At 66.3% G+C, this 419,179-nt stretch carries 395 protein-coding genes and 3 tRNA genes; 219 read left to right on the top strand and 179 right to left on the bottom strand.

Features of this window, described 5'->3' with window-relative positions:
* The 3 genes from C8E02_RS08100 to C8E02_RS17215 all read left to right on the top strand — a co-directional run.
* Nucleotides 1–1,482: DUF2345 domain-containing protein (locus tag C8E02_RS08100; protein ID WP_147424474.1), on the top strand; the 1,482-nt coding region annotated here is incomplete at its 5' end.
* The gene (locus C8E02_RS08095; protein WP_120810384.1) at nucleotides 1,463–2,848 is read left to right on the top strand and encodes a LysM peptidoglycan-binding domain-containing protein; all 1,386 of its coding nucleotides are present in this window, start codon (nucleotides 1,463–1,465) and stop codon (nucleotides 2,846–2,848) included. The genes C8E02_RS08100 and C8E02_RS08095, both read left to right, overlap by 20 nt.
* Nucleotides 2,820–3,548 (top strand): hypothetical protein, encoded by a 729-nt coding sequence (locus tag C8E02_RS17215; RefSeq protein ID WP_147424473.1) that lies wholly within the window; start codon nucleotides 2,820–2,822, stop codon nucleotides 3,546–3,548. Before C8E02_RS08095 ends, C8E02_RS17215 begins: the two co-directional genes overlap by 29 nt.
* Before the next feature lie 14 nt (nucleotides 3,549–3,562).
* Here the strand turns inward: C8E02_RS17215 and C8E02_RS08085 are convergent, their stop codons facing one another.
* Nucleotides 3,563–3,793: a hypothetical protein gene (locus tag C8E02_RS08085; RefSeq protein WP_120810383.1), complete on the bottom strand. Its 231-nt coding sequence runs from the start codon at nucleotides 3,791–3,793 to the stop codon at nucleotides 3,563–3,565.
* 238 nt (nucleotides 3,794–4,031) lie between these two features.
* On the opposite strand from C8E02_RS08085, the gene C8E02_RS08080 reads away from it, so the two are divergent.
* The 4 genes from C8E02_RS08080 (at nucleotide 4,032) to C8E02_RS08065 (ending at nucleotide 7,517) form a co-directional block, all read left to right on the top strand.
* On the top strand, nucleotides 4,032–4,595 hold the full coding sequence (locus tag C8E02_RS08080; protein ID WP_120810382.1) for a YIP1 family protein: 564 nt from the start codon (nucleotides 4,032–4,034) through the stop codon (nucleotides 4,593–4,595).
* A gap of 11 nt (nucleotides 4,596–4,606) precedes the next feature.
* Nucleotides 4,607–5,029, top strand: coding sequence for a DUF488 family protein, N3 subclade (locus C8E02_RS08075; protein WP_120810381.1), 423 nt, complete (start codon nucleotides 4,607–4,609; stop codon nucleotides 5,027–5,029).
* Nucleotides 5,030–5,118: 89 nt separating this feature from the next.
* Nucleotides 5,119–5,568, top strand: a complete 450-nt coding sequence (locus C8E02_RS08070; protein WP_047967714.1) for a MarR family transcriptional regulator — start codon at nucleotides 5,119–5,121, stop codon at nucleotides 5,566–5,568.
* A gap of 176 nt (nucleotides 5,569–5,744) precedes the next feature.
* Nucleotides 5,745–7,517 (top strand): GGDEF domain-containing protein, encoded by a 1,773-nt coding sequence (locus C8E02_RS08065; RefSeq protein ID WP_120810380.1) that lies wholly within the window; start codon nucleotides 5,745–5,747, stop codon nucleotides 7,515–7,517.
* Nucleotides 7,518–7,556: 39 nt separating this feature from the next.
* On the opposite strand, the gene C8E02_RS08060 is transcribed toward C8E02_RS08065, so the two are convergent.
* Together C8E02_RS08060 and lptM are read right to left on the bottom strand one after the other, a co-directional pair.
* On the bottom strand, nucleotides 7,557–8,045 hold the full coding sequence (locus C8E02_RS08060) for a GNAT family N-acetyltransferase (protein ID WP_120810379.1): 489 nt from the start codon (nucleotides 8,043–8,045) through the stop codon (nucleotides 7,557–7,559).
* Nucleotides 8,042–8,152 (bottom strand): LPS translocon maturation chaperone LptM, encoded by a 111-nt coding sequence (lptM, locus tag C8E02_RS08055; RefSeq protein ID WP_082133791.1) that lies wholly within the window; start codon nucleotides 8,150–8,152, stop codon nucleotides 8,042–8,044. Before lptM ends, C8E02_RS08060 begins: the two co-directional genes overlap by 4 nt.
* 88 nt (nucleotides 8,153–8,240) lie before the next feature.
* On the opposite strand from lptM, the gene cyaY reads away from it, so the two are divergent.
* From cyaY to C8E02_RS08010, 9 genes are all read left to right on the top strand, one after another.
* Entirely contained in the window at nucleotides 8,241–8,558 is a 318-nt protein-coding gene (cyaY, locus tag C8E02_RS08050; RefSeq protein WP_120810378.1) for an iron donor protein CyaY, read from the top strand.
* Nucleotides 8,559–8,969, top strand: a complete 411-nt coding sequence (locus tag C8E02_RS08045) for a YqaA family protein (RefSeq protein WP_047967718.1) — start codon at nucleotides 8,559–8,561, stop codon at nucleotides 8,967–8,969.
* A 187-nt stretch (nucleotides 8,970–9,156) separates the two neighbouring features.
* Nucleotides 9,157–9,939, top strand: a complete 783-nt coding sequence (gene rsmA, locus C8E02_RS08040; RefSeq protein WP_120810377.1) for a 16S rRNA (adenine(1518)-N(6)/adenine(1519)-N(6))-dimethyltransferase RsmA — start codon at nucleotides 9,157–9,159, stop codon at nucleotides 9,937–9,939.
* Between the two features lie 113 nt (nucleotides 9,940–10,052).
* Entirely contained in the window at nucleotides 10,053–10,787 is a 735-nt protein-coding gene (locus tag C8E02_RS08035; protein ID WP_047967720.1) for an amino acid ABC transporter ATP-binding protein, read from the top strand.
* 104 nt (nucleotides 10,788–10,891) lie between these two features.
* Complete coding sequence (locus C8E02_RS08030; RefSeq protein ID WP_047967757.1) at nucleotides 10,892–11,791, top strand: glutamate/aspartate ABC transporter substrate-binding protein; 900 nt, start codon at nucleotides 10,892–10,894, stop codon at nucleotides 11,789–11,791.
* Between the two features lie 130 nt (nucleotides 11,792–11,921).
* Entirely contained in the window at nucleotides 11,922–12,665 is a 744-nt protein-coding gene (locus C8E02_RS08025) for an amino acid ABC transporter permease (protein ID WP_120810376.1), read from the top strand.
* Nucleotides 12,665–13,330 (top strand): ABC transporter permease subunit, encoded by a 666-nt coding sequence (locus tag C8E02_RS08020; protein WP_120810375.1) that lies wholly within the window; start codon nucleotides 12,665–12,667, stop codon nucleotides 13,328–13,330. Before C8E02_RS08025 ends, C8E02_RS08020 begins: the two co-directional genes overlap by 1 nt.
* Nucleotides 13,331–13,332: 2 nt before the next feature.
* Entirely contained in the window at nucleotides 13,333–14,067 is a 735-nt protein-coding gene (locus C8E02_RS08015) for an amino acid ABC transporter ATP-binding protein (RefSeq protein WP_047967758.1), read from the top strand.
* Nucleotides 14,068–14,232: 165 nt separating this feature from the next.
* Complete coding sequence (locus C8E02_RS08010) at nucleotides 14,233–15,462, top strand: EAL and HDOD domain-containing protein (protein ID WP_120810374.1); 1,230 nt, start codon at nucleotides 14,233–14,235, stop codon at nucleotides 15,460–15,462.
* A 55-nt stretch (nucleotides 15,463–15,517) separates the two neighbouring features.
* Here C8E02_RS08010 and C8E02_RS08005 read toward each other — a convergent pair whose 3' ends face one another.
* Nucleotides 15,518–16,654 (bottom strand): PilT/PilU family type 4a pilus ATPase, encoded by a 1,137-nt coding sequence (locus C8E02_RS08005; RefSeq protein WP_120810373.1) that lies wholly within the window; start codon nucleotides 16,652–16,654, stop codon nucleotides 15,518–15,520.
* A 15-nt stretch (nucleotides 16,655–16,669) separates the two neighbouring features.
* Nucleotides 16,670–17,707, bottom strand: a complete 1,038-nt coding sequence (locus C8E02_RS08000; protein WP_047967725.1) for a type IV pilus twitching motility protein PilT — start codon at nucleotides 17,705–17,707, stop codon at nucleotides 16,670–16,672.
* A 121-nt stretch (nucleotides 17,708–17,828) separates the two neighbouring features.
* On the opposite strand from C8E02_RS08000, the gene C8E02_RS07995 reads away from it, so the two are divergent.
* From C8E02_RS07995 to aroG, 6 genes are all read left to right on the top strand, one after another.
* Complete coding sequence (locus C8E02_RS07995; protein WP_120810372.1) at nucleotides 17,829–18,518, top strand: YggS family pyridoxal phosphate-dependent enzyme; 690 nt, start codon at nucleotides 17,829–17,831, stop codon at nucleotides 18,516–18,518.
* Nucleotides 18,519–18,571: 53 nt separating this feature from the next.
* Nucleotides 18,572–19,381: a pyrroline-5-carboxylate reductase gene (gene proC / locus C8E02_RS07990; protein WP_120810371.1), complete on the top strand. Its 810-nt coding sequence runs from the start codon at nucleotides 18,572–18,574 to the stop codon at nucleotides 19,379–19,381.
* Complete coding sequence (locus C8E02_RS07985) at nucleotides 19,378–19,962, top strand: YggT family protein (protein ID WP_238377330.1); 585 nt, start codon at nucleotides 19,378–19,380, stop codon at nucleotides 19,960–19,962. The genes proC and C8E02_RS07985 overlap by 4 nt, the downstream gene beginning before the upstream one ends.
* Before the next feature lie 77 nt (nucleotides 19,963–20,039).
* Nucleotides 20,040–20,345: a c-type cytochrome gene (locus C8E02_RS07980; RefSeq protein WP_047967728.1), complete on the top strand. Its 306-nt coding sequence runs from the start codon at nucleotides 20,040–20,042 to the stop codon at nucleotides 20,343–20,345.
* A gap of 274 nt (nucleotides 20,346–20,619) precedes the next feature.
* Nucleotides 20,620–21,030 (top strand): RNA polymerase-binding protein DksA, encoded by a 411-nt coding sequence (dksA, locus tag C8E02_RS07975; protein WP_047967729.1) that lies wholly within the window; start codon nucleotides 20,620–20,622, stop codon nucleotides 21,028–21,030.
* Between the two features lie 245 nt (nucleotides 21,031–21,275).
* A complete protein-coding gene (aroG, locus tag C8E02_RS07970) occupies nucleotides 21,276–22,352 on the top strand; it encodes a 3-deoxy-7-phosphoheptulonate synthase AroG (RefSeq protein ID WP_120810370.1) in 1,077 nt (358 codons plus the stop codon).
* 82 nt (nucleotides 22,353–22,434) lie between these two features.
* Here the strand turns inward: aroG and C8E02_RS07965 are convergent, their stop codons facing one another.
* Together C8E02_RS07965 and C8E02_RS17425 are read right to left on the bottom strand one after the other, a co-directional pair.
* Nucleotides 22,435–23,229 (bottom strand): TIGR00266 family protein, encoded by a 795-nt coding sequence (locus C8E02_RS07965; RefSeq protein WP_120810405.1) that lies wholly within the window; start codon nucleotides 23,227–23,229, stop codon nucleotides 22,435–22,437.
* Between the two features lie 90 nt (nucleotides 23,230–23,319).
* The gene (locus tag C8E02_RS17425; protein ID WP_156168039.1) at nucleotides 23,320–23,481 is read right to left on the bottom strand and encodes a hypothetical protein; all 162 of its coding nucleotides are present in this window, start codon (nucleotides 23,479–23,481) and stop codon (nucleotides 23,320–23,322) included.
* A gap of 93 nt (nucleotides 23,482–23,574) precedes the next feature.
* On the opposite strand from C8E02_RS17425, the gene C8E02_RS07960 reads away from it, so the two are divergent.
* A complete protein-coding gene (locus tag C8E02_RS07960; protein WP_120810404.1) occupies nucleotides 23,575–24,732 on the top strand; it encodes an HPP family protein in 1,158 nt (385 codons plus the stop codon).
* 72 nt (nucleotides 24,733–24,804) lie between these two features.
* On the opposite strand, the gene fba is transcribed toward C8E02_RS07960, so the two are convergent.
* The 5 genes from fba to tkt form a co-directional block, all read right to left on the bottom strand.
* The gene (fba, locus tag C8E02_RS07955) at nucleotides 24,805–25,869 is read right to left on the bottom strand and encodes a class II fructose-bisphosphate aldolase (protein WP_120810369.1); all 1,065 of its coding nucleotides are present in this window, start codon (nucleotides 25,867–25,869) and stop codon (nucleotides 24,805–24,807) included.
* 68 nt (nucleotides 25,870–25,937) lie between these two features.
* Nucleotides 25,938–26,573: a LysE family translocator gene (locus C8E02_RS07950; protein ID WP_120810368.1), complete on the bottom strand. Its 636-nt coding sequence runs from the start codon at nucleotides 26,571–26,573 to the stop codon at nucleotides 25,938–25,940.
* A 238-nt stretch (nucleotides 26,574–26,811) separates the two neighbouring features.
* Nucleotides 26,812–27,984 carry a phosphoglycerate kinase gene (locus C8E02_RS07945; protein ID WP_120810403.1) on the bottom strand — a complete coding sequence of 391 codons (1,173 nt, stop codon included), beginning with the start codon at nucleotides 27,982–27,984 and terminating at the stop codon, nucleotides 26,812–26,814.
* Between the two features lie 176 nt (nucleotides 27,985–28,160).
* Nucleotides 28,161–29,174, bottom strand: a complete 1,014-nt coding sequence (gap, locus tag C8E02_RS07940; protein ID WP_047967734.1) for a type I glyceraldehyde-3-phosphate dehydrogenase — start codon at nucleotides 29,172–29,174, stop codon at nucleotides 28,161–28,163.
* Between the two features lie 61 nt (nucleotides 29,175–29,235).
* Entirely contained in the window at nucleotides 29,236–31,227 is a 1,992-nt protein-coding gene (tkt, locus tag C8E02_RS07935) for a transketolase (protein WP_120810367.1), read from the bottom strand.
* A 276-nt stretch (nucleotides 31,228–31,503) separates the two neighbouring features.
* Here tkt and C8E02_RS07930 point away from each other — a divergent pair, with 276 nt between their 5' ends.
* Complete coding sequence (locus C8E02_RS07930; protein ID WP_120810366.1) at nucleotides 31,504–32,232, top strand: BPSS1780 family membrane protein; 729 nt, start codon at nucleotides 31,504–31,506, stop codon at nucleotides 32,230–32,232.
* A gap of 48 nt (nucleotides 32,233–32,280) precedes the next feature.
* Here the strand turns inward: C8E02_RS07930 and C8E02_RS07925 are convergent, their stop codons facing one another.
* On the bottom strand, nucleotides 32,281–32,739 hold the full coding sequence (locus tag C8E02_RS07925; RefSeq protein WP_245961103.1) for a GNAT family N-acetyltransferase: 459 nt from the start codon (nucleotides 32,737–32,739) through the stop codon (nucleotides 32,281–32,283).
* A gap of 89 nt (nucleotides 32,740–32,828) precedes the next feature.
* Between C8E02_RS07925 and parC the strand changes: the two genes are divergently transcribed.
* Genes parC through C8E02_RS07910 form a run of 3 tightly spaced genes read left to right on the top strand, consistent with a single transcriptional unit; the run spans nucleotide 32,829 to nucleotide 38,051 of the window.
* Nucleotides 32,829–35,183: a DNA topoisomerase IV subunit A gene (parC, locus tag C8E02_RS07920; protein WP_120810364.1), complete on the top strand. Its 2,355-nt coding sequence runs from the start codon at nucleotides 32,829–32,831 to the stop codon at nucleotides 35,181–35,183.
* A 5-nt stretch (nucleotides 35,184–35,188) separates the two neighbouring features.
* On the top strand, nucleotides 35,189–36,742 hold the full coding sequence (locus C8E02_RS07915; RefSeq protein WP_120810402.1) for a sensor histidine kinase: 1,554 nt from the start codon (nucleotides 35,189–35,191) through the stop codon (nucleotides 36,740–36,742).
* Nucleotides 36,708–38,051 carry a sigma-54-dependent transcriptional regulator gene (locus C8E02_RS07910; protein ID WP_120810363.1) on the top strand — a complete coding sequence of 448 codons (1,344 nt, stop codon included), beginning with the start codon at nucleotides 36,708–36,710 and terminating at the stop codon, nucleotides 38,049–38,051. The genes C8E02_RS07915 and C8E02_RS07910 overlap by 35 nt, the downstream gene beginning before the upstream one ends.
* A 103-nt stretch (nucleotides 38,052–38,154) precedes the next feature.
* On the opposite strand, the gene C8E02_RS07905 is transcribed toward C8E02_RS07910, so the two are convergent.
* Together C8E02_RS07905 and C8E02_RS07900 are read right to left on the bottom strand one after the other, a co-directional pair.
* Nucleotides 38,155–40,191 (bottom strand): methyl-accepting chemotaxis protein, encoded by a 2,037-nt coding sequence (locus C8E02_RS07905; RefSeq protein ID WP_120810362.1) that lies wholly within the window; start codon nucleotides 40,189–40,191, stop codon nucleotides 38,155–38,157.
* A 169-nt stretch (nucleotides 40,192–40,360) separates the two neighbouring features.
* Nucleotides 40,361–41,236: a LysR family transcriptional regulator gene (locus C8E02_RS07900; protein WP_120810361.1), complete on the bottom strand. Its 876-nt coding sequence runs from the start codon at nucleotides 41,234–41,236 to the stop codon at nucleotides 40,361–40,363.
* A gap of 103 nt (nucleotides 41,237–41,339) precedes the next feature.
* Between C8E02_RS07900 and C8E02_RS07895 the strand changes: the two genes are divergently transcribed.
* Together C8E02_RS07895 and C8E02_RS07890 are read left to right on the top strand one after the other, a co-directional pair.
* Nucleotides 41,340–42,269: a DMT family transporter gene (locus C8E02_RS07895; RefSeq protein WP_120810360.1), complete on the top strand. Its 930-nt coding sequence runs from the start codon at nucleotides 41,340–41,342 to the stop codon at nucleotides 42,267–42,269.
* Complete coding sequence (locus C8E02_RS07890) at nucleotides 42,257–42,460, top strand: tautomerase family protein (RefSeq protein WP_120810359.1); 204 nt, start codon at nucleotides 42,257–42,259, stop codon at nucleotides 42,458–42,460. Before C8E02_RS07895 ends, C8E02_RS07890 begins: the two co-directional genes overlap by 13 nt.
* 91 nt (nucleotides 42,461–42,551) lie before the next feature.
* On the opposite strand, the gene C8E02_RS07885 is transcribed toward C8E02_RS07890, so the two are convergent.
* The 3 genes from C8E02_RS07885 to C8E02_RS07875 all read right to left on the bottom strand — a co-directional run bounded on the left by C8E02_RS07885 (nucleotide 42,552) and on the right by C8E02_RS07875 (nucleotide 44,841).
* The gene (locus C8E02_RS07885; protein ID WP_120810358.1) at nucleotides 42,552–43,034 is read right to left on the bottom strand and encodes a YehS family protein; all 483 of its coding nucleotides are present in this window, start codon (nucleotides 43,032–43,034) and stop codon (nucleotides 42,552–42,554) included.
* Nucleotides 43,035–43,074: 40 nt separating this feature from the next.
* Nucleotides 43,075–43,716, bottom strand: a complete 642-nt coding sequence (gene pdxH, locus C8E02_RS07880) for a pyridoxamine 5'-phosphate oxidase (protein ID WP_047967745.1) — start codon at nucleotides 43,714–43,716, stop codon at nucleotides 43,075–43,077.
* Between the two features lie 240 nt (nucleotides 43,717–43,956).
* Nucleotides 43,957–44,841: a LysR substrate-binding domain-containing protein gene (locus tag C8E02_RS07875; protein ID WP_047967746.1), complete on the bottom strand. Its 885-nt coding sequence runs from the start codon at nucleotides 44,839–44,841 to the stop codon at nucleotides 43,957–43,959.
* Nucleotides 44,842–44,951: 110 nt separating this feature from the next.
* Between C8E02_RS07875 and C8E02_RS07870 the strand changes: the two genes are divergently transcribed.
* From C8E02_RS07870 to C8E02_RS07840, 7 genes are all read left to right on the top strand, one after another.
* Nucleotides 44,952–46,070 carry an S-(hydroxymethyl)glutathione dehydrogenase/class III alcohol dehydrogenase gene (locus tag C8E02_RS07870; protein ID WP_342766772.1) on the top strand — a complete coding sequence of 373 codons (1,119 nt, stop codon included), beginning with the start codon at nucleotides 44,952–44,954 and terminating at the stop codon, nucleotides 46,068–46,070.
* A gap of 63 nt (nucleotides 46,071–46,133) precedes the next feature.
* The gene (gene fghA / locus C8E02_RS07865) at nucleotides 46,134–46,973 is read left to right on the top strand and encodes an S-formylglutathione hydrolase (protein ID WP_211329202.1); all 840 of its coding nucleotides are present in this window, start codon (nucleotides 46,134–46,136) and stop codon (nucleotides 46,971–46,973) included.
* A gap of 112 nt (nucleotides 46,974–47,085) precedes the next feature.
* Nucleotides 47,086–48,339, top strand: a complete 1,254-nt coding sequence (gene hemA / locus C8E02_RS07860) for a glutamyl-tRNA reductase (RefSeq protein WP_047967749.1) — start codon at nucleotides 47,086–47,088, stop codon at nucleotides 48,337–48,339.
* Entirely contained in the window at nucleotides 48,339–49,421 is a 1,083-nt protein-coding gene (gene prfA / locus C8E02_RS07855; RefSeq protein ID WP_047967750.1) for a peptide chain release factor 1, read from the top strand. Before hemA ends, prfA begins: the two co-directional genes overlap by 1 nt.
* A gap of 902 nt (nucleotides 49,422–50,323) precedes the next feature.
* The gene (locus tag C8E02_RS07850; RefSeq protein WP_120810355.1) at nucleotides 50,324–51,193 is read left to right on the top strand and encodes a DMT family transporter; all 870 of its coding nucleotides are present in this window, start codon (nucleotides 50,324–50,326) and stop codon (nucleotides 51,191–51,193) included.
* The gene (locus C8E02_RS07845) at nucleotides 51,194–51,610 is read left to right on the top strand and encodes a hypothetical protein (RefSeq protein ID WP_120810354.1); all 417 of its coding nucleotides are present in this window, start codon (nucleotides 51,194–51,196) and stop codon (nucleotides 51,608–51,610) included. It begins immediately after the preceding gene.
* A 71-nt stretch (nucleotides 51,611–51,681) separates the two neighbouring features.
* A complete protein-coding gene (locus C8E02_RS07840; protein ID WP_120810353.1) occupies nucleotides 51,682–51,873 on the top strand; it encodes a YgaP family membrane protein in 192 nt (63 codons plus the stop codon).
* A gap of 68 nt (nucleotides 51,874–51,941) precedes the next feature.
* On the opposite strand, the gene C8E02_RS07835 is transcribed toward C8E02_RS07840, so the two are convergent.
* Together C8E02_RS07835 and C8E02_RS07830 are read right to left on the bottom strand one after the other, a co-directional pair.
* Nucleotides 51,942–53,249 carry an ATP-binding protein gene (locus C8E02_RS07835; protein ID WP_245961102.1) on the bottom strand — a complete coding sequence of 436 codons (1,308 nt, stop codon included), beginning with the start codon at nucleotides 53,247–53,249 and terminating at the stop codon, nucleotides 51,942–51,944.
* The gene (locus C8E02_RS07830) at nucleotides 53,246–53,980 is read right to left on the bottom strand and encodes a response regulator (protein WP_120810352.1); all 735 of its coding nucleotides are present in this window, start codon (nucleotides 53,978–53,980) and stop codon (nucleotides 53,246–53,248) included. Before C8E02_RS07830 ends, C8E02_RS07835 begins: the two co-directional genes overlap by 4 nt.
* Nucleotides 53,981–54,176: 196 nt before the next feature.
* Here C8E02_RS07830 and C8E02_RS07825 point away from each other — a divergent pair, with 196 nt between their 5' ends.
* Entirely contained in the window at nucleotides 54,177–54,581 is a 405-nt protein-coding gene (locus C8E02_RS07825) for a hypothetical protein (RefSeq protein WP_120810351.1), read from the top strand.
* Between the two features lie 70 nt (nucleotides 54,582–54,651).
* Nucleotides 54,652–54,975 carry a hypothetical protein gene (locus tag C8E02_RS07820; RefSeq protein ID WP_120810350.1) on the top strand — a complete coding sequence of 108 codons (324 nt, stop codon included), beginning with the start codon at nucleotides 54,652–54,654 and terminating at the stop codon, nucleotides 54,973–54,975.
* A 220-nt stretch (nucleotides 54,976–55,195) separates the two neighbouring features.
* Here C8E02_RS07820 and C8E02_RS07815 read toward each other — a convergent pair whose 3' ends face one another.
* The 4 genes from C8E02_RS07815 to C8E02_RS07800 form a co-directional block, all read right to left on the bottom strand.
* The gene (locus tag C8E02_RS07815) at nucleotides 55,196–56,170 is read right to left on the bottom strand and encodes a quinone oxidoreductase family protein (protein ID WP_120810349.1); all 975 of its coding nucleotides are present in this window, start codon (nucleotides 56,168–56,170) and stop codon (nucleotides 55,196–55,198) included.
* Between the two features lie 356 nt (nucleotides 56,171–56,526).
* Nucleotides 56,527–57,123: a YqiA/YcfP family alpha/beta fold hydrolase gene (locus C8E02_RS07810; protein ID WP_120810348.1), complete on the bottom strand. Its 597-nt coding sequence runs from the start codon at nucleotides 57,121–57,123 to the stop codon at nucleotides 56,527–56,529.
* The gene (locus C8E02_RS07805; protein WP_120810347.1) at nucleotides 57,120–57,899 is read right to left on the bottom strand and encodes a substrate-binding periplasmic protein; all 780 of its coding nucleotides are present in this window, start codon (nucleotides 57,897–57,899) and stop codon (nucleotides 57,120–57,122) included. The genes C8E02_RS07810 and C8E02_RS07805 overlap by 4 nt, the downstream gene beginning before the upstream one ends.
* Nucleotides 57,880–58,638 (bottom strand): substrate-binding periplasmic protein, encoded by a 759-nt coding sequence (locus tag C8E02_RS07800; RefSeq protein ID WP_120810346.1) that lies wholly within the window; start codon nucleotides 58,636–58,638, stop codon nucleotides 57,880–57,882. Before C8E02_RS07800 ends, C8E02_RS07805 begins: the two co-directional genes overlap by 20 nt.
* Before the next feature lie 124 nt (nucleotides 58,639–58,762).
* Here C8E02_RS07800 and metH point away from each other — a divergent pair, with 124 nt between their 5' ends.
* The 4 genes from metH to C8E02_RS07780 all read left to right on the top strand — a co-directional run bounded on the left by metH (nucleotide 58,763) and on the right by C8E02_RS07780 (nucleotide 65,409).
* The gene (metH, locus tag C8E02_RS07795; protein WP_120810345.1) at nucleotides 58,763–62,488 is read left to right on the top strand and encodes a methionine synthase; all 3,726 of its coding nucleotides are present in this window, start codon (nucleotides 58,763–58,765) and stop codon (nucleotides 62,486–62,488) included.
* A gap of 2 nt (nucleotides 62,489–62,490) precedes the next feature.
* A complete protein-coding gene (locus tag C8E02_RS07790) occupies nucleotides 62,491–63,312 on the top strand; it encodes a substrate-binding periplasmic protein (RefSeq protein ID WP_120810344.1) in 822 nt (273 codons plus the stop codon).
* A 163-nt stretch (nucleotides 63,313–63,475) separates the two neighbouring features.
* On the top strand, nucleotides 63,476–64,972 hold the full coding sequence (locus C8E02_RS07785; RefSeq protein WP_120810343.1) for a SulP family inorganic anion transporter: 1,497 nt from the start codon (nucleotides 63,476–63,478) through the stop codon (nucleotides 64,970–64,972).
* 188 nt (nucleotides 64,973–65,160) lie between these two features.
* The gene (locus C8E02_RS07780) at nucleotides 65,161–65,409 is read left to right on the top strand and encodes a hypothetical protein (protein ID WP_147424472.1); all 249 of its coding nucleotides are present in this window, start codon (nucleotides 65,161–65,163) and stop codon (nucleotides 65,407–65,409) included.
* 111 nt (nucleotides 65,410–65,520) lie between these two features.
* Here C8E02_RS07780 and thiE read toward each other — a convergent pair whose 3' ends face one another.
* Nucleotides 65,521–66,135, bottom strand: a complete 615-nt coding sequence (gene thiE, locus C8E02_RS07775) for a thiamine phosphate synthase (RefSeq protein ID WP_120810341.1) — start codon at nucleotides 66,133–66,135, stop codon at nucleotides 65,521–65,523.
* Nucleotides 66,122–66,982 carry a bifunctional hydroxymethylpyrimidine kinase/phosphomethylpyrimidine kinase gene (gene thiD, locus C8E02_RS07770; RefSeq protein WP_047968506.1) on the bottom strand — a complete coding sequence of 287 codons (861 nt, stop codon included), beginning with the start codon at nucleotides 66,980–66,982 and terminating at the stop codon, nucleotides 66,122–66,124. Before thiD ends, thiE begins: the two co-directional genes overlap by 14 nt.
* Nucleotides 66,983–67,047: 65 nt before the next feature.
* On the opposite strand from thiD, the gene C8E02_RS07765 reads away from it, so the two are divergent.
* The 6 genes from C8E02_RS07765 to C8E02_RS07745 all read left to right on the top strand — a co-directional run bounded on the left by C8E02_RS07765 (nucleotide 67,048) and on the right by C8E02_RS07745 (nucleotide 69,679).
* Nucleotides 67,048–67,212, top strand: coding sequence for a rubredoxin (locus tag C8E02_RS07765; RefSeq protein ID WP_047968505.1), 165 nt, complete (start codon nucleotides 67,048–67,050; stop codon nucleotides 67,210–67,212).
* Between the two features lie 64 nt (nucleotides 67,213–67,276).
* On the top strand, nucleotides 67,277–68,056 hold the full coding sequence (locus tag C8E02_RS07760) for a M48 family metallopeptidase (protein ID WP_245961101.1): 780 nt from the start codon (nucleotides 67,277–67,279) through the stop codon (nucleotides 68,054–68,056).
* A 3-nt stretch (nucleotides 68,057–68,059) separates the two neighbouring features.
* A complete protein-coding gene (locus C8E02_RS17520) occupies nucleotides 68,060–68,416 on the top strand; it encodes an MmcQ/YjbR family DNA-binding protein (protein ID WP_211329193.1) in 357 nt (118 codons plus the stop codon).
* On the top strand, nucleotides 68,417–68,833 hold the full coding sequence (locus C8E02_RS17515; RefSeq protein ID WP_211329192.1) for a CopD family protein: 417 nt from the start codon (nucleotides 68,417–68,419) through the stop codon (nucleotides 68,831–68,833).
* A complete protein-coding gene (locus tag C8E02_RS07750; RefSeq protein ID WP_120810340.1) occupies nucleotides 68,830–69,234 on the top strand; it encodes a DVU_2496 family lipoprotein in 405 nt (134 codons plus the stop codon). The genes C8E02_RS17515 and C8E02_RS07750 overlap by 4 nt, the downstream gene beginning before the upstream one ends.
* A complete protein-coding gene (locus tag C8E02_RS07745; RefSeq protein ID WP_120810339.1) occupies nucleotides 69,218–69,679 on the top strand; it encodes a CYTH domain-containing protein in 462 nt (153 codons plus the stop codon). The genes C8E02_RS07750 and C8E02_RS07745 overlap by 17 nt, the downstream gene beginning before the upstream one ends.
* Before the next feature lie 315 nt (nucleotides 69,680–69,994).
* Here the strand turns inward: C8E02_RS07745 and C8E02_RS07740 are convergent, their stop codons facing one another.
* Nucleotides 69,995–70,189, bottom strand: a complete 195-nt coding sequence (locus C8E02_RS07740) for a hypothetical protein (RefSeq protein WP_120810338.1) — start codon at nucleotides 70,187–70,189, stop codon at nucleotides 69,995–69,997.
* Nucleotides 70,190–70,675: 486 nt separating this feature from the next.
* On the opposite strand from C8E02_RS07740, the gene C8E02_RS17210 reads away from it, so the two are divergent.
* From C8E02_RS17210 to C8E02_RS07715, 7 genes are all read left to right on the top strand, one after another.
* On the top strand, nucleotides 70,676–70,855 hold the full coding sequence (locus C8E02_RS17210; RefSeq protein WP_147424471.1) for a hypothetical protein: 180 nt from the start codon (nucleotides 70,676–70,678) through the stop codon (nucleotides 70,853–70,855).
* A 497-nt stretch (nucleotides 70,856–71,352) separates the two neighbouring features.
* Nucleotides 71,353–72,132 carry a hypothetical protein gene (locus C8E02_RS07735; protein WP_120810337.1) on the top strand — a complete coding sequence of 260 codons (780 nt, stop codon included), beginning with the start codon at nucleotides 71,353–71,355 and terminating at the stop codon, nucleotides 72,130–72,132.
* Between the two features lie 130 nt (nucleotides 72,133–72,262).
* Nucleotides 72,263–72,580, top strand: coding sequence for a thioredoxin family protein (locus C8E02_RS07730; RefSeq protein WP_120810336.1), 318 nt, complete (start codon nucleotides 72,263–72,265; stop codon nucleotides 72,578–72,580).
* A 164-nt stretch (nucleotides 72,581–72,744) separates the two neighbouring features.
* Nucleotides 72,745–73,086 (top strand): hypothetical protein, encoded by a 342-nt coding sequence (locus tag C8E02_RS17205; RefSeq protein WP_147424470.1) that lies wholly within the window; start codon nucleotides 72,745–72,747, stop codon nucleotides 73,084–73,086.
* 84 nt (nucleotides 73,087–73,170) lie between these two features.
* The gene (gene hemL / locus C8E02_RS07725) at nucleotides 73,171–74,448 is read left to right on the top strand and encodes a glutamate-1-semialdehyde 2,1-aminomutase (protein ID WP_120810335.1); all 1,278 of its coding nucleotides are present in this window, start codon (nucleotides 73,171–73,173) and stop codon (nucleotides 74,446–74,448) included.
* An 80-nt stretch (nucleotides 74,449–74,528) separates the two neighbouring features.
* Nucleotides 74,529–78,653 (top strand): DEAD/DEAH box helicase, encoded by a 4,125-nt coding sequence (locus tag C8E02_RS07720; RefSeq protein ID WP_120810334.1) that lies wholly within the window; start codon nucleotides 74,529–74,531, stop codon nucleotides 78,651–78,653.
* Between the two features lie 290 nt (nucleotides 78,654–78,943).
* Complete coding sequence (locus C8E02_RS07715; protein WP_047968488.1) at nucleotides 78,944–79,168, top strand: HP1242/YdcH family protein; 225 nt, start codon at nucleotides 78,944–78,946, stop codon at nucleotides 79,166–79,168.
* Between the two features lie 64 nt (nucleotides 79,169–79,232).
* Here C8E02_RS07715 and C8E02_RS07710 read toward each other — a convergent pair whose 3' ends face one another.
* Entirely contained in the window at nucleotides 79,233–79,514 is a 282-nt protein-coding gene (locus tag C8E02_RS07710; protein WP_047968510.1) for a hypothetical protein, read from the bottom strand.
* A gap of 343 nt (nucleotides 79,515–79,857) precedes the next feature.
* On the opposite strand from C8E02_RS07710, the gene C8E02_RS07705 reads away from it, so the two are divergent.
* Complete coding sequence (locus C8E02_RS07705; protein ID WP_047968509.1) at nucleotides 79,858–81,681, top strand: phosphoenolpyruvate carboxykinase (GTP); 1,824 nt, start codon at nucleotides 79,858–79,860, stop codon at nucleotides 81,679–81,681.
* A gap of 189 nt (nucleotides 81,682–81,870) precedes the next feature.
* Nucleotides 81,871–83,730, top strand: coding sequence for an ABC transporter ATP-binding protein (locus C8E02_RS07700; RefSeq protein WP_120810333.1), 1,860 nt, complete (start codon nucleotides 81,871–81,873; stop codon nucleotides 83,728–83,730).
* Between the two features lie 64 nt (nucleotides 83,731–83,794).
* Here the strand turns inward: C8E02_RS07700 and C8E02_RS07695 are convergent, their stop codons facing one another.
* The 3 genes from C8E02_RS07695 to C8E02_RS07685 all read right to left on the bottom strand — a co-directional run bounded on the left by C8E02_RS07695 (nucleotide 83,795) and on the right by C8E02_RS07685 (nucleotide 85,602).
* Nucleotides 83,795–84,439, bottom strand: a complete 645-nt coding sequence (locus C8E02_RS07695; protein WP_047968145.1) for a tetratricopeptide repeat protein — start codon at nucleotides 84,437–84,439, stop codon at nucleotides 83,795–83,797.
* A 187-nt stretch (nucleotides 84,440–84,626) separates the two neighbouring features.
* Nucleotides 84,627–85,352, bottom strand: coding sequence for a substrate-binding periplasmic protein (locus C8E02_RS07690; protein WP_047968151.1), 726 nt, complete (start codon nucleotides 85,350–85,352; stop codon nucleotides 84,627–84,629).
* A 58-nt stretch (nucleotides 85,353–85,410) separates the two neighbouring features.
* Entirely contained in the window at nucleotides 85,411–85,602 is a 192-nt protein-coding gene (locus tag C8E02_RS07685; protein WP_047968144.1) for a Lar family restriction alleviation protein, read from the bottom strand.
* Between the two features lie 106 nt (nucleotides 85,603–85,708).
* On the opposite strand from C8E02_RS07685, the gene C8E02_RS07680 reads away from it, so the two are divergent.
* Entirely contained in the window at nucleotides 85,709–86,143 is a 435-nt protein-coding gene (locus tag C8E02_RS07680; RefSeq protein ID WP_245961100.1) for a PaaI family thioesterase, read from the top strand.
* Between the two features lie 59 nt (nucleotides 86,144–86,202).
* Here C8E02_RS07680 and C8E02_RS07675 read toward each other — a convergent pair whose 3' ends face one another.
* The 6 genes from C8E02_RS07675 to C8E02_RS07650 form a co-directional block, all read right to left on the bottom strand.
* Entirely contained in the window at nucleotides 86,203–86,853 is a 651-nt protein-coding gene (locus C8E02_RS07675; RefSeq protein ID WP_245961099.1) for a YiaD family glycine zipper/OmpA-like lipoprotein, read from the bottom strand.
* A 256-nt stretch (nucleotides 86,854–87,109) separates the two neighbouring features.
* Complete coding sequence (locus tag C8E02_RS07670; protein WP_120810332.1) at nucleotides 87,110–88,726, bottom strand: NAD(P)/FAD-dependent oxidoreductase; 1,617 nt, start codon at nucleotides 88,724–88,726, stop codon at nucleotides 87,110–87,112.
* Between the two features lie 130 nt (nucleotides 88,727–88,856).
* Nucleotides 88,857–89,354, bottom strand: a complete 498-nt coding sequence (locus tag C8E02_RS07665; RefSeq protein ID WP_120810331.1) for a M48 family metallopeptidase — start codon at nucleotides 89,352–89,354, stop codon at nucleotides 88,857–88,859.
* A 78-nt stretch (nucleotides 89,355–89,432) separates the two neighbouring features.
* Nucleotides 89,433–90,440 (bottom strand): class I SAM-dependent rRNA methyltransferase, encoded by a 1,008-nt coding sequence (locus tag C8E02_RS07660; protein WP_120810330.1) that lies wholly within the window; start codon nucleotides 90,438–90,440, stop codon nucleotides 89,433–89,435.
* Between the two features lie 290 nt (nucleotides 90,441–90,730).
* On the bottom strand, nucleotides 90,731–91,084 hold the full coding sequence (locus C8E02_RS07655; RefSeq protein WP_120810329.1) for a DUF1304 domain-containing protein: 354 nt from the start codon (nucleotides 91,082–91,084) through the stop codon (nucleotides 90,731–90,733).
* 11 nt (nucleotides 91,085–91,095) lie between these two features.
* A complete protein-coding gene (locus tag C8E02_RS07650; protein WP_120810328.1) occupies nucleotides 91,096–91,551 on the bottom strand; it encodes an acyl-CoA thioesterase in 456 nt (151 codons plus the stop codon).
* Between the two features lie 66 nt (nucleotides 91,552–91,617).
* Here C8E02_RS07650 and C8E02_RS07645 point away from each other — a divergent pair, with 66 nt between their 5' ends.
* A complete protein-coding gene (locus tag C8E02_RS07645) occupies nucleotides 91,618–92,211 on the top strand; it encodes a TetR/AcrR family transcriptional regulator (protein WP_120810327.1) in 594 nt (197 codons plus the stop codon).
* 3 nt (nucleotides 92,212–92,214) lie between these two features.
* Here the strand turns inward: C8E02_RS07645 and C8E02_RS07640 are convergent, their stop codons facing one another.
* Nucleotides 92,215–92,766 (bottom strand): YaeQ family protein, encoded by a 552-nt coding sequence (locus C8E02_RS07640; protein WP_120810326.1) that lies wholly within the window; start codon nucleotides 92,764–92,766, stop codon nucleotides 92,215–92,217.
* A gap of 156 nt (nucleotides 92,767–92,922) precedes the next feature.
* Here C8E02_RS07640 and C8E02_RS07635 point away from each other — a divergent pair, with 156 nt between their 5' ends.
* A complete protein-coding gene (locus C8E02_RS07635) occupies nucleotides 92,923–93,708 on the top strand; it encodes a substrate-binding periplasmic protein (protein WP_047968135.1) in 786 nt (261 codons plus the stop codon).
* Nucleotides 93,709–93,824: 116 nt separating this feature from the next.
* Here the strand turns inward: C8E02_RS07635 and C8E02_RS07630 are convergent, their stop codons facing one another.
* Together C8E02_RS07630 and pobA are read right to left on the bottom strand one after the other, a co-directional pair.
* On the bottom strand, nucleotides 93,825–94,427 hold the full coding sequence (locus tag C8E02_RS07630) for an FMN-binding negative transcriptional regulator (RefSeq protein ID WP_120810325.1): 603 nt from the start codon (nucleotides 94,425–94,427) through the stop codon (nucleotides 93,825–93,827).
* A 263-nt stretch (nucleotides 94,428–94,690) separates the two neighbouring features.
* Nucleotides 94,691–95,875: a 4-hydroxybenzoate 3-monooxygenase gene (gene pobA, locus C8E02_RS07625; RefSeq protein ID WP_120810324.1), complete on the bottom strand. Its 1,185-nt coding sequence runs from the start codon at nucleotides 95,873–95,875 to the stop codon at nucleotides 94,691–94,693.
* A gap of 143 nt (nucleotides 95,876–96,018) precedes the next feature.
* Between pobA and C8E02_RS07620 the strand changes: the two genes are divergently transcribed.
* Nucleotides 96,019–96,960, top strand: a complete 942-nt coding sequence (locus C8E02_RS07620) for a helix-turn-helix domain-containing protein (RefSeq protein WP_202902793.1) — start codon at nucleotides 96,019–96,021, stop codon at nucleotides 96,958–96,960.
* A complete protein-coding gene (locus C8E02_RS07615; protein ID WP_120810323.1) occupies nucleotides 96,957–98,279 on the top strand; it encodes an aminotransferase-like domain-containing protein in 1,323 nt (440 codons plus the stop codon). Before C8E02_RS07620 ends, C8E02_RS07615 begins: the two co-directional genes overlap by 4 nt.
* A 25-nt stretch (nucleotides 98,280–98,304) precedes the next feature.
* Here the strand turns inward: C8E02_RS07615 and ccoG are convergent, their stop codons facing one another.
* Complete coding sequence (ccoG, locus tag C8E02_RS07610; protein WP_120810322.1) at nucleotides 98,305–99,693, bottom strand: cytochrome c oxidase accessory protein CcoG; 1,389 nt, start codon at nucleotides 99,691–99,693, stop codon at nucleotides 98,305–98,307.
* 312 nt (nucleotides 99,694–100,005) lie between these two features.
* The gene (locus C8E02_RS07605) at nucleotides 100,006–101,844 is read right to left on the bottom strand and encodes a diguanylate cyclase (protein WP_120810321.1); all 1,839 of its coding nucleotides are present in this window, start codon (nucleotides 101,842–101,844) and stop codon (nucleotides 100,006–100,008) included.
* A gap of 123 nt (nucleotides 101,845–101,967) precedes the next feature.
* Between C8E02_RS07605 and C8E02_RS07600 the strand changes: the two genes are divergently transcribed.
* Complete coding sequence (locus C8E02_RS07600) at nucleotides 101,968–102,405, top strand: hypothetical protein (protein ID WP_120810320.1); 438 nt, start codon at nucleotides 101,968–101,970, stop codon at nucleotides 102,403–102,405.
* 197 nt (nucleotides 102,406–102,602) lie between these two features.
* On the opposite strand, the gene C8E02_RS07595 is transcribed toward C8E02_RS07600, so the two are convergent.
* The 3 genes from C8E02_RS07595 to C8E02_RS07585 form a co-directional block, all read right to left on the bottom strand.
* On the bottom strand, nucleotides 102,603–103,232 hold the full coding sequence (locus tag C8E02_RS07595; RefSeq protein WP_120810319.1) for a LysE family translocator: 630 nt from the start codon (nucleotides 103,230–103,232) through the stop codon (nucleotides 102,603–102,605).
* A 204-nt stretch (nucleotides 103,233–103,436) separates the two neighbouring features.
* Nucleotides 103,437–103,937, bottom strand: coding sequence for a GNAT family N-acetyltransferase (locus tag C8E02_RS07590; protein WP_047968127.1), 501 nt, complete (start codon nucleotides 103,935–103,937; stop codon nucleotides 103,437–103,439).
* A gap of 775 nt (nucleotides 103,938–104,712) precedes the next feature.
* On the bottom strand, nucleotides 104,713–105,888 hold the full coding sequence (locus tag C8E02_RS07585) for a GGDEF domain-containing protein (RefSeq protein WP_120810318.1): 1,176 nt from the start codon (nucleotides 105,886–105,888) through the stop codon (nucleotides 104,713–104,715).
* 190 nt (nucleotides 105,889–106,078) lie between these two features.
* Between C8E02_RS07585 and C8E02_RS07580 the strand changes: the two genes are divergently transcribed.
* Complete coding sequence (locus C8E02_RS07580; RefSeq protein ID WP_120810396.1) at nucleotides 106,079–106,795, top strand: pseudouridine synthase; 717 nt, start codon at nucleotides 106,079–106,081, stop codon at nucleotides 106,793–106,795.
* A gap of 126 nt (nucleotides 106,796–106,921) precedes the next feature.
* Here C8E02_RS07580 and C8E02_RS07575 read toward each other — a convergent pair whose 3' ends face one another.
* The 6 genes from C8E02_RS07575 to C8E02_RS07550 form a co-directional block, all read right to left on the bottom strand.
* Nucleotides 106,922–107,254: a rhodanese-like domain-containing protein gene (locus C8E02_RS07575; protein ID WP_120810317.1), complete on the bottom strand. Its 333-nt coding sequence runs from the start codon at nucleotides 107,252–107,254 to the stop codon at nucleotides 106,922–106,924.
* On the bottom strand, nucleotides 107,254–108,462 hold the full coding sequence (locus C8E02_RS07570; protein ID WP_120810316.1) for a heme biosynthesis HemY N-terminal domain-containing protein: 1,209 nt from the start codon (nucleotides 108,460–108,462) through the stop codon (nucleotides 107,254–107,256). Before C8E02_RS07570 ends, C8E02_RS07575 begins: the two co-directional genes overlap by 1 nt.
* 3 nt (nucleotides 108,463–108,465) lie before the next feature.
* Nucleotides 108,466–109,494: a uroporphyrinogen-III C-methyltransferase gene (locus C8E02_RS07565; RefSeq protein WP_047968124.1), complete on the bottom strand. Its 1,029-nt coding sequence runs from the start codon at nucleotides 109,492–109,494 to the stop codon at nucleotides 108,466–108,468.
* A gap of 192 nt (nucleotides 109,495–109,686) precedes the next feature.
* Nucleotides 109,687–110,427 carry a uroporphyrinogen-III synthase gene (locus tag C8E02_RS07560; RefSeq protein WP_120810315.1) on the bottom strand — a complete coding sequence of 247 codons (741 nt, stop codon included), beginning with the start codon at nucleotides 110,425–110,427 and terminating at the stop codon, nucleotides 109,687–109,689.
* A gap of 1 nt (nucleotide 110,428) precedes the next feature.
* Nucleotides 110,429–111,364, bottom strand: a complete 936-nt coding sequence (gene hemC, locus C8E02_RS07555; protein WP_120810314.1) for a hydroxymethylbilane synthase — start codon at nucleotides 111,362–111,364, stop codon at nucleotides 110,429–110,431.
* A 146-nt stretch (nucleotides 111,365–111,510) separates the two neighbouring features.
* Complete coding sequence (locus tag C8E02_RS07550; RefSeq protein WP_120810313.1) at nucleotides 111,511–112,404, bottom strand: AEC family transporter; 894 nt, start codon at nucleotides 112,402–112,404, stop codon at nucleotides 111,511–111,513.
* Between the two features lie 52 nt (nucleotides 112,405–112,456).
* On the opposite strand from C8E02_RS07550, the gene ppc reads away from it, so the two are divergent.
* On the top strand, nucleotides 112,457–115,165 hold the full coding sequence (gene ppc / locus C8E02_RS07545; protein ID WP_120810312.1) for a phosphoenolpyruvate carboxylase: 2,709 nt from the start codon (nucleotides 112,457–112,459) through the stop codon (nucleotides 115,163–115,165).
* 70 nt (nucleotides 115,166–115,235) lie between these two features.
* On the opposite strand, the gene C8E02_RS17420 is transcribed toward ppc, so the two are convergent.
* A complete protein-coding gene (locus tag C8E02_RS17420) occupies nucleotides 115,236–115,376 on the bottom strand; it encodes a hypothetical protein (RefSeq protein WP_156168057.1) in 141 nt (46 codons plus the stop codon).
* A 103-nt stretch (nucleotides 115,377–115,479) separates the two neighbouring features.
* Here C8E02_RS17420 and C8E02_RS07540 point away from each other — a divergent pair, with 103 nt between their 5' ends.
* The 3 genes from C8E02_RS07540 to C8E02_RS17635 all read left to right on the top strand — a co-directional run bounded on the left by C8E02_RS07540 (nucleotide 115,480) and on the right by C8E02_RS17635 (nucleotide 121,005).
* Nucleotides 115,480–116,388 (top strand): LysR family transcriptional regulator, encoded by a 909-nt coding sequence (locus C8E02_RS07540; protein WP_245961098.1) that lies wholly within the window; start codon nucleotides 115,480–115,482, stop codon nucleotides 116,386–116,388.
* A 155-nt stretch (nucleotides 116,389–116,543) separates the two neighbouring features.
* Nucleotides 116,544–117,458 (top strand): EamA family transporter RarD, encoded by a 915-nt coding sequence (gene rarD / locus C8E02_RS07535; protein WP_047968118.1) that lies wholly within the window; start codon nucleotides 116,544–116,546, stop codon nucleotides 117,456–117,458.
* Between the two features lie 241 nt (nucleotides 117,459–117,699).
* A complete protein-coding gene (locus tag C8E02_RS17635) occupies nucleotides 117,700–121,005 on the top strand; it encodes a DNA translocase FtsK (RefSeq protein ID WP_245961097.1) in 3,306 nt (1,101 codons plus the stop codon).
* A gap of 98 nt (nucleotides 121,006–121,103) precedes the next feature.
* On the opposite strand, the gene C8E02_RS17730 is transcribed toward C8E02_RS17635, so the two are convergent.
* From C8E02_RS17730 to phoB, 7 genes are all read right to left on the bottom strand, one after another.
* Nucleotides 121,104–122,207: a methyl-accepting chemotaxis protein gene (locus C8E02_RS17730; protein WP_120810310.1), complete on the bottom strand. Its 1,104-nt coding sequence runs from the start codon at nucleotides 122,205–122,207 to the stop codon at nucleotides 121,104–121,106.
* Between the two features lie 79 nt (nucleotides 122,208–122,286).
* Nucleotides 122,287–123,495: a winged helix-turn-helix domain-containing protein gene (locus C8E02_RS07520; RefSeq protein ID WP_120810309.1), complete on the bottom strand. Its 1,209-nt coding sequence runs from the start codon at nucleotides 123,493–123,495 to the stop codon at nucleotides 122,287–122,289.
* A 169-nt stretch (nucleotides 123,496–123,664) separates the two neighbouring features.
* Complete coding sequence (gene trhO / locus C8E02_RS07515; protein WP_120810308.1) at nucleotides 123,665–124,606, bottom strand: oxygen-dependent tRNA uridine(34) hydroxylase TrhO; 942 nt, start codon at nucleotides 124,604–124,606, stop codon at nucleotides 123,665–123,667.
* 130 nt (nucleotides 124,607–124,736) lie between these two features.
* The gene (locus tag C8E02_RS07510) at nucleotides 124,737–126,161 is read right to left on the bottom strand and encodes a sensor domain-containing diguanylate cyclase (RefSeq protein WP_120810307.1); all 1,425 of its coding nucleotides are present in this window, start codon (nucleotides 126,159–126,161) and stop codon (nucleotides 124,737–124,739) included.
* 214 nt (nucleotides 126,162–126,375) lie between these two features.
* A complete protein-coding gene (gene tal / locus C8E02_RS07505; RefSeq protein WP_120810306.1) occupies nucleotides 126,376–127,437 on the bottom strand; it encodes a transaldolase in 1,062 nt (353 codons plus the stop codon).
* A 158-nt stretch (nucleotides 127,438–127,595) separates the two neighbouring features.
* The gene (gene phoR / locus C8E02_RS07500; protein ID WP_120810305.1) at nucleotides 127,596–128,900 is read right to left on the bottom strand and encodes a phosphate regulon sensor histidine kinase PhoR; all 1,305 of its coding nucleotides are present in this window, start codon (nucleotides 128,898–128,900) and stop codon (nucleotides 127,596–127,598) included.
* A gap of 4 nt (nucleotides 128,901–128,904) precedes the next feature.
* Entirely contained in the window at nucleotides 128,905–129,594 is a 690-nt protein-coding gene (gene phoB, locus C8E02_RS07495) for a phosphate regulon transcriptional regulator PhoB (RefSeq protein WP_047965829.1), read from the bottom strand.
* Between the two features lie 366 nt (nucleotides 129,595–129,960).
* Here phoB and C8E02_RS07490 point away from each other — a divergent pair, with 366 nt between their 5' ends.
* Complete coding sequence (locus C8E02_RS07490; RefSeq protein ID WP_120810304.1) at nucleotides 129,961–131,973, top strand: BCCT family transporter; 2,013 nt, start codon at nucleotides 129,961–129,963, stop codon at nucleotides 131,971–131,973.
* 77 nt (nucleotides 131,974–132,050) lie between these two features.
* Here C8E02_RS07490 and C8E02_RS07485 read toward each other — a convergent pair whose 3' ends face one another.
* The 4 genes from C8E02_RS07485 to C8E02_RS07470 are packed head-to-tail and all read right to left on the bottom strand — an operon-like array spanning nucleotide 132,051 to nucleotide 135,226.
* Nucleotides 132,051–133,457: a 4Fe-4S binding protein gene (locus C8E02_RS07485; protein WP_120810303.1), complete on the bottom strand. Its 1,407-nt coding sequence runs from the start codon at nucleotides 133,455–133,457 to the stop codon at nucleotides 132,051–132,053.
* A complete protein-coding gene (locus tag C8E02_RS07480) occupies nucleotides 133,454–134,281 on the bottom strand; it encodes an FTR1 family iron permease (RefSeq protein ID WP_120810302.1) in 828 nt (275 codons plus the stop codon). Before C8E02_RS07480 ends, C8E02_RS07485 begins: the two co-directional genes overlap by 4 nt.
* Before the next feature lie 12 nt (nucleotides 134,282–134,293).
* Nucleotides 134,294–134,623 carry a cupredoxin domain-containing protein gene (locus tag C8E02_RS07475; protein ID WP_120810301.1) on the bottom strand — a complete coding sequence of 110 codons (330 nt, stop codon included), beginning with the start codon at nucleotides 134,621–134,623 and terminating at the stop codon, nucleotides 134,294–134,296.
* Between the two features lie 57 nt (nucleotides 134,624–134,680).
* A complete protein-coding gene (locus C8E02_RS07470) occupies nucleotides 134,681–135,226 on the bottom strand; it encodes an iron transporter (RefSeq protein ID WP_245961096.1) in 546 nt (181 codons plus the stop codon).
* A gap of 644 nt (nucleotides 135,227–135,870) precedes the next feature.
* Here C8E02_RS07470 and C8E02_RS07465 point away from each other — a divergent pair.
* Complete coding sequence (locus tag C8E02_RS07465) at nucleotides 135,871–136,314, top strand: Lrp/AsnC family transcriptional regulator (RefSeq protein WP_047965834.1); 444 nt, start codon at nucleotides 135,871–135,873, stop codon at nucleotides 136,312–136,314.
* Nucleotides 136,315–136,378: 64 nt separating this feature from the next.
* Here the strand turns inward: C8E02_RS07465 and C8E02_RS07460 are convergent, their stop codons facing one another.
* The 4 genes from C8E02_RS07460 to gap (C8E02_RS07445) form a co-directional block, all read right to left on the bottom strand.
* Entirely contained in the window at nucleotides 136,379–136,624 is a 246-nt protein-coding gene (locus C8E02_RS07460; RefSeq protein ID WP_120810300.1) for a hypothetical protein, read from the bottom strand.
* The gene (locus C8E02_RS07455) at nucleotides 136,621–137,001 is read right to left on the bottom strand and encodes a phage holin family protein (RefSeq protein ID WP_047965836.1); all 381 of its coding nucleotides are present in this window, start codon (nucleotides 136,999–137,001) and stop codon (nucleotides 136,621–136,623) included. Before C8E02_RS07455 ends, C8E02_RS07460 begins: the two co-directional genes overlap by 4 nt.
* Nucleotides 137,001–137,315, bottom strand: a complete 315-nt coding sequence (locus C8E02_RS07450) for an ElaB/YgaM/YqjD family protein (RefSeq protein WP_047965837.1) — start codon at nucleotides 137,313–137,315, stop codon at nucleotides 137,001–137,003. The genes C8E02_RS07455 and C8E02_RS07450 overlap by 1 nt, the downstream gene beginning before the upstream one ends.
* A 287-nt stretch (nucleotides 137,316–137,602) precedes the next feature.
* Nucleotides 137,603–138,613, bottom strand: a complete 1,011-nt coding sequence (gene gap, locus C8E02_RS07445; RefSeq protein ID WP_120810299.1) for a type I glyceraldehyde-3-phosphate dehydrogenase — start codon at nucleotides 138,611–138,613, stop codon at nucleotides 137,603–137,605.
* Nucleotides 138,614–138,889: 276 nt separating this feature from the next.
* On the opposite strand from gap (C8E02_RS07445), the gene C8E02_RS07440 reads away from it, so the two are divergent.
* From C8E02_RS07440 to C8E02_RS07430, 3 genes are all read left to right on the top strand, one after another.
* Nucleotides 138,890–139,540 carry an MBL fold metallo-hydrolase gene (locus tag C8E02_RS07440; protein ID WP_047965839.1) on the top strand — a complete coding sequence of 217 codons (651 nt, stop codon included), beginning with the start codon at nucleotides 138,890–138,892 and terminating at the stop codon, nucleotides 139,538–139,540.
* Nucleotides 139,540–139,863: an MGMT family protein gene (locus C8E02_RS07435; RefSeq protein WP_120810298.1), complete on the top strand. Its 324-nt coding sequence runs from the start codon at nucleotides 139,540–139,542 to the stop codon at nucleotides 139,861–139,863. The genes C8E02_RS07440 and C8E02_RS07435 overlap by 1 nt, the downstream gene beginning before the upstream one ends.
* A 171-nt stretch (nucleotides 139,864–140,034) precedes the next feature.
* Nucleotides 140,035–140,805 (top strand): DeoR/GlpR family DNA-binding transcription regulator, encoded by a 771-nt coding sequence (locus C8E02_RS07430; protein WP_047965841.1) that lies wholly within the window; start codon nucleotides 140,035–140,037, stop codon nucleotides 140,803–140,805.
* Nucleotides 140,806–140,874: 69 nt separating this feature from the next.
* On the opposite strand, the gene kynU is transcribed toward C8E02_RS07430, so the two are convergent.
* A complete protein-coding gene (gene kynU / locus C8E02_RS07425; RefSeq protein ID WP_120810297.1) occupies nucleotides 140,875–142,125 on the bottom strand; it encodes a kynureninase in 1,251 nt (416 codons plus the stop codon).
* Between the two features lie 158 nt (nucleotides 142,126–142,283).
* On the opposite strand from kynU, the gene C8E02_RS07420 reads away from it, so the two are divergent.
* The 3 genes from C8E02_RS07420 (at nucleotide 142,284) to C8E02_RS07410 (ending at nucleotide 145,542) form a co-directional block, all read left to right on the top strand.
* Complete coding sequence (locus tag C8E02_RS07420) at nucleotides 142,284–142,775, top strand: Lrp/AsnC family transcriptional regulator (protein WP_120810296.1); 492 nt, start codon at nucleotides 142,284–142,286, stop codon at nucleotides 142,773–142,775.
* A 105-nt stretch (nucleotides 142,776–142,880) separates the two neighbouring features.
* Entirely contained in the window at nucleotides 142,881–144,770 is a 1,890-nt protein-coding gene (locus tag C8E02_RS07415; protein ID WP_120810295.1) for a ribonuclease catalytic domain-containing protein, read from the top strand.
* Between the two features lie 220 nt (nucleotides 144,771–144,990).
* The gene (locus C8E02_RS07410; RefSeq protein WP_120810294.1) at nucleotides 144,991–145,542 is read left to right on the top strand and encodes a methylated-DNA--[protein]-cysteine S-methyltransferase; all 552 of its coding nucleotides are present in this window, start codon (nucleotides 144,991–144,993) and stop codon (nucleotides 145,540–145,542) included.
* A gap of 198 nt (nucleotides 145,543–145,740) precedes the next feature.
* Here the strand turns inward: C8E02_RS07410 and alaC are convergent, their stop codons facing one another.
* Entirely contained in the window at nucleotides 145,741–146,949 is a 1,209-nt protein-coding gene (gene alaC, locus C8E02_RS07405; protein WP_120810293.1) for an alanine transaminase, read from the bottom strand.
* Nucleotides 146,950–147,109: 160 nt separating this feature from the next.
* A complete protein-coding gene (ctlX, locus tag C8E02_RS07400) occupies nucleotides 147,110–148,030 on the bottom strand; it encodes a citrulline utilization hydrolase CtlX (protein WP_120810394.1) in 921 nt (306 codons plus the stop codon).
* Nucleotides 148,031–148,159: 129 nt separating this feature from the next.
* On the opposite strand from ctlX, the gene C8E02_RS07395 reads away from it, so the two are divergent.
* Together C8E02_RS07395 and C8E02_RS07390 are read left to right on the top strand one after the other, a co-directional pair.
* On the top strand, nucleotides 148,160–148,582 hold the full coding sequence (locus tag C8E02_RS07395) for an Lrp/AsnC family transcriptional regulator (protein WP_120810292.1): 423 nt from the start codon (nucleotides 148,160–148,162) through the stop codon (nucleotides 148,580–148,582).
* A gap of 73 nt (nucleotides 148,583–148,655) precedes the next feature.
* Nucleotides 148,656–149,138, top strand: a complete 483-nt coding sequence (locus C8E02_RS07390; protein ID WP_120810291.1) for a hypothetical protein — start codon at nucleotides 148,656–148,658, stop codon at nucleotides 149,136–149,138.
* Between the two features lie 311 nt (nucleotides 149,139–149,449).
* On the opposite strand, the gene C8E02_RS07385 is transcribed toward C8E02_RS07390, so the two are convergent.
* The 9 genes from C8E02_RS07385 to edd all read right to left on the bottom strand — a co-directional run bounded on the left by C8E02_RS07385 (nucleotide 149,450) and on the right by edd (nucleotide 160,147).
* Nucleotides 149,450–150,346, bottom strand: a complete 897-nt coding sequence (locus tag C8E02_RS07385) for an aldo/keto reductase (RefSeq protein ID WP_120810290.1) — start codon at nucleotides 150,344–150,346, stop codon at nucleotides 149,450–149,452.
* Entirely contained in the window at nucleotides 150,346–151,455 is a 1,110-nt protein-coding gene (locus tag C8E02_RS07380; RefSeq protein WP_120810289.1) for an ABC transporter ATP-binding protein, read from the bottom strand. Before C8E02_RS07380 ends, C8E02_RS07385 begins: the two co-directional genes overlap by 1 nt.
* A gap of 3 nt (nucleotides 151,456–151,458) precedes the next feature.
* Entirely contained in the window at nucleotides 151,459–152,316 is an 858-nt protein-coding gene (locus C8E02_RS07375) for a carbohydrate ABC transporter permease (RefSeq protein ID WP_120810288.1), read from the bottom strand.
* Nucleotides 152,309–153,211 (bottom strand): carbohydrate ABC transporter permease, encoded by a 903-nt coding sequence (locus C8E02_RS07370; protein ID WP_120810287.1) that lies wholly within the window; start codon nucleotides 153,209–153,211, stop codon nucleotides 152,309–152,311. The genes C8E02_RS07375 and C8E02_RS07370 overlap by 8 nt, the downstream gene beginning before the upstream one ends.
* Nucleotides 153,212–153,476: 265 nt before the next feature.
* Entirely contained in the window at nucleotides 153,477–154,721 is a 1,245-nt protein-coding gene (locus C8E02_RS07365) for an ABC transporter substrate-binding protein (protein WP_120810286.1), read from the bottom strand.
* Nucleotides 154,722–155,023: 302 nt separating this feature from the next.
* On the bottom strand, nucleotides 155,024–156,439 hold the full coding sequence (locus C8E02_RS07360) for a sensor histidine kinase (protein WP_120810285.1): 1,416 nt from the start codon (nucleotides 156,437–156,439) through the stop codon (nucleotides 155,024–155,026).
* A gap of 11 nt (nucleotides 156,440–156,450) precedes the next feature.
* Complete coding sequence (locus C8E02_RS07355; RefSeq protein ID WP_120810284.1) at nucleotides 156,451–157,134, bottom strand: response regulator transcription factor; 684 nt, start codon at nucleotides 157,132–157,134, stop codon at nucleotides 156,451–156,453.
* Between the two features lie 416 nt (nucleotides 157,135–157,550).
* A complete protein-coding gene (locus C8E02_RS07350; protein WP_120810283.1) occupies nucleotides 157,551–158,177 on the bottom strand; it encodes a bifunctional 4-hydroxy-2-oxoglutarate aldolase/2-dehydro-3-deoxy-phosphogluconate aldolase in 627 nt (208 codons plus the stop codon).
* 131 nt (nucleotides 158,178–158,308) lie between these two features.
* Nucleotides 158,309–160,147: a phosphogluconate dehydratase gene (gene edd, locus C8E02_RS07345; RefSeq protein WP_120810282.1), complete on the bottom strand. Its 1,839-nt coding sequence runs from the start codon at nucleotides 160,145–160,147 to the stop codon at nucleotides 158,309–158,311.
* A 253-nt stretch (nucleotides 160,148–160,400) separates the two neighbouring features.
* Between edd and zwf the strand changes: the two genes are divergently transcribed.
* From zwf to C8E02_RS07315, 6 genes are all read left to right on the top strand, one after another.
* Entirely contained in the window at nucleotides 160,401–161,873 is a 1,473-nt protein-coding gene (gene zwf / locus C8E02_RS07340) for a glucose-6-phosphate dehydrogenase (protein WP_120810281.1), read from the top strand.
* A 168-nt stretch (nucleotides 161,874–162,041) separates the two neighbouring features.
* Nucleotides 162,042–162,719 (top strand): 6-phosphogluconolactonase, encoded by a 678-nt coding sequence (gene pgl / locus C8E02_RS07335; RefSeq protein WP_120810280.1) that lies wholly within the window; start codon nucleotides 162,042–162,044, stop codon nucleotides 162,717–162,719.
* Nucleotides 162,700–163,686: a glucokinase gene (locus tag C8E02_RS07330; RefSeq protein WP_120810279.1), complete on the top strand. Its 987-nt coding sequence runs from the start codon at nucleotides 162,700–162,702 to the stop codon at nucleotides 163,684–163,686. Before pgl ends, C8E02_RS07330 begins: the two co-directional genes overlap by 20 nt.
* Complete coding sequence (hexR, locus tag C8E02_RS07325) at nucleotides 163,679–164,530, top strand: transcriptional regulator HexR (protein WP_120810278.1); 852 nt, start codon at nucleotides 163,679–163,681, stop codon at nucleotides 164,528–164,530. Before C8E02_RS07330 ends, hexR begins: the two co-directional genes overlap by 8 nt.
* A 57-nt stretch (nucleotides 164,531–164,587) precedes the next feature.
* On the top strand, nucleotides 164,588–166,234 hold the full coding sequence (pgi, locus tag C8E02_RS07320; RefSeq protein WP_047965865.1) for a glucose-6-phosphate isomerase: 1,647 nt from the start codon (nucleotides 164,588–164,590) through the stop codon (nucleotides 166,232–166,234).
* A 373-nt stretch (nucleotides 166,235–166,607) separates the two neighbouring features.
* Nucleotides 166,608–168,218 (top strand): methyl-accepting chemotaxis protein, encoded by a 1,611-nt coding sequence (locus C8E02_RS07315; protein WP_120810277.1) that lies wholly within the window; start codon nucleotides 166,608–166,610, stop codon nucleotides 168,216–168,218.
* 43 nt (nucleotides 168,219–168,261) lie between these two features.
* Here C8E02_RS07315 and C8E02_RS07310 read toward each other — a convergent pair whose 3' ends face one another.
* Nucleotides 168,262–168,519, bottom strand: a complete 258-nt coding sequence (locus tag C8E02_RS07310; protein WP_120810276.1) for a hypothetical protein — start codon at nucleotides 168,517–168,519, stop codon at nucleotides 168,262–168,264.
* Nucleotides 168,520–168,700: 181 nt separating this feature from the next.
* Here C8E02_RS07310 and C8E02_RS07305 point away from each other — a divergent pair, with 181 nt between their 5' ends.
* Together C8E02_RS07305 and C8E02_RS07300 are read left to right on the top strand one after the other, a co-directional pair.
* A complete protein-coding gene (locus C8E02_RS07305) occupies nucleotides 168,701–169,489 on the top strand; it encodes a substrate-binding periplasmic protein (protein WP_170152124.1) in 789 nt (262 codons plus the stop codon).
* Between the two features lie 334 nt (nucleotides 169,490–169,823).
* On the top strand, nucleotides 169,824–170,402 hold the full coding sequence (locus C8E02_RS07300; protein WP_047965869.1) for a LysE family translocator: 579 nt from the start codon (nucleotides 169,824–169,826) through the stop codon (nucleotides 170,400–170,402).
* Here C8E02_RS07300 and C8E02_RS07295 read toward each other — a convergent pair whose 3' ends face one another.
* The 3 genes from C8E02_RS07295 to C8E02_RS07285 all read right to left on the bottom strand — a co-directional run bounded on the left by C8E02_RS07295 (nucleotide 170,403) and on the right by C8E02_RS07285 (nucleotide 173,742).
* Nucleotides 170,403–171,233 carry an AraC family transcriptional regulator gene (locus tag C8E02_RS07295; protein ID WP_120810274.1) on the bottom strand — a complete coding sequence of 277 codons (831 nt, stop codon included), beginning with the start codon at nucleotides 171,231–171,233 and terminating at the stop codon, nucleotides 170,403–170,405. It lies immediately after the preceding gene.
* Between the two features lie 327 nt (nucleotides 171,234–171,560).
* Complete coding sequence (gene argH / locus C8E02_RS07290) at nucleotides 171,561–172,943, bottom strand: argininosuccinate lyase (protein ID WP_120810393.1); 1,383 nt, start codon at nucleotides 172,941–172,943, stop codon at nucleotides 171,561–171,563.
* A gap of 265 nt (nucleotides 172,944–173,208) precedes the next feature.
* On the bottom strand, nucleotides 173,209–173,742 hold the full coding sequence (locus C8E02_RS07285) for a hemerythrin domain-containing protein (RefSeq protein WP_047965871.1): 534 nt from the start codon (nucleotides 173,740–173,742) through the stop codon (nucleotides 173,209–173,211).
* A 611-nt stretch (nucleotides 173,743–174,353) separates the two neighbouring features.
* Between C8E02_RS07285 and ampD the strand changes: the two genes are divergently transcribed.
* A complete protein-coding gene (ampD, locus tag C8E02_RS17620) occupies nucleotides 174,354–174,905 on the top strand; it encodes a 1,6-anhydro-N-acetylmuramyl-L-alanine amidase AmpD (RefSeq protein WP_245961104.1) in 552 nt (183 codons plus the stop codon).
* 25 nt (nucleotides 174,906–174,930) lie between these two features.
* Here ampD and C8E02_RS07275 read toward each other — a convergent pair whose 3' ends face one another.
* The 3 genes from C8E02_RS07275 to gcvA form a co-directional block, all read right to left on the bottom strand.
* On the bottom strand, nucleotides 174,931–176,073 hold the full coding sequence (locus C8E02_RS07275) for a hypothetical protein (protein WP_147424469.1): 1,143 nt from the start codon (nucleotides 176,071–176,073) through the stop codon (nucleotides 174,931–174,933).
* 198 nt (nucleotides 176,074–176,271) lie between these two features.
* The gene (gene kup, locus C8E02_RS07270) at nucleotides 176,272–178,137 is read right to left on the bottom strand and encodes a low affinity potassium transporter Kup (protein WP_047965874.1); all 1,866 of its coding nucleotides are present in this window, start codon (nucleotides 178,135–178,137) and stop codon (nucleotides 176,272–176,274) included.
* Between the two features lie 177 nt (nucleotides 178,138–178,314).
* Nucleotides 178,315–179,196 (bottom strand): transcriptional regulator GcvA, encoded by an 882-nt coding sequence (gene gcvA / locus C8E02_RS07265; RefSeq protein ID WP_120810271.1) that lies wholly within the window; start codon nucleotides 179,194–179,196, stop codon nucleotides 178,315–178,317.
* A gap of 78 nt (nucleotides 179,197–179,274) precedes the next feature.
* Here gcvA and C8E02_RS07260 point away from each other — a divergent pair, with 78 nt between their 5' ends.
* The 8 genes from C8E02_RS07260 to C8E02_RS07230 all read left to right on the top strand — a co-directional run bounded on the left by C8E02_RS07260 (nucleotide 179,275) and on the right by C8E02_RS07230 (nucleotide 185,406).
* Complete coding sequence (locus tag C8E02_RS07260) at nucleotides 179,275–179,826, top strand: chromate transporter (RefSeq protein ID WP_047965876.1); 552 nt, start codon at nucleotides 179,275–179,277, stop codon at nucleotides 179,824–179,826.
* The gene (locus C8E02_RS07255; RefSeq protein ID WP_211329190.1) at nucleotides 179,823–180,347 is read left to right on the top strand and encodes a chromate transporter; all 525 of its coding nucleotides are present in this window, start codon (nucleotides 179,823–179,825) and stop codon (nucleotides 180,345–180,347) included. The genes C8E02_RS07260 and C8E02_RS07255 overlap by 4 nt, the downstream gene beginning before the upstream one ends.
* A gap of 126 nt (nucleotides 180,348–180,473) precedes the next feature.
* A complete protein-coding gene (locus C8E02_RS07250) occupies nucleotides 180,474–182,183 on the top strand; it encodes a proline--tRNA ligase (RefSeq protein ID WP_120810270.1) in 1,710 nt (569 codons plus the stop codon).
* 3 nt (nucleotides 182,184–182,186) lie between these two features.
* Nucleotides 182,187–182,807, top strand: a complete 621-nt coding sequence (locus C8E02_RS07245; protein WP_120810269.1) for a lytic transglycosylase domain-containing protein — start codon at nucleotides 182,187–182,189, stop codon at nucleotides 182,805–182,807.
* A gap of 95 nt (nucleotides 182,808–182,902) precedes the next feature.
* Entirely contained in the window at nucleotides 182,903–183,724 is an 822-nt protein-coding gene (locus C8E02_RS07240; RefSeq protein WP_120810268.1) for a class I SAM-dependent methyltransferase, read from the top strand.
* Nucleotides 183,725–183,734: 10 nt separating this feature from the next.
* Nucleotides 183,735–184,616, top strand: a complete 882-nt coding sequence (locus C8E02_RS07235; RefSeq protein WP_120810267.1) for a LysR family transcriptional regulator — start codon at nucleotides 183,735–183,737, stop codon at nucleotides 184,614–184,616.
* 44 nt (nucleotides 184,617–184,660) lie between these two features.
* Nucleotides 184,661–184,888, top strand: a complete 228-nt coding sequence (locus C8E02_RS17200; RefSeq protein ID WP_147424468.1) for a hypothetical protein — start codon at nucleotides 184,661–184,663, stop codon at nucleotides 184,886–184,888.
* The gene (locus C8E02_RS07230) at nucleotides 184,885–185,406 is read left to right on the top strand and encodes a hypothetical protein (protein WP_120810266.1); all 522 of its coding nucleotides are present in this window, start codon (nucleotides 184,885–184,887) and stop codon (nucleotides 185,404–185,406) included. Before C8E02_RS17200 ends, C8E02_RS07230 begins: the two co-directional genes overlap by 4 nt.
* A gap of 690 nt (nucleotides 185,407–186,096) precedes the next feature.
* Here C8E02_RS07230 and C8E02_RS07225 read toward each other — a convergent pair.
* The 3 genes from C8E02_RS07225 to C8E02_RS07215 form a co-directional block, all read right to left on the bottom strand.
* Nucleotides 186,097–187,323, bottom strand: a complete 1,227-nt coding sequence (locus C8E02_RS07225) for a D-serine ammonia-lyase (RefSeq protein ID WP_120810265.1) — start codon at nucleotides 187,321–187,323, stop codon at nucleotides 186,097–186,099.
* A gap of 64 nt (nucleotides 187,324–187,387) precedes the next feature.
* A complete protein-coding gene (locus C8E02_RS07220) occupies nucleotides 187,388–187,663 on the bottom strand; it encodes a GIY-YIG nuclease family protein (protein ID WP_120810264.1) in 276 nt (91 codons plus the stop codon).
* A 52-nt stretch (nucleotides 187,664–187,715) separates the two neighbouring features.
* On the bottom strand, nucleotides 187,716–188,897 hold the full coding sequence (locus C8E02_RS07215) for an aminotransferase class I/II-fold pyridoxal phosphate-dependent enzyme (protein ID WP_120810263.1): 1,182 nt from the start codon (nucleotides 188,895–188,897) through the stop codon (nucleotides 187,716–187,718).
* A gap of 157 nt (nucleotides 188,898–189,054) precedes the next feature.
* Here C8E02_RS07215 and C8E02_RS07210 point away from each other — a divergent pair, with 157 nt between their 5' ends.
* On the top strand, nucleotides 189,055–189,435 hold the full coding sequence (locus tag C8E02_RS07210; RefSeq protein ID WP_120810262.1) for a VOC family protein: 381 nt from the start codon (nucleotides 189,055–189,057) through the stop codon (nucleotides 189,433–189,435).
* Nucleotides 189,436–189,509: 74 nt separating this feature from the next.
* Here C8E02_RS07210 and ccsB read toward each other — a convergent pair whose 3' ends face one another.
* The 3 genes from ccsB to C8E02_RS07195 form a co-directional block, all read right to left on the bottom strand.
* Nucleotides 189,510–190,643 carry a c-type cytochrome biogenesis protein CcsB gene (gene ccsB / locus C8E02_RS07205; protein ID WP_120810261.1) on the bottom strand — a complete coding sequence of 378 codons (1,134 nt, stop codon included), beginning with the start codon at nucleotides 190,641–190,643 and terminating at the stop codon, nucleotides 189,510–189,512.
* The gene (locus C8E02_RS07200) at nucleotides 190,643–192,664 is read right to left on the bottom strand and encodes a cytochrome c biogenesis protein ResB (protein ID WP_120810260.1); all 2,022 of its coding nucleotides are present in this window, start codon (nucleotides 192,662–192,664) and stop codon (nucleotides 190,643–190,645) included. The genes ccsB and C8E02_RS07200 overlap by 1 nt, the downstream gene beginning before the upstream one ends.
* Nucleotides 192,665–192,736: 72 nt before the next feature.
* Nucleotides 192,737–193,354 (bottom strand): c-type cytochrome, encoded by a 618-nt coding sequence (locus tag C8E02_RS07195; RefSeq protein WP_047965890.1) that lies wholly within the window; start codon nucleotides 193,352–193,354, stop codon nucleotides 192,737–192,739.
* Between the two features lie 91 nt (nucleotides 193,355–193,445).
* Here C8E02_RS07195 and yihA point away from each other — a divergent pair, with 91 nt between their 5' ends.
* Entirely contained in the window at nucleotides 193,446–194,093 is a 648-nt protein-coding gene (yihA, locus tag C8E02_RS07190; protein ID WP_120810259.1) for a ribosome biogenesis GTP-binding protein YihA/YsxC, read from the top strand.
* Nucleotides 194,094–194,274: 181 nt separating this feature from the next.
* Here yihA and gabP read toward each other — a convergent pair whose 3' ends face one another.
* Nucleotides 194,275–195,678: a GABA permease gene (gene gabP / locus C8E02_RS07185; RefSeq protein ID WP_120810258.1), complete on the bottom strand. Its 1,404-nt coding sequence runs from the start codon at nucleotides 195,676–195,678 to the stop codon at nucleotides 194,275–194,277.
* 197 nt (nucleotides 195,679–195,875) lie between these two features.
* Between gabP and pdxR the strand changes: the two genes are divergently transcribed.
* A complete protein-coding gene (gene pdxR / locus C8E02_RS07180) occupies nucleotides 195,876–197,402 on the top strand; it encodes a MocR-like pyridoxine biosynthesis transcription factor PdxR (RefSeq protein ID WP_120810257.1) in 1,527 nt (508 codons plus the stop codon).
* Between the two features lie 57 nt (nucleotides 197,403–197,459).
* On the opposite strand, the gene C8E02_RS07175 is transcribed toward pdxR, so the two are convergent.
* The 3 genes from C8E02_RS07175 to C8E02_RS07165 are packed head-to-tail and all read right to left on the bottom strand — an operon-like array spanning nucleotide 197,460 to nucleotide 199,574.
* Nucleotides 197,460–198,311, bottom strand: a complete 852-nt coding sequence (locus C8E02_RS07175; protein ID WP_047965894.1) for a septal ring lytic transglycosylase RlpA family protein — start codon at nucleotides 198,309–198,311, stop codon at nucleotides 197,460–197,462.
* 40 nt (nucleotides 198,312–198,351) lie between these two features.
* Entirely contained in the window at nucleotides 198,352–198,816 is a 465-nt protein-coding gene (gene trmL, locus C8E02_RS07170) for a tRNA (uridine(34)/cytosine(34)/5-carboxymethylaminomethyluridine(34)-2'-O)-methyltransferase TrmL (protein ID WP_047965962.1), read from the bottom strand.
* A 38-nt stretch (nucleotides 198,817–198,854) separates the two neighbouring features.
* Nucleotides 198,855–199,574: a ComF family protein gene (locus C8E02_RS07165; protein WP_120810256.1), complete on the bottom strand. Its 720-nt coding sequence runs from the start codon at nucleotides 199,572–199,574 to the stop codon at nucleotides 198,855–198,857.
* A 60-nt stretch (nucleotides 199,575–199,634) separates the two neighbouring features.
* Between C8E02_RS07165 and bioB the strand changes: the two genes are divergently transcribed.
* The 7 genes from bioB to C8E02_RS07130 all read left to right on the top strand — a co-directional run bounded on the left by bioB (nucleotide 199,635) and on the right by C8E02_RS07130 (nucleotide 208,149).
* Nucleotides 199,635–200,618 carry a biotin synthase BioB gene (gene bioB / locus C8E02_RS07160; RefSeq protein WP_120810255.1) on the top strand — a complete coding sequence of 328 codons (984 nt, stop codon included), beginning with the start codon at nucleotides 199,635–199,637 and terminating at the stop codon, nucleotides 200,616–200,618.
* 83 nt (nucleotides 200,619–200,701) lie between these two features.
* Nucleotides 200,702–201,853, top strand: coding sequence for an 8-amino-7-oxononanoate synthase (bioF, locus tag C8E02_RS07155; RefSeq protein WP_120810254.1), 1,152 nt, complete (start codon nucleotides 200,702–200,704; stop codon nucleotides 201,851–201,853).
* 240 nt (nucleotides 201,854–202,093) lie between these two features.
* Entirely contained in the window at nucleotides 202,094–204,823 is a 2,730-nt protein-coding gene (locus C8E02_RS07150; RefSeq protein ID WP_245961095.1) for a bifunctional diguanylate cyclase/phosphodiesterase, read from the top strand.
* Nucleotides 204,824–204,890: 67 nt separating this feature from the next.
* Complete coding sequence (gene bioH / locus C8E02_RS07145) at nucleotides 204,891–205,655, top strand: pimeloyl-ACP methyl ester esterase BioH (protein WP_047965899.1); 765 nt, start codon at nucleotides 204,891–204,893, stop codon at nucleotides 205,653–205,655.
* Nucleotides 205,652–206,557, top strand: coding sequence for a malonyl-ACP O-methyltransferase BioC (gene bioC / locus C8E02_RS07140; RefSeq protein WP_047965900.1), 906 nt, complete (start codon nucleotides 205,652–205,654; stop codon nucleotides 206,555–206,557). Before bioH ends, bioC begins: the two co-directional genes overlap by 4 nt.
* An 11-nt stretch (nucleotides 206,558–206,568) precedes the next feature.
* Nucleotides 206,569–207,462 (top strand): patatin-like phospholipase family protein, encoded by an 894-nt coding sequence (locus C8E02_RS07135; RefSeq protein ID WP_120810252.1) that lies wholly within the window; start codon nucleotides 206,569–206,571, stop codon nucleotides 207,460–207,462.
* 39 nt (nucleotides 207,463–207,501) lie between these two features.
* Entirely contained in the window at nucleotides 207,502–208,149 is a 648-nt protein-coding gene (locus C8E02_RS07130) for a glutathione S-transferase family protein (protein ID WP_120810251.1), read from the top strand.
* Nucleotides 208,150–208,207: 58 nt separating this feature from the next.
* On the opposite strand, the gene dinB is transcribed toward C8E02_RS07130, so the two are convergent.
* The 3 genes from dinB to C8E02_RS07115 form a co-directional block, all read right to left on the bottom strand.
* Nucleotides 208,208–209,278 (bottom strand): DNA polymerase IV, encoded by a 1,071-nt coding sequence (gene dinB / locus C8E02_RS07125; protein ID WP_120810250.1) that lies wholly within the window; start codon nucleotides 209,276–209,278, stop codon nucleotides 208,208–208,210.
* 18 nt (nucleotides 209,279–209,296) lie between these two features.
* On the bottom strand, nucleotides 209,297–209,596 hold the full coding sequence (locus C8E02_RS07120; protein ID WP_047965904.1) for an Rdx family protein: 300 nt from the start codon (nucleotides 209,594–209,596) through the stop codon (nucleotides 209,297–209,299).
* A gap of 325 nt (nucleotides 209,597–209,921) precedes the next feature.
* Nucleotides 209,922–212,642, bottom strand: a complete 2,721-nt coding sequence (locus tag C8E02_RS07115; protein WP_170152123.1) for a bifunctional diguanylate cyclase/phosphodiesterase — start codon at nucleotides 212,640–212,642, stop codon at nucleotides 209,922–209,924.
* 156 nt (nucleotides 212,643–212,798) lie between these two features.
* Here C8E02_RS07115 and C8E02_RS07110 point away from each other — a divergent pair, with 156 nt between their 5' ends.
* Nucleotides 212,799–213,959 (top strand): glycerophosphodiester phosphodiesterase, encoded by a 1,161-nt coding sequence (locus tag C8E02_RS07110; RefSeq protein WP_120810248.1) that lies wholly within the window; start codon nucleotides 212,799–212,801, stop codon nucleotides 213,957–213,959.
* A gap of 63 nt (nucleotides 213,960–214,022) precedes the next feature.
* Here C8E02_RS07110 and C8E02_RS07105 read toward each other — a convergent pair whose 3' ends face one another.
* Both C8E02_RS07105 and C8E02_RS07100 read right to left on the bottom strand, forming a co-directional pair.
* Complete coding sequence (locus C8E02_RS07105; RefSeq protein ID WP_120810247.1) at nucleotides 214,023–215,633, bottom strand: methyl-accepting chemotaxis protein; 1,611 nt, start codon at nucleotides 215,631–215,633, stop codon at nucleotides 214,023–214,025.
* A gap of 188 nt (nucleotides 215,634–215,821) precedes the next feature.
* Complete coding sequence (locus C8E02_RS07100) at nucleotides 215,822–216,283, bottom strand: copper chaperone PCu(A)C (protein WP_120810246.1); 462 nt, start codon at nucleotides 216,281–216,283, stop codon at nucleotides 215,822–215,824.
* Between the two features lie 214 nt (nucleotides 216,284–216,497).
* On the opposite strand from C8E02_RS07100, the gene C8E02_RS07095 reads away from it, so the two are divergent.
* The 4 genes from C8E02_RS07095 to C8E02_RS07080 all read left to right on the top strand — a co-directional run bounded on the left by C8E02_RS07095 (nucleotide 216,498) and on the right by C8E02_RS07080 (nucleotide 219,173).
* Nucleotides 216,498–217,142: a MarC family NAAT transporter gene (locus tag C8E02_RS07095; RefSeq protein ID WP_047965910.1), complete on the top strand. Its 645-nt coding sequence runs from the start codon at nucleotides 216,498–216,500 to the stop codon at nucleotides 217,140–217,142.
* Nucleotides 217,143–217,233: 91 nt separating this feature from the next.
* Nucleotides 217,234–218,058: an AraC family transcriptional regulator gene (locus tag C8E02_RS07090; protein ID WP_120810245.1), complete on the top strand. Its 825-nt coding sequence runs from the start codon at nucleotides 217,234–217,236 to the stop codon at nucleotides 218,056–218,058.
* Nucleotides 218,059–218,133: 75 nt separating this feature from the next.
* Entirely contained in the window at nucleotides 218,134–218,856 is a 723-nt protein-coding gene (locus C8E02_RS07085; RefSeq protein ID WP_120810244.1) for an AzlC family ABC transporter permease, read from the top strand.
* Nucleotides 218,853–219,173: an AzlD domain-containing protein gene (locus C8E02_RS07080; RefSeq protein WP_047965913.1), complete on the top strand. Its 321-nt coding sequence runs from the start codon at nucleotides 218,853–218,855 to the stop codon at nucleotides 219,171–219,173. Before C8E02_RS07085 ends, C8E02_RS07080 begins: the two co-directional genes overlap by 4 nt.
* Before the next feature lie 154 nt (nucleotides 219,174–219,327).
* Here C8E02_RS07080 and C8E02_RS07075 read toward each other — a convergent pair whose 3' ends face one another.
* From C8E02_RS07075 to C8E02_RS07050, 6 genes are all read right to left on the bottom strand, one after another.
* The gene (locus C8E02_RS07075) at nucleotides 219,328–219,705 is read right to left on the bottom strand and encodes a putative zinc-binding protein (RefSeq protein ID WP_120810243.1); all 378 of its coding nucleotides are present in this window, start codon (nucleotides 219,703–219,705) and stop codon (nucleotides 219,328–219,330) included.
* A gap of 91 nt (nucleotides 219,706–219,796) precedes the next feature.
* Nucleotides 219,797–220,894 (bottom strand): rod shape-determining protein RodA, encoded by a 1,098-nt coding sequence (gene rodA, locus C8E02_RS07070; protein ID WP_047965915.1) that lies wholly within the window; start codon nucleotides 220,892–220,894, stop codon nucleotides 219,797–219,799.
* Nucleotides 220,875–222,827: a penicillin-binding protein 2 gene (gene mrdA, locus C8E02_RS07065; RefSeq protein WP_120810242.1), complete on the bottom strand. Its 1,953-nt coding sequence runs from the start codon at nucleotides 222,825–222,827 to the stop codon at nucleotides 220,875–220,877. Before mrdA ends, rodA begins: the two co-directional genes overlap by 20 nt.
* A gap of 5 nt (nucleotides 222,828–222,832) precedes the next feature.
* Nucleotides 222,833–223,336, bottom strand: coding sequence for a rod shape-determining protein MreD (mreD, locus tag C8E02_RS07060; RefSeq protein ID WP_047965917.1), 504 nt, complete (start codon nucleotides 223,334–223,336; stop codon nucleotides 222,833–222,835).
* 67 nt (nucleotides 223,337–223,403) lie between these two features.
* Nucleotides 223,404–224,303 (bottom strand): rod shape-determining protein MreC, encoded by a 900-nt coding sequence (mreC, locus tag C8E02_RS07055; RefSeq protein ID WP_120810241.1) that lies wholly within the window; start codon nucleotides 224,301–224,303, stop codon nucleotides 223,404–223,406.
* A gap of 44 nt (nucleotides 224,304–224,347) precedes the next feature.
* Nucleotides 224,348–225,391: a rod shape-determining protein gene (locus C8E02_RS07050; RefSeq protein ID WP_120810240.1), complete on the bottom strand. Its 1,044-nt coding sequence runs from the start codon at nucleotides 225,389–225,391 to the stop codon at nucleotides 224,348–224,350.
* Between the two features lie 215 nt (nucleotides 225,392–225,606).
* On the opposite strand from C8E02_RS07050, the gene gatC reads away from it, so the two are divergent.
* From gatC to lpxC, 19 genes are all read left to right on the top strand, one after another.
* Nucleotides 225,607–225,894 carry an Asp-tRNA(Asn)/Glu-tRNA(Gln) amidotransferase subunit GatC gene (gatC, locus tag C8E02_RS07045; protein ID WP_047965920.1) on the top strand — a complete coding sequence of 96 codons (288 nt, stop codon included), beginning with the start codon at nucleotides 225,607–225,609 and terminating at the stop codon, nucleotides 225,892–225,894.
* 73 nt (nucleotides 225,895–225,967) lie between these two features.
* The gene (gene gatA / locus C8E02_RS07040; RefSeq protein WP_120810239.1) at nucleotides 225,968–227,419 is read left to right on the top strand and encodes an Asp-tRNA(Asn)/Glu-tRNA(Gln) amidotransferase subunit GatA; all 1,452 of its coding nucleotides are present in this window, start codon (nucleotides 225,968–225,970) and stop codon (nucleotides 227,417–227,419) included.
* 67 nt (nucleotides 227,420–227,486) lie between these two features.
* Entirely contained in the window at nucleotides 227,487–228,914 is a 1,428-nt protein-coding gene (gatB, locus tag C8E02_RS07035; protein WP_120810238.1) for an Asp-tRNA(Asn)/Glu-tRNA(Gln) amidotransferase subunit GatB, read from the top strand.
* A 293-nt stretch (nucleotides 228,915–229,207) separates the two neighbouring features.
* Nucleotides 229,208–229,654, top strand: coding sequence for a division/cell wall cluster transcriptional repressor MraZ (gene mraZ, locus C8E02_RS07030; RefSeq protein WP_047965923.1), 447 nt, complete (start codon nucleotides 229,208–229,210; stop codon nucleotides 229,652–229,654).
* Nucleotides 229,651–230,610, top strand: coding sequence for a 16S rRNA (cytosine(1402)-N(4))-methyltransferase RsmH (rsmH, locus tag C8E02_RS07025; protein ID WP_120810237.1), 960 nt, complete (start codon nucleotides 229,651–229,653; stop codon nucleotides 230,608–230,610). The genes mraZ and rsmH overlap by 4 nt, the downstream gene beginning before the upstream one ends.
* Nucleotides 230,607–230,885, top strand: a complete 279-nt coding sequence (ftsL, locus tag C8E02_RS07020) for a cell division protein FtsL (RefSeq protein WP_082133628.1) — start codon at nucleotides 230,607–230,609, stop codon at nucleotides 230,883–230,885. The genes rsmH and ftsL overlap by 4 nt, the downstream gene beginning before the upstream one ends.
* Nucleotides 230,882–232,636, top strand: coding sequence for a peptidoglycan D,D-transpeptidase FtsI family protein (locus C8E02_RS07015; protein ID WP_047965925.1), 1,755 nt, complete (start codon nucleotides 230,882–230,884; stop codon nucleotides 232,634–232,636). Before ftsL ends, C8E02_RS07015 begins: the two co-directional genes overlap by 4 nt.
* Entirely contained in the window at nucleotides 232,633–234,123 is a 1,491-nt protein-coding gene (locus C8E02_RS07010) for a UDP-N-acetylmuramoyl-L-alanyl-D-glutamate--2,6-diaminopimelate ligase (RefSeq protein WP_120810236.1), read from the top strand. Before C8E02_RS07015 ends, C8E02_RS07010 begins: the two co-directional genes overlap by 4 nt.
* Complete coding sequence (locus C8E02_RS07005; RefSeq protein ID WP_120810235.1) at nucleotides 234,107–235,480, top strand: UDP-N-acetylmuramoyl-tripeptide--D-alanyl-D-alanine ligase; 1,374 nt, start codon at nucleotides 234,107–234,109, stop codon at nucleotides 235,478–235,480. The genes C8E02_RS07010 and C8E02_RS07005 overlap by 17 nt, the downstream gene beginning before the upstream one ends.
* A gap of 5 nt (nucleotides 235,481–235,485) precedes the next feature.
* Nucleotides 235,486–236,568, top strand: coding sequence for a phospho-N-acetylmuramoyl-pentapeptide-transferase (mraY, locus tag C8E02_RS07000; protein WP_305118873.1), 1,083 nt, complete (start codon nucleotides 235,486–235,488; stop codon nucleotides 236,566–236,568).
* A gap of 12 nt (nucleotides 236,569–236,580) precedes the next feature.
* Nucleotides 236,581–237,948 (top strand): UDP-N-acetylmuramoyl-L-alanine--D-glutamate ligase, encoded by a 1,368-nt coding sequence (gene murD, locus C8E02_RS06995; RefSeq protein WP_120810234.1) that lies wholly within the window; start codon nucleotides 236,581–236,583, stop codon nucleotides 237,946–237,948.
* Complete coding sequence (gene ftsW / locus C8E02_RS06990; protein WP_047965930.1) at nucleotides 237,948–239,111, top strand: putative lipid II flippase FtsW; 1,164 nt, start codon at nucleotides 237,948–237,950, stop codon at nucleotides 239,109–239,111. Before murD ends, ftsW begins: the two co-directional genes overlap by 1 nt.
* A gap of 125 nt (nucleotides 239,112–239,236) precedes the next feature.
* Nucleotides 239,237–240,328 carry an undecaprenyldiphospho-muramoylpentapeptide beta-N-acetylglucosaminyltransferase gene (gene murG / locus C8E02_RS06985; protein WP_120810233.1) on the top strand — a complete coding sequence of 364 codons (1,092 nt, stop codon included), beginning with the start codon at nucleotides 239,237–239,239 and terminating at the stop codon, nucleotides 240,326–240,328.
* A gap of 38 nt (nucleotides 240,329–240,366) precedes the next feature.
* Nucleotides 240,367–241,761, top strand: coding sequence for a UDP-N-acetylmuramate--L-alanine ligase (gene murC, locus C8E02_RS06980; RefSeq protein WP_120810232.1), 1,395 nt, complete (start codon nucleotides 240,367–240,369; stop codon nucleotides 241,759–241,761).
* Nucleotides 241,762–241,811: 50 nt separating this feature from the next.
* Entirely contained in the window at nucleotides 241,812–242,723 is a 912-nt protein-coding gene (locus C8E02_RS06975; RefSeq protein ID WP_120810391.1) for a D-alanine--D-alanine ligase, read from the top strand.
* Nucleotides 242,713–243,441, top strand: a complete 729-nt coding sequence (locus C8E02_RS06970; RefSeq protein ID WP_120810231.1) for a cell division protein FtsQ/DivIB — start codon at nucleotides 242,713–242,715, stop codon at nucleotides 243,439–243,441. The genes C8E02_RS06975 and C8E02_RS06970 overlap by 11 nt, the downstream gene beginning before the upstream one ends.
* 42 nt (nucleotides 243,442–243,483) lie before the next feature.
* Complete coding sequence (gene ftsA, locus C8E02_RS06965) at nucleotides 243,484–244,695, top strand: cell division protein FtsA (RefSeq protein ID WP_211329197.1); 1,212 nt, start codon at nucleotides 243,484–243,486, stop codon at nucleotides 244,693–244,695.
* Between the two features lie 48 nt (nucleotides 244,696–244,743).
* The gene (ftsZ, locus tag C8E02_RS06960; RefSeq protein WP_047965934.1) at nucleotides 244,744–245,928 is read left to right on the top strand and encodes a cell division protein FtsZ; all 1,185 of its coding nucleotides are present in this window, start codon (nucleotides 244,744–244,746) and stop codon (nucleotides 245,926–245,928) included.
* A 98-nt stretch (nucleotides 245,929–246,026) separates the two neighbouring features.
* On the top strand, nucleotides 246,027–246,938 hold the full coding sequence (gene lpxC, locus C8E02_RS06955; RefSeq protein ID WP_170152125.1) for a UDP-3-O-acyl-N-acetylglucosamine deacetylase: 912 nt from the start codon (nucleotides 246,027–246,029) through the stop codon (nucleotides 246,936–246,938).
* 69 nt (nucleotides 246,939–247,007) lie between these two features.
* Here the strand turns inward: lpxC and asd are convergent, their stop codons facing one another.
* The 4 genes from asd to C8E02_RS06935 form a co-directional block, all read right to left on the bottom strand.
* Nucleotides 247,008–247,853 (bottom strand): archaetidylserine decarboxylase, encoded by an 846-nt coding sequence (asd, locus tag C8E02_RS06950; protein ID WP_120810228.1) that lies wholly within the window; start codon nucleotides 247,851–247,853, stop codon nucleotides 247,008–247,010.
* An 85-nt stretch (nucleotides 247,854–247,938) separates the two neighbouring features.
* Nucleotides 247,939–248,844, bottom strand: a complete 906-nt coding sequence (locus C8E02_RS06945) for a DMT family transporter (RefSeq protein ID WP_120810227.1) — start codon at nucleotides 248,842–248,844, stop codon at nucleotides 247,939–247,941.
* A 12-nt stretch (nucleotides 248,845–248,856) separates the two neighbouring features.
* Nucleotides 248,857–249,390, bottom strand: a complete 534-nt coding sequence (locus C8E02_RS06940; RefSeq protein WP_170152122.1) for a CNP1-like family protein — start codon at nucleotides 249,388–249,390, stop codon at nucleotides 248,857–248,859.
* Between the two features lie 2 nt (nucleotides 249,391–249,392).
* Nucleotides 249,393–250,166 carry an NRDE family protein gene (locus C8E02_RS06935; protein WP_120810225.1) on the bottom strand — a complete coding sequence of 258 codons (774 nt, stop codon included), beginning with the start codon at nucleotides 250,164–250,166 and terminating at the stop codon, nucleotides 249,393–249,395.
* 88 nt (nucleotides 250,167–250,254) lie between these two features.
* Between C8E02_RS06935 and C8E02_RS06930 the strand changes: the two genes are divergently transcribed.
* From C8E02_RS06930 to oppF, 7 genes are all read left to right on the top strand, one after another.
* Nucleotides 250,255–250,485, top strand: coding sequence for a sulfurtransferase TusA family protein (locus tag C8E02_RS06930; protein WP_047965939.1), 231 nt, complete (start codon nucleotides 250,255–250,257; stop codon nucleotides 250,483–250,485).
* Between the two features lie 56 nt (nucleotides 250,486–250,541).
* Nucleotides 250,542–251,573: a dihydroorotase gene (pyrC, locus tag C8E02_RS06925; protein ID WP_120810224.1), complete on the top strand. Its 1,032-nt coding sequence runs from the start codon at nucleotides 250,542–250,544 to the stop codon at nucleotides 251,571–251,573.
* 229 nt (nucleotides 251,574–251,802) lie between these two features.
* Nucleotides 251,803–253,410, top strand: a complete 1,608-nt coding sequence (locus C8E02_RS06920; protein WP_211329189.1) for a peptide ABC transporter substrate-binding protein — start codon at nucleotides 251,803–251,805, stop codon at nucleotides 253,408–253,410.
* Nucleotides 253,411–253,597: 187 nt separating this feature from the next.
* Nucleotides 253,598–254,518, top strand: a complete 921-nt coding sequence (gene oppB / locus C8E02_RS06915; RefSeq protein ID WP_120810222.1) for an oligopeptide ABC transporter permease OppB — start codon at nucleotides 253,598–253,600, stop codon at nucleotides 254,516–254,518.
* 14 nt (nucleotides 254,519–254,532) lie between these two features.
* Complete coding sequence (locus C8E02_RS06910) at nucleotides 254,533–255,450, top strand: ABC transporter permease (RefSeq protein WP_082133630.1); 918 nt, start codon at nucleotides 254,533–254,535, stop codon at nucleotides 255,448–255,450.
* Nucleotides 255,451–255,462: 12 nt separating this feature from the next.
* Nucleotides 255,463–256,464, top strand: coding sequence for an oligopeptide/dipeptide ABC transporter ATP-binding protein (locus C8E02_RS06905; RefSeq protein ID WP_047965942.1), 1,002 nt, complete (start codon nucleotides 255,463–255,465; stop codon nucleotides 256,462–256,464).
* On the top strand, nucleotides 256,457–257,443 hold the full coding sequence (gene oppF, locus C8E02_RS06900) for a murein tripeptide/oligopeptide ABC transporter ATP binding protein OppF (RefSeq protein ID WP_120810221.1): 987 nt from the start codon (nucleotides 256,457–256,459) through the stop codon (nucleotides 257,441–257,443). The genes C8E02_RS06905 and oppF overlap by 8 nt, the downstream gene beginning before the upstream one ends.
* A gap of 570 nt (nucleotides 257,444–258,013) precedes the next feature.
* Here oppF and secA read toward each other — a convergent pair.
* Nucleotides 258,014–260,722: a preprotein translocase subunit SecA gene (gene secA, locus C8E02_RS06895; protein WP_120810220.1), complete on the bottom strand. Its 2,709-nt coding sequence runs from the start codon at nucleotides 260,720–260,722 to the stop codon at nucleotides 258,014–258,016.
* A gap of 233 nt (nucleotides 260,723–260,955) precedes the next feature.
* Between secA and C8E02_RS06890 the strand changes: the two genes are divergently transcribed.
* Together C8E02_RS06890 and C8E02_RS06885 are read left to right on the top strand one after the other, a co-directional pair.
* The gene (locus tag C8E02_RS06890) at nucleotides 260,956–261,384 is read left to right on the top strand and encodes a DciA family protein (protein ID WP_047965945.1); all 429 of its coding nucleotides are present in this window, start codon (nucleotides 260,956–260,958) and stop codon (nucleotides 261,382–261,384) included.
* A 307-nt stretch (nucleotides 261,385–261,691) separates the two neighbouring features.
* A complete protein-coding gene (locus tag C8E02_RS06885; protein WP_120810219.1) occupies nucleotides 261,692–262,975 on the top strand; it encodes a DUF3422 family protein in 1,284 nt (427 codons plus the stop codon).
* A 218-nt stretch (nucleotides 262,976–263,193) separates the two neighbouring features.
* Here C8E02_RS06885 and C8E02_RS06880 read toward each other — a convergent pair whose 3' ends face one another.
* Both C8E02_RS06880 and C8E02_RS06875 read right to left on the bottom strand, forming a co-directional pair.
* Nucleotides 263,194–263,742 carry a YfaZ family outer membrane protein gene (locus C8E02_RS06880; protein ID WP_047965947.1) on the bottom strand — a complete coding sequence of 183 codons (549 nt, stop codon included), beginning with the start codon at nucleotides 263,740–263,742 and terminating at the stop codon, nucleotides 263,194–263,196.
* A 28-nt stretch (nucleotides 263,743–263,770) separates the two neighbouring features.
* Nucleotides 263,771–264,403: a YceH family protein gene (locus C8E02_RS06875; RefSeq protein WP_120810218.1), complete on the bottom strand. Its 633-nt coding sequence runs from the start codon at nucleotides 264,401–264,403 to the stop codon at nucleotides 263,771–263,773.
* A gap of 126 nt (nucleotides 264,404–264,529) precedes the next feature.
* On the opposite strand from C8E02_RS06875, the gene C8E02_RS06870 reads away from it, so the two are divergent.
* Nucleotides 264,530–265,297: a TlyA family RNA methyltransferase gene (locus tag C8E02_RS06870; RefSeq protein WP_120810390.1), complete on the top strand. Its 768-nt coding sequence runs from the start codon at nucleotides 264,530–264,532 to the stop codon at nucleotides 265,295–265,297.
* A gap of 158 nt (nucleotides 265,298–265,455) precedes the next feature.
* On the opposite strand, the gene C8E02_RS06865 is transcribed toward C8E02_RS06870, so the two are convergent.
* Nucleotides 265,456–265,941: a universal stress protein gene (locus tag C8E02_RS06865; RefSeq protein WP_120810217.1), complete on the bottom strand. Its 486-nt coding sequence runs from the start codon at nucleotides 265,939–265,941 to the stop codon at nucleotides 265,456–265,458.
* 196 nt (nucleotides 265,942–266,137) lie between these two features.
* Here C8E02_RS06865 and C8E02_RS06860 point away from each other — a divergent pair, with 196 nt between their 5' ends.
* Complete coding sequence (locus C8E02_RS06860) at nucleotides 266,138–266,473, top strand: hypothetical protein (protein ID WP_147424467.1); 336 nt, start codon at nucleotides 266,138–266,140, stop codon at nucleotides 266,471–266,473.
* Nucleotides 266,474–266,539: 66 nt separating this feature from the next.
* Here C8E02_RS06860 and C8E02_RS06855 read toward each other — a convergent pair whose 3' ends face one another.
* Nucleotides 266,540–267,892, bottom strand: a complete 1,353-nt coding sequence (locus C8E02_RS06855) for a glutamine synthetase family protein (protein ID WP_120810215.1) — start codon at nucleotides 267,890–267,892, stop codon at nucleotides 266,540–266,542.
* Nucleotides 267,893–268,376: 484 nt separating this feature from the next.
* Nucleotides 268,377–269,636, bottom strand: coding sequence for a glutamate-5-semialdehyde dehydrogenase (locus C8E02_RS06850; protein WP_120810214.1), 1,260 nt, complete (start codon nucleotides 269,634–269,636; stop codon nucleotides 268,377–268,379).
* 288 nt (nucleotides 269,637–269,924) lie between these two features.
* Between C8E02_RS06850 and C8E02_RS06845 the strand changes: the two genes are divergently transcribed.
* Complete coding sequence (locus tag C8E02_RS06845) at nucleotides 269,925–271,826, top strand: propionate--CoA ligase (RefSeq protein WP_120810213.1); 1,902 nt, start codon at nucleotides 269,925–269,927, stop codon at nucleotides 271,824–271,826.
* Between the two features lie 164 nt (nucleotides 271,827–271,990).
* A complete protein-coding gene (locus C8E02_RS06840; RefSeq protein WP_120810212.1) occupies nucleotides 271,991–272,725 on the top strand; it encodes a pseudouridine synthase in 735 nt (244 codons plus the stop codon).
* A gap of 155 nt (nucleotides 272,726–272,880) precedes the next feature.
* Here the strand turns inward: C8E02_RS06840 and C8E02_RS06835 are convergent, their stop codons facing one another.
* From C8E02_RS06835 to C8E02_RS06815, 5 genes are all read right to left on the bottom strand, one after another.
* The gene (locus tag C8E02_RS06835; protein WP_047965956.1) at nucleotides 272,881–273,261 is read right to left on the bottom strand and encodes a cupin domain-containing protein; all 381 of its coding nucleotides are present in this window, start codon (nucleotides 273,259–273,261) and stop codon (nucleotides 272,881–272,883) included.
* Nucleotides 273,262–273,525: 264 nt separating this feature from the next.
* Nucleotides 273,526–275,406, bottom strand: a complete 1,881-nt coding sequence (locus tag C8E02_RS06830) for an MFS transporter (protein WP_120810211.1) — start codon at nucleotides 275,404–275,406, stop codon at nucleotides 273,526–273,528.
* A 241-nt stretch (nucleotides 275,407–275,647) separates the two neighbouring features.
* Complete coding sequence (locus C8E02_RS06825) at nucleotides 275,648–276,904, bottom strand: D-amino acid dehydrogenase (RefSeq protein WP_120810210.1); 1,257 nt, start codon at nucleotides 276,902–276,904, stop codon at nucleotides 275,648–275,650.
* 102 nt (nucleotides 276,905–277,006) lie between these two features.
* Nucleotides 277,007–279,115, bottom strand: a complete 2,109-nt coding sequence (locus C8E02_RS06820; protein WP_245961094.1) for a prolyl oligopeptidase family serine peptidase — start codon at nucleotides 279,113–279,115, stop codon at nucleotides 277,007–277,009.
* Between the two features lie 121 nt (nucleotides 279,116–279,236).
* Nucleotides 279,237–279,968 (bottom strand): helix-turn-helix domain-containing protein, encoded by a 732-nt coding sequence (locus tag C8E02_RS06815; RefSeq protein WP_170152121.1) that lies wholly within the window; start codon nucleotides 279,966–279,968, stop codon nucleotides 279,237–279,239.
* Between C8E02_RS06815 and C8E02_RS17415 the strand changes: the two genes are divergently transcribed.
* On the top strand, nucleotides 279,953–280,207 hold the full coding sequence (locus C8E02_RS17415) for a hypothetical protein (RefSeq protein WP_170152120.1): 255 nt from the start codon (nucleotides 279,953–279,955) through the stop codon (nucleotides 280,205–280,207). The two genes, C8E02_RS06815 and C8E02_RS17415, sit on opposite strands and share 16 nt — an antisense overlap.
* 130 nt (nucleotides 280,208–280,337) lie before the next feature.
* Nucleotides 280,338–280,514: a hypothetical protein gene (locus tag C8E02_RS17410; RefSeq protein ID WP_170152119.1), complete on the top strand. Its 177-nt coding sequence runs from the start codon at nucleotides 280,338–280,340 to the stop codon at nucleotides 280,512–280,514.
* Between the two features lie 243 nt (nucleotides 280,515–280,757).
* Here C8E02_RS17410 and C8E02_RS06805 read toward each other — a convergent pair whose 3' ends face one another.
* The 3 genes from C8E02_RS06805 to C8E02_RS06795 all read right to left on the bottom strand — a co-directional run bounded on the left by C8E02_RS06805 (nucleotide 280,758) and on the right by C8E02_RS06795 (nucleotide 282,893).
* Nucleotides 280,758–281,516, bottom strand: a complete 759-nt coding sequence (locus C8E02_RS06805; protein WP_120810206.1) for a sulfite exporter TauE/SafE family protein — start codon at nucleotides 281,514–281,516, stop codon at nucleotides 280,758–280,760.
* The gene (ltaE, locus tag C8E02_RS06800; protein WP_120810205.1) at nucleotides 281,513–282,541 is read right to left on the bottom strand and encodes a low-specificity L-threonine aldolase; all 1,029 of its coding nucleotides are present in this window, start codon (nucleotides 282,539–282,541) and stop codon (nucleotides 281,513–281,515) included. The genes C8E02_RS06805 and ltaE overlap by 4 nt, the downstream gene beginning before the upstream one ends.
* Nucleotides 282,542–282,668: 127 nt before the next feature.
* The gene (locus C8E02_RS06795; RefSeq protein WP_047966654.1) at nucleotides 282,669–282,893 is read right to left on the bottom strand and encodes a hypothetical protein; all 225 of its coding nucleotides are present in this window, start codon (nucleotides 282,891–282,893) and stop codon (nucleotides 282,669–282,671) included.
* A gap of 171 nt (nucleotides 282,894–283,064) precedes the next feature.
* Between C8E02_RS06795 and tcdA the strand changes: the two genes are divergently transcribed.
* Entirely contained in the window at nucleotides 283,065–283,850 is a 786-nt protein-coding gene (tcdA, locus tag C8E02_RS06790) for a tRNA cyclic N6-threonylcarbamoyladenosine(37) synthase TcdA (protein ID WP_120810204.1), read from the top strand.
* Nucleotides 283,851–283,989: 139 nt separating this feature from the next.
* On the opposite strand, the gene C8E02_RS06785 is transcribed toward tcdA, so the two are convergent.
* On the bottom strand, nucleotides 283,990–284,724 hold the full coding sequence (locus C8E02_RS06785; RefSeq protein WP_047966673.1) for a substrate-binding periplasmic protein: 735 nt from the start codon (nucleotides 284,722–284,724) through the stop codon (nucleotides 283,990–283,992).
* Between the two features lie 73 nt (nucleotides 284,725–284,797).
* On the bottom strand, nucleotides 284,798–286,432 hold the full coding sequence (locus C8E02_RS06780) for a methyl-accepting chemotaxis protein (protein WP_120810203.1): 1,635 nt from the start codon (nucleotides 286,430–286,432) through the stop codon (nucleotides 284,798–284,800).
* A gap of 305 nt (nucleotides 286,433–286,737) precedes the next feature.
* Here C8E02_RS06780 and C8E02_RS06775 point away from each other — a divergent pair, with 305 nt between their 5' ends.
* From C8E02_RS06775 to C8E02_RS06665, 23 genes are all read left to right on the top strand, one after another.
* Entirely contained in the window at nucleotides 286,738–287,334 is a 597-nt protein-coding gene (locus tag C8E02_RS06775) for a Maf family protein (RefSeq protein ID WP_120810202.1), read from the top strand.
* Nucleotides 287,335–287,349: 15 nt separating this feature from the next.
* Nucleotides 287,350–288,846 carry a ribonuclease G gene (gene rng, locus C8E02_RS06770; RefSeq protein WP_047966650.1) on the top strand — a complete coding sequence of 499 codons (1,497 nt, stop codon included), beginning with the start codon at nucleotides 287,350–287,352 and terminating at the stop codon, nucleotides 288,844–288,846.
* Nucleotides 288,847–288,916: 70 nt separating this feature from the next.
* Complete coding sequence (cysE, locus tag C8E02_RS06765; RefSeq protein WP_047966649.1) at nucleotides 288,917–289,699, top strand: serine O-acetyltransferase; 783 nt, start codon at nucleotides 288,917–288,919, stop codon at nucleotides 289,697–289,699.
* A 355-nt stretch (nucleotides 289,700–290,054) separates the two neighbouring features.
* Nucleotides 290,055–290,897, top strand: coding sequence for an isopenicillin N synthase family dioxygenase (locus tag C8E02_RS06760; protein WP_120810201.1), 843 nt, complete (start codon nucleotides 290,055–290,057; stop codon nucleotides 290,895–290,897).
* A 354-nt stretch (nucleotides 290,898–291,251) separates the two neighbouring features.
* Nucleotides 291,252–291,482 (top strand): DUF2061 domain-containing protein, encoded by a 231-nt coding sequence (locus tag C8E02_RS06755; RefSeq protein WP_120810200.1) that lies wholly within the window; start codon nucleotides 291,252–291,254, stop codon nucleotides 291,480–291,482.
* 106 nt (nucleotides 291,483–291,588) lie between these two features.
* Nucleotides 291,589–293,742, top strand: a complete 2,154-nt coding sequence (locus tag C8E02_RS06750; protein WP_120810199.1) for a UvrD-helicase domain-containing protein — start codon at nucleotides 291,589–291,591, stop codon at nucleotides 293,740–293,742.
* A 37-nt stretch (nucleotides 293,743–293,779) separates the two neighbouring features.
* Entirely contained in the window at nucleotides 293,780–295,486 is a 1,707-nt protein-coding gene (locus tag C8E02_RS06745) for a response regulator (protein WP_120810198.1), read from the top strand.
* Nucleotides 295,438–296,319: a hypothetical protein gene (locus C8E02_RS06740; protein WP_120810197.1), complete on the top strand. Its 882-nt coding sequence runs from the start codon at nucleotides 295,438–295,440 to the stop codon at nucleotides 296,317–296,319. The genes C8E02_RS06745 and C8E02_RS06740 overlap by 49 nt, the downstream gene beginning before the upstream one ends.
* Before the next feature lie 52 nt (nucleotides 296,320–296,371).
* Entirely contained in the window at nucleotides 296,372–296,551 is a 180-nt protein-coding gene (locus C8E02_RS06735; protein WP_047966672.1) for a DUF3460 family protein, read from the top strand.
* A gap of 64 nt (nucleotides 296,552–296,615) precedes the next feature.
* Complete coding sequence (locus C8E02_RS06730; protein ID WP_047966643.1) at nucleotides 296,616–297,281, top strand: class I SAM-dependent methyltransferase; 666 nt, start codon at nucleotides 296,616–296,618, stop codon at nucleotides 297,279–297,281.
* Between the two features lie 103 nt (nucleotides 297,282–297,384).
* Nucleotides 297,385–297,789: an ExbD/TolR family protein gene (locus C8E02_RS06725; RefSeq protein WP_120810196.1), complete on the top strand. Its 405-nt coding sequence runs from the start codon at nucleotides 297,385–297,387 to the stop codon at nucleotides 297,787–297,789.
* Nucleotides 297,789–298,640 (top strand): cell envelope integrity protein TolA, encoded by an 852-nt coding sequence (gene tolA / locus C8E02_RS06720; RefSeq protein ID WP_120810195.1) that lies wholly within the window; start codon nucleotides 297,789–297,791, stop codon nucleotides 298,638–298,640. The genes C8E02_RS06725 and tolA overlap by 1 nt, the downstream gene beginning before the upstream one ends.
* Nucleotides 298,641–298,644: 4 nt before the next feature.
* Nucleotides 298,645–299,943: a Tol-Pal system beta propeller repeat protein TolB gene (gene tolB, locus C8E02_RS06715; RefSeq protein ID WP_245961093.1), complete on the top strand. Its 1,299-nt coding sequence runs from the start codon at nucleotides 298,645–298,647 to the stop codon at nucleotides 299,941–299,943.
* Nucleotides 299,944–300,009: 66 nt separating this feature from the next.
* Nucleotides 300,010–300,573 (top strand): OmpA family protein, encoded by a 564-nt coding sequence (locus C8E02_RS06710; protein WP_120810194.1) that lies wholly within the window; start codon nucleotides 300,010–300,012, stop codon nucleotides 300,571–300,573.
* Nucleotides 300,574–300,634: 61 nt separating this feature from the next.
* Nucleotides 300,635–301,390, top strand: coding sequence for a YbgF trimerization domain-containing protein (locus C8E02_RS06705; protein WP_053068098.1), 756 nt, complete (start codon nucleotides 300,635–300,637; stop codon nucleotides 301,388–301,390).
* Between the two features lie 155 nt (nucleotides 301,391–301,545).
* Nucleotides 301,546–302,034 (top strand): 5-(carboxyamino)imidazole ribonucleotide mutase, encoded by a 489-nt coding sequence (purE, locus tag C8E02_RS06700; RefSeq protein WP_120810193.1) that lies wholly within the window; start codon nucleotides 301,546–301,548, stop codon nucleotides 302,032–302,034.
* Between the two features lies 1 nt (nucleotide 302,035).
* Entirely contained in the window at nucleotides 302,036–303,166 is a 1,131-nt protein-coding gene (locus tag C8E02_RS06695) for a 5-(carboxyamino)imidazole ribonucleotide synthase (protein ID WP_120810192.1), read from the top strand.
* A 48-nt stretch (nucleotides 303,167–303,214) separates the two neighbouring features.
* On the top strand, nucleotides 303,215–303,625 hold the full coding sequence (gene fos, locus C8E02_RS06690) for a fosfomycin resistance glutathione transferase (protein WP_120810191.1): 411 nt from the start codon (nucleotides 303,215–303,217) through the stop codon (nucleotides 303,623–303,625).
* A 10-nt stretch (nucleotides 303,626–303,635) separates the two neighbouring features.
* Nucleotides 303,636–304,511, top strand: a complete 876-nt coding sequence (locus tag C8E02_RS06685) for a phosphoribosylaminoimidazolesuccinocarboxamide synthase (protein WP_120810190.1) — start codon at nucleotides 303,636–303,638, stop codon at nucleotides 304,509–304,511.
* Between the two features lie 171 nt (nucleotides 304,512–304,682).
* Nucleotides 304,683–305,264, top strand: coding sequence for a GNAT family N-acetyltransferase (locus tag C8E02_RS06680; RefSeq protein WP_047966636.1), 582 nt, complete (start codon nucleotides 304,683–304,685; stop codon nucleotides 305,262–305,264).
* A gap of 91 nt (nucleotides 305,265–305,355) precedes the next feature.
* Nucleotides 305,356–306,288, top strand: coding sequence for a sodium-dependent bicarbonate transport family permease (locus tag C8E02_RS06675; RefSeq protein WP_120810189.1), 933 nt, complete (start codon nucleotides 305,356–305,358; stop codon nucleotides 306,286–306,288).
* A gap of 10 nt (nucleotides 306,289–306,298) precedes the next feature.
* A complete protein-coding gene (locus tag C8E02_RS06670; RefSeq protein ID WP_120810388.1) occupies nucleotides 306,299–306,601 on the top strand; it encodes a P-II family nitrogen regulator in 303 nt (100 codons plus the stop codon).
* A 21-nt stretch (nucleotides 306,602–306,622) separates the two neighbouring features.
* Nucleotides 306,623–307,543, top strand: coding sequence for an alpha/beta hydrolase (locus tag C8E02_RS06665; protein ID WP_120810188.1), 921 nt, complete (start codon nucleotides 306,623–306,625; stop codon nucleotides 307,541–307,543).
* On the opposite strand, the gene C8E02_RS06660 is transcribed toward C8E02_RS06665, so the two are convergent.
* The 5 genes from C8E02_RS06660 to C8E02_RS06640 form a co-directional block, all read right to left on the bottom strand.
* On the bottom strand, nucleotides 307,532–307,915 hold the full coding sequence (locus C8E02_RS06660) for a diacylglycerol kinase (RefSeq protein WP_120810187.1): 384 nt from the start codon (nucleotides 307,913–307,915) through the stop codon (nucleotides 307,532–307,534). The genes C8E02_RS06665 and C8E02_RS06660 overlap by 12 nt on opposite strands.
* Nucleotides 307,912–308,931 carry an FAD:protein FMN transferase gene (locus C8E02_RS06655; protein ID WP_245961092.1) on the bottom strand — a complete coding sequence of 340 codons (1,020 nt, stop codon included), beginning with the start codon at nucleotides 308,929–308,931 and terminating at the stop codon, nucleotides 307,912–307,914. Before C8E02_RS06655 ends, C8E02_RS06660 begins: the two co-directional genes overlap by 4 nt.
* Nucleotides 308,932–308,978: 47 nt before the next feature.
* Nucleotides 308,979–309,932, bottom strand: coding sequence for a glutathione synthase (gshB, locus tag C8E02_RS06650; RefSeq protein ID WP_120810185.1), 954 nt, complete (start codon nucleotides 309,930–309,932; stop codon nucleotides 308,979–308,981).
* A 7-nt stretch (nucleotides 309,933–309,939) separates the two neighbouring features.
* Complete coding sequence (gene gshA, locus C8E02_RS06645) at nucleotides 309,940–311,223, bottom strand: glutamate--cysteine ligase (RefSeq protein WP_120810184.1); 1,284 nt, start codon at nucleotides 311,221–311,223, stop codon at nucleotides 309,940–309,942.
* 173 nt (nucleotides 311,224–311,396) lie between these two features.
* Nucleotides 311,397–312,341 (bottom strand): carbohydrate kinase family protein, encoded by a 945-nt coding sequence (locus C8E02_RS06640; protein ID WP_120810183.1) that lies wholly within the window; start codon nucleotides 312,339–312,341, stop codon nucleotides 311,397–311,399.
* A gap of 123 nt (nucleotides 312,342–312,464) precedes the next feature.
* Here C8E02_RS06640 and C8E02_RS06635 point away from each other — a divergent pair, with 123 nt between their 5' ends.
* Nucleotides 312,465–312,953: a TlpA disulfide reductase family protein gene (locus tag C8E02_RS06635; protein ID WP_211329188.1), complete on the top strand. Its 489-nt coding sequence runs from the start codon at nucleotides 312,465–312,467 to the stop codon at nucleotides 312,951–312,953.
* Nucleotides 312,954–313,014: 61 nt separating this feature from the next.
* On the opposite strand, the gene C8E02_RS06630 is transcribed toward C8E02_RS06635, so the two are convergent.
* From C8E02_RS06630 to C8E02_RS06620, 3 genes are all read right to left on the bottom strand, one after another.
* The gene (locus C8E02_RS06630) at nucleotides 313,015–316,173 is read right to left on the bottom strand and encodes a bifunctional diguanylate cyclase/phosphodiesterase (RefSeq protein WP_120810181.1); all 3,159 of its coding nucleotides are present in this window, start codon (nucleotides 316,171–316,173) and stop codon (nucleotides 313,015–313,017) included.
* Nucleotides 316,173–316,997, bottom strand: a complete 825-nt coding sequence (locus C8E02_RS06625) for a phosphate/phosphite/phosphonate ABC transporter substrate-binding protein (RefSeq protein WP_120810180.1) — start codon at nucleotides 316,995–316,997, stop codon at nucleotides 316,173–316,175. Before C8E02_RS06625 ends, C8E02_RS06630 begins: the two co-directional genes overlap by 1 nt.
* A 310-nt stretch (nucleotides 316,998–317,307) precedes the next feature.
* Nucleotides 317,308–319,329, bottom strand: a complete 2,022-nt coding sequence (locus tag C8E02_RS06620; RefSeq protein ID WP_120810179.1) for an NADPH-dependent 2,4-dienoyl-CoA reductase — start codon at nucleotides 319,327–319,329, stop codon at nucleotides 317,308–317,310.
* Between the two features lie 330 nt (nucleotides 319,330–319,659).
* On the opposite strand from C8E02_RS06620, the gene C8E02_RS06615 reads away from it, so the two are divergent.
* Nucleotides 319,660–320,004 carry a zinc ribbon domain-containing protein YjdM gene (locus C8E02_RS06615; RefSeq protein WP_047966625.1) on the top strand — a complete coding sequence of 115 codons (345 nt, stop codon included), beginning with the start codon at nucleotides 319,660–319,662 and terminating at the stop codon, nucleotides 320,002–320,004.
* 52 nt (nucleotides 320,005–320,056) lie between these two features.
* Complete coding sequence (locus tag C8E02_RS06610) at nucleotides 320,057–320,626, top strand: carbonic anhydrase (RefSeq protein WP_120810178.1); 570 nt, start codon at nucleotides 320,057–320,059, stop codon at nucleotides 320,624–320,626.
* A gap of 142 nt (nucleotides 320,627–320,768) precedes the next feature.
* Here the strand turns inward: C8E02_RS06610 and topA are convergent, their stop codons facing one another.
* From topA to C8E02_RS06590, 4 genes are all read right to left on the bottom strand, one after another.
* On the bottom strand, nucleotides 320,769–323,063 hold the full coding sequence (gene topA, locus C8E02_RS06605; RefSeq protein WP_047966623.1) for a type I DNA topoisomerase: 2,295 nt from the start codon (nucleotides 323,061–323,063) through the stop codon (nucleotides 320,769–320,771).
* A 279-nt stretch (nucleotides 323,064–323,342) separates the two neighbouring features.
* Nucleotides 323,343–323,801, bottom strand: a complete 459-nt coding sequence (locus C8E02_RS06600; RefSeq protein WP_120810177.1) for a Smg family protein — start codon at nucleotides 323,799–323,801, stop codon at nucleotides 323,343–323,345.
* Between the two features lie 18 nt (nucleotides 323,802–323,819).
* The gene (dprA, locus tag C8E02_RS06595; protein WP_245961090.1) at nucleotides 323,820–324,929 is read right to left on the bottom strand and encodes a DNA-processing protein DprA; all 1,110 of its coding nucleotides are present in this window, start codon (nucleotides 324,927–324,929) and stop codon (nucleotides 323,820–323,822) included.
* Complete coding sequence (locus tag C8E02_RS06590; RefSeq protein ID WP_120810176.1) at nucleotides 324,926–325,942, bottom strand: LysM peptidoglycan-binding domain-containing protein; 1,017 nt, start codon at nucleotides 325,940–325,942, stop codon at nucleotides 324,926–324,928. The genes dprA and C8E02_RS06590 overlap by 4 nt, the downstream gene beginning before the upstream one ends.
* A gap of 115 nt (nucleotides 325,943–326,057) precedes the next feature.
* Between C8E02_RS06590 and def the strand changes: the two genes are divergently transcribed.
* The 8 genes from def (at nucleotide 326,058) to C8E02_RS06550 (ending at nucleotide 334,574) form a co-directional block, all read left to right on the top strand.
* Nucleotides 326,058–326,561, top strand: coding sequence for a peptide deformylase (gene def, locus C8E02_RS06585; RefSeq protein ID WP_120810175.1), 504 nt, complete (start codon nucleotides 326,058–326,060; stop codon nucleotides 326,559–326,561).
* Nucleotides 326,562–326,645: 84 nt separating this feature from the next.
* Nucleotides 326,646–327,566, top strand: coding sequence for a methionyl-tRNA formyltransferase (gene fmt / locus C8E02_RS06580; RefSeq protein ID WP_120810174.1), 921 nt, complete (start codon nucleotides 326,646–326,648; stop codon nucleotides 327,564–327,566).
* A gap of 57 nt (nucleotides 327,567–327,623) precedes the next feature.
* Nucleotides 327,624–328,478: a zinc metalloprotease HtpX gene (htpX, locus tag C8E02_RS06575; protein ID WP_047966618.1), complete on the top strand. Its 855-nt coding sequence runs from the start codon at nucleotides 327,624–327,626 to the stop codon at nucleotides 328,476–328,478.
* Nucleotides 328,479–328,562: 84 nt separating this feature from the next.
* The gene (gene rsmB / locus C8E02_RS06570; RefSeq protein WP_120810173.1) at nucleotides 328,563–329,810 is read left to right on the top strand and encodes a 16S rRNA (cytosine(967)-C(5))-methyltransferase RsmB; all 1,248 of its coding nucleotides are present in this window, start codon (nucleotides 328,563–328,565) and stop codon (nucleotides 329,808–329,810) included.
* Complete coding sequence (locus tag C8E02_RS06565) at nucleotides 329,773–330,384, top strand: DUF4390 domain-containing protein (protein WP_120810172.1); 612 nt, start codon at nucleotides 329,773–329,775, stop codon at nucleotides 330,382–330,384. Before rsmB ends, C8E02_RS06565 begins: the two co-directional genes overlap by 38 nt.
* Nucleotides 330,384–332,495 carry a sensor histidine kinase gene (locus tag C8E02_RS06560; RefSeq protein ID WP_120810171.1) on the top strand — a complete coding sequence of 704 codons (2,112 nt, stop codon included), beginning with the start codon at nucleotides 330,384–330,386 and terminating at the stop codon, nucleotides 332,493–332,495. Before C8E02_RS06565 ends, C8E02_RS06560 begins: the two co-directional genes overlap by 1 nt.
* On the top strand, nucleotides 332,495–333,763 hold the full coding sequence (locus C8E02_RS06555) for a sigma-54-dependent transcriptional regulator (protein ID WP_120810170.1): 1,269 nt from the start codon (nucleotides 332,495–332,497) through the stop codon (nucleotides 333,761–333,763). Before C8E02_RS06560 ends, C8E02_RS06555 begins: the two co-directional genes overlap by 1 nt.
* A 52-nt stretch (nucleotides 333,764–333,815) precedes the next feature.
* Entirely contained in the window at nucleotides 333,816–334,574 is a 759-nt protein-coding gene (locus tag C8E02_RS06550) for a HesA/MoeB/ThiF family protein (protein ID WP_120810169.1), read from the top strand.
* Between the two features lie 70 nt (nucleotides 334,575–334,644).
* Here the strand turns inward: C8E02_RS06550 and C8E02_RS06545 are convergent, their stop codons facing one another.
* The 5 genes from C8E02_RS06545 to C8E02_RS06525 form a co-directional block, all read right to left on the bottom strand.
* On the bottom strand, nucleotides 334,645–335,136 hold the full coding sequence (locus tag C8E02_RS06545) for a peroxiredoxin family protein (protein WP_047966612.1): 492 nt from the start codon (nucleotides 335,134–335,136) through the stop codon (nucleotides 334,645–334,647).
* A 34-nt stretch (nucleotides 335,137–335,170) separates the two neighbouring features.
* Nucleotides 335,171–335,581 carry an acyl-CoA thioesterase gene (locus tag C8E02_RS06540; protein ID WP_047966611.1) on the bottom strand — a complete coding sequence of 137 codons (411 nt, stop codon included), beginning with the start codon at nucleotides 335,579–335,581 and terminating at the stop codon, nucleotides 335,171–335,173.
* An 88-nt stretch (nucleotides 335,582–335,669) separates the two neighbouring features.
* Complete coding sequence (locus tag C8E02_RS06535) at nucleotides 335,670–336,032, bottom strand: VacJ (protein WP_120810168.1); 363 nt, start codon at nucleotides 336,030–336,032, stop codon at nucleotides 335,670–335,672.
* Nucleotides 336,033–336,045: 13 nt separating this feature from the next.
* Nucleotides 336,046–336,885, bottom strand: coding sequence for an energy transducer TonB (locus C8E02_RS06530; RefSeq protein WP_120810167.1), 840 nt, complete (start codon nucleotides 336,883–336,885; stop codon nucleotides 336,046–336,048).
* Between the two features lie 50 nt (nucleotides 336,886–336,935).
* On the bottom strand, nucleotides 336,936–337,400 hold the full coding sequence (locus C8E02_RS06525) for a Dps family protein (protein WP_120810166.1): 465 nt from the start codon (nucleotides 337,398–337,400) through the stop codon (nucleotides 336,936–336,938).
* Between the two features lie 78 nt (nucleotides 337,401–337,478).
* Here C8E02_RS06525 and C8E02_RS06520 point away from each other — a divergent pair, with 78 nt between their 5' ends.
* The gene (locus C8E02_RS06520) at nucleotides 337,479–337,781 is read left to right on the top strand and encodes a DUF167 domain-containing protein (protein WP_120810165.1); all 303 of its coding nucleotides are present in this window, start codon (nucleotides 337,479–337,481) and stop codon (nucleotides 337,779–337,781) included.
* Here the strand turns inward: C8E02_RS06520 and C8E02_RS06515 are convergent.
* Nucleotides 337,767–338,207, bottom strand: coding sequence for an FxsA family protein (locus C8E02_RS06515; RefSeq protein ID WP_120810164.1), 441 nt, complete (start codon nucleotides 338,205–338,207; stop codon nucleotides 337,767–337,769). The two genes, C8E02_RS06520 and C8E02_RS06515, sit on opposite strands and share 15 nt — an antisense overlap.
* Before the next feature lie 15 nt (nucleotides 338,208–338,222).
* On the opposite strand from C8E02_RS06515, the gene cutA reads away from it, so the two are divergent.
* Nucleotides 338,223–338,546: a divalent-cation tolerance protein CutA gene (gene cutA, locus C8E02_RS06510; protein WP_120810163.1), complete on the top strand. Its 324-nt coding sequence runs from the start codon at nucleotides 338,223–338,225 to the stop codon at nucleotides 338,544–338,546.
* 122 nt (nucleotides 338,547–338,668) lie between these two features.
* A tRNA-Lys gene (locus C8E02_RS06505) sits at nucleotides 338,669–338,744 on the top strand.
* Between the two features lie 131 nt (nucleotides 338,745–338,875).
* Here the strand turns inward: C8E02_RS06505 and C8E02_RS06500 are convergent.
* From C8E02_RS06500 to wrbA, 4 genes are all read right to left on the bottom strand, one after another.
* Nucleotides 338,876–339,937: an HD-GYP domain-containing protein gene (locus tag C8E02_RS06500; protein WP_170152118.1), complete on the bottom strand. Its 1,062-nt coding sequence runs from the start codon at nucleotides 339,935–339,937 to the stop codon at nucleotides 338,876–338,878.
* Nucleotides 339,938–340,070: 133 nt separating this feature from the next.
* Nucleotides 340,071–341,966: a sensor domain-containing diguanylate cyclase gene (locus C8E02_RS06495; protein ID WP_120810161.1), complete on the bottom strand. Its 1,896-nt coding sequence runs from the start codon at nucleotides 341,964–341,966 to the stop codon at nucleotides 340,071–340,073.
* A gap of 222 nt (nucleotides 341,967–342,188) precedes the next feature.
* Nucleotides 342,189–343,160 carry a TerC family protein gene (locus C8E02_RS06490; RefSeq protein WP_120810160.1) on the bottom strand — a complete coding sequence of 324 codons (972 nt, stop codon included), beginning with the start codon at nucleotides 343,158–343,160 and terminating at the stop codon, nucleotides 342,189–342,191.
* A 294-nt stretch (nucleotides 343,161–343,454) separates the two neighbouring features.
* The gene (gene wrbA, locus C8E02_RS06485) at nucleotides 343,455–344,048 is read right to left on the bottom strand and encodes an NAD(P)H:quinone oxidoreductase (RefSeq protein ID WP_047966602.1); all 594 of its coding nucleotides are present in this window, start codon (nucleotides 344,046–344,048) and stop codon (nucleotides 343,455–343,457) included.
* Between the two features lie 44 nt (nucleotides 344,049–344,092).
* Here wrbA and C8E02_RS06480 point away from each other — a divergent pair, with 44 nt between their 5' ends.
* Nucleotides 344,093–345,319 carry a YihY family inner membrane protein gene (locus C8E02_RS06480; RefSeq protein ID WP_245961089.1) on the top strand — a complete coding sequence of 409 codons (1,227 nt, stop codon included), beginning with the start codon at nucleotides 344,093–344,095 and terminating at the stop codon, nucleotides 345,317–345,319.
* Here C8E02_RS06480 and C8E02_RS06475 read toward each other — a convergent pair.
* From C8E02_RS06475 to ispB, 4 genes are all read right to left on the bottom strand, one after another.
* On the bottom strand, nucleotides 345,250–346,110 hold the full coding sequence (locus C8E02_RS06475) for a DUF3025 domain-containing protein (RefSeq protein ID WP_120810158.1): 861 nt from the start codon (nucleotides 346,108–346,110) through the stop codon (nucleotides 345,250–345,252). The two genes, C8E02_RS06480 and C8E02_RS06475, sit on opposite strands and share 70 nt — an antisense overlap.
* A gap of 7 nt (nucleotides 346,111–346,117) precedes the next feature.
* Nucleotides 346,118–346,243, bottom strand: coding sequence for a hypothetical protein (locus C8E02_RS17725; RefSeq protein WP_272768380.1), 126 nt, complete (start codon nucleotides 346,241–346,243; stop codon nucleotides 346,118–346,120).
* Nucleotides 346,244–346,301: 58 nt separating this feature from the next.
* A tRNA-Arg gene (locus tag C8E02_RS06470) sits at nucleotides 346,302–346,376 on the bottom strand.
* A 17-nt stretch (nucleotides 346,377–346,393) separates the two neighbouring features.
* On the bottom strand, nucleotides 346,394–347,365 hold the full coding sequence (gene ispB / locus C8E02_RS06465; protein WP_120810157.1) for an octaprenyl diphosphate synthase: 972 nt from the start codon (nucleotides 347,363–347,365) through the stop codon (nucleotides 346,394–346,396).
* A 183-nt stretch (nucleotides 347,366–347,548) separates the two neighbouring features.
* Here ispB and rplU point away from each other — a divergent pair, with 183 nt between their 5' ends.
* From rplU to C8E02_RS06410, 11 genes are all read left to right on the top strand, one after another.
* Nucleotides 347,549–347,860, top strand: a complete 312-nt coding sequence (gene rplU / locus C8E02_RS06460; RefSeq protein ID WP_082133678.1) for a 50S ribosomal protein L21 — start codon at nucleotides 347,549–347,551, stop codon at nucleotides 347,858–347,860.
* A gap of 13 nt (nucleotides 347,861–347,873) precedes the next feature.
* Nucleotides 347,874–348,149 (top strand): 50S ribosomal protein L27, encoded by a 276-nt coding sequence (gene rpmA / locus C8E02_RS06455; RefSeq protein ID WP_047966597.1) that lies wholly within the window; start codon nucleotides 347,874–347,876, stop codon nucleotides 348,147–348,149.
* A 162-nt stretch (nucleotides 348,150–348,311) separates the two neighbouring features.
* The gene (gene obgE / locus C8E02_RS06450; RefSeq protein ID WP_120810156.1) at nucleotides 348,312–349,523 is read left to right on the top strand and encodes a GTPase ObgE; all 1,212 of its coding nucleotides are present in this window, start codon (nucleotides 348,312–348,314) and stop codon (nucleotides 349,521–349,523) included.
* 165 nt (nucleotides 349,524–349,688) lie between these two features.
* Nucleotides 349,689–350,159: a zinc ribbon domain-containing protein gene (locus C8E02_RS06445; protein ID WP_120810155.1), complete on the top strand. Its 471-nt coding sequence runs from the start codon at nucleotides 349,689–349,691 to the stop codon at nucleotides 350,157–350,159.
* 1,212 nt (nucleotides 350,160–351,371) lie between these two features.
* Nucleotides 351,372–352,661: a hypothetical protein gene (locus tag C8E02_RS06440; RefSeq protein WP_120810154.1), complete on the top strand. Its 1,290-nt coding sequence runs from the start codon at nucleotides 351,372–351,374 to the stop codon at nucleotides 352,659–352,661.
* Nucleotides 352,658–353,359, top strand: coding sequence for a hypothetical protein (locus C8E02_RS06435; protein WP_245961087.1), 702 nt, complete (start codon nucleotides 352,658–352,660; stop codon nucleotides 353,357–353,359). The genes C8E02_RS06440 and C8E02_RS06435 overlap by 4 nt, the downstream gene beginning before the upstream one ends.
* Nucleotides 353,359–356,169, top strand: a complete 2,811-nt coding sequence (locus C8E02_RS06430) for an AAA family ATPase (protein ID WP_120810153.1) — start codon at nucleotides 353,359–353,361, stop codon at nucleotides 356,167–356,169. The genes C8E02_RS06435 and C8E02_RS06430 overlap by 1 nt, the downstream gene beginning before the upstream one ends.
* A 241-nt stretch (nucleotides 356,170–356,410) precedes the next feature.
* Complete coding sequence (locus tag C8E02_RS06425; RefSeq protein WP_047966592.1) at nucleotides 356,411–357,082, top strand: CsgG/HfaB family protein; 672 nt, start codon at nucleotides 356,411–356,413, stop codon at nucleotides 357,080–357,082.
* Between the two features lie 18 nt (nucleotides 357,083–357,100).
* Nucleotides 357,101–357,463: a DUF4810 domain-containing protein gene (locus tag C8E02_RS06420; protein WP_202902715.1), complete on the top strand. Its 363-nt coding sequence runs from the start codon at nucleotides 357,101–357,103 to the stop codon at nucleotides 357,461–357,463.
* A gap of 24 nt (nucleotides 357,464–357,487) precedes the next feature.
* Nucleotides 357,488–358,141, top strand: coding sequence for a DUF799 domain-containing protein (locus C8E02_RS06415; protein WP_211329187.1), 654 nt, complete (start codon nucleotides 357,488–357,490; stop codon nucleotides 358,139–358,141).
* Nucleotides 358,142–358,336: 195 nt separating this feature from the next.
* Nucleotides 358,337–359,074 (top strand): M48 family metallopeptidase, encoded by a 738-nt coding sequence (locus C8E02_RS06410; protein WP_120810386.1) that lies wholly within the window; start codon nucleotides 358,337–358,339, stop codon nucleotides 359,072–359,074.
* Nucleotides 359,075–359,214: 140 nt separating this feature from the next.
* On the opposite strand, the gene C8E02_RS06405 is transcribed toward C8E02_RS06410, so the two are convergent.
* The gene (locus C8E02_RS06405) at nucleotides 359,215–360,363 is read right to left on the bottom strand and encodes a glycerate kinase (protein WP_120810151.1); all 1,149 of its coding nucleotides are present in this window, start codon (nucleotides 360,361–360,363) and stop codon (nucleotides 359,215–359,217) included.
* A 146-nt stretch (nucleotides 360,364–360,509) separates the two neighbouring features.
* On the opposite strand from C8E02_RS06405, the gene C8E02_RS06400 reads away from it, so the two are divergent.
* The 5 genes from C8E02_RS06400 to tpx all read left to right on the top strand — a co-directional run bounded on the left by C8E02_RS06400 (nucleotide 360,510) and on the right by tpx (nucleotide 365,246).
* A complete protein-coding gene (locus C8E02_RS06400) occupies nucleotides 360,510–361,376 on the top strand; it encodes an MBL fold metallo-hydrolase (protein WP_047966589.1) in 867 nt (288 codons plus the stop codon).
* A gap of 367 nt (nucleotides 361,377–361,743) precedes the next feature.
* Complete coding sequence (locus tag C8E02_RS06395) at nucleotides 361,744–363,177, top strand: high affinity choline transporter 1 (RefSeq protein ID WP_120810150.1); 1,434 nt, start codon at nucleotides 361,744–361,746, stop codon at nucleotides 363,175–363,177.
* 125 nt (nucleotides 363,178–363,302) lie between these two features.
* Entirely contained in the window at nucleotides 363,303–364,202 is a 900-nt protein-coding gene (locus tag C8E02_RS06390) for a DMT family transporter (RefSeq protein ID WP_047966587.1), read from the top strand.
* Between the two features lie 24 nt (nucleotides 364,203–364,226).
* A complete protein-coding gene (locus C8E02_RS06385) occupies nucleotides 364,227–364,622 on the top strand; it encodes a carboxymuconolactone decarboxylase family protein (protein ID WP_120810149.1) in 396 nt (131 codons plus the stop codon).
* Between the two features lie 126 nt (nucleotides 364,623–364,748).
* Entirely contained in the window at nucleotides 364,749–365,246 is a 498-nt protein-coding gene (tpx, locus tag C8E02_RS06380; RefSeq protein WP_120810148.1) for a thiol peroxidase, read from the top strand.
* A gap of 92 nt (nucleotides 365,247–365,338) precedes the next feature.
* Here the strand turns inward: tpx and C8E02_RS06375 are convergent, their stop codons facing one another.
* The 3 genes from C8E02_RS06375 to C8E02_RS06365 all read right to left on the bottom strand — a co-directional run bounded on the left by C8E02_RS06375 (nucleotide 365,339) and on the right by C8E02_RS06365 (nucleotide 370,700).
* Complete coding sequence (locus C8E02_RS06375; protein WP_120810147.1) at nucleotides 365,339–366,991, bottom strand: methyl-accepting chemotaxis protein; 1,653 nt, start codon at nucleotides 366,989–366,991, stop codon at nucleotides 365,339–365,341.
* A gap of 142 nt (nucleotides 366,992–367,133) precedes the next feature.
* On the bottom strand, nucleotides 367,134–370,028 hold the full coding sequence (locus tag C8E02_RS17615) for an HD domain-containing phosphohydrolase (protein WP_147424466.1): 2,895 nt from the start codon (nucleotides 370,026–370,028) through the stop codon (nucleotides 367,134–367,136).
* Between the two features lie 132 nt (nucleotides 370,029–370,160).
* On the bottom strand, nucleotides 370,161–370,700 hold the full coding sequence (locus C8E02_RS06365; protein ID WP_120810145.1) for a gamma carbonic anhydrase family protein: 540 nt from the start codon (nucleotides 370,698–370,700) through the stop codon (nucleotides 370,161–370,163).
* Between the two features lie 70 nt (nucleotides 370,701–370,770).
* Between C8E02_RS06365 and C8E02_RS06360 the strand changes: the two genes are divergently transcribed.
* Together C8E02_RS06360 and C8E02_RS06355 are read left to right on the top strand one after the other, a co-directional pair.
* Nucleotides 370,771–372,813: a M3 family metallopeptidase gene (locus tag C8E02_RS06360; RefSeq protein WP_120810144.1), complete on the top strand. Its 2,043-nt coding sequence runs from the start codon at nucleotides 370,771–370,773 to the stop codon at nucleotides 372,811–372,813.
* A 217-nt stretch (nucleotides 372,814–373,030) separates the two neighbouring features.
* Nucleotides 373,031–373,759: a type II toxin-antitoxin system death-on-curing family toxin gene (locus C8E02_RS06355; protein WP_120810143.1), complete on the top strand. Its 729-nt coding sequence runs from the start codon at nucleotides 373,031–373,033 to the stop codon at nucleotides 373,757–373,759.
* Nucleotides 373,760–376,359: 2,600 nt separating this feature from the next.
* Here C8E02_RS06355 and C8E02_RS06350 read toward each other — a convergent pair.
* From C8E02_RS06350 to C8E02_RS06340, 3 genes are all read right to left on the bottom strand, one after another.
* Nucleotides 376,360–376,665, bottom strand: a complete 306-nt coding sequence (locus C8E02_RS06350) for a hypothetical protein (protein WP_147424465.1) — start codon at nucleotides 376,663–376,665, stop codon at nucleotides 376,360–376,362.
* A gap of 217 nt (nucleotides 376,666–376,882) precedes the next feature.
* The gene (locus tag C8E02_RS06345; RefSeq protein ID WP_120810141.1) at nucleotides 376,883–378,319 is read right to left on the bottom strand and encodes a sensor histidine kinase; all 1,437 of its coding nucleotides are present in this window, start codon (nucleotides 378,317–378,319) and stop codon (nucleotides 376,883–376,885) included.
* Nucleotides 378,309–378,983, bottom strand: coding sequence for a response regulator (locus C8E02_RS06340; protein WP_047966579.1), 675 nt, complete (start codon nucleotides 378,981–378,983; stop codon nucleotides 378,309–378,311). Before C8E02_RS06340 ends, C8E02_RS06345 begins: the two co-directional genes overlap by 11 nt.
* 186 nt (nucleotides 378,984–379,169) lie before the next feature.
* Between C8E02_RS06340 and C8E02_RS06335 the strand changes: the two genes are divergently transcribed.
* Nucleotides 379,170–380,150, top strand: coding sequence for a tripartite tricarboxylate transporter substrate binding protein (locus tag C8E02_RS06335; protein WP_120810140.1), 981 nt, complete (start codon nucleotides 379,170–379,172; stop codon nucleotides 380,148–380,150).
* Between the two features lie 192 nt (nucleotides 380,151–380,342).
* On the opposite strand, the gene C8E02_RS06330 is transcribed toward C8E02_RS06335, so the two are convergent.
* Both C8E02_RS06330 and C8E02_RS06325 read right to left on the bottom strand, forming a co-directional pair.
* Nucleotides 380,343–380,963, bottom strand: coding sequence for a LysE family translocator (locus C8E02_RS06330; protein ID WP_170152117.1), 621 nt, complete (start codon nucleotides 380,961–380,963; stop codon nucleotides 380,343–380,345).
* A gap of 219 nt (nucleotides 380,964–381,182) precedes the next feature.
* Entirely contained in the window at nucleotides 381,183–381,365 is a 183-nt protein-coding gene (locus tag C8E02_RS06325; RefSeq protein ID WP_147424464.1) for a hypothetical protein, read from the bottom strand.
* A 255-nt stretch (nucleotides 381,366–381,620) separates the two neighbouring features.
* On the opposite strand from C8E02_RS06325, the gene xth reads away from it, so the two are divergent.
* The gene (xth, locus tag C8E02_RS06320; RefSeq protein ID WP_120810138.1) at nucleotides 381,621–382,391 is read left to right on the top strand and encodes an exodeoxyribonuclease III; all 771 of its coding nucleotides are present in this window, start codon (nucleotides 381,621–381,623) and stop codon (nucleotides 382,389–382,391) included.
* Nucleotides 382,392–382,456: 65 nt separating this feature from the next.
* On the opposite strand, the gene C8E02_RS06315 is transcribed toward xth, so the two are convergent.
* The 7 genes from C8E02_RS06315 to C8E02_RS06285 all read right to left on the bottom strand — a co-directional run bounded on the left by C8E02_RS06315 (nucleotide 382,457) and on the right by C8E02_RS06285 (nucleotide 387,970).
* The gene (locus C8E02_RS06315) at nucleotides 382,457–382,987 is read right to left on the bottom strand and encodes a DinB family protein (protein WP_120810137.1); all 531 of its coding nucleotides are present in this window, start codon (nucleotides 382,985–382,987) and stop codon (nucleotides 382,457–382,459) included.
* Nucleotides 382,988–383,029: 42 nt separating this feature from the next.
* Entirely contained in the window at nucleotides 383,030–383,569 is a 540-nt protein-coding gene (locus C8E02_RS06310; protein ID WP_120810136.1) for a DUF1523 family protein, read from the bottom strand.
* Between the two features lie 165 nt (nucleotides 383,570–383,734).
* Nucleotides 383,735–384,163 (bottom strand): universal stress protein, encoded by a 429-nt coding sequence (locus C8E02_RS06305; protein ID WP_047966573.1) that lies wholly within the window; start codon nucleotides 384,161–384,163, stop codon nucleotides 383,735–383,737.
* A 12-nt stretch (nucleotides 384,164–384,175) separates the two neighbouring features.
* Nucleotides 384,176–384,910 carry a TerC family protein gene (locus tag C8E02_RS06300; RefSeq protein ID WP_120810135.1) on the bottom strand — a complete coding sequence of 245 codons (735 nt, stop codon included), beginning with the start codon at nucleotides 384,908–384,910 and terminating at the stop codon, nucleotides 384,176–384,178.
* Nucleotides 384,911–384,991: 81 nt separating this feature from the next.
* Nucleotides 384,992–386,500 (bottom strand): tripartite tricarboxylate transporter permease, encoded by a 1,509-nt coding sequence (locus C8E02_RS06295; RefSeq protein WP_047966571.1) that lies wholly within the window; start codon nucleotides 386,498–386,500, stop codon nucleotides 384,992–384,994.
* Nucleotides 386,501–387,013, bottom strand: coding sequence for a tripartite tricarboxylate transporter TctB family protein (locus C8E02_RS06290; RefSeq protein ID WP_047966570.1), 513 nt, complete (start codon nucleotides 387,011–387,013; stop codon nucleotides 386,501–386,503).
* A 3-nt stretch (nucleotides 387,014–387,016) separates the two neighbouring features.
* A complete protein-coding gene (locus tag C8E02_RS06285) occupies nucleotides 387,017–387,970 on the bottom strand; it encodes a Bug family tripartite tricarboxylate transporter substrate binding protein (RefSeq protein WP_120810134.1) in 954 nt (317 codons plus the stop codon).
* A gap of 563 nt (nucleotides 387,971–388,533) precedes the next feature.
* On the opposite strand from C8E02_RS06285, the gene C8E02_RS06280 reads away from it, so the two are divergent.
* Nucleotides 388,534–388,737, top strand: a complete 204-nt coding sequence (locus tag C8E02_RS06280; RefSeq protein WP_047966568.1) for a cold-shock protein — start codon at nucleotides 388,534–388,536, stop codon at nucleotides 388,735–388,737.
* 251 nt (nucleotides 388,738–388,988) lie between these two features.
* On the opposite strand, the gene C8E02_RS06275 is transcribed toward C8E02_RS06280, so the two are convergent.
* From C8E02_RS06275 to C8E02_RS06255, 5 genes are all read right to left on the bottom strand, one after another.
* Nucleotides 388,989–389,714 carry an anaerobic ribonucleoside-triphosphate reductase activating protein gene (locus C8E02_RS06275; RefSeq protein WP_120810133.1) on the bottom strand — a complete coding sequence of 242 codons (726 nt, stop codon included), beginning with the start codon at nucleotides 389,712–389,714 and terminating at the stop codon, nucleotides 388,989–388,991.
* Entirely contained in the window at nucleotides 389,677–389,838 is a 162-nt protein-coding gene (gene nrdD / locus C8E02_RS06270) for an anaerobic ribonucleoside-triphosphate reductase (RefSeq protein ID WP_047966566.1), read from the bottom strand. The genes C8E02_RS06275 and nrdD overlap by 38 nt, the downstream gene beginning before the upstream one ends.
* 200 nt (nucleotides 389,839–390,038) lie before the next feature.
* Nucleotides 390,039–391,760, bottom strand: a complete 1,722-nt coding sequence (locus C8E02_RS06265; RefSeq protein ID WP_120810132.1) for a ribonucleoside triphosphate reductase — start codon at nucleotides 391,758–391,760, stop codon at nucleotides 390,039–390,041.
* A 178-nt stretch (nucleotides 391,761–391,938) separates the two neighbouring features.
* Nucleotides 391,939–392,133 carry a YqaE/Pmp3 family membrane protein gene (locus tag C8E02_RS06260; RefSeq protein ID WP_047966564.1) on the bottom strand — a complete coding sequence of 65 codons (195 nt, stop codon included), beginning with the start codon at nucleotides 392,131–392,133 and terminating at the stop codon, nucleotides 391,939–391,941.
* A gap of 113 nt (nucleotides 392,134–392,246) precedes the next feature.
* Nucleotides 392,247–392,807 carry an XRE family transcriptional regulator gene (locus C8E02_RS06255; RefSeq protein ID WP_120810131.1) on the bottom strand — a complete coding sequence of 187 codons (561 nt, stop codon included), beginning with the start codon at nucleotides 392,805–392,807 and terminating at the stop codon, nucleotides 392,247–392,249.
* Between the two features lie 82 nt (nucleotides 392,808–392,889).
* On the opposite strand from C8E02_RS06255, the gene C8E02_RS06250 reads away from it, so the two are divergent.
* Nucleotides 392,890–393,792 (top strand): DMT family transporter, encoded by a 903-nt coding sequence (locus tag C8E02_RS06250; RefSeq protein WP_120810130.1) that lies wholly within the window; start codon nucleotides 392,890–392,892, stop codon nucleotides 393,790–393,792.
* Nucleotides 393,793–394,013: 221 nt separating this feature from the next.
* On the opposite strand, the gene C8E02_RS06245 is transcribed toward C8E02_RS06250, so the two are convergent.
* Entirely contained in the window at nucleotides 394,014–395,081 is a 1,068-nt protein-coding gene (locus tag C8E02_RS06245) for a glycosyltransferase family 4 protein (protein ID WP_120810129.1), read from the bottom strand.
* Nucleotides 395,069–395,890 carry a UDP-2,3-diacylglucosamine diphosphatase gene (locus C8E02_RS06240; protein ID WP_120810128.1) on the bottom strand — a complete coding sequence of 274 codons (822 nt, stop codon included), beginning with the start codon at nucleotides 395,888–395,890 and terminating at the stop codon, nucleotides 395,069–395,071. The genes C8E02_RS06245 and C8E02_RS06240 overlap by 13 nt, the downstream gene beginning before the upstream one ends.
* Before the next feature lie 290 nt (nucleotides 395,891–396,180).
* Between C8E02_RS06240 and C8E02_RS06235 the strand changes: the two genes are divergently transcribed.
* The 6 genes from C8E02_RS06235 to C8E02_RS06210 all read left to right on the top strand — a co-directional run bounded on the left by C8E02_RS06235 (nucleotide 396,181) and on the right by C8E02_RS06210 (nucleotide 401,558).
* Complete coding sequence (locus tag C8E02_RS06235) at nucleotides 396,181–397,830, top strand: phosphoethanolamine transferase (protein WP_120810127.1); 1,650 nt, start codon at nucleotides 396,181–396,183, stop codon at nucleotides 397,828–397,830.
* A 1-nt stretch (nucleotide 397,831) separates the two neighbouring features.
* Nucleotides 397,832–398,569 carry a phosphatase PAP2 family protein gene (locus tag C8E02_RS06230; RefSeq protein ID WP_211329186.1) on the top strand — a complete coding sequence of 246 codons (738 nt, stop codon included), beginning with the start codon at nucleotides 397,832–397,834 and terminating at the stop codon, nucleotides 398,567–398,569.
* 62 nt (nucleotides 398,570–398,631) lie between these two features.
* Nucleotides 398,632–398,901 carry a PepSY domain-containing protein gene (locus C8E02_RS06225; RefSeq protein WP_047966558.1) on the top strand — a complete coding sequence of 90 codons (270 nt, stop codon included), beginning with the start codon at nucleotides 398,632–398,634 and terminating at the stop codon, nucleotides 398,899–398,901.
* A 120-nt stretch (nucleotides 398,902–399,021) separates the two neighbouring features.
* Nucleotides 399,022–399,558 carry a cytochrome b/b6 domain-containing protein gene (locus C8E02_RS06220; RefSeq protein WP_120810126.1) on the top strand — a complete coding sequence of 179 codons (537 nt, stop codon included), beginning with the start codon at nucleotides 399,022–399,024 and terminating at the stop codon, nucleotides 399,556–399,558.
* Nucleotides 399,559–399,600: 42 nt separating this feature from the next.
* Nucleotides 399,601–400,263 (top strand): response regulator, encoded by a 663-nt coding sequence (locus C8E02_RS06215; RefSeq protein WP_047966556.1) that lies wholly within the window; start codon nucleotides 399,601–399,603, stop codon nucleotides 400,261–400,263.
* Complete coding sequence (locus tag C8E02_RS06210) at nucleotides 400,260–401,558, top strand: ATP-binding protein (protein ID WP_120810125.1); 1,299 nt, start codon at nucleotides 400,260–400,262, stop codon at nucleotides 401,556–401,558. Before C8E02_RS06215 ends, C8E02_RS06210 begins: the two co-directional genes overlap by 4 nt.
* A 183-nt stretch (nucleotides 401,559–401,741) precedes the next feature.
* Here C8E02_RS06210 and C8E02_RS06205 read toward each other — a convergent pair whose 3' ends face one another.
* Both C8E02_RS06205 and C8E02_RS17195 read right to left on the bottom strand, forming a co-directional pair.
* Nucleotides 401,742–402,920: an NAD(P)H-dependent flavin oxidoreductase gene (locus C8E02_RS06205; RefSeq protein ID WP_120810124.1), complete on the bottom strand. Its 1,179-nt coding sequence runs from the start codon at nucleotides 402,918–402,920 to the stop codon at nucleotides 401,742–401,744.
* Nucleotides 402,921–402,986: 66 nt separating this feature from the next.
* Nucleotides 402,987–403,247, bottom strand: coding sequence for a hypothetical protein (locus C8E02_RS17195; RefSeq protein WP_147424463.1), 261 nt, complete (start codon nucleotides 403,245–403,247; stop codon nucleotides 402,987–402,989).
* Between the two features lie 202 nt (nucleotides 403,248–403,449).
* On the opposite strand from C8E02_RS17195, the gene C8E02_RS06200 reads away from it, so the two are divergent.
* Nucleotides 403,450–404,415, top strand: a complete 966-nt coding sequence (locus tag C8E02_RS06200) for a LysR family transcriptional regulator (protein ID WP_120810123.1) — start codon at nucleotides 403,450–403,452, stop codon at nucleotides 404,413–404,415.
* A 148-nt stretch (nucleotides 404,416–404,563) separates the two neighbouring features.
* Nucleotides 404,564–405,850, top strand: coding sequence for an NAD(P)/FAD-dependent oxidoreductase (locus C8E02_RS06195; RefSeq protein WP_120810122.1), 1,287 nt, complete (start codon nucleotides 404,564–404,566; stop codon nucleotides 405,848–405,850).
* A 269-nt stretch (nucleotides 405,851–406,119) separates the two neighbouring features.
* On the opposite strand, the gene C8E02_RS06190 is transcribed toward C8E02_RS06195, so the two are convergent.
* Complete coding sequence (locus C8E02_RS06190) at nucleotides 406,120–406,497, bottom strand: SirB2 family protein (RefSeq protein ID WP_120810121.1); 378 nt, start codon at nucleotides 406,495–406,497, stop codon at nucleotides 406,120–406,122.
* Nucleotides 406,498–406,606: 109 nt separating this feature from the next.
* Here C8E02_RS06190 and recC point away from each other — a divergent pair, with 109 nt between their 5' ends.
* From recC to C8E02_RS06160, 6 genes are all read left to right on the top strand, one after another.
* Complete coding sequence (gene recC / locus C8E02_RS06185) at nucleotides 406,607–409,783, top strand: exodeoxyribonuclease V subunit gamma (protein ID WP_120810120.1); 3,177 nt, start codon at nucleotides 406,607–406,609, stop codon at nucleotides 409,781–409,783.
* 461 nt (nucleotides 409,784–410,244) lie between these two features.
* Nucleotides 410,245–413,805, top strand: a complete 3,561-nt coding sequence (gene recB, locus C8E02_RS06180) for an exodeoxyribonuclease V subunit beta (RefSeq protein WP_120810119.1) — start codon at nucleotides 410,245–410,247, stop codon at nucleotides 413,803–413,805.
* Nucleotides 413,806–414,485: 680 nt separating this feature from the next.
* Nucleotides 414,486–415,970: a polyphosphate:AMP phosphotransferase gene (pap, locus tag C8E02_RS06175; RefSeq protein WP_120810118.1), complete on the top strand. Its 1,485-nt coding sequence runs from the start codon at nucleotides 414,486–414,488 to the stop codon at nucleotides 415,968–415,970.
* Between the two features lie 224 nt (nucleotides 415,971–416,194).
* A complete protein-coding gene (recD, locus tag C8E02_RS06170; protein ID WP_120810117.1) occupies nucleotides 416,195–417,910 on the top strand; it encodes an exodeoxyribonuclease V subunit alpha in 1,716 nt (571 codons plus the stop codon).
* A gap of 89 nt (nucleotides 417,911–417,999) precedes the next feature.
* Complete coding sequence (locus C8E02_RS06165; RefSeq protein ID WP_120810116.1) at nucleotides 418,000–418,788, top strand: gamma-glutamyl-gamma-aminobutyrate hydrolase family protein; 789 nt, start codon at nucleotides 418,000–418,002, stop codon at nucleotides 418,786–418,788.
* A gap of 85 nt (nucleotides 418,789–418,873) precedes the next feature.
* A tRNA-Pro gene (locus tag C8E02_RS06160) sits at nucleotides 418,874–418,950 on the top strand.
* Nucleotides 418,951–419,179 lie beyond the last annotated feature (229 nt).

The raw sequence follows: 419,179 nt of genomic DNA, 5'->3' as shown, positions 1-419,179 counted from the left end.
TGGCTGCGCGTCGCCATGCCCAGCGCCGGTGCCGGCTGGGGCCACCAGTTCATCCCGCGCCTCGGCCAGGAAGTGCTGGTCGACTTCATCGAAGGTGACATCGACCGCCCCATTATTACGGGTACGCTGTACAACGGCAGCCACCCGCCGCCGGCGTTCAGCGGCGCCGGCAGCCTGCCCGGCAACCACACCCTGTCCGGCATCAAGAGCAAGGAACACCACGGCGGCCAGTACAACGAACTGCTGTTCGACGACACGCCAAACGAAGTCAGAGCAAAACTCAGCAGCGAACACGGCAAGACCCAGCTCAACCAGGGCTACCTCACCCACCCGCGCGCGGACGGCAAAGCCGAACCCCGCGGCGATGGTTTCGAGCTGCGCACCGACCGCCACGGCGCCATCCGCGCCGGCCACGGCCTGCTGCTGACAACCGAAGCGCAGCCCGCTGCCGGCGGCAAACAACTGGCGCGCGACGGCGCACAGAGCCAGCTCGACGCCGCGCTGGCGCTGGCGCAATCCCTGGCCGACACCGCCACCGCGCAGCTGGCCGACACGCTGGAAACCGGGCCCACCGAAATCAAGCCTGACAACGGCAAGGGCGCGAACAAAGCCGACGGCCACCTGCAGCATCACGCCGCCGCCCTGCGCGCGTGGGAAGCCGGCAGCAATACCGATAAAGAAGGCAAGAGCGCCGCCCAAGGAAAGGGATCAGCCCAGGCCGGGCAGCAACCGCTCATGATCCTGTCCGCCCGGGCAGGGTTGGCCGCCACCACCGACAACTCCTTAACGTTGGCCGCCGGCAGCAACATCGACCAGGTGGCGCAGCGCGACCTCAACCAGACCAGCGGCCGGCGCTGGCTGCACAACGTCGGCCAGCACATCAGCCTGTTCGTGGCCGGGGTGAAGGACAAGGTGAGCCTGAAGCTGATTGCGGCGAAGGGCAAGGTGCAGCTGCAGGCGCAGAGCGATGCGATGGAGCTGACGGCAGACAAGGACGTGACGGTGACCTCGTGCAAGGACAGCATCACCATCGCCGCGAAAGAGGAAATCCTGCTTAACGTCGGCGGCGGCGCCTACATCCGCATGGCAGGCGGCAATATCGAAGTGCACTGCCCCGGCACGGTGAGCGTGAAGGGGGCGGAGCATAATTTGAGCGGGCCGGCGAGCTTGAAAACTGCACCAATATCCATGCCCTTACCCCAAGACATGGTGCGTTACAGCCAAAAGCTGGATTGGCCTGACTTCCCGCTGGCATGGTTGCCTTTTTCCAATGCATTCAAGTCCAGCAGCTTGCTTGAAAGCCAGCAATTAGCCCCTCTTCGTGCAAGCCCTTCGCAAGCCGAAACGGCAAGCGCCACAAGCAGAACAGAAGAAAAACTCACCCACATGCTGATGCTGAACGCTAATTGGCAAATGGAAGAAGGCGTTGCCGACTGGGAAGAACATACCAAGGACGAAACCGATGACCCAGACAGCATCTGAAATCTACATTGTTGAAAAAGGCGATACGCTCAGCCAGATTGCCAAGACAAGCGGGGTGCCACTACACCGTTTAATCAAGCTTAACAACCTGAAGAACCCAAGCCTGTTGCGGGTCGGCCAGCCCATCTATCTGAGCGAGCGTGTGGCATTTTCGGTCAAGGCATTATTTCTGGATGCCCTGCGCTATCCGATTGAAAATCTGGCCTATCAACTTGTGATTGACGGCAAGGCACATCATGGCAAAACCGGCAAGAATGGTCTGTCTGACGAAAAAGTCAGTGCCAGTGCAAAGTCCACCGTTGAGGTTTTGATCAAGGACGTTGTCGGTAACTGGCAAAAAGTCGGTGCGACTGTATCTGGGTATGGTGAAAAACTGATCACGCTGGTAAGCCCCTATGTGTCGTTCAAGGACAGGCTGGAGTCTCACCCACCCAGTGCACCTACGACCCCCACATCACAATCCAAGCCACCTGCGCCCCCCTCCACCAAGCCAGCCCTGCCGTCCAAGCCGCAGGGCAGCCCCGTACCCAACAACCCGGTTGTAAAAAAGAAAAGCAAGAAAGGCAAAGGCGGGGAGTCGGTAATCGAGATCGGCATCGACCTCCCGGCGGAATTGCTCAAGTACATGCAAGCGTACGAGGACAAGCCGATTACTGCGGATGATTGGAAAGAACTAGCAGAGAAACTTGAATGCGAAATTAACGTGTTGAAAGCGATTGCCAAGGTGGAATCCGGTGGCCGTTCGGCTTTTTGGGTGATCAATGACACTGCAGAGCATAAGGTGCATGCCCCCAAGATCATGTTCGAGCGGCATTATTTTCACAATCTGACCTGCGCTAATGGCCCCCTGCCCAATACCAAGAAGAAGCGACGCCACGGCAAAGGGGTCGCGGGTTGCAAAAGTCCGCATGATGACCATCCCGATATCTGCTGGCGGACCGGCTATCGCAAGGCGAAGCAGCTGAACAGCAGCGATGCTGCCATGCACGACGGCCATGTCGACCGCGCCGACATCCGCGACAACCGGCAAGACTACCTGCGCCTGATCAATGCTTATCGCCTGAACAGTGAGGCGGCATTGAAATCCGCATCGTGGGGGAAATTCCAAGTGATGGGTGCGAACTATAGTGCGTGTGGGGAGGGTACTGTTTTTACCTTCGTCAAAAAGATGTGTCGTAACGAACTTGGCCAAACAGGGCTTCTGGCCGGATTTATCAAGAAGAATCCCGAGCTCTGGAAAGCCGTCAAGGAAAAGAACTGGCACCTTATTGCCTACAATTACAACGGTCCAAATTACAAGAGCGATACCGATTACGATGTCAAAATGAAAGAGGCTTATGAATACTATTGTAAAAACGCTGTTTAGTGTTGCATTGCTAACCTGGATGCACGCTTCTCATGCAGAGTTGGTGCTGGATACAAAATATCTTGGTTCTGATAAAGAACTTAAGGAGTTAAGTAGTACATTGCAGGTGAGTAATTTTTTCGAGGGTCACGAAGAAAAGATCGAAGCCGATTTGCTTGCCAGAGGCGAAATTGCACCAGCATCCATACCCTTAATTTCATGGGGATGCTGCGGTCATGCGCATGCCATTTTTAATGGCAAGGATTATTATCTAAGAGCTTTTAACTATACAGTTGCTGCGCAGAGACTAGAGTATGAAAAATCTACAGTTGAAAAGCGAAAACATCGCACATTACCCGGCGGAGGCGCCTGCGTACTCTATGTGAATGATAAAGACTTAAACAAGGTTGCCGCGCTCAAAATCTCCCTCCCCGAAAACAACTACGGCACCTGGTGCAACGGCGTGGACGGTATAGGCAGCGCCGGTAAAGGCCGTGACGGCGTGTTGATCCCGATCAGCTATTACCTCACCGACAACACCCCGGCAAAACGCCCCGAAGAGATTGGTCAGGGCTGGCGTTACATGACCGTTCTGATCCGATTTGCCGAGGTTGATGGCAAACTGAGCTTGACTCAGGATGATCGCTGCCTCGGCAACCCCAATAAGTACAAGGAGATCCCGAGCGCCCGCAAGGCGTTGTCCCGTTGCGAGGGGCAGTAATTTATGGCACCGGCTCAGGACGGAAACAGGCTCAGCCGGCGCGCGCCTTCCACCGCCTGCTCCATATTGTTGCTCTCGTCCTGCCACACCCACACCTTGTGCAGCGGGTCGAACGCTTCCACCAGCCACAGCCGGCCGCCGGTGCCCAGTGCGATCAGCCGCGCGCGGGTCGGGCGCTGGTAATTGAACACCACCGCGTCGCTGGTAACCGGGGGTTTGCTGCTGCTGGCAGACAGGGATCGCATGGCAAGACTCCATCAAGACAATGCTGTTGCGATGCAAAAGCCGTGCCAGGCTCAGGCCGGCACCGGCCTTGCCGCCGCTGGCCAGCATGTGATGCTGCGGTGCAGTAGACGACGCCCTGCACCGGGATAAGGCACGACTACGTCTTCTGGCGCCTTGTATTTATATCGTAATGCGATATATTTCAGGAGAGGACGCGCCCTGTCGTGCCCGTCCGCCACGTCAGCAAGGAGTGTCACCATGACCCCGCTTACCCCGCTTCGCATGTTGCTGTCCTCGCACCACGGCTGGGACGAAATCGCCAACCACCATGCTTCGACCGCCCGCGCATTTTTCCGCATCGTGCTGCCGGCCTCGCTGTTCGCCGCCGCCATGCTGCTGTATGCCGCCTATTTCAACGGCGAGGTGTATGCGCCGCAGGTGCCGCTGGCGCAGTGGCAGGCGGTGATCGTGCTGTTCCTGCTGCTGAACTGGTTCAGCGTGCACCTGATGGCCAGCTTCATCCGGCTGGCGGTGCACGCCGAGGCGCGGCCGCCGTACGCCGACTGCTACCGGCTGGCGGCGCTGGCGCCGTTGCCGATCTGGCTGTCGGCGCTGTCGCTGCTGGTGCCGCTGCCGTTCTTCAATATGGCGATCGGCCTGCTCGGGCTGCTGGCTTCCGGACTGCTGATCTATCACGGGCTGGACGCGCTGTTCGAGCATGAGGACTCGGTGCGCACCGAGTCGTTGGCCTACACCGTGTTCACCGTCGGCGCCCTGTTGTGGGCGGTGCTGGTGGCGCTGATCGCGGTACCGCTGCTATGAGGGCGCCCGAGATGAGTTCTGCCATCCAGCTGCTGCCGGCCAGCCAGTGCCCGGCGCAACGCGACAACGTGTTCCTGCTCGCCGTGCGCTGGCCGGCGGCGCTGCCCCGCGGCAGCCTGCCGCGGGCACAGTGGTTGCCGCGCGCGCTGCCGGCGCCGGGGTTGCTGGCCTGGTTGCGGCGTGACCCGCTGCGCTACGCGCTGTTCTGCGACACCTACTGGGCCGATCTGGGCGCCAACCCGCCGCGCTGGCAGGCGCTGCTGCAGGCCGCCGCCGCGGGTGGCGTGGTGCTGCTGTACGACGGCGAGGACGGCTTGCTCAACCCGGTGCGTGCGCTGGCGCGCTTTCTCGAAGCCCGCCTGGCGGCGCAAAGTTACTGGCACGACGCCGCGCTGCGCAGCTCGCCGGTGTGTTACGCCGGCCGGTCGCACTGAGCATGGCGACGACAATGACCGGACGTGCCGTCACGGCGGCGGCGCGGAAATCTGCTACGCTGGCGGGCTTGTTGCCCGCTGTTGCCACCATGAACCCTTCCCCTCCGACTCCGCTGTCCAAGGACGACTTCGAGCGTCTGGCCGATTTCCGCTACCGGCTGCGCCTGTTCCTGCGTTTCAGCGAGGAGCTGGCGCAGAGCAACGGCATCACCCCGCTGCAGTACCAGCTGCTGCTGCAATTGCGCGGCTACCCCGGGCGCGACTGGGCGACGGTGGCGGAGCTGGCGCAGCGGCTGCAGTCTCACCACCACAGCGTGGTCGGGCTGGTCAGCCGTTGCGAGGCGCAGCAGCTGATCGTGCGCAAGCCGGGGCGCGAAGACCGCCGCTGTGTCGAGATCAGCCTGGCACCGAAGGGCGAGGAGCTGGTGCAGCAGCTGGCGCGCGCGCACCGCGACGAGCTGCTGGCGCTGCGCCAGAGCAGTGGCAGCCTGTCGCTGGACCTGCTGTTGCAGGCGGCGCAGAGCCTGGCGCCGGACTGAGGCGGCAGCGCTCGCCGCCGCACCAATCCGGCCGTCATCGCCGTGCCGCTTGTTGCGCTGCGATTGTTGTTTTTTGCACGTTGCCGCCGCCAATCCGTCATTGCGGCCAACCTTCTGCTACGCCCTCGCCATAAATCGGTATATAAATTCAGCCATCTGAATCTCCGGTGGTTTTTATGATTGGCGCTGACAAATCCCGTGACCCGGTGCACGCATCGCGCCGCCGCCAGCCGGCAGCCACCGTGCTTGCCGCGGCGGCTGCGGCCGGCAGCACGGGGTCGCAGCGCCAGGCCCTGTTACGGCTGTTGCGCAGCGCGCGCGAGGCCGGCAGTAGCGGCCGTCACCATCACGGCCTGCAGGCGGCGGAAACGGCGCTGCAACTGGCCGGCGAGCATGGCTTCGAGCACCTGCGCAGCGAGGCGCTGGCCCTGCTGGCGCTGCACCGCTTCCGCTTGGGCCAGCTGGCCGACGCCATTCCGCCGGGGCTGGAAGCGGCGTCGCTGCTGGAGCGGCCTGCCGATGCCGCCGCCCGCGCCGAGGTGCTGTGCACGGTGGCGATGGCCTGCAACGAGCTGGGGCTGGCGCACGACGGCCTGAAGTACGCGCTGGAGGCGCTGAGCGCCGCTCGTCTCTGCCAGCAGCCGCTGATGCTGAGCTGGGCGCTGAACCGCGCCGGGCTGTGCACCTTCAGCGCGGTCGGCGATCTGGAGCAAAGCGTGGCGCTGTTGCAGCAGGCGCGCGAGCTGGCGGCGCAGCACGGCCATCTCATTGCGCTGTTCAGCGCCATCAACAATCTCGGCTCCAGCTACCGCACCGCCGGCCAGCTGGCGCAGTCACTGGCCCAGGCCGGCGCCGCGGCACTGCTGGCACAGTCGCTGGATTACTTCCAGCAGGCGGCGACGCTGGCGACCACGACGGACAACCCGCACCTGCAAGCCACCGCCATCATCAATCTGGCGGAAATTCTCACCGATCTCGCCCGCTACGACGAGGCGCTGGCCGAGCTGGCGCAGGGCCGCGAGCTGGCGCGGTGTGGCGATTTCACCGCGCTGCAGCACCGTGCCGACCTGGCGGAAGCGATCATCCTGCACCGTACCGGGCAGCTGCCGGCGGCGATTGCGGTGCTGCAGCGGGTGCTGGCACTGCCGGCCGAGCAGATCGAATACGAGATGCGGGTGCTGGCGCACGAGGCGCTGTACCGGGTGTACAAGGACGGCGGCCAGTTCGAGCCGGCGCTGCGGCAGCTGGAGCGCCTGCGCCAGCTGGAACAGTCGCTGGCCGACAAGCGCAGCAGCACCCAGGGCTGGGCGATCCGCAAGGAACTGGAAATCACCAGCGCACGGCTGGAAACCGAACGCGAACGGCTGAAGGCCGAGCACGAGCGCCTGCGCGCGGTGCGGCTGGAGGCGGAAAAATCGGTGGCCGAGGCACGCATGAGCGAGCTGGAGCAGGCGGTGCTGGTCGACGCGCTGACCGGGGTCGGCAACCGGCGCTGCCTCGACCGCGAAGGTCCGGAGCGGCTGGCGCAGCTGCAGGGCGGCTTTGACGGCATGGCGGTGGTGGTGCTGGATCTGGACTACTTCAAGTCGATCAACGACCGCTTCGGCCACGCCATCGGCGACGACACCCTGCGCAAGGTGGCGCAGCTGGTGGTGCTGCACACCCGTTCGGTCGATCTGGTGGTGCGCTACGGCGGCGAGGAATTCGTGCTGCTGCTGATGGAGACGTCGCAGGAGGCGGCGGTGGCGACCTGCGAGCGCCTGCGGCTGGCGCTGATGGACTACGACTGGAGCACGCTGCACCCGCTGCTGCACGTCACCACCAGTCTCGGCATGGCGTGGCAGAACCAGCCGCAGGATTGGCAGGCGGTACTGCGCGCCGCCGACCTGGCGCTGTACCAGGCCAAACACAAGGGCCGCAACCGGCTGGAGGTGGCGCCGGCGCTGTAGCCGGCGGTCACGGCGCGGGCGGCCGGCTCGTACTATGGCTCAGGCCGGGGTCAGCACCTTTTCCAGCAGCCGGTAGTGGGTGCCGCCGAGGCCGGCTTCGGCAAAGCCTTCGCTGTGGTACAGCGTGCGGCCCACCGCGTTGTCGTCGCGCACTTCCAGCGTCAGCTTGGCGCAACCGCGCAGGGCGGCGGCGCTGGCCACGGCCTGTAGCAGGCGGCGGCCGAGGCCCTGGCCGCGCGCGGCGGACAGCACCGACAGATCATGCAGATTGCACACCGGCGCTGCGTAGAAGCTGGAAAAGCCCAGCACGCACAGCGCGTGGCCGACCGCCTCGCCGTCCTGCTCCGCGATCAGCGCGAACAGGCCGGGATGACCGCCCAGTGCCTGCGCCAGCTGCTGCTGGCGCGCGGGTGTCAGCCCCTCGCCCCCACCCATCGCATCGCGGGCGTAGGCATCGGTCAGCCGTGCCAGCAACAGGCAGTCGCCGGTGTCGGCAAGGTTGGCCGCACGCAGTTGCAGTGCGCTCACGGCGCGGCCTGCTGCTGGCTGGCCGGGGCGGGCAGATACAGCGGGCCCTTGAAGCCGCAGGCGGTGACAACGGTGGCGACAAGGACAAACATCAGCGCAGTACGCATACGGAATCCGGTAGCTATGGCAAAATCGCAGTCTAACAGGCGCGAGCCTCCCACCCCAAGCCATGCGGCCAACCTTTAGGACTTTTCCATGACTGAAAGCGAATTCCTGACCCTCACCGACGGTATTTTCACGCGCATCGAAGCGGCACTGGATGAGGCGGAGCTGGATCTGGACTGCCTGAAGATGGGGAATGTGCTGGAAATCGAGTTCGACAGCGGCGAGAAGGTGGTGGTTAACCGCCACGTGCCGAATCAGGAACTGTGGATCGCGGCCAAGAGCGGCGGTTTCCACTTCGCGCTGCGCGACAGCCAGTGGCTGGCGGCGCGCGATGGCAAGGAGTTCGGCGCCACGCTGTCGGCGGTGGTCAGCCACGCTGCCGGCTGCGATTTCGTGTTTGCCGTCTGAGTGAGCAGCTGGCTGCTGCTGGGCGGCCTGGCGGCGTCGGCGTTCCTGTCCGCCACCGTGCTGCCGGGCAATTCCGAGCTGGCGCTGGGCGCCTTGCTGCTGCAGCGGCCGGAGCTGCTGTGGCCGGCACTGCTGGTCGCCACCGCCGCCAATGCGCTGGGCAGCATCAGCAGCCTGTGGCTGGGGCGCTGCGTGCCGCCCAGGCCGCTACCGCCGCGGGCGGCGGCGTGGTTCGCCCGTTTCGGCCCGGCGGCGCTGTGGCTGAGCTGGGTGCCGCTGGCCGGCGATGCGCTGCCGCTGGCCGCCGGCTGGTTGCGCTTGTCATTCTGGCCCTGCGTGCTGTGGATTACGCTGGGCAAGGCCAGCCGTTACGCCTTGCTGGCGTGGGGAATGCTGGGTCTTATCCGGTGAGGCGTACGCGCCGGCCGGCCGTTGTCCGGATTTCCGGACGCCATGCCAGTGGCGGCATCACCATGGCGTTGTACTGGCGCGCGGCACGATCGCCGCTATGCTTGAGTTATGACTTTATCTTTGTGCGACAGTATTTGCCCGCCATCGCCGGCCGAGCCTGTCGCCGTTTTTCATCCAGAAAGTAGCAATGAGCAAACACATTCCGCGCAAGCGCTTCGGCCAGAACTTCCTGCAGGACAGCAAGGTGATCGAGGACATCGTCAGCGCCGTCGGTGCCCAGCCGGGCGATGTGGTGATCGAGATCGGCCCCGGTCTCGGTGCGCTGACCAAGCCGCTGCTGCAGCGTCTAGACCATCTGCATGTGGTGGAGATCGACCGCGACATCATCAGCCGCCTGCGCGGCGAGATCTCGCCCAAGCGGCTGACCATCCACGAGGGCGACGCGCTGGCCTTCGATTTCGGCAGCGTCTGCGACGGCCCGTTCAAGCTGGTCGGCAACCTGCCGTACAACATTTCCACCCCGCTGCTGTTCCACCTCGCCTGCTACGGCAACCGCGTCACCGACATGCATTTCATGCTGCAAAAAGAGGTGGTCGACCGCATGGTGGCGGCGCCGTCGACCCCGGATTACGGCCGTCTGACGGTGATGTTGCAGTACCGTTTCGACATGGAACAGATCTTGCTGGTACCGCCGGGTGCATTCTACCCGCCACCGAAAGTGGATTCCGCGGTGGTAAGGATGATTCCTGATGCCGGTCGCTGTGGTGTGGCAACCGACGAGGCGCTGCTGGAAGAGATCGTGGCGCAGGCCTTTGGCCAGCGGCGCAAGACCTTGCGCAACAACCTCAAGGGCGTGATCAGCGACGAGGCCTTGCAGTCGCTGGGTATCGACCCGGCCGCCCGTGCCGAGACGTTGAGCGTGCAGCAGTATGTGGCGCTGGCCAACCATCTGGCCGCCACGCGCGGCTGACCATGTTGCGCTGCGGCTTGCTGTACCAGGTTGGCCGCAGCACAATCCGTTCTGAATGATGCGGACCGTGCCGCACCACGATGCTGGCTGTCACAGGAATTAAAGGAAAAGCGATGATTCGTTTCAACAATGTCCACAAGTGGTTCAAGGACTTGCACGTACTGAACGGGATTGACCTGCAGGTGGCGCAGGGTGAAGTGGTGGTGGTGTGCGGGCCGTCCGGCTCCGGCAAGTCGACCATGATCCGCACCGTGAACCAGCTGGAAAGCATCAACGAGGGCGAGATCTGGGTCGACGGCAAGAACGTCGCCGATCCGAAAACCGATCTCAATGCGCTGCGCGCCGAAGTCGGTTTCGTGTTCCAGCACTTCAACCTCTACCCGCACCTGTCGGTGGTGGACAACATCACGCTGTCGCCGATCAAGGTCAAGGGCATGGACAAGGCCGCCGCCGACAAGCAGGCGGTGGCGCTGCTGGAGCGGGTTGGCCTCGCCCACAAGAAGGATGCCTTCCCGGCACAGCTGTCCGGCGGCCAGCAGCAACGCGTGGCCATCGCCCGCGGCCTGGCGATGGAACCGCGGGTGATGCTGTTCGACGAACCGACCTCCGCGCTGGACCCGGAGATGATCGGCGAAGTACTGAAGGTGATGAAGGATCTGGCCGAATCCGGCATGACCATGATGGTGGTCACCCACGAAATGGGCTTTGCCCGCGAAGTGGCCGACCGGGTGGTGTTCATCGACCACGGCAAGATCGTGGAACAGGCGCCGCCGGAAGAGTTTTTCAAGAACCCGCAACACGAACGGGCACAACAGTTTTTACGGCAATTGCTCACCCCGATGAGCTGATTGCCTGCCGGCACCGCCGCACTGGCGGAGTCAGGTTTCCGGGCCATACCTAGCCGGTACGGCTTGATAAAAGCAGCACAACCCAAGAGAAAATGGAGAAACCAATGCGTTTTACGACTCGTCTGCTGACTACTGCTGTCATCGCTTCCGCTTTTGCCGCTCCGGCCATGGCCGAAGGTACCCTGGACAAGATCAAGAGCTCCGGCGTGATCGTGCTCGGTCACCGTGATGCCTCGATCCCGTTCTCCTACCTGGCGAACGACCCGACCAAGCCGATCGGTTACTCGCACGACCTGCAGCTGAAGGTGGTCGAGGCGGTCAAGAAACAGCTGAAGATGCCTAACCTGCAGGTGCGCTACAACCTGGTGACCTCGCAGACCCGCATCCCGCTGGTACAGAACGGCACCGTGGACCTGGAGTGCGGCTCCACCACCAACAACCTGGAGCGCCAGAAGCAGGTTGCCTTCTCCGTCGGCATCTTCGAAATCGGTACCCGCCTGATGACCGCCAAGACTTCTGGCATCAAGGACTTCCCGGACCTGAAGGGCAAGAACGTGGTGACCACCGCCGGTACCACTTCCGAGCGTCTGCTGAAGGCGATGAACGCCGAGAAGCAGATGGGCATGAACATCATCTCCGCCAAGGACCACGGCGAGTCGTTCCTGATGCTGGAATCGGGCCGTGCCGTGGCCTTCATGATGGACGATGCGCTGCTGTACGGTGAAATGGCCAAGGCCAAGAACCCGGGCAACTGGGTCGTGACTGGCAAGCCGCAGTCGTTCGAAATCTACGGCTGCATGCTGCGCAAGGAAGATGCGGCATTCAAGAAAGTGGTCGACGACGCGATCAAGGCCACCTTCAAGTCCGGCGAAGTGAACAAGATCTACAGCAAGTGGTTCATGGCGCCGGTACCGCCAAAAGGCCTGAACCTGAACTTCCCGATGTCCGACGAGTTCAAGGCGCTGGTAGCCAAGCCGACAGACAAGTCTGCCGAGGAAATGTAAGCAGCTTGTTGGTAATGACGGAGCGGGTTTTCTGAAGCAAGCGTGAAACGAGACCGGGACCGGGCGGCAACGCCCGGAAACCCGCTCCCGGAGGGGCGCTGCTGGCGCCCCTTTTCTTTTGGAGAAGTCAATGAATTACAACTGGGACTGGAACATCTTCTTCAAGTCCACAGGCATCGGCAGCGAAATCTACCTCGACTGGTTCGTCTCCGGTCTGGGCTGGACCATCGCGGTGGCGCTGATGGCCTGGATCATCGCCCTGCTGCTGGGGTCGGTGCTGGGCGTGATGCGCACCCTGCCGGGCAAGGTGCTGCCGGCGATTGCCACCGCCTATGTCGAGCTGTTCCGCAACGTGCCGCTGCTGGTGCAGCTGTTCATGTGGTATTTCGTGGTACCGGACTACCTGCCGGAACCGCTGCAGATCTGGTTCAAGCAGGACCTGAACCCGGCGACCTCGGCCTATATCTCGGTGGTGGTGTGCCTGGCGCTGTTTACCGCGGCGCGGGTGTGTGAGCAGGTGCGTACCGGCATCCAGGCGCTGCCCCGTGGCCAGAGTGCCGCCGCGCTGGCGGTCGGTTTCAGCATCGGGCAGACCTATCGCCACGTGCTGCTGCCGCAGGCGTTCCGCATCATTATCCCGCCGCTCACCAGCGAGTTTCTCAACATCTTCAAGAACTCCTCGGTGGCGTCGCTGATCGGCCTGATGGAGCTGCTGGCGCAGACCAAGCAGACCGCGGAATTCAGTGCCAACATCTTTGAAGCGTTTACCCTGGCCACGGTGATCTACTTCGTGCTCAACATGAGCCTGATGACGCTGATGAGCCTGGTGGAGAAGAAAGTGCGCATTCCCGGCATGATGGGAGGGGCCAAATAATGGATTTCAGCCAGATTATCCCGTCGTTGCCCAGCCTGTGGGACGGCATGAAACTGACGCTGCAGCTGCTGTTGCTGGCGGTCGCGGGCGGCATCGCCCTCGGTACCGTGCTGGCACTGGCGCGCATGTCCAACAGCGCGCTGCTGTCCGGTTTCGCCAAGGCCTACGTCAACTACTTCCGCTCCATCCCGCTGCTGCTGGTGATCACCTGGTTCTACCTGGCGGTGCCGATGATCCTGAACTGGATCACCGGCGAGTTCGTCGCCGTCGGCGCCTTCACCTCCTGCCTGGTGGCGTTCGTGATGTTCGAGGCGGCCTACTACTGTGAGATCGTGCGTGCCGGTATCCAGTCGATCTCCAAGGGGCAGATCAACGCCGCCTACGCCGTGGGCATGACCTACAGCCAGGCGATGCGCCTGATCATCCTGCCGCAGGCGTTCCGCAAGATGACCCCGCTGCTGCTGCAGCAGACCATCATCTTGTTCCAGGACACCTCGCTGGTGTATGCAGTCGGTTTGATCGACTTCCTCAATGCCGCGCGCGCGCGCGGCGACATCATGGGGCAATCGCACGAGTTCCTGATTTTTGCCGGTGCGGTGTACTTTGTTATCAGTTTCGGCGCGTCCAGCTTGGTGAAGCGTCTGCAAAAGAGGTTGGCAGTATGAGCATGATCGAGATCAAGAACGTCAGCAAATGGTACGGTGACTTCCAGGTGCTCACCGATTGCACGACCGACGTCAAGAAAGGCGAAGTGGTGGTGGTGTGCGGCCCGTCCGGTTCCGGCAAGTCCACGCTGATCAAGACCGTCAACGCGCTGGAGCCGTTCCAGAAGGGCGACATCATCGTCGACGGCATCTCGGTGGGCGATCCGAAGACCGACCTGCCCAAGCTGCGCGCCCGCATCGGCATGGTGTTCCAGAACTTCGAACTGTTCCCGCACCTGTCGATCACCGAGAACCTGACCATCGCGCAGCAGCGCGTGCTCGGCCGCAGCAAGGACGAGGCGATGCAGAAAGGCATGCACTACCTCGACCGCGTCGGCCTCAAGGCACAGGCCAACAAGTTCCCCGGCCAGCTGTCCGGCGGCCAGCAGCAGCGCGTGGCGATCGCCCGCGCGCTGGCGATGGACCCGATCGCGATGCTGTTCGACGAACCGACGTCGGCGCTGGACCCGGAGATGGTCAACGAAGTGCTGGACGTGATGGTGGAGCTGGCGCACGAAGGCATGACCATGATGTGCGTGACCCACGAGATGGGCTTTGCGCGCAAGGTGGCCAACCGCGTGATCTTCATGGACCGCGGTGCGATCGTCGAGGACTGCGAGAAGGAAGAATTCTTCGGCAATATCGACGCCCGCTCCGAGCGTGCGCGTCAGTTCCTGTCCAAGATCCTGGCGCACTGAGCAAGCGCCTGGCCGCCGCCGTTGCTGCCAACCTTGCACCGACAACGCCACCCTCGCGGTGGCGTTTTTTTACGCCTGCGGCCGCGGGTGTGGTTTTTTCCCCCGTCATGGTTGCGCTGGGTCATGCCTGACATCGAGCGCCCATGATCGCGGTTTTGTTTGACGATGGCATCCGCTAATATCGCCGACATGTACACCACCATCTATCTTGGCCGCCAACCGATTGTCGATGTCCAGCAGCAGCGCGTCGCCTACGAACTGCTGTTCCGCTCCGGACCGGAAAACCGCGCGCTGTTCCAGGATGACGTCAACGCCACCGCCTCGGTGATCCGCCACACCTTCATCGATCTGGGCATGTCGCGGGTGCTGGAAGGCTGTCCCGGCTTCATCAATGTCAATGAACGGCTGCTGAAAAGCCCGGTGCTGGACTTGCTGCCGCCGGAGAGCATCATCCTCGAGATCCTGGAAAGCGTGCCGCTGGACGACTCGGTGCGCGAGCGCTGCCGCGAACTGCAGGCGCGCGGCTACCGGCTGGCGCTGGACGACGTCAGTGACATCACCCCGGAAATCCAGGCGATGCTGCCGCTGGTGTCCTACCTGAAGATCGATCTGCAGCAGGTATCGCTGGCGCGGCTGCCGGCACTGCTGCAGCGGCTGCAGGGCTACCGTGGCCAGCTGCTGGCGGAGAAGGTGGACAGTTACGAGCAGTTCGAGCGCTGCCGCGAGCTGGGCATCCGCCTGTTCCAGGGCTACTTCTTCGCCAAGCCGACCATCATGCAGCAGAACCGCGCCCATCCGCACCGCGCGCTGATGCTGCGCCTGCTGGGGCTGGTGATGCAGGACGCCGAGCTGCTGGAACTGGAAGAGGTGTTCAAGGGCGCGCCGGACATGGTGGTCAGCCTGCTGAAGCTGGTCAACGCCGCGGAAAACTACGGCCGCCCGGTGCGCTCCATCCGCGAGGCGCTGACCATGCTCGGCTCGTCACGGCTGAAGCGCTGGGCGCTGGTCATCCTGTTCGCCGCCGACTGCCGCCCGGACAGCGGCCCCAGCCCGCTGCTGGAAATGGCGGCGGTACGCGGCCGCATGATGGAGCTGCTGGCGCCGCCGGCCGAGCGCGACGAGGCGTTCATGACCGGCATCCTGTCGCTGGCCGACAGCCTGCTGGGCATGAGCATGCAGTCGCTGGTGGCGTCGCTGTCGCTGCGCGACAAGGTGCTGCAGGCCCTGCTGTACCGCGAGGGCATGCTTGGCGACCTGCTGGCGCAGACCGAGCTGGCCGAGTGCCGCGAGGCGCAGGCGCCGCTGCCGACGCTGGCGGCTGACAACTTCAACCAGGTGCAGCTGGAAGCGCTGGAGTGGGTGCGCAAGATGTGGAGTGACGACTTCCTCACCTGAGCGGTGAGGCCGGGGGCACAAGGTTGGCCGCAAGCCGTTGCGGCCAACCTTGTGCTTAGACGATGTCGAGGTGATCGAGCCCGCCCAGCGGATCGCCGTGCTTGCTCTCTTCGCCGTAGAGCTTGATCTTCAGGCGCAGGTCGTTGACCGAGTCGGCGTTGCGCAGCGCGTCCTCGAAGCTGATCTGGCCGCTCTCGTACAGCTCGAACAACGCCTGGTCGAAGGTCTGCATCCCGGTCTCGCGCGAGCGCGACATCACCTCCTTGATGCCGGACACCTCGCCCTTGAAGATCAGGTCGGCGATCAGCGGGCTGTTGAGCAGGATTTCCACCGCCGCGACGCGGCCCTTGACCTGCTTCAGCGGAATCAGCCGCTGCGACACGATGGCGCGCATGTTCAGCGACAGGTCCATCAGTACCTGCTGGTGGCGCTCTTCCGGGAAGAAGTTGAGGATGCGGTCCAGCGCCTGGTTGGCGTTGTTGGCGTGCAGCGTGGCCAGGCACAGGTGGCCGGTCTCGGCGAACTGCAGGCCGTACATCATCGATTCGCGGTCGCGGATCTCTCCCATCAGGATCACGTCCGGTGCCTGGCGCAGCGTGTTCTTCAGCGCCACCTCCCAGCTCTCGGTGTCCACGCCGATCTCGCGCTGGGTGATGATGCTCTTCTTGTGCTGGTGCACGTACTCGATCGGGTCTTCCAGGGTGATGATGTGGTCGGCCGCGGTGCTGTTGCGCCAGTCCACCAGCCCCGCCAGCGAGGTGGACTTGCCGGAGCCGGTGCCGCCGACGAAGATCACCAGCCCGCGCTTGATCATCGCCACGTCCTTCAGCACCGCCGGCATTTTCAGCTGGTCCAGCGTCGGGATCTCGGTGTTGATCTTGCGCAGCACCATGCCGGCCTTGCCCTGCTGCATGTAGGCGCTGACGCGGAAGCGGCCGATGCCGGGCGGGCTGATGGCGAAGTTGGCCTCGGAGCTGGATTCGAACTCCTCCATCTGGCGGTCATTCATCACCGAGCGCACCAGCTCCTTGCAGTGCTGCGCGGTCAGCGCCTGCGGCGCCACCGGGGTGATCTTGCCGTCGATCTTCATCGCCGGCGGAAAGTCGGAGGTGATGAAGATGTCGGAGGCGTTCTTGCTGGCGGCGTGCTTGAGCAGATCGTGGATGAATTTTGATGCCTGGTCCTTTTCCATGCGCTACTTCCTCGCTTAGAACGCGTCCTTGTTGGAAGCCTTTTGCCGGGCTTCCTGAATCGAAATCACATTGCGCCGCACCAGTTCCTGCAGGCACATGTCCATGGTTTGCATGCCGTACTGCTGGCCGGTCTGGATCATCGAGTTGATCTGCGCGATCTTGTTTTCGCGGATCAGGTTGCGGATCGCCGGGGTGCCGATCATGATTTCATGGGCGGCGACGCGGCCGCTTTCGTCCTTGGTCTTCAGCAGCGTCTGAGAAATCACCGCGCGCAGGCTTTCCGACAGCATCGCGCGTACCATTTCCTTTTCGCCGGCCGGGAACACGTCGACAATACGGTCGACGGTCTTGGCGGCGCCGCTGGTGTGCAGGGTGCCGAACACCAGGTGGCCGGTTTCGGCGGCGGTCAGCGCCAGGCGGATGGTTTCCAGGTCACGCATCTCGCCGACCAGGATCACGTCCGGGTCCTCGCGCAGCGCGCTCTTCAGCGCGTTGGCGAAGCTTTGCGTCTGGGCGCCGAGTTCGCGCTGGTTGATCAGGCCCTTCTTGCTTTCGTGCACGAATTCGATCGGGTCTTCCACCGTCAGGATGTGCGAATACTGGTTCTCGTTGACGTAGTCGACCATCGCCGCCAGCGTGGTGGATTTGCCGGAGCCGGTCGGGCCGGTGACCAGCACGATGCCGCGCGGCAAGTCGGCGATCTCGCGGAAGATCTTCGGCGCGTTGAGGTCTTCCAGCGACAGCACCTTGGACGGAATCACGCGGAATACCGCGGCGATACCGCGGTTCTGCTGGAACACGTTGACGCGGAAGCGGGCGATGCCCGGCAGCTCGAAGGAGAAGTCGCACTCGAAGATCTCTTCGAAGGCCTTGCGCTGGTGGTCGTTCATGATGTCGTACACCATGTCGTGCACGTCATGGTGCGCCATCGGCGGCAGGTTGATGCGGCGGATGTCGCCGTGTACCCGTATGATCGGTGGCAGTCCGGACGACAGGTGCAGGTCCGATGCCTTGTTTTTGACCGTAAAGGCCAGAAGTTCGGAAATTTCCATATAATTTCTCCGCGTCCGCAACAATGCCGGGTTCATCGAGTGATGCGGACGATTGTAACGCCGCCGGGTGCCGCTGCCCACTGAGGCCGCGGCCACCGGCGGAAGAGAGAGCGAGCAGACGATGACAGATATCAGCAGCGCCCTGCAACGGGTGAGCGCGGCGATCGGCAGTGCGGCACAGGCGGCCGGCCGCGATGGCGACAGCGTGACCTTGCTGGCGGTGAGCAAGACCTTTCCGGCGGCGGCGGTGCGCGAAGCCTACGCCGCCGGCCAGCGCCGCTTTGGCGAGAACTACGTGCAGGAACTGCAGGCCAAGGCCACCGAGCTGCAGGATCTGGCGCTGGAGTGGCATTTCATCGGCCCGCTGCAATCGAACAAGACGCGGCCGGTAGCGGAACTGGCGCACTGGGTGCACTCGGTGGAGCGGCTGAAGATCGCCGAACGGCTGTCGGCGCAGCGTCCGGCGGCGCTGCCCGCGCTGAATGTCTGCATCCAGGTCAATGTTTCCGGCGAGGACAGCAAGAGCGGCTGCGCCCCGGACGAGGTGCTGCCGCTGGCGCAGGCCATCGCCGCCCTGCCCGGCCTGCGGTTGCGCGGGCTGATGTGCATTCCGGAGCCGACGCAGGATGCGGCAACGTTGGCCGCACGCTTCGGCGTGCTGGCCACGCTGCAGCAGCGGCTGGCGGCGGCCGGCATCGCCACCGACACGCTGTCGATGGGCATGTCCGCCGACATGGCGGCGGCGATCGCCGCCGGCAGCACCATGGTGCGCGTCGGCACCGCGATCTTCGGCGCGCGCCACTACGGCTAACCATCCAACCAGGCTTCGCCAGCGGGCGAAGCAACAAGAACCAGGGGAAAACCATGCGTATCACGTTCATCGGTGGCGGCAATATGGCCTCCGCCATCATTTCCGGTCTCTGCCAGCAGCCCGGCCAGCAGATCAGCGTGGTGGAGCTGCACGAAGACAAGCGCGCCAGCCTGCAGGCTGAGTTCGGCGTCACCGCGCTAGCGACTCTGCCGGACCGCTTTGCCGCCGACGAGGTGGTGCTGCTGGCGGTCAAGCCGCAGGCACTGCAGGCGGTGTGCCAGCAACTGGCGCCACGGCTGCACGGCGCGCTGGTGGTGTCGATCGCCGCCGGGGTGCGCCTGGAGGCGCTGAGCCGCTGGCTGGGCAGCTCGCGCATCGTGCGGGTGATGCCCAACACCCCGGCCATGGTCGGCAAGGGCGTGTCCGGGCTGTACGCCGCCGCCGATATCGGCGAAGCGGATCGCCGCACCGCGGAAGGCATCATGCAGGCGGTCGGCATCACAAGCTGGCTGGAGACCGAGGGTGGCATCGACGACATCACCAGCGTCTCCGGCAGCGGCCCGGCCTACGTGTTCTACTTTATCGAGAGCATGATCGAGGGCGCCTGCCAGGTCGGCTTCAGCGAGCAGGAAGCGCGGGCACTGGTGCTGGGCACCTTCGAGGGCGCGGTGGAACTGGCCAAGCAAAGCCCGCTGCCGGTGGCAACCTTGCGCACCAACGTGATGTCCAAGGGCGGGACCACCGAGCGTGCCATCGCCCGTTTCGAGGCCGAGGGTGTCAAGGCGGCGATCATCGCCGGGGCGCTGGACTGCCGCGCCCGCTCGGTGGAGCTGGGTGACCTGTTGAGCAAGGACGGCGAATGATGCTGCTGGAAACACTGCAATTCCTGATCAAGACCATCAGCGAGCTGTTCGTGCTGGTGCTGCTGATGCGCTTTTACCTGCAGGTGGCGCGGGCGCCGTTCAAGCATCCGCTGACCCAGTTCGTGATCGCGGTCAGCAATTTTGCGGTGTTGCCGTTGCGGCGCTGGATTCCGGCGTGGCGCAGTTATGACACCGCCACCATGGTGCTGGCCTGGGTGGTCTCGCTGCTGGCACTGATCAGCATCCTGCTGCTCAATCCGCTGCCCTACGACCTGCTGCACCCGCAGAGCTGGCTGGCGCTGACGCTGCTGGCGCTGCTCGACGTGTTCCGCCTGTCGCTGTACCTGCTGATGGGCGCGGTGTTCGTGCTGGCGATCCTCAGCTGGGTCAATCCCTACAACGGCCTGCGCCCGGTACTGGAAGCGCTGACCCGACCCTACCTGCGGCCGTTCCAGCGCGCGGTGATCGGCGGCGTCGACCTGTCGCCGCTGGTGCTGCTGCTGGTGATCCAGGTGATCCTGATGCTGCCGGTCCGGATGCTGGAAATGTCTTTCTTGATGCAACTCAAGATGGCAGTATGAGCATTCAGTTATCAAGTAGCGTCGCCTTGCCTGGCTACGGAGTCAGGTCAGGGGTTTGATCCTGTGGAGAACTTTGCATGAAAAAAATGCTATTGGCCGCTGTGGCCCTGGGCGTGCTGGCCACCCCCGCTTTTGCCAACCTGCAGCTGGCGCAGAAATACGCCTGTGTCGCCTGTCACGCGGTCGACAAGAAGATTGTCGGCCCGGCCTACAAGGATGTCGCCAAGAAATACGCGGGCGACAAGAGTGCCGAAGCCAAGCTGGTAGCCAAGGTCAAGGCCGGCGGTTCCGGCGTCTGGGGCCCGATCCCGATGCCGGCTCACCCTCAGGTCAGCGATGCCGATCTGAAAACGCTGGTGAAGTGGGTCTTGAGCCAGAAGTAATCATGTTTTATGCAACATAAAGCGCCGCGAGGCGCTTTTGTTGCGTTGGCGCGGTGCCATTTGCCGCCGCGGCCGCTTTCCGTGTTTCTTGCCAATGTCTTAAGTCGGGCCTTAATCGGCCTGCCCTCTTGAGTTCACCCCCGTTCGGCACTATATACACAAGATAAAAGACAGTTGTGACGGAGATGGCGTACGGATTGTGTTGCACTTTCCTTATGCCGTCGGTAATCTTCCACGCCTGTTGCCACAACTTTATAGCTGGAAGCATCAAACTATGGCCAAGCTGACTGAACAAGACATCATCAACTGGTCCGGCGATGACTACATGAACGCCGACCATCTTGAGTTCTTCAAGGAGCGCTTGTTGAACATGCAACAAGAGCTGTTGAGCAACGCCAGTGCCACGGCTAGCCACCTGCAGGAGCAGGAAGCCACGCCCGATCCGGCGGATCGCGCCACACTGGAAGAAGAGTATGCGCTGGAGCTGCGCACCCGCGACCGCGAGCGCAAGCTGCTGCAGAAGATCCAGTCCACCCTGCGTTTGATCGAAGACGGCAGCTACGGCTATTGCGAAGACACCGGCGAGCCGATCGGCCTCAAGCGCCTGCTGGCCCGCCCGACGGCATCGCTGTCGGTGGAAGCGCAGGAGCGTCGCGAACGCATGAAGCGCCAGTACGCCGACTGAACACCAGGTTGGCCGCATTGCCCAACGAAAGCACCCTTCGGGGTGCTTTCGTTTTTTATTGGCCATTATTTTGGCAAAGCCTGCCAATCGCACTGTTTTATGGTCGGCCATTTGGCAGGTCATGCCACGACGGCGTGACGCAGCGGCGCCAAAAAATCGCCGGCGGCGATACGGTTTAGGGCTTGGCATGGCTGGGTGAAGCGGGTAATGTTGCTATGCAAACAAAAGAGACCAAGGACACAGCAATGCACCGCCAGACCGACGACGTCAGAATCCGAGACATCAAAGAACTGCTCCCGCCGATTGCTCACCTGTACGAGCTGCCGATCAACGAATCCGCCGCCGAGCTGATCTTCAACGCCCGTCGTGACATTGCCCGCCTGCTGCGTGCCGAGGACGACCGCCTGCTGGTGGTGATCGGCCCCTGTTCCATCCACGATCCGGCTGCGGCGGAAGAGTACGCCCGCCGCCTGCTGCCGCTGCGCCAGAAGTACGCCAACGAGCTGCAGATCGTGATGCGTGTCTACTTTGAAAAACCGCGCACCACCGTCGGCTGGAAAGGTCTGATCAACGATCCGCACCTCGACGAGTCCTACGACATCAATACCGGCCTGCGCCTGGCGCGTCGCCTGCTGCTCAACCTCAACAGCATGGGTATGCCGGCCGCCACCGAATTCCTGGACATGATCACGCCGCAGTATCTGGCCGACCTGATCAGCTGGGGTGCCATCGGCGCGCGCACCACCGAATCGCAGGTGCACCGCGAACTGGCCTCCGGCCTGTCCTGCCCGGTCGGTTTCAAGAACGGCACCGACGGCAACCTCAAGATCGCGGTCGACGCCATCCGCTCTGCCAGCGTGTCGCATCACTTCCTGTCGGTGACCAAGACCGGTCATTCCGCCATCGTCGAGACTGGCGGTAACCCGGACTGCCACGTGATCCTGCGCGGCGGCAAGGAGCCGAACTACGAGGCACGCTACGTTCAGGCCGCCGCCGCCGAGCTGGCCGCCGTCGGCCTGCCGCAGAAGCTGATGGTCGACTTCAGTCACGCCAACAGCCGCAAGGACTACCGCCGCCAGATGGAAGTGTGCGACGACGTCGCCGCGCAACTGGCGGCCGGTGACCAGCACATCTTCGGCGTGATGGTGGAGAGCCACCTGGTGGAGGGCCGTCAGGACCTGAAACCGGGCTGCGAGCTGACCTACGGCCAGAGCATCACCGATGCCTGCATCAGCTGGGACGATACTGAAGCGCTGCTGCAGACGCTGGCCGACGCGGTACAGGCGCGCCGGGTCAAGGTGGGCGTGCCATCCGGCAAGTAAGCCTGCCACCGATAAAAAAAGCCCGGAGCGTGCTCCGGGCTTTTTTCATGCTGCCGCCCGCCGGGGTTGTGGCTGGCGTGGCTCAGTCCTTGCCGTCCAGGATATTGTCAAGACCGCCGAGCAGCGAACCCTGTTCGGTCGAACTGCCGCCGGCCTTGGGGCTGGCGGCGACGATGCGGTCGGCCAGGCGCGATAGCGGCAGCGACTGCAGCCACACGTGGCCGGGGCCGGTCAGTTTGGCGAAGAACAGGCCTTCGCCGCCGAACAGCGCCGATTTCAGCTTGCCGACGTACTCGATGTCGAAATCCACCGTCGGCTGGTAGGCCACCACGCAGCCGGTATCGACGCGCAGCACCTCGCCCGGCTGCAGCTGGCGGCTGGTCAGCGTGCCGCCGGCGTGCAGGAATACGTAACCGTCGCCGTCCAGCTTCTGCATGATGAAGCCCTCGCCGCCGAACAGGCCGGTGCCAATCTTCTTCTGGAACGCGAGGCTGAGGCTGACGCCCTTGGCGGCGGCGAGGAAGCTGTCCTTCTGCGCGTACAGCGTACCGCCCAGCTCCAAGAGGTGTACCGGCACGATCTTGCCGGGATAGCTGGCGGCAAAGGCGACGCGGCGTTTGCGCTGGCCCTGGTTGAGGTAGACGGTGGTGAACAGCGATTCGCCGGTGATCAGCCGTTTGCCGGCGCCGAGCAGCTTGCCCAGCAGCCCGCTCTGCGCCGCCGAGCCGTCACCGAAGATGGTGTCCATGCTGACATCGTCTTCCATGTAGTACAGCGCGCCGGCCTCGCCGACCGCGGCCTCGCCGGGGTCCAGCTCCACTTCGACGTACTGCATGTCGTCGCCGAAGATCTGGTAGTCGATCACATCCATTGCCATCTCGCTCTCCTTGGGCACCATTGCCGGCATGCGTTCATGCTAGCGGCTGGCCATGCCAAATGCAAAGCGGGATGAGGCAGCCGCGCCGCTTCAGTGCGGCTCGCGATCCTGCGCTGGCGGGGCGGCGTCGGCCGGCGGCTGCTTCGGCGGCCGCAGCAGCATGATCCACAGGTGGAACACGATGCCGGCCAGCGGCACCAAGCCGAGGATGACCACGAAGACCCATTCGAGGGGGGAGAAAAGTTCGCTCATCGGCATAGTGTACGCAGCGCGGCGGCGGCGGCCAAGTGGCGGATGGTGGCTGCAAAGTGGCAAACCAAATACATCTTCAAATACAATGGCGGGATGATGACATCCCTTGCCTTGTTGCCGGCCGGACTGCGCCGGCGTCTGCAACGCTGGTGGCCGGAGCCGCTGGTGATCGGCCGCCGCGAACAGCTGGCGGTGGCCGCCGCCGCCCTGTTTGCCATCGCGCTGACCGGCCTGTTCACCGCGCTGACCCTGGGGCCGGCACCGTTGCTGGTGGCGTCGATGGGGGCTGCCGCGGTGCTGCTGTACACGCTGCCCAGCAGCCCGCTGGCGCAGCCGTGGCCGCTGCTGGGCGGCCACCTGGTGTCGGCCGCCATCGGCGTCGCCTGCGCGCAGTGGCTGCCGTGGCCGTGGCTGGCGGCCGGCGTCGCGGTCGGGCTGGCCATCTTCGCCATGATCGCCTTGCGCTGCCTGCACCCGCCCGGTGGCGCCATCGCGCTGAACGCGGTGGTCGGCGGCCCGGCGGTGCAGGCGATGGGCTACGGCTTTGTCGCGCTGGTGCTGTGCAACGCGCTGCTGATGCTGGCCCTGGCGTGGCTGCTCAACAACTACCTGCTGCGCCGTCCCTACCCGCGCGCGCTGCCGCCGCCCAACCGTCACCTGATCCGTGATCCGGCGCCGCTGGCGCGGCTGGGCATCCGCGAGGAGGACATGGAAGCAGCGCTGGCCGGCTTCAACCACCTGCTCGACATCAGCCGCAGCGATCTGGAGCAGGTGATGACGCTGGCGGAGATGCACGCCTACCGCCGCCGGCTGGGCGACATCCGCTGCCGCGACATCATGTCGCGCGACGTGATCAGCCTGCGCCCGGACACCGCGCTGGCGGAAGCGTGGCGGCTGCTGCGCCGGCACAAGGTGCGGGCCTTGCCGGTGGTCACCGACGCTGGCCAGGTGCTGGGCATGGTGTCGCTGGTGGACTTTCTCAAGCGGCTGGACGGTTCGCCGCAGGGGCTGCGCGAACGGCTGGCGCGCCTGCTCAGCGGCCGCGCCGGCGACAGCCGGGTGGCGGCGATCATGAGCAGCACCCTGATCAGCGTGCGCGACGACCTGCATCTGGTGGAGCTGGTGCCGCTGTTTGCCGACCGCGGCCTGCACCATGTGCCGGTGCTGGCCGACGACGGCACGCTGGCCGGCGTGATCAGCCAGTCGGACCTGATCGCCGCGCTGTTCCGCGACCGCCTGTCCGGGGACTGATGCGGCCAACCTTGGCCGCAAGCCAAAAAAAACGCCACTCCGCAGAGTGGCGTTTTGCATGGCGGGTGCAGCTTACTTCACGATCTGCGCCAGCTGGCCTTTCAGGTACAGGTTGGCCATGGTGTCGAGGCTGATCGGCTTGATCTTGCTGGCCATGCCGGCGGCGCCGAACGCCTCGTAGCGGGCGATCACGATGTCGCGCATCGCCACGGTGCTGGCGGCCAGGTATTTGCGCGGGTCGAATTCCTTCGGGTTCTGCGCCAGGAAGCGGCGGATGGCGCCGGTGGAGGCCAGGCGCAGGTCGGTGTCGATGTTCACCTTGCGCACGCCGTGCTTGATGCCTTCTACGATCTCTTCCACCGGCACGCCGTAGGTCTCGCCCAGCTCGCCGCCGAATTCGTTGATGATCTGCAGCCATTCCTGCGGCACGCTGGACGAGCCGTGCATCACCAGGTGGGTGTTCGGGATGCGGGCGTGGATTTCCTTGATGCGGTCGATGCGCAGCACGTCGCCGGTCGGCTTCTTGCTGAATTTGTAGGCGCCGTGGCTGGTGCCGATGGCGATGGCCAGCGCGTCCACGCCGGTGTCCTTCACGAACTGTGCGGCTTCTTCCGGATCGGTCAGTAGCTGGCTGTGGTCGAGCACGCCTTCGGCGCCGACGCCGTCTTCCTCGCCGGCCATGCCGGTTTCCAAGGAGCCCAGGCAGCCGATCTCACCCTCCACCGACACGCCGCAGGCGTGGGCGAAGTTGACCACGGTGCGGGTCACGTCAACGTTGTAGTCGTAGTCGGCCGGGGTCTTGCCGTCGGACTTCAGCGAACCATCCATCATCACCGAGGAGAAGCCGAGCTGGATCGAGCGCTGGCACACGTCCGGGCTGGTGCCGTGGTCCTGGTGCATCACCACCGGGATATGCGGGAATTCTTCCACCGCCGCCAGGATCAGGTGACGCAGGAACGGTGCGCCGGCGTATTTGCGGGCGCCGGCCGAGGCCTGAACGATCACCGGCGCGTCGACCTTGTCGGCGGCCTCCATGATGGCGCGCATCTGTTCCAGGTTGTTGACGTTGAAGGCCGGCAGGCCGTAGCTGAATTCTGCTGCGTGGTCCAGCAGCTGACGCATCGAAACGAGTGCCATGGGTGAGTCTCCAGTAGTTGAATGCTTGTCGCGCCCGCCGTGGCCGGCGCGGAAAAAGGTTGGCCGCGTCAGGCGCGGCTGACGGTGCTCAGCGCCACACCGGCGGCCATGAACGAGCCACCGGCAAAGCGGTTCATCATGCGCTGGCGCAGCGGGCTGGTGATCCAGTGCTTGAGCTTGGCGCCGCCGAAGGCGTACACCACCTGCCAGCTGCTCTCGATCACGTAGAAGGTGCCGGCCAGCACCACCAGCTGCGGCATTTGCGGCGCATCGGCGCGCATGAACTGCGGGAACAGCGCGGCAAAGAACACGAAGGCCTTCGGGTTGCTCATCGCCACCAGGAAACCGGTGCGGAAACGCTGCCAGTTGCTGACGGCGGCCACGCTGTCGTCGTCACTGTCGCTGTCCATGCGCTCGCTGACCGGCGCGCGCCAGGCCTGGTAGCCCAGCCACACCAGATAGGCGGCGCCGGCGTACTTGACGAAGGAGAACAGCTGCTCCGAGGTGGCCAGCAGCGCGCCGAGGCCGGCGGCGGAACCGCCCATGATCAGGCCCAGCGCCAGCAGCAGGCCGGCCATGGTCGGCAGCGCACCGCGCAGGCCGAAGCGGATGCCGTGGCTCATCGCCAGCAGCATGTTGGGACCGGGGGTCGCCGACACGAAAAACACGGTGACGACGAAGATCAGCCAGGTATCGAAGGCCATGGGCGCTGCTCCTTGCATCGGTAATGGGGGGTGTTGCCGAGTCTAGGCGCAACGCCTGTACCCGGCAAGTTACAGTATGGCCGCTGCGGCCAACGTTGGCCGCAGCAACGACCTGCTGCGCTGCGCGCGATACCGCGTTGAATTCGACCCGGTGATGCGCATTGACGCCATGTCAACGTCGCTTCCTCAGCCGTCTTCAGCTTGTCTCGCGCGAGCTCGCGAGGTCGTTAGCCGGTTTTCAGGCGCGCGCGGCCAGCATCGCGACCGCCGGCAGTTCCTTGCCTTCGAGGAACTCGAGGAAGGCGCCGCCGCCGGTGGAGATGTAGCTGATCTGTTCGGTCAGGTCGTACTTGGCGATCGCCGCCAGGGTGTCGCCACCGCCGGCGATGGAGAACGCCGCCGATTTGGCAATCGCCTGGCCCAGCGCCTGGGTGCCGTGGCTGAACTGCTCGATCTCGAACACGCCGACCGGGCCGTTCCACACCACGGTGCCGGCCTTGGCGACGATGTCGGCCAGGACCTTGGCCGAGTCCGGACCGATGTCGAGGATCATGTCGTCGGCGCCGACCTCGGCCACGTTCTTCAGCGTCGCGGTCGCGGTGTCGGAGAACTCGCTGGCGCACACCACGTCGCTCGGCAGCGGCACGTCGCCGCCGCGGGCGCGGATCTTGGCGATCACGCGGCGGGCGTCGTCGACCAGATCGGCTTCGGCCAGCGACTTGCCGATGGTCTTGCCTTCGGCCAGCAGGAAGGTGTTGGCGATGCCGCCGCCGACGATCAGCTGGTCAACCTTGTCGGCCAGCGCCTCCAGGATGGTCAGCTTGGTCGACACCTTGGAGCCGGCGACGATGGCCACCAGCGGGCGGGCCGGTGCCAGCAGCGCCTTGCCCAGCGCGTCCAGTTCGGCGGCCAGCAGGATGCCGGCGCAGGCGACCGGCGCGAACTGCGCCACGGCGTGGGTGGACGCTTCGGCGCGGTGCGCGGTGCCGAAGGCGTCGTTGACGAAGATGTCGCACAGGCTGGCGTAGGCACGGCCCAGTGCTTCGTTGTTCTTTTTCTCGCCCTTGTTCAGGCGCACGTTTTCCAGCATCACCACCTCGCCGGCGGCAAGGCTGATGCCGGCTTGCCAGTCGGCGGCCACGGTCACGGCCTGGCCCAGCAACTCGGACAGGCGCGCGGCCACCGGGGCCAGGCTGTCTTCCGGCTGCGGCTCGCCTTCGGTCGGACGGCCGAGGTGGGTCATCAGGATCACGCTGGCACCGGCCTTCAGGCAGTGTTCGATCGACGGCAGGCTGGCGCGGATGCGGGTGTCGTCACCGATGACGCCGTTCTTGAGCGGCACGTTCATGTCGACGCGGATCAGTACGCGCTTGCCGGCCAGCGCCAGGTCGGTCAGTTTCTTGAATTGCAATTTCATCTCCTCAGCTAGGTAGGGTGGGCGGTTCGGCCCACCATCGCCCGGAATGCGACGATCTGCCCGCAGGCAGATCGTCGCATTGCCGTTCAAACAACGGTGTGGGCCGGACGTGTCCGGCCCACCCTACCAGGCATGCGGCCAACCTTGCGGCCGGCCAGCATGGTCTGGCTTTATTTTGCTGCAAACATCGCGCGCGCGGTCTTCAGCATCTGCTGGCAGAAGCCCCACTCGTTGTCGTACCAGGCCAGCACTTTCACCATGTTGCCGCCGGTGACCTTGGTCAGGCTGGCGTCGAAGATGGAGCCTTCGGTGCTGTGGTTGAAGTCGCTGGAAACCAGCGGCAGGGTGTTGTAACCCAGCGTGCCCTTCATGCTGCCTTCGGACGCGGCCTTGACGATCTCGTTGATCTCGTCCTTGGTGGTGTCGCGGGACGCGGTGAAGGTCAGGTCAACCAGCGACACGTTGATGGTCGGCACGCGCACCGAGAAACCGTCCAGGCGGCCTTTCAGTTCCGGCAGCACCAGGCCGACGGCCTTGGCGGCGCCGGTCTTGGTCGGGATCAGGTTGTCGGTGGCGGAACGGGCGCGGCGCAGGTCCTTGTGACGCACGTCGGTCAGCACCTGGTCGTTGGTGAAGGCGTGAATGGTGGTCATCAGGCCCTTCTTGATGCCGATGGCGTCGTTCAGCGCCTTGGCCACCGGGGCCAGACAGTTGGTGGTGCAGGACGCGTTGGACACCACGGTCATGTCGGCGGTCAGCACGTCGTGGTTGACGCCGTAGACGATGGTGGCGTCAACGTCGTCGCCGCCCGGGGCCGAGATCAGCACCTTCTTGGCGCCAGCGTTGATGTGTGCCTGGCACTTTTCCTTGCTGGTGAAGGCACCGGTGCATTCCAGTACCAGATCCACCTGCAGTGCGTCCCACGGCAGTTCGGCCGGGTTGCGGGTGGAGAAGAACGGGATGCGGTCGCCGTTGACGATCAGGGTGTTTTCGTCGTGGCTGACTTCGGCGGCAAAGCGGCCGTGCACGGTGTCGAACTTGGTCAGGTGCGCGTTGGTGGCCAGGTCGCCGGAGGCGTTGACGGCCACGATTTCGAAATCGTTGCGCAGGTTGTATTCGTAGATCGAACGCAGCGCCTGGCGGCCGATACGGCCGTAGCCGTTGATCGCGATGCGGATGGTCATAATTTTCTCTCCCAAGAAAATGTGAAACGGCCGTCCCTCTTAGCGGGGACGGCCTGGTGTGTTATGCGCGGATGACGTTCTTGGTAGTGGCGACGACATTTTCCACGGTAAAACCGAATTCCTTGAACAGCACGCCGGCCGGCGCGGATTCGCCGAAGTGGTCGATACCGATCACTTCGCCTTCCAGGCCGACATACTTGCGCCAGCCGTCGGTAACGCCGGCTTCGATGGCGATGCGCGGCACGCCGGCCGGCAGTACGCTGGCCTGGTAGGCCTTGTCCTGCTTGTCGAAGGCGTTGGTGCACGGCATCGACACCACGCGTACGGCGATGCCGTCGGCAGCCAGGATTTCCTGTGCCTTCAGTGCCAGCTCCACTTCCGAGCCGGTGGCGATCAGTACCGCCTGCGGGCTCACCGCATCGCGCAGCACGTAGCCGCCCTTCTTCACGCCGGCGATCTGCGTCGCGTCACGGCTGACGAAGGGCAGGTTCTGGCGGCTGAAGATCAGGCACGACGGATGGTCCTTGGCGGCCAGCGCGTCGGCCCACGCCACCATGGATTCCACGGTGTCGCACGGACGCCATACCGCCATGTTCGGGATCAGGCGCAGGGTGGCGATCTGTTCCACCGGCTGGTGGGTCGGGCCGTCTTCGCCCAGACCGATGGAGTCGTGGGTGAACACGAATACCGGGTTGATCTTCATCAGTGCCGCCATGCGCAGTGCATTGCGCGCGTATTCGCTGAACATCAGGAAGGTGGCGCCGAACGGCTTCACGCCGCCGTGCAGGGCCAGACCGTTCATGATCGCGGCCATGCCGAATTCGCGCACGCCGTAGTGGATGTAGTTGCCGCCGGCTTCGGCGGTGACGGCAACCGACCCCGGCCAGTTGGTCAGGTTGGACGGCGTCAGGTCGGCGGAGCCGCCCAGCAGTTCCGGCAGCACTTCGGCCAGCGCGGCGATGGCGTTCTGCGACGCCTTGCGGGTGGCGATGGTCTCGCCCTTGTCGTTGGCGGCGGCGATCTTGGCGGCGACGTGCGCGTCCCAGCCGGCCGGCAGCTCGCCGGCCATGCGGCGGGTGTACTCGGCGGCCAGTTCCGGATGCGCGGCGGCGTAGTCGGCGAACAGCTGGTTCCAGCCGGCTTCCAGCTCGCTACCCTTGGCGCGGTAGTTCCACGCGTCGTAGATGTCCTGCGGGATCACGAACGGCTCGTACGCCCACTTCAGGTTGGCGCGCGCGGCGGCGATTTCGGCGCTGCCCAGCGGGGCGCCGTGCACGTCGTGGCCGCCCTGCTTGTTCGGCGCGCCCTTGCCGATCACGGTCTTGCAGCAGATCAGCGTTGGCCGCGCGGTTTCCTTCTTGGCGGTGGCGATGGCGATCTGCAGCTCTTCGGCGTCGTGGCCGTCGACGTGGCGGATCACCTGCCAGCCGTAGGCTTCGAAACGGGCCGGGGTATCGTCGGTGAACCAGCCTTCGACGTCGCCGTCGATGGAGATGCCGTTGTCGTCGTAGAACGCGATCAGCTTGCCCAGGCCCCAGGTGCCGGCCAGCGCGCAGGCTTCGTGGCTGATGCCTTCCATCATGCAGCCGTCACCGAGGAAGGTGTAGGTGTGATGGTCGACAACCGGGAAACCGTCGCGGTTGAATTCGGCGGCGAGGATCTTCTCGGCCAGCGCCATGCCCACCGCGTTGCTGATGCCCTGGCCCAGCGGGCCGGTGGTGGTTTCCACGCCCGGTGCGTAGCCGTACTCCGGGTGCCCCGGGGTCTTGCTGTGCAGCTGGCGGAAATTCTTGAGATCGTCGATCGAAAGGTCGTAGCCCGAGAGATGCAGCAGGCTGTAGAGGAGCATGGAGCCGTGCCCGTTGGAGAGCACGAAGCGGTCGCGGTTGGACCAGTCTGGATTGACGGGGCTATGCTTCAGGTGATCGCGCCACAGTACTTCGGCGATATCCGCCATGCCCATCGGGGCGCCGGGGTGACCGGATTTGGCCTTTTCCACCGCGTCCATCGACAGGAAGCGCACGGCATTGGCAAGCTCGGTTCGGGAGACCATTCGGGAAGAACCTCAATTTGTAGGGAACCGGAACAACAGTGACGCCATCGCTTTTGCCGACGGGGTAACCGTTGCGAAATCATGGAATTATCGCTGAATTCGGCCTTTTCAGGCAAGGTTGGCCGCAGGCTGCGGCACGGCAAAGGGCGTGATTTTCGGCAGAAAGGTGGTGCCAGCAGGTATAACCATGCCAATGGTGAGTCATTTGCCGGGGCTTATGCCGCCACTGTGCACAGGCGGATGGCCATCACATCAACAACAGGGGAGTTGTCAGCCGTGGAGTCCGTATCCATTCCGGTGCCGCACAAGGTGCCGTTTCGCCAGGGTGCCACCTGGATCCAGCATGCGTTTTTCCTGGTGCGCGAACAGCCGCTGACCTGGCTGCTGTTTGCCGCGATGTACGGCATGATCCAGCTCACCGTGGCGGCGCTGCCGGTGGTTGGCCAGTTCCTGAGCATGGTGCTGGTGCCGGTGTTCGCCGGCGGCTTCGTGCTGGCGGCGGCCAAGGCGATGCGCGGCGAGCAGCTGCGTCCGCTGGACCTGTTCCTGATGCTGAAGCCGCACTGGCAGCGGCTGGTGATGCTGGGCATCGCCTACTTCGGCCTGCTGGTGCTGTTGCTGATGATGATGGCGGTGCTGCTGTTGCTGCTGTTCGGCGACACGCTGCAGACCGGGCAGGCGTTCGAGCGCTCGCCGGTGCTGATGCTGCTGATGACCGTGCTGATGGGCGGCAGCCTGTTCGTCGCGTCGCTGAGCTACTGGTTCGCGCCGGCGGAAATCGTGCTGCGCGACGGCGAGCCGCTGCCGGCGATGCGCTACAGCGCGCGCGCCGGCATGGCGAACTGGGGCGCGATGCTGTACTGCGGCCTGATCCTGGCGGTGCTGTTCGGGCTGGCGCTGCTGCCGTTCGGCCTTGGCCTGCTGCTGTGGCTGCCGGTGATGTTCGTTACCGTGTTCATGGCCTGGCACGATGTCTGCGGCGAGGGCATGCCGCGCCATCGCTAGGCGGTCGCGGCCAACCTGGCGCCGGCGGCCGTGCCGCGCCGCACCCTGTCAGGCACAGGCGTTGTGGCGGCGCATGTCCAGGTGCAGGATGCCGCCGTCGTCGTAGGGCTCGGACAGCACCACGAAGCCGAGACCCTCGTAAAAGCTCTGCAGCGAGGCCTGCGCCGACAGCATGATGGCGCGCCCCGGGTACAGCTGCTCGCAGTGGTGGATCGCCTGCTGCACCAGCTGCCGCCCCAGCCCGCCGCCACGGCGGTAGGGCGCGATCACCACCCGGCCGATGGCCACCGCGTCCGGATACTTGACGCCCGGCGCCAGCAGCCGGGCGTAGGCCACCAGCCGCTCGCTGCCGTCGCGGCCGCTGAGATGCCAGCAGCGCTGGTCGAGACCGTCCAGATCGCCGTAGATCGACTGCTGCTCCACCACGAACACCTGATCGCGCAGCTGCAGTACCTCGTACAGCTGCGGCACGCTGAAATCGCCAAAACCGTGGCAGTGCCACTTCACTTGACTTGCCATAGTACAATTTGCCCCATTGCCAGTTTTGTGACCCACACCATAGCACGATGTGCTGACTGCACGCCGTACGGACCCTTATGAATCACGACGATCTGTTTGCCGGCACGCTGCCCGACGCCAGCGTGCCCCCTGCCCCGCCCGTGCCGCCGGCGGCCGATCTGGTCGACGACGACGGCCAACTGGCGCTCGACCTGTACGCCGAGCGCGCCTATCTCGAATACGCGATGAGCGTGGTCAAGGGCCGCGCGCTGCCGGAGGTGGCCGACGGCCAGAAGCCGGTGCAGCGCCGCATCCTGTACGCGATGCGCGACATGGGCCTGGTGCACGGCGCCAAGCCGGTGAAATCGGCGCGCGTGGTCGGCGAAATCCTCGGTAAATACCATCCGCACGGCGACAGCTCGGCCTACGAGGCGCTGGTGCGCATGGCGCAGGACTTCACCCTGCGCTACCCGCTGATCGACGGCCAGGGCAACTTCGGCTCGCGCGACGGCGACGGCGCCGCGGCGATGCGTTACACCGAGGCGCGGCTGACCCCGATCGCCGAGCTGCTGCTGGGCGAGATCGACATGGGCACCGTGGACTTCGTGCCCAACTACGACGGCGCCTTCGAGGAGCCGGCGTTGCTGCCGGCGCGCCTGCCGATGATGCTGCTCAACGGCGCCTCCGGCATCGCGGTGGGCATGGCCACCGAGATCCCGCCGCACAACCTGAAGGAAGTCGCTTCCGCCGCGCTGGCGCTACTGGCCGATCCGGACATGAGCACCGCCGAGCTGATGCAGCACGTGCCGGGGCCGGATTTCCCCGGCGGCGGCCAGATCATCACCGCCCACGACGACATCCTCGCCGCCTATGAGGTTGGCCGCGGCAGCGTGCGCGTGCGCGCCAAGTGGGAAGTGGAAAAGCTGGCGCGCGGCCAGTGGCGCATCATCGTCAGCCAGCTGCCGCCCGGCTCCAGCGCGCAGAAGGTGCTGGCCGAGATCGAGGAAGCCACCAACCCGAAGCTGAAATCCGGCAAGAAGGCGCTGACCCAGGAACAGCAGAACCTGAAGAGCCTGATGCTGTCGCTGCTCGACCGCGTGCGCGACGAGTCCGACAGCGAGCAGCCGGTGCGGCTGGTGTTCGAGCCGAAATCCAGCCGCCAGGACCCGGACGAGTTCATCAACATCCTGTTGGCGCAGACCAGCCTGGAAGGCAACGCCTCGATGAACCTGGTGATGATCGGCCTGGACGGCCGTCCGGCGCAGAAGGGGCTGAAAGCCATCCTCGCCGAGTGGCTGTCCTTCCGCCAGCACACCATCACCCGCCGCCTCAACTATCGTCTCGGCCAGGTCGACAAGCGCATCCACATTCTCGAAGGGCGCATGATCGCCTTCATCCACATCGATGAAGTGATCCGCGTGATCCGCGAATCGGACGAGCCGAAGCCGGACCTGATCAAGGCCTTCGGCCTGTCCGAGGCACAGGCCGAAGACATCCTCGAGATCCGCCTGCGCCAGCTGGCGCGGCTGGAAGGCTTCAAGCTGGAGAAGGAGCTGGCCGACTTGCGCAAGGAGCGCGACAACCTGCGCCACCTGCTGTCCAGCGAGGCGGCGCTGCGCGGGCTGATGGCCGAGGAAATCCGCAGCGATGCGGTGAAATACGGCGACGCGCGCCGCAGCGAGATCAAGGTCGCCGAGCGCGCGGTGCTGACGCAGACCACCGCCGACGAGCCGGTGACGGTGATCCTGTCGCAGAAGGGCTGGATCCGCGCCCGCGTCGGCCACAACGTCGACCTGTCGGCGCTGACCTTCAAGGACGGCGACGGCCTGCACACCGTGGTGGAGACGCGCACGGTGTGGTCGCTGATCGTGCTCGACAGCCGCGGCCGCGCCTACACCATCGACCCCGCCGACGTGCCGACCGGGCGCGGCGACGGCGTGCCGGTGGCGTCCCTGGTCGAGCTGCAGGACGGCGCCAAGCCGGCGCAGCTGTTGTCCGCGCCGGACGCCACCCGCTACGTGGTGGCCGGCAGCGGCGGCTACGGCTTCATCGCCAAGCTCGGCGACATGAGCGGTCGCGTCAAGGCCGGCAAGGCCTTCCTGACGCTGGACGCCGGCGAGACGGTGCTCGCGCCGGTGCGCATTGCGGCCAACCTTGACGGCCTGCGCCTGGTGGCCGCCAGCGACGGCGGCCGTGCGCTGGCGTTCCCGGCCGGCGAGCTGAAGGAGCTGGCCAAGGGCCGCGGCCTGATGCTGATGTCGCTGGCCGCGGGCGAGGCGCTGACCGCCATCGGGCTGGTGGCCGGTGACAAGGCGCTGCTGTCCACGGTGTCGGTGCGCGGCAAGAGCGCGGACGAGAAGCTGGCGCTGGCCGAGTTCGACGGCAAGCGCGGCGCCAAGGGCAAGCTGCTGCCGAAGAAATGGACGGTCGGCGCCATCCGCCAGCCGGACTGAACGCGATGACGCCGCCGCCCGCCGCGCTGTTGTCGACCCGCAAGGCGCTGCGCTTTTTCAACCTGTTCCGCATCGCGCTGGTGGCGGTGCTGCTGCTGATGACGCAGTGGGTGCTGCCGGCGCAGGCGCTGGATCACGCTGCGCTGTGGCTGTGGGCGCTGGCCTACGCCGCGCTGGTAGTGGCCGGGGCGGTGGTCGGCCGCCTGGCGTTGCCGCTGTCATGGCTGCTGACGGCGACGCTGGCCGCCGACATCGTGCTGATCAGCAGTTTTACCCATCTCTACGGCGGCGTGAAAAGCGGCTTCGGCATGCTGCTGCTACCCTTCCTGGCGGTGGCCGGCATGCTGGTCAGCGGCCGGCTGGCGCTGTTCTACGCCGCGCTGGCCACCTTCAGCCTGTTCGCCAGCGTGGCGCTGAACGCCTGGCACGACGGGCTGGACAGCAACCAGCTGCTGCAGGCGGCGCTGCTGGCGATCGCCGGCTTCGTCACCAGCGCCACCACCTGGCTGCTGTCGCGCAAGGCGCGGCAGTCGGAGCTGCTGGCGGCGCTGCGCGGCAGCCAGCTGGCCAGCCTCAACCGCGTCAACGCGCTGGCGCTGCAGGCGCTGCGCGAGGCGGTGCTGGTGCTGGACGCGCAGGGCGTGCTGCGCCAGTTCAACGCCACCGCCAGCCGCCTGCTCGGCGAACTGCAGCGCGACCGGCTGCAGCCGGTGCTGCAACCGCTGATCCGGCGCTGGCACCTGCAGGGCATGCCGCTGCAGGAACAGGAAATCGACCTGGTGCTGCGCGGCCAGCAGCTGATCGGGCGCATGGTGCCGCTGGCGGAGGACGACAGCCTGCTGCTGGTGGTGTTCCTGCAGCCGGCGGAGCAGCTGGCCGCCGAGGCGCAGCAGCTGAAGCTGGCGGCGCTGGGACGGCTGACCGCCAATATCGCGCACGAGATCCGCAACCCGCTGGCGGCGATCAGCCACGCCGCCGAGCTGCTGGGCGAGGAGGCGGTGGCGCCGGTGACGCAGCGGCTGAGCGGCATGGTGCGCGACAACTGCGCGCGCATCGAGCATCTGGTGGCCGAGGTGCTGCAGCTGGGCCGCCGCGACCGCGTGCACGGCGAGGTGTTCCTGCTGCGCCCGTTTGTCGACGAACTGATCGCCAGCTTCCTGCTGGCGCACCCGGAATACCACGGTCGCCTCGGCTGGCAGGTGGAGGCCACGGTGGCGGTGCGCTTCGACCGCAGCCACCTGCAGCGCATCCTCACCAATCTGCTGGCCAATGCCTGCCGCCACGGCAGCGCGCAGCCGGGCGCGGTGCAGCTGGTGGCCACCGCGCAGCGGCTGACGGTGCTGGACGACGGCCCCGGCCTGTCCGAGGCGGCGCAGGGCCGCCTGTTCGAACCCTTCTTCACCACCGAAAGCAGCGGCACCGGCCTCGGCCTGTACATCGCGCGCGAGCTGGCCCAGGCCAACGGCGCGCAGCTGTCCTACCAGCCGCCCGGCGGCTGCTTTCAACTGACCTTCCCGGAAAGCCATGACCCCGACCACTTCCTGCGTACTGATCGTTGACGACGAGCCGGACTTGCGCGAGCTGCTGCAGCTGACCCTGCTCAAGATGGGGCTGCAGGTGCTGGCGGCGGCCAACGTCGCCGACGCCTGTCGCCTGCTGGCGCGCGAGCGCTGCGACCTGGTGCTCACCGACATGCGGCTGCCGGACGGCGAAGGGCTGCAGGTGGTGCAGTACATCCAGCAACAGCAGCTGGACATCCCGGTGGCGGTGATCACCGCCTACGGCAGCACCGAGAACGCGGTGGCGGCGATGAAGGCCGGCGCCTTCGACTACCTGGCCAAGCCGCTGAGCCTGGCCGCGCTGCGCGCGCTGGTGAAGTCGGCGCTGGCGGTGCGCGAGCCGGCCGCCACGGCCGCCGGCGGTAGCGAGCCGCGCCTGCTGGGCGGCGCGGCGGCGATCTGTGACGTGCGCGCGATGATAGACAAGCTGGCGCGGACACAGGCGGCGGTCCACATCAGCGGCGAGTCCGGCACCGGCAAGGAGCAGGCGGCGCGGCAGATCCACGAGCAGAGCGCGCGTTGCGGCCAACCTTTCGTTGCGGTGAACTGCGGCGCGATCCCGGAAGCGCTGATGGAAAGCGAGTTCTTCGGCTACCGCAAGGGCGCCTTCACCGGCGCCGATGCCGACCGCGACGGCTTCTTCCAGCTCGCCCACGGCGGCACGCTGTTCCTCGACGAGGTCGCCGACCTGCCGCTGGCGATGCAGGTCAAGCTCTTGCGCGCAATCCAGGAAAAAAAGGTGCGCCGGCTGGGCGCGGCGCAGGAAGAGGCGGTCGACGTGCGCCTGCTCAGCGCCACCCACCACGACCTGGTGCAGCTGGTGGAACAGGGGCGCTTCCGCCAGGACCTGTATTACCGCCTCAACGTGATCGGGCTGGCGATGCCGCCGCTGCGCGAGCTGCGCGACGACCTGCCGCAGTTCGTCACCCGCCTGCTGCAGCGTTTCAGCGCCGGCAGCGCCCTGCCGCAGCTGGATGATGCCGCGCTGCAGGCGCTGCTGGCCTACCACTATCCCGGCAACTTCCGCGAGCTGGAGAACATCCTGGAGCGGGCGGTGGCGCTGGCCAGCGACGGCTGCATTTGCGCCGGCGACCTGCAGCTGGGCGCCAGCGGCGCGGAGGCGGCGCTGCCCGGCGCGCAGCCGCAGGACGGCGGCGAGACGCTGCAGGACTACCTCGACCGCGTCGAGCGCGCCGCCATCGACAAGGCGCTGCAGGCCAGCGACGGCAACCGCACCCAGGCGGCGCGGCTGCTCGGCGTCAGCTTCCGCTCGCTGCGCTACCGGCTGGAGCGGCTGGGCATGAAGTAAGCGCCGGCGCCGCAGCGTTGCGGCCAACGTTGGCCGCAAGAAAAAAGGCGTTACCGCTGCGGTAACGCCTTTTTGCTGCCTTGTTGCTGTCGTGCGCGGCGGCTTACACGTGGAAGCGTGCCACCGACTGTCGCAACTGCTGCGCCATCGCCGTCATCTCGCAGGCGGCCAGCGAGGCATCGTGCGCCTTCTGGTGGTTCTGGTCGGCCTGCTGCGCCACCCGCTCCACGTTGTGGGCGATGTCGAAGCTGGCGGTGCTCTGCTCGCGCAGCGCGTCGGAGATGCCGGCCACCGCCAGCTCCACCTGCTTGGCGCCGTCGCGGATGCTCTGCAGGCTGGCGCCGGCCTCGCCGGCCGATTTCACCCCCGCCTCCACCTGCAGCACGCCGCTGCTCATGCTGTCCACCGCTTCGCGCGCCTCGCTCTGGATGCGACCAACGGTGTCGCTGATTTCCAGCGTCGACTGCGTGGTGCGCTCCGCCAGCTTGCGCACCTCGTCGGCGACCACGGCAAAACCGCGGCCCATCTCGCCGGCGCGCGCCGCCTCGATCGCCGCGTTCAGCGCCAGCAGGTTGGTCTGCTCGGCGATGTCGCGGATCACCGTCACCACGCGGCTGATCTGCTCCGAACGCTCGCCCAGCTGGGTGACGGTGGCGGCGGTGCTGCCCGACGCCGCCGCGATCTCGCGCATGGTCTGCACCGTGCGGCTGACGGTGGCCTCGCCGCTGCGCGATACCTCGTCCGACTGCACCGCCAGCTCGCGTGCGCTGCCGGCGTGCTGGTTGACCTGCTGGATGCTCTGCGTCATTTCCTCGACGCAGGCGGCCATCGCCGACACCGCCGCGCTCTGCTCGCGCGAGCTGCCGGACACGTCGTCGGACAGCGCCGCCAGGTTCTGCGCGTTGTGCGCCAGGCTGTCCACGCTCTGGTTCACCTCGCTGATCAGCTGGCGCAGCGCCTGGCACATGTGGTTGCTGGCGGCCAGCACCTCGCCGATCTCGTCGCGGCGGCTGCTGTCGATGCGCACCGTCAGGTCGCCGGAGGCGACGCGGCGCGAGATGTCCACCAGCTGCGCCAGTGGGCGGCTGACCCAGTAGCGCATGGAAAAGTACACCAGGACCACCAGCAGCAGCGTCACCAGCAGCGTGCCGAGCAGCATCTTCAGCTGCATCTCGTGCGGCTCGCGCACCAGCTCGTCCTGGTAGGCGCCGGTGGCCACCAGCCAGCCCCAGCGCTCATAGGTGAGGAAGGTGGCCAGCTTGCGGCGCGGCTCGCTGGCGCCCGGGTCCAGCCACAGGTAGCTGCTCTGCCCGTTTTTCTGCGCCAGCATGGTCTTGATGAAGGGCTTGCCGTCGGCGTCGGTCTTGTCCAGCAGGTTCTTGCCGGCCGCCGACGGGTGGATCAGCAGCTCGCCGGGGCGCTGTCGGGCATCCACCACGTACACGTAGCCGCTGTCGCCGATCTTCAGCGACAGGATCTTCTGCTTCAGCGCCTGCAGCCCGTCGCTGTAGTCGATGCCGGCGAACATGGCGCCGACCACCGCGCCGCTGCCATCCTTCAGCGGCAGGTAGTGGGTCATGTAGTCGCGGCCGAACAGGTTGGCGGTGCCGGTATACGGCTGGCCGCTACGCAGCAGCGGGTAGGCGGGGTGGTCGTGGTCGAGGCGGGTGGCGACGGCGCGGGTGCCGTCCTCCTTTTTCAGCGACGAGGCGATGCGCACGAAGTCGTCGCCCTCGCGCACGAACAGCGTGGCCACGCCGCGGGTGGCGACGCTGAAGCGGTCGACGATGGCCTCGTTGCCGTTGAGCAGCTGCTCGCCGCCGTACAGCGCCGGGGTGCTGACGCCGCTGACGCTGACCGGGGCGCTGCTGTCGTTGCGCAGCGGCTGCGGCAGGTTGGCCGCCAGCTGCGCCGCGCTGTTGCGGGCATTGTTTTCCAGCACGCTGGCGTAGGCGTCGATGGTGTCCACCACCTGCTGGTTGGTCTGGCTCATGGCGGCGACCGAGCGCTGCTCCATGCGCTCGCCCAGCCAGCTGCTGATGACGATCCCGGCGATGCCGAGAACCACGAAAAGGGCGATGCTCAGCAACAGGCTGAGCTTTTGGGCCAGAGACAATCCGGCGAGTTGCAGACGGGGCATGGCGACATCCGGTGGTGGTGGGTGGTTGTTGTCATAAAAAAGCCTTGTTATGGCAACAATGGGCCGGATGCTAGCCGTGGCGTGACGATGACATGTTGATTTTTGTCAACTGCGACTGCTTATCCTTTTGATTGGAAAGATTTTTCTCAAACGCGCGCCGCACTGCGCATCAGGCTGCGCTTTCGCCGACGATGGTGGCACAAGCTGCCAACAAGGCGGCAAAGGCGTCCACCGCGGCGTGGCGCTGCTGGCGGCGGCGGATCAGCACGGTGTCGGCGATGGCGATATCGTCCGGCAGCGCGTGGCAGGTCACGCTGTCGCCGGCCGGCATGCAGGCCAGCAACGCCTGCGGCACCAGCGCCAGCCCCATGCCGCTGGCGGCGCAGCTGATCATCGCGTGGTAGGAATCCAGCTCCACGATGCGGTCCACCGCGCAGCCGCTATGGCGCAGCCACAGCTCCAGCCGCTGGCGGTAGGCGCAGCCGCTGTCGAAGGCCAGCAGCGTGTGCGGCCGGTCTTCCAGCAGCGGCGGCCGACCGCGCGCGCCGATCAGCAGCAGCGTCTCGCGGCAGAACGGCTGGCTTTCCAGCCGCGCGTCTTCCACCGGGCCGCACACCAGAGCGCAATCGAGCGTGCCGGCCAGTACCTCGGCGATCAGCCGCGCGGTGGCGCCGGTGCGCAGCTCCAGCTGCACCGCCGGGTAGCGCTGGTGGAAGTCGGCCAGCAGCGGCGGCAGCCGCACCGCGGCGGTGTTTTCCATCGCCCCCAGCCGCAGCTGGCCTTGCGGCGCGTTGCTGATCACCGCGTCGCGCGCCTCCTGCGCCAGCCCCAGCAGCTGGCCGGCGTAATCCTGCAGGATGCGTGCCGCCGGCGTCGGCTGCAGCCGACGGCCCTCGCGCTGGAACAGGGGCACGCCGAGGTCGTCTTCCAGCTGGCGGATGCGGGTGGTGATGTTGGACTGCACGCGGTTGAGGCGGCGCGCGGCGGCGGTGATGCCGCCTTCCTGCAGCACCGCCTGGAAAATGGCGAGGTCACCGAGATCCATGATCGTTCTCTCCATGAGATGATTTTGATCATGTTAATTCATTTTTCAGGATGGGCACGCTGCGGCATAGTGGGTGCCTGATTGTCGTTGCCGAAAGCCTGCCATGCCCCCTGCCGTCCCGCGTCGCGGTTACCTCTACATCCTGGCCTGCGTGCTGCTGTGGAGCAGCTTCATGCTGATCGCCCGCCTCGGCGGCAAGACGCCGCTGACGCCGTTTGACGTGCTGGCGCTGCGGCTGGCCACCGCCAGCGCGGTGCTGTGCTGGCTACCGAAGCCGCCGGCCGCCGCGTGGCGCGACGCGTCGATGTGGGGGCTGGCGCTGATCGGCTGCGTCGCCTTCTGCCTGCTGTGCTACGGTGCGGTGCGCTGGGTGCCGGCGGCGCACCTGGCCTTGCTGGTGGCCGGCCTGCAGCCGTTTTTGCTCGCCCTGCTGCTGCTGTTGTGGCGGCAAGGTTGGCCGCAACGGGCGACGTGGCCGGGCTACGCGCTGATGGCGCTGGGCTTGCTGTTGCTGGCGTGGCCGCTGTTCGCCGGGCAGGCGGCACCGGGGCAGTGGCTGGGCGACGGCATGCTGCTCTTGGCCGGCGTGCTGTGGGCGCTGTACGCGCTGCTGGCCAAGCGGCGGCCGTATGATGCGTGGCAGATGACCAGTTTTGTCACGCTGGCGTCGGCGCTGTTGTACTTGCCGGTGTACCTGCTGTGGCTGCCGAAGGGGCTGGCGCAGACGACGTGGCCGGTGATCGCCGGCCAGGCGCTGTTTCACGGCATCAGCCCGGCCATCGTCGCCATGCTGTGCTACCTGCGCGCGGTGGCGCTGCTGGGGCCGTCGCGGGTGGCGGCCTTGATGGCGCTGATCCCGGTGGTGGCCGGGGTGGCGGCGGTGCCGCTCTTGCACGAGCCGCTGACGCCGGCGCTGGCCGGGGCGTTGTTGAGTGTGTCGCTGGGGGCGTGGTGGGTGGCGCGTCCGGCATCTGTGGAACGTGGTCGCGGCTTGCGGCCAACCCTTACCGAGGAAAAACCATGCCGTACGTGAATATCAAGATTACCCGCGAAGGCGCGACGCCGGAGCAGAAGGCGGAACTGATCGCCGGCGTCACCGACCTGCTGCGTGACGTGCTGGGCAAGAACCCGGCCACCACCGTGGTGGTGATCGACGAGGTCGATACCGACAACTGGGGCATAGGCGGCGAGAGCGTCACCGTGCGCCGCGCGCGCGGCAGCTGAACGCCGGCGCGACTGGCGAAATGACACTGCGGCCAACCTTGCCCAAGGTTGGCCGCAGTTTTTTGTTGCGGGTCGTCTGGCGATGGGCGGCTTACGCCTTGCCGCTGGCCGCGTCATCCGGCCGTTCGCGCAGCGCCAGCCCCTTCAGCAGGTAGCGCAGGAACTGGTCGCCGCAGGGGCGGAAGTGCTTGTGGTCGGCCTTGCGGAACAGCGCGCTGATCTCGCTGCTGGACACCTTGAAGTCGCTGCGCGCCATCAGCGCCTCGATGTCTTCCTGCTTCAGGTCGAAGGCGATGCGCAGCTTCTTCAGGATCTCGTTGTTGTTGAGGCGCAAGAGCGGCGCCGGTGCCGGCGCGCCGTCGCGGCGGCCGCGACGTTCGATGATCAGGCCGTCGAGAAAGGCGCCGAGCAGCTCGTCGCTGCACTGGCGGAAGGCCGGGTCATCGTCCTTCTTCAGCAGCGGCGCGAAGTCGTCGTCGGCCAGCGGCTCGACGTGGCGCAGGATCGCCAGCATGCGGTTGTCGGGGCAATCGATGATGAAGCGCACGCTGCGCAGGATGTCGTTATTGATCATGGGATGTCTTCAGGGTTGGCCGCAGGCGGCCAACGTCGGGTTAGGGGGCAAGGCGCTGGCGCAGCCAGCTGCTGTCGGCTTGCAGGGTGTACAGCACGCGGTCGTGCAGGCGGCTGGGGCGGCCCTGCCAGAATTCGACGCGGTCCGGCACCACCGCGTAACCGCCCCAGTGCGGCGGGCGCGGCACCGACAGCGGGTGCTTGAGGCCGAAGCCGGCGGCGCGGCTGACCAGCACCGTCTTGCTGTCGATCACGCTGCTCTGCTCGCTGGCCCAGGCGCCGATGCGGCTGGTGTACGGCCGGCTGGCGAAGTAGGCGTCGGACACCTCGTCCGCCACCCGCGCCACGCGGCCCTCGATGCGCACCTGCCGCTCCAGCTCCGGCCAGAAGAAGGTGAGCGCGAGGTAGGGATTGGCGTCCAGCTGGCGGCCCTTGCGGCTGAGGTAGTTGGTATAGAACACCAGTTGCCCGTGTTCCACCCCTTTCAGCAGCACGATGCGCGCCGACGGCCGGCCGTGTTCGTCGACACTGGCGACGTGCATCGCGGTCGGCTCGTTGACTTCGGCGGCGATCGCCTCGTGCAGCCACTGTTCGAACTGGGCAACGGCGTCCGGCAGGCAGTCGTCGGGCGAGAGTTCATGCTGGCTGTATTCCAGACGGATATCGGCGAGATTGAGCGCCATGGCTGGCTCCTGAATGAATGACGGCAGTGGCCGCAAGGCGGCAAGGTTGGCCGCCATGATACCGCAGGCCGTTGCCGCGATGGGCGGCGCCGCTTGGAAGCTGCTCACGATCTGCTGCGCTTCGTGAAACGTTACACGGTGAGTACGGCTTCGGCATGCTGGCTTATATCCAGCTAAACGCCGCTTCCCCCGCCGTTTTCGCCTTGTCTCGCGTGAGCGCGCGAGCTCGTGAACACGTTCTTACGGCAGCTGCCGCTGCGGCAGCTCGCAAGCGAGGAAATCGACCAGCATGCGCACCTTGGGCGACAGCTGGCGGTTGTGCGGGTACAGCGCCCAGATGCCCTCGTCCGGCTCCTGGTAGGCGCCCAGCAGCGCCACCAGCGCGCCGCTTTGCAGATGGCGCGCCACGTAGTAGTCCGGCAGCTGCACGATGCCGACCTGCTGCAGCGCGGCGTGCACCAGCGCGTGGCCGCTGTTGCAGCGCAGGCTGCCGCGCACGCGCAGCAGGCGGCGGCGCCCCTGCTCCTGCACGTGCCACACCTCGTTGCTGCCGAGCAGGCAGTTGTGCTGCTCCAGCTCCGACAGGCTGTTGGGGATGCCGTGGCGCGCCAGGTAGCCGGGCGCGGCGCAGATGAACTGCCGCCGCGACGCCAGCCGCCGCGCCATCAGCGAGGAGTCGGCGAGGTGGCCGATGCGGATCGCCAGGTCGTAGCCGTCGTGCACCAGGTCCAGCAGCTGGTTGCTGAGGTTGAGGTTGATCTCCAGCGCCGGGTACTGCTGGCCGAAGGCGGTGATCAGCGGCGCGATGTGGCTCTCGCCGTAGGCCAGCGGCGCGGTCAGCTTCAGCGTGCCCTGCGGCACCGCCAGATGCTGCGACACCGCGCGTTCGGCGTCGGCCAGCGAATCCAGCAGCTGGCGGCAGTGCTGCAGGTACAGCTGGCCGGTCTCGGTCAGCGTCACGTGGCGGGTGGTGCGGTACAACAGCTGCGCGCCCAGCCGCGTCTCCAGCCGCGTCACCTGGCGGCTGACCTGCGCCACCGACAGCGACAGCGCCAGCGCGGCGCGGGTAAAGCTGCCCTGCTCGGCCACGCTAACGAATTCGCACACCCCTTCCCATGCCAGCATTGTTGCTCCTTGTAAAAAATCATTTACCGATAGTGGCGATTATCGGCGAAAAAGGCGGTAATACAATGCCGCTTTAACCTGTCGCACTCAAGGAGCACGTCGTGAGCGAGATCATCAAATGCAAGGCCGCGGTGGCCTGGGCCGCCGGCCAGCCACTGTCCATCGAAGACATCGAAGTGATGCCGCCGCAAGCCGGCGAGGTGCGCGTGCGCATCGTCGCCAGCGGCGTGTGCCATACCGACGCCTTCACCCTGTCCGGTGAAGATCCGGAAGGCATCTTCCCCTGCATCCTCGGTCACGAGGGTGGCGGCATCGTGGAATCGGTCGGTGAAGGCGTCACCAGCGTCGCCGTCGGCGACCACGTGATCCCGCTGTACACGCCGGAATGCGGCGAGTGCAAGTTCTGCAAGTCGGGCAAGACCAACCTGTGCCAGAAGATCCGCGCCACCCAGGGCAAAGGTCTGATGCCGGACGGCACGACCCGTTTTTCCAAGGACGGCCAGCCGATCTACCACTACATGGGCACCTCCACCTTCTCCGAGTACACCGTGCTGCCGGAGATCTCGCTGGCCAAGGTGAACCCGGCGGCGCCGCTGGAAGAAGTGTGCCTGCTCGGCTGCGGCGTCACCACCGGCATGGGCGCGGTGGTCAATACCGCCAAGGTCAAGGCCGGTGACAGTGTCGCCATCTTCGGCCTCGGCGGTATCGGCCTGTCGGCGATCATCGGCGCGCGCATGGCCGGCGCCGGCCGCATCATCGGCATCGACATCAACGAGAGCAAGTTCGAGCTGGCGAAGAAACTGGGCGCCACCGACGTGATCAACCCGAAAAGCTTCGACAAGCCGATCCAGGACGTGATCGTGGAAATGACCGATGGCGGCGTGGATTTTTCCTTCGAGTGCATCGGCAATGTCAACGTGATGCGTTCGGCGCTGGAGTGCTGCCACAAGGGCTGGGGCGAGTCGGTGATCATCGGCGTCGCCGGTGCCGGCCAGGAAATCAGCACCCGCCCGTTCCAGCTGGTCACCGGCCGCGTGTGGCGCGGCTCGGCCTTCGGCGGCGTGCGTGGCCGCTCAGAGCTGCCGGACTACGTCGAGCGTTACCTGAACGGCGAATTCCGCCTCGACGACTTCATCACCCACACCATGCCGCTGCAGGACATCAACACCGCCTTCGATCTGATGCACGAAGGCAAGAGCATCCGCTCGGTGATCCACTACGGCCAGTAAACCATAGTCGGCTGCGGCCAACGTTGGCCGCAGCCGCCACCGGGAGAGACACGACAGATGAACCTGGAAATGATCAGCAGCAGCAAGAGCTTCGGCGGCTGGCACAAGCAGTACCGCCACGATTCGGCGGTGCTGGGCTGCCGCATGCGCTTTGCCGTCTACCTGCCGCCGCAGGCCGCCAGCGGCCAGCCGGTGCCGGTGCTGTACTGGCTGTCGGGGCTGACCTGCACCGACGAGAACTTCATGCAGAAGGCCGGCGCGCTGCGCGTCGCCGCCGAGCTGGGCATCGCCATCGTGGCGCCGGATACCAGCCCGCGCGGTGACGACGTCGCCGACGACGCCGGCTACGACCTCGGCCAGGGCGCCGGCTTCTACCTCAACGCCACTGAGGCGCCGTGGATGCGCCACTACCGCATGTACGACTACGTGAGCCAGGAGCTGCCGGCGCTGATCGCCGCGCACTTCCCGGTCAGCGGCCATCGCGCCATCGCCGGCCATTCCATGGGCGGCCACGGCGCCTTGATCTGCGCACTGAAGCGGCCGCAGGACTACGTGTCGGTGTCGGCGTTCAGCCCGATCGCCAACCCGGTCAACGCGCCGTGGGGGCAGAAGGCGTTCAGCGCCTACCTCGGCGATAACCGCGCCGCGTGGCAGGAATGGGACGCCAGCGTGCTGATGGCCGCTGCCACCGCCGACGCGCAGTTGCCGGCACGGGTCGACATCGGCCTCGCCGACGGTTTCCTCGCCGAACAGCTACAGCCGGAAGCGCTGGAACGTGCCGCCGCCGCCAGCGGCTACCCGCTGCAGCTGCACCGCCACGACGGCTACGACCACAGCTACTACTTCATCGCCAGCTTCATCGAGGCGCAACTGCGCTTCCACGCCGGCCACCTGTTCGCCTGATGCAGGTCAAGCGCATTCCTGCAGCCGGGCTGGCCGCCACGCGGCCAGCCCCTCGGGCGGCAGGTTTTGGGCTAGAATAGCCCGTTTCCCACTGCGGCTTTTCCTTGCACTCATGCACCTGGTTGCCTTTGGACTGAACCACCACACCGCCCCGCTGGCGATACGCGAACGGCTGGCCTTCCCTGCAGAAACCCTGCCGGGCGCCCTGGCGCAGCTGGTGGATTCGCAGGCCGCGCGCGAGGCGACCATCGTCTCCACCTGTAACCGCACCGAGCTGTACTGCGCCACGCAGCAGCCGGACGCGGCACTGGCGTGGCTGGCCAACTACCACGGCCTGAGCCTGGACGAAGTGCGGCCCTACCTGTACCAGCTCGACGCCGCCGAAGCGGCACGCCACGCCTTCCGCGTCGCCTCCGGGCTGGATTCCATGGTGCTGGGCGAAACGCAGATCCTGGGCCAGATCAAGGACGCGGTGCGCACCGCCGAACGCGCCGGCACGCTGGGCAGCCTGCTCAACGGCCTGTTCCAGAAAACCTTTGCCGTGGCCAAGGACGTGCGCAGCCAGACCGCGGTCGGCGCCAGCTCGGTGTCGATGGCCGCCGCCGGCGTACGCCTCACCGAGCAGATCTTCGCCTCGGTCGGCGAGCTGAAGGTGCTGTTCATCGGCGCCGGCGAGATGATCGAACTGGTCGCCACCCACTACGCCGCGCGCAACCCGGCCTGTATCACCGTCGCCAACCGCACGCTGGAGCGTGGCCAGGCACTGGCGGCGCAATTCGGCGGCAACGCCATCACCCTCGCCGAGCTGCCGGACCACCTGCACCACTACGACGTGGTGGTCAGCTCCACCGCCAGCCAGCTGCCCATCATCGGCAAGGGTATGGTCGAGCGCGCCATCAAGGCGCGTCGCCACCGCCCGATCTTCATGCTCGACCTGGCGGTGCCGCGCGACATCGAGGCCGAAGTCGGCGAGCTGTCCGACGTCTACCTCTACACCGTCGACGACATCGCCGGCATCGTCGAAGTCGGCCAGCAGGCGCGCAGCCAGGCGGCGGAAGAAGCCGAAACCATCATCGCCCACCGCGTCGGCGAATTCACCGACTGGCTCAAGCGCCGCGAAAGCGTGCCGCTGATCCGAGCGCTGCGCGACGAAGCCGAACGCACCCGCCGCAACGCGCTGGAGGCCGCCATGAAACAGCTGGCCAAAGGCGCACCGCCGGAAAAAGTGCTGGAAGTCCTGTCGGTACAACTGACCAACAAACTGATGCATCCGCCGACGCAGGCGCTGTCTTCCGGCAGCGGCGCGGCGCACGACGCACAGGTGGCGCTGATCGCCAGCCTGTATCGTTTGCACCCGGAGTCGTAATGAAACCCTCGATTGCCGCGAAACTGGCCCAGCTCGATGACCGGCTGGAAGAAGTCACGCAACTGCTGATGTCCGAACAGGCCACCGCCAACATGGACACCTTCCGCAAGCTCACCCGCGAACACGCCGAACTGACCCCGGTGGTCGAGGCGTTCAACGCCTACCGCCAGTGCGAAGCCGACATCGCCACCGCCAGCGAACTGCTGGACGACCCGGACATGAAGGAATTCGCGCAGGAAGAAATCGGCGACGCCAAAAACCGGCTCGCCGCGCTGGATGTCGAGCTGCAGAAACTGCTGCTGCCGAAAGACCCCAACGACGACAAGAACATCTTTCTTGAAATCCGCGCCGGCACCGGTGGCGACGAAGCGGCGCTGTTCGCCGCCGACCTGTTGCGCATGTACACCCGCTTTGCCGAACGCAACCGCTGGCAGGCCGAGATCGTCTCCGCCAGCGAATCCGACCTCGGCGGCTACAAGGAAGTCATCGTGCGCCTGGTCGGCCAGGGCGCCTATTCGAAGCTGAAATTCGAATCCGGCGGCCACCGCGTGCAGCGCGTGCCGGCCACCGAAACCCAGGGCCGCATCCACACCTCCGCCTGCACCGTGGCGGTGATGGCTGAGGCCGACGAGATCGCCGAAGTGGTGCTCAACCCCGCCGACCTGCGCATCGACACCTACCGTGCCAGCGGCGCCGGCGGCCAGCACATCAACAAGACCGATTCCGCGGTGCGCATCACCCACCTGCCCACCGGCATCGTCGCCGAATGCCAGGACGGCCGCTCGCAGCACGCCAACAAGGCCAGCGCGATGCAGGTACTGGCGGCGCGCATCTACGACATCCAGCTGCGCGAGAAGAACCAGAAGGAAGCGGCCGAGCGCAAGAGCCTGATCGGCTCCGGCGACCGCTCCGAGCGCATCCGTACCTACAACTACCCGCAGGGCCGCATCACCGACCACCGCATCAATCTCACCTTGTACAAGCTGGATCAGGCGATGGACGGCGACCTGTACGAGCTGACCGACGCGCTGGTGGCGGAGCGTCAGGCGGAACTGCTGGCGCAGTTGTCGGAGGGGAGTTGACGCGTGCGGCCAACGTTGGCCGCAAGGTAATGAACAAGGGCAAGCCGGTGGCTTGCCCTTTTGTCATGGTGAGTCGTGCGTAGGTCGGGTTAGCGGAGCGTAACCCGACATTGCTTGCGGCCGAACCTTGTTCGGATCTGCTGTATCCGCTGCGCGGATGCCGATTTGTCTTGCCGCTTCCGCGCGGCGGACGGGAAAAGGGGGATACCGCATCCCCCTTTTCACATCGCTGAGCGAATCAGAGATTCGCACGCAGACCGCTCTTCCCGGAGGCACAAGAATTCCCGTGACAACTGCCGCCATCCCGGCGCCGCCCATACGCTGCGCTCAAAAGAGGGCGGCTTGTTTCCGGGCTGGCGACAGTTGCCACGGCTTGCGCCAACGGGAACGGGTGCGCCGGTTCGATGCTGGCTACCGGTTCAGATTGGTGGCGTTGCTGTGGCCAACGTTTACCGCGATTGAATGACCAGGGTTGGCCGCAGTGTGTAGGTCGGGTTAGCACGGTAGGTTGGGTTGAGCTTGCGAAGCCCAACGTTTACCGCGATTGAATGACTAGGGTTGGCCGCAGTGTGTAGGTCGGGTTAGCGCAGCGTAACCCGACATTGCTTGCGGCCAACCTTGTTTTTATTTTCGTGTCTTATCGCGGGTGTCGTGGCCAAAGCGCCTTTGCCCTTGTTCGTGTGCTTCCGTGGCAAAAATCAGAACCGCTTACCGCGACAAGGTTGGCCGCAAGCCGCTATCGTGGTGCGTCGCCCTGGGTGATGAACCCTACCGTGCTGCCCGGAAACCCTGACTGCAAAGCAAGAATCGGATCGTCATGGCGTTCGCGTTTGCCTACACTGTGATTTTCGCGAGGGCGTGGTGATGACGGTGACGAACGGCTTGGTGACGGGAGCGGGGCGATGACGACGCCGCGCGACTGGTTGTGGTTGCTGCTGCTGGCGGCGATGTGGGGGGCGTCCTTCCTGTTCATGCGCGTGGCGGTGCCGGTGCTGGGGCCGTTTCCGCTGATCGCGTTGCGCCTAGGCGTGGCGACGCTGGCCTTGTTGCCGCTGTTGGGGTGGCTGCCCGGCGGTTTCGCGCTGTGGCGGCAGCACGGGCGGGCGATCGCGGTGGTCGGTGTGTTCCTGTCGGCGCTGCCGTTCTGCCTGATCGCGTGGGCGACGCTGACGTTGCCGGCCGGGGTGGCGTCGGTGCTGAACGCCACCACGCCGTTGATGACCGCGCTGTGGGCGATGCCGCTGGCCGGCGAGGCGATGACGCGGCAGCGTGCCGCCGGGCTGGCGCTGGGGCTGGCCGGGGTGCTGGTGCTGACGCTCGGCCGCGGCGCGGCGTTCGGGCTGGACAGCGCGCTGCCGGTGCTGGCGATGCTGGCGGCCACCGCCTGCTACGGCTGGTCCGGGCACATGGCCAAGCGCTGGCTGCCGGGGCTGCCGCCGCTGGTGACGGCAACCGGCAGCCTGGCGTCCGGCGCCATCCTGCTGTTGCCGCTGGCGTTGTGGAGCTGGCCGTCGCAGATGCCGACGGCCACGGTGTGGGGCGCGGTATTGCTGCTGGCGCTGGCCTGCACCGCGTTTGCCTACGTGATCTTTTACCGCCTGATCGAGAAGCTGGGCGCCACCCGCGCCAGCAGCGTTACCTATCTGGTGCCGGTGTTCGGCGTGCTGTGGGGCTCGCTGTGGCTGGGCGAGGTGGTGAGTGCGGCGATGCTGGCCGGCGGCGTGCTGATCCTGGCCGGGGTGTTGCTGCTGGGCTGGCAGCGCCGTAGCTGAATGGCAAAAGGAAACGGCGTGCGCTGGCGGCGGGTGCTGGCGGTGTGGGGGCTGATCGTGGCCGTGGAGACGCTGCAGGGCGTGCTGCGCCAGTTGTGGCTGGTGCCGTGGCTGGGCGAGCTGCCGGCGCGGCAGCTGGGGGTGGTCAGCGGCGCACTGCTGATCCTGCTGCTTACCTGGGCCACGCGGCGCTGGTTGCGGCTGCGCACGCCGGCGCAACAGCTGCAGGCCGGTGCGCTGTGGTTGCTGCTGATGCTGCTGTTCGAGTTCGGCCTCGGCACGCTGCTGGGTTACCCGCCTGAGCGGCTGCTGGCGGATTACGATCCGCGCGCCGGCGGTTATCTCGGGCTGGGCATGCTGGTGCTGCTGCTGGCGCCGTGGCTGCTTGGCCGCGGCCGCCGCCGCGATGGCAACTGACTTGCAATTTGTATATTGGAAAATAATTTATATATGAATATAATGAATTATCGACAACAAGGAGCAGGGCGATGAAACAGAATATCGGCAATACCGAACGCGTGATCCGCATCGTGGTGGGACTGGCGATCACCAGCCTCGCCTTCATTGGCCCGGCGTCGCCGTGGGCGCTGCTGGGGCTGGTGCCGGTCGCCACCGGCGTGTTCGGCTGGTGTCCGCCGTACGCGATGCTGGGCATCAATACCTGCAAGCACAAGTCGTAAGCGCTCCGTTAGCACCATGAAAAAACCGGCCACTTCGGCCGGTTTTTGTTTGCGCACAGCGCGCGGCCTCAGCCGGCGTCGGCCAGGGTCGGCAGCGTGATCACCACCGCGAAGCCGCCGTCCGGCGGGTAGTCGAAGTGCAGGCTGCCGCCGTGCTGCGCCACCACGCGGCTGACGATGGCGAGGCCGAGGCCGCTGCCGCCGTCGCTGCCGCGGTGTGCGGCCAACCTTTCAAACGGCGTCAGCGCCGCCTGCTGCAACTCTGGCGCGATGCCGGCGCCGTGGTCGTGCACGCGCAGCTCGCAGTGGCGATCGCCGGGCTGCAGGCTGACGCTAAACGGCGCGCGGCCGTAGCGGCGCGCGTTTTCCAGCAGGTTGGACAGCAGCCGCTGCAGCGCCAGCGCGTCGCCGTTGATGGTGGCGTCGCGGCGCTGCCAGGCGACGTCCATGTCGTCGCGGCGGAACTTGGTCAGCACGTTGTCGATCAGCTCGCCCAGCGCCAGCGGCGTCAGCGGCCGCGTTTCCTCGCTGCGCGCGAAGTCGATGAACTGGCCGACGATGCGCGACAGCTCGTCGATGTCGTTGAGCATGCCCGGCTTGTCGCCGAGGTCGTCCTGCAGCTCCACTGCCAGCTTCAGCCGCGTCAGCGGCGTGCGCAGGTCGTGCGACAGCCCGGCCAGCATCAGCCGCCGTTCGCTGGCGGCCTTGTCCAGTGCCAGCGCCATGGTGTTGAAGCGCTCGATCACGTCGCGCACCTCGCGCGGGCCGCTGACCGGCACCGCCTGCGGCATGCGCCCGGCTTCGAGATGGCGCGCGGCATTGGCCAGCCGGCTCAGCGGCCGCGTGGTGCGCCACGCCAGCGCAAAGGCGGCCAGCACCGACAGCAGCGCCACCAGCCCGGCGGCTTGCAGCGTCGGCTGCAGCGCCGGCGGCAGGTAGCGGCGCAGCGGCATCACCAGCCAGTAGTGGCTGTCCAGCACCGGCACCTTGATCCACAGCTCGCGGCGTTCGGCGCGGCTCATGCGCACGCTGACCGGCTCGCCGACGGCACTGCTCAGCCATTCTTGCAGCGGGTTGGCGACGGCGGGCGCGGGAAAGGTCTGCGCCGGCGCCTGTGCCAGCGGCAGCAGCCGCGGCAGGCCGGGCAGGTTGTTGCGCAGCAGGAAGGCGTCGCGCTCCGCCGCCGGCAGCCGGTCGAGCGCTTCCTCGTAGTCGGCCAGCGTGTCCAGCACCTGCGCGTACAGCTGCCGCGCCAGCAGCGCGCTTTTCTGTTGTTCGGTCAGCCACAGCGTGAACACCTGGCTGGCCAGCACCGCCAGCACCACCAGCGCCGCCAGGCGCAGGAACAGCGTGCCGCCGAAGCGCGCCAGGCTCATGTCGCTTCCCTTGCCTTGCCGTCCGGCACGAACACGTAGCCGTAGCCCCACACCGTCTGCAGGTAGCGCGGCGCGCCGTCGCCGTCCTCAATCAGCTTGCGCAGCCGCGAGATGTGCACGTCGATGCTGCGATCCTGCGATTCGCCGCCGCCCTTGCCCAGCGCCAGCTCCATCAGCTGTTCGCGCGTCAGCGGCCGCCGCGGGTGGCTGGCCAGCGCCAGCAGCACCGCGTACTCGGCGGTGGTCAGCGCCACCGGCTGGCCGTCGCGCAGCAGCTCGCGCCGCGCCGGGTGCAGCTCGCAGCGGCCGAAGCCGAGCACCTCGTCGGCGTCGTCGTGCTGCGCCATCACCACCGGCGTCTGCGCGTGGCGGCGCAGCACCGCGTGGATGCGCGCCGCCAGCTCGCGCGGGTTGAACGGCTTGGCCAGGTAGTCGTCGGCGCCCATTTCCAGGCCGAGGATGCGGTCGATGTCCTCGCCGCGCGCGGTGAGCATGATCACCGGGATCTGCTCGCCCTGCGCGCGCAGGCGACGCACCACCGCCAGCCCGTCGTCGCCGGGCATCATCACGTCCAGCACCAGCAGGTCCGGGCGGTTGCGCGCCAGCTTGCGGTCCAGGTCGCGCGCGTCCGGCAGCGTATCGACGCTGAAGCCCTGCTGCGCGAGGTAGCGCTGCAGCAGCTCGCGCAGGCGCACATCGTCGTCGACGACCAGTATCTTGTGGTTTTCCATCCGTCACATCCCGAGTCTTTATCTGCCAAGCGTAACGCGCCTGCCGCGCCAAGTCAGCCCGGATATGAACAGCCGTTAACGCGGCGGCGGTGGTTAACACCTATTAACACTTGCCGCCGCGGCGGCAATACCCGCGCAAAACCTGCCACGTACAGTCAGCTCATCCCCTTTGATGTCGTAACCGAGGAGTCTGACCATGAATGCCAAACGTACCGTTGCCGTGACCCTGCTCGCCAGCCTGCTGGCTGGCGTATCGCTGACTGCTTTCGCCTTTGGTGGCGACGGCAAGCCGCAGCGCGAGGAAATGCGCCAGAACATGCGCGCCTACCACGAGGCGGTGATGTCCGGCGCGCTGACCGACGCCGAGCTGGGCCAGCTGAAGAAGGAACGCGACGCCGCGCACGCGCAGATGCAGAAGCTGCACGAGCAGCTGCAGGCCAAGACCAAGGCCTTGATCGCCAACAACGAGCGCACCGCCAAGCGCGAGGCGTGGCCGGAAGCGGTGGCCGGCAAGCAGTACGGTGGCCACAAGATGCGCCATCATCGCGGTGACGCGCATTGCGGTGTGCAGGCGACCCCGCCTGCCGCCAAAGGCAACTGATCCGGGGACCTTTGAGCACACCGCCGCTGCCGGCATGGCCGCCGCGCGGTGTGCAGGATAAAATGCACCCATGAAAGCCCTTTTCCTGCTCCTGCTGGCGCTGCTGGCCGGCAACAGCGCGCTGGCGGCCCCGCCCTGGCGCGCCGACAACGGCCCGCCCGCGTGGCAGGCCGAGGCGGCGCCACCGCATCGCCTGCGCGACCTGCGCCTGCGCGAGGCGGTGGAGCGCGGCGAGCTGACGCGGGAAGAGGCGCGGGCGCTGAAACGGCTGCGCCGCTGGCACTACCTGCCGCCGGATGGCGACGGCGCCGAGCGCGGCCCGCGCCCGGAGCGACGCGACAAACCGTCGCGCCACCAGCGCTGGCGTCAGCAGCAGGACGCCGAGCGCGACTAGGCTGGGACAGTGACACAAGGAAAAGGTTGGCCGCAGCGATGCGGCCAACCTTTTTGTCGTCCGCAAGCGTCGCGCTCAGGACGTGTTCACGATCTCGCGAGCTCACGCGAGACAAGGCGAAAACCGAGGGGCGCGGCGTTTAGCTGGAGATAAACCAGCATGCCGAAGCCGTACTCACCGTGTAACGTTTCACGAAGCGCAGCAGATCGTGAACAGGTTCTCAGGGCAGCAGGATGAGAGAGCCGGTCGTGCGCCGCGCTTCCAGGTCGGCGTGTGCCTGCGCCGCATCGGCCAGCGCGTAGCGCGCCGACGGCTGCACCTTCACCGCGCCGGCGCGGATGCGTTCGAACAGTGCCTCGGCGCTGGTTTCCAGCTCGGCGCGGGTAGCCACGTAGTCGCCCAGCTTGGGGCGGGTGAAGAACAGCGAGCCCTTCTGCGACAGCAGCAGCGGCGCGAACGGCGGCACCGCGCCGGAGGCGTTGCCGAAGCTGACCAGCATGCCGCGCGGCGCGAGGCTGTCCAGCGACATCTCGAAGGTGTCCTTGCCCACCGAGTCGTACACCACCGGCACGCCGCGGCCGCCGGTCAGCTCGCGCACCCGCGCCACCACGTCTTCCTCGCGGTAGTTGATCACCTGCTTGCAGCCCAGCCGCAGCGCGATGGCGGCCTTGTCGGCGCTGCCGACGGTGCCGATCACGTTGACGCCCAGCGAGCTGAGCCACTGCACCGCGATCTGGCCGACGCCGCCGGCGGCGGCGTGCCACAGCACGGTCTGGCCGGCTTCCACCGCGTAGGTGCGGCGGATCAGGTACTCCACGGTCATGCCCTGCAGCATCACGCAGGCGGCGGTGTCGTCGGCGATGTCGTCCGGCAGCTTCACCAGCAGCGCCGCCGGCAGCGTGCGGTACTGGCTGTAGGCGCCCTGTGCGCCACCGGCGTAGGCGACGCGGTCGCCGACCTGCAGGTGGCTGACGCCGTCGCCGACCGCCGCCACCACGCCGGCGGCCTCGGAGCCAAGCCCGGACGGCAGCGGCAGCGGATACAGCCCGCTGCGGTAGTAGGTGTCGATGAAGTTGACGCCGATGGCGGTGTGGCGCAGCAGCACTTCACCGGCGGCCGGTGCGGGGATGGCGGCCTGTTCGGCGCGCAGGACATCGGGGCCGCCGCAGTGCGACAGGCGGATGGTCAGGTTCATGGGGCCTCCGGAGCGTGGGGTCGGTAACAGCGGCAGTGTGCCGCAAAGCGCGCATGGCGCGGGGGAACACAGTGTTCGCCAGAGCCTGTGCACGATCTGCTGCACTTAATCCTGATGGGGGATCCCGATGGGGCGATACCGCGTTGAAAACGGCTTCGGCTGCGGGTTTATCTCCAGCTAAGAGCCGCTAACAAAACCTCGCAGAGCACCTGAGCCAAGGCGCGCCGACGCAGACAGTACAAGTCGTACGGCAAGGAGGCGCAACGCAGGATCAGGGGTTTTGTTAGCGGTTCTAAACGCTGCGCCCCCGGTTTTCGCCTTGCCTCGCGTGTGCGCGCGAGATCGGGAACACGCGCTTAGCCGGCGGCCGACGCCTGGCGGCGGTAGTAGTCGTCGACAAAGCGCGCCACGCCGGGCAGCAGCTGCGGCCACGCCTGCAGGCGGTGGTCGTCGCCGTTGCGTACCAGCTGGCGGGCGCCGGCGTAGTGGCGCACCGCCTCGCGCCAGTCCAGCACCGCGTCGGCCGTGCCCAGCAGCAGGTAGTAGCGCGCCGGGGTCAGCCGCGCTGGCCGCATCGCCACCAGCTGCTGCATGTGCTCGCGGCCGAGGCGGTAGTGCTCGCCGGTGTACGGGTTGTGCAGCGGGCCGAGGAAGTGCTGCAACTCGCGCTCCGGCCAGATCGCCGGGTTGATCAGTACCGCCGGCAGCCGGTGTTGCTCGGCGAGCGCGGTGGCGTAAAAGCCGCCCAGCGAGCTGCCGATCAGCGCCGTCGGCTGCTGCTGCGCGATCAGCAACTGCAGCTGCTGCATCGCCTGCGCCGGATACGGCGACAGCTGCGGACACAGCAGCTGGCCGGCGGCCGGGTGCTGCTGCAGCCAGGCGGCGGTCTCGCGCGCCTTCAGCGATTGCGGGCCGGACTGGAAGCCGTGCAGGTACAGGTAGCGCTGGCTCATGGCACCTGGTAGGGCTTGAGGCGGGCGGCCAGCACGCCCTGCTGCTGCAGGGTGCGGATCGCGTGGTTGAGGCTGGCCGGCGCCAGGTGCGAGCGGCGCGACAGCGCGCAGCTGAGAGGCATGCGCGACAGCACCAGCGGCTGCAGCTGTACCTGGTGCGCCTCGCGCAGGTTGTTTTTCAGCCACCAGGCAAAGCTCAGCTCGTCGACCACCGCGACATCGACCACGCCGCTGGCGGCGGCGCGCAGTTGCAGGTTGCCCTGCTGCTGGTCGATGCGCTGCGCGCCGTGGGCAAAGGCGTGCGCCAGCGCCGGGTAGTGGTAGCCGATCACGGTGCCGATGCGGCGGCCGTTGAGCTGGCTCAGCGAGGTGATGCGTTCGTGCAGCGTCAGCGGCGACACGAAGCGTTCCACCTGCTCGGACAGCGGCAGCGACCAGTGGAAGCGTTCCGGCGCCTCCCACCACGCCGGGTTGGTGTTGCATACCATGTCGATCTGGCCGCCCTGCAGGTAGCTGTCCATGCGCTTGCGCGCCAGCGGCAGGTACTGCACGCGCTGGCCGAGCTGGTGGGCGATGCTGTCCAGCAGGTCCTTCCACAGCCCGCCGTCCAGCTGCGGCTGCGGGCTGTAGGAAAAGATCATCGACGGCGCGGCGTCGTTCTCGGTGACGCCGACGGTGAGGGTGTGGTCGTCGGCGGCGGCAGGCAGGGTCACGGCCAGCAGGCACAGTGCGCCGGCCAGCCGTTGCGGCCAACGTTTAGCGGTTTTTCCATTCATAGCGGTCAAGGATACGCCGGATGCTGCCGTTTTGTTCCATCTCGCCGATGGCCTGGTCGAGCCGGCTCTCGCTGTAGCGGCTGCCCGGCGACACCGCGCAGCGCGTCGGCATCACCGACACCACCAGCGGGTGTAGCCGCAGATTGGCCGCCTGCGCCGGGTTGGCGCGCGCCCAGGCGCTCATCTCCAGCTCGGAATTGATCACCACGTCGACCATGCCGGTCTGCAGCGCGCGCATCAGCAGCGGCAGCCGTGGCTGGTTGACGCGGGTGGCGCGCTGGCCCTGCCACAGCGGCTCCACCGTGGTGTAGTGGTAGCCGCCGATGACGCCGATGCGCTGGCCGGCCAGCTCGTCGACGCTGTCGATGGTGCGCGGGTGCGGCTTCAGCGACATCACCCGTTCGATCTGCGGGTAGAACTCGCGCGTCCAGCCGACGCGCGAGGCGCCGACATACCACGCCGGATTGGTGTTGCACACGATGTCGATGCTGCCGTTGTCGATCGACATCTCCACCCGCTTGCGCGACACCACGATGAACTCCACCGGTGCCTTCAGCGTGCGCCCTAGCTCTTCGCCCAGCTCCTTCGACAGCCCGCCGACCAGCTGGCTGCCGGCCAGTACCACGATCGGGGCGGAGTCGGAATCGGCGACGCCGATGCGCAGCGCCGGCGCGGCCTGGGCCGTGCTGGCCAGCAGGCCGGCAGCGACAATGGTTAGCACCAGAAGTGGGGTTTTCATATGAAGCACCAGCCAGATGGTTATAAATGCTCGATCTAAGGATTCGATCTCGCAGCCGCGTGCGCAATGTTAAGATAACCGGCCCCGCATCTACATAGTTTTACTTAAAAAAGTCGCCTTTGCCATGTCAAAAATTGCCCATCACTCCGCCTACGACTTGCTCGCCCGCCGTATCCTGATTCTGGACGGCGGCATGGGCACCATGATCCAGCGCCACCGGCTGGAAGAGGCGGACTACCGTGGCGAGCGCTTTGCCGACTGGCCGCGCGACGTGAAGGGCAACAACGACCTGCTGGTGCTGACCCAGCCACAGATCATTGCCGGCATCCACCAGGCCTATCTCGACGCCGGTGCCGACATCATCGAGACCAACAGCTTCAACGCCACCGCCATCGCGATGGCCGACTATGGCATGGAAGCGCTGGTGTGGGAGCTGAACTACGCCGCCGCCAAGCTGGTAAAAGACCTGTGCGTGGCGATGACGGCGGCCAACCCTGACAAGCCGCGCTTCTGTGCCGGCGTGCTCGGCCCCACCAGCCGCACCTGCAGCATCAGCCCGGACGTGAACGACCCCGGCTACCGCAACGTGACCTTCGACGAGCTGGTGGAAACCTACACCGAGGCCATCGACGGCCTGGTCAAGGGCGGCGCCGACTTCCTGCTGGTGGAAACCATTTTCGACACCCTGAACGCCAAGGCGGCGGTGTTCGCGATCCACAAGTACTTCGACGAGCATCCGGAGACAACCCGGCTGCCGATCATGGTGTCCGGCACCATCACCGACCAGTCCGGCCGCACCCTCACCGGCCAGACCACCGAGGCGTTCTACAACAGCCTGTCGCACGCCAACGCGCTGAGCTTCGGCCTGAACTGTGCGCTGGGCCCCGACCTGCTGCGCCCGTACGTGGAAGAAATGTCGCGCATCTCGGCCACCTTCGTGTCGGTGCACGCCAACGCCGGCCTGCCCAACCCGCTGGCGCCCACCGGCTACGATCTGACGCCGGAAGACATGGCACCGCAGGTGCGCGAGTGGGCGGAAGCCGGGCTGGTGAACATCATCGGCGGCTGTTGCGGCACCACGCCGGAGCACATCAAGGCCATTTACGAAGCAGTCAAAGACCTGCCGCCGCGGCCGCTGCCGCAGATCGAACCGAAGTGCCGGCTGTCCGGGCTGGAGCCGTTCAACATCGGCGACAAGGATTTGTTCGTCAACGTCGGCGAGCGCACCAACGTCACCGGCTCCAAGGCCTTCGCCAAGCTGATTCTCAACGGCGACTACGCGACCGCGCTGGACGTGGCACGGCAGCAGGTGGAAAACGGCGCCCAGATCATCGACATCAATATGGACGAGGGCATGCTGGACGCCCACGCCGCGATGGTGCGCTTCCTCAACCTGATCGCCGCCGAGCCGGACATTAGCCGCGTGCCGATCATGATCGACAGCTCGAAATGGGACGTGATCGAGGCCGGCCTGAAGTGCATCCAGGGCAAGGGCATCGTCAACTCCATCTCGATGAAGGAGGGCGTCGACAAGTTCATCGAGCAGGCGCGCCTGCTGCGCCGCTACGGCGCGGCGGTGATCGTGATGGCCTTCGACGAGGTCGGCCAGGCCGACACCTACGCGCGCAAGGTGGAAATCTGCGAGAAGAGCTACCGCATCCTGGTCGATGAAGTCGGCTTCCCGCCGGAAGACATCATCTTCGACCCCAACATCTTTGCGGTGGCTACCGGCATCGAGGAACACGCCCGTTACGGTCTGGACTTCATCGAGGCCACCGGCTGGATCAAGCAGAACCTGCCGCACGCCAAGATTTCCGGCGGCGTGTCCAACGTGTCGTTCTCGTTCCGCGGCAACAACAAGGTGCGCGAGGCGATCCACGCCGTGTTCCTGTACCACGCCATCAAGAACGGCATGACCATGGGCATCGTCAACGCCGGCGCGCTGGAGGTGTACGACGAGGTCGACGCGGTGCTGCGCGAGCGCATCGAGGACGTGGTGCTGATGCGCGGCGACGACATCATGGCGGTGACCGAGGCGCTGATCACGCTGGCGGAAAGCTTCCGCGGCGACGCCAAGGAGGCCAAGGGCGAAGACCTCGCCTGGCGCAACCAGCCGGTGGAAAAACGGCTGGAGCACGCGCTGATCAAGGGCATTACCAGCCATATCGTGGAAGACACCGAAGAGGTGCGCCTGAAGTGCGAGCGCCCGATCCACGTGATCGAAGGCCCGCTGATGGACGGCATGAACGTGGTCGGCGACCTGTTCGGTGCCGGCAAGATGTTCCTGCCGCAGGTGGTGAAATCGGCGCGCGTGATGAAAGCCGCCGTCGCCCACCTGGAGCCGTTCATCGAGGAAGAAAAGATCCGCATGGGCCTGCAGGACGCGCCGGCCAAGGGCGTGATCATCATGGCCACGGTGAAGGGCGACGTGCACGACATCGGCAAGAACATCGTCGGCGTGGTGCTGCGCTGTAACAACTACAAGGTGATCGACCTGGGCGTGATGGTGCCGTGCCAGACCATTCTGGACGCCGCGCGCGAGCACAACGCCGACATCATCGGCCTGTCCGGCCTGATTACCCCGTCGCTGGAAGAAATGGCGCACGTGGCCAAGGAAATGCAGCGCCAGGGCTTCGACATCCCGCTGCTGATCGGCGGCGCCACCACCAGCCGCGTGCACACCGCGGTCAAGATCGCGCCCAACTACAGCGGCCCGGTGATCTACGTGCCGGACGCCAGCCGCGCGGTCGGCGTCTGCTCCAACCTGCTGTCCGACACCCTGCGCGATGCCTTCGTCAAAGAGGTGTCCGACGACTACGCCCGCGCCCGCGCCATCTTTGAGAGCCGCGGCGACGCCAAGCTGCTGCCGATTGCCGCCGCGCGCGAGCAGCGCCACCGCATCGACTGGGCCAACTACACCCCGCCGGTGCCGGCGTGGCTGGGCGTGCGCCGCTACGTCAATTACGACCTCGCCGAGATTGCCGAGGTGATCGACTGGACGCCGTTCTTCCAGAGCTGGGAGCTGGCCGGCCGTTATCCCGCCATTCTCAGCGACGAGGTGGTCGGCGAATCCGCCACCGCACTGTGGGCCGACGCGCAGGCGATGCTGAAGCAGATCATCGACGAGAAATGGCTGAGCGCCAACGCGGTGATCGGCCTGTTCCCGGCGGTGAGCGTCAATCATGACGACATCGAGATTCTCGATCCGGAAACGCGGGCGCCGCTGCTGACCTGGGTCGGCCTGCGCCAGCAGCTGGTGAAGACCGACAAGGACGGCAACCGGAATCCGGACTGGTGTCTGGCCGACTTCATTGCGCCGCGTGACAGCGGTGTGGCCGACTACATCGGCGCCTTCGCCGTCACCGGCGGCCTGGGCATCGATCCGCACGTGGCGCGTTTCGAGGCCGCCAACGACGACTACTCGGCGATTCTGCTGAAGGCGCTGGCCGACCGCTTCGCCGAGGCCTTCGCCGAGCTGATGCACCGCCGCGTGCGCACCGAGTTCTGGGGCTACGCCGCGGACGAGGCGCTGGACAACGAGGCGCTGATCGACGAGAAGTACGTCGGCATCCGCCCGGCACCGGGCTACCCGGCCTGTCCGGACCATACCGTGAAGAAGGAGCTGTTCCAGCTGCTGGACGCGCCGGCCATCGGCATGACGCTGACCGAAGGCTACGCCATGCTGCCAACGGCGGCGGTGTCCGGCTTCTACTTCAGCCATCCGGACTCGCGCTACTTCGGCGTCGGCAAGATCAGCCGCGACCAGGTGGAAAGCTACGCGCTGCGCCGCGGTGTCAGCGTGGCACAGGCCGAGCGCGACCTGGCGCCCAACCTCGGCTACAACACCTGAGCATGGCGCGCTACCCGGCCCAAGGTTGGCCGCGCCGGCTGCTGACGGCGGCGCTGCTGTGTCTGGCGCTGCCGGCGCCGGCGGTGGAGTCGCCGCTGCCGGTGCTGCAGGTGGCGCTGGGCGAAAACAAGCCGCCGTACGTGATCGCCGACGAGGCGCGCGGCATCGAGTACGAGCTGGTCAGCAGCGTGCTGCGCGCCGCCGGCTATCAGCCCAAAATACTGCTGCTGCCCAACCAGCGCGCACAACTGGCGCTGGCCGACGGCCGCATCGATGCCGCCATCTCCAACAACGGCCCGTTCGTGTCCGAGCCCTACATCGCCTACCGCAACATGGCGATCACGCTGTGCCATCGTCACCTGCAGCCCAAGCACATCGCCGAGCTGGGCCAGTACCGGGTAGCGGCGTTCCACAACGCGCAGCGCTTCCTCGGTGCCGAATTCGCGGCGATGGCCAAGGCCAACGTCGACTATGTCGAATCGTCGCCACAGCCCATCCTGAACAACCTGCTGTTCACCGGCCGCACCGATGTCGTCATCTCCGACCTGTTCATCTTCCTGCACTTCGCGCAGCAGCCGGACGTACCGCTCAACAACCGCCAGGCGCTGTGTACCCACGCGCTGTTTCCGCCGACGCAGTACGCGTTGTCCTTCCGCGACCCGCGTGTGCGCGACCGCTTCAACAAGGCGCTGCAGCAGCAGGCGCAGGCCGGGCTGTACCAGACGCTGGCGCAGCGCTACCGCCTGCCGGGGCAGAGCCAGCCGCTGTTCCGCCCGCAGCCGCCGGGCAGCGGTGCCTTGCGGCCAACCCTGGCCGCCGGCTGAGCGCCGCCCGCGGCGACAAGTGCCTGTTTTTGTAGCATAATCGCTCCCTTTTTTCGCCTGCCGTGCCGTGCCGCGTGCCAGCCGTTCTGCCTTTTCCTTGCCTGTTATCGTTTGCCGCCGCCTGCCGGCGCGCGCCCTGTTGCGGAGTAGCGTGTTGACCAAAATGACCCCGTCGGCGATCAAGACCGACTTTTTCAGCGGCATCACCGTGGCGCTGGCGCTGGTACCGGAGGCGATCGCCTTCGCGCTGGTCGCTCACGTCAGCCCGCTGACCGGGCTGTATGCCGCCTTTTTCCTGTGCCTGATCAGCGCTAGCTTCGGCGGCCGTCCGGGCATGATCTCCGGCGCCACCGGCGCGCTGGCGGTGGTGATGGTGTCCATCGTCACCCGGTACGGCGTGGAATACCTGTACGCCAGCGTGGTGCTGATGGGCGTGCTGCAGCTGCTGTTCGGCGTGTTCAAGCTCGGCAAGTTCATCCGCATGGTGCCGCACTCGGTGATGCTGGGCTTCGTCAACGGCCTGGCGCTGGTGATGACGGTGGCGCAGGCCGGCCATTTCAAGCACGACGGCCAGTGGCTGGCCGCACCGCAGCTGGCGGTGATGGCGGCGCTGACGGGGCTGACCATGGCCATCATCTACCTGCTGCCGCGCCTCAGCCGCGCCATCCCGGCGGCGCTGGCGGCGATCCTGATCGTGGCCGGCGTGGTGGCCGGCTTCGGCATCGACACCAAGACCGTCGGCGACATGGGCTCCATCGCCGGCGGCCTGCCGCAGTTCCACCTGCCGCAGGTGCCGCTGACGCTGGACACGCTGTACATCATCCTGCCGTACTCGCTGGTGCTGGCCGCCATCGGCCTGCTGGAGTCGCTGCTGACGCTGAACCTGATCGACGACATCACCGACAGCCGCGGCCAGCCCAACCGCGAGGCGCTGGCGCAGGGCGGCGGCAACGTGGTGGCCGGCCTGTTCGCCACCATGGGCGGCTGCGTGCTGATCGGGCAGAGCATGATCAACATCAACAACGGCGCCCGCCACCGCCTGTCCGGCATCGTCGCCGCGCTGTTCCTGCTCGGCTTCATCCTGTTCCTGGCACCGTGGATCGAGCAGATTCCGCTGGCGGCGCTGGTCGGGCTGATGCTGGTGGTGTCGCAGAAGACCTTCGCCTGGGGCAGCCTGCAGGCGCTGCGCAGGATCCCGCGCCAGGACGCGATCATCGTGGTCGGCGTGACGCTGATCACCGTGCTCACCGATCTGGCGGTGGCGGTGCTGTGCGGCGTGGTGTTTGCCGCGCTGGTGTTCGCCTGGCAGCACGCCAAGACCATCCGCGTCACGACCCGCACCGACGCGCAGGGCTGGAAGGTGTACGAGCTGGAAGGCAGTCTGTTCTTCGCCTCTGCGGCCAACTTCAGCGAGCTGTTCGCACCGAAGAGCGACCCCGAGCACGTGGTGATCGAGTTCCGCCGCGCGCGGGTGGTCGACCACTCCGCCGTCGAGGCCATCGACGCGCTGGCCGCGCGCTACCAGCAGGCCGGCAAGACGCTGCACCTGCGCCACCTGAGCCCGGATTGCCTGGAGCTGCTGGACAAGGCCAAGGGCATGGTGGAGGTCAACCGCTTCGAGGACCCGCACTACCACATCGCCGACAACAAGCTGGGCTGAGCCGCGCTTTTCGGGTCCAGACCGCCACGCCGCCGCGTGGCGGTTTTTTTGCGGCCAACGTTGGCCGCGCCATGTTGCCGTCTTGTAACAGGGCGGATGCAAAACCGCAGCATGGATAAGTTGCGCTGACGCTAGGCTACAAATCGTGATGCCGCAGGGGCGGCAACAGCACAGCAAAGGACAGCAATATGAGTCTCTCCGGCATCGCGGCAGCTGGGTCCACCGTGGCCTACGGCCTGGGCAGCATGGGTAGCGGGGTGGTGAAGATCGCCTCCGGCGTCGGCGACATCAGCGCCGGCGCGTTGCAGGTGGCCACCGGCGTGGTCAGCGGCATCGAGGAAAGCGGCGACGCGCTGTATGGCGGCTTCTCCGCCACCGGCGAGGCGCTGGCCAGCGGTCTGCAGCTCGTCGGCGGCATCATCGACGCGGTGGCCTGACGCCGGTTCACCATCGCGCTCACGCGAGCACAGGCGAAAACGGCTGCGGCAGGCGGGTTTATCTTTGGATAAACGCCGCTGCCGCAGCCGTTTGCCATGCCGTCGCGCCGCTCAGCGGTACAGCGCCGCCAGCGTGTGCGCCACGGCGCCGGGATCGGCCTGTTCGAACAGGCCGCCGATCACCGCGATGGCGTCGGCGCCGGCGGCGACCACCGCGCCGGCATTGGCGGTGGTGATGCCACCGATGGCGACCCGCGGCACGCCCAGATCGGCGCTGGCGGCGAACAGCGACAGCGGTGCCGCCACCGCGCCGGGCTTGGTGGCGGACGGGTACACCGCGCCGAAGGCGACGTAGCTGGCACCGGCGGCCACCGCCGCGCGTGCCAGCGCCAGGCTGTCGTAGCAGCTGGCGCCGATGATGGCGCCGGGGCCGAGCGCGGCGCGGGCGGCCGCGATGCCGGCGTCGTCGCGGCCAACGTGTACGCCGTCGGCGCCGACCGCGCGCGCCAGCTCGACGTCGTCGTTGACGATGAACAGCGCATTGCGGCTGCGCGCCAGGCTGGCCAGGATGCTGGCCTGCCACAGCCGGCGCACCGCGTCGTTGCCCTTGTTGCGGTACTGCAGGATGCGCGCGCCGCCGTCGAGCACGGCGCCGACCTGCTCGATCAGGCGCTCGCTGTCGTCGGTGTCGGGGGTGATCGCGTACAGGCCGTTAAACGTTTGCATCTTGCTCCTTGTCGGCATCGTCGTCGCCGGCGTCGTCATTGGCCCAGAACAGGCGGTCGGGAATGAACTGGCCCATGCCGGGGCGGAAGCCGTAGCGCAGCGCCTGCCAGGTGTAGTCCTGCGCCTCTTTCACCGCCTCCGGCACCGCCAGCCCGCGCGCCACCAGTCCGGCGATGGCGGCGGCGAGGGTGCAGCCGGAACCATGGAAGCTGCCGTTGAGTCTAGGCCAGGTGTCGACGCGGATTTCGCCGCCCAGGTCGTAGAGACGGTTTTCCACGTCGCGTGTCGGCTCGTGGGTGCCGGTGATGAACACGTAGTCGCAGCCCAGCCGGGTCAGGCGTTTGGCGCAGTCCGCCACCGACAACTCTTCCTCGTCGTCGGCGTCGTTGGCCGCCAGCCGCCGCGCCTCGATGCTGTTGGGGGTCAGCACCGTCACCTGCGGCAGCAGCACGTCGCGCAGCACGTGGATCATGTCCTCGCGCGCCAGCTCGTCACCGGCGCCGCTGGCCAGCACCGGGTCGTAGATCAGCGGGATGTCGGGGTAGTCGGCGATCAGCTCGGCGATGGCGACCACGTTATCGATGCTGCCGATCATGCCGACCTTGAACGCGGCCACCGGCATGTCTTCCAGCACCGCGCGCGCCTGGTCGAGCACCCATTCGTCGTCGATGACCATGAAGTCCTGCACGCCGCGGGTGTCCTGCACCGTGATGGCGGTGATCACCGACAGCGGATGGCAGCCCATGCTGGCCAGGGTCAGGATGTCGGCCTGGATGCCGGCGCCGCTGGTGGGATCGGCTCCCGCCAGCGTCAGCACGATAGGCGGGAGAATGATGTCTTGGCTCAAGGCTTAACCTCTCTGGTCTCACAGGATTTACAATACGGATTTTAACCGAGCGAAGGCTTAACACTATGCAAACCTGGATGTGTCTGATCTGCGGCTTTATCTACGACGAAGCGGCGGGTCGCCCGGAAGACGGCATCCCGCCCGGCACCAAGTGGGAAGACGTGCCGATGAACTGGACCTGCCCGGATTGCGACGCGCGTAAAGACGATTTCGAGATGATGGCGTTCTGAGTGACGCCGCTGCAAGAGGAACATGAAAATGGCTAACTGGCTGACCCGGACCGGATGTGTCCTGATGCTTTCCGCGGCCGTTGCCGGCTGTGTCAACACCACCGCCACCGGCGCCGTAGGTGCCAGCCGCAAGCAGCTGATGCTGCTGTCGCCGCAGGAAGTGGAGCAGGCCTCCGCGCAGTCCTATGTGCAGGAAGTGGGCAAGGCGCGCAGCGCCGGCAAGCTCAATACCGACGCCGCGCTGACCGCCCGCGTGCGCGCGGTGTCGCAACGCCTGATCGCGCAGGTGCCGGTGTTCCGCGCCGACGCGCGCAGCTGGAAGTGGGAAGTGAACGTCACCCAGTCCGACGACCTGAACGCCTACGCCATGGCCGGCGGCAAGATCATGGTCTACAGCGGCATCGTCAACCGTCTCAAGCTCAGCGATGACGAGATGGCGGCCATCATCGGCCACGAGATCTCGCACGCGCTGCGCGAACACTCGCGCGAGACCATGAGCCAGGCCTACGCGCAGCAGATGGGCCTCGGCATCGTCGGCCAGCTCGCCGGCCTGTCGCAAGGCTCGATGGAACTGGCCGCCATCGCCACCGACGTGGCGCTGACCAAGCCCAACAGCCGCACCATGGAGTCCGAGGCCGACATCATCGGCCTGGAGCTGATGGCGCGCGCCGGCTACAACCCGAACGCATCGGTGACGCTGTGGCAGAAGATGATGCAGGCCGGTGCCGGCACCGGCCCGAGCTTCCTGTCCACCCACCCGTCCGGCCCGGCGCGCATCGAGGAACTGCAACGCCAGATCCCGCGCGTGCTGCCGCTGTACAACGCCGCCCGCAAGGCGCGCTGAGCGATGTCGCCGTCACTTGATGCCGCGCTGCTGCAACAGCTGGAGCAGCACGCGCTGGCGCTGCCCGGCGTGGTGCTCGACATCAAGTGGGGCGGCGTGCGCGTGCTGCAGATCGAGGGCAAGATGTTCGCCACTTTCCACGATGGCGGCGTCGCGTTCAAGGTCGACGCCGACGACTTCCTCGCGCTGTGCGACCTGCCCGGCGTCAGCCCGGCACCGTACCTGGCGCGGGCGCGCTGGATCAGGCTGCACACGCTGCAGAGCTTCAGCGTGGCGCAGATCGAGGCCAGGTTGGCCGCAGCACGACTCATCGTGCTTTCCCGGCTGTCAAAAGCCCTACGCGCGCAATACGGACTCTGAATGACTTACCTCTACATCAAGGCCTTCCACCTGTTCTTCGTGGTGTCCTGGTTTGCCGGCCTGTTCTACCTGCCCCGGCTGTACGTCAACCTGGCGCTGGCCGAGCCGGGCAAGGAATACGACCGCCTGCTGCTGATGGCGTTCAAGCTGTTCCGCTTCATGACGCCGCTGGCGGTACTGGCGCTGGCGCTCGGCCTGCTGCTGTGGCTGGGCTACGGCGTCGGTGGTGGCTGGCTGCACGCCAAGCTGGCGCTGGTGACGGTGCTGGTCGGCTACCACGGCTACTGCTACAAGCTGCTGCAGGATTTCGTGCAGCAGCGCAATCGCCGGAGCCATGTCTGGTTCCGTTTTTTCAACGAATTACCGGTACTGCTGCTGCTGGCAGTGCTGATCCTGGTGGTGGTGAAACCGTTTTGATCAAGCTCCTGCTCCCCCTCGCGCTGGCCGCGCTGCTCACCGGCTGCCAGCAAGACTGCGACGGCCACGTCTACGTACTGGCCCAGGGCCTGGCCGCCGGCGCCAGCGTGCCCGGCAAGATGAGCCCGGCCCAGCTGCCGGCCGGCTTCCCGCGCGGCCAGCTGTCGTCTGACGGCTCCTACGCCGGCCGCAAGGCCTACTGCAACGTCACCGCCGCGCGCAGCGACTATGTCGACAGCGCCCGCGCCGGCCGCATCGCCGTCCCCGGCGCCTGGTCGGTATGGCAGACCGACGCGCGCTGGCCGGACGACGTGCACCCCTATCGCCCCGCAGACTGGCGCCTGAAAGCGCCGGCCCGTCTCGTCAAGGAAATGGAAAAACACAATGGCAGTGGAAATTGAACGTCGCTTCAAGGTAAACGGTGACGCCTGGCGCGGTCTGGCCGAGGGCGTGCGTTACCGCCAGGGCTATTTGTCGGTGGAAAAGGAACGCACCGTGCGCGTGCGCGTGGTCGGCGACCAAGCGTGGCTGACGCTGAAGGGCCAGATCAGCGACATCAGCCGCCACGAGTTCGAATACCTGATCCCGGTGGCGGAGGCGCAGACCATCATGGACGCGATGTGTCCGATGGTGGTCGATAAGCTGCGCTACCGCATCAGCTTCGGCGGCTTCGTGTGGGAAGTGGACGAGTTCTTCGGCGCCAACGCCGGGCTGGTGCTGGCCGAGATCGAGCTGCCGTCGGAAGACACCGCCTTCGACAAGCCGGACTGGATCGGGGAGGAAGTGACCTTCGACGGGCGCTTTACCAATGCTTATCTGTCGAAGCATCCGTTTGGGTCGTGGTGAGCGGGTGAGGTGGCGGCCAGGGTTGGCCGCATGGTGATGTGAACAAGGGCAAGCCGGCTGGCTTGTCCTTTTTTATGCGCTCTTGATAGGGTGTCTGCGGTTGTGTTGGCTTGTTGGCGGGCAGGGCCGGGTATTGGGCGTGGTGGTAAGCGTTGGGTTTCCCCAGTACGGCCATAGGTTATGGCGCTGAAGTAATGATGCAAAAACTGTCTTCTGGTTTTGCTGGGTTGACCTGATGGGGACGGAAGTTTACATTTCAGACTGAAAAGAAAACCCCCTAACCGCGCCAACGATTAGGGGTTTGATAACACAAGCTTACTTAACTTTTCCTAAGGCCGGGAATAGATAGCTTGCATTACGAAGAGCGTCCATTGCGCACGAAAGTGTGTAGTGGACGTTTTCGTTTCCAGCTCCCGTCACAGCAAAACCTACTTGCAGCAGCGCGATCAGGATAACTGCCAAGATCAGCAGTTTGACCACCTTGATGGTCGACGATTGTGGTGTTGCCATTGGCCCCTCCTTGAGAGGTGTTGAAAAATGGGGTGATGCGCGGCGGTGATCCGCCTACGGGTTGAATTCTTTTTCTGTTGATGACAACTTTCATACGATCTCCTATCGGGTGGTTGCGGGTTGGCGGATTGCTCCGCCGGGTTAAAAGACTGTGACTGAATCTACGCTTTAATATGGTTATTAATCGGTAGGGCGGCACACTATGTAGTTTTGTATTGCTTTCGATACACAAATGCTAGTGGTTTAGATGTGGTCGAACAAGTCTTGACAGGCGGCGGGAACGCCCAAATCCGTATGGTTATTGGCTTTGAGGAGGCAGAAATATTTTCTGGAATAACTAGCCACTGCTGTAGCACCGTAGCTTGGGCTCTATTTCTCACGACGGTGCAGGTGGCGCGAGTTCCTATAGTGAGGGTTATTAAACGCGGTAAGTCTGGCATGTAGGCTGGTGCTGAGCCTGCGAAGCCCAGCGTTTACCGCGATGGAATGATCAAGGTTGGCCGCAAGCCGTTTCGGGTTTGCGGCCAACCTTGTTTTGGGCTTGGTATCCGCTACGCGGATGTTTTTATCTGCCGCTTTCTGCGCGGCGGCGGGTTACTTTCTTTTGCTTCGCCAAAAGAAAGTAACCAAAGAAAAGGCGACCCGACGGCGCAGGAATTCCCGTAAAAACGGCCACCAGCCCGGCGCCGCCCATCCGCTGCGCTCAAAAGGGGGCGGCTTGTTTCCGGGCTGGCGGCCGTTTTTACGGCCTGCGCCAACGGGAGCGGGCGCATCGGTTCTATGCTGGCGGACGATTGGACGAGGCGGGGTGTAGGGTGCCGTCACCCCGAAGGGGCGACGCACCAGACGTTGGTGTAACCGCAACGCGGCAAGTCGGGCTTGTAGGCTGGTGCTGAGCTGGCGACGCCCGCGTTTACCGCGAATGAATGACCAAGGTTGGCCGCAAGCAGTCACTGGTTTGCGGCCAACCTTGTTTGGGTTTGCTATCCGCTGTGCGGATGATGTTTGTCTGGCGCTTCCCGCTTGGCGCTGCCGGCCGGCGGTGCATCATGGCGCTCTACTTTTATTGCATGATGAAAGGCAGATTTTTGCCTGCATGGCATTTGTATTTGTGCTGCGGCTGGTCATTACTGTGAAGGGGACACTTCACGGGGGCTTGCATCATGTCACGCACTACGCTTCTGGCCGGCACGCTGCTGGCTTCCTTGCTGGCGGCACCGCTGGCGCAGGCCAGCCATGCCTGGGGCAATTACCACTGGGCCCGCACCGGCAACCCGTTTACCGTGCCGCTGGGCAATAACGTCGACAGCAACTGGCTGGAATTCTTCAAAACGGCGGCGGCGGACTGGACCAGCTCTGCGGTGCTGGACACACAGATGGTGGCCGGTGGCACCACCGCCAAGCGTTGCCGGCCGACGAGCGGCCGGGTCGAGGTCTGCAATTCGGCGTATGGCAATAACGGCTGGCTGGGGCTGGCGCAGATTTGGGCCAGCGGCAGCCATATCGTGCAGGGCACCACCAAGCTCAACGACAGCTACTTCAAGACCGCCAGCTACAACACGCCGGCCTGGCGCCAGCTGGTGATGTGCCAGGAGGTGGGCCACAATTTCGGGCTGGGGCATCAGGACGAGAACTTCAATAACGAAAACCTCGGCTCCTGCATGGACTACACCCGCAGCCCGGACAGCAACCAGCACCCCAATGCTCACGACTACGCGCAGCTGGAGACCATTTACAGCCACGACGACGACAGCACCACGCTGGCGGCGATGCCGGCGGCGATGGCCAATCTGGAGCTGGCGACTCCCGGTCAGTGGGGGCGGCTGTTGCGCAGCCAGCGTGGCGGCATGGTGGAAACCTATGTGCAGGATTTCGGCCACGGCTGGCGCGTGTATACCCACGTGATCTGGGCGGAGGAGCGCGGTCATCGGCCGCATGACTGAGCCGCGTCGCGCACCGCTTAAGTTGCCAACGTTGGCCGCAAGCCGTTTCGGCTTTGCGGCCAGGCTGCGTTCAGACGGACGTGTTTCCGGCTATCATGACTGCCTGACCGATAGCAGAAGGAAGCCCGCGATGCCCTACGTTGCCACCTATTCCGCCGCCGCGCCGGAGCGCGCGGCGCTAGATGCCACCCCCGGCACGCTGCTGCTGGAGTTCGGCGTCGACTGGTGCCCGCACTGCCAGGCGGCGCAGCCGGCGATCGAACAGGCGCTGGCGGCGCAGCCGGCGCTGACGCACATCAAGGTGGAGGACGGCGCCGGGCGGCGGCTGGGGCGCAGCTTCCGCGTCAAGCTGTGGCCGACGCTGATCCTGCTGCGAGACGGGGTGGAGCTCAACCGCGTGGTGCGGCCGCTGACGGTGGACGAGGTGGCGCCGCTGCTGGCGCTGTGACGCGGCGGTCTTGTCGCTGGTTTCTGCCGGCGGACCGGTTTGCGGTGCGTCGCCCTGCGGGTGACGCACCCTACCTGTGATGCACCCTGCCGTGACGGGCTGGCGATCGACATGGCTTGCGGCCAAGCTTTTCGTTTTCATTTTCGTGTCTTTTCGCGGGTTTCGTGGCCAAGGAAGCCTTGGCCTTTGTCCGTGTCTTCCGTGTGCTTCCGTGGCAAAAACCAAAACCGTTGACCGCGACAAGGTTGGCCGCAAGCCTTGTCGGGTTACGCTGCGCTAACCCGACCTACACCTTTTGCTTTCGTGTGCTTCCGTGGCCAAAAATCAACACCGCCTACCGCGACAAGGCTGGCCGCCATCGCGCCGGCCGAACGCTGCGTTTCTGCCCGGTGGTGGCCTTGCGCGGCGATTTGCCGGACAATCCTGCCTCGATAACAGACGCCCGCGCAGGGCGCACGCTTCTGGATACAGGTCAACGCCGCGACGCGCGCGCTGCCGTATCGTGACCGACAGGATTTTGCCGGGCTGCCACGGGCGGCCCGTTGCCCATTTAGCCAGCGCGGTGTGTGATGCCGCCAGAAAGGAAAACGATGTCCCGCAATCTCGAACTGTTTGAACGTGGCAAGCAAGTGATTCCCGGCGGCGTCAATTCGCCGGTGCGTGCCTTTGGTCAGGTCGGCGGTACGCCGCGCTTCGTCAAGCGTGCCGAGGGCTCCTATTTCTGGGATGCCGACGACAAGCAGTACCTGGATTATGTCGGCAGCTGGGGCCCGGCCATTCTCGGCCACGCCCATCCCGAGGTGGTGAAGGCGGTGCAGGATGCCGCCGTCGGCGGCCTGTCCTTCGGCGCGCCGACCGAAGGCGAGGTCGAGATCGCCGAGGAAATCTGCAAGCTGTTGCCGTCGGTGGAGCAGGTGCGGCTGGTGAGCTCCGGCACCGAGGCGACGATGACGGCGATCCGTCTGGCGCGCGGCTTTACCGGCCGCGACCTGATCGTGAAATTCGAAGGCTGCTACCACGGCCACTCCGACAGCCTGCTGGTCAAGGCCGGCTCCGGCCTGCTGACCTTCGGCAACCCGTCCTCCGGCGGCGTGCCGGCCGACTGCACCAAGCACACGCTGGTGCTGCAGTACAACGACGTGCAGCAGCTGAGCGACACCTTCAAGGAGCTGGGCGACAAGATCGCCGGCGTGATCCTGGAGCCGATCGCCGGCAACATGAACCTGATCAAGCCGTCGGCCGAGTTCGTGCAGGCACTGCGCAGCCTCACCGAGCAACACGGCGCGGTGCTGATCTACGACGAAGTGATGACCGGCTTCCGCGTGGCGCTGGGTTGCGCGCAGGGTCTGCACGGCATCACCCCGGACCTGACCACGCTGGGCAAGGTGGTCGGCGGCGGCATGCCGCTGGCGGCCTTCGGCGGTCGCGCCGACATCATGGGCAAGATCGCGCCGCTGGGGAATGTGTACCAGGCCGGCACGCTGTCCGGTAACCCGCTGTCGGTGGCCGCCGGCCTCGCGACCTTGCGCCTGATCCAGCAGCCGGGCTTCCACGACACCCTCGGCCGCCGCAGCGCCCGCCTGGCCGCCGGTCTCGCCGACGCCGCGCGCGACGCCGGTATCGCCATGTGCACCGACAGCGTCGGCGGCATGTTCGGCTTCTACTTCAGCGACACGGTGCCGGCCAGCTACGCCGAGGCGACGCGCTGCGACATCACCCGCTTCAAGGCCTTCTTCCACGCGATGCTGGACGAGGGCGTGTACCTGGCGCCGTCGGCGTACGAGGCCGGTTTCATCTCCATCGCCCACACCGACGAGCTGGTCGAGCAGACCATCTCCGCCGCACGCCGTGCGCTGAGCCGCGTATAATCTTGCCCTGCCCAAGGTTGGCCGCATGCCCTTGACCGGGTGTGCGGCTTTTTTGTTTTTGTATTTCCCGATCGCCGCCAATGACCGATTTGTTTGCCGCCCACACCATTGATCAACTCGCACCGGCGCATCTGGCCGTGCTGCACGCGCTGGCCTTGCTGCCGGCTGGCGAATCCAGGCCCAACCTGCTGACGCTGCTGCAGCTGAACCTGATCCGCGACGAGCAGGGCAAGGCGGTGAACAATGACAAGCTCGGCGAGATCCTCGGCGATCTGGAGCACCAGGGCTGGGTCGTGCGCACCGCCGGCCTGCCGTACCGCATCGCGGCGGGCGCGCGCAATACCGTGCTGCTGCAGCTGCTGCACGACCGCCAGGAGCGCACCGCCTGGGACGAGCTGCTGACCGAGCACCTGTCGATGTCGCCGGCGGCGCGCGGCAAGCCGGACCTCGCGCAGATCCAGCTGCGGCTGTGGCTGGCGATCCTGCACGGCCAGGTCGGCGCGGCGCAGGACTGGCTGCAGCGCTACCAGCAGGCGGCGGCACTGCACAGCGGCAGCCTGCCGCAGGCGCCGTTCAAGCGCCTGTTCGCCAATGCCGCCGGACGCCAGCTGTTCGACCAGCTGGTCGACGACATCCAGGTGCTGCTGCTGCTGGACTACCTGCCGGAGGCCAACTACCGCTTCGATACCTTCCGCGAGGGTTACCGCTACGCGCTGTCGCGGCTGGACGACGGCTACCGCGACTGGGACCAGCTCACCAGCCTGCTGATGCTGCAGTTCCTGTGGCGCGGCGACATCCAGCGCCTGCTGCAGGAGGCCGCCGCTGGCGAGGGCTTTGCCATCAGCAGCCTGTTCTTTTTGCACACCGTGTCCGGCCGTTACGGCGAGGCCCTGGCCACGCTGCAGCAGTGGCTGGACGAGCTGAAGGAGCAGACGCAGAAACGCAAGATCGAGCTGCCGGCCGACCTCAACGCCTTCCACTGCATCGCGCTGCTGGGCAGCCCGGACAGCCCGCAGCGCAGCAGCGCGCTGAAGCAGGCGATCAGCAGCGGCATCCGCCAGCACTTCGGCCACAGCTACTACGTGTTGCAGCATCTGGTGCTGCAGCACGAGGGCGGCGCCATCAGCAACAACCTGACCTTGCCGGACGCCTCGACGCTGACCGGCGTCGACGGCCTGCTGCTGGCGCTGGCGATGTACTGGCTGGACGTGAAACAGGCGCGCACGCCGCAGTGGCAGGCGGCGCTGCAGAACTTCCGCGAACAGATGCAGGACGAGGGCTACCTGTGGGTGGCCGCCGAGCTGGACGCCCTGCTGGCGGCGCAGTTCGGCCAGCCGCGGCTGCAGCCGGAGTGGCACCGCCAGCACCGGCTGAAGCCGCTGCTGGAAGCGTTCCAGCGCCAGGAAGCGTGGCAGCAGGCGCTGCACGCGCTGCGCCAGCTCGGCCCCAACAAGAGCGAGAGCCGCAGCACGGCGGTGCAGGGCCAGACGCGGCTGGCGTGGCTGCTCAGCGCCGGCGCTCACGGCGTGATGCTGGAAGCGCGCGAGCAGAAGCGCTCGGCCAAGAACCAGTGGAGCCGCGGCCGCACCGTGTCGTGGCGCCGCCTGTTCGACGGCGACGACAGCCTCGACTACCTGCTGCCGCAGGACCAGCAGATCATCAAGGTGCTGCGCGCGCAGCACGAGCACCACTACCACGCCAGCAGCATCTACGAGATCGACGCCGAAAAGGCGCTGCCGCAGCTGATCGGCCATCCGGCGGTGTACTGGAGCGACGCGCCGGATGTCGGCATCGACATCGTCGCCGGCAGCGTGGCGCTGCAACTGCAGGAAAGCGGCGAGCTGATCCGCATCAAGCTGGTGCCGGGCAAGATCGCGCCGGACAGCGAGATCGTGTGGGACAAGGCGACGCCGACGCGGTTGGCGGTGTACAGCATCAGCAAGGAAGTGCGCCAGATCGCCACCATCCTCGGCAAGGAGCTGACCGTGCCGCGTGCGGCCAAGGCGCAATTGCTGGAGGCGGTGCGCGACATCGCGCCGCTGGTGCCGGTGCACACCGACATGCCGGAGCTGGCGGCGCACATCGACAGCGTGCCGGCCGACGGCCGCATCTACGCCCACCTGCTGCCGCTGAGCGAGGGGCTGCGCCTGCAACTGCTGGTGCGGCCGCTGCCGGGTGGCAACTGGTGCAAGCCCGGCGCCGGGTTGGAGAACATCGTCGGCGACAGCGACGGCAAGGCGATCCAGACTCGTCGCAACCTGAAAAAGGAACAGAAGGCGCTGAAGAGCGTGCTGGCCGCCTGTCCGCTGCTGGCCGCCAGCGACAACGACGGCCAGGAGTGGCTGCTGGCCGAGCCGCAGGCGGCGCTGGAAGTGCTATCCGAACTGCAGGCGCTGGACAGCGCGCTGCTGGAGTGCGTGTGGCCGGAAGGCGAGCGCCTGCGCATCAAGTCGCGCCGCGGCCTGACGCAGCTGAGCCTGGGCATCAAGCAGCAGGGCGACTGGTTCGTGCTGAATGGCGCGCTAAAGCTGGACGACGGCCGCGTGCTGCAACTGCGTGACCTGCTGGAGCTGATGCGCGACACGCCGGGGCGCTTCCTCAAGCTTGGCGACGACGACTGGCTGGCGCTGACCGAGGCGATGAAGAAGCGGCTGGAAGAACTGGCGCTGCTGGCCGACCACGTTGGCCGCGACGGCCTGCGCGTGTCGGCGCTGGCCGCCGCGCAGCTGGCGGAGCTGGCCGGCGAGGTCGGCGATTTCGACGCCGACGACGCGTGGCAGGCGCAGGCCGAGCGCCTGCAGTCGCTGCAGGCATTCCAGCCGCAGCTGCCGTCCACGCTGCAGGCCGAGCTGCGCGACTACCAGCGCGACGGCTACGACTGGATGGCGCGGCTGGCGCACTGGGGCGTCGGCGCCTGTCTCGCCGACGACATGGGTCTGGGCAAGACGGTGCAGACGCTGGCGCTGCTGCTGGCGCGCGCGCCGGGCGGGCCGCAGCTGGTGGTGGCACCGACCTCGGTGGCGCTGAACTGGTTGTCGGAAGCGGCGCGTTTCGCGCCGACGCTGAAGGTGCGCCCGTATCACCAGTTCCGCTCGCTGGTCGACCTCGGGCCGCTGGATCTGGTGGTGGTCAGCTACGGCCTGCTGCAGCAGGACGCCGCCGCCTTTGCCGCCATCGAATGGCAAAGCGTGGTGCTGGACGAGGCGCAGGCGATCAAGAACGCCGGCACCAAGCGCGCGCAGGCGGTGATGGACCTGCAGGCCGGCTTCCGCCTGGCGGCCAGCGGCACGCCGGTAGAAAACCACCTCGGCGAGCTGTGGAGCCTGTTCCGCTTCCTCAACCCCGGCCTGCTCGGCAGCCAGGAACGCTTCGCGCAGCGCTTCGGCAACCCGATCGAGCGCGGCGACAAGGGCGCGAAAAAGGCGCTCAAGGCGCTGATCCAGCCCTTCATCCTGCGCCGCACCAAGACCCAGGTGCTGGACGAGCTGCCGCCGCGCACCGAGATCACACGCAAGGTGCCGCTGTCGGCCGACGAGCTGCACCTGTACGAGGCGATGCGGCAGCAGGCGGTGGCCAAGCTGGACGAGCTGAAGGGGGCCGACGGCAAGCAGATGCAGGTGCTGGCCGAGATCACCAAGCTGCGCCGATTCTGCTGCCATCCGCAGCTGGTGCTGAAGGACAGCACCATCGCCGGCAGCAAGCTGGCGGCGTTTGCCGACATCGCCGACGAACTGCTGGAAAACGGCCACAAGGCGCTGGTGTTCAGCCAGTTTGTCGACCACCTGTCGCTGGTGCGCCAGCATCTGGACGCGCGCGGTGTCGCCTACCAGTATCTGGACGGCACCACCCCGGCCAAGGCGCGCAAGGAGCGCGTCGACGCCTTCCAGCGCGGCGAGGGCGACATCTTCCTGATCAGCCTGAAGGCCGGCGGTACCGGCCTCAACCTGACCGCCGCCGACTACGTGATCCACCTCGACCCGTGGTGGAACCCGGCGGTGGAAGACCAGGCCTCCGATCGCGCCTACCGCATGGGGCAGCAGCGGCCGGTGACCATCTACCGGCTGGTGGCGGAGCACACCATCGAGGAGCAGATCGTGGCGCTGCACGCGGCCAAGCGCGACCTCGCCGACAGCCTGCTGGAAGGCGGCGACGTCAGCGCGCGGCTGGATGCCGACGCGTTGCTGGCGCTGCTCAAGGGCGCCTGAGCGCCTGTTCACGATCTGCTGCGCTTCGTGAAACGTTGCGCGGTGAGTACGGCTTCGGCATGCTGGTTTATATCTGGATAAACGCCGCTTCCTCAGCCGTTTTCGCCTTGTCTCGCGTGAGCGCGCGAGATCGTGGACTGGCTCTGAGATGGCGGGCGCCGGCCTGCCGGCACCACCATGCATTGGGCATTGACCTTGCTTGCGCTGGATCAAATCGGGGGGCGTTGGCCGGCGTAGCATGAAATCGACCGCCTGTTTCAGGCAACGACCCACCCACAAGGAGCCTGCCCATGTTTCCAGAATTCCGCGACCTGATTTCCCAGCTGAAAACCGAAGACAGCCGCTTCAGCCGTCTGTTCGACAAGCACAACGAGCTTGATCAGCAGATCAAGAACATGGAAGCGCACATCACCCCGGCCACGCCGCTGGAGATCGAGACCCTGAAAAAGGAAAAGCTGCAGCTGAAGGACGAGCTGTACGTGATCCTGAAGAGTGCCTCGGTCAGCGCCGGCTGATCGCTGCCGACCATGAAAAAACCGCCTGATGCACAGGCGGTTTTTTTTATGGCTGGCCGGCGACTTAAGCAGCCAGTGCCGCCAGCAGCGTGTCCGGCTGGCTGTGGCCGTCCAGCAGCAGGCGGATGCGGTTGAAGGTGGTACTGGCCAGCTGCGGGTGCTTGGCAAACGGCACCAGGCCGTCGTGCGGCCAGCCGGCGGCCAGCAGCACCTGCTTACGGAAGGTACTGCCGGCGACGCCGCCGCCGCCCATCTGCATCAGCTGCTGTTCGATCAGTGTGTGCGGAAACGGGGTGCGGCGCAGGGTGCTGAAGTGATCGGGGTGCACTGCTTCGTCAAAGGCCATGTCTGCTCCTTGGTGGCTTGTCATTGTCATTGCATTGAACACGCGATGGTCGCCGCCGGCAAGCGTTGTCGCAGCCGGCGGCCGCGACACGGACTGCGCAGGCGGTTGCGGCCAGGCTTGTGCGGCGCAGGCTGATGTAGTTTTACGCTTACGTAACTTAAGGCTTACGTCACCAGTGTTACCGGATTTTTTTGTTTTTCGTGCAACAAATCCCTGTTTGTCGCGCAAAAACTTGGTGTTGTTTGCGTTTTGGCAGGCCGGGATGAACCTCGCCGACTACAAATCGGCGACAATGGCGGACTCAGCTGTCCCCCTCTGTCCATCCCTGTTGTCGAGGTTTGTCATGTCGCTGCAAGCACCGTCCTATATTCAGCATTCCGAACTCATCGCCTGGGTTGCCCAAGTGGCTGCCCTGACCAAACCGGCCGCCATTCACTGGGTGGATGGTTCGGCAGAAGAAAACGAGCAGTTGCTGGCGCAAATGGTCAAGGCCGGTACCCTGACCCGCCTCAACCCGGCCAAGCGCGCCAATTCCTACGCCGCCTTCTCCGATCCGTCCGACGTGGCGCGGGTGGAAGACCGCACCTATGTCTGCAGCGCGCACAAGGCCGACGCCGGCCCCAACAACAACTGGATGGCGCCGGACGAGATGCGCGGCACGCTGAACGGCCTGTTCGACGGCTGCATGGCCGGTCGCACCATGTACGTGATTCCGTTCAGCATGGGCCCGCTCGGTAGTCCGATCGCGCACATCGGCATCGAGATCACCGATTCGCCGTACGTGGTGGCGTCGATGCGCATCATGACGCGCATGGGCCGTGCGGTGTACGAGGTGCTGGGCAAGGATGGCGCCTTCGTGCCGTGCGTGCACTCGGTGGGCGCGCCGCTGGCCGCCGGAGCGGCCGACAAGCCGTGGCCGTGCAACCCGGACACCAAGTACATCGTGCACTTCCCGGAATCGCGCGAGATCTGGTCCTACGGCTCCGGCTACGGCGGCAACGCGCTGCTGGGCAAGAAGTGCTTCGCGCTGCGCATCGCCTCCACCATGGGCCGCGACCAGGGCTGGCTGGCCGAACACATGCTGATCCTCGGCGTGGAAAGCCCGCAAGGCGAGAAGTCCTACGTCGCGGCGGCCTTCCCCAGCGCCTGCGGCAAGACCAACTTCGCGATGCTGATCCCGCCCAAGAGCTACAACGGCTGGAAGGTCAGCACCGTCGGCGACGACATCGCCTGGATCAAGCCGGGTGCCGACGGCAAGCTGTACGCGATCAACCCGGAAAACGGCTACTTCGGCGTGGCGCCGGGCACCTCGGTGAAATCCAACCCCAACGCGATGGCGATGCTGCACGAGAACGTGATCTTCACCAACGTGGCGCTGACCGATGACGGCGACGTGTGGTGGGAAGGCATGAGCAAGGAAGCACCGGCACACCTCACCGACTGGCAGGGCCAGGACTGGACGCCGGAAATCGGCAAGCAGACCGGGCGCAAGGCGGCACACCCGAACGCGCGCTTCACCGTGGCCGCCACCCAGTGCCCGTCGCTGGACGCGGCGTGGAACGACCCGGCCGGGGTGCCGATCTCGGCCTTCATCTTCGGCGGCCGCCGCTCTTCCACCGTGCCGCTGGTGTTCCAGGCCGCCGGCTGGGCCGAGGGCGTGTACATGGCGGCGACCATGGGTTCGGAAACCACCGCCGCCGCCTTTGGCGCGCAGGGTGTCACCCGCCGCGACCCGTTCGCGATGCTGCCGTTCTGTGGCTACCACATGGGCGACTATTTCCAGCACTGGCTGGACATCGGCCAGCGCGTCAGCCAGGCACCGGGCATCTTCTGCGTCAACTGGTTCCGTACCGACAAGGACGGCAAATTCCTGTGGCCGGGCTTCGGCGACAACATGCGCGTGCTGGAGTGGATCGTCGGCCGCGTGCAGGGCCGCGCCGCGGCGGTGTCCGGCCCGCTGGGCTGGGTGCCGGAACACGGCGACCTGAACTGGGAAGGGCTGGACGAAGTCACTGCCGAGCGCTTTGCCGCGCTGATGGCGCTGGACCACGCCACCTGGCAGCACGAGCTGGCGGCGCACGACGAATGGTTCGCCAAGTTGGCCGACCGCCTGCCGCCGGCACTGGCGGCGCAGCGTACCCGCCTCAGCGCGGCGCTGATCGCCTGACGCACGGCCTTACTGCGCAAAACGGCTGCCCGCGGGCAGCCGTTTTTGTTTGCGGCCAACCTTGGCCGGCTGCGCTACAGTGCGATAAAGATGTTGCGCATTAATACGCTTAACGCTATTGTCATTAGCCCGTTTTATAACCTGTACTGGCATAACCTTGCTGTTATGTCGGGAAAAGGAGTGTTCTTTATGCTGTCATGGTTCGAAAGCCGGGTGAATCCGTATCCGGAAACCCCGCCCGCGCAACCGCCGCAAGGCTTCTTCCCCTTCATCTGGGCGGCCACCGCCGGCACGCGGCCGCTGATCCTGGCGATGACCACGCTCACCGCCTGCATCGGCGCCTTCGAGGCGCTGCTGTTCTCCATGCTCGGCTCGGTGGTGGACTGGCTGGGCAAGGTGCCGCCGGCGCTGCTGTGGCAGGAGCAGAAGCACAACCTGCTGCTGCTGGCCGGCATCCTGCTGGCCAGCCCGCTGCTGATCGCCTTGCAGGCGATGTGCAAATACCAGGGCCTGGCCGGCAACTTCCCGATGCGCCTGCGCTGGATCTATCACCGCCACCTGCTCGGCCAGAGCATGAGCTTCTACCAGGACGAATTCGCCGGCCGCGTGTCGGCCAAGGTGATGCAGACCGCGCTGGCGGTACGCGACACGGTGATGATCGTCACCGACATTCTGGTGTTCGTGGTGATCTACTTCGTCACCATGATCGCGGTGGTCGGCAGCTTCGATACCGCGTTGCTGTGGCCGTTCATCGGCTGGCTGCTGCTGTACGTGGCGACGCTGGCCTACTTCGTGCCGCGGCTGGGCAAGGCCGCCAGCGCGCAGGCCGACGCGCGCAGCCTGATGACCGGGCGCATCACCGACGCCTACACCAATATCGCCACCGTCAAGCTGTTCTCGCACGGCCAGCGCGAGGCCGGCTTTGCCCGCGGCGCGATGCAGGAATTCCTGCACACAGCCTACCGCCAGATGCGGCTGGTCAGCGGCTTCGAGATCGTCAACCACCTGCTGAGCATGCTGCTGATCGCCAGCACCGCCGGCGCCACGCTGTGGCTGTGGACGCGCGGCGCGGTCGGCGTCGGCGCGGTGGCGGCGGCCACCGCGATGGCGCTGCGCCTGAACGGCATCTCGCACTGGATCATGTGGGAGATGTCCAGCCTGTTCGAGCACATCGGCACGGTGCAGGACGGCATCAACACCCTGTCGCGTGCGGTGGCGATCAAGGACGCGCCGCAGGCGCAGCCGCTCAAGGTTGGCCGTGGCGAGGTGCGCTTCGAGCAGGTCAGCTTCAGCTACGGCGGCACGCGCACGGTGATCGACGAGCTGTCGCTGACCATCCGCCCCGGCGAGAAGATCGGCCTCGTCGGTCGCAGCGGCGCCGGCAAGTCCACCATCGTCAACCTGCTGCTGCGCTTCTACGACGTGGAACACGGCCGCATCCTGATCGACGGCCAGGACGTCGCGCAGGTGACGCAGGACAGCCTGCGCGCGCAGGTGGGCATGGTGACGCAGGACACCTCGCTGCTGCACCGTTCGGTGCGCGACAACCTGCTGTACGGCCGCAATGACGCCAGCGACGCGCAGATGATCGCCGCCGCCGAGCGCGCCGAGGCGCACGAATTCATCCAGACGCTGACCGATCCGAAAGGGCGCAGCGGCTACGACGCCCACGTCGGCGAGCGCGGCGTGAAGCTGTCCGGTGGCCAGCGGCAGCGGGTGGCCATCGCGCGGGTGATGCTGAAGGACGCGCCGATCCTGCTGCTGGACGAGGCCACCAGCGCGCTGGATTCGGAGGTGGAAGCGGCGATCCAGCGCAGCCTGTACCGGCTGATGGAGGGCAAGACGGTGGTGGCGATCGCGCACCGGCTGTCGACCATCGCGGCGATGGACCGCCTGATCGTGCTGGACAAGGGCCGCATCGTGGAGGAAGGCGACCATGCCAGCCTGCTGGCGCGCGGCGGCCTGTACGCGCGGCTGTGGGCGCACCAGAGCGGCGGCTTCCTCGGCGAGGAGGCGGAGGACGACGAGACGGCGCTCAGCCTGGGTTGAGCTTGGGTTGAGCGCGGCGCAGACCAGAACGGCGGGGTTTCCCCGCCGTTTTGCATGCTGTGCGCTACAGCGCCTGGCCGCTGATCTGTTTCGCCAGCTCGATGGCCTTCAGCGTGGCGGCGACATCCCCCTGCACCCCGGCCTTGGCGTACCAGCGGATCGCGCTTTCCAGGTCGCGGCGCACGCCGTGGCCGTACTCGTACATGCTGGCGATCAGGTATTGCGCGCCGGCGTCGCCCTGTTCCGCGGCCTTCTCATACCAGTAGGCGGCGCGGGCGTAGTCCTGCGGTGCGCCGCGGCCGAGGAAAAACTGGGTGCCGAGGTCGATCTGCGCCACGATCAGGCCGTGGTTGGCGGCGCGGTCGAACCAGTAGGTGGCGCGCGTCAGCGATTTGGGTACCGCGTCGCCGTTTTCGTAGAGGATGCCCAGCGCGTGCTCGGCCTGCGGCAGCTGCTGCTCGGCTGCCTTGCGCAGCCAGTACAGCGCCTTGGGCTTGCTGGTGGCGACGGCCTCGCCGCGCCAGTACAGCATCGCCAGATTGAAGGCGGCGACCCGGTCACCGGCACCGGCCGCTTCCTCGAAGTGCTGGCGCGCGCTGGCCAGCTTGCCGTCGCGGTAGTCCTGCCAGCCGGGCACCGCCGGCGGCTCTGCGGCCAACGCTGGCGTCGAGCCCAGTATCAGGCACAGCAGCAAAGACAGATGTCGCATGGTGTCCCCCTTCCTGTCCGGGCACGGGTGCGTTTGGCAGCGGCGCACGATTCTGCTGCGACCGGATCGCAGCGGGCGACACGGCGTTCAAACAGTGGCGACAGCCGTGTCTGCCAGCAGGCAAACGCCGCTTGCTCAGTCCTTGTCGGCCTGTCGCGCCGTCGCTCGCCAGCTCGTGAACACGCTGTTACAGCCCCCAGCGCCGGTAAATGGCGTCCAGCTTGCCGGCGCGCTGCAGGCGCTGCAGCGCACTGGCAAAGCGTTGTGCCCGCGCGCTGTCGCCCTTGGCGAAGGCGACATAGCGCGGCATTTCCACCAGCGGACGCGGCAGGATGCGTACCTGCTGCTCTGCCCGCTGTTCGCGCACGAAGTGCATCAGCTGCAGGCGGTCGCCGACGATGATGTCGATGCGGCCGGCCAGCAGCATGGCGACCAGCTGGCGCGGATTCTGCGCGCTGCTGTCGCGCACCAGCTCGAAACTGTCAAAGGCGGCCTCGTAGGCATAGCCGCTGACCTGGCCGACGACATACGGCCTCAGGTCGTCCAGCCGGCGCCAGTCGGCCAGCGGCAGCTTGCGCGTGGTCATGAACACGGTGGCGCCGCTGCGCAGCGGGCCGACCAGCTCGTACTGCGCCTTGCGCTCCGGCGTGCCGGCGAACTGGAACGCCATCTCGGCATCGCCCAGCGCCAGCATCTGCTTCACCCGCGCCCACGGATACAGCCGCAGCTGGTATTCGATGCCGGCTTCGCGCAGCACCGCCTGCACCACTTCCACGTCCAGCCCGCGCGGCTGCGGGTCTTCGCCGTACTGGAAACTGTACGGCGCGAACTGCTCGTCGCCGACCACGCGCCAGCCGCCGGCCAGTGCCGGCAGTGCCGCACTCAGCAGCAGGCAGAACAGGAATAAGCGCACAGGCACCTCCGACCGTATCCTGATTTCATGCTAGACCATGGCCGGCACAATGCCCGCGTCAGCGGATCTTGTTCCAGTTGGCGATCGCTTCCTTGCGATTGTCGGCCTGCGAGCCGATCGCCGAGCAGGTGCCCTGGCCGGCGTAACGCGAGCACTGCACCCAGAAACGGCGCGAGCCGGCTTTGACCACCTCGGCGGGGGCGCCGCATTTGTGGCAGGGCTTGGGGGTAACGGGCGTGAGGTCGCTCATGTTCGGCTCGCTGGATAAGGGAAAGGGACGGCGATGATACCGCAAAGCCTGCGGCCAACGTGGCCGGCTGTTAAGCTGCTTACTTCACTGTAGTCAGGGATGGCAGATGATGCATGGCGACACGGCAGCACGCATGACCCCGCAGGCCTTTCAGGCACTGATCGACGAGGCGCTGCCGCTGTGCGCGCTGTTCGGCATCCGCTGCGAGCACATCGGCTACGGCCGGGCCCGGCTGCGCATGCAGTTCAATCCGGCGCAGATCCGCCCCGGCGGCACCGTCGCCGGGCCGGCGCTGATGGCGATTGCCGACGCCACGCTGTACGCGGTGGTGCTGGGCATGATCGGCCCGGTGGAGCTGGCGGTGACCACCAGCCTCAACATCAATTTCCTGCGCAAGCCGCCGCCGGCGGACATCATCGCCGAAGGCCGCATCCTCAAGCTGGGGCAGCGGCTGGCGGTGGGCGAGGTGCTACTGTACTCCGACGGCGCCGCCGAGCCGGTGGCGCACGTCAGCGGCACCTACTCCATTCCGCCACGCTGAGCGCAAAAAAACCGCCCCTGGCGCAGGGCGGCAGGGGCGGTGGTGGTAGCGCTGACGGCTTACTGCTTGATCGGGTCGATGGCGATTTCGACGCGGCGGTTCCTGGCGCGGCCTTCGGCAGTACCGTTATCGGCTACCGGCTGGCTTGCGGCGTAGCCGACGCTGCGGATGCGCGCGGCGGCGACGCCACGCTGCTGCAGCACGCTGGCCACGGCGGCGGCACGGCGCTCGGACAAGCTCTGGTTCAGCGCCTGGCTGCCGGTGCTATCGGTATGGCCGGCCACTACCATGGTGGTGTCGGCGTACTGTGCCAGCACGCCGGCTACGTCACCCAGCGTCTTCACCGCGCCGCTGCCCAGCGTGGCGCTGCCGGTGGCAAAGGTGATGTTTTCCGGCATCACCAGCTTGATCTGGTCGCCGACGCGCTGCACCTGCACCTGGCTGTTGGCCAGTTTTTCGCGCAGCAGTTTTTCCTGGTAGTCCATGTAGGCGCCGACACCGGCACCCAGTGCGCCGCAGGCCAGTGCCGAGTTGCGTGCGCCTTTGCCGCCATGGGTCAGCGCGCCGACGATACCGCAGGCAGCGGCGGCGCCGAGGCCGTAGGTGGCGGTCTTGCTCATTTCATTCTGGCCGGTTTGCGGATTGACTGCACAACCGGTAACGGCGACGGCGAGGCTGGCGATGGCCAGCGATTTGATGGAAAGCTTCACGGTAGTTCCTTTGCAAGCAAGGGTTTCAACAGGTGGGCGCCCGATACGTGCCGGGCGCTGGTTATGACCCGGTTGGTGGCAAGGACCGGTGTGTGGCTCTGCGGCCAACCTTGGTTTTAGCACGTGCGACTAAAAATTGCCGCGACGTGACTCGTGTGCATACGGGCGTTTTACCACGGCCGCCAGGCGGTCGCAGCAAAAAATGCGGCGCGCCAGCCGGGCGCGCCGCGTTTCGATGGCAATGGCTTGCGCTGCTTCAGTGCAGGCCGAGCATGCTTTTCGCCACCGCTTCGGCGATGCGGATGCCGTCGACGCCGGCCGACAGGATGCCGCCGGCGTAACCGGCGCCTTCGCCGGCCGGATACAGGCCGCGTACGTTCAGGCTTTGCAGGTCGTCGCCACGGGTGATGCGCAGCGGCGAGCTGGTGCGCGTCTCCAGCCCGGTCAGTACCGCGTCGTGCATCGCGTAGCCGCGGATCTGGCGGTCGAAGGCCGGCAGCGCCTCGCGCATCGCCTCCACCGCGTACGGCGGCAGGATGCTGGCGAGATCGCTCATCTTCACCCCCGGTTTGTACGATGGCTCCACTTCACCCAGTTGCGTCGACGGCTTGCCGGCGAGGAAGTCGCCGACCAGCTGCGCCGGCGCCTCGTAGTTCTCGCCGCCGAGCTTGAATGCCAGCTCTTCCAGCTGGCGCTGCAGCGCGATGCCGGCCAGCGGGCCGTCGCCCGGATAGTCTTCCGGCGTGATGCTGACCACCAGCGCCGAGTTGGCGTTGCGCTCGTTACGCGAATACTGGCTCATGCCGTTGGTGACCAGGCGCCCCGGCTCGGACGCGGCGGCGACCACGGTGCCGCCCGGGCACATGCAGAAGCTGTACACCGCGCGGCCGTTCTTGGCGTGGTGCACCAGCTTGTAGTCGGCGGCGCCGAGGATAGGGTGGCCGGCGTGCTTGCCGTGGCGGGCCTTGTCGATCAGCGACTGCGGGTGCTCGATGCGGCAGCCGATGGAGAACGGCTTGGCCTCCATGTACACGCCGCGCGCGTGCAGCATCTCGAAGGTGTCGCGCGCGCTGTGACCCAGCGCCATCACCACGTGGTCGGACAGCAGCTGTTCGCCGTTTTCCAGCACCACGCCGCGCAGCTGGCGCTGCTCGCCGTCGCCCTCCAGCAGGACGTCGGTGACCTTGTGCTCGAAGCGAATCTCGCCGCCCAGCTCGATGATGGTGGCGCGCATCTTCTCCACCATCGTCACCAGCTTGAAGGTGCCGATGTGCGGCTTGGCGACGTAGACGATCTCTTCCGGCGCGCCGGCCTTGACGAACTCGGCTATGACCTTGCGGCCGAGGTAGCGCGGGTCCTTGATCTGGCTGTACAGCTTGCCGTCGGAGAAGGTGCCGGCGCCGCCCTCGCCGTACTGCACGTTGGATTCCGGGTTCAGCACGTTCTTGCGCCACAGGCCCCAGGTGTCCTTGGTGCGCTGGCGCACTTCCTTGCCGCGCTCCAGCACGATGGGCCTGAAGCCCATCTGCGCCAGGATCAGCGCGGCGAAGATGCCGCAGGGGCCGAAACCGACCACCAGCGGCCGGCACGGCAGCGTCGCCGGCGCCTGGCCGACGTAGTAGTAGTTCATGTCCGGTGTGGCGCCGACGTGCGGGTCGCCCTTGAACTTCTTCAGCAGCGCGTCTTCGCTGGCGATGTCCAGATCGACGATGTAGATCAGCTGCTGCGAGGAGCGGCGCGCGTCGTAGCTGCGCTTGAAAACGGTGAGCGCGCGGATGGCGCTGTCGGGCACGCCGAGGCGGTCACAGACCGCTTCGCGCAGCGCGGAGTCATGGTGGTCAAGCGGCAGCTTGATTTCGGCGAGTCGCAACATAATCGGGCTTTCATGGGCGGCGGGTAGTGCCGCAAATCGTTGTCAAATCAACAGGGTGCGTATTGTAGGCGAGCGGCGCGCGGGTGTCAGCCGCAAGCTTGGCCGCAGGCCTTGCGGCCAACCCTGTGCGTCAGCGTTCCAGCTCGCGCGCGGTCAGCCACAGCCGGGTGTCGAATTCCAGCTGGTGGTAATCGGGCAGCATGTGGCAGCACAGCTGGTAGAACGCCTTGTCGTGGTTCTTTTCTTTCAGGTGCGCGAGCTCGTGCACCACGATCATCTGCAGGAACGGCTCCGGCGCCTCGCGGAACAGGGTGGCGATGCGGATCTCGTTCTTCGACTTCAACTTGCCGCCCTGCACCCGCGACACGAAGGCGTTGGTGCCCAGCGTGCCGTTGACCGGGTGCATGTTGTTGTCGTACTGCACCTTGGCCAGCGGCGGCGCGTTCTTCAGGTAGCGCTGTTTCAGCGCCATCACGTAGTCGTACAGCGCGCGGTCGGTGGTGGCGTCGTGGCGCTCGGGATAGCGGCGGGTAATCCACTGGCCGAGCTGGCCCTGGTCCAGCAGCGCGCGCACCTTGTCCAGCAGTTCGGCGGGATAGGCTTGCAGATAACTTAGCGGCTGGCTCATGAGGGTAGCGTTCGGTCACGGACGGTGGAAACAGGGACAGCGCCCGGCGGGCGCTGTCGGATAGCGGCGAAGGCGTGCTTAAACGTGCAGCAGCACCATTTTCAGTGGCGGCTTGCCGTCAAAGGACGGGAAGTCGGCTTCCGGAGAGATCCACTCCACGTCGCGTACGGTGCGGCCGGCTTTTTCCGCGCTGCGCTTGAGCTGGTCCAGCCAGGCATCGGCGTCCACCTGCGCCACGTTGTTGCAGCAGATGATGATGCCGCCTTCGGCGGTGGCCAGCAGCGACGGCTTGAACAACGCCGCGTAGTCGTTGATCAGGTCGACGACGCCGAACGGGCTCTTGGCGTAACGCGGCGGATCAAGGAACACCAGATCGAACTGGCGCGCTTCCAGCGGCTGGAACGGAGGCATTTTCTTGCCGCGTACCATCTTGGCCTGGCCGAGGCCGGACAGCTGGCGGATGGCCGGGAAGAAGTCGCTCTGCACGCAACGCGGACGGGTGGCCAGGGTGTTGAGCTTGGCGTTGCCGCGCGCCACACGCAGGCTGGATTCGGCGAAGTCCACGTTCATCACGAAGCTGGCACCGGCCTTGGCAGCGGCCACGCCGACACCGCCGGTGTAGGCGAACAGGTTGAGCACACTCTTGCCTTCGGCCAGCTGCATCACGCGGCGGCGGCCGGCGCGCAGGTCGAGGAACAGCCACGGGTCCTGGCCGTCGTGACGCGCCTCGAAGTGGTAGTTCACGCCCAGCTCGCTGATCACGCGCGGCTGTTGCGCCTCGGCCAGTTCGGCTTCCGGCAGCGGGTTGCCGATGCGCGAATTGCTGCCGCTGCGGTCGTTGTACACCGCGTGCAGGCCCAGCGGCGCGTAGTGGTCGAGGATGGTCTGGTGCTCTTCGTCGCTGAGCGGGGTGTGGAAGGTCTGGATCAGCAGCACATCGCCGTAACGGTCGATGGTGAGGCCGTCGCGGCCTTCGACGCTGCCGTGAAACAGGCGGTAGGCATTGGTGTTTTCGTCGTGCAGTTGCGCCAGCAGCGCGGTGCGCTGGGCATCGGCGGCTTGCAGCAGGGGCAGCAGTGTGGACATGGCTTCTCGCAATTCCTGAAAAAAGTGCGGCCGGTGGTCATCTTGCCCCGGCCGAGAATGGCGGAATTGTACGCTGATACCACCACCGCTGTCGCAGCCGGTGTGGCGTCGCCGCAACCCGCCGCCACATATTGCGGCCAACCTTGGTAGGAATGTGTTCACGATCTCGCAAGCTAGAGCGAGACAAGGCGAAAACGGCTGAGGAAGCGGAGTTTACAAGTCGTAAATGAGCATTCCGAAGCCGTTTTTAACGCGGTATCGCCGAAGCGCAGCAGATCGTGAACAGGTTCTCAGGCCAGCCACCACAGCGCCAGCGCCACGGCCGCCGGCATGGCCTGCACCAGCAGGATCTTGCGGCTGGCGGTGGCGGCGCCGAACACGCCGGCGACGATCACGCAGCCGAGGAAGAACGGCGCGATGGCGGCCGGACTGCCCGGCAGCAGGCTCCAGAGGAGGCCGGCGGCGAGAAAGCCGTTGTACAGTCCCTGGTTGGCGGCCAGCACGCGGCTGGCGGCGGCGAATTCCGGCGTCAGGCCGAAGGCGCGGCGCCCGGCCGGGCGCGTCCACAAGAACATTTCCAGCACCATGATCCAGACATGGAGCAGCGCGACCACGGCGATGGCAATACTGGCGGCGAGCGTCATGACGGCTCCGTTCAGGCGGCGCTTTGCGGCAACGGCAGCGCGGCAAAATCGGCGCTGCGCGGCAAGGCGGCGAGGATGGTGGCCAGTGCCGGCGGCGGTGCGATCAGCTTGCGGCTGCGCAGGTCCAGCCAGGCGCCGGCCACCTCGTACACCGCGGCCAGGGTGCCGTCCGCCTTGCGCATCTCCTGACGAAGGTGCCAGCGGCTGTTGTCCGGACTGGCGGCGGCGATCAGCACATTGATATCCAGCCGTTCCCCCAGGTTCACCTCGCGGCGATAATCGGTGCTTTCGCGGAACAGCACCGGGCCGAAGCCCTGGCGTTTGAATTCGTCGGCGCCGAAGCCGGCCGCCTGCAGCCACTCCAGCCGGGTGTGGGTGCACAGGTCGGCGTAGGCGCTGTGGCGCATGTGCTGGTTGGCGTCGATATCGGCCCAGCGTACCTCGACGACTTTGCTGAATGCGGTCATGAGTGTGATTCCTAAAATAGAACGATCGTGCTATTTTGCACGAAGACAGCAGCAAGGCAAGCGGTGATGACGAAAAAGGCGGCAACGAGAGAGGCAATTCTGCAACAGGCACTGGCGCTGGCCAGTCAGGTCGGCGTCAGCGGGCTGACCATCGGCAGCCTGGCGGCGGCCAGCGGCCTGTCGAAAAGCGGGCTGTTTGCTCATTTCGGCAGCAAGGAGGCGTTGCAGCTGGCGGTGGTGCAGGCGGCGCAGGCGCAGTTCGTCGCCGAGACGGTGCAGCCGGCGCTGGCGTTGCCGCGCGGCATGGCGCGGCTGACGGCGCTGTTCGACGGCTGGCTGGGTCGCATGGAACAGGGCCGCTATCCCGGCGGCTGTCCGCTGCTGGCGGCGGCCTATGAATTCGACGACCAGCCCGGCGCGGTGCGCGAGGCGCTGGTCGCCGGCCAGCGCTGGCAGCGCGAGACGCTGCAGCGGTTGCTGCAGCAGGCCTGCGACGCCGGCGAGCTGGCGGAAGATTGCGATGTGGCGCTACTGGCCTTCATGCTGTTCGGGCTGGTGCAGAGCGCGCACCACGACCAGCAGTTGCTGGACAGCGCCGACGGCGTGGCGCTGGCGCGGCGCGGTTTTGCGCGGCTGATGGCGACGCACGCTGCCGGCTGAGGGTCAGCGTTCGCTGCTGCCGTACAGCCGCTGCGGCGTTACCGCGACGCTGCCTTTTTCCGACGACAGCCACAGCGTGCCGTCCTGCACCGTGGCATTCAGCTGCATGCTGCGCTCGCACAGCGCAGCCAGCTCGGCCAGCGTTTCCGGCGCGATGCTGAAGATGTTGAGGTGGTCGAAGCGGCCAACCTTGCCTTCCATGCCCTGCCACCAGATGTCGGCGGCGCGGCCGCCGTAGGTGTACAGCCACACCCTGGCGGCGCGGCCGCAGGCCTTGCGCAGCCGCTTCTCGTCCGGCTCGCCCAGCTCGATCCACTGTTCGATCTCGTCGCTGAAATTCTTGTGCCACAGGTCCGGCTCGTCGTCGTCGCTGATGCCGCGGGTGAAGGCCATGTATTCGCCGGCGTGCAGCGCGAACACCGCGATGCGCAGCATCATGCGTTCGATGGTTTCCGACGGGTGCTGCGCGATGGTCAGGCTATGGCTGTCGTAATAGCCGCGATCCATGTCGGAAATGGTGAGATCGGCTTTGTAGATGGTGGCTTTCAGTGCCATGGCGGGCTTTCGCTGGGGAAGGTTTCGGTCAAGGCCGGCAGTGTACCGCTTTTGCCCCGCCAGCGCCCGTGGCGGCGGGTATTATTGCCGCTTGGCGACAGCATCTGCTTACGATAGGCTGCTATGCAACGCAAAATGGCGCCGCCAGGGGTAAATATGACGTTGTTCCGCAATTTCATGCTCTTGCTGCTGCTGGCATGGTCGCTGCCGGCGCTGGCCGGCGACGCGCCACTGCGGGTGCGCTTTTCCAACCAGGCCTACCCGCCGTTCATGGGCGAGCAGCTGCCGCGCGGCGGCATCCTGTCGGCGGTGGTGAGCGAGGTGTTCCGCCGCGGCAATGTCAGCGTCCGCTACGACTGGTATCCCAACCATCGTGCCATCCAGCTGGCGCGCAATGGCGATGTTGACGGCAGCCTCGGCTGGACGCCGAACGAGGAGCGGCTGCGCGACCTGCTGTTTTCCGAGCCGGTGATGCCGTTCCGCATGGTGCTGTTCCAGCGCGCCGGCGAAAGCTATCCGTGGCAGACGCTGGCCGATCTCGCGCCCTACCGTTTCGGCATCACCGCCGGCAATTTCTATTCCGATGCCTTCAGCAGCCTGCAGCAGCAGGGCGTGCTCAAGGTCGACATCGCCAGCGACGACGGCAGCAACCTGCGCAAGCTGCTGGCCGGCCGCATCGATCTGTTCCCGATGGAGTGGGAGGCCGGGCAGCTGCTGGCACGCAGCACGCTGCGGCAGTCGCAGGCGCGGCAGCTGGTGCCGCAGGCACGCGAGTACTGGACCACGCCGCTGTGCGTGGTGGTGTCGCGCAAGCATCCGCAGGCGGCGGAGCTGATCGCCCGCTTCAACCGCGAGCTGCGCAAGATGCGCGACAGCGGCGAGCTGGCGCGGCTGGTCGCGCAGACGCGGCAGCAGGTGTACGCCCGTCTCGGCGTCGGCTGACTTGGCGCCGCTAGCTAAACCCCTGATCCTGCGTTGCGCCTCCTTGCCGTACGACGGGTACTGTCTGCGTCGGCGCGCCCTGGCTCGGGTGCGCTGCGAGGTCTTGTTGGCGGCGCTTATTGCCGCTGTGCCATGCGCGCCGCCAGCTGCCGCTGTTCGCCGTCGCCGGCCTGCAGCGCGGCGATCACCGCGGCCACGTCTTCCGGTTTGCGGTTCTGGCTCAGTTTTTCCTTCACCTCCCAGCGCGTGACGCGCAGCCGGAAACCGACGATGGCGCGCTGCATCGCCGCCAGCGCCGCGACCGGTATCGCCGCCGGCGTCCAGCCGTCGGCGCCTTCGAAACGGGCGGCCAGTTGCGTGAGCAGCGTGGCCAGCTCGTCGCCGCTGACCGCCTCGGCCTGGCCGTGGGCGTGCGCCACGCGGTAGTTCCAGGTCGGCACCATGCCGGGGGTGACGTACCAGCGCGGCGACACGTAGCCATGCTCGCCGTGGAAGATGGCGACGCTGGGTGCGCTCAGCAGCGCGGCGCTGTGGCCGTTGGCGGCGGCGAGGTGGCCGAGCAGGCAGTCGGGGTGGTGCGGATCGGGCAGCAACACCAGGTGGCTGAGCCACGGCGTGTCCTGCTGCTGGGTCAGCAGCGTGGCAAACGGAAACTCGGCGGCGAGATTGCGGCCAACGTTGGCCGCGGCGGCAAAGGACGGGGGCTGGTACAAGGGCATGGCTGGCTCCGGGCTTGGGATTGGCCCTGATGTTGCTGCCCGGCTGGCTCCTTGCCCAGTGCCACTTTCTGCCGCTGCCAAGGAGCCAGTCCAGTGCGGCGGACAAGGCCTCGCCGCGTACCTGCACCAAGGCGCGTCGCCGCAGCCGGGACAACAGGCCCGCCAGGGCGGCGCCACGCCGGATCAGGGAACGCGGCGTAAAAAAAGCCAGCACCGGCAAGGCCGGGGCTGGCAATCATCATCAGAGGGGAATAAGCGGCGGCTCAGTCCACTTCGTCGAACGGCAGGCCGACGTAGTTTTCGGCGATGGTCTTCAGCCCGGCCGGCGAGCTGGTGTAGTAGTCGTAGTCGGTGCGCTGCATGCGCTTGTCGAAGGCGTCGGCGTCCGGGAAGTCGTGCAGCAGGGTGGTCATGAACCAGGAGAAGCGCTCGGCCTTCCAGATACGGCGCAGGGCCAGCTCGGAGTATTTCTCCAGCAGGTCGGTACGGCCTTCCTGGTACACCTTCACCAGGATGCGGTACAGGTAGCACACGTCGGAGGCGGCCAGGTTCAGGCCCTTGGCGCCGGTCGGCGGCACGATGTGGGCGGCGTCGCCGACCAGGAACAGCTTGCCGTACTGCATCGGCTCCACCACGTAGCTGCGCAGCGGGGCGATGCTTTTCTCCAGCGACGGGCCGGTCACCAGCTTGTCGGCCACGTCCTGCGGCAGCCGGGTTTTCAGTTCGTCCCAGAAGCGTTCGTCGGACCAGTCTTCCACCTTGTCGGTCAGCGGCACCTGCAGGTAGTAGCGGCTGCGGGTTGCCGAGCGCTGGCTGCACAGCACGAAACCGCGCTCGTGCTGCGCGTAGATCAGCTCGTCGTTCACCGGCGGGGTGTCAGACAGCAGGCCCAGCCAGCCGAACGGGTACACGCGTTCGTAGTGGCTGAGCACCTCGGCCGGAATGCTCTTGCGCGACACGCCGTGGAAGCCGTCGCAGCCGGCGATGTAGTCGCAGTCCAGGCGCACGGTTTCGCCGTTTTTCTCGAAGGTGATGTAGGGCTTTTCGCCCTTGAGCTCGTGCGGCTGCACATTCTCGGCCTGGTAGATGGTGGTGGCGCCGCTGGCGGTGCGCGCTTCCATCAGGTCGCGGGTGACTTCGGTCTGGCCGTACACCACCACGGTGTCGCCGCCGGTGAGTTCCTTCAGGTCGATGCGGTCGCGGCGGCCGTTGTAGATCAGCTCGATGCCGTCGTGCACCAAGCCTTCGCGGTCCATGCGCTCGGCGACGCCGGCCTCGCGCATCATGTTGACCATGCCCTGCTCCAGCACGCCGGCGCGGATGCGGCCCAGCACGTAATCCGGGGTCTGGCGTTCCAGAATGATGTTGTCGATGCCGGCCTTGTGCAGCAATTGGCCCAGCAGCAGGCCGGACGGGCCGGCGCCGATGATGGCGACTTGTGTTTTCATGATCGCGTTCCTCTTGTGTTGCTTTTTGCTGTGTATAGCCCAGCGCTCTGGCTGGTGTGACGGTATTTTTGGTCAGCAGCGGGCGACATAACAGGCAATTTCAGGTAAAAAAACAGGACTTTTCGCAGAAGCGCATGGGAAATATGATGTTGCAGCCCAGCAGGGACATTCCGGTATTCAAGCTGTATGGCGAGGGCGCGGCGTGGCCGACGCCGGACCTGCTGCACTGTGAAAGCATCTCCAGCCGCAGCCAGCGCCACGGCTGGGAGATCGACCAGCACCGCCACGCCGACCTGTACCAGCTGCTGTACGTGCGCCGCGGCCCGGCGACGCTGTTCATCGAGGAGCACTGCACGCCGGTGGCGGTGCCGGTGATCCAGGTGGTGCCGGCGATGTGCGTGCACGGTTTCCAGTTTCACGACAGCATCGACGGCTACATCATCACCCTCGCTGCGCCGCTGGTGGCGTGGCTGCAGGAGTGCCTGGCCAACTGCCCGCCGCTGCTGCAGCAGCCGGGCTGCTACGCCGCCGATGCCGAGCTGGACGCGCTGTTCCTCGCCATCGCCCGCGAATACGCGACCCCCGCCGCCGGCCGCGACGTGCTGCTGCGCTCGCTGATGTGCGCGCTGGTGGTGCTGCTCAGCCGGCAGCTGCCGCAGGTGGCCGCCAGCGAAGACCGCCCCGACCGCGGCCAGCCGCAGCTGGTGAAATTCTCGGCGCTGGTGGAACAGCACTACGCCGCGCACTGGCCGGTCAGCCGCTACGCGCGGCAGCTGGGCGTCACCAGCGCCTATCTCAACAGCGTCTGCCGCCGCCTGACCGGGCACAGCGCGCTGCAGATCGTGCACCAGCGCCAGCTGCTGGAGGCGAAGCGCAACCTGATCTACACCGTGCTGACGGTGAGCCAGATCGCCGATGTGCTGGGTTTTGCCGAGCCGGCCTACTTCATCCGCTTCTTCCGCCGCCTCACCGGCGTCACCCCGCGCGTGTTCCGCCAGCGTGGCGGCGTGGTGCCGGCGCTGCCCGCGACGGCGGCAAAGCGTCATAATGGCGGCTCCGCCCCGGCAAGCGAGCACACCTCTTGAGCAAATACGGCACCATCGTCCAGCACGTCATCGACAGCATCGAACACGGCAGCTACCAGGCCGGCGATGCGCTGCCCTCGCTGCGCCAGCTGGTGGCGCAGCACGCGGTCAGCCTCAATACCGCGCGTCGCGCCTACTACGAGCTGGAGCGGCTGGGCTATGTCGAGGCGCACGCCCGCAGCGGCTACGTGGTCGCCGCCGGCGCGCTGCACGGCGCCGACAGGTTGGCCGCACCGCTGGGCGCGCCGTTCATCGACACCGCGCTGTACGACACCCGGCCGCTGACGCACGCCTTCATCGGCGCCATGCGCCGCTACGACCAGGCGCTGGCCGAGCCGGCGCTGGCCGGGCTGCCCGCGCTGCGGCGCCAGATCGCACAGCAGGCGCACGCCGAGGGCTGGCGGCTGCAGGCCGACGACGTGCTGGTGACCTGCGGTGGCATGGAGGCGCTGTCGCTGGCGATCGCCGCGGTCACCCACGGTATCGCCGACCCCTGCGTCGCGGTGTTGCTGCCGGCGTTTCCCGGCCTGCTCGGCTGGCTGGGCGAGCACGGCGTGCGCGTGCTGCCGCTGGTGGCGGATGCCGACGACCGCCTGCCGCTGGCGGCGCTGGCGCAGGCGCTGGCCGCCGGCGAGGTGCACGCTATCGCGCTGATGAGCGCGTTCTGCCACCCGCACGGCCGCTCGCTGCCGGCAGCCAGCCAGCAGGCGCTGCTGGCGCTGGCGCAGCAGTACGACGTGCCGCTGATCGAGGACGACGCCTATCGCCATCTCGGTTTTGCCGACGCGGTGCCGCAGCCGCTGAAAGCGCTGGACCACGACGGCCGCGTGCTGTTGTGCAGCACCTTTTCCAAGTCGCTGGCGCCGGGCTACCGCGTCGGCTGGCTGGCGCCGGGGCGCTACGCCGACATCGTGCGCCGGCTGAAACTGGCGCACACGCTGGCGTCACCGCTGCCCAACCAGCTGGCGTTGGCGGAGCTGCTGGCCGGCGGCCGCCACCTGCCGCTGCTGGCGCGCCTGCGCGGCCAGCTGGCGCAAAAGGTGCGCGCACTGGAGGCGGCGTTGCAGCCACGGCTGCCGGACGGCGTGGTGCTGCGCGCGGCGGAGGGCGGCTATTTCGTGTGGCTGGAACAGCTGCCGTGCGACAGCGTGCAGCTGGCGGCCGACGCCGAGCGTGAGGGCATCGTGCTGGCGCCCGGCACCCTGTGTCTGCCGGGCGAGGCCGGCCGTCGCGCGCTGCGGCTGAACGCCAGCTATTTCGATCCGCTGCGGCAGCAGGCGGCGCTGGACTGGCTGGCGCGCGCGCTGCGGCAGGGCTGAGCGCTGCGGCCAACCTTGTCGCCGTTTACGGCATCAGCAGCCGAGCTTCCTCGTGCAGCACCTGGCTCGGGTCGTCGAGGTTGACGATGCGCACGCTGACGGTGTGGCTGCCGCTGGGCAGCAGCGCCGGATCGGCGACCAGCGCGACGTTGAAGCTGGTGACGCTGTCGCCGGCCACCTGCAGCGGCGGTGCCTCCACCCGCACCAGCCCGGCGCTTTCCACCTGCAGCTGGTAGCGGCGGCTGTCGCGCTCGGTGTTCATGATGCGCACGTTGTAGACGTTCTCGATGTAGCCGTCGTTGCTCTCGCGCTGCATCACCGCGCGGTCGCGCAGGATGTCGACCTTGAACGGCACCCGCAGCGCGAGGCCGGTGGCCGACAGCGCGACGATGGCCAGCAGCAGGCCGCTGTAGACCAGCGCGCGCGGCCGCTGCCGCAGCGACGGCAGCGGCTGCTGTTGTTCCATCGCGTGCTGGGTGCTGAAGCGGATCAGGCCGCGCGCCTGGCCGGTCTTGTCCATCACCTCGTCGCAGACGTCGATGCAGGCGGCACAGCCGATGCACTCGTACTGCAAGCCTTCGCGGATGTCGATGCCGGTCGGGCACACCTGCACGCACAGCCCGCAATCGACGCAGGCGCCCTGCGGCTTGTCATCGCGGCCAACGTTGGCCGCAATCGGGATGATGGCGTGCTGCTTGCGTCGCGCGCCGCGCGGTTCGCCGCGCTTGTCGTCGTAGGCCACCAGCAGCGTGTCGCGGTCGAACATCGCACCCTGGAAGCGGGCGTACGGGCACATGTGCTTGCAGACCTGCTCGCGCAGCACGCCGGCCAGCAGCCAGGTAAAGCCGCCGTAGCTGAGCGCGAACAGCGCCTCCCACACCCCGATGTGGCCGGCGCCGAGGTTGGCCGCCAGCTCGCGCATCGGCGTGAAATAGCCGACCAGGGTCAGGCCGGTCCACAGCGAAAACGCGGCCATCAGCAGCTGCGTGCTGCCCTTGCGCAGCACTTTTTCCGCGCCCCACGGTGCGGCGTCGCGCTTGCGGCGCTGGTTGGGCGGGCCTTCCACCCAGCGCTCGATCCAGATCATGATCTCGGTGTACACCGTCTGCGGACAGGAAAAGCCGCACCACAGCCGCCCGGCCAGCATCGTCCACAGGAACAGCCCCAGCGCCGCCACGATCAGCGCCGCCGCCAGGTAGATGAAGTCCTGCGGCAGCAGGGTGAGGCCGAACAGGTACAGGCGCATGCTGTCGAAATCGAAGCGCGTCGCCTGCTGTCCGTCCCAGTTCAGCCACGGCAGGCCGAAGTAGAGCAGCTGGGTGATGACGACGAAGGCGACGCGCAGGGTGTTGAAACGGCCGCCGGTGAGGCGCGGGTAGACTTTGCTGGAGACGAAGTGCAGGGGCGTTGCCATGATGCGGACCCAAAGAGAAACGATGCCCGAGCTTAGGCGGCGTGCCTCGGTGGCAACAGGCACAGAGCGGCGCGATCGGCAGGACACAGCCGTGCCGGCGGCAAGCAGGTTTGACGTGGATCAGACGGAACGCTGCGGCCAACGTTGGCCGCAGGTCCCGGAACGGGTTCACGATCTCGCGCGCTCACGCGGGACAAGGCGAAAACGGCTGAGGAAGCGGCGTTGATCCGGATATGAACAAGCATGCCGAAGCCGTTTTTAACGCCGTATTGCCCCCGGTGATATCGGTCGCAGCAGATCGCGAACCGGTGCTCAGCCGGTACGCACGCAGTTGCGGCCTTCCTGCTTGGCGAGGTACAGCGCGGCGTCGGCGCGCGCGATCAGCGGCGTCGGCGTTTCCTCGCCGGGGTACAGCTCGCTGATGCCGATGCTGACGGTGAAGCGCACCGCTTCGCCGCCCAGCGGGTTGTCGAGGCTGATCTGCTCCACCGCCTCGCGCACCCGCTGCATGATCAGGCTGGCGTTGTAGCGGTCGGTATCCGGCAGCAGGATGGCGAACTCCTCGCCGCCCAGGCGGCCGCAGACATCCTCCAGCCGCACGTTGAACTGGATGCAGGAGGCGAAGCGGCGCAGCACCTCGTCGCCGAAGCCGTGACCGAAGCGGTCGTTGAGGCGCTTGAAGAAGTCGAGGTCCAGCATCGCCAGCGACAGCGGCCGTTGCCAGCGCTGGCCGCGCGCGATTTCCTCCTGCGCCCGTTGCAGGAACTGGCGGCGGTTGTACAGCCCGGTCAGCTCGTCGGTGTTGGCGAGGCGTTCCAGGTCGGCCTGCAGCTTCTTGGCGGCGCTGATGTCGTACTTGATGGCGACGATGTGGATCAGCTCGTTGTACTGGTCGCGCACCGGTGCCACCGACACCGTCTCGACATAGGTGTGGCCGTCGCGGTGGGTGCTGGTCAGCTCGCCGCGCCAGTTCTTGCCGTCGTGGATCGCCTGCGCCAGCTGCTCGTGCAGCTCCGGCTGCTGTTCCAGCAGCAACTGCGCCAGCTGGCGCTGGCCGCGCACCTCGTCGAGGCGGTAGCCGGTCAGGCTGCTGAACGCCGGGTTGATGTACTGCACCACGCCGTTGCCGTCGGCGATGGCGATGGCCTCGGCGGCGTAGTCGATCGCCGCGCTGCGGATCGACAGCGCCTCGCTCAGCGCCACGTTGTGCAGGTAGCGGCGGGTGGCGTACACGATCAGCAGCACCATCACCAGCCAGCTGCTAAGGAACAGCACCAGCTTGCTCCACCACGGCTCGAGCAGGGTTTCCTTGTCGATGCCGACCGACACGATCACCGGCAGGTGCTCGATCTGGCGCGTGGCGTGCAGGCGGCGGCGGCCGTCGAAGGGCGAGGTCGCCTCGTACTGCGCCTCGCTCAGCTGGTTGCGGATCATCGCCTCGGCTTCCGGGTCCGGCACCGGCTGCGTCGGCAGTTTCGGCAGCATCGGCTGGCGCGCCAGCAGCTGGCGCCGCTTGTCGGCAAAGACCAGCACGTCGTAGCGGTTGCCGATCATCGCGCGGTTGATCTGGGTCTGGAAGTGCTCGACGCGCACCGCGCTGCCGATCAGGCCGATCACCTTGCCGTCGTCGCCGCGCACCCGCTGCGTGGCCAGCACCACGTCGTCGCCGGCGATGGTGTGGAAGCGTTCGCTGACGAAGCGGTCGTCGCGGTTGTTGGCCAGCATCGCCTTGCAGTAGCTGCGCTCGCTGGCGTCAAAGCCGGGCGATACCTTGAACGACAGCACCAGCTTGCAGTCGCGGTCGACCAGGATCAGGTCGTAGGCTTGCGGCATTCCGTGCATCGCGCGCACCAGCCGCGTCTCCAGCGCGCTGCGCGCCGGGCTGTCGCTGGTGGCGGCAAAGTCGGCGGCGCCGAGCTGCTTGGCCAGCGCGCTCTGGATCAGGTCGATTTCGCGGAATTCGCGCTGGATCCATTCCGTCAGCAGCAGGTTGGTGACGCGGGCCTGGTTGAAGCCCTGCTTCAGCGCGCTGCGGTAGGAAGAGGCCAGCTCCAGCGCGCCGAGGCCGAGCAGCAGCAGGCACAGCGCGGCACTGAGCAGTAGCGTCTTGGCGGTGAGGCTGGACAGGGAAAAGCGCGGGACAGTGGGCATACGTTCGGTGACGAAGTCGCGATAAGGGATTCTCGCATGAAGTTTTGCGCCGCCGCATGACGATTTGCAGCGGCGGGCGCAACGCGTTGTAATGCGCGCTTCGGGTCTGAGTGAGTCTATGTCATGGAATACCGGTTCGGGTTTGCCGAAATACCGCTGCGTTTGCGCCGCAGCGCGCAGTTATTGTGGCTGTCGCTGCTGCTGGGTGCGGTGACGCAGCTGGGCGAGCGGCTGTGGCTGGGTAGTGCTTTGCCGCTGGTGGAGCTGGCGCGGCTGCTGGCCTTCGTGGTGCTGGCCTACGGCCTGTCGGCGTGGGTGGTGTGGGAGCTGGCGCGCGGCCGGCCGTGGGCGCGGCTGGCACTCAGCGGCTGGCTGCTGCTGTCGCTGTTCGCGTGGCTGAGCCAGCTGGCGACGGCGCTGCCGTGGTGGCAGCACGGCGCCGACGCGCTGGTGTTGCTGCTGGACGCGCTGGCGTTGTACCTGGCGTGGACGGGCAGCGCCGCGCAGTGGTTCCGTAGCCAGCGCCACGCCGTCGACGCGGTGCCTTCCGATCACGACTAGCCGGCGCGGCCCGCCGCGTTGCGACGCATCGGCGTGGAAGATGTCGTCAACAGGCGTCTTTTTGCGCCAACACCGGCTTGTGTCGGTGTTTTTCTTGATCTTCGCAGGCGGTGAGTAGCCGCCATGGCGCACCGTGACGGCACGGCAAAAGCAATGCGGCCAACCTTGCAACAAGGTTGGCCGCATTGCTTTTGTGCTCAGCGGCTGAAGATCAGGCGCAGGCCGAGGGCGACGAACACGGTGCCGGCGATGCGGTCCAGCCACATGCTGCGGCGCGGCGTGGTCATCAGCCATTGGCCGGCGTAGCCGGAAAAATAGCCGAGCAGGCCGAACAGCAGCGCCGCCTGCAGCGTGAACAGCACCCCCAGCTGCAGCGTCTGCCAGGCGATGTCACCGCCGTCGGCGACGATGAACTGCGGCAGGAAGGCGAGAAAGAACAGCACCACCTTGGGGTTGATGGCATTGGCCAGCAGCCCCTTGCCGAACAGCGCCGCCAGCCCGTCCTGTTGGCCCTGGCCGCCGCCCTGCCACTGCCGGCCGTGGCTGCGCAGCGCCTGCACCCCCAGCCATACCAGATACAGCCCGCCGGCGAGCTTCAGCGCCAGGAAAGCGGTGGCCGACGCCGCCAGCAGCGCGCTGATGCCGGCCGCGGCCAGCAGGGTGTGGCTGAGACAGCCCAGCGCGCAGCCCAGCCCGAACACCATGCCGTGACGCCGCCCGCGCGCGATGCCGAGGCTCAGCACCATCAGGTTGTCCGGCCCCGGCGACAGTGTGATCAGCATGGCGGCGGCGAGAAAAGCGACAATCTGGTCGGGGGTCAGCATCATTGGCTCCTGCTATAAAGACTGCATTATCAGAGGCTTTCGGGCACGGCGTGAGTGGCTCGGCACCGGTTCACGATCTGCTGCGGCTTGATCTCTCGGGGCGATACGGCGTTGAAAACGGCTGCGGCATGCTTATCCGGATAAACGCCGCTTCCTCAGCCGTTTTCGCCTAGCCTCGCGTGAGCGTGCGAGATCGCGAACTCGTTCTCAGGCCAGCGCCTTGCCGAAGATGATCAGGTCGCGGTGCACGCCGTCCAGCACTGCCACGCGCGGGAAGTGCGCCCACTGCGCAAAGCCGTGGCGCTGGAACAGCGCGAGGCTGGGCAGGTTGTGACCGAACACGAAGCCGAGCAGGTTCTCCACGCCGTACTGCGGCGCGATGTCCAGTACCTGCTGCAGCAAGCGGCTGCCCATGCCGCGCCCGCGACAGCTTTCCGCCAGATAGATGCTGACCTCGGCGGTGCCGTTGTAGGCAGGACGGCCGTAGAAATCGGACAGGCTGATCCAGGCGATGACGGCACCCTGTTCGCGCACCACCCACAGCGGGCGGCGTTCGGCGTTGTGGGCATGGAACCACGGCAGCCGGCTGTCGACGCTGACCGGTTCCAGATCGGCGGTCACCATGCGCCCGGCGATGGTGCTGTTGTAGATGGCGACGATCTGCGGCAAGTCGTCGAGGGTGGCAATGTCCAGCTGCACGTGACTCATGGTGTCTCCTTGTTCCGATCGAAACATTGTGCTGGATGGCGGCGGCTTTGTGAATGTGCAATCCGGCTGCAGAACAGACTGTTTTGCGATGCCATTTCAGGATGGCTTCTGTCGGGTGGTAAACGCTGCTGGTCCAATTTTGTAATAAATGTAATGAAATACATGATTTATATACGTTATAAGTCGCGTCTGTGCGGTGATGGGCGGTGGTGTTGCCGTATGGGCTTGGCCGAGGTGCGGGGGCGGGTTGTCGCCGCGTCGCGTCACCGCAGTGCATGGGGCTGTGGCGAGGTGGGGACGGTCAGGCAGTGAGGTGCCGAGGCGGCAAGGTGGCGAGCTGTGCCGCAAGGCTAGGCTTGCGGCCGTCGGCGGGATGTTGGCCGGGTGGTTGCGACGACGCGGCTGCCAACGAGACCGAGCACCGGTGGCGCGGGGTGCAGGCAGTTGGCTGGCGCTGCGCGAATGCACGCTGACGCCTAAGCCGTGGCAAGGTTGGCCGCAGCCGGCTACGACATCTTGTGCACCGCGTCGGAGGGCAGATTGCCGCCGGTGCGGCGTGAGCGCAGTTGGGTGCCGCGGCGGTAACGGGTGGTGCTGCCGCGCAGGGCGAGCGCTGTTACCGGTCCTGTTGGTGCTGACGGCGGTTGCTGTTCTTTGGTCGTGGGGTGATGTACGGGGTGCTCATGCCGTCAGCCGGGCCGTGCTGAACACCGCCGGCTGTCAGCTCCAGCGGCGTTCAGGATACGGCAGGCCGCATGAGCGCTGTTGCTGCTCATCAGCCAGGGGTGTGATTAGGGCTGTCGCTGTCGACCACGCGGTTGCGGCCGCCGGACTTGGCCAGGTACAGGCGGCGATCGGCGCTGTCGAACAGCTGGTTCCAGCTGGCGCCGGGCTGCGGCGTGCAGCTGGCGACACCGATGCTGGCGGTCAGTTGTGTCGCCGGGTCGGCGGGGTTGAGCAGGATATCGTTCAGCGCGCGGCACAGCTTGTCGGCAACTTGGCGCGCACCGGCGGCGTCGGTGTCCGGCAACAGCAGGCAGAATTCCTCGCCGCCGATGCGGGCGAAGATGTCGCCCTGGCGCACCTCGTCGGCGATGTGGTCGGCCACCGCGCGCAGCGCCTGGTCGCCCTTGCGATGGCCGTAGGTGTCGTTGATGTTCTTGAAGTGGTCGAGGTCTATCATCAGCAGCGCCAGCGAGCGCTGCTGGCGGCCGTGCAGTGCGTACTGGCGCAGTGCCAGATCGAAGAAGGTGCGGCGGTTGAAGATGCCGGTCAGCGGGTCGAGCGCGGCCAGCTTGCTCAGCTGGCGGTATTGCAGCTCGCGCTGCACCTGGATGAAGCCGAGCTGCAGCATCACCGCGCTGAGCAGGGTCAGCAACAGCAGTGCGGGGCGGTTGAACAGCGGCAGTGTGTCCGGCTGGCCGGCGCTGGCGGCATAGGCCAGCAGGTAGAGGCAGAACAGCGCGCTGGCGCTGCCCAGTACCAGCGCCGCCGGGCCGCGCTTGCGGCGCTTGTGCAGCAGCTGGTGGGCGATGCCGGCGAAGAACCAGCTGCTGACCAGCAGGAACAGTGTCTGGCACGGCGTGGCCTGCGGCAGCAGGAAAAAGCCGCCGAGCAGCAGCCCGGTCTGTGCCGCCGAGGCCACGGCGCCGTGCCACCACGGGCGGCGGCTCTCGGTCAGCCGCGCCACCGCCTGGCCGAGCAGCTCGTTCTTCAGGCCGGTGAGCAGCGCGCTGGGTAGCAGCCAGGCGCTGATGCCACCGGCCGGCAGCAGCGCGGGCGGAAAGGCGAAGTACAGCATCAGCGCCGCCATCAGCAGCGAGCCGCCGAGCCAGAACGCCTCGATGCCGCGGCCGGTGAGCCGGTCACGCCCCGCGTACACCATCACCCCGCCAATGCCGTAGACCAGGGCAATGGCGGTGAGGAGGGTCGGGGTGTCCAGCGGTGCCATGCGGCCAATATCCTGATCGGTTATTTTTTAAAAAAGCAATCGGTAATTGTACCACGGTTTTAATCAGTATCTGTAAGCTGCCGCGTTGATTTTAAAGAATTATCCGTTCAGAAAGATGGACTTATCCGTCATGACGGCGCCGCAGGCGGGCGCGCCGGCTGGCACGGGGCGACATGCTAGAATGCGCGCCATGGAACTGTATCGATTCTTGCAACAACAGGGCTTCGGCGGGCGCAAGGCCTGCCGCGAGCTGGTGGACTACGGCCTGGTCGAGCTGGACGGCGTGGTCGCGTCCGATTGGCGCATGGCGGTGACGCCGGCGACGATCCGCACGCTGCGTGTCGATGGCGAGATGTGGCCGGTACTGGCGCTGCCGTGCTATCTGATGCTGCACAAGCCAGCCGGCTACGAGACCTCGCACCAGCCGCAGCACCACCTCAGCGTGTTTCGCCTGCTGCCGTGGCAGTTCGCCAATCTCGGCATCGCCGCCGTCGGCCGGCTGGATGTCGACACCACCGGCCTCCTGCTGTTTTCCACCGACGGCCAGTTTGTCCACAGCCTGAGCTCGCCGCGTAAAGTTATCCCCAAGTGCTACCAGGTCACCACCCGCCACGTCATCACGCCGCAACTGTTGCAGCAGCTGCGCGACGGCGTGCTGCTGCACGACGAGAGCGCGCCGCTGGCCGCCACGCTGGTTGAGCAGCTGGACGAGCACCGTTTCAACATGAGCATCACCCAGGGCAAGTACCATCAGGTGAAGCGCATGGTCGCCGCCGCCGGCAACCGTGTCGAGCAGCTGCACCGCATCGCGATGGGGGCGCTGTCACTCGGCGAGCTGGCGGAAGGGCAGTGGCGGCTGCTGGATGCGGCGGAGCTGGCGCTGCTCGGCTATCCGGCACCGGCTTAGCGCCGCCTGGCCCGGCTCCGGTTCGTGGCCAAATAGGCACGACCCACAAAGCACTGCGGCCAACCTTGAGCAAGGTTGGCCGCAGTGTTGATTGCCGTCCGGAACCGATCACTCGGGATCCGGGCTTCAGGGCTGGGGCGTCAGCTGCAGGGTGGCGGCAGCGGCGTCAATGCCGCCCAGGTTGCGCACCTGGCGGTAGCCGAGCTGTTGCAGCTGCTGCAGCGCCATCGCGGAGCGATTGCCAGTGCGGCAGTACAACTGGATCGGGGTGTCCTTGTCCGGCACCAATTGCTGGATCTCGCTGCCGATGCGGTCGAGCGGCAGCAGCGTGGCACCTGGCAGGTGACGCTGCGCGTATTCTTCCGGGCTGCGCACATCGATCAGCAGGGCGTCAGCCAGCGCACTGCCCAGCCACAGACTGCAGGCGAGGGCAAGCACGCTACGGACCAGGAGTTTCATCAGCAGCCGTTCTCCAGCGCGATTTTCAGTGCGTCCTGATAGTGGCGTTCGGCCTTTTCCGGCTTGTCGATCGCCAGCAGCAGCTTGGCCAGTTCGGCGTGCGCACACAGGGTAGGCTGAATAGACAGGCTGGCTTCCAGATAGTTCTGCGCCTTGCCCCACAGCTGTTCGGCGTGTGCGAGGCGACCCAGCGACAGCAGCAGCAGGTGGTCGCGCGGCCGTGATTTCAGCCAGTTTTCCGCATCGCGCAGCAGCGTCAGCCGGCGCGGGCTGTCGATGTGGCCGGCCAGCAGGCCCAGCTCGCGCGCCAGCTCCGGCGTCGCCTGTTCGTCGTCGGACAGCGCGCCGGCGATCAGCTCCGCCGCCATGTCGTAGGCGTCGAGCTTGATCAGCTGGTTGGCGATGTCGGCGACCAGCGCCGGGTTCTGCCGCTCGACCCCGGGAATGCGTTTCAGCCAGTCGCGGATCTCGCGCTCGCTGCTGAAGCTGGCCAGCTGCTGGCGGTAGGCGGCCAGGCGGTAGCGGCGCGCCTGTTCCGCTTCCAGCGCGTCGGCCTTCAGCAGTTTCTCGGTCAGCGTCAGCACGTGCTCCGGCTGCTTCAGCATCAGGCGGATCTTCAGCTCCAGCCGCAGCGCCGAGGTCAGGTTGCTGGAGATGGCGCGCGCGCGCTCGACGGCGGCCAGCGCCTCCAGCGGCTGCTTGCCGTCGAGGCGGATCTGCGCTTCGAGCATGTGGCGCGCCAGCTGGATGCGTTCCGGCATGTCTTCCAGCCGTGCCAGATAGCCGTCGCGGCGTTCCAGATCCTGCACGCTGGCGGCGCTGCGCGCGGCGATCATCAGTGCCAGCCCACGGTTCTCATCGGAATACTCGTCGTCGATCGACTTCAGCGCCTCGCGTTCGGCGCGCTGGAAGCGGCCTTCGAACATCGCGATCGCCGCCTCGCGCAGCGCGTGGCGCGACGCCTTCAGCTTGCGCTGGCGCTGGTAGGTGCGCACCTCGTGCGGCAGGTTGGCCGCAATGCCGAGCAGACGCAGCACGCCGTAGGCAACCAGGATCAGCAGCACGATGGCGAGGATCAGGAAGTTGAACGACACCTCCATGCGATACGGCGGCACGAACAGGATGGCGTAGCCGGTGTTGATGGTGGAGGCAAGGCCAATCAGCACCGCGAGGGCAAACAGCCCGACGACCCAGAATACGAATCTCACGCTTTATTCCTCTTTGTTGCCCTGCGCTTCGCGCACGGCTTTCAGGCTGGCAGACAGGTCCGGCAGCGTCACGCTCAGGCGTACCGCGGCCAGCTCGGACAGCACCGCCTGCCACTGGCGGGTGGTCGGCGCATCGCGGTCGAAGTAGCGCGCGGCGTACTGGCCGGCGGCGGCGAGATCGGCCTGATAGGTGGCGCCGTCGCGCTGGATCAGCGCCAGACGCGCGTCCAGCAGGCGCATTTTCAGGTTTTCACGCAGGAAGAATGCCTGCTCCGGCGACAGCAGCAGCGCCTCCGGCTTGTCCATGCGGCGGATGCGCACCAGGTCGCCCAGGCTCTGCGTCAGCTCGCCGGCCAGGCGCGACCACCACGGCGCATCGGCGGCCACGTTGAGCTGTGCCACCGGCTTGCCGCCGAGGCGGTGATGGTCGATCACCAGCGGCAGCGTCTCGGCGCCCAGCATCAGGGTGTCCAGCTTGACGGTCAGGCCGACGGTGTCGAGGTAGGGCAGCGCCTTCAGCGTTTCCAGATCCTTGGCCACCGCGCGCTTGACGCCGATCAGGCCGGGATTGTCGAAGTGCGACAGCCGGGTCTGCACCACTTCCAGTGCCGACACCGCGCCGCTGATATTGCCGGCCAGTTGCAGCTGCTGGCTGGCGACGCCGAGGGTGTGTTCCACTTCGGACAGCAGCCAGTCGCTGCGGTCCTTGGTCAGCTCCTGGTACATGCCGCTGAGGGTGGCGTACTGTCCGGCGGACTCGTTGACGCGGGCCTCGACCAGCGCCAGCTTGGCCTGCAGTTCGCGGGTACTGGCCTGGGTCAGTTCGGCCTGGTTCTGCAGTGCCTTGGTGCTGCCTCCGGCGTCGGCCAGCCGTTCGGCCAGCGCCTGCTGCGCCTTGTTCAATTGCTGGCGGGTATCCAGATACTGCCAGCCGGTGAGGCCCAGCGCGACGACAGCAACGATCAGCGCAAGGTTGACGGGTGGTTTGTTCGGCTTGCTGCTGCCGTTTTCAACTGGAGTGGCTTCGCTCATGGATGACGGAGAACCGGAGTGTGGCCCAGCCAAAAGGCGTGGCCGTGTTTGCTCGAATATGGCGGCATCTGCGCCGGAATTATTGCGCCCTGCCGTGCTGTCTCGCGGCGCGGCGGCAGCGAAACAAATCTTAACAGAACCGTGGCATTGTAACCGCGCCGCCCCGGTGCTGCCAGCGGCGCGGCCCGGCGGCTAGTGAGGAGTGGAGAACAGCGCGCACAGCGCCTGCTCGTCGGCGGCGTGCAGCGGCTGTGCCACGCCCAGCTGCTGCAGGGTGACGGCAATGCGCGGGTGCAGCGCGATGAAACGGCAGGCCAGCAGCGCACGCTGGCGCGTGGCGCCGGCCTGCTGGAACAGCAGCTCTGCGCTGTGGCTGGAGGTGATCAGCAGCGCCGGCGACGGGCCGGCGGCAACGAGGCGGTCGAACAGCGCCCAGTCGGCCTGTACCGGCACGCGGCGATACACCGCCGCGTAGTGCACCTGCGCGCCGCGGCGGGCGAGGGTTTCCCCAAGTTGTGGCCGGCCGCCGTCGCCGCGCACAATCAGTACCGTCTGTCCGGCCAGCTGTTGCAGTGGCGGCAGCGCCAGCAGCGCGTCGCTGTCGTTGCCGTGCGGCGGATGCAGCACCGCGCGGCCACTGAGCGCGGCCAGCTTGTTGGCACTGGCGCGGCCGACGCAGGCAAGCTTGGCCGCAAGCGGCAGGCCGGCAAGGTGCGGCCACGCCAGTTCGATGCAGGACGGGCTGACGAAGACCAGCCAGTCGGCGGCCGCGGCCTGCTGTGGCAATGCCACCAGCGCGCGCTCATTGGCGACGGTGTCCTCGACGCAGAACGGCAGCGCCGCGATGCCGGCGGCAGCCAGCCGCTGTGCCTGTTGTGCCGCCTGCGCCTGCGGCCGCACCAGTAGCAAGGTTGGCCGCAGCGTGGCCGGCATATTACTTGGCGGCCTGTTCGGCGATGACTGCGGCGATCAGCGGGCCGGCATCCTGCTCCAGCAGCTTCTTGGCCACCGCGCGGCCAAGCGCGTCGGCGTAGTCGCGTGGTGCGCTGGCGCTGGCGGTGAGCATCACCGAGCCGTCGGGATGGGCGACGAAACCGCCGAGGGTGATCACGTCGTCGGTGATGGTGGCAAAGCCGCCGATCGGAATCTGGCAGCTGCCGCCCAGCACCCGCGACAGCGAACGTTCGGCACTGACGCAGGCGTGGGTGTCGGCGTGGTTCAGCGGCGCCAGCAGTTCGATCAGGTCGGCGCGGTCGGCGCGGATCTCGATGCCCAGCGCGCCCTGGCCGACGGCCGGCAGGCTTTCCGACGGCGCCAGTTCGGCGCGGATGCGTTCGGCGAGCTCCAGGCGCTTCAGGCCGGCGGCGGCGAGGATGATGGCGTCAAATTCGCCGTCGTCCAGCTTGCGCAGCCGGGTCTGCACGTTGCCGCGCAGCGGCTTGATGACCAGATGCGGGAAGCGGGCGCGGATCTGCGATTCGCGGCGCAGGCTGGAGGTGCCGACCACGGCACCGGCCGGCAGCTCGTGCAGGCTGCTGTAGCGGTTGGACACGAAGGCGTCGCGCGGGTCTTCGCGTTCGCAGATCGCGGCCAGCGCGAAGCCTTCCGGCAGGTTCATCGGCACGTCCTTGATGGAGTGCACGGCGATGTCGGCGCGGCCTTCCTGCAGCGCCAGCTCCAGTTCCTTCACGAACAGGCCCTTGCCGCCGATCTTGGACAGGGTCTTGTCGAGGATCTGGTCGCCCTGGGTGGTCATGCCGAGGATCTCCACCGTCAGCGCCGGATACAGCGCCTCGAGGCGGGCTTTGATGTGTTCGGCCTGCCACATGGCAAGTTTGCTTTCGCGGCTGGCGATGACGAGTTTGTTCATGGACGGCGATCCTGCACGGGCAAATGGGAAGATGGCGCGCATTTTAGCACGAGCGTTGCGGCCAACCTTGATGCAAGGCAGTGTGTGTAGCTGCAACAGTACTTGTAGTTTAACTACACGGCGGCGGCGTTTTGCGGCAGGATTGACTAGCGCAGCAAGCTCAGCATCAGCGGCAGGCTCAGCATCGCCGCCAGCGTCGAGGTGGTCACCACCGCGGCGGCCAGCTCGCCGTCGCCCTTCATGCGCACCGCGAGGATGTAGGCAGAGGTGGCGGTCGGCAGCATGCTCATCACCAGCGTCGCCTGGCGGTAGACGCCGGAGAGTCCGAACAGCTGCACCGTGGCGACGGCGATCAGCGGCAGCAGCAACAGCTTGATGCCGTTCCAGTACAGCAGCGGCGCGTAGTGGCTGGCCAGCGCGGTAAAGCGCAGCCCGGCGCCGACGGTGATCAGCCCCAGCGGCAGCGCGGCGGCGGCGAGGTGGTCGATGGCGGCGAACAGCGGCTGCGGTACCGGCAGGCCGGACACGTTGGCCGCAAGGCCACTGCCGATGCCCCAGATGATCGGGTTGCGCGCCAGTTCGTAGAGCATGCCCTGCTGGCTGGTTTGCGACAGCTGCCACACCGCCATCAGGTTGACCACCGGCACCATCGCGCCGCACAGCAGCGCGATCACCGCGATGCCGGGGGTGCCGGCGAGGCTGCCCATCACCGCGAAGGCGACGTAGGTGTTGAAACGGTAGGCGCCCTGGTTGCCGGCGGCGAACGAGGCCTGCGGCAGGCGGAACAGCGGTTTGGCGGCATTGCCGAGCAGGAAGCCGGCGCCGGTGAACAGCAGGCCGCTGGCCAGCATCGGCAGGCTGGCGGCAAAGTCCAGCTCGGCCCGCGCCAGCGCGCGGAACAGCAGTGCCGGGAACAGGATGAAGTAGACGAATTTTTCCGCCTCGGCCCAGAATGCCGGCGACAGCATGCCGCTGCGGCGCAGCGCAAAGCCGGACAGGATGAGCAGGAAATCGGGTAACAGGATCAGCGCCGGGTTCATCGCGCTATCTTCGCAGCATTCGCATCACCATAACAATTAGGGAAAGCAGAGTATGACGGAACTGGACAAGGACTTACCGCTGCGCGAAGACCTGGCGCGGCTCGACCGTTTGCTGGAAAGCCTGCTGCGCGAGCAGGCCGGCGAGGAGGTGGTGACGGAAATCCGCGCCATCCCCAGCGGCGCACAACAGCACGACCGCAGCGCTGACGCGCTGGTCGGCCGGCTGAGCCCGGCGGCGACCACCGCGCTGGTGCGCGCCTGCGGCCTGTATTCGCAGCTGTTCAACATCGCGGAAGACCTGCACCACGCCCGCCGCCGCCGCGCGCACCAGCGTGCCGGCAGCGCGCCGCAGCAGGGCAGCCTGGCGCGGGCGCTGAGCCACATCCATGACGCCGGCGTCGATTTCGGCAAGCTCAACCGCGCGCTGCAGGAAGCCAGCGTCAGCGCGGTGCTGACCGCGCACCCGACCGAGGTGCAGCGCCAGAGCGTGCTCGACGGCCACCGCGCGGTACGCAAGTTCCTGGCGCAGCTATCGTCGCCGGAGATCACCCCGGAAGAAGAGCAGGAGCTGGAAGCCAAGCTGCAGCGCGTGATCCACTCGCTGTGGCAGACCACCGAGATCCGCTCCTTCAAGATGACCGTCGCCGACGAGATCGAGAACGGCGTCGCCTACCATCCGCTGTCGTTCTTCCAGGCCATTCCGGCGCTGTACGAGCGCCTCGGCAAGCAGGTGCGCGAGCTGTGGGGCGAGGACGCCAAGGTGCCGTCCTTCCTGCGCGTCGGCAGCTGGATCGGCGGCGATCGCGACGGCAACCCCAACGTCGACGCCGCGGTGCTGCGCCACGCGGTGACGCGGCAGGCGGAGGTGGCGTTCAAGCACTACTTCTACGAGCTGGCGGGGCTGTATCGCGAGCTGTCGCTGTCGTCGCGCCACGTGCAGGTGTCGGCCGCGGTGCACGCCTTGGCCTCGGTGTCGCCGGATACCGCCATCAGCCGTCGCGAAGAACCGTACCGGCTGGCGCTGGCCACCATCGAGGGCCGGCTGTCGGCACTGGCGGCCAGGCTGGGCCTGCCGTTGCGCGGCCGCTGGACCGCCGGCGAGCCGTATGCCGACACCGCCGGGCTGCTGGCCGACCTGCAGACGCTCAGCGATTCACTGGTCGCCCACGGCAGCGCGCTGCTGCTTGACGGGCGGCTGGGCAAGCTGAAGCGCGCGGTGGACGTGTTCGGCTTCTTCCTGATGCCGCTGGACCTGCGCCAGCACGCCGAGAAACACGCTGCCGTGGTCAGCGAGCTGTTCGCCCACGCCAACCTGGAACACTACGAGGCGCTGGACGAGGCGGCGCGCGTGCGCGTGCTGCTGCGCGAGCTGGCCACGCCGCGGCTGTTGTACTCGCCCTTCCTCAGCTACAGCGCCGACAGCGAGAAAGAGCTGGCCATCTTCCGCGAGGCGGCGCTGATCCAGCAGCAGTTCGGCGTCGATGCCATCAGCCAGTGCATCATCTCCAACTGCGCCACGGTGTCCGACATCCTGGCGCTGGCGCTGTTGTGCAAGGAAAGCGGCCTGCTGCGCCTGCACGGCGGCGCGCCGAGCAGCAGCCTCAACCTGGTGCCGCTGTTCGAAACCATCGCCGATCTGGACGCGGCGGCCGGCATCATGCAGCAACTGTTCGCGCTGCCGTGGTACCAGCAGCTCTTGAAGAGCCGCGGCGGGGTGCAGGAAGTGATGCTCGGCTACTCCGACAGCAACAAGGACGGCGGCTACGTCACCAGCCAGTGGGAGCTGTACCAGGCCGAGCAGCGCCTGGTGCGCGTGTTCGACGCCGCCGGCATCAAGATGCGCCTGTTCCACGGCCGCGGCGGCTCGGTCGGTCGAGGCGGCGGCCCGTCCTACGAGGCGATCATGGCGCAGCCGGCCGGCACCGTGGTTGGCCGCATCCGCATCACCGAGCAGGGCGAGATCATCACCTCCAAGTTCGCCGATCCCGACAACGCCACCCGCAACCTGGAGGCACTGGTGGCGGCGGCGCTGGAATCGACACTGGCACACAGCGACAGCGGTGCCACCGACGAGAGCGTGCTGGCGGAGCTGTCCGGCCACGCCTTCAAGACCTACCGCGCGCTGGTGGAGTCCGACGGCTTCATGCAGTACTTCATGGAGGCGACGCCGATCGGCGCCATCGCCAAGCTCAACATCGGCAGCCGCCCGGCGTCGCGCAAGAGCCTCACCAGCATCAAGGACCTGCGCGCCATCCCGTGGGTGTTCTCGTGGTCGCAGTCGCGGGTGATGCTGCCGGGCTGGTACGGCTTCGGCTCCGCGGTGCACGCCTTCCTCGACGCCCACGGCGAGGACGCTGGTCTCACCCAGTTGCGCACGCTGCACCAGGCGTCGCCGTTCTTCCAGGTGATGCTGTCGAATATGGAGCAGGTGCTGGCCAAGGCCGACCTGGAGATTGCGCGCCGTTACGCGGCGCTGGTCGGCGATGCCGCGCTGACCGACCGCCTGTTCGGCCGCCTGCAGGCGGAGCACGACAAGACGCTGGCGGCGTTCTTCGCCATCACCGGGCAGCAGAAACTGCTGGAAACCAACCCGACGCTGGCGCGCTCGCTGGCCACGCGGCTGCCGTACCTCGACGCACTCAACCTGCTGCAGGTCGAGCTGCTGCGCCGCCTGCGCGAGGCACCGGACGATGCCGAGGCGCTGTACGCGATCCACCTCACCATCAACGGCATCTCCGCCGGCCTGCGCAACAGCGGCTGAGCACGCCGCGACCGGCAAGGACAAAGCCTCCCGTCAGGGAGGCTTTTTTCGTGGCGGCCGCAGCCGCTTGTTACAACCAGCGACCACGGCTATAGCGCTCGGCTTCGTGACGCAGGTCTTCCAGCTGGGTATGGTGGCAATTCAGGTTGCATTCCGGCATCAGTGACCAGTAGTTGCTCCAGTAGGCAAGTAGGCGACGCAGCGTGTTCATGGCATCCTCACTGTTGAGTGGTTGATCGTGTTTGCAGCATAGAAGACACCGGCCGACAGAAAAATGGCCAATTACTTGATGGTTTGTCGAGAAAATGAAAACAATGCCACCGCCAGACGATGTGCTGGCCTTTGAAGCGGTTGCCCGCTGCGGCAGTCTGACCGCCGCCGCGACGGCGCTGGGCTCCACCAAGAGCATGGTCAGCCTGCGGCTGAAGGCGCTGGAGAAGCAGCTCGGCGCGGTGCTGGTGTTGCGCACCACGCGGCGGCTGGCGCTGACCGAGGCCGGCCAGCGGCTGCTGCCGCACGCGCAGGCGCTGCGCCACAGCCTGCTGCAGATGCAGCCGGCGGTGGACACGGCCAGTTGCGAGGTGGAGGGGCCGATCAGCATCAGCACCACCTCGTCGATGTCGACCTTGCTGGCGCCGCTGCTGGTGGCGCTGGCGCAGCAGCACCCCGGCCTGCAGCTGCGGCTGGAGGTCAACAACCGGGTGCAGGACCCGCTGGCCGACGTACTGGATTTCTGCCTGCGTTCGCGCAAGGTGTACGACGAGTCGCTGGTGGCGCGGTCTGTGGGCTGGGTGGAGGAAGCGCTGTACGCGGCGCCGGCGTATCTGGCGGCACAAGGTTGGCCGCAGCACCCGGACGAGCTGGCCGGCCACCGCCTGCTGGGCGACGAGCAGCAGGCACAGCAGCGGCTGTACCGCGGCAGCGAGATGGTGACGGTGGCGATGCCGCCGCCGCTGCTGTACAGCGAGACCTACCTCGTCAACCACCAGCTGGCGTGCGCGGGGCTGGGCATCACCGCGCTGCCGGATTTCCTGGTGGCCGAGGACGTCGCCGCCGGCCGCCTGCAGCGGGTGCTGCCGCAGTGGCACTGCGACCACTGGCCGGTGTTCCTGATCTTTCCCTACCGCCAGCCGCTGCCGCGCAAATACCAGGTATTCCTCGATTTCGTGCTGCCACGGCTGCGGGCGCTGCTGCAGCCGGCGGCACCGCTGACGGCCGGCTGATTCCGTCGCGCCGACCGCGGCGGGCAGGGCGACGGCAGGCCGTATTCTGAGCGCATGAAGGCCGCGCTGGCGGTGCCGGGCGCAGCCGGCGCTTGCTGCTGCGCTGCGGCACGGGCAGGATAGCGGGCTACCCCCATCCATCGAACGGTTTTGTCATGTCGCACCCTGTTGCCCCGTCCGGACGCGGAATCGCGTTCTCGCTCGCCGCCTCGCTGCTGTTTGCCGTGCTGTCCGGCTATACCACCCTGCTGCGGCCGCTGGACGGGCTGGCCATCTTCGCCTGGCGCATGATCTGGACGCTGCCCGGCGTGCTGCTGATCGTGCACCTGACCCGCAAGCGCCAGGCGCTGGCCGAGCTGCTGCGCCGCTTCGTGCGCGAACCGGCGCTGTGGGCGCTGGTGCCGCTGATGGCGGCACTGAACGCGGTGCAGCTGTGGGTGTTCCTGTGGGCGCCGCTGAACGGCCAGACGGTGGCGGTGTCGATGGGTTACTTCCTGACGCCGCTGGTGATGGTGCTGGTTGGCCGCGTGCTGTACGGCGAGCGCATGTACCGGCTGCAGTGCATCGCGGTGGCGCTGGCGCTGCTGGGCGTGCTGCACGAACTGTGGCTGACGCGTGCCATCGCCTGGCCGACGCTGCTGGTGGTGCTTGGCTACCCGCCGTATTTCGTGCTGCGCCGCATCAGCAAGATGGAGCCGGTGTCCGGTTTCGCGCTGGAGATGATGCTGATCTTCCCGGTGGCGCTGGGGCTGCTCTACCTGCAGGGCGAGGCCGGCTGGGGCGTGCTGGCACAGCCGCTGTTCTGGCCGCTGCTGGCTGGCCTCGGCCTGATCAGCTCGGTGGCGCTGCTGCTCAACATCACCGCCAGCCACCTGCTGCCGATGGGGCTGTGGGGGCTGCTGGGCTATGTCGAGCCGGCGCTGTTGTTCCTGCTGGCGATCACCTTCCTCGGCGAGCCGCTGTCCGCCGACCGGCTGCTGACCTACGGCCCGATCTGGCTGGCGGTGTTGCTCACCGGTGCGCACACCCTGCGCCAGCAGCGCAAACAGTCGCCCGGCCCGGCGCACTGAGCGCGTGTTCACGATCGCTCACGCGAGACCAGGCGACAACGGCTGAACAAGCGGCGTTTACGCCGGGATCAACCCGCCTGCCGAGGCCGTTTGCAACGCCGTCTCGCGCCGTTCCGATCTGCTGCGGCAAATCGTGAACAGGCGCTGAGCCGGCAGACGCGGCAGCGCTGCCGCAAGGTGTACAATTCTGCCCCTGCGCGCCGCCGGCGCGCCTAAACCAGTTACAGAAGCGGATCTCTCCATGTTGTGGTTGCTGACCTTACCCCTGTTGTTTGCGGTGCTGCTGCTGTGGGCGCTTGGCAGCGGCAAGCTGAAAAACACGCCGTTGCAGGCGCGCTGGGATGAACTGTTTGCCGACGCGGCGGACGATGATGCCGCCGTGCAGATGCCGCCGCCGGGCGAGCTGCCGGCCGCCGACATGCCGCCGGACGAGCTGCCGTGGACGCCGCGTGCCACCCCGCGCCCGCCACGGCGCAGCGGGCTGCAAACGGAAGACGACGCCAGCCCGTCGGCCGTCGGCCAGCCCGTCGCCGACAGTCCGGCCAGCGCGCCTGCCGCGCCGCCACTGGTCGAGCTGCCGCTGGCGGTGCCGCGCTACATCCGCAAGCCGGCGCCAGCGACTGCCGCACAGCACGACAAGCTGCCGGTGATCGGCCTGGCCGAAGTGCAGCGCAACCTGCAGAGCGACGTGCAGCGGCGGCAAAAGCTGGCCGCCAGCGAACGTCGCCAGCGCCGCCTGCAGCGGCAGGATGAGGACAGCGCGCTGCCGCTGATCGACCCGGACGAGGTGCGCGCCAGCCTGCAGCAGCTGCACGGCAAGCGCGACGCGGCCCCGCAACCGCCGAAACCGGTGGTGGTACTGCAGCCGACGCCGGTGATGCGCAAGCCCTCGCTGGCCAGCCGCCCGGACGAACAGACGCGGCAGCGCAATGCCGAGGCACTGTTCGGCGCCGGCTCGCGCTTTGCCGGCACCGGCACCGCCCCGGCCACGCCATCGCCCGCGCCAGGCATCACGCCGGCTGGCCGTGTCGCCAGTCCGCCGGCCGCGGCACCCGGCCCGGTCGCCAGCCCGACGCTGAACCATCCCGTGATGCCTCCCGCCGTCGCGTCAGCGCCAGCCGCCACCACGGCGCCACTAGCCAGCGACGACACGATCACCGACGCTACAGCGCACCACAGCGCGCTGGCGGAGGTGGCGCCGCCAGCCGCCGTTGACCATGTGGTCGCCGTTCCGGCATCGCTCACGGCGGTACCGGAGCCGGCCGTTGCACCGCTGGCGGAGCCGGTTGCTGCCGTCGCGCCAGCGTTTGCCGCTGCGCCGGCTGAGGACACCCTGACGGGCGACAACGACAGTGACAGCGCGCCGTTGCCGCCGCTCACCGCCTGGCCTGCAGCGGCCACCGCCTTGCTTTCCGCCGATCACGGCGACGTGGCGGTTGCTGACCGCCACGAGTCGGACTGGCCGCAGCCGGCTGTGGCCATCGAGTCGGCGCTGTCATCGGCCGCGCACGATACCGGCGCCGCGCCGCAGGTACCGTCGGCGGCAGAAACTGGCGCGCCGGTCAGCCGCACGGCCGCGTGGATGCCGACCCCGACCGGCGCCAGCACGGCACCGGAGCACATGGACGAACAGGCCTTCGCTGCGCTCAGCCTGGCAGCAGACACGGACGCAGAAGCTGACACGGATACAGATACGGATGCGGCGACCGTTGTTGCTGGCTCGTGCACCTGCGCGGACACGGTGCACGCTGCCGCCGTGGCGGACACCGCCGACGCGGAGGATGCGCAAGAGGTGGAAGATGCAGAGGTAGTGGAGACTACGGCCAGCGCGGCCAGCGCCGATATCGTCTGGCATCTGCTGGCCGACGACGAGCTGGCGACCGAGGCGATCGCCGAGGACACCGCCCCCGCCGGCCTGGTGTGGCAGCTGATCGACGAACCGGCGCCTGCGGCCAACCTTGCCGCCGCGCCGCTGCCCGACACCGCCACAACGTTGGCCGCAGCGCCCGCCACCGTCCCCTCAGTACCCAAGCCGCACAGCGTGCCGGTGGTGTACGGCGACGCCTGCCTGCCGTCGCTGGACCTGCTGCGGCCGCCGGAAAGCGACAAGGCGGTGCAGAGCGAGGACTACCTGATCGAGCGCGGCATCCTGATCGAGGAAAAGTGCGCCGAGTTCAAGGTCAAGGTGGCGGTGGTCGACGCCTACGCCGGCCCGGTGATCACCCGCTACGAGGTGGAGCCGGCGGTCGGCGTGCGCGGCAGCCAGGTGGTGAACCTGGCCAAGGACCTGTCGCGCGCCTTGGGCGTGGCCTCCATCCGCGTGGTGGAAACCATTCCCGGCAAGACCTGCATGGGGCTGGAGCTGCCGAACCCGAAACGGCAGATGATCCGCCTGTCGGAAATCTTCAGCGCCGAGGTGTTCCAGCACTCCGCGTCCAAGCTGACGCTGGCGCTGGGGCAGGACATCAGCGGCGCGCCGGTGGTGATGGATCTGGCCAAGGCGCCGCACCTGCTGGTGGCCGGCACCACCGGCTCCGGCAAGTCGGTCGGCGTCAACGCGATGATCCTGTCCATGCTGTACAAGGCCACGCCGGACGAAGTGCGCTTCATCATGATCGACCCCAAGATGCTGGAGCTGTCGGTGTACAACGACATCCCGCACCTGCTGGCGCCGGTGGTCACTGACATGAAGCTGGCCGCCAACGCGCTGAACTGGTGTGTGGGCGAGATGGAAAAACGCTACCGGCTGATGAGCCACCTCGGCGTGCGCAATCTGGCCGGTTACAACGACAAGGTGCGCGCCGCCGAGGCTCGCGGCCAACGTTTGAGCAACCCGTTCAGCCTGACCCCGGAAACGCCGGAGCCGCTGGCCACGCTGCCCTTCATCGTGGTGGTAGTGGACGAGTTTGCCGACCTGATGATGGTGGCCGGCAAGAAGATCGAGGAGCTGATCGCGCGCCTGGCGCAAAAGGCGCGCGCCGCCGGCATCCACCTGATTCTGGCCACGCAGCGGCCGTCGGTGGACGTGATTACCGGCCTGATCAAGGCCAACATCCCGACCCGCATCGCCTTCCAGGTCTCCAGCAAGATCGACAGCCGCACCATCCTCGACCAGATGGGCGCCGAGAGCCTGCTGGGCCAGGGCGACATGCTGTACCTGCCGCCGGGCACCGGTTATCCGCAGCGCGTGCACGGCGCCTTCGTCACCGACGAGGAAGTCCACGCCATCGTCGAGGACCTGAAGCAGTGGGGCGAGCCGGACTACGTGGAAGGCCTGCTCACCGGCGAATCGGTGGCCGACGACGAACAGGCCGACGCCAAGGGCCGTGCGGCGGCCGCCAGCGAGAGCGACCCGCTGTACGACGAGGCGGTGGAAATCGTGCTGCGCACGCGCAAGGCGTCGATCTCCTCGGTGCAGCGCCAGCTGCGCATCGGCTATAACCGCGCTGCGCGCCTGATCGAGGACATGGAAGCCGCCGGCATCGTGTCGGCGATGGAAAGCAACGGCAACCGCACGGTGCTGGTGCCGCAGCGCGGCGACTACTGAGTCGCTTCTCCGACAGCAAAACGGCAGCCCGCGGGCTGCCGTTTTTCATGGCGGGAACCGGCCGCGCGTCCTCTGCGGCCAACCTTGGTGTCGCCGGCTCAGGCCACCGTTTTCAGCTCGCTGAGCATGCGTTCCAGCCCGCCCATCACGCTGGCGTTGGCCTGTTCCATCGCCGCCAGCTCGTGCAGTGCGGCGTCGGGGTTGCCGGCGTAGAACAGCTCCAGCGCGCGGCGTGCGTGCTGGTGTACCTCGCGGTGCGGGCTTTCCAGCGCGCCGTAGCCGGGCAGGCGCGAGAAGCGTTCCTTGCCGTCGCCGGCGTAGTACCACTGGCCGAGGCGGCATTGCGTCTCGTCCGGCAGCTGTTCCGGGCGCAGCGTCGAGATGCCCATGAACACCTTGTACACCTCCAGCTTCATCGCCAGCTCTTCCAGGTTGGCCAGCTCGACGCCGGACAGCTGCGCGGCGGCGGCGATGGTGGCTTCCATGTGCTGCGCCTGGTCGTACAGCCGCTGCATGCTGTGCATCGCCTGTTCGCTGTCGCCGGAGAAGCGGCTGGCATCGTCGGCGCCCTGCTGCATGGTGTGCTTGGCGCTCTCGGTCTCGGCTTGGATCTGGCCGACCAGGCCGGCGATCTCGGTGGTGGCCTTGGCGGTGCGCTCGGCCAGCTTGCGTACCTCGTCGGCGACCACGGCAAAGCCGCGCCCGGATTCGCCGGCACGGGCGGCCTCGATCGCCGCGTTTAGCGCCAGCAGGTTGGTCTGGTCGGCGATGTCCTTGATCAGGCGCACGATGCCGCCGATCTGCTCCGCCTGCTGGTGCAGGGTGGCGACGTTGGTGGACGCCTGCTCGATGCGCTGGAACATGGTTTTCAGGTTGCCGGCGATCAGCTGGAAATCATTGCGGTTGCCGTCGGCCTGCGTCGCCATCGCGTGGGCGGCGTCCTTTTCCTGGCCGAGGCTGCCGGCCAGCCCCTGGAACGAGTGCTGCACCCCGCCCAGCGAGTTGCCGAAGCTGCCGATGTTGGCGAACACCCCCTGCAGCATTGCGCGTTCGCGCGTCAGCGTGTCCAGCTGCGTGCGCTGGCTGGCGTGCTCGCCCTCCAGCGCGGCGAGGCGGGCCTGCAGCTGCCGGTTTTCCTGTTGCAGTGCGGTGTTGTCGCTTTGGGCTTGCTGCAGGGCAGCGCGGGTGTGGCGGAAGAACATGCGGATTTCCCCTCGGGTGGCGCTCGGGTAGCGGAGTCCGCATCTTACGCGGCGGCGGGCGGCAGGCAAAACGGGCAGATCAAGTTTCCGGCGATGACGGCTGCAGCCAGCGCTCGCTGTGGCGGGTAAAGGCCAGCGTCGGCGTGCCGTGCCAGTCGGCGGCGCGTTGCAGCGCGCGCAGCAGGTCGTCGCGCAGGCGCTGCGTCTGGCGCACGCCGGCCTCCAGATACAGCGCCTTGACCTCGAACACCCCTTGCGCGCGGTGCGCCTTGGCGTCCAGCCTCCCGACCAGCCGGCCGCGGCTGAGCACGGGCAAGACGAAGTAGCCGAACTGGCGCTTGGCGGCCGGGGTGTAGCACTCGATGCGGTAGTCGAAGCCGAACAGTTCGCTCGCGCGCTTGCGGTCCCACACCACCGGGTCGAACGGCGACAGCAGCGTGGTGGCGGTGGCGCGCAGGCTGTCGTCCAGCGCCGCCTCGCGCAGGCTGTGGTGCACGAACACCTGGTGCGGCCAACCTTCGATGCGCGCCGGCAGCAGTTCGCCCTCGTCGGCCAGCTGGTGCAGCAGCGCATCGTACTTGCCGCGCCTGAGGCGGTAGTAGTCGGCGACCCAGCCGCTCTTGACGAGGCCCAGCGCGCGGCAGCTGGCGCGCACCATGTCGCGCTGCGCCGCCTCCGGCGTCGGCAGGTCACGCGCGTCGTCCCAGCCGGGCAGCACCCGTTCGGCCAGATCATAGACGCGCTGGAAGTTGTGCCGTTCGCGCACCATCAGCCGGCCGCTGCAGAACAGCACCTCCAGATGGCGCTTTTCCGGCTTCCAGTCCCACCAGCCGTTGCCCTTGCCGCCCTGGCGCTCGAAATCGCGCGAGCGTACCGGGCCGTGGGCGCGGATGTGTTCGACCAGCGCGTCGATTTCGGCGTGGTGCTTGTTCATCCATTCCACCGAGAATTTCCAGCCCATCGCCGCCGGGTCCAGCATGCGGTGGCGCAGCAGGCGGTAGTCCTCGCTGGGCACGAAGCAGGCCTCGTGCGCCCAGTATTCGAACAGCGCGCCCTCGGCCAGCAGCGCGTCCAGCCACGCCGGGTCGTAGTGGCCGAGGCGGCTGAACAGCACCAGGTAGGGGCTGCGCGCCACCACGCTGATGGTGTCGATCTGCAGCAGCGCCATGCGGCGGATGGCGGCCAGTACGTCGGCCTTGCTGGCCTTGCGTCGCGGCGGGGTCAGCAGGCCCTGCGCGTGCAGGTGCAGCGCGCGGGCGTGATCCGGGGTCAGGTGCAGGTGGCTCATGCGGGTGGCCGTGGCGTCAGGATAAGCCGCCAGCATAGCGCGTCCGCTGCGGGGCGGGGAAGGGGCACGGTGGTCCAGCCAACGCCGGTGGCCGGCATGAAAAAGGTTGGCCGCAGTGCTGCGGCCAACCTTGTGTGGCGGTGCGCTGGTTCAGATCGTGAACCGGTGCTCAGTCTTCGCCGTGCACCATGCTGCGGCCCAGCGGGTTGGGCTGGTTGCGCTGGCGTGCCAGCTCGATCTGCTTCTGCCGCTCGCGCGCCTTGGCGCGGGTTTTTTCGCTCAGGCTGTCCCAGCAGTGCGGGCAGCTGATGCCGGGGCTGTAGTGCTCGGAGGCGCGCTCGGCGGCCGAAACCGGCTGGCGGCAGGCGTGGCACAGCTCGTATTCGCCTTCGGTCAGGTCGTGGCGCACGGTGACGCGGTTGTCGAACACGAAGCAGTCGCCCTGCCACAAGCTCTGTTCCGCCGGCACCTGTTCCAGGTATTTCAGGATGCCGCCCTGCAGGTGGTACACCTCTTCGAAACCCTCGTTCAGCATGTAGCTGGAGGCCTTCTCGCAGCGGATGCCGCCGGTGCAGAACATCGCCACTTTCTTGTGCACCGCCGGGTCGAAGTGCTGTTTCACGTACTCGGGGAATTCGCGGAAGCTGGCGGTTTTCGGGTCGATCGCGCGCTGGAAGCTGCCGATGGCGACCTCGTAGTCGTTGCGGGTGTCGATGACCAGCACTTCCGGATCGCTGATGAGGGCGTTCCAGTCCTGCGGCTGGACATAGGTGCCGACCGTCTTGTTGGGGTCGACGCCGGGCACGCCCAGGGTGACGATTTCCTTCTTCAGCTTGACCTTGGTGCGGTAGAACGGCTGCGCGTCGCAGTACGATTCCTTGTGCTCCAGCGCCGCCATGCGCGGGTCGCTTTTCAGCCAGGCCAGCAGCGCGTCGATGCCTTCGCGGCTGCCGGCGACGGTGCCGTTGATGCCTTCTTCCGCCAGCAGCAGCGTGCCTTTGACGTCATTGGCCAGCATGGCCTGGTGTAGCGGTTCACGCAGCGCGACGTAGTCGGTCAGGGTGACAAACTGGTACAGCGCGGCGACGACGATGGGGTGGTGGGTGTGCATCGGTGGTCTCCAGGTGGTCGCCCGCGTAAAGGGCGGACCGGGGCGCGCCGGAATTGGCGCAACCGCGCAGTTTACCCGAGGCCGGCGCGGCGGCCAACGCGGGGGCGGCCGGTTGCCGGACCGGGAGGCGTCAGCGTGCGATGCGGTTGCGGCCGTCGCGCTTGGCCTGGTACAGCAGCGCGTCGACGCGGCCGAGCAGCGCGTCGATGGCATCATGGCGCCCGGCGAACTCGGTGACGCCGATGCTGACCGAGGTGTACAGCTCGCCCTTGGCGGTGGTCACCGGCTGCATGCCGATCAGCTGGCAGATGCGCTGCAGCGGCACCATCGCGTCGTCGGCGCCGGCGTCCGGAAAGATGATCATGAATTCCTCGCCGCCCCAGCGGTAGACGCGGTCGATGACGCGCACGCTGTCCTGCATCAGCACGGCGACGGCGCGCAGCACCTCGTCGCCGGTCTGGTGGCCGTAGCTGTCGTTGATGCGCTTGAAGTGGTCGATGTCCAGCAGCGCCAGTGCAAAGCGGCGGCCGCGGCGGGTGGCGCGCTCCTGTTCTTCCTGCAGCCGGATGTAGAAGGCGTGGCGGTTGCCAAGGCCGGTCAGGCTGTCGCTGTAGGCCATGGTTTCCAGCTGCTTCTGCACCTCGCGCAGCGCGCGGGTGCGCTCGGCGACGCGCTGTTCCAGCGTGTGGTTGACGTCGTCCAGCTGCTGGATCACCAGTCCGATGCAGTGCGGCGCCAGCCCCACCGACAGGATCATCAGCGACAGCGCGACGTAGCTCAGGCTGTGTTCGTAGGCCAGCTGCGGCCCCAGTTCGCTCAGCAACAGCAACAGGCTGGCGAGGGTGAGCAGCGCCACCGCGATGCTGGAGCCGACGATGCGGTAGCGGATGGCGACATAGATCAGCGTCAGCCCCAGCAGCCAGATCAGCCACGGGTGCATGCCCTGCGCCAGCAGCAGCGGCAGCGCCACCAGCGCCGCGATTTTCAGCGTCAGGCCGGCCAGCCGTGGCCACGGCACCTCGCGCAGTACCAGGTACAGCGGGGTGACCACGAACAGGCCGAGGCAGTCGCCGGAGGTCATCATCGCCAGTCCGGCCAGATGGCCCTGCGCGGTAGCCGGCGCGCCGAGGGCGTGGTTGATCAGGTACATCGCCCAGGTGGTCAGCAGCGGCGGCAGCAGGCACACGCGCCAGAAGAAGCGTTGCAGGCCGCCGACATCGTGCAGCAGGCGCCGCGGCGCGCCGCAGCCGCGCCACGCCAGCCAGCTTTGCAGGCTGTCGAACGGCGCCAGCAGCAGCCCGGCCAGCAGCGCGGTGCCCCAGCTGCCGCCGAAGTACAGCCAGCCACCGGCATTGGCGATGGCGCTGGACAGCAGCACCAGTGGCAGGCCGCGCCGGCCGGCCAGCAGCAGCATGATCAGGCCGATGCCGGACGGCAGCCATACCACGGTGAGCGAGGACGGCGGTTTCGCCGCCAGCCACATGCCCAGCCAGGCCAGGCTCACGTAGAGCGGGACCAGTAACAGCGCGTGGTGGTAGCGGGGAGTGGTGGTCATGGCAGGCCCGGGCAGGGATGGCGGCTGGTTGCGGCAGGCGGTCGCTGCCGCCTGCTGTTGCAACAATTATCAGCCGATAACCCTGCGCCGACCAAGGGCTAAATTTGATCCGCATCAGCCGGACGCCAACTGGCGTTGCGGCGGCGGCCAAGGTTGGCCGCAAAAAAAACGGCGACCATGCGGTCGCCGTTTTTGCATGCGCTAGGCCACGAACTCAGGCGGTGAGCTGCAGCAGCTCGGCAAACGCCTTTTCGAACAGCGCGAGGCCGTCCTGCTGCAGCTGCTCGCCGACGGCGTCGAAGTCGATGCCGGCCGCCTTTGCCGCGGCCAGCGTGGCCAGCGCCGCATCGCCGTCGGCGGCCAGCGTGGCGGCGGCATGGCCGTGGTCGCGGAACAGCGCCAGCGTGGCGTCCGGCACGGTGTTGACGGTGTCGGCGCCGATCAGGCTCTCCACGTACAGCACGTCGGAGTAGGCCGCGTTCTTGGTGCCGGTGGACGCCCACAGCAGGAACTGCGGCCGCGCGCCGGCGGCGTGCAGCGCGGCGAATTCGGCACCGTGGAAACGCTGCAGGTAGCGCCGGTAGGCGGCCTTGGCCAGCGCGATCGCGGCCTTGCCCTGCAGCGGCGCCGGCAGTTGCGCATCCAGCAGGCTGTCGACGCGCGACAGGAAGAAGCTGGCCACCGCCTTGACGTGGCGCAGTGGCTGGCCGGCAGCGTGGCGGGCGCTGAGGCCGGCGATATAGGCGTCCCACACCGCCTCGACCTGTTTCAGCGAGAACAGCAGCGTGATGTTGACGTTGATGCCCTCGGCGGTCAGCTGGCGGAAGGCGGCGATGCCTGGCGGCGTGGCCGGGATCTTGATCATCGCGTTCGGGCGGTCGATCGCGACCCACAGCCGGCGTGCGGCGGCGAGGGTGCCGGCTTCGTCGTGCGCCAGCGCCGGCGACACTTCCAGCGACACGTAGCCGTCGTCGCCGGCGGTGGTCTGGTATTGCGGCAGGGTGAGGTCGCAGGCGGCCCGGATGTCGGCGATGACCAGGGTTTCGTAGCGCTGTTCGGCGCTCAGCGTGGCGTCGCTTTTCAGCTGCGCCAGCTCGTCGCGGTAGCGCGGGTCGGTGCTGATCGCCTTGTGGAAGATGGCCGGGTTGGAGGTGACGCCGGCGATGCCGTCGTCGGCCAGCAAGCGGGCCAGTTCGCCGCTGGCGATCAGTTCGCGCGACAGGTTGTCCAGCCAGAGACGCTGGCCGAAGGGGCGGATGGCTTGTAGACGATTCATGGTGCGGGTCCCGGTATTGGTTTCATTTTTGGCACCCCATCGTAGCGTGCGCCCGCGCTGAAGCAAAGAGACTACAGCGCGGCGGCTTCAGCTCGCCGCCAGTACATCGGCGACTACGTGCCGCGCGGCGACCGGATGGCACGGCCGCTGCCGGTGGCTCATTCGCGGGCGGCCAGCTGTTCGGCGTTGAAGATCACGCTGAAGCAGCTGCCCTTGTCCGGCTCGCTGTGCACTTCCAGCCGCGCCTGGTGGCGCGCCAGCACGTGCTTGACGATGGCGAGGCCGAGGCCGGTGCCGCCGTTGCCGCGCGAGCGGCCGCGGTCGACGCGGTAGAAGCGCTCGGTCAGCCGCGGCAGGTGTTCGCGCGGGATGCCGATGCCGGTATCGCTGACGCTGAACACGGCGCGGCCCTCGTCCTGTTCCTGCCAGGCGAGGGTGATGCTGCCGCCTTCCGGGGTGTAGCGCACCGCGTTGGACACCAGGTTGCCGAACGCCGAGTGCAGCTCCTGCACGTTGCCGCGCAGCCAGCGGCGGCAGCGGTTGTCCAGCGTGATCTGGTGGCGGCCCTGCGACAGGCCTTCGGCTTCCACCATCAGCGTGTCCAGCAGCTGGTCCATGTTCACCGTTTCCTGCTGCATGCTGCGCGGGCTGTTCTCGATGCGCGACAGCGTCAGCAGGTCCTCGACCAGGCTCTGCATCCGTCGCGACTGTTCCAGCATCAGCGCCAGGAACTGGCGCAGGGTGGCGTCGTCGACCTCCGGCATGTCGGACAGCGTCTCCAGGAAACCGCCGACCACGGTCAGCGGCGTACGCAGCTCGTGCGACACGTTGGCGACGAAGTCGCGGTGCACGGTCTGCACCCGCTCCAGCTGGGTGATGTCGCGCGACAGCAGCAGCTTGCGGGTGATGTCGAACGGCACCAGCTGGATGGACAGCACGCGCTCGTCCGGGGTCGGGCTGTGCAGGATCAGCGGCTGGCTGTAGCTCTGCGCCGCCATATAGGTGTGGAACGAGGGCTGGCGCACCAGGTTGAGGATCTGGTTGCCGACATCGGCCTTCGGGTCCAGCCCGAAGTGTTCGACGCCGACCGGGTTGACCCACTCGATGCGGTCGTACTCGTCGAGCACCACCACGCCGTCCGGCATCGCCTCGCCGGCGTTGATGAAGCGGTCGAGGATGCTGGCCAGCTTGCGCTTGCTCTGCTTCTGCTTGCGCGCCTGGCGGTACAGCGCCATGAACGCGTTGTGCCAGATGCCGTAGCCTTCCGGAATGCGCCCGGGGGCCGGCCGCTCCAGCCAGCGCAGCAGCAGCCCGATATGGTGCAGGTGGAAACCCAGCCACAGCAGCAGCTGGCCGCACAGCACCAGCAGCCCGATCTCCGGGCCGTAGATCAGCGAAAAGCCGAAAGCGATGCTGCTGATGGCGAACAGCCAGCCCAGCGAACGCCGCGCAAAGTCAGTCAATGGTCTACCCCTGTGCCGAGAAACGGTAGCCGGTGCCGCGCACGGTCTGGATCAGCGCGTCATGGCCGGTGGCCTCCAGCGCGCTGCGCAGGCGGCGGATGTGCACGTCGACGGTGCGCTCCTCGACGAAGATGTGGTCGCCCCACACCTGGTCCAAGAGCTGGGTGCGCGAGTGCACGCGTTCGGCGTGGGTCATGAAGAAGTGCAGCAGGCGGAATTCGGTGGGGCCGAGGTCGATGGTGTCGCCGTTGCCCTGCACGCGGTGGGTGGCCGGATCCAGGCGCAGCCCTTTCACTTCGACCGCGTCGTCGGTCATCTGCGGCGCGCGGCGGCGCAGCACCGCCTTGATGCGCGCCAGCATCTCACGCGGCGAGAACGGCTTGGTGATGTAGTCGTCGGCGCCGGCTTCCAGCCCCTGCACCTTGTCCTGCTCTTCGGAGCGGGCGGTGAGCATGATGATCGGGATCTGGCGCGTGCGCTCATCGCCGCGCAGCTTGCGCGCGATCTCGACGCCGGAGGCACCCGGCAGCATCCAGTCCAGCAGGATCAGGTCGGGTAGGGCGTTCTTCACCAGCATCAGCGCCGCTTCGGCGGTACTGGCGCGCAGCACGTGATGGCCGGCCTGGGTCAGGTTGAAGGCAATCAGTTCCTGGATCGCGGGCTCGTCTTCGACAAGCAGGATATTGGCAGCCATGTGGGCATCCTCCCATTGGAAATTATGGCAAGGATAGAAACAGGGCGTTACAGAAATATGACGCTTCATGCTTCCGTCCGCTTCATGCCAACGAAATGGCAGGATATGCCGCTGCTGGCCGGAGAAGCCGCGCGATTATGTCACGAATCGACCGCGGCACCGGTAGTGCTTTAATTTGTTTGTAATTAAGTTTTGTACAAAAATTAATTGTCACGTAGAATGCCGCCTCTCGCGGCGTGCCGTGATGCGCCCAGTCCAATTGTCTGTCACCGACAGATATTCTTGCTTTATCCGCTATTTTGCAGTCTTCTCCAGCGATCTGGACGCTCCCGCGACATCCTGCCACCCAACTTTTGAAGGGAAAGCATGGACAACGTTATCTCCTCCCGTTCCACCACGCTGGCTTGGCCAGTATTCATTCCCAGCCTGCTGCTGATCGGCAGTCTGCTGGCTTGGGCGGTACTGCTGCCGAGCAGTGCCGAGCACACCTTTTTATTGGCGCAGCAGTGGGTGATCCGTCACTTCGGCTGGTTCTATATCCTGGCGGTGGCGATCTTCCTGTTGCTGTTGCTGGCCATTGCGGTCAGTCGCTACGGCGATATCCGGCTGGGGCCGGATGAATCGCGGCCGGAATTCTCGTTTACCTCGTGGCTGGCGATGCTGTTCGCAGCCGGCATGGGTATCGGCCTGATGTACTTTGGGGTCGGCGAGCCGATGCTGCACTTCCTCAATCCGCCCACCGCCGCGGTGACACCTGCGGTGGCAGGGCAGGTGGCGATGCTGACCACCTTCCAGCACTGGGGGTTGCACGCGTGGGCGATTTACGGCGTAGTCGGTCTGGTGCTGGCCTATTTTGGTTTCCGTTACCAGCTGCCTCTGACAGTGCGTTCCGGCCTGTATCCGCTGCTGGGTGAGCGCATCAACGGCCCGCTCGGCCATGCGGTGGACGTCTTTGCGCTGGTCGGCACCGTCTTCGGTATCGCCACCACCCTGGGCTATGGCGTGCTGCAAATCAGCGCCGGGCTTGCCACGCTGACCGGACAGGACACCTCGGCGCTGACATTCCAGTTGGGTCTGATCGCGGTGGTGATGCTGTTGGCCGGGCTATCGGTGGCTTCCGGGCTGGACAAGGGGGTGCGCCGTCTGAGCGAACTGAACCTGACGCTGGCCGGACTGCTATTGCTGTTCGTGCTGGTGACCGGGCCGACGCTGTACCTGCTTAACGCCTTCAGCGAAAACATCGGCCAGTACCTGTCCAGCGTAGTGTCGTTGACCTTCCGCACCTTCAGCTACAGCGACAGCGACATGCAAGGCTGGTTTGGCGGCTGGACGCTGCTGTACTGGGCATGGTGGATTTCGTGGTCGCCGTTTGTCGGCATGTTCATTGCCCGTATTTCGCGCGGGCGCACCATCCGCGAATTCATCATCGGCGTACTGCTGGTGCCGTCGCTGTTCAACCTGTTGTGGATGACGGTGTTCGGCAACAGCGCGATCTGGCTGGACAGCCATGTCGCTGCCGGTGTGCTGGGCGCCAGCGCCGGCAATGTCGACGCATTACTGTTCCGTTTCTTTGATTACCTGCCGTACCCGCAGCTGACGTCCGGCGTGGCGGTGCTGCTGGTGGCGGTGTTCTTTGTAACTTCAGCCGATTCCGGGGCGCTGGTACTCAATGCCATCGCCAGCCGTGGTGCGGCGCAGTCGCCGCTGTGGCAGCGCTGTTTCTGGGCGGCGCTGCTGGGGCTAACGGCGGCGGTACTGCTTGCCGCTGGCGGGCTGAAGGCCTTGCAGGCGATGACGCTGATCAGTGCACTGCCGTTTGCCGCCATCATGCTGTTGCTGTGCTACGGGCTGCTGCGCGGTTTGCGTGCCGACCGTCATCACGCCACACAAGCACTGGCACCGGCAACGTCGTTCTGGAGTGGCCACCACTGGCGACAGCGCCTGGCGGTGATGCTGAACCAGCCGCAGGCGGCCGAGGTGCAGCAGTTTATCGATGACACGGTGCAGCCGGCACTGCAGGCGGTGGCGGCGGAAATGGCCACCCGCGGCGTGACGGCAGAGGTCACGCGCGATGCCGTCAGCGGGACCGTGCAGCTGAGTATCCCGCAGCCGTCACTCCGCGACTTCGTCTACGGCGTGCGCTGTGTGGAGCAGGCGACACCGGCCTTTGTCCTGCGCGATGTGGCGCTGCCAGCCGGACAGCGTTTGTACAGCTATCAACCGATGACATTTTTTGTGGATGGTCGCGAGGGCTACAGCATCGAATACCTGCAGCAGCAGGAGGTCATTGCCGACGTGCTGAAGCAGTACCAGCGTTATCTGGTGTTACTGCATGACGAGCAGGCGCGTCTGCTCAGTGCGGCACCGGCGCACGGCTGAGGCAGCAAAAAGGTTGGCCGCAAGCATGCTTGCGGCCAACCTTTTATTGAGTGGCAACTGATCGGCGATTCAGTGGTTTACCACCACCAGAACAGCCAGCCCCAGGCGCTGTCGATCCACAGCAGCGCGGCGCAGAACGGCAGCAGCGCCAGCGCCTGCCGCAGCCGGCTGCGATGCCAGCTGGCGCCGATGCGCGCCGCCAGCCACAGCGACCAGCCATTGGCGCCCAGCAACAGCAGCAGCCGCGCGTCGTTGACCCATGGCCACACGATGTGCTCGCTGCGCAGCAGGCTGAGGGTGACGGTGGTGAGGCCGAGGAACACGCCGCAACCGGCCAGCGGGATCAGCGCCTGCACCAGGTGGTGAAAGCGCTGCCGCTGCCAGCCGTGGCAGGCGACCGCCGCCGCCAGCAGCAGGCTGCACAGCCCGCCCAGCGCGAGGGCGGTGACGGCGATGTAGGCCAGCAGCAGGCCGCCGTCCAGCCAGCTGAACACGTCGTTGCGCAGCGGGTAGTTGGTCAGCAGCCACCACGGCGCGTCGGCGTCCAGCGGCCACAGCAGGTCGCGCTCGATCAGCCACTCCGCCAGCGCGGTGCGCAGGGTGACGAACCACGGGCTGGCGCTCCAGTGGAAGGCGCCGATGGCGACGCCGAGCAGGCCGAACAGGATCAGCGCGCTCTGCCAGCCGTCCGCGTCGCGCGCGCCGAGGCGCACCACCTCGTCGGCCGGCGAACGGGCGCTGAGCGTCACCGCGTCGCGGTGGCCGCTGCAGCGGCCGCACATGTGACAGCCGCTGGCGCCTTCCATCTGCCGGACCGGCAGCAGTGGTGCACAGTCCACCGCCTTGATCGGCAGCACGCGCTTGTGCGCCAGCGACGCCTGCCACGCCTCTTCGTTGACGCGGAAATGCAGCGGCGCCAGCTTGGCCAGCAGCGCGAACACGCCGTTGACCGGGCACAGGTAGCGGCACCAGGCGCGCTTGCCGCGGGTGTAGTAGTAGCCGACCCACACCGCGGCGACGGTGGAGCCGCCCAGCACCAGCAGCACCGCCTGCGGATACTGGTAGACGCTGACCATCTGCCCGTACACCGTGGTCAGCACGAAGGCGGTGAACGGCCAGCCCGGCCAGCGCAGCCAGCGCGGAATCGGCCGTGCCTTGCCGTGCCGTGCCGCCCATTCCGACAGCGCACCCTCCGGACACAGCACGCCGCACCACAGCCGGCCGAACAGCACCATCGACAGCAGCACGAATGGCCACCAGATGCCCCAGAACGCAAACTGTGCGATCAGGGTGATGTGGTTCCACAGGTGTGCGGTTTCGTCCGGCAGCGGCGTCAGCACCGGCAGCACGATCAATAACAGGTACACCGCCACCACCAGCCACTGCAGGCGGCGGATCAGCGGCGCGTGCCGCTGCAGGCCATCGCCGACCCGCGCCAGCCACGGTCGCGTGGCGGCTGCCGTGCTGCAATCGTGCAGTTTCATGCGGCCAACCTTGTCGCCACGCGGTGGCTGCGCCAGCGCATCAGCGCCAGCACCGCCAGCCAGTAGCCGGCGTAGGCCAGCAGCGTCATCAGCGCCGGGTGCGCGCGGTAGCCGGTCAGCGCCGACACCACGCCGCCGCTGGCGCTCATGTCGTCCAGCAGCGCCGAGCTGTCCCACAGCGGATCGACCAGTGCCGGCAGGATGTCCAGCGAGATCAGCTTGTCGATGCCGCTGGTGAACAGTGCCGCCGCCAGCAACAGCAGCATGATTTCGGTGGCGCGAAAGAACAGTCGCCACGACAGGTAGCGCCCACCCAGCTGCAGCAGCCAGAACGACAGCAGCGCCAACAGGAAGCCGGCGACCCCGGCCAGCAGCAGCGGCCACAGCGCGGTGCCCTCGCTACCGGACAACGTGCCGTACAGGAAGACCACGGTCTCGCTGCCTTCGCGGCCGACCGCCAGCGCCACCAGCAGCAGGATGCCCCAGCCGTTATTGCGCGCGCGGCTGGCGGCAAGGCCGGCCTCCAGCTCGCGTTTCAGGCTGCGGCCGTGCTCGCGCATCCACAACACCATGTGCACGATCAGCGCCGCGGCGCTGAACACCATCGCCGCCTGGAACAGCTCTTGGTAGCTGCCGAACACCTCGCTGGCGGCAAACAGGCCCAGTGCCAGCAGCGCCGCCAGCAGCAGCCCGGCCAGTACCCCGCCCCACAGCCAGCGCTTGCCGCCGGCGGCCGGGTTTTGCGACAGCCACGCGTGCAGGATGCCGATCACCAGCATCGCTTCCACGCTCTCGCGCCAGACGATAAACAACACCTGTTCCATCGCGCCCGCTCCTTACTTCACGACCAGCACGCCCTGTGCCGTCGCCATGTGGAATTCGTCGAAAAACTTGTACTCGCCGGCGCTGAGCGGGTTGAACACCACGAAACTCTGCGCGCCGGGGGCCAGTACCTTTTCCTTGCGCAGCTGCAGGCTTTCGAACTCCACCGGCGTCTTGCCGCGATTGAAGATCTCGATCTTGAAGCGCTTGCCGGCCGGCACCAGCAGCCGTGCCGGCTTCAGCTGGCCGTCGTTCAGTTCCAGCCGGAACACCGGCAATTCCTCGGCGTGGGCGGTGCCGGCCAGCAGCAGGGCCAGCAGTGGCAGGATATGGCGTGCACGCATGGAGTGCTCCTGTGGGGGGGTGGGCTGCGGCCGGGGTGCGGCCGCAGCGGGTGCGGCTTAGTAGCCGCCCTTCTTGCCGATGCCGGCGTAGGTGAATTCGTAGTTCAGCTCGATCGGCTGGAACCACGGCGCGACGCCGGTTTCCTTGTCGACATGACGGCCGAAGTGGGCGTGCGGGTTCATGCTCGGCGGCAGGATGGTGTACTTCAGCTTGTACTTGCCCGGGCCTTGCAGCTTGATGTTGTCGCCGTAGTGCGGGCCGTCGGAGGCCACCATCGGCATGAAGTCGCCCTTGACCACGTCCTTGCCGCCGACCTTGCTGATTTCGTACTTGATCAGCAGGTACGGCACCCAGTCGCCCTCGGCCAGGCCGTTCTTGTTGCTGGCGGTGGCGTGGATGTCGGCTTCGAGGTGGATGTCGGACTGTTCCGCCTTGCGCATCATGCCGTCCGGTTCCATTTTCACCGGCTGCAGGTAGACGGCGGCGATCTCCATGCCGCCTTTCAGCTGCGGCTTGCCGATCGGGTATTCCAGCGCCTGGGCCGACAGGCTGAGGCCAAGCAGCACGGGCAGGGCCAGCGCCGGGATCATGCTTTTTTTCATCACGGGTTCCTTTGCGGAGGGGGCGCCATTAGAGCAGCGCGAATCTTAATAAAAACTTAAATGCGAACCTTTACTGTTGCCGGCAAGCCACAGCGGCAGGCAAGGTTGGCCGCAAGCCGCAAGCCGCAAGCCGCAAGCCGCAACGTCAGCCGTGGCGGCGCGCGCGTGAGGGGCAGGCTGCGGCGGCATGACTACAAAGAAGAATGCTTCGTATTGTCGTCAGCAGGCAGCGGCAGCGGATTGATCTGGATTAAGGGCTGGCGAGATAAGGCGGTGTGCTGAGGGGAAGGATGGCGATCGCACGCGGTGGCGGGGGCAGGGTGACGCAGGTACGCGCGCGCGGCGCAAAAAAAAACGCCTGTCCGGTGAGGGACAGGCGACTAAGGGTCGGTTTGCGGCCACTCGGGCCACAAACACAAAGACCAGGGACAAAGAGATCACCAGAACAGTTCAAAGATGCCAGGGACACCGACACCCTCATACGTATCCAGAAGTCGACAGCCTCGGGCGCGGACCCGCTACTGCCAACACGGGGCGAATTGTACGTGGCTTGTTGCCCCCCGATAACAGGTAATCAAAGGTTTTATTGTCGATGTTCTTTGTATACAATTTATTTTTGGCAAATTTACTTTCGAATCCAAAGCATGGACAAGTTTGATCGCAAAATCATTGCTGCACTGCATGAAAACGCCCGTCTCAGCTACGCCGAACTGGCGCGCCGCGTCAGCCTGTCGGCACCGGCTGTTGCCGAAAGAGTGGAAAAACTGGAGCGTTCCGGTGTCATTACCGGATATCGGGCAATAATCAACCCGGAAAAGCTGGGCTACCCGATCCAGTGCCTGATCGAGCTGACGGTGAAAAACCTGGAATACTACGGTGTGCTGGAGACGCTGAAGACGATGCCGGAGATCACCGAGTGCTACTCGATCACCGGCAGCAGCGGGCTGATGATCAAGGTGGCGGTCGACAATATGGCCACCCTGCAGCAGGTGATCGCGCGGCTGATGCAGTACGGCGACACCAAGACCTCGATCGTGATCGACGTGCCGGTCGGTGCGCGGATGCCGGGCTGGCGCGACGACGAGTAAGCGCCAGCGCCACGGCGGGCGAGTCGGGAAGCCGGCGTCCATGGGCCGCCGGTCGGTATTGCCGTCAGCGCCGCAGCATCCGCCACAGGCCGAGGATGGCCAGCAGCCACCGCAGCCAGCGCCGCAGCCGGCCCTGACGCAGCAGCAACAGCAGGCCGCTGCCGGCGGAGGCGCCGAACAGGCTGACGCCCTGGCGCAGCAGGTGCGCCGGCTGGCGCCAGCGTTCGGCTTCCAGCACCAGCTGCATGCGCAGCAATTCCCCCTTCAGCAGCAGCAACTGCTTGCGTTCTTCGCGTTGCGCTCGCGTCATGGCAGCTCCTTGCCGGACAGGGCCTGCCAGTCCTTGCGCAGCTCCTGCAGCGTGCTGGCGAATGCCGCCGGGGCGCGTTCCGCACGGCGCCGCAGCGCCAGCAGCAGGCCGATGCCGCTGCCAGCCAGCAGCAGTGCCAGCGCGCCCATCACCGTGGCGCGCCACGCCGCCGGCGTCACCAGCGCCACGAACAGCAGCAGCGCGATCAGCGCCGCCAGCAGCAGCAATACCGCCAGCCCCGCCAGCATGGTCTGCAGCAGCAGCCGTTCCTGTTGCTCCTGCCACTCCAGCCGCGCCAGCTCGGCGCGGTTGAACAGCAGCGCGCCCAGCCCGTGCAGCAGCGAGGCGAGGCTACCCAGGCGCGGGGTATCAGCCATCAGCGGCGCGACACCAGCAGCCCGAGCAGGAAGGCGATGGCGGCGGCGATGCCGATCGCTTTCCACGGGTGTTCATGCACGTAGTTGTCGGTGACCTTGGCCGCGGCCCGGGCTTTTGCCACCGTCGCCTTTTCCGCGTCCAGCAGCCGTTCCTTGGCCAGCTTCAGGTTGGCGCTGAGCTTGTTGCGCAGTTCCAGCGCCTTGGCGCCGCCTTCCTCGCCGGCACTGGCCAGCAGCTCCTCGGTATGGTTGAGCACGCTGCGCACATCGGCCAGCAGTTTTTCTTTCTCGGCGTTAAGGAATTGATCTGGCATGACTACCTCCTTGGACGAACATCACAACGTGGAAAAACGTCAACCCGGGTACCGGCCCTGGCCCTGTCGCGGCCACCCGCGTCGGGGTGCGCACGCAGGCGGGCAGTTCAGTGCATTGTCATGGCCGGTGCTGGATGGGCTGTGCCGACGGCAAAAGGTTCCGCAACGGCATGCTTGAGCATAGACGTAAAAAAGCCTGCCCGGTGGCGGGCAGGCAAACGGTTTATGCACGAAGAAGCAACAGAACCAAAGAGCAAGGCGTCCGTCTCCACACGGACGCCAGGGAATTACTTGGCGGCAGCCCAGGCGCGTGCGGTGTCCAGCATGCGGTTGGAGAAGCCCCACTCGTTGTCGTACCACGACAGTACCTTCACCTGGCGGCCCTCAATGACGCGGGTCAGCGAGGCGTCGAACACACTGGACGCCGGGTTGTGCATGAAGTCGATGGACACCAGCGGCAGGGTGTTCACCGCCAGCACGCCCTTGAGCGGACCATTGGCGGCGGCAGTGACGATCTCGTTCACCTCGGCGACGGTGGTATCGCGGCGGGCGGTGAAGGTCAGGTCCACCAGCGACACGTTGGCGGTCGGCACGCGCACGGCGAAGCCGTCCAGCTTGCCTTTCAGCTCCGGCAGCACCAGGCCGACGGCGGCGGCGGCGCCGGTCTTGGTCGGGATCATCGACAGCGCGGCGGAACGGGCGCGGCGCAGGTCGCTGTGTTCGGTATCCAGCAACACCTGGTCGTTGGTGTAGGAGTGCACGGTGGTCATCAGGCCGTGGGCGACGCCGATGGTGTCGTTCAGCGGCTTGACCAGCGGTGCCAGGCAGTTGGTGGTGCAGCTGGCGTTGGACACGATGCTCATCTCGCTGCGCAGGGTGTTGTCGTTGACGCCGAACACGATGGTGGCGTCGGCATCGTCGGCCGGCGCGGAGATCAGCACCTTCTTGGCACCGGCTTGCAGGTGCAGGCCGGCCTTGTCGCGCTTGGTGAAGATGCCGGTGCATTCCAGCACGATGTCGATGCCCATCTCGCCCCACGGCAGTTCGGCCGGGTTGCGTACCGACAGCAGCTGGATCGGCTTGCCGTTGACCACCAGCTTGTCGCCGTCCAGTGCCACGGTGCCGGGGAACGGGCCGTGGATGGAATCGTACTTGGTCAGGTGGGCGTGCAGTTCCGGATTGCCCAGATCGTTGATGGCAACGATTTCAATATCCTTGTCGGCGAAGCGTTCCTGCCAGGCACGCAGTACCATGCGACCGATACGGCCATAGCCGTTAATTGCCAGTTTCAGTGCCATGATGACTCCTCTTTCTTGTGTTTGGCCGGACGCACGGTCGCGTCCCGATGCATGACATCGTTGCCGCAATGGCCGATGTACTCAACCGACTACACCACTGTAAGGGGTGGATTACCAACAACGGCGCCTGTTAACACTTCTTTACTCAATTTCGCCGCGTCAGGGCCTGATTGTGACCGGCGCCGGTCTCTGCGGCTTGCCGGCGGCGGCAAGGTTGGCCGCACCGCCCGCCCGTGCCACAATCCCAAGACTGACTCCCTTCAAGTGATGCCTGCCATGTCCCTGCAACTGCAAGTCGTCCCGGTGACGCCATTCCAGCAAAACTGTTCCGTGATCTGGTGCGATGTCACCCGCCGTGCCGCCGTGGTCGACGCCGGCGGCGACATCGACCGCATCCTCGCCTTCGTGCGCGAGCACGACCTGACGGTGGAAAAGTTGCTGCTCACCCACGGCCACATCGACCACGCCGGCGGCGCACGCGCGCTGGCCGATGCGCTGGGGGTGGCGATCGAAGGCCCGCAGCGGGCCGAAAGCTTCTGGCTCGACCAGCTGCCCAGCCAAGGCACCATGTTCGGCTTTCCGCGCAGCGAGCCGCTGACGCCGGAGCGCTGGCTGGAAGAGGGCGACACGGTGACGGTGGGTGAGGAAGTGCTGGCGGTGCTGCACTGTCCCGGCCACACCCCGGGTCATGTGGTGTTTGTCAGTCATGCGGCCAACCTTTGCATCGTCGGCGACGTGCTGTTCCAGGGCAGCATCGGGCGTACCGACTTCCCGATGGGCAACCACCAGCAACTGATCGACGCCATCCGCGGCAAGCTGTTCGCGCTGCCGGACGACATGGTGGTGGTGCCGGGGCATGGCCCCTTTACCACTATAGGAGAGGAGCGGCGCAGCAACCCCTTCGTTGCCGACCGCCGCTACGGCTGATGGCGCCGGAGTTCGAGCACGCGGTGCTGCGCGCGCTGCGCGACATTCCGCCGGGGATGGTCAGCACCTACGGCACGCTGGCGGCGCTGGCCGGCTATCCGCGCCACGCGCGCCATGTCGGCGCGCTGCTGGGGCGGCTGCCGGCGGAGCTGGCGCTGCCGTGGTTCCGCGTGGTCGGCAGCGGCGGCCGCATCGCGCGGCCGGGCAGCGAGGGCGCCGACTACCAGCGCCTGCTGCTGCTGCAGGACGGCATCGAGCTGGACGGCAAGGGCCGCGTCGACCTGTTCCGTTATGGCTGGCCGCCGGCGTATTTCCTGCGCTGAGTGCGCGCGGCAGATGGCACGGCGGCGCGCGGCCAGTACCCCGCCCCGCCAGCGCTGACCGCGCTGGCGTTTTTTATGGCGAATGGTTCGTTTGTGGCGCCGAAAAGTTGCGGTTTATGTAGCAACTATGTTAAAGACTAAGCTGTAATTTTCGTTTACGAACTTGCTGCCATGAGCCGATCACCCAGACACGACAAGATTTTGCAGCTGGTGCGCGAAAACGGCTTTATGCCGATTGAAGAGCTCGCCCGCTTGCTGGACGTTACCCCGCAGACCATCCGCCGCGACATCAACCAGCTGTGCGAGGCCAACCTGCTGCGCCGCTATCACGGTGGCGCCGCCCTCGGCAGCAGCGTGGAGAACGAGGATTACTTCGCGCGCAAGGGCAAGCTGCAGAGCGAAAAGGCGCACATCGCCGACATGATCGCGGAAAACATCCCCGACCATGCCTCGCTGTTCATGAGCATCGGCACCACCATCGAGGCGGTGGCGCAGGCGCTGACCAGCACCCACAAGGGGCTGCGCGTGATCACCAACAACATCCACGTCGCCTCGATCATGTCCACCAACCCCGATTTCACGGTGATGATCACCTCCGGCGTGGTGCGGGCCTCAGACGGCGGCATCACCGGGGTGGCGACGCTGGACTTCATCAACCAGTTCAAGGTCGACTACGCGGTGATCGGGGTGTCGGGAATAGAGGCTGACGGCTCGCTGCTTGATTTCGACTACCGCGAAGTGCGCGTGGCGCAGGCGATGATGGCCAACGCCCGTCACCGCTTCCTCGCCGCCGACCACAGCAAGTTCGGCCGCAATGCGCTGGTGCGCATGGGCCACATCAGCGAATTCAACGCCATCTACACCGACGCGATGCCGCCGGAGAGCCTGAAAAAGCTGCTGGAGGAACACAGCGTGAGGATGTATCTGGCCGATCCGGTCTGACAGGTCACGCAGCACAAAACAGGGCACCCGCGGGTGCCCTGTTTGTTTGTGCAAGGTTGACCGCAAGGCTCAGGTCACCGCGCCGCGGCGGTGGAATTGCGGCGCATCCCAGCTGCCGCTGTCGAGGATCCGTTTCAGGGTGTCGACCGCGTCCCAGATGTCGGTGTAGCCCAGATAGAGCGGGGTGATGCCGAAGCGCAGCACTTCCGGTTCGCGGTAGTCGCCGATCACGCCGGCGGCAATCAGCGCCTGCATCACGGCAAAGCCGTGCGGGTGACGGTAGCTGACGTGGCTGCCGCGCTGCGCATGATCGCGCGGGGTGATCAGCGTCAGCGGATGCTCGCCGCAGCGCTGCTCCACCAACTCGATGAACAGGTCGGTTAGCGCCAGCGACTTGCGCCGTACCACGTCCATGTCCGCCTGCAGCGCGATGTCCAGCCCGCACTCCAGCAGCGCCAGCGACACGATGGGCTGCGTGCCGCACAGGAAGCGGCGGATGCCGCCGGCCGGCTGGTAGTCGCTGCCCATCTCGAACGGCCGCGCGTGGCCCCACCAGCCGGACAGCGGCTGCCAGAAGCGGTCCTGGTGCCGCGGCGCCACCCAGATGAAGGCCGGCGCGCCGGGGCCGCCGTTCAGGTACTTGTAGGTGCAGCCGACGGCAAAGTCGGCATCGGCGGCATTCAGTGCCAGCGGCACCGCGCCGGCGGCGTGCGCCAGATCCCAGATCGTCAGCGCGCCGTGGCGGTGGGCGAGTTCGTTGGTCGCCGCCATGTCGTACTGGTAGCCGGTGCGGTAGTTGACGTGCGACAGCAGCAGCACGGCGACGTCGTTGTCCAGCGCCGTCGCCAGCGGCAGCGCCTCGTCGATCAGGCGCAGCTCGTAGCCCTGCTGCAGCAGGTCGATCAGGCCCTGAATCATGTACAGGTCGGTGGGGAAGTTGTCGCGCTCGGACACGATCACCCGCCGTGCCGGATGTGCCTGCTGCTGGATGCGCAGCGCGGCGGCCAGTGCCTTGAACAGGTTGAGCGAGGTGGTGTCGGTGACCACCACCTCGTCGGCGTCGGCACCCAGCAGCGCCGCCAGCTTGTTGCCCAGCCGCGCGGGCAGCTCGAACCAGCCGGCGTCGTTCCAGCTGCGGATCAGGCCTTGCCCCCACTGTTCGGCGATCACCTGCTGGCTGCGCGCCAGCGCGCTGTGCGGCAGCACGCCCAGCGAATTGCCGTCGAGGTAGATGGTGTCGGCGGGCAGTGCGAACTGCTGGCGGAAGCGGGCAAGCGGGTCTTGCTGGTCGGCCTGCAGGCAGTCGAGACGGCTAAGCATGGTAGGGCTCCTTGTGGGCTAAGGTTGGCCGCAACGGTGCAGCCATGAACATAGCTTAGCAGCGTCGCGCGCCAGAAAAATTGCAAGTTCGGATTGTGAAAGTGGCTGATTTCACAGAATATTCACTTTTACGGTATTTATTTCGTGGAGTCTTGCAAATGCAACTGGACGCAATCGACTGGCGCATTCTGGCCGCGCTGCAGCACAACGGCCGGCTCAGTAACCAGGACCTCGCCGACCAGGTGGCGCTGTCGCCGTCGGCCTGCCTGCGCCGGGTGCGCATGCTGGAGGAGTCTGGCCTGATCCGCGGCTACCGTGCCGAGCTGGACGCGGCGCGGCTGGGCTTCGAGCTGGAGGCGATGGTGCAGGTCAGCCTCGACCGCAGCCGCGACGACTGGCACGACACCTTTCTGCAGCAGGTGCAGGCCTTCGACGAGGTCGCCGCCGCCTACATCGTCGCCGGGCCGTGCAACTACATGCTGCACGTGCGCTGCGCCAATCTGGCGGCGTTTTCCGCCTTTGTCGTCGACAAGCTGAACAAGCTGCCGGGCATGCGCGACATCTGTTCCTACATCGTGATGCAGACCATCAAGAACCAGCTCGGCGTGCTGCCGCTGGCGGACAAGACGACGCGCGGCGGCGTGTCGTGACAAAACCCACACCGCGGTGCGATGGCACGGCGGGATCAGCGGCGCTGCTGGTATACTTTCCGGTTTCACCTACGATCCGGGGCGAGCCTGTCCCGCAGAGCCAGCATGAACGTCTTTTACGAAGAAAGCGGCAGCTTCAAGGTGGGCAGCATCGTCTCCCGCAATGATGCCAGCCTGCAAGTCGACACCCAGCACGGCAAGCGCGCCAAACTCAAGGCCGCCAACGTGTTCCTGGAGTTTTCCAGCGCGCTGCAGGACTTCCTGCCCGCGGCCGAGGCGATTGCGGCCGACATCGACGTCGACTTTCTGTGGGAATGCTGCGGCGACGACGAGTTCGGCTTCGACACCCTGGCCGCCGACTACTTCGGCCACGCGCCGAACGCGTTCGAATCGGCCGCCATCCTGATCAAGCTGTACGCGGCGCCGATGTACTTCTACAAGAAGGCCAAGGGCCGCTTCAAGTCGGCACCGGAAGAGACGCTGAAGGCGGCGCTGGCCGGTATCGAGCGCAAGAAGCGCGAGCAGGAACAGGTCGACGCCTGGGCCGCCGAGCTGGCCGCCGGCACGCTGCCGGACGCGATCCGCAGCCACCTGATGCCGCTGCTGTACCGCCCGGACAAGAACACCCTCGAATTCAAGGCCTTCGACCAGGCCAGCCGTGCCAGCGGCCTGCCGCCGCTGCGCCTGGCGCACCACGTCGGCGGCATCCCGTCGGTGCCGGAATACCTGATGGCCGGCTTCCAGCTGGAGCACTTCCCGAAAGGGCTGGGCTTTGGCAGCTACGCGCCGGCCACCATGCCGGCCGACCTGCCGCTGTCCGAGGTGCAGGCCTTCTCCATCGACGACGCCGCCACCACGGAGATCGACGACGCGCTGTCGGTTGCGTGGCTGGATAACGGCAACATCCGCGTCGGCATCCACATCGCCGCGCCGACGCTGGGCGTGGCGGTCGGCTCCGACATCGAAAAGCTGGTGCACAACCGGCTGTCCACCGTCTACTTCCCCGGCGACAAGATCACCATGCTGCCGGACGACGTGGTGCAGCAGTTCACGCTGCAGGAAGGCCAGGCCTGCCCGGCGCTGAGCCTGTACGTTGAGGTGGCGCCGGACTTCTCGCTGGTCGGCTTCGACAACCGCATCGAGCGCGTCAACATCGCGGCCAACCTGCGCCACGACCAGCTGGAGCAGGTGTTCAACGAGGACACCTTGGCCGCAGACGGCTTCGGCCCGGACTACGCGTTCAAGAAGGAATTGGTCTGGCTGTGGCAGTTCGCCAACGCGCGCGAGGCGTTCCGCGGCAAGACACCGGACCCGAACCGCCCGCCGCAGGTGGACTACAACTTCAACGTGGTCGACGGCAAGGTGATCATCAGCGTGCGCAAGCGCGGCTCGCCGATGGACAAGCTGGTGTCCGAGCTGATGATCCTCGCCAACAGCGAGTGGGGCCGCATGCTGGCCGAGGCCGACATCCCGGCGATGTACCGCGCGCAGAGCATGGGCAAGGTACGCATGACCACCCGTCCGGAGCCGCACATCGGCCTGGGCGTGCAGCAGTACGCGTGGAGCACCTCGCCGCTGCGCCGCGCGTCGGACTTCGTCAACCAGCGCCAGCTGGTGGCGATGATCCGCGGCGAGACACCGCAATACCCGCAGGGCGACGCGATGCTGTTCGCGCTGCTGCGCGATTTCGACGCCGCCTACAGTGCCTACCTCGGCTTCCAGGACAAGATGGAGCACTTCTGGTGCCTGCGCTGGTTCAGCCAGCAAGGCATCAGCGAGCCGACCGCCAGCTACATCAAGGAAGACCTGGTGCGCATCGACGGCGTGCCGATGCGCCAGCGCATCCCCGGCCTGCCGGAGCTGGCCGCCGGCGACCGCATCAAGCTGCAGATCATCCGCATCGACGAGCTGATGCAGGAGATCGAGTTCCGCTTCATCGAGGTCATCGAGCGCAAGCAGCAGCCGGCCGCGGCGGCTAGCGAGCAACCGGCCTGAGCGTTGCGGCCAGGGTTGGCCGCAAGCGGCAAGACCCGGCCCCGCCACGGCGGGGCCTTTTTTTGTCCGCTCATGACCGTCAGCGCGGCCCGGCGCCACTAACAAAACCCGCTCCTGCGTTGCGCGCCTTGCCGTACCATTAGGACGGCCTGCGTCGGTCGCGATATTCTGTTGGCGGCGCCCGGGGCACCATTTCACGCAACCCACCGGCAGCAACACCATGCACAGCACACAACCCGCCCCCATCCTGCTTCACCGTTTTCACAGCCCGCTGGGGCCGATGTTCGTGTGCGCCAGCGAACAGGGCGTGTGCCTGCTGGAGTTTGCCGTCAGCCAGCGCAACGAGCGCGAATTCGAAGACCTGCAGCGCCTGCTGCAAACGCGCATCATCGCCGGCGAAAACGCCCATACCCGCCAGGCCGAGGTCGAGATCGGCGAGTACTTTGCCGGCACGCGCCAGCAGTTCGAGGTGGCGCTGCACCTGCCCGGCACCGCCTTCCAGCAGCAGGTGTGGGCGGCGCTGCAGCAGATTCCCTATGGCGACACCGCCAGCTACCAGCAGCAGGCCGAGCGGCTGGGCAACCCCGCCGCTATCCGTGCGGTGGCCGGCGCCAACGGTGCCAACCGCGTCGCCATCATCGTGCCCTGTCACCGCGTGATCGGTAAGGACGGCAGCCTCACCGGCTACGGCGGCGGCCTGCAGCGCAAGGCCTGGCTGCTGCAGCACGAGCAGCGCAGCCGCTTCGGCGACACCCAGCCGCAGCTGTTCTGACGCCCGACCCGCCAGTGCCTTGCGGCCAACGTTGGCCGCAAAAGAAAACGCCGCCCGGTATGGGCGGCGTGTTGCATGGTTGGCTCGGTTTGGTCGTCCGGGTAAGTCTGGTCGCCCGGATAAGGCGACGCCGCATCCGGGGAGCGTCAGTGTGTCGGCGCATCCGGGAAGTCACCGACGCATCCGGGAAAGTCAGGCTCAGCCCGGCGGCAGGATGCCGTCGGCGCGGAACATGGTCTTGATGCCGCGGATGGCCTGGCGGATGCGGCTCTCGTTCTCGATCAGCGCGAAGCGCACGTACTCGTCGCCGTAGTCGCCAAAGCCGACGCCGGGCGACACCGACACGCGGGCCTGGTCCAGCAGCAGGTTGGCAAACGCCAGCGAGCCCAGGCTGCGGTAGTGCTCGGGAATGCGCGCCCAGATGTACATCGACGCCTTCGGCAGCTCCACCTGCCAGCCGGCCTCCATCAGCCCCTTGTACAGCACGTCGCGGCGCTTCTGGTAGGTGGCGGCGATGTCCTTCACGCACTGCTGGTCGCCCTCCAGCGCGGCGATGGCCGCAATCTGCAGTGGGGTGAAGGTGCCGTAGTCGTGATAGCTCTTGATGCGCGCCAGCGCGGCGACCAGATCGGGGTTGCCGACCATGAAGCCGATGCGCCAGCCGGCCATGTTGTAGCTCTTGGACAGGGTGAAGAACTCCACCGCGATGTCCTTGGCGCCTGGCACCTGCATGATGGACGGCGCCTTCCAGCCGTCGAACACGATGTCGGCGTAGGCGAGGTCGTGCACCACGAAGATGTCGTGCTTCTTCGCCAGCGCGATCACGCGCTCGAAGAAGTCCAGCTCCACGCACTGCGCGGTGGGGTTGGACGGGAAGCCGATGACGATCATCTTCGGCTTGGGGTAGCTGCCGCGAATGGCGTTTTCCAGCTCGGCAAAGAAGTCGATGCCCGGCGCCAGCGGCACGCTGCGGATCTGCGCGCCGGCGATCACCGCGCCGTAGATGTGGATCGGGTAGCTCGGGTCCGGCACCAGCACGGTGTCGCCGCGGTCCAGCGTCGCCAGCATCAGGTGCGCCAGCCCTTCCTTGGAGCCGATGGTGACGATGGCCTCGCTGTCGGGGTCGATGTCCACCTGGTAGCGCTCCTGGTACCAGCGGCTGATGGCGCGGCGCAGGCGCGGGATGCCCTTGGACGCCGAGTAGCCGTGGGTATCCGGGCGCTGGGCGGCTTCGGTGAGCTTGGCGACGATGTGTGGCGGCGTGGCGCCGTCGGGGTTGCCCATGCTCATGTCGACGATGTCGTCGCCACGGCGGCGGGCGGCCATCTTGCGTTCGGCGGTGATGTTGAAAACGTAGGGCGGGAGACGATCGATGCGCGCAAAGCGGCGCTTGCCGGTAGACGACATGGGGAATCCTTCAACGTAAGCGCCCGGAACCGTCCGAGCGACGCTCCCCCGACACAGGGGAAGGGCCATCGTAAGCGGCCGGCATGGCGCTTGTCCAGTGTCGCGCCGAACGTGGTGGCCAAGGTTGGCCGCAGGCCAGACGCGACGGCTCAGCGGCGGCTCAACGGTGCCGGGGCAGGAAGTTCTCGGCCACCATGCAGCGCGCGCCGCCGCCGCCGAGGTTCTCGATGGTGTCCAGCGGCGCATGCGCCACCGTGCCGTTTGCGGCCAACGTGGCCTGTTGCTGCGGGGTGAATGCCTGCCAGGCGCGCGACGACATCGCGAACACCGCTTTGCCGGCGGCGTCGGCCAGCTCGATCACGTTGCCGCAGAAGTTTTCCATCTGCGTGTAGTCGATGTCGATGATCTGCTTGCCGTGGCGCTGCAGCTGCTCGCGCACCTGCTGGCGGGCGCTGGCCGGCTGGATGGCCTCCAGGCACACCACCGCCAGCGTGCGGCCGACCGCCATCATCACGTTGGTGTGGTAGATGGCGGCACCGCCGCGGTCGACGGCGTCGAACAGCAGCGCCTGGTAGTCCAGCTGCATCAGCAGCGCGGTCAGCACCTCGGGGTGGCTGCGCGAGGACCGGCAGACATAGGCGAGGCGATGGTCGTGGTCGAACACCATCGACCCGGTGCCCTCCAGGAACTTGCCCTCGTCCTCAAAGGCGCTGAGGTCGGCCAGCTCGCCGATGGCAAACTCTGCGCGGATGCGCGCGATCACGCTGTCGCGGCGTTCGCGGCGGCGGTTGGGCGCTTCCATCGGATACAGGAACACGCGGCCGTCCGGGTGCATGCTGATCCAGTTGTTGGGGAAGATGGCGTCCGGGGTATTGCCCTCCGGCTCGTCGTCGATCACCAGCACGTTGACGCCAGCGGCGCGCAATGCCGCCACATAGCCGTCAAACTCCGCCCGCGCGCTGTCCTGCGCCGCCGCGTCGTCCTGGCCCGGCTTCTGGAAGCGGTTGGAGGCGCGGGTTTCCGGATTGGAAAAGAAATTGGCGGGGCGGATCATCACGATGTTGCGGGTGGTCTGGGTCATGGCGGCGGGTAGCGGTCTGGTTTGGATGGTGCTTATTTTCCGGTCGCTTGCTGCCATACTGAAGTTGACAATCTGTCACTTTTCCGGCGAAAAACTGGCAGATTGATCTTTTTGGGTAGCGTTATGTCAATGAGTGATACAGATCGCCAGCTGATCGCGCTGCTGCGCGACAATGCGCGCATGTCGGTGACCGAGCTGGCGCAGCGGCTGCGGGTGTCGCGCGCCACGGTGCAGAACCGCATCGACAAGCTGGAGCAGAGCGGGGTGATCATCGGCTACACCGTGCGGCTGAAGCCGGAGGCAGAGGCGCACCGCATCCGCGCGTGGATGAATATCGCGGTGGAGGGCAACCGGACGCCGGCGGTACTGCAGGCGCTGCGCGGCGAGCCGCACGTGTACGCGCTGCACTCCACCAACGGCCGCTGGGACATCGTCACCGAGCTGCGCGCCGACACGCTGGAACAGTTCGACCGCGTGCTGGGCCGCATCCGGCTGATCCCCGGCATCGCCGCCACCGAGACCAGCCTGCTGCTGTCCACACACAAGGTGTGACGCGGCCTGCGGCCAACGTTGGCCGCAAGCTGCCCGAGCAGAGCAACAGGAACAGAGACAGAAAGGAATAATCATGCCGCCACGCACGCTGGCCGAACTGGACGCCCTGCGCGACGAATGCAAGGCGATGGTAACCAAACGCGCCGGCCTCTCCGCCGGCGCCGCGGTGCTGCCGATCCCGGGGCTGGACATCGGCGCCGATGTCAGCCTGCTGCTGGAAATGATCCCGGCCATCAACCGCAAGTTCGGCCTCAGCCCGGAGCAGATCGAGGCGCTGGATCCGCAGCTGAAGAAAATCATGCTGGTGGCCATCACCAGCATCGGCAGCGAGCTGATCGGCAAGCTGGTGACCCGGCCCTTGCTGCTGAAGGTGCTGCAGCGCATCGGGTTGCGGCTGGCGACCAAGTCGGCGGCCCGCTTCGTGCCGCTGCTGGGGCAGGCGCTGGCGGCGTCGCTCAGCTTTGGCGCGATGAAGCTGGTCGGCAACGCACACGTGGACGACTGCTACGCCGTTGCCAGGAAGGTGTTGCTGGCGGGGCAGGCCAGCCGCGACTAGGCGCACGGGCGCCCTCCGCCACGCGGGGAGACAAGCTTGGCCGCCGGTGATCGCTGGCGGCCAAGCTTGTTTTTTTTGGGGGGGGCAGGTTGGCGGGTAACGGAAGAGGTGCGCCGCTGACCGGCCGCACGGTTTGCGGCCAACGTTGTATGCAGGATGGCGGCCGCGGCCGTGATGACATCGGCCACCGCTTGGTCGCTGTTTTAGGTGCTTGTGGCCAGGGTTGGCCGCATGAAAACAGCGGCCCGCAGGCCGCCGTGGTGAGGCAAAGGGAATGGTCGGGCGCGGTGGCCGTTGCAACTGCCGCCGGCTCAGGCCACTTCCGTGCCGCGCGCCGCCTGCAGCAGCGCGAACCAGTCCTCGCGCGCCAGCGTCAGCCGGCAGGCGGCGGCCGCCTCGTCCAGTGCGGCCAACTTGCGCGAGCCGATGATGGGCAGCGGCCGGCTCGGGTGGCGGATGAGCCAGGCCAGCGCGACGGTGGCCTGTGTGACCGCGTAGTGCGTGGCCAGCCGTGCCAGTTCGGCCGCCAGCGCCGGCTTGGCCGCAGCGTCGAACAGGCGGCCGCCGGCCAGCGGCGACCACAGCATCGGGCGCACGCCCAGTTGCTGGCACTGGTCGAAGGTGCCGTCGATGAGCGGATCCAGGTGCAGCAGCGAGGCTTCGACCTGGTTGGTGACCAGCCGGGTGCGCGAGGCCAGCAGCGCGTATTGCGCCGGGCTGAAGTTGGACACGCCGAAGTGCAGTACCTTGCCCGCCTCGCGCAGGCGCTCGAAGGTTTCTGCCACCTCGTCGGTGTCCAGCAGTGGGTCCGGGCGGTGGATCAGCAGCAGGTCCAGGTGGTCGCTGCCCAGGTGCTGCAGCGAGGCGTGCACGCTGGCGGTGATGTGCGCGGCGCTGGTGTCGTAGTGCTTCACCCGCCAGCCGCGCGCCGCATCCGGCGGCTTGATGCCGCACTTGCTGACCAGCTGGATGGCGTCGCGCCGCGACGGATTGGCCTTCAGCCAGCGCCCGAACAGCGCCTCGCAGCGAAAGCCGCCGTACAGGTCGGCATGGTCGAAGGTGGTGATGCCCAGCGCGATGGCGTGTTCCACCCACGCCGCCAGCGCCGCATCGTCGAAGCCCCACTCGTCCAGGCGCCACACGCCGGCCGCCACCGGTGACAGCAGCGGCCCGTCTGCGGCCAACCCTTGCAAGGTCAGCCGGCTCATTACACGATCCTCGCCTCGGTTTTCGGGTCGAACAGCACCGCCTTGGACACGTCGAACACCAGTTCCATGCTCTCGCCCGGGTACTTGGCCTCGGTCGGGTGGGTGCGGCAGCAGACCTTGGTGTTGTTCAGCGACACGAACACCAGCGTGTCCGGGCCGGTCGGCTCGATCACGTCGATGTGGCAGGCCATCACCGGCAGGCCGTCGCGGTAGGCGGTGCGCGCGTCGGTGATCTGTTCCGGACGGATGCCGAAGATCACTTCCTTGCCCACCCAGCCGGCCAGCTTCGCCTTGTCGTGCGGCAGCGGCAGCACCACGCAGCCCTTGTCGTCGCACACTTTCACGCCGATGTCGCTGCCGGACTGCACCACGGTGGCCGGGATGAAGTTCATCGACGGCGAGCCGATGAAGCCGGCGACGAACAGGTTGGCCGGGTTGTCGTAGATGTCCTGCGGGCTGCCGAACTGCTGCACGATGCCGTCCTTCATCACCGCGATCTTGTCGCCCAGCGTCATCGCTTCAATTTGATCATGGGTCACGTAGACGATGGTCGATTTCAGGCGCTGGTGCATCAGCTTGATCTCGGTGCGCATCTCCACGCGCAGCTTGGCGTCGAGGTTGGACAGCGGCTCGTCGAACAGGAAGATCGCCGGGTTGCGCGCCAGCGCGCGGCCCATCGCCACCCGCTGGCGCTGGCCGCCGGACATCTGCCCCGGCTTGCGTTCCAGCAGGTGGGTGATCTGCAGCATCTCGGCCACGCGCTTGACGGTGGCGTCGATCTCGGCCCGGGGCGTCTTGCGGATTTCCAGGCCGAAGCTGATGTTCTCGCGCACGGTCATCGACGGGTACAGCGCGTAGCTCTGGAACACCATCGCGATGTCGCGGTCCTTGGGCGACAGCTCGTTCACGCGCTTGCCGCCGATGGCGATGTCGCCGCTGGAGATGTCGTCCAGCCCCGCGATCATGTTCAGCAGCGTGGATTTGCCGCAGCCGGACGGGCCGACCAGGATCAGGAACTCGCCGTCCTCGATCGCGATGTTGATGCCCTTGAGCACGTCGGTGCCGTTGGCGTAGGTCTTGCACACGTTATTGATGGAAAGCGCTGCCATTTCTTAACCTTTCACGGCACCGGCTGTCAGGCCACGCACGAAGTAGCGGCCGGCAACCATGTAAACGAACAGGGTAGGCAGCGCGGCGATGATCGCCGCGGCCATGTCCACGTTGTATTCCTTCACCCCGGTGGAGGTGTTGACCAGATTGTTCAGCGCCACCGTGATCGGCTGCGATTCGCCGGAGGCGAACACCACGCCGAACAGGAAGTCGTTCCAGATCTGGGTGAACTGCCAGATGATGCAGACCACGAAGATCGGGCCGGAGATCGGCAGCAGGATGCGGAAGAAGATGGTCCAGAAGCCGGCGCCGTCAATGCGCGCCGCCTTCACCAGCTCGTCCGGCACCGTGATGTAGAAGTTGCGGAAGAACAGGGTGGTGAACGCGGTGCCGTACACCACGTGCACCAGTACCAGCCCGGCGGTGGTGTTGGCCAGCCCGAGCAGGCCCAAGAGCTGTGCCATCGGTAGCAGCACCACCTGGAACGGAATGAAGCAACCGACCAGCAGCATGGTGAACAGCGCGTCGGAGCCGCGGAAGCGCCACATCGACACCACGTAGCCGTTGACGGCGCCGAGCAGGGTGGAGATCGCCACCGCCGGCAGCGTCATCTTGATCGAGTTCCAGAAGAAGCCCTGCATGCCGTTGCACTCGACGCCGGTGCAGGCTTCCGCCCAGGCTTTGGCCCAGGCGCCGCCCTGCCACGCTTGCGGCAGCGCCAGCATATTGCCCTCGCGGATGTCGTCCAGCGACTTGAACGAGGTGGTCAGCATCACGTACAGCGGCAACAGGTAGTAGATGGCCATCAGGAGCAGCGCGGCGTACACCAGCGCGCGGCCAACGGTGAGGTTCTTAAACACGTTTGGCACTCCTTGTTTCCATATACATCAGCGGCACCAGCACGGCGACGATGGTGAACAGCATCATCATCGCGGAGGCGGCACCCACCCCCAGCTGGCCACGGGTAAAGGCGAACTGGTACATGAAGATCGCCGGCACGTCGGACGAGTTGCCGGGGCCGCCGCCGGTCAGCGCCATCACCAGGTCGAAGCTCTTGATGGCGATGTGCGACAGGATCAGCAGCACGCTGAAGAACACCGGGCGCAGCGACGGGATCAGGATGCGGCGGTAGATGGTGGGCAGCGATGCGCCGTCCACCTGCGCCGCCTTGATGATGGAGTCGTCGATGCCGCGCAGGCCGGCGAGGAACAGCGCCATCACGAAGCCGGAGCTCTGCCACACCCCGGCGATGACCACGGTGTAGATCGCCATGTCCGGGTTGACCAGCCAGTCGAAGGTGAAGTCGGTGAAGCCGAGGTCGACTACCACCTTTTGCAGGCCCATGTCGGGGTTCAGCATCCACTTCCAGGCGGTGCCGGTGACCACGAAGGACAGTGCCATCGGGTACAGGTAGATGGTGCGCAGCATGCCTTCGGCGCGGATTTTCTGGTCCAGCAGCACGGCCATCAGCAGGCCGACCAGCAGGCAGAACAGGATGAACAGGCCGCCGAAGAGGCCAAGGTTGGCCGCAGCGGTCCACCAGCGCTCGTTTTCGAACAGTGCCTGGTATTGCACGAAGCCGGCCCACTCGTAGCGCGGCATCAGGCGGGACTCGGTAAACGAGAGCCAGCCGGTCCAGGCGATGAAGCCGTAGACGAAGATCAGGCTGGCAGCCAGCGTCGGCGACAGCACCAGCTTGGGCAGCCAGCGGTCGGCCAGCGCGTGCAGGCTGCCTTGGGATGAAGATCCGGACATGATGATTCCTTGCTGTCTCGGTACAAAAACACGGCAGCCGGTCCGCCCGCCTGGGGCGGACCGGTCAGACCGGCGGCGGGGGGCCACCGGTGCCGCGGATCACACGCTGCTTAGAGCCTGTTCACGATCTGCTGCGATTTGATTTCAACTGGGGCGATACGGCGTTAAGTACGATTCAGGTCTGCGCATTTACTGCTTGTAAACTCCGCTTCCCCAACCGTTTTCGCCTTGTCTCGCGCGAGCTCGCTAGATCGTGAATACGCTCTTAGCGCACGGCGCCGGCACGGGCCAGACGTTCGGTGGCCTGTTGCGCGGTCATGCTGGAGTTCATGAACTGCGAGATCACGTCCACCATCGCGCCTTCGGTGGCGGACGGCATCGCCATCTTGTGGGCGAAGCTCGGCACCAGCTTGCTGCCCTTGGATGCGGCGCTCATGTCGAAGCTGGACTTCTTGGCGCAGTCGTCAAACTTGGCCATCGGCGTGTCGAGACGGGCCGGGATCGAGCCCTTGTTGAGGTTGAACACTTCCTGGAACGCCGGGCTCATCACGGTGGCGGCCAGCTTGGCCTGGGCCTGTACCGCAGCCGGGTTTTTCTGCTGGAACATCGCCAGGCTGTCGATGTTGAAGGTGAACGCATTCTGGGTGCCCGGTGCGTCGGTGCAGATGAAGTCCTTGCCCGGTACCTTGCCGGCGGCGGTGAATTCACCCTTCGCCCAGTCGCCCATGAACTGCATGCCGGCCTTGCCGTTGATCACCATGGCGGTGGCCAGGTTCCAGTCGCGGCCGGCGGCGCCCTTGTCGATGTAGGTCTTCACCTTGCCCAGGGTTTCGAACACCTTGACGGTGGTCGGGCCGGCGAGGGTGGCCTTGTCCAGCTTCACGAACGCCTTCTGGTAGTAGTCGGCACCGCCGACGCCCAGTGCCACCGATTCGAACAGGGTGGCGTCCTGCCACGGCTGGCCGCCGTGGGCGATAGGCTGGATGCCGGCCTTTTTCAGCTTGTCGGCGGCGGCAAAGAATTCCGGCCAGGTCTTCGGCACCGTGGCGCCGGCCTTCTTGAACGCTTCCGGGTTGGCCCACAGCCAGTTCACGCGGTGTACGTTGACCGGTGCGGCCACGTACTTGCCCTTGTACTTCATCACGCGGCTGACCACCGGCGGCAGCTGCTTGTCCCAGTTGCCTGCGCGGGCTACGGCATCGATGTCGGCCAGCACGCCTTCGGCGCCCCACTCCTGGATCGCCGGGCCCTTGATCTGGGCGGCGGTCGGCGGGTTGCCGGACACCACGCGCGTCTTCAGCGCGGTCATCGCGTTGTCACCGCCGCCACCGGCGACGGCAAAATCCTTCCACGTCACGCCCTGGGCGCTCATCATCTTTTTCAGTTCGGCGACGGATTTGGCTTCGCCACCGGAGGTCCACCAGTGCAGGACTTCCACGTCGGCGGCCTGGGCGGCAACAGGGAACAGGCTGGCTGCCAGCACGGCCGCACTCAGACGTTTCAGTTTCATAACTCTCTCCTTCTGTGTTGTGATCTCCGCACGGATTTTTTTGTGATGCGGATAACGGTGTCCCGGCAGCAGGGCGCCCACACCGGGGCGGCCGCACAGGATTGACTGCACTATAGCGGGCAACCGTAAGTTTTGTGTAAGGATTGAGAGGGAATGGCGTAAGGAAACGGGGCGCGGATCGTGCACCGCGTCATGACATTGGCGAAAGGCTTGCCTTTGCTGGTAGGCGTGTTTGCTGCGTTGCACCAAAAAGCAGCGTTGTAGTGTGTCAACTACACACGCGGCAAATTGGCGGCGCCGTTTTAGTGCGGCAACAACGCGAAATCGACGCTGGCGACCAGGCCGTGCGGCAGATTGTCGGACAGCACGATGCGGGTGTGATGGCGGCGCGCGATTTCCTGCACGATGGCAAGGCCGAGGCCGCAGCCCTTGCCCTGGCCTTCGGCGCGGCCGCGGTAGAAGCGGGCGAACACCTGCTCGCGTTCGCTCTCGGCAATGCCGGGGCCGTTGTCGCACACCTGCAGCGTCACCGTGCCGGCACCGTGCAGCAGCTTGACAGTGACCTCGCCGCCGGGCGGCGTGTACTGGATGGCGTTGTCGATCAGGTTGGCCAGCAGTTCGCGCAGCAGGCCGCCGTGGCCGGCGACCGGCAGCGCATCGTCGGCGGCCTCCAGGCCGAGGTCGATATCGCGCGCCAGCGCCAGCGGCACCGCCTCGCTGGTGACCTCGCGCGCCAGCTGGCGCAGGTCCAGCGCCGCCAGCTGCAGCCCGGCCTCCGGCTCCGCGCGCGCCAGCGCCAAGAGCTGGTTGATCAGGCGGATGGAGCGCGCGACGCTGGTTTCCACCTGCTGCAGCTGGCGGCTGGCGCTGGTGACATCCGGGGGTGTGGCGGCCAGCTCGGCGCGCACCAGCTCGCTCTGCGATTTCAGCCCCGCCAGCGGCGTGCGCAGCTGGTGGGCGGCATCGGCGATGAAGCGGCGCTGCTGCGCCACCTGGCCGTCGACCTCGTGCAGCAGCTCGTTGATGGCGCGCGCCAGCGCGCGCACCTCGGACGGCGCGTTGTCGATCTCGATCGGCGCCAGGTCACGCGGCGAGCGGTTTTCCACGCTGCGGCGCAGGTGGCGCAGTGGCGACAGGCCGCGGCTGATGCCGGCCCACACCAGCACGCTGGTCAGCAGCATCACCGCCAGCAGCGGCAGGCCCATGTCGCGCAGGATCTTGCGCGCCAGCTCGGCGTTCAGTGCCCGGCTTTTCGCCACCTGCACCAGCATCAGCTCCGGCCGCTCCGGGGTGCCGGCCGGCAGGTACAGCGCGGCGACGCGCACCGCCAGCCGCTTGATGCGGCCATCGTAGAAGAAGGTTTCCCCCGGCTTGCGCTGCAGGCTGGCCGGCGGTCGCGGCATCGCCGGCTCGCCGAGCAGGAAGGCCTCCGGCGGCGAGCTGACCATGTAGTAGATGCGGTCGTCCGGATCCTGCTCCAGGATCTCGCGCGCCGCCTGCGGGAAGTCGATGTAGAAGCCGTTGCCGAACGGTTTCACCTGTCGCGCCAGCGCGCGCGAGGACTTGGCCAGCGAGCGGTCGATCACTTCGCCGGCGTAGCTCATCGCCATGCTGTGCGCGAGGAAAGCGGCGCCCAGCCACAGCACCAGTTGCGGCAGCAGCAGCCACAGCAGCAGCTGGCGGCGCAGCGACAGCTGGCGGGGGCGGGCGGCGCTCATGCGGCCAACCTTTAGGCGCCGGGCTCGAGCCGAGCCAGCAGGTAGCCCAGCCCGCGCACCGCGCGGATGCCGACGCCGCTGCCGTCCAGCTTCTTGCGCAGGCGGTGCACGTACACCTCCACCGCGTTGGCGCCGACTTCCTCGCCGTCGCCGGACAGCTCGCCGGCGATCTGCTCCTTGGTCACCACGCGGTCGGCATGGGCCATCAGGATGTCGAGCAGCTGCAGCTCGCGCGCCGACAATTCCAGCGCCTGCTGGTCGGCCCACGCGCGCTGCCCGCCGCGGTCCAGCCGCAGGCGGCCGAAGTGCAGCTCGTCGCGCACGTTGTCGGCGACGCGGTGGCGGCGCAGCAGCGCACGGATGCGCGCCTCCAGCTCCGGGAATTCGAAGGGTTTGACCAAGTAGTCGTCGGCACCGGCGTCCAGCCCGGCGACGCGGTCTTCCATGCTGTCCAGCGCGGTCAGCAGCAGGATGGGCAGCGCCGGGCGGTGCACGCGCACGTTGCGCAGCACCTGCAGGCCGTCGAGGCCGGGCAGGCCGATATCGAGGATCACCGCGTCGAACGGCTCGGCCAGCAATTGCTGCTGCGCGGCGAGGCCGTCGGCGGCGTGGCTGACGCTGAAGCCGAGCTGGCCCAGGCGGGTGAGCAGGGCATCGGCGAGGACGGCGTCGTCTTCGGCTAGGAACAGTTTCATGGTGGGGTCCGGCTGCGGGCTGAGACAAGCCATGATGTTAGAAGCTCGCGCCGGCTTTGGCGAGGGGAAAGGTTGGCCGCAAGGTTTGAGTGGTGTGGTCATTAATCACCCGGAGACGCGCAGTGCATCCGGCGAACCCCCATTCTCCGGATCAGCCGCTCTGGTTGATCCCGGATGTGCTTCTGGTGGCAGCGGCCGGCTGCATAAAAAAAGGGCTTGCCGGGGAGAGTCGGCAAGCCCTTGTGAAAAACGGGAGAGTCGGTCTGCGGCTTAGAACCTGTTCAAGGTCTCGCGAGCTAGAGCGAGACAAGGCGAAAACGACTGAGGAAGCGGAGTTGACATGGGGTCAATGAGCATTCCGAAGGCGTACTCACCGTGTAACGTTCCACGACGCGCAGCAGGCATTGAACAGGCTCTTAACGCACCGCCAGCGCGCTGGCCTGTTGCGCCAGCGCGGTGATGCGCGCCCAGTCCTGGGCGGCGATGGCGTCGTCCGGGGTCAGCCAGCTGCCGCCGACGCACAGCACGTTGGGCAGCGCCAGGTAGTTCGGCGCGCTGTTGATGTCGATGCCGCCGGTGGGGCAGAAGCGCAGTTCCGGCAGCGGGCCGGCCAGCGCCTTCAGCAGCTTGATGCCGCCGACCGCCTCGGCCGGGAACAGCTTGAGGATGTTGAAGCCTTCGTCCTGCGCGTGCATCGCCTCGGACGGGGTGGCCACGCCGGGGATGAACGGCACGCCGGACGCGCGCGCGGCGGCGGCCAGCTCCGGCGTCAGGCCGGGGCTGATGCCGAACTGGGCGCCGGCGTCGAGCGCGGCTTCCAGGTGGGCGCGGGTGCGCACGGTGCCGGCGCCGACGATGGCGTCCGGCACTTCGTCGCGGATGCGGCGCATCGCCGCCAGTGCCGCCTTGGTGCGCAGCGTGATTTCCAGGGTGCGGATGCCGCCGGCGACCAGTGCGCGGGCGAGGTCGACCGCGACCGCGGCGTCGTTGACCACGATCACCGGCATAACCGGGCCTTGGCGTAGCAGAGTCAGTGCGTCCATCTATCTATCCTTTTCGATTGCCACAGAAACCACAGAACTACACAGAAAGTATCGGCGCCGCTGGCGCGCTGCCCGCTGCTGCCGGTGTTGTCCGGGCGCGGCTTCCGTGTTTTCCGTGGTGAAAAATACGTTTACGGCTTGCTCCACAGCGGATGGGCGAAGGTCATCGCGCCTTCCTCGGCGGTGGTGGCCTGCTGGCGCATGCCGGCGAACAGGTCGCGGCCGACGCCGTGCTGGTGTTGTTCAAGGTTGGCCGCAGCGCGTTCGCGTGCCGCCCACTCGGCGGCATCCACCAGGATGCTCAGCTCGCCACTGTTGGCATCCAGCCGCACCAGGTCACCGTTCCGTACCTTGCCGATGTCGCCGCCCAGCAGCGCTTCCGGCGACACGTGGATGGCGGCCGGTACCTTGCCGGAGGCGCCGGACATGCGGCCGTCGGTGACCAGCGCCACCTTGAAGCCGCGTTCCTGCAGCACGCCCAGCGGCGGCGTCAGCTTGTGCAGCTCCGGCATGCCGTTGGCGCGCGGGCCCTGGAAGCGGATCACCGCGACAAAGTCCTTTTCCAGCTCGCCGCGCTTGAAGGCGGCCAAGAGTTCGTTCTGGTCGTGGAACACCACCGCCGGCGCTTCCACCACGCGGTGTTCCGCTTTTACCGCGGAGACCTTGATCACCGCGCGGCCGATGTTGCCGGTCAGCACCTTCAGCCCGCCGTCGTGCGAGAACGGCTTGGCCGCGGTGCGCAGCACGCCGTCGTCGCCGCTGGCTGCCGGCGCCGCGCGCCAGGTCAGCTTGCCGTCGTCCAGCCACGCTTCGCTGGTGTGCGCGCGCAGCCCCTTGCCCATCACGGTGGTCACGTCGTCGTGCAGCAGGCCGGCATCCAGCAGCTCGCGGATCACGAAGCCCATGCCGCCGGCGGCGTGGAAGTGGTTCACGTCGGCCTTGCCGTTGGGGTAGGCGCGCACGATCAGCGGCACCACCGCGGACAGCTCGTCGAAATCGTCCCAGTTGATATCGATGCCGGCGGCACGGGCGATGGCATTGATGTGCAGGGTGTGGTTGGTGGAGCCGCCGGTGGCGAGCAGGCCTACGATGCCGTTGACGATGGCTTTCTCGTCGATCACGTCGCAAATCGGGGTGAAGCGCGAGCCCTGCGCGCTGATCTCGGCGGCGACACGGGCGGCGTGGCGGGTCAGCGCCTCGCGCAGCGGGGTATTCGGGTTGACGAAGGCGGCGCCGGGCAGGTGCAGGCCCATGATCTCCATCAGCATCTGGTTGGAGTTGGCGGTGCCGTAGAAGGTGCAGGTGCCGGGACCGTGATAGGACGCCGACTCCGACTCCAGCAGCGCGTCGCGGCCAACCTTGCCCTCGGCAAACAGCTGGCGCACCTTGGCCTTGTCGTCGTTGGAGATGCCGGTGGTCATCGGCCCGGCCGGCACGAACAGCGCCGGCAGGTGGCCGAAGGACAGCGCGCCGATCAACAGGCCGGGCACGATCTTGTCGCAGACGCCGAGGTACAGCGCGGCGTCGAACATCTGGTGCGACAGCGCGATGGCGGTGCTCATCGCGATCACGTCGCGCGAGAACAGCGACAGCTCCATGCCCTCGAAGCCCTGCGTCACGCCGTCGCACATTGCCGGCACGCCGCCGGCCACCTGCGCGGTGGCGCCGGCCTTCAGCGCTTCGTCTTTCAGCAGCGCCGGGAAGGTTTCCAGCGGCTGGTGTGCCGACAGCATGTCGTTATAGGAGGTAACGATGGCCAGGTTGGGGCGCACCGACTCTTTCAGGTGAATCTTGATCCCGTCCGGCATCGCGGCAAAGGCGTGCGCCTGGTTGGTACAGGACAGGTGGGCGCGCTCGACCTTGCCCTGGCGCACGGCGGCGTGGGCCTGGGCCAGATAAGTGGCGCGGGTGGCGCGGCTACGCTCGATGATGCGCTGGGTAACGGCAGCAAGAACGGGATGCAGACTCATTGGTGTAGGCCCTGATTGGTGTGTCTGAATGGTAGTTTTACTACAGTGTGTTGGCAAGGCATTACGTGATAAAAAAGCGGAATCCGGCGGCTTTGATGTCTTTATATTTATATAAATCAGGTATTTGATGGGTTGTTGGTGATCGGCAACAGTGGGGTGTGTCGATTTGGCAGGCTGCGTTTTCACGTAGACAAGCCGCCACCGTTTGGTAATATAACTACATCACAACTCACTGTGCGAGAGAACAATCAGGATGGAGAACACAAACCTGCACACCCCGGCATTCGACATGGTGCTGTTCGGGGGTACCGGCGATCTGGTGATGCGCAAACTGCTGCCGTCGCTATACCAGGCGCACGCCGCCGGCCTGCTGCACGATGAGGGCCGCCTGCTGGCGCTGGGCCGCCGCGACATGAGCCGCGACGACTATCTGGCGATGGTGGAAAAGAGCGCACGCGTCCACATCAAGGAGGGCTTCTCCGATGCCGCCTGGCGCGGCTTTCTCGCACGGGTGGACTACCTGACGGTCGACGCCGCCACGCCGGAGCACTATCCGCGTCTGGCCGCGGCGCTGCAGCAGGGTGGCGAGCGGGTGACGGTGTGCTACCTCGCCACCGCGCCGGACCTGTTCGAGGGCATCTGCGACAACCTCGCCGCCGTCGGCCTCAACCACGACCGCGTGCGCGTGGTGCTGGAGAAGCCGCTCGGCCACGACCTGGAGTCGTCGCACGAGATCAACGAAGCGGTGGCGCGCCACTTCAGGGAAGAGCAGCTGTACCGTATCGACCACTACCTGGGCAAGGAATCGGTACAGAACCTGCTGTCGATCCGCTTCGCCAACGCGCTGTTCGAGCCGCTGTGGCGCCGCGAGTGGATCCACGACGTGCAGATCACCATCGCCGAAGACCTCGGCGTCGGCACCCGCGGCGACTTCTACGACAACACCGGCGCGCTGCGCGACATGGTGCAGAACCACCTGCTGCAGCTGTTGTGCATCGTGGCGATGGAGCCGCCGGCCAATCTCGGCGCCGACGCGGTGCGCGACGAGAAGCTGAAGGTGCTGAAGGCGCTGCGTCCGTTCAGCGAACAGGACGTCGCCAACAAGACGGTGCGCGCGCAGTACAAGGCCGGCGCCGTCGGTGGCCAGCCGGTGGTCGGCTACCTGCAGGAGCAGGGCATCCCCGCCGCCAGCCACACCGAGACCTTCGTCGCCATCAAGGCCGAGATCGACAACTGGCGCTGGGCCGGCGTGCCGTTCTTCCTGCGTACTGGCAAGCGGATGCAGGAACGGGTGGCCGAGATCGTGATCAATTTCCGCGACGTGCCGCACCAGCTGTTCCCCAGCCCGCTGGGGCTGAACACCGCCAACCGGCTGGTGATTCGCCTGCAGCCGGAAGAAAGCATCCGCCTGTATTTCCTGGCCAAGGAGCCGGGCGATACCCAGCGCCTGCAGCCGGTACACCTCAACCTCGATTTCCACGAGTCGTTCAAGGTGCGCCGCGCCGACGCCTACGAGCGCCTGCTGCTGGACGTGATCCGCGGCAAGCTGGCGCTGTTCATGCGCCGCGACGAGCTGGTGGAAGCGTGGCGCTGGGTGGAACCGATCATGGACAACTGGGCGCGCAGCACCACGCCGCCCAAGCAGTACACCGCCGGCAGCTGGGGCCCGGCCGCCTCCAGCGCGCTGCTGAGCCGCGACAGCATCAGCTGGCACGAAGAGTGTTGAAGCCAGGCTAGCGGCCGGCCGCAGGCTTGGCCGCCAGCACCGGTCGCGGCAGCGTTTCAGCCGGCGGCCGGGCCAGCGCGGCTGACGTGTCAGCCGTGCCGGCATCCGCTTTCATAGATAACAAGACGCGCGGCAACACAGCCGCGCGCAGGCAACGGAGACACAGAGATGATGTTCCACGCTTTCGAATCGCAAGCGGCGGCGGCCGAGGTGCTCGCCCGCCGCGTCGCCGCCGACCTCGCCGCCGTCATCGGCCGCCGCGGTCACGCGGTGCTGGCGGTGTCCGGCGGCCGTTCGCCGGTGCCGTTCCTGCAGGCGCTGTCCGCCGAGGTACTGGACTGGTCGCGCGTTAGCGTTACCCTGGTTGACGAGCGCGTGGTCGCGCCCGGTCACGCCGACAGCAACGCCGCACTGGTGCGCGATCACCTGCTGCAGGGCGGCGCCGCCGACGCGACGTTCCTGCCGCTGGTGAGCACGGCGGCCAACGTTGACGCCGAGCTGGCGCAGGCCGCGGCACAGTGGCAGACCCCGGACGTGGTGGTGCTGGGCATGGGCGACGACGGCCATACCGCGTCGCTGTTTCCCGACGCCGCCAACCTCGCCGCCGGCCTCGATCCGGCCAATCCGGCCGCGCTGCTGGCGGTGGTGCCACCGGTGGCGCCGCACACCCGCATCAGCATGACGCTGGCCGAGATCCTGCGCAGCGGCAAGCTGTATCTGGCGATTGCCGGTGACAACAAGCGGCGGGTGCTGGAACAGGCCAGCCGCACGCTGAGCGCGGCGCAGCCGGTCAGCCATCTACTGCAACAAACGGAGAACCCGCTTCATGTCTACTGGGCAGCCTAATCCTTTCCCGCGTCTCCTGGCCGACATCGGCGGCACCAATGCCCGCTTCGCGCTGGAAACCGCACCCGGGGTGCTGGAAGACATCGACGTGTTGCCGTGCAAGGACTACCCGACGCTGGTCGACGCCATCCGCAGCTATCTGGAACGCGCCGCCACCCGCGCCGTGCACCACGCCGCCATCGGTATCGCCAATCCGGTCACCGGCGACTACGTGCAGATGACCAACCACCACTGGGCGTTCTCGATCGAGGCCACCCGCCGCGAGCTGGGCTTTGCCACGCTGCTGCTGCTCAACGATTTCACCGCGCTGGCGATGTCGCTGCCTTTCCTGCCGCCGCACGAGCTGGTGCAGGTCGGCGGCGGCGAGCCGCGCCACGGCGCCAAGGCGCTGATCGGCGCCGGTACCGGCCTCGGCGTCTCCGGCCTGCTGCCGCACGGCGGTGGCTGGGTGGCGATCGCCGGCGAGGGCGGCCACGTCGCCTTCGCCCCCGGCAACGAGGAAGAAGTGGCGCTGTGGCGCTACGCGCAGCGCCGTTTCGGCGAGCACGTGTCCGCCGAGCGCTTCCTGTCCGGCCCCGGGTTGGAGCTGATCCATGACGCGCTGGCGGAGGCCGCTGGCGAAGCCGCCGGCCAGCTGCCGGCGGCGGCGATCAGCGAGCGCGGCCTGTCCGGCACCTGCCCGCGCTGCGCGCAGACGCTGGCGCTGTTCTGCGGCATGCTCGGCAACGCTGCGGCCAACCTGGCGGTGACGCTGGGTGCGGTCGGCGGCGTCTACATCGGCGGCGGCATCGTGCCGCGCTTTGGCGAGCTGTTCGCACAGTCGCCGTTCCGCGCCCGCTTCGAGGCCAAGGGCCGCTTCCGCGACTACACCCGCGCGTTGCCGGTGTACGTGATCCACAGCGCCTACCCGGCGCTGACCGGGGTGCAGGCCGCGCTGCGCGAACATCTGGGAGAACGTGATGCTTGAGAAAATCCGTGCCGAGCTGGATACCCTGTCCGGTGCCGAACGTCGCGTCGCCGAACAGGTGCTGGCGCAGCCGTATACCGTGATGCAGTCGGCGGTGTCGGACATCGCCGCCAGCGCCGGCGTCAGCCAGCCGACGGTGATCCGCTTCTGCCGCAGCATGGGCTTCTCCGGCCTGTCCGACTTCAAGCTGAAGCTGGCCGGCACCCTGGTCGGCGGCGTGCCCTTTGTCCACTCCAGCGTGCGCCCGGAAGACCCGGTGTCGGAGATTACCGCCAAGGTGTTCGACAACACCGTCACCGCGCTGTTGAAGTGCCGCAACGAGGTCAACCCGCAGGCGGTGGACGAGGCGGTGGAGCTGCTGGCCCACGCCCGCCGCATCGAGTTCTATGGCCTCGGCAACTCCGGCATCATCGCCGCCGACGCGCAGCACAAGTTCTTCCGCTTCGGCATCCCCACCGTCGCCTACGCCGACAGCCACATCCAGATCATGGCCGCCTCGGTACTGACCCCGGACGACGTGCTGGTCACCATCTCCAGCTCCGGCCGCTCTCGCGAGCTGATGGACGCGGTGGACGTGGCGCTGGAGGGTGGCGCCAAGGTCATCGCCATCACCGTGCCGGACACGCCGCTGGCCGAACGCGCCACGGTGACGCTGGCGGTGGATGCGCCGGAAGACAGCGAAACCTACAGCCCGATGCTGTCGCGCATCCTGCACCTGGTGATCATTGACATTCTGACGGTCGGCGTCGCGCTCAAGCGCGGCCCCGGCCTGGTGACGCAACTGGAAAAAGCCAAACGCAGCCTGCGGCAAAAACGGCTGCGCAGTGAACACGACGACGAATGAGCCGCCCCAAGGTTGGCCGCAACCGGGGCTGAAGCCCCAGACACACCCGGAGACAACATGAGCACGCTGACCCAGCTTCCCGCCTGGCACGCCCTGTGGGACCACTTCAACGACGCCAAAAACCTGCACATGCGCGAGCTGTTCGACAGCGATCCGCAGCGTGCCGAACGCTACTCACTGGAAGTGGGCGGCCTGTTCCTGGACTACTCCAAAAACCGCATCACCGACACCTCGCTGCAGGGGCTGATGGCGCTGGCGCGCGAAGCCGGGCTGCCGGCGCGCATCAAGGCGATGTTCAAGGGCGAGAAGATCAACCGCACCGAGAACCGCGCCGCGCTGCATGTGGCGCTGCGCAACCGCACCAACTCGCCGATCCTGGTCGACGGCGAGGACGTGATGCCGAAGGTGAACTCGGTGCTGGCGCGGATGGGCAAGTTCGCGCACGCGGTGCGTTCCGGTGAGTGGCTGGGCTACACCCACCAGCCGATCACCGACATCGTCAACATCGGCATCGGCGGCTCGGATCTCGGCTCGCTGATGGTCTGTAGTGCGCTGAAGCCGTTCGGCCACCCGCGCATGAACATGCACTTCGTGTCCAACGTCGACGGCGCGCAGCTGAAGGAAACGCTGAAGAAGGTGCACCCGGAGACCACGCTGTTCGTGGTGGAATCCAAGACCTTCACCACCCAGGAAACGCTGACCAACGCGCTGACCGCGCGCGACTGGTTCGTGGCGCGCGCGCGCGACGAAAAAGCGGTGGCCAAGCACTTCGTGGCGGTGTCCACCAACAAGAAAGCCGTCGCCGACTTCGGCATCGACCCGGCCAATATGTTCGAGTTCTGGGATTGGGTCGGCGGTCGCTACAGCCTGTGGTCGGCGATCGGGCTGCCGATCATGCTGTATCTGGGCGAAGAGAACTTCACCGAGCTGCTCAACGGCGCCCACATCATGGATCAGCACTTCGCCAACGCGCCGTTCGAGCAGAACATGCCGGTGCTCTTGGCGATGATCGGCATCTGGTACATCAACTACTACGGCGGCGGCAGCCACGTGATCGCGCCATATGATCAATACCTGCACCGCTTGCCGGCCTTCATCCAGCAGCTGGACATGGAGTCCAACGGCAAGCAGACCATGCTCGACGGCAATCCGGTGGACTTCGAGACCGCGCCGATCATCTGGGGCGAGACCGGCATCAACGGCCAGCACGCGTTCTTCCAGCTGCTGCACCAGGGCACCCACATTTCGCCGATCGACCTGATCTGCTCGCTGCAGAACAGCTCCAGCCTGCCCGGCCACCACGAGATCCTGCTCGCCAACGTGTTCGCGCAGGCGGAGGCGTTCATGCGCGGCAAGACCGCGGACGAGGCGCGCGCCGAGCTGGAGGCGCAGGGGCTGAAGGGCGCGGCGCTGGAGGCGCTGGTGCCGCACAAGGTGTTCGCCGGCAACCGCCCGACCAACACCCTGCTGATGGACCGCCTCGATCCGCGCAACCTCGGCTCGCTGATCGCCGCCTACGAGCACAAGATCTTCGTGCAGGGCGTGATCTGGCACATCAACAGCTTCGACCAGTGGGGGGTGGAGCTGGGCAAGCAGCTGGCGAAGACCATCCACGCCGAGCTGGCCGGCAAGCTGAAATCGGCACCGCACGACAGCTCGACCAAGGCGCTGATCGAGCGCTACCGCCGCGCCAACGCGCAGTAAAGCGCCCGCCGTCAGCCGGCGGCAGCCACACCAACCGGAGCCTCGCGCTCCGGTTTTTTTATGGCCGCCGCGGACGTGGACGAGGGAAAGCCGCAATGCGGAACTCCCCAATGGTGGGGCGGCCAAGGGCGGCACTAGCATGCTCTTGCCGTCGCGGCCGCCATGCCAGCCTTGCTTCATGACAACGGCCGGCTATGCTGAGCCAAGGTTATGACGTTGGCCGCAAAGGGCGACGCGCGGCGGCTGGCAAGCCGCAATATTACCAAGCCGTTGTCAGCGCTTTGTAAGGCGGCGCTGCTAGTCTGGGCCGCGAGTTGTCTGCGCGGGCCGCCTGCCGGCCCGCCCCTCCGTCTTTGTTTGCAAGGAAATCATCATGCGCGTTTCTACCCGGCTGGCCGTCATCATCCTGGCCAGCTTTATCGGATTGCTGCTGCTGGCCGGGCTGTCGCTGCACAGCATCCGCCAGTCGCTGTACGAGGAAAAACAGGCCTTCATCGTCAACCAGCTGCGCATGGCGGAAGGGGTGCTCGGCCACTACGCCGCCGCGGCGCAGCAGGGGCGGCTGAGCCAGGCCGACGCGCAGCAGCAGGCGCGGCAGGCGCTGGCGATGCTGACGGTGGACGACGTGTACTACTTCGCCCGCGACAAGGACAACGTGATGCAGGTGCACGTGAAGGCCGACCGCATCGGCAAGGTCGACCTCGGCTCCAAGCTGCCGGACGGACGCACCACGGTGGACGCCTACAACGAGGCATTGCGCACGGCCAAGTACGGCATCACCGAGATCTACACCACGCGCAAGGGCTCGGACCAGCAGGTGCCCAAGCTCAACGGCGTGGTGCGCTTCGAGCCGTGGGGCTGGATGGTGGGCACCGGCATCTTCGTCGACGACATCGCGGCCACCTTCTGGCGCAATGCCTCGCTGCTGCTGGCGCTGGCGGCCGTGGTACTGGTGGTGCTGGCGGCGCTGGCGCTGACCATGTCGCGCCGCATCATCGGCTCGCTCGGCGGTGAGCCGGCCTACGCGGTGGCGGTGGTGGAGGCGATCGCCGCCGGCGACCTCAACCAGACCATCCGCCACAACGGCAAGCCGCACAGCCTGCTGTTCGTGATGGCGGCGATGCAGCAGAAGCTGCGCGAGATGATCGCGCAGATCAGCGACTCCGCCGCGCAGCTGGGCGACACCGCCGCCGCGCTGGGCGAGCAGATGCAGCGGCTGGACACGGTGTCCAGCACCGCCAACGATTCCACCACCGCGGCGGCGGCGGCGATCGAGCAGCTGTCGGTGAGCATCGACCACGTGTCCGACAGTGCGCGGCAGACCGAGGTCGATTCGCGCGGCGTGGCACAACTGGCGCAGCAGGGGCTGGGCGTGGCGCAAGGCGTGGTGTCCAGCATCCGCGGCATTGCCGGCGAGGTCAGCGATGCTTCCGGCCGCGTGCTGTCGCTGAGCGAGCGCACGCGCAGCATCAGCGGCATCGCCGACACCATCCGCGACATCGCCGACCAGACCAATCTGCTGGCGCTGAACGCGGCGATCGAGGCGGCGCGGGCCGGCGAGCTGGGGCGCGGTTTCGCGGTGGTGGCGGACGAGGTACGCAAGCTGGCGGAACGCACCGCGCAGGCCACCAGCGAGATTTCCAGCATTATCCACAGCGTGGTGCAGGAGACCGCCGGGGTGTCCGGCGCGATGGAACAGATCGCGCCGCTGGTGGAGGACGGCGTGCAGCAGGTGACGCAGCTGGCCGGCGCGCTGGGCCAGATCGACGACAAGGTCGGCGACACGCTGGAGCGCTTCCGCAACGTGGCGCTGGCGATGAGCGAGCAGAGCCAGGCCGGAGTCAGCATCGCCGGCAGCGTGGAGCAGGTGGTGCACGTGGTGGAGGAAACGCAGTCCTCGGTACGCTTCACCACCAGCGCCTCGGCGCGGCTGCAAACGTTGGCCGCAGACCTGCAGCAGGCGGTGTCGCGCTTCCGCGTGTAGGCATGGCCGGCCGGTGACCGTTAGCGGTCACCGGCCGCGCTACTCAGGAGGCGCTGCTATCGCGCAGGCACTTCTTCACGAAGCTGTTCTTGGCGGCACCGGCCAGCTTCTTCTCGGCAGCCTTGCCGTCGCACATGGCTTGCGCGTTGCCCGGCTGTTCGCGTTCGCACTTCTTCATGAAACTGTTTTTGGCGGCGCCGGCGAGTTTTTTCTCGGTGGCCATTTTTTCGCAGGCCGGATTGGCGGCCAGCAGCGGGCCGGAGAACAGCGCAAGGGTGAGCAGCAGCAGAAGGTGGCGCATGGTGTGTCCTTTCGGGAGGGGAAGGTTTGGGCTGGGCGCCGTTGCGGAGCCTGGCTACACTATGGTTGTTGCCGGTCAAAAATGAAATACCGGTAGTTGCGCTATGCTGGTCATGGCATTGTCACCCGGCGATGCCATCATGAGCGGCCATGGCGAGGACGGACACGGGATGCGACACGGAATGAACTGGAGATGGCTGGGCGGCTGGCTGGGGCTGCTGTGCGGCCTGCCGCTGGCGGCGGTGGCGGCCGGCACGCGCGTGCCGCTGACCATCGTTGCCATGGACCAGGCGTCGCCGCCCTACGTCATCGGCGAGGGCGACAGTTTCGCGCCGCAGCCCGGCCTTGCCGTGGAGCTGGCGCAGCGCGCGGCGAAAGCCTGCGGTGTCGAGCTGCAATTGCTGCGCCAGCCGGGGCTGCGCATGCTGCAGAGCCTGAAAAGCGGCAGCGCCAACGCGGCGCTGCTGCTGTCCTACAACGAGGAACGCGCGCAGTTCGCGGTCTACCCGCTGCGCGACGGCCAGCCCGACGGCCGCCAGCGCATGAGCACGCTGCGCTACGTGCTGTTCGTGCGCAATGACAGCCTGCTGGCGTGGGACGGCGAGCGGCTGACCCCGTCGCAGGCGGTGGTGGGCAGCAATATCGGCTGGTCGGTGATCAAGGATCTGGAACGCCTGCAGATCAAGGTGGAAACCGCGCTCAATGTCGGCAGCAACTTCAACAAGCTGCAGGCCGGGCGCATCGACGCCTACGCGATCCAGGACCTGCTGGCCGCCGGCTATCTGGCGACGCATCCGAAGCTCGCGGTGCGCGCGCTGCCGCAGCCGCTGGTGAGCAAGGACTACTTCATGCCGTTCAGCCGCCAGTTCGCCGCGCGCCAGCCGCAGCTGGTGCAGTGCATGTGGCAGCAGGTGGCGCGCCAGCGCGACGCGCTGCTGCAGCGGCGTATGGCGATCTACCTCAATCACTGACTCGGCCAGGGTTGGCCGCAAAAAAGCCGACGCGCGGGCGTCGGCTTTTTGTCGTGATAAGTGGAGTCGGGCGATCGGATTGACCCGGCCAAGCGGGCGCGGTGGCGGGTGGCTTGCCGTGCCGTTCGCTTGCCCTGAGCTTCCTGCGCAGGGGGGGGCTGCAGACCGGGCGTCTGCCTGTTGCACGGCTTCGGTTCCGGCACGCTGCACGCCTTTGCCGCGATCACCGGTAGGGCTGTTGGCGAGGCATGGCGGTCAACAGGGTCATTTCGTTCAATACCGGTCAAACCGGATTTCTTACGCTGCAGGCTCTTTCATCCACGGGAAGCAACCCATGAGCCTGTATCTGTCGATGTCCTTGTTTGCGCTGGCGGCCTCCATTTCTCCGGGCCCGGTGAATCTGCTGGGCCTGGCCCACGGTGTGCAGTACGGTTTTCGTGCCAGCCTGCGGCATGTCACCGGCGCCACCATGGGATTTACCCTGTTACTGCTGTTGATCGGCCTCGGTCTGCACGAGGTGCTGACCCGTTGGCCGCTGGTGACCACCGCCATCAAGTGGGCCGGTGCTGCTTTTCTGCTGTATATGGCCTGGAAGCTGTTCCGCGCGGATGGCGCACTGGGAGACCAGCGTGCCGGGCAGGCGCCGTCGTACTGGCAGGGTGCCCTGATGCAATGGCTGAACCCGAAGGCCTGGCTGGCAGCGGTGGCCGGCATGGGGGCCTTTGCCGGTGGTGACAGCCTGCTGGTCTGGCAATTCAGCGCGCTGTACTGGGCGATCTGCTATCTCTCGCTGGCCTGCTGGGCTTATGCCGGCGCGGCGCTGGGGCAATATCTGCACTCTGCCGCCCGTATCCGGCTGCTGAACCGTTTGCTGGCGGTCTTGCTGTTGCTGAGCACGGTCTTGCTGTTCTGATCAGCGCCGGTAATGGCCTGGCGTGACGGCGGTGAGGCGTTTGAACACACGCTGGAAATGCGCCTGGTCGGCAAAGCCGCTGGCGTGCGCGACTTCCGCCAGCGGCTGCCGGTCACGCAGCAGACGTCTTGCATGCTGGATACGGCAGTTGAGCAGATAGGCGTGCGGTGTCATGTGATAGTGCTGGCTGAAGGCACGGATCAGGTAGGACGGTGACAGCGAGGCTGCCGCGCAGATCTGCTGCAGCGTCAAGGACTCGGTCGCGTGGCTGTGGATGAAGTCGGCGGCCCGCGCCAGTTTGTCCGGTGCGCCAGGCCTTGGCAGCTTGCCATGGGCCAAGGCGGCCAAGGCCTCGCTGAAGAACTGTACGGCGACGCTTTCCTTCAGTAGCTGTTCGCTATCGGCGGCGGTTAGCACGGCGTGAAAACGGGTAAACGCGGCATACAGGCGAGGGTCGGTACTGAGCTGGCAAGCCAGCGGCTGGAAGTCGCCATGCGGCGACAGCCCCAGCTCGGCCTGCCGTGCCCCCAGCCAGTCCTGGTCCACATACAGCATGCGATACGCCCAGCCGGCGCCGCGAACGGGCGCGCAGGCGTGCACCTCGCCCGGATTCATCATCAGTACACTGCCGGCGGCGATCTCGTGCCGCTTGTTGCCGTTCAGGTAGTGGCTGTGGCCGCCATCAATCACGCCCAGCGAGAACGTCTCGTGCGAGTGTTTTTCATAGCAGACCTGGCGGCCGTCCGCGACGTCGCGGGATTCGATGAAGGGCAGGGCGTCATCACGCCAGAAGCGGGATGCTTGCGGTGGGGCCGGGCGTGTTTGCGCCATCGTTGCGTCACTTCTGTTGGACATTGAACACGAACAGCATAGCTTGCTCCGGCACAAAAACAACAGAACCGCTACAGGGTGGCCGCATCTGTTGTCGTGTTTTGCGGCGCCGGTCTTTGGTCGGCCCGGTGAGGTGGCACTGGCTCAGCCTGGGTAGGCATCCCTCACGCATTGGCCGGCAAGGCGGTTCCTGGCCGTGGCGGCCGGTTTCTTCCCGGCGGCCTTGACTTGGCAAGCGGGGTTGGCGCTGGCGCTGGAAAACAACAAGGCCGGGATGATTCCGGCCTTGTTGTTCATGCGGGCGGCGCAAGGTTGGCCGCAAGCCGCTTAGCCGGCCAGACGGGCGCGGTGACGGGCGATCTGCGCGCGCACCTGGTTCGGCGCGGTGCCGCCCACGTGGTCGCGCTGTGCCAGCGAGCCTTCCGGCGTCAGCACGGTGAACACGTCGGCTTCGATCAGCGTGCTGAACTCGCGCAGTTTTTCCAGGCTGAGGTCGGCAATGTCCACGCCCTGCAGCTCGGCGTGGCGTACGGTCAGCGCCACCACTTCGTGGCTGTCGCGGAACGGCATGCCCTTCTTCACCAGATAGTCGGCGAGGTCGGTGGCGGTGGCGAAGCCCTGCAGCACCGCGGCGCGCATCGCCTCTTTCTTCACCGTGATGCCGCGCATCATGTCGGCGTAGATGCGCAGGGTATCGATCAGGGTGTCGGCGGTGTCGAACAGCGGTTCCTTGTCTTCCTGGTTGTCCTTGTTGTAGGCCAGCGGCTGCGCCTTCATCAGGGTCACCAGCGCGATCAGGTGGCCGACCACGCGGCCGCTCTTGCCGCGCACCAGCTCCGGCACGTCCGGGTTTTTCTTCTGCGGCATGATGGAGCTGCCGGTGCAGAAGCGGTCGGCGATGTCGATGAAGCCGACGCGCGGGCTCATCCACAGGATCAGCTCTTCCGACAGGCGGCTCAAATGCACCATCACCAGGCTGGCGGCGGCGGTGAATTCGATGGCGAAGTCACGGTCGGATACCGCGTCCAGCGAGTTGTGGCACACGTCGTCGAAGCCCAGCAGCTGCGCGGTGTAGTGGCGGTCGATGGGGAAGGTGGTGCCGGCCAGCGCGGCGGCGCCCAGCGGCAGACGGTTCACGCGCTTGCGGCAGTCGGTCATGCGCTCGGCGTCGCGGCCCAGCATCTCGACGTAGGCCAGCATGTGGTGGCCGAAGGTGACCGGCTGGGCGACTTGCAGGTGGGTGAAGCCCGGCATCACGGTGTCGGCGTTGGCCTCGGCCAGATCCAGCAGGCTGGTCTGCAGCTCGGCGATGAAACCGACGATGGTGTCGATCTGCGCGCGCAGCCACAGGCGGATGTCGGTGGCGACCTGGTCGTTACGCGAGCGGCCGGTGTGCAGGCGCTTGCCGGCGTCGCCGATCTTGTCGGTGAGGCGGCGCTCGACGTTCATGTGCACGTCTTCCAGGTCCACGCTCCACTCGAAGTTGCCGGCGCGGATGTCGGCGATGATGGCGGCCATGCCGTCGCGGATCGCGGCGAGGTCGGCGTCGGACAGCACACCGCACTTGTTGAGCATCGCGGCGTGGGCCAGCGAGCCTTCGATGTCGAATTCGGCCAGACGGTTATCAAAGGTGACCGAAGCGGTGTATTTCTTGACCAGCTCGGAGACCGGCTCGGAGAAGCGGCCAGACCAGGCGTGCGTGTCTTGCATGGTGATGATGTCCCGGGTTTGTACGTGGAGGGCGTGTCTGGCCAACGATTATAAGGAAAGCCCGCCATCAGGGCGAGGGCGGGCTGGTTTCAAGCGTTCGATTGCGCGCCTGGAGCGTGTTCACGATCTCGCGCGCTCACGCGAGACAAGGTGAAAACGGCTGAGGCAGCGGCGTTGAGCTGGAGATAAACCAGCATGCCGAAGCCGTTTTCAACGCGGTATCGCCCCATTTAGAGATCAGTCGCAGCAGATCGTGTACCGGTTCTTAGCGTGGCGTGGTGCGCCGTGCCGCCATGCGTTTGCCGGCGTCGCGCAGCTCGTCCTCGCTGATCAGCTGGCCGGCGACCGGGAACAGCCAGTCCTCCTCGCGCTGCGCGTGTTCGCGGTACAGGCGGGTGAAGTCGGCGATGGCGGCGGCGTCCAGTTCCGCCAGCTCGCCGCGGCCGAAGGCCTGCAGCTGGTCGTGGATGGCGCACCAGCGCGCGTTCAGGTAGCCGTGCTCGGCCAGCAGCTGCTTGATCTTGGCGGCAGCGTCCGGCTGTCGTGCCACGATCAGCGGGAACAGCTCCTGCTCCTCGTCCTGATGGTGCGCCGGGCCGGCGAGCTCGAAGTAGCGCACGATGCCGGCGATGGTGTTCAGCACGGCGTGGCTGTGGCCGTGGCTGGCGATGTAGCCGGGCAGCGCGTCCAGCTGCTCGCAAAAATGGCGCACCTTGTCGTGACAGGCGTACAGCATGTCCAGCGGTTCGTCGAAGGAAGGCGCGGGGATCGCGCGGGTGAGGGCGTCCAGGCTCAGCATGGCATGCTCCAAAAAACGGTGGGATGGTTTCAGTATGGTGCATGGCGGCGTCGCTGCCCATGATCCGTCTCAAGCGGCGGGCGGGGATTTGCATTACAGTCTCGGCTGATATTTTCTGTTGCAGGCGAGTGATGACTGTCCCGTTCCTGATCCGTGAACTGTGCCGCGACGATGCGGCCAACCTGGCCGCGGCGCTGGCGCTGCACGACGCCGCCCATGCGCTGGAAGTGGCGTGGCTGGATGGCTACCCGCTACCGCGGTTGTGGCACAGCGCCGCCGACATCGCCGCCAGCCCACTGTACATCCTTGCCGGCTACGACGAGGCGATGCAGCTGTGCGCGCTGCTGGCCTGCGGCCGTGGCGACGACGGCAGCCTCGACATCGTGCGTACACTGGTAGCGCCGACGCGACTGGGCGAGGGCTGGGCCGGGCGCCTGCTCACCGCCGCACTGGCCGGTGAAACCATCGCCACGGTCAGTAGCGCGCAGGCCAACCGCGCGGCGCTGCGCTGCTATCACAAGGCCGGTTTCGTGCGCGTGCGCGACTTCGCCGCCGCGGACGGGCTGGCGCTGACCACGCTGCGCTGGCAGCGCGATGACAGTGAGCTGCTGCTGACGCTGGACGCCGACGGCTGGGTCAAGGAGGCGCAACAGCTGTCGTCGCCCAACTGCGACAATTATCCACAGCCGGCGGTGCCGCTGCTGGTTATCCACAATATCAGCCTGCCGCCGTACCGCTACGGCGGCGACGGCGTGGCGCAACTGTTCGGCAATCGCCTCGATCCGGCGGCCGATCCCTACTACGCCACCATCGCCCACCTGCGGGTGTCGGCGCACTTCTTCATCCGCCGCGACGGCCGCCTGCTGCAGTTCGTGTCCACCCGCCAGCGCGCCTGGCACGCCGGGGTGTCGCAGTGGCGCGGGCGCGAGCGCTGCAATGACTTCGCGCTCGGCATCGAGCTGGAAGGCTGCGATTTCGAGCCGTTCTGCCACGCGCAGTACCGCACGCTGGCGGCGCTGGCGCGGCTGTTGCAGCGCGAGTGCGGCATTGAGGCCATTACCGGCCACCAGCACATCGCGCCGGGGCGCAAGACCGATCCGGGGCCGTACTTCGACTGGCCAAGGTTGGCCGCAGCAGTGGGGCGAGCGCTGCCGGAGAACTGAGTCTTTGGCGTGAGGGGCGATGGGGTCAGAAGTCGCGCCAGGAGGCGGTCTTGATGGCGAGGGTGTTGTTTGTCGTGGTGCTGGTAACCGGGGGTAGGTTGACGGTGCCGGTACCGAGTGTCGATGACCAGCCTATGAATTGGCTGTTGGCTGTCAATTTGGTGATGCTGCGTTCTGAAACCATGCTGCCATAGATTTTTGCACCCCCCCAGCCCTGGTTGCCACAGTTGTCGGCGTAGTAAACGATGCCGTAAATGACGACACCCCCGTTCAGCTTGGGACAACCGGCACCGGTATCGAAAATCAGGATGCCGGGCTTGCTGGCGGTACCAACATTGGTGTGCCAGTTATTGGGCGGAGGAATTTCATCATCATAAAAGTAAATGGTGCTGTAGTCCGCCGCTGCCTTCATCTCCGCTTTGCTGGTGTTCGGGAACACCAGATCCCACGCCGTGCCGGTGAAGGCGTTGCCTTTGATATTGCCGGTCACGGTTAGCCCACTCTGCCCGTGCCCTCCTGTATTGATGGTTGTCGAGCTTTCGGAGCTGATGATGGCGGTACCTGTTGTGCCCGCCGCCACCGACGGGTTGCCGGTGACGCCGCTCATGCCCCCTTTGATCACGATTGGTGCCACGGTATTCAAATTCAGGGTGACCGCAGTCGATGTACTGGTAGTGGTCGTGCCAAGCAGGAGACGTTCACTGACGGTGGCGACGCCATCCCCGCTGCTTGATGCGCGGATTTCCAGCACGTTGGCGGCGGTCGCGTTACGCCACATGCTCACGCTGATGGGGTAGTCGCCGATAGTCTGGCTGCTGATGGCCAGCGGGAAAATGCTGCTGTTTGCTTTCTGGTTATTGCCGGCTGGCCCGGTCGCATCATCTGTCCAGTTGGCCGTATTGGTGAGGTTGCTGGCGCTGCCGTTGGTAACAAGCCAGGCCAAAGCGGCATCCAGTCCACCGCGCGCGGCTTCCTGTGCCTGTTTCTGGCGCAGCATGTTGTTGCCGGTGCGGATCTCGAACAGCAGGCCGGCACTGCTCTGGAACACCATCAGGCTGCTGAGGAACAGCACCAGCAAGGTCATCGCCAGCGTCACCACGCCCTGTTGCCGGGGCTGGCGGGTGGCGGGCGAGCAAGTGGTGCGGGCGGTGCAGGTGCGGCTGGGCATGATGGCGACGGCGGGAGGGGCGCTGCGGCAGGCGGCGCGTCAGGATGGCGGGTGTTTGCAGACAGCTGTCGTGCAAACGGCATAGCCAGCCATCGTATATAAATGACAATAAAGTGGCAATATTACCAATACAAAAGGGCAAGCCGTCCGGCTTGCCCTTGTCGTGACGCTTGCGGCCAACCTTGGCCGCTGCGCGGTTTACAGCTCGACTTGCGCGCCCATCTCCACCACGCGGTTGGTCGGGATCTGGAAGAAGTCGGTGGCGCGCAGCGCGTTGCGGCTCATCCACACGAACAGCGTCTCGCGCCACGGCGACATGCCCTCGCGTTCGGTCTGGATCAGCGTCTCGCGCGACAGGAAGAACGAGGTGTCCATCAGCTCGAAAGTCATGCCCTGTGCCGCGCACAGGTCGAGGATTTGCTGCACGTCCGGGGTCTCCTTGAAGCCGTAGTAGGCCATCACCCGCCAGAAACTGCCGGACAGCTGCAGGACTTCCACCCGCTCGTCTTCCTCGATATACGGCACCTCCTCGGCGCGGATGGTCATCAGCACCACGCGCTCGTGCAGCACCTTGTTGTGCTTCAGGTTGTGCAGCAGCGCGTGCGGCACGCCGTGGGTGGAGTTGGTGAGAAACACCGCGGTGCCCTGTACCCGCTCCGGCGGGTAGGCTTCCATGTTCTCGACAAAGCCGTCCAGCGGGATCGCCATTTCGTTCAGACGCTGCATCAGCAGGTGACGGCCCTGTTTCCAGGTGGTCATCAGGATGAAAGCGCCGATGCCGATCAGCAGCGGCAGCCAGCCGCCGGCGAAGATCTTCACCACGTTGGCGAGGAACAGCGGCAGGTCGATCACCAGCAGCGCGACCAGCAGCGGTGCCACCACGGCCAGCGGCCAGTGCCAGCCGCGCCAGGCGACGGTGCACACCAGGATGGAGGTGATCACCATGGTGCCGGTGACGGCGATGCCGTAGGCGCCGGCCAGCGCGCTGGAATTCTGGAACATGATCACCACCATGATCACCGCCGCCAGCAGGCCCCAGTTGATCAGCGGGATGTAGATCTGGCCGATCTCGTTGTCGGAGGTGTGGGTGATTTCCATGCGCGGCAGGTAGCCCAGCTGCACCGCCTGGCGCGTCAGCGAGAACACGCCGGAGATCACCGCCTGCGACGCGATCACCGTGGCGCAGGTGGACAGGATCACCAGCGGCAGCAGCGCCCACTGCGGTGCCAGGTGGAAGAACGGGTTGGCGCGCGCCTCCGGGCTGGCGAGGATCTCGGCGCCCTGGCCGAAGTAGTTCAGCAGCAACGCCGGCAGCACGTAGAAGAACCACGCCAGGCGGATTGGCCTGGCGCCGAAGTGGCCCATGTCGGCGTACAGCGCCTCGGCGCCGGTCAGCGCCAGCACCACCGAACCGAGCGCCAGGAAGCCGATGGCGCCGTGGCTGAACAGGAATTCGATGCCCCACAGCGGATTCAGCGCCGCCAGCACCGCCGGGTTGCCGGCAATGCCGTGCACACCGAGCGCGGCCAGCGCCGCGAACCACAGCATCATCACCGGGCCGAACAGCTTGCCGACACTGGCGGTGCCGTGCTTCTGGATCAGGAACAGGCCGGTCAGCACCGCCAGCGCCAGCGGCAGCACGTAGGGCTTGAACGCGGGGGTGATCACCTCCAGCCCTTCCACCGCCGACAGCACCGAGATCGCCGGGGTGATCACCACCTCGCCGTAGAAGAAGCCGCCGCCCATCAGGCCGATGGCGGCCAGCATCCAGCCGCGCGGGCCGACGCAACGCCGCGCCAGCGCCATCAGCGTCAGGATGCCGCCCTCGCCGCGGTTGTCGGCGCGCAGCACGAAGCTGAGGTACTTCAGCGACACGACCAGGATCAGGCCCCAGACGATCAGCGACAAGATGCCCAGCACGTTGGCCGGCGTCACCGCCAGGCCGAGGTGGGGGCTGAAGCATTCTTTCAGGGTGTAGAGGGGGCTGGTGCCGATGTCCCCGTACACGACCCCCAGCGCCGCCAGCGTGATACCGGCGAGCGCCTGTTTGTTTTGAGCCTGCATGATTTATGTATTTTTTGGTGGGTGGCGCCGCCACGGATGTTGCAGCGCAGTATTGCGAATCTCGGGTGAGCGCGAAGCTTACTCTTGTGCCCCACAATGTGCCATGCGGCGCCCGCTTTTGTAGCGCAATTGTGGCCGCAGTGTAGAGCCGATGCGACAGGTGGCACGGCGGCGCGGCTAATTGCCGCCTTCTTCCTCCAGCCAGGCGCAGAAATCGGCGCACAGCGGGTCTTCCGCCAGCGTCAGCGGCAGCACCCAGGAATAACCGCGCGCCTTCACCCGCGGCCCGTCCAGCGGCGCCACCAGCTTGCCGCTGGCGATCAGCGCGTCGGTCACCGGCTGCGCGCTGAGCGCCACCCCCAGGCCGTCGACCGCCGCCTGCAGCGCCAGATAGTAGTGGTCGAAGTGCTGGTGCGCCGCCGCCTGCAGCGCCGGGCTGCCGGCCGCCGCCAGCCAGCGCTCCCACGATACCGGCCGCGTTTCCGAGTGCAGCAGCGTGTGCTGCGCCAGATCGGCCACCGTCGCCAGCGGCTTGCTCGCCAGCAGCGCCGGGCTGAGCAGCGGCTGTTCGTGCTCGGTCAGGAACAGGTGCGACACGAAACCGTGCCAGTGGTCATGGCCGCGGCGCAGGGCGATGTCGAAATCGGCATGCTGGTCGTGGATGATGGTGTCCGAGGTCGCCAGCCGCAGCTCGACGCCGGGATGGCGCAGCTGGAAGCGTGTCAGCCGCGGCAGCAGCCAGTGCATCGCCAGCGTCGGCGTGGCGTTGATGCGCAGCTGCCGCGTGCGGCCCTGGGTCAGCCGCTCGGTGGCGGTGGCGATGCTGTCGAACGCGGTCTGCAGCACCGGCAGGTACTGGCGACCGTTGTCGGTGAGCAGCACGCGCTTGCCGACGCGGTCGAACAGCGCCAGCCCCAGCCATTCTTCCAGCTGCTTGATCTGGCGGCTGATGGCGCCGTGGGTCACATGCAGCTGTTCCGCCGCGGCACTGAAACTGCCGCAGCGTGCCGCGGCTTCAAAGGCGCGCAGGGCATTGAGAGGGGGGAGTCGCCGGTTCATGTTTGTGAGCATAGCGCACAAGCGAAGTCGGAAAAACTCGTTTGTCGCCACCTCCGCTTCCGCACTACGCTACCGGTCATGGAAACACACAACATCCCCACCCGCCGCGAGCTGTTCACCGGCTTTTTCGGCATCGGCATCATCGGCTTCGGCGGCGTGCTGCCGCTGGTGCACCACATGCTGGTGCTGCGCAAAGGCTGGCTGACCGACGCCGAATTCACCGAGCTGCTCGGCCTCGGCCAGATCCTGCCCGGCCCCAACGTGGTCAATCTCAGCGTCGCCGTCGGCGGCCGCTTTCACGGTGCCAGCGGCGCGCTGCTGGCATTCAGCGGCCTGCTGCTGGCGCCGTTCTGCATCGCCATGCTGCTGGTGTCGCTGTACCAGCAGTACCGCGGCCTGCCGGCGCTGCAGCAGGTGCTGGCCGGGCTGGCACCGGCGGCCACCGGCCTGATCTTTGGCATGGGGCTGCGGCTGGCCGCCAGGCTGGAGCGCAGCAGCTGGTGCATCGCGCTGGCGGTGGCCACCTTTGTCGCCATCGGCCTGCTGCACTGGCCGCTGCTGCCGCTCTTGCTGGTGATGGTGCCGCTGGCGGTGACGCTGGCCTGGCACCTGCAGAAGGAGCCGACATGAGCGCGATGCTGCTTGCCCTGTTCCTGGTGTTCGGCCAGCTGTCGCTGATGGCGGTCGGCGGTGCCAACGCGGTGGTGCCGGAAATGCTGCGCATGGTGGTCAACGAGCACGGCTGGATGACGGCGGCGGAATTCACCGCGCTGTTCGCCATCGCGCAGTCGGCACCGGGGCCGAACGTACTGATCGCCAGCCTGGTCGGCTGGCAGATGGCCAGCCTGCCCGGCGCCGCCATCAGCCTGATCGGCATCTGCGGCCCGTCCTCGATCCTCAGCTTCTACGTCGCCAAACTGTGGCAGCGCTTCCGCGATTACCGGCTGTGCCACGCCATCCAGCGCGGCTTCGCACCGCTGTCGATCGGGCTGGTGCTGGGCGGCGCCTGGCTGCTGGCCGGCATCGCCAACACCGGCTGGAGCGCGTGGCTGCTGTGTGCCATCAGCGCACTGATCGCCTGGCGCACCAGCCTGCACCCGCTGTGGCTGCTGGGCGCCGGTGCCGTGGCCGGGCTGCTGGGCTGGGTGTAGCCATCCGGCGCATCGCCGGTAGCGTGATTGCAAGGTTGGCCGCCGCTGCGGCCAACCTTTCCGCCGTCTGCCCTAAACGGCTACAATCAGCGCTATTTCGCAGAAATCTCAAGGATAACCAACACCATGCGCGCCTCGCAGTTTTTCATCTCCACCCAGAAAGAAGCCCCCGCCGACGCGGATATCGTGAGCCAGAAGCTGATGCTGCGTGCCGGCTTCATCCGCAAGGTCGCCGCCGGTGTCTACTCGTGGATGCCGATGGGCCTGCGTTCGCTGAAGAAGGTCGAGAACATCGTGCGCGAGGAAATGAACCGCGCCGGCGCCATCGAGATGGTGATGCCAGTCGTCCAGCCGGCCGGCCTGTGGCAGGAAACCGACCGCTTCGACACCATGGGTGCCGAGCTGTTGCGCTTCAAGGACCGCCACGACCGTGATTTCGTGATCCAGCCGACCTCGGAAGAAGTGGTCACCGACATCGCCCGCGCCGAGCTGCGCAGCTACCGCGCGCTGCCGAAGAACTTCTACCAGATCCAGACCAAATTCCGCGACGAGCGCCGTCCGCGCTTCGGCGTGATGCGCGGCCGCGAGTTCACCATGAAGGACGCGTACTCCTTCGACCGCAGCGCCGAAGACGCCGGCAAGAGCTACGACAACATGTTTGCCGCCTACTGCCGCATCTTCGACCGCCTGGGCCTGACCTACCGCGCGGTGGCGGCCGATACCGGCGCCATCGGCGGTGACCGCTCGCACGAATTCCAGGTGATCGCCGAAACCGGCGAAGACGCCATCGTTTACTGCCCGACCTCCGACTACGCCGCCAACATCGAGCTGGCGGAAGCGGTGGCCCCGGCCGGCGAGCGCCCGGCTGCTGCGGCCAACCTTGTTAAGGTGCACACCCCGAAGGTGAAGACCATCGCCGAGCTGGTGGATTTCCTGAAGGTCGACATCACCGCGACCGTGAAGGCGATCGTGGTGGAAGGCGAAAAGGGCGAGGCGGTGCTGATGCTGCTGCGCGGCGACCACGAGCTGAACGAAGTGAAGGCGGAGAAGATCGCCGGCATCAAGAAGCCGCTGACCTTCGCCGCGCCGGCCGCGATCAAGGACGCCTTCGGCGCCAATCCCGGCTCGCTGGGTCCGGTCGGCTTTAACGGCCGCGTGATCGCCGACCGTACCGTGGCCAAGATGGCCGATTTCGTCATCGGCGCCAACGAGGACGACCAGCACTACACCGGCGCCAACTTCGGCCGCGACTGCGCCGAGCCGGAAGTCGCCGACCTGCGCAACGTGGTGGTCGGCGACGTGTCGCCGTGCGGCAACGGCGTGCTCGACATCCAGCGCGGTATCGAGGTTGGCCACGTGTTCTACCTTGGCACCAAGTATTCCAAGGCGATGAACGCCACCTTTCTCGACGAAGACGGCAAGCCGAAGCACTTCGAGATGGGCTGCTACGGCATCGGCGTGTCCCGCATCCTCGGCGCCGCCATCGAGCAGAACTACGACGACAAGGGCATGATCTGGCCGGACGCGATCGCACCGTTCAGCGTGGTGATCTGCCCGGTCGGCTACGACCGCTCCGAAGGCGTGAAAGCCGCCGCCGATCAGCTGTACGCTGATTTGCAAGACAAGGGCGTGGACGTGATCATCGACGACCGCGGCGAGCGTCCGGGCGCGATGTTCGCCGACTGGGAGCTGATCGGCGCGCCGCACCGCGTTACCATCGGCGACCGCGGCCTGAAGGAAGGCAAGGTCGAGTACCAGCACCGTCGCGATGCCGAATCCACACCTGTGGCGCCGGACGCGGTGCTGGCACACGTGCTGGCACAGCTGGCGCGCTAAGCCATGCGCCGCTGGCGGTTTGCGCTGCTGCTGTTCACGCTGGCCACCGTGCCGGCATGGGCGGGGGCGCAGCGCGAAGAGGCGCTGGCGGCCAACGTGGCGTCGGCGATGTCGCGCAGCATTGCCGACATCAACGCGCCACGGCTGGTGTTTGACAACCCGCACGAGGGTGCGGCGTGGCTGGCGGAGATGTCGCGCCGCCTCAGCCGTCGCCTCCCGGACCAGTGGCTGCGCGAGCGGCTGCTGACCGCGGTGCAGTACGAGGCCACCCGAGCCGGACTCGATCCGCAGCTGGTGCTGGGGCTGATTCAGGTGGAGAGCGGCTTCAACAAGTACGCGATCTCGCCGGTCGGCGCGCGCGGCCTGATGCAGGTGATGCCGTTCTGGGTGCGCAGCATCGGCGCCAGCGAGCACAACCTGTTCGAGCTGACGCTGAACCTGCGCTACGGCTGCACCATCCTGCGCCATTATCTCGATATCGAGCGCGGCAACCTGTTCCGCGCGCTGGGGCGCTACAACGGCAGCCTCGGCCGCGCCGAATACCCCAATCTGGTGGTCGGCGCCTGGCGCAGCCACTGGCAGTGGACACCGCCGGCCAGCCTGCAGCAAACCGCCGGCCACTGAGCCGGCCGCGCTTGTCGCGCCCGGTGCCACTCCGGCGCCATGCTTCCGGCCGCAAGCCCGTGCTTGCGGCCAACCTTTTTTATACGGACACCGCGATGAGCCTGATCCCCGAAATCAAACCGCAGCAGTCGATTGAACTGCTGAAAGAACTGCACATCCTGACCCGCGACGGCAAGATCAACCAGGACACCCGCCGCAAGCTGAAGCAGGTCTATCACCTGTACCAGTTCATCGAGCCGCTGATGGCCGACGTGCTGGCGGAAAAGGGCGGCCTGACGCTGGCCGACCACGGCGCCGGCAAGTCCTACCTCGGCTTCATCCTGTATGACCTGTTCCTGAAGGACAAGGCGGCGGCGCACGTCTACGGCGTGGAAACACGGCAGGAGCTGGTGGACAAGTCGGTGGATCTCGCGCAGCGACTGGGTTTCGAGGGCATGAGCTTCCTCAACCTCACCGTCGAGCAGTCGATCACCTCCGACGCGCTGCCGGCGCAGGTGGACATCATCACCGCGCTGCACGCCTGCAACACCGCCACCGACGACGCCATCCGCTTCGCGCTGGCCAAGGACGCCAAGTACATCGTGCTGGTGCCGTGCTGCCAGGCCGAGGTCGCCGCCGTGCTGCGGCAGAAGAAGAACGAGACCTTCGGCAAGACCGCGCTGTCCGAGCTGTGGCGCCACCCGATCCACACCCGCGAATTCGGCAGCCAGCTGACCAACGTGCTGCGTTGCCTGCAGCTGGAGGCGCGCGGCTACCAGGTCACCGTCACCGAGCTGGTGGGCTGGGAGCACTCGATGAAGAACGAGCTGATCATCGCCAAGAAGGTCGGCGGCGCGAAAAAGAGCGCCCGCGAACGCCAGGAAAGCATCCTGCGCGAGCTGAACCTGGAAGAGCTGCGCCAGCGCTTCGCCTACTAAGCCCCGCCCGATGACCCGCCGTCTCGACGCCACCCTGCTGGCCGACCTGTGGTTCTTCCACGCGGTGGCGGCGTGCGGTGGCTTTCGCCGCGCCGCCGAGCAACTGGCGGTGACGCAGGGCGCGGTCAGCCAGCGCGTGCAGCGGCTGGAAGCGCGGCTGCAGCTGACCCTGCTGCAACGCAGCGGTCGCAGCCTGCAACTCACCCCCGCCGGACAGCAGCTGTTTGCCGCCTGTGACAGTGGCTTCGATACCGTGGCCACCACCTTGGCCGCACTGCAGCGCGGGGCCGCGTCGGCCAGCGTGCGGCTGTCGGCGCCGCCGTCGCTGGCGATGGAGTGGCTGCTGCCGCGACTGGGGCGCTTCGCCCGCCTGCAGCCGGACATCAGCGTCGATCTGCTGGCCGACAATCAACCCTACAGCCCGGCGGCGCTACGCCAGGCCGGCATCGACCTGGCGCTGCGCTACCTGCCGCAAGCGCCGCAGGACGCCGCCTTCGTGCTGCCGGAGTACGGCTTTCCGGTGGCCGCCCCTACTTTTGATACCGCCGGCCACAGCGGCCGCCTGCTGCACGACGACGCGCCGTGGAGCACGCCAGCGCCGGCCGGCAGCGAGTGGGCGCTGTGGCTGGCCGCCCACGGCCGCCCGCCCGGCTGCGACGCTGGTGAGCGCCACTTCAATCAGGCGCAGCTGGCCTACCGCAGTGCGCAGGTCGGCGACGGCGTGGCGCTGGGCCGCCAGCTGTTGGTGGCGCGCTACCTGCAGGACGGCAGCCTGCGCCGGCTGGACGAGCATCCTCCGCTGCTACTGGGCTATTACGCGCTGTACCCGGTAAGCGGCAGTGCGGCGGCGCAGACGCTGGTGGCGTGGCTGGTGGCCGAGATGCAGCGGTAGTGACGGTGGTGTGCCAGGCAGCTGCGCAATGAGGATGTGAGTGTGTGGCCAAGGTTGGCTGCAATGAGATAAGCAAGGGCAAGCCGGAAGGCTTGCCCTTTTGTCATGGTGCGGGTAACGCGATGCGTGGCCGTCACGGGGCGCTTTGCCGAGAAGGCGAGGAATTGGACGCATGGCTGGCCATGCTCTGCGGCCAACTCGCCATGTCGGGCTTTTTATTTTGTCGTTATGTTTTTAGCATGGCTTTTTGCCATTTGGGGGAAGGCGCATGATCAGGATCCTGTTCGATAGTCGCCGCAAGCGGTGGCTCTTTGTCTGGCTTTTGCTCGGTTGCCTGTTGTTTCAGCAGATAGCGTGGCTGTGGTCAGATTTCAGCTGGCATGGGCTGGCGGGTATGGCACTGGCCAGTCTGATCTACGCCATTGCCATGCAGTGCTTTTTTGCAGTCACATTCGATCGAAACGCTGCCGTGCGGGTGCAGCAAACACTGACGCTGCCCTTGGCGTTGCCCGTAGCGCGCGACATGGTATTGGCGGAGTTGCAAGCGCGTTATGGTCGCCGTGTGCGCGTACAAGGCGACAGCCATTTCGAGGTACGCACCGCCTGTTCTTTTAAGAGCTGGGGCGAGTATCTCAGTGTCGATCTTGCGGAAGCGGGCGTGGTGGCAACCCGGGTATATCTTTGCAGCCGGCCGTGGTTACGGTTAACACTGATTGATTGGGGCAAGAATCGCGACAATGTAAAAAGCATGGTCAGGGTATTGGCACAACGCGGTAAGTCGGGTTTGTAGGCTGGTGCTGAGCTTGCGAAGCCAGGTGTTTACCGCGTTGAAATGACAAAGGTTGGCCGCAAGCCGTTACCGGTTTGCGGCCAACCTTGTTTTGGTCTGGGGTATCCGCTGCGCGGATGTTGTTATCTGCCGCTTTCCGCGCGGCGGCGGCTTACTTTCTTTTGCTTCGCCAAAAAGAAAGTAAGCAAAGAAAAGGCGACCCGAAGGCGCAAGAATTCCCGCGCCAACTGCCGCCAGCCCGGCGCCGCCCATCCGCTGCGCTCAAAAGAGGGCGGCTTGTTTCCGGGCTGGAGGCAGTTTGCACGGCTTGCGCCAACGGGAATGGTCGCGCCGGTTCGGTTTTGGCGGTTGTGAGGCGTAGTGTTCGGGTCGCTCGTAGGTCGGGTTAGCGTAGCGTAACCCGACAAGCTTTGCGGTCAGGCCTGTTCTATTTTCGCTTATATTTTCGTGTTCTTTCGCGGGTTTCGTGGCCAAGGTCATTTTGTCTTTATCCGTGTTTTCCCGCGCGCTTCCGTGGCAAAAATCAAGACCGATTACCGCCACAACGTAGGCTGCAAGCCGTGTCGGGTTACGCTGCGCTAACCTGACCTACGTGTTGAAGCCCGCATATCCCGGGATGGAATACAAAAGGTTGGCCGCAAGCCGTTACCGGTTTGCGGCCAACCTTTTTGCTGTTGAGCGGCCTTTAAATCACTCCGCCAGCAGCGGCAAAAACACCTCGTCCGGCAGGCCGTTGCCGCCGGTGGTCCATACCACCGGGATCACATTCCCCGGCCATTGTTCGCTGGCCAGCTGATGGGCGACGAAGCCGGCGGCGGCGGACGGCTCCAGCCGCAGGCCGTGTTGCTGCCACTGCTGGCGCACGGCCGCCAGCAGGCTGGCGTCGCTGACGGTGACCACCGCGTCGATCAGCTGCTGCACGATGCCGGCCACGGTGGCGGAGGCGCGCGGCACCGCCAGGCCGTCGGCCACGGTGCGGTTGTCGAGGCCGATGTCGTATACCGACAGCGCGTCGTCACCAGTGGCGAGGCGCAGCAGGAAGCAGGGCGAGGCCACCGGCTCCACCAGCACGCACTGCACCGCGTCGCCGAACAGGCACTTCAGGCCGAAGGCGACGCCACCGGGTGCGCCGCCGACGCCGCAGGGCAGGTACACCCGCAGCGGCTGCTCCGGCGTTGGTCGCAGGCCGGCGGCGGCCAGTTGCGGCGCCAGATCCCACGCCGCGGCGGCGTAGCCGAAGAACAGCAGCAGTGAGCTTTCGTCGTCGATGAAATAGGCGCGCGCATCAGCGGCCGCGTTGTTGCGCGCGGCGGCCACCGCCAGCGCGTAGTCGCCGGCATGCTCCACCACCGTGGCACCCAGCGCGCGCAGGCGCTGCTTTTTCCACTCCTTGGCGTCGTGCGACATGTGCACTTCCACTCCCAGCCCCAGCGCGCGCGCCATCACCCCGACGCTGTAGCCGAGGTTGCCGGTGCTGCCGACCAGGATGCGGTGCTGTGCGAACAACGCGTGCGCCGGCGCGTCGGCCAGCACGGCGTAGCTGTCGCCGGCTTGCAGCAGGCCGGCGGCCAGCGCCAGCTCTTCGGCGTGGCACAGCACCTCGTACACGCCGCCGCGCGCCTTGATGCAGGCGGTGATCGGCAGTGCGTGGTCGGCTTTCACCCACAGCGGCTTGCCGTGCTCGTCGCTCTGGCTCAGCAGTGGCGAGTCGATGTGGCCGTCGGCGGCGACGCTGTCCGGAAACAGCCGCGCCAGCAGCGGCGCGAAGCGTTGCCAGCGGGCGATGGCGGCCTCGATCTCGGCGCGGCCGTGGCCGCTGGCGGTCAGTGCCGCGGCGGCGGGACGCAGGCCGGGGTTGTGCCACAGCAGTGGCTGGCCGTGGTGGAGGGCGGTAGGGAGGGTATCGAGAGGGAACATGGCGTTTTCCTGTCAGAGCATGGCTGGCAGTGTGCGCGTGGCCGCTGGCGGCGACAAGCCAGCATTACTGCACGATCTGATTAGCTGGGCTAATGGCTTGCGCCGCCAGCCACGCCCGCTTCTGCGCCGCACTCATCGCCTTGACCGCCAGCTCGGCACGCAGTGCTTCGCCCTTGTCGGCAAATTCCAGCACCAGCGCGATACGCTCGGGCGGAAAGCTGCGGGTGTAGCGCGCGCCCTTGCCGGCGACATGGGCGGCGTAGCGCTTTTCCACGTTATTGCTGATGCCGGTGTACAGGCTGCCGCCGCGGCATTCCAGCAGGTACAGGTACCAGCTCATGGCCGCCAGGGTTGGCCGCAAGGCCTGCGGCCAACCTGTTGCAGTGTGGCGTTCACTCGGCCAGCGCCTGCTGCAGGTCGGCGATGATGTCGCGGATGTCCTCGATGCCCACCGAGCAGCGCACCAGCCCGCCGGGAATGCCCAGCGCGATGCGTTCCTGTTCGGTGCATTCCACGTGGCTGGTGGTGCTCGGCACGCCCAGCAGGGTGTCCACCGTGCCCAGCGTGGCGGCGCGGATCAACAGCTGGCAGCGCGGCAGCAGCCGGCGCACGGCGGCAAAACCGCCGGCCAGCTCGAAGCTGAGCACGCCGCCGAAGCCCTGCATCTGCTCGCGGGCGATGGCGTGTTGCGGGTGCTGCGGCAGGCCGGGGTAGTTCACCTGCGCCACCGCCGGCTGCTGCTGCAGCCACTGCGCCAGCGCCAGCGCGTTGTCGTTGTGCTGGCGCATGCGCAGCGCCAGCGTCTTGATGCCGCGCAGGATCAGGAAGGCGCTCATCGGGTCGAGGCAGGCGCCGTGGATCTCGCGGTAGTGGCGGATGCGGTCGGTCAGCGCCTGGCTGCCACAGACGATGCCGCCCATGGCGTCGGCGTGGCCGCCCAGGAACTTGGTGGCGCTGTGCAGTACCAGGTCGGCGCCCAGCGCCAGCGGGTTCTGGTTCACCGGGGTGGCGAAGGTGTTGTCGATCACCACCAGCGCGCCGGCGGCATGGCCGGCGGCGGCCAGGCGGCGGATGTCCTGCACCTTCAGCAGCGGGTTGGTCGGCGATTCCAGGTACAGTAGCTCGCAGCCGCCGGCCAGCGCGGCGTCGAAGGCGGCGGCATCGGTGGTGTCGCACAGCGTCACCTGCACCCCCCACTGCGGCAGGGTGTGCTGCAACAGGTAGTGGCTGCCGCCGTAGGTGTCCTTGCCGGCCACCACCCGCGCGCCGGGTTTGAGCAGCGCCATCAGCGTGCTGCTGATCGCCGCCATGCCGCTACCGAAGCTCACCGCTGCCACCGCGCCTTCCAGCGCGGCCAGCTTGGCTTCCAGCGCCAGGCTGGTGGGGTGGGCGCTGTTGCGGGCATACAGCGGGCCGGGGACATCGCCGCGCGCCACCTGTTCCCAGCTGTCCACATCCGGGTAGCCGTGGGCGATGCCGAACTCGATGGGCACCGCCAGCGCGGCGTGCGGGCGGTAGTCGTCTTCGCCGGCGCGAACGGCGAGGGTGGCGGGGTGCAGGGGAAGTGTGCTCATGACGGCTCCGGCTAGTGGTCTGGCAGCGTACGGGCTGCCCCGCGCCGGCAGGGGCGCGGCAATGGCGGCAGTGTGCCGCGATCGCCGGGCGCGGTAAAGTATGACGATGGGGCTACTGCGGCATGGTGCGGCAGGGTGTGCCCGGCAAGGAGTCAGGATGCAAATCGAACGGCTGGATCATCTGGTGCTGACGGTGGCGGATATTCCGCGCACGGTGGCGTTTTATCGTGATGTGCTGGGCATGGTGCCGGTGACATTTGGCGAGGGCCGGGTGGCACTGGAATTCGGCCGGCACAAGATCAACCTGCACCCGGCGGCCGCGCCCTTGCTGCCGCACGCGCGGGTGCCGCAGGCAGGCAGTGCCGATCTCTGCCTGATCGTGAGTGGCGGGCTGGATGAGGTGGCGGCGGAGCTGGCTGCCAGGGGCGTGGCGGTGGAGCTGGGTCCGGTGGCGCGCACCGGTGCGCTGGGGTCGATTCGCTCCCTGTATTTGCGCGATCCGGACGGCAACCTGCTGGAGCTGTCGGTGTACGCCTGAGCGGGAAACGCCACGACCCGGCGCAGGGCCGGGTCGTGAGGTGACAGGGTTGGCCGCATGCGGCCAACCTTGTGTTACAGCGCGCCGTAGGAGTGCAGGCCGGACAGGAACATGTTGACGCCGATGAAGGCGAACGAGGTGACCAGCAGGCCGACCACCGCCCACCACGCCAGCGGCTCGCCGCGCCAGCCCTTGACCAGGCGCATGTGCAGCCAGGCGGCGTAGTTCAGCCACACGATCAGTGCCCAGGTTTCTTTCGGGTCCCAGCTCCAGTAGCCGCCCCAGGCATCCGCCGCCCACATCGCACCGAGGATGGTGGCGATGGTGAAGAACAGGAAGCCGACGGCGATCGCCTTGTACATCACCTCGTCCAGCACCTCGGCCGAGGGTAGGCGGCTGGCGAGGATGCCGCGGCGGATCAGCAGCTGCGCCACGCCGATCATCGCCGACATCGCGAACGCGCCGTAGCCGACGAAGTTGGCGGGCACGTGGATCTTCATCCACCACGATTGCAGCGCCGGGATCAGCGGCTGGATCTCGTGCGCCTGGCGGTCGAAGGTGTACCACAGGATGAAGCCGACTGCGGCGCTGATCACCAGCAGCACGAAGGCGCCGACCTGGCGCACCGCGAACTTGGCCTCGTAGTACAAATACATCAGCGCGGTGATCAGGCAGAACAGGATGAACACTTCATACAGGTTGGAGACCGGGATGCGGCCAACGTCCGGCGCGATCAGGTAGCTTTCGTACCAGCGGGTGAACAGGCCGGCCAGCGCGAACACCGCCGCCGCCCAGGTCAGGCCGCTGCCCATGCGCATCAGCAGGCCGGCGCGGGAGAGGGTGCCGGCCCAGTACAGCACGGTGGCAAGGAAGAACAGCGTGCACATCCACATGAACGACGACTGGCTGGACAGCAGGTACTTCAGGCCGAAGCTTTCCGCCGCGCGCGCCAGGTTGTGGTCGTACAGCTGGATCGCCAGCAGCGACACCGCCCCGGCCAGCGGGAAGAACCAGCGCCAGCTCGGCCAGAACCAGCCCAGCGCCACCAGCGCGATACTGCTGCCGGCCAGGATCAGCTGTTCGTAGTAGTCCAGCGCGCTGCCGTACAGGCTGAAGCTGTAGCCGGCGGCGACGACGATCAGCAGCGCGTACAGCCAGTCACCGGCGGCCAGACGCTTGTACAGCGGTTGTTGCAACACCATCTCCATCATGCTTCTCCAGCCTGTTTGTTCAGATAGTCGACCATGCGCTCGAAGTCCTGGTCCAGATCGCGGTTGTGGCGGTTGGAGGTCATCGCCAGTCGGGTGCCGTCGCGCTGCAGCAGCAGCCAGACGCGCACTTCGCGCACGTAGAACATCAGGATGATGCCGATCACCAGCAGCAGCGAGCCAAGATACACCACGTTCTTGCCCGGCGAGCGCGTCATTTGCAGGCCGGAGGACTGCACCTGCTCAAAGCCGCTCATTTCCAGGTATACCGGCGCCGCGTAGTCCTGCAGCGCGCTGACGCTGACCAGGCTGTCGAGCAGGAAGCGGTAGTGCTTGGCGTCCTGCGGCCATGGCGCCAGACCGGCCTTGGCCTGCGCCACGTCCATCACGTCGACCACCGCACCCTGCAGGATCTTGATATAGGTCTGCGCAATCGCCTGGCGCTTGTCGGCCGGCACCTTGTCGTCAAGGAACTGTTCCAGCGCGCCGAAGCCGCCCTGGGCAAAGCGGGACAGCACCCAGCGCACGCTGTCGGAGAACTGCTGCTGCATCGCCGGGCTGATCGCCTGACCCTGCATCGCCTTGGCGGTGGTGCGTTCACGGATCTCGTCGTACAGCGCCGGGTTCTTCAGCGCCGCGTACAGGCGCATGAAGCTGGCGATGCTCATGTCCTTGTCGAGCGGAATGCGCAGGTACTGGAACGGCTGAGCCACGTCGCTGCGCACCCCGGCCACCTGGTACCACTCGCCGTCCTGCTGCATCGGCGCCATATAGTGCTGGTATTCACGCGCCTGGCCGTGCTGGTCGCGCAGCTTGAAGCTGATCGACGGGCCGATGTTCTTCAGCGCCTTGGTGTCCTGCCGTACCGAGCGTGCGTCGTTGAGGCGTTGTTCAAGAGACTTGTCGTCGCTGCCCGGCGCGTCGGTGTTTTCCACGTTGAACACGCGCAGCTCGCCGAATTCCAGCTGGTAGTCGCGGCCGTTGACCTTCAGCGGTTGTGCGCCCAGCGAGTTGCCCTTGATGTCGGTCGGTGCCGCCTGCGGTGCCTGCAGGTTCCACGCCTTCAGTTGCAGCGGCGAGCCGCCGTCGCCGAAGCTGGCCTGGTAGATGGCCACGCCGTCGACCACCAGCGGGTGGTTGACCTTGATGGTGTGTTCGGAGGTCTTGCCGCTGCCCTTGTCGGTGATGATCAGGTCGCTGGCGAACAGCTTGGGCATGCCGTTGCTGTAGTAGTCGACGTGGAATTTCTTCAGCGTGACGATGAACGGCAGCTCCTGCACCAGGTAGCCATTGCCGCTGTTCATGAAGATCACGTCGGCGCTCTTGCCTTCCGGCACCGTCACGCTGCCGCGGAACGACAGGTTGCCGGCGCCAAGACGGCTCTGTTCCGGAATCTGTGCCTGCGGCAGTTCGCGCGTTTCCGGCTTGATGCTGCCGGTCAGCTCGCCGAGCTTGAGCGGCAGGTTGCCGTCCATCAGGCCGCCGATGCAGATGACCACCATCGCGATGTGGGCAAAGAAGTAGCCCAGCTTGTTGACACTGCCCTTCTTCGCCGCCAGCAGCACGCTGCCGTCGTCGCGCGGCACGCGCTTCACGCGCAGGCCGTGGCCCTGCAGCAGGCGCATCGCCCGTGCCTCGTCCAGCGTCAGGTCCAGCTGCTGGCTGTGGCGCATCGCGCGCAGCGAGTTGTCGGTGGCGCGCTCGCGGAAGCTCTTCATTTCGCGCAGGAAGGTCGGCCCGTTGCGGATGATGCACAGCGTGGTGGACAGCACCAGGAAGGCGAGGATCAGCAGGAACCACGACGAGTGGTACACGTCGTACAGGCCCAGCTTCTCGAAGGCGACAAACCAGAACTGGCCGAACTCGAAGGCGTAGTTGGGATAGGGCTCGTTCTGCTTGAGCACGGTGCCGATGATCGAGGCGATGGCCAGAATGGTCAGCAAGCCGATGGCGAAGCGCATCGAACTGAACAGCTCGTACGCGTGGTGAAGATTCGATGCTGAAGGCTTATTGGGTTTCATGTGTTTTCAAAGCACGACAAAGGGGGGCGTGAAGGCCCCCCTTTGGAACGTGACAGCAGCAAAAAGTTGCGCTTAACGCAGGCCGGAAATGTATTCTGCTACCGCTTTCATGTCGGCATCAGACATGCGCATGGCCACATCGGCCATGATCGAGTTCTTGCGATCCGTGCCAGCCTTGAAATCATTCAGCTGTTTGACGATGTAGGCGGCGTGCTGGCTGCCCAGCGCCGGGTACTGCGCCGGGAAGCCCTTGCCGGCGGCACCGTGGCAGGCCATACAGGCCGGAACGCGGGTCACCGGGTTACCGGCCTTGTACAGCTTCTGGCCGGCTGGCAGCAGTGCCTTGTCGTTGGCCTGGCGTGCTTTCAGCTTCTGTTCGCTGAAGTACTCGGCCACGTTTTTCATGTCGGCGTCGGACAGGCTGGAAGCCATGCCCAGCATGATCGGGTTCTTGCGTTCGCCACTCTTGAAGGCCTTGAGCTGGCTTTCCAGGTATTTGGCGTGCTGGCCAGCCAGCGACGGGTTGGCGGAGGCCACGCTGTTGCCGTCCGCACCGTGACAGGCGGCACACACTTGCTCGGCAATTACTTTGCCTTTGGCGACATCGCCACGGGTCACAGCTGGGGTGGCGGCCAGTGCGCTACCGGCGAGGGTAGCGGCAGCGATCGCCAACAGCATCTTACGTTTCATGGTCACTCCTCGAGAGAGATTGCGTAAATATCTGTAAAGGTGGCAATTTCAAACCTGCTATTCTATACCAACTGACTTTACACTTACTACTATGACGATCTTTCAGAACGCCCGCTTCTTTACCACCGTAAATCATCTTAAGGATTTGCCGCCGACCCGTGCCGAGATCGCCTTTGTCGGGCGCTCCAATGCCGGCAAGTCCAGCGCCATCAATACCCTGTGCAACCGCACCCGCCTGGCCTTCGTGTCCAAGACGCCGGGGCGGACGCAGCATATCAATTTCTTCGACCTGGGCCAGGAACGCTACCTGGTCGACCTGCCCGGCTACGGCTACGCCGAAGTGCCGGAGGCGGTGCGCGCCCACTGGGTGGCGCTGCTGGGGCAGTACCTGCAGTCGCGTACCAGCCTGATCGGCCTGTTGCTGATCATGGATTCGCGCCGGCCGCTGCGCGATCTGGACTGGAAGATGATCGAGTTTTTCAGCGAGACCAACCGTCCGGTGCACATCCTGTTGTCCAAAGCCGACAAATTATCGCGTCAGGAGCAGCAGAAAGTCTTGGCCTCGGTCAAAAAAGAACTGCATGACTACCCGCAAATCAGCATCCAGCTGTTCTCCAGCTCGAAGAAGACCGGTACCGCCGAAGTCGAGCAGCAGGTGCAGGACTGGTTCGCCGCGGTGGCGGAGGACGACTTCGGTGGCGAAGAAAATCACGGTGCCGCCGGAACTTTGCCCGAGTAAGCCGTCAAAGTAAGCAGGTGTTCACACCTTCCTGCTTCACCTCCCTGAGCAGGAGCCTGCAAAGGTATTGACCCCGGCCTGTGCCGGGGTTTTTTCTTGCCCGCGCGGTGGCCGCAGCACGAAAAAAAGCCCGCCAGAGGCGGGCAAGCAGACAGCCAGGGTATTCGGGTGTGATGCGGGCTCAGCCAGCGTTGGCCGCAGCCAGCGCGGTGCTGCTGTGGCGCCAGTCGGTACCCAGCAGGCGCGAGCGGACCCAGCCGACGAGCAGCAGCAGCACGGTCAGTACGGCGGTGCTCAGCACTTCGATCTGGTGATCGTGGCGGAAGGCCATGAGCACCAGTACCGCGGCGATGAACAGGATCACCGCCCAGGTCAGCCACGGGAACAGCCACATCTTGAAGGCCGGGGTTTCGCCGCGGGCAATCATGCGCTGACGCATGCGCAGCTGGGAGATGGCGATCGCCATGTAAACCAGCAGGGCGATGGCGCCGGAGGTGGCCAGCAGCACGTTGAACACCGCTTCCGGTACCAGATAGTTGGCGATCACCATCATGAAGCCCACCACCATCGAACCCAGCACCGCGTTTTGCGGCGTGCCGTTGCTGGCGGTCTTATTGAACACCTGCATCGCGTCGCGACGGGTGGACAGCGAGTACAGCATGCGCGAGGCGGTATACAGCGCCGAGTTCAGGCAGCTGGCCACCGAGATCAGCACCACCACGTCAACGATGGCCTTGGCGTTGGGAATGCCGATCAGCTCCAGCGTGCGCTGGTAGGAGCCCAGTGCGGCCAACTGCGGGTCGTTCCACGCCACCAGCGAGGTCACCACGAAGATCGAACCGAGGTAGAACAGGCTGATACGCCATACCACCGAGTTGGTGGCCTTGGTGATCTGCTGCTGCGGGTTGTCGGATTCGGCGGCGGCGATGGTGACGATCTCGGTGCCGAGGAAGGTGAACATGGTGGTCAGCATCGCACCCAGCACCGCGCCGAAGCCGTTGGGCATGAAGCCGCCGTGGGCGAACAGGTTGGACACGCCACTGGTCTGGCTGCCCGGAATCAGGCCCATGATGGCGGCGGCGGCAATGGCCAGGAAGGCGATGATGGCGACCACCTTGACCAGCGCGAACCAGAATTCGAACTCGCCGTAGTTCTTGACGCTGAACAGGTTGGTGATGGTCAGCAGCACGGTGATGCCCAGCGCAAACGCCCACAGCGGCACGCCGGCAAACCAGGTGTGCAGGATGGTGGCGGCGGCGGTGGCTTCCAGTGGAATGACCAGTACCCAGAACCACCAGTACAGCCAGCCGATCAGGTAACCGGCCCAGTGGCCGATGGCGCGGTCGGCGTAGGTGGAAAACGAGCCGGTGTCCGGCGAGGCGACCGCCATTTCACCGAGCATGCGCATGACCAGGATCACCAGCAGGCCGGCGATGGCGTAGGCGATCAGCACCGCCGGGCCGGCTTCGGCAATGGCGTGGCCGGAGCCGACAAACAGGCCGGCGCCGATCACGCCGGCGATGGACAACATGGTGACGTGACGTTCCTTGAGCCCGTGGCTCAGTCCTGGGGATGAAGCACTCATTGGATCAGATTCTCCGTTGGCGGCTGCCTGGTGACCGTGCGCGGACGCGCCGATACCGTTATTGGGTTGCTGGGGAGTGCAGGGCAGCCGCGATTGTTGTTGCAAGCAAAAGCCGGCGGCAGTGTAAGCGCTGATTGGTGATAAAATTAGACCCAATCCTGTTTTTTTAATAGAACCAATCTGCGCGGTTTCCTGCCATGGCGTCCCCGTCCTCCCCCTCCCAGATCGCGCTGCAGCAAATGCTGGCCGACCTGCTGCTGCAGCACTTCCGCCGCGACAGCGCCGAATCCAACACCCTGCAGCTGTACCGCCTGCTGCGCGACGGCATCCTGCAGGAGGTGCTGCCGCCGGGGCTACGGCTGCCGTCGTCGCGGCAACTGGCGCAGGAGCTGGGCATCGCGCGCAACACCGTGATCCACGTCTACGAACGGCTGGTGGTGGAGGGCTATCTGGCGGCCGGGGTTGGCCGCGGCACCTTCGTGCTGGATACCGGACCGGAGCGCCTGCCCGGGCGCGAGCCGGTGGCGGCCAGGGGCGGCGCCGACAGCCTGGCCGAGATTTCGCGGCGCGGCACGCAGCTGGTGGCGCAGGCCGGTGCCGGCGAGAAGCAGTGGGGCGCCTTCATGCCGGGGGTGCCGGAGGTGCGCACCTTTCCGTCGCGCACCTGGATGCGGCTGCACAACCGCCAGTGGCGCAAGCCGCAGCCGGACCTGCTGACCTACTCCGTCGGCCCCGGCCTGCCGGCGCTGCGCAGCGCGCTGGCCGACTACCTGCGCAGCTCGCGCGGCGTGATCTGCACCCCGGAACAGATCATCGTCACCAACGGCTCGCACGCGGCGCTGCAGCTGATCGCGCTGCTGCTGGGCGATGTCGGCGATAGCGCGTGGGTGGAAAATCCGGGTTACTGGGGCGTGCACAGCGTGTGGCGCAGCAGCGGGCTCGACACGCAGCCGGTGGCGGTCGACGGTGACGGCCTGCAGGTGGAGGAGGGCGCGCGGCTGGGGGCGCCGAAGCTGATCTACGTGTCGCCGTCACACCAGTATCCGCTGGGCGCGGTGATGAGCCTGGCACGGCGGCGGCGCTTGCTGGCCTATGCGCGGCGCAATCACTGCTGGATCGTGGAGGACGACTACGACAGCGAATTCCGCTATGGCCGCTCGCCGCTGCCATCGCTGCAGGGCCTGGACCGCCACGGCCGCGTCATCTATCTGGCCACCTTTTCCAAGGTGATCTATCCGGGGCTGCGGCTGGCCTACATGGTGGTGCCGGAGGCGCTGGTCGCCAGCTTCCAGACCGGGCTGTCGGAGATGTTCCGCGGCGGGCAGTACCTGACGCAGGCGGTGCTGGCGGATTTCATCGCCGAGGGCCACTTCGTGTCGCACATCCGCCGCATGCGCCATCTCTATGCACTACGGCGCGAGACGCTGCTGGCGGCGATCGCCGCGCATTTTGGCGCGCGGCTGCCGATCCATGACGGCGCCGCCGGCCTGCATCTGGTGCTGGGCCTGCCCGATGGCTGCGACGATCACGCCATTGCCGAGGCCGCGTTGAAGCAGGGCATCCTCACCCGGCCGCTGAGTGCCTATTACCGCGGCGTGGCGCCGGCGCAGCAGGGCCTGCTGCTGGGCTATGCCCACGTGCACGAGCAGGATATCGCCGGCCACTTCGCCACCCTGGCCGCGGTGATCAAGGCGGCCGGCATCGGCCTGGCACCGGCACCATGAAAAAACCGCCTGGCTACGCGGAGGTAGGCAGGCGGTGCTGGGGCAGGTACAGCGGGCTTAGCGGGTGATCACCGGTGCCACGCTGAGCGCATTGGCGACGGCCAGCGCTTCGTGGTCGCCCTGGAACGGGCCCATGCGGATGCTGTAGATGCCCTCGTGATTGACGATGGCCAGCTTGTCGTCGTGCAGGCTGTCGTCGGCCAGCAGCTTTTTCAGCTCGGCCTCGGCACGGGCCAGCCGCGAGAAGTTGCCCAGCTGCAGGTACAGCGGATCGCTGGCGGCAGCCTGCATCGCAGGCGGCTTGGTGGCGATGCGCTCGCTACCCTTGACCGGGAACACGCGCTCGATCAGCACCTCGGCCGAGCCGCGGTTCACGTAGCCCAGGCGGTGGGCGGCGGCGTAGCTGAGGTCCATCAGCCGGCTCTTGTGGAACGGGCCGCGGTCATTTATGCGCACGATCACCGATTCGCCATTGCTGACATTGGTGACGCGGGCATAGCTCGGGATCGGCAGCGTCGGATGCGCCGCGGTCATCGCGAACATGTCGTAGCGTTCGCCAGAGCTGGTCTTGCGACCGTGGAACTGTTTGCCGTACCAGGAGGCGCGGCCGGTCTTGCGGTAAGGCTTGGCGCTCTTGTCCGGGCGGAAGCTCATGCCCAGGGCAGTGTAGGGCAGGTTGGCCGCAGCGATCAGCGGTTCTGCCTGGGGAACGGCGTCCGGAACCAGGTCCAGGTTAACCGGGATGTTGCTGCCCGGGCCGTCATTCTGAAAGTAGGCGCCTGTGTTGGCAGGCGATTTTTTGGTCGTGACCTTGGCTGTCTGGGTGGCAGTTGCCGGTCTGACGGTGGTACAGGCCACCAGTACAGCACTGATGAACGCAAGCCACAGCCATCGGTAAAAAGGTCGCATGAACCTCTCCTATGCTGTTGCGCCAACTCAGTGAACTGGCTCAGATCCCTCCGGCAAAACCGTGTTGACGCCAGGCCTCGAACACGAGGACAGCGACAGCGTTAGAGAGATTGAGACTGCGTGATTCGGCCCGCATCGGCAACCGCACCCGCTGGTCAGTCGGGAGACTGTCCAGTACTTCCTGGGGCAAGCCGCGTGATTCAGGTCCGAACAGCAAAACATCGCCGGGTTGGAAGGCGATGCGGTCGTGCCGCGTGGCGCCCTTGGTGGTGGCCGCGAAGATGCGGCGCGGGCCAAGGTGGGCCAGACAGGCTTCCCAGTTCTCGTGAACCACCATGCGGGCGTACTCGTGATAGTCGAGTCCGGCGCGTTTCAGTTTGGCGTCTTCGAGCGGAAAACCCAGCGGTTTGACCAAGTGCAGTTCACAGCCGGTGTTGGCACAGAGTCGAATAATATTGCCCGTATTGGGCGGTATTTCCGGCTGGTAGAGAACAACAGTAAACATCGTTGCGGGGTGAATAATCCGGTAAATCAACAGGTTGGTCAAATTTTGTGGTCGGAGGCCCTGGCAAGCACCCAGGCTTCGACCCGTTTTGCGCCCGCTTTTTGCAGCGCTTTGGCCAGCGCATCGAGGGTGGCGCCGGTGGTGGCGACGTCATCGACGATGGCGATGGAAAGCCCGTCACAGCGGCGCTTTACGCAAAAAGCATCGCGCACATTGCGTAGCCGCTGGCGGCGGTCGAGCGCGGCCTGCGGCGCAGTGTTGCGTTTGCGCACACACAAGTCGTAGGCGATGCGGCCGCCGATTGTAGCAGCGACTGCCTGCGCCAGGGCATCCGGCAGGTTAAAACCGCGTTCCGCCAGCCGTGCCGGCGCCAGCGGCACCGCGACCACCAGGTCGATTTCCGGCCGCTGCGGGGTGCTTTGCAGCTGCTGCCGCAACAGGCTGGCGAGCGCGCCCTGCAGCGCCGGCTGGCGGCCGTATTTGCAGGCGCCGATCAGGCCGTCCAGCGGGTAGTCGTAGCCGTAGGCGGCGTGCAGGTGCGCAAATGCCGGCGCGGCGCGCAGGCAATGGCCGCAGGGCACCAGGCTACTGGCCGCCGCCGCGGCGCATACCGGGCAGCGCGTCGCGGCGGGTGGTGCCAGCGCCGCGACACAGGCAGCGCAGACGCCGCTGGCACACGGACGTTGGCCGCACAGCTGGCAGTGCTGCTCAAAAACAAGGCAGTTGTTAAGCAATGCCGCAATCACGTTTGACAGCATGGTCGGCCCTCGCGCAAGATTCGCCCAGTTTTGACTCTCAGACAGTGACGATAGCCCACCATGACCCAGGCCACCATCCAATTCCAGCGTCCCGCCACCCTGCACCCCGAATCCGCGCTGTGGAGCCAGCAGGAAATCGAGGCGCTGTACGACCTGCCGTTCATGGAGCTGGTGTTCCGTGCCGCGGAAGTCCATCGCCAGCACTTCGACCCCAGCCGCGTGCAGCTGTCGACGCTGGTGTCGATCAAGACCGGCGGCTGTCCGGAGGACTGCGGCTACTGCCCGCAGTCGGTACACCATGAAACGGCGGTGGAAAACCAGCCGATGATGACGGTGGACGAGGTGGTGGACGCCGCCCGTCACGCCAAGGCCAACGGTGCCGGCCGCTTCTGCATGGGCGCCGCCTGGCGCGGTCCGAAGGATGCCGACCTGGAAAAGACGCTGGACATGGTGCAGCGGGTGAAGGCGCTGGGCCTGCAGACCTGTGCCACCTTCGGCCTGCTGAAGGACGGCCAGGCCGAGAAGCTGAAGGACGCCGGCCTCGACTACTACAACCACAATCTGGACACCGCGCCGGACAAGTACGCCGACATCATCCAGACCCGTGACTACGAAGACCGCCTGGCCACGCTGGGCAAGGTGCGTGGCGCCGGGCTGTCGGTATGCTGTGGCGGTATCGTCGGCCTCAACGAGACCCGCGAGCAGCGCGCCGGGCTGATCCTGCAGCTGGCCAACCTCGACCCGCAGCCGGAATCGGTGCCGGTCAACAACCTGGTGCAGGTGACCGGCACACCGCTGGACGGTGCCGAGTCGCTGGACTGGACCGAGTTCGTGCGTACCATCGCCGTGGCGCGGCTGACGCTGCCGAAGAGCTATATCCGCCTGTCCGCCGGCCGCCGCGAGATGCCGGAAGCGATGCAGGCGCTGTGCTTCCTCGCCGGCGCCAACTCCATCTTCTACGGCGACAAGCTGCTGACCACCGGCAACCCGGACGTCGACGCCGACCGCGCGCTGATGGACAAGCTGGGCCTGCAGCCGCTGTAAACTGCCTCATGGCATCATCGAAAAGCACCTTGCCGCCGGCGGGTGCTTTTTTTTCACCAATCGAACAAGGAAAGGTTGGCCGCATGCGTCCCGATCAACTCGCCGGCGCGCTGTCGCAACTGCAGGCCGAACACCGCCTGCGCCAGCGCGCGGTACTGGACAGCCCGCAGGGGCCGCGCGTCAGCATCGGCGGCCGCGACTATCTGGCCTTCGCCAGCAACGACTATCTGGGCCTCGCCAATCATCCGGCGCTGAAGGCGGCGATGCGCGAGGCGATCGAGGCGTGGGGCGTCGGCAGCGGCGCCTCGGCGCTGGTGGCGGGGCACTTCGCCATCCAGCAGCAGGCGGAGGAGGCACTGGCCGAATTCGTCGGCTGCGAGGCGGCGCTGCTGTTCGGCTCCGGCTATGCGGCCAACCTTGGCGTGGTCAGCAGCCTGGTCGGCCGCGGCGATGCCATCTTCGCCGACAAGCTCAACCACGCCTCGCTCAACGACGCCTGCCAGCTGTCGCGCGCCGAATTCAAGCGCTTTCGCCACAACGATCTGGCGCACCTGGCGCAGTTGTTGCAAAACACGCCAGCGGCGTCGCGGCTGATCGTGGTGGATGCGGTGTACAGCATGGAAGGCGACGAAGCGCCGCTGGCAGAGCTGCTGCAGCTGGCGGAACGCTATGACGCATGGTTGTATCTCGACGACGCGCACGGCTTCGGCATCCTCGGCAACGGTCGCGGCGCGCTGGTCGAGCACGCGTTGCAGCACCCGCGCGTGGTGTACATGGCCACGCTGGGCAAGGCTGCCGGGGTGGCCGGCGCCTTTGTCGCCGGCAGCCGCCAGCTGATCGACTGGCTGGTCAACCGTGCGCGCACCTATATCTTCACCACCGCGCACCCGCCGGCGCAGGCGGCAGCGGTGCTGGCCAGTTTGCAGCTGATCGAGCAGGAATCGTGGCGTCGCCTGCTATTACAAGAGCATATTTCGGCATTGCGTGCTGCGCTGATGGAAACTTCTTTCCGGTTATGCTCTTCCCGTATGCCAATTCAAGCGATTATTATTGGCGGCAACGAGGCTGCCGTGCAGATGGCAGGGGATTTACAGGATTCGGGGATCTGGGTTCCCGCCATCAGGCCTCCCACGGTGCCGGCAGGAACCGCGCGCTTGCGCGTGTCGCTGTCGGCGGCGCATTCCGGGCAGGACGTTTCACAACTGGCACAGGCGCTGGTCAGGCTGTTGCGCTGACCCGGCCACTGCCGTTGCCCTGTCCGGTGTGCCCTATAACAATAAAATCGCGGTTGCGATGCGTGGCCGCGTAGTGGGCTCAACCAAAATCGTATGAATAGCACGGCTGATATTCTGTTTTCGCCCGAAGAAGCCGCCGAAGCTGCCCTGGATTTCCTGTTCTGCTGGCAGCTGCCGCTCGGGGCGAGCGTTTGGGGAAAGCTGGGTGAGGGGTGGCGCTGCCTAGCGCAGCGGGGGGATGTGTCCGCCCTGCCGACGCCGCAGGCGGGTGTCCCGCACCCGCCGCTGGATGCTGCCGTCTGCTGCCAGGTACTGGGCAGCCACGCGCAGCCGCTCGGCTTCCTGTTCTGGCATGGCTGCGCCGCCAGCGAGCGCACCGCGCAGCTGGCGCTGCTGCTGACCGGACACCTGACCAGCGCCAGCCTCAGCAATGACCTGAGCGCGGCGCGCGTCACCCACCATACCCTGCTCGACATCAACCGCCTCGCCAACGAGTCGCAGAATGTCGAGCACTTCCTGCGCCGGCTGCACCGCGCGGTGAGCCGGCTGATGCCGGCCGACAACTTCTATATCGCGTTGCTGGACGAGGGCGGCAGCGTGCTGCGCTTTCCCTATTTCGCCGACGTGATGGAGCCGCGGCCGCCGCGGCCGGACGAGGTGTTTCCCTGCGGCGGACAGACGCCGTCGCTGACCGCCTGGCTGTGCCGCCAGCACTCCTTCATGTTGTTGTCGGGCGCCGAGATCGACAAGCTGTGCCGGCAACACGGCGTGGTGATGTCCGGGCTGATGCCGTCGTGGTGGATGGGGGTGCCGCTGCTTGATGCCGCCAGCAAGGTGGTCGGCGCGGTGGTGGTGCAGAGCTACGACGTGCACCAGCGCTTCGATGACGCGGCGCAGAGCGCCTTCCTGTTCATCGCCCACCATATCGCCAGCGCGCTGGACCGGCTGGCGCACCGCGCCGAGCTGGAGCGCAAGGTATGGCTGCGCACCGCCGAGCTGGAAGGCATCAACATCCGCCTGCACGCCGAGGTGGCCGAGCGCAAGCGCACCGAGCAGCTGCAGAGCGTGCTGTTCCGCATCGGCGACATCTCCAATACCAGCCTGTCGATGGAGGCCTTCTTCGTCGGCCTGCACAGGTTGCTGTCCGAGTTCATCGACGCCAGCAACTGCATGGTGTGCCTGCACGACAGCGAGCGCAACGAGCTGAGCTTTCCCTATTGTTCCGACCTGTACCTGACCGATCCGCTGCCACAGCGCCCCGGGCGCGGCCTGCTGGAACAGGTGCTGCACAGCGGCCGCCCGCTGCTGCTGGCCGAAGCCAGCGGCCATGTGCTGCTGGCCAGCGACGATCACGACATCGCGGTGCCGGTCAGCTGGCTGGGGGTGCCGCTGTACAGCGGCAACGAACTGCGCGGTGTGCTGGCGGTGCAGAGCTACGAGCCGAGCGTGCGCTACTCCTACCGCGACCAGGAACTGCTGGAGTTCGTCGCCAACCACATCGGCAGCGCGCTGGCGCGGGTGCAGGCGCTGGACGACCTGCAGCGCGCCTATGCCGACCTGGAACAGCGCGTACTGGAGCGCACCAACGAGCTGGATGCCGTCAACGCCCAGCTGCAGCACGACAGCCTGCACGATCCGCTGACCAAGCTGCCCAACCGCAGCTATTTCTCGCGCGTGCTGAAGCGCAACTGGGACCAGTTCCAGCTCGATCCGACGCAGCGTTTCGCGGTGGTGTTCATCGACCTTGACCGCTTCAAGCTGGTCAACGACACCCTCGGTCATCTTGCGGGCGACCACCTGCTCACCGAGGCCGGGCAACGCATCCGCAGCTGCCTCGGCTATGCCGATTTCCTGGCCCGTCTCGGCGGCGACGAGTTCGCGGTGCTGCTGTCCGGCGTCGACTCGCTGGAAGAGTGCGAGCGGCTGGCGCAGAGCCTGGTCGGCGAGTTCGAGCGTCCGATCATGCTGTCCGGGCGCGAGCTGTTCACCACCGTCAGTGTCGGCCTGGTGCTGGCCGACAAGGAACACTACTCGCGCGCGGAAGACCTGCTGCGCGACGCCGACCACGCGATGTACCGCACCAAGCAGCGCGGCCGCCACGGCTACACCCTGTTCAATCACGAGCTTCGCCGCAACCAGGCCGACCAGCTGGCACTGGAGGCCGAGCTGCGCCACGCGCTGGAAAACCGCCACGAACTGGTGCCCTACTACCAGGCGATCGTGGACAGCCACAGCGGCAAACTGGCCGGCTTCGAGACGCTGGTGCGCTGGCACCACCCGCAGCGCGGCCTGATCGCGCCGGGGGTGTTCCTGCCGATGGCGGAGGAAAGCGGCCTGATCCTGAAGCTGGACCGCTACATGATCGAGCACGCCTGCGCGCAGCTGGCGCAGTGGTATGGCAGCGGCCGTATCGACCACGCGGTGTGCCTGCACATCAACCTGTCCTCGGCGCACTTCCACGATCCGGGGCTGGTCGGCTGGCTGCAGGAGCTGATGCAGCGGCACGCGCTGCCGGTGGGCACGCTGCACCTGGAAATCACCGAAAGCGCGCTGATCGACGTGCCGGACGTTGCGATCGAGGTGATGCGGCAGCTGAAGGAGCGCGGCATCTGCCTCGCGCTGGACGACTTCGGCACCGGCTACTCGGCGCTGTCCTACCTGCACCGCTACCACTTCGACGTGCTCAAGATCGACCAGGCCTTCGTGCGCGACATCCACTGCCACGAGGAATCCTCCGCCATCGTGCGCGCCATCCTGGCGCTGGCGGCGGCGCTGGGGCTGGACGTGGTGGCGGAAGGGGTGGAAACCATGCTGCAGGTGCAGACCTTGCGCCAGCTCGGCTGCCCGCGGCTGCAGGGCTACTACTTTGCCCGGCCGGCACCGGCGGCGGAGCTGGACTGGTCGCGGCTGGCCGGCATGCAGCAGGAGCTGGCTCACGCCGGCGACGGTTTGCTGCCGTCGCTGGCATGAGTGCAACGGGCTTTCTTTCTCGGCGCGCTATTGCGAAAATCGGGTTTTGCCCCATTTGCACTAGTCGATGACCCTGTTTATAGAATCCCGCGGCCGTGGCCCGGATCTGGTGCTGCTGCACGGCTGGGGGCTGCACGGCGGCGTGTTCGAGCGCGTTGCGGCCAACCTTGAAGCCGATTTCTGTCTGCACCTGGTGGATCTGCCCGGCCACGGCGCCAGCGCCGCGGCCGCGCACTTTGACGCAGCGGCGATTGCCGACGCGCTCGCCGGCCACTTCCCGCTGCCGGTGCATCTGCTCGGCTGGTCGCTCGGCGGCCTGATCGCGCAGCACTGGGCGGCGCAGCATCCGCAGCAGGTGCGCAGCCTGGCGCTGGTCGCCACCAGCCCGCGCTTCGTGCGCGACGAAGCCTGGCCGCATGCGCAGGCCCGTGAAGCGATCGAGGGCGTCGGTGCCAATCTCGACACCGCTTTCGAGCTGACGCTGGAGCGCTTTCTCGCGCTGCAGATGATGGGCGCGCCGGCGGCACGCGACACGCTGAAGGCGCTGAAGGCGCAGCTGTTTGCCCATGGCCGGCCGCAGGGCCTGCTGCCGGCGCTGCACTGCCTGCTGCACGCCGACGCGCGCGCGCTGGCACCGGCCATCGCCTGTCCGGTCGGCCTGTTCTACGGCGCGCGCGACGCGATCACCCCGATCGGGGCCGGGCGCTGGCTGGCCCAGCAGCTGGCCGACGCCACTTTTTACGACTTTCCCCAGGCTTCGCACGCACCGTTTCTGTCGCATGAAACGGACTTTGTCGAAGCCCTGCGACTACATCTGGAACAGCACGCATGAGCGAAGCGTTTTACACCGACAAAGACCGCGTTCGCGCCTCGTTCGAGCGGGCGGCCACCAGTTACGACTCCGCCGCGGTACTGCAGCGCGAGGTGTCCGACCGCATGGCCGAGCGTCTCGACTACATCAAGCTGCAACCGGCGGTGATCCTCGACGCCGGCAGTGGTACCGGCTACGGCGCGGCGATGCTGCGCCAGCGCTATCCGCAGGCGCGGGTGCTGGAGCTGGACCTCGCGCACGGCATGTTGTGCGCGTCGCGCGAGAAGCAGCGTGACAGCCAGGGCATGCTCGGCCGCCTGTTCCGCCGCCCGGCGCCGTGGCAGCTGTGCGCCGACGTCGAGCGCCTGCCGCTGGCCGACAACAGTGTCGACATGATCTGGTCCAATCTGGCGATCCAGTGGGTCAACGTGCCGGACAGCGTGTTCGCCGAATTCCAGCGCGTGCTGAAGCCGGAGGGCATGGTGATGTTCTCGACGCTGGGGCCGGACACGCTGACCGAGCTGCGCGCCGCCTTCGGCGCGGTGGACGGCGCCACCCACGTCAACCAGTTCATCGACATGCACGATCTGGGCGATGCGCTGATGCACTGCGGCTTCTCCGAGCCGGTGATGGACATGGAAAAGATCGTGATGACCTACGACAGCGTGCGCGAGGTGATGCACGATCTGAAGGCGATCGGCGCCCACAATGCAACTGCCGGTCGCAATCGTGGTCTGATGGGCAAGCATACCTGGCAGCGGATCTGCGACGCCTACGAAACGCGGCGCCGCGACGGCCAGTTGCCGGCAACCTACGAAGTGCTGTACGGCCACGCCTGGAAGGCGCAGCCGAAGAAAAAGCCGACCATTCTGGCTGACGGCAGCCAGGTGATCGAATTCAGTCGTTCCCCACCCAAGCAGTGAGAGCCTTGCCCATGTGGTCTGTGTCCAGAATTGCAGCCAGTGCTGCAATTTTTTTATTGGCGGCGTGCACCACGCCGACCCCACCGGTGGTAGTGGTCCCGAAACCGGTACTGAAACCGAAAGTCGCACTGGCGCTGGGCGGCGGCGCGGCCAAGGGCTTCGCCCATGTCGGCGTGATCCGCGTGCTGGAGCAGAACGGCATCGTGCCCGACATCATCACCGGCACCAGTGCCGGCAGCATCGTCGGCGCCATCTATGCTTCCGGCGTCGACGGCGAGGCGCTGCGCTACCGTGCGCTGCGCATCAACGAGAGCGACCTGCGCGACTTCACCTTCTCCACCTCCGGCTTCCTGAAGGGCGAGAAGCTGGCGGCGATGGTCAACCAGCAGGTGGACGGCAAGAAGATCGAGCAGCTGACGCGCCGCTTCGGCGCGGTGGTCACCGATCTGGACAGCGGCGCGCGGGTGGTGCTGAAGAGCGGCGACACCGGCACCGCGGTGCGCGCCTCGGCGGCGATTCCCAACGTGTTCCAGCCGGTAACCATCAACGGTCGCCGCTATGTCGACGGCGGGCTGACCAGCCCGGTGCCGGTGATCGCCGCCCGCGAGATGGGCGCCGACATCGTGATCGCGGTCGACATCTCGGCCAAGCCCACCGGCAAGAGCGCGCTCGGCTTCCTCAGCCTGCTCGACCAGAGCCTCAACATCATGAGCCAGGCGGCGCTGACGCAGGAGCTGAAACAGGCCAACGTCACGCTGCGGCCGCGGGTATTGCACATCGGCTCCGCCGATTTTGACGAGCGCGGCGCGGCGATGCTGGAAGGCGAGAAGGTGGCGCGCGAAGGGCTGCCGGTGATCCGCCAGGCCATCGAGCGCTGGGCGACGGCGCGCAGCGCGGCCAAGTGATGCCATAATGCCTCCACCAGCAATTATTGGAGTTTCCGCATGATCATCCTGTACGGTTCCGCGCTGTCGCCCTGGTACAACAAGGCCAAAGTGGCCCTGCTCGAAAAGGGCGTCAACTTCGAGGAGCGGCTGCAGCGCCCGTCGCAGGACGAGGCGGTGCTGGCGGCCAGCCCGATGGGCAAGATTCCCTACGTCGACATCAACGGCTTCAAGCTGGCCGAATCCGGCGCCATCGTGGAGTGGCTGGAGGATGCCTACCCGACGCTGTCGCTGCTGCCGCCGTCGACCAACGGCCGTGCCCGCGCCCGTGAACTGGCGCTGCTGATCGAGCACTACCTGATCGCCGCCAGCGCACCGCTGGTGCGCCACGCGCTGTTCGGCGCGCCGCTGTCGGAGCAGGACAAGGCCGAGGTGGCGGCCAACCTCGAACGAGGTGCCGCCGCGCTGGCGCGGCGCATGGTGCCGGAGGGCAGCTGGTTGTGCGGTAATGATTTCACCGTCGCCGACATCGCGCTGGCGGTGGCGCTGCCGCATCTGGGCTATCTCGGCAGCACGCTGCTGGGTCACGACCCGCTGGCCAGCCTGCCGTTGCCACCGCAGTACCACGAGCGGCTGGCACAGCGCGCCAGCGTGGCACGCATGTGGCACGACCGCGAGCAGGCGCTGCGCAAGTTCCTGCCGCACTGAGCGAGCGCGGCGTCACCCGACAGCCATCCAGCCTCGCGGCGGATGGCTGTTTTGCCGTCTACGGCAGTCCTTCCTCGAACAGCGGCAGCTGCTGCGCCGCCGGGCTGTCCTCGCGCAGGCGCACGCCGACGCCGAGCAGGCGCACCGGCTTGTTGCCGCGGGCGAAGCCGGTGTACAGCAGCTGCTGGAATACGTCTGCGGCCAACGTTTGCCCGGCCAGCTCGACCGTGGTCTGGCTGAAGTCGGCAAACTTGATCTTGACGTTGAGGCCGCGAAACGCCGGCGTGCCGATGCGTTGCAGCCGCTGTGCCAGCCGCGTCAGCAGCGGCGCCAGCTCGGCCTCGCAGCTGGCGAGATCGGGCAGGTCGCGACTGTAGGTTTCCTCCACGCTCACCGATTTGCGCTCGCGCGAGGGCTCCACCGCGCGGTGGTCGATGCCGCGCGACAGGTCGTACAGGGTTTTGCCGAACTTGCCGAAGCGCTGCAGCATGTCCAGCAGCGGTAGCCGCTGCAGGTCGCCGCAGCTGTGCAGCCCCTGTGCCTTCAGCCTGGCGGCGGTGACGGCGCCGACGCCCCAGATCTTTTCCACCGGCAGGGTCTCGACAAAGGTGGCGACATCCTGCGGCCGGATGAGCCATTGCCCGTCCGGCTTGTTCCAGTCGCTGGCGATCTTGGCGAGAAACTTGTTGGGGGCGATGCCGGCGGAGGCGGTGATGCCGACCTCGTCGCGGATGGCGGCGCGGATCTCTTCCGCCATCAGGCTGGCGCTGCCGTGGCAGTGCGGCTGGCCGCTGACATCGAGGTAGGCCTCGTCCAGCGATAGCGGCTCGATCAGCTCGCTGTAGCGGTGGTAGATCGCCTGCACCGCGAGGCTGGCCTGCTTGTAGCGGGCAAAGTCCGGCGGCACGATCAAGAGCGCCGGGCAGCGGCGCAGCGCCAGCGACGACGGCATCGCCGAGTGCACGCCGTAGCGGCGCGCCTCGTAGTTGCAGGTGGCGATCACGCCGCGCTGCCCCGGCTGGCCGCCGACGGCGAGCGGGATGTCGCGCCACGCCGGGTTGTCGCGCATCTCCACCGCGGCGAAAAAGCAGTCGCAATCGATGTGGATGATCTTGCGCTGGATGCTCACCTTGCCGCCAACCCGGTGTCAGCCGCCGCGCTCGCTGTGGCCGAGATCCTTGTCCGGCGCGATGCGGTCGCGCAGCAGCTGTTTCAGCTGCTTGATGTCGGGAAAGCCGCCGTCGCGTGCGCGGTCCCACAGCAGTTCGCCGTCGACGCGTACCTGGAACACGCCGCCACTGCCGGGTTGCAGCGCGACTTCGCCGAGTTCCTTTTCAAAGGTGGTCAGCAGTTCCTGTGCCATCCAGGCGGCACGCAATAGCCAGCGACAGCCGGTGCAATAGCGGATGGCGACAACGGGCAACAGCGGGGAAGTGTCAGAGCTCATGAAGGTTGGCCGCAAGCAAAAAGGCCATGGTAATGCCGAATACGAGAGGGGGAAACCCGAAGGGACGCTGCACCGCTACCTTGCTTCGCAATATCTCTGTGTTGTTGTGTCGTGGCTCTTTGAAGAGCTGTATTTTCTCCTCCATCACCCGGCTATCTGTGTAAACTTGGCGCTGTGCGTGGAGGCAGCGGTGCAAACGCAGGGCCAGTGTGCATCAAGCCGGTGCATTGGGGAAGCACGCTGCGCGATTGTCCGACAATGTTGCTTTGCACCATGTTACATCTTTGCAACGTTTGCTTACATTTATCGATAGTGCCGCCTGCGGCTACAGTGCCAGCGTCGGATTGTCGATCAGGAAGCGCTCCATGTCGCCGGCTGGCAGCGGCCGGCTGATCAGGTAGCCCTGCGCGTAATCGCCGCCATGCTCGGCCAGAAAGCGCGCCTGGCGGATGTTCTCGATGCCCTCGCCGGTGACCGAGGCACCGAGGGTGTGCCCCATCGCCACGATCATGCGCACCAGGTTGCTGCCGCCGACGCTGTCCGGCACCTGGTCGAGGAACTGCTTGTCGATCTTCAGCTTCTCAGTGGGGAAGCGGCGCAGGTAGCTGAACGAGGCGTAGCCGGTGCCGAAGTCGTCGATGGCGATGCCGATGCCCTGAGCGCGCAGCTTGTGCAGGTTGCTGTCGATGGTCGGCGTGTTGCGCAGCGCCAGCCCCTCGGTCACTTCCAGCTCCAGCGCGTCACCGGGTAGGTGGTGGGTGGCCAGCTGGCTGGCGACCACCTCGGCAAAGCGCGCGTCCTCCAGCTGCACCAGCGACACGTTGACCGAAATCACGAACTGGCTGAGATAGCGCGCGCGCCACTGCACCGCCTGGCGGATGGCTTCGCCCAGCACCCACTCGCCGATGTCCTTGATCAGCCCGGTTTCCTCCGCCAGCGGGATGAAGTCGGTCGGCGGGATGCGGCCAAGGTTGGGGTGTTCCCAGCGCACCAGCGCCTCGGCGCCGGCGACACGGCCGTTCTTCAGCGACACGTAGGGCTGGTAGTGCAGGCTCAGCTCGCCGCGCGCCACCGCCTGGCGCAGGTCGTTCTGGATGTGGTGGCGGCGGCGCCAGTTGTCGTTCATCTCCGGGCGGAAGCGCACCCAGTTGCCGGCCGGGTCGTTGCGCGAGATCTGCAGCGCCAGCTCGGCGTGTTCCAGCAGGCCGTCGGCGTGGATGGTGTCGTGCGGGTAGATGCTGAGGCCGGTGCTCAGGCGCAGGAACAGCTGCTGCTCCTGCAGGAACAGCGGTTGCCGCAGCTGGTCGCACAGGGCGTCGGTGCGCTGGCTGATGCTCAGCTCGTCCTCGTCCAGCAGCAGCATGGCAAAGCGGTTGTCGGCGTGGCGCGCCACCATCTCGCCGTTGCGCGCCAGCTTTTCCAGCCGTTCGCCGAGCAGGCGTATCAGCTGGTCGCCGCTGTCGCGGCCGTACAGCTCGTTGATGTTGGCGAGGCCTTCCAGCGACAGCATCATGCAGCCGATCGGGCGCTTGTCGCGCGCCTGGCTGTTTTCGCGCTGCTGGATCAGTTCGCCCAGCTGCATCTGCAGCCGCGAGCGGTTGGGCAGGCCGGTGAAGCGGTCGTAGTAGAACTGGCGGTACAGTTCGCCCTCGGCCTGCAGCCGGGCGGAGGACTCCATCACCAGCGCGATGATGTCGGCGGCGGAGCAGATGAAGTTGACGTCTTCCTGGCGCCAGGCGCGGCGCAGGGTGCGGCTTTCGGCGCAGATGATGCCGTGCTGCAGGCCGCCGACCATGATGCTGGCGTCGAGCATCGCCTTGATGTCGCGCTCCGCCAGATGGGCGCGCAGCGACAGCAGCCGTTCGTCTTGCAGCGGCTGCACGCTGCTGAGGTAGCGCTGTTCTCGCAGCGCGTCGAAGTAGTCGGGGTGCTGCTCCAGCAGCAGCACGTCGCCGCTGAAGCGCAGGCTGTCGCCGGTATCGACGCCGGCGAGACAGTGCAGGCTCTGCTGGTCGGCGCTGAACTGCCACACGCTGACGCGGCTGACGCCGAGGGTCTGTGCCAGCAGCGGCAGGATCTCGTCGATGTACTCCTGCAGCACCTGCGTTTCGCTATGGCGCGCCGCCACCAGCTGCTGCAGCGCGCGGCCCTGCTGTTCCAGCCGCTGCGAGCGGCGCACATTGGCCTGTTGCTGCAGGTAGCCGGCGCGCACGATCAGCCCGGACAGAAGCAGCATGAAGGCCAGCAGCAGCAGGCTCTGCGGCAGCAGCCGCTGCAGTACCGCGTCGCCGGGGCGCTCGTTGTCCCATTCCAGCAGCCCCAGGATCTGACCCTGGCTGTTTTCCAGCGCCAGCGCCGCGCTGTGCTGCGGCGTGGCTGAGAAGTTCAGCGACAGCCGGCGCAGCGAGTTGCTGGCCGCCATCTCCTGCAGCAGGCGCTGGTCCAGCGCGCGCGCGAACAGCAGGTAGCGCGCGCGGCCATCGGGCGAGGCGCCGGATTCCAGCGCGATGCGCTGGATCGCCACCAGATAGATGGCGGTCTGCGGCTGGCCGGTCAGGCTGTTGCCGTGCTGCTGGCGCAGCAGCAGGCTGGGGCCGGCACTGGCCTGCTGCGGGTCGTAGCGGTCGGCCTGGCGCAGCAGGTTCTGCCACTGCCGCGGCTCCAGCTGCAGCAGTCGTTGCGGCTGCGGGCTGACCACGCCGCGGTCCAGCGCGTACAGCACGCCGGCGGCGGGATCGAGCAGCAGTGCGATGTCGACATCCAGATTCTGGTACACCGAGCCGGTCAGGTTGGCCGCAAGCCAGGCCTTGTCCATCTGCGGCGACTGGCTCTGGCGGTACATCTCGTCCCACACCGCGTAGTCGTTGAGCGACTGGCCCAGCGTCTTGCGCTGGCGCAGCAGCTCCTGTTGCAGGGTCTTGCGGGTGAGGGCGGCAACTTCCTCGTCGACCTTGTCGGCGGCGTTGTTGGCCAGCTGCCACAGCCCGGCCAGGCCGACCAGCAGGATCACCGCCAGCAGCAGGCCCGGGCGCAGGCGGAATGTCATCGAAAATGGACGCATGTCTCGGCAGTATTCGGGGTGCGGCGCGGACAGGGCGGGGCGCTGTCATCGCCGTTACATGTTGCGGTCAATAAAATGTCATGTTGTTCTGTCACGCTGCGGCAGCGATTTCACATTGACGCTGTTCAGGGAGTGTACCCAATGAAAACCATGCCTTTGCGCCTGCCGTTGCTGGCCATCCTGCTGTCGGGGCCAGTGCTGGCCGCCGGCCCATCCCCGTTTCCGACGCTGGACGGCAAGCCGCCGCTGGTGGTGGCGCACCGCGGCGCGTCCGGCTACCTGCCGGACCATACCCTGGAAGGATACGCGAAGGCGATCGAGCTGGGCGCGGATTATATCGAGCCGGATCTGGTCAGCACCAAGGACGGCGTGCTGATCGCGCGCCACGAGCCGAACCTGAAGGACACCACCGACGTCGCCCGGCACCCGGAATTCGCCGCCCGCAAGCGCACGCTGAAGGTGGACGGCGTCGAGGAAGAGGGCTGGTTTGCCAGCGACTTCACCCTCGCCGAGATCAAGACCCTGCGCGCGGTGCAGCCGCGTGGTGACCGCAGCAAGGCCTACGACGGCCAGTTCCTGATCCCGACCTTCGACGAGGTGCTGGCGCTGCGCGCGCAGCAATCGCAGGCGCTGGGCCGCGACATCGGCATCTATCCGGAAACCAAGCACCCGACCTGGCACCAGCAGCTGGGCCTGGCGCTGGAGCAGCCGCTGGTGGCGGCGCTTACCAAGTACCGGCTGAACCGCAAGGCGGCGCCGGTGTTCATCCAGTCGTTCGAGGCGGCCAACCTCAAGACGCTGCGCAAGCTGACCCCGAACAAGCTGGTGTACCTGCTCGACGCCAACGACGTGCGCCCGGACGGCAGCATCGACACCCTACGCCCTTATGACCACGTGGTGGCCGGCGACGCGCGCACCTACGCCGACATGCTGACCCCGGCCGGGCTGAAGGAGATCCGCCGCTTCGCCGACGGCATCGGCCCGTGGAAACCGTACCTGATCAGCTGGCAGGCGATGACCGACAAGGCCGGCAAGGCGATGGACGTCAACGGCGACAAGGTGGTCGACCAGCGCGACATGACGCTGCTGGAGCCGAACAGCGTGATCCGCGACGCGCACAAGCTGGGGCTGGTGGTGCACCCCTACACCTTCCGCAACGAGGCCAAGCACCTGGCGGCCAACTTCATGGAGCGGCCGGCGGAAGAGTACCGCCTGTTCTTTGCCGCCGGTGTCGACGGTGTGTTCACCGACTACACCGACACCGCGCTGGCCACCCGCCGCCTGATGCAGCAAGGCCAGTAAGCCCGCAGCCGGCAATGACAAGGGCCGCCCACCGGGCGGCCCTTTTGCGTGGGTGTGAGCGCCTCAGACGCGGTATACCGACACTTCCTGTTCCATGCCCTGCGACAGGCCCTGCAGGCGGTTGGCCAGCTCGGTGACGTGGCCGGCGGCGGCGGAATTCTCCTCCGCCATCTGCGCCACGGTTTCCACCTGCTGCGCGATGCTGTTGGCGGCGCTGCCCTGCTCGCGGATGGCGCTGCTGATCTCGCCGACCAGATGCCGGCTCTGGCCGGCGACATCGGAAATCGACTGCATGGTGCTGCGCGCCTTGGCCGCCTCGCCGACGCCGTTTTCCACGTTGTGGACCGCGCCCTGCATCCGCTCGGCGGCGGAGCCGGACACGCTCTGGATCGCGTTGATGATCTGCGCGATCTCCTGTGTCGACAGCGCGGTGCGCTCGGCCAGCTTGCGCACCTCGTCGGCGACCACGGCAAAGCCGCGCCCGGTCTCGCCGGCACGGGCGGCCTCGATTGCCGCGTTCAGCGCCAGCAGGTTGGTCTGCTCGGCGACATCCTTGATCACGCTGACCACGGTGGCGATGTCGCGGGTGCGGTCTACCAGCTGTGCCATCTCGCTGGAGGCACTGCCGACGGCGCCGGCGATGCTTTCGATCGACTGCGTGGTGTCGCCGATCACCTGCTCGCCCTGCTGCGCGCGCGCGCCGGTGTCCTGCGCCAGGTGGTTGGCCTCGAGGGCGCGGTCGGCGACATGGTTGATGCTGACGGTGATCTGTTCCAGCGCCGCTGCCATGGTGGCGGCGGATTCGCTCTGCGCGGAGGAGCCGGCGGCGACCTGCCTGGCGGAGCCGGCCAGCTCGGTGGCGGACTGCGACACGTCGCGCGCGGCGGTGATCATGGTGCGCAGGCTGTCCTGCATCTTGGCGATCAGCTGGTTGAAGGCGCCCAGCATCAGGGCGATCTCATCCTTGCCCTGCACCTCGCAGCGGGTGGTGAAGTCCAGCGTCTCGGCCAGCTGGCGGATGCTCTGCTGCGCACGGCTGACGCTGCCCACCACCTGGCGGTAGGTGCGCCAGCCGCTGAAACAGAGCAGCAGGATGGCGCCCGCGGCCACCGTGGCGGCAATCAACTTCGCCTGCAGGTTGACGTCGATGGCGTGTTGCTTGGCGCTGTCGGCCAGCTGCTGGTTGAACTGGGTGTGCTGCTTGGAGATGCCGTTGATGCGCTGGAAGATCACCCGCGCACTGTTGGCCATCACCTGTGCCTCTTCCTTGCGGTTGCTGCGCGAGGCGTCCAGGATCGGCGCGTAGACGCGGTTCAGCTCGGCGAGACCCTCCTTCAGCTTGCTGTGGTAGTCGCGGTCCTGCTCGTTGACGATCATCGGTGCGTACTGGTCCAGCGCGGCGGCCGCATGCTGGCTGTGCTCGGCGAAGGACTGCGCGATCTCGCCCATCTTGCTGTCGTCGCTGCTGAGAATGTGTGCCAGCAGCGAGTTGCGCTGCTCCAGCATCGCGCTGTCGAAGGCGGCCAGGGTCTGCATGCTCGGCATCACGTTGTCGCTGATGTGTTCCAGCTCGTTGTAGACGCGGTTGAGCTGCAGGAAGCTGGTGACGGCGAGGATCAGCAGGCCGCTGATGGCCAGTGCAATCAACAGGCCCAATCGTTGCGATATTTTCATGGTGTTGTTCCGCAGGCTAGAGTCGTTGCTCGAGTGTAGCGGAGAAATAATATGAAAAACGATTATGTTGTTGGTGAGGCGGCGATTGGTGAATAGTTACGGGTGGGGCGGGGTTTGCGGCCAACGTTGGCCGCAACAGCGCGATGGCAGGCGCCGCCCGGCGTGGTGCCGGGCGGGGATGGGCAGGCTTAGTGGCCGGCGGGGTGGACGGGTGCCATGCCGCTTTCCACGCTGACCTCTACGGTGACCTTGCCGGCTTTTTCAAATTGCAGCTGTAGCGGGAAGCGGTCGCCGCTGACCGCCTGTTTCGGTATCTGCAGCAGCATCAGGTGCAGGCCGCCGGGAGCCAGCTTTACCTGGCCGGCGGCCGGCAGCACGATGCCGCCGCTGACTTCGCGCATGCGCATCACGCCGTTGTCGTTGAGGTGCTGGTGCAGCTCGGCGCGCGCCGCCTGTGGCGTGCTGGCGGCCAGCAGCCGGTCGGCGCCGCCGCTGTTGCTGATGGTCATGAACACCGCCGCGGTCGGGCTGCTGGCCGGCATCGCGCGGCTCCACGGGTGGTCGATCTTCAGCGCGCCGGCGCTGTAGTCATGGGCAAGGGCGGGCAGCGACAGCAGGCCGGCGAGTGCGGCAAGGGCGAGTTTTTTCATGGTGTGCGAGGGCAGGTTGCAGTGGCGAAGAGCATAGCACGCAGCCTCCGCCGCCAGCTGCGGCATAATGTCGCAGCTGGCCCCATGGTCACGATTACCGTGCCGCCGGTTTCGCCCACGACGACGGCTGGCTACAATGCCTGCCCGCGCTGCCGCTGCTTGCGGCGGCCGCTGGCCTTATTTCCGGATCCTTACTTCCAGATCAAGAAGAACGATGTTCAAGACCCTGTATCTGCAGTTCCTGTTTGGCGGGCTGGTGAGCCTGCTGGTGATCACCAATCCGCTGTCCAAGATCCCGCTGTTCGTGTCGCTGACGCAGGGCATGAGCGAGCTGCGCCGTGCGCAGCAGGCGCGCATGGCCTGCGTCTACGCTGCGGCGATCATGCTGGTGTGCCTGCTGGCCGGCAACCTGATCCTGGCCGCGTTCGGCATTTCCTTCGGCGCGCTGCGTATCGCCGGCGGCTTCGTGGTGGCGGTGCTGGGCTACCGCATGCTGTTCCTGTCGCAGGATCCGGGCATGGCGCCGAAGACCAACCGCCGCGAGGACTATTCCTTCTTCCCGCTGGCGATGCCGGGCATCAGCGGCCCCGGTACCATCGCGGTGGTGATCGGCATCGCCACCGAGATTGCCGAACTGCACAGCCGCACCGAGAAGCTGCTCGCCTTCGGCATGACCATGCTCGCCATCGTCAGCACCGCGCTGGTGACCTGGCTGGTGCTGCGCTCGTCGACGCTGATCGCGGCGCGCATGGGCCGCGCCGGCACCGAGGTGCTGGGCCGGCTGATGGGCTTTTTGCTGATCTGCGTCGGGGTGCAGTTCATCGGCTCCGGCATCCGCACCTTCATGGCCGGTTCCTAAGCGGCCGGCGGCAGGGGTGGCCGCAAGATCGTTCAAGCCCCCGCCGCGGCGGCTGTGCCAGAATGCTGCCATCCCCTGCCGAGCCGTCACCATGTCCGCCGTTCCTGCCGAATACGCCCGCTACTTCCGCGCCGACGACATCGCGCCACTGGAGTGTCTGGACGCGTTCTACACCCGGCAGGTGTTCACCCCGCACTTTCACGAGGAGTACGTGGTCAACGCGCTGACGCTGGGCGCGCAGTCCTACCGCTACCACGGCAGTTCGCACGTCGCCGGCGTCGGCGCGCTGGTGCTGATCAATCCCGGCGAGGTGCATACCGGCGAATCGGCCGATGCCGCCGGCTGGGGCTATCGCGGTTTCTACCCGTCGGCGACGCTGATCCGCGGCCTCGCCAGCCAGCTGGCCGGGCGCCCGGTGGAGCCGTTCTTCCGCCAGACGGTGATCTACGATCTCGATCTGGCGCGGCGGCTGGCGCTGCTGCAGCCGTTGCTGGCGCAGTGTCACGACCGGCTGCAGCGCGAGAGCGCGCTGTACGCGGTGTTTGCCGACGTGCTGCAGCGGCACATGGGCGTGCGCGAGCGGGTGCTGGCACGCGACCAGCCGCGGCTGCAGCAGGTGCGTGCGCTGCTGGCCGACCGCCTCGCCGACAACCTGTCGCTGCAGCAGCTGGCCGACAGCGCCGGCCTGTCGCCGTGGCACCTCAACCGCAGCTTCCGCGCCGAATTCGGCCTGCCGCCGGTGGCGTGGCGCAACCAGCTGCGCGTGGCGCGTGCGCGCCAGCTGCTGGCGCAGGGCGTGGCGCCCGGGCAGGTGGCGGCGCAGCTGGGCTTTGCCGACCAGCCGCACCTGACGCGCGCCTTTCGTGCCGCGCTGGGGGTGACGCCTGCGGCGTACCAGCGCGCGGTGCGCAGCTAGCCGGCGCAAGATCGTTCAAGACGGCGCCGCTGGCGGCGGCCTACAATGCGGCCAACCTTTTGCTGTGGAGCAAGCATGTCGCAACGATTTCCCCCGCTGCTGGCCGGTGCCCGCGATTCGCTGCCGATGCTGGTCGGCGCCGCCCCGTTCGGCGTCATCTTCGGCACGCTGGCGATCGCCAGCGGCATTCCGGCGTGGGCGACGCTGGCGCTGTCGGCGCTGGTGTTTGCCGGCTCGTCGCAGTTCATCGCCGTCAGCCTGATCGGCAGCGGCACCGCGCTGCCGGTGATCTGGCTGACCACCTTTGTCGTCAACCTGCGCCACGCACTGTACAGCGCCACCTTGCTGCCCTACGCCCGCCACCTGCCGGCGCGCTGGCGCTGGTCGCTGGCGTTCTGGCTCACCGACGAGACCTTCGCCGTGGTCGAGCACCAGCTGCGGCAGCAGGACAACGAGTTCGACGGCGCCTGGTACTGGCTGGGCTCGTCGCTGGCGATGTACGGCAACTGGCAGCTGTGGACCATCATCGGCGTGTTGCTGGGGCAGAGCGTGCCCGGCCTCGCCGATCTGGGGCTGGATTTCGCGATGGTGGCCACCTTTGCCGCCATCGTCGCGCCGCAGCTGAAAAAGCGGCCGGTGCTGGTGGCGGCGCTGCTGGCCGGGGTGGTGGCGCTGCTGGCGCGCGAGCTGCCGTTCAAGCTGGGACTGATGCTGGCGGCGCTGGCCGGGGTGGCCGGCGGCGTGCTGGCCGAAAGGCTGGCGGCGATCGGTAAACCAGAGATGAAGGAGACGACATGAGCCTGCAACTGCTACTGACCATTGCCGGCATGATCGTGGTCACCTACGGCATCCGGCTGAGTTTTCTGGTATTCGGCCACAAGCTGAGCTTCCCGGCCTGGCTGTCACGCGCCTTGCACTACGTGCCGGCGGCGGTGCTGACCGCGCTGATCGTGCCGATGGCGCTGGCGCCGCAGGGCGCCATCGACCTGTCGCCGGGCAATGCCTACCTGCCTGGCACCCTCGCCGCGGCGGCGGTGGCGTTCTTCAGCCGTCACACGCTGGCGGCGATCGTCAGCGGTTTCGTGGTGTACGGCCTGTGGCGCTGGCTGCTGTGAGGTAAGCCGCCTGCGCGGCGGCGCTGGCCGCTGCGAACGAGCGTCTTTTTATCTTCTATCCGATGTGATCCTGTTTTGGGCTGCGCCGCGACGACCGGTCGCGGCGCAGGATGGCCGCGCCTGCTGGCATCGCATGCGGGCAGTGGCGAGCGCCCTAGCGCGGCGGCTGCAGCGCCTGCGCCGCCGCCACCAGCTGCGGCCACAGCCGCTCGGCGTCGGCGTGGTCGAAATCGGCGTGCTTGCGCTTGATTACGCCGTGGTCGGACAGCTCGATGCTCAGATCGGCGTGTAGTCCGGCCTGCTGCAGGCAGCCCTGCACGCAGCGCAGCGGACAGCCGTCCAGCGCCAGGATGCGGCGGCCGCTGCGTGCGGTACGCAACAAGGCGGGCACCTGGCCGCCGACGCCGGCGATGCAGGACATCTCGGCGTGGCCGGCGCGGGTGAGGCGCAGCGCGAAGTGGTTGGCCAGTTGCGCGGCGCTGGAGCAGCCGGAGCAGGCGTAGACCAGGGGCAGCGAGGGATCGGGTTTCATGGCGTCCAGCCTAGCGCGCCGGCCGTGGGCGCGCCATCGGCCGCATGGTCTAGGCCGGATGGCCGGCTTGCGGCCAACCTTGCGCCGCGCGCTAGCGGCGTTGCAGCTTGCCGATGCCCATCAGCATGCCGAGGCCGATGGCCAGCGACACGGTGGCGGTACCGCCGTAGGACATGAACGGCAGCGGCACACCGACCACCGGCAGGATGCCGGCGACCATGCCCATGTTGACGAACACGTAGACGAAGAACGACAGCGTGATGGCGCCGGCCAGCAGCCGGCCGTACAGCGTCGGCGCGCGCGCGGTGATCAGCAGGCAGCGGCTGATGATGCCGAGGTACAACGCCAGCAGCAGCAGGTTGCCGGCGAGACCGAACTCCTCGGAGTACACCGCGAAGATGAAGTCGGTGGTGCGCTCCGGAATGTAGTCGAGGTGGGTCTGGCTGCCGGCCAGCCAGCCCTTGCCCCACACTCCGCCGGAGCCGATGGCGATCATCGACTGGATGATGTGGTAGCCGGCGCCGAGCGGATCTTCCATCGGGTCGATCAGGGTCAGTACCCGCTTGCGCTGGTAGTCGTGCATCAGGTTCCACACCACCGGCAGGCTGGCGAGGAAGGCGACGCCGCCGCCGATGATGATCTTCCACGACAGCCCGGCAAAGAACAGCGCAAAAAAGCCGGCTCCCATCACCAGCGTGGCGGTGCCGAGGTCGGGCTGCTTCAGGATCAGCAGGCCGGGAATCACGATCAGCACCGCCGCCACCACGTAGTGACGCCAGTTGAGGGTGGTTTCGTATTTCTGGAAGTACCACGCCAGCATCATCGGCAGCGCGATCTTCATGATTTCGGACGGCTGGATGCGGGCGATGCCGACGTTCAGCCAGCGGGTGGAACCGTTGACGGTGATGCCGAACAGCTCGACGCCGACCAGCAGCAGCACGCCGGCAACATACAGCGGCAGCGCCAGGTGCATCACCGTCTGCGGACTCAGCCGTGCCAGCAGCCACATGATGAGCAGCGACAGCGCGGTGTAGACCAGCTTGTTGTCGATCTTGGCCCAGCTCTGGTTGGAGGCGGAAAACAGCGCGATCATGCTCAGCACGAACACGCCGGCGAGCAGCGCCAGCAGCCAGCCGTCCAGCGGGTCCATGATGGCGCGGGTGAGGCGCTTAGCGAGCGACACTTGCATCTTGCTTTCCTGTTGCCGAGGGCGGGAAGGTTTCCAGCTGGCCGCGGATGTCGTCGGGCAGCTTGCCGGTCAGGTAGTAGTCGAACAGCGCGCGCGCGATCGGCGCCGCGGCGGTGGCGCCGAAGCCGGCGTTTTCCACGATCACCGCCACCGCGATCTTCGGCTGCTCCACCGGGGCGAAGGCGATGAACCAGGAGTGGTCGCGGTGCTGCTCGGCCAGCGCGCCGGCGTTGTACTTGGCGCCCTGCTTGATCTGCACCACCTGCGCGGTGCCGGTCTTGCCGGCCATCGAGTACTGCAGGCCCTGGCCGAGACGCCAGCCGGTGCCGCCCGGCAGCATCACCGCGCGCATGCCCTGCTTGATGTAGTCGTAGTGCTGCTGCTTGAACGGCAGCTGCTTGTACGGCGCCGCCTCGATCAGGCGCGTCTTGCCGTTGCGGGCGTCGGTGACCTTCTGCACCAGGTGCGGGTGGAAGGCCTTGCCGTCGTTGGCCAGCATGGCAGTGGCATTGGCCATCTGCAGCGGGGTGTAGGTGTTGAAGCCCTGGCCGATGCCGATGCTGACCACGTCGGCCGGCAGCCAGCGGCGGTGCTCGTCGCGGTAGCGCGTGCCGGCAAAGCGGCGCGCCTTCCACTCCTTGGACGGCAGTACGCCGACCGCCTCGCCGTCGAGGTCGATGCCGGTGCGGCTGCCGAGGCCGAACTGCGCCAGCAGCGGGTGGATGCGGTCGATGCCCATGTCCCACGCCAGCTTGTAGAAGAAGGTGTCGCTGGATACCGCGATGGCCTTGGCCAGGTTGGCGGAGCCGTTGCCGCGCGGGTTGGAGTCGCGGAACTGGTGGCTGGAGCCGGGCAGGGTGAAGTAGCCGGGCGCCGGGCGGATCTCGTTCGGGGTGATGGCACCGGCTTCCAGCGCCGCCATGCCCATGAACGGCTTGAAGGTGGAGCCGGGCGGATACATGCCGCGGATGGCGCGGTTGATCAGCGGCCGCTGCCAGTCGCTGTTCAGGCTCTGCCAGCTCTGGCTGTCGATGCCGTCGATGAACAGGTTGGGGTCAAAACTGGGCTTGGACAGCAGCGCCAGCACGCCGCCGCTGCCCGGGTCGATGGCGACCAGCGCGCCACGGCGGGCGCCGAACAGCTTGTCGGCGACATCCTGCAGGTGGATGTCCAGCGCCAGTTGCAGCGTGTTGCCGTGTACCGGTGCGGTACGGCGCAGCGAGCGCACCGCGCGGCCGGCAGAGTCGGTCTCGATTTCCTCGAAGCCGTTCTGGCCGTGCAGGTCGTCCTCGTACACCGCTTCCAGCCCCAGCTTGCCGATGTGGGTGGCGCCGCGGTAGTTGGCGGTCTTCTCGTCCGCGGCGAGGCGGTCCTTCTCGCGCGGCCCGATGCGGCCGATGTAGCCGAGCACGTGGCTGGTCAGCTCTTTGTACGGGTAGTCGCGGTACAGCCGCGCCTTGACCTCGACGCCGGGGAAGCGCCACAGGTTGGCCGCCAGCCGCGCCGCCTCGACGTCGTCCATCTTCAGCCGCAACGGGACCGGCTCGAAGTCCTTCGATTCCGACAGGAATTTCTGGAAGCGCTTCAGGTCGCGCGGCGTGATCGGCACCACCTGGCCCAGCGCCTTGATGGTGGCGTCGAGGTTGTCGATCTTGTCCGGGGTCAGCTCCAGGGTGTAGGAGGCGTAGTTGCGCGCCAGCTCGATGCCGTTGCGGTCGACGATCAGACCGCGGTTGGGCTGCACCGGCACCAGCGAGATGCTGTTGTTCTGGGCGAGGGTGGCGAAGTGTTCGTACTGGAACACCTGCAGCCAGACGAAACGCGCCACCAGCAGCAACAGCATCAGCACCATGAACAGGTAGGCGACCAGCAGCCGCCAGTACAGCTGGCGTTCTTCGGTGTGCGGGTCTTTCAGGCGTGCGGCTTGCTTCATGGCGCTTAGTGCCGTTCGCTACGGTAGGGCAGCAGCATCAGCTTGGTCAGCAGCGGCCACAGCAGCGCACCGATCAGGGCCGGCAGGAAGTAGCCGAGGCCGGGCAGCGAGGCGCCGACGCTCCAGCGCGCGACCGCCATCAGCAGCTGGATCAGCATCATCAGCACCAGGATCACCAGCGTCTGCTGGCCGAGGTTGAACATCACCAGCTGCTGCTGGCGCAGCAGGATCAGGTAGGCGCCGACGGAGTAGGCCAGCGCATGCTGGCCGAACATGCTGGTCGACACCACGTCGGCCAAGAGGCCGATGCCGAAGGCCATGCCGATGCCGATGCGCCGCGGCTGGTTCACGCTCCAGTACAGGATCAGCAGCGCGACGAAGTCGGGCAGCCAGCGGTTGGAGCCTTGCGGCAAGGGCAGCAGCTCCAGCGCCAGCGCGACGACAAAGGTCAGCGTGATGAAGCGGCGCTTGACCGGCTTGAGCAGTTCTTGCGGGCGATCGTAGTTCATGACGGTCGGGACTGACGGCAATGGCGCAGCTGGGCACGGCCGCTGCCGGGGTGGAGGGCATCACGCATCATGGCGATTTCTTGTCGGTGTTGGCCGCGTCGGCGGGCGGCGATACCGGCACCGGCGGCGCGGCCGGCAGGCGGCGGTTGGGCATGATCACCACGAAGCGGCTGGACTGCACGCCGGCGATCACCTCGCTGCGCACGCGGGCAAAGGCGGCGCCGCCAAGGCGGTCGATCTGTTTCACCCGCGCCACCGGAATGCCCTGCAGGTAGACGCCGTCGACGCCAGAGGTGACCAGCAGGTCATTGTCGCGGATGTCGGTGCTGATCGGCAGGTAGCGCACTTCCACGCCGCCGCCAAAGCCGTACAGCAGCGCGCGATGGCCGGTACGCTCGATCATCACCGGCACGATGTAGTGGCGGTTGATCACCTGGGTGACCTCGGCGCTCAGCGGCTGCACGCGGGTCACCTGGCCGATGAGGCCGTTCTCGTCGATCACCGCCTGGCCGCTGGCGATGCCGCTGCTGCTGCCCTTGTCGATGATCAGGCGATAGGAAAACGGATCGCGCCCGGTGTACAGCACCTCGGCTACCACGCCGGCATGCGACGGCTGCGCCGCCAGCGCATTGAGCTGGCGCAGCTGTTGCAGCTCCTTCTCCAGCGACGACATGCGCATCAGGTGCGAGGACTGGATCAGGTCGCGTTCGCGCAGCGCGTCGTTCTCGCGCTTCAGTGCCGCCTGCGCAGTAAAGAAGTCGCCGACCTGCATGGTGAGGTTGAGCGGCACGTTGGCCGCACGCTGCAACGGGTACAGCACTACGGAAATGGCGTCGCGCGCCTTTTCCATCAGGCCGTACTGGCTGTCGCCGATCAGCAGCGCCAGCGAGGTGAGCACGCACAGGAACAGGCGGCCGCCGGGCTGCAGGCCCTGATTGGCAAAGCTGGGAGTGTTGGCAAAGTTCATGCAGCACAACGTCACCTCTTGCGAGGTGACGTCTGGTCAGGAAATCAGGGAACGCTGGTGAAAATGGTGCCGACCTTGTCCATTTTTTCCAGCGACTTGCCGGAGCCGCGTACCACGCAGGTCAGTGGCTCTTCGGCGATGAACACCGGCAGGCCGGTTTCCTCGGCCAGCAGGCGGTCGATGTCCTTCAGCAGCGCGCCGCCACCGGTCAGCACCATGCCCTTGTCGGCAATGTCGGCGCCCAGTTCCGGCGGGGTCTGTTCCAGCGTGATCTTCACCGCCGACACGATCTGGTTCAGCGGCTCGGTCAGCGCTTCCAGGATCTCGTTGCTGGACACGGTAAAGGCGCGCGGAATGCCCTCGGCCAGGTTGCGGCCCTTGACTTCCATTTCCTTCACTTCGGCGCCGGGGAAGGCGGAACCGATGGTTTTCTTGATTTCTTCGGCGGTGGCTTCGCCGATCAGCATGCCGTAGTTGCGGCGGATGTAGTTGATGATGGCTTCATCAAACTTGTCGCCGCCCACGCGTACGGAATTGGAGTACACCACACCGCCCAGCGAGATCACGCCGACTTCGGTGGTGCCGCCGCCGATGTCGACCACCATCGAGCCGGTCGGCTCTTCCACCGGCAGGCCGGCGCCGATGGCGGCGGCCATGGTTTCCTCGATCAGCTCGACACGGCGGGCGCCGGCGGCCAGCGCCGAGTCCTTGATCGCACGACGCTCGACCTGGGTCGAGCCGCACGGCACGCAGATCACGATGCGCGGACTGGCGGCGAAGAAGCGGTTGGGGGTGACCTTCTTGATGAACTGCTTCAGCATCTGCTCGGTGACGGTGAAGTCGGCGATCACGCCGTCCTTCATCGGACGGATGGCCTGGATGCTGCCCGGGGTACGTCCCAGCATTTTCTTGGCTTCGAGGCCGACGGCCAGGATCGATTTCTTGTTGCTGGGGATATCGTTGTGAATGGCAACCACCGACGGTTCGTCCAGCACGATGCCCTTGTTGCGCATGTAGATCAGGGTGTTGGCAGTACCGAGGTCGATAGCCAAGTCATTGGAGAAGTATCCGGTGAGCGAGCGGAGCATGGGGGTCGGTCCTGAAATGTTTTTTGAACGTTGCCTTATCGAAAACGACGGCACGCGTAATTAAATCGTGTTTGGGACAGGGCGGACAGGTAAAGATTCACTGTCCGCAGCGGTCCCGTTTGCCAAGCAGGTCTGGCCCCTTGGTTCTTGGGCTAATGTAACCAATTATGATACCCTACAACGCTTGAAATATTAAAGATTTTGACGAGGACGCCATGTCGTTGAGCCATCAGGATGTTGCACGTATTGCGCGCCTGTCCCGCATCGCGGTAACAGACGCCGAAATCGACGCGGTAAACCGCCAGTTGAACAGTATTCTCGGCCTGATCGAGCAGATGCAGGCGGTCAATACCGACGGTATCGAGCCGATGGCGCACCCGCAGGATGTATCGCTGCGCCTGCGCGAAGACGTTGTCACCGAGCCGAACCGGCGCGAGGCCTGCCAGGCGGTGGCGCCACAGGTGGAAAAAGGCCTGTTCCTGGTGCCGAAAGTCATCGAATAAGCCGCTGCGGCCAACCTTTGCCGTATCTGCCCTGCCGCCGAGGCGGGCCTTCTCTACGGAAGCTCTCTACACGATGATTCACGCTACGCTAAAACAATTGTCGCAACAGCTGGCCGACAAGCAGGTTTCTGCCGTCGAGCTGGCCACCGAATACCTGCAGCGCATCGACGCGCTCAACCCGCAGCTCAATGCCTTCATCACCGTTGACCGCGACAAGACCCTGCTCGAGGCCGCCGCCGCCGATGCGCGCCGCGCCGCGGGCAGCGCCGGGCTCTTGACCGGGGCACCGATCGCGCACAAGGACATCTTCTGCCAGCAGGGCTGGAAGACCAGCTGCGGCTCGAAGATGCTGGACAACTTCATCTCGCCCTACGACGCGCATGTAATCGAGCAGTGCCAGGCCGCCGGTCTGGTGACGCTGGGCCGCGCCAATATGGACGAATTCGCGATGGGCTCGTCCAACGAGAACAGCTACTACGGCGCGGTGAAGAACCCGTGGGATCTGGCGGCCATTCCCGGCGGCTCCTCCGGTGGTTCCGCCGCCGCGGTCGCCGCGCGCCTGGCGCCGGTGGCCACCGCCACCGATACCGGCGGCTCCATCCGCCAGCCGGCCAGCCACTGCGGCGTGACCGGCATCAAGCCGACCTACGGCGTGGTATCGCGTTTCGGCATGGTCGCCTACGCCAGTTCGCTGGATCAGGGCGGGGTGATGGCACAGACCGCGGAAGACTGCGCGCTGATGCTCAACGTGATCGCCGGCTTCGACGAGCGCGATTCCACCAGCCTGGAGCGTGCCAAGGAAGACTACAGCCGTGAGCTGAGCCAGCCGCTGGCCGGCCTGCGCGTCGGCCTGCCGCGCGAGTACTTCGCCGATGGCCTCGCCGCCGACGTTGGCCGCATCATCGACAACGCGGTGAGCGAACTGAAAAAGCTGGGCGCCGAGGTGGTGGACATCAGCCTGCCCAACACCCAGCTGTCGATCCCGGCCTACTACGTGATCGCGCCGGCGGAAGCCTCCGCCAACCTGTCGCGCTTCGACGGTGTGCGCTACGGTCACCGCGCCAGCGAGTACAAGGACCTGGTCGACATGTACGAGAAGTCGCGCGCCGAAGGCTTCGGCAGCGAGGTGAAGCGCCGCATCATGGTCGGCACCTATGTGCTCTCCCACGGCTACTACGATGCCTACTACATCAAGGCACAGAAGATCCGCCGCCTGATCGCCGACGATTTCAAGGCCGCTTTTGCCGGCTGCGACGTGATCCTCGGCCCGGTGGCGCCGACCGCCGCCTTCAATCTGGGTGAGAAGTCCGGCGATCCGGTGCAGATGTACCTGTCCGACATCTACACGCTGTCGGTCAACCTCGCCGGCCTGCCGGCGATGAGCGTGCCGGCCGGCTTCAGCGACAACGGCCGTCCGGTCGGGCTGCAGATCATCGGCAACTACTTCAGCGAAGCGAAGATGCTGAACGTGGCGCACCAGTTCCAGCAGGTCACCGACTGGCACAGCAAGGCCCCGGCCCTGTAATTACGCGATCAACAAAGCTTGGCCGCAGCCTGCGGCCAACCTTTAAAACAAGAAGGATTTTCCAAACATGAAATGGGAAGTCGTTATCGGTCTTGAGGTGCACGTGCAGCTCAACACCGTTTCCAAGATTTTCTCCGGCGCCAGCACCGCTTTCGGCGCCGAACCGAACACCCAGGCCTCGCTGGTGGAGCTGGCGCTGCCGGGCGTGCTGCCGGTGCTGAACAAGGCGGTGGTGGAGAAGGCGATCCGCCTCGGTCTGGCGCTGGACGCCACCATCAACCAGAAGAACGTGTTTGCCCGCAAAAACTACTTCTACCCCGACCTGCCCAAGGGCTACCAGATCAGCCAGATGGAGCTGCCTATCGTCGAACACGGCAAGCTGAACATCCTGGTCGGCGACGAGGAGAAATCCATCCGCGTCACCCGCGCGCACATGGAAGAAGATGCCGGCAAGTCGCTGCATGAAGACTTCCACGGCATGACCGGTATCGACCTCAACCGCGCCGGCACGCCGCTGCTGGAAGTGGTGTCCGAGCCGGACATGCGCTCGGCGGAAGAGGCGGTCGCCTACGCCAAGGCGCTGCACACGCTGGTGACCTGGCTGGGCATCTGCGACGGCAACATGCAGGAAGGCAGCTTCCGCGTCGACGCCAACGTGTCGGTGCGCCCGTTCGGCCAGGCCGAATTCGGCACCCGCCGCGAGGTGAAGAACCTGAACTCGTTCCGTTTCCTAGAGCAGGCGATCAAGTACGAGACGCAGTGGCAGATCGAAACCATCGAGGACGGCGGCAAGGTACAGCAGGCAACGGTGCTGTTCGATCCGGATTCCGGCGAAACGCGCATGATGCGCAGCAAGGAAGACGCGCACGACTACCGCTACTTCCCGGACCCGGACCTGCTGCCGGTGCGCATCAGCGACGAGCAGATCGCGCGCGTCCGCAGCGAGATGCCGGAACTGCCGGCGCAGATGAAGGCGCGCTTTGTCGACGCCTTCGGTGTTACCCCGTACGACGCGGCGGTACTGACCGGCAGTCGCGCGCTGGCCACTTATTTCGAGGCGGTGGCGACGGCCTCCGGCCAGGGCAAGCTGGCCGCCAACTGGCTGGGTGGCGATGTTGCCGCGCGCCTCAACCGCGAAGGCAAGGACATCGCCGAGCTGCCGATCGATGCCGAACGCTTGTCCGGTCTGCTGGTGCGCATTGCCGACGGTACCTTGTCCAACAAGCTGGCCAAGCAGGTGTTTGATGCGATGTGGGACAGCGGGCTGTCTGCCGATGTCATCATCGAGCGCGACGGCCTGAAGCAGGTGTCCGATGTCGGCGCCATCGAGAAGATGGTGGAAGAGGTGCTGGCCGCCAACCCGAAAGCGGTGGAAGAATTCCGCGCTGGCAAGGAAAAGGCGCTCAACGCGCTGGCCGGACAGGTGATGAAGGCGTCCAAAGGCAAGGCCAACCCGGCGCAGGTGCAGGAAATCCTGAAGCAGAAGCTGGCGTAAGCCTGCAAAAACAGCGGCCGCCCTGTATTTGGCAGGGCGGCCGCTGTTTTTTGTTTTGTGGTGCTGCTTGTCAATGGCATGACTTGACACTCTGCCTGCAGAGGATGCTGTAAGCCGCTGATTTCTCTTGTTTTCCCTCCGCTTTGACCTGCCCTAAGTCTTTGTCGCGAAAGGCGAAATGCCACAAATCAATATTGACCGGCTGATGTCGTTTCCCTATAGTGGCGAAAAGTGGGGCAATGTGGGTAATTGTGGAGTGTCAGCGCATTAATTTCAGGTGATGTGACAACAAAATGATCGGCGGCGTAAGTCTTGTCTCTCTCGACAGCAAGGGGCGTCTGGCCATTCCGGCCAAGCACCGGGAGACACTGTTGTCCGCGTTCGGTCATCGCCTGGTAATCACGCTGGAATCGTCCGAGCACCTGCTGTTGTACCCCGAAGCCAACTGGAAACCGGTGGAAGAGCGCTTGCTGAAGCTGCCGGCCGCCAACCCGGCCCTGAAGCGATACCAGCGTCTGATGCTCGGCCACGCCGACCTGCTGGAGATGGATGCCGCCGGCCGCATCCTGCTGCCGGCGCGGCTGCGTGAGCTGGTCAAGCTGGACAAGGAAGTGGCGCTGGTGGGCATGGGTAACCGATTTGAATTGTGGGATGCCGTCGAGTGGGATGCGCAGACCAATGCTGCCCTGGCGCTGGATCCGGCCGACCTGGCGCAGCACCTTGGAGATTTTACACTTTGACCGACGCAGTTTTTGTTCACCGCACGGTGCTGCTCGACGAAGCCGTAGAGGCGCTCGCCATCCGCAAGGATGGCGTTTACGTTGATTGCACCTTCGGGCGCGGCGGCCACAGTCGCTTGATTTTGTCGCAGCTGGGCCCGACGGGCCGGCTGATCGCCTTCGACAAGGACCCGGAGGCGATTGCGGTCGCCACCGCACTGGCGGCCAGCGATGCCCGCTTTACCATCGTGCACAACGGCTTTGCCGCCTTTGCCGCCGAGCTGGACGCGCTGGGCGTGGCCCAGGTCGACGGCGTGCTGATGGATCTGGGGATTTCGTCCCCGCAAATTGACGACGGACGCCGCGGTTTCAGCTTCCGTTTTGACGCGCCGCTGGACATGCGCATGGACACCACCCGCGGCCAGACGGCCGCGCAGTGGCTGGCCACGGCTGACGAGGCGGATATTGCAGAGGTTATCAAGACTTATGGTGAAGAGCGGTTTGCTCGCAAGATCGCAGCAGCCATTGTTGCGCACAGGGCTGAACGTCCCCTCGAAACGACGCGTGAGCTCGCTGTGCTCGTTGGGAAAAACGTCCGTACTCGCGAACAAGGTCAGGACCCCGCGACGCGAACCTTCCAGGCGATCCGGATCTACATCAACCGCGAGCTGGACGAGCTGAAGGAAATCCTGCCGCAAACGGTGGCAAGGTTGGCCGCAGGCGGTCGCCTGGCGGTGATCAGCTTTCACTCGCTGGAAGACCGCATCGTGAAGAACTTCATTCGCGATGCCAGCACCACCGACAAGCTGCCGTCGTGGGTGCCGGTGCGTGCCTGCGACATTCCCGAGGCGGCGATCAAGCCGGTGGGCAAGGCGATCCGCTGCAGCGAGGCGGAAGTGGCCGCCAACCCGCGTTCGCGTAGCGCGATCATGCGCGTGGCGCAACGTATCGGCGGGCAGTGGCAGGGCACAGAGTGAGCCTTAACAAGCTGAATGCGGTACTGCTGCTGCTGTTGATCCTGTGTGCGATGTCGGTAGTGAGTTCCACCCACGTGGCACGCAAGCTGTACTACGAGCTGGAAAAAGAACAAAAGCTGGCACGCCAGCTGGATGTGGAGTACGGGCAGTTGACGCTGGAACAGAGCACCTGGGGCGCCCATGCGCTAATCGAGAAGACCGCCGCCGCGCGCCTGCAAATGCTGACGCCGAGCCAGCGCCAGGTGCACGTGATCACGCCTGAGGGCGTGCGATGAGCCGGGTGTACACGCCACGCTACCAGCAGAACCTGAAGCCGGCGATGCGGCTGGCGCCGGGACGGGTCACCGTGGTGCTGCTGCTGCTGGGTGCGCTGCTGCTGGCCTTGCTGGCACGGGCGATCTACCTGCAGGTGGTGCAGCAGGACTTCCTGCAGAACCAGGGCGATGCGCGCTTCCGCCGCACGCTGCTGCTGGAGGCCAACCGCGGCGAGATTACCGACCGCAACGGCGAGCCGCTGGCGATCAGCACCCCGGTGCAGTCGATCTGGGCCAGCCCGGTCGACATGGAGCTGGGCACGGTGCCGGCCGCCAAGCTGCAGCAGCTGGCGCGGCTGCTGGAAATGCCGCTGGACGAAGTGAAGCGCAAGCTGTCGGACAACAAGCGCGAGTTCGTCTACCTCAAGCGCCAGATCAGTCCGGCGCTGGCGCAGCAGGTGATGGCGCTGGAGATTCCGGGGGTGGCGAAGCAGCAGGAGTTCCGCCGCTACTATCCGGCCGGCGAGATGCTGGCCCACGTGGTCGGCTTTACCGGCGTGGACGGCAAGGGGCAGGAAGGTTTCGAGCTGACGCGCGAAAAAATGCTCGCCGGCAAGCACGGCAGCCGCACGGTGCTGAAGGACCGTCGCGGCCACATCGTGGAAGACCTGGCGGTGATCGAGCCGCCGCGTGACGGCCAGACGCTGCAGCTGTCGATCGACAAGCGCATTCAGTACCTCGCCTACCGTGAGCTGAAGGCGGCGATGGAAGTGAACAAGGCGAAAGCCGGCGGGGTGGTGGTACTGGATGCCCGCACCGGCGAGGTGCTGGCGCTGGCCAACACCCCGTCGTACAACCCGAACAACCGTGCGGTGCTGGAGCCGGAAATGCGGCGCAACCGCGCGGTGGTGGACATGTTCGAGCCCGGCTCGACCATGAAGCCGTTCCCGATCGCGATGGCGCTGGATGCCGGCAAGGTGACGCCGGACACGGTGTTCGACACCCAGACCTACCGCATCGGTCCGGCCACGGTGCGCGATACGCATCCGAAGCCGGCGATGACGGTGACGCAGATCATCCAGAAGTCGTCGAACGTCGGTTCGTCGAAGATGGCGGCGATGTTCTCGCCGGAGGATATGTGGACGTTTTACCGGCAGGCCGGCTTCGGGCAAAGCCCGCAAACCGGTTTTCCGGGTGAAAGTGCCGGCCGCCTGCGCGACTGGCAGAACTGGCGCCCGATCGAGCAGGCCACTATGTCATTCGGTTATGGCGTCTCGGTCAGCCTGTTGCAGCTGGCGCGTTCGTACACGGTGTTTACCAACCGCGGTGCGCTGCTGCCGGTGTCGTTTACCCGTCTCGGCGCACCGTTGCCGGGCAAGAGCCTGATCAAGCCGGACACCGCGAAAAAGATGCGCGACATGATGGTGACGGTGACGGAAGAAGGCGGTACCGCGGTGCGCGCCCAGGTGCTGGGCTACCACGTTGGCGGCAAGTCCGGTACCGCGCGCAAGCTGGTCGGTGGCGCCTATGCGGCCAACAAGCACATCGGCCTGTTTGTCGGCTTTGCGCCGGCGACCACGCCACGGCTGATCGTGGCGATGATGATTGATGAACCGGGTGCCGGTGCCTACTACGGTGGTGCGGTGGCCGGGCCGGCGTTTTCCAACATCATGGCCGGCAGTTTGCGAATTCTGGGGGTCGAGCCGGATGCTCCCTCCAACAATACATTGATTCCGGAACACCAGATTTCGGAAGTGCGGGAAGAAACATGAAAACAAGCTTGATCGACTTGCCTGACTGGGACCCTGCCGTGTTGCAGGGTTTGGGCGTCGCCATTTCCCGCGTCGAGGCGGACAGCCGCCGCGTGTTCCCCGGTGACGTGTTCCTCGCCTGCCGTGGCGAGTACAGCGACGGCCGCGACTTCATCGCCGCCGCGCTGGAAAAGGGCGCCGCCGCGGTGCTGTGGGATGACGCCGACGGCTTTGTCTGGAACCCGGCATGGCAGGTACCCAATCTGGCGGTACCGCAGCTGCGCGAGCGCGCCGGCATCGTCGCCGCCCACGTCTACGGCTACCCCAGCCGCGACATGGCGGTGATCGGCATTACCGGCACCAACGGCAAGACCTCGATCTCGCACTGGCTGGCGCAGGCCTACGCGCTGCTGGGCGAGAAGGCGGCGCTGATCGGCACCGTCGGCAACGGCTTTTACGGCGCGCTGACCGAAACCACCCACACCACTCCTGACCCGATCACCGTGCAGCAGAAGCTGGCGGAATACCGCCGCCAAGGCGCGCACATGGTGTCGATGGAGGTGTCCAGCCACGGCCTCGACCAGTTCCGCGTCAACGGCGTCAGCTTCCGCAGCGCAGTGTTCACCAACCTGACCCGCGATCACCTCGATTACCACGGCACCATGGCCGAGTACGGCGCGTCCAAGGCCAAGCTGTTCCACTGGCAGGGGCTGCAGCACGCGGTGATCAATGTCGACGACGCCTTCGGTCGCCAGCTGGCGAGCGAAATTGACCAAAGCCGCACCCGTGTCATCAGCTACGGCCTGGAGCAGGGCGACGTGCGCCCGCTGAGCCTTGCGGCCAACCTTGATGGCCTGCAGCTCTCCGTCACCACGCCGTGGGGCGATGCCGAGATCAAGAGCCCGCTGCTGGGCCGCTTCAATGCGGCCAACATGCTGGCCTGCCTGGCGGTGCTGTGCGCCAACGGCGTGACCCTCGACGACGCGGTGCGCGTGCTGGGCAAGATCCAGCCGGCACGCGGCCGCATGCAGCGCATCGGCAGCAGCCTGGAGCCGCTGGTGGTGGTCGACTACGCACACACGCCGGACGCGCTGGAAAAGGCGCTGGCCACCTTGGCCGAGATCCGCCCCGCCGGCGGCAAGCTGTTCTGCGTGTTCGGCTGCGGCGGCGATCGCGACAAGGGCAAGCGCCCGATCATGGGCGAGATCGCCGAGCGCATCGCCGACGTGGCGGTGGTCACCAGCGACAACCCGCGCAGCGAAGCGCCGGCGGCCATCGTCGCCGACATCGTCGCCGGCATGCGGGCACCGGGCCATGTCGAAATCGACCGCGCCGCCGCCATCCACTGGGCGGTGGCCAATGCCCGCGTTGGCGACGTGATCCTGATCGCCGGCAAGGGCCACGAGGAATACCAGGACATCGCCGGCGTGAAGCAGCCGTTCTCCGATTTCCGTGTTGCCGAAGACGCGCTCACCGCCTGGGGGGCCAACGATGCTGCCGCTGTCTGACGCCGCCCGCCTGTTGTCCGGCGAACTGGCCGGCAGCGATGCCGTGTTCCAGCGCGTGGTCACCGACAGCCGCGCGGTGCAGGCCGGCGACCTGTTCGTGGCGCTGAAGGGCGACAACTTCGACGCGCACGACTTCGTGGCCGAGGTACTGGCCAAGGGCGCGTTTGCGCTGGTGCGCCATGACTTCGAGCCGGCGAGCGGCAGCGTGATCCGCGTCGCCGACACCCGGCTGGCGCTGGGCACCTTGGCCGCCGCCTGGTGCGCACGGTTGCAGGTGAAGCGCATCGGCATCACCGGCTCCAACGGCAAGACCACGGTCAAGGAGATGGTGGCCGCCATCCTGCGCGCCCACGCCGGCGACGATGCCGTGCACGCCACCGTAGGCAACTTCAACAACGACATCGGCCTGCCGCTGACGCTGCTGGCGCTGCGCCCGGCGCACCGCTACGCGGTGATCGAGATGGGCATGAACCACTTTGGCGAGATCCGCTACCTCACCAGTCTCGCGCGGCCGCAGGTGGCGCTGGTCAACAACGCCATGCGCGCGCATCTGGGCGGCGGCTTCGACAGCACCGCCGACATCGCCCGCGCCAAGAGCGAGATCTTCGAAGGTCTCAGCGCCGACGGTGTCGCCATCATCAATGCCGACGACGCGCAGCAGGCGATCTTCACCGCCGCCGCCGGCCAGCATCGCCAACTGCGCTTTGGTTTGTCCGCTGCGGCCAACGTCAGCGCCCGCGACATCGTCGCCAGCGCCACCGGCAACTGTTTCACTCTGGTTTGCCCGCAAGGCGAGCAGGCGATCGAACTGCCGGCCGCCGGCGAACACAATGTGCGCAACGCGCTGGCTGCCGCCGCGGTGGCGCTGGCACTGGACGTGCCGCTGGCCGCCATCGCCGCCGGTCTGGCCGCCTTTGCCGGCGTCAAGGGCCGCCTGCAGCTGAAGCCGGCCGCCTGCGGTGCCACCGTGATCGACGACAGCTACAACGCCAACCCGGATTCGATGAAGGCCGGTATCGACGTGCTGGCCGCCTATCCGGCGCCGCGCATCTTCGTGATGGGCCAGATCGGCGAGCTGGGCGACACCGCGCCGCAACTGCACGCCGAAGTCGGCACCCACGCCCGCGCGCGCGGCATCGAAACGCTGCTGTGCCTGGGCGAGCTGGCGCAGCATGCTGCCGCCGCCTACGGTGTCGGCGCCGAGTATTTCGACGACATCGACGCGCTGCTGGCGCGGCTGGATGCCGTGGTCACCCCGGCCAGCACGGTGCTGGTCAAGGGTTCGCGCTTCATGCGCATGGAACGGGTCGTTGCCCATCTGGTAACCCCACAACAACAAGAAAACGGGAAGGGCTAAACGTGCTGCTGTTACTGGCTGAACTGCTAAAGGACCACATCCGGGCTTTCAACGTCCTCAACTACGTCACGCTGCGCGCGGTGATGGCGGCGCTGACGTCGCTGGTGATCTCGCTGTGGCTGGGGCCGTGGGTGATCGCCAAGCTGACCGAACTCAAGGTCGGCCAGGCGGTACGCAGCGACGGCCCGCAGACGCATCTGGTGAAGACCGGCACCCCGACCATGGGCGGCACGCTGATCCTGCTAGCGATGAGTGTCACCACCCTGCTATGGGCCGACCTGTCCAACCAGTACGTGTGGCTGCTGCTGGCGGTAACGCTGGGCACCGGCGCGCTGGGTTTCTACGATGACTGGCGCAAGGTGGTGTACAAGGACCCGAACGGGGTCTCCGCCCGTTTCAAAATGGCGTGGCAATCGACCATCGCCATTGCCGCCGGCGTGTTCCTGATCACCACCGCCAAGTTGCCGGCATCCACCGAATTCATCATCCCGTTCTTCAAGAACGTGATCTATCCGCTGGGCGGCATCGGCTTCTGCGTGCTGACCTACTTCGTCATCGTCGGCACCTCCAACTCGGTGAACCTCACCGACGGCCTCGACGGCCTCGCCGCGCTGCCGGTGGTGATGGTGGCCGCCGGTCTGGCGATCTTCGCCTACGTCGCCGGTCACGCGCTGTTCTCCAAATACCTGGGCATGCCCTTCGTGCCCGGTGCGCACGAGGTGGTGGTGTTCTGCGCCGCCATCTGCGGCGCCTGCCTCGGCTTCTTGTGGTTCAACGCCTACCCGGCACAGGTGTTCATGGGCGATGTCGGCGCGCTGGCGCTGGGCGCCGCGCTGGGCACCGTGGCGGTGATCGTGCGCCAGGAAATCGTGCTGCTGATCATGGGCGGCCTGTTCGTGGTCGAGGCGCTGTCGGTGATGATCCAGGTGGCGTCGTTCAAGCTCACCGGCAAGCGCGTGTTCCGCATGGCGCCGCTGCATCACCACTACGAACTCAAAGGCTGGAAAGAGACCCAGGTGGTGGTCCGCTTCTGGATCATCACCATGATGCTGGTGCTGGCAGGTCTTGCCACGCTGAAACTGCGCTAAGGAAAGCTGACCATGGATCTGGCTAACCGTCACATCATCGTTATCGGCCTCGGCGACACCGGCGTGTCCGCCGCCCGCTGGCTGCTGGCGCACGGTGCGCGCGTGACGATGGCGGACAGCCGCGACAATCCGCCGAATGCGGCAGCCGTTGCGGCCAACCTTGGCTCGGTGCCGCTGCGCCTGGGCGCGTTCAGCGACGCTACCTTTGCCGATGCCGACATGCTGATGGTCAGCCCCGGCGTCAGTGTCCGCAGCCCGGCCATCGCCGCCTTTGCCGCCGCCGGCGGCGAGGTGGTCGGCGACGTGGAATTGTGGGCACGTGCCATTGCCGGCAGCGGCGCGCGGGTGATCGCCATCACCGGCTCCAACGGCAAGAGCACCGTCACCAGCCTGGTCGGCCACCTGTGCGAGGCCGCCGGGCTGGATACCGTGGTGTGCGGCAATATCGGCCTGCCGGTGCTGGATGCACTGGCCGCGCGCGAAGCCGCCGGGCGGGCGCCGGAGGTGTGGGTGGTGGAGCTGTCCAGCTTCCAGCTGGAAACCACGCGCAGCCTGCAGGCGGACGCGGCCACGGTGCTGAACATCTCCGAAGATCATCTGGATCGCTACCACGACCTGCTCGATTACGCGCACAGCAAGACCGCCATCTTCAACGGTGACGGCGTGCAGGTGCTGAACCGCGACGACGTGTTCTGCCGTGCGATGGTGCGCGCCGGACGACGGGTGGCGTGGTTCTCGCTGCGCGAGGACACCGATTACGCATTGCAACAGACGGATAGCCGTTACCAGCTGGCCATCGCCGGACAGGCGGTGTTCGACTGTACCGACATGCCGCTGCAGGGCCTGCACAACGCGGCCAACGCCTTGGCGGCACTGGCGCTGTGCGAGGCGATCGGCCTCGCGCGCGAACAGCTGCTGCCGGCACTGAAAACCTTCCGTGGCCTCGCGCACCGCGTCGAGTTCGTCGCCGAGTTCGACGACGTGATGTACATCGACGACTCCAAGGGCACCAACGTTGGCGCTACCGAGGCGGCGCTGAATGGCATGACCCGCAAGGTGGTGCTGATCGCCGGCGGCGACGGCAAGGGCCAGGATTTTGCGCCGCTGGCGCCGGCCTGTGCCCGTATCGCCCGCGCGGTGGTGCTGATCGGCCGCGACGGCCCGCAGATCGGCGCCGCGCTGGCCGACAGCGGTGTGCCGCTGGTGGTGTGCCAGACGCTGGAGGATGCCACCCGCGAGGCGGCCAGCCTGGCACAGCCCGGTGACGTGGTGCTGCTGTCGCCGGCCTGCGCCAGCCTCGACATGTTCAAGAATTACGCGCATCGCGCCCAGGTGTTTGTCGACACCGTCGCGCAGCTGCAAGCGGAGCGTCTATCGTGATGCACGCCGCGCGCAGCCGCTACCACCACAGCACCGCCATCACCGTGATGGACGAGGCGCTGATGTGGGCGATTGCGCTGTTGCTGTCGGTCAGCCTGGTGATGGTGTTCTCGGCGTCGATTGCCAACGCCGAGGCCGATCCGGCGACCAACAGCCCGTACTTCTACCTGATGCGCCACATGGTGTTCATGGTGATCGGGCTGTCGGCGGCGGCGCTGACCTTCATGATCCCGATGGCGTGGTGGCAGCAGTACGCGGGCAAGTTTTTCCTGTTCGCCGGCTTCCTGCTGGTGCTGGTGCTGATTCCCGGCATCGGCCGGGTGGTGAACGGTTCGCGGCGCTGGATCAACCTGATCGTGCTGAATTTCCAGCCGTCGGAAGTGATGAAGCTGGCGGCGGTGATCTACGCCGCCGACTACACCGTGCGCAAGGCGGCCAAGCTGCACAGCTTCAGCCAGGGTTTCCTGCCGATCCTGATGGCGATCGTGGTGGTGGCCTTCCTGTTGCTGGCGGAGCCGGACTTCGGCGCGCTGATGGTGGTGATGAGCATCACCATGGGCATCGTGTTCCTCGGCGGCATCAACCTGCGCATCTTTGCCGGGCTGGCGCTGATGGCGGTGGCGGCGATCGGCTTGCTGATCGTGACCTCGCCGTACCGGGTGAAGCGGGTGCTGGGTTTCCTTGATCCGTGGGAAGACCCGTACGGCAAGGGCTACCAGCTGTCGCACTCGCTGATCGCCATCGGCCGTGGCGAGTGGCTGGGCGTCGGCCTCGGCGGCAGTATCGAGAAGCTGTTCTACCTGCCGGAGGCACACACCGACTTCATCATGGCGGTGATCTCGGAGGAATTCGGTTTCATCGGCATCTGCGTGGTGCTAGGGCTGTATGCGTGGATCGTGCGGCGTGCCTTCCACATCGGCACCGAGGCGAAGAAGCTGGAACGCTACTACCCGTCGCTGGTGGCGCAGGGCATCGGCATCTGGCTGGGGATCCAGACCTTCTTCAATGTCGGCGTCAACATGGGCTTGCTGCCGACCAAGGGCCTGACCCTGCCGCTGATGTCGTTCGGCGGCTCGGCCATGCTGTGCAACCTGGCGTCGCTGGCGGTGCTGTTGCGGGTGGATTATGAAAACCGCCGCCTGATGCGCGGCTTCAAGGTTTAAAAGCCGCGTAGCGGCGAAGGAAAAACAGGCAGTGAGGCTTCAGGGTTTGAAGCATTACGCGGCGGCCAACGTTGGCCGCCGGTGAACGGAATCAGGGGCTGCGGCCCGGAGTTGAGAAAGAAAAGATGACTAAACGCACGGTGATGGTAATGGCGGCAGGCACGGGTGGACACATCGTCCCCGGCATCGCTGTTGCCCGCGAGCTGCAACAGCGCGGCTGGCAAGTGCTGTGGGTCGGCACCGAGCGTGGCATGGAAAACAAGCTGGTGCCGCCGACCGGTATCCCGCTGATCCGGCTAGCGTTCCACGGTGTGCGCGGCAAGGGACTGCTGGGTTCGGTAAAAGGCGTGCTGCAGCTGGGGGCCGCCTTTGTGCGCAGCCTGAAGCTGATGTTCGAACACCGCCCGGACGTGATTCTGGGCATGGGCGGCTACGTGTGCCTGCCGACCGGCCTCGCCGGCGCGCTGCTGTGGAAGCCGCTGGTGATGGTCAATGCCGACGCCGGTCTGCTGCTGAGCAACAAGGCGCTGCTGCCGTTTGCCGACCATCTGGCCTGCGGCTTTGACGGCGAGGCCGCCAGGCTGAACAAGGCGGTGGTCACCGGTAACCCGGTGCGCGCCGAGATCGAGCAGATGACGCCGCCGGCCGAGCGCTTTGCCGGCCGTACTGGTCCGCTGCGGGTGCTGGTGGTCGGTGGCAGCCTCGGTGCCAAGGTGCTGAACGACACCCTGCCGCAGGCGCTGGCGCTACTGCCGGCCGAGGCGCGGCCGCTGCTGACGCACCAGACCGGCGACAAGAATTTCGACGCGGTGCAGGCGGCGTACGCCGCCGCAGGATTGAAGGTTGGCCGCGACGTGACCTTGCTGCCCTTCATCGACAATATGGCGGCGCTGCTGGCCGACTGCGACGTGATCCTGTGCCGTGCCGGCGCGATCACCATCAGCGAACTGTGCGCCGCCGGCGTGCCCAGCATCCTGGTGCCGCTGGTGGTGTCCACCACCTCGCACCAGCGCGACAACGCGGCGTGGATGGCGGCTCATGGCGCGGCCATCCATCTACCGCAACAAGACATGAATCCGCAGCAACTGGCGGCGCTGCTGGCAGGGCTGACCCGCCCGCAGCTGCTGCAGATGGCCGAACAGGCGCGAACGCTGGCCAAGCCGGCCGCGGCAGCCAAAGTGGCCGACCTGTGCCAGGCGCTGGCGGATACCGAATAGGACTGGGCCCGGAGCGGGCCCGAGCAAGAGAAGACACCATGAAACATCGCGTCAAACACATACACTTTGTCGGCATCGGCGGCGTCGGCATGTGCGGCATCGCCGAGGTGCTGCTGAACCTGGGCTACACCGTGTCCGGTTCCGACATGGCCGACAACGCCGCCACCAAGCGCCTGACCGAGCAGGGCGCGCGCATCTTCTTTGGCCATGACGCCACCTATATCAAGGGCGCCGACGTGGTGGTGACCTCCACCGCGGTGAAGGCCGACAACCCGGAAGTGCAGGAAGCGCAGGCCAATCACGTGCCGGTAATCCCGCGCGCGATGATGCTGGCCGAGCTGATGCGCTTCAAGCAGGGCATTGCCATCGCCGGTACCCACGGCAAGACCACCACCACCAGTCTGACCGCGTCGGTGCTGGGTGCGGCCAACCTTGATCCGACCTTCGTGATCGGCGGCAAGCTGACCGCGGCCGGCACCAATGCCCGCTTGGGCAGTGGCGACTACCTGGTGGCCGAGGCCGACGAGTCGGACGCCTCCTTCCTCTACCTGCAGCCGGTGATGTCGGTGGTGACCAATATCGACGCCGACCACATGGACACCTACGACCACAGCTTCGACAAGCTGAAGCAGGCCTTCGTCGACTTCATCCACCACCTGCCGTTCTACGGCCGGGCCGTGCTGTGCGTCGACGACGAGCACGTGCGCAGCATCGTGCCGCAGCTGAAAAAACCGGTCACCACCTACGGTCTGGACGACAGCGCCGATGTCTACGCCGAAAACGTGGTCGCCGACGCCGGCCAGATGCACTTCGACGTGGTGGTGAAGGCCGACGGCCTGCGCTTCCCGGTGACGCTGAACATGCCGGGCCGCCACAACGTGCTCAACGCGCTGGCGGCCACCGCCATCGGCCTGGAGTGCGGCGCCGAGGTAGAGGCGATCCAGCGTGGTCTTGCCGAGTTCGCCGGTGTCGGCCGCCGCTTCCAGCGCTACGGCGAACTGCCGGCCAAGGATGGCGGCAGCTACACCCTGATCGACGACTACGGCCACCATCCGGTGGAAATGGCGGCGACGCTGGCCGCGGTGCGCGGCGCCTTCCCGCAGAAGCGGCTGGTGCTGGCGTTCCAGCCACACCGCTACAGCCGCACCCGCGACCTGTTCGAGGACTTCGTCAAGGTATTGAACGGTGTCGACTGCCTGTTGCTGGCGGAAGTGTACGCCGCCGGTGAGGCACCGATCGTGGCCGCCGACGGCCGCGCGCTGACGCGGGCGGTACGGGTCGGCGGCAAGGTGGAGCCGGTGTTCGTCGAGCAGATCGCCGACATGCCGCAGGTGATCAGCGACATGGTGCGTGACGGTGACGTGGTGATCACCATGGGCGCCGGTTCCATTGGCGGCATCCCGGCCAAGCTGGTCGCGGCGAGCAAGGCATAACCCAGGACAAGGTTGGCCGCGTGCAGCTCACGCGGCAGCAAGGAAACATGATGAAGCAATTTGGCAAGGTGGCAGTGATCATGGGTGGCAGCTCCGCCGAGCGCGAAGTGTCGCTGATGAGCGGCAACGGCGTGCTGGCCGCGCTGCAGAGCAAGGGCGTCGATGCGCACAAGTTCGACCCGTCGGAAAAACCGCTGACAGCGCTGCAGGAAGAGGGCTTTGCCCGCGTGTTCAACATCCTGCACGGCCCGTTCGGCGAGGACGGCACGCTGCAGGGTGCGCTGGAGAGCATGGCCATTCCCTATACCGGCTGCGGCGTGATGGCGTCGGCGATCTGCATGGACAAGTGGCGCACCAAGCTGCTGTGGAAGGGCGCCAGCCTGCCGATCCCGGATTTCGAGCTGCTGAGCGACGACAGCGATTTTGACGCCATCGAGGCCCGCCTCGGTCTGCCGATCTTCGTGAAACCGTCCACAGAAGGCTCCAGCATCGGCGTCACCAAGGTGAAGGAACACGGTGGCCTGAAGGCGGCGTACGCCGAGGCGCGCCAGTACGACGAGATCGTGATCGCCGAGCAGTTCATCGGCGGTGGCGAGTACACCTGCGCCATCATCGACGGCAAGGCCTATCCGACCATCAAGATCGAGCCGGCCACCGAGTACTACGACTACCAGGCCAAGTATTTCCGTGACGACACCGTCTACCGCTGCCCGTCCGGCCTCGCGCCGGAGGTGGAGCAGCGCGCGCGCGAGCTGGCGCTGCAGGCTTTCCGCGTGCTGGGTTGCCGTGGCTGGGCGCGTATCGACTTCCTGATGGACGAAGCCGGCGGCATCTACCTGCTGGAGGCCAACACCAATCCGGGCATGACCAGTCATAGCCTGGTGCCGATGGCGGCGCGGGTCGAGGGGCTGTCCTACGAAGATCTGTGCGTACAGGTGCTGGCGGCAGCTCATGTGGGATAACCATGCGGTACTGCGCGCGCTGGCGAACATGCTGTTGCTGACCGCGCTGCTGATGTTGCTGTACAGCGCCGGGGTGTGGTTGACGCACTCGCCGCTGTTCCCGGTCAAGCGGATCGCGATTGGTGGCCAGTTCGTGAAGGTGACACCGGTGCAGTTGAAGTACATCGCGCAGCACGAGCTGTCCGGCACCTTCTTCACGCTGGACATCAACAAGACGCGCGGTGCGTTCGAGAAGCTGCCGTGGGTGCGCGAGGCGCAGGTGAGGCGGACGTGGCCGGACCGCCTGCAGATCACCATCGCGGAACACGTCGCGGTGGCGCGCTGGGGCGAAAGCGGGCTGATCAGCAAGGAGGGCCGCTGGTTCGATGCGGCCAGTGACCAGCCGCTGCCGGTGCTGTTCGGGCCGGCGGGCAGTGAAAAGGAAATGGTACAGGCCCTGCACACGTTCGGGCCGGTACTGGCTCAGGCCAGGCTGAAAGTGCGGCAATTGTGGTTGAGCGAACGCCGCGCCTGGAAGATGGAACTGGATAACGGGGTAATGCTGGAGCTGGGACGTGGTCCGGTGAAGGAGCGGTTGGCGCGGTTTGTCGAGTACTGGCCGCGCAGCCTGGCCACCATGCCGTATCGCATCGAGTACATCGACCTGCGTTACCCCAATGGATTTGCCGTGAAGATGCCGGAATACCAGGCAAGCACGGCAACAGCAAACAAGCTTTGAGTGTTGGAGCGACAGGTGAGCAAACCTAAAGAAAGCAAGAACATGCTGGTCGGTCTGGATATCGGGACCTCGAAGATCGTCGCGATCGTTGCCGAGGTGCTGGAAGAGGGCCAGATCAACATCATCGGCATGGGCCAGGTGCCGTCGCGCGGCTTGAAGCGCGGCATGGTGGTCAACATCGAGTCCACGGTGCAGGCGATCCAGCGCGCGCTGGAAGAGGCCGAGCTGATGGCCGACTGCAAGATCCACCAGGTGTTTACCGGCATCGCCGGTAGCCACATCAAGAGCGTCAATTCGCACGGCATGGTGGCGATCAAGGACCGCGAGGTGACGCCGATGGACATCGAGCGCGTGATCGAAACCGCGCGCGCGGTGACCATTCCGCCGGATCACCAGGTGCTGCACATCCTGACCCAGGAATACAGCATCGACGGCCAGGAAGGCGTGCGCGAGCCGTTGGGCATGAGCGGCGTGCGGCTGGAGGCCAAGGTGCACATCGTCACCGGCGCGGTCTCTGCCGCACAGAACGTGGCCAAGTGCGTGCGCCGCTGCGGGCTGGAAGTGTCCGACCTGGTGCTGCAGCCGATGGCGTCGGCGATGGCGGTGCTGTCCGAGGACGAGAAGGAACTCGGTGTCTGCCTGATCGACATCGGTGGTGGCACCACCGACATCGCGGTGTACACCAACGGCGCGATCCGCCACACCGCGGTGATCCCGATTGCCGGTGACCAGATCACCAACGACATCGCCATGGCGCTGCGTACCCCGACCAAGGAAGCGGAAGACATCAAGATCCAGCACGGCGTGGCGCTGGTGTCGCTGGCCGATGCCTCGCAGATGATCGAGGTGCCGGGCGTCGGCGAGCGCGGTCCGCGCCAGATGTCGCGCGCCACGCTGGCCGAAGTGATCGAGCCGCGGGTGGAAGAACTGTTCCAGCTGGTGCAGCAGGAGCTGCGCCGCAGCGGTTTCGAGGAAGTGTTGTCGTCCGGCATGGTGATTACCGGCGGCGCCAGCCTGATGCCGGGCATGGTCGAGCTGGCCGAGGAAGTGTTCCACATGCCGGTGCGTATCGGCGTGCCGAAGTATGTCGGCGGTTTGTCGGAGGTGGTGAAGAATCCGCGCTTCTCGACTGGCGTCGGCCTGTTGCAGTACGGCAAGGACCAGATGAATCCGAGCGCCCACCACAAGGTGGACGATGGCGGCGTAGGACAAATGTTTCAAAAAATGAAAGCCTGGTTTGCCGGAAATTTCTGAGCATGACCAGGGTCTCGGGTTCGCTCATCTTTTAACAGGAGAGAAAAAATGAGCATGGTATTCGAAGTAATGCAGGAAACCGCCTCCGAGGCGGTGATCAAGGTGATCGGTGTTGGTGGTGGCGGCTGCAACGCCATCGACAACATGATCGACAATCTGGTGAACGGCGTGGAATTCATCTGCGCCAACACCGATGCCCAGGCGCTGAAGCGCAACAAGGCCGCGCAGAAGCTGCAGCTGGGTAACAACCTGACCCGCGGTCTGGGTGCCGGTGCCAATCCGGAAGTTGGCCGCAGCGCCGCGCTGGAAGACCGCGAACGCATCGCCGAGATGCTGCGCGGCGCCAACATGGTGTTCGTGACCGCCGGCATGGGCGGCGGTACCGGGACCGGCGCCGCGCCGGTGGTGGCGGAAGTAGCCAAGGAAATGGGCATCCTCACCGTCGGCGTGGTGACGCGTCCGTTCGATCACGAAGGCAAGCGTATGCGTGTCGCCAACGACGGCATCGAGCTGCTGAAGAAGCATGTCGATTCGCTGATCGTGATCCCGAACGAGAAGCTGATGGACGTGCTGGGTGACGACGTATCGATGCGCGACGCCTTCCGCGCCGCCGACGACGTGCTCAAGGGCGCCGTCGCCGGTATCTCGGAAGTGATTACCTGCCCGGGCCTGATCAACGTCGACTTTGCCGACGTGCGTGCGGTGATGGGCGAGATGGGCCTGGCGATGATGGGGTCGGCGTTTGCCTCCGGCATCGACCGTGCCCGCGTCGCCGCCGAACAGGCCGTGGCCAGCCCGCTGCTGGACAACATCACGCTGGAAGGTGCCCGTGGCGTACTGGTGAACATTTCCACCGCGCCGGGTTGCCTGAAGATGAGCGAATACCGCGAAATCATGTCCATCATCCGCCAGTACGCCGACGATGATGCGCAGGTGAAGTTCGGTACTGCCGAAGTGGAAGACATGCCGGAAGACACCATCCGCGTGACGCTGATCGCGACCGGCCTTGGCCAGAAGCCGCAGACCAGCCGTGACGAGCGTCCGGAATACATCAAGATCGTGAAGACCGGTACCGACAATATCGCGATGGAAGTGGACTACAACGAGCTGGGCAACACCCCGGCCGTGATGCGTAGCCGCAACCGCCGTGCCACCGGTGCCGCCGACTTCTCCGATCCATCGGTCAGCGAGTCGTTCGACATTCCGGCCTTCCTGCGCAAGCAGGCGGACTGATAGCGCAGATCTATAGTCGGTATCCGGTCAATCAATAAAGCACTAGCGCGAGCTGTGCTAGAATCGGTGTCACTGTAACGGCTTGAAAGCATGTGATGATTTTGCAGCGCACCTTGAAAAAAGCGATCAGCGCGACCGGCGTAGGCCTGCATTCGGGAGAAAGGGTGAAACTGACCCTGAACCCGGCGGCGCCCGATACCGGCATCGTGTTTCGCCGTACTGACCTGCCCGAGCCGGTCAGTGTCAAAGTGCATCCTTCGCTGGTGAACGATACGCGCCTCTCCTCGACGCTGGTCTCCGAGACCGGCGTGCGTATCGGCACCATCGAACACCTGATGTCCGCTTTTGCAGGGCTGGGCATTGATAACCTGCTGATCGACGTCACCGCGGCGGAGATGCCCATCATGGATGGCTCCGCCGCGCCGTTCATCTTCCTGCTGCAAAGCGCCGGCATCGTCGACCAGGACAAGCCGAAGCGCTTCATCCGCGTCAAGCAGGTGGTCGAGGTGGTGGAAGGCGACAAGTGGGTACGGCTGGCGCCGCACGACGGCTTCAGTGTCGAGCTGTCGATCGAGTTCAACCATCCGGCGTTCAACCGTGCGCCGCAGACGGTGCACATCGATTTCGCCCACCGTTCCTACATCGACGAGATCAGCCGCGCGCGCACCTTCGGCTTCATGCACGAGGTCGAGTACATGCGTAGCCACGGTCTCGGCCGCGGCGGTAACCTCAACAACGCCATCGTGATCGACGACGAGTACGTGCTCAATCCGGAAGGGCTGCGTTTTCCGGACGAGTTCGTGCGCCACAAGATCCTCGATGCCATCGGCGACCTGTACATCGTCGGCCATCCGCTGATCGCCGCCTTCAGCGGCCACAAGTCCGGCCATGCGCTCAACAACAAGCTGCTGCGCGTACTGCTGGATACGCCGGAGGCGTGGGAGTTCGTCAGCTTCAGCGACGAGCATGACGTGCCGTCCAGCTTCCACCGCCTGCCCGACGTGGTCTGAAGGTTGGCCGCATGAAAAAACCGCGCTGCGAGTGATCGCCGCGCGGTTTTGCATTGGGACGGGGCCTTCTTAGCGCGGTGTGCTCATCGCTTCGCCCAGGCGCACCGGCTTGGTCGGCAGCCAGGCCGGGTTGAACGCCATGCTGTGCTGCGGGAACAGCAGCACCACGGTGGAGCCGAGCAGGAAGCGGCCCATTTCCTCACCCTGCTTGAGGGTGATGTGCTGGCCGGTATAGGACCACTCGGTGACCTCGCTGCGGCGCGGCGGATTGACCACGCCGTGCCAGCTGGTGGCCATGCTGCCGACCACGGTGGCACCGACCAGGGTCAGCACCATAGTGCCGAACGCGGTGTCGAACACGCACACCACGCGCTCGTTGCGCGCGAACAGGCCGGGCACGCCGCGCGCGGTGGTCGGGTTGACCGAGAACAGCGCGCCAGGCACGTAGATCATGCGCCGCAGCGTGCCGTCGCACGGCATGTGGATGCGGTGGTAGTCGCGCGGGCTGAGGTAGATGGTGGCGAACTGGCCGTCGGCGAACTGTGCCGCCAGGCTGGCGTCGCCGCCGAGCAGCGCGGTGGTGGAGTAGTGGTGGCCCTTGGCCTGGAAGATCTGGTCCTGCGCGATGTGGCCGAACTGGCTGATGGCGCCGTCCACCGGGCAGGTCAGCGCCGCGTCCGCCTGCGGCCGCACGCCGTCGCGCAGCGCGCGGGTGAAGAAGGCATTGAAGGTGTCGTAGCTGGCGATGTCCGGATTGGCGGCTTCCGCCATGTTGACCTGGTAACGGCGCACGAACCAGCGGATCAGCCGCGTGGTGCGCTCGCCGCCACGGGCATTGGCAACCCGGCCGGCAAAGGCGGTCAGCGCCTGCTTGGGCAGCAGGTATTGCGGCAATACGGCAAGACGATCGGACACGATGACACCCTAATTCGAAAAACAGCGGCAGATTATACCGGTGCCGCTGTCTCTGTCGGGAAAAACCGTGTCGACTGGCCGCCTGTCACTCGGTGAGTGTCAGCTCCGCCGGCTTGCGTTCGCGGCTGATCACCACCACCGCCGCCAGGATCAGCGCGCCGCCGGCCAGCTGCGACAGGGTGACGGCTTCGTGCAGGAACACCGCCGCCAGCAGCACGGTGACTACCGGCTCCACCGTCGATAGCAGCGAGGCCTGGGTGGCGTCGGTTTTTTCCAGTCCGGCCAGGAACAGCGTGATGGCAATCACGGTGGAAATCAGCGCGATCAGCGCAATGGCCAGCACGCCGCTGCCGCTCGCCGGCGGCTGCAGCCCCTGCAGGCTGACCACGATGCCATTGCACAGTGCTGCCGACAGCGTCACCACGCAGGCGGCAGCGAGCGGGTGGCCGCGCTCGCGCAGGCGGCTGCCGGCCAGGATGTATAGCGCGTAGATCAGCGCCGCGCCCAGCCCCAGCAGCAGGCCGCGCAGTGAGGTCGACCACTCCAGCCCGATGGTGACCGCCAGCCCGCCCAGCGCCAGCAGCAGCGCCAGCAGGCGGCGCCGGGTCAGCGGCTCGCCGAGCAGGCTGGAGAGCAGGATCACGATCACCGGAAACAGGTACAGCAGCAGCGCCACGGTGCCGGCCGAGGCGTAGTGCAGCGCATTGAAATAACAGGCCGACATGCCGGCGTAGCCGACCGCGCCCATCGCGATCAGCGTCAGCAGGCTACGGCCGCGCGGCCACGGCAGCCGCCGCCACAGCACCCACGGCAGCAACAGCAGCCCGGCCACCAGGAAGCGCAGGAACAGCAGGCTGCCGGTACTGACGCCGTCGGCGTAAGCCTGTTTGGCAAAGATCGCCATCGCGCCGAAGGCCACCGCGGAGAGCAGGATCTGGGCGGGGCCGAGCAGGCTGTGGCCGGGCGACAGGGTGGTGGCTGAGGCGGTCATGGCAGCATCCGTTTACTTTTTGCGCGGTCTGGCGTCCGGCTTGTTCAGGTTGGTAAGCAGCGCTTCGGCGTTGCGTGGCGCCAGGCCGTCCGGGCACAGGTTCTTCAGCATGGTCTGGCGGAAAGGATCGCCAAAGCTGGCCTTCTGCCATTTGGCCTTGGTCGACTCGATCCAGCGCTTGCCCTCGGGGTCGGCAAAGCCGTAGCTGCGCAGGCTGCGCTCGTTGCAGTGCACGCCTTCACGGCTGATGTTCTCCGCGCCCTTGCTGCTCAGCTGGCGCAGGCTGAAACGGGTGACGCCATCGCTGCCGACCTGGATCGAGCCGGCATCGATGAACACGCGTTGTTTGACCTCGCCCGGCATCTCGATCTCGCGCCAGTCGAAGCTGGCCGGATAGTCGGCCAGCGGCACGCTGGCTTCCTGCCACGGGGCTTCTTCCTCGTACCAGTTCTGCTTGCTGTGGACCGGGCGGTCTTTACCCAGGGAGCTGGCCACGGCAAGGTTGGCCGCAACGGCGATGACAAGGGCAGGGGCAAGGTATTTCACGATCATGAGTTCCTGTTGGGAGTGAGGCGCATGGTCTGGCGACGGCGACCGCTTTCACGGCCACCCAGTCCCCAGCTGACTTCGGTAAAGCTTAATTCGCTGCGCGCGTTCAGCATCAGTACCGACGAGGCGCGGGTGCCGTAGTCGCGGCCGTTGATGAACACCGGCGACAGCATCTTTTCCAATGCCAGACCGACGCCGGTATTGGGTAATTGTTCCACCGGTGCCGGGGTCGGGTCGCTCAGCCAGCGCAGGATGTCGTTTTCCGCCGGCGGCCGTGTCTGCTGCTGCAGCTTGGCGCGCAGCTGTTCGCACTTGAACCAGCGGCTGTTCATGTCGGCATTGGACAGCACGTGGATGCCCGGCGGCACGCGGTTGAGCATGCCGCTGCGGCTGTTGAAGTGCAACAGGTTGCGGATCTCGCCGAACAGCAGGTTGAACGGGGCGAACTGGCGGTGCTCGGCCTTGAGCCAGGCGGCGAATTCCAGCGCCGATTCATCGCCGCTGACAAAGCGCTTGACCAGCTCGCCGCGCGAGCGCGCCGCGCTGCGGGCATGGCCTTCGCGGATGTGGGTGACGGCGGCAAAGCGGCCGCGTACGTCCATCGCCAACCAGCTGCCGCCGGCCTGCAAATCGCGGCCGCCGAGCACGTCCGGATGTTCCGGGCGCCAGAAATCCAGCGCCGCGGTGGGGCGGGCGTAATACTCGTCACGGTTGGCCGCCACCAGCAGCGGCCCGCAGGCTGCGGTCTGGTAGGCGAGGGCAATCACACACATATAATGGTATTGCGCACTTGGGCAATCTGCCGGCGCACCTTAAAATAGATCGCTTCATTGTAACGTGTAATGGCAGGGGATAGTTTTCATGCAGCCAGATCTTCACCTCGACCTGTCCGGTCTCAATTGTCCGCTGCCGATACTGCGCGCGAAAAAGGCGCTGGCCGGCCTGACCAGCGGCCAGGTGCTGTCCGCCATCGCCACCGACCCCGGTGCGCCGAAGGATTTCGAGGCCTTTTGCCGCCAGACCGGCAATGCGCTGCTGGAGTCGTCCACCACCGACGACGGCCGCTTCCTGCTGGTGATCCGCCGCAAATAAGACACCACCGGCGTTGCCACGGCGGCGCCCGCTTTTTATTCAAGAAAGGTTTTGCCATGCAACTGACCATTACCCGCCCCGACGACTGGCACCTGCACATCCGTGATGGCGAGGCGCTGGCGGCGGTGCTGCCCGATACCTGTCGCCAGATGGGCCGCGCCATCATCATGCCCAACCTGAAACCGCCGGTGACCACCGTCGAGGCCGCCGCCGCCTACCGCGAGCGCATCCTGGCCGCGCGTCCGGCCGGCAGCAATTTCGAGCCGCTGATGACGCTGTACCTGACCGAAACCACCAGCGCCGACGAGGTATGCAAGGCCAAGGAAAGCGGCTTCGTGCACGGCATCAAGCTGTACCCGGCCGGCGCCACCACCAATTCCGACGCTGGCGTGCGCGACGTGAACAACGCGATGGCGGCGCTGGAAGCGATGGCCGAAGTCGGCATGCCGCTCTTGGTGCACGGCGAAGTGACCGACCCTGCCGTGGACGTGTTCGACCGCGAGGCGGTGTTCATCGACACCGTGTTCGAGCCGCTGATGACGCGCCTGCCGCAACTGCGCGTGGTGTTCGAGCACATCACCACACAACAGGCGGCGGAGTATGTCGCCGGCGCTGCGGCCAACGTTGCCGCCACCATCACCGCCCACCACCTGCTGATGAACCGCAATGCGCTGTTCACCGGCGGCATCCGTCCGCACCACTACTGCCTGCCGGTGCTCAAGCGCGAGCGGCACCGCGAAGCGCTGCTGAAGGCGGCGACCAGCGGCAGCGACAAGTTCTTCCTCGGCACCGACAGCGCGCCGCACGCGCGCCACACCAAGGAAAACGCCTGCGGCTGCGCCGGCATGTACACCGCCAATGCCGCCATCGAGCTGTACGCCGAGGCGTTCGAGGCCGCCGGTGCGCTGGACAAGCTGGAGGCGTTCGCCAGCTTCAACGGCCCGGCGTTCTACGGCCTGCCGCGCAACAGCGACACCATCACCCTGGTGAAGGAAAGCTGGCAGGTGCCGGCGGAAATCACCTACGGCAACGACACGCTGGTGCCGCTGCGCGCCGGCGAGCATGTGTTTTGGAAATGCCTGGCATGAGTAGGGCTCATGCCTTGGCATAAATGTGGTGTTTCTACTCGGATTCTGTGAAAGAAATGCCACGCTTTTTGCTTGTCGTGGTGGCTAGTTCATGTTTTAGTGCTTGTGGCGCACTTTATGGCTGGGCATAATTGCCTCGCCTTTGCGTATTGTATCCATATCGTGCTGAGGGCCAGCCTGGGGTTGGCCCTCGTCGTTTCAAGGAGAGCAGGAGAATATGAAAAAAACCATGACAATCAGTGTGTTGGCAGCATCCGTTGCCCTGGGCCTGGGCGTGTCCGGCGCCGCGTTTGCCGCCAAGGTACCGGCCGGTACCCCGCTGGCCGCCAAGCAGGAAATCGTGCGCAACAACGGTTCCGAAGCGGAATCGCTGGATCCGGCCATCGCCGAGTCGGTGGGTGCCAACAACCTCGTCCGTGACCTGTTCGAAGGCCTGACCGCCACCGACAACGAAGGCAAGGTCGTGCCGGGTGTGGCCGAGTCCTGGAAGCAGAAAGACCCGACCACCTGGGTATTCACCCTGCGCAAGAACGCGAAATGGTCGGATGGCTCCAGCGTGACCGCTGATGATTTTGTCTATGGTATTCGTCGTTTCCTCGATCCGAAGACCGCCTCCACCTACGCCACCACCTACGGCACCTTCCTGCTCAACGGTGTTGAAGCCGCCGAAGGCAAGAAGCCGGTAAGCGATGTCGGCGTCAAGGCGCTCGACAAGTTCACCCTCGAAATCAAGACCCCGTACCCGGTGGCCTTCCTGCCGGAAGTGGTATCCAACGGCCAGCTGGGCCCGGTACCGAAAGCGGCCATCGACAAGTTCGGCAAGGACTGGGTCAAGCCGGGCAATATGGTCAGCAACGGCGCCTTCGTGCTGAAGGAGTGGCAGGTCAACAGCAAGGTGGTGCTGGCCAAGAACCCGCAGTACTGGGACAACAAGAACGTGCAGCTGACCCGCGTCACCTACCTGCCGATCGAAGACGGTTTTGCCGACGTGAAGATGTTCCTGTCCGGTGAAAACGACTGGGTGTACCAGCTGCCACCAGGCACCTACGAGAAGTACAAGGCCGAGCTGCCGAAAGACATCCGCAACGCGCCGATGCTGGGCCTGCGTTACTACGGTCTGAACCACAAGGACCCGGTGATGAAGGACGTGCGCGTGCGCAAGGCGCTGAACATGGTCATCGACCGTGACATCCTCGCCACCAAGATCACCGCCGACGGCCAGGTACCGGCCTACAGCGCCATCGTGCGCGGCACCAACGGCGCCGATGTGACCAGCTACGACTGGGCCAAGTGGCCGATGGCGCAGCGCGTGGCCGAAGCCAAGAAGCTGCTGGCCGCCGCCGGCGTGAAGCCGGGCAGCAAGGTCAAGTTCAGCTACAACACCAGTGAATACCACAAGAAGATGGCGATCTTCGCCGCTTCGGAATGGAAGACCAAGCTCGGCCTCAACACCGAGCTGGAAAACATGGAATTCAAGGTGCTGCTGAAGAAGCGCCATGACGGCGACTACCAGATCGGCCGCAACGGCTGGGTGGCCGACTACAACGACGCCACCACCTTCCTGACCCTGGTGCAGTGCGGTTCCGAGCAGAACGACAACTTCAACTGCAATCCGAAGGCCGAAGCACTGATCAAGCAGGGCAACCTGGCGCAGAATCCGGCCCAGCGCAAGCAGCTGCTGACCCAGGCCACCAAGCTGATCATGGATGACTACCCGATGATCCCGCTGCTGCAGTACACCGTACCGCGGCTGGTGAAATCCTACGTCGGCGGCTACACCACCAAGAATCCGATGGACCGCTATCGCAGCAAGGACCTGTACATCATCAAGCACTAAGCTGAGTTGATGGCAGTCTGACGGGGCTTGCCCCTGATGTGCGCAGACCGGGTGTGCTCCGTGACGGGGCCACCCGGTCTGGTTTGAAGTGATGGCGATTGCTGCACTGCCGCGACCTGCGGTGCTGCTGCCGCTTGCCTGCCTGCATTGCTGCAATGCAAAGCGCTATCCGTCCTGGAGTACTCCCATGTGGTCTTACGCTTTACGACGCGTGCTGATGACGATTCCCACGTTGTTGCTCGTCATCACCGTCTGTTACCTGATGCTGCACGCCACCCCCGGTGGCCCGTTTGACACCGAACGCAAGGTTTCCGCTGCGGTGATGGCCAACCTGCAGGCCAAGTACCATCTGGACCTGCCGCTGTGGCAACAATACCTCCTCTACCTCAAGAGCCTGCTGCAAGGCGATCTGGGGGCTTCTTTCCGTTACGCCGACTGGAGCGTCAACGAGCTGGTGGGCAATGCGCTGCCGGTATCGCTGGCCATCGGCGGCGGTGCACTGCTGCTGTCGGTGGTCATCGGTGTGGCGCTGGGCATCATCGCCGCGCTGCGCCAGAACAGCCTGATCGACTACTTCGTGATGCTGGTCGGCAACCTCGGCAGCGCCTTCCCCTCCTTCGTGATCGGCCCGGTGCTGATCCTGCTGTTCGCCATCTGGCTGAGCGTGCTGCCGGCCGGCGGCTGGAACGACTTCGACCCGCGCTACATGGTGCTGCCGATCGCGCTGCTGACCTTCATCAACGTGTCCACCATCGGCCGCGTGATGCGCGGCAGCCTGATCGAGGTGCTGAACAGCAACTTCATCCGCACCGCGCGCGCCAAGGGCCTGCCGCTGCGGACCATCGTGTTCCGCCACGCGCTGAAGCCGGCGCTGATGCCGGTGGTGTCGGTGCTCGGCCCGCTGGCGATCTCGTCGATCACCTCGGCGGTGGTCACCGAGTCGGTGTTCTCGCTGCCGGGGCTGGGCAAGCTGATCATCAACGGCGCCTCCAACCGCGACTACACGCTGGTGCTGGGGCTGGTGGTACTGGTGACCGTGTTCGCGGTGATTCTCAATCTGCTGGTTGACCTCGCCTACGCGTATCTCGACCCGAAAATCCGCTACTGAGCGAGGGCTTGCACATGTTGTTCAGAAGTAAACAAAAGGCGGTGGCCGAGGCCATGGCGGCCAACCTGAGCATGGCCGCGGTCGAAGGCCGCAGCCCGTGGGCCGATGCCCGCGAACGTTTCCTGCGTAACAAGGCGGCCGTGGTCAGCCTGATCCTGCTGTCGCTGGTGGTGCTGGCCTGTGTCTTCGGGCCGATGCTGCTGCCGCACAGCTACGAGGACACCGACTGGGATGCGATGGCGATGGCGCCGACCTGGCACAACCTGCACCTGTTCGGCACCGACGACCTCGGCCGCGACCTGCTGGTACGCACCCTGATCGGCGGCCGCATCTCGCTGATGGTCGGCCTGATGGCCACCATCGCCTCGGTCACCATCGGCATCGTGTGGGGCGCCACCGCCGGCTTCCTCGGCGGCAAAGTCGATACCGTGATGATGCGCATCGTCGACATGATGTACGCGGTGCCCTACCTGCTGATCGCCATCCTGATGGTGACCCTGCTCGGTCGCGAGTTCTACCTGGTGGTGCTGACCATCACCGTGTTCTCGTGGATGGACATGGCGCGCGTGGTGCGCGGCCAGACGCTGTCGGTGAAGTCGAAGGAGTTCGTCGAAGCGGCGCGTGCCATCGGCGTGTCCACCGGCAGCATCATCTTCCGCCACGTGGTGCCCAACCTGCTGGGCATCGTGGTGATCTACACCACGGTGACGGTGCCGGGCGTGATCCTCACCGAATCGGTGCTGTCCTTCCTGGGCCTCGGCGTGCAGGAGCCGATGACCAGCTGGGGCGTACTGATCGAAGACGGCACCGGGGTGATGGAAACCACACCGTGGATGCTGCTGTTCCCTGCGGCCATGCTGTCGCTCACCCTGTACTGCGCCAACTATATCGGCGACGGCATGCGTGACGCACTGGACCCGAAAGACCGATAAGAGGAGAACAGCATGAGCCTGTTACAAGTAAACAATCTCGGCGTGCAGTTCCAGACCCCCGACGGTCTGGTCAGCGCCGTCAACGGCGTCAGCTTCGACCTGCAGGCCGGCCAGACGCTGGGCATCGTCGGCGAATCCGGCTCCGGCAAGAGCCAGAGCGTGCTGGCGATGATGGGTCTGTTGGCCAAGAACGGCAAAGCCAGTGGCGAAGCGCTGTACAACGGCCAGAACCTGCTGACGATGAGCCCGCGCCAGCTGAACGCGATCCGCGGCGACCGCGTGTCGATGATCTTCCAGGACCCGATGACCTCGCTGAACCCCTACCTGACGGTGGAGCGGCAGATGACCGAGGTGCTGGAGCTGCACAAGGGCATGACCCGGCGCGAGGCGAAAAAGCGCGCCATCAGCCTGCTGGAAGCGGTGCGCATTCCCGAGGCGGCCCGCCGCGTCGACATGTACCCGCACGAGTTCTCCGGCGGCATGCGCCAGCGCGTGATGATCGCGATGGCACTACTGTGCGAGCCGGAAATCCTGATCGCCGACGAGCCGACCACCGCGCTGGACGTGACGGTGCAGGCACAGATCCTCAGCCTGCTGAAGGACCTGCAGCGCGACTTCGGCACCGCCATCGTGATGATCACCCACGATCTGGGCGTGGTGGCCGGCTTGTGCGAAAAAGTGATGGTGATGTATGGCGGCCGGGTGATGGAATACGGTAGCGCCAACGACATCTTCTACCAGCCGTCGCACCCGTACACCATTGGTTTGCTCGGCGCGCTGCCGCGGCTGGACCACGACGGCAGCGAACTGGTCAGCATCCCCGGCAATCCGCCGAACATGGCCAACATGCCGAAGGGCTGTCCGTTCTCTGAACGCTGCACCCATGTCAGCGAGCTGTGCATCAGCACGCTGCCGCCACTGGCTGCCTCTGCGGCCAACCCTGCCGTGCTGCGCGCTTGTCACAAGGCACCGCAGGAGCTGAAACCGTCCGTCGAGGTAGTGGCCCATGTCTGACAAGAAACTGATTCTCTCGGTGCGCGACGTCAAGGTGCACTTCAAGGTCAAGGGCGGCAACGACTGGCCGTGGACGCCGAAGAAAACGCTGAAGGCGGTCGACGGCGTCAGCTTCGACCTGTACGAAGGCGAGACGCTGGGCGTGGTCGGCGAGTCCGGTTGCGGCAAGTCGACTCTGGCGCGTTCCATCCTCAACCTGATCCCGGCCACCGCCGGCGAGATCGTGTGGATGGGCAAGGACCTGCGCCAGGGCAGCGAAAAAGACTGGCTGGCGGTGCGCCGCGACATCCAGATGATCTTCCAGGACCCGCTGGCCTCGCTCAACCCGCGCATGACCATCGCCCAGATCATCGGCGAGCCGCTGCGCGTGCACCGCCCGGAGCTGTCGTCCGAGGAAGTGATGAAGCGCGTGCGCGCGATGATGGTCAAGGTCGGCCTGCGCGAGCAGATGATCAACCGCTATCCGCACGAGTTCTCCGGCGGCCAGTGCCAGCGTATCGGCATCGCCCGCGCGCTGATCCTGGAGCCGAAGCTGATCATCTGCGACGAGCCGGTGTCGGCGCTGGACGTGTCGATCCAGGCGCAGATCATCAACCTGCTGAAGGAACTGCAGCGCGAGATGGGGCTGGCACTGATCTTCATCGCCCACGACCTGGCGGTGGTGAAGCACATTTCCGACCGCATCCTGGTGATGTATCTGGGGCGCGAGATGGAGCTGGCGGAGAAGCATGCGCTGTACGACAAACCGTCGCACCCGTATACCCGCGCGCTGCTGTCGGCGATCCCGATCCCGGACCCGAAACTGGAGCGCAACAAGGTGATCCAGATCCTGCAGGGCGACCTGCCCAGCCCGATCAACCCGCCGTCCGGCTGTGTGTTCCGCACCCGCTGCCCGCTGGCGGAGGCGCAGTGCGCCGGCGAACGCCCGGAGTTGCGCCGGCTGAGCGCCGACACCCAGTCGTCCTGCCTGCTGGCCTGACACAAGCTTGGCCGCAAGCCTGCGGCCAACCTTAACATCACCCTGTCGCCGCATCCGCGGTGGCAGGGTTTTTTCATGGGGGATGCGACGGCTGGCCAGCGTTGACGGCGGCGTTTTCGGGCGGGGCTGCTGTTGTGGGGGCGTGATCACGCTTGTGTCGCACGGTGGCGTGCGCTGCGGTGCAAAGCTTGGTGCCATTGCCGTGTCGTGTCGTGTCGTGTCGTGCAGTGCAGTGCAGTGCAGTGCGGACGGCAAGCCCGTTACGGTGGGGTAGGGCGTGCGAGATGGTCGTGCGCCGCAGGCGGTCTGCAGCAGGCCAGGGTTGGCCGCAAGCTTGCTGCCGCTGCCGCTGCCGCTGCCGCTGCCGCTGGCGATGACCGCCGGCAGCGGTGGCGTTGCCGCCGTTCGGCTTGCTCGTGACCGGGCGGTCACACTCAGGGCGGTGACGTACAGATCGGGCGCGCTGCGGCCAACCTTCGGCCGTGTGCGCTGACCGTCAGCACCAGCGCGGCACCATGAAAAACGCCGCCGTGACCGGAGTCACGGCGGCGTGGTGGGGCTGGCTACGGCTCAGCTCAGCTGGCCATGGCACTGCTTGTAGCGCTTGCCGCTGCCGCACGGGCAGGCGTCGTTGCGACCGATGCGCAGGCCCTGTGCCGCCAGCGCGGCGGCAGAGAACGGATTGTCCTCGCCGGAGACCGCCGACGGCAGCTCGTCGTGGTGCAGTTCCATGCCGGCCACCTGGTGCGGGGCCACCGCTTCCATGTCGGCTTCGCTGCGTACCTGTACCGTCATCAGCACGCCGACCACGCTGCGCTTGATGCGGTCCAGCATGCCGGCGAACAGTTCGAACGCCTCGCGCTTGTATTCCTGCTTCGGGTTCTTCTGCGCGTAGCCGCGCAGGTGGATGCCCTGGCGCAGGTGGTCCATGGCGGCGAGGTGTTCGCGCCAGTTGTTGTCCAGCATCTGCAACACTAGGCCATGCTCGAACTGGCGCATCGCCGCTTCGCCGGCCTGGCTGATCTTGTCCTGGTAGGCGGCCGCGGCCAGCTCCAGAATGCGCTGCTTGATGTCGGGAATGTCCAGCGTCGGCTGTTCCTGGATCCACTGCGCCACCGGCGCGGCGAGCTGGAACTCGCTGTCCAGCGCCTTTTCCAGGCCCGGCAGGTCCCACTGTTCTTCCAGCGATTCCGGCGGGATGTGCTGGTCGATGAGGTCGGACAGCACGTCGTCGCGCATATTGCTGACGATGGCGGACACGTCCTGGTCTTCCAGGATCTCGTTGCGCTGCTGGTAGATCACCTTGCGCTGGTCGTTGGCGACGTCGTCGTACTCCAGCAGCTGCTTGCGGATGTCGAAGTTGCGGCCTTCCACCTTGCGCTGCGCGTTCTCGATGGAGCGGGTCACCCAGGCGTGCTCGATCGCCTCGCCGTCCGGCATCTTCAGCTTGTCCATGATCATCGCGACGCGGTCACCGGCGAAGATGCGCAGCAGCGGGTCTTCCAGCGACAGGTAGAAGCGGCTGGAGCCGGGGTCGCCCTGGCGGCCGGCACGGCCGCGCAGCTGGTTGTCGATACGGCGCGATTCGTGGCGTTCGGTACCGATGATGTGCAGGCCGCCGGCGGCCAGCACCTGTTCGTGGCGCAGTTTCCAGTCGCTGCGGATGGCGTCGATGCGCGCCGCCTTGTCGGCGTCGGACAGGCTGTCGTCGGCTTCCACCGCCTTGATTTCCGGCTCCGGGTTGCCGCCGAGTACGATGTCGGTACCGCGGCCGGCCATGTTGGTGGCGACGGTGATCACGCCGGGACGACCGGCCTGCACGATGATGTCGGCTTCACGCGCGTGTTCCTTGGCGTTGAGCACGTTGTGCGTGAGGCCGGCATCGCCGAGCAGCTTGGCGACGATTTCCGAGTTTTCGATGCTGGTGGTGCCGACCAGCACCGGCTGGCCGCGCTGCTGGCAGTCGCCGATGTCGGCGAGGATGGCCGCGTATTTTTCGCGTGCGGAACGGTAGATCTTGTCCTGGCTGTCGATACGCACCATCGGACGGTTGGTCGGGATCACCACCGTTTCCAGGCCGTAGATGCTCTGGAATTCGAAGGCTTCGGTGTCGGCGGTGCCGGTCATGCCGGACAGCTTGCCGTACAGGCGGAAGTAGTTCTGGAAGGTGATCGACGCCAGCGTCTGGTTCTCGCGGTTGATCTGCACGCCTTCCTTGGCTTCCACCGCCTGGTGCAGGCCGTCGGACCAGCGGCGGCCGGACATCAGGCGGCCGGTGAATTCGTCGACGATGATCACCTCGCCGTCCTGCACCACGTAGTGCTGGTCGCGCATGAACAGCGCGTGCGCCTTCAGCGCGGCGCCGAGGTGATGCATCAGCGAGATGTTGGCCGCCGAGTACAGGCTGTCGCCGTCCTGCAGCAGGCCCATTTCGGCCATGATCTGTTCCGCGCGCTCGTGGCCGGCTTCGGACAGCAGCACGCTGTGTGCTTTTTCGTCGACCCAGTAGTCGCCTTCGCCGTCTTCGGTTTCCTGCTTCTGCAGGCGCGGTGGTACCTGGTTGATCAGCTGGTACATGGCGACGTTGTCGTCGGCCGGACCGGAGATGATCAGCGGCGTGCGCGCCTCGTCGATCAGGATGGAGTCCACTTCGTCGACCACGGCGAAGTTCAGCTTGCGCTGCACCTTCTCGCCCAGCGAGAACACCATGTTGTCGCGCAGGTAGTCGAAGCCGAATTCGTTGTTGGTGCCGTAGGTGATGTCGCTGCCGTAGGCGGCCTTCTTGGCGTCGTGCGCCATCTGGCTGAGATTGACGCCGACCGACAGGCCGAGGAAGTTGTACAGCTTGGCCATGATGCCGGCGTCGCGGCTGGCCAGGTAGTCGTTGACGGTGATCACGTGCACGCCGTTGCCGGACAGCGCATTCAGGTACACCGGCAGGGTGCCGACCAGGGTCTTGCCCTCGCCGGTACGCATCTCGGCGATCTTGCCCTGGTGCAGCACCATGCCGCCGATCAGCTGCACGTCGAAGTGGCGCATGTTCAGCACGCGGCGGGAGGCTTCGCGGCAGACGGCGAACGCCTCCGGCAGCAGCGCGTCCAGCGTTTCGCCCTTGGCATGACGCTCCCGGAACTCGGTGGTCTTGGCCGCCAGCGCTGCGTCGGACAGCGCGGTCATGGTGCTTTCCATGGCGTTGATGCGCGCCACAACCTGTCGGTATTCCTTCAGCAGGCGTTCGTTGCGGCTGCCGAATACTTTCTTAAGGAGCGTCGAAATCATTGTCTGAACATCCAGCGGCCAGCGGGCCGAAAAAAATGGCTTAAAGTGTAGCACACGAATAAGCGGCATAGATGGGGCCGATTCTGCGCGGAATCAAGATGCATGGCGATGAATTGCCGGCCGCCCGGCCGCCGTTGCGGCCAACCTTGTACACGCCGCGTGGCGGCGTGGATGGCACGGCAGGCAGGGCGGTTTAGCGCTAAACTGCGGCTATCCCTTTGCCCGACTTCATCATGAGCAGCCTGCACCTCACCGCCTTCAGCCGCCGCGACAAGCAGCTGGCCGACCTGACCGCCGCCGCCCACGCCATTCTGGCGCTGGACCGCGCGTTCAAGCGCCTGCTGCCGGGGCAACTTGGTCAGTTCTGCCAGGTGGCCTGCGTGCGCGACGGCGAACTGGTGGTCTACGCCCACAACAGCACCGTCGCCGCGCGGCTGAAGCTGCTCGGCAACAGCCTGCTGGCGCCGCTGCAGCGGCAGGGCCACCCGCTGCGCAGCCTGCGCGTCAAGGTGCTGCCGACACCGCCCAAGCTGCGCAAGCCGAAATCCTTTGCCCTGTCCGAGGCCGGCGTCAGCGCCTTCGACGACGCCGCGCGCCAGATCCGCAACCCGGTGGTGCGCGAGGCGATGCTGGCACTGCTGGCCCACCACAAGCCGCGCTGAGAACCTGTCCACGATCTCGCGCGCTCACGCGGGACGAGGCGAAAACGGCTGGGAAGCGGCGTTTATCCAGAGATGAACAAGCCTTCCGAAGGCGTTTTTAACGCGGCATCGCCCCATTTGAGATGAAGTCGCAGCAGATCGTGAACAGGTTCTGACGGCGTGCCGGGCGCAGAATGTACCAGCGGGTGTGGTATTCCTGAGCGATTGCCGTGCCGCCACGGCTGGCGGGCTGGCGGTGGCCGGTGCCGCCGTTTATGCTGCGGTGCAGATGCCGACAGAGCATCGTCAACTGGACACTGCCTAGATCATGACAACCCTCACCAGCCACCCGTTACGACGGGTGCTCAATGACGAAGCCCATGCTCGTCCCCCGATCGCCATTCCGTCGCCGGCGCGGCTCTCCACGCTGACCCTGCTGTTCGACGACGACGACACCGCGCAACGCGCCGCCTTCATCGAGCTGTTCCGCCGCCTCGGCCTGCCGCTGCCGGATCCGCGCGGCGCGCACCATACCGGCATCGCCGGCGACCTCACCGTGCGCTGGGCGCTGCATACCGAATTCGTGCGCTACACCTTTGTCTTGTCCGGCGACTGCGTCGACCCGTTCGAACGCACCGCGCTGGACCGGCTGCCGAAGGACTGGCTGGCCAGCCTGCCCGGCGAGCTGATGGTGGCGATCCACGCCGTGCTGCTGCCGGCGTCGCAGGAGGCGCCGGCCAGCGAGATCTCGCAGCGCTGGTTCGGCGGCCACGACCTGATCGGCGCCGAGATCGGCGACAACAACGGCGTCGCCTACACCGACCTGCGCCTGCACCCGGACGCACGGCTGACCGAAGGCTTCAGCCGCTACGTGGTGATCGACCGCGACATGGGGCCGTCGCAGTCCGGCCGCATGCTGCAGCGCCTGTTCGAGATCGAGACCTACCGCCTGCTGGCGCTGCTGGCGCTGCCGGAGGCGAAGCGGCAGGCACCGGAATTGAGCCGCCTCGGTACCCAGCTGCGCAGCGTCACCCAGCGTATGGCGGAGCAGAGCGATACCGACGCCTTGCTGTTGGACGAGCTGACCGATCTGGCGGCGCAGGGCGAACAGCTGATCGCCGAGAGCCAGTACCGCTTCGCCGCCGCGCGCGCCTACTACAAGCTGGTGGAGCGGCGCATCACCGAACTGCGCGAAAGCCGGCTGCCGGGGCTGCAGCCGTTCCGCGAATTCATGGAGCGGCGGCTGGTGCCGGCGATGGAGACCTGCGACACCGCGGCCAAGCGCCAGGAGCGTCTGATGGCGCGGCTGCAGCGCAGCACCGCCTTGCTGCGCACGCGGGTGGAGGTGATGCACGAGGCGCAGAACCGTGCGCTCTTGGCGAGCATGAACAAGCGTGCCGCACTGCAGCTGCGGCTGCAGGAGACGGTGGAAGGGCTGTCGGTCGGGGTGCTGACCTACTACGCGATCGGCCTGCTGTCCTATCTGTTCAAGGCCGGCAAGGCGCTGGGCGCGCCGATCAATGCCGAGCTGGCCACCGGGCTGTCGGTGCCGCTGGTGGCGCTGGCGGTGTGGTGGGGCATGCGACGGCTGAAGCGTACCGTGCTGCACTGAGCATCTCTGCTGCCACGGATCGGAGAAGGGGCGACGGCATTAGAAATGGCTGCGGCATGGCGGTTTCCACCAGGTAAACACCGCTTGCCCAGTCGTTGGCGCCTGTTCCCGCGTGAACGCGCCGGATCGTGAACTCGTTTTGAGTGCCAAGGTTGGCCGCAATGCAAACCGGCCCGACAGCATGCTGTCGGGCCGGTTTGTTATCGGGCGCTGCGTGATCAGAACGCGACGCTGACCCCGGCGTAGGCGCCGTCGGCGATGCTGCGGTCACGCTGGCTGTCGTTGCGCTTCACTTCGAACACGCGGTAGCCGGCCTCGACGCCGACCAGCTTCAGCGGGCTCCAGCGCAGGCCGACCATGCTGTCGCTGACCGACTTCACACTGCCGCTGGCGGCCGACGACGGCGCGTAGAAGCCCTGCGCGAACAGCTCGGTGCTGGCCGGCAGGTCGATGGTCAGGCGGCCGCCGACCATGGCGGCGCTGGCGTAACCATCCGACTCCAGATAGGCCAGCTTGCCGCCCAGGTCCAGGCGCAACAGCGCCGGTACCGGCAGGCCGAACAGCACGCCGACGGCGCTGGCCTGCGGCTTGTCGCCCTGCGGTGTGGCCTTGCGCGCCACGATGTGGTCGATGCTGATGCCGGGGCCGAGGCCGGTCGGCATGCGGGTGAGGAAGTCGTAGTCACTGCCGCGGGCGAGGGTGGTGTCGCCGGCAACGGCGGACAGCGGCAGGCAGGCGGCCAGCGCCAGCAGGACAGGTTTCAGCATGATGTTCTCCGGAAAAAGGGGGGCGATGTTACGCCTGTCCGGCGCCGGCTTCCAGCTCGGCGACGCGTTGCAGCAGGCTGGCGACGGTCTGTTCCAGCGCGCTGACCCGTTCGGCGAGACTGTCGTCGCTGGCGTTCGCCGTCGCAGGGGCGGCGGCCACGGCCACCGGATGCAGGGTGTGCACCCAGCGCGCCTCGCGTTCGCCCGGCTGGCGTGGCAGCTTCAGCACCAGCGGCGGGTACTTGTCGGCCAGCGCATTCAGCGCGGTATCGACCTCCTCGACGCTGCCGAAGCTGTACAGGCGTCCGGCACGGGTGCGCAGCTCGGCCGCGGTCTGCGCGCCACGCAGCATCAGCAGCGCCAGTGCGGCCAACCTGGCGCCGTCGATGTTCCACGCGTAGTTGAGGCGGTGTTCGTACTTGGCGACACGGCTACCGGCCGGCAGGCGCTCGTTGACCAGCTTGGCAGCGAGCAGGCTGTCCAGCGTGGCGCTGAGATCGGCCTCGCTCAGCTGCAGCACCGGCTCGCGGCTGGTCAGCTGGTTGCAGGCGGCCAGCAGCGCGTTGAGGGTCAGCGGATAGCTGTCCGGGGTCAGCGCCTGTTTCTCGATCAGCGCGCCGAGGACGCGTACCGCGTGCGGTTCCAGTGTCAGGGTGTCCATTTTGTTCTCCTTGTGGCCATGGCTGCGGCCATCATCGCATCTTATGGTGGCACTGCGGCAGTCTTGACAGCCCGCGGTGCATTGCGCACCCTTGCCGCCCGATTGCCTGTTTGTGGAGTGCGCCTGATGCAACGTGTTGATTTGTTACTGGTCGAGCTGGGTCTGGCGCCATCGCGCACCGCGGCGCAGGCGCTGATTGCCGCCGGGCGGGTCAGTGTCGACGACGGCGGCCAGTTGCGCGACATCGGCAAGGCCAGCCAGAAGCTGCCGGCCGACAGCCGTTTCGTGATCGTGCCGGACGAGGCCGACCGCTACGTGTCGCGCGGCGGGCTGAAGATGGCCGGGGCGCTGGCGCAGGCCGGTTTGCGGATCGACGGCTGGACGGCACTGGATGTCGGCCAGTCTACCGGCGGCTTTTCCGATTGCCTGCTGCAGGCCGGCGCGCGGCGGGTGGTAGGGGTCGATGTCGGCCATGACCAGCTGGCGCCAAGGTTGGCCGCCGATCCGCGCATCGTCGCCTTCGAGGGTGTCAACGCCCGCGCGCTGGACCACGCGGCGCTGCTGGCCGCCAATGACGGCGCGCCGTTCGACCTGATGGTGTGCGACGTGTCGTTCATCTCGCTGGCGCTGGTGTACCCGTCGGCGCTGCCGCTGATCCGGCCGGGCGGCTACCTGCTGAGCCTGGTCAAGCCGCAGTTCGAGGTTGGCCGCGAAGGGCTGGGCCACGGCGGCATCGTGCGCGACGCGCAGCTGTACGCCGGGGTGGAGCAGAGGATCAGTGCGCTGGTGGCCGAACTGGGCTTCCAGCGGCTGGACTGGTTCGACAGCCCGATCAAGGGCGGCGACGGCAACCGCGAGTTCTTCATCTTCGCGCAGCGCCACGCCTCTGCCTGAGCGCGTGCCCACGCTCTCGCGAACTCACGCGAGACAAGCCGAAAACGGCCGAGCAAGCGGCGTTTACCTTGCGGTCAAGCCGCATGCCACCGCCGTTTTCAATGCCGGATCGCCCCGTTGCGACCCGTCGCAGACAATGGTGAACCGGTACTGAACCCTCAGCCTATGCTCGGCAGCGGGTTGTCGTCGTCTTCCGGGTTGCGCACCACCAGCAGTGGCAGCGTGGTCTTGCGCATGATTTCCTCGGCAAAGCTGCCCATCAGCAGGTGACGCCAGCCACGGTGGCCGTGGGTGCCGATCACCAGCAGGTCGCTGGCGACCTGGGTGGCGCAGTCGACCAGCGCCTGCGTCATGCTGCTGCCGCCTTCCGGCGCCTCCAGCAGGAAGCAGTCCGGCTGGGTCACCCCCATCTTCTGCGCGTAGTCGGCGGCCTCGTCGAGGATGGCCTGGCCGCGACCGCGAGCCTCCGCCTGCAGCGCGCCGCTGTCGAGCAGGCCGACGCTTTCGATGGCGAAATCGTGCAGCGACACCACATGCACCAGGGACAGGCGGGCCTTGCTGGCGGCGGCAAGACGAACCGCCTCGATCAGGGCCGGGCGGGCGTTATGGCTGCCGTCGAGGGCAACCGTCAGATGCTGGTACATGCACTTCTCCTTTGCGGGTGAGGGAGTTCGGATCCAGGCGGCAGTGTAACGCGCCGGTCATGTCATTGGAATGGCTGGCGCGGCGACTGGGCGGTGCTGGCAAGGCCGGCCCTCATGCCATTTATAGGTGTTTTCACGGATAGGTTCGCCAGCGATTGCAGATTAGAATCTTGTCATTATTACAGGAGGATATGCCGTGTTCGCTTGGTTCGCTCTCTCTGCATTATTGGTGTTTGCTGCCCTGTACTGGTTGTTCTTTGTCAAGCCGGCGCAGCAGCGGGCCAGGTCCAAGGCCGCCGCCCGTGCCGGTACGGCGCGCTATGCGATGCACGCGCAGACGCAGTCGCTGCAACACGATGTCCACCTCACCGGGCCGGCCTACGGTGCCCTGCTGCGCCTGGCGCGTGGCGACCGGCAGAAGGTCGAATTCTGGATCATCGAAGTGCAGCGGCAGATGCCGGGCCATACGCGCAGCGACGCCATCGCGCTGCTGGCCGAGCGCACCGCGGCGCCAATGGCCGCTACGGCGTAAGCGCCATCCCGTCTTGATCAGCACAGGCCACGGCATTGCCGTGGCCTGTGTCGTTTTCCGCTGCCGTCAGGCCAGTAGCGACAGGTAGCGGCGCTCCCACGGCGTGATCTCGCCGTGAAAATGCTGCAACTCCACTTCCTTCACCGCGGCATAGGCCAGGCTGAATGCCTCGCCGAACAGGCGGCTGACGCTGTCGGCGCCCTGCATTGCCGCCAGCGCCGCGTCCAGCGTGTTGGGCAGCAGCTCGCTGTCCGCCTGCTTGAACACGTTGCCCTGCGCCGGTGCGCTCGGCTGCAGGCCGTCCTCGATGCCGAGCAGGCCGGCGCCGAGGCTGGCCGCCAGCGACAGGTAGGGGTTGGCGTCGCAGCCGGGCAGGCGGTTTTCCACCCGCCGTGCCTCCGGACCGCCCTGCGGGATGCGCAGCCCGACCGAGCGGTTGTCCAGTCCCCACGACACGTTGACCGGTGCCGCCAGCCCCTTGACGAAGCGGCGGTAGGAATTGGGACTCGGGCAGAACAGCGGCATCAGCTTGGGCAGATGGGCCTGCAGGCCGGCGATGAAGTGGTGGAACAGCGCGCTCTCATTGCCGTGGCGGTCGCTGAACACGTTGCTGCCGTCGCGGTCGACCAGGCTCTGGTGCAGGTGCATCGAGCTGCCCGGCTGGCCGGCCAGCGGCTTGGCCATGCACACCACGTTCAGGCCGTGGCGGTTGCCGGTTTCCTTGAGCAGGGTCTTGAACAAAAAGGTCTGGTCAGCCAGCGCCAGCGCGTCGCCGTGCTTGAGGTTGATCTCGAACTGGCTGGGGCCCATCTCGTGTACCCAGGTATCGGTGGCGATGCCGAGCAGCTCGCAGCCGCGGTAGACGTCATCGAAGAACGCTTCCAGATCGTTGAGGGTGGTGAAGCTGAACGAGTCGAAGCCAACCTCGCGCCGGCCGCTGCGCAGCGGCGGTGCCTGGAACGGCTGCGCCGGATCAGGGTTGGCCGCAAAGATGTAGAACTCCAGCTCCGGTGCCACCACCGGCTGCAGCCCGCGCGCGGCGTAGCCGGCCAGCACCCGCTTCAGCGCCGAGCGCGGCGCGAACGGGGTCAGCGCGCCGTCCAGATCGACACAGTCGCACAGCACCAGCGCACGCGGCGTGCTGGCCCACGGCACCGGGCGCAGCGTGGCCATGTCCGGGCGCAGCGTGGCGTCGGGGTCGTTCTCGCCGTAGAAGCGGTAGTCGGGGAATTCGCCGACGCAGCTCTGGATCGCCACCGCGCGCGCGATACGCAGCGTCTGGCCACTGATGAAGGCCTCGCGCGGCAGCGTCTTGCCGCGGGCAAAGCCGCTGACATCGGCAAAGCACAGCTCCACGTCACGACAGCCGCGCTCGCGCAGCCACTGGCTCTGTTCGGTATTGGGTACGACTGGGTACATGCACGACTCCTGAACGGGATGGCGGGGCGCAAGCGCGGTGCCAACGGGCCAGACGATTATGCCTGTGCGGTAATGCAGGGCAAGTATTTTGTTCCGCATGGCGGGACATTGTTTCAAAAAATGGAAATAAACTGCGCATTGCTGCCAAAAACGGGGTTTGTCCTGTCGGCTTGTCCACAGCCCCCTGTTTTCACTGTAGCACTGTGACGGGGAGGGGCCACGCTCGCCTGTGCCGGCCTGCCGCTGTCGGCAAGTGCTTGTCGGCAAAGCGGTTATTGGCGCGTGACGGCCGGTTTTTGCGCGTGCTCATCGCCAGCGGCCACAGCATTGCGCGCTGTGGCCAGTATTGTGCACAGCTTATCCACAGCCGGCTGTGGAGCAGTGGCGCACCTGGCAGCGGCAGACGCGGCAACGGCTGGCGGGCAAGACAATGCGCCGCGGGCAGGGCTGCCGGCGGCGCATCGGGGGGGAGGCTGATGCTGACTTACTGGCGGATCTGGCCGTCGCCGAGCACGATCCACTTCTGGCTGGTGAGGCCGTGCAGGCCGACCGGGCCGCGGGCGTGGATCTTGTCGGTGGAGATGCCGATCTCGGCGCCGAGGCCGTACTCGAAGCCATCGGCAAAGCGGGTGCTGGCGTTCACCATCACGCTGGCGGAATCCACCTCGCGCAGGAAGCGGCGCGCGCGGCCGTAGTCATCGGTGACGATGGCGTCGGTGTGGTGGCTGCCGTAGTGGTTGATGTGCTCGATGGCGTCGTCGATGCCGCCGACCACCTTGATCGCCAGCACCGGCGCCAGGTATTCGGTTTCCCAGTCGGCCTCGGTGGCGGCGACCACCTTGTCGCCGAGGATGCCCTGGGTGCGCTCGCAGCCGCGCAGCTCGACGCCTTTTTCCCAGTACGCCGCGGCCAACCTTGGCAGGATGAACTCGGCAAACGCGGTGTGCACCAGCAGGGTTTCCATGGTGTTGCAGGTGCCATAGCGGTGGGTCTTGGCGTTCAGCGCGATGTTGAACGCCTTGTCCGGATTGGCGGTGTCGTCGATGTAGACGTGGCAGTTGCCGTCCAGATGCTTGATCACCGGCACCCGCGCCTCGCGGCTGATGCGCTCGATCAGGCCCTTGCCGCCGCGCGGCACGATCACGTCGACGAATTCGCTCATGGTGATCAGCTCGCCCACCGCGGCGCGGTCGGTGGTTTCCAGCACCTGCACCGCGTGCAGCGGCAGGTCGGCCACGCGCAGGCCCTCGTGCACGCAGGCGGCGATGGCCTGGTTGCTGTTGAACGCCTCCGAGCCGCCGCGCAGGATCACCGCGTTGCCGGATTTCAGGCACAGGCCGGCGGCGTCGGCGGTCACGTTCGGGCGCGCCTCGTAGATGATGCCGACCACGCCCAGCGGCACGCGCATCTTGCCCAGCTGGATGCCGGACGGACGGTAGGTGAAGTCGTCCATTTCGCCGACCGGATCCGGCAGTGCCGCGATCTGGCGCAGGCCCTCGGCCATGCCGCGCACGGTTTTTTCCGACAGCGTCAGGCGGTCGATCAGCGCTTCTTCCAGTCCGTTCTGGCGCGCGTTTTCCAGATCCACCATGTTGGCCGCAACCAGCCGTTCCAGATCGCGCTCGATGGCGTCGGCGATGGCCAGCAGCGCCTTGTTCTTCTGGTTGGTGTCGGCACGGGCGATGGCGCGGCTGGCCTTGCGCGCGGCCTGGCCGACGACGTTCATGTAATGTTTGATGTCCATGGCTTTGTCCTGTCCTGCGGGCGTTTTCCTAGCGTTACAGCGTACCGCATCTGCCCCGCTTTCGACCAGTGTTGTGCAAGGCCAGTCGGCGGCATCGCCGGCGAATGGCGGGCGGAATGCGGCGCCGGCTCGGCATTTCCGCAACGTCCAATTTCGCGCGGGTCGCCGGCAGGGGGCGTGCGCATTGACCTTGCCCGTCAAAGGGCTTAATTTGTCTGACAAGCAACCGCTTGGTTGTTTGACGCCAGACCGCGCGCCAGACGCGGCAGACACAAGAGAGACCCCGACATGACCTCGTACCACGACTTCCATCGCCGCTCCATCGACGACCCGGCCGGCTTCTGGGCAGAGCAGGCGCAACGCATCCACTGGCACAAGCCGTTCGACAAGGCGCTGCAGTACGACCAGCCGCCGTTCCGCGACTGGTTCGCCGGCGGCGAGACCAACCTCTGCTACAACGCCGTCGACCGCCACCTGGCCGCGCGCGGCGAGCAGGCGGCGCTGGTGTACGTGTCCAGCGAGACCGGCGCCGAGCTGCAGTACAGCTACGCGCAGCTGCACGAGGAAGTGGCGCGTTTCGCCGCCATCCTGCAGGCGCAGGGCGTGGGCAAGGGGGACCGGGTGCTGATCTACATGCCGATGATCCCGGAGGCGATCTTCGCGATGCTGGCCACGGTGCGCCTGGGCGCCATCCACTCGGTGGTGTTCGGCGGCTTCGCCTCCGCCAGCCTCGCCACCCGCATCGAGGATGCCACGCCCAAGGTGATGGTCACCGCCGACGCCGGCCTGCGCGGCGGCAAGGTGATCGCCTACAAGCCGCTGGTGGACGAGGCGTTGACGCTGGCCGGCAGCAGCGCGCCGGGCAAGGTGATCGTGGTCAATCGTGGCCTGGCCGAGGCGCCGATGATGAAGCCGGGGCGCGACCTCGACTACGCCGCGCTGCGCGAACAGCACCTGCACGAGCGCGCCGAGGTGACGTGGGTGGAGTCCAATCACCCCAGCTACATCCTGTACACCTCCGGCACCACCGGCAAACCGAAAGGCGTGCAGCGCGACACCGGCGGCTACGCGGTGGCGCTGGCGGCGAGCATGGACTACATCTACGGCGGCCAGCCGGGCGAGTGCTACTTCTCCACCTCCGACATCGGCTGGGTGGTCGGCCACTCCTACATCGTGTACGGCCCGCTGCTGAACGGCATGACCACGCTGGTGTACGAAGGGCTGCCGATCCGCCCCGACGCCGGCATCTGGTGGCAGCTGGTGGAAAAGTACAAGGTCACGGTGATGTTCTCGGCGCCGACCGCCATCCGCGTGCTGAAAAAGCAGGACCCGGCGTGGCTGCATAAATACGATCTCTCCAGCCTGCGCGCGCTGTTCCTCGCCGGCGAGCCGCTGGACGAGCCGACCGCCAGCTGGATCGCCGCCGAATTGCAGGTGCCGGTGCTGGACAACTACTGGCAGACCGAAACCGGCTGGCCAATGCTGACGCTGTGCAACGGCGTGGAGCCCAAGGCGGTCAAGTTCGGTAGCCCCGGCCTGCCGGTGTACGGCTTCAACGTCAAGCTGTTCAACGAGGCCACCGGCGAGGAGGTCGGCCCCGGCGAGAAGGGCGTGATCGGGGTGATCCCACCGCTGCCGCCGGGCTGCATGAGCACCATCTGGCAGCAGGACCAGCGCTTCGTCGACACCTACTTCAGCCTGTTCCCGGACCAGCTGGTGTACTCCAGCTTCGACTGGGGCATCAAGGATGCTGACGGCTACTTCACCATCCTCGGCCGCACCGACGACGTGATCAACGTCGCCGGCCACCGTCTCGGCACCCGCGAGATCGAGGAAGCCGTTGCCGGCCACAGCGCCATTGCCGAAGTGGCGGTGGTGGGCGTGGAAGACAGCCTCAAGGGCCAGGTGCCGAAGGCGTTTGCGGTGGTGAAAAACCCGGCGCTGCTGGACGATCCGGCCAGCCGTGCCAAGCTGGAGAAGGAAGTGATCGCGCAGGTGGCGGCGCAGCTGGGCGCGATCGCCAACCCGGCGCGGGTGTACTTCGTCAACCAGCTGCCCAAGACCCGCTCCGGCAAGGTGCTGCGCCGCTCGATCCAGGCACTGGCCGAAGGCCGTGATCCGGGCGACCTGACCACGCTCGACGATCCGGCCGGTATCGAGCAGATCCGGCAGAGCATAGCCCAGGCCTGAGCCGGCAGAGCGGCGAGCCGCGACGGATGGCCACACCGGCTGCCGTCGCGGCTTTTTGCCGTCTGGCACGGCTGGTTTTCTGCCGGGTGCGGCCAACGTTGGCCGCACAGCGGCGGCAAAACAGCGGATAATCGTTGCCCGATTCCCTCACTCAGATTGCCGCCATGTCCGACGACACCATCCGCCTTTCCAAACGCATGACCGAACTCGGCCTGTGCTCCCGCCGCGAGGCCGACGAATTCATCGAGCAGGGGCTGGTCAAGGTCGATGGCGTGGTGGTCGACGTGCTCGGCAGCCGCGTGCGTCCGGAGCAGCGCATCGAGCTGGAGGCGCGCGCGCTGAACGAGCAGGCCGAGCGCGTCACCCTGCTGCTGCACAAGCCGGTCGGCTATGTCAGCGGCGCGGCGGAGATGTCCGGCGAGCGCCCGGCGTGGCAGTTGATCAAGGCCGACACCCTGTCGCCATCCGACCGCTCCGGCTACACCTTCTTGCGCAAGCACCAGCTGCACCTCGCCGCCGCCGGGCGGCTGGATGTCGATGCCTCCGGCCTGCTGGTGCTGACCCAGGATGGCCGCGTGTCGCGCAAGCTGCTGTCCGGCGACTGCGAGCAGGAATTCCTGGTGTGGATCGACCGACCGCTGGACGACGCCGGCCTCGCCGCGCTGAAGGCCGGCGTCAACAGCGACGGCGACAGGCTGACCGCGCTGCGCGTCAGCCGCCAGAGCGACAGCCAGCTGTGCTTCGTGCTGCGCGAAGTGCAGCGCCGCCACATCCAGCGCATGTGCGCCGCGGCCGGGCTGCAGGTGAAGGCGGTGCGCCGCATCCGCATCGGCCGCGTGCGGCTGGGCGAGCTGCAGCAGGGGCAGTGGCGCTACCTGACCGAGAACGAGAAATTCTGACACGGTGCCGCGTCACGCGGTGCCGGCAAGCAAAAACCCCTGCCTGAGGCAGGGGTTTTTGTTGGGCGTTTCGCGGTAATTCGCGCCGGCGCCGCGCTCAAAACACTCAAGGTTGGCCGCATCGCCGCTGCGGCCAACCTTGTGCGCGATCTGGCTCAGTCCTTGCGCGCCAGGCGGTCTTCCTCGAACACGGCGAAGGTCTTCTTCGCCGGCTCCACCACTTCCCAGATGCCCTCGAAGCCTTCCGGAATCACGAAGTGCTGGCCGGCGACGATCTCGACCATGCCGCCGTGGTCGTCGTGCATGCGCACGCGGCCTTCCAGCAGGGTGCAGAACTCGCACTCGGTGTACTTCACCCGCCACGCGCCGACGCCGCCGGACCACAGGCCGGCGTGGAACTGGCCGGTCGGATCGCTGTAGTGCATCTCGACGGTTTGCTGGCACTCACCGGCCAGGCGGCGCTCCAGCGGCGCGGAGAACGAGTCCGGGGTGATGTCCTGCTGATGGAACAGGACGATATCGTTGGCGTTGGACATTGAACGCTCCTCTGTGGTGTTATTTTCTACAACATGTTGATTATGTTTGACACTTTGGCACAGCTGGCCGCCGGCGGCAAGCCACGGCACCTGATTGTGATCAAATTTTTAGGTGCCCTGGCGCGTGTTCACGATTTCGCACGCTCGCGCGAGACAAGGCGAAAACGACTGGGGAAGCGGCCTTTATCTGAAGATCAGCCCGCATGCCGAAGCCGTACTCACCGCGCAACGTTGCACGAAGCGTAGCCGATCGTGAACAGGCGCTCAGCGCCAGTCGCCACGCAATTCACTGACCGTCTGCTGCAGCGCCGCGGCGCTGACCTCGCTCGCCGCCAGCGCCGGCGCCGCCTTCAGCGCGATGCGCGACCAGAAGCGGCGCGGCCAGCTCAGCATCGCCTTGCCGTAGCGGCGCGAGAAAAAGCTGCCCCACATGCCGCACAGCGCCATCGGCACCACCGGCACCGGCGTGCGCGCCACGATCTCCTCGATGCCGAGCTTGAACAGGCTGATCTCGCCATCGTGGGTGAGCTTGCCCTCCGGGAAGATGCACACCACCTCGCCGGCGGCCAGCGCGGCCGCCACCTCGTCGAAGGCGCGCGCCTTGGCGTGCGGGTCTTCCTTCGCCGGTGCGATCGGGATGGCGCGCGCGGTGCGGAACACGAAGCCGAGCAGCGGGGTGCGGAAGATGTGGTGATCCATCACGAAGCGGATCGGCCGGCGCACCGCGCCGGCGAGGATCAGCGCGTCCATGAAGCTGACGTGGTTGCACACCAGTACGCAGGGGCCATGCTCCGGAATCTGCTCCAGCCCGTGGTGGCGCACGCGGTACAGGGTGTGGGTCAGCAGCCAGATCACGAAGCGCATCAGGAATTCCGGCAGCAGGCTGTAGATGTAGGCGGCCACCACCAGGTTGAGCAGCGCCGCGATCAGCAGCACCGTCGGGATGCTGACACCGTTCGCCGCCAGCACCGCGGCAAACGCCGCCGACACCACCATGAACAGCGAGTTGAGGATGTTGTTGGCGGCAATGGCACGCGAGCGGAATTCCGGCGCCGAGCGTGACTGCACCAGCGCGTACAGCGGCACGATGTAGAAACCGCCGAACACGCCGATCAGCGCGAAATCGGCCATCAGCCGCCAGTTGCCGGCGCCGGCGATGAAGGCCAGCCAGTCCAGCGTGGCGGCCGCCTGCGGCGGGGTGGCGAAGTACAGGTCGATGCCGAACAGGCACAGCCCCAGCGAGCCGAACGGCACCAGCCCCAGTTCCACCTTGCGCCCGGACAGCCGCTCGCACAGCATCGAGCCGGTGCCGACGCCGAGCGAAAACAGCGTCATCAGCAGCGTGTACACCGTGGCGTCGCCGCCGAGCACGTCGGAGGCGTAGGTCGGCAGCTTGGACAGGTAGATGGCGCCGAGGAACCAGAACCAGGAAATGCCCAGCAGGCTGAGCCATACCGGCCGGCTCTGTTTGGCGTGGCGCACGATGCCCCAGGTCTGGCGCGCAAAGTTCCAGTCTATCGGCAGCGCGGCGGCGGTCGGCGCCGCCGGCGGCATCGCCCGCGCCGCGGCCAGGCCGGCCAGCGCGCAGCCCAGCAGCGCCAGCACGATGCTGATGCGGCTGTCGTCGGCATTGACCAGCACGGTGCCGGCCACCTGGCCGAGTATGATGGACACGAAGGTGCCCATCTCGATCAGGCCGTTGCCGCCGACCAGCTCGCCGGGGCGCAGGTATTGCGGCAGCACGCTGAACTTCAGCGGCCCGAACAGGGTGGAGTGCACCCCCATCAGGAAGATGGTGGACATCAGGATCACGCCGTCGTGTCGCCAGAAGCCCAGCGCCGCCAGCAGCATGATGGCGATTTCCGCCTGTTTCACCAGCCGCGCGATGGCGGCCTTGTCGTACTTCTCGCACAGCTGGCCGGCGGTGGCGGAGAACAGGAAGAAGGGCAGGATGAACAGCGCCGCCGCCAGCTGGATCATCAGCTCCGGCGCCAGCCCCAGCATCTTCATGCCGTGGAAGTTGATCAGCACGATCACCGCGTTTTTCAGCAGGTTGTCGTTGAAGGCGCCGAAAAACTGGGTGATGAACAGCGGCAGGAAGCGCCGGGTGCGGAACAGGTCGAACTGGTTGGGGTGGTGCGACATGGTGCGGCGGGTCTCGGGTGGGCGATGGCAGCATGGTAAGGCAGCCGCCGCGTTGCGGCCAACCTTTGCCGCCGCGCGCACCCGCCGCTTAGCGCGCGTTCACGATCTCGCACGCTCAGGCGAGACAAGGCGAAAACGGCTGAGGAAGCAGCGTTTAGCTGGACAGAAGCAGCATGCCGCCGCCGTTCTTAACGCGTTATCGCCCCATTGAGATCCGCCGCCGCAGACCGTGAACAGGCGCTCACAGCGCGGGGGCGGGGAAGGCGATGTCCGGGGTGCGGCCGGCGATCAGGTCGGCCAGCAGCCGGCCGGAGCCGCAGGCCATGGTCCAGCCCAGCGTGCCGTGGCCGGTGTTCAGCCACAGGTTGCGGTAGCGGCTGGCGCCGATGAAGGGCACGCTGGACGGCGTCACCGGCCGTAGCCCGCACCAGAATTCCGGCGGCGCGCTGTCGCGCAGCTCGGGGAACAGCTGTCGCGTGCGGCGCAACAGCGCGTCGCAGCGCACCGGGTTGAGCGCGAGGTCGAAGCCGGCGAATTCGGCGGTGCCGGCGATGCGCAGCCGCTGTCCCAGCCGCGAGAACACCAGTTTGTACTGGTCGTCGGTGAGGCTGGTCACCGGCGCGACGCTGTCATCCGGCAGCGTCAGCGTGGCGGAGTAGCCCTTGGCCGGAATGACGGGCAAGGACAGCCCCAGCGGGCGCAACAGTTGTGGGCTGTAGCTGCCCAGCGCCAGCACGAAGCCGTCGGCGGTGATGCGCTCGCCGCTGTCGGTGTGCGCGGCGACGATGCGGTCGCCGTCGCGCTCCAGTCGGCGGATGACGGTGTCGAGGCGGAAGCGGACGCCGGCGCGGCGGCAGAATGCTGCCAGCTGGCTGGTGAAGCGCTGCGCGTCGCCGGATTCGTCCTCGGCGGAGAAATCGCCGCCCACCAGCTGGCCGCGGGCACTGGCCAGCGCCGGCTCGATCGCCACGCACTCGTCCGCCGTCAGCGGGCGGCGGTCGCAGCCGTAGTCGCGCATGATGTCGGCGGCGTGCAGCGCCTGCTCGAACTCCCGCGCGTCGGTGTACAGGTGCAGGATGCCGCGCTGCAGCTGGTCGTAGTGCAGGCCGCCCTGTGGTGCCAGTTCGGCGCGCAGCGCCTGCAGGCAGCTGCGGCTGTACTGCGCCAGCGTGGTGATCGGGCCGATGTTGGCGCGGGTGCGCCGTGCGCGGCACTCCAGCAGGAAGCGCCAGCTCCAGCGCCACAGCGCCGGATCGGCACGCAGGCGCAGCAGCAGCGGCGCGTCCTCCTGCCCCAGCCACTGCCAGATCTTGCGCGGCGTGGCCGGATTGGCCCACGGCTCGGCGTGCGACACCGCGATCTGGCCGCCATTGGCGAAGCTGGTTTCCTGCGCGGCGGCACCCTGGCGGTCGATGACGGTGACCTCGTGCCCGGCGCGGGACAGGTACCAGGCACTGGCGACGCCGACCACGCCGGCACCGAGGACGACGATCTTCATGAACGTTCCGGAGTGTAGAGGTGAAGAAAAGCCCGGCAAACGGGCCGGGCTATGGTAACGGGGCTGTGGGTTCGCGGCCAGCGCAAGGTTGGCCGCAAGGGGTCAATCCATCAGCTGGCGGTACAGATAGACCAGCACCCGCGCCAGCTCCTCGGCGGTTTGCTCCTGGCCGGTATTGCCACCATGGCCGCCGCCGCTGGTTTCGAGGAACAGCACTTGGTGGCCGAAGGACTGCATGCGCGCCACCATCTTGCGCGCGTGCGCCGGATGCACGCGGTCGTCCTTGCTGCTGGTGGTGAACAGCGCCAGCGGGTAGTGTGCGTCGGCGCGGACATGGTGGTAGGGCGAGTACGCCGCCAGCGCCGCGCGCTCGTCCTCGTCCTGCGGATCGCCGTACTCGTCGATCCAGCTGGCGCCGGCCAAGAGCTCGGTGTAGCGCAGCATGTCCAGCAGCGGCACCTCGCACACCACCGCGTTGAACAGCTCCGGGCGCTGCACCATGCAGGCGCCGACCAGCAGGCCGCCGTTGCTGCCGCCCTCGATGCCGAGGCGCCGCGCGCTGGTGATGCCGCGTGCGATCAGGTCTTCCGCCACCGCGATGAAATCGTCGAAGCTGACCTGGCGGTGGATGCCCTGCGCCGCCTGGTGCCAGGCGGGGCCGAACTCGCCGCCGCCGCGGATGTTGGCGACCACGAACACGCCGCCCTTTTCCAGCCACTGCGGGCCGAAATTGTCCATGTAGTAGGGCATCATCGGCACCTCGAAGCCGCCGTAGCCGTACAGCAGCGTCGGCGCGCTGCCGTCACGGGTGAGGCCGCCGCGATGGACGATGAAGTAGGGGATCTCGGTGCCGTCTGCGGCGGTCGCGTGCAGCTGCTCGGCCACATAACCGCTCGCGTCGAAGGCCAGCGGCTGCGCGCGCAGCACCTCGGGCTCGCCCCCAGCCAGCAGATCCAGCCGGTACAGCGCGGCCGGGGTCAGGAAATCGCTGTAGCTGTAGTACAAGAGGTCGCTTTGCCACGGCTGGTCGGCGAACTCGATCACCCCGCCGGTGGGCAGCGGGTTGGCGTGCGGCAGCCAGTCGGCGCCCTGGCGGCGCAGGGTCACGAGGCGGCTCTTCACGTTGTCGATCACGATGATGGCCAGCAGGTGCAGCGTCGCCTCCACCATCTCCACCGACTGCCGCGCGCCGGGCACGAACAGCGGCTGGATGCGGCCAACCTTGCCGTTGGCCGCGTCGCAGGCCACCGCCAGCAGGCTGCCGGCGGCGTAGTCTTGTCCATTAACCGCCCAGTCCTCGGCCAGCTTCACGATCAGGTCGCCGTGGCTGTAGGCCTCGATCTCGGCACGCGGCGGCAGCGGCAGCGCGGTCAGCGCAAGGTTGGCCGCAACGTGGTGGTAGGTCTTGCTGTAGAAGCTGTCGGAGGCCTCGATCATGTCGAAGGGCGTGCCGTCGGCGTCGAGAAAACGCCACGCCGCCGCCATCATCGCCTCATCGTCCAGCTGCAGCAGGCACTGCGCCTCGTTCCAGCCCTGGCCACGATGCAGCAGCCACACCTCGCGCGGATAACCGGCGCGGGTCAGTTGCGATTCGTCCCACGCCGGGCACACGAACACGCTGTCCAGATCGCGCCACGCGATGTGGTTCTTGCCGTAGGGGAAGCTGAAGCCGCCGGCGACGAAGGCCTGCGCCTCGACGTCGTACTCGCGGCTGATGGTGGCGTCGGAGCCGCCCGGTGTCAGGCTCAGCAGCGCGCGCGCCGGCTGCTCGGTGTAGTGCGCCACGCCGTCCAGATACCAGTCCACCTCTTCCGCCTCTGCCAGCGCATCGATGTCCAGCACCGTCTGCCAGTCCTGCGAATTGGCGCGGTAGGCGTCCAGGGTGCAGCGGCGGTAGATGCCGCGCGGATGCTCGCCGTCCTGGTGGAAGTTGTACAGCCAGCCGTCGTACTCGGCAAAAAACGGAATCTGCCGCGTATCGCGCAGGTTGGCGAGGATGGATTGTTGCAGCGAGGCAAAGCGCGGGTCGCTGTCGAGCAGGGCACGGGTGGCGTCGTTCTGGCGCGCCACCCATTCCAGCACGGCGGCGTCATCGAGGCTTTCCAGCCACTGGAAGTCATCGGAAGTGTGATCGGTCATGTCGGGGCAGGCAAAGGTTGGCCGCAAGGGCAGCGATGGCGGGATTGTGCGGCAGAAGGGGACGGCGGTCACGCGGGATTTGTGGGGGGAAGCTGGCGCCTCCTTTGGGCAGCAGGTCGGCCTGAGCTGTCATTCGCTTTCAATTGGAAGCCGCCATTAGCCGGCCCTTGGCGCACTGTGAAATGATCTTACTTCATACGGTAAAGCCAGCTTTTGTTACCACGGATAGTTGCTCTCTGTTCTGGCGCATGAGCGAACGGAAAGCTTCCGGATTTTTCTCATACGTTAACAACGTAGACACGATGCCGCCAAACTTAGCTGAAAAGAGCACAAAAGCTCTACCTAACTCTGCTCTTGTGTAGGCATCCTGAATTTCATCGACGGTTGCAACTTCCATATTTGCACTAAGGTGGCGGTAATCCTTGTACCCATAGCCACGGACCGGCAATCCTTCGTCTTCTAGAACAGAACAAAGCACATCTGCCGCTTTCACCATATCCAGTATGGAATGTCCAAACATTGGGGCAACAGTTGCGATGTAGTCTAGCTGCACCGCACCTTCTCCTTTCTCCATGCGTGCCCATGTCGATTGGCTGAGACCTGCAGCTTCTGCAACTTCTCCTTGGGAGAAGCCACCCCTATTGACATCTCCCCCTTTGTTCTTGCGTTCGACAACTAAGAGGTACATCAGGACAGCCCCATACTGGGCCACTTTTCTATTCGCAGTCATACGCATCCAAGCAAAAGTAGATAAACGCCAGCATACCACCGATAACGGATTAAAATAAGCACTATCAATGCTTAAATAATAATTTAAATTTAAATTCACATAAAAAACTGCATTTACTACCCGTTTTAGGGTTTGTATACTGTGACCAATGCTGCTAATACAAGTCAAGGAGGTCAAAAATGAAGTGGTCAGCACATGCAAAGTCTCGCTCGCAACAGCGAGGTATCCCTCTGATCGTGGTTGATCTTCTTGAGCGTTTCGGCAGTGAGGATCGAACCTACTCCGGTGGCAGAAAGGTTCGTTTTGACAAGAAAGGAAGGCGACTAGCAGAGGCATTTATGGGGCCTCTTGCGAAAGCTCTTGATAAGTACTGGAACTGCTATGCCGTGATAGCAGGCGACGGCACGGTTGTTACCGTAGCGCATGCTCATTGACCCGCAAGAAAGCAAATTTGATGCAAAAATTTCTAGCGATGAACATGGGAGACCTTTGGGGTCGCTATCACGATGGTCGGTGGGATCATGACTTCTATACTTGTTCGCCTAGATTAAGAAAGGAATGAAAATGTCAAACGACTACGAAGATGATGAGTACGACGAAGTGTATGAGGACTGGAAAGAGGAGGAGCGTCGGGAGGAAGAAGAGGCTCGGTACGAAAATGAGTGTATGGACAATGACCCGTACTCTGATGATGAAAAAGCAAACATGGGTTCATCAGAGTTTTTCTATGACAATGACTAGGCTCCACGGAGCATGTCCGGAATTTTGTGTAAAGCAGCCGTTGATCATTGCTGCAAGGAATGACTGCTTAGGCCGAACTGCGCGCACAGATTGTTCGGCAGGTTACTCAGTCAAGCAGTCATCCGAATGTCTGCTCCTCACACTCTAGGGCTAACTGCTCTTGGCCGACGGCAGCCATGCGATGGTGCGTGACCGACGGTTTTGGCCTGCCCCCACCCACTGCGGCCAACCTTGGCCGCCGCCTCAGCCATAAACCTTCCAGAAAAACGCCAGCGTCAGCACGCTGCCCAGTGCCACCACCACGCGCTTGAGCCAGATGGCCGGCAGGCGGCGGGCGAGGCGGGCGCCGGCCACGCCGCCGGCAATGGTGCCGGCCAGCATCACGCTGGCGGCCGGCCAGTCGACGATGCCGGCGACGATGAAGGTCACCACCGCCACGCCGGAGATCACCACCGACAGCCAGGTTTTCAGCGCGTTCATCCGTGTCAGCGTGTCCAGCGCGAACAGGCTGTACAGCGCCAGCATCATGATGCCCATGCCGCCGCCGAAGAAGCCGCCGTACACCGAGACCAGCAGCTGGCCGGCCAGTAGCCCGCCGCGGCTGCGGCCAACGTTGGCCGCGTGCCTGCCCATCCAGCGCGTCAGCGTGCTGCTGAAGGCGAACATGGCGGTGGCGAGCAGGATCAGCCACGGGATCAGCACGTCGAACAGCCGTGGTGATACCACCGTCACCAGCCAGGCGCCGAGCAGGCCGCCGGCGAGGCTGGCGCCGCTCATGCCGGCAAACTGGCGCTGGCCGGCGAGCTCGCGGCGGAAGGCGAGGCTGCTGGCGACGTAGCCCGGCCATTGCGATACCGAGCTGGTGGCGTTGGCGACGATGGGCGGCAGGCCGGCGGCGACCAGCGCCGGGAAGGTGAGCAGCGTGCCGCCACCGGCGACGGCGTTGAGCGCGCCGGCGGCAAACGCCGCCGCGAACAGTGCCAGCGCGAGGGTGAGCGTCATGCCGCCAGTACGCTGGCGAACACGGCGACGATGCGGTCGATGTCGGCGCGGCCGATCTGCCAGTGCGTCACCAGCCGCATCAGGCCGTGCTCGGGGCCGTTGGCCTTGATGCCGGCATCAAGCAGCGCCGCCATCAGTTTGCCGCTGTCCAGCGTCTCAGGCAGGCGGAACCACACCATGTTGATGTGCACGTCGTCCAGATTGACGTCGATGCCGGGCAGCGCGGCCAGTTGCTCGGCCAGGTAGCGGGCGTTGGCGTGGTCTTCCGGCAGGCGTTCTACCATCTCGGTCAGCGCCAGGATGCCGGGGGCGGCGAGCACGCCAGCTTGGCGCAGGCCGCCGCCGAGCAGCTTGCGGTTCTTGCGGGCGCGGGCGATGAAGGCGGCCGGGCCGGCGAGGATGGAGCCGACCGGCGCGGCCAAGCCTTTGGACAGGCAGCACATCACCGTGTCGCAGTACTGGGTGATGTCGCGCACCTCGCAGCCCAGATGCACCGCGGCGTTGAACACGCGGGCGCCGTCCAGATGCACCGGCACGCCATGCTGCTGCGCGACGTCCCACACCGCCTGCATCGCGGCCAGCGGGATGACGCGGCCGTTGCTGTGTGCGTTCTCGACGCAGATCAGCCCGGTGCGCGGCCAGTGGATGTCGTCACCGACACGGATGCGTTTTTTCACCTCGTCGGCGCGCAGTACGCCGTCGCTGCTGGCGATGGTGCGCAGCTGCACGCCGGCGATCACCGCCGCGCCGCCGGTTTCGTGCCACACGATGTGGCAGTCGTCGCCGAGGATGACTTCGTCGCCGCGCTGGCAGTGGGTGTACAGCGCCAGCTGGTTGCCGAAGTTGCCGGACGGCACGAACAGCGCGGCTTCCTTGCCGAGAATGCGTGCGGCCAACGTTTCCAGCTCGCGCACGGTGGGGTCGTCGCCGTAGACGTCGTCGCCGACCACGGCGTCGAACATGGCCTGGCGCATGGCGAGGGTGGGCTGGGTTACGGTGTCGCTGCGGACGTCAAGCACGGACATGGCGGGCTCCAATGACACACGGCAGCCGTGGGGCTGCCGTGTCGGGGTTGATCGGCAATGACACGATTGTGCCAGCCGTCATCGAGCCTGTAGAGGCCTATTTCGGATCAGTGTGTTCCGCGCGGGGTCAGCGAACGTGGTAGGCGGCCTTGATGGCGTCGGCCTGTTGCCGGGCGGCCGCCAGCGCGCTGCCGGGCATGCTGATGTCGGCGCCGCAGCTACAGCGCAGCGGCTGGTCGGGGGCCAGGCTGGCCAGGTGCTGGCGGGTCTGGTGGCTGCACTGCGGGCAGGCAATCACCACCGTGGCCTTGTAGTGCTTGTCCAGATCGATGTCAAAACGCGGCAACTTCATGCGCAATCTCCCGGTTGTCGCTGCCGCCTGCAGGATGCGGGGGCAGAATTTTCATGGTAGATCAACGATTTGCCTTGGCAAGGGCTGTTTGCACCGACAGTGTCCGCCTTGGCAGCAGGGGGGCGTTTTCGGTATGCTTGGCCGTTTTTTCCTGATGAATGTCGAGCGAAGATGAGTGCCGATCTGGAACGCCGCTTTGGCGGTATTGCCCGTTTGTATGGTGACGCGGCGTTGCAGCGTTTTGCTGCGGCCAACGTCTGCGTGATCGGCGTCGGCGGCGTCGGCTCGTGGGCGGTGGAGGCGCTGGCGCGCAGCGGCATCGGCCGCCTGACGCTGATCGACCTCGACAATATCGCCGAGTCCAACACCAACCGCCAGCTACCGGCGCTGGATCCGTACTACGGCATGGCCAAGGTGACCGCGCTGGCCGAGCGTGTGCGCGCCATCAACCCCGCCTGTGTGGTGACCGAGGTGGAAGACTTCGTCACCGAGGACAATCTGGAGCAACTGTTGGGGCAAGGCTACGACTACATCATCGACTGCATCGACAGCCTGAAGATCAAGACCGCGATTGCGGCGTGGTGTGTGCGGCGGCGGCAGAAGTTCGTGGTCTCCGGTGGCGCCGGCGGCCAGATGGACCCGTCGCGCATCGCGCTGGCCGATCTTGCGCAGGTGACGGAAGACCCGCTGCTGTCCAAGCTGCGCTACAACCTGCGCCGTCATCACGGCTTTAGCCGCGAGCCGGGCAAGAAGCTGGGGGTGCCGTGCGTGTATTCCACCGAGCCGCTGGTGTATCCGCAGGCGGCGGCCTGCGAGGTGGGTGAGGTGGGCGAGGCGCGCGGGCCGCAGGGGCTGTCCTGCGCCGGCTTTGGCGCCAGCGTGGTGGTGACCGCCAGCTTCGGCCTGTTCGCCGCATCGCAGGTGCTGAACCAGCTGGCGCGCACGGCCAAACGCTAAGAACCTGTTCAATGTCTGCTGCGCTTCGGCGATACGGCGTTAAAAACGCCTTCGGAATGCTCATTGACCCCATGTCAACTCCGCTTCCTCAGGCGTTTTTGCCTTGTCTCGCTCTAGCTCGCGAGACCTTGAACAGGTTCTAATTGCGCGGCAGCTGGTACTTGTCGCGGTAGAACTGCTGGATGCGCTCGTACTCGCCGCTGCCTTTCAGCTGCAGCAGCGCGTTGTCGAAGTCCTGGCGCAGGCGCTCGCGGCGAAAGCCGACATGGCGCGGCGAGCTGGGGAACAGCGCGTAGCTGAGTACCGCCTGGCTGCGGTTGTTGAGGTCGCGCTGCGTCGGATTGGCGTGGAAGATCAGCTCGTCGCCGATTACCACGTCGACGCGGTGATTGAACAGCATCTTGTTCTGGATGTCCTGGTCGCCCTGCTCGGCGTAGCTGGGCGCGCGTTCCACCGTGCGGCGGAAGTCGTCGCCGAGCAGTCGGCGCGCGTTCTGGAACGCCACCACCCGGTATTGCGCCAGCTGCGACAGCTGCGTCAGCACGATGCCGCTGCCCTGCAGCACGATGGCGCGGTTGCGGTAGTGCAGCAGCGGCTGCGAATAGAACACCCCTTCCAGCGACCCCGGCACCAGCGACAGCATGGCATCGACCCGGCCACTGTCCAGCATCGCCAGCCCGCGCGCCTGCGGCAGCTGCACCACCAGCGGCTGGTGGCCGGCCAGCCGCAGCGTGGCCAGCGCCAGCGCTACCTCCAGCCCGCTGTTGCCGCCCGCCTCGACATACGGCGGTTTGGCGAGGCCGACGGCCAGCCGCACGATGTCGGCACCGGCGGCGGTCGCGAACAGACAGCAGATCAGGAGCAAGCGCAGCATGCGGTACCGTTCTGTCATTGGCGGGGCGGAGTCTCCAGATTAGATCAAAAGCAAAATGACAGGTAACTGATCGTTACATCTTGAAGCGCGCCAGCGACAGGTTGAGCAGGCGCGCGGTCTGTTCCAGGCTGCCGGCCTCGTCCGACAGCTGCTGGCTGGTCTGCCCCTGTTGCGTGCTTTGCTGATCCAGCTGCTGCATGCCGTGGTGCATCTGCTGCAGGTCGTTGCGGATCGACTGCTGCTCGCTGACGATCTGGCCGAAGCGGCTTTCCAGCGATGCCAGCACCTGCCGCGTCTGTTCCAGTGCCTGCTCCATCGCGGTAGAGGTGCCGGACAGGGTGGCGGCCTCGTCGGCCTGGTGGGTGATGATGCCGGCGGTATCGTGGATGGTGTTCAGCAGCTTGGCGACAAAGCTGTCGGTCTCCGACAGCGTGTTCTGCGTCTGGCCGGCCAGCTTGCGCACCTCGTCGGCAACCACGGCAAAGCCGCGTCCGGCCTCGCCGGCCCGCGCCGCCTCGATCGCCGCGTTCAGCGCCAGCAGGTTGGTCTGCTCCGAGATGCCGGCGATGCGCTGCAGGATCTGGGTGATGTGCTGCACGTCGCTGGACAGCGCGTCAAAGCGCTGTGCCAGCTCGCGGTTGGCGGCGACGTGGCTCTGCATGTCCTCTGCCATCACCCCGACCTGGCTGCGCGACTGCTGCAGCTGCTGCTGTACCGCTTCCAGGTGCTGCTGCACCTCGTCGATGGTGTGGCGGCTGTTTTCCGCCAGACCGTGGATGCGCTCGCTGCGCTGCGCCAGCTGGCTCAGCTGTTCGCGGCTGCTGCTGCTGGAACTTTGCGTGTCGTGCGCGTTCTGGCGCACGTTTTCGGCGCTGTGGAAGGTGTCGCGGGCGTGGCTGGCGACATCGAGCAGGGTGTCGCGGAAACGCTGGCACAGCAGGTTGAAGCTGTGCGCGATCTGCGCGATCTCGTCGCGGCCCTGCGGGTGCAGCGGCGCGTTCAGCTGGCATTCCTCGGCGTGCAGCGCGATGTGGCTAGAGATGCGCAGGATGGCGCGCGATACCAGGCCGGACAGCCACCACGCGATCAGGGTGCCGAGCAAGAGGCTCAGGCCGCCGATGAACAGGGTTTCCTCCAGCACCCGCTGGCGCGAGGCCAGCGCGTCGGAAAGCAGGATGTCGGCGGCGATCACCACCTGCTGCCCGCCGATGGTCTGCGGGATGAACACCGAGCGGAAGGTGCCGTACTTGTCGGTGTATTCGTCGAATTCGATGCTGTGCTGCTGGAAGCTGCGCTTCAGGCCCTCGCTGGGCTCGTACTCTTCCAGATGGTGGCCGAAGGAGTTCTCCTTCAGCTCCTTCTCGCCGGCGCCGTCGGCGAGATAGACGATCTTGCCGTCCTTTTGCCACAACAGGTACAGATACACCACGTTGAACTGTTTGGCATAGGCGTCCAGCTTGCGGGCGTTGCTGACCATCTGCGCCTGGCTGATGCTGCCGGGGCTGAACATGCTGGCGAGGAACTGGTCGCCGAGCAGGGCCGGCACCGCGCGCGCGCTGGCGTTGAGGCGGGTATCGATCAGCGCCATCGCCTGTTCGCTGCTGCGCAGGTAGGTGTGGGTGCTGAATGCCAGCACCGTGACGATGTTCAGGAGCAGGAACAGGCAGGCCAGCTTGGTGCGCAGGCTGATGTCGTGCAGCAGTTTCATGGGGTCGCCATCCTTGTTATTGCAGTGGGGAAGATGCCGTGCGGGCTGTATTTTTTCATGACTTATAGATCAGAGAGGCGATATTGCCACTTTTCTGATTTGTCACAATGTTTTTCGAGTGAAACGACATTTTTTATGTTGTATGAAATGACAGCCGCGCGCGATGGCCGCTTGGTGGCGCACAAGGTTGGCCGCAACGCGGCGTGCCGCCGGCCGCCTGCCAGCGCACGCGGCCAACATATCCGGCACTGGCCCGCTCTGGTAATCTTGTGGTCATTGCGTTTCCCTTTGCAGATTGCCCGCTCATGAATTCCCGAAAGATCCGTCTTTATCTGGCCTCCGGCAGCCCGCGCCGCCGCGAGATCCTCGAACAACTTGGTTTCCAGCTGGAGCGCGTGCACGCCGACGTCGACGAGACGGTGCAGCCGGGCGAGGACGCCGTCGGCTACACCCAGCGTCTGGCGCGCGACAAGGCCGCCGCCGGCTGGAGCGTGGCACAGGCACTGGGGCTGCCGTCGCGGCCGCTGCTGTCGGCCGACACCACCGTGGTGCTGGACGGCGAGATCTTCGGCAAGCCGACCGACGCCGACGACGCCTTCCGCATGCTGCGCGCCTTTTCCGGGCGCACCCACCAAGTGCTGACCAGCGTGGCGATTCGCGAGGGCGAGCGCACCGAGATCGCCACCAGCTGCACCGATGTCACCTTCAAGCCGCTGACTGACGCCGAGATCGAGCGCTATCTCGATACCGGCGAACCATTCGACAAGGCCGGTGCCTATGGTATTCAGGGTAAGGCCTCGGTTTTCGTGCAGCACATTTCCGGCAGTTTCACCGGCGTCGTCGGTCTGCCCGTCTTTGAAACCGCGCAACTGCTGGCGGCCTTTGACATCACCCTGCCCTGAGCGCGAAAGGCCACCATGCTGCAACAACCGATTCCCCTGCCACGCGATCTGCCGCGTCCGAAAGAGCAGATCCTGGTCAACATCACGCCGCAGGAAACCCGGGTCGCGGTGCTGGAAGACGCCGTGGTGCAGGAGCTGCACATCGAGCGCGCCGCCAGCCGCGGCATCGTCGGCAACATCTATCTGGGCCAGGTCAAGCGCGTGCTGCCCGGCATGCAGAGCGCCTTCATCGAGATCGGCTTCGAGCGCGCCGCCTTCCTGCACATCGCCGACGTGCTGGAACAGCGCCAGCACCCGAGCGAGCCGCAGCGCATCGAGAAGATGCTGTTCGAGGGCCAGACCGTGCTGGTGCAGGTGATCAAGGATCCGATCGGCACCAAGGGCGCACGGCTGTCGACGCAGATCAGCCTCGCCGGCCGTTTCCTGGTGCACCTGCCGCAGGAAGAACACATCGGCATCTCGCAGAAGATCGAGGTCGAGGCCGACCGCCTGTCGCTGAAGGCGCGGCTGGAAAAGCTGCTGCCGGACGGCAGCCCGCGCGGCTACATCATCCGCACCAGTGCCGAGACCGCCACCGACGAAGAGCTGCGTGCCGACGTCGAGTACCTGTCCAAGCTGTGGTCGGACATCCGCTACAAGTCGCAGCATCTGCCGGCCAAGAGCCTGCTGTACGACGATCTGCCGCTGGCGGTGCGCGTGCTGCGCGACATGGTCAGCGACCATACCGAAAAGGTGATCGTCGACTCCACCGAGAACTACGGCAGGATGGTCGAATTTGCCGAGGCCTACGTGCAGTCGGCGGTGGACAAGATCGAGCGCTACAGCGGCGAGCGGCCGCTGTTCGAGCTGCACGGCATCGAGACCGAGATCGAGAAGGCGCTGTCGCGCCGCGTCAACCTGAAGTTCGGCGGCTACCTGATCATCGACCAGACCGAGGCGATGACCACCATCGACGTCAACACTGGCGGTTTTGTCGGCAACCGCAACTTCGACGAGACCATCTACAAGACCAACCTGGAAGCGACGCTGGCACTGGCGCGCCAGCTGCGGCTGCGTAACCTCGGCGGCATCATCATCGTCGACTTCATCGACATGGATAACGCCGAACACCGCGAGGCGGTGCTGGCGGAGCTGGCCAAGGCGCTGGCGCGCGACCGCACCCGCGTGACGCTGAACGGCTTCACCAGCTTGGGGCTGGTGGAGGTGACGCGCAAGCGCACCCGCGAGAGCCTGGCGCACGTGCTGTGCGAGTCGTGTCCGGTGTGTCAGGGCCGCGGCGAGATCAAGACCGCGCAGACGGTGTGTTACGAGATCCAGCGCGAGATCGTGCGCGAGACGCGCCGCTTCGAGGCCAAGGGCTTCCGCATCCTGGCGTCGCAGAGCGTGATCGACATGCTGCTGGACGAGGAATCGCAGAGTCTGGCGATGCTGATCGACTTCATCGGCAAGCCGATCTCGCTGTCGGTGGAGGCCACCTACAGCCAGGAACAGTTTGACGTGGTGTTGCTGTAAGTGTGGCTGTTGTAAAGCAGCAGGGCTGCCGCCACGTTGGCAGGGTGGCAGCAACAGAAAGGCAGTAGAAATGAGCGAAGCAAACCGCGATCCCTTGTGGCTCGCCATCCTGCAGGAAACCGAACAGGCGGTGCGTGACGAACCGCTGCTGGCCAGTTTCCTGCACATGACGGTATTGCGGCACAGCACGCTGGAAGACGTGCTGGCCTTCCACCTGTCCAGCAAGCTGGCCAGCCCGGTAATGGACGCCCGCGCGCTGCTGGAGCTGTTCCGCGAGGCGCTGGCCGCCGATCCGCAGATCAGCCGCGCGATGCGCGCCGACATCAGCGCCTGCTACGACCGCGATCCGGCCTGCGACCGCTACTCCACGCCGCTGCTGTACTTCAAGGGCTTCCATGCGCTGCAAAGCCAGCGCATCACCCACTGGCTGTGGCAGCAGGACAGAAAGACACTGGCGTATTTCCTGCAAAACCGCATCTCCGAAGTAATGAGCGCCGATATTCACCCGGCGGCGCGCATCGGTGAGGGCGTGATGCTGGATCACGGTACCGGCGTGGTGGTCGGTGAAACCGCGGTGATCGGCAACAATGTGTCCATCCTGCACGGCGTGACGCTGGGCGGCTCCGGCAAGGAGCGCGGCGACCGTCACCCGAAAATCGGCGATGGCGTGATGATCGGCGCCGGTGCTGCGATCCTCGGCAACCTGCGCGTCGGCGAGTGTGCCAAGGTCGGTGCCGGCAGCGTGGTGCTGGACGACGTGCCGCCGCACACCACGGTGGCCGGCGTACCGGCCAAGGTGGTGGCGCAGCTGGGGCCGGGCACCCCGGCCCTGGACATGGACCAGCGCGTATAAGCCGCGTCGCGCAGTCACTCCCGACGGCAAGCCAGGCGGCTTGCCGTTTTTTTTTTGTCCTGCTGCGGCGTTGCATGACCGCCGTCTCTGCCAGCGCCGCAAAGGTTGGCCGCAACGCGGAGACTACCCGCCGGCGCCTTGCCCGGGCCGCGGCGGGTGAGCGGGCATCAGCGGCGCGCCGGCGGCGTGCTATGGTTATGGCATGAATGCTGCAAAATGTGGCGTGACGGGCAATGTAAATGACATTGGTAAATTAAATCGGGTGCTTTCGTGCGCGGGCGCGGCTGTGTAGAATCGCCGCCGTGTCCCGTCCCGATATTGCCTGACGGTCACTTTCAGCAAGGGAACCCTTCCCATGAATGTACGCGTTGTAGACTACCGCGCCGCCGATGCGGCAGCCCAATTCACCCGCAGCCTGCACGAAACCGGCTTCGGCGTGCTGGTCAACCACCCCATCCCGCAGCAGCTGGTGGAAAGCATCTACCGCGACTGGCTGGCCTTCTTCGACAGCGAGCAAAAGCACGACTACGCGTTCTCGGTCGAGAAGCAGGACGGCTATTTCTCCACCGCGATCTCGGAAACCGCCAAGGGCGCGACGCAGAAGGACATCAAGGAATACTTCCATGTCTACCCGTGGGGGCGCATCCCGGCGCAGCTCAAGGCCGACGCGATGCAGTACTACGACACCGCCAACGCGCTGGCGGCCGAGCTGCTGGGCTGGGTGGAGCAGTACACGCCGCCCGCGATTGCGGCCAACTACAGCGAGCCGCTGTCCGGCATGATAAAGGGCAGCAACAAGACGCTGCTGCGCGTGCTGCGTTATCCGCCGCTGACCGGCGACGAGCCGGCCGGCTCACTGCGCGCCGCCGCGCACGGCGACATCAACCTGCTGACCATCCTGCCGGCCGCCAACGAGCCGGGGCTGCAGGTGCAGGACATGGACGGCAACTGGATCGACGTGCCGTGCGACTTCGGCATGCTGATCATCAACATCGGCGACATGCTGCAGGAAGCGTCGCAGGGCTACTACCCGTCCACCCAGCACCGCGTGGTGAACCCGACCGGCGACGGCGCGAGAAAGAGCCGGGTGTCGCTGCCGCTGTTCCTGCACCCGCGCGACGAGGTGGTGCTGTCGGCGCGCTACAGCGCCGGTGCCTACCTCGACGAGCGCCTGCGCGAACTGGGCGTCAAGACCTGAACGACTGCGGCGTGCGGCCACCCCTGGCCGCCGGCCGAGCGCCGGCACTCCCGCTGTTTGGGTGGCGCGCGTAGCCAACAATGTGGCCGCCGGCCTTGCTGCCTGGCGGCCACGTTTTTTGCCTGTCGTGCACCGGCTGAGCCGCATCCTGTTGCCTGCGCGCGGCCGACCACGGGCGACGGGGTTTACTGCCGCAATTGCCTCCCCCCGCGGTCGCCGCCTTGCCTGGCTGCGGGCACGGCATCCCGATCCGAATCTTGGCTATCGATTGGCTAAAAACATTCAATTTTAACTATTGAATGCGACTGGCTATCATCCCCCTGTACCACATCGCCAGTCAGCCGGGAGGCCATCATGCTCAAGACCATCACTTTCGCCATTTGCCACTTCAGCGTGGCGTTCACGGTGGCCTATCTGCTGACCGGCAGCTTCGGCATCGCCAGCCTGCTGGCACTGGTCGAGCCGCTGGTGAATACCGTCGCCTACTACTTCCACGAGAAGGCGTGGGACGGCATCCGCGCGCGGCGGCAGGGCGCACCGGATCGCGTCAGCGCCGGCCGGCACGGCTTTTTTCACGCCCATTGAGCGCGCCGGTGGCGACAAGGTTGGCCGCAATGCGTTGCGGCCAACCTTGTGCGGGCGGGTGGTGGTGTAGAATCGGCGTTTTGCGCGTCACCTCAAAGCCTGCCCCATGAATAACGATCTGCTCGCCGGTCTCAATCCCGAACAACTCTCCGCCGTCACCTGGCCCGCCAAGAGCGCGCTGGTGCTGGCCGGCGCCGGCAGCGGCAAGACGCGGGTGCTGACCACGCGCATCGCCTGGCTGCTGCAGACCGGGCAGACCAGCCCGGCCGGCATCCTGGCGGTGACCTTTACCAACAAGGCGGCGCGCGAGATGCAGACGCGGCTGGCGGCGATGATCCCGGTCAACGTCAGGACGATGTGGATCGGCACCTTCCACGGCCTGTGCAACCGCTTCCTGCGCGTGCACTACCGCGACGCCGGCCTGCCGCAGACCTTCCAGATTCTCGATTCCGGCGACCAGTCGTCGGCGATCAAGCGCCTGCTGAAGAGCCTCGACATCTCCGACGAGAAATTCCCGCCCAAGCAGGTGCAGCAGTTCATCAACGGCCAGAAGGAGTCCGGCGTGCGCGCCGGCGAGCTGTCGGCGCACGACCCGTACACCCGCAAGCTGATCGAGCTGTACGCCGCCTACGACGCGCAGTGCCAGCGTGAAGGCGTGGTCGATTTCGCCGAGCTGCTGCTGCGCAGCTACGAGGTGCTCAGCCGCAATGCCGCGCTGTCCGAGCACTACCGCAACCGCTTCCGCTTCGTGCTGGTCGACGAGTTCCAGGACACCAACCGCCTGCAGTACGCGTGGCTGAAGCTCTTGGCCGGGCCGGACAACGCGCTGTTCGCGGTCGGCGACGACGACCAGTCGATCTACGCCTTCCGCGGCGCCGAGGTCGGCAACATGCGCGCGCTGCTGTCCGATTACGGCGTGACCGGCCCGATCCGGCTGGAGCAGAACTACCGCTCGGCCGGCACCATTCTGGACGCGGCCAACGCGCTGATCGAGCGCAACGACGGCCGTCTCGGCAAGAGCCTGTGGACCGACGCCGGCCCCGGCGACAAGATCCGCCTGTATGAGGCCTACTCCGATGGCGAGGAGGCGCAGTTCATCGTCGACGAGGTCAAGGCACTGGCGCGCGACGGCTGGAACCTGGCCGACATGGCGGTGCTGTACCGCTCCAACGCGCAGTCGCGCATCCTCGAACACGTGCTGGTGCAAAGTGGCGTCGCCTACCGCATCTACGGCGGGCTGCGCTTCTTCGAGCGGCAGGAGATCAAGCACGCGCTGGCCTATCTGCGGCTGGTCGCCAATCCCGAGGACGACAACGCGCTGCTGCGCGTGATCAACGTGCCGGCGCGCGGCATCGGTGCGCGCAGCGTGGAAAACCTGCAGACCGCCAGCCGCGAGCAGGGCGTCAGCCTGTGGCAGGCGCTGTGCGGCGCCGGCGGCGGCCGCACCGCTGGCAAACTGGCCGAGTTCGTGCGCCTGATCGACAGCCTGCGCCAGCGCTGCGAGGCGCTGAGCCTGGCGGAAACCATCAGCCTGATCATCGACGCGTCCGGCCTGCGCGCGATGTACGAGGCCGACCGCAAGGACGGCGAGGAGCGCCTCGCCAACCTCGACGAACTGGTCAACGCCGCGCTGGGCTTCCTGCCGCAGGAGCCGGCGATGGCGGTGATCGAATTCCTGACCCAGGCCAGCCTGGAAGCCGGCGACCACCAGGCCGACGCCGGCGCCGACGCGCTGCAGCTGATGACGGTGCACGCGGCCAAGGGGCTGGAGTTCGATGCGGTGTTCGTCGGCGGGCTGGAAGAGGGGCTGTTCCCGCACGAGAACAGCATGAACGACGGCAAGGGGCTGGAGGAGGAGCGGCGGCTGATGTACGTGGCGATGACGCGCGCGCGCAAGCGCCTGTACCTGTCCTGCGCGCAAAGCCGCATGCTGCACGGCCAGAGCCGCTACCCGATCCGTTCGCGCTTTGTCGACGAGCTGCCGGCCGAGCTGTTGCAGACTTTGTCTGCTACCGTGAAAAAGACGGCGGTGCCGGCGCGCGACGGCTACGCGCAGGGTCGCATCGCGGCGGCGCCGCTGGCGGCCAACCTTGGCGGCTGGAAGATGGGGCAGGGCCTGCACCACACCAAGTTCGGCGACGGCGTGGTGATCAATGCCGAGGGCGCCGGCGACGATGTGCGCCTGCAGATCAATTTTGCCGAGCACGGCATCAAGTGGCTGGATTTGCGTTACGCCAAAGACAAACTCAGCGCGCAGTAAGCGCTGTCCGCCACGGCGGCAAAGGGGAATTCAGAGCATGAGCGAGCAGCCGATCCACTCCTCGACCTTCAACGCCATCACCAGCGTGCAGAAAAGCCGGCATCACAAGGAATACAGCAATCCTTACGCCAAGAAGCAGTTCCTGATCGTCGACAGCGTGCCGGAGATGCAGCGCGCGCTGGCGATGACGCTGGCGTCGTTCGGCGCCGAGAAGGTGGAGTACGCCGGCAAGGCCAGCGACGCGCTGGTGAAACTGATGCGCTACGACTTCGACGTGGTGCTGTGCGATTTCGACCTCGGCACCGGCAATGACGGCCTCTACCTGCTGGAGGAGGCGAAGGAGCGCAACCTGCTGAAGCAGTCCTGCGTGTTCATGATCGTCAGCGGTGAGCGCCGCGCGGCCAAGGTGATCTCCGCCGCCGAGCTGGTGCCGGACGACTACCTGCTGAAGCCGTTCACCGGCGAGGTGCTGGCCGAGCGGCTGGAGCGCGCGATGCGCCGCCGCGACGCCTTCCGTTTCGTCGACGAGGCGCTGATGAACCACGAGTACCTGGCCGCCATCGACGCCTGCAACAAGAAGATCGGCGAGCGCAGCGAGTTCACCCTCGATTTCATGAAGCTGAAGGGCAGCCTGAGCCTGAAGATCGGCGACTACGACACCGCGCGCGCGCTGTACGAGCAGGTGCTGAAGATCCGCGAACTGCCGTGGGCGCAGCTGGGCATGGCCAAGTCGCTGGCCTCGCTGAAGCAGGTGGAGCCGGCGCTGGCGATGTTCCACCACATCGTGATGGAAAACGAGCACGTGATGGAGGCCTACGACTGGCTGGCGCGGCTGTACCAGGGCAACCACGAGCTGGCGCAGGCGCAGCAGGTGCTCAAGCGCGCCACCGAGCTGTCGCCGGCGACGGTACGCCGCCACAAGGCGCTGGCCGAGGTGGCGCTGGAAAACGGTGACCTGGCGCAGGCGAAGGACGCCTACGGCACCACGCTGGAGCTGTCCAAGGCCAGCTGGCACCGCAACCCGGTACTGTACGCGACACTGGCGCGCACGCAGCTGGCCTGCGGCGAGAAGGGCGAGGCGATGAAGACGCTGGCCTCGCTGCGCCGCGACTACAAGTACAAGCCGGAAGGCGAGTGGATGGCCGACGTGCTCGACAGCCAGATCCAGCAGCACAGCGGCAACAAGCAGCAGGCGGAAAAGCTGCTGCAGTCCGCCGCCGAGCGCCTGCCGCAGCTGGACCAGCTGTCGGCCGAGGAAAAAATGGAGTTCGCGCGCACCTGTTACGCGCAGGGGCAGAAGGTGCTCGGCGACGGCGTCGCCAGCCAGCTGATCCGCAACAACCACGACAACGAGCTGCTGCTGCAGCGGCTGTCGACCATGTTCGACCAGCTGGGCATGGCCGACGCCGGCGCCGACCTGATCATGCACAACGTGCAGGGCATGGTCGACCTCAACAACAAGGCGGTGCGCGAGGCGCAGGCCGGCGAGCACGACAAGGCGATCGCCATGTTCCAGCAGGCGCTGCAGGAGATGCCGGACAGCATCCAGCTGATGCTGAACCTGGTCAACGCCGTCATCGCCCAGGTACACCTCAAGGGCTGGCATGAAAGCCACGTGCGCCAGGCCTACGACTACCTGCAGAAGGTGCGGCAGGTAGCGCCGACCAACAACAAGCTGCAGAAGCTGATGCAGGCGTGGCGGTTGCTGATCGAGCAGCACGACAAGCGGGAGTTCCTGCTCTGAGCGCGCCGCTGGCCAGGGTTGGCCGCAGCCTGCAGCTGGCGCTGCTGCTGCTGGGCTGGCTGGCGCTGGTGCTCAGCAGTGGCTTTCTGGCGCTGGAAGCCAGCCGCGCCGATGCCGAGCAGGCACTGCAGCGGCAGGCGCAGCAGCAGTCGGCGCTGCTGACGCGCGACCTGCTGCAGCTGCACCAGCATCTGCTGGAGCTGGCGCAGCAGTTCGCCACCACCCCCGGCGAGCAGATCCCGGCGTGGCAGGCGGGCATGGTGCTGCAGCGCTTTCCGGCGCTGGAGCGGGTGGCGCTGCTGCGTGACAGCGAGGACGGCCTGCTGGTGACGCAGGTGGTGCCGCTGCGCCTCGGTGCCGGCGTGGTGCCGTGGCAGGATCTGGCGCGGCAGCCGGCGGTGGCGGCCAACCTTGGCCGCCTGCGCCAGGGCCAGCCGCAGGTGCAGATGCTGCAGGGCGAGGGCGAGCAGGCGCAGCTGCTGAGCATCTACCCGCTGGCGCGTGCCGGCGACCGGCGTTTCATCGCGCTGTGGCTGCGGCCGCAGCGCTGGCTGCCGGCGCTGGCGGAGCCGGATATCGGCCGTGCGTTGCAGCTGATGGGCGATGCGCACCCGGCGGTGGCGTGGCCGGCGATGCTGCAGGTGCGCGAGGTGGTGATCGTCGGCGAGCAGCGCTACTGGCTCAGCCTGCAGCGGCCGCTGCGCGGCAGCGATTTCCGCATTTCGCTGTGGCTGCCGCTGCTGCTGGTGTGGCTGCTGCTGCTAGGCCTGCTGCTGGTCGGCGCGCGGTTCCGCTGGCGGCTGGCACGCGGCCTTTCCCTCGCCGACAGCTGAAAGCGGCGCGGTTTTGCAGTACAATCAGGGCATCATTTTCCGGGGTCATACCATGTACCAGTCCGAATTCACCCAATTCATGAACGATTTCCTGGCGAAAAACCCGCAGGTAGAGAGCGAACGCCGCGAGCTGCGCCTGACCTGGTGGGATCGCAAGCTGGATCTGGAGGACCTGCGTCGCTGGAACGCGTCCAAGGTGCCGCAAAAGCCGTACGTGTACCAGCCGGACTGAGCATCACGCCCGCCGTATCGCCGACCAACGCCCGCAAGGGCGTTGTGCTTTTCTGGAGTAAAGCATGACCCGCACGACCATCGCCGTTGACGACCAGCTTGCCGCCTACCTGCTGCAGATCGGCGTCACCGAGCACCCGGTGCAGACCGCGCTGCGCGAGTTCACCGCCACCCACCGCATGGCCAAGATGCAGATTTCCCCGGAGCAGGGGCAGTTCCTCGCCTGGTTGGTCAAACTGCTCGGCGTGCGCCGCTACCTGGAGATCGGCGTGTTCACCGGCTACAGCGCGCTGACCGTGGCGCTGGCCATGGGCGAGCAGGGCCGTACCGTGGCCTGCGACATGAGCGTCGAATTCACCACCATCGCCCGCGACTACTGGCGCCAGGCCGGGGTCGAGGACAGCATCGCACTCTACGTGCAGCCGGCGGTGCAGACGCTGCAGATGCTGCTGGACGACGGCCAGGCCGGCAGCTTCGACCTCGCCTTCATCGATGCCGACAAGACCAGCTACCCGCAGTACTATGAAGCCTGCCTGCAGCTGGTGCGCCCCGGCGGCGTGATCGCGGTCGACAATATTTTCCTGAACGGTCGTGTGGTCAGTCCCAAGCCGGGTGACCCGCCGGCAGTGCGGGCGATGCAGGCCTTCAATGCCAGCCTGAAACACGACCCGCGGGTGGTGATGTCGGTACTGCCGATCGGCGACGGCATGACCCTGCTTACCCGCCGCTGATGCCGGCGCCGCGGAACCGATGCCGTGCCGCGGTGGTCTGTCATTACCCGTTTCTCCGGCGGCCCGCCGTGCCGGCCGCCCCTTCTAGCCACAGGAATGTCCGATGCTGCAGCGACGCCCGCGCCGAATGATGAACCAGATGAACGTCGTCCCCTATATCGACGTGATGCTGGTGCTGCTGGTGATCTTCATGGTGACGGCACCGATGTTCACCCCCGGCGTGATCGAGGTGCCCAGCGTCACTCGCGCCGCGCAGGTGGACAGCACGCCGCTGGAAATCAGCATCGAGGCTGACGGCCGCTACCTGCTGGGTGAGGGCGGCAAACGCGAGCCTGCGGCCAACCTTGACGCGCTGGTGGCCGAGGTCAAGGCGCGGCTGCGCGACAATCGCCCGGTGGTGGTCACCGCGCACCGCGATCTCAAGTACAGCGACGTGGTGAAGGTGGCCGACCGCCTGCACCAGGCCGGCATCACCCGCGTCGCGCTGACGGTACGGCAGGGCAACTGATGTCGCCGCAGACTGGCGCCATCGGTTACGGCGCGTGGGGCATGTCGCTGCTGCTGCATCTGGCGCTGCTGCTGCCATTGTGGTGGCTGTACGCGCCGACGCCGGTGTACACGCCGCCACCGCTGGCGGTGGAGCTGTGGGCCGGTGGCGCGTCGGCTGCTCCGACACCGGCGGCGCCAGTGCGTGCCGCCCCGCCGGCCGCGCCGGTGGCACAGGCCGCCACCCCCTTACTGGCCGATGCCGACATCAAGCTGAAGGCCAGCCGCCCGCTGCCGCAGCACAAAGCGCCGCCGCCCCCGGTGGCCACGGAAAAACCGCAGCCCAAGCCGAAACCAGTGGAAAAAGTGCCAGAGAAGGTGCCGGCCAAGACCGTCAAAGCGGAGACTGCGCCAGCCAAGGCCAGCGTGCCCACTGCCAAGCCGGCCGCCAAACCCGCGAGCAAGCCGGCGCCAAGCGCGGACAACGATCTGCTGGCGGAGCTGGACCTGCCCCCCGGCCCCGGCAACGCCAAGCAGAGCCAGCATGGCGGCCAGGGCGGCTTCGCCGGCGGCAGCAGCCATGGCGTGGCCGACGCCAAGGCGCTGTACGCGCAGACGCTGAGCAACCGCGTGCGCCCCTACGTGGTCATCCCCGACGCGCTGAAAGGCAACCCGGAGGTGGTGTTGCAGATCGAGATCCTGCCGTCGCTGGAAGTGCGCCAGATCCGCCTGCTGCGCAGCAGCGGCAACAGCCTGTACGATGAGGCGGTACAAGCCGCCGTGCGCGAGATGCGCCGCTTCCCGCCGTTGCCCAAGGGTGCGGCGTTTGCCGATTACCGGCGCGTGACCATGTCTTTCCGTCCTAAGGAGTAATGCCTTGTCCGCCACCGTCTCCGGCTTCTGGCCGCGCCTGTTTGCCCTGTTGCTGCTGAGCATGACCGCTGCGGCCAACCTTGCCCGCGCCGACCTCAGCGTGGAAGTGATCGGTGGCGGCAGCAACCGTTACCCGGTGGCGATCGTACCGCTGCAGGGCGAGAGCCTGCTGCCGGAGGCGATCACCGCGACGGTGAAGAGCGATCTGGCGATGACCGGCGCCTTCAGCCTGCTGGAAACCGCCGCCGGCGACGCGCTGGCGGCACCGGCACAGCTGAACGCCGCGGCGTGGCAGCAGCGCGGCGCGCGCGCGGTGGTGTATGGCAAGCTGGTCAGCCTCAGCGGCGAGCGGGTGCGGCTGACGTTCTGGGCCGACACCATCAGCCCGCGCGAACAGAAGCTGAGCGCGGAATTCGATCTGGCGCCGGAGCAGCTGCGCGACATGGCGCACCGCATGGCGGACATGGTGTACGAGGCGCTGCTGGGCGAAAAGAGCCTGTTCTCCAGCCGCATCGCCTACATCACCCAGAGCGGCAAGGAATACCGGCTGCAGATCGCCGACATGGACGGCCGCCGCGCGCAGACGGTGCTGCGCTCGCGCCTGCCTATCATGTCGCCGGCGTGGAGCCCGGACGGCACGCGGCTGGCCTATGTCTCCTTCGAGCAGCAAAAGCCGGTGATCTACGTGCAGGACCTGGTCAGCGGCCAGCGCCGCGTGCTGGCCAATTTCCGCGGCAGCAACTCGGCGCCGGTGTGGAGCCCGGACGGGCGGCGGCTGGCGGTGGTGCTGACCACCAGCGGCAACTCGCAGGTGTACCTGATCAATGCCGACGGCGGTGGCGTGCAGCGTTTTTCCTATAGCGACGCCATCGACACCGAGCCGGCGTTCAGCCCGGACGGTCGCCAGATCGTGTTCGTGTCCGACCGCAGCGGCAGCCCGCAGCTGTACGTGCAGGCGCTGGACGGCGGCCGCAACGCCCGCCGAGTCACCTTCGAGGGGAACTATAACGTGTCGCCGACGTTCTCTCCCGATGGGCGCCAGATCGCCTACGTCCGCCGCGAAGGCGGCCGTTTCAAGGTGATGCTGCTCGATCTGGCCAGCGGCGACAACCGCCTGATCAGCAACAGCGCCTTCGACGAATCGCCAAGCTTCGCCCCCAACGGCAAGATGGTGCTGTACGCCAGCGAAGAGGGCGGCCGCAGCGTGCTGTACGCCGCCGCCACCGCCTATCCCGGCCGCGTGCGGCTGGGCACTCTCGGCGGCCAGGTGCAGGATCCGGCCTGGGGGCCATTCAATCCTTGATGCGCTGCCGGCGGTACGCGCATCATGTTGCCAGTTAATCCATCCCATCCGATGCAGGAGAGCCGAATGAAAAAATCACCGTTTATCGTCGCCATCGCGGCGGCGCTGCTGGCCGCGTGTGCCAGCACCCCGGCGCCGGTCGTCAGCAACCCGCCGGCCGCCACCGTGCCGAGCGCACCGAGCGTGGCCACCGTCGATGTCACCGGCAGCGAGCCGGTGCTGCAGGGTGGCAAGGTCAGCGCCGCGCAACTGGCGGCAGCGGTGAAGGCGGCGCCGGACCAGCGCAGCGCGCAGGCGCTGCTCAACGGTCACAGCGTGTACTTCGACTTCGATCAGTCGGTGGTGAAAGACGACCAGCGCGGCGTGGTGGAAGGCAATGCCGCCTTCCTCAACCGCTTCAGCAGCAAGGTGCTGGTGCAGGGCAATACCGACGCCCGCGGCAGCCGCGAGTACAACCTGGCGCTGGGCCAGCGCCGTGCCGAAAGCGTGAAGCAGTCGCTGGAAGTGCTGGGCGTGAAGCCGGTGCAGATCGAGGCGGTCAGCTTCGGCAAGGAAAAACCGCGTGCCGAGGGTGACAGCGAAGCGGCCAACGCCGAAAACCGCCGCGCCGACTTCGTCTACCCGCAGTAATGTGTTGACCCGGTTGCGGGATGGCGCCACGTCGTCCCGCGCTGTTTTTCAGGATGCCACCATGAGCTTGCCCCGCCTGTTGCCCGTCGCCGCCCTCAGCCTGCTGCTGGGCGCCTGTGCCACCACCAGCGATATCGAACAGACCCGCCGCGAACTGGACGCCGCCAAGCAGCAGACCAGCGCGCGGCTGACCGAGGTCGAGGCGCGGCTGTCCAACGAGCGGCTGCTGGACCTGGTCAAGGAAGTGGCCACCCTGCGCAGCGAAATGGCGGCACTGCGCGGCCAGAACGAGATGCTGCAGCACCAGCAGGGCGAAGTGCTGAAGCGGCAGAACGACCTGTACGCCGACCTCGACCTGCGCCTGGGCAAGCTGGAGCAGCCGGCCAGCAACCCGGCGGCGAGTGGCGAGGCGGAGGCCGGCGCCAGTCCGGCGGCACCACTGGTCAGCCCGGCGCAGGATGCGCTGAACAAGGCGCTGGCGACGCTGCGCAACCGCGAGTTTGCCCGCGCGGTGCCGGAGCTGAAGGCGGTGATGGACAAGTTCCCGGCCAACAGCGAGGCGCAGGAAGCCAGCTACTGGCTGGGGGTGGCGCACACCTACCTCAAGCAGTACGACGCCGCCATCGACATCCACCGCCGTTTTGCCGAGCAGTATCCGGCGCACGTGCGGGCGCCGGAGGCGCTGCGGCTGATGGCGGAAAACCAGATCGAGCTGCAGCAGAAGGACCAGGCCAAGGTCACCCTGCGCAAGCTGCTCAAGCTGTACCCGAACAGCGCGGCGGCGACCAAGGCGCGCGAGCGGCTGGCAAAACTGTAACGTAGCGGCCTGCCGGCGCGCCGAAAACGTCAAAAGCGGCCATTGGCCGCTTTTTTTGTGGCGCCGGCGCGGGTGCCGGCTGCAAGTCAGCTCGGCAAGCCCTTGCCGAATCAGGTAAAATCGCGTTTTTCCCCTCCTTGATGGAACCCGCCTCCATGATCGAAGTTGGCATCGTGATGGGTAGCAACAGCGACTGGGAAGTCATGCAGAACGCCGCGCGCGTGCTGAAGGACTTCGGTGTCGCGTTCGAAACCCGCGTCGTCTCCGCGCACCGCACTCCCGACCTGCTGTTCCAGTACGCCGAAGAAGCCGAAGCGCGTGGCCTGAAGGCCATCATCGCCGGCGCCGGCGGTGCCGCGCACCTGCCGGGCATGCTGGCCGCCAAGACCCACGTTCCGGTGCTGGGTGTACCGGTGCCGTCCAAATACCTGCGCGGCGAAGATTCGCTGCTGTCCATCGTGCAGATGCCGAAGGGCATTCCGGTGGCCACCTTCGCCATCGGCGAAGCCGGTGCCGCCAATGCCGCGCTGTTCGCGGTGGCGATGCTGGGCAATGCGCAGCCGGAACTGGCGGACAAGCTGAAGGCCTTCCGCAAGCAACAGGAACAGACCGTGCTGGCGATGAGCCTGCCGGAGGTGGACTGACATGGCGGCCATCCTGCCCCCGGCGATGCTGGGCATACTCGGCGGCGGCCAGCTGGGCCGCATGTTCGTTACCGCCGCCAAGCGCATGGGCTATCGCGTCACCGTGCTGGACCCGGACGCCAATGCGCCGGCCGCCGACTTTGCCGACGTGCACCTGTGTGCGCCGTTCAATGACGCCGCCGCGTTGCAAACGTTGGCCGCAAGCTGCGCCGCGGTAACCACCGAATTCGAGAACGTCAACGCCGACGCGATGCGCGCGCTGGCGAAAACCACGCGCGTGTCGCCGTCCGGCGACTGCGTGGCCATCGCCCAGGACCGCATCGCCGAGAAGAGCTGGATCAACAAGGCCGGCCTGCCGACCGCACCGTATCTGGCCATCGAGAGCGTCGCCGACATCCAGGTCGAGCTGGCACCCTACCTGCCGGGCATCCTCAAGACCGCGCGTCTCGGTTACGACGGCAAGGGCCAGGTGCGGGTCAAGACCGCCGACGAAGCCCGCGCCGCCTACGCCGACCTCGGCGGCCAGGCCTGCGTGCTGGAAAAGATGCTGGACCTGAAGCTGGAAGTGTCCGCCATCGTCACCCGCGTAAGCGCGGCGCAGGTGGCGGTGTTCCCGGTGTCGGAGAACATCCACAAGAACGGCATTCTCGACGAGTCCATCGTGCCGGCGCGCATCAGCCCGACCTTGGCCGCACAGGCGCAGGATTACGCGGTGCAGCTGGCCGAGGCGCTGGACTACATCGGCGTGCTGGCGGTGGAATTCTTCGTGCTCGCCGACGACAGCCTGGTGGTGAACGAGATCGCGCCGCGGCCGCACAACTCCGGCCACTACACCATCGACGCCTGCGTCACCGACCAGTACCAGCAGCAGGTGCGCGCCATGTGCGGCCTGTTGCCGGGCCGTACCGAGCTGCTGTCGCCGGTGGTGATGGTCAACCTGCTGGGCGACGTGTGGCGCGAGGACGGCGGCGAGCCGCTGTGGGACGTACTGATGGAAGCACCGAACGCCCACCTGCACCTGTACGGCAAGAAAGAGGCGCGTGCCGGCCGCAAGATGGGGCACTTCACCGTGCTCGCGGCCAACGTTGACGACGCGCTGGACCAGGCGCGCGCGCTGAAGGATACCTTGTAAGAAATCAGGCGGTGCCGATAAGGCATCGTCTTTTTCATGAGTCGATGCATGACGCTGCAAGGTTTGAATCACCTGACTCTGGCAGTAAGCGATCTGGAGCGTGCCTGGCAGTTCTATACCGCCGTGCTGGGTGCGAAACCGGAGGCTCGTTGGGCTGCTGGCGGCTACCTGACGCTGGGTGGACTGTGGCTGTGCCTGTCGCGGGATGACTGGCAGGGGCCGCCGCAGGCTGGCTATACGCATTATGCATTTGGTGTTGCCGAGGCGCAGTTTTCGCTGTGGGTGGCGCGCCTTCAGCGTGCCGGAGTCCATTGCTGGCGTGATAACCGCAGCGAGGGCGAGTCGTTTTATTTTCTCGACCCGGATGGCCACCAGCTGGAGCTACATGTGGGCTCACTCGCCAGCCGTCTGGCGGCATGCAGGATACGTCCCTATCAGGACATGCAGTTTTTTGATTGAAGGAATTACCATGACCGCAACCAATACCACTCTCACCAGCCTGAAGAAAATCTATTCCGGCAAGGTGCGCGATCTGTACGAGATCGACGACAAACGCATGCTGATGATCGCCTCCGACCGCCTGTCGGCGTTCGACGTGATCCTGGACGACCCGATTCCGGGCAAGGGCCAGATCCTGACCGCGATCTCCAACTTCTGGTTCGAGACGCTGAAGGACGTGGTGCCCAACCACCTGACCGGCGACAAGCCGGAAGACGTGGTGTCGGCGGAAGACCTGCCGCTGGTGGCCGGCCGCGGCGTGGTGGCCAAGCGCCTGAAGCCGGTGATGATCGAGGCCGTGGTGCGCGGCTACCTGGCCGGTTCCGGCTGGAAGGAATATCAGAAGTCCGGCACCGTGTGCGGCATCGCGCTGCCGGCCGGGCTGAAGGAGTCCAGCAAGCTGCCGCAGCCGATCTTCACGCCGTCGACCAAGGCGGCAGTGGGCGATCACGACGAGAACATCACCTTCGCGCAGTGCGAGGCCATCGTCGGCGCCGAGCTGGCGGCCAAGGTACGCGACACCGCCATCCTGCTGTACCAGACCGCGTCCGAATTCGCGGCCAAGCGTGGCATCATCATCTGCGACACCAAGTTCGAATTCGGCCTCGACGAAGACGGCACCCTGACGCTGATGGACGAGGCGCTGACGCCGGATTCCAGCCGTTTCTGGCCGGCCGACAGCTATGCCGAAGGCACCAATCCGCCGTCGTTCGACAAGCAGTTCGTGCGCGACTGGCTGGAAGCCTCCGGCTGGAACAAGCAGGCGCCGGCCCCGGCGGTACCGCTGGAGGTGCGCGAGAAGACCGCCGCCAAGTACCGCGAAGCGCTGGAAAAACTGACCGGCTAAGGCTGGCATCTGCCCGCTTGCCGCTGAACGCCCGTACCCCCCGGTACGGGCGTTTGCCTATGCCACCTGCGCCACGGATGCGGGGCGGCGCCGGCAATGGCATACTGACGCACTTTCGGCGGCCTGCGGCCAACCTTGTTCCCCATTCCTTGCGTTTTCCGGAGTACTGACATGCCAACCACCCAGCCATCGCTCAGCACCGCGCGTCTGCACCTGTTGCCGGCGGAAAGTGCGTGGGCGCGTGCCATGCTGGATTACCAGGTGCGCAACCGCGAGCATTTCGCGCCATGGGACCCGACCCCGGGCGGGATGTTCTACACCGAGCTGTTCTGGGCGATGCGCATGCGCCAGCGCGAAATGGACTGGAAGGAAAGCCGCGGCGCGCTGTTCCTGGTGATGCCGGAGAAGGAAGCCGGCCGCGTGATCGGCACCGTCAGCCTGTCCAATATCAGCCGCGGCGTGTTCCAGGGCTGCCATCTGGGCTACAACATCGATCACGCACACCAGGGCCAGGGCCTGATGCGCGAGGCGGTGGAGGCGGTGATCGCCTTTGCCTTCGGCACGCTGAAGCTGCACCGGGTGCAGGCCAACTACCAGCCGGAGAACGAGCGCAGCGCCGCGCTGCTGAAGCGGCTCGGCTTCCAGATCGAGGGCCACGCCCGCGACTACCTGTTCCTCAATGGCGCCTGGCGCGACCACGTGCTGACCGCGCTGATCAACCGCAACTACGATCACACCCCGCTGCAGGCCTGAGCGCCGGCACGAAACTTCCCTTTCTCTGCCTTGTCCAGCTGACGCCGCCGTCAGCCGGACGGCAGGATCACGAGCCAATGAAAGGAGTGAGATGACACTGGATCCGGTCGTACTGTTTTTCCTGCTGGGGCTGTTCGCGGCCCTGGCGCGTTCCGAGCTGAAGCTGCCGCCGGCCCTGTACGAGACGCTGTCGGTGTTCCTGCTGCTGGCCATCGGCCTGAAGGGCGGCGTGGCGCTGGCGAAAACGGGCAGCCCGCAGGTATTGCTGCAGGTGCTGCTGGTGATCCTGCTGGGCACGCTGCTGACGCTGCTCGCTTTCGGCATCCTGCGCTGGCGCCTGAACCGTGCCGATGCGGCGGCCACCGCCGCCCATTACGGCTCGGTCAGCGTGGTGACCTTTGCGGTCGCCGCCAGCTTCCTCGCGCGGCAGGGCATCGAGGCCGAGCCGCAACTGACGCTGTTCCTGGCAGTGATGGAGATGCCGGCGCTGGTGGTGGGGGTGCTGCTGGCGCGGCTGGGCGACGGGCAGCAGCTGCGCTGGGGGCAGCTGGCGCACGAGGTGTTCCTCGGCAAGAGCATGGTGCTGTTGCTCGGCGGGCTGGTGATCGGCTGGCTGGCCGGGCCGGCGGGCATCGTCAGCCTGTCGCCGCTGTATGTCGACCTGTTCAAGCCGGTGCTGTCGCTGTTCCTGCTGGAGATGGGGCTGCTGACGGCGGCCAAGCTCGGCGGCTTGCGGCGCCAGGGCGGCTTCGTGGTGCTGTTCGGGCTGCTGGTGCCGCTCGGCTTTGCCTGCATCGGCCTTGGCAGTGCCTACGCCATGGGGCTGTCGGCGGGCGGGGCGCTGCTGCTGGCGACCCTGTGCGCCTCGTCTTCCTATATCGCCGCCCCGGCCGCGATGCGTATCGCGGTGCCCGAGGCCAATCCGGCGCTGTCGCTGGCGGCCAGCCTGGGGGTGACCTTTCCGTTCAACCTGCTGTTCGGTATCCCTTTGTACTGGATGCTGACACAATGGCTGTATGCCTGAGGAGCGTGCGATGACCTTTCATACCAAGAAACTGTTGACCATCGTCACCGAGGCGGTGCTGGAAGCGCCGCTGGTGAAAGTGCTGCAGCAGCTCGGCGCCCACGGCTATACCGTCAGCGATGCCCGTGGTGGCGGCAGCCACGGCGTGCAGGGCGGCGGCTGGTCGTTCGAGGGCAATATCCGCGTCGACGTGGTATGCGATACGGCGGTGGCGGAGGCGATTGCCGCGCATTGTCAGCAGGCTTACCTGCCGCACTACGGCCTGATCCTCTACGTGTCCGATGTCGGTGTGCTGCGTGCCGACAAGTTCTGATCCCCGCTTGCAGGGTGTGCGATGAAGCCTTTTCAGCTGACGGCCAGCGATGGTCACGTAATCCACGGTGTGTCATGGCCGACGCAGCAGGCGCCGCGCGGCGTGCTGGTGATTGCCCACGGCATGAGCGAGCACGCCGAGCGCTACGATGTGCTGGCCGGGCGGCTGGCCGCTGCCGGTTACTGGGTCTACGCCCACAACCACCGCGGCCACGGCCGCGAGGCGCCGCTGCCGGGCTGGTTCGCCGCGCACGACGGCTGGTCGCTGGTGGTCGATGACCTGCGCGAGGTGGTCGATCATGCCGCGGCGGCACATCCGCAGACCCCGCTGGTGCTGTACGGCCACAGCATGGGCAGCTTCGTGGCGCGCGCCTTTTTCCTGCGCTACGGCCAGCGCCTGTCCGGCATGGTGCTGTCCGCCACCGGCTATCGCCAGCGGGTGCTGGCACGGCTGATGCGCGGCGTGGCAAGGTTGGCCGCAAGGCTGGGCGGCGCCGCCAGCCCCAGCCGGCTGATGACGGCGCTGGTGTTCGGCAGCTTCAATCTCGGCTTCATGCCGACGCGCACCACGCTGGACTGGCTATCGCGCGATGCGGCGCAGGTGGACGCCTATCTCGCCGATCCGCTGTGCGGCCAGTTTCCGACACCGCAGCTGTGGATCGACCTGTTCGGCGGCATCATCGCGCTGGAGCAGGGCGAGGCCGCCGGGCGCGGCCTGCACGATTGCCCGGTGTGGCTGCAGGCCGGCAGCCGCGATCCGGTCAGCCTCGGCAAGTTCGGCCTCGGCCAGTTGGCGCGGCGCTACCGCAAGGCCGGGCTGCGCGACGTGACGGTGACGGTGTATCCCGGCGCCCGCCACGAGATGCACCACGAGACCAACCGCGCCGAGTTCGAGGCCGATCTGCTGGCCTGGCTCAACCGCGTCTGCCGTTCAGCCAAATAGCACCAGTCCCCATACCAGCAGCAGGTTGACGAGGCCCAGCAGCTGCGCCGCGCTGCCCATGTCCTTGGCGCGCTTGGCCAGCGGGTGGCGTTCCAGCGAGGTGTGGTCCACCGCCGCCTCGATCGCGGAATTGAGCAGCTCGATGATCAGCGTGGCGATGGAGCTGGCCACCAGCAGCGCGCGCGCCAGCGGCGTGGCATCGACCACGAACAGTGCCAGCGGCACAAGCAGTAGCGCCAGCAGCGACAACTGGCGGAAGGCGTCCTCGTGGCGGAAGGCGGCGCGCAGGCCGTCCAGCGAGTAGCCGAAGGCGTTCAGCAGGCGGCGTACGCCGGTTTTGCCCTTGAACGGGCTTTCTTGATGCGGTGTCATCCGTTTCCTGTTTCGGTAATGCTGTCCGGCGTCACGCGCCAGTGCAGCCGTGCGGCCAGCGCGGGGTTCAGCCACGCGCGGCCCTGTCCGTCGATCAGCAGCCAGCCGGCCACGCCCAGCGCGCGCGCATGGCGTGCGGCCAACCCTGGCCCGTCCAGATACAGCGGTTTGCTGGCGACGTCGGAGCGCAGTCCGGCATCGCTGGCGGGCGCGATCAGCACCGTCGCCGACTGCAGGTGGCAGTCGCTGTTGCCGTCGCGCGGGTCGATCAGGTGGCAATGGCGGCGACCGTCGCGCAGCACATGGCGCTGGTAGTCGCCGGAGGTGCCGATCGCCTCGCCATCGTGCAGCGGCAGCGTCGCCATCGCCTCGTTGCGGCGCGGGTGGCGGATGCCGACCTGCCACGGCGTGCCGTCGGCTTTCTGCCCCAGCGCCATGATATTGCCGCCAATATTAAGCAACGCTGAACGGATGCCGGCGGTCTGCAATTGCCGCCGCGCGCGATCCAGCGCCCAGCCCTTGGCCATGCCGCCGACGTCGACCTGCACCGTGCGCTTGTCGCTGCGCACCTCGCCGTCGGCGCTGATGCGCAGGTCGCGCAGCCGCGGCCGGCTCGCCACCAGCGCCTGCAGCGCCGTCATGTCCACGGCCGTGCTGGCCGGCGTGTCCTGGTGAAACCCCCACAGCGCCACCAGCCGGCCGATCGCCGGCGAGAACAGCCCGTCGCTGCGCGCCTCCAGCGCCTGTCCGCTGCGCAGCAGTTCCAGCAGTTCCGGCGACGGCCGGTACGGCTGGCCGCTGGCAAGGGCGCGGTTCAGGCGGCCGGCGTCGCTGTCCGGCTGCCACGGGTGCAGCAGCCGGTGCAGGCGGTCCAGCTCGGCCAGCACCGCGGCGGCAGCCTGCTGTGCCTGCTGCGGCGTGGCGGCGTTGAGCTTCAGCTCGACACGGGTGCCGAACACGTAGCTTTCCTGCTGCCACGGCGCTGGCGGCTCGCTGCAGGCGGCGAGGCCGGACATGACAAGGGCGGCCAGCGCCGCCCTTGTGGTGAAGCAGGTTGGCCGCATCAGCGCCGTTCCGTCACCGCGCGTTCCAGCGCATCAATGAACAGGCCGGCGACGTCGATGTCGCTGTGGTTCATGATTTCACGGAAACATGTCGGGCTGGTGACGTTGACTTCGGTCAGGTAGTTGCCGATCACGTCCAGCCCGGCCAGCAGGATGCCGCGCCGTTTCAGCTCCGGCGCCAGCCCCTCGGCGATCTCGCGGTCGCGCGCGCTCAGTGGCCGCACTTCGCCACGGCCGCCGGCGGCGAGGTTGCCGCGGTTGTCGCCGCCCTGCGGGATGCGCGCCAGGCAGTAGTCGACCGGCACGCCGTCGATCACCAGGATGCGTTTGTCGCCGTCGCGGATTTCCGGGATGTAGCGCTGCGCCATGATGGTGCGCTGCCCCTGTTCGGACAGGGTTTCGATGATCACGTTCAGGTTCGGGTCGTCCGGCCGCGCGCGGAATATGCTGCTGCCGCCCATGCCGTCCAGCGGCTTGAGGATGGCGTCGTGGTGCTGGCGCACGAAGGCCAGCAGCCGCGACGGTTGCGAGGTGACCAGCGTCGGCGCGGTGAACTCGGCAAAGTTGAGGATGGCCAGCTTCTCGTTGAAGTCGCGCAGCGCCTGGCCCTTGTTGAACACGCGCGCGCCCTCGGCCTCGGCCAGCGTCAGCAGCTGGGTGGCGTACAGGTACTCCAGGTCGAACGGTGGGTCCTTGCGCATCACCACCGCGCTGAACGAATTCAGCGGCAGGCGCTGCCCGTCGCTGGCGCGGAACCAGTCCTTGCCGTCCTTGCCGGTGAGGCTGACGCTGACGACGTCGGCCTGGATGCGGCCGCCCTCGATGGCGATGTCGCGCGCCTCGCAGAAGTAGATCGCGTGCTGGCGTGCCGCCGCCGCTTCCATCATCGCGAAGGTGCTGTCTTTCTTGATCTTGAAGCCGGCCAGCGGGTCGGCAATGAACAGGATTTTCATTCGGGCCTCACTCGGCGTCAGGGTCGGTCGCTTCCAGCTCCAGCGCGGCGGCCAGCATCGCCAGCCGTGCGATCACGCCGTAAGCGTAGAAGCGGTTGGGGGCGTCGTTCGGCGCCGCCTTGTGGTCGGGCAGGCAGTGCTCTTCGAACGACAGCGGCACGAACTGCATGCCGGGGGCGTTGAGGTTTTCGTCGATGCCGCGCCCGGTGTGCACGCGGTAGAAGCCGCCGATCACGTAGCGGTCCATCATGTACACCACCGGCTCGGCGACGCCGTCGTTGACGCATTCGAAGGTGTACACCCCTTCCTGCACGATGACTTCGTTGACTTCCAGTCCTTCCTTCACCACCGCCATCTTGTTGCGCGCCTTGCGGTTGAGGCCGCGTACCTCGTCGCCACTCTTCACGCTCATGATGCCCATGCCGTAGGTGCCGGCGTCGGCCTTCACGATCACGTACGGTTCGTGGCTGATGCCGTATTCACGGTACTTGATGCGGATTTTTTCCAGCATCTGTTCCACCAGCTCGGCGAGCTGGTCCTCGCCCTGGCGAGACTGGAAGTCGAGGCCCTTGGCGGCGAAGAAGTAGGGGTTGATCAGCCACGGGTCGATCGACAGCATCTGCGCGAAGTCGGCGACCACCTTGTCGTAGGCGGCAAAGTGGTTGGTCTTGCGCCGCACCGCCCAGCCGGCGTGCAGCGGCGGCAGCAGGTTCTGTTCGATGTTCTTCAGGATGTCCGGCAGGCCGGCGGAGAGGTCGTTGTTGAGCAGCACGATGCAGGGGCTGAAACCGTCGGCCAGCACCACGCGGTTGCCGCGCCGCTCCAGCGGCTCGACGGTGATGATGTCGCCGCCCGCGGCAGTCAGCTGCGTCGGTTCGGTGATTTCCGGGTTTAGCGAGCCCAGGCGCACCTTCAGTCCGGCCTGCTGGAAGATGTGCACCAGCGCCGCCACGTTCTGCAGGTAGTAGGTGTTGCGGGTGTGGTTTTCGGGGATCAGCAGGATGCTCTTCGCTTCCGGACAGGCTCGCTCCACCGCGCTCTGCGCTGCCTGTACCGCCAGCGGCAGGAAGTCTGGATTCAGGTTGTTGAAGCCGCCGGGAAAGAGGTTCATGTCCACCGGAGCCAGCTTGAAACCGCTGTTGCGCAGGTCAACCGAGCCGTAGAACGGGGCTGCGTGGTTGTTCCACTGCTTGCGGAACCAGTGCTCGATGTGCGGCTGTGCCGCCAGGATGCGGCTTTCCAGTTCCAGTAACGGTCCGGTGAGTGCCGTGGTCAGGTGCGGTACAGTCATGAATCCCTCTCTTGCCCGTCAATCGATGAGTGTCAGTTTAACTGCAGGATGGTGGGGTCGCGACAGGGCTTATTCAAGTCAAAATGCAAACAGGCCGGCAAATGCCGTCGCCTGCGGCAGTTGCCGGCCTGCCATCGCGCCGATGGTCGCCAGTCGGATTCAGCGCGGGCGGCTTACAGCGGCCACGGTTCGTTATAGGCCTGCTGGTACAGCGCGCGCAGTTTTTCCCAGTCGAAAAAGTGGTTCTGCGGGCCGTGGCTGGTGACCTTGATCGCGCCGATGACATTGGCGAGGCGGCCGGTGGTTTTCCAGTCCAGCCCCTGCTTGATGCCGTACAGCAGGCCGGCACGGAAGGCGTCGCCGCAGCCCATCGGGTCCAGTGGCTTGATCGGCATCTGCACCCGCGGAATCAGGTGGATGGTGTCGTCGGCGTAGATCTCGGCGCCCTTGGAGCCGCGGGTGACGATCAGCGCCTCGACCTTGCCGGCCAGCACCTCTACCGGCAGCCCGGCGCGTTCGCGCATCAGCTCGCTCTCGTAGTCGTTGATGGCGACATAGCTGGCCAGTTCCACGATCTCGTTCAGTTCCTCGCGCGACAACAGCGGCAGCTCCTGGCCGGGGTCGAAGATGAACGGGATGCCGGCCTCGTGCAGCTCGCGGGTGTGCTGCAGGAAGGCGGCGTGGCCGCCAGGCGATACAATCGCCACCTCGATGCGCTGTGGCACGTCGGCGATGTGGTTGACGGTGGCGTGGTCCATGGCGCCGGGATGGAAGGCCATCAGCTGGTTGCCATCCTTGTCGGCGATGCCGAAGCACTGCGAGGTGTACTGGCCGCGGATGGTGCGGATGAAGCGGTCGTCGACGCCGGCGCGCTTCAGGTGCTGGCGGTAGGGCTCGAAGTCCTCGCCCACCGCGCCCATCACCAGCGGTGTCTCGCCGAGCAGGCACAGGCTGTAGGCGATGTTGCCGGCCGGGCCGCCAAACTCGCGGCGCATGGTCGGCACCTTGAAGGTGGTCGAGATCTTGTGCAGCTGATCGGGCAGAATATGGTTATCGAAGCGGTCTTCGAAATTGAACAGCGTGTCGTAGGCTAGCGCCCCGCAAACGAGAATGGACATGGCCCGTGCGTCAACAGAAGGGGAATCGACCATTCTATCACGAAGCCGCGGCCGTGCCGCGCTGAACTGTGGCGTACTGGTGGCGATCTAACGCCATCTGACGCATTACTCCGGAATAAACTGATGTCTGTAAAAACCATGCTTTCGCGCCGCCTGCTGCTGGGCGGCCTGTTGCTGCTGCCGCTGGGTGCCGTGGCCGGCGGCCTGCTGGACAGCGCCGTGCTGACCGAGCTTAACGGCAAGCCGGCCAGCTTTGCCCGCTACCAGGGCAAGACCACGGTGGTGAATTTCTGGGCCACCTGGTGTGCGCCGTGCCGCAAGGAGATGCCGCTGCTGTCGGCGCTGGCGCCAAGGTTGGCCGCACGCCAGGTGCGCTTCGTCGGCATCGCGCTGGACCAGCCGGGCGAGGTGGCGGCCTACCTGAAGCAGCTGCCGGTCAGCTATCCGGTGCTGATGAGCGATGGTGAGGGCATCGCGCTGATGCGCGCGCTGGGCAACCGCAGCGGCGGGCTGCCGTTTACCGTGGTGCTGGACGAACAGGGCCGGCCGCTGGCGCGCCTCGCCGGGCTGGTGAGCGAGGCGGAGCTGATGAAGGCGCTGCCGCTGCGCTGACGGCGTTGCGGCCAACCCTGGGCGTCTGGCGCTGAGGCGGCGCGCACGCTGACGCCGCCGCTCAGATCATCACTTCGGCGGCGGTTTTCGCCGCTGCTGCCGCCGCCGCGGTCGCCGGCGCATCCAGCAGCTGGCGCACCTGTTGCTGCAGTTCGTCGCGCAGTTGCTGCAGCTGGTTCACGGTCTGCTCGTCGGCGTCCTGCAGTTCGAACTGGCGCCAGGTCAGTACCCGCTCGTTGAGGGTGTACAGCTGCTGGTGCAGCTGGCCGATGCGGTGGTACAGCGGGTGCTGGCCGAAGTAGGCACTGCCGGCACCGTGATACCAGTTGTCGAAATCGCGGTAGCTGTTGCTGTTCTCCTGCTGTGGCAGCTCGCGCGATCCCTGCTGCAGCCAGTCGATCAGGCGGTTGCTGGCCTGGCGGTGCGCCAGCTCCAGGTTGAACAGCTTGGTGTCGTCGCCGGTCCAGCGCCGTTTGCTGGCCAGCTGCCAGGCGGCGGCGCCCTGCCACTGCTGCGCCCAGCCCAGCAGCGCGTCCGCCGGCATCGGCCGCGCGATGCCGAAGCCCTGCGCGTGGTCGCAGCCGATGTGCAGCAGCAGGCTGCCGTGCTCGATGCTCTCCACGCCCTCGGCCACCACCGAGCGGCTGAACGCCTCCGACAACCCGATGATGCCCTGCACGATGGCGAGGTCGTCGCCGTCCTCGTGCATGTCGCGGATGAAGGACTGGTCGATCTTCAGCTTGCCGGCCGGCAGCCGCTTCAGGTACAGCAGCGAGGAGTAGCCGGTGCCGAAATCGTCGAGCGAGAACTCCACCCCCAGCTCGCGGCAGGTGGTCATCAGCGCGCCGACGCGGGTGATGTCCTTCAGCGCGGTGCTTTCCAGTACCTCGATTTCCAGCATTCCGGCCGGCAACTCCGGGTATTCCGCCAGCAGCGCCGCCAGCCGTTCGGCGAAGTTGTCCTGCTGCAGGTGATAGGCGGAGATGTTGACGCTGACCGGCAGCGTCATGCCCTGCGCCTGCCAGAAGCGCATCTGCGCCAGCGCGCTGCGCAGCACCCATTCGCCCAGCGCGATGTCCAGCGCGCTGCCTTCGGCGTCGTCAAGGAAGTGGGCCGGGGTCAGCAGGCCCTTGTCCGGATGCTGCCAGCGCATCAGTGCCTCGGCGCCGACCACGCTGCCGTCGCGCATATTGACCTTGGGCTGGTAGAACAGGCACAGCTCGCCTTGCTGCAGCGCCTGCGCCAGCCGCCCCAGCCCTTCCTGGCGGAAGCGGCTCTGGCGGTCGTGCTCGGCGTCGAAGATCTGGTAGCCGTTGCGACCCTTTTCCTTGGCCTGGTACATCGCCTGGTCGGCGTGGCGCAGCAGGGTGTCCGGGTCCTGCTCGTCCTGCGGATACAGCGTGACGCCGATGCTGGCCGAGATCTCGATGTGGATGTCGCCCAGCAAGACCGGGTGGGCGACGGTGTCCAGTACCCGCTGCAGGCTGTGGCGGCAGGTCTGCAGGTCGGGCAGGCCGGACAGCAGCAGCACGAACTCGTCGCCGCCCAGCCGCGCCAGGGTGTCGCCGCCCTGCAGCGTGTGCTGCAGCCGCTCGGCGACCTGCACCAGCAGGCGGTCGCCGACCTCGTGGCCGTAGCGGTCGTTGACCGCCTTGAAACCGTCCAGATCCATGAAACAGATCGCCAGCCAGTGGCCGCTGTGCTGCGCCTGGGCGATGGCCACCTTCATGCGGTCGGCCAGCAGCACGCGGTTGGGCAGCTGGGTGAGCGGGTCGTGGTGCGCCATCTGCGCCAGCCGGTTTTCCTGCGCCTTCATCACCGTGATGTCGGCGAACACCGCGATGTAGTGGCGCACATTGCCGGACTGGTCGTGGATCACCGACACCGACAGCAGCAGCGGTGCCACCTCGCCATCCTTGCGCCGGTTCCAGATCTCGCCCTGCCAGTGGCCGCTGCTCTGCAGCTTGTCGCGCATGGCGAGGTAGAACACCGAGTCGTGGCGTGCTGACTGCAGCTTGCGCGGGGTATGGCCGATCAGCTCGTCGCGCTCGTAGCCGGTGATGCTGCAGCAGGCGCGGTTGACGTCCAGCAGCCGGCCGCGGGCATCGGCAATGATGATGCCGTCGTGGGAGTGCTTGAACACGCCGGCCAGCAGTCGCAGCCGTTCTTCGGCGCGGGTCTGCTCGGTGATGTCGTTCCAGGCGCCGATGATGCCGGCGATGTCGCCGTGGTCGTTGTAGAACACGTCCTTGGACAGGATCACCTCGCGGCGCTGCTGGCGCTGGGTGACGATGCTGGCCTGGTAGTCGAGGTGCGGCTGGCCGGCGAGCAGTTCGGCGTCGTGCAGGCAGTGCACCGCGGCGATGTCGGCCGGCCACAGCTCGGCCGGGGTCTTGCCGCGGATGTCGATGCGGCCGTAGCCGGTGACGCGGGTGAAGGCGGCGTTGCAGCCGAGGAAGCGCCCCTGCGCGTCCTTGTAGAACATCGGGATCGGGATCGCCATCAGCAGCATGTCGGCAAAGCGCTGGCTCTTGGCCCAGTGCTCGTCGGCGGACTGCACCGCCGCCGCCATGCGGTTGAAGGCGGCGCCAAGGCGGCCGATCTCGTCGTGGCGGCTTTCCGGCGCCCGCGTCAGCAGCTTGCCTTGCCCCAGCGCCTCGGCGGCGAGGGACAGGTATTGCAGCCGCCGGCTCAGCCACAGCGTGACCCAGATCATCCAGCCGGTGGCGAGGATGATGCCGGCGACGATCAGCGGCCCGGTGCGCTGCGCGAGGCCGCTGAGCATGCGGCTGGATTCGCTCTGCCGCAGGCCGGCCTGGATCTGGCCCTGGCTGATCTTGAAGCGGGTGTCGAAGATGTCGTCGTCGCTGTCCGGCAGCGAGCGGTCCGCTTGCGGCTGCAGGCCATCGGCGAGGCCGGCGCGCGCCAGCTCCTTGCCGCTGGAGTCGCGGATGATCAGGTAGGCAATGTCGCCGCCGTGGGTCAGCTCGCTGGCGATCTCCTGCAGCGTGATGAAGTCGCGCTCCAGTAGCGGCGCGATCAGCGCAGCCTGCAGCTCGCTGTGCAGGCTGCGGGTGCGCAGTTGTGCCTGCGCCACCGCGGTGTCCTGCAGCACGCGCACGCTCTGCCAGGCAATGCCGGCAAACACCAGCAGCTGGATCAGCAGCAGCACCGGGATGATGGCCCATTTCAGCGAACGGGGACGCAGCGGCAGACGCATTATCGCAGCAGCCCTTTCAGATCCCGGACGAACGGATCCAGCGCGCGCATGTCCTGCTCGCTGACCGGGCGCAGGCCGCCGTGGTTGAGGTCGCGGCTGAAGGCGCGCCCCTGCGGCGTGTCATTGGCAAAGGTCAGCAGCTGTTGCTGCAGCCGTGCCAGCCGCGCGCTACCGAGGCGCTTGTGGCCGAGGTACAGCTGCGGCGTGGTGTGCGGCAGCCGGGCCAGGATGCGGATCCTGGTATGGATGTCGCCGCCGAACTGGTGCAGCGCGCTGACCGAGATGATGGCGGCCGCCGACTCGCCGCTTAGCAACGCCGCCAGCGAATTGGCGTGGCTGCCGGTGGGGTGGATCACGAGGTGCTGGCCGGGGTGATAGCCGGCCTGGCTCAGGTAGCGCTGTGCCGCCAGGGTCAGGTTGGCCAGACGGTCGCTGGTCGACACCGTCTGGCCGCGCAGCTGCGCCAGCTCGCGGATGCCGTCACGGCGGGTGACCAGCAGCGGCTCCAGGTCGGCCAGCGGTCGCGCCAGCGGCTGGTAGTCCTGCTCCAGCTGCGCCAGGCGTCCGAAGTAGGGCGAGGTGGCGATGATGTCGTAGCGCCCCTGGCGCGTGCGCTCGAGGAAAAAACTGTAGTCGGCGGCGCTTTCCAGCGTCACCGGTTGTTGCAGGGTGCGTTCCAGCTCGGCGCGCAGCGGCTCGTACAGCGTGGCCAGCTTGCGGGCCGACATATAGGGCACCACGCCCAGCACCAGCGAGGCGGCGGCGTGCGCGCTTGGCAGCAGGCACAGCCACAGCAGGCCGGCGGTCAGTAGGTTCTTGGCCATCCATCCAGTCTCGTTATCGTTGGGTCGCCATGGCGCGCTGCGGCATGGACACGATGGCAGGATCGTCAATGACAATGGAATTTAATTGCGCGATTGCCTCGCCAATGATGAAGCAAATACGCGGCGGGTGCAAAAACGGGAACTGATCTGGCGCAAACGAGGTGAAAAATCTATCGAAATGCGGCAATGCACAACAATGCCGTTGCGATGAGCCATGAGGCGTTGCGGCCAACCCTGGGCGCAGGTTGGCCGCAAGCGGGGGAGATGGCACCGGCCGCGCCCGGCGCGCCGGACGGGCACTATCCGGCGCTCAGATGCTGGCGGCCAGCCGCGCGCCCTGGTCGATGGCGCGCTTGGCGTCCAGCTCGGCGGCGACATCGGCGCCGCCGATCAGGTGCACCGGCTTGCCGGCGGCAAGCAGCGGCTGCTGCAGTTCGCGCAGCGGGTCCTGCCCGGCGCAGACGATGATGTTGTCCACCGCCAATACCTGCGCTTCGCCCTTAATGGTCACGTGCAGCCCGGCATCGTCGATCCTGTCGTAGCTGATGCCGGCAATCATCTGCACCTTCTTCATCTGCAGGCTGGCGCGGTGGATCCAGCCGGTGGTCTTGCCCAGCCCGTCGCCGACCTTGCTGCTCTTGCGCTGCAGCAGGTAGATCTCGCGCGGGCTGGGGTGCGGCTGCGGCCCCTGCGGCGCCAGGCCGCCGGCGTGCGCCAGCTGCATGTCCACCCCCCACTCGCGCATGAAGGCGGCGGTATCCAGCGAGCTGGATTGGCCCTCGTGGCTGAGGAATTCCGCGGTATCGAAGCCGATGCCGCCGGCGCCGATGATCGCCACTTTGCGGCCAACCGGTTTGCCGTGCTTCAGCACGTCGAGGTAGCTCAGCACCTTTGGGTGTTTGATGCCGGGGATCGCCGGTAGCCGCGGCGCGATGCCGGTGGCGAGGATCACCTCGTCAAAGCCTTGCAGCTCGGCGGCGCTCACGCGCTGGTTCAGCCGCAGCGTGACGCCGGTCAGTTCGATGCGGCGCGCGAAGTAGCGCAGCGTCTCGTGGAACTCCTCCTTGCCCGGGATCTGCTTGGCGACATTGAACTGGCCGCCGATCTCGCTGGCGCTGTCGAACAGCGTCACCGCGTGGCCGCGCCCGGCGGCGATGGTGGCAAACGCCATGCCGGCGGGGCCGGCGCCGACCACCGCCAGTTTTTTCGGCGTGGCGGTTTTCACGTAGTTCAGTTCGGTCTCGCGGCAGGCGCGCGGATTGACCAGGCAGCTGGTCAGCTTGCCCTGGAAGATGTGGTCGAGACAGGCCTGGTTGCAGCCGATGCAGGTGTTGATCTCGTCGCTGCGGCCCTGTGCGGCCTTGTTCACGAACTCGGCATCGGCGAGGAAGGGCCGCGCCATCGACACCATGTCGGCACAGCCGCTGGCGAGGATGTCTTCCGCCACCTCGGGGGTGTTGATGCGGTTGGTGGTGATCAGCGGAATGCCCACCTTGCCCATCAGCTTCTTGGTCACCCAGGCAAAGCCGCCGCGCGGTACGCTGGTGGCGATGGTCGGCACCCGCGCCTCATGCCAGCCGATGCCGGTGTTGATGATGGTGGCGCCGGCCTGTTCCATCTGCTGCGCCAGCTGCACCACCTCGTCCCAGCTGCTGCCGTCGTTGACCAGGTCCAGCATCGACAGCCGGTAGATGATGATGAATTCGGCGCCGACCGCGGCACGCACCGCGCGCAGCACTTCCAGCGCGAAGCGGATGCGGTTGTCGAAGCTGCCGCCCCAGTCGTCGGTGCGCTTGTTGGTGTGGCGCACGATGAACTGGTTGATCAAATAGCCTTCCGAGCCCATCACCTCGACGCCGTCGTAGCCGGCGTCCTGCGCCAGTTTGGCGCAGCGGGCGAAATCGGCGATGGTGCGCTGGATGTCGTCTTCCGACATCTCGCGCGGGCGGTAGAAGTTGATCGGCGCGCAGATCGGCGACGCCGATACCAGCTGTTCCTGGTAGCTGTAGCGGCCGGTGTGCAGGATCTGCAGCGCGATCTTGCCACCGGCGGCGTGCACCGCGTCGGTGACGACGCGGTGCTGCGGCACCTCGTGCGCGTCGGCCAGCATCGAGGCGCCCTCGGCGACGCGGCCTTCCTCGTTGGGGCCGACGCCGCCGGTGACGATCAGGCCGACGCCGCCGCGCGCGCGCTCGGCGTAGAACGCCGCCATCTTCTCGAAGCCTTGCGGCGCCTCTTCCAGTCCGGTGTGCATCGAGCCCATCAGCACGCGGTTTTTCAGCGTGGTGAAGCCCAGATCCAGTGGTGCCAGCAGGTGCGGATAAGCCGTCATGGTGTTGCCCTCGTGTGGGTTGCGGCGTTGCGGCCAGGGTTGGCCGCAAGGCAAGTTGTTGATTATTGGTCGTGTGTCAGCCTTGCTGGCGAAGATACTTACTGATCAGTAAGTTGTCAAACCCGCCATGCGCTGGCGCGGCGGGAGAGCGAGTGCGACGTGCGCGGCGGCCGTCGCGCGCGGCAGCCGGTAATGACAAGACTGCGCCTTTTGCTGGCGAAAACGGGGGTGGCTGGCGGATAATACGGCACTCGTAAAGACCGCACCGTTTACAGGGTTGTTGATGCGCCCGGGGCGCTGCGGCCGCCACATTCAGAAACAAGGTACAGCATGACTAATTTGCCCCAATGCCCGCAGTGCAGCTCGGAATTCACCTACCAGGACGGCGCGATGTTCGTCTGCCCCGAGTGCGCCCATGAGTGGTCCGCCGATGCCGCGGCAACGGAAGAGGCCGAGCCGCAGCGCGTGGTACGCGATGCCAACGGCAACGTGCTGCAGGACGGCGACAGCGTGACCGTGATCAAGGACCTGAAGGTCAAGGGTTCGTCGCTGGTGGTCAAGGTCGGCACCAAGGTGAAGAGCATCCGCCTGGTCGACGGCGATCACGACATCGACTGCAAGATCGACGGCATCGGCGCCATGCAGCTGAAGTCGGAATTCGTCAAGAAAGCCTGATCCGCCGCGCCGCAGACGCTGCGTCAAGGCCAGACACGAGAGAGGGGATGTGATGTGCCAAGCACAACAGAGGCCGGCGGTTGACTGCCACGGCAGCGCGGCGCGGCCGATCGGCCGGCGCCAGTTCGTGAAACTCGCGGCCATGGGCGGCGCCGCGGCGCTGCTGGGCAGCTTCTTGCCGCGTACGGCATACGCCGCCGGCGGCACCGAGGCGCTGCTGCTGTCGTGCATGGATTACCGGCTGGTCGACGACACCGAGCGCTTCATGGCCGGCAAGGGCATGAAGGACAAGTACGACCACATCGTGCTGGCCGGCGCCTCGCTCGGCGCGGTGACCGGCAAGTTCCCGGCGTGGAATACCGCGTTCTGGGAGCACCTCGATGTCGCCATCAGCCTGCACCACATCCACAAGGTGATGCTGCTCGACCATCGCGACTGCGGCGCCTACAAGGTGGTACTGGGCGAGGACTTCGGCCAGGCGCCGGACAAGGAAACCCGCGTCCACGCCGAAACGCTGATGTCACTGCGCAAGGCGATCCTGCAAAAGCACCCGCAGCTGCAGGTGGAGAGCTACCTGATGGCGCTGGATGGCAGCGTGCAGCAGATCGTGGCCCGCACCTGAGCCCGCGCTCACCCCGTCACCGCCGCCCGGCCTTGCCGCCGCGGCGGTTTTTTTGCGGCCAAGGTTGGCCGCAGGCGCGCGACAGGCCATAAAAAAACGCCGCTGAGGTCAGCGGCGTTGTGGCGGTAGGGCCGGAACGGGATCAGGCTTCTTCCTTGCCTTCCGGCGGCGCAATCTGTTCGGCGTAGCCGCATTCCTTCTGCGGGCACACCTTCTCGGTGCCGCGGCGCTTGGTGGTCTTGATGGTCAGGATCGGCCAGTGACACTGCGGGCACGGCTCGGCCACCGGCGGGTTCCAGGTCGCGTACTTGCACTTCGGATAGGTGTTGCAGCTGTAGAACAGCTTGCCGTAGCGGCTCTTGCGCTCGATCAGGCTGCCGGTCTTGCATTCCGGGCACTGCACGCCGGTGTCGCGCGGTTTTTCCAGCGGCTCGATGTGCTTGCACTTCGGATAGTTGGCGCAGCCGATGAACTTGCCGTAGCGGCCCTTCTTGATGTGCAGCTCGCCACCGCATTCCGGGCAGGTGCGGTCTTCGATGATGGTCGGTGCCTCCGCCTCGGCGGCGGCCTGTTCCGCGGTCTCGCCGACGTTGCGGGTGTAGTCGCAGTCCGGGTAGCCGGTACAGGCGATGAAGCGGCCGCGCTTGCCGAACTTGATCGACAGCGGCTTGCTGCATTTCGGGCAGGCTTCGTCCAGGCTTTCGGTGGTGACTTCGGCGCGGCTGATGCCTTCCTTCTCGGTCAGCTGCTTGGAGAAACCCTTCCAGAAGCTGTCCATCACCGGCACCCACTGCCGTGTGCCACTGGCAATTTCGTCGAGCTGGTTTTCCAGCTTGGCGGTGAAGTTGTAGTCGACGTACTGCGCGAAGTGCTCGGTCAGGAACTTGTTGACGATGTCGCCGGTGTCGGTCGGGTAGAAGCGCTTCTTGTCGAGGATCACGTATTCGCGATCCTTCAGCGTCGAGATGATGCTGGCGTAGGTCGACGGCCGGCCGATGCCGAACTCTTCCAGCGATTTCACCAGCGATGCTTCGGAGAAGCGCGGTGGCGGCTGGGTGAAGTGCTGCTCGCCGTACAGCTTGTCCACCGGCAGCGCGTCGCCTTCGTTCAGCAGCGGCAGCTTGGCGTTTTCCTCGTCCTCTGCGTCATCGACGTCTTCCTCGTACACCGACAGGAAGCCGGCGAACACCAGTACCTGGCCGCTGGCGCGGAAGATGCCTTCGCCGACGCTGATGTCGACGCTGGTGGTGTCGAACTTGGCCGGGGCCATCTGGCAGGCCAGCGTCCGCTTCCAGATCATGTCGTAGAGCTTGAACTGGTCGGAGGTCAGGAACGGCTTCATCGCCTCCGGCGTGCGCAGGATGGAGGTTGGCCGCACCGCCTCGTGCGCCTCTTGCGCGTTCTTGGACTTGTTCTTGTACGCCACCGGGTTCTTCGGCAGGTGCTCGGTATCGAAGCGCTCGCCGATGTAGCCGCGGATTTCCTCGACCGCCTCGTTGGCCAGTGCCACCGAGTCGGTACGCATATAGGTGATCAGGCCGACGGTGCCCTGGCCGATGTCCACGCCTTCGTACAGCTGCTGCGCGGTGCGCATCGCGCGGTCGGTGGTCATGCCCAGCTTGCGCACCGCCTCCTGCTGCAGCGTCGAGGTGGTGAACGGCGCGGCGGGGCTGCGCGATTTCTTTTTCTTCTCGATGCTGGTGACCACCGCGTCGTGGCCCTGCAGCCGTGCCAGCACGCCGGCCTGTTCCGCCTCGTTCGGCAGCGCGAACTGGTCGAGCCGTGTGCCGGCCAGCGTGGTCAGCTTGGCGCTGAACTTGGTGCGGCCCTTGTGGCTGTCCAGGTGCACCGACCAGTATTCCTGCTCGACGAAGGCCTTGATCTCGTTCTCGCGTTCGCAGATCAGGCGCAGCGCCGGGCTTTGCACGCGGCCGGCGGACAGGCCGCGGCGGATTTTCTTCCACAGCAGCGGCGACAGGTTGAAGCCGACCAGGTAATCCAGCGCGCGGCGTGCCTGCTGCGCGTCGACCAGATCCTGCGCGATGGCGCGCGGGTTGGCGATGGCGTCCAGCACCGCGTTCTTGGTGATCTCGTGAAACACCACCCGTTGCGCGGTCTTGTCCTTGAGCAGTTTTTTCTTGTTGAGGATTTCCACCAGGTGCCAGGAAATCGCCTCGCCTTCGCGGTCCGGGTCAGTCGCCAGATAGACATGGTCCACCTCGGCCACTGCCTTGACGATGGCATCAACGTGCTTGCTGTTGCGCGCCACGACCTGGTATTTCATCGCGAAGTCTTTTTCCGGATCGACGGCGCCGTTCTTCGGCACCAGGTCGCGGACGTGACCGTAGGAGGCGAGGACTTCGAAGTCCGGACCCAGGTATTTTTTCAGCGTTTTCGCCTTGGACGGCGATTCGACAATCAGCAGGTTTGAGGGCATAACGGTCTGTTTTCGGTAGTGCGCCGGGGGGCACGACAATATTGTGTATTCATCAAACAAAACAAGAGCGCAAGGTTTGCGCTCTTGATCGGGCGTTTTTCCGCTGCGGCCAACCTTTGAGGTCCGCAGCCGGGGCTTAGAACCTGTTCGCGATCTGCTGCGCTTCGGCAATACTGCGTTGAAAACGGCTTCGGAATGCTCATTTACTACTTGTAAATTCCGCTTCCTCAGCCGTTTTCGCCTTGTCTCGCTCTAGCTCGCTAGATCGTGAACACGTTCTTATTGCATCGTGGGTTCGCCGTGCAGCGCGCACAGCAGGTCTTCGCCGAGCAGGATCGGCAGTTCCGCGCCTTGTGCCCACAGCACCATCAGTGCCGCCAGCTTGGCGCTGGGCAGGGATATCTCGTCGTCCGGCATCGCCAGCAGGCGGTCGATCAGCATTTCGCGTTGTGCCGGCGACAGCGCGCCATTGTGCTCCAGGAACAGGATCAGGCCGCGAATCTCGCCGCTGAGGCGGGCATTTTCCTGCTCGCTGAAGCAGCGGAAACCGCTGCCGGCATCGGCACCGTCGTAGCTGCCGTCATTGAGCTGGTTCAGGCCGTCCAGCCAGTCCAGTGCGTCGCTGATTTCCTCGTTTTCAAAGCCGGCTGCCGCCAGCTGGCGACCGAGGTCGTCACGTTCCGGGCAGGCTGCGGGGTCGTTGAATTCTTCGAGAAGATAGGCGAGAACATCAAACATCTTTATTTAATCATCGGGTTAGGTGGGACGGCTTGGCGCCGGTGATCGGCGCTGGTAGCGCCCGCCGTCCAGACTTTCGATGTGTCCGGCCAGCTCAAGCTCAAGAAGCATCGCGTAAAGCTCCCCTGCCGTCAACTTGAGTCGTGCCGCCAGGGTGTCGCTGTCGACCGGGTCGTAGCCGATGGCGGCCAGCAACGGGTGCGCGCCAGCGTCGCTGGCAGCGGGCGTTGCCGCGGTGCTGACGACGGGGGCCGTCGCCAGTCGGCCGATCTCGTCCAGCACGTCGTCGGCGCTTTCCACCAGCCGGGCGCCGTCCTTGATCAGGCGGTGGCAGCCGCGCGCCTGCGGGTTGTGGATGGAACCGGGGATGGCCATCACGTCGCGGCCGGCTTCCAGCGCCAGCCGCGCGGTGATCAGCGAGCCGCTCTGCGGCGCGGCCTCGACCACCAGACAGCCGCGGGCGAGGCCGGCGATGATGCGGTTGCGCTGCGGGAAGTGACCGGCCAGCGGCGGGGTGCCGAGCGCGAACTCGGACAGGATCAGGCCGTGGCCGGCGATGCGGTGCGCCAGCTCGCGGTTGCGCGCCGGATAGACGCGGTCGATGCCGGTGCCGATCACGGCGATGGTGCTGGCGGCCTCGGGCAGCGCGCCCTCGTGCGCGGCGGCGTCGATGCCGCCGGCCAGTCCGCTGACGATGCTGTAGCCGTGCGCGGCCAACCTTTGCGCAAAGTCGCGGGCATTGTCCGCACCCTGCGGCGTGGCGTGGCGGCTGCCGACCACCGCCAGCATCGGCTGCGCAAGCAGGCTGCGCCGGCCGCGGGCGAACAGCAGCGGCGGGGCGCTGCCGGCCTCGGCCAGCTGGCACGGGTAGTCGTCGTCATTGAGCGTCAGCAGGTGGCAGTCCGCACCCGCTGCCCACTGCAGCGCCGCCTCGGCGGCGCGGGCACCGTCACCGGCGTCCAGTGCCGCCAGCGTCTTGCTGTCGAGGATGTCGCGCAGCTGGCCGTGGCCGGCACGGCAGGCGTGGCCGGCATCGCCGAAGCGCTGCAGCAGCTGCAGGAAGCGTTGCGGGCCGATGCCGGGAGTCAGCGCCAGCGTGGCCCAGTCGAGCAGGGTTTGCTGGGTCACGGTTGCGCGATGCGGTCCTTGATCATGATCGGTTGGGTGGCGTCCAGCACCAGCGCGTAGGAGGCCTTGTTGAATACTCGGAACACGATCAGGCGGCCGACTTTCTCGCTGGGCAGGGTCACCTGCTGCTTCTTGTCGACGCTGATCTGGCGCGGGGCGCGGTAGATGCCGAACACGTGGCCGACCTCGACGCCGTCGCGTGCGCCGCGGTTGATCAGCACGTTGAACTGCTGGCCGATCTCGTTGACACCGGCGTAGCTGGTGACGATGCTGCCCTCCAGCTCTGGCGGCGGCTCGTGCGGGGTGTAGTTGAGCCGCGGCGCCGGCAGGCTCTTCAGCAGGTGGTCGCCGACCAGCACTTCTTCCGCGATCTTGCGCACGCTGAGAGTGGACACCTCGTCCAGCTTGTCGACCATCAGGTCGCCGCCGTAGGTGGCCTCATGGCCGAGCACCTCGTTGCTGTCCGGGTCGGTTATGGTGCGCCCCAGGCGGTAGGCCTGCCACAGGCCGCCGGAATCCAGCCCCTGACTGTAGGCGCGGTCGGTGGTGGACAGAATGACGCGGTTGTCGGGGCCGGCGATGATCTTCGGCGACTGCAGATAGCTGGCCTCGTCCTCGATCAGCAGCGGGCGCTTGAGGAAGGGGTCGATGATCCTGGCCGGAATGGTGGGAATGGCGCTGTCCAGCTGCTCGGCGCGCACCCGCGGCGACAGCTTGACCACGCGCAGCGCGCTGCTGTCCAGGCGCAGCCGCGGCTTGCCGTCGACCATTTCCAGGTACAGCACGTTGCCGGGATAGATCCAGTGCGGGTTTTTCACCTCGTCGCGGTTCATGTTCCACAGCTGCGGCCATTTCCACGGCGCGGTCAGGTAGCGGCCGGAGATGTCCCACAGCGTGTCACCGCGCTTGACCACGTAGCGTTGCGGCGCATCCGGCCGCAGCACCAGGGTGTCGGCAAATGCGGCGGCAGAGAGGCCCAGCGCGAGGATGAGCGGTATAATAGGTTTAAACATTGATGATTTGACCCCACCTGACCGGCACTGGCTCAGTAATTTATAGTGAAACCGGATGCTGGCAACATTATCGTTGCCTGTCACGGCATCCTACAACTGGAATAACGGTTTGATTATGGCACTGCTCAACATTCTGCATTACCCCGACCCGCGTTTGCACAAGGTTGCCCGGCCGGTAACCAGCTTCGACAGCGCGCTGCAGCAGCAGATCGACAATATGTTCGAGACCATGTACGAGGCCAAGGGTATCGGCCTCGCGGCGACGCAGGTGGATTTCCACCAGCGCCTGATCGTGATCGATATCTCCGAGGATCGCAACGAGCCGCGCGTGTTCATCAATCCGGAGTTCCTGCACAAGGACGGCGAGACGGTGTACGAGGAAGGCTGCCTGTCGGTGCCCGGCATCTACGACAAGGTGACCCGCGCCGAGCACGTCAAGGTGCGTGCACAGGACGCCAAGGGAGCATTCTTCGAGCTGGAGACCGGCGGCCTGCTGGCGATCTGCCTGCAGCACGAGGTGGATCACCTCGACGGCAAGGTGTTCGTCGAATACCTGTCCGACCTGAAGCAGAACCGCATCCGCACCAAGATGAAAAAGCGCGAGAAGCACACCCTGTAAGCCAGGGACGGCGGCCAGGGTTGGCCGCAAGCTGGTGTCGGGACACGCGCCGCGTGTCCCTTTGCATTTGCAAGGATAGCCCGAATGAAACTGATTTTTGCCGGCACGCCGGTATTCGCCGCCGCCGCATTGCAGGCGCTGCTTGATGCCGGCCACGACATCGCGCTGGTGCTGACGCAGCCGGACCGCCCGGCCGGGCGCGGCATGAAGCTGAAGCCCAGCCCGGTGAAGGAACTGGCGCTGCAGCACGGCCTGCGCGTGGAACAGCCGCTGACACTGAAGACGCCGGAAGCTCAGGCGCTGGTGGCCGAGGTCGGCGCCGAGGTGATGGTGGTGGCCGCCTACGGCCTGCTGCTGCCCAAGGCGGTGCTGGACATGCCGGCGCGCGGCTGCCTCAACATCCACGCCTCGCTGCTGCCGCGCTGGCGTGGTGCGGCGCCGATCCAGCGCGCCATCCTCGCTGGCGACGCGGAAACCGGCATCACCATCATGCAGATGGATGTCGGCCTCGATACCGGTGACATGCTGAGCATCCACCCGCTGCCGATTGCGGCCGACGACTCTGCCGTCAGCCTGCACGACAAGCTGGCCGCGCTCGGCGCCGACGCCATCGTCGGCACCCTGGCGCAGCTGGACGGCTGCACGCCACAGCCGCAGCCGGAGGAGGGCGTGACCTACGCCGCCAAGCTGAGCAAGGACGAGGCGCGCATCGACTGGACGCAGCCGGCGGCCGATATCGCCCGTGCCATTCGCGCCTACAACCCGGCACCGGGCGCACACACGCTGCTGGGCGGCGAGGCGCTGAAGCTGTGGCAGGCACACGCCGTCGCCGGCACGGCGCCGGCCGGCGAGGTGCTGCGTGCCGACGCCGACGGCGTGGTGGTCGGCACCGGTGCCGGCCTGCTGGTGCTGACCCAGCTGCAGGCCGCCGGCGGCAAAAGGTTGGCCGCACGCGAGTTTGTCGCCGGTCGCAGCGCGCTGGCGGGAACCCTGCTCGGGGCTTGATATTCCAATGCCGATGCCCCCATATCGGGAGCATGGACTGCTACAAAGGAGGACGCGATGGGCTTTAACTGGCTGAAAACCACCATCCTGATGGCGGCGATCGTGGCGCTGTTCGGGATGATCGGCGGCATGATTGGTGGCCAGAGCGGCATGCTGCTGGCCTTGCTGTTCGGCGGCGTGATGAACGTGTTTGCCTACTGGAACTCCGACAAAATGGTGTTGCGCATGTACAACGCGCAGGAGGTGGATGCCCGCACCGCGCCGGAGCTGTACAACATGGTGGCCGAGCTGGCGCAGCGCGCGCAGATGCCGATGCCGCGCGTGTACGTGATCCACGAGGAGCAGCCGAACGCGTTTGCCACCGGCCGCAATCCGGAGCACGCGGCGGTGGCGGCCACCACCGGCATCATGCGCATGCTCAGCTACCAGGAGCTGCGCGGGGTGATGGCGCACGAACTGGCCCACGTCAAGCACCGCGACACGCTGATCTCCACCATCAGCGCCACCATGGCCGGTGCCATCTCGGCGCTGGCCAACTTCGCGATGTTCTTCGGCGGTCGTGACGAGGAAGGGCGCCCGGCCAACCCGATCGCCAGCATCGCGGTGGCGCTGTTGGCACCACTGGCGGCCAGCCTGATCCAGATGGCGATCTCGCGCGCGCGCGAATTCGAGGCCGACCGCGGCGGCGCCGAAATCAGCGGCGATCCGCTGGCGCTGGCCAGCGCGCTGCAAAAGATCGAGTACTACGCGCAGGGCCGCATCATGCCGGCGGCCGAGGCGCATCCGGAAACGGCGCAGATGATGATCATCAACCCGTTGTCCGGTGGCGGTCTCAGCAGCCTGTTCCGTACCCACCCGCATACCGAAGAACGCATTGCCCGCCTCAATCAGATAGCGCGCAACGGTCGCTGACCGGTATCATTGCACCATTATTTAAAACGGCCACCGTTCCCTGTGCGAACGGTGGCCGGTTTCATTGGAAAGAACCAGACTGACATGCATCGAATCCAGGAGTTGGCCGCGGGCATCATCGCGCGTGTAGAAGAAGGGCGTACCCTGACCGAGGCGCTGGGCAATATCCAGCGCAGCGAGACCCTGACGCCCGGCGAGCGTGGCGCACTGCAGGACATTGCCTACGGCAGCCTGCGCAATCTCGGCCAGTTGCGCTTCATCCTGCGGGCACTGGTGCCCAAGCCGCTGCCGGCGGTGGATGTCGAGCGCCTGCTGCTGGTGGCGCTGTACCAGCTGATCCATACCCGTGCCGCACCGTATGCGGTGGTCGACCAGGCGGTGACGCTGGCGCAGGACCTGGCCGCCGGCCGCCTCAAGGGGCTGGTCAACGGCGTGCTGCGCAACTTCCTGCGCAACAAGGACCAGCTGCTGGCCGATGCCCAGGCCGACAACGAAGCGCGTTACAACCACCCGCGCTGGTGGGTGCAGAAGGTGCGCGCCGCCTATCCGACGCGCTGGACCGACATCCTGGAAAAGAGCAACCGCCATCCGCCGATGACGCTGCGCATCAACCGCCGCCACGGCACCGCCGCCAGCTATGTCGAGGCGCTGCAGGCGTCCGGTCGCGGCGCCAAGGCGCTCGGCGACTACGCGGTGAAGCTGGATGCACCGTGCAATGTGCGCGACCTGCCGGGTTTTGCCGAGGGCCGCGTGTCGGTGCAGGACTTCGGCGCGCAACAGGCGGCGCTGCGGCTGGATATCGCCGACGGCATGCGGGTGCTGGATGCCTGCGCTGCCCCCGGTGGCAAGAGCGGTCATTTGCTGGAGTTGGCCGATATTCAGCTCACCGCGCTGGACATCGACGCGACGCGGCTGGAACGGGTGGCCGAGAACCTGGCGCGCCTGCAGCTGACGGCCACGTTGGCCGCAGCCGATGCCGCCAAGCCGGACAGCTGGTGGGACGGCGTACCGTTCGACCGCATCCTCGCCGACGTACCGTGCTCGGCCAGTGGCGTGGTGCGGCGCAATCCGGACATCAAGTGGCTGCGCCGGCCGGACGATTTCGCCGCGCTGGGCCAGCAACAGGCGGCGATGGTGGACGCGCTGTGGCCGCTGCTGGCCAAGGGCGGCAAGATGCTGTACGCCACCTGCTCGATCATGCCGGAAGAGAACCAGCAACAGCTGGACGCCTTCCTGCAGCGTCATCCGGATGCACGCCTGGCCGGCTCCGAACAACTCTTGCCCTCGGCAGACCATGACGGTTTCTATTACGCGCTGCTGGAAAAAGCTTAAGCAACAGCTGCTACTGCTCGCCAGCCTGCTGTTGCTGGCGCAGGCCGGGCTGTGCCACGCCGCCGACGGCATCGTGGCACAGCGGCTGCAGCTGGAGGCGCAGGACGGCGCGCTCAGCGTGGCCAGCCGTTACCGCATCACCCTGCCCGCCATGCTGCAACAGGCGCTGCAACAGGGCGTGCCGCTGACCTTCCGTCTGACCTTCGAGCTGACGCGACCGCGCAGCTCGGCCTACTGGCTGCAGCTGTCGCGCTGGTTCGAGCCGACCGCCAGCCTCAGCTTCAAGCTGAGCCACTACGGCCTCACCGGCCGCTACCGCGTCACCATCGGCGGCCTGTCCAAGAACTACACCTCGCTCGACGAGGCGCTGGCCGCGGTCGGCAGCATCGCCGGCTGGAAGGTGATGGACATCGCCGACTGGTCGCCGGCGGAACAGCAGCAGCTGCGCGGCCGGCTGCGGCTGGAGCTGGACCTCGGCCAGCTGCCGCGCCCGTTCCAGCTCAACGCGCTGGGCGCCGATGACTGGGCGATGGATTCCGGCTGGAACGGCATCGCCCCGTCAGGAGGCAACTGATGCGCTATCCCGTCATCGCCACCGCCTTCGGCTTCGTGCTGCTGTACCTGCTGGCAATTTCCACCGGCAATACCTCCAAGCTGGCGGAATACTACTGGTGGGTGTTCGGCCTCAACGCCTTCGGCCTGGTTGGCCTGCTGGCGGTGGTGGCGCGGCAGATGCTGCGCCTGCGCCGGCGGGTGAAGAGCCGCGAGTTCGGCGCCAAGCTGACGCAGAAGCTGGTGGTGATGTTCACCCTGATCGCGCTGCTGCCCGGCATGCTGGTGTTCACCGTTTCCGCGCAGTTCCTGACGCGCAGTATCGAGAGCTGGTTCAACGTCGAGGTGGAAAACGCGCTCGACCGCGGCCTGGAGCTGGGGCGCAACGCGCTCGGCTTCGTGCTGTCCGATCTCAGCCGCAAGTCGCGGCTGGTGGCACGCGACATCGCCGACTACAGCGACCACAGCCTCAACAGCCAGCTGCTGCGCATGCGCGAACAGCTGGGGGTGCAGGAGATCGCGGTCTACAACCAGCAGGGGCGGCTGCTGAGCTTTGCCGGGCCGGATGACGTGCGCTACCTGCCGCGGGCGCCGGATCCGGACGTGCTGCGCAGCCTGCGCCAGCGCAAGAGCCACGAGATCATCGACAGTGATCCCGACGGCACGCTGGAGCTGAAGGTGCTGCTGTCGTACCGCAGCTATGTCAACGACCAGACCCAGATCATCCAGATCATCCAGCCGGCGCCGGTGGACATCGCCCGCGATGCGGAGCTGATCGAGGACGCACGCGCCGAGTACCGGCAGCTGGTGCTGTCGCGCGACGGCCTGAAAACCTTCTACATGCTGACGCTGGCGCTGGTGTTCCTGCTGGCGCTGACCGCGGCGCTGGCGTTTGCGCTGTTCATCTCCGAGCGGCTGTCGGCGCCGCTGTCGGAGCTGGCCGCCGGCACCCGCGCGGTGGCGCAGGGCGACTTTTCCAAGCGCCACCCGGTGTACCGCAAGGACGAGCTGGGCATCCTCACCACCATGTTCAACCGCATGACGCAGCAGCTGGACGAGGCGCGGCTGACCGCCGACGAGAGCCGGCGCCTGCTGGAATCGGGCAAGCTTTACCTGGAGAGCATCCTCGCCAACCTGTCGACCGGGGTGATCGCCTTCGACTACAACTGGCAGCTGCGTGCGGCCAACACCAGTGCCTCGCGCATTCTCGGCGTCGACTTCGGCGAGCTGTCCGGCCACGAGCTGCAGGTGTGGCCGGTGCTGCGCCCGGAACTGTCGCCGCTGGTGGAGACCATCCTGCGCGAGGCGGCGACCACCAATCCGCACGACTGGCAGCAGCAGATCGACTACCTTGGTGCCCAAGGGCCGCGGCAGCTGGTGGCGCGCGGCGCCATCCTGCCGGAACAGCCGGCCACCGGCTACGTGGTGGTGTTCGACGACATCACCGAACTGGGCCGCGCGCAGCGCGACGCGGCGTGGGGCGAGGTGGCGAAACGGCTGGCGCACGAGATCCGCAACCCGCTGACGCCGATCCAGCTGTCGGCGGAACGGCTGGCGATGAAACTGGCCGACAAGCTGCAGCCGTCGGACGCCGAGATGCTGAAGCGCGCCACCGATACCATCATCAAACAGGTGACCGCGCTCAAGGGCATGGTCGACGCTTTCCGCGATTATGCGCGGGCGCCGAAGATCAAACTGGTCAAACTGGAGCTGAATACGCTGCTGCGCGAGGTGCTGGTGCTGTACGAAAGTAACCCCGCGCTGAAGGTGGATTTAAGCCTGCAAGCCTTGCCAGTCATGGGGGACGCGGCTTTGCTGCGTCAGGTGCTGCACAATCTTTTGCAGAACGCACAAGATGCAATCCTTGACGCTGACATCCCGATGATTCAAATTAGCACCCGACTAGAAGGAAGGAACGTGCTCGTCTGCGTAGAGGACAACGGTGTTGGCTTCAGTCCGGACATCCTTCCCCGTGCGTTTGAGCCTTATGTTACCAACAAGGCCAAGGGGACAGGATTGGGACTGGCCGTGGTGAAAAAGATAGTGGAGGAACACCATGGACAGATCACCCTTGCCAATGCACAGAGCGGCGGTGCGCGCATCCTTCTCACCCTGCCCTTGCTGGAGGCTTAATGCGAAGCAGCGATATTCTGATTGTTGATGACGAGATCGGTATCCGGGAGCTTCTCTCGGAGATTTTGCAGGACGAAGGCTATACCGTCGCGCTGGCTGAAAATGCCGAAGTGGCTCGTCAATTGCGCAACCAGACCCGACCGGCGCTGGTGCTGCTGGATATCTGGATGCCGGATTGTGACGGCGTCACCCTGCTCAAGGAGTGGGCCAAATCCGGGCAACTGAACATGCCGGTGGTGATGATGTCCGGTCACGCCAGCATCGACACCGCCGTTGAGGCAACGCGCATCGGTGCCTTCGATTTCCTCGAAAAACCGATTGCCCTGCAGAAACTGCTGACCACGGTGCAGCGCGCGCTGAAATACGGCGACATGCAGGCCAATACCTCGCTCAATCTCGACAAGATGGGCAAGAGCGAAACCGTGCAGGAGCTGAAGAAGCAGCTGGAGCGGGTATCGAAACTGAAGTCGCCGGTGCTGCTGACCGGTGAATCCGGCGCCGGCTTCGAGCTGGTGGCGCGCTTTTTCCACCAGGGCAATACGCCGTGGGTGACCCCGGCCAAGGTGGAGCAACTGGCCGACGCGCCGCTGGAATTGCTGCAGAAGGCCAATAACGGCGTGCTGTTCCTGCCGGAAATCGGCCAGTACAGCCGCCGCACGCAGCAGGGCCTGCTGTTCCTGCTGTCCAAGCTCGATCGCTTCAATGTGCGGCTGATCTGTTCCTGCAGCCGTCCGCTGCAGGAGCTGCTGGTCGATCCGGAGTGCGACAACCGCATGCTGACCGCGCTGTCCAGCGTGATCGTGCCGATCCCGGCGCTGCGCGAGCACCCGGAGGACATCACCTCGATCGCCGAGCAGATCCTGCACGAGCTGGTGGAGTCGAAGCAGGTGCCCAGCCGCAAGCTGACCACCGCGGCGCTGAACGCGCTGCGCCAGTACGACTGGCCGGGCAACCTGGAGCAGCTGCGCAGCATCATCAAGAGCCTGGCGCTGACCGCCGAATCCGGCGAACTGGACGCGCCGGAAGTGAACAAGGTGCTGGCGCAGTTCCGCCACGACAAGCCGGCGGAAGAAACCGGTTTCGACTTCAGCCTGCCGCTGCGCGAACTGCGCGAACAGCTGGAACGGCGCTATTTCGAGTACCACATCGTGCTGGAAAACGGCAATATGAGCCGGGTGGCGCAAAAGGTCGGCCTCGAGCGCACCCACCTCTACCGCAAGCTGAAGCAGCTGGGCGTCAAGTTCAGCCGCAAGGGTGTGGAAGAATAAAACCTGAATCAAGATCAAGGGAGATGGCCGCGTTTGCGGCCATTTTTGCATCATGACGCAAGAACTGAACGACGCAGCCCTGCTGCGCTACAGCCGGCACATCCTGCTGCCGGAAATCGACATCGACGGCCAGCAGCGCCTGCTGGCCGCAAGGGTGCTGGTGGTCGGCGCCGGTGGCCTCGGCGCGCCGGCGCTGCTGTATCTGGCCAGTGCCGGTGTCGGTCAGCTGACGCTGGTCGACGACGATACCGTTGAGCTGACCAACCTGCAGCGGCAGATCATCCACGATATGGGCACGCTGGGGCAGCGCAAGGTGGATTCGGCGGCGGCAAGGTTGGCCGCCATCAATCCGGACGTGCAGTTGCGGCTGCTGGCCGAGCGGCTGGCCGGCGAGCGGCTGGTGACGGAAGTGGCGGCGCACGATCTGGTGCTGGACTGCTCCGACAACTTCGCCACCCGCCACGCCATCAACCGCGCCTGTGTGGCGGCCAGGGTGCCGCTGGTGTCCGGTGCCGCGGTGCGCTTTAGCGGGCAGTTGGCGGTGTACGACGTGCGCGACGACGCGTCGCCGTGCTATCACTGCCTGTTTCCGGACGAGGGTGAGGCCAGCGACGGGCCGTGCGCCACCTTCGGGGTACTGGCACCGCTGGTCGGTGTCATCGGCAGCCTGCAGGCGGTGGAGGCGATCAAGCTGCTGGCCGGGCGTCGTCCTGCGTTGGGACAGCTGACGCTGTACGACGCGCTGGACGGCAGCTTCCGCCAGCTGAAGGTGCCGCGCGATCCGGATTGCCCGGTGTGCGGCCAACGTTAGCCACTAGCGGCGGCATGAAAAAAGCCGTTGCCATCGAAAGATGGCAACGGCTTTTTTGCGGCCTGCGCGATCAGGCCTTCAGGTTCTGCTCGATCAGCTGGTGCAGTTCGGTGAAGTCCGGCTCGCCGACATAGCGCTTGATGATATTGCCCTGCTTGTCTATCAGCACCGAGGTCGGGGTCAGCTGCACCTCGCCGAAGGCCTTGGCGATGCTGCCACTGCTGTCCAGCGTCACGAAGAAGGGCAGCGCGGTGTCCTTGACGTAGGTCTGCACGTAGTTGGGCGGGTCGTAGCTCATCGCCACCGCCACGGTTTCGTAGCCTTGCGGCGCGTACTTCTCGTGGGTGGCGCGCAGTTTCGGCATTTCGGCCATGCAGCCGCTGCAGCTGGTGGCCCAGAAGTTGACCAGCACCACCTTGCCTTTCAGGCTGTCGGTGCTGGCGGTCTGGCCCGACAGGTTGGTGTAGTGGACTTGCGGCGCCTGCGGCTTGTTGAACAGCGCGAGGTAGGCGACGATGGCGAGTACGGCGATGCCGACCAGTGCCAGTATCCATTTTTTCATGACTGAGTCTGTCCTGTTGCGAAGGCGGTGAGGATCAGGCTTGGTGTTGCAGCCCGGTCAGAAGTTCCCGCAGTTTACCCTCGATCGCCACCGCCTTGTTCTGCTTGCCGTCAAACGCGACGAAGGTGACGTCGGCCTCGGCCACCACGGTGTCGCTGCCGGCCAGCTTCACACACTGGTGGATCACCGCGCTGCGGTTGCCGACCGACTTGACCGCGGTCTCGATCGCCAGCTGGTCGTTCATGGTCGCCGGGTAGCGGTAGTCGATGTTGATATTGACCACGATCAGCGCGATGCCGGAGCTGAGAAAGGCCGGCAGGTCGGCGCATTCCTCGAAGAAGGTCCAGCGCGCTTCTTCCAGGAACTCGAGGTAGCGCGCATTGTTGACGTGGCTGTACAGGTCGAGGTGATAGCCGCGGACCTTGATGCTGGTACTGTGAATCATGATTGCCCCTTCGTGTGGGAGTGCCGTTGCCGGCAAGGTGGTGTCAGTTTTTGTTGCCGTGCCGGCGGTGAGCAGCCGGCGCCGGCGCTTACTGACTATCCAGATCAAACGGCTGGAACGCCTCGCGTGCCAGCGGGCTGCTGACCAGATCGGTCAGTACCGGGTGGATGTCGATGTCGAACCAGTCCATGAACAGCGCCGCGCTGAGCGTCGGCGGCCACAGCGTGTCGTCCTCGCACCAGTCGGCCAGCTCGGCGCTGAACAGTGTGTGGTAGTGCTCGGCGAGGAAATCGGCGGGGTCGACGTCGTCGACGTGCGGGATCAGCAGTGCATTGCCGTTGCGGCGCAGCTCGTCCAGCGCCACGGCCGGGGCGCCGGGCAGGCTGCCCAGCCAGTCGGCGAACGGCTGACGCGGTTTCAGAATGACGACGCTGCGATTGACTTCAAACATGGTGGATCCTGTATCAATTGGCGGAGAGCTGGTTGGCGGTGGTGAAGCTCCATTTGCGTACCACCTCCAGGCTGCGGAATTCTGCGGCCAACGTTGGCGGGAACGGGGCGTAGGGGGCGGCCATGCGCACGATGTTCTGCGCGGCCTGGTCCAGCACCGCGTGGCCGGAGCTGCGCAGCAGGCGCACTTCCTGCAGCGCGCCGTCGGCGCGGATCACCACCGCCAGCTCCAGGCTGCCGTACAGGTTTTGCGCCCGCGCTTCTGCCGGGTAGTTGCGTTTGCCGATGCGTTCGATTTTCAGGCGCCAGTCCTCGACGTAGCGCGCCCAGCTGACCCCGGTGGCGCTGACGCCGAACACCGCCTTGGCCTTGTCCTGCGCTTCGCCGCCAGCGGCATTGGCGTTGCTGCCCAGCTGCCGCGCCTGGCTCAGCCAGTCCTGGGCGCTGCGCGGCGCCGCTTCCGGGGCGGGCGGTGGTGTGGTGTAGCCGGACTGTGCACGGCTGAGCACTGCGGTGGACTCGGCCTTGGGAGCGGCCGGTGCCTGCGTGGCCCTGACACTGGTGGCAGCGGTGGTAGTGGCGACTGCCGCCGGCGCTGGCTTGGCGGCCGGAGCGGCGCTGCCGGCCTGGCTGTCGTGCTGCGCCAGTTGCGTGGCCAGCGGCGGCGGGGTGCTGGCCGGCGGCGTCGCCAGCAGCGTGACTTGCAGCGCCGCCGGCTGCCATGAGGGAATGCGTGGCAGGCCATGCCGGCCGACGGCAAGCAGCAGCAGTAAATGCAGCGCCAGCGACACCAGGATCGCGGCATGAAACAGCGATTTGTCCGGTGGCGCTGGCGTAGGTGTGAAACGTGTCATGGTGAGCGTGCGGTTACACTTTGCGGCAGTGTATCACGCGCGCCGCGGCCTCAGCTTTCCAGCAGGCTGCGCAGCATCCATGCCGTCTTTTCATGCACTTGCAGGCGCTGGGTCAGCAGGTCGGCGGTCGGTTCGTCGTGGGCCGGCTCGGTCACCGGGAACAGCGAGCGCGCGGTGCGGCAGACCGTCTCGTGCGCCTGCACCAGCTCGCGGATCATGTCCTGCGCCTTGGGCACGCCCTGGCTTTCGGCGATCGAGGTCAGGCGCGCGTAGTCGCCGTAGCTGCCGGGGGCGACGTGGCCCAGCGCGCGGATGCGCTCGGCGATCTGGTCGACGGCCAGCGCCAGTTCGTTGTACTGCTGTTCGAACATCAGGTGCAGCGTCTGGAACATCGGGCCGGTGACGTTCCAGTGGAAATAGTGGGTCTTCAGATACAGGGTGTAGGTGTCGGCCAGCAGTTTCGACAGGCCTTCTGCAATGCGGGTACGATCCTGTTCGCTGATTCCAATATCCATGGTGATCTCCTGTCTTTTATGGGTGTCGTTGCAGTATACGCCCGATTTACAATAGCCTTTTTTGACGTGGGGCAGGCCATGAACCCCTGGTTAACTTCGCAGCCGGACGGTATCCGGCTGACCTTGCATCTGCAGCCCGGCGCGCGCAAGACGGTACTGGCCGGCGAATACGGCGACGCGCTGAAGATCAGGTTGGCCGCACCGCCGGTGGAGGGCAAGGCCAATGCCGCGCTGCTGCTGTGGCTGGCGCAGGCGCTGGCGGTGTCCAAGTCGTCGGTGACACTGCTCAGCGGCGAGCGCAACCGCCACAAGATCGTCGCCATCCGCGGCATCGATGCCGCCACGGCACTGGCCCGTCTACAGGCCTTAATGCAGCCGTGAATTGGGATCGACGGTCTTGTCGACGCGCTGGTACTCGCCTTCGATGATGTCGCCGCCGGCGCTGCCATCCGCGGTGGGCGGTGGCGACGGCGGTGCCATGTTCGCCAGCGACGGGCCGCGCCACGGCAACATCAGCAGCAGGGCCAGCACGTCGCTGATCAGGCCGGGAATGGCAAACAGCAGGCCGGCCAGCATCACGCGCAGCGGCCACAGCAGGGCGAGCAGCGACACCTGGCCCTGCTTGAGCACCGAGCCGATGGTCAGCAGGCTGGCCAGCTTGCTGTTACGCATCATCGCCACGCCGAGCAGCACGGTGAACAGCAGCCAGGCGATGGTCCAGCCGCCGCCGATGGCGTCGGCCAGCGTGATCAGCGAGAAGATCTCGGCAAACGGGTACAGCAACAATACGATCAGAAACGCACGCATAAAACAGGTATCCAGATGGAAGTGATCATGGTGCTGTGCAATGTGCCGGATGCGGCACTGGCACAACAAATTGCGGAGGCGCTGGTCGGCGAGCAACTCGCCGCCTGCGTCAATATCATGGCGCCGTGCCGCTCAGTGTATCGCTGGCAGGGCAAGCTGGAAAACGCCAGCGAGGTGCCGTTGCAGATCAAGACCACCGCGGCGGCCTATCCGGCACTGCAGGCGCGCTTGTTGCAGCTGCATCCCTACGAGGTGCCGGAGATCGTCGTGCTGCCGCTGGCGGCCGGCTTGCCGGCTTATTTGACATGGGTGGCCGCGGAAGTTCTTTCAAGCCCTTGACGCAAAAATTGTTTTTGCGTGTGTTTTGCTACGGAATATTGGCGGATAGCACAAATTTCAAATTATCGGCCAAGAAAATCTTGACGCGAAAAATCGGCTTCGGTATAGTTTCGTTCTCTCGGGGGTCGTTAGCTCAGTTGGTAGAGCAGCGGACTTTTAATCCGTTTGTCGCAGGTTCGAATCCCGCACGACCCACCAAGAATACAGACATCAAGCCCAGTCATCAGACTGGGCTTTTTGTTTTTCTGCGCGTCCTGCGGTGGCGCGCTTGCTCAGTAACATGCCCCGGCTGTCCTCCGTACTACTCCTCTTTTCCTGTCTGTCGCCGTCTAGCCCGCCGGGCTATCGACCCGGCACTGCCAGAGCCTGGCCAGTGCCGGCAGGTGGCGCGCTTCGACCGTCATTTGTGCCGGGCTGGCAATACGGCTTGCCGTCGGCACGATATTGGTGTCACGGCCGAAGCGGACGGTCAGCGGCGTGGTGATGTCGTCGCCATGCTGCACCACGATGGCGGTGTCGCCCTGCTCCAGCTTGACGAAGCTGCCCGGCGGATACAGACCGACCTCCTTGATCAGGCAATCGGCCAGCTTGGCGTCGGCCAGCGTGTCGCGTTGCTGGAACAGCTGCACCATCGCGCTCTTGGGCAGCTGCGGGCGGCGGTAGTGGCGGGGGTGCAGCCGCGCCATGGCGACATCGGCGACATGCAGCAGGTGGGCGCCGGGGCTGATCTTGCTGCGGCCGAGGCCGAACGGATAGCCCTTGCCGTTCCACTGTTCATGATGTTCCAGAATCGCCAGATGCCAGATCTCGTCATCGATGCCGACCTCGCGCAGCATGGCGGAGCTGGCCAGCGGGTGCAGGTGCAGCTGCTTGGCCTGCAGCGAGGACAGCGCCTCGGCCTGGTGGCTGAGCTGCTGCTGCAGGTTGACCATCGCGATATTCATGGTCAGCGCGGCGCAGACCAGGGATTCGCACTCGGCCTCCGGCTGTGCCAGCCGCTGCGTCAGCCGCGCCACCAGCAGCGCGACATGTACGGCATGGGCGTGCGCGTAGTGGGCGTAGGGCAGCAGCAGGCCGGCGGCCAGCGTGGCCTCCGGGGCGTGATTGGCCAGCCGGCGCAGGCTGCCGGCCAGCGCGCGCAGCTGCTGTTCGCTGTCGTCGTGGTCGAGCAGGCGGGTGGTCAGCCACTGTAGCTGGGCATAGGCCCACGGCAGCGCCAGGAACGGGTCCTGTTCGTGCTGTGGCGGGCACACCGGCTGCGGGTCGTGGAAATGGCTGCGCGCGCGCGCCTGGCGGCGCTGCTTTTCTCCGGCGCTGAGCCAGATTTCGAGATCGCTGCTCTGGGTCAGGCGATTGCGAACGTAGAGTGAATCTGGCAGGTAGTGCAGCATGACAACGGCTCCGGCGGTGCTGGATCCGGTGGCAGCGGTGGGCTGCCGGTTGCGGTGGCGGCAACGCCGGATCAAGGCGGTGGTGCCAGCGATTATGCCAGAAGCGCCGGCGACCGCCACTGGCCCCGCCGCGTCATGGCGTGGTGTCGCCGTAAAAGGCAAAGCCGTTCTTGCCGGCGCGCTTGGCCTGGTACATCGCCTTGTCGGCGGCATTGAGCAGGGTATTGGCGCTGCTGTCGTGGCGGCCGTCGTAGAGGGCGATGCCGATGCTGCTGGACAGGGTGACCGCCACGCCGGCGATGCTGTGGATGGCGGCGATCTGCTGCAACAGCTTGCCGGCCACCAGCGCGCTGTCCTGCTGCGGCTGCACCAGGTTTTCCAGGATCACGGTAAATTCGTCGCCGGCCAGGCGGGCGGCGCTATCGGTTTCGCGCACCGCGCCGCGCAGTTCGCGGGCGAAGCGTTGCAGCGCCATGTCGCCGAAGTCGTGGCCGTGGCTGTCGTTGAGCGCCTTGAAGCCGTCGAGGTCGAGAAACAGCAGCGCCATGCTGTTGCCGCTGCGGCGGCTGCGGGCCATCGCCTCGCGCAGGCTTTGCATCAGCGCGCGGCGGTTGGGCAATCCGGTCAGCGAGTCGTGGTAGGCCTCGAATTGCAGCTGGTCCTGCAGCTGCTTGCGTTCGGTGATGTCCACGCCCAGCACGTAGAACCCCTGCTGCTGCCGCTGCGGGTTGTAGTGCGGGATCAGGGTGATCTGGACCCAGATCTTGCCGTGCAGGCTGGGCATCAGCACTTCGTATTCGCTCTGCTCGCCGCGCAGCACCTTGTCGAAATGCGGGCAGGCCACCGCGTACACCGCGGCGTCGAGCACGTCGGCAACCTTGCTGCCGGTGATGGTTTCCGCCTTCCAGCCGAACCATTTCTCGTAGCCGAGGTTGACGAAGCGGTAGTGCAGCCCGGTATCGATATAGGCGATGATGGCCGGCACATTGTCGGTGATCATCTTGATGCGGGCGCGGCTGTCGAGGATCTCGGCCTCGTCGGCCTTGCGCTGCGAGATGTCGTGCAGGAAGGCGTTGATCAGCATCCGCCCCTGGCTGTGGATCGCGCTCAGCGTCAGCTCGATCGGGAAGGTGCTGCCGTCCTTGCGGCAGGCGCTGACCTCGACGCGCTGTCCCAGCATCCGCGGCTGGCCGGTGCGCACGAAGCGGCACAGGCCGGCGTGGTGGGCGGCACGCAGCGGCGGCGGGATGATCAGCTCGGCCAGCAGCTGGCCGCCGGCCTCCTCCCGCGTCCAGCCGAAGGTGGTTTCCGCGGCGCGGTTCCAGCCGACCACCAGCCCCTGCTCGTCGATCTCGATGAAGGCGTCGGTGGTGTTTTCCAGCGTGGCGTGGAAGTGTTCCTTCTCCGCCAGCAGCGCGCTTTCGTAGGCGTTGCGCTGCGCGATTTCCTGGTGCAGCCGCGCCAGCGTGGTCTCCAGCTCCTGTGTGCGCTGCTGCACGCGCTGCTCCAGTTCGGCCTGCAGCTGCTGCAAGTCGTGCGCCGCTTCCAGCCCCCACAAATACTGCTCCACCATGCGCGCCAGGTCCTGCAGCGTCTGCAGTTCACCGTCGTCGAGCTGCCGTGGCTGGTCGTCGATCAGGCACAGCGTGCCCAGCGCGTGGCCCGCGTGGGAGAAGATCGGCTGCCCGGCGTAGAACACGATGTGCGGTGCCGCCGTTACCAGCGGGTTGTCGGCAAAGCGCGGATCCTGCCGCGCATCGGCGACCAGCAGCGCCTGTGGCTGCAGGATGGCGTGGCCGCAGAAGGAGATGTCGCGCGCCGTCTCGCTGACGTCCAGCCCGACGCGCGACTTGAACCACTGCCGCTTGGCGTCGACCAGCGTCACCAGCACGGTCTTGACCTTGAACACGCGCTGCGCCAGCCGGGTGAGGCGGTCCAGCTCGGCGGCGGGCGGCGTATCCAGCACGCCCAGGCGCTGCAGGGCGGCCAGGCGGTCGTGCTCGTTGGCGGGCAATCGGGGCTTGTGCATGTCTGGCTCTGGCGCGGGCAAGGGGTCACGGGTTCGGGCGGTGTTCACATCCTTTGTAGGATGTCGGCATCATTTTTGCGAAAAATGTTCGCTGTGCCACGCCAAATCATACGCGAGAGCCGGCCTGCCGCGAGTGGGGAGTGGCGGTCGTGGCGGCGGGGAAGGGTGAAAAAGCCTGCGGCCAACCTTGTGACGCCAAGGTTGGCCGCAGGCACAGCCGGGTCAGGCGGCTTTTTTCGGGAACAGCAGCGAGGCGATCACCGAGCCGATGATGACCACGAACACCACGCCCAGCGACACCGCCACCGGGATGTGCAGGAACTCCAGCATCAGCAGCTTGACGCCGATGAAGCTGAGCACGATGGCGAGACCGTAACGCAGCAGGTGGAAGCGGTCCGCCACATCCGCCAGCAGGAAGAACATCGCGCGCAGGCCGAGGATGGCGAAGATGTTGGACGTCAGCACGATGAACGGATCCATGGTCACCGCGAAGATGGCCGGGATGCTGTCCACCGCGAACACCACGTCGGACAGCTCCACCATCATCAGCACCAGGAACATCGGCGTGGCGTAGCGCAGGCCGTTCTTCATCACGAAGAAGGCTTCGCCGTGGTAGTCGTCGGTAATGCGCATGTGGCGGCGCAGGAAGCGCAGCAGCGCGTTATTGGTCAGGTCTTCCTTTTCCTCTTTTTCCGGCAGCATCATTTTCAGGCCGGTAAACAGCAGGAAGGCGCCGAACACGTACAGGATCCAGCTGAATTCCTTTACCAGCGCCGCGCCCAGGAACACCATCACCGTGCGCAGTACGATGGCGCCGAACACGCCGTACAGCAGCACGCGGCGCTGGTACTCCACCGGCACCTTGAAGAAGCCGAAGATCAGCAGGAACACGAAGATGTTGTCGACGGCCAGCGATTTTTCGATCACGTAGCCGGTGAAGTATTCCAGTGTTTTCTGGTTGGCGACGGCGGGGCCGTAGGCCGGATCATTGGCCAGATACCACCACAGCCAGCCGCCGAAGCTGCAGGCGACGCCGACCCAGATCGCCGACCAGATGCCGGCTTCCTTGATCGACACCTTGTGGGAGCCGCTCTGCTTCAGTGCCAGCATGTCGACGGCGATCATGAGCAGTACGGCCACGAAAAAGACAGCGTAAAAGAAAGGCGATCCGATCGAGGGGAGGGCCTGTTCCATGGTGTTGATGACTCCTTGTGTGTAGAAAATATAAGGCACGCGTTGACCCCGAACGCCATGCGGCGGGCGGGGCGCGGCCATTTGTTGTGGGCGCGGACGGTGGGCTTGTCCAGCCGTTGCGCGTCGATTTGACCGGCGGCCGGGGGCGCGGTTCCGTTGCCGGCGCGGCTTGGCGGGAAATATGGGGTGGAGGGGGGCGGCTGGCGAGGTGAGGCGCGGAGAAATAAGGCGTGGAGCAATGCGGCGGGCAGCGCAAGGTTGGCCGCAACGCTTGCGGCCAACCTTGCGCCGCGATCAGGCGGCCAGCTTGCGCGCGGCCTCGGCCAGGCGGCGGCCCTGGGCGATGGCGAGCTGCTTCTCGTCCTCGCTCAGTGTCACGTTGTTGTCGTGGCCGGCGACATGGCTGGCGCCGTAGGGCGTGCCGCCGGTGCGGGTGTGGCTCAGCGCCGGCTCGGTGAACGGCAGGCCCAGCAGCAGCATGCCGTGGTGCAGCAGCGGGATCATCATCGACAGCAGCGTCGACTCCTGGCCGCCGTGCTGGGTGCTGCTGCTGGTGAACACGCAGGCCGGCTTGCCGGCGAGCGTGCCCTGCATCCACTCCGGCGCGGTGCCGTCGAGGAAGTACTTCATCGCCGCCGCCATGTTGCCGAAGCGGGTCGGGCTGCCCAGCGCCAGGCCGGCGCAGTCCTGCAGGTCCTGTTTCTCGACATAGGGCGCGCCGCTGTCCGGCACCGCCGGCGCGGTGGCCTCGCACACGGTGGAGACCTTGGGCACGGTGCGCAGCCGCGCGCGGCAGCCGTCGACGCTGTCGATGCCGCGGGCGATCATGCGGGCCAGCTCGCGGGTGGCGCCGTGCTGGCTGTAGTACAAGACCAGAATGTCGTGCATGAAGATTCCTATGGGTTAACATTGGCGAATTGCTGGATTCTAGCGTGTTTGATCGGATGATCGTGTCGTTTACCTCCCTGCCCCTGACCGGTTTTGCCCGTTTTGTCGCCGCGCGGCTGGCGCAGCAGCGCGTGCTGCAAGTGGCCGGCAGCCTGACCTTTACCACCCTGCTGGCGCTGGTGCCGCTGCTGACCATCGCGCTGACGGTGATGTCGGCATTCCCGGTATTCGGCGATTACAGCACCCGCTTCAAGGTGATGCTGCTGTCGACGCTGGTGCCGGAATTCGCCGGCAAGGTGATTACCGTCTACATGCGCCAGTTCGCCGACAACGCCGAAAAGCTCACCGCCGCCGGCATCGTGATGCTGGGCGCCACCTCGCTGATGCTGATGGCGACGGTGGAGCGCACCTTCAACAGCATCTGGGGGGTGCGCCGCGCGCGGCCGTGGCTGCAGCAGAGCATGGTGTACTGGACGGTGCTGACGCTGGGGCCGCTGGCGCTGGGCGGCGGCCTGCTCGGCTGGCGCGTGCTGTTCAAGTACACCCATATCGAGCGCTACTCCACGCTGCTGGACGAGGCGCTGCAGTTCGGCGGCGGCCTGCTGCTGGCGACGCTGATGCTGGCGCTGCTGTTCCGCATCGTGCCCTACCGCTACGTGCCGCGTCGCCACGCGCTGCTCGGCGCGCTGTGCACCGCGCTGATGCTGGAGGTGACCAAGCTGATCTTCGGCTTCTACATCGGCGAGATCGCCAGCTACCAGCTGGTGTACGGCGCCTTCGCCAGCCTGCCGGTGCTGCTGTTGTGGCTGTTCTGCCTGTGGCTGGTGGTGCTGACCGGCGCGGTGCTGACCGCGTCGCTGTCGTACTGGGAGGGGCGCGCCTGGCAACGGCGCAACGAGTCGCGGCGCCGTTTCCTCGATGCGGTGGAGCTGCTGGTGCTGCTGGACCAGGCGCAGGGCGAAGGCCGCGCACTGCGGCCGGAAGCGCTGCGGCAGCAGGTGCTGGTCGGCTACGACGAGCTGGGCCACGTGCTGGACCGCCTCGCCGCCGCCGGCTACGTGCAGTGCGGCCAGCGCGAGACCTGGGTGCTGACCCGGCGCGCGGAGGCGATCGCGCTGGCCGACCTCTTCCGCCTGTTTGTCTACCGTCCGGAACTGCGCGAGTGCGACGACGACATCGCCGCCGCGCTGGCCGAGGTGTTTCAGCCGATGATGGGCGAGCTGGAAGCGATCTCGGTGGCCGATTTCGCGCGCCGCGTCGGGCGGAAATAAGCCGTATTGTCGTAGAACGCCGCGTCGTGGTTGGCGTCCCACCAGCCGGGGATGCCCAGCAGCGGCAGCGGCAGCAGTTCGCGCGGGCTGGCGGCAAAGTCGTCGTCGCCCGCCAGCCGTGCCGCCAGCATTTTATCCAGCGTGTCCACCTGTTCCGCGCCATCCAGCCGGAAAAATCCTTCCTCCACCGGCAGCAGCAGCGCCTTGCCGCACCAGCCGATGTGCATCGCCAGCCCCTGTTCCAGCAGCGCGTGGCCGATGACGTGGGCGCCGATGCGCGTGCCCCACGCCGCGCGCTGTTCGACAAACAGCGTGCGCCACTGCATGTCGTGCAGCGCCTGCGCCAGCGCGGCATCGCAATACGGCACGATGACGCCGCTTTCGTCCAGTAGCGTGCCGGCATCGCGGCGCGGGCCTCGGCGGAACTCGTCGCCGTTGATGGCCGCCACCTGTCTTGCATTCATCGCCAGCTTGCTGCGCGGCCAGCTCAGCCAGCACAGCGCATTGAACCAGTCGTGCCAGTTGTCGCCGCGCGTCGGCACCTCGCCGGTGCTGCCGATGTGCATCTCGTAGTACAGCTCGGGGTCGGCGTCGCGCAGGAAGCGCTGCCGCGGCGGCAAAGGTTGGCCGCAGGCGCGCGCGTGTTCGATCAGGCGGTCGAAGTCGGCCTGTTGCGGCCAAGCCTGGCACGCGGCGGCGTCGCGCCAGCGCGCGATGCTGTCGTACAGCGGATGCCCGGGCCAGGGGCCGAACGTGGTCGGCAGATGGGCGAGGGTGGTGCGGGCCTGCATCGCCGGCTTACTGCGGCTGGCTGGCGCTGTGGCCGGCGTCGCTTGGCGCCTGCGGGCGGGTGAAGTGGTTGATGGCGGTGGCCAGGATGATGCCGAGGATGATCAGCAGGCCAAGGCGTTGCAGCAGGTTCATGGGAAAGCTTCCGTAATAAGCAAAACGCTACCGGTGGCGGTAGCGTTGGTGGTGATGATGGTATCCCCGACAGGAATCGAACCTGTAACTGCCCCTTAGGAGGGGGCTGTTATATCCATTTAACTACGGAGACAGCCAATGAAACGGGGGTCAGGCGTCGCGGCGTACCGACAGTCGCGCCAGCTCGGCCAGCGCGGTCTTGTAGTCGCTGTCCGGCAGCGGGGCCAGCACCGCGATGGCGCGTTCGGCGGCTTTTTCCGCCTCGCCGCGCGCATAGTCCAGCGCGCCGCAGGATTGTACCGCAGCCATCACTTCGCTGAAACGCTCGCGGCTGGCGGCTTCCAGTGCCTCGCGCACGGTGGTGGCGGCCTGTTCGCTGCCCTGGCGCATGGTGTAGATCAATGGCAGGGTGACCTTGCCCTCGGCCAGGTCGTCGCCGACGCTCTTGCCGATGGTGCCGGCGTCGCCGCTGTAGTCCAGCACGTCGTCGATGATCTGGAACGCGGTACCCAGGTGCATGCCGTAGTCGGCCAGTGCCTGTTCCTGCTCGGCGCTGGCGCCGGCCATGATGGCGCCGACGCGGGTGGCGGCCTCGAACAGCTTGGCGGTCTTGTACTGGATCACCAACAGATACTGTTCTTCGGTGAGGCTGGTGTCGCCGATGTTCAGCAGTTGCAGCACCTCGCCCTCGGCGATGATGTTGGTGGCGCCGGCCATCACTTCCAGGATGCGCATATTGTTGCTGGCGACCATCATCTGGAAGGCGCGGGTGTACAGGAAATCACCGACCAGCACGCTGGCGGCATTGCCGAACATCGCGTTGGCGGTCTGGCGGCCGCGGCGCATGTCGGATTCGTCGACCACGTCGTCGTGCAGCAGGGTCGCGGTGTGGATGAACTCCACCATCGCCGCCAGCTCGTGCAGATACGGCTCGCCGTAACCCATGGCACGGCCGGCCAGCAGCGTCAGCACCGGGCGCAGACGCTTGCCACCGGCAGAAATGATGTATTCCGCTACCTGGCGGATCAGGACGACGTCGGAATGCAGGCGCGTGCGGATGACCTGGTCGACAGCTTGCATATCGTCGGCGGTCAGCGTGCGAAACAGCGGAGTGGAGGACATTGCTACCGGTTCAAATGGTCGGGAAAACCGCGCGATATTAGCAGACAAGGCCGCTGTGTTGCCATGGCAAACACGTTTGCCACGCAGTGTCGACAAAAATATTGACATCTATCAGGCACTTGCGTATATTTTCGCGTTCTTCGCGCACACTGCGCGCAAGAAAGAATATTAGGAGCTATACGAATGTATGCGGTCGTAAAAACTGGCGGTAAACAGTACAAAGTTTCCGTTGGCGAAAAACTTAAAGTAGAACAGATACCTGCAGACGTCGACAGCCAGATCGTACTTGAAGAAGTGCTGATGATTGCTGACGGTGAGCAAGTTTCCGTAGGCGCGCCTCTGGTAGCTGGCGCAACTGTCCAGGCAACCGTGGTTGCTCATGGTCGTGGCGACAAGATCCGCATCTTCAAGATGCGTCGTCGTAAGCACTACCAGAAGCATCAGGGTCATCGTCAGAACTACACCGAAATCCGCATCGATGCGATTTCCAAGTAAGGGATAAATAGACATGGCACACAAAAAAGCAGGCGGTAGTTCCCGCAACGGTCGTGATTCCGAAGCCAAACGTCTGGGCACCAAAGCCTACGGCGGCGAGCTGATCCCGGCTGGTTCCATCATCATCCGTCAGCGTGGCACCCGTTTCCACGCTGGTGAAAACGTTGGCATGGGCAAGGATCACACCCTGTTCGCCAAGGTTGACGGCTACGTGAACTTCGCGGTTAAAGGCGCTGCCCAGCGCAAGACCGTTAGCGTTGTTCCGTACACTGGTGTTGACGCAGAGTAATTCTGTAGCCACCGGAAAAAGCCCTATCGCACGATAGGGCTTTTTTGTTTGTCCGATTATCGTATTGGCCACACGAGGTGTGAGGCGCAAGGGGCTGCGGCCAACCTTGGGCAGCCGGCGGCCGTTTGCGCCTGACTCCTCGCAAGCATTTAGGAGAGTTTCATGAAATTTATCGACGAAGCCCGCATTGAAGTGCGCTCCGGCAAGGGCGGCAATGGTTGCTGCAGCTTCCGCCGTGAAAAATTTGTACCGCGTGGCGGCCCGGACGGCGGCGACGGCGGCCGTGGCGGCGACGTGATCGCGGTGGCGGATGAAAACATCAACACCCTGGTCGAATACCGCTTCGTGAAGAAATACCTTGCCGTCAACGGCGAGAATGGCCGCGGCGCCGACTGCTACGGCAAGGGCGGCGACGACATCTACCTGCGCATGCCGGTCGGCACCCAGATCTTCGACACCGACAGCGGCAACCTGCTGGCCGACCTCACCTTCCACGGTCAGGAACTGGTGCTGGCCAAGGGCGGCAAGGGCGGCCTCGGCAACATCCACTTCAAGAGCTCGCTCAACCGCGCGCCGCGCCAGTTCACCCGCGGCGAAGAAGGCGAGATTTACAACCTGCGCCTGGAGCTGAAGGTACTGGCCGACGTCGGCCTGCTGGGCATGCCCAACGCCGGCAAATCCACCTTCATCCGCGCGGTCTCCGCCGCCAAGCCGAAAGTGGCCGACTACCCGTTCACCACCCTGCACCCGAACCTGGGTGTGGTGCGCATGGACGACACCTCCAGCTTCGTCATCGCCGACATCCCCGGCCTGATCGAAGGCGCGGCGGAAGGCGCCGGCCTCGGCCACCGCTTCCTCAAGCACCTGTCGCGTACCGGCATCCTGCTGCATCTGGTCGACATCGCGCCGTTCGATCCGGACGTCGATCCGGTGCGCGAGGCCCGCGCCATCGTCGAGGAACTGCGCAAGTACGACGAAGCGCTGTACAACAAGCCGCGCTGGCTGGTGCTGAACAAGGTCGACATGCTGCCGGAAGACGAGCGCGAGCTGACCGTGTCCGCCTTCCTCGAAGCCTACGGCTGGCCGAAGGCGCAGGCCGACGACCGCTTCGGCTTCGACATGACCGCGCCGCGCCACTTCGTGATCTCCGGCCTGACCGGCGAAGGCACCCGCGAGCTGGTATTCGCGATCAAGGAATACCTCGACGTGCTGCGCGCCGCCGAGAAGAAGGCGCGCCTGGAAGCGGAAGAAGCCGAACGCGCCGCCAAGCTGGCCCGCGCTGCCGCGGCCGGTGCCGCACCAGTGGCCGCGATCCAGACGCTGGTGGCGGAAGATGCGCCGGCTGCGGATGCGGGTGCGGATAGCGCTGAGTAATCAGCTGCTGCGGCCGAGGTTGGCCGCAAGCTGTAGTGAGAAAGGGCAAGCCGGATGGCTTGCCCTTTTGTCATTTTGGCGGTGGTATGATAAGTGGGTTTTGCAGGGCGGTGCTTTACAGTCACAGCTTACGGCTTTGCCTGTTACAGCAAAAGATTATGAGAGGTGATTGTGGAGTTTTTCTTTTTCACGCTTGCGGGGTGCGTACTGGCATATCTGGCGGCGAAAAGTCGTGGTCGTTCTGGCTGGTGGTGGCTGCTGGGCTGGATCGGGGTGATATTTGTGGTGGTGCTGCCATCGCTGAAAAGGGATGTGGAGGCGCCGCATCCAGATACGCATGTGCGCTGCCCGGACTGTAAGGAACTGGTGCGGAATGACGCGGTGAAGTGCAAGCACTGCGGAGGGGCGCTGGTGCCGGTAGCGGATCTGCCGGCGGCAGTGCGCGGCTTGATTGGCGATGATTTGGCCAACGCGTTGAAAGATGCGGCACGCCAGGGTGACGCGCTGCGCGTGAGCCAGCTATTGAAGCTACGTCCTACTGCCGATCATATTCAGGATGCGGTGCGCTATGCTGATTTGTATCAGCACGCGGAGGTTTTGATGCTGTTGCGGCAGTACGATGGGGGAACGCACTAAGTACTGTAGGTTGGGTTGAGCGTAGCGAAGCCCAACGTTTACCGCGAATTAATGACCAAGGTTGGCCGCAAGCCGTGATGGGTTTGCGGCCAACCTTGTTTTTGTCTGGGGTATCCGCTGTGCGGATGTTTTTTATCTGCCGCTTGCCGCGCGGTGGCGGGCTACTTTCTTTTGCTTCGCCAAAAGAAAGTAGCCAAAGAAAAGGCGACCCGACGGCGCAAGAATTCCCGTGCAAACTGCCGCCATCCCGGCGCCGCCCATACGCTGCGCTCAAAAGAGGGCGGCTTGTTTCCGGGCTGACGACAATTTGCACGGCTTGCGCCAACGGGAATGGGGGGGCGTCGGTGCGGTTCTGGTTTTTGTGAGGCGTGGTGTTCAGGTAGGTCGTAGTACTGTAGGTTGGGTTGAGCGTAGCGAAGCCCAACGTTTACCGCGAATTAATGACTAGGGTTGGCCGCAAACTGTAACGGGTTTGCGGCCAACCTTGTTTTGTCTTGGGTATCCGCTGCGCGGATGGTTTTTATTTGCCGCTTGCCGCGCGGCGGCGGGGAAGGGGGATGCCGCATCCCCCTTTCCAATCCCCGCTCTCCCGAAGGCGCAAGAATTCCCGTGCAAACCGCCGCCATCCCGGCGCCGCCCATCCGCTGCGCTCAAAAGAGGGCGGCTTGCTTCCGGGCTGGCAACAGTTTGCACGGCTTGCGCCCACGGGATGGGGTGCATCGGTTCGGTTTTGACTGACGGTATTGCTTGTCCAATTATCGTAGGTCGAGTTAGTCGTAGGTCGGGTTAGCGCAGCGTAACCCGACAAGTTTTTCGGTCGGTTCTGTTTCCGGTTTTGTTTTCTTGCTTTTCGTGGTCCAAATAGCCTTTGCCCTTGTCCGTGTCTTTCCGTGTGCTTCCGTGGCCAAACATCAAAACCGGTTATCGCCATAACGTTGGCCGCAAGCCGTGTCGGGTTACGCTCCGCTAACCCGACTTACGAACTGGCTGGCGTTTGAAATGGTTTGCTGCCCATCATTTGTTTTTACTTTTGTATTTTTTCGTGGGTTTCGTGGCCAAAAACAGAAAACGGTTACCGCCTCAACGTTGGCCGCAAGCCATGCCGGCTTGCGATACGCCACCCCGAGCTACCCCGGCCGTACCGATCACCCCGCCGGCATTGACGGATCAGCCTGTCCGCTCCGACAATCCACGGCTGTTTAACGCCGCTGGATGCTTGTCTTGGATTCCCTTTCCGATTTTTTCCGCCCCGGGCTGAGCCCGGACGCGCTGCCGGCGCTGAACCGGTTGTCGGCGGCGTGGCCGTATCTGGCGGTTTTCGTCACGCTGTTTCGCGGCGGTGACGAGGAGGTGCTGATGCGGCTCCTGGTGCTGCGCGAGCTGGGCAGCCGTGCCGAGGCGCCGTACTGGACGCCGCAGGACATCGCGCAGCGCTTCGCCTATCTCAACGACACCAAGCTGAACACCATTCTCGGCCGCCTGCGCGAGGGCGAGCTGCTGGTCTACGACAGCGATGGCGGCCATTACGCGCTGTCCGAGGCGGCACGCGTGGCGCTGTCGGCGCTGGCGACACTGATCGACTTTGCCGGCGACGACGTCGAGTTGGGCTATCTCGCCAGCCAGGTGGCGGCGGGGCAGGCGGTGGGGCAGGTGTCGGACGAGGCGCTGCAGCATCTGCTGGCGCGCCTCAACGAGCTGCACGCCGAGTTTGCCGATGCGCTGGAGTCGCAGTCCGAATTCCGCATCCGCGCCGCGCAGCATCGGCTGGAGTCGGTGTGGCGCTGGGTGGCGAAATCCACCGACGTGGTGCGCGGCCTGACCTGTGACGAGCGGCTGAGCCTGACCACGCTGAGCCAGGCGCAGGCGATCGCGCTGGCGCAAAGCCGCATGCTGGCGCTGGCCGGCACCTTCGAGCGCCGGCTGGCGCAGCTGGCGGCGCAGCGCGTGCATCTGGGCAGCTCCGGGCTGACTTCCACCGACATCGCCGACTGGCTGCGCCATCAGGGCCTGGCCCGGCTGGCGGGGCTGGCCGATGGCGTGATCGCGGCCAACGTCGAGCCGGCCTTCCTGACCACGCCGGAGCTGGCCGATGTCGCCGAGTACGAGCTGCTCGGCCGCGAGCGCGCGCGCGAGCACGACCATGCGCTGCCGGCGGCGGCCAGCGCCGAAACCGCCGACGCGGTCGAGGCCGAACGCCTGCTGGAGGCCGAAGCGCTGTACGCCACGCTGGCGGCGCTGCAGCTGGCGCCGGCGGACGGCGTGCCGATTGCCGACGCGGTACTGGCCGCCAGCTACAACGAAACCGCCTACCGCCTGTCGCTGCTGTCGCTGCTGGGCGACCCGGAAAGCCGCAGCGACCGTGGCGTGATTGCCGCGCTGGCCAAGCTGCCGCTGGCGCTTTCCGGTGGCGCTGCCGTGCTGGCGCTGGACCACCCCGAGGTGGCCAGCCTGTCCGACGCGCAGCTGACCGTGATCCCGACATCCCGAGACTCAACATCATGATGGAACAATCCCTCACCGTACTGGTGTCGCGCCTGCTGGCGCACCGCGTGATCCCGCGCAGCGACGCGCTGGCGCGCCGCGCGCTGCTGGACGACGCCTTCCGCGCCGAGCTGGATCAGCGCTTGGCCGCGGTCGGCCTGCGCCTGGTGGAAAACCCCTACGCCGAACACATCGCGGTGGCGCTGCTGCCGGCGATGACCGAGCCGGTGTTCGGCTCGGGCGAAGCGTGGCTGAACAACAATCTGGGCCTGCCGCGCGATGGTGTGGCGCTGCTGGTGATCGTGTGGGCGCTGATCATCCTGCCCAAGCGCGAACGCCAGATCAGCCGCGTCGAGGCCGGCCGCGAGGGCCAGCACGACATGTTCGGCGCGCAAAAGCCGCTGGAAACCGGCGACACGGTATCGGTCGGCATCTCCGAGGACGCGCTGTACGCCGACTTCGGCAAGCAGCTCGGCGGCCGCACCCGCTTTGCGGCCAACCTTGGCCGCCTGGTCAACCTCGGCTTCCTCAACCGCCGCAACAAGTGGCTGGAAGAAGGGCCGATGCTGGACCTGATGATCGACTACGCCGCGCTGGCGCCGCGCATCATCGAAGGCGCGCTGGCGGACGTGCTCGGCCGCCGCCAGGCCTTGCTGCAGGAGGCCGCCGCGAGCGCGCCGGCCGCCGCAACCGACAACAGCCAAGTGGAGAACGCCTGATGTTCCAGATGAAATCGGTAGAAATGGTGCACTGGGACTTCTGGCAGCGGCTGACCGTGCCGCTGGACGCGCAGATCGTCACCATCATCGGCCCCAACGGCTCCGGCAAGACCACGCTGCTGGACGCGCTGCGCACGCTGCTGGCGATCAAGTGCTCCGGCAAGCGCGACTACAAGCGCTACGTGCGCAACAACCGCGAGCCGTTCGCCTTTCTCAAGGGCGTGGTCGCCAATCCGCGCCGCCTGAACGGCGGGCTGTACCCGACGCCGTTCTTCCCGCTGCTAAGCGAGGAGGTCACCCTGCTGTGCCGCATCAAGAAACAGGGCGGCGACTGGGTGCGCCACTACGCCATCGCCGAGGGCGACGTGGCGCTGGACAGCGCGGTGGCCGATCCGGCACTGGCGTGGCTGGGGGTGCAGGAATACCGTCGCCGCCTGGAAGCGGCCGGCCTCACCGCCGCCGTCGGCGAGGTGCTGGCGCTGGAGCAGGGCGACACCGACAAGCTCACCGAATACACGCCCAAGCAGCTGCTGGACTTGGTGTTCCAGGTGTTCGGCGACAAGGACGTGCTCGACAACTACCAGCACGCGCGTGACGAGCAGCGCGCCGCCGAGGCCGAGCTGAACGCGCTGTCGCAGCAGCAGGAGGCGCTGGAAGTGCGCGTCGAGGCGATGAAGACGCGCGCCAACCGCTATCTGGAATGGACCGGCCTGCACAAGCGCGTCACCCGCCTGCGCGACGAGGCCTTGCCGGTGCTGGGCCTGATCGACGGCCGCAGCGCCATCACCCGGCAATGGGGCGATTACCGCCGCGTGCAGCACGATTACCTGAACGTCAGTGCCGACCACCGCGCCACCTTGCAGCTGATGGCCACGCTGCGTCGCGCCGAGAGCGAGGCGCAGGCAGCCCGCGCCCAGGCCGACAGCGAGCGCCACCACGCGCAGCAGGCCTTCATGCACGCCCGCGACGCGCTGCGCGACGTGCAAAGCCAGCTCAAGGAGCGCGACCGGCTGCAGGCGCTGGCCGGCCAGCAATACGGTGACGACGCCGCCACGCTGACGCAAAGGTTGGCCGCACTGCGCCACGATGCCGACACCCTGCGCGACAGCCTGCGCGCCGCCAAACGCGAGCGCGACGAGCACGGCGCCGAACTGGCGGCGCTGGAAAGCGGCAAGCCGCGCGCGCCGGACGACGTGCGCCACTTCCGCGCCGCGCTGGACGAGGCCGGCATCGCGCACAGCATGCTGTGCGATATCGTCGAGGTGACCGATGCCGCGTGGCAGGGCGCGGTCGAGGCGTTGCTCAAGCCCTATCGCCACGTGGTGCTGCTGGCCGATGCCGGCGACCGCCGCGCCGCCTGGCAGCTGGGCGACAAGCTGCGCTACCGCCACTTCGTGGTGCCGGATACCGCGGCCGCGCCGCGTGCACGCAGCGGCAGCCTGCTGGAAGTGGTGCGCTTTGCCGAGCCGGCGCCGGAGTGGCTGTACCAGCAGATGAACCGCGTCAGCCGCGTCGCCGACGTGGCGGCAGGCGCGAAGGAAGACGGCGACTGGATCACGCCGGAAGGCTATTTCCGCGAACGCCGCGGCGCGCGCCACATCGGCGTGCCGCAGCGCGACTTCGCCTTTGGCGAGGCGGCGCGCCAGTCGCGGCTGCTGGACCTGCGCGCCACGCTGACGGCGCTGAACCAGCGCATCATCGCCGGCGAAGAGCAGCTGGTGGCCGCCAGCCGCGACATCGCCGCGCTGGCCGACTACCTGTCGGGCATGGATTCCATCGCCCAGCTGGCCAGCCGCGCCGACGAATTCGCCGCGCTGGAGGCGCAGCTGGCCACGCTGCAGGCCAGCGTCGCCGAACACGGCGCCGCGCTGGCCGACGCCGACAGCGCCTGCCGCGACGCCGAAAGCCGGCACAGCGACGCGCGGCTGGCGCACGATCGCGTCTGCCAGCGCGAACAGGACAGCCTGAACCGTCAGGTGGCGCGCCGGCTGGAAGCGGAGCAGGCGCGCCGCACCCTGCGCCGCCTGCTGGCCGAGTTGCGCGACAGCCAGAGCCGCCTGCCGGCCGCGGCGCAGGATGCCGCCTACGTCGCGCAGCTGACCGAGGAATTCGAAACCGCCGCCGACGTGCGCCACGAAATCCACTATCTGGAAGAAAAGCTGGCCGCCGGCGACTGGGAGTGCGACGACGCGGTGCTGCAGCTGAAGGACAAGCTGCAGGAAGACCTGAGCGCGCTGGCGCGTGAATGCCAGCGTCGCCAGGCGGAGGTGGAACGCGCCGCCGGCCTGACCACCGACGCGCGCGAGGCCTATCTGGGCAAGCTGCGCGCCACGGTGCGCGCCTACGGCAGCAACATCAAGCGCCTGGGCGAGCTGGCCGGCATCGGCGTCGAGGTCGAGCTGCCGCTGCTGTCCAACGACGACACCGCGCTGGCACAGGCTGGCCTCACGCTGAAGTTCAACTTCGACCAGAAGGGCATGATGGGCATGAACGACGGTGAGGCCTCCGGCGGCCAGCAGGTGATGAAATCGCTGATCCTGCTGATCGGGCTGATGATGGACGAGGCCAACCCGTCCGGCTTCGTGTTCATCGACGAGCCGTTCGCGCATCTGGACATCTTCAACATCGACCGCGTCGCCGGCTTCCTCAAGGCCACCGAGGCGCAGTACCTGATCACCACGCCCAATACCCACAACATCAACATCTTCGCGCCGTCCGGGCTGACGCTGGCCACGCGCAAGAAACGCCCCGGCGAGCAGTGGGCGCCGGCGATCCTGCAGACGCGGCGAAGGCTGGAGGCGGAAACCTGATGTATACAACCCCGGTTCCGGTGACCGGGGTTTTTTGCGGCCAAGGTGGCCGAGAATGACCGCGGGGCAGACCGGACAAGCTGCCCGATCGTCATTTTTTGCTTGGAGAGGGCCATCGGATCGTGTGATGATATATGGCTATATTTATAAATTTTATTAAATACTCGTCATTGCGTGGTGGGGTCGCCATGGCGCCGAAGCCGGCGGTGACGAGGTGATCATGTTGAGGCCGGAGCATCCGATGAAGAAACCGTTACTTTCCCTTTCCCTGCTGGCGCTGCTGGCGGCGACAACGGGTTGTGCCACCGAGAGTTCGCGCAGTCTGGAGGTGGCCAAGGTCGCCACCGCCGGCACGACTTACCAGGGACAGCGCAGCCTGATTTCGGTCGGCAAGTTCGATAACCGCTCCAGCTATATGCGCGGCATCTTCTCCGACGGTGTTGATCGTCTGGGCGGCCAGGCCAAGACCATCCTGATTACCCATTTGCAGCAGACCGGCCGTTTCAATGTGCTGGATCGCGACAATATGACCGAGATCGGCCAGGAAGCGGGCTTCAAGAAACAGGCACAGGCCATCAAGGGTGCCGATTTCGTGGTCACCGGCGATGTCACCGAGTTCGGGCGCAAGGAAGTGGGCGACCATCAGCTGTTCGGCATCCTCGGGCGCGGCAAGCAGCAGATCGCCTACGCCAAGGTCAACCTGAACATCGTCAAGGTGCAGACTTCTGAAGTGGTGTACTCGGCACAGGGGGCCGGTGAGTACAGCCTGTCCAATCGCGAGATCATCGGTTTTGGCGGTACCGCCAGCTACGACTCCACCCTGAACGGCAAGGTGCTGGATCTGGCGGTGCGGGAAGCGGTGAACAATCTGGTCGCCGGCATCCACTCCGGTGCATGGCAACCGGCGCCCTAACCCTGTCAGGTAAACACAATGATGATGTTATCGCGAGGCATGAGCATCGGCGCCGGCTTGCTGCTGGCGGCGGTCATGAGCGGATGTGCCAACCAGCCCAAGCCGCTGTACCACTGGGGGCCTTACCAGCCGCAGGTTTACGAATACTTCAAGGGCGATGGTGCCGGCGAGCAGGCGCAGATTGCCGCGCTGGAAGAGAATATCCAGCAGGCACGAGCCAAGGGGGAGGCGTTGCCGCCTGGCTACCACGCCCATCTTGGCCTGCTGTATAGCAAGGCGGGGAAGGAGGACCAGGTGAAACAGCAGTTCGAGACCGAAAAAGCGCTGTTCCCGGAATCGTCGTCCTTTATGGACTTCCTGCTGCGCAAATTCAAAAAGTAAGGGATCGCAATGCGTTTTTCATGGATGAGAGGCCTGCTTGCCGCGGTGGGCGTGGTGCTGCTGGCCAGTGGCTGCGCTACCCAGAAGCCTTATGACTACACCGCCTACAAGCAAAGTCGCCCCAAGTCGGTGCTGATCCTGCCGCCGCTCAACAGCTCGCCGGACGTGAAGGCCACCTACAGCATGCTGGCGCAGATGAGCGCGCCGCTGGCCGAATCCGGTTACTACGTGTTTCCGGTGGCGGTGGTGGATGAAACCTTCCGCCAGAATGGCCTGACGGCTCCCGGCGACATGCAGGCGGTGCCGCCGGCCAAGCTGCACGAGATCTTCGGCGCCGATGCCGCGCTGTATGTCGACGTCAAGCGTTACGGCGTGACCTATACCGTGCTCAGCAGTGACGTCACGGTGGTGGCCGAGGCCAAGCTGGTGGATCTGAAAACGGGGCAGTTGCTGTGGGATGGCCGCGCCAGCGCGTCCAGTGCCGAGCAGCAAAACAACAGTGGCGGCCTGGTCGGCATGCTGGTGTCGGCGGTGATCAACCAGATCGCCAACTCGCTGACCGAGAAGGGCCACGTTTACGCCGGCATCGCCAGCCAGCGCCTGTTGAGTGCGCACCCCAACGGTGTGCTGTATGGCCCGCGCTCGCCGCGCTACGGCCAGGACGGCGTGCCACAGTAAGTACCGGCAGCGGCATGCGCCGCTGTGCAGGAGAGGGCAAGGGTTGGCCGCAAGCCAGGATGGTTTGCGGCCAACCCTGTTTCACGCTGTGGCCGGTGCTGCTGGTCGCTGGTGACCCTGGTCGAACCATGCCATGGACATGAGTGATTTATTCCAATAGAATGCCGCGCTTTGCTACCCACGATGATTCCGCACATGAAACAGCTCGCTCTCGTTGCCGCCCTCGCGGCGTGTCTGGCCGCTCCGGCGCAGGCGTTCAACCTCAACTCCGTGCTCAGCGCCGGTACCGACCTGGTGAAGTCCGCTACGCTCAGCGATGGCGAAGTGAAGGCGATGGCCGCCGATGCCAGCAAGTCGATGGACAAGCAGAACAAGGTCGCCGCCGCCGGCAGCGCCTACGGCACACGCCTGAACAAGATCGTGAAAGGGCTGGGCAATGAAGATGGCCTGCAGCTGAACTTCAAGGTGTACCAGAGCAAGGAAGTGAACGCCTTCGCCATGGCCGACGGTACCGTGCGCGTGTACAGCGGCCTGCTGGACAAGATGACCGACGACGAAGTGCGCTACGTGATCGGCCATGAAATCGGCCACGTGAAGCTGGGCCACACCAAGAAGGCGATCCAGGTCGCCTACGCCGCGTCCGCGGCACGCAAGGCGGCGGCTGGTAGCGGTAATGCGGTGGCCGCCTCGCTGTCGGAATCGGAACTGGGTGATTTTGCCGAGCAGATCGTGCACGCGCAGTTCTCGCAATCGCAGGAAAGCGATGCCGATGCCTACGCGGTGGAGTTCCTGAAGCGCCACAACTACAACCTGCAGGGCGCGCCGGCGGCACTGCGCAAGCTGGCCGCGCTGTTCGGCAACGAAGGCAGCGTGCTGGCCAGCCACCCGGCACCGGGCGACCGTGCCGACAAGGTGGAAAAGCTGATCAAGTAAGCGTTGACCAGCCTGCAGCACGCAAAACAGCCCGCCATTGGCGGGCTGTTTTTTTTTGTGTGCCCGGCGGGCGCTGGCGGCGGGGCAGGCGGGGCGTGGCCGGGACCAGCCCCTTGCCGGCCACCGCCGGCTTGGCGCGGTTAGCGGCGCGGTGCGGCCTGCAGCGCCAGCAGTGCGCCGATATTGCGCGCGCAGCGTTCCAGGTTGGCCGCGGCGTGTTCCAGCGCGTCGTCGAGGGTGGTGATCTGCTGCACGCAGGCGAACACCGCGTCGATGCCGTGCTGGTGTACCGCCTCGACACCGTCGCCGAGGCTGCCACCGATGGCGATCACCGACAGGCCGTGCTGCTTGGCGCGGCGCGCGACGCCGATCGGGGTCTTGCCGAAGATCGTCTGGCCGTCGAGGCGGCCTTCGCCAGTGATGACCAGGTCGGCGCCGGCCAGCGCCGCGTCCAGCCCGACGCAGTCGAGCACGATGTCGATGCCGCGGCGCAGCTGACAGGGGAAGAACGCCAGCGCCGCCGCGCCCATGCCGCCAGCGGCACCGGCGCCGGGCACCGTGGCGATGACCTGGCCAGTGTGTCGTTCCAGCAGCCGGCCGTAGTGCGCCAGTGCCTGCTCCAGCTGCGCCACCATCGCGGCATCGGCGCCTTTTTGCGGGCCGAAGATGGCGGAGGCGCCGTGCGGGCCGCACAGCGGATTGTCGACATCGCAGGCGATGTCGAAGCGGCACTCGGCCAGCCGCGGGTCCAGCGCGCTGCTGTCGATGTGGGCCAGCTGCGCCAGCGCGGCGCCGCCGGGCGGCAAAGGTTGGCCGCAGTCATCCAGCCAGCGTACGCCGAGCGCAGCGAGCATGCCGGCGCCGCCGTCGTTGGTGGCGGAGCCGCCCAGCGCCAGGATGATGTGGCGCGCGCCGTGATCCAGCGCGCTGCGGATCAGCTCACCGGTGCCGTAGCTGCTGCTGTGCAGCGGATTGCGCTGATGGCGCGGCACGTGCTCCAGGCCGCTGGCACTGGCCATCTCGATAACGGCGCCACGGCCGTCGCCGAGCAGGCCCCAGTTGGCGAACAGCAGCGTGTGCTGCGGGCCGGTGACGCGCTGGCGGATGCGCTGGCCTGCCGTGGCGTCGAGCAGCGCGTCCAGCGTGCCTTCGCCGCCGTCGGCGACCGGCAGCCGCAGCAGCTCGGTGTGCGGCAGCAGTGGCGCCAGGCCGCGGGCGATGAGGGTGGCGACTTCGCGCGCCGACAGGCTTTCCTTGAATGAATCCGGGGCGATCACGATTTTGCGCATGGTGGCGATGGGGCGGCGGCAAGTTGGGTAAGCGATTCTATGCCATCGCTTGCGTCGCCGGCTAATGGCCGGCGGCATGACAAAACCAAGCACTTGCTCGATAATGCGCTTTTGCCACCGATCCTACACTTCAGGAGCCTGCCGCGATGCGTACACTGACTTCCCTGCTCGGCAATTCACAACAACTCGACGGCGGCGCGATGTTCGGCAACGCGCCGCGCGCGGTGTGGGCCGGCTGGCTGGCGCCGGATGCGGCCAACCGCGTGGCGCTGGCCTGCCGCTGCCTGCTGGTGGAAGAGGGCGACGGCCGCCGCATCCTGCTGGAAACCGGTATCGGCGCCTTTTTCGCACCGAAGCTGCGCGAGCGCTACGGCGTGGTGGAGGCGGAGCACGTGCTGCTGGACGCTCTGGCGGCGCAGGGGCTGAGCGATGCCGACATCGACGTGGTGGTGCTGTCGCACCTGCACTTCGACCACGCCGGCGGCCTGCTGGCGGCGTGGGACGGCGGCCCGGCGCGGCTGCTGTTTCCCAACGCGCAGTTTGTGGTCGGGCGCGAGGCGTGGCAGCGGGCGCTGAATCCGCATCCGCGCGACAAGGCCTCGTTCGTGCCGGAGCTGATCGCGCTCTTGGAGGCCAGCGGCCGGCTGGTGCTGGTCGATGACGCGACGCCGGCCTGCCTGCCGCCGGACTGGCGCTTCCACATCTCCAACGGCCACACCCCCGGCATGCTGCTGGCGGAAATCCCGCTGCCGGGCGGGCCGCTGCTGTTTGCTGCCGACCTGATTCCCGGCGCGGCGTGGGTGCACGTGCCGATCACCATGGGCTACGACCGCTTTCCGGAGCTGCTGATCGACGAGAAGCGCGCGCTGCTGCAAAGCTTGGCCGCAGCCGGCGGCCGCCTGTTCTTCACCCACGATCCGCAGCTGGCCTGCGGCGAGGTGCTGCTCGATGGCCAGACGCAGCGTTTCAGCGTGACGGCGACACAGGCGACATTAAGCAAGCTCGCAATTTGACCTTGTCATTGTTTAACATAATTGACGACAGTAAAACGCATGATTGAGGCACAATAGGCCACAGCCAGTGCCGTGCATGGTGCTGGCGCCATGCCTGCTTTTGTGTGCCACTATCTAGCTATAACTCGATGAAATAACTGGATTTTTCTGGCGGGCACCGCCGGCGAGACACAAAACCCCGATACCGCGATGGTGTCGGGGTTTTGTTTTTTGTTGTGGCGAAGTGTTTAAAAAATTGCTCATTTACGGGGTGTGCTGGCTATAATGCCCGCACAACAAAGGTGAGGTCCGGGCCGGTGCCGCACGCGCTGCGCAGGGCGGGATCATCATTCTGACAACACTACCAAGGATTAAGGAGACGGAAGTAATGCTCGTCTGGTTCGTCGTTCTGTATCTGGCCGTTACTGTCGGTATCGGCCTCTATGCCTCAACCCGCGTGCACAACGCGAAGGATTTCGCCGCCGGCGGCCGCAGCATGCCGTTCCACATCGTGGCGGCGATGGTGTTTGCCACCTGGTTCGGTTCCGAGGCGGTGCTGGGCATTCCGTCCACCTTCATCGAGGAAGGCTTTGCCGGCATCATCGAGGACCCGTTCGGCTCCTTCGGCTGCCTGATGCTGGTCGGCATCTTCTTCGCCCGTCCGCTGTACCGCCTCAACCTGCTGACCATGGGCGATTTCTTCCGCCAGCGCTACGGCTCGACGGTGGAGGTGATCACCAGTATCGCCATCATGCTGTCCTACCTGGGCTGGATCGCGGCGCAGCTGACCGCGCTGGGGGTGGTGTTCAACGTGCTGTCCGACGGCAGCATCAGCACCACGCAGGGCATGCTGATCGGCTCCGCCATCGTGCTGGTGTACACCCTGTTCGGCGGCATGTGGTCGGTGGCGCTGACCGACTTCTTCCAGATGACCATCATCGCCGGCGGCCTGATCTACCTGGTGGTGCTGTTCAGCGGCATGGCCGGCGGCGCCGACAAGGTGATCGCCAAGGCCGCCAGCGACGGCAAGTTCACCTTCATCACCAGCACCGAGCCGCGCGACATCGTCGCCTTCATCGGCGCGGCGGTGACCATGATGCTGGGCTCCATCCCGCAGCAGGACGTGTTCCAGCGTGTGATGTCGGCCAAGAGCGAGAAGATCGCGGTGCGCGCCACCCTGGTCGGCGGCGTGTTCTACCTGGTGTTCTGCATGCTGCCGATCTTCCTGATTTACGCCGCGTCGATGATCAAGCCGGAGCTGGTGCAGCACTGGCTGGCCGAGGACGCGCAGATGATCCTGCCGCGCATGATCCTGGAGGAAACGCCGCTGTTCGCGCAGGTGATGTTCTTCGGCGCGCTGCTGTCGGCGATCATGTCCACCGCGTCCGGCACCCTGCTGGCGCCATCGGTGATCTTCGTCGAGAACATCTTCAAGCAGTTCCGCCCGAAGATGAGCGACCGCGAGTTCCTGCTGGCCACCCGTGCCGCCATCCTGGTGTGCGCGTTTGGCACCACGCTGTTCGCGCTGTATTCCGATGCCTCCATCTACGAGATGGTGGGCAATGCCTACAAGGTGACGCTGGTGTCGGCGGTGGTGCCGCTGGCCGCCGGCCTGTTCTGGAAACGGGCCACCACGCAGGGCGCGCTGCTGGCGATCCTGCTCGGTGTCGGCAGCTGGATTCCGCTGGAGCTGAGCTATAGCGACGCCGCGTTCTGGCCGCCGCAGCTGGCCGGCCTGCTGCTCAGCGCGCTGGGCATGCTGTTGGGTTCGCTGACACCGCAACGCTTTGCCGTGCGCCAGCTGCAGGTGCAGCGCGCCTGACGATTGCAGAAGTACTCCTGGGGAAGGGGACTGGCCGGGGCAACGCCCCGGCTTTTTTTCATGAACAGTCTGTTGCCGTGGCGCGGCTTGTCAGGCTTGCGGCCAACGTGGCAAGGTAGCAGGCTATGACGAAACCATTCCCCTCGCCGCGGCTGGCCTATCTGCTGCTGACGCTGACCGCGCTGTTCTGGTCCGGCAACTTCGTGCTGGCGCGCGCGATGCACGCCAGCGTGGCGCCCATGACCTTATCCTTTGCCCGCTGGAGCATCGCGCTGTGTCTGCTGCTGCCGTTCGGCGCCGCGCCGGCGTGGCGCCAGCGCGCGCTGTGGCTGCCGTACTGGCGTCGGCTGCTGGCCCTGGCGCTGCTCGGCGTCACCGGCTTCAATTCGCTGGCCTACTGGGGGCTGCAGTACACCGCCGCCACCAATGCGGTGCTGCTCAATTCCTTCATCCCGATCCTGATCGTGCTGTTCGGTGCGCTGTTCTTCGGCGTGGCCATCGCGCGCCGCCAGGCGCTGGCGGTGGCGATCTCCTTTGCCGGCGTGCTGCTGGTGGTGGCGCACGGCGACTGGCACCGCTTGGCCGCACTCGACATCAACCGCGGCGACGCGGTGGTGTTCCTGGCGATGGTGGCGTGGGCGCTGTACACGCTGCTGCTGCGTGGCATGCCGCCGGCGCTGGACCGCATCGGCCTGCTGACGCTGCAGGTGGCGATCGGCCTTGCCGGCATCGCGCCGCTGTTTGCCTGGGAGCTGGCCGGCGGCCGCCACACGCCGCTGAACGCCGCCACGCTGGCCACCTTTGCCTACGTCGGCACCCTGCCGTCGGTGGCGGCCTACTATTTCTATAATCTGGGTGTGGCGCGCGTCGGCGCGGCGCGGGCCGGCATGTTCATCCACCTGATGCCCGGCTTTGGCGCCTTGCTGTCGATGCTGTTCCTCGGCGAAGCGCTGCAGCTATACCACCTGGCCGGCATCACGCTGATCCTGGCCGGCGTCACGCTGGCGACACGCAGCCACACCTGAATTCCGCAAGCCAAGGAGAGCGCCATGAGCGAACAGGACAAACAGGCCGGGCTGGCACGGCGCACGCAGGTGATGGGCGAGGCTTTCGCCAGCCGCGCGATGAGCGGTCTCGACGGCTTCAACCGCCCGCTGCAGGACTGGCTCAACGAGCACGCCTGGGGCAGCACCTGGCAGCGCGACGGGCTGGAGCTGAAAACGCGCAGCCTGCTGACTTGCGCCATGCTGGCGGCGCTCGGGCGCAGCCAGGAGCTGAAAGGCCATATCCGCGGCGCCATCAACAACGGCGCCAGCCTGGTGGAAATCCGCGAAACCCTGCTGCACACCGCGGTGTACGCCGGCGCGCCGGCGGCGGTGGAAGCGTTCCGCGCCGCGCGCGAGGTGCTGGACGAACTGGGGCTGTCGCTGCCGGAACACGAGTAGGGCCTGTTTGCCGTGCTGACGGCACTGGCCATTGCGGCCAACCTTGTTGGCAACAGGGTTGAATTCTGCGGCACATGCCCCACACTCAGCTGATCACCCACCCTTCTTTTGAAAAGGAAGTACCCGATGGCAACCGTTACCCTGCGTGGCAATGCTGTAGACGTGGCCGGCGCCCTGCCGGTCAAAGGCGACAAGGCTCCGGCGTTCAGCCTGACCAATGGCGATCTGGCCGATGTCGGCCTGGCCGCCTTCGCCGGCAAGAAGAAGATCCTCAATATTTTCCCGTCGGTGGATACCCCGACCTGCGCCACCTCGGTGCGCAAGTTCAACGAAAAGGCCGCCGACCGTGACGGCGTGGCGGTGCTGTGCATCTCCGCCGACCTGCCGTTCGCGCAGAAGCGCTTCTGCGGCGCTGAAGGCATCGACGGCGTTGCCAACCTGTCCACCTTCCGCCACGCTGAATTTGCCGAAGCCTATGGCGTGAAGCTGGCCTCCGGCCCGCTGGCCGGCCTCACCGCGCGCGCGGTGGTGGTACTGGACGAGAACGACACCGTGCTGCACAGCGAGCTGGTGGCCGAGATCGGCAGCGAGCCGGACTACGACGCGGCACTGGCCGTGCTGTAAGTCACCCGCCAGGGTTGGCCGCAAGGCCGGCCCGCGATGCAAAACGGCGCTCATGCAGATGAGCGCCGTTTTTGTTTGCTGGCTATGCCGGTTCAGGCCGCGTCGCTGTTGCGGGATTCGAAGCGCGGCTTGTTGGCCGAGAACGGTACCGCGGCGCCGGTCTGGCTGTCGATGCGGAACCAGGCCAGATCGCGGTTCATCTGCGCCGACACCTCGCGCCAGCGTCCCATCGCCGGCGCCAGCGATTCCATCTTGCCGAAGATGTCGCTGGCCAGTGCCGACACCTCGCTGCCGCGGCTGCGGATGTGGCCGCCGGCCTGGCTCTGCTGGTGGCTGGCTTCCGCCACCTCGCGCAGCACCTGGTTGATGGTGACCAGCGCGCTGTCCATGCTCAGCAGCGCCTCGCCCAGCGTGGTCTGCGCCACCACGCTGCCGTGGCTGGCCTGATGTGCGGCGTCCATCGTGGCGGCCAGCGCCTTGGTGGCGCCCTCGATGCGCAGCAGGGTGTCGAAGATGCCGGCGGTGGCGCTGGAGGTGCGCTCCGACAGCTTGCGTACCTCGTCGGCGACCACGGCAAAACCGCGGCCGTGCTCGCCGGCACGCGCGGCCTCGATCGCCGCGTTCAGCGCCAGCAGATTGGTCTGTTCTGCCACGTCGCGGATCATGTTGCTGATCTGCGCGATGTCGGCGATGGCGTGCTTCAGCTGTTCGGTCTCGCCTACCGCACCCTGGATGCGGCCGGCCAGCGCCTGCAGCGTGCCGGCGGTGTCGCCGGCCAGCTCGCGGGCGTGGGCGGTGCGCTCGGTGGCGGTGTTGGCATCCTGCAGCGCGCGGCGGATGTGGCTGACGATTTCCTCGGCCGAGCTGGCCACTGCGTTGGCGGCGTGGTTGCTGTGCTCGGCGGTTTCCGCCTGCTGGCGGGTGGTGCCGATCACGTGGTGGGTGAGGTCGAGAATGTCCTGCGCCTCGCGCTCGCTGCCGGCGGCATTGCTGCGCACGGTGCCGAGCAGCTCGCTGAGCTTGTCGAGGAAGCGGTTGATGTGGCCGGCGGCCTGCGACAGCTCGTCGCGGCCGCTGACCGGCAGGCGGGTGCTGAGCTGGCCTTCGCCGAGCAGGTCGGCGGCGTGCTGCATCGCGGCGATCTGCTTTTTCAGCCGCTGTGCCAGCAGCACCTGCGACAGCACCACCGCCACGCTGGCGACGCCGAGCGGGCCCAGTACCAGCAGCACCAGTTGCAGCATCGCCTGCGCCATCGCGCTTTCGGCGCTGGCCAGCTGGCGCTGCTCGTTATCCAGCGTGCTGTCGATCAGGTTGACCAGCGGCATGATGCTGAGGCTGTAGGCGCGCTCCGGGATCGACAGCGCGTCTTCCGGCGCGGTTTCGGCGATGGTCAGCGCTGAGCGCAGGTTCTTGGCAAACTCCTGCCAGTAGCCCTGCGCCTTGCCGGCGAAGGCCTGGCGGCTGGCCGGCGGCAGAGCCTGGCTGATCGCCGGAATCAGCTTGGCGACGTTCTGCTGCACCCGCGCCAGCCGCGGCGCGGTGTCTTCCAGCAGCGGGTCGGCGCGGGCCAGCGACAGCACCTCCGCCTTCAGCGTCTGCAGGTGGGTGGACAGCTGCTGCCGCTCGCGATAGTCGGCAAACTGGTGGCGCAGCGAAAACAGCTGCTGGCTGCTGAGCAGCATCACCACGATCAGGCAGCCAAGGGTAAAGGCTACGGTTAGCCACAGGCGTTTTACCAGCGTCATTTTCAATCATCCCTTCAAGATGCCGACAGTGTAGGGCGGCGACATTACCGGGAGATGACGTGTTAACTTGGTCGTCATGGCGCCTGCTGCGTTGCCGCAGTAGCACCCTAACCGTTGCGGGTGACGTTTTGGTGACGCCGGCTCAGTGCTGATGCAGGCTTTGCCGCGGCCGGTAGGCGTGGCTGTCGGCGACGTCGGCCTGGGCGGCGGCCAGATAGCGCCCTGCGTAGTGGCGCCAGATACCGCTGTCGAGGAACAGCTGGTACAGCTCGGGGTCGAGGTGGCCGTCCTCCGCCATCTTGCGCATGATCTGCAGCGCCTCCGACAGCGGCTTGGCCGGCTTGTACGGGCGGTCGGCGGCGGTCAGCGCCTCGAACACGTCGGCGATGGCCATCACCCGCGCCAGCACGCTCATCTCGTGGCCGTGCAGGCCGCGCGGGTAGCCCTTGCCGTCGATGCGCTCGTGGTGGCCGCCGGCGATCTCCGGCACGTGGGCGAGGTGGGCGGGGAAGGGCAGCGCGTGCAGCATCTTGATGGTTTCGGTGATGTGGGCATTGATCTTGTAGCGCTCTTCCTCGGTCAGCGTGCCGCGGCGGACGGACAGGTTGGTCAGCTCGCCCTTGTGGTACAGCAGCTCCGGCACCTTGACCTTGAAGCCCCAGCGCTTGTCGGCCGGCAACGTGTCGGCGCCGCTGCGCGCGATGCGGTGTTCCGGCTTGTCGGCGAGCAGGTTTTCCTCGACCGGCAGCGACGGCGCGGCGATGCCGGCCAGCCGTGCCTGTTCCATCGGCCCCAGCCCGAGGCGATCGTCCAGGGTGCGCGTCCAGCGGCGGCCGGCGATCTGTTGCAGCCGCGCCAGATCGGCGTCGTCCATGAATTCGCCGCCCAGGTTGCAGCGCGCGACGAAGGCGAAGTCGTCGTCCAGCTGCGCCTTTTGCTGCTGGCACTGCTCTTTCAGCCGCGCGGCGTCCTCGCCGGCGGCGAGGCCCTGCCAGTAGGCGACATCGGCGTCGCGTTTCAGCAGCTCGAAGCGCATGCGGATCTCGTGGATGCGGTCGTACAGCGTTTCCAGTTTGGTGGCCTTGTCGACCACGTACTCCGGGGTGGTGACCTTGCCGCAGTCGTGCAGCCAGCTGGCGATGTACAGCGCCTCGCGGTCGGCGGCGCTGAGCTGGAAGCCGGCAAACGGCCCCTGCTGGCTCTGGTGCGCTGCCTCGGCCAGCGCCTGCGCCAGCTCCGGCACCCGCTGGCAGTGGCCGCCGGTGTACGGCGACTTGGCGTCGATGGCGCCGGCGATCAGCTCCACCAGCGCGTTCATCAGCTGCTGCAGCGCCGAGGCCAGGCGGCGGTTGTCGATGGCGATGGCGGCAAAGCCGACCAGCGCCTGCAGGTAGTTGATGCGGTGGCCGCTCTGGGTGTGGGCGATGCTCTCGCTGCTGGCCAGCACCAACAGGCCCAGCAGCTCCTGCGATTCCAGCCGCAGCGGCAGCAGGATCAGCTGGCGGGTGTCCTCGCCCAGCAGGCTGCGCATTTCCACCGGGATCAGCGCCGGGTTGGCCGCAATCTGCTGCGGCGCGCTGGCGGCCAGCGTGTCCAGCAGCAGCGCGTCGTCCAGCGGCAGCTTGCCCAGCTGCAGCGGCTGCTCGTGTTCGTCGCGGCTGATGGACGGCGCCAGCTGCGCACCGTCCATCAGCCACAGCCCGCCGCGCTGTGCCGGCAGCGCGTGCATGGTCGATTGCAGCACGGTGCCGAGCAGCTGTTCCAGCGCGTTCTCGGCGACCATGTCGCGGCTGAGGCCGATGAAATCGCGGATGGTGACCTTCATCGCCTCCGACGCCGCCATCAGCTCGTTCAGCTCGCGCACCGGGCTGGGCGGCAGGCTGCTGTCGGAAAAATCCAGCGACTGGATGCGGCCGGAGGCGGCCACCAGCTGCCGCAGCGGCTGGCTCAGCAGCCGCGACAGCAGCCAGCCCAGCGGCAGCATCAGCAACAGGATCAGCAGCGGAATCCACGCCGCGCGCTCGGCCACCGCGCGGCCGGCGGCGAACAGCTCGTGCTCCGGCATCACCATCACCAGCTGCTGGTGGCTGCCGCCGGGCAGCGCCGACACCGCCACGTGCCATTGCTGGCCTTGCCACTCGATCACCGCCGGTGGCGGGGTGCCGGGGTGCCATTGCGTGCCCAGCGTCGCCAGTGCCGACGGCGTGCTCTCGCCGAGCTTGACCGGGCGCGGGTCGCGTTCGTCGGTATGGGTGCTGACCAGGATGTCGTGCGTGGTGTTGACGATGGCCATCTGCGCGGCAGCGCTGGGCAGGTTTTGGCGCAGGATGGTGCCCAGCGTCAGCAGGCGCAGGTCGGCGCCGGCCACCGCGCTGGCATCGCCGTTCTGGTGTGCGTAGGTGAGGCCGATCAGGCCGGTGGTGCTGAAACGGTACGGCTCGGTGGCGGCGGCGCCGTGGCTGGCCACCGCCTGCTGGTACCACGGCCGCTGCCGCGGATCGTACACCCGGCGCAGCACCAGCTCCGGCTGCACGCTGTTCAGCGCGTCGTCGAGGAAGCTGAAGCGCTGCTCGGCGACGCCATCCGGCTGCTGCTGCACCAGCTGCCTGGCCCAGCGTGCCTTGGGGCCGGCATCCGGCAGCGCCTGGCGTGCGGCGTCGTCCAGCCGTCGCAGCAGGAAGAAGTCGCCGTTGGGGTAGGCCATGTACACCGCCTGCAGCGCCGGGTTGCCGCGCAGCACCGCCACCAGCTGCCCGGTGTACAGTACCCGCTCTTCCATGCTGTAGGTTTCCGCCAGCGCGGAGTGCGCCAGCAGGTTGGTGGTGGCGGCGGCACCGGCGCCGCTCTGCTCAATATTGCTGGTGATCAGGGTGCTGGTGGCGCGGAACAGGTTGTGCTGCGCCAGCGTCAGCTGGCTCTGCATCGCGCGGTAGTAGAAGAAGCCGAGCGCGGCCGCGGTGGCCAGTACCAGCACCGAGATCAGCACCGTCAGCCATACTTGTAATGACTGTCCGCTTTTGGGGAGAAGCTGTGGCATCACGTTGTGGCTCCGTTAAGGATGGCGCGCTCGGTACTGGCTATTTATGCTTGTAGTATTACAAATGTTTTATGCCTTGGTAATGAATAATGCACGCGGCGCGGCATTTGCCGCCGGCCGCGCCACAATTGGTCACAGATTGGCTCTGTGCTTCTGCATCACCTTCAGGTAGTGCTCGGCGGAATACCTGAAGTAGGCCAGCTCGTCTTCGGTCAGCGGCCGTACCTGCTTCACCGGGTTGCCCAGGTACAGGTAGCCGGACGCCAGCCGCTTGTTCGGCGGCACCAGACTGCCGGCGCCGATCAGCACGCGGTCCTCGATCACCGCGCGATCGAGGATGATGCTGCCGATGCCGACCAGCACTTCATTGCCGATGGTGCAGCCGTGCAGCGTCACGTGGTGGCCGATGGTGACATGCTTGCCGATGGTGAGCGGTGCGCCCAGCGGATCGGATTCCTTGCGGTGGCTGACGTGCAGCATGGCAAAATCCTGCACATTGCTGCCTTCGCCGATCGTGATGCGGTTCACGTCGCCGCGCACCACCGCGCACGGCCACACCGACACGTTGGCCGCAAGTTCCACCTCGCCGATCACCACCGCGGCGGGGTCGATATAGCAGGAGTCGTCGATCTGCGGCTGATGGCCGTCGTAAGGGCGGATATTGCGATTCACTGATTTGTCCCTATCTCTAGAAAGATTCGCGCCGGCAACAGCACGGCGCACTGCCTACAGGATGCCAAACATGACCACCAATCCGCTACTGGACTTTAGCGATCTGCCGCGTTTTGCCGCGATCAAGCCCGAACACATCACCCCGGCGCTGGACGTGCTGCTGGCCAACGCCCGCACCGCCATCGACAAGGTCATCGCCGCCGGCGGCGACGACTGGGACAGCGTGGCCGAGCCGCTGTCCGACGCTACCGAGCAGATCTCGCGCGCCTGGGGCGTGGTTGGCCACCTCAACGGCGTGATGGGCAATACCGACGGCCTGCGCGACGCGTACAACGCCGAGATCCCGCGCATCTCCGCCTTCTTCACCGAACTGGGGCAGAACCTCGATCTGTACGCGCGCTTCAAGGCCGTTGCGGCCAACCCTGCGTTCGCCGGCGCCTCCGCCGCGCGCAAGAAAATCATAGCCAACGACCTGCGCGACTTCCGCCTGTCCGGCGCCGAGCTGCCGGAGGCCGACAAGCAGCGCTTCGCCGCACTGTCCAGCCGCCTCGCCGAGCTGTCCAACCAGTTCTCGCAAAACGTGATGGACGCCACCGACAGCTTCGCGCTGTACATCGACGACGTGGCCGAGCTGGCCGGCATCCCGGAAGACACCCTCGCCATGTACGCGGCGCTGGCCGAGGCCGACGGCCAGCCTGGTAAATACAAGCTGGGGCTGCAGTTCCCGCTCTTGTTCCCGGTGCTGCAGTACGCCGACAACCGCGCCCTGCGTGAAAAACTGTACGAGGCCAACGCCAAACGCGCGTCCGAATTCGGCCCTGCCGAGCAGGACAACGGCCCGCTGATCCGCGAAAAGCTCAAGCTGGCCGCAGAAGAGGCGCAGCTGCTGGGCTTTGCCAACTACGCCGAGCTGTCGCTGTACACCAAGATGGCGGAAAGCCCGCAGCAGGTGATCGACTTCCTGCGCGATCTCGCCCGCCGCGCCAAACCCTACGCCGAGCAGGACCGCGCCGAGCTGGAAGCCTTCGCCCGCGACGAGCTGGGCTTGGACACATTGCAGGCGTGGGACATCACCTACGCCGCCGAGAAACTGCGCGTTGCACGTTACGCTTTCTCCGAGCACGAAGTGAAACAGTACTTCCCCGAGCCCAAGGTGCTGGCCGGCCTGTTCAGCGTGGTGCACAAGCTGTACGGCATTACCGTGGAGCAGAAGGACGCCGAAACCTGGCACGAGGACGCCCGCTACTACCAGATCTTCAAGGACGGCGCGCTGCTGGGCGGTTTCTATCTCGATCTGTACGCCCGCGACGGCAAGCGCCCCGGCGCGTGGATGGACGACGTGCGCGGCCGCCGCCTGAAAAACGGCCAGGTGCAGACCCCGGTCGCCTACCTGGTGTGCAACTTCACCCGACCGCTGGGCGACAAGCCGGCCTACTTCAGCCACGACGAAGTCACCACCCTGTTCCACGAATTCGGCCACGGCCTGCACCACCTGCTCACCCGCGTCGACGAACTGGGCGTATCCGGCATCAGCGGCGTGGAGTGGGACGCGGTCGAGCTGCCCAGCCAGTTCATGGAAAACTTCTGCTGGGAATGGGACGTGCTGCAGGGCATGACCGCGCACGCCGAGACCGGCGAGCCGCTGCCGCGCGCGCTGTACGACAAGATGCTGGCGGCGAAGAACTTCCAGTCCGGCATGCAGACCGTGCGCCAGCTGGAGTTCTCGCTGTTCGACATGCTGCTCTACACCGACGCCAAGCCGGAATCCGTCGACTGGCTGGCGCTGCTGGAAACGGTGCGCGACGAAGTCGCCGTCAACCGTCCGCCGGCCTACAACCGCTTCCCCAACAGCTTCAGCCACATCTTCGGCGGCGGTTACGCCGCCGGTTACTACAGCTACAAGTGGGCGGAAGTGCTGTCCGCCGACGCCTACGCCGCGTTCGAGGAAGCCGGCGGCGCCAATCCGGAGGTCGGTCGCCAGTTCTGGGACGAGATCCTGGCGGTGGGTGGTTCGCGCCCGGCGCTGGAGTCGTTCCGCGCCTTCCGCGGCCGCGATCCGCAGATTGATGCGTTGTTGCGGCATAGCGGGATGAGTGAGGTGGCGGGGGCGTGATGGCTGGTTAGTGTGCGGCCAAGGTTGGCCGCAGATTTCATGACGTAAAGCAAGGGCAAGTCATCTGACTTGCCCTTTTGTCATTTTTGCGAGATTATGCAGTGAAATATGCATTGCGGCTGCGAGCATTGATCTAACTGTGTAAGTTTTATAAGAAGCACTATTTTTATTTTGAAATGTACTTGGGAATTTTTTTATAAATTTAAGGGGTTATGTTTTGAATATATCAACAGCAATTTTTATTCATGACTATTTGACGGATTATTTTTATAATTCAGAGGATCCTATTTCACCTCCGGGTGTAAAAAATAAAGGGCTGCTTGAGTCTGCTGTTTCTAGACCGTTCTCAAGTGCTGGTGGACAAGATGCCTTTCCAGATGTTTTTGATAAAGCTGCTGCGCTATTTCATGGTGTAATTTCAAACCATTCTTTCCATAACGGAAATAAAAGGGCTGCATTGTTATCGACTTTGTATTTTCTTAGTGATAATGGTTGGCTGGTTGATCGCTGTGATGATGATGAGATGTTTGAGTTCACAAGAAAAATAGCAGCACATGAGATTACAGAAAATAGAGAAGATGAACTTTATGAGATCAAGCATTGGCTTGAGGTGAACTCAAGAAGACAGGTAAAAGGGGAGCAACGGCTTAACTTTAAAGAGCTTTATGAAATATTGACAAGGTTCGGATTTTCAGTTTTTGAAGTTGGAAATTTATTGGAAATTCAAAAGGATGGATTTTTTATTACTAGAATTCTCAAGAAAGGGATGTACGGTCGTGAGGAGTATGATCAGAACTATGTTTCTAGGTTGAGAAAACAACTTGAATTGACCGCTGAGTATGGGGTGGATAGTGCAGTTTTTTATGGGAATAAAGGGGCGAGAGAAGAGTTAAGTGAATTTATGTCTATTCGCAGTGATGTGATGAGACGGTTGGCGAGAATATAATAATGCTCGACAAGCGCGGTAGGTCGGGCTTGTAGGTTGGCGCTGAGCCAGCGTAACTCAACAGTTGCCGCGAATCAATGACCAAGGTTGGCCGCAAGCCGTCATAGTTTGCGGCCAACCTTGTTTTTGTCCGGGGTATCCGCTGCGCGGATATTTTTTATCTGCCGCTTGCCGCGCGGCGGCGGGAAAAGGGGCTGCCGCCGCCCCTTTTCAATCCCCGCTCTCCCGAAGGCGCAAGAATTCCCGTACAAACCGCCGCCATCCCGGCGCCGCCCATCCGCTGCGCTCAAAAGAGGGCGGCTTGTTTCCGGGCTGGCGACAGTTTGCACGGCTTGCGCCAACGGGATGGGCACGTCGGTGCGGTTCTGGCTGTTGCGGGATCGGGTTTTGTCCGTGTTTTTCCGTGTGCTTCCGTGGCCAAAAACTAAAACCGATTACCGCTACAAGGTTGGCCGCAAGCCGTAACGGGTTTGCGGCCAACCTTGTTTTTGTCTGGGGTATCCGCTGCGCGGATGTTTTTTTATCTGCCGCTTGCCGCGCGGCGGCGGGAAAAGGGGCTGCCGCCGCCCCTTTTCAATCCCCGCTCTCCCGAAGGCGCAAGAATTCCCGTGCAAACTGCCGCCATCCTGGCGCCGCCCATACGCTGCGCTCAAAAGAGGGCGGCTTGTCTCCGGGCTGGCGACAGTGTGCACGGCTTGCGCCAACGGGATGGGGCGCGTCGCGGCAGTTCTGGTTGTTGTGGAGCATGCATCATTGAGGCCGACGTGTAATGCGGTAAGTTGGACTTGTAGGTTGGTGCTGAGCTTGCGAAGCCCAACGTTTACCGCGATTGGATGAAAGGTTGGCCGCAAGCCGTAACAGGTTTGCGGCCAACCTTGTTTTTGTCTGGGGTATCCGCTGCGCGGATGTTTTTTAGCTGCCGCTTGCCGCGCGGCGGCGGGAAAAGGGGCTGCCGCCGCCCCTTTTCAATCCCCGCTCTCCCGACGACGCAAGAATTCCCGTGCAAACCGCCGCCATCCCGGCGCCGCCCATCCGCGGCGCTCAAAAGAGGGCGGCTTGTTTCCGGGCTGGCGACAGTTTGCACGGCTTGCGCCAACGGGACGGGGCGCATCGCGGCAGTTCTGGCTGTTGCGGGGTGTGCTTATTGATATAGCGTGCGTCACCCGGCTTGCCAGGCGCCGCACCGGTGATACGCAAAGGTTGGCCGCAGAATAATTTTTGAAAGGACATACCTGATGGCTTGCCCTTTTGTCATACTGGCGTGCCATCTGTCGAGATGGCGAACTGCCAGACTGAACTGAGTTGCTGGCTTACACAATAAGTTGACCATTTTCGGATTGAGCCACCATGCAAGCATATGAGTTCATCGAGGGGTACGAGCAGGTTGTTGCCCGGTTTGGGGTGTGGCCGAGTTTTCATGATGGCGAGGTGCTGCGAATTATTCTGGATCGGGTGCCTCGTTTACCAGACGGGGCAAGTGTCCCGTCAGTCGAGATTCACCTTCGTGGCTGGATCATGGGGCCAGAATTTTCTGAGGATGGCAACGCGGTAAGTTGGGCTTGTGGGTTGGTGCTAAGCTTGCGAAGCCCAACGTTTACCGCGATGGAATGACGAAGGTTGGCCGCAAGCCGTAACAGGTTTGCGGCCAACCTTGTTTTTGTCTGGGGTATCCGCTGCGCGGATGTTTTTTATCTGCCGCTTGCCGCGCGGCGGCGGGAAAAGGGGCTGCCGCCGCCCCTTTTCAATCCCCGCTCTCCCGACGGCGCAAGAATTCCCGTGCAAACTGCCGCCATCCCGGCGCCGCCCATACGCTGCGCTCAAAAGAGGGCGGCTTGTTTCCGGGCTGGCGACAATTTGCACGGCTTGCGCCAACGGGACGGGGTGCGTCGGTGCGGTTCTGGTTGTTGCGGGGCATGCATCATTGATGCCGACGTGTAATGCGGTAAGTTGGACTTGTAGGTTGGTGCTGAGCTTGCGAAGCCCAACGTTTACCGCGCATGAATGACCAAGGTTGGCCGTAAGCCGTGACGGGTTTGCGGCCAATCTTGTTTTTGTCTGGGGTATCCGCTGCGCGGATGTTTTTTATATGCCGCTTGCCGCGCGGGGGCTGGAAAAGGGGCTGCCGCCGCCCCTTTTCACATCGCTGAGCGAATCAGAGATTCGCACGCAGACCGCTCTCCCGACGACGCAAGAATTCCCGTGCAAACCGCCGCCATCCCGGCGCCGCCCATACGCTGCGCTCAAAAGCGGGCGGCTTGTTTCCGGGCTGGCGACAATTTGCACGGCTTGCGCCAACGGGATGGGCACGTCGGTGCGGTTCTGGCGGTTGTGGGGCTTGCTGCTTGGGCGGGTCGTAGGTCGGGTTAGCGCAGCGTAACCCGACAGTATTTTCGGCCGGGTCTGTTTTGTTTCCGATTTTTTTTTCGTGTCTTTTCGTGGGTTTCGTGGCTAAAGAAACCTTTGCCTTTGTCCGTGTTTTTCCGTGTGCTTCTGTGGCCAAAAATCAAAACCGATTACCGATACAAGGTTGGCCGCAAGCCGTAACGGGTTTGCGGCCAACCTTGTCTGGTTTGTGCTCGTCGTGGTGTCGCGGTTGCGGTTTACCACCGTTTTCTCAGCCGCAGTTCCACCTGGCTACGCTTGACCTTGACCGATACGCGGGTGTCGTCGTCCAGCCGCCAGCTGGGGCGCAGGTCGATCTTGTTGCCGCCGGAGAGTTCGTTTCTTTCCAGGATGAAGCTGGGTGTCGGCGGGGGGATGAAGGGCTTGTCGCCGGCATTCGCCGTTTCCAGCTGCAGGATCAGCGGGGCGGTTCTGGCGCACTTGAGGACTTCCGACACACAGAGGGCGTGGGTCGGCTGGGCGATGCCTAGCAAGAGCAGGCTGAGCAGAAAAGAGCGTGTCATGGCGCGTGTCCCGCCGGGGCGACCCTGTGTCGCCGCTAGCTTCAGCATGGTTCATCCATGGCGACTTGCAAGCCCTGTTTCGGGGCGGGAGGGGGAGGCGGGCGCTGCTGTTGCGGCATTGCCACGCGGCGGCATGACAGCGTTTTGGCTAGCCCGTTGCCGGGGCGTCAGGGGGCGAATGCCGGCGCGGCCTGCGGCCAACGTTGGCCGCAGCCGTTCAGCGTTTGAAGGCGAGTTGCACCAGCAGGCCGCCCAGTTGCGGGCCGTCGTGCAGGCTGATGTCGATGTCGTGGAGGCGGCAGATGTCCTTGACGATGGCAAGGCCAAGGCCGCTGCCGCCGGGGGCGGCGTCGGGCAGCTGGTGGAAGCGTTCGAACACCTGTTCGCGCTGCTCGGGCTGGATGCCGGGGCCGCTGTCCTCGATCTCGAAGATGCAGCCGCGGTCGCCGCCGGGGGCGGCGTCGTACAGGCGCAGGGTGATGACGCCGCCGGCCGGGGTGTGGCGCAGCGCGTTGTCGAGCAGGTTGAGCAGCACTTCCTCGATCAGCATCTGCTTGCCGTGGATGGGCGCGTTCTGGTCGTGGCAGCGGTTTTCCAGGCCGAGGTCGATGTCCTTGCGCCGCGCGGCGGTCAGCTTGGCCATCACGATCTTCTCGATGCTGTCGAGCAGCGAAAACGGCGGTTGCGGCCGGTCGCGGCGCAGCTGGTGACTGCCGGAGTCCATCTTGGCCAGCAGCAGCAGCTGGTTGGTGAGGCGGGTGGTTTTCTTCAGCATCTGCTTCAGCTCGGTGAGGCTTTCGCGCATCACTTCCGGGCTGCCGTCGCGCAGCGCGTGTTCGGCCTGGGTGGTCATCACCGCCAGCGGCGTGCGCAGCTGGTGCGAGGCGTCGGCGGCGAAGCGCTGGTAGCGCATCAGCAGCTGGGCCAGGCGGCGGCGGTACTGGTTGATGGCGGCGACCAGCGGCAGCAGTTCGCTGTGGGTGGTGCCGACCTCGATGTCGCTGAAGTCGCCGGGCGGGCGGCGGATCACTTCCTCGCCCAGCAGGCGGATCGGCTGCAGGATGCGCGTCATCGCCAGCCCGACGAAGCACAGCGCGCAGAACACCAGTAGCCCCTGGCCCCACAGCGTGTAGTTGAGCACCTGGTGCGTCATGTACTGCCGCGCCTCGGTGGTTTCGGCGACCTCGACCTTGATCATACCCTGCAGCCCGCCCTCGAACAGCGGCTTGTAGAAGGTGGCCATGCGGATCGGCCGTTCGCGGTAGATGTCGTCGTGGAAGTGCACCAGCGCCGGGTACAGTTCGGTGCGCGGCGTGTTCTTCGGCATCTGCGGCAGGTCGCCGTAGCCGGAGATGATGTTGCCGGCGAAATCGCTGACGCGGTAGAACATCTGGCCGCGGTTGTCGTATTCGAAGTTGTCGAGCGCGATGTAGGGCACTTCCACGTGCAGCTTGCCGTTGCGCACCATCACCTGTTCCGCGATCACCCGCGCCGAGGCCAGCAGGGTGCGGTCGTAGGCAAGGTTGGCCGCGGCGCTGCTGATCTGGTAGGCGACCACGGTGTTGATGATCCACAGCAGCAGCAGCGGCAGCAGCAGCCAGCGCACGAACTTGCCGAGCAGGCTGCGGCGGTTGAACAGCTGCTCAAGGCGCATCGCGCTGTTCCAGCAGGTAGCCCAGGCCGCGCAGGGTGGTGATGCTGACGTTGCTGCCGTCCAGCTTCTTGCGCAGGCGGTGGATGTAGACTTCGATCGCTTCCTGGTTGGCGTTGTCGTCGAGGGTGAACACCTGGTTGAACAGGCGTTCGCGGTTCAGCGGCTGGCCCTTGCGCCGGATCAGCACTTCCAGCACCGTGTGTTCGCGCCGCGTCAGCGTCAGCAGCTTGCCGGCCAGCTCGAAGAACTGTTGCTGCTTGCTGTAGCGCAGGTCGCCACACTGCAGCCACGCGTTTTCGTGGCCCTGGTGGCGGCGCAGCAGCGCCTTCAGCCGCGCCTCCAGCTCGTCCAGCTCGAACGGTTTGACCAGGTAATCGTCGGCGCCCATTTCCAGGCCCTTGACCTTGTCCGACAGCTCGCCGCGCGCGGTGAGCACCAGCACCGGCAGGGTCTGGTGGCGGGCGCGCAGCCGTTGCAGGATGGTTTCGCCGGATAGCCGCGGCAGGTTCATGTCGAGGATGGCGAGGTCGTATTCTTCGGTTTTCAGCGCGTTGTCGGCGTCGATGCCGTCGCCGATCACGTCGACGACGTAGCCGCTGGCGGTCAGCGCCCGCGCCAGCCAGTGGGCGAGGTCGGGCTGGTCTTCTATCAGGATGATGCGCATGCTCTCTCTTTGTCTCTGTGCGTGCCGGGTGAAAGGTTGGTGAAAGTGCTTGTGCTTATGATCGTCTCCAATAATACGGAGCGTGATTCGCCAACCCCGGACAAGCGTTGCGCCTGACGGCGCGGGTGTCAATAGGCAGTATCGGGGGCAGACAAGGCGAACGGAATAATGAGGAGTCAACACATCATGGCAAGATCCTGTGTTGCCGTGCTGGCGAGCGCGCTGCTGCTGGTGTCGCTGGCCGCGGCCGCGGAGCCGGACGACCCGGAATGCATCGCCCCGGCACGGCCCGGCGGCGGCTTTGACCTGACCTGCAAGCTGGCACGCGCGGCGCTGAACAACAGCAAGCTGCTGACGCGGCCGCTGCGCATCAGCTACATGCCCGGAGGCATCGGCGCGGTGGCCTACAACACCGTGGTGGCGCAGCGTCCGGCGGACGGCAACATCATCGTCGCCTTTTCCGGCGGCTCGCTGCTGAACCTGGCGCAGGGCAAGTTCGGCAAGTACAACGTCAACGACGTGCGCTGGCTGGCTGGGGTCGGCGCCGACTACGGCATGATCGCGGTGCGCGCCGATTCGCCGTACCAGAACCTGAAACAGCTGGTGGCGGCGGTGAAGGCGCACCCCAGCGAGATCGTGTTCGGCGCCGGCGGCACCGTCGGCAGCCAGGACTGGATCAAGACGGTGCTGATCGCGCGCCAGGCCGGGGTCAGCCACCAGCAGATGCGCTATGTCGCGTTCGAGGGCGGCGGCGAGACCACCACCGCGCTGCTCGGCGGCCATATCCAGGCCGCGTCCGGCGATCTCAGCGAGGTGATGCCGCAGCTGGACCAGCGCAAGATCCGCGTGCTGGCGGTGATGTCGGACAAGCGCCTGCCGGGCCGGCTGTCCGGCATTCCCACCGCGCGCGAGCAGGGTTTCGACATCGTGTGGCCGATCATCCGCGGCTTCTATGTCGGGCCGAAGGTGTCGGCCGCCGATTACGCCTACTGGGAAACCAGCTTCCGCAAGGTGATGGCGACGCCGGAGTTCGCACGGCTGCGCGAGGGCTACGACCTGTTCCCGTTCAGCCTCACCGGCGCGCAGATGGACGCCTACGTCAAACGCCAGGTGAAGGAATACCGCAAGATCGCCACCCAGTTCGGGCTGGTGTACCAGACACTGTGAGCGCCCGGCCCCTGCCGGCGGTCGCTACCGGATCCACGTAGTACTCTCTTTTGCCACGCCTGACCGGCGTGGTTTTTTTATGGGGCGGCGGCGGAACTAGTGGCGGGGTGGCGCGCTCCTAGCTGTGGTTGCATGCAGTGAAAGAACTAGACGTTGGCCCCCGCCGCAAGCGGGGGCATTCTTTTGTCCGCGTCAGTGCTGCATCGCGGCCAGTGTCACCCCGGCCACCACGAACAGGCCGCCGGAAGTGCGCGAGAAACGCTGCAAACGTTGGCCGCAGGCCAGCCACACGCCGAGCCGGCCACCGGCGGCGGCCAGCAGCACAGCGATGACCAGATCGGCCACCACCCAGGTGGCCGCCATCACCGCGTATTGCGGCCACAGCGGCTGTTGCGGCTCCAGGAAGCGCGGCAGCAGTGCGCTGAAGAACACGGTGTCCTCCGGATTGCTGATCGCCAGCAGGAAGGCGGGGCGGAAACCGCTCCACAGCTTGCTGGCCGGCGCGCTGCTGGTGCCGCCGCCGATGCTGAACGGCTTGCGCCACAGCGCCACCCCCAGCCACACCAGATAGCCGGCACCCAGCAGCTTCACCACGTTGAACGCGGTCGGCGAGGCCAGCAGCAGCGCGCTGATGCCCAGCGCCGACAGCGCCATCAGCAGCAGTGCGCCGGCGGAAAAGCCCAGCGCATTGGGAATACCGCCACGGGCGCCGTGTTGCGCGCCGTGCGACAGGGTCAGCAAGGGCGCCGGGCCGGGCGCCGCCATCAACAGCACGATGGTGCCGAGGTACATCAACCAGTTATGGAATTCCATTGCAACATCCTTGGCCCGCGGCCCGGCCGGCGGCGGCAACACCGGGACAGCCGCGGCTGGCGCACGACAAGGGGCGGCAGGCAGGCGGCATGACGGCATCACCGTGCGGCAAAAGGGCGGCAACGGGCGACAGGCACAGTACGGGCGCGGGACGCGGGTACTGCGCGTTTTACGACATCAAATCAGCGGGAAAGTAAGGCGGCGAACAGCGGCGGGAAGCTAACGGGGTGGCTCGGACTGGGTGTCCGGCTGGGCAGCGGCGTGCAGGGTGTCGCGATGACGGAAGGTCGGGGTACGCATGGCAAAGCTCTGCGCGATCGGCGCCAGGCGGTTGCGTTGCGGGTGCAGCGTCGGGCAAATGGCGACGGCGGACTGCGGCAGTTGTTTGGAATTGAACGACAATTTGGACATCCGGTTACGATAACGGGACCATTCTAGGCAGCCGCGCACGGCTTTGGCAAATCGGCATGTGGTGGCTGTTGTTTATTTGTTTAAACATTGTTGGGCAAAAATCAGCCACTTGGCGCTTTTTTTGGCCTGATTGTGTTTGGAATATTAGTCACTGGCGTGCTGCGCACTGGCGGGTGGCGGGCGCGGTTTGCCAGCCCGCAGCCGGCACGCTAAGGTGGCGGCCTGCAATCAATTAGGAGCCTCGCTATGCGTCTTGCCACCTGGAACGTCAACTCGCTGAAAGTGCGCCTGCCGCAAGTGCTGCAATGGCTGGCCGACAACCCGATCGAGGTGTTGTGCCTGCAGGAACTGAAGATGGACCACCCGGTGTTCCCGCTGGCGGAGATCGAGGCCGCCGGCTACCAGGCGGCGTGGTTCGGGCAGAAGACCTATAACGGCGTCGCCATCCTGGTGAAGAACGGCTGCAGCGTCAGCGACGTGGTGGCCGGCATTCCCGGCTACGACGACGAGCAGCGCCGCGTGATCGCCGCCACCGTCGATGGCGTGCGCGTGGTGTGCGCCTACTTCGTCAACGGCGAGTCGGTGGAATCGCCGAAGTACCAGTACAAGCTGCAGTGGCTGGCCGAGCTGGAGCGCTACGTCGCCAGCGAACTGGCGGTGAACCGGGATTTCGCGCTGCTGGGCGACTACAACATCGCGCCGGAAGACCGCGACGTGTACGACCCGGAGGGCTGGCGCGAGCAGGTGCTGTGCACCACGCCGGAGCGCGACAGCTTCCGTCGCCTGATCGGCATGGGGCTGGCGGACAGCTTCCGCCTGTTCAACGACGAGGACAAGCAGTACAGCTGGTGGGATTACCGCGCGATGATGTTCCGCCGCAACATGGGCGTGCGCATCGACCACATCCTGATCAGCGACAGCCTGAAGGCGCGCGCCAGCGGCTGCGTGATCGACAAGACGCCGCGCAAGTGGGAGCGGCCGTCGGACCACACCCCGGTGGTGATCACGCTGGCCTGAGATCGCGTGCCAGCCTGGCATTGAACATTGCGGCCAACCTTGTCCAAGGTTGGCCGCAATGCCGTTCAGGCCGCTGGCATCGCGATCAGGTCGGTGGCGCCGACATCCAGCCCGAGCTGCGACAGCAGGGTGGTGATCTGGCCGCGATGGTGGGTCTGGTGGTTGAACAGGTGCATCAGCACCTCGGGTAGCGGCCTGCTTTGCGCTTCGCCACGCATATTGTGGTAGTCCAGCACCTGTGCCAGCGCGGCCGGCGTCAGCTCCAGACTCCACTGCACGATCAGCGCATCCAGCTGCTGGCGCCGTGCGTGCAGCGCGGCAAAGCCGTCGGCCAGCGGCAGATCCAGCCGTGCCGGCATCGCGATGTCGCGCAGCGGCTCAAGGCTGGCAAAGCCGGCCGGATGCGCTGCCAGCCGTTTCAGCCAGATGGTGTCGGCGACCAGCAGATGGTTGAGCGTGCCGCTGATCGAACCGAAAAAGGCGCCGCGCCCGGCGTCCAGCGCCGCTTGCGGCAGCGTGCCGGCGACGGCGTACAGCTTGTCGTTCATCCAGCGGTTGTAACGGGCCATGTGCCTTACATAGTCGCAGCTGATCATGTCGTCTCCTTGGTTGATGGCGGCCGGCCGGTCTGCACCGGTCTAGCCGGGCAGCGTGTCATCCGGCTGGCGGCGCGTCGCGCGCAGCAGCCCCCAGCCGGCGCCGGCGAGCAGGGCAAACCACAGCGCGAACCAGAACCAGCGGAAAAAGCTCCAGGTGGCTTCGTCGGCCTCGGCGAGGCGGATGGCGGTGACGTTGGGGTACAGCGACAGCATGTTGATGCGCCAGCCGTAGCTGGTGAGGTAGGCCGGCTGCCGGGCGTTGGCAATGGCGTTGGCGGTGGCCTGCACGTCGGAAGCGTCGAACTTGAAGTAGAACGGCCAGCCCCAGCCGGTGTCCTCGTTGCGGTACACGCGCACGTCGTCGATGGCGTGCTGGGTGTAGATCAGGTACATGTCGCGCACCGGCTGGTCGGCGGGGTTCTGGCGACTGATCGGGCCGTCCTTGTCCGCCAGCTTGACCTCGACACCGGTGATGGTGGTGATGCTGTGTTCCGGCAGGTAGTAGTCCAGCAGCGCGCTGCCGAGCAGGGCGACCAGCGCCAGCAGGGCGAGGGCGAATTTGCGTAGTGTGTGGCGCATGGGGGCAGCTCCGGAGGGCGATGATGCCAGCATTGTACGGGCCGTCGGCGGGCGCTGTACACGGCGGCGGCAAGGTTGGCCGCAAGCGCGCCGCCCATGCAAAAGCGGCTTTCACCACCGGCGCGGGGCCGGGATGAAAGCCGCTGTCGCGGGCTGGTGCGTGGCTTACTTGATCACGGTCACCGGCACCACCGACTGGTGCACCACGTCGGTGGCCACCGAGCCCAGCAGCAGCTGGCCGAGGCCGCTGCGGCCGTGCGAGCCGATGATGATCTGGCTGAACGCCATCTCCTGCGCGTAGCGGGCGATGGTGTCGGCGATGTGGCCAACCGCGATGTGCTGCTGGCAGGCCTGACCGGCCTGTTGCAGCAGCGCGCTCGCCGCTTGCAGCGCGGCGAGGCCTTCCTCGCGGTAGTAGTCTTCCAGCTGGTCGTGGCCGACAAACAGGCGCACATGGCCGGATTCGACCGGGATCTGCACGTTCAGCAGGTGCAGTTCCAGCGCCGGGTTGAGCTTGGCCAGTTGCAGGGCGTGTTCTACCGCGCGCAGCGCGTGCGCCGAGCCGTCTACCGGAATCAGGATACGAGTGCTCATGGTGTCCCTTTCTTAGCTGTGGTCTTTGTTGGCGGCCAGCGGAATCTCGTGCAGCGGCGCGGCGGCGGCGGTCTTGCGGCTGGCAAGGAACTTGCCGGTCAGGACCACCAGAATGGCACCGCTGGCGGCGCTGACGTAGTGCAGCCAGCTTGGTGCGTCGACCAGGTACGGTTTCACCACCACGTCGCCGATCACCATGTCGCCCGCGATCCAGCCCAGCAGTGCGGCACCGAAGGTGATCACGATCGGGAAGCGGTCCATCAGCTTGAGCACGAACTTGCTGCCCCACACGATGATCGGGATGCTGATCACGATGCCGAACACCACCATGCCGAGGTTGCCCTTGGCGGCACCGGCCACCGCGATCACATTGTCCAGGCTCATCACCGCGTCGGCGATGATGATGGTCTTGATGGCGCCCCACAGGTGGGTGCTGCCCTCGATATTGCCGTGGGCGTCGTCATCTTCCGGTTGCAGCAGCTTGATGCCGATCCACAGCAGCAGCAGCGCGCCGACTACTTTCAAATATGGCAGTGCCAGCAGTTGCAGTGCGAAGAAAATCAGTACCACGCGCAGGCCGATGGCACCGGCCACGCCCCAGAAAATGCCGCGGCGGCGTTGTTCTTCCGGCAGTTTGCGGCAGGCCAGCGCGATCACGACCGCGTTGTCGCCGCCGAGCAGGATGTCGATGGCGATGATCTGCAGCACCGCCAGCCAGAAGGAGCTTTCAAACAGGATCTCCGGCATTGTGTTGTCCTTGTGCAGTGAAAAGTGTCAATTAAAAGGACACCTGGCCAGCAAAGCGCCAGGTGTCCCGGGAGGTTTGGTTTAACGTGCGCTGTCCAGCAGGGCCTGGCGGCGTTTCATCAGCGGCGGTACCACCAGGATGGCGGCGGTGACCAGCAGGATGACCAGCGAGATCGGGTGCGTCAGGAACACGGTCAGGTCACCCTCGTTGATCGACATGGCGCGGCGGAAGTGTTTCTCCGCCATCGGCCCGACGATCAGGCCGACCACCAGTGGTACCACCGGGAAGTCGAAGCGCCGCATCAGGAAGCCCAACACGCCGATTATATAGAGCAGCATCAGGTCGAACCAGCTCTGTCGCAGCGCGTAGGCACCCATGGTGGCCAGCACGATGATGCCGCCATAGAGCAGCGGGCGCGGCACTTTCAGGAACTGCACCCACAGGCCGACCAGCGGCAGGTTCAGCACCAGCAGCATCACGTTGCCGATGTACAGCGAGGCGATCAGGCCCCACACCAGTTCCGGGTTGGTATCGAACAGCAGCGGGCCGGGCACGATGTTGTACTGCTGGAACGCAGACAGCATGATGGCGGCGGTGGCCGAGGTCGGGATGCCCAGCGTCAGCAGCGGCACCAGCGTGCCGGTGACCGCGGCGTTGTTGGCCGCTTCCGGTCCGGCCACGCCTTCGATGGCGCCCTTGCCGAACTGCTTGCGCGTTTTCTCGTCGGCCAGCTTGCGCTCGGCGGAGTAGGACAGGAAGGTCGGCATCTCGGTGCCGCCGGCCGGCAGGGTGCCGAACGGGAAGCCGATGGCGGTACCGCGCAACCACGGTTTCCACGAGCGTTTCCAGTCGTCCTTGCTCATCCAGAAGCTGCCCTTCAGCGATTCGATGCGGCCGGCGATCTTGTTCTCGTAGGTGGCGGTGTACAGCGTCTCGCCCACCGCGAACAGGCCCATGGCCACCACCACGATGTCGATGCCGTCGATCAGCGGCAGCAGCCCGAAGGTGAAGCGCGACTGTCCCGACTGGCCCTCGATGCCGATTAGGCCCATCGACAGGCCCAGCAACAGCGCGATGAAGCCCTTCAGTGGCGAGTTGCCGAGCACTGCCGATACCGCGGCGAAGGTCAGCATCATCAGCGCGAAGGTTTCCACCGGCCCCAGCTGCAGCGCGAAGCCGGCGATCACCGGCGCCAGCAATGTCAGCAGCACGGTGGCAATGGAACCGGCGACGAAGGAGCCGATGGCGGCGGTGGACAGCGCCGGACCGGCGCGCCCCATCTTCGCCATCTTGTTGCCTTCCAGCGCCGACACGATGGAGCCGGCTTCACCCGGGGTGTTGAGCAGGATGGAGGTGGTGGAACCGCCGAACATGGCGCCGTAGTAGACACCGGCCAGCATGATCAGCGCGCCGGTGGGGTCGACGCTTTGCGTCACCGGCAGCAGCAGCGCCACGGTCACCGCCGGGCCGACGCCGGGCAGCACGCCGATGGCGGTGCCCAGCGTGCAGCCGAGCAGCGCCCACAGCAGGTTGGCCGGGGTCAGCGCGGTGGCAAACCCCAGACTGAACAGGGCATTCAAGGAATCCATTTACAGCACCCCCGTGATCAACGCCGGCAGGTTCAGCCCCAGCGTCTTGAACAAGTGAAACAGGCCGAGGGCCAGCAGGAAGGACAGCACCAGATCCAGCGCCGGACGGCGTGTCTCCAGCGCGCGGCAGATGCCGAAGCAGAGGAAGGTGCCGGCCAGGGTAAAGCCGACAAGGCCGATCAGCGCCATGTGCGCCAGCAGGCTGCCGCTGGCAATGATGAACATGTTCCAGTTGGCCTCGCCGCGTACGGCGGCTTCTTCCGCTTCCAGTTGTTCCGTGTCGTCTTCGCCTGCGCTGAGGATGGTGTCCGGCCCGTTACGGTGGCGGCGCTGCATCAGCAACGCGCCCCCGGCAACGATCAGACCGGCCACCACCAGCGAAGGAAAGAAGCGCGGACCGATGCCGGCATAACCGGCCTCCTCAGGGATATCGCCGATCTGCCAGGCCATCACCAGGCCGATCAGGATGATCCCGATGGCGAGCAGCTGCTCGCCGGTTACGCGCTTGATCATGGCTTAGTTACCCAGCTTCAGTTTCTTGACGATGGCCGCGGTGCGCTTGATGTCTTCGTTGAGGAAGGCCTTGAAACTGTCGCCGCTCTGCAGCATGTCCAGCCATTCCATCTTCTCGGCCTTGGCTTTCCAGCTTGGCGACTTGACCGCGGTTTCCACCATCTTGATCAGCTCGTTGCGCTGGGCGGGGGTGATGCCGGGGGCACCAAACACGCCGCGCCAGTTGTACACCACCACGTCGGTGCCCTGTTCGCGCATGGTCGCTACCGGGATGTCGGCGTTGCGGGTGGAGGCGGAGATGCCCAGCGCGCGCACCTTGCCGGCCTTGATCAGGTCGGCCAGTTCGCCGTAGCCGCTGATGTAGGCGGAGATCTGGTTGCCGAGGATGGCCGCCTTGCCCTCGCCGCCGCCGGCGAACGGGATGTAGTTCAGCTTGTCGGGATCAACGCCGGCTTTCTCCGACATCAGGCTGGCCATGATGTGGTCGATGCCACCGGCCGAGCCGCCGCCGATGCTCACCGCACCCGGTTTCGCCTTGTAGGCGGCCATCAGGTCTTTCAGGTTCTTGAACGGCGAGGCGGTCGGCACCACGATGACGTTGAACTCACCCATCAGGCGCGAGATCGGGGTCACCATGCCGAAGTTGACCGGCGACTTGTTGGTTTCCAGCGCGCCGACGGTGACGGCACCGGCCACCAGCAGCGCGTGCGGGTTGCCTTTTTCGTTATTGACGAACTGTGCCATGCCGATGGCCCCACCGGCCCCGGCCTTGTTCTCGACCACCACGCTCTTGGCCTGGCCGGACGCCTGCAGCGCTTCGCCGAGGGTACGGGCGATGGTGTCAAAGCCGCCGCCCGGGTTGGCCGGCGCCATGATCTTGAATTGCTCTACCTGGGCCTGGGCGACAAACGGGGTGACCGCCAGCAGGCAGCTTACGAACAGTTTCGACAGTTTCATTGTGTAATCTCCGGAGTGTTGCATATTGTTGTGTATGCCGAGGTGGCATCAGCGGGAGCTTGGCTCCTCACCCTGTGCGTCCCCTGAGGCCTGACGTTGCCTGCCGTGCAGGTCACGCCACCTCAGGTGGGGCGAGCAAATTATAGGGTGGTCAAGCTTTCAACTAGCTTTCAGCGCGGCAAGCAGTTTCAATGTCGCCAGCCCGTGCATTTGGCATAGGTAAAGATGCGCCGGAATACAAGCCTGCTTGCCGTAGCGGCATGGCATCAGCGGCGAGCAAACAGCAGTGCCGCTGTGCTGTACTGGCCGCCGCCGCCGGGCGCGGACGAGCGCTTGCTGGCTTTTATGGGATTTATTAAGGGTAAAACAAAAATAAATTCAATTAATCGTTGACCGGGGGAGGGATGCTGCGTATAACGGTGCTGGCAGGACCTTCAAGCAGCAGATTGCTTGCGACATCGTTGATCCACCTCAAAAGCGGCACGTCATTGTTACCGGTTTGATTCCTTGATCGTCATGCACCTGGGCAATTGCCCGTCAATCTCGTTTTAAAGGAATTAAAAATGGAAACTGGTACCGTTAAATGGTTTAACGATGCAAAAGGCTTTGGCTTCATCACTCCAGATGCAGGCGGCAACGACCTGTTCGCTCACTTCTCCGAAGTGCGCTCGGAAGGCTTCAAATCGCTGACCGAAGGCCAGAAAGTTAGCTACACCCCAGGTATGGGTCAAAAAGGCCCACAAGCCACCAATATCCAGGCTCTGTAATTTTTTACAGCGTTTGATAAAAACCCCGCTACGGCGGGGTTTTTTGTTTTTCCCGCCCCTTACCGCGACTGCCGTGGTGGGCGCATACCGGCACAATGTCCGCCAACGGACGTTGTGCCTTTTTGTTGCCGGAGAAACGGGGGGGCTGTGACGCCGTATGCCGTTGCTGGCGGCTTGCGGGCTGCCGTAACTGCGCTGTCACCAGCTGGCGGTGCTGCGGGCACTGCGGCGGTGGCCAAGCTTGGCCTCAGCTAGCCGGTGCGCACTTCAAAGTGTGCAAAATGGCCGGCTACCGCCGCCTGCAGCGCCGGCGCCGGCCAGCCTGCGGCGATGGGGGAAAACGGCTGCGGCAGTTGCGGGCCGGGGCGCAGCAGCTGCCAGGCGTAGTGGCGCACGCCACGCTGGGCCAGCCACGCGGCCAGCTGGGTCAGCGTGCTGTCGTCGTGCAGCGCCGGGTGGAGGGTGCTGCGGCATTCGTAGGCGACGCCGCTGGCTTGCAGCAGCGCCAGGCTGGCGGCGGCACGCTCGCCGCTGCCGGCCACCGCGGTGATGGCCGGGTACTGCGGCGGCAGGGTCTTGATGTCCAGCCCGACCCAGTCCAATAGCGGCAACACCGCAGCCAGCCGTTGCGGGTGACTGCCGCCGCTGTGCAGGCCGGTGGCAAAGCCCAGTGCCCGCACTTCGGCCAGCAGTGCGGGCAAGGCCGGCTCGCTCAGCGGCTCGCCGCCGGAGAACACCACCCCGTCCAGCAGGCCGCGCCGCGCCTGCAATTGCGCGCGCAGCTGCGGCCAACTTGTCTGGCCGTGGCGGCGCTGCAGCAGGCCGGGGTTGTGGCAGTAGCCGCAGCGCCACGGGCAGCCGGCCAGGAACACCACCGCGGCCAGCCGGCCCGGCCAGTCGCAGGCCGAGAACGGCTGCCAGCCGCCGATGCGGGCGCGCTCAGCCGGCGCGCTGTTCGTCGAAGTGGCAGCGTTCATGGAACTCGCCCTGTTTGCCGGTATTGAACGAGGCCACCGGGCGGTGGTAGCCCATCACTCGCGTCCACACCTCGCAGCGGGTGCGTTCTTCGTCTTTCAGCTCGATGGTTTGCTGCTGTTGCATGGTGTTTCCTTTCAAAGGTTGGCCGCATGGCGGCGGATTGGCTCTGTGTTGTTGGTCTGGGGTTGCTGTTAGGCAGGCTGCTGTGCGCCTGTCACCGCACTTGACGATTCGCCTCACGTCGCCCGGATAAGCCGCAGGCGCATCCGGGGAGACTGCCGTGAGGACATGCAATTTCCCCGGATGTACTTCGCTTATCCGGGCTACGGGGTGCAGGCGGCCTGGCGTTTTTTCTCGATCAGCTCGGCATCGCACTTCGGGCAGAAGTCGTGTCGTCCGGACAGGTAGCCGTGCGTCGGGCAGATCGAGAACGTCGGCGTGATGGTGATGTAGGGCAGGCGGAAGTTTTCCAGCGCGCGCTTCACCAGCTGGCGGCAGGCGTCGGCGCTGCTCACCGCCTCGCTCATATACAGGTGCAGCACGGTGCCGCCGGTGTATTTGCGTTGCAGTTCGTCCTGGCGCAGCAGCGCCTCGAACGGGTCGTCGGTAAAGCCCACCGGCAGCTGGCTGGAGTTGGTGTAGTACGGCTGCTGCGGCGTGCCGGCCTGCAGGATGCCGGGGTAGCGCTTGTTGTCCTCGCGGGCGAAGCGGTAGGTGGTGCCTTCCGCCGGCGTGGCTTCCAGGTTGTACAGGTGGCCGGTGGCCTGCTGGAACTCGACCATGCGCGCACGGATGTGGTCCAGGTAGCGGCAGGCAAAATCATGACCCCAGTCGCTGGTGATGTCGTGGGCGTCGGCGCTGAAGTTGCGGATCATCTCGTTGATGCCGTTTACCCCCAGGGTGGAGAAGTGGTTGCGCAGGCTGCCGAGGAAATGGCGGGTGTACGGGTACAGCCCGCCGTCGATGTGCTGTTGCACTTTGCTGCGGCGCGCTTCCAGCACCTCGCGGCCCAGGTTCAGCAGGCGGTCGGTCTCGGCCAGCAGTGCCGCTTCGTCACCGGCAAAACGGTGGCCGAGGCGCGCGCAGTTGACGGTGACCACCCCCACCGAGCCGGTCTGCTCGGCGCTGCCGAACAGGCCGTTGCCGCGTTTCATCAGCTCGCGCAGGTCCAGCTGCAGGCGGCAGCACATGCTGCGCACCATGTGCGGCTCCAGCTCGGAGTTCACGAAGTTCTGGAAGTAGGGCAGGCCGTACTTGGCGGTCATGGCGAACAGCAGCTCGCTGTTCTCGCCGTACCAGTCGAAATCCTTGGTGATGTTGTAGGTGGGGATCGGGAAGGTAAACGCCCGCCCCAGCGCGTCGCCGGCCAGCATCACCTCGATATAGGCGCGGTTGATCAGCGCCATTTCGGGGCCGCAGTCGCCGTAGCGGAACGGCATCTCCTCGCCGCCCAGCACCGGAATCTGCTCGCGCAGGTCTTCCGGGCACACCCAGTCGAAGGTCAGGTTGGTGAACGGTGTCTGCGTGCCCCAGCGGCTGGGTACGTTCAGGTTGTAGATCAGTTCCTGGATCGCCTGCTTCACCTGCGCGTAGTCCAGCGCATCCTTTTTCACGAACGGGGCGAGGTAGGTATCGAAAGAGCTGAACGCCTGTGCGCCGGCCCATTCGTTCTGCAGCGTGCCGAGGAAATTGACGATCTGGCCGCAGGCGCTGGACAGGTGCCGCGGCGGCGCCGATTCCACCTTGCCGCCGACGCCGGCAAAACCCAGCTGCAGCAGGGTGCGCAGCGACCAGCCGGCGCAGTAGCCGGACAGCATGTCCAGGTCGTGGATGTGCAGGTCGCCGTGGCGGTGCGCACTGGCGGCCTCGGCGGGGAAAACTTCGTTCAGCCAGTACTCGGCGGTGAGCTTGCCGGCGATGTTGAGGATCAGGCCGCCCAGGCTGTAGCCCTGGTTGGCATTGGCCTGCACCCGCCAGTCGGCACGGGACAGGTATTCGTTGATGCTGCTGACGGCGTCGACATGGCTGCTGGGGCGTGCGGACATCGTTTGCTCCAATATGTTGTGGTTGGCGCATTGTATGGACGCAGCATGTAGTAGTGATTGATGTGGATCAAGCGTGCAAAAATTCTTATGGCATGGCCTGTGGTGGTGTGGCGCCATGAAAAATGGCCAGCCGGTCGTTGCCGGGCTGGCCATCGGGACAGGACGCGTGGCGCCCGCGCTAGCGTGCCTGTGCCAGCGCCTGTTTGATCTTGAGATCGGTCTTGTACTGGCTGAGCGCGTACACCGACCAGATCGCCGCCGGGATCCAGCCGATCAGCGTGCACTGCAGCAGCAGGCAGAACAGGCCGGCAAACGGGCGCTTGATGGTGAAGAACTGCAGCCAGGGCAGCAGGATGGCGAGTAGCAGACGCATGGTGACTCCGATCGCGGATGGACAGTGACGAGGACTTTGATGCTATCCGGTTATGTCAAAACCATCAAATGCGGTGATGGTGGGCTGGCCGACGGCCAGGGTTGGCCGCAGCCTCAGCCGGGTGCCGGCATCACGATGCTGCGCTGGAAACGCAGCAGGCTAGTGCCTGGGTTGTGGTAGCGGTAGCCGTGCTCGGTGCCGTAGCCGGCGGTGTCGCCCGCTTGCAGGGTGTGCTCGCCGCCGGCGTAGGCCAGTTGCAGCGTGCCGCTGTGAACTTCCACGATTTCGCCGCAGCCGGCCGGGTCCGGCGCGGCCAGGTAGCTGTCGTCGGGCGCCAGCTGCCACTGCCACAGCTCCAGCGTGCAGCCGGCCAGCGCCAGGCTGTGCAGCAGGGTGGCGTGGCTGTCACTGCTGTCGCCCTGCCACACCCGCACTGGCGCGTCACTGCCGGGCGCGCGCACCAGCTCGGAAAAGGTCAGCCCCAGCGCGCTGGCGAGGCGGTCCAGCGTGGCGATGCTGACATTGCTGGCGCCGGCCTCGATGTTGACCAGCATGCGGCGGCTGACCTCGGCGCTGGCGGCCAGTTTTTCCTGGCTCAGTCCGCGCTGCTGGCGCGCCTCGCGCAGATTGCGGGCGACGTGGCTGAAGACTTGCAGGGGTGTGTGTTCGCTCATAAGTGCAATATATTGCTCATCAAACGAGTTGTGCAGTATAGTGCACAAAACTGAGCCATCACCCTACACGCGAGCCTTGCCCATGTCCACCATCGCCCTGCCCGCGGCCCAGCCGCCGCGCTCCCTGCTGCCCGACCTGTCGCTGGTCGGCGTCACCCTGATCTGGGGCGGCACCTTCCTCGCGGTACAGACCGCGCTGCAGTGGAGCGGCGCCTTCGTCTTTGTCGGCATGCGCTTTGCCGTCGCCGCCTTGCTGGCGCTGCTGCTGTGCCGCCGCCAGCTGGCCGGCCTCAACCGCACCGAGTTGTTGGGCGGCATCGGCATCGGCGTGATCCTGTATTTCAGCTACAACCTGCAGACGCTGGGGCTGGGCCATATCGCCAGCAGCACCTCGGCCTTCCTCACCGGCTTGTACGTGCCGCTGGTGCCGCTGCTGCAGTGGGGCCTGTTCCGCCAGCGCCCGGGCTGGCTGGCGTGGGCGGGGGTGGCGCTGGCGTTTGCCGGCCTGCTGCTCTTGGCGGGGGTCGATGGCCTCAGCATCAAGCTGGGCTTAGGCGAATGGCTGACCATCGCCGCCACCGTCACCATCGCGCTGGAAATCTGCCTGCTCAGCCGCTTTGCCGCCGGCTGCAACGCCGGGCGCATGGCGCTGGTGCAGCTGGCGACGGTGGCGCTGCTGTCGCTGTTGTCGGCGCCGCTGGCCGGCGAGGCGCTGCCGCAGTGGCAGCCGCTGCTGCTGGTCAGCGTGCTGGCGCTGGGCGCGGCCACCGCGCTGATCCAGATCGTGATGAACTGGGCGCAGCAGACGGTGCCGGCCACCCGTGCCACCATCATTTACGCGATGGAACCGGTGTGGGGCGGGCTGATCGGCTGGCTGGCCGGCGAGGCGATGGGCGCCGGCAAGGTCGGCGGCGCGGCGCTGATTGTGGCCAGCGTGCTCTTGAGCCAGCTCAGCGCGCACAAGGCGACACATGCGCCGGCCTGATCCTTAGAACCTGTTCACGATCTGCTGCGACTTGCTCGCAATGGGGCGATACGGCGTTAAAAACGGCTTCGGCATGCTTGTTTGATTCTGGCTACACGCCGCTTCCTCAGCCGTTTTCGCCTTGTCTCGCGTGAGCGTGCGGGATAGTGAACACGTTCTTACGATGCAAAGCAATGCGGCCAACCTTGCCCAAGGTTGGCCGCATTGTTTTGGCGCTGCGCTCAGCGGCCGCCGCCGGGGGTGAAGGCCATGCCTTCCTGCTCGCCCAGCGGGCGCGGGCAGAGGTGGGATTCGAACTGCCGTGTCGCCGCCGTCCACGAGTAGCCCTCGGCCACGCGGCGCACCTGGTCGCGGTCCAGCGTCAGCGCCTGCAGGCAGGCGGTGTGCAGGTCCTGGTGCAGCACACCGCCACCGCTGGCGCCGACCACGTCCAGCGGGCCGGCCACCGGGTAGGCCGCCACCGGCGTGCCGCAGGCCATCGCCTCCAGCAGCACCAGGCCGAAGGTGTCGGTCAGGCTGGGGAACACGAACACGTCGCCGGCGCGGTAGAAGCGCGCCAGCTCGTGCTGCGGGAACACGCCGGCAAAATAGACCTCCGGATATTTGGCCTTCAGCTCGGCCAGCTGCGGCCCCTCGCCGACCACCCACTTGCTGCCGGGCAGCTCCAGTTTGAGAAAGGCCTCGATGTTCTTCTCCACCGCCACGCGGCCGATGTAGAGGAAGCGCGGCTGCGCGGTGTCCAGCCGTTCGCGCTCGCCGGGGCTGAACAGGCGGGTGTCGACGCCGCGGCTCCACAGCACCACGTTGTGAAAGCCGCGTGCCTTGAGGTCGGCGACGATGGCCGGCGTCGGCGCCATCACCGCCTGCGCGCGGTTGTGGAAGCGGCGCATCCACGCGTAGCTGATGGCCAGCGGCAGCCGGGTGCGGGCGTGGATGTATTCCGGAAAACGGGTGTGGTAGGCGGTGGTGAACGGCTGGCCGTGGCGGCGGCACCAGCGCTGCGCGGCGAGGCCCAGCGGGCCTTCGGTGGCGATGTGCACCGCGTGCGGCGCGAATGCGGCCAACCTTTGCGCCACCTTGCGGTAGGGGAACAGCGACAGGCGGATGTCGGGATAGGTCGGGCAGGGCAGGGTGGCGAAGCCGTCGCCGTCGTCGGTCTCGCCGCCCAGCGGGGTGATCAGGGCCACCTGGTGGCCGAAGCCGCGCAGCTCGCGCACGGTTTCGGTGATGCTGCGAACCACGCCGTTGACCTGTGGCAGCCAGGCGTCGCTGATGATCATGATGCGCATGTTTCGGCCTCTGTGTTGAGCTGGGGTTGTGCGGCAAGGTTGGCCGCAATGCTCTGCGGGATGGTGTCGCCGGCCTGCTGCGTCCAGTGCACGATCTCCAGCGTGCCGTCGTGGTGCTCGACCAGCGCCGACAGGCTTTCCACCCAGTCGCCGCAGTTGCCGTACACGATGCCGTCGATGTCCTTCACCTCGGCCTTGTGGATGTGGCCGCAGACCACGCCGTCGAAACCGCGGCGGCGCGCCTCGGCGGCGAGGATGTGCTCGAAGTCGCTGATGAAGTTCACCGCGTTCTTCACCTTGTGTTTCAGGTATTGCGACAGCGACCAGTACGGCCGCCCCAGCTTGTGGCGCAACCAGTTGTAGTGGCGGTTGAGGCCGAGGATCAGCGTGTACAGGCTGTCGCCGACGTAGGCCAGCCACTTGGCGTGCTGGATCACGCCGTCGAACTCGTCGCCGTGGATGACCAGCAGCCGTTTGCCGTCGGCGGTGTGGTGCTCGGCTTCGCTGCGGATGGCGATGCCGCCGAAATCCAGCCCGGCGTACTGCCGCGCCGCCTCGTCGTGGTTGCCGGGCACGTAGATCACCCGCGTGCCCTTGCGCGCCTTGCGCAGCACCTTCTGCACCACGTCGTTGTGGCCCTGCTTCCAGTACCACGACTTCTTCAGCTGCCAGCCGTCGATGATGTCGCCGACCAGGTACAGGGTGTCGGAGTCGTGGTGGCGCAGGAAGTCGAGCAGGAAGGCGGCCTGGCAGCCGGCGGTGCCGAGGTGGACATCGGAAATCCAGATGGTGCGGTAGCGCTGGTTCATCGCGTGCTCCGGCGGGGGCAGATGCGCCGATGGTGGCGCAGCGATGTGACAGGCGGATGTGGCGGCGATGACGATACGGTGACGTGGCTAAGAGCCGCTAACAAAAACCCTGATCCTGCGTTGCGCCTCCTTGTCGTACTACTTGTACTGCCTGCGTCGGCGCGCCTTGGCTCAGGTGCTCTGCGAGGTTTTGTTAGCGACTCTAAGGCTGGCTTAAGGCTGGCCTGTTTTCATCGGCACCAAGATGAGCGGGCGTGCCTGCTTCGAAACCCGTTGCCGAGAGACTCCGCATGAAGCTTCTGTTCCGTCCGCTGCGCGCCGAATGGCTGGCGCTGCTCATGGCGCTGCTGTTCGTCACCCTGTTCAACCTGCCGTTCTGGCGCCACCTGCTGCAGATCATGGCGCCGCTGGACGGCCAGGACCTGCGCATGCTGCTGCTGGCCTTCGTGTTCGTTACCGCCTTTTTCACCCTGCTGCTGTTGCTGCTGCTGTGGCCGAAGATCGCCAAGCCGCTGCTGACGCTGCTGTTGCTGCTCACCGCCGCGGTCAGCTATTTCATGAACCAGTACGGGGTGCTGATCGACAGCGACATGGTGCGCAACGCGCTGCAGACCGACGTGGCCGAGGCCGGCGACCTGCTGTCCGTGAAAATGGCGCTGACCGTGCTGCTGCTCGGCGGCCTGCCGTCGTGGTGGCTGTGGCGCACGCCGCTGCGCTTTCGCGCCGCGCTGCCGGAGCTGGGCGTGCGCGCGCTGGCGCTGCTGCTCAGCGGCGCGGTGCTGCTGCTGGTGGCGCTGGGCGCCTACCAGGACTTCGCCTCGCTGTTTCGCAACCACCGCGAGCTGCGGCTGGAGCTGACGCCGAGCAACTACCTGCAGGCCACCAGTTCCTACCTGCGCAAGGTCAACGCCACGCCGCAGCCGCTGCTGCGCATCGGCGGCGATGCGCGTCGCGATGCGGCTGCCAGCGCCAAGCCGCGGCTGCTGGTGCTGGTGGTCGGCGAGACCGCCCGCGCCGACCATTTCTCGCTCAACGGCTACCCGCGGCCGACCAACCCGCAGCTGGCCAAGGTGGCGGGGCTGGTCAACTTCCCCGATGTCTGGTCCTGCGGCACCGAAACCGCGATCTCGGTGCCGTGCATGTTCTCGTCGCGGCCACGTGACAGCTTCGACGCCGAAGAGGCACGCCACCGCGAAAACCTGCTCGACGTGCTGGCCCACGCCGGGGTGCAGGTCAGCTGGCGCGACAACAACTCCGGCTGCAAGGAGGTGTGCAAGCGCGTGGCCAGCAGCATGCTGTACGACAGCAACGATCCGCGCTTCTGCAGCGGCGGCGAGTGTCACGACGCGATCCTGCTCGACAGCCTGGCGGCCCGGCTGCAGAACCTGCGCGGCGACAGCGTGCTGGTGCTGCACCAGAAGGGCAGCCACGGCCCGGCCTACTACAAGCGCTACCCGGCGGCGTTCGCCCGCTTCGGCCCGGTGTGCGAAACCGGCGAGCTGCAAAAATGCAGCCGCGAGCAGATCGTCAACGCCTTCGACAACACCATCCTCTATACCGACCAGGTGCTGGCGCAGCTGATCGCCACGCTGCAGGCGGCGCCGCAGGTGGCCAGCAGCATGCTCTACCTGTCCGATCACGGCGAATCGCTGGGCGAGAACAATCTCTACCTGCACGCCACGCCCTACCTGATCGCGCCGGACGCGCAGAAGCACGTGCCGATGCTGGCGTGGTTCTCGCCGCAGTGGCAGCAGGACAGCGGGTTGTCCGGCAGCTGCCTGCAGGCGACCAGCAAGCAACGCTACAGCCACGACAACCTGTTCCACAGCGTGCTGGGGCTGATGGCGGTGCGCACCGCGCTGTACCAGCCAGCGCTGGACATCTTCGCCGCCTGTCGCGCGCCGCAGACGGCCGCGGCGCCGGCGGCCCTGGGCGCCTGAGATGGCAGCGCCAAGGTTGGCCGCAACGGCCGCCGGCCTGCCCGCCGCCTTCTACGCGCGGCAGCTGCTGTGGCTGCTGCTGCTCGGCGCCGTGCTGTGGTGGCTGGAGGCGGCCACCCGCCTCGATGTCACGCTGGCGCAGTGGTTCTTTGATCCACTCAGCCAGCGCTTTCCGCTGCAGCACAGCCTGTGGCTGGAGTGGCTCAACCACCGCCTGCCGAAGTACGCGCTGATCGCCACCAGCGGCGGGCTGGCGCTACGTGCCGTGCGGCGGCGCGAGGCGCGCCTGGGCTACGCGGTGCTGGTGATGTGGCTGGCGACGCTGGCGGTGTCGCTGCTGAAGGCGCACAGCGCGCACTCCTGCCCGTGGGACCTGCAGGCCTTCGGCGGCAGCGGCGAGTGGTTCGCGCTGTTCGGCGCGGTGGCGGCCAACCCCGGCCCGGGGCAGTGCTTCCCCGGCGGCCACGCCTCCGGCGGCTTTGCGCTGCTGGCGCTGTTTTTCTACTGGCGGCCGCACGCGCCGCGGCGGGCACGACAGGCGGCGGTCGCCGCGCTGGCGCTGGGCTTGCTGATGGGGCTGGGGCAGATGGCGCGCGGCGCGCACTTCCTGTCGCACAACCTGTGGAGCGGCTGGGTGGTGTGGCTGGTGGCGGTGCTGCTGTTTGCCGCCTTCGACCTGGGCCGTGCCGCCAGCACCGCAAAAAGTGCCCGCCAGTTACCCGGCATAAGCGGCGCTTAAGCTTGCCTTGCTTTAATGAAGCTGTACCTGCGCTGTTGCAGGCTTTGACCAGGAGCGTAACGATGAAAAAACTGCTTGCTGTGGCCCTGATGGCCGCTTTTGCTTCCTCCGCCGCCTTTGCCGGTGCCGAATGCGCGGCCCAGCCGAAAGACAAGTGGCAGAAAGAAGCCGACTTCCAGAAACAGCTGACGGCGCAGGGTTACCAGATCAAGAAGTTCAAGGTGTCCGGCAACTGCTACGAAATCTACGGCAAGAACAAGCAGGGCCAGAAAGTGGAGATCTACTTCGATCCGGTCTCCGGCAAGGCGGTGAAGAGCGAAATCGACGATTGAGCCATCGCGCGGCCGCGGCGCTCAACGCCGCCGGCCATGTCTGTGCCGCGGTGATGCCGCGACTGCCCGCGGGGCAGGGCTGCGGCCCTGTCCCGTACTGTTTTTGCAAGGAGTGTTGCCATGACGCCAACTGTGTTACCCCGTCAGGAAAAAGTGTGGGACATCGTGGTCCGCCTGTTCCACTGGAGCCTGGTCGCCTGTGTGCTGGCCAATCTGCTGTTGCTGGAAGAGGGTGATCCGCCGCACCGCTGGGCCGGCTATATCGCGCTGGGCCTGATCGTGCTGCGCCTGGTGTGGGGCTTTGTCGGCAGCCGGCATGCCCGCTTCGCCAGCTTCTTTCCCACCCCGAGCCGTCTCAAGGCGCACCTGGGGGCGGTGAAGCAAGGCCAGCACCCGCAGACGGTGGGGCATAACCCGCTGGGCGCACTGATGATGTTCGCGTTGATGGGCCTGGTGCTGTCCCTCGGCGTCAGCGGTTACCTGATGGGCACCGACCAGTTCTGGGGCGAGGAGTGGCTGGAAGAAGTGCACGAGGCGCTGGCGACCCTGCTGCAGGTCGCGGTGCTGCTGCACGTTGCCGCCGCGCTGCTGATGAGCCGTATCGAGCGGGTGAATCTGGTTCGTGCGATGATTACCGGCATCAAGACGTGGCGCTGAGCCGCGGCAATCGGCAACGGTAAACGGGCAACGGGATCAGGCATGCGGGTATTGATAATCGAAGATGACGAACTGATCGGCGACGGGCTGCAGGCCGGGCTGTCGGCGCTGGGCTTTGCCTGCGACTGGCTGCGCGACGGCAAGCAGGGGCTGGCCGGCATCGGCGCCGCGCCCTACGACGCGGTGGTGCTGGACCTCGGCCTGCCCGGCATGGACGGGCTGGCGGTGCTGGCCGCGTGGCGGCGCAGCGGCCGCAGCGAACCGGTGCTGCTGCTCACCGCCCGCGACGCGGTGGACGATCGCATCCGCGGCCTGGACAGCGGCGCCGACGACTACCTGGTGAAGCCGTTTGCGCTGGGCGAGGTGGCGGCGCGGCTGCGCGCGCTGGTGCGGCGCCGCAGTGGTCACAGCACGCCGCTGCTGCAGCACGGCCGCGTCAGCTTTGACCCGGCGGCGCGGCGGGCGACGCTGGACGGCGCCGCGGTGGAACTCAGCGCACGCGAGCTGGCGCTGCTGGAGCTGCTGCTGGGCAACAAGGGCCGCGTGCTGCGCCGCGAACAGATCGAGGAAAAGCTGTACGACTGGGCGCACGAGGTGGAGAGCAATGCCATCGAGGTGCACGTGCACCATCTGCGCAAGAAACTGGGCAGCGACTTCATCAAGACGCGGCGCGGCATCGGCTACACCCTCGGGGACGAGGCATGAGCTACAGCCTGCGCGGCACGCTGATCAGGAGCCTGCTCAAGGTGGTGACGCCGCTGTGGCTGGTGGCCTGCGCGCTGCTGGCCTTCCACGCCTGGCACGAGGTCAACGAGCTGTACGAGGAACAGCAGACGCTGTTCGCGCGCCAGCTGTACGGCACGCTGTCGACGCTGGGCGCGCGCAACGAGCCGCAGCTGCCGCAGGTCGGCGATAGCGACCACCAGGCGGTGGCGGCGTGGAACCGGGGCGGCCAGCTGCTGCTGGTCGACAGCGACGGCCTGGAGCTGGACGCCCGTCCCGGCTACACCGGTTTTGCCAGCCTGCGCCAGCACGACGAGGACTGGCGTGTCTACTACCTGTCCGGCGAGGCCGGCAGTGTGGCGGTGGCGCAGGAGATGTCCGAGCGCTGGGAGATGATAGGCGGGCTGCTGCTGACGCAGGGGCTGCTGTGGCTGCTGCTGCTGCCGTTCGCGCTGCTGGCCTTGTGGTGGGCGGTGGGGCGTGGCCTCGCGCCGCTGGCGCACATCCGCGACCAGCTGCAGCAGCGCGCGCCGGACGATGCCACGCCGCTGCCGCGCGAGGTGCCCAGCGAGCTGCACACCCTGATCGACGCGATGAACGACCTGATCGAGCGCGTGGCGCAGACCCTGCAGCGCGAACGGCGCTTTACCGCCGACGCCGCCCACGAGCTGCGCAGCCCGCTGGCGGCGATGCGGGTGCAGGCCGAGGTGGCGCAGCTGGTGCAGGATCCGGCGCTGCGCGAGCGCGCGCTGCAGCAGCTGATGAGCGGCGTCGACCGCAGCAGCCACCTGCTGGCGCAACTCCTGGCGCTGTCGCGGGTGGAGGCGGCCGAGCAGCAGCACGAGGCGCTGGACTGGCCGCTGTTGCTGCAGGAGCTGGGCGAGGCGGTGTCCGGGCTGGCCGCCAGCCACCACGTCACCCTGCAGCTGCCGCCGGCCGGGCACACGCAATGGCCGCTGCAACACGGCGACCGCACCCTGCTGCTGCTGATGCTGCGCAATCTGCTGGACAACGCGATCCGCTATGGCGGCGGCACCGTCAGCCTTGAGGCCGACGCGACGCGGATCTGCGTCAGCGACGAAGGCCAGGGCGTGGCGGAGGCCTTGCTGGACAAGGTGCGCGAGCGCTTCTACCGGCCGCCGGGACAGCAGCAGACAGGCAGCGGCCTCGGCCTGTCCATCGTGGAGCGCATCGCCGCGCTGCACGGCCTGCAGCTGAGCCTGCACAATCGCGAAGGCGGCGGCCTGCAGGCGGTGCTGAGCCGCAGCCATGGCTAGCACGTGCGGCCAACGTTGGCCGCATGCCGGCCCGGAAGCGGTTCAAGGCCTGCAGTAACGGCTTTCAATGGCGCGCGACGACGTTAAAAACGACTGCGGCAGCGTGTCTATCTCTGGATAAACACCGCTGCCGCAGTCGTTTTTGCCTGGTCTCGCGTCAGCGCGCGAGACCTGGAACCGTGCTCAGGCGCCGCGCAGGTCGAGCGGTTTTTCGCCGGTGAGGAAGTAGTGGATGGTTTCGCGCGCGCTCTTGATCGCGTCGCCGAACGGCAGCGGCTCGGCGCCGCGGAAGAACAGCCCCTTGCTGGTTTCGCCGCGGAAGGCGGCGGCCAGCTTGAGGTCGATGCAGAACTGGCCGACCTTGGACAGGCCGTCGCGCAGGCCGCACACCGTCAGGCAGTTCAGCGCCTGGGTGCAGCGCGCCGCATCGGCCTTGGCGTTGGCCTGCAGCTTGTCCTCGCGCTTGAGGTAGCTCTTCAGGAACGGGGTCAGGATGCCGCGCGCCGGCAGGCCGGCCACCGACATGAACTCGACGATGTCCTCGCGCGTGGCGCCGGCCAGGGTGCGCTTGAAATTGATGTGCGCGTCGCCGTCGCTGGTGACGGCGAAGGCGGTGCCGATCTGCACGCCGCTGGCGCCGTACTGCTGCAGGTAGGTCTGCACCTTCTCATGGCTGTTGACGCCGCCGGCGACGATCAGCGGAATGCGCTCGCGTTCCAGCCCCAGGCCCTTGAACAGCTCGAAGCTTTCCTCCAGCACGCGGGCAAAGTCGAACTTGGCATCGCCGACCCCGGCGATGCTGGCGGCGCCGAGGTGGCCGCCGGCGTGGTTGGGATGCTCGATCACGATCGCGTCCGGCAGCCGCCCCTTCTTCATCCAGCGCTTGAGCACGATGCCGATGCCGCGCGATTCCGACAGGATCGGGATCAGCGCCACCTCGGGGTGGTTGCTGGCCATCTCCGGCAGGTCCAGCGGCAGGCCGGCGCCCATCACCACCGCGTGCGCGCCGGACTCGCAGGCCTGGCGCACCAGCGCGGCGTGGTCGTCCACCGCCTTCATGATGTTGACCGCCACCATGCCGTGACCGTCGGCGCGTTGCAGTGCGCCCTTCACCTCGCGATCGAGCGCGATGCGGTTGAGGCGGTTGATGCCGTCCTGGCCCTCGAGGTTGGCCGCATCGGCCAGCAGGTCGTCGTGCAGGTGACGCAGGTCGACGCTGGCCACGGTGCCGACACCGCCTTCACGCGCCACGGCACCGGCCAGTTGTTTGGCGGAAATGCCGACACCCATCCCGCCTTGCACGATAGGCAACAGGCTGCGGCCGCGAATCACGAGCGGGGAAAAGGCATGGGGGCGGGACATGGCAAACTTTCTGTTGGGCAAAGGAACGATTGTGGCGGCAAGGGCGTGTGCCAGCGTTGACGTGGGTCAAGCGGCCTTGGCGGCCGGCAGGGCGAAGCCGCGCCGCGACGACGGCAGTGTTGCATTTCCGCCGCAGGCAATGACAAATGCGATAAACATCGCAGCGTCTGGGCGCCGGCCGCTGTTGTCCACATTTAGGGCGCCGATTCCGGGCATTTCTCTGTCATTACCGCCGTTTTCGTCATATTTTGCTGCCGACGGGCACTTTTGCAGGCCGCGGCGGCCACAACAAGGCCGCTGCAGGTCGCGCTGGCTTGCCACTTGCATGAAATGCTATCTGTTACCGCACAAATTCGACACAAAACTGGTAGGAATGGGACTTATCATATTTAATGGAAAATAAGGAAATAGCTTTAACAGAATCGCTGTTTCGCTTATCATCTTTTAAAGTACTTTGTTAATCGCCGGTTTCTTTTGTGGTGTCTATTTAAATGTGTGGCACCGCCGGTCTCAATGATTGAATCGAGCTATGGATACCTTGAAAGCATTAATGGTCTTCATGACCACGGCCGAGAATGGCAGCTTTTCCGATGCCGCCCGCAAACTGGGCGTGTCGCCTGCCGCGGTCAGCCAGAGTATTGCCAGGCTCGAACAGGAACTGGAGGTGCGGCTGTTCAACCGCACCACGCGCCAGCTGACGCTGACCGAGGACGGTCGCCGCTTCTACGCGCAGTGCCGCGGCCCGGTCAACAACCTGGACTCCGCGATCAACCAGCTGAAGGCCAGCCGCGACGAGCCGGCCGGCCACCTGCGCATCAGCCTGCCCAATGCCTTCGGCCGCCGCTTCATCCTGCCGCTGATGGAGGAGTTCTGTACCCGCTACCCGAAGATCCGCGTGTTCTTCGGCATGGACGACCACTTCAGCGACCTGATCGAGGACGGCTACGATGTCGGCGTCCGCGTCGGCATGATGCCGGATAGCCGCATGGTGGCGCGCCACCTGGCGCACATCCCGCAGTACGTGGTCGCCGCGCCGGCATACTGGGAGGCACACGGCAAGCCGCGCATCCCGGAAGACCTGTCCTCGCACGACTGCATCAATTTCCAGTTTCCGACCTCCGGCCGGCTGTACAAGTGGGAGTTCGAGCGTGACGGCGAGCGCATTCCGCTGGAAGTCGGCGGCACCTACACCGCCAACGACGTCGACGGCGTGCGCGAACTGGCGCGCCTCGGCCTCGGCGTGGCGCAGCTGCCGGGACACGAGATCCTCAATGACGTGCGCACCGGCAAGCTGCAGGTGGTGCTCACCGACTTCGTGTCGATGGAGCGCTCGATCTACATCTGCTTCCCGCACCGCGACCACATCGCGCCGCGCACGCGGGTGTTCGTCGATTTCGTGGTGGAAAAGCTGCTCGACCACCCGGACATCATCGCCGAGCTGCCCGGTGTCGACCTGTCGCAAAAGCGCGAAGTGCTGCGGCAGAGCATCCTGTAAGCAAGCACAAGCCCGGGCAACCGGGCTTTTTTTGCAGTGCAATGTTTAACATATTAGACATTTTTGCGGCGCTATCTGATAATTGAAGCCAGATTGAGCGCCGCCCGTGGCGGCCATGTTTAAAAAATGCAGTACCGAGGACTCCGCCATGAGCCAGACTAGCGAACACACCCGCTCCTATTACGCCTACTCCGCCAACCCGTCGCCGCAGCGGCCGGCGCTACAGGGCAGCCAGCAGGCTGACGTCTGCGTCATCGGCGCCGGCTACACCGGTCTGTCCGCCGCGCTGCACCTCGCCGAGGCCGGCTTCAGGGTGATCGTGCTGGAGGCGGCGCGCGTCGGCTGGGGTGCCTCCGGCCGCAACGGCGGCCAGATCGTCAACAGCTACAGTCGCGACATGGACGTGATCGAGGCGCGCCACGGCAAGGACGCCGCGCGCAAGCTGGGCGTGATGGCGTTCGAGGGCGGCAAGATCATCCGCGAGCGCATCGCCAGGTACGACATCCAGTGTGACCTGAAGGACGGCAACGTGTTCGCCGCCTTGACCGGCAAGCAGCTGGCCGAGCTGGAGGCGAAGAAGCGGCTGTGGGAAAGCTACGGCCACAGCGGCATCGAGATGGTGGACAAGGCGGGCATGGCGCGCATCGTCGATTCCGGCCAGTACGTCGGCGCGCTGCTCGACCACTGGGGCGGCCACATCCACCCGCTGAACCTGGCGCTGGGCGAGGCGGCGGCGTTCGAGTCGCTGGGCGGCCAGATTTTCGAGCAGTCGGCGGTGACCGACCTCAAGCGCGGCGAGGTGGCGGTGGTGAAAACCGCCGAGGGCCAGGTCAGCGCCCGCTTCGTGGTGGTGGCCGGCAATGCCTACCTCGGCGACCTGATCCCGAAACTGGCGGAAAAGAGCCTGCCGTGCGGCACCCAGGTGGTGACCACGGAGCGGCTGGACCCGGCGCTGGCGCGCTCGCTGCTGCCGGGCGACCACTGCGTGGAAGACTGCAACTTCCTGCTCGACTACTACCGCCTGACCGCCGACAACCGCCTGCTGTACGGCGGCGGCACCGTGTACGGCGCGCGCGATCCGGGCGAGATCGAGAGCCTGATCCGTCCCAAGATGCTGCACACCTTCCCGCAGCTGGCCAAGGTCAAGATCGAGTTCACCTGGACCGGCAACTTTTCGCTGACGCTGTCGCGGCTGCCGCAGGTTGGCCGCATCGACAGCAATATCTACTACTCGCAGGGCTGCAGCGGCCACGGGGTCACCTTTACCCACCTCGCCGGCCGCATCCTGTCCGAGGCGATCCGCGGCCAGAGCGAGCGCTTCGACGCCTTCGCCAGCCTGCCGCACTATCCGTTCCCCGGCGGCCGCCTGTTCCGGGTGCCGATGCTGACGCTGGGCGCATGGTGGTACGGCATGCGCGACCGCCTCGGCGTCTGAGGGCGGTTCACGATCGGCGGCGTTCCCGCGAGCGTGAGCTCACCCTGATACCCCTGTTTGTTCTCCCTGCTGTCTGTTGCACCGGCCCCTGATCAGGGCCGGTTTTTTTTCGCGCTCAGAACCTGTCCGAGGTCTCGCGAGCTAGAGCGAGACAAGGCGAAAACGGCTGAGGAAGCGGCGTTGAGTTGGATATAAACAAGCATGCCGAAGCCGTTTTTAACGCCGTATCGCCCCATCGAGATCAGTCGCAGCAGGCATTGAACAGGTTCTCAGAACGGCCACGCCAGCTTGGTCTTTGCCACCGCGATCATGTACAGCGGCATCGCCAGTGCCAGCGCCAGCACCACGGCGCGCCACGGCGAGCCGTGCAGTTTCTTCAGGCCGATGCTGCCCAGCGCGATATAGGCCAGCAGCGCCACGAGCTTGGCCGCCAGCCACGGCTGATTGTGCGGCGAGAAGCCGGCCAGCACCGCCAGCGTTACCCCGGCGGCGAGCAGCAGGGTGTCGATCAGGTGCGGCGCGATGCGCAGCGCCTTGCCCTGCAGCAGCGCCGGCCTGGCGTAGGACAGCGCGGCGCGCACGGCGAACAGCGTCACCGACAGATAGGCCAGCCCGGCGTGGGCGTGTTTCAGTACGAGGTAGTCCATGCTTGGTGTTCCTGTGCGTCTTCTTATCCGGAGCGGGTAATGGTAGCGGCTTTGCCCGGCGGCGGGGGTGCTAAACTTGGCACCTTGATGACTACGCCATCACCACGCCATGTCCCTGCACCTGTACCAGTCCAACCGCCTCGAAGCCCTCGGCATTCTCTATCGCCACCTGACTGACACGCCGCTGGCCGATCCGTTCGCGCCGGAGGTGGTGATGGTGCAAAGTCGCGGCATGGGGCGCTGGCTGACGCTGCAGCTGGCGCGCGAGCGCGGCCTTGCGGCCAACCTTGAATTCGTGCTGCCGGCCGGCTTCGGCTGGCGACTGATGAAGACGGTGCTGCCCGAGCTGCCGCCCAAGTCCGCCTTTGCACCGGAGGTGCTGACCTGGCGGCTGATGGAGGTGTTGCCGACCCTGCAGGGCGAGCCGTACACGCCGCTGGTGCGTTATCTGGAAGGCGGGCCGCTGGCCTGTTTCGAGCTGGCCGGCAAGATCGCCGACATCTACGACCAGTACCTTGTGTTCCGCCCGGCGTGGATCCGCGCGTGGGAGGCCGGCCAGCGCCTGGATCTGGGCGAGGACGAGGCGTGGCAGGCGGCGCTGTGGCAACAGCTGGCCGCAGACTTGCCCGGCCGCCACCGCGTCACCATGCTCGACGACTTCTTTGCCCGCCTGCGGCCGGAGCACCTGCCCGAGCGGGTGTCGGTGTTCGGCATCGCCACGCTGGCGCCGATGTACCTCGCGCTGTTGCTGCGCATGGCCGAGCTGACCGAGGTCAACGTGTTCCTGCTCAACCCGTGCGAGGCCTACTGGGGCGACATCGTCGACGCGCGCGGTCAGCTGAAGCTGTTCGCCCGTGGCGAAAGCGCCGACGGCGGCCACCCGCTGCTGGCGTCGCTGGGGCAGCAGGGGCGCGACTTTTTCGACGACATCGCCGCCGGCGTGCCGGACGCCGAATCGATGTTCCTGCCCCCCGCCGGCGACAGCCTGCTGGCGCGGCTGCAGCGCGACATCCTGCAGCTGACGCCGCCTGCGGCCAACGTGCAGCCGCCGGCGGCGGACGACCGCTCCATCGTCTGCCACATCACCCACAGCCCGATGCGCGAGCTGGAAGTGCTGAAAGACCGCCTGCTGGCGATGCTGGTGGCCGACCCTGCGCTGACCCCGGCCGACATCGCGGTGCTGACGCCCGACATCAACGCCTACGCGCCCTACATCGACGCCGTGTTCGGTTACCGCAGCGACGCGCCGTCCATCCCCTACAGCATCGCCGACCGCCGCCTGACGCGCGAAGTGCCGTTGCTGGCTACCTTCGGCGCCGTGCTGCAGCTGGCCGACTCGCGCTTTGCCGCCGACGAGGTACTGGCGCTGCTCGATTGTCGCGAGCTGCTGGCCCGCTTCGGCCTCGCCGACGAGGACGTGACCCTGCTGCGCAGCTGGGTGCGCGGTGCCGGCATCCGCTGGGGCCGCGACGCGGCGCACAAGGCGGCGCTGGGGCTGCCGGCCGAGGCGGTGCACAGCTGGCGCTGGGGGCTGGACCGCCTGCTGCTGGGCACGCTGCTGCCGGCCAGCCTCGCCGGTGACGGCGAGCCGCTGTTCGGCGGCCTGCTGCCCGACGGTGCGGCGCAAGGCCAGGCTGCCGAGCGGCTGGCGCGGCTGGGCGCGCTGTTCGACACCCTCAGCGCGCTGGCCGAACGGTGGGCACAGCCGGCCAGCGTCGGCGACTGGGCGGAGCGCCTGCGCGAGGCCGCCGCCAGCCTGTTTCTGGTCGAGGAAGACGGCGAAGCCGCGCTGCAGGTGCTGCACGGCATCGCCGATGAGCTGGCCGCCGACGCCTCGCTGGCCGCTTTTGACGGCACGGTGCCGCTGGCGGTGGTGCGCGACGCGGTGCTGCGCCAGCTGCAGGTGGCCAGCAGCGGCGGTTTTCTCACCGGCGGGCTGACCTTCTGCGCGATGGTGCCGATGCGCTCCATCCCGTTCCGCGTGCTGTGCCTGATCGGCATGAACGACGGCGCCTACCCGCGCGACGAGCGCCCGGTCAGCTTCGATCTGGTGGCGCGCCATCCGCAAAAGGGCGACCGTTCGCGCCGCTTCGACGACCGCTACCTGTTTCTGGAGGCCATCCTCTCCGCTCGCGACACGCTGTACCTCAGCTGGGTCGGGCGCAGCGTGCGCAGCGACGAGCCGTTGCCGCCGTCGCCGCTGGTGGCCGAGCTGCTGGACACGCTGGCCGCGATGAGCGGCAGCGACATCAGCGACACGATCACCACCCGCCACCCGCTGCAGCCGTTCTCGCGCGCCTACTACCGCGCCGCCGACAGCTTCGAGCCGGTGTGGCAGCAGGCGCTGGCGGCACCGCCGGCCACGCCGCAGCCTTTTGCGGCCAACCTTGTGCTGCCGGATGCGCCAGCGGTACGGCTGGCCGACCTGCTGCGCTTCTGGCGCAACCCTGTCCGCGCCTGGCTGGCCGACCGCCTCGGCCTGAAGCTGGAACGCATCGCCGACGAGCTGCCCACGCGCGAGCCGTTCGCCATCGACCGCGACAGCCGCGCCGACATCCGCGACACCCTGGTGCACACGCTGCTGGCGCGCCAGCCGCTGCGCCATGCCGAAGCGCGGCTGCAGGGGCGCGGCCTGCTGCCGGACGCCGCGCTGGGCGAGTCGTGGCTGGCGCTGGAACGCGCCGCCAGCGCCCGCTTTGCCGCGCGCCTGCCGGCCACGCTGCTGGACGACACGCTGCCGCCGCAGCCGGTGCGGCTGCAGCTGGGCGACATCCTGCTCAGCGGCGAGCTGTCCGGCCTGCGCCCCGAGGGCCTGCTGCGCGTGGTGCCGCGCAAGGCCTACGCCGGCGACCTGATCGCGCTGTGGCTGGAACACCTGGTGCGCCTCGCCGCCGCCGTGCCCGGCATCGCGCCGCAATCGCAGCTGTTCGCCGAAGACGGCGTGCACAGCTTCGGCCCGGACGATGGCGACGGCGTGGCGCTGGACGCTTGCGACCTGCTGCACGCCTGGCTGCTGCGCTACCGCCAGGGGCAAAGCCAGCCGCTGCCCTTCTTCGCCCGCACCTCGCTGGCCTACGCCCGCGCCAAGCCGGGCCAGGAACTGGACGCCGCGCAAAACGAATGGGCGCCGGACTTCACCGGCTTCGGCCGCAGCCCGCAGCGCGACGACGCCGCCAACCAGCTGGTGTTCCGCCATCAGGAACCGCTGTCCGACCCGCTGTTCGCGCAACTGGCGGAAACGCTGCTGAAGCCGATGGTGGACGCGTTGAAGGCGGGGGAGGAGTGAGGGGGATGCATTACCGTCAGCTAAAACCATGCCGACGCGCCCGATCCCGTTGGTGCAAGCCGTGAAAAATGGCGCCATCCCGGAAACAAGCCGCCCTCTTTTGAGCGCAGCGTATGGGCGGCGCCGGGATGGCGCCGGTTTGCACGGGAATTCTTGCGCCGTCGGGTCGCCTTTTCTTTGGGTACTTTCTTTTGGCGAAGCAAAAGAAAGTACCCCGCCGCCGCACGGAAAGCGGCAGGTAAAAACATCCGCGTAGCGGATACAAAACCAAAACAACGCAGAAGTGTAGGGTGCGTTACCCGCAGGGCGACGCACCACGATGACATGATTGCTTGCGGCCAACGTTTGAGCACGGTGCGTCGCCCCTTCGGGGTGACAGCACCCTACCGTGCGCAGTCGGCACAGCAGACGGCAGCCAGAGAACACCCGCTCAGCGGATACCAAACCGGTAGATAACAGACATGCACCCCCTCGACCCCCTGAACTGCCCGCTCACCGGCACCAACCTGATCGAAGCCTCGGCCGGGACCGGCAAGACCTGGACCATCGCCGCGCTGTATACCCGCCTGCTGCTGGAGCACGACGCCGACGGCAATCCGCCGCCGACGCTGGACAAGCTGCTGGTGGTGACCTACACCAAGGCCGCCACCGCCGAGCTGCGCGACCGCCTGCGCCGGCGGCTGGCCGAGCTGGCGCGGGTGATGGACGGCGAGGCGGAAGGGGACGCGTTCCTGACGGCGCTGGCGGCGCGGCTGGCGGCGCAGGATGGCACGATGGCGCGCGAACGGTTGCGCACCGCGATCAACGGTTTCGATGCGGCGGCGATCTACACCATTCACGGCTTCTGCCAGCGCGTGCTGACCGATGCGGCGTTTGACAGCGGCCAGACCTTCGCCGCCGAGCTGGCCAGCGACAATCTGGCCGAGCTGCAGCAGCTGGCCGACGATTTCTGGCGCCAGCACATCGTGGCGCTGCCGGCGCTGTCGCAGGTGCTGGCCGAAAACGGCGACACGCCGGAAGGCTGGCTGGCCGAGATCCGCCCCTTCCTGTCCAAGCCCTATCTGCGCCACCCCGACATCGACAGCGCCGCGCTGCTGGACGCGCGTGCGGCGGTGGCGGCGGCGTGGCAGCCGCTGCAGGCCGATGCCGCCACCATCGAGGAGGGCTGCGCCTGCCTGCTGGCGGCCGAGGGGCTGAGCCGCACCAGCTACAAGCCGGAACAGAGCCAGCGCTACGTCAGGCTGCTGCAACACCTGGCGGCGGATGCCGGCCTGCCGCAGCTGTCGTCGGCGCAGGAAAAGGACCTGCAGCGGCTGACGCCGGCAGCGCTGGCCAAGGGCTGCAACAAGGGCGCCACGCCGCCCGAACACGCGCTGTTCGGCCTGGTCGACACCTGGCTGGCGGCGTGGGCCCAGTACAGCGCGGCGCTTGCGCAGCAGCTGGCCGGGCTGAAGCTGCAGCTGATAGCCTGGATCAACCGTCACGCGGTGGCGCAGCGCCGTGCCACGCGCAGCCGGGGTTTTGACGATCTGCTGACCGATCTGGCCGCCGCGCTGGAGGATGCCGAGCACGGACCAAGGTTGGCCGCACGCATCGCCGCGGACTTCTCGGTGGCGCTGATCGACGAATTCCAGGATACCGATCCGCTGCAATACCGCATTTTCCGCCACGCCTTCGTGCAGCAACAGCGGCCGGTGTTCATGGTGGGTGATCCGAAACAGGCGATCTACAGCTTTCGCGGCGCCGACATCTTCGCCTATCTGGCCGCGCGCAACGACGCGCCGCCGCAGCGCCAGTACACGCTGCTGACCAACCGTCGCTCGCAGCCGCCGCTGGTGGCGGCGGTGAACGCGCTGTTCGACCGGCCGCAGCCTTTTTTGCTGGACGGCATCGACTACCCGCCGGTGGACGCGGCGCCGGCCGGCGGCAGCGTGCTGGAGCTGGATGACGGCGATGCCGCCTTCAACCTGCTGACCTTCCCGGCCAGCGACAGCGCCAAGGGCGTGTCGAAGACCGAGGCCACGCCGTACGCCGCCGATGCCTGCGCGCACGAGATCGCCCGCCTGCTGGCCTTGGCGCGTTGCAATCAGGCACGGCTGCGGCGCGGCGACAGCGTGCGGCCGCTGGCCGGTGGTGATATCGCGGTGCTGGTGGCCACCCACCGTCAGGGCGATGCGGTGCGCGAGGCGCTGGCGGCGCGCGGTGTACCGTCGGTGGCGCTGACGCAGGAAAGCGTGTTCGCCAGCCGTGAGGCCGGCGAGCTGCTGGCGCTGCTGCGTGCGTGGGCGGAGCCGGCGTCGGAAGGGCGGCTGAAGGCGCTGTGCGCCACCGAGCTGTTCGGCTTCGATGCCGCGCGGCTGCTGGCCTTGCTGGAAGACGAAACGGCGTGGGAAGCGCAGCTTGCGGCCAACCTTGACGATCACAAGGCGTGGCAGCAGCGCGGCTTCATGGCCGCGTGGCGGGCGTTCTTCGCGCGGCAGGCGGTGGCGGTACGGCTGTTGCCGCAGCCGGACGGCGAGCGGCGGCTGACCAACCTCGGCCATCTGGCCGAGCTGATCCAGCAGCAGAGCGAGCACATGGCCGGCATCGCGCCGCTGCTGGCGTGGTTCGAGGCGCAGGTGGCCAGTCCGCCGGCGGCGGAAGAGGCGCTGTTGCGGCTGGAAAGCGATGCCGAGCTGGTCAAGATCGTCACCATCCATACCTCGAAGGGGCTGCAGTATCCGCTGGTGTTCTGCCCCTTCCTGTGGGACGGCGCGCTGGAGCGGCGCGATACCACCTTCTGGCGCTACCGCGACGGCGACGAATCGTGGCTGGCGCCGGACGATCTGGTCAGCGCCGGCGCACGCGATGCGGCGCGCAGCGAGATCCTAGCGGAGAAGCTGCGCCTGCTGTACGTGGCGCTGACCCGTGCCGAGCACCGCCAGTACGTGGTGTGGGGCCATGTACAGAAGATGCACACCGCCGCGCTGTCGTGGCTGCTGCACGGCCGCGCTGCGGCCAACCTGGCGCAGCTGGAGGCCGGCGAGCTGCTGGCGACGCAGGTGGCGGACGATGTGGCGGCGCTGGCGGCGCGGCTGCCGGACGCGGTGCGCTGCCGCGAGGTGGACGTCGCACTCAACGCGCTGCCGCCGGAAGCGGCGCCGGATTTCGTGCCGCAGCTGGCCGGCGTCCACCGTTCGCTGTACACGCCGTGGCGGGTCAGCAGCTTTACCGGCCTGACGCGGCACCTGCACGGCGGCGCCAGCCCGCGCAGCGAGGCGCCGGATCACGATCACGGCCCGCTGCAGCAGCCGGACGCGGCGGTGGCGGCCGACCGCTTCAGCTTTCCGCGCGGCGCCCGCGCCGGTACCTGCCTGCACGAGATGTTCGAGCGCGCCGATTTCACCCGGCCGGAAGCCTGGCCGCAAGTGGTGCAGGAGGCGCTGCACAAGCACGGTTTCGACGCGCTGTGGCAGGACGCGGCGCTGGCGATGCTGCACGACACCCTCCACTGCGAGATCGCGCCCGGCGTGCGCCTGGCGGCGGTGCCGAACGCGCGGCGGCTGGTGGAGATGGAGTTCACACTGCCGGCCGATGGTCTCAGTCTGTCGCGGCTGCAGCGCATCCTCACCAACCCGGCGATGGGCCTCGCGGCGCCGCTGCGCGAGGCGGCGGCCACGCTGACCTTTGACCGCGTGCAGGGCTATCTGAAAGGCTTCATCGATCTGGCCTTCATCCACGGCGAGGCGCTGTGGCTGGTGGACTACAAGTCCAACCACCTCGGCGACGGCTTTGCCTGCTACGACGACGACGCGCTGGCGGCGTCGGTGGCGCGCGAGCACTACTACCTGCAGTACCTGATCTACTGCGTGGCGCTGCGCCGCTATCTGGCGCAGCGCGCGCCGCAGCTGCGCCTGGGCGGCGTGCGTTACCTGTACCTGCGCGGCATCAGCGGCGCGGGCTACGGCGTGTGGCGCGATGCGCCATCGGACGCGCTGCTGGATGCGCTGGATGGGGTGTTCCGGGCGACGGTGCCGGCCTAGGGGGCGTCACCCGGCTGGCCGGTAACGCGGGAAGTGGGGCAGATAGCTTGGCGCTGAGCTTGCGAAGCCCAACGTTTACCGCGATTGCATGGCAAAGGTTGGCCGCAAGCCGTGATGGGTTTGCGGCCAAGCTTGTTTTGGTCTGCGGTATCCGCTGCGCGGATGTTTTTTATCTGCCGCTTGCCGCGCGGCGGCGGCTTACTTTCTTTTGCTTCGCCAAAAAGAAAGTAAGCAAAGAAAAGGCGACCCGAAGGCGCAAGCATTCCCGTACAAACTGCCGCCATCCCGGCGCCGCCCATACGCTGCGCTCAAAAGAGGGCGGCTTGTTTCCGGGCTGGCGACAGTGTGCACGGCTTGCGCCAACGGGATGGGGCGCGTCGCTTCGGTTCTGGTTTTTGTGGGGTGTGCTTATTGATGTAGGGTGTGTCACCCGGCTGGCCGGGCGACACACCGTTGCATCACCAAGGTTGGCCGCAAGCCGTCACTGCATTGCGGCCAACGTTTGCCATCCATCGCCACGGCCACCGCATGACGAGCGCAAGGCTTGATCCTGGTCGCGATGGCGGTGGCGGATCCGTGTTGAAATGGCCGCCCCGGTGCCGCTGACATTCCCGCTACAATCATGTCATTGAGCATCGCCACCTGCGCCGCTTGCGGCCAACCTTGCAAAGGATCGCCCCATGTTTGAATCCGCCGAGATCGGCCACGTCATCGACAAGAGCACTTACAAGGCCGAGGAGGCCGCGCTGCGCGAGGCGCTGCTGGAGGTGCAGTACGAGCTGAAGCAGCGTGGCGAATTCCCACTCTTGCTGCTGATCCATGGCATGGACGGTGCCGGTCGCGGCGAGACGCTGAACCAGATCAACGAGTGGCTGGATCCGCGCCTGATCCACACCGCGGCGTTTGACGCCCCCAACGACGACGCGCGCGAGCGGCCGTGGATGTGGCGCTACTGGCGCGAGCTGCCGGCCAAGGGCCGCATCGGCATGTTCTTCGGCTCCTACTATTCCGATGCGCTGTTCGACCGCGTCGACAGCAAGACCAACCGCGACGCCTTCGACAAGCAGCTGTTCGACATCCTGCGCTTCGAGCGCATGCTGGCCAACGACGGCGTGCTGGTGCTGAAGTTCTGGCTGCACCTGGCCGAGGACAAGCAGAAGAAGCGGCTGAAGCTGCTGGAAAAGGACCCGGCCACCGCGTGGCGGGTGACCGAGGCGGACTGGAAGCACCACGGCCAGTACAGCCGCATCAAGAACAATGCCGAGCACATGATGCGGCTGACCAACACCGCCTACGCGCCGTGGCTGGTGGTGGACGGCGAGGATGCCAACTACCGCAGCCTGACCGTCGGTCGCGCGCTGTTGCAGGCGCTGCAGCAGCGGCTGGCGCTGGATCACGTGTGGCAGGCGCGTTCCGACGTGGCGGCGATCACGCCGCCGGCGGACAACAAGCTGCTGCTGGAATCGCTGCAGCTGGATCAGGCCTTTTGCAAGGATGACTACAAGCAGCAGCTGGAGGCGTTGCAGGGGCGGCTGAACGGGCTGACGCGGCATCCGAAGTTTGCCGAGCACTCGCTGGTACTGGCCTTCGAGGGCAACGATGCCGCCGGCAAGGGCGGCGCCATCCGCCGCATCACCCAGGCGCTGGACGCGCGGCGTTACCGCATCGTGCCGGTGGCGGCGCCGACCGAGGAAGAACGCGCGATGCCGTGGCTGTGGCGCTTCTGGCGCCATGTGCCGGGCAAGGGCAAGGTCACCATCTTCGACCGCACCTGGTACGGCCGCGTGCTGGTGGAGCGGGTGGAGGGCTTCGCCGAAACCGCCGACTGGATGCGCGGCTACTACGAGATCAACGACTTCGAGCACCAGCTGCGCGACAACAACGCCATCGTGCTCAAGTTCTGGCTGGCGATCAGCGCCGACGAGCAGCTCTCGCGCTTCAAGTCGCGCGAGGAAACCGGCTTCAAGCGCTTCAAGATCACCGAGGAAGACTGGCGCAACCGCGACAAGTGGGACGACTACAAGGTGGCGGTGTGCGACATGATCGACCGCACCAGCACCAGTGCGGTGCCGTGGACGCTGGTGGCGGCCAACAACAAGTACTACGCGCGCATCAAGATCCTGACCACCATCTGCGAGGCGCTGGAGGCGAAGCTGGGCGCCTGAGCGCGGTGTGCGGTATCGTGATGCAGATTCCGCTTGCCCGCTGCGGTGGGTAAAACCCCGTTCACGATCTGCTGTATAGCAATGGGGTGACACCACCTTGAAAACGGCTGTGGCCTGCGGGTTTATCTCCGGATAAACGCCGCTTGCTCAGCCGTTTGCGCCTTAGCCTCGCGTGAGAGCGCGCGATCGTGAACACGTTCTAACGTCTTTTGCCAGGTTTGCCCATGACTGCCACTGTCAGCGACAGCTTTCTTCCCGACCAGCTCGCCCGCCTGTTCGCGCGGCTGGACCCCGAGCACGGCCCGGCGCTGCAACCGTTGCTGCAACGGCTGCTGGCGGCGGTGGCCGGCGGCCACGTCTGCCTCGGCGGCCTGTCCGGCGACGACTATGCGCGGCTGCGGCGCAGCCCGCTGGCCGGCCGCGCGGGTGACTACACGCCGCTGGTGCTGGACGAGGGCGGGCGGCTGTATCTCGCGCGCCACTGGCAGGACGAAACCCAGCTGGTGGCGGCGCTGACGCGGCTGGCGCGCGACCCGCAGCCGTTCGGCGGCGATGTTGAGAGCGTGCTGGACGCGCTGTTCGGGCCGGCCGATGCCGGCGACTGGCAACGGTTGGCGGCGCGGCTGGCCACCGAGCGCCGCTTCATGGTGATCTCCGGCGGCCCCGGCACCGGCAAGACCACCACCGTGGTGCGGCTGCTGGCGGCGCTGGCGGCATTGTCGTCGCGGCCGCTGGTGATGGCGATGGCGGCGCCGACCGGCAAGGCGGCGGCGCGGCTGACCGAATCGGTGCGTGCCGCGCGCGATGCGCTGCCGGTGAGCGACGCGGTGCGCGCGCAGCTGCCGGACAAGGCGCAGACGCTGCACCGCCTGCTCGGGCTGATCCCCGGCACCGCACGGCCGCGCCAGCATGCGGCCAACCCCCTGCCGCTGGACGTACTGGTGGTGGACGAGGCGTCGATGGTGGACTTGAGCCTGATGGCGCAGACGGTGGCGGCGCTGCCGTCGCACGCGCGGCTGATCCTGCTCGGCGACCGCGACCAGCTGGCGTCGGTGGAAGCCGGCGCGGTGCTGGGCGACATCTGCAGCCGGCAGGCGTGGCGCAGCGACACGGCGCAAGGCCTGCTGGCCGCCGGTGTCGATCTGCCCGGCGTGATCGACGACAGCGCCATCCTCGCCGACAGCGTGGTGGTGCTGCAGAAGAGCCACCGTTTCGGTGCCGACTCCGGTATCGGCCGCCTGGCGCGCGCGGTCAATGCCGCGGCGCTGGACGAGGTGCACGCCTTGCTGGCGCAGCAGGCGCTGGCCGACATCCGCCAGCAGCCGGCGCTGCCCGACGCCGCCGGCCTGCTGGCGCAGCGCGCCGACTACTGGCAGGCGCTGGCGCAGCTGGACGCCGACGCTGCGGATTGGGCACCGCTGTTTGCCGCCTTCCACCGCTTCATGCTGCTGGCGGCGGAGCGGCATACGGTGGCGGCCATCAACGCGCAGATCGAGGCCGAGCTGGAGAAGCTGGGCCGCAAGGCGGCCGGCAGCGACTGGTACGCCGGCCGCCCGGTGATGGTGACGCGCAACGACTACGGCATCGGCCTGTTCAACGGCGACATCGGTCTCACCGTGATGCGGGAAGGGCGCTTGCGGGTGGTGTTCCCCACCACCGACGGCGGCTGGCGCGAGGTGGCGCCGGCGCGGCTGCCGGAGCACGACACCGTGTACGCGATGACGGTGCACAAGTCGCAGGGCTCGGAGTTCGCCAGCGTGTGGCTGGCGCTGCCGGCGGCGACGGGCGCGGTGCTGACCCGCGCGCTGGTCTATACCGCCATTACCCGCGCCCGCGACGTGTTCGTGCTGGCCGGCAATCCGGCGGTGCTGGAGGCCGGCGTGCTCAACGCGCCGCCGCGGCAATCCGGCCTCGCCGGGCGGCTGTGGCCGCAGCCATGAACGGGTGAACCAATCGCCTGCTGGCGGCGTCTGTCTGTGACAGGCTGACGGACTGGCCGCCAGCATCCTGAGCGTGAAAGGTTGGCCGCATGACGACACCACTGAAAATCGGACTCTCCGCCCGCATCTACCACCCGCAGCCCGGCGCCGACGGGCTGCAGTCGAAAACCCTGCAATACCTGGAGCAATCGGTGGCGCACTGGGTCATGTCGCGCGACGTGATGGTGCTGATGATTCCCACCGTGCTCGGCGACGGCATGATCAACCGTAGCAGCATCCGGCTGGCCGATTACGCGCGCTACCTGGACGGCCTGGTGCTGCAGGGCGGCGCCGACCTCAGCCCGCGCAGCTACGGCGAGGAGCCGCTGCACCAGGATTGGCACGGCGACGCGGTGCGCGACGCCTACGAGATGGAGCTGTTCCACGAGTTCGTCGAGGCCGGCAAGCCGGTGCTGGGCATCTGCCGCGGCGCGCAGCTGATCAACGTCGCGCTCGGCGGCACGCTGTACCAGGACATCCCCAGCCAGCTGGGCGTGTCGCATCACCTGCACCGCGACTACGACAGCCACGCCCACGACATCGTGCTGACGCCGGATTCGCTGCTGGCCGGCCTGATCGGCGGGCAGGGCGGGCAGGGCGGCAAGCAGGTGATCTCCATCCACCACCAGGCGATCCGCGCTCTGGGGCGCGGCCTGCTGGTGGAGGCGCGCGCCAGCGACGACGGCCTGATCGAGGCGGTGCGGCTGGACGACGACAACTTCGTCTGCGGCCTGCAGTGGCACCCGGAATTCCACCCGCCCGGCGCCGCGCACCTGCTCGACTGCACCCCGGTGCTGGACCGCTTCCTGTTGCGCGCGCGTGATCGCTCGCGGCGCTGAACGGGGCGGTCACATTTTTTCTTGGGGAATCGCTTGACAGAGCGGGGAGCGTTACTTATAATTTGCTCCACTTCTTCGGAAGTGACGGAGTGTAGCACAGCCCGGTAGTGCGCCTGCTTTGGGAGCAGGAGGTCCAAGGTTCGAATCCTTGTACTCCGACCAACATGAAAGCCAGTTATCCTCGTGATAACTGGCTTTTGCGTATTTTCGGCCCGCCAGAACCTTCTGGCGGGCCGTTGTCGTTTCCGCGCCGCCTTGTCGTATGCCGGCGCGGGCCATCGCACCGCACTGCCGTCGTTCCCGCCGCTGTTAAAACAATCCAGGGTTGGCCGCACGGTTGCGCTAGCCTGCCGCCGTTCCCCCGTTCCCCCGTTCCCCCGTTCCCCCGTTC

The organism is Vogesella indigofera (assembly GCF_003633895.1).
GTDB lineage: Bacteria > Pseudomonadota > Gammaproteobacteria > Burkholderiales > Chromobacteriaceae > Vogesella > Vogesella indigofera.
Note: the sequence above shows the minus strand (reverse complement) of the source record. Positions and strands in the feature narration are given on the sequence as shown.

Bases quoted from the DNA above. Each gene is read 5' to 3' on its own strand.
- C8E02_RS08095 (WP_120810384.1), top strand. From the start codon at position 1,463: ATGACCCAGACAGCATCTGAAATCTACATTGTTGAAAAAGGCGATACG.
- C8E02_RS17215 (WP_147424473.1), top strand. From the start codon at position 2,820: ATGAATACTATTGTAAAAACGCTGTTTAGTGTTGCATTGCTAACCTGG.
- C8E02_RS08085 (WP_120810383.1), bottom strand. From the start codon at position 3,793: ATGCGATCCCTGTCTGCCAGCAGCAGCAAACCCCCGGTTACCAGCGAC.
- C8E02_RS08080 (WP_120810382.1), top strand. From the start codon at position 4,032: ATGACCCCGCTTACCCCGCTTCGCATGTTGCTGTCCTCGCACCACGGC.
- C8E02_RS08075 (WP_120810381.1), top strand. From the start codon at position 4,607: ATGAGTTCTGCCATCCAGCTGCTGCCGGCCAGCCAGTGCCCGGCGCAA.
- C8E02_RS08070 (WP_047967714.1), top strand. From the start codon at position 5,119: ATGAACCCTTCCCCTCCGACTCCGCTGTCCAAGGACGACTTCGAGCGT.
- C8E02_RS08065 (WP_120810380.1), top strand. From the start codon at position 5,745: ATGATTGGCGCTGACAAATCCCGTGACCCGGTGCACGCATCGCGCCGC.
- lptM (WP_082133791.1), bottom strand. From the start codon at position 8,152: ATGCGTACTGCGCTGATGTTTGTCCTTGTCGCCACCGTTGTCACCGCC.
- cyaY (WP_120810378.1), top strand. From the start codon at position 8,241: ATGACTGAAAGCGAATTCCTGACCCTCACCGACGGTATTTTCACGCGC.
- rsmA (WP_120810377.1), top strand. From the start codon at position 9,157: ATGAGCAAACACATTCCGCGCAAGCGCTTCGGCCAGAACTTCCTGCAG.
- C8E02_RS08035 (WP_047967720.1), top strand. From the start codon at position 10,053: ATGATTCGTTTCAACAATGTCCACAAGTGGTTCAAGGACTTGCACGTA.
- C8E02_RS08030 (WP_047967757.1), top strand. From the start codon at position 10,892: ATGCGTTTTACGACTCGTCTGCTGACTACTGCTGTCATCGCTTCCGCT.
- C8E02_RS08025 (WP_120810376.1), top strand. From the start codon at position 11,922: ATGAATTACAACTGGGACTGGAACATCTTCTTCAAGTCCACAGGCATC.
- C8E02_RS08020 (WP_120810375.1), top strand. From the start codon at position 12,665: ATGGATTTCAGCCAGATTATCCCGTCGTTGCCCAGCCTGTGGGACGGC.
- C8E02_RS08015 (WP_047967758.1), top strand. From the start codon at position 13,333: ATGATCGAGATCAAGAACGTCAGCAAATGGTACGGTGACTTCCAGGTG.
- C8E02_RS08010 (WP_120810374.1), top strand. From the start codon at position 14,233: ATGGCATCCGCTAATATCGCCGACATGTACACCACCATCTATCTTGGC.
- C8E02_RS08005 (WP_120810373.1), bottom strand. From the start codon at position 16,654: ATGGAAAAGGACCAGGCATCAAAATTCATCCACGATCTGCTCAAGCAC.
- C8E02_RS08000 (WP_047967725.1), bottom strand. From the start codon at position 17,707: ATGGAAATTTCCGAACTTCTGGCCTTTACGGTCAAAAACAAGGCATCG.
- C8E02_RS07995 (WP_120810372.1), top strand. From the start codon at position 17,829: ATGACAGATATCAGCAGCGCCCTGCAACGGGTGAGCGCGGCGATCGGC.
- proC (WP_120810371.1), top strand. From the start codon at position 18,572: ATGCGTATCACGTTCATCGGTGGCGGCAATATGGCCTCCGCCATCATT.
- C8E02_RS07985 (WP_238377330.1), top strand. From the start codon at position 19,378: ATGATGCTGCTGGAAACACTGCAATTCCTGATCAAGACCATCAGCGAG.
- C8E02_RS07980 (WP_047967728.1), top strand. From the start codon at position 20,040: ATGAAAAAAATGCTATTGGCCGCTGTGGCCCTGGGCGTGCTGGCCACC.
- dksA (WP_047967729.1), top strand. From the start codon at position 20,620: ATGGCCAAGCTGACTGAACAAGACATCATCAACTGGTCCGGCGATGAC.
- aroG (WP_120810370.1), top strand. From the start codon at position 21,276: ATGCACCGCCAGACCGACGACGTCAGAATCCGAGACATCAAAGAACTG.
- C8E02_RS07965 (WP_120810405.1), bottom strand. From the start codon at position 23,229: ATGGCAATGGATGTGATCGACTACCAGATCTTCGGCGACGACATGCAG.
- C8E02_RS17425 (WP_156168039.1), bottom strand. From the start codon at position 23,481: ATGAGCGAACTTTTCTCCCCCCTCGAATGGGTCTTCGTGGTCATCCTC.
- C8E02_RS07960 (WP_120810404.1), top strand. From the start codon at position 23,575: ATGATGACATCCCTTGCCTTGTTGCCGGCCGGACTGCGCCGGCGTCTG.
- fba (WP_120810369.1), bottom strand. From the start codon at position 25,869: ATGGCACTCGTTTCGATGCGTCAGCTGCTGGACCACGCAGCAGAATTC.
- C8E02_RS07950 (WP_120810368.1), bottom strand. From the start codon at position 26,573: ATGGCCTTCGATACCTGGCTGATCTTCGTCGTCACCGTGTTTTTCGTG.
- gap (WP_047967734.1), bottom strand. From the start codon at position 29,174: ATGACCATCCGCATCGCGATCAACGGCTACGGCCGTATCGGCCGCCAG.
- tkt (WP_120810367.1), bottom strand. From the start codon at position 31,227: ATGGTCTCCCGAACCGAGCTTGCCAATGCCGTGCGCTTCCTGTCGATG.
- parC (WP_120810364.1), top strand. From the start codon at position 32,829: ATGAATCACGACGATCTGTTTGCCGGCACGCTGCCCGACGCCAGCGTG.
- C8E02_RS07915 (WP_120810402.1), top strand. From the start codon at position 35,189: ATGACGCCGCCGCCCGCCGCGCTGTTGTCGACCCGCAAGGCGCTGCGC.
- C8E02_RS07910 (WP_120810363.1), top strand. From the start codon at position 36,708: ATGACCCCGACCACTTCCTGCGTACTGATCGTTGACGACGAGCCGGAC.
- C8E02_RS07905 (WP_120810362.1), bottom strand. From the start codon at position 40,191: ATGCCCCGTCTGCAACTCGCCGGATTGTCTCTGGCCCAAAAGCTCAGC.
- C8E02_RS07900 (WP_120810361.1), bottom strand. From the start codon at position 41,236: ATGGATCTCGGTGACCTCGCCATTTTCCAGGCGGTGCTGCAGGAAGGC.
- C8E02_RS07895 (WP_120810360.1), top strand. From the start codon at position 41,340: ATGCCCCCTGCCGTCCCGCGTCGCGGTTACCTCTACATCCTGGCCTGC.
- C8E02_RS07890 (WP_120810359.1), top strand. From the start codon at position 42,257: ATGCCGTACGTGAATATCAAGATTACCCGCGAAGGCGCGACGCCGGAG.
- C8E02_RS07885 (WP_120810358.1), bottom strand. From the start codon at position 43,034: ATGATCAATAACGACATCCTGCGCAGCGTGCGCTTCATCATCGATTGC.
- pdxH (WP_047967745.1), bottom strand. From the start codon at position 43,716: ATGGCGCTCAATCTCGCCGATATCCGTCTGGAATACAGCCAGCATGAA.
- C8E02_RS07875 (WP_047967746.1), bottom strand. From the start codon at position 44,841: ATGCTGGCATGGGAAGGGGTGTGCGAATTCGTTAGCGTGGCCGAGCAG.
- hemA (WP_047967749.1), top strand. From the start codon at position 47,086: ATGCACCTGGTTGCCTTTGGACTGAACCACCACACCGCCCCGCTGGCG.
- prfA (WP_047967750.1), top strand. From the start codon at position 48,339: ATGAAACCCTCGATTGCCGCGAAACTGGCCCAGCTCGATGACCGGCTG.
- C8E02_RS07850 (WP_120810355.1), top strand. From the start codon at position 50,324: ATGACGACGCCGCGCGACTGGTTGTGGTTGCTGCTGCTGGCGGCGATG.
- C8E02_RS07845 (WP_120810354.1), top strand. From the start codon at position 51,194: ATGGCAAAAGGAAACGGCGTGCGCTGGCGGCGGGTGCTGGCGGTGTGG.
- C8E02_RS07840 (WP_120810353.1), top strand. From the start codon at position 51,682: ATGAAACAGAATATCGGCAATACCGAACGCGTGATCCGCATCGTGGTG.
- C8E02_RS07835 (WP_245961102.1), bottom strand. From the start codon at position 53,249: ATGAGCCTGGCGCGCTTCGGCGGCACGCTGTTCCTGCGCCTGGCGGCG.
- C8E02_RS07830 (WP_120810352.1), bottom strand. From the start codon at position 53,980: ATGGAAAACCACAAGATACTGGTCGTCGACGACGATGTGCGCCTGCGC.
- C8E02_RS07825 (WP_120810351.1), top strand. From the start codon at position 54,177: ATGAATGCCAAACGTACCGTTGCCGTGACCCTGCTCGCCAGCCTGCTG.
- C8E02_RS07820 (WP_120810350.1), top strand. From the start codon at position 54,652: ATGAAAGCCCTTTTCCTGCTCCTGCTGGCGCTGCTGGCCGGCAACAGC.
- C8E02_RS07815 (WP_120810349.1), bottom strand. From the start codon at position 56,170: ATGAACCTGACCATCCGCCTGTCGCACTGCGGCGGCCCCGATGTCCTG.
- C8E02_RS07810 (WP_120810348.1), bottom strand. From the start codon at position 57,123: ATGAGCCAGCGCTACCTGTACCTGCACGGCTTCCAGTCCGGCCCGCAA.
- C8E02_RS07805 (WP_120810347.1), bottom strand. From the start codon at position 57,899: ATGAATGGAAAAACCGCTAAACGTTGGCCGCAACGGCTGGCCGGCGCA.
- C8E02_RS07800 (WP_120810346.1), bottom strand. From the start codon at position 58,638: ATGAAAACCCCACTTCTGGTGCTAACCATTGTCGCTGCCGGCCTGCTG.
- metH (WP_120810345.1), top strand. From the start codon at position 58,763: ATGTCAAAAATTGCCCATCACTCCGCCTACGACTTGCTCGCCCGCCGT.
- C8E02_RS07790 (WP_120810344.1), top strand. From the start codon at position 62,491: ATGGCGCGCTACCCGGCCCAAGGTTGGCCGCGCCGGCTGCTGACGGCG.
- C8E02_RS07785 (WP_120810343.1), top strand. From the start codon at position 63,476: ATGACCCCGTCGGCGATCAAGACCGACTTTTTCAGCGGCATCACCGTG.
- C8E02_RS07780 (WP_147424472.1), top strand. From the start codon at position 65,161: ATGAGTCTCTCCGGCATCGCGGCAGCTGGGTCCACCGTGGCCTACGGC.
- thiE (WP_120810341.1), bottom strand. From the start codon at position 66,135: ATGCAAACGTTTAACGGCCTGTACGCGATCACCCCCGACACCGACGAC.
- C8E02_RS07765 (WP_047968505.1), top strand. From the start codon at position 67,048: ATGCAAACCTGGATGTGTCTGATCTGCGGCTTTATCTACGACGAAGCG.
- C8E02_RS07760 (WP_245961101.1), top strand. From the start codon at position 67,277: ATGCTTTCCGCGGCCGTTGCCGGCTGTGTCAACACCACCGCCACCGGC.
- C8E02_RS17520 (WP_211329193.1), top strand. From the start codon at position 68,060: ATGTCGCCGTCACTTGATGCCGCGCTGCTGCAACAGCTGGAGCAGCAC.
- C8E02_RS17515 (WP_211329192.1), top strand. From the start codon at position 68,417: ATGACTTACCTCTACATCAAGGCCTTCCACCTGTTCTTCGTGGTGTCC.
- C8E02_RS07745 (WP_120810339.1), top strand. From the start codon at position 69,218: ATGGCAGTGGAAATTGAACGTCGCTTCAAGGTAAACGGTGACGCCTGG.
- C8E02_RS07740 (WP_120810338.1), bottom strand. From the start codon at position 70,189: ATGGCAACACCACAATCGTCGACCATCAAGGTGGTCAAACTGCTGATC.
- C8E02_RS17210 (WP_147424471.1), top strand. From the start codon at position 70,676: ATGATCAAGGTTGGCCGCAAGCCGTTTCGGGTTTGCGGCCAACCTTGT.
- C8E02_RS07735 (WP_120810337.1), top strand. From the start codon at position 71,353: ATGTCACGCACTACGCTTCTGGCCGGCACGCTGCTGGCTTCCTTGCTG.
- C8E02_RS07730 (WP_120810336.1), top strand. From the start codon at position 72,263: ATGCCCTACGTTGCCACCTATTCCGCCGCCGCGCCGGAGCGCGCGGCG.
- hemL (WP_120810335.1), top strand. From the start codon at position 73,171: ATGTCCCGCAATCTCGAACTGTTTGAACGTGGCAAGCAAGTGATTCCC.
- C8E02_RS07720 (WP_120810334.1), top strand. From the start codon at position 74,529: ATGACCGATTTGTTTGCCGCCCACACCATTGATCAACTCGCACCGGCG.
- C8E02_RS07715 (WP_047968488.1), top strand. From the start codon at position 78,944: ATGTTTCCAGAATTCCGCGACCTGATTTCCCAGCTGAAAACCGAAGAC.
- C8E02_RS07710 (WP_047968510.1), bottom strand. From the start codon at position 79,514: ATGGCCTTTGACGAAGCAGTGCACCCCGATCACTTCAGCACCCTGCGC.
- C8E02_RS07705 (WP_047968509.1), top strand. From the start codon at position 79,858: ATGTCGCTGCAAGCACCGTCCTATATTCAGCATTCCGAACTCATCGCC.
- C8E02_RS07700 (WP_120810333.1), top strand. From the start codon at position 81,871: ATGCTGTCATGGTTCGAAAGCCGGGTGAATCCGTATCCGGAAACCCCG.
- C8E02_RS07695 (WP_047968145.1), bottom strand. From the start codon at position 84,439: ATGCGACATCTGTCTTTGCTGCTGTGCCTGATACTGGGCTCGACGCCA.
- C8E02_RS07685 (WP_047968144.1), bottom strand. From the start codon at position 85,602: ATGAGCGACCTCACGCCCGTTACCCCCAAGCCCTGCCACAAATGCGGC.
- C8E02_RS07680 (WP_245961100.1), top strand. From the start codon at position 85,709: ATGATGCATGGCGACACGGCAGCACGCATGACCCCGCAGGCCTTTCAG.
- C8E02_RS07670 (WP_120810332.1), bottom strand. From the start codon at position 88,726: ATGTTGCGACTCGCCGAAATCAAGCTGCCGCTTGACCACCATGACTCC.
- C8E02_RS07665 (WP_120810331.1), bottom strand. From the start codon at position 89,354: ATGAGCCAGCCGCTAAGTTATCTGCAAGCCTATCCCGCCGAACTGCTG.
- C8E02_RS07660 (WP_120810330.1), bottom strand. From the start codon at position 90,440: ATGTCCACACTGCTGCCCCTGCTGCAAGCCGCCGATGCCCAGCGCACC.
- C8E02_RS07655 (WP_120810329.1), bottom strand. From the start codon at position 91,084: ATGACGCTCGCCGCCAGTATTGCCATCGCCGTGGTCGCGCTGCTCCAT.
- C8E02_RS07650 (WP_120810328.1), bottom strand. From the start codon at position 91,551: ATGACCGCATTCAGCAAAGTCGTCGAGGTACGCTGGGCCGATATCGAC.
- C8E02_RS07645 (WP_120810327.1), top strand. From the start codon at position 91,618: ATGACGAAAAAGGCGGCAACGAGAGAGGCAATTCTGCAACAGGCACTG.
- C8E02_RS07640 (WP_120810326.1), bottom strand. From the start codon at position 92,766: ATGGCACTGAAAGCCACCATCTACAAAGCCGATCTCACCATTTCCGAC.
- C8E02_RS07635 (WP_047968135.1), top strand. From the start codon at position 92,923: ATGACGTTGTTCCGCAATTTCATGCTCTTGCTGCTGCTGGCATGGTCG.
- C8E02_RS07630 (WP_120810325.1), bottom strand. From the start codon at position 94,427: ATGCCCTTGTACCAGCCCCCGTCCTTTGCCGCCGCGGCCAACGTTGGC.
- pobA (WP_120810324.1), bottom strand. From the start codon at position 95,875: ATGAAAACACAAGTCGCCATCATCGGCGCCGGCCCGTCCGGCCTGCTG.
- C8E02_RS07620 (WP_202902793.1), top strand. From the start codon at position 96,019: ATGATGTTGCAGCCCAGCAGGGACATTCCGGTATTCAAGCTGTATGGC.
- ccoG (WP_120810322.1), bottom strand. From the start codon at position 99,693: ATGGCAACGCCCCTGCACTTCGTCTCCAGCAAAGTCTACCCGCGCCTC.
- C8E02_RS07605 (WP_120810321.1), bottom strand. From the start codon at position 101,844: ATGCCCACTGTCCCGCGCTTTTCCCTGTCCAGCCTCACCGCCAAGACG.
- C8E02_RS07600 (WP_120810320.1), top strand. From the start codon at position 101,968: ATGGAATACCGGTTCGGGTTTGCCGAAATACCGCTGCGTTTGCGCCGC.
- C8E02_RS07595 (WP_120810319.1), bottom strand. From the start codon at position 103,232: ATGATGCTGACCCCCGACCAGATTGTCGCTTTTCTCGCCGCCGCCATG.
- C8E02_RS07590 (WP_047968127.1), bottom strand. From the start codon at position 103,937: ATGAGTCACGTGCAGCTGGACATTGCCACCCTCGACGACTTGCCGCAG.
- C8E02_RS07585 (WP_120810318.1), bottom strand. From the start codon at position 105,888: ATGGCACCGCTGGACACCCCGACCCTCCTCACCGCCATTGCCCTGGTC.
- C8E02_RS07580 (WP_120810396.1), top strand. From the start codon at position 106,079: ATGGAACTGTATCGATTCTTGCAACAACAGGGCTTCGGCGGGCGCAAG.
- C8E02_RS07575 (WP_120810317.1), bottom strand. From the start codon at position 107,254: ATGAAACTCCTGGTCCGTAGCGTGCTTGCCCTCGCCTGCAGTCTGTGG.
- C8E02_RS07565 (WP_047968124.1), bottom strand. From the start codon at position 109,494: ATGAGCGAAGCCACTCCAGTTGAAAACGGCAGCAGCAAGCCGAACAAA.
- C8E02_RS07560 (WP_120810315.1), bottom strand. From the start codon at position 110,427: ATGCCGGCCACGCTGCGGCCAACCTTGCTACTGGTGCGGCCGCAGGCG.
- hemC (WP_120810314.1), bottom strand. From the start codon at position 111,364: ATGAACAAACTCGTCATCGCCAGCCGCGAAAGCAAACTTGCCATGTGG.
- C8E02_RS07550 (WP_120810313.1), bottom strand. From the start codon at position 112,404: ATGAACCCGGCGCTGATCCTGTTACCCGATTTCCTGCTCATCCTGTCC.
- ppc (WP_120810312.1), top strand. From the start codon at position 112,457: ATGACGGAACTGGACAAGGACTTACCGCTGCGCGAAGACCTGGCGCGG.
- C8E02_RS17420 (WP_156168057.1), bottom strand. From the start codon at position 115,376: ATGAACACGCTGCGTCGCCTACTTGCCTACTGGAGCAACTACTGGTCA.
- C8E02_RS07540 (WP_245961098.1), top strand. From the start codon at position 115,480: ATGCCACCGCCAGACGATGTGCTGGCCTTTGAAGCGGTTGCCCGCTGC.
- rarD (WP_047968118.1), top strand. From the start codon at position 116,544: ATGTCGCACCCTGTTGCCCCGTCCGGACGCGGAATCGCGTTCTCGCTC.
- C8E02_RS17635 (WP_245961097.1), top strand. From the start codon at position 117,700: ATGTTGTGGTTGCTGACCTTACCCCTGTTGTTTGCGGTGCTGCTGCTG.
- C8E02_RS17730 (WP_120810310.1), bottom strand. From the start codon at position 122,207: ATGTTCTTCCGCCACACCCGCGCTGCCCTGCAGCAAGCCCAAAGCGAC.
- C8E02_RS07520 (WP_120810309.1), bottom strand. From the start codon at position 123,495: ATGAGCCACCTGCACCTGACCCCGGATCACGCCCGCGCGCTGCACCTG.
- trhO (WP_120810308.1), bottom strand. From the start codon at position 124,606: ATGCACACCCACCACCCCATCGTCGTCGCCGCGCTGTACCAGTTTGTC.
- C8E02_RS07510 (WP_120810307.1), bottom strand. From the start codon at position 126,161: ATGACCACCACTCCCCGCTACCACCACGCGCTGTTACTGGTCCCGCTC.
- tal (WP_120810306.1), bottom strand. From the start codon at position 127,437: ATGAATCGTCTACAAGCCATCCGCCCCTTCGGCCAGCGTCTCTGGCTG.
- phoB (WP_047965829.1), bottom strand. From the start codon at position 129,594: ATGGCTGCCAATATCCTGCTTGTCGAAGACGAGCCCGCGATCCAGGAA.
- C8E02_RS07490 (WP_120810304.1), top strand. From the start codon at position 129,961: ATGGACAACGTTATCTCCTCCCGTTCCACCACGCTGGCTTGGCCAGTA.
- C8E02_RS07485 (WP_120810303.1), bottom strand. From the start codon at position 133,457: ATGAAACTGCACGATTGCAGCACGGCAGCCGCCACGCGACCGTGGCTG.
- C8E02_RS07480 (WP_120810302.1), bottom strand. From the start codon at position 134,281: ATGGAACAGGTGTTGTTTATCGTCTGGCGCGAGAGCGTGGAAGCGATG.
- C8E02_RS07475 (WP_120810301.1), bottom strand. From the start codon at position 134,623: ATGCGTGCACGCCATATCCTGCCACTGCTGGCCCTGCTGCTGGCCGGC.
- C8E02_RS07470 (WP_245961096.1), bottom strand. From the start codon at position 135,226: ATGAAAAAAAGCATGATCCCGGCGCTGGCCCTGCCCGTGCTGCTTGGC.
- C8E02_RS07465 (WP_047965834.1), top strand. From the start codon at position 135,871: ATGGACAAGTTTGATCGCAAAATCATTGCTGCACTGCATGAAAACGCC.
- C8E02_RS07460 (WP_120810300.1), bottom strand. From the start codon at position 136,624: ATGACGCGAGCGCAACGCGAAGAACGCAAGCAGTTGCTGCTGCTGAAG.
- C8E02_RS07455 (WP_047965836.1), bottom strand. From the start codon at position 137,001: ATGGCTGATACCCCGCGCCTGGGTAGCCTCGCCTCGCTGCTGCACGGG.
- C8E02_RS07450 (WP_047965837.1), bottom strand. From the start codon at position 137,315: ATGCCAGATCAATTCCTTAACGCCGAGAAAGAAAAACTGCTGGCCGAT.
- gap (WP_120810299.1), bottom strand. From the start codon at position 138,613: ATGGCACTGAAACTGGCAATTAACGGCTATGGCCGTATCGGTCGCATG.
- C8E02_RS07440 (WP_047965839.1), top strand. From the start codon at position 138,890: ATGTCCCTGCAACTGCAAGTCGTCCCGGTGACGCCATTCCAGCAAAAC.
- C8E02_RS07435 (WP_120810298.1), top strand. From the start codon at position 139,540: ATGGCGCCGGAGTTCGAGCACGCGGTGCTGCGCGCGCTGCGCGACATT.
- C8E02_RS07430 (WP_047965841.1), top strand. From the start codon at position 140,035: ATGAGCCGATCACCCAGACACGACAAGATTTTGCAGCTGGTGCGCGAA.
- kynU (WP_120810297.1), bottom strand. From the start codon at position 142,125: ATGCTTAGCCGTCTCGACTGCCTGCAGGCCGACCAGCAAGACCCGCTT.
- C8E02_RS07420 (WP_120810296.1), top strand. From the start codon at position 142,284: ATGCAACTGGACGCAATCGACTGGCGCATTCTGGCCGCGCTGCAGCAC.
- C8E02_RS07415 (WP_120810295.1), top strand. From the start codon at position 142,881: ATGAACGTCTTTTACGAAGAAAGCGGCAGCTTCAAGGTGGGCAGCATC.
- C8E02_RS07410 (WP_120810294.1), top strand. From the start codon at position 144,991: ATGCACAGCACACAACCCGCCCCCATCCTGCTTCACCGTTTTCACAGC.
- alaC (WP_120810293.1), bottom strand. From the start codon at position 146,949: ATGTCGTCTACCGGCAAGCGCCGCTTTGCGCGCATCGATCGTCTCCCG.
- ctlX (WP_120810394.1), bottom strand. From the start codon at position 148,030: ATGACCCAGACCACCCGCAACATCGTGATGATCCGCCCCGCCAATTTC.
- C8E02_RS07395 (WP_120810292.1), top strand. From the start codon at position 148,160: ATGAGTGATACAGATCGCCAGCTGATCGCGCTGCTGCGCGACAATGCG.
- C8E02_RS07390 (WP_120810291.1), top strand. From the start codon at position 148,656: ATGCCGCCACGCACGCTGGCCGAACTGGACGCCCTGCGCGACGAATGC.
- C8E02_RS07385 (WP_120810290.1), bottom strand. From the start codon at position 150,346: ATGAGCCGGCTGACCTTGCAAGGGTTGGCCGCAGACGGGCCGCTGCTG.
- C8E02_RS07380 (WP_120810289.1), bottom strand. From the start codon at position 151,455: ATGGCAGCGCTTTCCATCAATAACGTGTGCAAGACCTACGCCAACGGC.
- C8E02_RS07370 (WP_120810287.1), bottom strand. From the start codon at position 153,211: ATGTCCGGATCTTCATCCCAAGGCAGCCTGCACGCGCTGGCCGACCGC.
- C8E02_RS07365 (WP_120810286.1), bottom strand. From the start codon at position 154,721: ATGAAACTGAAACGTCTGAGTGCGGCCGTGCTGGCAGCCAGCCTGTTC.
- C8E02_RS07360 (WP_120810285.1), bottom strand. From the start codon at position 156,439: ATGAGCGCCGCCCGCCCCCGCCAGCTGTCGCTGCGCCGCCAGCTGCTG.
- C8E02_RS07355 (WP_120810284.1), bottom strand. From the start codon at position 157,134: ATGAAACTGTTCCTAGCCGAAGACGACGCCGTCCTCGCCGATGCCCTG.
- C8E02_RS07350 (WP_120810283.1), bottom strand. From the start codon at position 158,177: ATGGACGCACTGACTCTGCTACGCCAAGGCCCGGTTATGCCGGTGATC.
- edd (WP_120810282.1), bottom strand. From the start codon at position 160,147: ATGAGTCTGCATCCCGTTCTTGCTGCCGTTACCCAGCGCATCATCGAG.
- zwf (WP_120810281.1), top strand. From the start codon at position 160,401: ATGGAGAACACAAACCTGCACACCCCGGCATTCGACATGGTGCTGTTC.
- pgl (WP_120810280.1), top strand. From the start codon at position 162,042: ATGATGTTCCACGCTTTCGAATCGCAAGCGGCGGCGGCCGAGGTGCTC.
- C8E02_RS07330 (WP_120810279.1), top strand. From the start codon at position 162,700: ATGTCTACTGGGCAGCCTAATCCTTTCCCGCGTCTCCTGGCCGACATC.
- hexR (WP_120810278.1), top strand. From the start codon at position 163,679: ATGCTTGAGAAAATCCGTGCCGAGCTGGATACCCTGTCCGGTGCCGAA.
- pgi (WP_047965865.1), top strand. From the start codon at position 164,588: ATGAGCACGCTGACCCAGCTTCCCGCCTGGCACGCCCTGTGGGACCAC.
- C8E02_RS07315 (WP_120810277.1), top strand. From the start codon at position 166,608: ATGCGCGTTTCTACCCGGCTGGCCGTCATCATCCTGGCCAGCTTTATC.
- C8E02_RS07310 (WP_120810276.1), bottom strand. From the start codon at position 168,519: ATGCGCCACCTTCTGCTGCTGCTCACCCTTGCGCTGTTCTCCGGCCCG.
- C8E02_RS07305 (WP_170152124.1), top strand. From the start codon at position 168,701: ATGAACTGGAGATGGCTGGGCGGCTGGCTGGGGCTGCTGTGCGGCCTG.
- C8E02_RS07300 (WP_047965869.1), top strand. From the start codon at position 169,824: ATGAGCCTGTATCTGTCGATGTCCTTGTTTGCGCTGGCGGCCTCCATT.
- C8E02_RS07295 (WP_120810274.1), bottom strand. From the start codon at position 171,233: ATGGCGCAAACACGCCCGGCCCCACCGCAAGCATCCCGCTTCTGGCGT.
- argH (WP_120810393.1), bottom strand. From the start codon at position 172,943: ATGCAAGACACGCACGCCTGGTCTGGCCGCTTCTCCGAGCCGGTCTCC.
- C8E02_RS07285 (WP_047965871.1), bottom strand. From the start codon at position 173,742: ATGCTGAGCCTGGACGCCCTCACCCGCGCGATCCCCGCGCCTTCCTTC.
- C8E02_RS07275 (WP_147424469.1), bottom strand. From the start codon at position 176,073: ATGCCCAGCCGCACCTGCACCGCCCGCACCACTTGCTCGCCCGCCACC.
- kup (WP_047965874.1), bottom strand. From the start codon at position 178,137: ATGCAGGCTCAAAACAAACAGGCGCTCGCCGGTATCACGCTGGCGGCG.
- gcvA (WP_120810271.1), bottom strand. From the start codon at position 179,196: ATGAACCGGCGACTCCCCCCTCTCAATGCCCTGCGCGCCTTTGAAGCC.
- C8E02_RS07260 (WP_047965876.1), top strand. From the start codon at position 179,275: ATGGAAACACACAACATCCCCACCCGCCGCGAGCTGTTCACCGGCTTT.
- C8E02_RS07255 (WP_211329190.1), top strand. From the start codon at position 179,823: ATGAGCGCGATGCTGCTTGCCCTGTTCCTGGTGTTCGGCCAGCTGTCG.
- C8E02_RS07250 (WP_120810270.1), top strand. From the start codon at position 180,474: ATGCGCGCCTCGCAGTTTTTCATCTCCACCCAGAAAGAAGCCCCCGCC.
- C8E02_RS07245 (WP_120810269.1), top strand. From the start codon at position 182,187: ATGCGCCGCTGGCGGTTTGCGCTGCTGCTGTTCACGCTGGCCACCGTG.
- C8E02_RS07240 (WP_120810268.1), top strand. From the start codon at position 182,903: ATGAGCCTGATCCCCGAAATCAAACCGCAGCAGTCGATTGAACTGCTG.
- C8E02_RS07235 (WP_120810267.1), top strand. From the start codon at position 183,735: ATGACCCGCCGTCTCGACGCCACCCTGCTGGCCGACCTGTGGTTCTTC.
- C8E02_RS07230 (WP_120810266.1), top strand. From the start codon at position 184,885: ATGATCAGGATCCTGTTCGATAGTCGCCGCAAGCGGTGGCTCTTTGTC.
- C8E02_RS07225 (WP_120810265.1), bottom strand. From the start codon at position 187,323: ATGTTCCCTCTCGATACCCTCCCTACCGCCCTCCACCACGGCCAGCCA.
- C8E02_RS07220 (WP_120810264.1), bottom strand. From the start codon at position 187,663: ATGAGCTGGTACCTGTACCTGCTGGAATGCCGCGGCGGCAGCCTGTAC.
- C8E02_RS07215 (WP_120810263.1), bottom strand. From the start codon at position 188,897: ATGAGCACACTTCCCCTGCACCCCGCCACCCTCGCCGTTCGCGCCGGC.
- C8E02_RS07210 (WP_120810262.1), top strand. From the start codon at position 189,055: ATGCAAATCGAACGGCTGGATCATCTGGTGCTGACGGTGGCGGATATT.
- ccsB (WP_120810261.1), bottom strand. From the start codon at position 190,643: ATGGAGATGGTGTTGCAACAACCGCTGTACAAGCGTCTGGCCGCCGGT.
- C8E02_RS07200 (WP_120810260.1), bottom strand. From the start codon at position 192,664: ATGAAACCCAATAAGCCTTCAGCATCGAATCTTCACCACGCGTACGAG.
- C8E02_RS07195 (WP_047965890.1), bottom strand. From the start codon at position 193,354: ATGAAACGTAAGATGCTGTTGGCGATCGCTGCCGCTACCCTCGCCGGT.
- yihA (WP_120810259.1), top strand. From the start codon at position 193,446: ATGACGATCTTTCAGAACGCCCGCTTCTTTACCACCGTAAATCATCTT.
- gabP (WP_120810258.1), bottom strand. From the start codon at position 195,678: ATGAGTGCTTCATCCCCAGGACTGAGCCACGGGCTCAAGGAACGTCAC.
- pdxR (WP_120810257.1), top strand. From the start codon at position 195,876: ATGGCGTCCCCGTCCTCCCCCTCCCAGATCGCGCTGCAGCAAATGCTG.
- C8E02_RS07175 (WP_047965894.1), bottom strand. From the start codon at position 198,311: ATGCGACCTTTTTACCGATGGCTGTGGCTTGCGTTCATCAGTGCTGTA.
- trmL (WP_047965962.1), bottom strand. From the start codon at position 198,816: ATGTTTACTGTTGTTCTCTACCAGCCGGAAATACCGCCCAATACGGGC.
- C8E02_RS07165 (WP_120810256.1), bottom strand. From the start codon at position 199,574: ATGCTGTCAAACGTGATTGCGGCATTGCTTAACAACTGCCTTGTTTTT.
- bioB (WP_120810255.1), top strand. From the start codon at position 199,635: ATGACCCAGGCCACCATCCAATTCCAGCGTCCCGCCACCCTGCACCCC.
- bioF (WP_120810254.1), top strand. From the start codon at position 200,702: ATGCGTCCCGATCAACTCGCCGGCGCGCTGTCGCAACTGCAGGCCGAA.
- bioH (WP_047965899.1), top strand. From the start codon at position 204,891: ATGACCCTGTTTATAGAATCCCGCGGCCGTGGCCCGGATCTGGTGCTG.
- bioC (WP_047965900.1), top strand. From the start codon at position 205,652: ATGAGCGAAGCGTTTTACACCGACAAAGACCGCGTTCGCGCCTCGTTC.
- C8E02_RS07135 (WP_120810252.1), top strand. From the start codon at position 206,569: ATGTGGTCTGTGTCCAGAATTGCAGCCAGTGCTGCAATTTTTTTATTG.
- C8E02_RS07130 (WP_120810251.1), top strand. From the start codon at position 207,502: ATGATCATCCTGTACGGTTCCGCGCTGTCGCCCTGGTACAACAAGGCC.
- C8E02_RS07120 (WP_047965904.1), bottom strand. From the start codon at position 209,596: ATGAGCTCTGACACTTCCCCGCTGTTGCCCGTTGTCGCCATCCGCTAT.
- C8E02_RS07115 (WP_170152123.1), bottom strand. From the start codon at position 212,642: ATGACATTCCGCCTGCGCCCGGGCCTGCTGCTGGCGGTGATCCTGCTG.
- C8E02_RS07110 (WP_120810248.1), top strand. From the start codon at position 212,799: ATGAAAACCATGCCTTTGCGCCTGCCGTTGCTGGCCATCCTGCTGTCG.
- C8E02_RS07105 (WP_120810247.1), bottom strand. From the start codon at position 215,633: ATGAAAATATCGCAACGATTGGGCCTGTTGATTGCACTGGCCATCAGC.
- C8E02_RS07100 (WP_120810246.1), bottom strand. From the start codon at position 216,283: ATGAAAAAACTCGCCCTTGCCGCACTCGCCGGCCTGCTGTCGCTGCCC.
- C8E02_RS07095 (WP_047965910.1), top strand. From the start codon at position 216,498: ATGTTCAAGACCCTGTATCTGCAGTTCCTGTTTGGCGGGCTGGTGAGC.
- C8E02_RS07090 (WP_120810245.1), top strand. From the start codon at position 217,234: ATGTCCGCCGTTCCTGCCGAATACGCCCGCTACTTCCGCGCCGACGAC.
- C8E02_RS07085 (WP_120810244.1), top strand. From the start codon at position 218,134: ATGTCGCAACGATTTCCCCCGCTGCTGGCCGGTGCCCGCGATTCGCTG.
- C8E02_RS07080 (WP_047965913.1), top strand. From the start codon at position 218,853: ATGAGCCTGCAACTGCTACTGACCATTGCCGGCATGATCGTGGTCACC.
- C8E02_RS07075 (WP_120810243.1), bottom strand. From the start codon at position 219,705: ATGAAACCCGATCCCTCGCTGCCCCTGGTCTACGCCTGCTCCGGCTGC.
- rodA (WP_047965915.1), bottom strand. From the start codon at position 220,894: ATGCAAGTGTCGCTCGCTAAGCGCCTCACCCGCGCCATCATGGACCCG.
- mrdA (WP_120810242.1), bottom strand. From the start codon at position 222,827: ATGAAGCAAGCCGCACGCCTGAAAGACCCGCACACCGAAGAACGCCAG.
- mreD (WP_047965917.1), bottom strand. From the start codon at position 223,336: ATGAACTACGATCGCCCGCAAGAACTGCTCAAGCCGGTCAAGCGCCGC.
- mreC (WP_120810241.1), bottom strand. From the start codon at position 224,303: ATGAACTTTGCCAACACTCCCAGCTTTGCCAATCAGGGCCTGCAGCCC.
- C8E02_RS07050 (WP_120810240.1), bottom strand. From the start codon at position 225,391: ATGCTCCGCTCGCTCACCGGATACTTCTCCAATGACTTGGCTATCGAC.
- gatC (WP_047965920.1), top strand. From the start codon at position 225,607: ATGTCGTTGAGCCATCAGGATGTTGCACGTATTGCGCGCCTGTCCCGC.
- gatA (WP_120810239.1), top strand. From the start codon at position 225,968: ATGATTCACGCTACGCTAAAACAATTGTCGCAACAGCTGGCCGACAAG.
- gatB (WP_120810238.1), top strand. From the start codon at position 227,487: ATGAAATGGGAAGTCGTTATCGGTCTTGAGGTGCACGTGCAGCTCAAC.
- mraZ (WP_047965923.1), top strand. From the start codon at position 229,208: ATGATCGGCGGCGTAAGTCTTGTCTCTCTCGACAGCAAGGGGCGTCTG.
- C8E02_RS07015 (WP_047965925.1), top strand. From the start codon at position 230,882: ATGAGCCGGGTGTACACGCCACGCTACCAGCAGAACCTGAAGCCGGCG.
- C8E02_RS07010 (WP_120810236.1), top strand. From the start codon at position 232,633: ATGAAAACAAGCTTGATCGACTTGCCTGACTGGGACCCTGCCGTGTTG.
- C8E02_RS07005 (WP_120810235.1), top strand. From the start codon at position 234,107: ATGCTGCCGCTGTCTGACGCCGCCCGCCTGTTGTCCGGCGAACTGGCC.
- murD (WP_120810234.1), top strand. From the start codon at position 236,581: ATGGATCTGGCTAACCGTCACATCATCGTTATCGGCCTCGGCGACACC.
- ftsW (WP_047965930.1), top strand. From the start codon at position 237,948: ATGCACGCCGCGCGCAGCCGCTACCACCACAGCACCGCCATCACCGTG.
- murG (WP_120810233.1), top strand. From the start codon at position 239,237: ATGACTAAACGCACGGTGATGGTAATGGCGGCAGGCACGGGTGGACAC.
- murC (WP_120810232.1), top strand. From the start codon at position 240,367: ATGAAACATCGCGTCAAACACATACACTTTGTCGGCATCGGCGGCGTC.
- C8E02_RS06975 (WP_120810391.1), top strand. From the start codon at position 241,812: ATGAAGCAATTTGGCAAGGTGGCAGTGATCATGGGTGGCAGCTCCGCC.
- C8E02_RS06970 (WP_120810231.1), top strand. From the start codon at position 242,713: ATGTGGGATAACCATGCGGTACTGCGCGCGCTGGCGAACATGCTGTTG.
- ftsA (WP_211329197.1), top strand. From the start codon at position 243,484: ATGCTGGTCGGTCTGGATATCGGGACCTCGAAGATCGTCGCGATCGTT.
- ftsZ (WP_047965934.1), top strand. From the start codon at position 244,744: ATGAGCATGGTATTCGAAGTAATGCAGGAAACCGCCTCCGAGGCGGTG.
- C8E02_RS06945 (WP_120810227.1), bottom strand. From the start codon at position 248,844: ATGACCGCCTCAGCCACCACCCTGTCGCCCGGCCACAGCCTGCTCGGC.
- C8E02_RS06935 (WP_120810225.1), bottom strand. From the start codon at position 250,166: ATGTGTGTGATTGCCCTCGCCTACCAGACCGCAGCCTGCGGGCCGCTG.
- C8E02_RS06930 (WP_047965939.1), top strand. From the start codon at position 250,255: ATGCAGCCAGATCTTCACCTCGACCTGTCCGGTCTCAATTGTCCGCTG.
- pyrC (WP_120810224.1), top strand. From the start codon at position 250,542: ATGCAACTGACCATTACCCGCCCCGACGACTGGCACCTGCACATCCGT.
- C8E02_RS06920 (WP_211329189.1), top strand. From the start codon at position 251,803: ATGACAATCAGTGTGTTGGCAGCATCCGTTGCCCTGGGCCTGGGCGTG.
- oppB (WP_120810222.1), top strand. From the start codon at position 253,598: ATGTGGTCTTACGCTTTACGACGCGTGCTGATGACGATTCCCACGTTG.
- C8E02_RS06910 (WP_082133630.1), top strand. From the start codon at position 254,533: ATGTTGTTCAGAAGTAAACAAAAGGCGGTGGCCGAGGCCATGGCGGCC.
- C8E02_RS06905 (WP_047965942.1), top strand. From the start codon at position 255,463: ATGAGCCTGTTACAAGTAAACAATCTCGGCGTGCAGTTCCAGACCCCC.
- oppF (WP_120810221.1), top strand. From the start codon at position 256,457: ATGTCTGACAAGAAACTGATTCTCTCGGTGCGCGACGTCAAGGTGCAC.
- secA (WP_120810220.1), bottom strand. From the start codon at position 260,722: ATGATTTCGACGCTCCTTAAGAAAGTATTCGGCAGCCGCAACGAACGC.
- C8E02_RS06890 (WP_047965945.1), top strand. From the start codon at position 260,956: ATGAGCAGCCTGCACCTCACCGCCTTCAGCCGCCGCGACAAGCAGCTG.
- C8E02_RS06885 (WP_120810219.1), top strand. From the start codon at position 261,692: ATGACAACCCTCACCAGCCACCCGTTACGACGGGTGCTCAATGACGAA.
- C8E02_RS06880 (WP_047965947.1), bottom strand. From the start codon at position 263,742: ATGCTGAAACCTGTCCTGCTGGCGCTGGCCGCCTGCCTGCCGCTGTCC.
- C8E02_RS06875 (WP_120810218.1), bottom strand. From the start codon at position 264,403: ATGGACACCCTGACACTGGAACCGCACGCGGTACGCGTCCTCGGCGCG.
- C8E02_RS06870 (WP_120810390.1), top strand. From the start codon at position 264,530: ATGCAACGTGTTGATTTGTTACTGGTCGAGCTGGGTCTGGCGCCATCG.
- C8E02_RS06865 (WP_120810217.1), bottom strand. From the start codon at position 265,941: ATGTACCAGCATCTGACGGTTGCCCTCGACGGCAGCCATAACGCCCGC.
- C8E02_RS06855 (WP_120810215.1), bottom strand. From the start codon at position 267,892: ATGTACCCAGTCGTACCCAATACCGAACAGAGCCAGTGGCTGCGCGAG.
- C8E02_RS06850 (WP_120810214.1), bottom strand. From the start codon at position 269,636: ATGGACATCAAACATTACATGAACGTCGTCGGCCAGGCCGCGCGCAAG.
- C8E02_RS06845 (WP_120810213.1), top strand. From the start codon at position 269,925: ATGACCTCGTACCACGACTTCCATCGCCGCTCCATCGACGACCCGGCC.
- C8E02_RS06840 (WP_120810212.1), top strand. From the start codon at position 271,991: ATGTCCGACGACACCATCCGCCTTTCCAAACGCATGACCGAACTCGGC.
- C8E02_RS06835 (WP_047965956.1), bottom strand. From the start codon at position 273,261: ATGTCCAACGCCAACGATATCGTCCTGTTCCATCAGCAGGACATCACC.
- C8E02_RS06830 (WP_120810211.1), bottom strand. From the start codon at position 275,406: ATGTCGCACCACCCCAACCAGTTCGACCTGTTCCGCACCCGGCGCTTC.
- C8E02_RS06825 (WP_120810210.1), bottom strand. From the start codon at position 276,904: ATGAAGATCGTCGTCCTCGGTGCCGGCGTGGTCGGCGTCGCCAGTGCC.
- C8E02_RS17415 (WP_170152120.1), top strand. From the start codon at position 279,953: ATGAAGTGGTCAGCACATGCAAAGTCTCGCTCGCAACAGCGAGGTATC.
- C8E02_RS17410 (WP_170152119.1), top strand. From the start codon at position 280,338: ATGTCAAACGACTACGAAGATGATGAGTACGACGAAGTGTATGAGGAC.
- C8E02_RS06805 (WP_120810206.1), bottom strand. From the start codon at position 281,516: ATGACGCTCACCCTCGCGCTGGCACTGTTCGCGGCGGCGTTTGCCGCC.
- ltaE (WP_120810205.1), bottom strand. From the start codon at position 282,541: ATGTCCGTGCTTGACGTCCGCAGCGACACCGTAACCCAGCCCACCCTC.
- C8E02_RS06795 (WP_047966654.1), bottom strand. From the start codon at position 282,893: ATGAAGTTGCCGCGTTTTGACATCGATCTGGACAAGCACTACAAGGCC.
- tcdA (WP_120810204.1), top strand. From the start codon at position 283,065: ATGAGTGCCGATCTGGAACGCCGCTTTGGCGGTATTGCCCGTTTGTAT.
- C8E02_RS06785 (WP_047966673.1), bottom strand. From the start codon at position 284,724: ATGCTGCGCTTGCTCCTGATCTGCTGTCTGTTCGCGACCGCCGCCGGT.
- C8E02_RS06780 (WP_120810203.1), bottom strand. From the start codon at position 286,432: ATGAAACTGCTGCACGACATCAGCCTGCGCACCAAGCTGGCCTGCCTG.
- C8E02_RS06775 (WP_120810202.1), top strand. From the start codon at position 286,738: ATGAATTCCCGAAAGATCCGTCTTTATCTGGCCTCCGGCAGCCCGCGC.
- rng (WP_047966650.1), top strand. From the start codon at position 287,350: ATGCTGCAACAACCGATTCCCCTGCCACGCGATCTGCCGCGTCCGAAA.
- cysE (WP_047966649.1), top strand. From the start codon at position 288,917: ATGAGCGAAGCAAACCGCGATCCCTTGTGGCTCGCCATCCTGCAGGAA.
- C8E02_RS06760 (WP_120810201.1), top strand. From the start codon at position 290,055: ATGAATGTACGCGTTGTAGACTACCGCGCCGCCGATGCGGCAGCCCAA.
- C8E02_RS06755 (WP_120810200.1), top strand. From the start codon at position 291,252: ATGCTCAAGACCATCACTTTCGCCATTTGCCACTTCAGCGTGGCGTTC.
- C8E02_RS06750 (WP_120810199.1), top strand. From the start codon at position 291,589: ATGAATAACGATCTGCTCGCCGGTCTCAATCCCGAACAACTCTCCGCC.
- C8E02_RS06745 (WP_120810198.1), top strand. From the start codon at position 293,780: ATGAGCGAGCAGCCGATCCACTCCTCGACCTTCAACGCCATCACCAGC.
- C8E02_RS06735 (WP_047966672.1), top strand. From the start codon at position 296,372: ATGTACCAGTCCGAATTCACCCAATTCATGAACGATTTCCTGGCGAAA.
- C8E02_RS06730 (WP_047966643.1), top strand. From the start codon at position 296,616: ATGACCCGCACGACCATCGCCGTTGACGACCAGCTTGCCGCCTACCTG.
- C8E02_RS06725 (WP_120810196.1), top strand. From the start codon at position 297,385: ATGCTGCAGCGACGCCCGCGCCGAATGATGAACCAGATGAACGTCGTC.
- tolA (WP_120810195.1), top strand. From the start codon at position 297,789: ATGTCGCCGCAGACTGGCGCCATCGGTTACGGCGCGTGGGGCATGTCG.
- C8E02_RS06710 (WP_120810194.1), top strand. From the start codon at position 300,010: ATGAAAAAATCACCGTTTATCGTCGCCATCGCGGCGGCGCTGCTGGCC.
- C8E02_RS06705 (WP_053068098.1), top strand. From the start codon at position 300,635: ATGAGCTTGCCCCGCCTGTTGCCCGTCGCCGCCCTCAGCCTGCTGCTG.
- purE (WP_120810193.1), top strand. From the start codon at position 301,546: ATGATCGAAGTTGGCATCGTGATGGGTAGCAACAGCGACTGGGAAGTC.
- C8E02_RS06695 (WP_120810192.1), top strand. From the start codon at position 302,036: ATGGCGGCCATCCTGCCCCCGGCGATGCTGGGCATACTCGGCGGCGGC.
- fos (WP_120810191.1), top strand. From the start codon at position 303,215: ATGACGCTGCAAGGTTTGAATCACCTGACTCTGGCAGTAAGCGATCTG.
- C8E02_RS06685 (WP_120810190.1), top strand. From the start codon at position 303,636: ATGACCGCAACCAATACCACTCTCACCAGCCTGAAGAAAATCTATTCC.
- C8E02_RS06680 (WP_047966636.1), top strand. From the start codon at position 304,683: ATGCCAACCACCCAGCCATCGCTCAGCACCGCGCGTCTGCACCTGTTG.
- C8E02_RS06675 (WP_120810189.1), top strand. From the start codon at position 305,356: ATGACACTGGATCCGGTCGTACTGTTTTTCCTGCTGGGGCTGTTCGCG.
- C8E02_RS06670 (WP_120810388.1), top strand. From the start codon at position 306,299: ATGACCTTTCATACCAAGAAACTGTTGACCATCGTCACCGAGGCGGTG.
- C8E02_RS06665 (WP_120810188.1), top strand. From the start codon at position 306,623: ATGAAGCCTTTTCAGCTGACGGCCAGCGATGGTCACGTAATCCACGGT.
- C8E02_RS06660 (WP_120810187.1), bottom strand. From the start codon at position 307,915: ATGACACCGCATCAAGAAAGCCCGTTCAAGGGCAAAACCGGCGTACGC.
- C8E02_RS06655 (WP_245961092.1), bottom strand. From the start codon at position 308,931: ATGTCCGGCCTCGCCGCCTGCAGCGAGCCGCCAGCGCCGTGGCAGCAG.
- gshB (WP_120810185.1), bottom strand. From the start codon at position 309,932: ATGAAAATCCTGTTCATTGCCGACCCGCTGGCCGGCTTCAAGATCAAG.
- gshA (WP_120810184.1), bottom strand. From the start codon at position 311,223: ATGACTGTACCGCACCTGACCACGGCACTCACCGGACCGTTACTGGAA.
- C8E02_RS06640 (WP_120810183.1), bottom strand. From the start codon at position 312,341: ATGTCCATTCTCGTTTGCGGGGCGCTAGCCTACGACACGCTGTTCAAT.
- C8E02_RS06635 (WP_211329188.1), top strand. From the start codon at position 312,465: ATGTCTGTAAAAACCATGCTTTCGCGCCGCCTGCTGCTGGGCGGCCTG.
- C8E02_RS06630 (WP_120810181.1), bottom strand. From the start codon at position 316,173: ATGCGTCTGCCGCTGCGTCCCCGTTCGCTGAAATGGGCCATCATCCCG.
- C8E02_RS06625 (WP_120810180.1), bottom strand. From the start codon at position 316,997: ATGGCCAAGAACCTACTGACCGCCGGCCTGCTGTGGCTGTGCCTGCTG.
- C8E02_RS06620 (WP_120810179.1), bottom strand. From the start codon at position 319,329: ATGACGGCTTATCCGCACCTGCTGGCACCACTGGATCTGGGCTTCACC.
- C8E02_RS06615 (WP_047966625.1), top strand. From the start codon at position 319,660: ATGACTAATTTGCCCCAATGCCCGCAGTGCAGCTCGGAATTCACCTAC.
- C8E02_RS06610 (WP_120810178.1), top strand. From the start codon at position 320,057: ATGTGCCAAGCACAACAGAGGCCGGCGGTTGACTGCCACGGCAGCGCG.
- topA (WP_047966623.1), bottom strand. From the start codon at position 323,063: ATGCCCTCAAACCTGCTGATTGTCGAATCGCCGTCCAAGGCGAAAACG.
- C8E02_RS06600 (WP_120810177.1), bottom strand. From the start codon at position 323,801: ATGTTTGATGTTCTCGCCTATCTTCTCGAAGAATTCAACGACCCCGCA.
- C8E02_RS06590 (WP_120810176.1), bottom strand. From the start codon at position 325,942: ATGTTTAAACCTATTATACCGCTCATCCTCGCGCTGGGCCTCTCTGCC.
- def (WP_120810175.1), top strand. From the start codon at position 326,058: ATGGCACTGCTCAACATTCTGCATTACCCCGACCCGCGTTTGCACAAG.
- fmt (WP_120810174.1), top strand. From the start codon at position 326,646: ATGAAACTGATTTTTGCCGGCACGCCGGTATTCGCCGCCGCCGCATTG.
- htpX (WP_047966618.1), top strand. From the start codon at position 327,624: ATGGGCTTTAACTGGCTGAAAACCACCATCCTGATGGCGGCGATCGTG.
- rsmB (WP_120810173.1), top strand. From the start codon at position 328,563: ATGCATCGAATCCAGGAGTTGGCCGCGGGCATCATCGCGCGTGTAGAA.
- C8E02_RS06565 (WP_120810172.1), top strand. From the start codon at position 329,773: ATGACGGTTTCTATTACGCGCTGCTGGAAAAAGCTTAAGCAACAGCTG.
- C8E02_RS06560 (WP_120810171.1), top strand. From the start codon at position 330,384: ATGCGCTATCCCGTCATCGCCACCGCCTTCGGCTTCGTGCTGCTGTAC.
- C8E02_RS06555 (WP_120810170.1), top strand. From the start codon at position 332,495: ATGCGAAGCAGCGATATTCTGATTGTTGATGACGAGATCGGTATCCGG.
- C8E02_RS06550 (WP_120810169.1), top strand. From the start codon at position 333,816: ATGACGCAAGAACTGAACGACGCAGCCCTGCTGCGCTACAGCCGGCAC.
- C8E02_RS06545 (WP_047966612.1), bottom strand. From the start codon at position 335,136: ATGAAAAAATGGATACTGGCACTGGTCGGCATCGCCGTACTCGCCATC.
- C8E02_RS06540 (WP_047966611.1), bottom strand. From the start codon at position 335,581: ATGATTCACAGTACCAGCATCAAGGTCCGCGGCTATCACCTCGACCTG.
- C8E02_RS06535 (WP_120810168.1), bottom strand. From the start codon at position 336,032: ATGTTTGAAGTCAATCGCAGCGTCGTCATTCTGAAACCGCGTCAGCCG.
- C8E02_RS06530 (WP_120810167.1), bottom strand. From the start codon at position 336,885: ATGACACGTTTCACACCTACGCCAGCGCCACCGGACAAATCGCTGTTT.
- C8E02_RS06525 (WP_120810166.1), bottom strand. From the start codon at position 337,400: ATGGATATTGGAATCAGCGAACAGGATCGTACCCGCATTGCAGAAGGC.
- C8E02_RS06520 (WP_120810165.1), top strand. From the start codon at position 337,479: ATGAACCCCTGGTTAACTTCGCAGCCGGACGGTATCCGGCTGACCTTG.
- C8E02_RS06515 (WP_120810164.1), bottom strand. From the start codon at position 338,207: ATGCGTGCGTTTCTGATCGTATTGTTGCTGTACCCGTTTGCCGAGATC.
- cutA (WP_120810163.1), top strand. From the start codon at position 338,223: ATGGAAGTGATCATGGTGCTGTGCAATGTGCCGGATGCGGCACTGGCA.
- C8E02_RS06500 (WP_170152118.1), bottom strand. From the start codon at position 339,937: ATGCTGCACTACCTGCCAGATTCACTCTACGTTCGCAATCGCCTGACC.
- C8E02_RS06495 (WP_120810161.1), bottom strand. From the start codon at position 341,966: ATGCACAAGCCCCGATTGCCCGCCAACGAGCACGACCGCCTGGCCGCC.
- C8E02_RS06490 (WP_120810160.1), bottom strand. From the start codon at position 343,160: ATGGAACAGGCCCTCCCCTCGATCGGATCGCCTTTCTTTTACGCTGTC.
- wrbA (WP_047966602.1), bottom strand. From the start codon at position 344,048: ATGCACGACATTCTGGTCTTGTACTACAGCCAGCACGGCGCCACCCGC.
- C8E02_RS06475 (WP_120810158.1), bottom strand. From the start codon at position 346,110: ATGCAGGCCCGCACCACCCTCGCCCATCTGCCGACCACGTTCGGCCCC.
- C8E02_RS17725 (WP_272768380.1), bottom strand. From the start codon at position 346,243: ATGAACCTGCTGCAACGCCTTGGCCTGCTGATCATCCTCGGCATCATC.
- ispB (WP_120810157.1), bottom strand. From the start codon at position 347,365: ATGTCCTCCACTCCGCTGTTTCGCACGCTGACCGCCGACGATATGCAA.
- rplU (WP_082133678.1), top strand. From the start codon at position 347,549: ATGTATGCGGTCGTAAAAACTGGCGGTAAACAGTACAAAGTTTCCGTT.
- rpmA (WP_047966597.1), top strand. From the start codon at position 347,874: ATGGCACACAAAAAAGCAGGCGGTAGTTCCCGCAACGGTCGTGATTCC.
- obgE (WP_120810156.1), top strand. From the start codon at position 348,312: ATGAAATTTATCGACGAAGCCCGCATTGAAGTGCGCTCCGGCAAGGGC.
- C8E02_RS06440 (WP_120810154.1), top strand. From the start codon at position 351,372: ATGCTTGTCTTGGATTCCCTTTCCGATTTTTTCCGCCCCGGGCTGAGC.
- C8E02_RS06435 (WP_245961087.1), top strand. From the start codon at position 352,658: ATGATGGAACAATCCCTCACCGTACTGGTGTCGCGCCTGCTGGCGCAC.
- C8E02_RS06430 (WP_120810153.1), top strand. From the start codon at position 353,359: ATGTTCCAGATGAAATCGGTAGAAATGGTGCACTGGGACTTCTGGCAG.
- C8E02_RS06425 (WP_047966592.1), top strand. From the start codon at position 356,411: ATGAAGAAACCGTTACTTTCCCTTTCCCTGCTGGCGCTGCTGGCGGCG.
- C8E02_RS06420 (WP_202902715.1), top strand. From the start codon at position 357,101: ATGATGATGTTATCGCGAGGCATGAGCATCGGCGCCGGCTTGCTGCTG.
- C8E02_RS06415 (WP_211329187.1), top strand. From the start codon at position 357,488: ATGAGAGGCCTGCTTGCCGCGGTGGGCGTGGTGCTGCTGGCCAGTGGC.
- C8E02_RS06410 (WP_120810386.1), top strand. From the start codon at position 358,337: ATGAAACAGCTCGCTCTCGTTGCCGCCCTCGCGGCGTGTCTGGCCGCT.
- C8E02_RS06405 (WP_120810151.1), bottom strand. From the start codon at position 360,363: ATGCGCAAAATCGTGATCGCCCCGGATTCATTCAAGGAAAGCCTGTCG.
- C8E02_RS06400 (WP_047966589.1), top strand. From the start codon at position 360,510: ATGCGTACACTGACTTCCCTGCTCGGCAATTCACAACAACTCGACGGC.
- C8E02_RS06395 (WP_120810150.1), top strand. From the start codon at position 361,744: ATGCTCGTCTGGTTCGTCGTTCTGTATCTGGCCGTTACTGTCGGTATC.
- C8E02_RS06390 (WP_047966587.1), top strand. From the start codon at position 363,303: ATGACGAAACCATTCCCCTCGCCGCGGCTGGCCTATCTGCTGCTGACG.
- C8E02_RS06385 (WP_120810149.1), top strand. From the start codon at position 364,227: ATGAGCGAACAGGACAAACAGGCCGGGCTGGCACGGCGCACGCAGGTG.
- tpx (WP_120810148.1), top strand. From the start codon at position 364,749: ATGGCAACCGTTACCCTGCGTGGCAATGCTGTAGACGTGGCCGGCGCC.
- C8E02_RS06375 (WP_120810147.1), bottom strand. From the start codon at position 366,991: ATGACGCTGGTAAAACGCCTGTGGCTAACCGTAGCCTTTACCCTTGGC.
- C8E02_RS17615 (WP_147424466.1), bottom strand. From the start codon at position 370,028: ATGCCACAGCTTCTCCCCAAAAGCGGACAGTCATTACAAGTATGGCTG.
- C8E02_RS06360 (WP_120810144.1), top strand. From the start codon at position 370,771: ATGACCACCAATCCGCTACTGGACTTTAGCGATCTGCCGCGTTTTGCC.
- C8E02_RS06350 (WP_147424465.1), bottom strand. From the start codon at position 376,665: ATGACACGCTCTTTTCTGCTCAGCCTGCTCTTGCTAGGCATCGCCCAG.
- C8E02_RS06345 (WP_120810141.1), bottom strand. From the start codon at position 378,319: ATGCGCCTTGAGCAGCTGTTCAACCGCCGCAGCCTGCTCGGCAAGTTC.
- C8E02_RS06340 (WP_047966579.1), bottom strand. From the start codon at position 378,983: ATGCGCATCATCCTGATAGAAGACCAGCCCGACCTCGCCCACTGGCTG.
- C8E02_RS06335 (WP_120810140.1), top strand. From the start codon at position 379,170: ATGGCAAGATCCTGTGTTGCCGTGCTGGCGAGCGCGCTGCTGCTGGTG.
- C8E02_RS06330 (WP_170152117.1), bottom strand. From the start codon at position 380,963: ATGGAATTCCATAACTGGTTGATGTACCTCGGCACCATCGTGCTGTTG.
- xth (WP_120810138.1), top strand. From the start codon at position 381,621: ATGCGTCTTGCCACCTGGAACGTCAACTCGCTGAAAGTGCGCCTGCCG.
- C8E02_RS06315 (WP_120810137.1), bottom strand. From the start codon at position 382,987: ATGATCAGCTGCGACTATGTAAGGCACATGGCCCGTTACAACCGCTGG.
- C8E02_RS06310 (WP_120810136.1), bottom strand. From the start codon at position 383,569: ATGCGCCACACACTACGCAAATTCGCCCTCGCCCTGCTGGCGCTGGTC.
- C8E02_RS06305 (WP_047966573.1), bottom strand. From the start codon at position 384,163: ATGAGCACTCGTATCCTGATTCCGGTAGACGGCTCGGCGCACGCGCTG.
- C8E02_RS06300 (WP_120810135.1), bottom strand. From the start codon at position 384,910: ATGCCGGAGATCCTGTTTGAAAGCTCCTTCTGGCTGGCGGTGCTGCAG.
- C8E02_RS06295 (WP_047966571.1), bottom strand. From the start codon at position 386,500: ATGGATTCCTTGAATGCCCTGTTCAGTCTGGGGTTTGCCACCGCGCTG.
- C8E02_RS06290 (WP_047966570.1), bottom strand. From the start codon at position 387,013: ATGATCAAGCGCGTAACCGGCGAGCAGCTGCTCGCCATCGGGATCATC.
- C8E02_RS06285 (WP_120810134.1), bottom strand. From the start codon at position 387,970: ATGAAACTGTCGAAACTGTTCGTAAGCTGCCTGCTGGCGGTCACCCCG.
- C8E02_RS06280 (WP_047966568.1), top strand. From the start codon at position 388,534: ATGGAAACTGGTACCGTTAAATGGTTTAACGATGCAAAAGGCTTTGGC.
- C8E02_RS06275 (WP_120810133.1), bottom strand. From the start codon at position 389,714: ATGAACGCTGCCACTTCGACGAACAGCGCGCCGGCTGAGCGCGCCCGC.
- nrdD (WP_047966566.1), bottom strand. From the start codon at position 389,838: ATGCAACAGCAGCAAACCATCGAGCTGAAAGACGAAGAACGCACCCGC.
- C8E02_RS06265 (WP_120810132.1), bottom strand. From the start codon at position 391,760: ATGTCCGCACGCCCCAGCAGCCATGTCGACGCCGTCAGCAGCATCAAC.
- C8E02_RS06260 (WP_047966564.1), bottom strand. From the start codon at position 392,133: ATGCGTCTGCTACTCGCCATCCTGCTGCCCTGGCTGCAGTTCTTCACC.
- C8E02_RS06255 (WP_120810131.1), bottom strand. From the start codon at position 392,807: ATGAGCGAACACACACCCCTGCAAGTCTTCAGCCACGTCGCCCGCAAT.
- C8E02_RS06250 (WP_120810130.1), top strand. From the start codon at position 392,890: ATGTCCACCATCGCCCTGCCCGCGGCCCAGCCGCCGCGCTCCCTGCTG.
- C8E02_RS06245 (WP_120810129.1), bottom strand. From the start codon at position 395,081: ATGCGCATCATGATCATCAGCGACGCCTGGCTGCCACAGGTCAACGGC.
- C8E02_RS06240 (WP_120810128.1), bottom strand. From the start codon at position 395,890: ATGAACCAGCGCTACCGCACCATCTGGATTTCCGATGTCCACCTCGGC.
- C8E02_RS06235 (WP_120810127.1), top strand. From the start codon at position 396,181: ATGAAGCTTCTGTTCCGTCCGCTGCGCGCCGAATGGCTGGCGCTGCTC.
- C8E02_RS06230 (WP_211329186.1), top strand. From the start codon at position 397,832: ATGGCAGCGCCAAGGTTGGCCGCAACGGCCGCCGGCCTGCCCGCCGCC.
- C8E02_RS06225 (WP_047966558.1), top strand. From the start codon at position 398,632: ATGAAAAAACTGCTTGCTGTGGCCCTGATGGCCGCTTTTGCTTCCTCC.
- C8E02_RS06220 (WP_120810126.1), top strand. From the start codon at position 399,022: ATGACGCCAACTGTGTTACCCCGTCAGGAAAAAGTGTGGGACATCGTG.
- C8E02_RS06215 (WP_047966556.1), top strand. From the start codon at position 399,601: ATGCGGGTATTGATAATCGAAGATGACGAACTGATCGGCGACGGGCTG.
- C8E02_RS06210 (WP_120810125.1), top strand. From the start codon at position 400,260: ATGAGCTACAGCCTGCGCGGCACGCTGATCAGGAGCCTGCTCAAGGTG.
- C8E02_RS06205 (WP_120810124.1), bottom strand. From the start codon at position 402,920: ATGTCCCGCCCCCATGCCTTTTCCCCGCTCGTGATTCGCGGCCGCAGC.
- C8E02_RS17195 (WP_147424463.1), bottom strand. From the start codon at position 403,247: ATGCAAGTGGCAAGCCAGCGCGACCTGCAGCGGCCTTGTTGTGGCCGC.
- C8E02_RS06200 (WP_120810123.1), top strand. From the start codon at position 403,450: ATGGATACCTTGAAAGCATTAATGGTCTTCATGACCACGGCCGAGAAT.
- C8E02_RS06195 (WP_120810122.1), top strand. From the start codon at position 404,564: ATGAGCCAGACTAGCGAACACACCCGCTCCTATTACGCCTACTCCGCC.
- C8E02_RS06190 (WP_120810121.1), bottom strand. From the start codon at position 406,497: ATGGACTACCTCGTACTGAAACACGCCCACGCCGGGCTGGCCTATCTG.
- recC (WP_120810120.1), top strand. From the start codon at position 406,607: ATGTCCCTGCACCTGTACCAGTCCAACCGCCTCGAAGCCCTCGGCATT.
- recB (WP_120810119.1), top strand. From the start codon at position 410,245: ATGCACCCCCTCGACCCCCTGAACTGCCCGCTCACCGGCACCAACCTG.
- pap (WP_120810118.1), top strand. From the start codon at position 414,486: ATGTTTGAATCCGCCGAGATCGGCCACGTCATCGACAAGAGCACTTAC.
- recD (WP_120810117.1), top strand. From the start codon at position 416,195: ATGACTGCCACTGTCAGCGACAGCTTTCTTCCCGACCAGCTCGCCCGC.
- C8E02_RS06165 (WP_120810116.1), top strand. From the start codon at position 418,000: ATGACGACACCACTGAAAATCGGACTCTCCGCCCGCATCTACCACCCG.